This window comes from Kitasatospora sp. NBC_01539, assembly GCF_045040525.1.
GTDB lineage: Bacteria > Actinomycetota > Actinomycetes > Streptomycetales > Streptomycetaceae > Kitasatospora.
This window is the reverse complement of the sequence record NZ_CP109390.1, coordinates 7,950,951-8,412,323: the sequence shown is the minus strand read 5'-3', so window position 1 is coordinate 8,412,323 and position 461,373 is coordinate 7,950,951. Positions and strand designations below refer to the sequence as shown.

The following is a 461,373-nucleotide window of genomic DNA, read 5'->3' as shown; positions in this document are numbered from 1 at the left end:
GGTTGCCGGCCCCGGCCCGGTGGGCGCGGGAGTCGGGCCGGGTCAGCAGCACGGCGGCGGACGCGGCGACCGCCAGGCAGACCACGGCGACGGCGGCCCGCCACCACGGCCCGCGGCCACCGGGGCGGCGCGGGCCCGTGGCGGGCTGCGGCGGACGGACGGGCTGGGGCGGCCAGGTCGGCTGCGGCGGCCGGGACGGCGGGGCGGGTACGGTCATGTCCGTCGTCTGCCCCGTCTGTCTCCCGGCACACGGCCGCCACTGACGCCCGGTCAGTCCCTAGGTGTGTCGGGGGCCGGGACGACGCCGCGGGTGCCGCGCCGCAGCACCAGGCGCAGGGCGTGGACGGGCTCGGCGGCCTGCCGGTCCCACCGCACGTCGAGGACGGTGTACGCGGGGTCGTCGGCGAGCCAGTCCGAGGCCGCGCGGAAGACCGCCGCCGGGTCGTTGCCCGCGAGCACCAGCGTGCCGGGTTCCTCCACGGCCACCCAGAGGTCGATGTGGTGGTTGACGAAGGCGCTCGTGCGGGCCCGCAGGTCGTCGGCCAGCGTGGCGGATGCCTGATCGGTCGTCATCGTTCCTCCTCGTTCGTGCGTGCAGCGTTCGTGCGTGCAGCGTGATCGTCCGACACATGCCCAGCGCGGGCGCCGTCATGCGGGCCTGCGGGCGGCCTGACGCCCGGTCACGCATCCGGCCCAGCCCGGGAACCGGCCCGGGCGTCACCTGCTGGTAGAATGACGGTGTCGGCCTTCGGCGCGCCATCAGCGCCCGGAGGCTTTTTTCATGCCCTCCCAGCCCGTACACCCTCCGGTCCCGTCCGCCTCCGCGCCCGTCGCCACACCACCCCCCGCCACGCCACTTCCCGCCACGCCGTCTCCTGGCACGCCCGCATCCGCGTCGGGCCGTCCGGCGGCCCCCGGCTACCGCGCCCTGCTCCGCAACGGCGAGTTCGCCGGCCTGTACGCGGGCTTCGCCCTCACCGTCGTTGCGAGCACCCTGTCGGGCTTCGCGCTCGGCACCCTGGTCGACGACCGCACCGGCTCCGCCTTCCTGACGGCCGTCAGCATGTACGGCGGCTCGTTCGCCATGGTGCTCGGCGCGCTGACGGTGATGTCGGTGGCGGACGGACGCCGTCCGCGCCGGACCCTCGTCGCGCTCCAGTGCCTGGCGTTCGCGGGCGCCGCCGTGCAGGCGGTGCCCGGGCTGCCGTTGGCCGCCCGGTTCGCCCTGCTGCTGGTGCCGGGCTTCTTCCAGTCGCTGGCGACCGGCACGCGGATGGGGCTGCTCGCCGAGGTCGTGCCGGACGCCACCCATGCGATGGCCCGTTCCCTGATGAACATCACGGCCGGCGGCACCGCCGTCCTCGGCTACGCGGTGGGCGCGGTGCTGCTGCACCGCCTGGGCCCGCACGGGGTCTTCCTCGTCGCCGCCGCCGCGGCGGGGCTCGGCGCGTCCGTGGTGGCGGCGACCGTCCGGGAGCACTCGATCCGCCTCACCCGCCGCCCGGGCCTGCGGCGGACGTGGACGGTGAACCGTGCCCTGCTCGCCGACCCGGGCCGCCGGGTCCTGCTGCTGAACCTCTGGGTGCCCAACGGCCTGGTCGTCGGCTGCGAGGCGCTGTTCGTGCCGTACGCGCCCGACCGTGCCGGGGTCCTGCTGGCCGCGTCGGCGGCCGGCATGCTCCTCGGCGACCTGGTGGTCGGGCGGCTGCTGACCGCGGAGCGGCGGCGCCGGTCGGCGTTCGCCCTGAGGCTGCTGCTCGCCGCTCCGTTCCTGCTGTTCGTGCTCCGGCCGCCGTTGCCGGTCGCGGTGGCCGCGGTGTTCCTCGCCGGGGCCGGGTTCGCCGCCACCCTGCCGCTCCAGGAGCGGCTGCTCGCACTGACGCCCGCCCCGGTGCGTGGTCAGGTCCAGGGTGTGGAGTCGGCCGGCCGGCTGACCTGGCAGGGCGTCGGGGCGGCGGTGGCCGGCGGCCTGGCGCAGTGTCTGACGCCCGGCACCGCGATCACGCTCGCCGCGGCGGCCTCGGTGACCGTCACCGTCGCCTCCCGGCGGGCCGTGCTCCGCGCCGGCGCGCAGGCCGGTACCGATGCCGACGGCTCCGGGACGGCGGGTGCGAGCGTCACCCGTCCGTGAGGGGAGCCGGGCCGTGGGGTGCCCCCCGGCCGCCGGAGGAAGACACGACGGCCGGGCGGGACCCCTGGCAGGGACGGGCCGCACCGGCCGGTGGGGGGATACCGTCGGGGCGGCCTCGGCCCCTGCCTGACGGTCCGTCTCACCCGCCCCGGCGGCGGCAAACCCCGGCGACCGGAAAAAGTCGACGCGGGCCTACCGCAGGACCGCATGGTGCGGAACCCCGGTGATGCGGGCCCGCGGGCGGTCGACGGGAACGGGCGGTCAGCGGGAGGCGCCGTCGGGGGAGGCGCCGTCGAGGAGACCGGTCAGGTCGGCGAAGGCCGTGCGGACCGCCTCCGGATTCTCGATCCAGGGGAAGTGGCCGGCGCCGTCGATCGTGCGCCGCAGGACGTGGGGCCCGCCGAACGCGGCGTCGTCCTGCCAGAGGCCCTGGTCGACGACGTGGTCCTCGGCACCGCTCACGATCAGTGTCGGCAGCGCGCCGTCCTGCGGCGTCCACCGGGCCCGGTACGTGTCGTCGAAGTGGGCGTCCGCCCAGGCCACCGCGGCGTGGCAGTAGGCGAGGCCCTCCAGCACGGCGCGTCCCGCGGTCAGCCCCTCGGGCGTGAAGTTCCAGGCCGCGGCGGCCACGGTCAGCGCGCGCAGGGTCTCGTCGCCGGGGTGCCGGGCGTACTCCCCCGCCGCCGTGTCCAGGCCGGGGAGCGGACTGGCCTCGGCCCACCGGGCGAAGGCCGGCCGCCAGCCCGCGTGCGGGGCGCTGCCGACCAGGACCGCACCGGCGAGCCGCCCTTGCAGCTCGGGGACGGAGAGCATGAACATCCCGCCGGTGGAGTGGCCGACCATGACCACCTCGTCCAGTGCCTCGGCCGCCTCCGCGAGCACCTCCGGCCACCGCTCGTAGGGGCGGTCGGGAACCTGCGGCACGCCGCGGTTGGAACCGTCCCCCGGCAGGTCGACCAGCCACACCGTGCCCGGCACGTCAGCCGCCCGCGCCAGGCCCAGCACGGACTCGGACCCCAGTCCGGGACCACCCGGGACGAACAGCCAGTTCCATCGCCCCGCGCGCCGCGACACCGGGCGCAGCCTGACCCCTGACCGCGTCCAGCGATCCTGTTCCCGCGCTCCCACGCCGTCCGCCTCTCCTCGTCCGCCGCCGCCCCGCGGAGGGCGGCGACGGCCCCGGACCTCCCGGATGCCGGGAGTCCGGCCCGGTCCGGTCAGGCCGCGTGCCGGGAGTCCGGCCCGGTCAGGCCGCGCCGGCCGCCCCGCGCCGCTGCCGCTTGCCGAGGGGTGCCTGCGAGAGGTCCTCGGCCTGCGAGCGGAGGTTCTTGAAGCCGTACCCGCGACCGGTCAGCCACGCCTCGGCGGCGGACTCGGCCCGGGCGGCGGCCGTCAGGAGGTCCTCGTCCGTCTCCCCGGTGTCGGCGAAGCGGAAGGTGAACGCGGTGCGGGCGGCGATGTCGTAGCTGAGGTGCCCCTCGGCGGTGAACGCGGCGCGCAGCACGTCGTGCGCGTCGGCGTCGGCGAGGAGGGCGGCGCGCTGCTCCGCGGTGAGGCCGTCGAAGACGCCGCGGACGGTGATCCGGAAGGTGCGGGTGCTCATCCGCCCGACTGTAGGCGGCCGTGCCGTCCGTACGCACGGCGTTTTCTCCGCCGGACGGCGCGCCGGGAGGCATGATCGGTCACGTGTCGGCACCGGCCGGCACCCCCAGCACCCGCACGAGCGGCCGGCAGTGCCCGGCCCGCGCACGGAGAGGATCCGTCATGGAGTTCCGCCATCTCGGCCGCAGCGGCCTGATCGTCAGCGAGATCGCCTACGGCAACTGGCTGACCCACGGCTCGCAGGTGGAGGAGGACGCGGCCGCGGCCTGCATCCGCGCCGCCCTCGACGCGGGCATCACCACCTTCGACACCGCGGACGTCTACGCGGAGACCCGGGCCGAGGCCGTGCTCGGCCGGGCGCTGAAGGGCGAGCGCCGTGAGGGCCTGGAGATCCTCACCAAGGTCTACTGGCCGACCGGTCCCGGCCGCAACGACCGGGGGCTGGGCCGCAAGCACGTGATGGAGTCGATCGACGGGTCGCTGCGCCGGTTGCAGACCGACTACGTCGACGTCTACCAGGCGCACCGGTACGACACCAGCACCCCGCTGGAGGAGACGATGGTGGCGTTCGCCGACGTCGTCCGGGCCGGGAAGGCGCTGTACATCGGCGTCTCGGAGTGGACGGCGGAGCAGATCCGGGCCGGCCACGCGCTGGCCCGCGAGCTGCGGGTGCCGCTCGTCTCCAGCCAGCCGCAGTACAGCGCGCTGTGGCGGGTGATCGAGTCCGAGGTCGTGCCCGCCTGCGAGGAGCTCGGCATCGGGCAGATCGTGTGGTCGCCCATCGCGCAGGGTGTGCTGACCGGGAAGTACCTGCCGGGGGCGGAGCCGCCGGCGGGGTCGCGGGCGACCGACTCCAAGGGCGGCGCGAACTTCGTGGCGCGCTGGATGCGGCCCGAGGTGCTGGAGCGGGTGCAGCTGCTGCGCCCGCTCGCCGAGCAGGCCGGGCTGAGCCTGGCGCAGCTCGCGGTCGCGTGGGTGCTGCAGAACACCAACGTGTCCGCGGCGATCATCGGTGCGTCGCGGCCGGAGCAGGTCGCGGAGAACGTGAAGGCCGCCGGTGTGACGCTCGACTCCGGGCTGCTCAAGGCGATGGACGAGATCCTCGCCCCGGTGGCGGAGTCCGACCCGGGCCGGACGGCGGAGAACGCCCCGAAGAGCCGCCCCTGACGGCGCCGGTACGCGCCGCGGGCCCCGCGACCTCTCGGGTCGCGGGGCCCGCGGCGTGCGCCGGGTCAGTTCTCGAGGAAGCCGAGCATGTCGTCGGCGTGCTCCTCCTCGGCGGCGAGGATGGTCTCCAGGACGCGCTTGGTGGTCGGGTCGCCGTCACCGAGCCAGGTGATCATCTCGGTGTAGGTGGCGACCGCGATCCGCTCGGCGACGAGGTTCTCCTGGATCATCTGCTTCAGGTCGGCGGCGGGTACGTACTCGGCGTGCGAGCGGCCGACGACGCGCGCCGGGTCCATGTCGGGCGTGCCCCCGAGCTGCGCGATGCGTGCGGCCAGCAGGTCGGCGTGGCCCTGTTCCTCGTTCGAGTGCTCCAGGAACTCCTGCGCGACGGGCTCGGAGTTGAGGCCCTTCGCCATGTAGTGGTGCTGGCGGTAGCGCAGGGTGCAGACGATCTCGGTGGCGAGCGCGGTGTTGAGCATCTCGATCACGCGCGGGAGGTCGGCGCCGTACGCGGCGGTGACCGGACCGTCCATCATCTCCGAGCGGGCCCGGTCGCGGAGCGCGTGGACGTCCGTCAGGAATTCGGCCATGGTGTTCTCCCTGCCTGGTCGGGCGGTAGGTGACGCGGGGCGCCTGCCCGGGGCGTGCCGGGGCAAACACCCCTGCCCCGGGTCGGCCGGGGGCGGGCCCGGCACGCGCCGAGCACGCGCCGGGCACCCGCGGGGCTCACGCCGGACGCCACCCGACGGAACCCCGGCGCACCGGGGACGGATGGCACGGCCGCGGCGGGGCACACGGGGCGCATGACGACGACACGGGCGGTCACCGCCGGCAGACGGATCGCGCTGCCACTGCTGGCGCAGGCGGTCCTGGTGGTCCTGGTGGGCCTGCTGATCACCCATCCGCCGCACGGCTGGTGGGATCCTGCCGCGGACGGCCTCACCGGCCGGCTCGCGGAGCTGCGCACGCCCGCGGCGACCCGCGCGAGTGCCTGGTTCTCCCTGGCGGGCAGCACCGGGGCCGTGGTGGCGGTGACGATCCTGACCGTGGCGGTGCTGCTGCTCGGGAGCCGGCTGCGTCGGTGGCGGGAGGCCGCGTTCCTCTCCGGCGCGGTGTCCGCGCAGGCCCTGGTCTTCCTGCTGGCGACGGTGTGCGTGGAGCGCGCCAGGCCCGATGTGGTGCGGCTCGACGCCTCGCCGCCCACGTCGAGCTTCCCCTCCGGGCACACCGGCGCGGCCATGGCGCTGTACGGCGGTCTCGCGGTGCTGGCGGCCCTGCGCGTCACGGGCCGGTGGCGGGTGCCGCTGTGCGTGCTGGCCGGCCTGGTGCCGCTGCTGGTCGGGGCGAGCCGGATGTACCGGGGCATGCACCACCCGGGTGACGTGCTGACGGGCCTGCTGAACGGCGCGGGCGTCCTGTGGATCATGTGGCGGGCGTTCCTCGACGGCCGGGAGGAGCGGGCCGGCACCGCCGCGGCCCACGCCTCGACGACCTCCGGTGCGACCGGGCCCGCCGGTGACCCTGGGGTGGCACCGGACGGACGGCCCACCGCCGTCGTCGTCCACCAGCCGCAGCTCGTCGACCGCCGGACCCTCGACGAGATCTGCCGCGTCCTCGCCCGGCACGGCCACCACCGGCCCCGGATCGTCGCCACCTCCGCCGAGGACCCCGGCCGCGGGGCGGCCGCCCGGGCCGCGGCGGAGGGAGTCCCGCTGGTCGTCGCCTGCGGCGGCGACGGCACGGTGACGGCCTGCGCGGGCGCGCTCGCCGGCTCCGCGACGGCCCTCGCCGTCGTGCCCTGCGGCACCGGAAACCTCCTGGCCCGCAACCTGCGGCTGCCGTCGGACCCCGGCCGCGCCCTCGACACCGCCCTCGCCGCCGGGACCCGCCGGATCGACCTCGCGCGCGCCGAGGGCGACGGGCTCGACACCACCCACGTCAGCGCGATGGCCGGGATCGGCCTCGACGCGGCGATCATGGCGGACACCGGCCGCACCGCGAAGCGCCGGCTCGGCTGGCCCGCCTACCTGCTGCCCGTCGCCCGGCACCTCGGCGACCGGCGGATGGCGGTCACCGTCACCCTCGACGACCGCCCGCCGCTGCACCGCCACGCCGACATGGCCCTGGTCGGCAACGTGGGCGCGCTGCAGGGCGGGGTGCGGCTGCTGCCCGACGCCGAACCCGACGACGGGCTGCTCGACCTCGTGCTGCTGCACCCGCGCGGACCCGGCGGCTGGCTCGCGGCCGTCGCGCAACTGGCGACGGGCCGCCACCGGGCGCCGCACGACGGCTCCCCCCGCACCGGCGCGCCGTTCGAGCACTTCCGGGCCCGCCGCATCGCCCTGCACCTCGACGCCGACCGCCCGCGCGAACTCGACGGCGAACCGGTGACCCCCGGACACACCCTCACCCTGACCGTCGAGCCGGGCGCGCTGCTCGTGCACGCGCCGCAGCCCGCACGACGACCCACCGTCCCCGACGCTCCCACCGCGACCGCCGACGCCACAGCGACCGCCGATGCCGTGGCCCGGCCGGCCGTCGCCGTGCCCACCGAGAGGAACGGCTGATGGGTACCGCCACCCGGGTCGGCCGCCGCGGCCCGTCCGGCGAGGAGCTCTCCGCCGACGAGGCCGTCGAGACGCTGCGCGGCCACGGCCGACGGCAGCTGCTCGTGGACGCCTTCGTCCGGTTCCGCTACGCCGACGGGTTCAGCCATGCCCGGGCGCTCGCCTTCCAGACCGTGCTGGCGATCGTGCCGTTCGTGATCGCCGTGGTGGGCCTGTCGTCGTCGCTGCACACGCAGCAGATCGGCGAGGTCACCGAACTCACCCTCGGCCGGCTCGCCGCGGGCCCCAGCTCCGACCTCGTGCACGAGCTGCTGCGGCGGAGCCGTGAGCGGGCCGGTGACGGCGGCACGCTGGCGCTCTGGTTCGGCGCGGTGTTCTCGCTCGCCAACCTCGCCACCGCGATGTGCCAGATCGAGCGCGGCGCGAACCGCATCTACGGCATCGAACGCGACCGGCCGTTCCACCGCAAGTACGGCCGCGGCCTGCTGATGGCCCTGATCGCCGGGCTGCCGCTCGGCCTGGGCTTCGTCGTGCTGCTGGCCGGGCGCGAGATCGCCGCCTCGGTCACCGAGGTCTACGGCCTCGGCACGGGTGTCGCCGCCGTGTGGGCGGTGCTGCGGTGGCCCGTCGGGTTCCTGGCGGCGCTGCTGGCGTCCTGCGTGATCTTCCGGCGCGCGCCGCGCCGCAAGCAGCCCGGCTACAGCTGGCTGGCGTTCGGCGCCGCCGTGCACCTGGTGCTGTGGGTCGCGCTCACCCTGCTGCTGGGCGCGTACCTGCGGCTCAGCGGCTCCTTCGACGCGGTGTACGGGCCGCTGAGCGTCTTCTTCTCGCTCCTCGTGTGGGCGTACCTGACCGCCCTCGCGCTGCTGCTCGGAATCTCCTTCGCCGCGCAGCTGGAGGCGGACCGCACCGGACGGCAGGAACCCGTCCGGCCGGACCCGGGTGCCTGAGGAGGTCGGATCGGGGTATCCGGAATGCCGATGACTCCTCCCTCCCGAACCCCCCGTCCCGCGCCCGTCCGTCCCGCACGCAGCCGCCGCGTCGCGGCCCGCTGGCGGTCCTGGCCCGCCGACCGCAGGTTCGGCGTACGGCTGGCCGCCTCGGTCGTCGCCTTCGCCGTGACGGCCGTGCCGGCCGGCGTCCTGCTGGCCCTGGTCGAGGCGCGCTGGAAACCGCTGGGCGACCTCGACCGGCGCACCGCCCTGCAACTGCACACCGCCGTGCTCGGTCACCCCGCGCTGCTGCGGCTGCTGCGGGTCCTCAGCGACCTGGTCTGGGACCCGTGGACGATGCGCCTGCTCGTCGCGGCCGCCGTCGGCTGGCTCCTCACCCGCCGGGCGTGGCGGCTGGCCGTGTGGGCAGCCGCGACGGCGGTGGCGGCCGGGGTGGTCGGGCTGCTGGTGAAGGTGGTGGTGGCCCGGGTGCGGCCGAACCTGCCGGACCCGGTCGCGCACGCCGCCGGCTACTCCTTCCCGTCCGGCCACGCGATGACGGCGGCGAGCTCCTGCGCGATCCTGCTGCTCGTCCTCCTGCCGGTGATGCCCCGCGTGGTGAGGCCTGCGGCCTGGGCGGTGGCCGCCGTGTCGGTCGCCGGGGTGGGGTTCACCCGGGTCGCGCTGGGCGTGCACTGGGTGAGCGACGTGCTGGGCGGCTGGCTGCTGGGCCTGGCGCTGGTGGCCGCCACCGCGTGGGCCTTCGAGGCGTGGCGGCTGGACACCGGACGCCGGGTGCCGCCGGTGGCCGAGGGCCTGGAACCGGAACTGGGACGGACCGACGGCCTGCCCCCCGAGGACACCGCCCCGGGCGGCCCGCCCCCGGCCGCCTGAGGCCGCACCCCGCCGACCTGCGCCGCACCCCGCCGACCTGCCGGGATACGGGCGGGAAAACCGCCTTGACGCCGTCCCTAGGCTCGGGACGATGACCGACGACGATCTCAGAAGCCGCCTGCTCGCGGCGTACGACGACCAGATGCGGGGCTTCTCCTCGGGACCCGACACCGTGCGGGACCGCGACGGCTGCGTGGTGCGCCTGACCGGCGGCCACCGCGGGTTCGTGAGCACCCCGCGCGACGTCGGGGTGCGCGGGGCCGGCCTCGACGCCCTGATCGCCCGCCAGACGGCGCACTTCGCCGCGCACGGCCAGGCCTTCGAGTGGAAGACCCGCGGCCACGACCTGCCGGCCGACCTGCCCGACCGCCTGCTCGCCGCGGGCTTCACCGCCGAGCCGCGCGAGACGGTGCTCGTCGGCCGGGCCGCCGACCTCGCCGTCGACGCGGCGCCGCCCGCCGGGGTGACGGTCCGCCGCACCGCCGACCCGGCCGACCTGCCGCGGATCGCCGCCATGGAGACCGCCGTGTGGGGCGAGGACATGGGGTTCCTCGCCGACCACCTGCTCGGCCTGCTGACCGCCCGGCCCGACGAGGTGGCCGTGCTCGTCGCCGAGGCCGGCGGGGAGGTCGTGTCCGCCGCGTGGCTGATGCTCGACCGCGACCGGGAGTTCGCCGGGCTGCGGGGCGGTTCGACGCTCCCCGCATGGCGCGGCCGGGGCGTCTACCGCACCCTGGTGGCGCACCGCGCCCGGCTCGCCCTGGAGCACGGCCACCGCTACCTGCACGTCGACGCCTCCGACGACAGCAGCCCCATCCTGCAGCGCCTCGGCCTGACCGCGATCACCACGACCACGCCGTACGTCTGGACGCCCCCGGTCTGACCGGGCCGCGCCCGTACCCGCGCCCGCCGCCCGACCCGCCCGCGCCCCCGCCGCCCCTCCCGGCAGCGGGGGCGCAGGCCTGTCACCCGTGCGTGTGATCACGCCCGGGATCCGCCCCCGCCGCACCGGGAGCGCGCCCACAATCGGCCGGGTGGACGACGACGCCGACTGCCCGCCCCCACCGCCCTGCCCGCCCCCACCGCCTCCCCCACCACCGTCCCCGCCGTGCCCGTCGCCGACGGAGACGCCGACGGCAGCCCCGACCGCGACGCCCACGCCGAGCCCCACGCCCACCCCCACGGCGCCCCCCGGCCCGAGCGCGTCCGCGACACCGGCCGTGCACCACGCCGCGCCGGCGGCACACCCCCGGCCGCAGCAGCACCCGCGTCCGCACGCGGCCGCACCGGCCGCCGTACGCACCTCCCCGCCGCCGTCGGCGACGGCACAGGCCCCGCCGCCCGCTCCCCTGCCGGCCGCCCCGGTCACCGCGACCGCGACGGTCGGCCCGCCCGCCGCCGCCCCGCCGGCCGCCGCGCCCGCCCCGGGGATCGACCCGGTGGTGTGGTCGGTCGTGCTGCTGATCGTCGTCCTCGCCCCGGCCGCCCTGGCGGCCCTGATCCATCCCGTCCGACACCCGCGGAGCCGCACGTGAACCCGCTCGCCCTGCTCGGCGCCCTCGCCGCGCTGATCGTCGCCGTCGCCGGGCTGGCCGTCGCCCACCGGCTGCGCCCGGCCCTGCCCGAGGGCGAGCCGGCCCCGGAGCCGCACTCCGTCCTGTCGACGATCGGATCCGGCCTGCTCTCCGGCTTCGTCCTGCTCACGGGCTTCCTGGTGGCCACCGGCTGGGCGGCCCGCACCACGCACGTCCTCCCCCCGGTCGGCCTCTACGCGGCCGACGTCTGCGCCGGCGCGGCCGTCCTGCTGTACCCGGCGCTGGCCGGCCTGCCCTTCACCGCCCGGCACGTCACCGCCGTCGCCTTCTTCGGGGCGCTGGTCGGCTACACCCTCACCGCGGCCGTCCAGCTGAGGCCCTGACCTGCCGATAGCCTGGACGTGCCGGGCGGAACAGGGGCACCGGGCATCACGCAGCGAGCACCGAGCACCGAGCACCGAGCAGCAGATCGAGGACCATGGCGAGGACGACGCCGACACGCGGCCGGACCGGGCCCGGGCGGTGGCTGCGCGCCCGCGACCCGGAGCTGCGGACGACCTGGAACGCCGTCCGGGTCACCGCCGCGTCCTGCGGCGGTTTCTACCTCTGCCGGTACGGGCTGCACCAGCCGGTGGCCGCGATCTACGCGGTGTTCGGCCCGGTCTCGTTCGGCATCCTCGCCCGGCTCGGCGGCGGGGCCCGGCAGCGGGCCGGCACCCTGCTGGCCGCGCTCCCCGCCGCGTACGTGCTGGTGACGCTCGGCACCCTGCTGGCGGTCACGTCGTGGGCAGCCGCCGTCGGCATGCTGGCCGTCGGCTTCACCGTCGCGTACGCGTCCGTCGGCGGGCCGCGCCTGGTGGGACTCGCCAACGGCCTGCAACTGTTCTACATCCTGCCGTGCTTCCCGCCGTACGACCCGGGCACGCTGCCGCACCGCCTGGGCGGCCTCACCGTCGGCGTCGTCCTGCTGGCCGCCGCCGAACTGCTGCTCCGGCCCACCGGCCCGCCCGTCGACTACCGGGCCCGGCTGGCCCGGGCCGCGGAGGCGGTCGCCGGCCTCGCCGACCGCACCGCCGCCGCCTGCACGGACGGTGCTCCCCGGCCGCTCCCGGACACGCCCCCCGGCCTGCCCCCGGACCCGTGCCCCGCCCTCCTCGACGAGCTGCGGTTCTCCCGGATCCCCGTCATGGAGCGGCCCGCCTCCGCGAGCGCCGTCGACCGGGCGCTCGGCCACGGCGCGACCGCCCTGCGGTACACCCACGCCCGACTCCGGCAGCTCGGCCGGGCGGCGGCGCACGAGCCGTGCCCCGCCGCCGCGGGCCCGCTGCGGGACGCCGCCGCAGCCCTGCGGGACGCCGCAGCGGGGCTCCGGCCCGGCGGCCCCGTACCGGACACGCGGCGGATCGAGCACGGCATCACCGCCTTCGAGCAGCACCGCACCACCGCCGGAGGCAGCCCGACCGGCGCCGCCCCGGGCGCCCTCGCGCTGGACGCCGCCGAGGGCGCCCGTTTCCTCGTCCTCGCCACCCGGGTCAGCCGCAAGGTCCCGCTGCCGCCCGACGCGACGCCGCCCGCGCTGCGCCCCGGCCCGTTCTGGTACGCGTACCGGTCGGCGCCCCTGCTGTGGTGGGCGAGGCTCCGCGCCAACCTGACACCGCGGTCGGTCTTCCTGCAGAACGCGGTGCGCACCGCCCTCGCGCTCGCCGCCGCCCGGCTGGCGGCGGGCGCCCTCGACCTCACGCACGGCTTCTGGGTGATGCTGGCGACCCTCACCCTCATGCGGACGAGCGCCGCCGACACCCGGACGACGCTGCGGCCCGCCCTGACCGGGACGGCCCTCGGCGCCGCGGTCGCGGCCGTCCTGCTCGTCACGGCCGGGCAGCGTCCGGAGGTGTACGCGGCCGTGCTGCCCGCCGTGATGCTGGTCGCCTTCACGGTCGGCCCGCTGCTCGGCCCGGCCTGGGCGCAGGGCACCTTCACCGTCGTGGTGGCGACCGTCTTCGGCCAGCTCGCACCCGCGAGCTGGCAGCTCGCCGAGGCCCGGGTGCTCGACGTGGTCACCGGGGCGTGCGTGGGCGTCCTCGCCGGCGCGTGCGCCTGGCCCCGCGGAGGCGGCGGCGAGGTGCGGCGACGCACCGCCGAACTCCTCACCGACTGCGCCGACGCGCTGCGCGAGACGGCCGCCGTGCTCACCACCGGCACCCCCGCCACCGGCGCACTGCGACGCGCACGGCGCAGCGCCGTCCTCGCCGAGGCGACGTACGCGCAGTACCGGTCGGAGCGGCACGACCGGGTCGGCGAGGGGCCCGACTGGCAGGCGGTGCTGCTGGCCGGGCAGCACGCGGTGCGCGGCGCCGAGCCGCTGCTCGTGCGGCTCGGGCCGGGCTCGGTGCCGCGGTCGGTGGAGGGCCCGGCGGCCGCGGTGGCGGCGGCGTTCGAGCAGCGGGCCGCGGCGCTGCGCCACCGGGCCGGGAGCCGCGCCGCGCCGACGGCGGCCGCCCGCCCGTCCGCGCCGGAGGGGCTGCACGCGGTGGACGTCGAGGTGTGGCTGGACGGCCTGCTCGACGACCTCGCGGCGGCCGACGAGCCCGTGCGTGCGGGGCGGATCGTCGTCGGGGGCGCGAACTCCACCTGAGTGCCGGGCCCCGGTCCTGTCCAGGGGGTGCGGCCCGCGACGCCGACAGTCACACGGCGCGCTCGCCGTGCGGCGCCGGTGGGCGGGAGACGACGGAACGCGTAGTCAGGCCGGGGCGGGCGAAGGTAGCGTCAGGCCCGTCGGGTCCTGCGGACGGGCAGTGCGAGGACTTCCGTCGCCGGAGGACCCGGCCCTGCCCGGCCATCGCCGCGCACCCCGCCCCCGCCCTCACCTGCGAAGAGCCCCTTCAGGAGCCGACGATGGATGACGACCTTCAGCTGATCAGCGACGGCGACGGCCTGGCCGTCATCGGAGACCCGGCGGCCGTCGAACGCTTCCTCGTCTCCGAAAGACTGCCGTCGAGGGACCTCGGACTGTCGAGGCTCCGGTCCACCCTCGGCGCCGTGGCCGGAGCCGCACAGGCGGGTTCCGACATCGCAGCCGCCTCGGGTCGCTGGGTGAAGCTGACCGAGCAGTCCGCGCAGGCCCTCAAGAAGTACGGGCTGATGAAGGGTTCGCATGCGGGTGCCAGCCGCGCCGTGCTCACCGAGGGCGGCAGGATCAAGGGACTCCTCGAACTGGCGAAGCCCGGATCGTCCCTGTCCAACCCGGCGTTCCTGGCCGGTGCCGCGGGGCTCATGGTGCAACTCGCGATGCAGCAGACCATGGACGAGATCACCGACTACCTCGCCTCGATCGACGAGAAGGTCGACGACGTGCTCCGCGCCCAGAAGGACGCGGTGCTGGCGGACATGATCGGAGCGGGCTTCGTCATCGAGGAGGCCCTGACCGTCCGGGAGCAGGTGGGCCGGGTCTCCGAGGTCACGTGGTCGAAGGTGCAGGCCACGTCGATGACGATCGCGCGGACCCAGGCCTACGCGCTGCGTCAACTCGACGTGCTCACCGAGAAGATCGAGCAGAGGACCACGATCGGTGATCTCGCCAGGGCGTCCAGGGACGCCGAGGTCACGGTCCGGGAGTGGCTCGCCGTTCTGGCTCGTTGCTTCCAGCTGCACGACGCGGTCTCCGTGCTCGAACTCGACCGCGTGCTGGACGCGTCGCCGGACGAGCTGGACCGGCATCGCCTCGCACTCCGGACCGCCCGGCAGAACCGGATGGAGCTCATCTCACGGAGCACCGGGCGGCTGATGGCCCGCGTGGGTGCGGCTGTCGGCACGGCCAACACGAAGGTGCTGCTGCACCCGACCGCGTCCCCGGCCGTGGTGCATTCGAGCAACCATGTCGCGATCGCCGTCGTCGACTTCCACGGACGGCTGGGGATCGAGCGCGGTCAACAGTCGTTGGACGCCCGACGGTGGGCGGAGGCAGCCGCGGAGGCCAGGGACAAGGTACTCGAGACGGGAGCGGAGGGCGTCGACGCCGCCAGGCGCATCGGTATCGAGACCTTCGTCCGGGCCAGATCGGTGACGGGCAATCTGTCCAGCGGGATTGCCGGGCGAGTGCTCCGCCGGCGCGGGGGCGACGGGGAGCGCGACGGGGAAGGCTGAGACGCCGGAGGCGAACGCGCCGGCGGATTCGTCCCCCGGCACCCCGATCGCGACGGGCTCCGGTCCGCCGCCGTCCGCTGAGGGCGCCCATCACCGAGCCGGGTCCGCCGGACGGCGTCTCAGGGCCGGGGGGTGTGCCTCTCCGCCAGCAGGCGGAACAGCGCCAGGTTGGGGAACTGCGCGGCCTGCTGCCGTCGCCAGGTGCCGCCCGCACTCCGGTCGATCCGGATGACGCCGTCGGTCGGGTGGCCGGTGATCCGGACCTCGGCCCAGGGCAGCCGGTCGGCGCCGGAGGCGAGGCCGTCCGCGCCGAGGCTCAGGGCGCCGAACCGCACGGGGGTTCCCGCCTCGATCGAGGCGAGGGCGGCGGGCAGCTGTGCCCGGGCGACGCCCTCCTCGATGCGGTCGAGCACGGAGAAGAGACCCCCGATGCGCTGCGAGGAGAGGACGGTCCGCTGCCCGTTGCCCAGGGTGAGGTGGCAGGTCTGCACGAAGGAGCCGAGCCCGCCCCCGCTGAGGATCCGGATCTCGGTGACGTCGTCCCACAGCAGCGCGTCCTGGGTCCGGCCGCCGATGCTGTGGACGAGTCCGCCGGTGTGCACCACGAGGAGCTGATCGGCCAGGCCCTTGCGTCTGGCGGGGGTCCGGAGGGCGAACCCGAGCAGCACGACCAGCGCCAGGGCACCGAGGAGGGAGAGGATGATCAGCAGCGGCTGACCGCTCAGCACGCCGACCATGAAGAGGCCGTACACGAGGAACGCCGGCACCAGCAGCCGGGAGGCACGCGGTGCGCGGTCCAGTGTCGGTTCCCCGGCGGACGCGACCGGAGGGCCGAGTGCGCCCCAGCCGGCCGCACCGTCGGAGGGCGCCGGCGGGAATCCCGGTGCACGTCCCATGCGGCGGCTCCTCAGGTCGGTGACAGACCCCCTCAGTCTGTCCGATCGGCGCACGGCGGCACCAGGCCTCCCTGCAGACAACCGACTTGCGCAAGACGTCATCTGACACACCGACAGCGCAGGCCGATTCGGTACGGCAGGTCGGCGGGCGGCCCGGCGGGGAGCGGTGCAGGCCGACGAGGGCCGTGACCGCGCCCGGCGGGCAGGATCTCCCCGGCGAGGATGCGCGCGTCCTCGTCCGGGTTCAGCCCGTCCCCGAACACCCCGCCTGCGGCACCTACGGCTCCAGGCGGGGGTCGTCGATGTCGACGGTGGCGACCCCGGGCGGATACAGCTCCGCACGGGCCGTCAGGATCAGGTGCTGCAGCGGACGCACCGGGGTGGGCAGGCTCGTGGTGATGGCGTGGGCCAGATCCTGGCCGCCGTACCCGTCGCGGACCATGGTCGCCACCATCACGGCCGTGCTCGCGTCCAGGGGCTCGAACTCCAGCGCGGGCAGCGCCAGGACCGCCTGCGCGGCACCCTCGTCCTTGATCTCGGCCTCGACCAGGCACAGCACCGGGACCAGCAGATGCCGGAACGGGCTCCGCAGCGCGGAGTCCACGATCCGGTGCAGGCGCGAGTGGCCGGCGGCCAGCGCGGCCAGGGCGCTGGAATCCAGGATGATCACGCGCTGCGCCGGGGGGCGATCCTGGCGCGCGCGTCCGCCGCGGCGATGTCGTACACCCGCTGGAGCATGTCCGGGCCTTGGTCCAGCTCCGCGTCGGGGAGGGTCATCCCGAAGTGCTCCCGCAGCAGCCGGCGGCCCTCGGCGACGCGCTCGGCGATCTGCTCCGCGGTGGGTTGCTGCTCCACGAGCAGGGCCACCTGGGCGCCGATCGTGGTGCCGTGGGCTGCCGCGAGGGCGGCCAGACGGTCACGGGTATCAGGGGAGACCTTGATCGTCGCATCAGCCATACCCCGATCGTACACCGCCGGTACACTGGCGGTGTACGGGTGTCGGGGGCCGGGAAATCAGCCCTGTCCGACCCTGTCGACTCCCTCCCGGTGACGGTGTCGTCCGTTCCGTCCGACCGGGACGCCACCCGGTCGCGGACGCCGGCGGGCGCCACGTGCCGGCCCGTCAGGCCAGGTGCGGGAAGCGGTACTCGGTGCGGCTGGTGAGGGTCTCGCCGGGCCGCAGCACGGTGCTGGGGTAGTCCGGGTGGTTGGGTGCGTCGGGGTAGTGCTGGGTCTCCAGGCAGACCGCGGCGTGCCGGCCGTAGGGTCGGCCGTCGGGTCCGGTGAGGGAGCCGTCGAGCTGGTTTCCGGTGTAGACCTGGACTCCGGGTTCGGTGGTCCACACCTCCAGGGTGCGGGTGCCGTGCGGGGCGGTGAGGCGGGCGGCGCGGCGGAGCGCGGTGCTCTCGCCGGGGGTGCGCAGGACGAAGCAGTGGTCGAGGCCGCCGGCCGTCCGCAGCTGGGGTTCGGGGCGGGCGAGGACGTCGCCGATCCGCCGGGGGGCGGTGAGGTCGAGGGCGGTGCCGGCCACGGGTGCGGGCGGGCCGGTGGGGATGCCGTCGGCGTCGACGGGCAGGTAGGCGGGCGCGTCGACCTGCAGGGTGTGGCCGAGCACGTCGGGGCCGTCGGCGAGGGTGAAGTAGGCGTGGTTGGTGAGGTTGACGACGGTGGGCCGGTCGGTGGTGGCGGTCCAGTCGAGCGCGAGGGTGCCGTCGGTGGTGAGGGTGTAGGTGGCGGTGACGTCGAGGGTGCCGGGGAAACCCATGTCGCCGTGCGGGCTGCGCAGCGTGAGCCGCAGGGCGGCGGGGTCTCCGTCGCCGGCGGGTTCGGCGTGCCAGACCCGGGCGTCGAAGCCGTCCGGGCCGCCGTGCAGGGCGTGGCCGCGGTCGTTGACGGGGATGTGGTGCGCGCCGCCGTCGAGGGTGAAGCGGCCGCGGGCGATGCGGTTGGCGTAGCGGCCGACGAGGGCGCCGAAGTAGGGGCTCTTCTCGGCGTACTGCTCGACGGTGGGGAGGGACAGGACGACGGCCGCGCCGTGACCGGCGGTGTCGGGGACGACGAGCCGGTGCAGGATGCCGCCGTAGGTGAGGATCTCGGCGTGCACACCGGTGCCGGCGTCGAGCTGCCAGGCGTCGACGGCGGTGCCGCCGGGGGCGGTGCCGAACGGCCGGCGGCGGACGGTGGGTCGGGGCATGGTCGTTCCCTCGGGGGCGGGCGGGGCCCGGCGGGCGGGCCGGACGCGACAGGTGGTCGGGGGCGGGGCCGGCGGGCGGCCCGGCGGCGCATCGGGGCACGGGGGGTCAGGTCGCGGGGCCTCCGGTGGAGCCGCGGACGACGAGGCGGTAGCCGGGCCGTTCGCGCCGCGGTTCGGCGGGCGACAGGCCGGTGAGGCGGGCGACGAGCCGGTCGACGGCGAGGCGGGCGATGGCCTGCTTGTCGGGCGAGATGGTGGTGAGGGGGACGGCGGCGAACCGGCCGTCCTCGATGTCGTCGAAGCCGGCGACCGCGACGTCCTCGGGGATGCGCAGGCCGCGCTCGGTGAGGGTGCGCATCGCACCGATGGCGATGAGGTCGTTGTAGGCGAACACCGCGTCGGGGCGTTCGCCGCGGTCGAGGAGGGAGGCCATGGCGGCGGCGCCGTCAGCCCGGCCGTAGCCCTCGGTGACGACGACCAGCGACTCGTCGGGGACGATGCCGGCGGCCTGCAGTTCGTCGTGCCAGCCGCGCATCCGCATGTGGGCGGGCTGGCGTTCGTGGCCGGTGCGGGAGCCGAGGAAGGCGATCCGCCGGTGCCCGAGGGAGAGCAGGTGCCGGACGGCCTCGCGGGAGGCGGCGATGTTGTCGATGGCGATGTGGTCGTACGGCGCCTCGTACTCGCGCTCGCCGAGCAGCACGAGCGGCACGGTCTCGTCGCGGCCGGTCAGGTCCTCGGTCTCCAGGTGGATGGGGCTGAGGATGAGCCCGTCGATCACGTGGGAGCTGAAGCCGCCGCTGACGTGGATCTCGCGTTCGCGGCGGCCCGCGGTGTGGTCGACCAGCACGGTGTACTCGTGCCGGGCGGCGGCGTCGATGACCGCCCCGGCGAGTTCGGCGAAGTACGGGTTGCCGAGTTCGGGCACGGCCAGCGCGATGATGCCGGTGCGGCCCTTGCGCAGGTGGCGGGCGGTCAGGTTGGGGCGGTAGCCGAGCTCGTCGATGGCCTTCTGCACCTTGGCCCGCATCTGCGGGGTGACGTGCGGATAGTGGTTGACCACGTTGGAGACGGTCTTGACGGAGACGCCCGCCCGCTGCGCGACGTCCTTGAGGCTGACGCCCACGGCACTCCTTCGTTGACGGGGACCGGGCCCCGGTGGTGCCCGGGACGCGGCGTACGGTTCCGGGCACCACCGGCCGCCGGGGCGGCCGGGCGCCGCTCAGGTCGTTCTGCGGCCGCGGGCGAGGTAGCGCTGGGCGACCACGACCACGATGAGGAAGCCGCCGCTGACCACCGACTGGTAGGAGGAGTTCAGCGAGCCGATCTGGTTGATGAGGTTCTGGATGACGGCGAGCAGCAGGACGCCCCACAGGGTGCCGCTGACCGAGCCGGCGCCGCCGACCAGGAGCGTGCCGCCGATGACGACCGCGGAGATCGCGTCGAGCTCCATGCCGACGCCGACGATGGTGACGCCGGAGGAGAGCCGGGCCGCGCTCAGCGCACCGGCGAGACCGGCCAGCAGGCCGCTGAGCAGGTAGACCGTGACCTTCGCGCGGGCGACCGGCAGGCCCATGAGGGTGGCCGCGTCGGCGCTGCCGCCGACGGCGAACAGCGTCTGCCCGAAGGAGGTGCGCTGCAGCAGCACACCGCCGAGGCCGAACAGCGCGAGGGCGATGAGCAGCGGGTAGCCGAAGCCCCAGACGGTGCCCTGGCCGAGTTCGGCGAAGGCGGAGCCGCGCGGCACCAGGTAGGTGGTGGCACCCTCGTCGGTGAGGGCGAGCAGCAGGCCGCGGGCGGCGAGCAGCGAGGCGAGCGTGACGATGAACGGTGCCATGCCGGCGCGGGCGACGAGGAGGCCGTTGACGGCGCCGATGGCGCCGCAGACGGCGATCGGCAGCAGCAGCGCGGGCACGATGCCCCACTGCGAGGCCCAGGCGGCGAGGACGCCGCCGAGGGCGAAGACCGAACCGACGGAGAGGTCGATGCCGCCGGTGATGATCACCAGGGTCATGCCGAGGGCGACGATCGCGAGGAAGGACGCCTGGACGGTCACGCCACGGGCGTTGTCCAGGGTGCCGAACGTCGGGTAGACGACGGACGAGACGACGACGACCAGCAGCAGCACGGCCAGCACGCCCTGCCGCTGCAGGAGCGACAGGAGGCGCTCGCGTCCGGTCGTCCCGGCGGCCGCGCCGCTCGGGCGGGCGGGCGGGGCCGGGGGTGCGGAGAGGCCGGCGGCGGGCTCGGGCAGGCCGAGTGCGGGGGTGTGGTTCATCGGGATCGGCGCTCCCGTGCGACGTAGACGGCGGCGAGGATGATGGCCGCCTGGGCGATCTGGGCGGTGGAGTCGGGCAGGTCGTGCTTGACGAGGGTGGCGCGCAGCAGCTGCATGAGCAGCGCGCCGGCGACGGTGCCGAGCACGCGGACGGAGCCGCCGGTCAGCGGGGTGCCGCCGACGACGACGGCGGTGATCGCGGACAGCTCCATCAGGGTGCCGAGCGAGGACGGGTCGCTGGCGGTGAGCCGCGCGGTGGCGAGCACGCCCGCGAGCGCGGCGAACACGCCGCACAGCACGTACACGCCGATGAGGAGGCGCTTGACGGGGAGTCCGGCGAGGGCGGCCGCGGCCCGGTTGCCGCCGACGGCGACGACCTGGCGTCCGAAGGTGGTGCGCTGCACCAGGAACGCGACGGCGAGGGCGAGGACGCCCGCGACGACGACGACCAGCGGGATGCCGAGCACGCTGTTGGTGCCGAGCGCCAGCAGGTCGGGGTTGACGATCTGCTTGAGCTGCCCGTCGGCGATGACGAGGGCCAGGCCGCGGCCGCCGACGAACAGGGCGAGGGTGGCGACGATGGGCTGCAGGCCGACGACGGACACCAGGGTGCCGTTGATCGCGCCGACCACGGCCCCGGCGAGCAGGGCGATCAGCAGGGCCGGCACCAGGCCGTAGCCGAGGTAGAGCGGCAGCAGGGCGGAGGCCAGCGCCATGGTGGAGCCGACGGAGAGGTCGACGCCCTCGGTGCCGATGACCAGCGCCATGCCGAGGGCGACGATCACCACGGGGGCGACCTGCACGAGCTGGGTGCGGAGGTTGTCGGTGGTGAGGAAGCGGTCGGTGAACAGCGCGTTGAACACCACCAGGGCCGCGAGCGCCGCGTAGACGCCGTACTCCTGGAACCACGCGGAGCTGGGCAGCCGGGTCAGGCCGCGCGTGGGGGCGGCGGTCGCCTGGGTCATCGGGGGTCCTCCTTGCCGGCGCTCGCCGGGCGGGGCTGGTCGGGTGCGGCGGGGGCCGGTCCGGCGGCGGGCGCGCCGTGGTCGGCGAGGACGGCGAGGAGTTCGCTCTCCCCCACCTGGTCGCCGGTGAGTTCGCCGGCGACGGCGCCGCTGCGCAGCACGACGATGCGGTCGGCGCCTTCGACGAGTTCCTCGATGTCGGAGGAGATCAGCAGCACGGCCAGTCCCTCCTGGGCGAGTTCGTCGATGAGGGCCTGCACCTCGGCCTTGGCGCCGACGTCGATGCCACGGGTCGGCTCGTCGAGGAGCAGCACCGTGGGTTCGAGGCAGAGCCAGCGGGCGAGGAGCACCTTCTGCTGGTTGCCGCCGGAGAGTTCGGAGACCTTCTGCTCGGGGCTGGACGCCTTGATCCGCAGGCGTTCCATGAAGATCCTGACGACCTTGTCCTGCCGGGCGCGGGAGACGATCCCGGCGCGGGACAGCCGCGGCATGGCGGCCAGCACGATGTTCTCCCGTACCGACAGGCCGGGGATGATGCCCTCGGCCTTGCGGTCCTCGGGGAGCATGCTGATGCCTGCCCGGATGGCGCCCGCGGAGCTGGGGCGGCGCAGGGTGCGGCCGCCGACGGAGACGGTGCCGCCGTCGAGCGGGAGGGCCCCGGCGATGGCCTTGGCGGTCTCGCTGCGGCCGGAGCCGAGCAGGCCGCCGAGGCCGAGCACCTCGCCGGGGCGCAGCGCGAGGGAGATGTCGTCCAGCTGGTGGCGGCGGGTGAGGCCGTCGGCGGTGAGGACGGGTTCGCGGGCGACGTCGTGCCCTTCGTCGCCGAAGCCGGTGACGCCGTGGCGGCGGACCTCGGTGATGTCGCGGCCGAGCATCATGGAGACGAGTTGCATGCGGTCGAGGTCGGCGAGGTCGCCGGTGTGGATGTGCCTGCCGTCGCGGAGCACGGTGACGCGCTCGCACAGGCGGTAGAGCTCGTCCATGCGGTGGCTGACGTAGAGGATGGCGATGCCGCGGGCGCGCAGCTCGCCGACGACGCGGAAGAGCGTCTCCACCTCGCGCGGTTCCAGCGAGGAGGTCGGTTCGTCCATGACGACGACCTGCGCGTCGACGGAGACGGCGCGGGCGAGGGCCACCATCTGCTGGGTGCCGATGCCGAGGGTGTGCAGGGGGCGGCGCGGGTCGACGTCGATGCCGAACCCGGCGAGGAGTTCGGCGGCCTCGCGGTGCATCCGCGGGAAGTCGATGAGGCCGAGGCGTTTGACGGGTTCGCGGCCGAGGAAGATGTTCCGCGCCACGCTCATGAGCGGGACGAGGTTGACCTCCTGGTAGATGGTGGAGATGCCGGCCTGCTGGGCCTCGGAGGGCCGGGCGAAGCTCACCGGGCTTCCGGAGAGCAGGAGTTCGCCGTCGTCCGGGCGGTGCACGCCGGTGAGCACCTTGATCAGGGTGGACTTGCCCGCCCCGTTCTCCCCCACGAGTGCGTGGGCCTCGCCGGGTCGCAGCGAGAAGGAGACGTCGTCGAGGGCCACCACGCCGGGGAATCGCTTGCTCACGCCGCGGGCCTCCAGCACGGGCGTCGCCGTGGGGAGGGCGGTGCCGGCGGGCCTGGTGGCCGCCGCTTCGGGGGGTGCCATGGTTCTGGCCTTCCGAGGGTCGATGGAGGGTGGTCTCCGGGCCCGCCGCGCGTCGGGGAGGTCGCGGCGGGCCCGGAGGGTGGGGGCGCGGGTCAGTACGCGCCGGCGACGGAGGCGGCGGCGTTGGCGGAGTCGTAGGCGCGGTCGGTGATGATGACGCTGTCGGCGATCGACTCGCCCGCGAGGAACTTCTGCAGGGTCGCGAAGGCGAGCGGGCCGAAGCGCGGGTTGGACTCGATGACGCCGTTGTACTCGCCGGCGGCGAGCGCCTGCACGGCGTTGCGGGTGCCGTCGATGGAGATGACCTTGACGTCCTTGCCGGGCTTCTTGTTGGCGCTCTTGAGCGCGGTGACGGCGCCGAGGCCCATCTCGTCGTTCTCCGCGTAGACGGCGGTGATCTCGGGCTTGGACTGGATGAGCTGCTCCATGACCTGCTGGCCCTTGTCGCGGGCGAACTCGCCGGTCTGCTGCGCGACGATCTCCAGGCCGGGCGCCTTGGCCTTCAGCTGGTCGACGAAGCCGTTGGTGCGGTCGGTGGTGACGTTGTTGCCGGACGCGCCGAGCAGGATGGCGACCTTGCCGGTGCCGCCGGTGGCGGCGATCATCGCGTCGGCCGCGCGCTTGCCCTGCTCGACGAAGTTCGAGCCGATGAAGGTCAGGTAGTCCTTGCAGGCGGTGGCGTTGACCTTGCGGTCGACGGTGATGACCGGCACGTGCTTGGCGGCGGCCGCGTCGAGGGCGGGCTGCAGGCCGTCGGAGTTGAGCGGGGCGACGATGAGGAGCTGTGCGCCCTGGTTGAGCATGTCCTGGATGTCGCTGATCTGCTTGGAGAGCTGCGACTGCGCGTTGGTGGTGAGGAGCTTCTTCACGCCCAGCTTCGCGGCCTCGTCCTTGATGGACTGGGTCTCGGCGATACGGAAGGGGTTGGCCTCCTTCTCGGACTGCGAGAAGCCGACGATCGCGTCCTTCAGGTCGATCTTCGGGGTGCCGGTGCTCTGCAGGGTGCAGCCGGCCCCGGTGGCGGCGGTGGCCGAGCCGGCCGGGCTCTCCGCGACCTGCGCGGCCTGTCCGTCGCCCGAGCCGGCGGACGGGGTCTCGGACTTGGCGCAGCCGGACACGACGAGGGCGGCGGCGGCGAGCAGCGAGGCGGCGGCGAGCGTGCGGGATCTGCGCGTGATGGTCATGACGGGGACACTCCTTGGCGAGGGGGAGACGCACCGCGCCGGACGGGTGGGCCGACGACGCGGTGGGGCGGGGGGTGCGGGGTGGGACGGCGGCGACCGGGTCCGCCCGACGCCTGCACACGGGGCTGGGAAATCCGGTGCAGGAGAGAGCGGTAAGAGGTCCGCAGGGCCTCTCGGCGTCGCTGTTTACAACGTTATATAGGCCGCCCGATCCGTCGGGCAAGAGTGTTGCGCGCGCATTTCCGTTTCATTCCCCGACCGGCCCTCCATGACGGCTCCGCGCCAACGCGGCCGGAGGTGCCGGGGGTTGGCGGAGTGGTGCTCACCGTTCACCCTGCCGGGCGGCGGCCGCCCGCGCCCTCCCCTGCCCACGGCGCCCCGGGCCGGAGAAGCCGCAGGTCGAGGCCGCACCCGCCGGCCGGCCGGCCCGGCCGCGGCGCACCCGGAGGCGTACGGCGCCGCTGCGCACCGGCCTCGCGGAGTGGCCCGTTCCGTTCCGCCCGGGCCCGTCGGCGGAGGCTCCGTCAGCCGCCGTGCACCGCACGGCGACAGGCTCCGGACGGGCCGTCCGGCCGCCGGCGGCCGATTCCGCGGACAGAACTGCCCGTCGGGGGCTGGACACGGCCGCAGGGTCGTGCTGTCATTCTCGCTGTCCCGCTTTTCCAACGTTGTGCAACGGCCGCCACCCGGCCCGCGAACCCCGCTCGCCGCCGCACCGCCGGCCACCCACCGGCCCGCCCCGGCTCCACCGGACGGCGCCGCGCCGGGCTGCCCGCGGCACCCCGGCCACCGCTCCGACCCCCTGCCCCGACCGTTCGACCGGACGGCCCGTTCGTCAGAACGGCCAGGGCCCCGGCGCGCCGCCTCCCGGCGGCCCGGCGCCCGCACGTCCCCCTCCCCGGCACCACCGTGCCGTGACCGCCCCGGCCCCCTCCCGCCGGCGCGCCACCACCGTCGCTCTTCGCGACACCCCCACCACGTCCCCGGGCAAGCGGGTCGCCGCCCGGGGAATGCCCCACCACCCTCTACTCCCCCGTGTGAGGAGCCACCGCATGACGCGACAGCCAGCCACCCGAGACCGACGCAGGACGTGGGCGCTGCTGCTGGCAGCGACCCTCTCGCTGCCGGTGGTCGGCCTGGTCCCCGGTACCTCGTCCGCCGCCCCGGCCGACACCGCGACCACCTTCGCCGCCGCCGATCCCAGCATCCAGGCGCACGGCCTGAAGGGCGAGTACTACCGGATGTCGGCGCCCGGCGCCCGCGACTTCGCCGAGCTCGGCGGCACGGCGCTCGACCCGCAGATCAACATGGCGGGCCTGGCGTCCACCTTCGAGGCGATGACGGGCCGCCAGGAGAACACCACCGCCCGCTGGACCGGCCAGATCGAGGCCCCCGCCGACGGCGACTACACCTTCTACGCCACGGGCGACAACGGCTTCCGCCTCTTCGTCGACGGCGTCGCGGTCATCGACCACTGGGTGCCGGACTGGGACAGCGAGCAGACCAGCGCCGCCGTCCACCTCACCGCGGGCGTCAAGCACGACTTCAAGCTGGAGATGTTCCAGGACGTCGGCGGCGCCAACATGTTCCTGCGCTGGTCGAGCCCCGCGCTGCCCAAGCAGATCGTGCCGGAGGGCGCCTTCACCCCGCCCGCCGGGTTCAGCGTCTACCCCGTCGCGCTGGCCGTCGCCGAGGACGGCCTGAAGGTGCAGGCCACCTTCGAGGGCAGGGTCGGCAACGCCGCGGGCATCGCCGACCACCTGCGCATCGAGGCCGACACCACGCCCATGCCGGTCAAGTCCGTCGCGAACGCCTCGGGAGACAGGAACTCCCTGATCGTCAAGCTCTCCGAGCCCGTCCAGAAGGGCCAGCAGGTCCGGGTGTCGTACGACGGCGCCGGCGGCCTCACCTCCGGCGGCGAGACCGTGCCGCAGATCATCCGGACGGCCGCCAACGCCTCCACCCACCGCCTCACCACCCCGTGGACCGACAAGGTCGACAAGAACCACCCGCTGCCCGAGTACCCCCGGCCGCAGCAGGTCCGCGACGACTGGCTGAACCTCAACGGCCCCTGGCAGTTCGCCGGTGCGGCCGCGGGTGAGCAGCCCGTCTTCGGCAAGGACCTCGGCGAGAAGATCATCGTGCCGTACCCGGTCGAATCGATGCTCTCCGGCCTGGAGCGGCACGAGGACCACATGTTCTACCGGAAGACGGTCACCGTCCCCAAGGGCTGGAAGATCGGCTCCGGCCAGCACCTCAAGCTGAACTTCGGCGCCGTCGACAACAAGGCCACGGTCTGGGTCAACGGCACGAGGGTCGCCGAGCACACCGGCGGCTACACCGGTTTCTCCGCCGACATCACCGACGCCCTCAAGGGCACCGGCCCGCAGGAGATCGTCGTCGCGGTCACCGACACCGCCGGGCCCGACCAGCCCCTCGGCAAGCAGTCGGCCAACCCCGGCGGCATCGTCTACACCCAGTCGTCCGGCATCTGGCAGACCGTCTGGATGGAGCCCGTCGCGGCGACCTCCGTCGAGAGCGTCACCACCACCCCGGACATCGACTCCGGCACGCTCTCCGTCACCGTCAACTCCCCCGGCGCCCCCGCCGGCACGCTCGTCAAGGCCGTCGCCAAGGACACCCAGGGCAACGTGGTCGGCTCGATCAGCGGCCCCGCCAACACCCTGCTCCACCTGCCGGTGAGCAACCAGCACCTGTGGACGCCCGACGACCCGTACCTCTACGACCTCAAGGTCACGCTGACCAGCGGCAAGCAGACCGACACGGTCAAGAGCTACTTCGGCATGCGGAAGATCGCCATCCAGGACGTCGGCGGCTACCAGAAGATCGTCCTCAACGGCAAGCCGATCTTCTCGCTCGCCGAACTCGACCAGGGCTTCTGGCCGGACGGCCTCTACACCGCGCCCACCGACGCGGCCATCACCTTCGACCTCAAGGCGCAGAAGGACCTCGGCTTCAACGCCGTCCGCAAGCACATCAAGGTCGAGTCGCCGCGCTGGTACTACCAGGCCGACAAGCTGGGCCTGCTCGTCTGGCAGGACTTCGTCTCCGGCGACTTCCGCACCACCGCCGGCCAGCAGGAGTTCGTCGCCGAGGGCATGGCGGAGATGAAGCTCCTCCACAACTCCCCCTCCCTCATCGGCTGGATCGTCTTCAACGAGGGCTGGGGCGAGTGGAACCGCGAGGAGACCGGCAAGCTCACCGACGCCGTCAAGGCCGCCGACCCGTCCCGCATCGTCAACGCCCACAGCGGCGTCAACTGCTGCGCCTCCAAGGGTGACTCCGGCAAGGGCGACATCATCGACCACCACGACTACGGCAACAACGACCCGGCGTTCCCGGACAGCAAGCGCGCCGCCATGGACGGCGAGCACGGCGGCTTCACCCTCCGCGCCCCCGGCCACATGTGGCCCGGCGCCCCGACCGTCATCTACAGCGGCGTGAACGACAAGGCCGCGCTCACCAAGAAGTACGTCGACAACACCGAGACGTTCTACCTCGCCGCCGCCGGCGCCGAGCTCTCCGGCTCGGTCTACACCCAGGTCACCGACCTCGAGAACGAGCTCAACGGCCTCTGGACGTACGACCGCCGGCAGATCAAGGTCGACCCGGCCCAGGTCCGCGCCATCAACCTCAAGGTCATCGCGGCCGGCGCCGCGGCTGGCGCCCGCTCCGAGCTCAAGGGCGGCGGCTCCTGGTCCCTCGACGAGGGCACCGGCACCACCGCCGCCGACCAGGGCCCCAACAAGGCCTCGATGACCCTGACCGACGGCACCACCTGGACCCCCGGTGTCAGCGGCAGCGCCCTGAAGTTCAACGGCCAGTCGCAGTACGCCCAGACCGCCGGGCCCGTGGTCGACACCACCGCGAGCTACTCGATCTCCGCCTGGGCCACCCTGGACGCGCTGCCCGGCAACTACGCCACCGTGGTCAGCCAGGACGGCCGCCGCACCGAGAACCCGTTCTACCTGCAGTACGGCCAGGGCGCGTTCGCCTTCAGCGTCCCCGGCGGTGTCCGGGCCCGGCTGCCGATCACCCCGCAGCTCGGCCACTGGTACCACCTGGTCGGCGTGCACGACGCGGCGGCCGGCACCATCGCCCTGTACGTCGACGGCACCCTCGCGGCCACCGTGCCCGCCGGATCCGCCGACGTCTCCACCGGCCCGCTCAGCCTCGGCCGCGCCAAGTGGAACGGCGGCAACGTGGACTTCTGGAACGGCTCGATCGACCAGGTCCACGCGTACGACAAGGCGCTGACCGCGGCGGAGGTGAGCGCCCTGCACACCGCCGAGCAGCCCGCGTAGCGCCCGGCCCGCACCACCCCGCGCCGCCCCCGGCGGAGGATCCCCCGCCGGGGGCGGCGGCACACCTTCCGGACGATCCCGGGGATTGAAGCCCGCAGGGGCGGGCAGGCGCGCGGCGGCCCGGAACGTCCGGTCCCGGAACGCGAAGGAGGTCACCATGAGCATGGTGAAGGAATCCATCGACGTCGACGTGCCCCTGCACAGCGTCTACGACCAGTGGACCCAGTTCGAGGAGTTCCCGCGCTTCATGGAGGGCGTGGAGGAGGTCCGCCAGACCGACGACCGGCACTGCCACTGGCGCACCAAGGTCGCCGGCGCCCGGCGCGAGTTCGACACCGAGATCGTCGACCAGCTGCCCGACGAGCGGATCTCCTGGCGCACGATCGGCGGCGACGTCCGGCAGATGGGCGTCGTCACCTTCCAGCGGCTGGACGACGCCCACACCCGGGTCAGCCTCGCCATGGACTTCGAACCGCACGGCATGGCCGAGCGCACCGGCGACCTGCTCGGCGTGCTCGACCGGCAGGTCAAGGGCGACCTCAAGCGCTTCAAGGGCTTCATCGAGGAACGCGGCGGCGCCGAGAGCGGCGGCTGGCGCGGCCGGATCTCCCCCGGCGGCCTCGGCACGGACGGCCCCGCCACGACCGGCGCGCTCCCCGACGCGCCGCCCCGCGAGACCCCGCAGTCCCGGATGACCGGCGAGGGAGCCCCGCCGCCCAACCCGTACGGCGGCGAGACGTACGGCAGCGAACCGTACGGCGGTGAGCGGTACGGCACCGACCCGGGCAGCGGCAGGCCGTACGGCACCGGGCCGCTGGACGACCCCCGGACCGCGCCGCGCCCGGCCGACCCGGACGACATGCGGCACGGCTGAGCCGCCGCCGTCCGCGACGGCTGCACGGAGCGGAACAGAGCGGGAACAGAGCCGGAGGGGGTGCCGTGTCCGCACGGCACCCCCTCCGGCCTGCGCGCCCGTACGGGGACGCGTTCCGCCGGCCCGCCGGTCACCCGCGGAGCGGCTTCCGGGCGGCGGTGAGGTCGGAGTGCGGAGCGTCCGCGGGCAGGAGACCGGCCTCGGCCAGTTCCTCAGCGAGGACGGCGGGCTCCGCGGGCCAGAGCCGGAAGGTCTCGTGCTCCTCGCGCACCACCACACCGCCGCGCTCCACCCGGTAGTCGTACCGGACGGCGATGATCCCGCGGTCCGGGGTGCGGGTCAGCCGGGCGGCGTACACGTCGGTGCCGAGCCTGGCGGGCGGGAGTTCGCGGCTCTCCTCGCCGCCCGGCACCCCGACGGGCGGCGGGTCGAAGAGGAGCAGGCCTCCCGGTACGAGTGCGGCGGCCAGCGCCCGCCAGGTCGCCCGGCGTTCCGCGGGCGGCAGGGTGGCCACCAGGTTGGAGGCGACGGCGAGGTCGACGGCCTCCCGCAGGCCGCAGGCACCCACGGTCTCCGGGTGCAGCGTGACGCGGGCCCGCTCGTCGGCGCCGAGGCGGGCCAACCGGGCGAGCAGGGCGATCCGCATGGCGGGCGACGGCTCGACGGCGTGCACCGGAGCAGTGGCAGCCTTCACCAGCGTCTCGGTCACGATGCCCGTGCCGGCACCCGCGTCGAGCACCCCCGTCCTCGCGGCGCGGGCCGCCGCGGTGAGGCGGCGCTCGGCGGCCCGGCGGTCGTCCTCGGCCTGCAGCAGGTCGTAGAACTCCGCGGACACGCCGTACCGGATGTGCCCCGAGGGCTGCCCGGCAGTCACGGGCCGCGCCTACCCGCGGCCGGGAAGGGGGCCGGTCACGTCGGCCGGCGACGCCGGTGCCATCACCGCACCCGCCTTCCCGCGGTGGACGGTCCAGGCCCCCGACGCTACGGCTCAGCGCCGCCCGGTGCGACCGGCCGCGCCGAGGACCACACCGCAGGGGGGACGACACCGTGTCAGATGCGCCTCAGCCGGTGCCCGCGGTGCCCCTTCGGACGGCGGCGCTGCCGCACACCGTCCTCGCGCCGCCACCGCACCCACCCGAACACGGCGACCACCACCGCGCCGAGGACGGACGGCAGCAGCCGGTCCAGCGGGTTGGGCGCCCCCTCCTCCAGCACCTGGCCGCCGACGACGAACGCCCGGCCGAGGCAGTACACCGCCACCACCGTGCCCGCGAGCGCCAGCGCGAGCCAGACGCACCGCCACACCCGGGTCGCCGTCCGGCCGAGCACCCGGTACGGGATCGGCACCCCGCAGGTCTCGCAGGCCACCACCAGCCGGCTGTCGATGTGCGGGCGTGACAGGAGGACCCGGTGGTCGCCGATCTCACGGGCCGGCCCGTCCTCCGGAATGCCGGACGGCACCCGGTGGCCGGACCGCGCGCCCGGCCCACGCCTCAGCTCGCCTCTTCGCACGACGGCGTCCTCTCCCCCGACCCGGCCGCGACGGCACCTGCCGCCGCGCCCACCCTGCCACGTCCTCCCGTCGCGGTGCCCGGCTTTCGCCAGGCGCACGGGTGCGCGCCGGGTGTGCACCGGGTGCGCGCCGGGTGCGCGCCGGGTCAGGAGCCGACGTTGTCGCAGGCGTGGGCCTGGAACTCCTCCAGCGAGGTCGTCGTCCAGCCGTCGGCGTCCCCGCCGTACTCGGCGCCCACGAAGTACCGCACCCGCCCGGGGGTGAGGGCGGCCAGGTCGGCGAGGGTGAACGACACGGACCCCGCGGACCAGGAGTCGTCCTCGGTCCACCCGTAGAGCGTGTAGACGCGGCCCGCTTCCAGGGGCTGCAGCGGCTGCTCGACCGTCCAGCCGTCGCCGCCGTCGAGCGGCAGCGGGGCGTACCCGGTCAGCGGCCCGTCGTGTTTCCAACGGCCCACGCTGCGGGTGCCGTTCGTGCCCTGGTCGGTGTACAGCGTGGCCCCGTCGATGCGGTGGTGACAGACCATCACCATGCCGATCGGGCGGCCGTCCGCGGTGACCGTGACGCCGCTGACCGCCCCCACGGCGACCGTGCAGCCGGTCAGCCCGGCGAGCATCCCGCCCACGGCGGCTCCCAGGACGACACGACGGATCCGGGCCATCTCTCCCCCTCCGGCCGGACAGCCGGATCACCCTATCCTGCCGCTTCCGCCCGGCCGCCGGCCCGGGCCGCCATGTGCCCCCGGTCGCCGCAGGGTTGCCCGGCCGCGCGGCCGCGTACGGGTGCGTCGGGGTCGGCCGCACTGCCGCCCGCGGGGCCGCCCATGGGGCCGTCCGCGGGGTCGGCCGCGCCCCGGACGCCTGAGCGGGCGCGGTCCGCCACGTTTGGCGGCGGCGGATCGTGCAAGACGACTGCCATGAGAGCACTCGTTCACGTCCTGCGCATCGCCGCAGGTGTCGCCACACTGATTCTGGCCGTCTGGATCGTCCTGGACCTGTCCGGGGCGAACCCCGGCAACCCGATCGCGGACTGGTTCCACGACGCCGCCGACTGGCTGTCCGGCTGGTCCCGCGGCCTCTTCTCACCCGACAGTTCCACCGCGCGCACCCTCGCCGACTACGGCATACCCGCCGTGGTGTACGGGGCCGTGGCGTACGCCCTCGGGCGGCGCGAGTGGGCGTGACCCCGTCGGCCCCACCCGCGGCACCGCCTCCGGAACGGCGGTGCCGCGGGCCCGTGTTCAGCGGGTGACGCGCTCGAACAGCCAGTCCGTCAGCGCACGCCGGGGTGCGCTGTGCGGGGAGTTCTCGGTGTCGCAGAGGAAGTCGTCCAGGGCGACGCGGCTCGGGTCGACCGAGGTCAGATCGGTCTCCAGGTCGACCTCCCAGACGGCCGGGTCGAAGTCGAGGGCGACGGCGCTGACCGCGGGCACGAAGCAGGTGTTGGTGAAGCGCTCGTCCACCTCGATGCCGAGGGCCTTCGCCACCAGCCCGAACGAGGGCAGGGTGCCACCGGGCGCACCGTCGAGGGCGGGGACGGCCGTGGTCGAACTGCGGCGTACCGTCAGCGCGATGTGCATGCCGCCGATGGGCTGCTTCGCACCCTTGTCGGGCTGGACGCGGGCGGTGGCGCTCGCGGTGTTGTACTGGTTCTTCCAGTCGAAGGCGATCTCGCCGGGGGTCAACTTCAGCCCCACGCCCTCGCCGTGGCCGTTGGCGACGCCCAGCTTCAGCGGCCGCACCGGGAAGGACCCGTACGCGTCCAGCTCGGCCAGGAAGTCGGTGCGCAGCTGGCTGGCGGTGGCCACCGGCCCCTCGTACTTCGAGTTCTCCACCCAGGCCCACAGCAGTTGCTGGGCGGCCTCGCTGCGGATGAGCTCGGCCTGCTTGGGCCGGCCCGGCTCGGCCGGGGTGAAGTCCTCGAAGAAGTAGGCCATCTGCTGGAGGATCAGCGGGATCCAGGCGCCGTTGTGGGGGGTGTCCCACGAGAAGTAGGTGCCGGTCTGGTGGTCCACCCCCTCGGCCTCCATGCGGGCCAGCGCGTACCGGGTGATCATGCCGCCCATGCTGACCCCGCCGACGGCGAGCGGGGTGCTGCCGATCCGCTCGGCGACGGCGCGGTGGATGCAGGCCGCGGCGACACCCGCGTTGGCCTGGATGTAGGTGTGGCGCTCCTCGAACCCGAGCAGGATGACGTCGATGCCCGCCTCGCCGAGCCGGGTGAGGAAGTGCCCGCCCTCCGCGGCGTCGAAGTGCTGCCAGAGCGCGGGCAGGTCGCTCGGGCCGTACTCGAAGCCGTCGGCGAGGATGAGCGGCCGTTCGAGGTTCCGGTGACCGGGTGCGAGGTGGACGTGGGCAGTGCCCGTCGCGACCTTGCCCTGGTGGGAGTAGGCACCGTGCAGGGGCCACGTGAAGGTGGGTTCCGGGGCGTCGCCCTCCTCGGCCGGTGCGGTGGAGGAGAACCAGACGTGCTGCGGCAGGGTTGCGGCGAGTTCGGCGAGCTGGGAGGGGGACGCCTCCGCGAGTCCTTCGATCAGGCTGCGGTTGACGTGGATCTCGGCCTTCTGAGCCATGGTGAGAGCCTTCGTTCGGGCGGCGCGCAGGGCGCGCAGGGGTGGGGACAGGCAGCGCGGCGGAGTCCGTTCATATCGGTACCGTCACGGTGCGGATGCATCTTTGCACAGAGAGCGACCGAACGGCGGTAGGGCACGGCCCGCATCCGGCGCGCGCCGACGGCGCCGACTCGGCCCGCCCTCCGGCGGGTTGGTGCCCCGCCCGGGCGAGCCGCGGGCTCCCGGCACGCACGCCACCCACCCCGGCGCGGGCCCGGGAGCGACGCAGGGCATGATGTGCCCCAGCCCGTCCGCACCACGAGGAACGCCATTGCACCCCCACGACGATCTCGTCAGGCCCTACGCACCGCAGGCCCCCGCCGAGCCGTCGCCGGAGGCAGGGCCGCCGACCGGCGCCGCCGACCTCTTCGCCGACCTCCCGCCCGCGGCGGCCCCGCTCCGCGCGCAGCGCCCGAGCCGTCGGCACCTCCTACCGGTCCTGCTCGCCGTCGCGGCCGCCTGTGCCGGCCTGGCGCTGCTCCTCCTCCCCGGCGAGGACTCCCCCGGCCCGCAGGCGCAGCCCTCCGCGCCGGGCGCGACCACGGCCACCGACGGACCGCTCCCCGCGGCGGCGGGCGCCGCACCGACCACCGCGTCACGGACCTCCGCCACCACCACCGTTGCCTCCCCCGGCGCCGCGACCGCGAGCCCCGCACCGACCGGAAGCACCTCGGACGCCCCGGGCACAGCCGCGGGCACAGCCACGACCACGGTCGCGAGCACGGCACCGGCCACCAGCGCGGCGACCGCCCCGGCCGACGGCGTCCTGCGGCAGGGCGACAGCGGGCCTGCGGTGGCCCGACTCCAGCAGCTGCTCTTCGGCCAGGGCTTCACGTACGTCTCGCGCACCGCGGTCTTCGACGCGGCCACCCTCCGCGGCGTCACGCAGCTCCAGCACGACCGCGGCCTGACCGGCGACCCGGCCGGGGTCTACGGGCCCGCGACCCGTCGCTCACTGGAGGGCTGACCGCCGTCCGCCGTCCGGTCCGGGACGCCCGCCGGTCACATCTCGCGTAGCCCCCAGGGCGCGCCGTACGCGGTGAGCAGGTCGAGGAACGGCCGCGGCGGCAGGGCCTCGGGGCCCAGGACCCCGGCGCCCGTCCAGGTGCCGGCGGCGATGAGTTCGAGGGCGACGACGGGGTTGATGGCGGTCTGCCAGACGACGGCCTGGGAGCCGTACTCGGCCATCGTGACCTCGTTGTCGGCGACGTGGTAGAGGTAGACCTCGCGCGGGGCGCCGTCCTTGGTGCCCTTCACCCAGGTGCCGGCGCAGGTCCGGCCGCGCATGCGGTCGCCGAGGCCCGCCGGGTCGGGGAGGCAGGCGGCGACGACGTCGCGGGGCGCGACGAGGGCGTCGCCGACCCTGACGGGCTCGGTGCCGTCGAGGCCCAGCTTGTGCAGCGTCCGCAGGACGTCGATGAACTCCCCGCCGAGCCCGTACTTGAAGGTGACACGCCTCGCGTCGATCCAGCGCGGCACGAGGAGCACCTCCTCGTGCTCCACGTTGACGCACTCGACCGGGCCGATGCCGCCGGGGAAGTCGAAGACCTCCGGCTCGCTGAAGGGCGCGGTCGTGAACCAGCCGCGGTCCTTCTCATAGACGACGGGCGGGTTGAGGCACTCCTCGATGGTCGTCCAGATGGAGAACGAGGGCGCGAAGTCGTAGCCGTCCACGGTGAGATCGGCGCCGTCGCGGATGCCGATCTCCTCGATCTCGTCGAACAGCTCGTCGGCGGCGTAGCGGGCGAACACGTCGGAGAGCCCGGGCTCCACGCCGATGCCCACGAGGGCGAGCCTGCCGGACTCCTCCCAGGCACCGGCCAGCGCGAACTGCTCGTCGCCGAGCTTGACGCCGGTGAGCTCGTGCGGCCGCTCGGGGTGCGGGCGCGACAGCGACATCGCCATGTCGAGGTAGTGCACACCGGCCGCGAGGGCGCCGCGGAAGAGCGGCATGACGAACCGCGGGTCGGTGGCGTTGAGGAGCACGTCGCAGCGGTGCTCGGCGAGGAGCGCCTCGACGGCCCGCTGGTCGGAGGCGTCGACGCGGGCGGGGGTGAAGCGCGGGTCACGGGCGGCGGCGGCCACGGAGACCGCGCGGGCCTCGTCGTGGTCGGCGACGACCAGGTGGTCGAAGAAGTCCCGGCGGGCGGCGATCCGGGTGACCGCGCCGCCCACGCCGCCGGCTCCCACGAGCAGGATTCGCATGGTGCTTCTCTCCTCGGAACGGAACGGAACGGAGCGGACTGGGACGGGACGGGGCCGGCCGACCGGCGGGAGGACCGTCCTGCGCTGCCCGCACCGTACGCCGCCACCGCGCCGGCGCCCGTCAACCAGGCCCGCGGCGTCACCCGGGAAGCGGAGGGCGACGGGGGATCAGCTCCCTGCGTTGAACTTCGCGATGAGCTCGGGCAGCTCGGCCAGGCTGTCGATGCGGAACGTCGACCGGCCGACGGCCGGATCGTCCTGCTGGATCCAGCCCCACGGGCCGCGGCGGATCAGCGCGGTACGCATCCCCGAGGCGAGCGCGGGGAGGACGTCGTTGTCGAGGCGGTCGCCGACGTACAGGATCTCGTGCGGCTCGACCGGAGTGGCCACGACGACACGCTCGAAGAACAGCAGGTCGGGCTTCGACGCACCCCAGTCGTCCGAGGTGCCGATCAGATCGACGTCGTCCTCGAACAGCTCACGCAGGATCCGCCCGGCGCGAACGGTCTGGTTCCCGGCGATGGCCAGCCAGAGGCCGTCCGCCCTGAGTCGCAGGAGCGAGCGGCGGACGTCCGGGTAGAGGTCTTCCTCCCCGAAGGTCTCCGGCCGCCCGGCAGCCGCGCGCTTCTCTCGCTCCTCGTACAGGTCGAACCCGGGCCGGAACACGTGGAACGTCTCGCGGTAGTCCAGGCCCCGGGCGATGGTGGCGCCGAACTGCGCGACGAAGGTGTGTCTCGGCACACCGAGCCAGTCGGCCCACGTGCCGTACTCGCGGGTCTCGTCCACCAGGCATTCACCGACGTCGAACACCACAGCCTTGATCGTCATGCGGGGAGCGTAGCCACGTCGCAACCGGACCGTCAGTCCCGGCCGCGGCGGAGGTGACGGACCGACGGGCGAACGGCCGGGGGACGGGCAGACGGGCGGGGGGCAGGAAAACGGCTCGGCGGATCTGCACCACTCTGCCAGGATGGCGCCATGACGATGCTCAGAAAGGGCGATGCCGCGTAGGCCGCCCGGCGCCGTGCGCGCCGTGATGTCGAGGACGCCGGGCCCGTCGAGGCCGTTCAGCGAGGTGCGGGGCCTGCCCCGGCGGGCGCGCTCCGCGGTGCGGCGCCTGGAGGCCCGCCGTTTCGGGCCCGGGTTCCTCGCCGCGTCCCTCCGGGGGTACGAGGGCGCGCTGCGCCGGCCCGGCCGGTGGCTGTACGTCGAGTCGGCGGACTGTCCGTGCCACGACCCGATGGGCGACCGCGACGGCGTGGAGGCCTTCCTCCGATCGATGCCCCGGCTTGCCCGCCGTGATCTGCGGAGCGTGGTGGCCCGGCTCGACGAGGAGTTCGAACGCCGCACACTGCCCGATCCGTTCGCACCGCCCGGCGCCTGGTGGCAGCGCCGCCTGGGGTCCCCGTGACGGGCCGACCGCGCAGCCCGCCGCACAGACGCCAGGCGGGCAGACGGGCAACGGGCAACGGGCAACGGGCAACGGGCAACGGGCAACGGACAACGGACAGACGGCTCAGTGTTCGATGTACGACTCCAGGCCGCGCAGGAAGACCTCGACCTTGAAGCGGAAGCGGTCGTCGCCGTCGCCGGTCGTCATGGTCTCCGCCATCGCGCTGATGCGGGGGAACCTGTCCTTGGGCAGTCGGCGGAAGTACTGGCCGACCTCGTCGAAGTAGGCCTCCAGGTCGATGCCGCTGCCGGCCTTCATCCCGTAGACGAAGGCCTCGTAGGCGTCGACGTCGATCATCTGGCCGAGTCCGTCGAGCGCCCAGGCGGCGACCTGCCCGGGGATGCCGGCGCGGATCATCAGGTCGAGCATGAACTCGGCCGGGAGGAGCTTGTTGGGGCCCACGGGCATGCTGCCGAGCGAGACGACGGTGATGTCCCGGTGCCGGGTGTACACGTGCTGGGCGTCGAGGCAGAGCTGCAGGATCTGCTCCTTCCAGCGGTCCGGTTCGGGGTGGTCGGGCAGGGTGATCTCGCCGGAGATCTCCTCCAGCATGAGCTCCAGGAGCTCGTCCTTGTTGGAGACGTGGGCGTAGAGCGAGGCGGGGCCGGTGCCGAGCTCCTGGGCGACGCGCCGCATGGTGACGCCGGCCATGCCCTCGGCGTCGAGGATGCGGATGCCGACCTCGACGATGGCGTCCCGGGTGAGGGGCTGACGCGGGTCCGTGCGGCGCGGCTTGTGCCAGGGCACGGCGGGCATGTCCGCGTGGCCGTCCGAGGTCATGCGCGCCTCCTTCGTCGGGTACGGGCGGGTGCGGGCGGGCGTGGTCGCCCGGCGCGTGCCGGGTGAACCCGGGCTGTCACGGTGGGCGACGAACATCGTACCCGTGGCGAACAGTGTTCGGGGCGTCGACCTGCAGGCTTGACGGAACGAGGATCGCTCCGTAGAACAGTGTTCGTCAATCAAACACCGTTCCAGACTCGGAGCCCCTCATGACCGACCCGTCCGCGCCCTACCGATGGCGGTGGGCCGCGCTCTTCGTGATCCTCGCCGCCGAGGTCATGGACCTCCTCGACTCGCTGGTCACCAACGTCGCCGCGCCGGCCATCCGGGCCGACGTCGGCGGCGGCGAGAGCACCATCCAGTGGCTCGGCGCGGCCTACACCCTCGCCATGGCGATCGGCCTCATCACCGGCGGCCGCCTCGGTGACATCTTCGGCCGCCGCCGCATGTACCTCGTCGGCGCCGTCGGCTTCACCCTCGGCTCCATCGCCTGCGGCCTCGCCCAGGGCCCCGAGCAGCTGATCGCCGCGCGCGCCTTCCAGGGCCTGCTGGGCGCGATCATGCTGCCGCAGGGGCTCGGCATGCTGAAGGAGATCTTCTCGGAGAAGGAGCAGGGTACCGCCTTCGGCCTGTTCGGCCCGGTCATGGGGCTCTCCACGGTCGGCGGCCCGATCCTCGCCGGCTGGCTCGTCGACGCCGACCTCTGGGGCACCGGCTGGCGCATGATCTTCCTGATCAACATCCCGCTCGGCCTGTTCGCCGTCGCGGGCGGCCTGGCGTTCCTGCCCGAGTGGAAGAGCGCCCGTGCCGTCCGGCTCGACCTCGTCGGCGCCCTGCTCGCCGCCGCCGGCGCAGCGATGATCATCTTCCCGCTGGTGCAGGGCCGCGAGCACGGCTGGCCCGCCTGGGCGTTCGCCCTGATCGGCCTCGCCCTCGCCGTCTTCGCCGTCTTCGCCTGGTACGAGAAGCGCATCAGCAGCTCCGGCCGCGACCCGCTCGTCGAGCCGAGCCTGTTCCGCAAGCGCGGCTTCAGCGGCGGCATGGTGCTCGGCCTGTTCTTCTTCTCCGCGATGACCGGCTTCTGGCTGACCTTCAGCCTCTACACCCAGATCGGCCTGCACTACTCGCCGACCAAGGCGGGCCTGGCGGGCATCCCGTCCTCGATCGGCATGGTCGTCGCGTTCGTCGCCTCGCAGGGCCTGGTGAAGTTCGGCCGCAAGGTCATGCACGGCGGCCTGATCGGCATGGCCGCGGGCGTCGGCGGCCTCATCCTCACCCTCGGCCAGGCCGGGGAGAGCGTCACGCCGTGGCAGCTCGCCCCCGCCCTTGCGGTCACCGGCCTCGGCATGGGCTTCGTCATGGCGCCGTTCTTCGACACGGTGCTCGCCTCGGTCGAGCCGCACGAGACCGGCTCGGCCTCCGGCACCCTCACCTCCGTGCAGCAGCTCGGTGCCGCCCTCGGCACGGCGATCCTCGGCACGGTCTTCTTCGAGCAGGTCAAGAGCGCCAGCTTCGTCCACGCCGAGCAGTTCACGCTCGGCGTCGAGATCGCCATGCTCGCGGTGGTCTTCCTCGCCGTCTTCCTCCTGCCGAAGCACGCCCGGCCGCAGGACGACGAGGCCGCGGAGACCGGGACCGCCGCCGAGACCGGCACCGAGAAGGTCCCGGCCTGACACCGGCGCACCCCGCCGCTCCCTCCCCGCACCGCGCGGCTCCACCGCGTACCGCGGAGCACGACGGGGAGTACCGCGGGGAGCACCACCGGGCCCGGGCCCGCTGCACGGCCGCACCGGCCGCGCGGCGGGCCCGGGCCCGGTGGCGTCCCAGGGGCGGGCTGGGCCGGGCTCGGTGGCGGGCGCCGGGCAGGCGGGCGGATGCTGGAAGGAGCCTTGCCGAGCGGGAGGAGATCCTCGTGAACACCGCCACCGAGACCCGGACCGGCCGCAGCGCCGGAGGCTTACTGGACAGCCCGATCGTCGGGATGTCGCCGTGGATCCTCTTCTCGGTCGTCGTGGGTCCGGGCCGGTTCGAGATCGCCGTCGGCGCGGCCCTCGCGCTCGCGGCGGCCCTCGTCGTGATCGGCCGCATCCGCGCACCGGGCAGCTCGTGGAAGATCCTCGAAGTGTCCGACGTGGTCTTCTTCGCCGGCCTCACCGTGATCGGCGCGCTCGCCTCGGCGGGCACGCTCACCTGGCTGGAGACGTACGCCGGGGAGGTCTCCAACATCGCCCTGGTGGTGATCGCGTTCGGGTCGATGGCCGTCGGCACGCCCTTCACCCTGCAGTACGCCCGCGAGCAGACGCCCCGCAACTTCTGGCACACGCCCGAGTTCGTCCGCACCAACTACCTGCTGACCGGTGTGTGGGGCGCCGCCTTCCTCGTCGCGGCCCTCGCCGGCCTGTACGGCGACCTCGTGCTGCACAACCCGAACAACCTGTGGACCGGCTGGATCATCCAGATCGGCGCGATCATCGCCGCGGTGCGCTTCACCGGGTGGTACCCGGACGTCGTCCGCGCCAGGGCGGCCCGGGCCCGCGGCGACGACGTCCCGGTGCCGACCGTCCGCGCCTTCCTCCTGCCGCTCGCCGGCTACCTCGTGCCGGTGGGCATCGTGCTGCTCGCCGCCGACGACGGCCCGGCCTGGGTCGGCATCGCCCTCGTCGCGGGCGGTGTCGTCCTGACCCGCTCGCTGCGCCGCACCGAGCACGAGGAGGAGGCCCGGCAGCCGGGCCGCGTGTGAACGGCCCCGCGCCGGGTACACGGCCCGGGCGCCCGGAGGAGGCGCGGGCGCAGACGAGGAGGGGTCATGACGGCATTCCGCACGGCGAGACCGGTGGAGGCGGCGGTCGGCGAGGCGGGCGGCGGGGGCGGCCCGGCGCCGGAGGGAACCGCACCCGGCCGCAGGCCCGGCCGCACGTGGCGCTCCCGCCGCACCGCCACCGAGCCCGCCAAGCTCGATCCCACCGCCCCCGGGCCCGCCACGCCCGGGCCCACCGGGATGAGGCCCCCGCTGCTGCAGCGTCGCGGGCCGCTCGCCGCGGTGCTGCGCGCGGTGGTGCTCCTGGTCGCCGTCGCGCTGACCGTGCTGTTCGCGGTCGCGCTGGCCCGTGCCACGCTCTCGCCCTCCCCCGCCTCACGCGGCATCGCGCACACCAACCTTCATCCCGGCGCCTCGCTCAGGGCCTACCTCGACCGGCCGGCCGTCCGCGAGGCCGCCCGCCAGGTGGGCGGCAACATCCTGCTCGGCGCCCCCTTCGGAGTGCTGCTGCCGCTGCTCTCCCGGCGCGCCGGAGGTCTGCTGCGGGTCACCGGCCTCACCGTACTGACCATGGCCACCGTGGAGGTCGCGCAGGCCGCCCTGGTGCCAGGGCGCGCGTTCGACGTCGACGACGTCATCCTCAACACCGGCGGAGCCCTGCTCCTCTACCTCCTCGTGGGCCGCCACCTGTCGAAGGCGCTGTACCGCTCCCGCTCCCGTCCCCGCGGCCCGGCCGAGGTCTGACCGCACCACCCCGCCACGTGCCGCAGGCCGCCCGGAGGTTTCCCGGCGCCGCCTGCGGCGAGAAGGAAGACATGGGCAGCTACGTGATCACCATCCCCGGCACACTCCACCGGCCGCTCGACGACGGTGCCCGGAGAAGCCTCGTCGCCGGACTCCGCGGCGTGGACCCCGAGCAGGTCGGGGCCGAGGTGCCCGACCTCGACGTGCTGACCGTCGGCGAGCCCGAGGGCACCTTCGTCCTGCGCCTGGAGGTGGAGGCGGCGGACCGCACCGCCGCCGGCGACGAGGCCCTGCGGCTCGCCCGGGACGCGTTCGCCGCGGTCGGCTTCACCGGTGACGACGTGGCCACCGGACGGCCCGCGATCACCGGCATCGACGTCGGGTAGGCGGCGGATTCGCGGATCCGGGACCTTCGTCCCGCCGCGCCGGGCCTTCCGCCCCGGCGCGGCGGGACGGCATGTCCGGGACGATGGACCGGTGGGGTGATCCCCCGCCGACCCCACCGCACCCGGACGAAGGGCCACCTCCCGCCGTGACCGACGCGATGAACGCCCACCGCCTCGTGGACGCCTTCTTCACGCACTGCGGGAACCGCGACAGGCCGGCCGGCCCGCAGGGCCACGCCCACGCGGTCTGGCGCCTGTACTGCGACCTTGAACCCGCCACCGTCGACCGGCTGCGGGCCTGGGCGACGGGCCCCGAGTCCGGCCCGCTGGGGCCCGCCGAACGCACCGTCCTGCTGAACTGGCTGGACGCCCGGGAGGGCTGAACCGGCCCGGCACGGCAGGACGGCGCGTTCGGGCCGCCGGTCCGCCGCCCTACGATCGGGCCCATGGTCGCCTACCTGCTCGCCGCACTGATGCTCGTGCTGTTCGTCGTCGGGGTACGCCGTGACCGCCGGAGGTTCAGCAACGCCGTGCTGCTCGGCCTGGCCGCCGTCCTCGCGGCCGTGGGCCTCGCCGGCGAGCTCGACCGGCTGCCCGACCAGGTGGTCGACGCCGCCACGACCGCCCTGCCCGCCGCCGCCCTGCTCGGTGCCGTCGCCACCGGGGTGCTCCTGCTGGCCAACGGCGTGCACATGATCCGCCAGGAGGGCGGCCGACCCGCGAACCTGCTCTCCCTGCTCGCCGGGCTGGCCGTGTTCGCCCTGATCGGCGTGCTGTGGGCCGCCGTACGCGTCGACTCGCCCGTCCTGCACGCCGTCGCCGCGAGCGCCCTGCTGCTGGCCGGCTACCTGTCGTTCCTGCTGCTCTGCTTCCTCGGCTACGCCTTCCTCTACCGCCGCCTCGGCACCCGCCGCGACGTCGACTTCGTCGTCGTGCTGGGCGCGGGCCTGCTGAACGGCGACCGGGTGCCGCCGCTGCTCGCCGCCCGGCTCGACACGGCGCTCGGCGTGTACGAGGAGCAGGCCGCCCGGGGCCGGGCACCGGTGGTGGTCGTCTCCGGCGGCAAGGGCGACGACGAGCAGGTGTCGGAGGCCGAGGCGATGGCCCGCCACCTCGCGGCCCGCGGCCTGCCGCCCGGGGCCGTCCGTCTGGAGGACCGCTCGGAGAACACCGCGCAGAACATGGAGTACAGCGCCGCCCTGATGGCCGCCGAACTGCCCGACTACCGCTGCGTGGTCGTCACCAACACCTTCCACGTGCTGCGCGCCGCCCTCGCGACCCGCCGGGCGGGCGTCACCGGCCAGGTGATCGGCGCACCGACCGCGGGCTACTACTGGCCGAGCGCCGTGCTGCGGGAGTTCGCGGCGGTGCTCGTGTCGTACCCGGCGACCAACGCCACCATGGGCGTTCTGCTGGTGGCCCTGGGAGTGGAGGCCGGACGGCCGAGCTGACCCCCGGGCAGGGGCCGGCCGCTGCCGCGCAGCAGCACGGCGCGGCCGGCCGCTGACACCCGTCGGCCTCCCGCACGCCCCGGCCCCGCCCCGGGCGTACCGCCCGCGGGCCCGCCACGCCGGGACACCCCGGCAACTCCGGCCGCCCGAGGCCGCGGTGGTATGCATGGTCGGGGCGGGCGACCGCCCGCCCCGACACCAGCCAGGCACGAACGGAAGTGGGGCGACATGCCGCTCAAGGGCGAGTACGAGCCGAGCCCGACCAAGTGGGTCCGCGACCAGGTGGAGCAGTACGAGAGCTCCGGAGGCACCGAGGGCACGACCATGCGGGACATGCCCGTCATCGTCCTCACCACCCTGGGCGCCAGGAGCGGGAAGGTCCGCAAGACCCCGCTCATGCGCGTCGAGCACGACGGCGCCTACGCCGTCGTCGCCTCCCAGGGCGGCGCGCCCACCCACCCGGTCTGGTACCACAACCTGGTCGCCGACCCGCGGGTCGAGCTCCAGGACGGCCCGGTCCGGCAGGACATGACGGCCCGCGAGGTCACCGGCGAGGAGCGGGACGTGTGGTGGGAGCGCGCGGTCGCGGCGTACCCGGACTACGCCGAGTACCAGGAGAAGACCGACCGCGTCATCCCCGTCTTCGTGCTGCGGCCCGCGCCCGCACCGCACTGAGCCGCACCGCACCGCACCGGGACGCACCGGCACGCATCAGTACGCACGCCGCCGGGCGACCCGCCCCTGACCTCCCGCCTCACGTGAACCCCCGGCGACTCCGCGCGAGTTGCCGGGGGTCTTCCGTCGCCGCCGACCGCCGTCGCCCGGGCCGCACGTCGCCCGCCGCCGCCGTCCGCAGCCGTTGCGGGCCTCCGCGGCCGGCCTCCGCCGCTTGCCTCCGCCCGGGTGGTGCGGCTTGGCTGGTCGGCATGCCGAAACGTGTGCTGTACCTGCTGGGCTCCGCCGCCGCGCCCGTCCTCGACGCCGCCGGGGCCGTCCGCCTGGGGCAGGCCTCCGGATGGGACGTGGTGCTGGGCCTGACCCCGACGGCGGCGGACTGGCTCGCCGACGACCTGGCCGGCCTGGAGGAGCTGACCGGGCATCCCGTGAAGTCGAGGTACCGGCGCCCCGGGGATCCGGACGTGCTGCCGCCCGCGGACGCGGTCCTGTTCGCCCCGGCGACGCTGAACAGCGTCAACAGCCTCGCGCTCGGCATCACGACGTCCTGGGTGGTCGGGTACGCGGCCGAGGCCGTCGGCAAGGGAATCCCGGTGTCGGTCATGCCGTGCACCAACACGGCGCTCACCGCGCACCCGCAGTTCGGCCGGTCCGTCGACACCCTCCGCGGCGCCGGAGTCCGCGTGCTCCTCGGGCCCGGCCTGTACGTGCCCGCCGCCCCTGGCGAGGGCGACCCGGCGACCTACCCGTGGGCGGCGGCGCTCGGCTCGCTCGGACCGCCGCAGCGGCCTCGCGGCGAGGACTTGATCCACAAGTAATTGAACACTAAACTATATGCGCGGCCACCGGCCGCCCCGACGACGAAGAGGAGAGGCACCACGATGGGCATCCACGTGACGGACAACCAGGACGGCTCGCGTTTCGAGATCTTCGAGAACGACGACCTCGCGGGCTTCGCCGAGTACAACCGGCACGAGAACGAGATCGCCTTCATCCACACCGAGATCGACCCCCGCTTCGGCGGCCTCGGCCTCGGCGGACACCTCGCCCGCGCCGCCCTCGACACCGCCCGGGAGCAGGACCTCACCGTGCTGCCCTACTGCCCCTTCATCCGCGGCTGGATCGTCAAGCACCCCGAGTACGCCGACCTCGTCCCCGCCGACCAGCACGAGCGCTTCGGCCTCTGACCCGCCCCGGAGGCGAAACCGATGGACACCACCACCACGACCACAGAGGCGCCGCGCTTCGTCCGCTCCGCCGCGGCCGTCGCCACCAGCGCCGGCGACGACTACCACGTCGACATCCGCAGCGGCCACCACCTCCTCGCCGCCGACGAACCCGAGCAGTCCGGCGGCGGCGACACCGCCACCACCCCGGTCGGCCTGCTGCTCTCCGCCGTCGGCTCCTGCACCGCCATCACGCTGCGCATGTACGCCGGACGCAAGGGCTGGCCGCTGGAGACCGTCCGCGTCCACCTCGGCTACGAGAAGGGGCCGGACGCCACGGCCCGCATCACCCGCCGCATCGACCTCCTCGGCGACCTCGACGACACCCAGCGCGCCCGTCTCCTGGACATCGCCGACCGGACCCCCGTCACCCGCGCCGTCAGCGGCGGCACCCCGATCGTCGCGGCCGGCCCGCGGCCCGCCGCACCCGCGAACGCGAACGCGGACACGGACGCGGACGCGGACACGGACGCGGACGCGGACACGGACGCGGACGCGGACGCGAAGGAGCACGACGGCCATGAGTGACCTCGACCTGCACCCCACCGCCGCCCGCTGCGGCGGCCAGGCCACCGAAGGGCCCGTCCGCGACCTCCTGCCACCGCGCGAGACCGCCCTCGGCGGCTCGACCGTCGTCCGGCGGCTGCTGCCGTCCCTCGGCCGGCGCATGGTCGGCGCCTGGTGCTTCGTCGACCACTACGGGCCCGACGACATCGCCGACGAACCCGGCATGCAGGTGCCCCCGCACCCCCACATGGGCCTGCAGACCGTCAGCTGGCTCCACCAGGGCGAGGTCCTCCACCGCGACAGCCTCGGCAGCCTGCAGACCGTCCGGCCCTACGAACTCGGCCTCATGACCTCCGGCCGGGCCATCTCCCACTCCGAGGAGTCCCCCCGGCCGCACGCCCCGCTCCTGCACGGCGCCCAGCTCTGGGTCGCCCTGCCCGACAGCCACCGGCACGGCGCCCCCGCCTTCGAACACCACCCGGACCTGCCCCGCGTCACCGCCCCCGGCCTCGACGCCCGCGTCATCCTCGGCACCCTCGACGGCGCCACCTCCCCCGGCACCGCCCACACCCCGATCGTCGGCGCCGACCTCACCCTGCACGAGGGCAGCCGCCACCAGGTGCCCCTCGACGAGCACTTCGAGTACGCCGTGCTCACCATGAGCGGCCTCACCGAGGTCGACGGCGTCCGCCTCGAACCCGGCTCGATGCTCTACCTCGGCACCGGCCGCCGCCACCTCCCGCTCCACGCCCACTCCGACGCGTCCCTGCTGCTCCTCGGCGGCGAGCCCTTCCGCGAACAGCTCGTCATGTGGTGGAACTTCATCGGCCGCACCCACGACGAGATCGCCGAGGCCCGCCGCGACTGGATGCAGGGCGACCGCTTCGGCGACGTCCACGGCTACGACGGCCACCGCCTCGCCGCCCCCGAGCTCCCGCCGCTCCCCCTGAAACCGCGCGGACGGGTGCGCTGACCTGCAAGTACGTCCCCATCGAGATACGCGTGAAGGGTCGCAGGAACGACCGGCCAGGAAGCACCGCACAATGGCCGCGCCGACCGCCCTGCGACCCCGCGGGCCCGACTGAAACGCGTGTCCGCGAGGCGCGTCCGGTCTCATGTGTGACCCGGGTTTCACAGGGTCCGGCTGCATCAGTGCCGACCTTTTGGCGACCTTCCTGACGGCACGTCAGTCGATCGGTCTACACCTGTGCGGCGTGCACGGATGCACATCACCCCACGTTGCAGCGGTCGACCCCAGTAACAGCCAGTCACCATCGCAGCGCCGGACCTACCGCAACAGGGCCTGCTGCTACTTGTTGTGCGTGGGGTAGACCTTGACGTCGGTGTAGAAGCCCTTGATGTTGCCCGCGCCGGCGGGCCACTTCACGTTCACGTGGCTGGTCTGGTTCGGGGGCGTCACCTGGATCCCGGTCGGGCGGGTGAGGCTGTTGCCGCTGTTGTCGATCTCGTACGAGAGATTGAAGATTGCGGCTTCGCCAGGCTTCAGGTCGGTGATGCGGGGTTCGGCCTTGCCCCGCTCGATGGGGTTCGTGGTGGTGTCCTGGTCGGTGATGCCGATACCGGCGAAGCCTGTTGCCGAGCAGGTGGTGGTGCCCCGGTTGGTCATGGTGATGTCGATGGTGCCGGTGCTCGCGTCGGGCGAGGCGTTCTTGGCTTCGACGGTCAGGTTCCGGGTCTTGCAGGGCTCGACGTTCTGACCGCCCTGGGGTGCACTGTCCCCGCTGCTGCCGGACGCCGTGCTGCCGGAACTCGGCTTCGCGGTCTGAGATTTCCCCTTGTCCGCAGTGCCGCCGCTCGGGGACGGGCCGGCCTTCGCGGGGTCCGAGGGCTGGGAGGAGGCGGGCGGGACGCTTCCCTTGCCGGCGGTGTCCTTGCCCGATTCGTCACCGGCGCAGGCAGTGAGCGAGAGGGCGGCAGCGACGCCGAGGGCCGCGAACGCGCTGGTGCGGCGGGTGTGGTTCTTCATGACGCTTCCCCGTAACTGGTGTGGTGCGTATGGTGCTTGCGGTCGAAACATTCGTTCCTGTGGTCGAAACAATTTTTATCACGATGGATGTGACAACTGACTGCGGATGAGGTCCGGATCCTGTCACGAGACTGTTGTGACCCATTGCCCTGACCTTGAGATCTATCCGGTGCGGCGTGGTTTGGTGCCGACCTCGTGGTGAGCCGGTCGGCGGTAGCGCTCGCCGGTGACCAAGAGCAGGCCCACGTCATAACGGTTCACCGGACGGCGGTTCTTCGAGCCCGGTGGACGACCGAGACCGAGCCGAGAGGGTTTCGGCACTTCGGCCGGCGTTGAGGTTCGAGCGCACAGGTCAGCCCGCACCCGGCTGCGCTCCGCGGCCGGACGAGATGCGACCACCCTGCGACCACTCCCTTGAGACACGCACAAGAAGGCCGCCCCCATCTTCGGATGAGAATGGCCTCCGACCTGCGAAACCACTGGTCTGAACGACAGGATTTGAACCTGCGACCCCTTGACCCCCCAGCACCCTGCCACGGCTACTGCCTGTGATCGAGACCTGTCGGCCCTTCAGCCCCACCCGGTACCGGGCGGTGCAACAGGCCCGGAACATGGCCACCGACCTCGGCAGGCGCACGGGGTCCCTGCGCTTCCTGCTGCGTGACCGCGACGACAAGTACGGACAGACCTTCGACGCCGCCTTCGAGGCCGAGGAGATGGAGATCCTCAAGCGCGCACCGCGAGTTCCCCGGATGAACGCCCACTGCGAACGGGTGATCGGCAGCATCCGGCGCGAGGCCTTGGACCATGTCCTCATCATGAACGAGGCCCACGCCCGGCAAGTCCCGGCCGCCTACCAGCGGCACTACAACGAGCACCGTCCCCATCGCGCCCGCAACCGGCTACCACCCGACGCCCACGAGCAGACCACCGCCGTGGACGACCTCGAGGGCCGCAGACTCCGGCGCACCCGCGTTCTCGGCGGTGTCATCAACGAGTACCGGTACGCAACTTGACCAACGGCGATGACTTTCCGAGCCCCACAGGTCGGACCGCCGGGGGCCGCCGCGCCCGCTGGCGCGGCGGCCCCCGGACGGCTCAGGTGTCTCCCTCCGATGCTCCGGTGCGGTCCGCGACGAACCGGGTGAGCCCGGCGGAGCGGGCGTCGGCCCGGGCCTGGGCCTGCGGGTCGCGCTGCTGCCCCTCCTCCGGCCTGAGCTGACGGATCATCAGTTCGTGGCTGCGGTCCGACCGGGTGGTGACCCGGTAGTCCCAGTCCTGGCCCGCGCCGGGCTTGCCGGTCAGCCGGACGGTGGCCTCGCTCGGCCGGGTGCCCGGCTTGAGGTAGGTCTCCTCCTCGATCTTCCGGATCTGCTCAGCCGCCGGGCCGCCGTCCAGGTCGAACACCCGGTGCAGCGGCAGTTCGGGGCCTTCGCCGGCCACGGTGAGGTGCAGTTGCCCGGGGGTGGGCGCCCCGTTCTGGAGCAGCGGGCGGGCGGCGTCCGCGACGGTCGCCATGGCGGCTGTGACCAGTTCGCTGGCCGGGCCTGTGTCGGTCCACGTGCCGCGGTGGATCTCGTACGGCTCGTGGTCGGGCCAGCGGTCCTGCGCTCCGGCGACCAGGTCGTCCAGCGTGATCGGCCCCGCGGTGCTCTTCCGCGCGACGTAGTCGATCACCTTGCGCACCTCCTCCGCCTTCAGCGGGGCCCCCTCGGCCGGCTGGAGCAGGTCCCCGAGCAGGGCGGAGGTGCCGGCCGTGGTGCCGCCGGCCAGCTCGACCAGCCGGTGGGCCGCCCTGATGCGGGCGGCGCCGGTGTCGGTCCTGGAGGTGAACTCCTCGTTGGCGAACGCCTGCCCGAGCCGCACAGTGCCCATCAGCTGCTCGTACTGGGCGGGGGTGAGGGCCGGAGTGGGGGCGGGGGCCGGAGTGGGGGCGGGGGCCGGGGTGGGGGCGGACGAGGTGCGGCCGGTCGTCTGCTCGCCGTCGTCCGGCGTCATGGCCCGCTCGACCTCGGAGAGCCGCCACCCGCCTTCGGTGAGGCGCGACTCTCCTCCCCTCTGCTCCGGGGTGAACGCCACGTAGTGGTCCCCCGGCACGCCCTTCGCCGTGGTCTCCGCTGCGGGGATGTCGACGGTGAAAGGGACGATTCCCTTCTCCGTGACCCGTTCCTTGTTCCCGTTGAAGAACGTCACGTCGACCTCGGCGTAGCCGGTGTAACGCGCCAGGTCTTCGGGGTACTTGGCGTTGGAGATCACCTGGCCCGAGTCGCCGTGCGCGCCGCCGTCACGCCAGAACCGGGTCGCCCCGCCGATGAGCGACGGGCTGTTGGAGGTCGGGGCACCGGTGACCTTGGCTCCGACCTGGCCCTGGGCGCCCGCGTTGTTCGCCGTGAGGTCGTACCGCGTGTTGCCGGAGGAGAGCGTGTTGGCCGGGGCCACATCGGCCTTGCCGTTCGACCCGTTCTCGAGGGAGACGACCTTCACAGCGACCTCCACCCCCTTCCCGCCACTGAACGTGACCTTGTTGGACGGGACCGTCGCCGCCACCTCCGCGCCCTGACTCGCGCTGCCGAACAGCGCCGAGAGGTGGCTGTGCGAGGTGATCTTTCCGACCTGGGGCTCCATCTTCTCCCAGGTCGACGCGCCGAAGTACTGCGGTCCGCGCAGCCGCACCAGGTCCTGGACGCCGCCGACGTCGCCGAGCCAGCGCAGGATGTCGGTGTCGCGCAGGCCGGTCTCCCAGATCCGGTTCGGCGGGACCTGGACGGTCTCCGACGCGGGCGGCTGGAGCGAGACGGTCTGCGGCTGCTTGTCGCCGGCGGTCGCGTCCGTCGCAGGCCGCTGCTGCTGATCGACGGTCGGCGCGTCGGTGTCGGGCCGCCCACTGGTGGTGGCGGCGGTGGCGGCGTCGGGCTTCGGCGTGACCGGCACGGTCTCGCCGGACTCGACGATGGTCTCGAAGCCGATCGCCGCGGTGCGCCGCTGGTAGACCTGGGTGCCGCCCCACGGCTTCCGGGTGATCGTGAACTGGAGCTCGGCCTCGCCCCTGTAGGCGCTGCCGTCCGTCTTGGTCTTGGTGGCGGTACCGGCCGTGGTGCTCCGGGTCTGGATGTCCACCTGGTTGTGGCCCCGTCCTCCGGTGCCGATCACGCCGCCCGTCACCGAGACGGCGGGCGCCTGCGGAAGCGGGACGGAGGCCACCGCCCCGAACACGCCCTGGTGGGTGGTGCCGGTGCCGTCGGTGGTGGCGAAGTTCCGCTGCACGTCGGTACCGGCGTTGAACTCGGTGGTGCCCGAGTCGCCCAGGTACGTCATCTCGTTGCGGAGGACGGCGCGGACCCGGACGGTGGTCCGCCCGTGCCGCACCACGATCTCGTCGCCGGCCGTCATGCCCTTGAGCCTGGACTGGAGTTTGTCAGGGGTGAGTTCCTTGTCCAGCTCGCGGCGGATGCCCTTCCAGTCGCTGCCGAACGGGTTGCTCTCCAACCGGGGTTGCCCCTTCGGCGTCCTGCCCGGCAGGCGCAGGTCGCCGGGCTTCCAGCCGGACTCCACCTGGGACAGGATCGACTCGCCGAGGGTCCGGCGAGGGGACTTCGTCCCGGTGGAACCGTTCGCCGCGCTGTTCGCAGCGCCGTTCGCCGGTGCCGGGGTCGACGTCGGGTCGGGCAGCGCGTGGACGTCGGTGACGATCGCCGACGAGTCCAGGCGCTTGTGATCCACGAAGCTCTTCGGCTGCTTCGTCGTGGGCCGCTCGACCTGTCCGCCCACCGGCTCGGCGTCACGCTCCGGAACGGCCACCCGCGCCACCGTGTCCACCTGGCGGGTGACAGTCCCGTGGGACATGCCCAGCTGGGTGAACTTGACCTCGACGTCGTAGGCCGTGTTGACGTCGAAGAACACGGCCTTCTCGACGTGCTTGCCGCGGTTCGAGGCCGAGCCGATCGTCTCCGTCGTCTGGCCGTAGGTGCGCTCCACCCGGTACGCGTAGCCGGCCGGGATGTCGACGAACGGCGCCTTGATCTTGGCCTGAGCGCCGCCGGCCATCCGGTTGCGGCCGTCGTGCAGGTTGCCCTGGCCGCTCGACGCCCGGGTGCCGGACTCGAACTCGTACTTGTCCACGTTGGAGTGGTGGGTGGAGTCCCCCAGCCGGGCCCGGACGGTGATCTCGGCCGACCAGGTCTTGCCGGAGACCGTCTCGGTGATCTTCCCGCCGCGGGTGAGCTGGGAGAGCTTGGTCTTGAGCGCGACCCGGTCGAAGCTCGCGTTGATCCGCTGCTTCACCTCCTCCGACGGCGCGCCGTGCTTCGAGCGCACCGCGTCCTCCACCGCCGAACGCACCTTGTCGGCACCGCTCAGGCTGTGCACCACGTAGGACGCGTTCAGCTCGTGCTGCTCGCGCATCCGGGGCGGCGCATGGTGGGTCGCGTCCGGCTTCGGCGGAGTGCCGGTGGTCGCGTCCGGCTTCGGCGGAGTGCCGTTCGCCGGGTCCGCCGCGGGCCGCTTGAAGTCGATCACGCCGTCCTCGGTACGGGGCGCCTGGACCTTGACGGTCTCCCGGGCGTCCATACCCACCTCGGCGCGGACCGGCACCGACGCGTCAGGCCGACCGCTCGCCTCCCCGGGCCTGCCGACGTGGATGTCCATGACCAACTGGGTGCCGTAAATGACCTGCGGCGCACTGTACTTGCCGCTGGCGTACACCCGGTCGGCCTGCCGGCCCTGCCCACCGGCGCGCCGGCGCTGCTCGGCGGCCGCGGTGGCAATCAGGTCGAAGCCCGGCGCGCCCTTGACAGGTGTGCCGCCCGCATAGCCCTGCTCGATGGTCGTACGCGCGCCCAGCCGACGGTCCATGGTGAACGAGCTGGTCTCGTTCACCGCATTGAGTTCGGCGTTCTTGTCCTCCCGGCGGTAGGTCATCGTCTCGACCCTGGCGACGGCGGTGACGACGAGATCCTCCCGGCCGGGGATCTTGATCTCCAGCGGCTCGCCACGGGTCATGCCGGTCAGCCGGGCGGCCAGGTTCGGCTGGCTGAACCCGCGCAGGACCTGGTCGCGGACGGTGTCCCAGTCCTTGCCGAACTTCGCCCGTCCGGCGGTGTCAACCGCCTGACGCAGCGCCTTCGTGCTCTCCAGGTCGCGGACGACGACAGTCTCGCCCAGCCCGCCCGTGTCGTCGCCGCTGTGCCAGACGCTGGCAGGCGGGCTGACGACCTCGTGCAGCTGCGGCTCGGTGGACCCCTCCGCCTTCGGGGCGGGCCCCTCGAGCTCGGGTCCGGCCCCGTCCTTCGGCTCGGCCGCGACGGGCTCGGCCTTCGCCGGATCCGGTGCCGTGTCCGCGCGGTCGACCAGCAGCCGGACATCCGCCGCGCCCGCGTCGCTCGCCACGGGCTTGCCGTTGAACGACAGGTCGAAGTGGACAGTGCCGTCGTAGACGACGCCCGGCACCTTCGACTTGCTGGTCAGCTGGGAGGTGCGGGCCTCGCCGACGATCGAGATGTGGTCGCGCCCCAGCCGCCCGGCAACGCCCGGGGGCGTGATCAGACCGGCATCCGGCTTGACCACGGACGAGAACCCGAGCTGGCCCGCGTGGCCGCTGTTCGAGGACGTGCTGCGCACCTGCTGCATGCTGGTGCCGATGTTGAACTCGGACTCCTTGGTGGAACCGACCTGCTTCAACTCTCCGACCCGCGCGGTGATTTCGACCGTACCGAGCGGATTGCCACGGCGGTCGGTCAGCGTGACGGAGACCGGCTCACCCGCCGTCATGCTCTTCAGGTCGCGCTGGAGACGGGCGAAGTCGACCTCGGCGAGGACCTTGTCGCGCACAGCGGGCCACTCGTCGCCGAACTCCGCCCTGGCCGCCGCCTCCGCCTTGTCGAGCAGCGCCTTCACCGGCGGACGGTCGAGCGAAGCGCCGCGCGGCGTGAGGTCGAGCACGATCTCCTGACCGCCGACACGACCGTCCTGCAGCCGCTGCGGAGGGACCCGCTGCTCGCCGTCCGCCGTGACAGCCGGGCGCTGCGGGACCGCGACCCTCAGGCCGAGGTCCACCGTCTCGGTATGCCCGCCGGACTCGTTGCGCACCGGAGTGCCATAGTGGCTCAGGCCGTCGAAGTCGAGCTTCAGCTGCATCGTCGACTCGAACAGGTCGGCTTCCTCGTTCGTCTTCGACCGTGCCACCGTGCCGCCGAGGTCCATGCTGACCTCGGCCTGACCACGGTCGTGGTAGTAGGCGACGAGTTCCTGCGGCTCTCCGACGCCGCGCGCCTGCCTGGCCTGGGCTCCGATGGTGAACTGCCACGCCGAGTCCCGGTTGGTACCGGTCGCCACGGTCCGGTCGGCACCGTCCTCGAACTCGATCTTCCTCTGGCCCACGTGCTTCGACTCGGTGATCTCGCCGCGCAGTTTGACGCTGCCACTCCAGCCGTTGCCCTCCAACGGGGCCGTCCACACCTCGCCCCGCGAGAGCGCGCTGAGCATCGGACGCAGCGTCGCCGGACCGAAATTCGCGTCCGCGAACGCCCGGGCCGCCGCCCGGTCACCCGGCACGGCCCGCGCCAGCATGTCGATGACCTTCTCCCGTACGGCCACCTCGTTCGAGGTCAACCCGACCACCAGGTCGGTGCCCGCGATCGGCTTCGGCTCTACGACGGTCTCCTGCTTCGACGGCTTCGGCTCGTTCTTCTCGGGGGTCATGAGCGACGGCGGCTGCTCACCCTCCGGGGTCGGAGTCGGCTCGGGCTGCTGCTGCTCGAACTCGGGCGTCTCCTTCGACGGCGGCTGCTCGCCTTCCGGCTTCGGCTGCTGCCCGGTCTCCGGAGCCTTCACCTCCGGCTTGGGGGTGGGCGACGTGTGACCGGTCGCCGGGGTGACCGGCTGCGGCTCGCTGCCGTCGTAGTGGTTCCCGCGGTGGTACACCGTCACCGGCGTCCCGTCGGCAGGCCCGAAGACGGCTCGGGTGAGGCCGTCGTGGTCGACCACCCGCAGGCGCAGGTCCAGCGCGTGGGCGGCTGCCGCCGGAAGCATCTCGCCCTCGTCCGACCCCCATCGGGCGGCCCAGTCCCGGGCCGTCCCGAGCAGGGCCTGCTGCTCACGCGGCGACGGAGCCGGCGAGTTGACGGCGAGGTGATCGGAAATGATCGCCCGCAGTTGGTCGTCGGGCATCCCCGCGAACGCGGGCCGGTTCTCGGGAGGAAGGAACTCCAGCAGCTCGCTCTCGCCCAGGTTCGACCGGCTGAGCAGGTGGTTGCGGTAGTTCGACACGACCTCGGTCGGCCAGTCCTCCGGACGCAGGGTGCCGAAGTGCTCCGCGACCGCCCTCTGCAGACCCTCGGGGTGCCGAGCGGCCAGGCCGGGCGTGCTGGCTTCGAGCGAGTGGATCAGGCAGAGACCATCCCCTTCCACGGGGACCCGCCGGCCGAGCGGCGGGAACTCCGGCGTCGTGACCAGGTGCGACTCCGGCACCGTCACCGGGTGCAACTCCGGTTGGGCCGTCACCGGGTGCGACTCCGACGTCGTGGTCGGATGCGAGGCGGCGGCACCGGCGGAGTCGCTGCGCTTCAACGAGCTGGTGCCGCCGTCGGACGGGCGAGGGTCCGTGGCGCGCGTGCCGAGCCCCGACGGGTCCGAGGCGGACCGCGGGCGGGTCGATCCCCCACCGTGGGTGCCGACGGGCGGGACGACGGAGGAGCTGTCGCCCGGCCGGGGCGTCACCGGGACGGTCGCGGTGGGCTCCGGCTCGTCCGACCGGCTGTCGCGGGAGGACGTCTGATCGGTCGGCTTGGGGGTGTTCGGCAGCGACGAGTCGTCCTTCGGGTCCTTGCTCTGGTCCCCGTTCAGCGTCTCGGTCCGGCTGGAGGTGGTGGCCGTGAACTCCGGCTCGTGCCGGCCGGGAACGATGTTTCCGTGCGGATCGCTGACGGACGCCCACACCGTCCAGTCGGCGTGGAAGTTCTCCGGCATGCCGCCGGCCGCCGACGTCACCTTGCGGTCCGCCAGGTCGGCCCAGCGCAGCTGCCCGTCGCGGTCGTGGACCAGCGCGACGGCGTGGCCCTCGCCGTTCGGACCGGCGCCGAGCACAGTGGCGAAGCTGCCCTTCCCACCTGCCCGCACCTGATCCATCAACTTCCCGATCGCGTCAGGTCCTTGACCGAACCGAGCGGACCCGTCCGGACCGTTCACCGGCGGGTTGCCGAGGTTCGGTTCCGCACCGCCCTGCACCGGCTGCCCGGCCACCCGGGGTCGCCCGTAGTGGGTGTCCCGGTAGGCCGCGACGCTCTCCAGGCGGGCGTCCAGGTCCTGGCCCGGCCGGATACCGTCGCCGGACTGCGCCGACACCTCGTGTGGATTGACCTTCTGCAGAAGAGAGTTGCTCATCGGCGGGTGCAACTTTGCTTCCCCACCGAGATAGGTGACCAGCTTTTCGGTCAACTCATGCTGTGGGAAAACCTCCTGGCGGACGCCGTCGTGCGACGCCGCGGGGACGCTCTCCCGCTCGACGACAGGCACGACGGGACCGCCATCCCCTACCGACGGACTCTCCGGCCGAGAAGGCGGCAACGGAACCTGTGCCGCAGCAACCTCGCCCTCGACCATCTGCGGAACGCCACCGGAGTCGACCGGCGGCAACGACGGATCGACATGCGGCTGCGACCCCGGCGAAAACTGCTCGTGAACGGGCGTCTTGAAGTTCCCCCCTGATGCTGGACAGCGGGTTTCTACGCTGCGGGGGTGAAGTCGTGCCGCAGTCTGGCCCGGGTTTCGAGCGGGGTGAGGTATCCGAGCTCGGGGTGCCTGCGGAGCCTGGTGCGGTTGTACTCGACTTCGATGAAGCGGAAGACGTCGGCACGGGCCTCGGCCCGGGTGGCCCACACGCTGGTGCCGATCTCGGCCTTGAGCAGGGCGAACCAACTCTCCGCCGCGGCGTTATCGTAACAGGAGCCGACTCTTCCCATCGACTGTCTCATCCGCAACTCCCTTATCGCCTGCCGGAATTGACCGCTGGTGTATTCGCTGCCGCGATCGGTGTGCATGATGCAGCCGACCTCCAGCTGCCCGCGCCCGGCCGCCATCCGCAGCGCCGTCACCGGCAGCTCGGCGCGGTGGTGGTCCGCCATCGCCCAACCGATCACCTCGCGGGTCGCCAGGTCGATGCAGGTCGCCAGATACAACTTCCCTTCCAGAGTGACGAGTTCGGTCATGTCGCCGACCAGCCGCACACCCGGCCGAGGAGCGGTGAAGTCCCGGCCGATCAGGTCCGCGGCGAACACCGCCCGCTTCGCCTGCCGGGTCAGCCCCCGCCGCCTGCGACGCGTGACCCCCACGATGTCGTTCTCCCGCATCAGCCGCTCCACCCTCTTGCGGTTCACGACCCGCCCGGCCCGCACCAACGCAGCGTGGACCCGCGGTGCCCCGTAAGCGCCGCGCGAGCCGGCATGCAGCACCCGGATCTCGCTGACCAGCAGGTCCTCCGCCCGGCGGCGGACGCGCCGGACCGGTTCAGCGGCCCGGCGCGCATAGTAGGCGGAGCGGGAGATGCCCAGCGTGCGACAGAGGAAGGCCACGCTGTACCCGTCCGGATTCGTCCCGTCGGCCTTCTCCGCGTCGATGAACGCGTAGCGCGCTGCTACTTCGTCCGGCGATTCGCGAAGAAGGCGGTCGCTTTTCCCAGGACCTCCACGGTCTGCTCCAGCTCGCGGACCTGGCGGCGCAATCGCACCAGCTCATCACGCTCAGCCGTGGTCAGCGCACCGGCCGGCCCCTGGCCCCGGTCGATCCTCGCCTGCTTGACCCAGCCCCGCAGCCCCTCCGCACTGACCCCGAGATCCCGGGCGACCTCCGTGACGGTCTTCTCCGAGGACAGCGCCAGCTCCACGGCATCGCGCTTGAACTCGGACGTGTACCGCTTGCTCCTGTTGCTCTGCTTACTCACTACGCTGGACTGCTTCCTCCGGGACCATCCGTCCCAGTATCAGGCTGTCCAGGTCATCGGGGGAACCTCATCTCGTGGGCCGTCGCTGACGTTTCGCCGGCCGAAGTGATCGGGGGCGCCGGCGACGGGAGAACCCTGCCGAGACCACCGGTGCCGCTGTTGTGCGCGACGGGCGGGGGCGGCGGGGGGAGCACCCTGCCGAGACCGCGGGTGCCGCCGTTGTGGGGGGTGGACGGCGGCGGGGGCGGCGGCGGGGTCGGTCCGTTCAGATCGAGGCCGGCCAGCTGCCTGCGGATCTTGGGCACACGGGCGCCACCGTCGGAGTCGGAGTCGCTGTCCGGGTCCATCTCGTCCCGGCCGCGCTTCAGGTCGGGACGCGCCGTGGTGCCGCCCGAGGCGTCGGCCATCACCGTGTCCCCGTCCGGGGCGTGCGCGGGCTGCGAGGACGGCCGGCTGGAGTCGATCACCATCGCGTCCGGGTCCGCGGTCGCGCCGGCGGTCGGGTGGTCGCCCGGCTGCTGGACCCGGTCGAGCCTGTACAGGTCCTCGCCGCCCAGCCGGCCCAACCGATCGGCCGGCAGCTGGTTGGCGTCGGCGCGGGCCGCGAAGTCTCCGGAGGAGGACACCGGCAGCTCAGGGGCGGCATTCGACACCACCGCGAGGTCGTCGACGATGAGTCGAGAGCTGGGGCTCTGGGTCGCGTTCGGCTTCGGCTCCAGGTCGGCCTGGGTCTTGGAAGCCATCATGTCGCGCAGCTCCGGCGGCACCAGTCCGCCGGCCTCCAGCCTGCGCACCGCCTGCACCAGGTCGGCGGTGTGCGGCGCGTACAGCGCCTCGGGCGGCAGCTGACCGTGGGCGACGGCGGTCAGCAGTTCCGGGTCGCGGATGATGTGCGGGTCCAGGAAGTTCTGGATCCACTTGTTCACCGTCTCGTCGCCGAAGCGCAGGTTGGAGCCGCTGTTGGACAGCCCGGCGGTGATGTCCTCGATCAGTGCGGGTACGTCGTCGAGGTTGGCGGTCAGCGCCCGGTCGAACATCGCGGTCGGGTGGTTCCCTCCCGCGCCGGCGCGTGCGTACACGCCGCCGTACTGCCTGCCGACCAGTTCCACGTCGGCCACTGTCCAGGCCACCCGGGCCGCGGCGTGCTTCGCCTTCGCGACCGGCGGCTTGCCGCCCGGCGTGTTGGCCGGCAGCTCCTGGCCGTACACCTCCTGCACCCGCGCCTGGACCGCCTTGACGGTCTCCAGGTCCCGTCTGGCGGTGACCAGCCTGGCCTCGGCCTTCTCCGGCTCGTCCCGGGCCCTCTTCGCCGCGTCCCTGGCGGTCTTCTCCGCCTTCGCGTCGTCCTCGGCCCTCTTCTTCGCGACGGCGTCGGTCGGGTTCGCCTTGGCGATCTTCGCGGAGGTCTCGGCCTGCTGCTTGGCCTGAGCGTGCTCGGCTTCCCTTATCGGCTTCTGGAGCACGGCATCGGCCAGCTCCTTCTCGCGGTCGTCCCGCTTCTTCTCCGCGGCCGCCCGGTCGTCGTCGGCCTTGGTGTTCGGCCGCTTGGTGTCCTTGGTCGGGTCGCCCAGTTCCGCAATCCGCCGATCGATCTCGTTCGTCCGCAGCTGAGCGCGTTCACCCGGAAGTTGATCGGCGAGCCGGTTCAGATCGGCCTGGGTGGACCGGTTCTCGCGCAAGGCGTTCGCCGTGTCGGTGAGCACCTGCCTGCTGCCGCTGGGCAGCGGGCGGCCGGCGAGGTCGTCCAGCTGCCCGGCCAGGCGGTTCCGGTCGTCCTGCGTCAGCCACCCGTCCGAGCGGACGGCGGCGTCACGCAGCGCAGACACCGTGTCGTCCAGCATCCGCGGACCGATGACCCCGTTGACCAGCGCGAGGTCCTCGACCGCCTGCCCCTTGACCTTCGTCTCCAGCTGCCCCATCGCGTCGTGGACGGCCTCCACCTGCTCGCGGGTCGGGCCGGCCGGGTGCACGTTGCCCACCGCGGCGGCCAACGCGTCGAGCTGCTCACGCGCCGGGACGTCCAGGCCGTTGCGCTTGAGCTCGCGTTCCAGCTTCTCCCTGGCGTCGTCGGCGCTCCGGCGGTCGCCGACCCCGGCCGTGTCGAACGCCTTCGGCAGTTCCTCGTTGCCGTAGGTGGCCTTCAGGTCGACGTCGGCCGCCGTGGCCGTGAGGTCACGGCGCACCAGCACCGCTTCCTCCGAGCCTCCCGCCTTGAGTCGCGCCGCGGCGTTGGTTCCGTACGTGTCGAGGATCCGGTGGCGGTCCGGGGCCATCACGGTGACGAAGTCGCCGAACGCATCCGAAGCGGCCGCCCGGCTGTTCTCGTCCAGCGAGCGGGCCTTGAACACCGCTGCCGTCACATACTTGTGCACCATGTAGTCGGCGATCACATGGTTGCGGTTGACCGACGCCTCGGTCAGCCTGACGTTGCCCTTCGAGTCGAGCCGCTGCACGATCTTCTCAGCGTGCGGCTGCTGCTCCATCAGCGAGTGGCCGGAGTATCCGAACGCGTTGCGGTAGTTGTCCTCGAAGCGCTTCCACTCCTCGGCGACGTCCTGCCCGGTCTTCTTCTTCGGAGACGCGGAAGACTTCCCGGTCGAAGCGGACTTCTCGGGCGAGCCGGGCATCGGAATCGGGTCCGACGTCGACTTCCCCGCCGAGGACTGTGCGGCCGGGGCAGGCAGCGCGACCGCCGCCCCGGCGTCCGACACGGCCTTCTCACGCTGCGTCCGGTCGGCCTCCAACGCCGTCTGACGGCTCTCGAGATCCTTGACCCGGTCGGAGAACACCCTGGAGGGCGTCCTTCCCTTGGCCTTCGCCTGCTTCTGCTCCTCCGCGTCCTTCGCCTTGGCCTCATCCAGCAGGTCCTTGGTGCGGGCCTCCTCCGCTTCGATCCGCTTGATGGCGCCCGGCAGCACCCGGAGCTCCGCTTCCTGGCGCTCCCGGGTGCGTACGGCCAGTTCGTTGCCCGTCAGCCGGTCCTTCAGCCGCTCGTGCTCGAAGATCGCCATCCGGTCGCGCTGCTCCTGCAGCAGGTCCCGCGAGGCCTGCAACTTGGCGTGCCGGTCGTCGAGTTCGGCCCTCTGATCGGGGTGGGCGGTCTTCAGCTCCTGCTGCACCTCGGCCAGTTCGCCGTCGACCTTGGCGAGGGCGGGATCCACGCCTCGCGAGAGCACATCCACGTGCCGGAACTTCTCGTTGCGGTACTGGTCGAGAATCACGTCCGTGTCGGCCGGCAGCAGCGGGGGCCGGTCGTACCCCTCCAGTTCGCTGCGGACCTGCTCGAACTCGGGAGAGTTGTCCAGGAAGGTGGCGATGGTGTCGAAGGCCTTCTCGCCATCGATCTTGTGCTCGTGGTCGTCGCCGCTGACGGGCGGTGCCGTGGGCGGCAGACGCTCGCCCTGCGCGGCTCCGCGCTGTCGAGCGGACGGAGCGGGGGCCTGCGGAGCCTCGGGTGCGGGCTGCTCGCGGACGCCGGTGGTGCCCTCGACGTTCTCCGTGAACTCGCGCAGACCCTCGTACATGGCGTTGTCGGCGTCGGTGGCGTTCACCGGGTTGGCCTGGCGGTCGTGCAGCTTGGCCGGGTTCGACCCGTACAACTTCTGCAGCAGCGGCAGCAGTTCGGGCTCGTTGGCCCGCACCCAGGCCGCGCCGTTGTTGCGGGCCTCGTGGGTGAAGGGGTCGGTTCCGTGATTCGTCCCCAGGTATGCGTTGCTGACCTGGGCGAAGTACTCCATCTCGTCGCGCGCCGAGTAGTTCTTCTCGCCGTCGGCCCCGCGCAGCGGGCCGTCCGGCCACTTGGCGGCCGGGTCCGCGCTCTTCCGGTCGAAGACATCCGTGATCAGCGTCTGGTCGTGCGCGTCCAGACCGAACTGGTGCACGGTGTGGCTGAACTCGTGCGTGGTGGTGGAGTAGCCGTCCTGGTAGTGGCCGACCTGCCCGATCGGGGTCCGCTCGCCGAGCAGGTTCTCCTCGGTGACAGCCGTGTGCCGGCCGCCCGAGCCGCGCATGTCGTCGTACCCGCGGCCGCTGCCCGCCTCGCCGTCGTTGTGCACCCCGCGAAGGCTGTGCAGCTCCGGGACCTCGGGCATCCGGACGTCCTTCGGGACGATCACGACGTCCGCGCCGTTCTTCAGCAGCCGCGCCGCCGTGTCCGGGTCCTGAAGCAGCCGGGCGACCTGCTGCTGCGCCTCGTGCCGCGCGGACGCGGCCTGCTCCGCCCGCGGATCGACGTGCACGATCAGCTGGGCGGCCGTGTCGGCGAACTCGCGCGGCGGCAGCCCCGCCTTCAACGAGTCCACGGTCTGCGGGTCGCGGGCCAGCCAACGCCGGTTCTCCGGCGACAGGTTGGCCAGCTCCTGGGCCCGCTGCTCCGGCGACATCCCGGGCAGGTCCTGCCGTAGCCGGTCGGCACCGGCCGGCGGCACCGCCACCGCCGACTGCTCGTGACCCGGCTGATCCACCGCGTCGTACGCCGGAGACTCGCCGGTCACCGGCCGCAGTTCCGTGTCCCGCGCCTGTTCCTGCCGGCCGGGGATCCGGTCGTGCGCGCTGGTCGCCGGTGCGTTGGAGCCGGTGCCGGACGGCTTGTCGTGACCGGCGGTCGACGGCGTGTTGTGGTCGGTGCCCGGCGTCGTGGGGGCCGCAGGTCGGCCACCGGACTGCGGGGTCCCGGCCGGGCTGTGCCGGGTCGGCGGGACGGGCGGGGCCAACGGGTCGTCGCCCCCGAGGCTCCGGGTCGACTGCGCCGGGCTGCCCTCGCCCAGGTGCGGCACGGACGGAGTGTCGTCGCCGCGGTGCTGGGCCGCGTTCGCCGGATTGTGTCCGGTCGGCTCCGGGGGGAGATGGCCAAGGCGCAGGTTCCCGGAGTCGGTGGCGGTGGACGCGTCGTGCGGCGCACCGTTCGGGTTCGGCCGACCGGCGTCGGTCAGCCGCACGGCCGGGGCACCCAGCATCTCGGCCACACCGGGGATCCGGTGCTCGGAGCTCGTCGCATGCTCGTGGACATGCGCCTTTCCGGTGACCAGCACGTACTTGCCGGACCCGCCGCTCGAAATGGCGTGGTTCATGTAGGAGTTGAGCAGACGCGCGCGCTCCTGCAAGGCCTGCGGACCGGGCTCGTGCGGCCGCCGCGCCGGGTAGCCGTCCACCGCGTGGACCGTCACCCCCTCGGCCTTCGCCCGCACAACGGTTTCGTACAGGCCGTTGCCGGCCGGGGAGTTCAGGTTACGGTCGTACGTGCGGAGCATGGTCTCCAGGTTCGGGGACATGGTGCCGCCGGGGCGCTGGTAGGCGTCCAGGTCCCGCTGGAAGGCGTCGTCGCGGAGCGACTCGACGTAGATCCGGTCCACGCCCGCGGCCTTGAGCTCGTGCATGTTCTCGTTGAGGAAGCCCCAGCTGGGCGACTGGCTGTGCGCCTCGCCCAGCACGATCCCGTCGAAGCCGGGGCGGCCGTCATGCCCGCCCAACAGCCGGTTCACGCCGTCCATCGCGGACGTCGAGCCGTCCAGGTGGTCCGCCACCCGCTGCGCGCCGACCGGCTGCCAGGCCTGCTCCGAATCCTGGCGGGCCAGCCGCTCCAGCACGTTCCGGCGAACCTCCTGCTGCTGGAAGTGCTCCTGCGTACGGAAGTCCAGGCTGCCCGCCGCCTCCAGCACCTGGTTGCCCTGGAAGGCCATGGCCTCCGGACCGAGCTCGTTGCGCAGGGGCGGGGTGATGACGTTGGCGGCCAGCGGGTGCAAGGCCTTGAGGGTCAGCGGGTCGAGGTGCGACTTGAACGACTGGGAGTACGGGCTGACCTTGACGTCCGGCCTGCCGTCCGGCAACCGGCTGCCCGAGTCGTGCCGCCCCCACGAGCTGTGCGGAAGGGAGTTGGCCGCCGTCCCCAGCTCCCCCGTCAGCCGGAAGGTGAACTTGTTGTCGTCCTTGTACCGGCGCAGTGCCGCCGGATCCGCCGCAGGCGGGTGGATCAGTGCCGGGCCGCCCGGGTGCTGGTGCAACTGCGCCAACTCGGCGGCGGTCGGCGGCTCGTCGATCGGGCGGAGCCGCGTGTTCGCAGGCGGCGGAGGCGGCGGCAGGTGCTCGTCTCCGGTCCGGCCGGTGCGGGACGTGGAGGGTGCGGAACCGTTCGGATCGCCGAGGGTCCGCGAGGTGCCGACCGCCTGGTGCTGCGGCGGCGGGGGCGGGGACGGCACATGAGTGTCGGACGTACGGCCCGCGCCGGAGCGGATGGTGCCGCCACCGGACTCGGTGCGGACCGGACCGGCCGCCGGGGCCTCCCGGCCTCCGACCTGCTGCGGGACGGTCCCTGGCGGCGTCGTGCGGCCGGACGCTCCGGCCCCGCCGCGTCCGGCGGTGCCCGCACCACCGGTCGCCGCAGCGGGCATGTACCCGCCGCCCGTCATCGGGTTCGGCGTGGCGGTCGACGACGGCGTGGCGTCCGGGACCGCGTCCGGCAACACCTGGCCGGGCATCTGCTCAGGCCCGACCGGACGCGCCGGTGCCGGGGCGGCCGCCGCCCGGGTGCCGCCGTCCAGGTGGGTGCCGCCGGCACCGGCCAGGCTTGCGGCGTTGCCGACCACACCCGACAGGTTCGGCACCGCGGACTGCTGCGCAGCCATGGACCCGGCAGCCTGCTCCGCCGCCCTCGGAGCGACGGTCTCGCTCGTAGACGCAGGACTCTCCTGCCGCGGCACCGCCGACTCGTGCAAGGGCGCCGCCGCGGGCTCCTGACGTGGCGTCACGCTCTCGTGCACCTGCGCTGCGGGCTCCTGACGCGGCACCACATTCTCGTGCGGCTGCGCAGTGACGTGCTCCGAAACCGGGGCGGCCGACTCGCGCGGCTGCACGGTGACGGGCTCCACGCGCGGCGCGGCGGACTCGTGCACCTGCGGAGCACTGCGCTCCGGCGTCGGGCCGGTCGACACCGGCTCCTGCCGCGGCACCGCCGACTCGTGCAAGGGCGCCGCCGCGGGCTCCTGACGTGGCGTCACGCTCTCGTGCACCTGCGCTGCGGGCTCCTGACGCGGCACCACATTCTCGTGCGGCTGCGCAGTGACGTGCTCCGAAACCGGGGCGGCCGACTCGCGCGGCTGCACGGTGACGGGCTCCACGCGCGGCGCGGCGGACTCGTGCACCTGCGGAGCACTGCGCTCCGGCGTCGGGCCGGTCGACACCGGCTCCTGACGCGGCACCGCCGACTCGTGGGCCTGCACCGTCGTCTCGTTGGCCGGCGGCGTCGTCTCGTTGGCCAGCGGCGTCGCCGGGCGCTCCGAGCGCACCATCGTCGGCTCGGTCTCGGTCCTGGGTGCGGCCGTCCGCGAGTCGGCGTGGGGCGCGATGTTCTCCTGGACGTGCGTCCCCGCCTGTTCCTGGACCGGCGGAGCGGTCGTCCCGTGCGCGGTCGTCCCGTGCGCGGTGGCCCCGGCCGTGGTGTCGGCCGTGGTCTCGGTTCCGGTGCTGCGGCCGGAGCCGAACGGTGTCAGGCCGTTCACCTTCGACTCGCCCGCGCCCGTCGCGGAGGCGTGCCCGACCGACGAGCCCGCGCCGCCCGCGGAGTCCGCGCCGCTCCCGGTCCTCGTGCCGGTTCCGGCGGTCCCGGTCGCCGCGCCACCGCTGCCGCTGCCGCCGGAAGTCGTCCCGGACGGGCCGTGGTAGGCGCTGTCGCCGGAGGCGGTGTCGGACTTGGTGAACGTGGACGGGCCGTCGTGGCCGCCCGCGGTGGAGGTGGAGGGGAGGTCGAGCTTCGGGGGCTCGGCCGGCGTGGGAGCGGCCGCGTGGCCCTTCAACGCCGAGGCGCCGGCGTGCAGACCCGCGCCCGCGCCGCCGGACAGGCCGGAGCCGAGCAGGGAGTCGCCGTCGACCTTGCCGGTGGTGATCAGCTGGGTGGAGACGTCCGCGCCGACACCGACGGCCGCACCGCTGGCCATCTTGCCGGCGGTGGTGTTGAGCGCGTTCTCCGCGCCGATCTTCTTCCCGGCCGCGCCGATGCTCTTGCCGATCAGATGCGCCGACGCGCCGCCGACCGCACCGCCCAGCGCGTTCTGCCCGAGCTCCTTCATGTCGATGCTCTTGCGGTGGCCCTCGGCCAACTCGATGCCCTGGGCGAGCAGGTTGATCGCGGCCATCTGCGCGGCCTGCTTGACCGCCATCTCGACCATTTCCTTCATCAGCTGCTTCAACAGCTGCGAGACGACCAGCCTGCTCGCCCCGATCATCACGGGGACCTGCAGCAGCGAGGCGCCCGCCGTGAACGGGGCCTCGGCCTCTGCGGTCGCCAACTCAAAAGCCAGGATGCCGAGTTGCGCGATAATCTGGATCTTCGCAGTCTCCGCGGAGTTGGCGACCTGCTCCAGCATGTCGCCCATGCCGTTGAGCGAGTTGATCGCACCGGGCAGGTATCCGGGGTCCTGCTCGGTGCCCTTGCCTACCGAGTACTTCTCCCAGTACTTCCCCAACGCCTCGGCGGCGGTGCCCTTCTGACCGTCCAGCGCGCGCTTCATCGTGGCATCGGCACTCTGCGCGGCGTCCTTGAGGCCTTCGGCTGTCCTGCGGCAGCGGTCGGCCATGTCGCGCAGCTGGTCCTCGTCGGCCTCGGGCCAACGTGTTCCGGCGAGCAGGAGCAGGACCCACTGGAGCGGCTCCGGGAGTTCGACAGCCATCGGGTCAGTGCCTTCCGCTCTGGGTGATCCGCGGGGTCATCGGGACGTGCACGGGACTGGACGGCATCACCGGCGCGAGAGGCATCGGCGCCTGGCCCTCGTCGATCCCGTTCAGGTCCGCGATCACGCTCTCGTCCGCGTTCTGGTAGCTCTGCGCCATCGCCTTCAGACCGTCGGCGATTCCCTTCAACGCCTCCGGCAGGCCCTTCAGAACCTCAAGGGTGTCCTTGCTGTACTTCAGGTAGCCCTTGTCGCCCTCGGCGAACTTCTTGCCCGACTCGTCATTGCCCCACGGGTGCTGCGCCTCCAGCGACGGCAGGAAGGCACTCAACGACCGGTACAGATTGCCCACCTGCTCCGACGCGGCCAGCATCGGCGACACCGCCGCCTGGTACTGCGAAGGATTCACCTGGAAGCCCGACCCGGCGTTCCCCGAACCGCCGCCGTCCGCACTTCTCTTGTGGACCGTCGCCGCGGTCCGCTCCGACGGCGCGGCTGCCACGCCGCGCCTCATCACCGACGCCGCCTGCAACGGTTCGACAGGAATGCCCGCCGTCGGCCGCTCAAACACCTGCCCCGCCTGCAACGGTTCGACGGGGATGTCGGCCGTCGCCTGCTGCATCGGGATGCCGCGTTCCATCGGCTCCAGCGGAACGCTCTCGGTCACCAGGTGTGCGGCGTGGACGGGTTCGGTCCGCGCCTCGGTCTCGTACGAGGCCTGCTCGTCGTTGCTCATCGGGTTCCTTCGTCAGTACGGGGCGACGGCTGCGCGCGGTCAGTCCGCGGCGGGGGCGGCCAGCCGGGAGAGGGCGGCGCGCAGGAACGGGCTGGGCACCTGGAAGCCGCCCTCTTCGCGCAGCGGGGCCCGCTGCGGCGCCGCCGCCTCGCCGCCCGCGGCGGATGCCGCGGCGTCCGGTGCGGCCTCGGGGACGTCGCCGTGCCCGCGCCGGGCGGCGGCGCTGCGCGAACGCTCCAGGTAGGCGTCGTCCGTGCCGGCGGGCGTCTCCGTCGTTGCGGTGGAGGTGTCCTGACGGATCGTCGACCCGGCCGTCGTCGTGGTGTCGGCACTCGCAGTGCCGGTGCCGGTGCCGGTGTCGGCCGCCGCGCCACCGCCGAGCAGGACGCCGGCCAACTGGCTGATGACCTCGTTCTCGCTCGCGGGGCCGGCGGGGGCCGCCTGGGCGGCGACGGGCTCGGGCCCGGCGAAGGTGCCGTCGGCGTGGGCGTTGTCGAGCCAGCGGCGGCGGGCCCGGTGCCAGTGACGGTCGCGCGGGTCGACGTCGGTGGCCTGGCCGAGGATGCCCGCGTCGCCGTACAGCTCCTCTTCGTCCTCGCCCTCGCCGCCGAACCGGGTGGGGCGGACGAAGCGGTGGCCGTTCTTGCCCTCCTTGCCGCCACCGCCGCGGCCCGCGCCGCCCATACCGGGCATGTGGCCGCCGGCGCCCATGCCCGCGGTGCCGGTGGCGCCGCTGCGACCGGCCGTTCCGCCGGCGCCGCCGCCCACGCCACCTACGCCGCGTCCGCTCGCGGTGCCGAGGCCGAACGGGCTGCTGCCCGTCCCGCCGAACGGGGCGAGGCTGCCGTGGGCGGCGCTCCCCCCGGCGATGCCGAGCGAGCCCAGGGCGCTGCCCAGGCTGCCGGTCGAGCTGCCGCCGGGGCCACCGCCGCTGCCGAGGCCGACGCCGAGACCGGAACCGATGTTGGTGCTCGGGGTGTAGCCGCCGCCCGACACGCCGGTGCCGAGGTCGCCGAGGCCGGCCAGGCTGAGCGAGCTGCCGGAGCCGGTGGAGAGCGGGGTGAACACGGCGCCGCTGCCCCCACCGGAGCCCGAACCCGAACCCGAGCCGAAGTCGGGCATGCTAGGGGTGAACGGTGTGAAGGGCGCCAGGCCGGAGCCGCCGCCGCTCCCGCCCGCGCTGCCGCCGGAACCCGAGAACCCGTCGACGCCGCCGACCGGTCCGAAGCCGCCGAACGACCCGGCCCCGCCGAACGATCCGCTGCCGCCCGAGGCGCCGGGCGCACCGACCGGCCCGATCCCGCCGAAGGATCCCGTACCGCCGGCGCCGTCCGCACCGCCCGCGAGCCCGACGCCGCTGCCGTCCACGCCGGGCAGCGAGAAGGCGGACGGGTCGGCGGAGCCGCCGAGCGCACCGCCCGGAACACCGCCGAGCGCGCCGCCCGGAACACCGCCGAGCGCACCACCATTGGCGCCCACCGGGCCGAGCAGGCCGCCCGGCACCGCCCCAGCGGTCCCGGACATCGCGCCGGGAACCCCGCCCACGCCCGAACCGCCGTTCGCGGAGGTCCCGTTGAGCGCGCAGGTCTGACCCATGCCGGCCATGTCGGTGATGTTCCCGGCGCTCTTCCGGAGCATGGTGTCGATGTTGTTGCCGACCTGCCCGATGTACTGGTGGTACAGGGTGACGGCCTGCTTGACACCTTCGGACTCCGCGATGTCGTCGTGCTTGCCCGCCGGGTTCTGCTCCATGTAGTCCTTGGCGTATTGGAGTTCGCGCACCATCTCGGTCTTGGTGTTGGTCACCGAGTTGGCGGCGCCGCCCAGCGATTCGGCGACGGCACGTCCGGACAACAGCGTGGTGGTGACGTGCGAGCCGTCCCCGCCGGCGAACTTCTGCAGGTACTGCTGGAAGCTGTCGGCGGCAGGGCCTGACATGCTGGCCAGCGCCAGGTTGGCGGCCTCGACGATCGCCTTGACGTGGGTCTCGGCCACCTCGTTCCAGGCTTGCCAGGAGGCGGCGAGCTCGGCGAGCAGGTCCTCGTCGCCGTCGGGGAAGAGGATGTCCCCGCCGCTCTCGTTGCTCTGGAGGGTCTTGAGGACTTCGGCGAGGTCGGCAGGCAGCTCGATCATGACGGGAGGGTCTCCGGAGAAAGGCAGTCGGGTTCGGAGCAGATGGCCGGCGCCACCGGACAGTCGGGGTGGCGCAGCCGGTGGCCGGGCGGCCTTGGTGCGGAGCGGTGCTGACGCGCGGTGCCGGCGGGCCGGGGCCGTCAGACCATCGGCCCGATCCAGACCCCGTCCGGTCCGACGAACGGGTTCGGCGGGTTGTAGTCGAGCGTGGGCGCGTCCGGGTCGTGGTACTCGACGCCGGGGTCGGTGTTGCCGAGCGGCTCGACGGCGGGCGGCGGGGCCAGGACGGACGGGTCCTCGATGGGCCGGTGCCCGATGTGCTGCGGCGTGGCCTGCACCATCGGCTGCGGCTCGAGACGTCGCCCCTCCATCATTCGCGGCCTGAGCTCCTCCATCGGCTCCGTCCCGAGAAGTCGCCCGTGCACCGCGTACGCCGGCGTGGCCTGCGCCGTTCCGCCGGTGGTCAGGCCGGCCAGTTGGGGGCCGACAGGCATGGTGCCGGTGTCGGCGATCCGGCCGATCGAGGTGGCATGTTCGTCGTCGTTGGTGCGGTGCCGGGCGACCATGCTCTGCAGGTTCTCCCCCACCGCGGTGGCGTTCTGCAGCAGGGTCCGGATGCCTTCGAGGACCTGTTCCTGGTGTTGGGCGAGGCCGCCGACGGAGGATCCGCTGCCCTGGAGTGCCTTGCCGAGCAGGTCGGTTCCGTAGACGGATTCCTGCACCTGCTTGACCGCGGCCGACAACTTGTTGGCCGGCCCTTTCAGTTCACCCAGTAGTCCGAGGATCTTCTTGGCCGCCGCCTCGACCTCGCCGAGGTCGATCCATACCGTCTGGTCCGCCACCTGCACACCCTCCCGCACTCCACTGCCCCCGGTCGGCGCGCCCTTGCACCGGCGGCCCGCACCGGGCACGCCGAGGTCCCGGGGCCGAGGCAGCCCGGACACGCCGTGCCATGCCCGCACCGGCCCATGTCGTAGCCACCCTAACTCGCTGCTGGGAGCGCTCCCACCGGCGCGGGCGTGCCGGGGCGACGATGCGTCACCCCGGCACCATTTTCACGGAGCATCAAGTCGCGACAGGGACCGGAAAGCATGCATCAGGTAAATTCACGGCATGAACCCGTAAGGGGAGTGAAGAACGGAAGTGTCCAGTCCGGGTCGATCGTGAATGCTCTGCGGATAATCCGCGTCAGAGCGTGACCGCCCCGGTCGGAGTGACGATCCGCAGGCCCGCGTCGTCGAGCTCGATCGCCAGCGGAGTCCCGTCCAGCACTGCCTCGTTGAGCAGAGTCGCACTGGACAGGTGCCACAGCCGCAGGGTGCCGGCGGCGTCCCCGGCGGCGAGCAGCGCCTCGCCGTCGAACTCGCGGCCGACCACCGCCCGGACGGCCGCCCCGCCGCCGGTCAACTCCGCAGTGCGGCTGCCGTCCTGGACGTCCCAGAGCAGCACGGTGCCGTCGGCGGCGCCCGCGATCACCATCGGGCGGCCGCCGATCTGGGCGAAGGACAGCACCTCGGCGGGGCCCGGGAGGCCGGCGCAGACCGGGCCGGCCGCACCGCTGCCGGCGTGCCACAGACGGACCGTCAGGTCCTCGCCGGCGGTGGCCAGGATCGGCTGGCCGCTCGCCACGGTCGCGGCCAGCGCGGTGAACGGGCCCCGGCCGGTGGCGAAGCGGCGGTGGCCGGCGCCGGTGGCGGCGTCGCGCACGGCGAGCACGCCGTCCCGTCCGGCGGAGGCCAGCAGCGGCTGCTCGCCGGGGGTGAAGGCGATCCCGGCGACCGGCCCGGCGTGCGGGACGGGCAGCGGGTGGGCGGTGCCGTCGGCGAGGCGGTGACTGCGGACGGCGCCCGCGGCGGTGCCGCACACCAGCAGGTCGGCGGTGAGGTCGAGGGTGTGGACGGGGCCGCCCTCGCCGGCCAGGTCGAGGAGTTGGCCGCCCGTCGCGGCGTCCCACCCGGCGACGACGCCGTCGCCGAACCCGGCCACCAGCACCGGGCGGCCGTGCAGCGGGCCGGCGGCGAGCGCGGTGAGCGGGCTGCCGGGGCGCCCGGCCGGCACCGCCGTGGCGGCGGGCTTGCCGGTGGCGGCCTCCCAGACGGTGATCCGGCCGGTCTCGTCGCCGGTGTACAGCACGTCCTCGATGGCGGCGAGGGCGGTGAGCCACTCGCCGGCCGGCCAGCCGTGCAGCGGGCGGCCGTCGTAGACGTCCCAGGTGCGGACGGTGCCGTCGAGCGCGCAGGAGGCCAGCACGGGGCGGTCGGCGAGGGTGGTGAAGGCGAGGCCGGTCACGGTGCCGGTGTGGCCGTCGAGTTCGGCGACCGACTGGCCGGTGGCGAGGTCCCACAGGCGGATCCGGCGGTCCTGGCCGGCGGAGGCGAGGACGGCCTGGTTCTCGACGGTGAGCACGGCCAGGGCCTGCACCTCGCCGCGGTGGCCGACCAGCAGGTGCAGCTGCTCGCCGGTGCCCGCGTCCCAGACCCGGACGGTGCCGTCGGGGGACGCCGCGGCCAGCAGGTCGACGCCGGCGCAGTGCGCGGCGCGCAGCGCGGTGGCGCCGTGGCCGCCGATGGACAGGGTGCCCAGCACCCGGCCGTCGTCGGCACGGACGGCCCGCAGGTCGCCGGACTGGCCGGCCGAGAACACCACCGGGATGTCCCGGCAGACCAGCGCGGCGACGGCCTGGGTGCCCTCGCCGCCGGTGGTGCCGTGCACCACGTGGCCGGTGGCGGCGTCCCAGACCTGCACCGAGCCGTCGGTGCTGCCGACCGCGAACAGCGAGCGCCCGCCGGCCTCGCCGAGGGCGACCGCGGTGGGGGCCAGCCCGGCGTCGGCGTCCGAGCCGCCGAGCGGGGCGGCGTCGTCCAGCGCGGTGAGGCCGAACGCGCCGTCGGCCTCGACAAGCGCATACGCGGCCCGGCCGGCGACGGTGCCGACGGCGGCGGCGCTGCGGGCGGTCCCGGCCGACGGGTCGGTGCGGGCGAGCGCGGTGGCCAGCGCGGCGGGGTCGCCGGGCTCGCCGAGGACCTGGTCGAGCAGAGCGCCGAGCACGGCGGCGGAGGCCGGGACGGGCTCGGCGGTGCCGTCGGTCCACTGCCGGTCGGCCTGGCCGGGCTGGCCCTGGACGGTGAGCCGGCGCGCGCCGGCGGAGGTCTCGACGGGGGTGGCGGCCGGTCCGGTCCCGCCGAGCACCCGGCGGATCAGCGCCGGGTCGATCCGCCCGGTCCGCTCCCGGTCCTCCCGGGTGGCGCGGAACCCGCCGTCGGCGGTGATCAGCAGTTCGGCGCCGCTGCCGTCTTCCAGCCGTACGGTTCCTGACATGTCGTCACTCCTATTTCGGTGCAGGGAGATTGGGAGCCTCGTGGATCAGCAGAGGTCTTCCGGTACGAGGGTCGCGTGCACGGCGTCGTGCAGCCGGTGGGTGCGGGAGCTGCGGAACAGCGCGGGGCGGTAGCCGGCCCGGCGGAAGCCGATCGCGGCGCCTGTGAGCTGGCTGGGCATGTTGTCGGCGGCGGCGTAGGCGTCGATCCGGCGCAGGCCGATCCGTTCGAAGCCGAAGCGGCAGACCAGCCGCAGGGCCGCTTTGGCGGTGCGCAGCCTGCGGTGTTCGGGCAGCAGCCAGATGGCGACCTCGGCACGCTCCTGCTCCGGGTCGAGGTTGACCAGCTCGGCCCACCCGACGGGCTCGCCCGCGTCCGCGGCTTCGACGGTGAAGTACGCGGCGCGGCCGGTCTCCCACAGCATCGACGGGATCTCGGCCAGCCACTGTTCGGCGGCGGCGGTGTCCCGGTGCGGGACCACGGCCTGCAGGAACTCCCGTACCAGCGGGTCGTGGGTGCCACGGTGCACGAGGGCCGCGTCGGTGGGGCGCGGTCTCCGCAGCACCAGCCCGTCGGCCGCCATCGGTTCGTCCCGCACTCCGGCGAGCGCCAGCATCGCTCCCCCTGTCCGTCTGCTCGGACCGCCCTCCCCGGGCCGCCGGGCGTACCCTCCCCCGCCGCTCGACCGTCCGTCAAGTCAACCATGGGCGTCGGGCGTTCGTGCACGTCAGCGGGACGCCGGCCGACCGTGGGCGGGGCCGCGCAGACTCTGTCGCGGGGTTCGCCGCTCCACGTCCGCCGCCCACCCGGCCCGCTCGTTCGCGTACTCCTCGTGGTGCGGCCGTGCGGCGGTGCGGCGGTGCGGGGAGCAGCCCGGGCAGCGGCTTGTGACCCATGGCGAATCCGTGCGTGTCAGATCGAGGTGCCCGTGGCCGGAGACAGGGCCGCTATGGTGCGGCTCAGGTGCCGAACCAGCGTGTCGGTGGCAGCGGCGGGGTCGCGGGCGAGGGCGGCCTGCTCCAGGTCTCCGTGTTCATCAGGAGCCGAGCGGTCGGGGGTGTGGTGGCTGGCCAGACGGCGGGCCATCTCGCTCGCCGTCCACAACCGGTCGAAGGTCTCCAGCAGGATGGAGTTTCCGCAGCCTTCCAGCAGCGTGCGGTGGAAGCCACGGTGGGCCTCGGCCCAGGCGTCGCTGTAGTACTCGCCCTGTTCGGGGTCGAATTCCGCGGTTCGCGCCAGTCTGTGGTGCGCGGCGCGCACGCGAGTCTCCCATTCGAGGTCGCCGCGCTCGATCGCCATGCGCAGCATGTCCGGTTCGACGGTCAAGCGGGCCTCGGTGAGCTGCTGCCAGCGGCGGTCGGAGAGGGCCGGTGTAGCGAAGCCGCGGTTGGGCAGCCGGGTGGCGAGCCCCTCCCCGACCAGTCGAACCAGGACTTCCCGCACCACGGCCAGGCTGACACCCTGCTGCTTCGCCAACTCCTGCGGCTTGAGGGGATCCCCGGGAGCGAACACCCCGTGCAGCACGTCCTTGCGAAGCCGGTCGTAAACCCGTTCGGAAAGCATCTGCTTGCCCGCCCGGTCGGGGCCATCGGTCGTCTGCATCACGGCTACAGTCTATGAGCGACCGGCAGTGGGCGCGGGGGGCGGCCATGACGGAAAGTGGCGGCAGAACGGGCCCAGGGCCCGCGTGATCATTGAGCTCCCTACGCTCTGTGATCTCGAAGGACGACTGTGCCCGCGCTGCCTTCTTGCCTGCTCGAACCCGCCTGGGGCCGGTTCAGGGCCCTGCTGCCCGGTCGGACCGAGTTCGACCCCGGCCATCCGCTCGGCTGCCATCGGCAGCGCATCCCGGACCATGTCGTGTTCGACCGCGTCGTCCAGGCGCTGGTCCACGGCTCCGGGTACGAGCGGATCTCCTCGCCCGGATGCTCCGACCGCGCCATCAGGCACCACGTCAAACTCTGGGCTCAGATGGGAATGACGCGGAGTCTGCACCGGATCGACCTGAGGGCTTCCGACCGCGTGATCGGTCTCGACCTCGGCGACATCCCGGTCGACGGCTGCATCACCAAGGCTCCGTCCGGCGGGGAGAAGGCAGGACGCTCGCCCGTCGACCGGGCGAGCAGGGGCTGAAGCGCTCGGCCGCCTCCGACGCATGCGGGGTCCCGCTGGGGATCGTGTCCGACGGCGTGCACTGCCACGGCTCACCACTGCTCGGCTCGGCCCCACCCCGGTAGTGGCCGGGGAGCAGGCCGGCAAGCGCTGGGCGATCGAACGCACTCATGGATGAACGACTACGGCAAGCTCCGGCGCCGCATTGGGAGAAACGGCGAGGTCGTGGACTTCCACCTCCGCCTCGCCGCCACCTCGTCACGCTCCGCACGCTCATCAGGCGTTCGACGAGCCGCTACCGCCGGGACGGCCGCTCCACCACCCGACGCCTCACGTGATCCATTTGTCGGTCGGTCCACCTGAAAGCAAGATAATCGATTATCCTTGCTATGATCTAATATCTGAGGAGCCTGCCCCAGTGAAGGGGAATGATCGATGAGCGTCAACGACCCGTTCGCCCGCCGCCCCGGGGCGGCGAACTTCACCGTCACCAGCACGATCGTGCCCGAGGGTGCGGCCCTGCGCCCCGGGCAGATGTCCGCCCGTCTCCCCGGCGGCAAGGACGCATGCCCGCAGCCGTCCTGGAGCGGTGCCCCCGGGGGCACCGGAATCTTCGCCGCGACCGTCCACGCCCCGGACGCCCCGACCGGCTTCTGGCATCGGGCCGCGGCCGGCATCCCCGCCACAGTCGCCGGGCTCCCGGAAAGCGCCGGCGACGATGCCGGTTCGGGCCTTCCCGAAGGCGCCATCCGGCTGCCGGACGACGCCCGCGCGGCCCGCCTCCTCTGCACCGCAACGCCCGCCGGCCACGGCCCGCACCGCTACTTCGTCGTGGCGCACGCGCCGGACCTCGAACACATCGGCATCCCGGCCGAATCCACACCGGCCCATCCGGGCTTCACGATGTCCGGCCACGCCCTCGGCCGGACGATGCCGACCGCCACCGCCGAACCCCCGAGCCGAGAGCCGTACACATGAACATCACAGCTGTCCGCGAGATCAGCCTCGCCGTCAACGCGGCCCACCGGTTCATCTACCTCGTCCCGGAATCCGCCCAGCAGGCCGCCGATCTCGGCGTGACCGACCGCGCACCGGCCTACTTCGCGTTCCGCTCGGCACCGATGGGCGCGGTCGCGTGGCAGGTCACTCTCGCGACCTTCTACAACTTCAGCCCTCGGGCGGTGCGATCGATGACAGGCGTATGGGACGCCGCGCCGCCCGAGCGGTGGCAGGCCGCCCGCTACACGGCCGCCGAGCACGCGCTACGGCGCGCCGGAGTGGACCTGACGAGCGATCAGATAGCCGAGGCGCGATCGCTGATCGACCCCGTCGTCACCGCCGCCGACTACGCCGGCAAACCGCTGGCCGCGGCCAACGCATCCGTCCCCCTGCCATCCCACCCGCTGACCGCACTGTGGCAGCAGGTCACCGTGCTGCGCGAGTGGCGCGGAGACGCGCACCTCGTCGTCCTCGCCGGCAACCGCCTCGGACCGTGCGACTGCAACGTCATCCACACCGCCACCGGCCGGCTCCCGACGCCGATCGTGCGCGCCACCCGGCAATGGGACGACGGGGAATGGGCAGCGGCCACCGAACGCCTCGTCACCCGCGGCTGGCTGGAGACCGACGGGACCGCGACCGACGCGGGCACCGCGGCGCGCGAGCGGATCGAGGTCGAGACCGACGAACACTGCGCCGGGCTCTGGGCGCCGATCGGCGCGACCGGCGCCCGCCGCCTGGCCGAGCTCCTCAAGCCCATCGACGAGGCGTTCACTGCGGCCGGGACCTACGCGCAACTGAGCTGATCACGATCCATCCGCGAGAAGTGGGCGCCACGGCGATCGAACACCGGGAAGGTGGCGAGCTCTCGATGTGGTGGAACTTCATCGGCCGCACCCACGACGAGATCGCCGAGGCCCGCCGCGACTGGAGGCAGGGCGACCACTTCGGCGACGTCCACGGCTACGACGGCCACCGCCTCGCCGCCCCCGAGCTCCCCCCGCTCCCTGAAACCGCGCGGACGGGCGCGCTGACCTGCAAGTACTCCCCCATCGAGGTACGCGTGAAGGGTCGCAGGAACGACCGGCCAGGAAGCACCGCACGATGGCCGCGCCGACCGCCCTACGACCCCGCAGCCTGACTGAGACGCGTACCCCGCAAGGCGCGTCCGGTCTCACGTGTGACCGGGTTTCACAGGGTCCGGCTGTATCAGTGCTGACCTCCACCCCCATATGGAGGGAGCCGGCCGCTACGGCGGCCCCGCCAACCTCCCCCACGAGCGCCGAGTGGCACCGCCCGGGTCCGAAGGTCCGCGCGCGCGACGGCGGCACCGCCCGGACGGCCGACCACGCCGGCGATCTCCCCGCCGGGCACGCCGGGCACGCCGGGCAGCGTGCTCGGGAAGGCGGAACGCCTCGGCGGCTCGACGCCGAGGGACGCCCGGCCCAGGAACCAGCAGGGCGGCGCCGGTGCACCGCCTGGCGCCGTTCCGTGTCTCCCGCGCCGGTTTCTACGGCGCCCGCCCCTCCGGCCGTGAGCGCTACATCATGTCGCTCGGGGTGAGCCCGGGCAGCAGCCAGCTCTGGAACAGCGCCAGCACGGCGAGCACGAGGAACGCCACCCCGGCGACCCGGGCCAGCAGCGGCCCGCGTCGCCACAGCTTCTCCAGGAAGATCACCACCGCGATCCCCGCCATCGCCGCCACGTTCATCACGCCGAGCGGCACCAGCACCACCATCAGCGCCCAGCAGCAGCCCAGGCAGTACCCGCCGTGGTGCAGCCCGACCCGCAGGTCCCGCAGCGGCGGCCGGTAACCCGCGTAGCGCATCAGCTGCGCCATCGGGCTGCGGCAGTGCCGCAGGCACACGTACTTCAGCGGGCCCAGCTGGTACAGCCCGGCCAGGGCGAACGCCGCCGCGCCGATCCACTTCCCGGCGTCCGGATCGCGCTCGACCAGGTGGCCGGTGAGCGCGAGGCCGGCATACGCGAGCAGCCCGAACGCCGTCCACACCAGCAGATAGCCGCCGAGGAACTCCGTCGTGCGTACCACCCGCTCGGCGCCGCTCGACCGCCGGCCGATGGCGCGGGCCCAGGTCACCGCCACCGGAGCCACCGAGGGCAGCATCATCGCGGCCGTCATCGCCAGCCACAGCACCAGGAACAGCGGCAGCGCCATCCCCATCGTGCCGGGCTCGATCCCCATGCCCCGGGCCTGCCCGACCGTGAACAGCCAGGCCAGGGCCGCGATCACCACGATCAGGCCCCAGGCGAGGGCCAGATCCCTGACGGGCATCAGCACCCCGGTGCGCAGCGGCTGCTTCTCCACGGTGACGGTACGCATGCTGCTCTCCTGCCTGGTCCTTCCAGGACAGCACACGTGCGCCGACGGCAAAACCCGGTCGCGATCCCGCGCGGCGACACACGGGACAGCACCGATCACGGGCGGCGGGCCGCGCAGGGATACCGGGCGATGCCGAATTGGTGCACGCTGGAGATGAGGCCGCTCCGCCGACGTGGCCTGCGGGCTTTCGTGCGGACAGCCCCGTCACTCCTGGAACCGTGCGACAACGGGGGGTGAGGAGGTCGGAGAGATGACCGACGTGACCACCAGCCCGGCCTGGCACCTGGTCGGCGACTGGTTCGACACCTGCAAGTGCGCCATACCCTGCCCCTGCACCTTCGCCCAGCCCCCGACCGAGGGCGACTGCGAGGGCGTGCTCGTCTGGCACATCCGTGAGGGCCGGTACGGGGACGTCCCGCTCGACGGGTTGAACTTCGTGATGCTCGGGTCCTTCACCGGCAACATCTGGGCGGGTGCCGCCACGGACTCGCGTGCCGCCTTCTTCATCGACGAGCGCGCCGACGACCAACAGCGCGCCGCACTCGGCACGATCTTCAGCGGTCAGGTGGGCGGGTGGCCGAAGCGGTTCGGCGAGCTCACCACGACCGAGGTGCGCGGCATGGATGTCGCCCCCATCACCGTTGAGATCAGTGACGACCTCGGGGCGTGGAGCGTCGAGATCCCCGGCCGGGTCACCGCCCGCGCCGAAGCCCTCACCGGCCCCACCACCCCCGAGGGCGGACGCGTGCAGGTCCACAACGCCCCCGGTGCCGAGGTCGGGCCGGGCCGGATCGCCACCTGGGGTCGCGCCACCACCGACCGTGCCGACGCCTTCGGCTTCAGCTGGAACCGCAGCGGCAGATCCAGCAAGCATTTCCCGTTCGACTGGATCGGCCCTGACTGAACCGCCGACTTGTACGGCTGGATTCGCCCCGCGGACTCACCGGCGGAACCACCCCCTGACGTCGCGCACGCCAGGCCGGCGAAAGCCGCCACCGTCGGTCACCGCCGATCACGGGGTCGGTCACCACCGATCACGGGCCGGAGCCGTCGGCCGTACCCGGCACGCACCGCTCCGTGTCGATCTCGGCCAGGGTGGCCTCGTTGTAGCGCGCCCCGTGGACGGTCGCGGCGTTCAGCAGCCGGCCTGCCGCGTCGAGGACCTCGCCGGGCAGGTCGAGGTGGAGCGTGGACAGGTTCTCCCGCAGGTGCGCGACGGATCGGGTGCCGGGGATGGCGACCACGTGGGGCGCCCGGGAGACGACCCACGTCAGCGCCAGCTGCGCGAGCGTGCAGCCGGCCTCCCTGGCGATCCCGTCGAGTTCTCGCCGGATCGCCAGGTTGGCGGGGTAGTGACGGGCGTCGAAGCGGGGCATGGCCCGGCGGATGTCGTGGGCGGGCAGGCGGTCGGGGTCGGGTGGCGCCGAGGTGAGGAAGCCGCGGGCCAGCGGGCTGAAGGCCACGAGGGCGACGCCGAGTTCCCGTGCCGCGTCCAGCGTGCCCTGCTCGGGGTTGCGCGACCAGAGGCTGTACTCGTTCTGCAGCGCGGCGATCGGGTGCACCGCGTGCGCCCGGCGCAGCGTGGCGGCGGACACCTCGGAGAGTCCGAGCGCACGCACCTTGCCCGCCTCCACCAGGTCGGCCATCGCTCCGATGCTCTCCTCGACCGGGACCTGCCGGTCGACGCGGTGCAGGTGGTAGAGGTCGATGGTGTCGGTGCGGAGCCGGGCGAGTGCCTCGTCGGCGGTGCGGCGGAGGGTCTCCGGGCGGCCGTCGATGACGCGTCGGCCGTCGACGCCGGTCATCCCGCACTTGCTGGCCAGCACGATGCGGTCGCGGTGGCGGGCGAGTGCGCGGCCGAGGAGTTCCTCGTTGCTCCCGAAGCCGTAGAGGGCCGCGGTGTCGAAGAGTGTGACGCCTTCCTCCAGTGCCGTCAGGAGGAGCCGTTCGGCGGACTCGGGCGTGGGTGGGACGTCGTAGGCGTGGCTGAGGTTCATGCAGCCGAGGCCGATCGCCGGGACCTCGAAGGGCCCGATGCGGCGCGGGGTGCGGCCGGGGGCGGCCGTCGGCGCCGCGGTCACGGGTTCGTGGCAGCGGTGAGCTGCTGTTCGAGGGCGTCCAGTGTCCGGTAGCAGGGCAGTACCTGGGCGAGGGAGGCGTTCGGCTCGCGGCCTTCCCGGATGGCGGCGACGAACTCGCGGTCCTGCAGTTCGATGCCGTCGGTGGAGACGTCGACCCGGCTCACGTCGATGGGTTCGTCCTTGCCGGTGAACAGGTCGTCGTACCGTGCGAGGTAGGTGCCGGTATCGCCGATGTAGCGGAAGGAGGTGCCGAACGGCCCGTCGTTGTTGAACGACAGGGACAGCGTGCAGAGGGCGCCGCTCTCCGCACGCAGCTGGATCGACATGTCCATCGCGATGCCGAGCTCGGGGTGGACCGGGCCCTGGATCGCATGGGCCTGCACGATCGGCGAACCGGTCTGGTGGGCGAACAGGTCGACGGTGTGCGCGGCGTGGTGCCACAGCAGGTGGTCGGTCCAGGACCGGGGCTGCCCGAGCGCGTTGAGGTTGGTGCGGCGCAGGAAGTACGTCTGCACGTCCATCTGCTGGATGCGGTACTCCCCGGCGAGGACCCGCTGCCGGACCCACTGGTGGCTGGGGTTGAAGCGGCGCGTGTGCCCCGCCATGGCGACGAGGCCGGTGCGCTGCTGCGCCGCCAGGCACGCCTCGGCGTCGGCGAGGGAGTCGGCGAGCGGGATCTCGACCTGCACGTGCTTGCCGGCTTCGAGGCAGGCGATGGTCTGCCCGGCGTGCAGGGGTGTGGGCGTGGCGAGGATGACGGCGTCGACGTCGTCGGCCGCGAGTACCTCGTCCAGGGTGGCGGCGCCGCGGCCGATGCCGTGCTCGGCGGCGAACTTCCGGGCGCTGTCGGGGGTGCCGCTCACGACGGCGGTCACCTCGACGCCGTCGATCCGCCTGAGTGCGGCCGCGTGCTTGGCGCCGAAGGCGCCTCCTCCGGCCAGGGCGACCCGGACGGTCTTCTGGTGGCTCATGTCACTCCTCCTCGGCGGGCGCCTCGGCCCGCGGCTGGTTCTCCAGGATCAGGTGGCCGACGGCGGTGTTGGACGCCGGCACGTGGTAGAAGCGGTGCTTGACCTCGACCGCTCCGGTCCCGTCGACGTCGCTCATCGCGCCGCGGGCGATCAGCCACATGACGAGTTCGATGCCCTCGGATCCGGCCTGCTCGACGTAGTCCAGGTGGGGCAGCTGCGCGAGTCCGGCCGGGTCGTCGACCAGCCTGTCCAGGAAGGCGTTGTCCCACGCGCGGTTGATGAGGCCGGCGCGGGGGCCCTGCAGTTGGTGACTCATGCCGCCGGTGCCCCACACCTGGACGTTCAGCGGCCGGCCGTAGGACTCGACGGCCCGGCGCAGCGCCCGGCCGAGCCGGAAGCAGCGGTCGCCCGAGGGCACCGGGTACTGGACGACGTTGACGTGGAACGGGATCACCTTGCACGGCCACCGCTCGACGTCGCCGAACATCAGTGACAGGGGGACGGTCAGGCCGTGGTCGACGGTCATCTCGTTGGCCAGGGTGAGGTCGAAGTCGTCGCGGATGAGCGAGTGGGCGATGTGCGCGGCCAGGTCGGGGTCGCTCTCGATGCCCGGGACGGGGCGGGGGCCGTAGCCCTCGTCGGCGGTGGGGTAGGCCGCGCCGGTGCCGAGGACGAAGGTCGGGATCAGCGACAGGTCGAAGGCGCTGGCGTGGTCGTTGTAGACGAGGAGGACGACGTCGGGGAGGTTGTCCCGCACCCACTGCTTGGAGTAGGCGTAGCCGTCGAAGACGGGCTTCCAGTACGGCTCGTCGGTCTTGTGGTGGTCGATCGCCGCGCCGATCGCCGGCACGTGGGAGGTGAAGACGGCGGCGGTGATCCCGGCGTGCTCGGCCGGCGGGGTCGGGTCGGCGTGGGCCGCCTCCAGGACGGCGTGGTCGATCCGGTTGCCTTCGACGGAGCGGCCGCCGCCGGCCATCATGGCGCGGTACTCCTGCTCGGTCATGCCCGTCATCGAGCCCGCCATCTGCTGGAAGGAGAGACCGAGCGTGGCGCCCCACTTGGCGAGGAAGTAGATGTTGCCGCCCTCGCGTATGGCGGCGTTGAGGTCGCGGTCGAGCAGGGCCTGCTTCTGCTCCTCCCGCAGGGGCCACGCGTCGAGGTAGGCGCGTTCGTCGGCGAGGTAGTGTTCGCGGTTCTCCGGGGTCATCAGCGACATGCAGAACTGGTTGAGGTGGTATCCCCTGGCGGACTGCTCGGCGTCGAAGACCGTCGTCCCCGGGACCAGCTTGTAGGTCTTGTCCAGCGGCATGCTGGGGCTCCGTTCGTGCGGTGGGTCAGACGGCGTCCGGCCAGTAGAGGCGCATCGGGTTGTCGACCAGGAGCTTGTGCCGCAGCTCCGGCGTCGGCGCGATGTGCGGGACGAAGTCGACGAGCAGGCCGTCGTCGGGCATGTGGTCGGTGAGGTTGGGGTGCGGCCAGTCGGTGCCCCACAGCACCCGGTCGGGGAACTCCTCGACGACGCGCCGGGCGAACGGGACGACGTCGCGGTAGGCCGCCTGCTCGCCGTCGAGGGCCGGCGGTCCGCTCACGGACAGCCGTTCGGGGCAGGTGACCTTGCACCAGATGTCGGGCCGCGCGCGCAGGAGGTCGAGGAACGCCTCGAAGTCGGGGCCGTGCGGGTCCTTGGTGACGTCGGGGCGCCCCATGTGGTCGACGACCAGCGGCACCGGGACGGACAGGAGGACGTCGCGCAGGTCGGCGAGGTCGGCGGCCTCGAAGTAGACGACGACGTGCCAGCCGTACGGGGCGATCCGTTCGGCGACGTCCAGCAGGTCCTGCCGCGGGGCCGCGTCGGCGAGGCGTTCGACGAAGGTGAACCGCACGCCGCGGACGCCCGCCTCGTGCAGCTCGCGCAGCTCCGCGTCCGCGGTCCCGGGCCGTACGGTGGCGACGCCCCGGGCGCGGCCGCCGGAGCTCCGCAGGGCGTCGACCAGGGCGCTGTTGTCGGCACCGTGGCAGGTCGCCTGCACGACGACGTTCCAGGCGAGGCCGAGGTGGTCGCGGAGCGCGAAGAGCTGGTCCTTGGACGCGTCGCAGGGGGTGTACCTGCGCTCGGGGGCGAAGGGGAACCCGGCGGCCGGACCGAGGACGTGGCAGTGCGCGTCGACGGCGCCCTCGGGCAGCCGGTACTGCGGACGGCTCGGGCCGGCGTACCAGTCCAGCCAGCCGGGGGTCTTCTCGGAGTCCACCGTCATCCCCGGTTCTCGTAGCGCAGCCCGAGCTCGGCCAGCGGGCCGCGCATGCCGTACATGTCCAGGCCGAGCGTGCCCGCGCGGAGCTGTGCGCGCTTGCCCTCCTCGTTCGCCTCGCGCTTCGCCGAGGCCTCGGCGACCTCCGCGGCCCGCTCCCTCGGCACCACCACGACCCCGTCCGCGTCCGCCACCACCACGTCGCCGGGCCTGACCAGTGCGTTGGCGCAGACCACCGGCACGTTGACCGAGCCGAGCGTGGCCTTGACCGTGCCCCTGGCGTTGACCGCCCGGGCGAAGACGGGGAAGTCCATCTCCTCCAGGTCGGCGACGTCGCGCACGCCGCCGTCGATGACCAGGCCCCGGCAGCCCCGGGCGCGGAAGGAGGTGGCGAGCAGTTCGCCGAAGAAGCCGTCCTCGCTCTCGGTCGTGCAGGCCGCGACGACGACGTCGCCGTCGCGGATCTGCTCGGCGGCGACGTGGAGCATCCAGTTGTCGCCGGGCTGCAGCAGGACGGTCACCGCCGTCCCGCACAGGCGGGCCTTCGGGTGGGCCGGGCGCAGGTAGGGGCGCATCAGGCCCGTGCGGCCCATGGCCTCGTGGATCGTCGCCACGCCGAAGGCCGACAGTGCGGCGACGGCCCCGGGGTCGGCGCGGGTGAGCGACGTGTGTACGACGCCGATCTCGCCGTGTTCCATGCGGTGTCCTCCTGGGGTCATCGGCCGGCCGCGGCGAGGCGGGCGGCAAGTCGGGGGTGGACGCGCAGGGCGTTGCCGCCGAGGACGGCCGCCCGTTCGTCGTCGGAGAGGTGGGGGGTGGCGTCGACGTACCGCCCGGTGTCGTCGTAGGGGTGGCCGGTGCGCGGGTCGGTGCCGCGGACGGCGCCGATCATCTCGCTGGCGAAGAGGACCGCCCGGCTGGGGACGACCCGGGTGAGCAGGTCGATGCCCGGCTGGTGGTAGACGCAGGTGTCGAAGGAGACGTTGTCCAGCAGCACCTCCGGGTCGGGCCGGCCCAGTGCGTCCGCGAGGCCGCGGAACCGGCCCCAGTGGTAGGGCACCGCGCCGCCGCCGTGTGGGATCACGAACCGCAGGGTCGGGAAGTCGGCGAACAGGTCGCCCTGGAGCAGCTGCATGAACGCCGTGGTGTCGGCGTTGAGGTAGTGGGCGCCCGTGGTGTGGAAGGCCGGGTTGCACGAGGTGCTGACGTGGATCATGGCGGGGATGTCGTACGCGACCATGGCCTCGTACAGCGGGTACCAGCTGCGGTCGGTCAGCGGGGGCGCCGTCCAGCTGCCGCCCGACGGGTCGGGATTGAGGTTGACCGTCACCGCGCCGAGCTCCTCCACCGCGCGGCGCAGCTCGGGCAGGCAGGTGGCGGGGGCGGCGCCGGGCGACTGCGGAAGCATCGCGCCCATCGCGAACCGGTCGGGGTAGAGCCTGCTGACGCGGTGGACCAGGTCGTTGCAGATCCGCGCCCACACCGAGGAGACCCGGAAGTCGCCGATGTGGTGCGCCATGAAGCTGGCCCGCGGGGAGAAGACCGTCAGGTCGATGCCGCGCTCGTCCATGAGCCGCAGCTGGTTGCCCTCGATCGCCTGGCGCAGGTCGTCGTCGGTGATGACCAGGTCGTCGGGGTCGGGTGCGTCGGCGGGGGTGTCGGCCGCCGCCACCTGGCGGTCCCGCCATGCCGCCAACTGCGGTGGTGCGGTGGTGAAGTGGCCGTGGCAGTCGATGATCACGGGTGTCCTTCCGAGAGGTGTGCGGGTCAGCGCGGGCTGACGGCGGGCCAGCCGGTGTACTGCTCGGCGAGGTAGGTGCGGCCGGCGCGGGTGCCCGCCACGTTGTCGAGTTCGCCGAGCTGGCGGCGCAGGTCGAAGGGGGTGCCGCCGGGTGCGGTGTGCAGGAGCCGGGTCATCCAGGAGGAGAAGTTCTGGGCCCGCCAGATCCGTTGGAGGGCGCGTGGCTGGTAGTCGTCCAGCGCGGCCGCGCCCTCACCGCCGAGGGCCCGCAGCAGGACGTCGGCGAGCACCTTCACGTCGTGCAGCGCGAGGTTGAGCCCGCGGGCGCCGGTCGGCGGCACGGTGTGTGCGGCGTCGCCCGCGAGGGCCAGCGAGCCCCAGCGCATCGGCTCCTGCACGAACGAGCGGAACCGCAGCACCGTCTTCTCCAGGATCGGCCCCTCGTTGAGGCGGAAGCCGTCCTCGCCGGCCACCCGGGCCTGGAGCGTCTCCCAGATGCGGTCGTCGGTCCAGGCGTCGGCGGACTCGTCGGGGGCGCACTGGAAGTACATCCGCTGCACGGTGTCGGTGCGTTGGCTGATCAGTGCGAAACCGTGTTCGGAGTGGGCGTAGACCAGTTCGGGTGCGCTCGCCGGGGCTTCGGCCATGATGCCGAACCAGGCGAAGGGGTAGTCCTTGCCGTAGCGGACCCGCCGGTCCTCGGGCACCAGGTCGCGGCACGTGCTGCGCGAGCCGTCGGCGCCGATCACGTACCGTGCCCGGATCTCGTGGCGGGTGCCGTCGGGGGCGGTGCAGCGCACCCGGGGGGTGTCGGTGGTGACGTCGAGGACCTCGGTGTCCGTGACGCCGAAGAGGACCGTGCCGCCGTCGCGGTCGCGGGCGTCGGCCAGGTCGGTGAACACGTCGGTCTGCGGGTAGAGCCATGCCGACGCGCCCACCAGGTCCTTGAAGTGGATGCGGTGCGGCCGGCCGCCGAAGCGGAGTTCGATGCCTTCGTGCTCGTGGCCCTCGCGCAGGACGCGGTCGGACACGCCGGTCTCGACGAGATCCCGGGCGGCGTCCGCTTCGAGGATGCCGGCCCGGTGGGTGGTGGCGATCCCGTGCCGGGTGCGGGTGTCGATCACGACCGTGTCGACCCCTGCGCGGCCGAGCAGGTGGGCCAGCATCAGGCCGGCCGGGCCGGCGCCGACGACGGCGACCGGTACCGGGGTGACGGTGTCGATGGTGGCATCGGCCATGGCATCTCCTGAGCGACTGCGAGCGTCCGGAACACCCCGAACGCTGGCATCCGCGAGCGCCGCCGGTCAGCATCACTTCCGCCAGGCGGAAGCGCGCCCGGAGATCAGAGGGCCGCGCGGGCGCGCCGTCCCAGTTCCTCGGAGATGCCGTGCACGGCTCTCAGGAGCGGATCGCGCAGTCCACGGGCGCGGCTCGCGCTGCGCGCCGCGATGACGATCCCCAGCGCTGCGCCGACCGCGCCGGTCCGGCCGATCCGTACGGGTGCGGCCACCGCGACCGTGCTCTCCGAGAGTTGTCGGTCGCTCACGAAGACCTGCTCGCGGCGGATCCGGTCCAGCTGGGCGCGCAGGGTCTTCGGGTCGGTGACGGTGTGCGGGGTCCAGGCCCGCAGCGGCGCTTCGAGGGCCGCCTCCTGGATGTCCTGCGGTGCGTGCGCCAGCAGGACCCGGCCCATCCCGGTGGAACCGATGGGGAAGCGGGATCCGACCATGGTCACCAGCTCCACCGACCGGTGCCCGGCGATCCGTTCGACGAAGACGAGTTCGGTGCCCTCGCGCACCGCGAGCTGGATGTTCTCGTGGGTCGCCTCGTACAGGTCCTGCATGAACGGCAGCGCCACGTCGCGCAGGATCTGGCTGCGGGGGCAGCCCGAGGCGATCTCCCACAGCCGCAGGCCGACGTGCCACGAGCCGTCCTCGCCGCGCTCCAGTGCGCCCCAGGCCGCCAGCTCGGCGACGACCCGGTGCGCGGTGCTCAGGGGAAGGCCCGTACGCTGGGCGATCTCCGACAGCGTCTGCGACCGGCACTCGCGGCCGAACGTCGAGAGGACTTCGAGAACTTTTCCAGCCGCCGTGCTCCGGGTTGTGCTCACGCGGTCAGTGTCGCAGACAGGCACTGAGCCGCCCGTTCGCCCGTCGCAGCACCGGCCGCGCACAAGGAGACGACGTGGACCGAGAGATCACCGGACTGTCCTCGATGGCGACACGCGGGCTCCTGGCGGAGCTGTCCGCACACATCCGACGCGCCCACGGCGCCGCGGTGCGGTTCGAGTCGGCCGGCGGGGTCGAGGTCGCGCGCCGGGTGCGGGAGGGCGCCGAAGGGGACCTGCTGGTGCTCGCCGACGACGCACTGGCACAACTGGCCCGTGAGGGGCGTCTCCTCGGCGGCACGGTGCGGCCGCTGTGGGTCTCGCAGGTCGTCGCCGCCGTGCCCGAGGGGTCGCCGGTGCCCGCCCTCGACTCGGAGTCCGACCTCCGGGCCGCTCTGCTGGCCGCGGAGCGGATCGCGTACTCCACGGGTCCCAGCGGCACGGCCCTCGTCGACCTGACGGCGCGGCTGGGTCTCGCCGACGTGCTCGCACCGCGGCTCGTCCAGGCACCGCCGGGCGTGCCGGCCGGCAGCCTGCTCGTCCCCGGTGCGGCCGAGCTGGCCTTCCAGCAGCACAGTGAACTGATGGACCTGCCCGGTGTCGTGATCGTCGGGCCGCTGCCCGGGGGCACCGCGATCAGCACGACGTTCGGCGGCGGTGTGCTGGCCGTCTCCACCCGGCCGGCCCGCGCCGCCGCGATGCTCGACCTGCTCGGCTCCGACGAGGCGTCGACGACCGCTCTCGCCGCGGGCATGCGGGCCGCCCGGCACCTCGCCTGACGGCGCCGGCTCCTTCGCCACCGGGAGCCGTGCGCCCGCTCCGCCCCACGGCCTCATCCGTCCCTCCCGCCGCCGCCCGCCGCCGCCCGCAACGCATGCGAGCCGCGCGGCGGGTCCGTAGCGTGGGCACCGGGCGATCGCTCACGGGAGCGCCCGAGCGCGGCGGTCGACGACGGCGCGTCCTTGACAGCTCCGGCAGCGGGGACCACGATGGCTGAATCAAACGTCGTCCTATAACGACGTTGTATTTCCGGAGCGGCACCCGCGCCGCCCCTCCGCTCCCTCCGCGCGCTCCGCTGCGGGCGCGCCGTCGTAGAGGCGATCATGGAACACGACTCCCCCGCCACCGAACCGTGGCAGCTCCCGGCCGTCGAGCTCGCGGCCGCGATCCGCAACCGCACGCTGTCCTCCGTCGACATCGTGCAGTCCTGCCTGGACCGCATCGACGCCGTCAACCCCCGCATCAACGCCCTCGCCGACCTCCGCCCCGAGGAGGCGCTCGACCAGGCCCGCACCGCCGACCGGCGCACCGCCTCGGGCGCCGCGCTCGGCCCGCTGCACGGCATCCCCGTCTCCACGAAGATCAACACCGATCAGCGGGGATACGCCACCAGCCACGGGGTCGTCGCCCTCGCCGAGACCCCCGCCGCCCAGGACGCCGCGTGCGTGACCGCGCTCCGCGGCGCCGGAGCCGTGCTGGTCGGCCGCAGCAACGCCCCGGCCTTCTCCTACCGCTGGTTCAGCACCAACGACCTGCACGGTCGCACGCTCAACCCCTGGGCGGCCGACCGCACCCCCGGAGGCTCCAGCGGGGGCGCCTCCGCGAGCCTGGCCGCCGGCATGACGCCGATCGCCCAGGGCAACGACATCGGCGGGTCCATCCGGTACCCGGCCGCCTGCTGCGGAGTGGTGGGCATCCGCCCGACCGTCGGCCGGGTCTCCAACTGGACGGAGCCGGTGTTCGTCGACACCCCGGACGGCCGCCGGCAACTCGTCATGCCGCCGACCGTGCTGAACTGCGCCGTCGAGGGTCCGCTCGCCCGCACGGTGGCCGACGCCCGGCTGGCCCTGCGGGTGATGACCACCGCGGACCTGCGGGATCCGGTCGGCGTCCCCGCCGTCCCGGGCCTCCCCGCACCGGAGGCCCTGCCCCGCATCAGCGTGGTGCGCGGCATCGGCACGGTCGCGAACCACCCCGCCGTCGAGAAGGCCGTCGACGAGGCCGTCGGAAAGCTGACCGACGCCGGGTACCAGGTCGAGGAACTGGACGGCCTCCCGCTGCTCGCCGAGGCGGCGCGACTGTGGTCCCTGCTCATCTACGAGGACTTCCGCCCCACCATGCCGACCGTCGAGCAGATCGGCGACGCGGACATCCGCACCTCGCTGAGGTACTCCTTCGCCGCGGCGGCCCGGCAGTGGGGCGACTCCCCCTCGCTGGCGGAGTACATCCACGGCTGGTCCCGCCGCGGGGCCCTGGTCACCGAGCTCCAGCAGTTGCTGGGCCGGGAGCGTCTGCTGCTCACGCCCGTGTCCGCGGAGCCCCCGTTCGAGCAGGACGCCGACCTGGCCGGCCCCGAGCGGGCCGCACAGCTCGTCACCGCGATGTGGCCGATGGCAGCCGTCCCGATCCTCGGCTTCCCGGCCGCCACGGTGCCCAGTGCCCTCGTCGACGGCCTGCCGATGAGCGTGCAGCTGATCGGCGGGCGCTTCGAGGAGGAGATGGTCCTCGACGCCGCCCAGGCCATCGAGGACCGGACCCCTCGCCTGGTCCCCGCGCTCTGACCCGGGCCCACCGCAGGACGGCGGCCGCCGCACACGGGCGGCCGCCGCGGAAAGGAAAGGGCAGGCGCCCCCGCACGGGGGCGCCTGCCCTTCGCCGCGTTCCGGCGGACACGCGTGCGGGCCTTTCGGCCGGTGCGGACCGTGACGTCCGCACCGGCCGAAAGGCCCTCCTGACACAGGGGCCTCCGCCGGTCAGGCGTAGTGGCGGTAGACGGCCCGGGCCACACAGGCCGGCTTGTCGCCGCCCTCGACCTCGACGGTGAAGGTGAGAGGCATCTGCACGCCGTTGCCCCCGACCTCCTCCACGCTGCCGACGGCGCCGTGCAGCCGGATCTTCGCGCCGACCGGCACGGCGCTGGGGAAACGGACCTTCTCCAGACCGTAGTTGACGCTCATGGAGATGCCGGTGATGTCGAGCAGCTCGCCGAAGAGCGGGATGACGAGGGACAGGGTGAGGTAGCCGTGGGCGATCGGGCCGCCGAAGGGGCCGCCCTTGGCCCTCTCGGGGTCCGTGTGGATCCACTGGTGATCGTCGGTGGCGTCGGCGAAGGTGTTCACCCGGTCCTGGGTGATCTCGTGCCACTCGGTGCGGCCGAGGTCGGTGCCGCTGAGGGCCTTGAGTCCGTCGATGCCGTGGGCGGTGGTGGACATGGAGGTTCCTTTCGATGGCGCAGTGACCGCAACGCGGCCTGCGGCAGGGTGGGGCTTATCGGTGCGTGGACGGGGACGCGGCGGCCCCGCGCACGTACAGGTCGCGGACGGCGGGCTTGACGATCTTTCCGGAGGCCGTGCGGGGCAGGGCGTCCGTGACCACCACCGACTTGGGGATCTTGTACTTGGCGAGCCGGCCCTGCAGGTGGCCGAGGATGTCCTGCTCGTCGGCGCGGGTACCGGCCCGGAGGACGACGACGGCGCGGCCGACCTCGCCCCAGACCGGGTCGGGCATCCCGACGACCGCGCACTCCTCGACGGCGGGGTGGGTGAGGATCACGTCCTCGACCTCGGCCGGGTAGACGTTCTCGCCGCCCGAGACGAACATGTCCTTCACCCGGTCGACGATGTAGGCGTAGCCGTCCGCGTCGGTGCGGGCGACGTCGCCGGTGCGCAGCCACTCGCCGTCGGTGAAGGCGGCCCCGGTGTCGTCGGGCCGGCCCCAGTAGCCGGTCATGACGTTGGGGCCCTGGACGAGGACCTCGCCGCGCTCTCCGGGCCCGGCGTCGCTGCCGTCGGGCCGTACGACCCGTGTGTCGGTGAAGAAGTGCGGCACCCCGGCGGAGCCGGCCTTGGCGGAGGTCTGATCCCCGGCGAGGTAGAGGATTCCGGGGGACGCCTCGGTCATGCCGTAGCCCTGGCTGAAGGCGAGGCCGCGGGCGAGGTAGGTGGCGATGGTCCGGGCCGGTACGGGGGCTCCGCCGCAGTTGAGGGTGCGGAGGCTGGAGAGGTCCGTGGTCGTCCAGCCGGGCCGGGCTGCCATCGCGTCGTACATCGTCGGGACGCCGAACATGTAGGTGACGCGCAGGCGTTCGATGGTGCGCAGCGCCAGCCCGGCGTCGAAGGCGCCGAGGAGCACCACCCGGCCGCCCTTGAGGAGGGTGGGCAGGCAGGTCATGTTGAGGCCCGCGGTGTGGAAGAGCGGGGCCACGACCAGGGTCACCTCGTCGCCGGAGAGGTCGGTGTCGACGAGGACGTTGACGCTGTTCCAGACGATGTTCCCGTGGGAGAGCACCGCGCCCTTGGGGCGGCCGGTGGTCCCGGAGGTGTACATGATCATGCACGGGTCCTCCGGGGCGACGGCGACGTCCAGCGGTTCGGCGGCGCCGCCCTCGATCAGCTCCTCGTACCCGAGGGCGCTGTCACCGGGGCCGTCCAGGGCGATCCGGTGCCGGATCCCGGCGTCGTCGGCCGCGGACCGGGCGGCCCCGGCCTGCTCGGGTGCGTGGACGAGGACGGTGCTGCCCGAGTCCGACAGGTTGTACGCCAGTTCCGGCGCGGCGAGGCGGGTGTTGAGCGGGACGAAGACCGCCCCGAGGGTTCCGGCGGCGAACAGGGTCTCCAGGAAGGCCGGATGGTTGGGGCCGAGGTACGCGATCCGGTCGCCCGGCTCGACGCCGAGGGCGCGCAGACCGTGGGCGAGCCGCAGGACGCGCCGGTGCAGGTCGCGGTAGGTCCGGGTGCGGTCCTCGTGGACGACGGCGACCCGGTCGGGCGTCCTGCGGGCCCGGCGGGCCGGCCACGAGCCGATGCCTTGGTTCAGCACGGGGACTCCTTCAGTCCGTGAGCAGGCCGAGCAGTCGGGCGGCGTTCTCCTTGAGGATCTTCGGCCGGACCTCGGGCTTGATGTCGAGCTCCGCGAAGTCGGCCAGCCACCGGTCGGGGGTGATGACCGGGTAGTCGGAGCCGAAGAGGACCTTGTCCTTGAGGAGGGTGTTGGCGTAGCGGACGAGCTGCGGCGGGAAGTACTTCGGCGACCAGCCGGACAGGTCGATGTGGACGTGCGGCTTGTGGGTGGCCACCGCGAGGGCCTCGTCCTGCCAGGGGAAGGACGGGTGGGCCAGGATGATCCGCAGCTCCGGGAAGTCGACGGCGACGTCGTCGACGAGCATCGGGTTCGAGTACTTCAGCCGGATGCCGCCCCCGCCGGGGACGCCGGCGCCGATGCCGGTCTGGCCGGTGTGGAAGAGCGCGGGCACGCCCAGCTCCTCGATGGCCTCGTACAGCGGGTAGGCCAGCCGGTCGTTCGGGGCGAACGCCTGGATGCTCGGGTGGAACTTGAACCCGCGGACGCCGTGCTCCTCCACCAGGCGCCGGGCCTCCCGCACGCCGGCACGTCCCTTGTGCGGGTCGATGCTGGCGAACGGGATCAGCGCGTCGGCGTGGGCGGCGCAGCTCTCCGCGATCTCCTCGTTGGGGATCCGCGGGTGGCCGGTGGCGTGTTCGGCGTCGACGGTGAAGACCACGGCGGCCATGCGGCGCTCGCGGTAGTGGTCGGCCATCTCGTCGATGGTCGGCTGCCGGTGTCCGTGGGCCTTGAAGTACTTCTCGGAGGCCCCGAACAGCTCGGGGCTCAGTGCGCCGTGGCCGTCCTTGGAGATCTCGGCGTGGGTGTGCACGTCGATGGCGGTCAGCCGGTCGAGGTCGAGTGCGAGGTCGGCCATGTCAGGCCTCCGGGGCCTTGGGTGCGGGGATGCCGTAGGTCTCGGGCTCGGCGCCGACGCCGTCGCGCCACCGGGCGGCGATGGCCTCGGCGGTCCAGCCGCCGTCGGCGAGGGCGACGGCCTTCTCCCGGGGGTGGGCCCACAGGGCGAGGCGGTCGCCGCCGATGCCGATGGCCTGGCCGGTGACGTCCCCGGAGTCGTCGGAGGCGAGGAAGGTGATCAGGGCGGCGACGTCCTCGACGGTGCCGAGGCCCTCCTCCTTGCGCAGCCAGTCGGGCAGCGGGTCTCCGGTGCGCTCGGCCTCCTCGATGACCGGGGCGAAGGCCGGGATGGTCCTGGTCATCTCGGTGGCGGCGACCGGGACGACGGCGTTGACGGTGATGCCGGCCCGGGAGAGCTCCAGGGCCCAGGTGCGGGCCATGGCGACGATGCCGGCCTTGGCGGCGGCGTAGTTGGTCTGGCCGAAGTTGCCGCGCTGGCCGGCCGGCGAGGAGATGAGGACGAGCCGTCCGCCGGTGCCCTGTTCGCGCATGCGGATCGCGGCGGCGCGGGCGCAGGTGAAGGTGCCGCGCAGGTGGACGCGGACGACGGCGTCGAAGTCGTCGTCGGTCATCTTCCACAGCACGCGGTCGCGCAGGATGCCGGCGTTGGTGACGAGCACGTCCAGGCTGCCGAACTCCTGCACGGCGGTGTCGACCAGCAGCCGGGCGGCGTCGCCGTCGCCGACCGCGGCGACGGCGCCGGTGGCGCGGCCGCCGGCGGAGGTGATCGAGGCGACGGCGGCGTCGACGGCGTCCTGGTCGACGTCGTTGACGACGACGGCGGCGCCGGCGGCGGCGAGGGCTTGTGCGTACGCGAGTCCGAGACCGCGTCCGCTGCCGGTGACGACGGCGACTTTGCCCTGGAGATCCATGAGGGTGCACCTCTCGTGGGTGGGGTGGTGGGTGTGGTGGTGGCCGAGAGCACGGCACGGACCAGGATCGACAGGAATCCTGATGAATAGAGTCTCGCCAATCATCAGGATTCCTGTCAATGGCCTAGGCTTGGCCACGCCGCCGCACCGGCGGCGCCCGACGAAGGGGAACGACGTGAACCGACCCGCGCCGACCGCCACCGCAGGAGGACGGCCGTGAGCACCTCGCTGCTGTACCTGGTCAAGAGGACGGAACTGGCGGTGCGTGCACGACTCGACGAGCTGCTCAGGCCCGTCGGCATCACGGCGCTGCAGTACACCGCACTGACGGTGCTGGAACAGCACGACGGCATCTCCGCCGCCCAGCTGGCCCGCGACTCCTTCGTCACGGCCCAGTCCATGGCGGACATGATCCGCACGCTGGAGGGCCGCGGCCTGATCCGCCGCGAGCCGAACCCCGGCAACCGTCGCGAGCGCCTCGTCCTGCTCGCCGAGCCGGGCCGGCAACTGCTCGCCGCGTACGCCGGACCGGCCCGGGAGCTGGAGGAACGCATGGTCGCCGGACTCACCACCGAGGAGGTCGACCGCTTCAGGGAGGCGCTGAACGGGGCGTGGCGCTCGCTGTCCTGAGCCCGGACGCGGAGCACGCCGCCGGCGGCCCGGCCGTCGGCCACCGGCGGCGGCACGTCACGCGAGCGCGTACATCCGGATGACGACCGCGTCGTCGCCGTCCGGCCGGGCGAGGCCGACGAAGACCGTCTCCGCGAGCCAGCGGTGGGCCGGCGCGTCCGTGCGGAAGACCGGGGACGTCCGGTAGTAGTGGCCGGCCTCGGAGACCCGGAGGTCCCCGTCGAACTGGTCGGGGCTTTCGGCCCTGGGCGCGTAGTAGCCGCGGTTGACGATGTCGATCACGGCGCCGTCCTCCGCGCGGAGCAGGTAGCGCGCGTCGAGCTGGCAGACCGTCCCGCGGGTGCTGCTCCAGTCGCCCCCGCCGGGCAGCACCTCCCCGCGCAGCAGGGGTCCGTCGACGGTGCCACCGGTAATGGGGGTGAACTCGGTGACCTCGCCGTCACCGTGGCCGACGTGCAGCGTCCCGGCCACCTCGGCTCGGATCTCGAAGGCGAAGCGCAGGGCCGGAGTGAAGGACATGAGGGTTCTCCAATGCCTCGGAAGGGACCGCCGCGCGCACCGCGGGGCGGCCTGAAGGGAGCGGGGGGCCGGCGCAACCGCACCGGCGACCACCTCGCACCTCGCTCTTGACTCACCAGCTCACCAGATGCGAGCGTGACATGCAACAGCGTTATATGACGTTAGTTTACGACGTCTCGTCGTCCTGGCGCTCACCCCCATCACGAGCGCCCTCCCCCTCACTCCTCTCGACAGGAGCACAGCCATGGCTGCGAAGAAGTCGGTGCTGACGGTGCTCACGGGCATCAGCCTGCTGGCCGTCACCGCCTGCACCACCTCGTCGAACGGAGGCGACGCCGCGCCCCGGACCGAACGCCTCACCACCACGACGACCCCCGGCGACGCCGACCTCGACCGGGTGACCTGGGCACTGCCCTACGGCGAACCCACCACCCTGGACCCCGCGAAGATCGGCGACTACTCGCCCCAGACCGTCGAGGCGAACCTCTGCGACACCCTGACCCGGATGAACGCGGACTTCTCCCTGAGCCCCGGGCTGGCCCGGAAGGTCGGCTGGACCGACGACCACACCCTCGTCCTCGACCTCCGCCCCGACGTGACGTTCTGGGACGGCTCCCCCATGACCCCCCAGGACGTCGTCTACAGCCTGGAGCGCCAGCGCGACCCCAGGACGCAGGCGCTCTACGGGAACTACCTCGCCGCCGTCACGTCGATCACCGCCACCGGGCCGAACCAGGTGACGCTGACCACCAGGACGTACGACCAGACGCTCCCCAAGGCGCTCTCCACGTCGTTCGGCGCCGTGAACCAGAAGGCGTACACCGAGAAGGCGGGCGCGGCCTACGGCACGGCCAAGGGCGGCCTCATGTGCACGGGCCCGTTCACACTCGGCTCCTGGGAGTCGGGTAGCGGCATCACCCTCGAACGCAACACCTCCTACTGGGACGCCGCGCTGAAGCCCAAGGCGCACCAGGTCCAGTTCCGGTTCCTCACCAACAGCAACACGCTGACCAGCGCACTCCTCTCCGGCGAGGTGGACGGCACCTACGAGCTGCCGCCCAGCAGCGCCACCGCACTGGCCAGGGCGGGCTCCGGTGCGATCCACCTCGGCCCCTCGACGCAGAACGTGCTGCTCATCCCCACGAACGCGGCGTCCCCCGCCGCCGACCGCCGGCGCCTCGACGCCCTGTCGCAGATCATCGACCGCGACGCGCTGATCAGGAACGTCTTCGGCGGCGACGCCACCCCCCTGAAGTCGCTCGTCCCCCCGCCGGTCTGGAGCGGGGACAAGGCCGCCGACCGGTTCGACGCGGCCTACGCGGCGCTGCCCGCCGTTTCGAAGCCCGACCCCGCACGGGCGAAGGACCTCGTCCGGCAGGCCGGCCCGCTCTCCCGCCCCCTGACGGCCGCCATTCCGGCCGGCGACCAGCGGTCCCTCCAGGCCATGACCTTCATCCAGGCGGCGGCCGGGAAGATCGGCATCGACATCGAGATCAAGCAGCTCCAGCCCACCGAGATGTCGTCCCTCTTCTACGACCCCTCCGTCCGCAAGAACCTCGACCTCGTGCTGACCTTCGGCTACGTCACCATGCCGGACCCCGCCTCGTACGTCGCCGAGATGGTCACCCCCCGCGGCATCTTCAACTGGACCGGCTACGACGACGCCGAGGTGACCCGGCTCCTCGACCGGGCCCGCACCGCCTCCGACCCCTCCGCCTCCGCCACCGCGTACGCCCAGGCCCAGGCCCTCTTCACCCCCACCGCCCCCGCGGTCTACCTGGCCACCACGCACGAGCGGATGTTCATGAACAAGCGCCTCAGCGGCGCGCCGACCTCCTTCGCCTACATGGGCATGCCGTGGGCCGCCGCCCTCGGCGGCACCGGCAAGTGACCCGCCCGCCGACCGACCCCGTGTGAACGTCGCGCCCCCGGCGGTCCCGAGGACCGCCGGGGGCGCGACGCGTCGGCTTCCGCCGCAGGCGCGGACCGCACCCCCCCACGCACCGCACCCCCCACGCACCGAGACCCAGGAGTCGTCCCGATGTCCATGTTCGAACGCGTCCTGCACGAACCACCTCGATCCGGCCCCGGCGGCCATCCCGCCCGTGAGCTCCTGCGTCTCACCTCGCGCCGCCTGCGACGACGGCTGCTGGCGGTCAACGCCGCCGTCGGCCTCGCGGTGTCCCTGCTCGCCTCCACGGCGGGCAGCCGGCTCGCGACCCCGCTGCCGGGCGGGTACACCCTCGGAATGCTGCTCCTCAGCCTCCAGGCGGCCACCGTGCCGGCCTCCGCGCTCTGGTACGACCGCGCCTGCCGCACCCGCTGCGACCCGCACGCCGACGCGCTGGCGAGAGCCGCGTACGGTCACGGCACCGGCCGGGTCCGGCCGTGACCACCCCGACCCTCCTCGCCGGCGGTGACTCCGCCCTGGTCACTCCGCTGACCACCTTCCTCGTCGTCATCTGCCTCTGCTTCCTGCTCTGCCTGATCGCCGGCGTGGGCAACGACACCACCGCCGACTTCTACACCGCGGAGCGCTCCCTGCCCGCGCTGCGCAACTCCCTCGCGCTGTGCGGCGACTACATTCCCGCGACCGCCCTGCTCAGCCCGATCGGCACGGTCGCCCTCACCGGGTACGACGGCATGGCGACCGCCGCCAGCGCAAGCGCGTCCATGGTCCTCCTGCTCGTCCTGGCCGAACCGCTGCGCAACACCGGACGCTTCACCCTCGGCTCGGTCCTGGCCACCCGCACGACCGGGCGGGCGGCCCGGATCGCGGGCGCGGTGACGACGGTGGCGGTGTGCGTACCGCTGACCGTCGTCCAGCTCACGGTCGCCGGCGAGGCCATCGCGTACCTCCTCGGCACGCGGACGCCCGGGGCCGCCCTGGTCTGCACGGTGCTGAGCGGCCTGCTGGTCATCACCTTCGCGGCGTTCGGCGGCATGCGCGGCACCAGCATGATCCAGACCGGCAAGGCGCTGCTCGTCTTCGGCGTCGTCGTCGCAGCGGCCCTCGCCTCCGCCGGCACGCTGGACTGGGACCCCGGTGCGCTGATGGAACGCGCCGCGATCGGATCGGGCGGCGCCGCCGTCTTCCACGCCCCCGGCCTGCTCTTCGGCACCACCGCGACGGGCTCACTGGAACGGTTCTCGCTCTGCCTCACCGTGTCCCTCGGCTCCGCCGTGGTGCCGCCCCTCCTCATGCGCGTCGGCGCGTCCGTGGACGGCCGCGCCGCGCGCCGCGCCTCGGGCTACGCGGCCGTCATGGTCGGCCTCTTCTACAGCACGGTCGTCCTGCTCGGCCTGGCCGCCGCCGCGATCGTGGGGGTGCACGCGATCGCCACGGACGACCCGCAGGGCAATTCGGCGCTGCTCCTGCTCACCGACGCCCTCGATCAGGGGACCGGCGGCCGGATCCTGTTCACGGCCGTCGCCTGTGCCGTCTTCGTGACCGCCCTCGCCTCGGTGGCCGGGCTCGCCCTCGCCGGCGCCGCGGCCCTGTCCCACGACGTCCACGCCGGGGCCCTGCGCCGCGGGAGGGCCACCGACAAGCAGGAACTCACCGTGGCCCAGTGGGCCATCGTCGCGCTGGGGGCGGTCGCCGTGCTCCTGGCCGTCCTGCTGCGCGGATGGAGCGTCCTCTTCCTGGCGTCGTTCGCCGCCGCCGCCGCGGCGTCGGTGATCCTGCCGGCCCTGGTCTACACGCTCTTCTGGCCCGGCTTCTCCCGGCTGGGGATGCTGTGGACCCTCTACGGCTCGCTGGCCTGCTGCGTCCTGCTGCAGGTCTTCGGGCCGACCGTCTCGGGGCAGCCGTACTCGCTCCTCCCGGGCGTCGACTTCCACTGGTTCCCGCTGCAGAACATCGCCGTGGCGACCGTGCCCCTCGGCTTCCTCCTCGGCTGGGCCGGCAGCCGCCTCCGGCCGCCCACGCCGGCCGAGCGCGCCGCGGACACCGAGGCCGTGACCGTGGCGCTGATCGGCACCGCGTAGCCGGCGCGCGGCCCGAGCACCCCGCGCCGGCTCCGCCCCTCAGCGCTGCCCGCCCACCGCGGCCGGGCAGCGCTTCCGTGGCCCCCGGGGTGGCCGCCGCAGGGCCGCCTCCCGCCGGTCCGCGCCGCGGCCCGGACCCGGCGCCCGCCCGACCGCCCGACCGCACCAACGCCCGACCGCACCAACGCCGAGGACGTCCGCCCCGGAGCCGGGGCGGACGTCCTCGTGGTCCGGTCGTCGTACCGGACCTCAGGCGGCGGCCGGGCCACCCCTCCTCCGCGGCTTCCAGCCCGGCTTCGGGATGGAGGCGATGAGGCGCTGCGTGTACGGGTCCTGCGGGTCGTCGAGGACGGCGGCGACCGGACCGCGTTCGACGACCCGGCCCGCCTGCATCACCAGGACGTCGTCGCTGACGTGCCGAACGGCTCCGAGGTCGTGGGTGATGAACAGCAGCGCCGTCCCGGTCTCCGCCCGGATGCGCGCCAGCAGGCCCAGGATCTGCGCCTGGATGGACACGTCCAGGGCCGCGATCGCCTCGTCGAGGATCAGCACCTGCGGCTCGGCCGCCAGCGCCCGGGCTATCGCCGCGCGCTGGCGCTGTCCGCCCGACAGCGCCCTGGGCAGGGCGCGCGCCTGACGGTCGTCCAGGCCGACCATGTCCAGCAGCTCGGCCACCCGGGCCCGGAGGCCGTCGGCGGGGAGCCGCCGGTGCAGCCGGACGGCCTCGGCGACGGCGTCGCCGACGCGCTGCCGCCGGTCGAGGGAGGAGTACGGATCCTGGAAGACCATCTGGATCTGCCGGCCCCGGGCCCGCCGCTCCCGCGAGCCCGGCCGACCCGGCCGGCGCTCCCGGCCGGCGACGGCGACGTGTCCGCCGGTGGGGATCTCCAGCCCGGCGACCATGCGGGCGGTGGTGGTCTTGCCCGAGCCGGATTCGCCGACGATCGCCAGCGAGCCCCGCTCCGGAAGCGAGAAGGCCACGTCGTCGACGGCGACGAAGTCGCCGTACTCCTTGCGCAGGTTGCGGACGTCAAGCATGGCTGCCTGCCTCCTCGGGCGAGACCGTGTGCGGGAAGTGGCAGGACGCCGTGCCGTCGCCGGCCGGGGTCGGGCGTGGCCGGTCGCTGCGGCAGAGATCCTGGACGCGGGGACACCGGTCGCCGAACGCGCATCCGCCGGGCGCCTCGAAGCCGGAGAGCGGTCTGCCGTCGATGGCGCGCAGCACGGCGCCGGCGTCGTCGACCGAGGGGCGGGAGGCGAGCAGGGCCCGGGTGTAGGGGTGTGCGGCGCGGCCGCGCAACCGGTCGGCGGGGAGGTTCTCCACGGTGGTGCCCGCGTACATGACGGCGACCCGGTCGCACACGGCGGCCGCCAGTTCGAGGTCGTGGGTGATGAACAGCATGGCGAGTCCGTGGGCTTCGCGGGCCTCGGAGATGATGGCCATCACCTCCTCCTGGGTGGTGACGTCGAGTGCCGTGGTCGGCTCGTCGGCGAGCAGCAGACGCGGTTCGGCGGCGAGCGCGGCGGCGATCATGACGCGTTGGAGCAGGCCCCCGGAGAGTTCGTGGGGGCGTTGGCGCATGCGCCGTTCGGCGTCCGCGATGCCGACCTCCCGCAGGATCCGGGTGACCCTGGCGACCGCTTCGGCGGCCGGGACGCGGCGACCGGCGGTCAGGCCCTCGATCAGGAAGTCGCCGATGCTGCGCGCCGGGTTGACGTGCGCTCTCGGGTCCTGGAAGACCATGGCCACGTCGGACGCACGGAACTCGCGCAGGCGTTCGGGTGTCATCAAGGGGACGGACTCCCCCGCGAACAGCAGGTCGCCGTGGATCCGGGCCGCCCCGGGCAGCAGGCGCATGACGGACCGGGCGGTCAGGGACTTGCCCGATCCCGATTCGCCGACCAGCGCGAGGGCCGTTCCCTCGGGGATGCTCAGGTCGGCACGGTGGACGACGGTCCGGACGGCGCCGTCGAGCAGCAGGTCGATCCTGAGCGCTCTGATCTCGAGCAGGGGTGCGGGGCTCATGCGTTCTCTCCGAGCAGGCGGCGCGACAGTCCTGTGCCGAGCAGGTTGAACGCGACGACGACGACGAGGATGGCGAGGCCGGCGTAGAGCGACTGCTGCGGCTGGCCGGCGAGGATCGAGGGTGCCCCGTTGGACACCATCAGCCCCCATTCCGGGGCCGGGGGCTGACTGCCGAGGCCGAGGAAGGAGATCGCGGCGACGTCGAGCAGCGCGTAGCCGAAGCCGATGGTGGCCTGGACGAGGACGAGGGGCAGCAGGTTCGGCAGCAGGTGCCGCAGCCAGATGCGGGCGGTCGGGGCGCCGAGGAGCTGGAGTGCCGACACGTACGGCAGGTGGCGTTCCCTGAGGGCGGCGGACCGCACGACGCGGGTGATGAGGGGCAGGTAGGCGATCGACAGGGCGGCGATCGGCGCGGTGAGCCCGGCGCCGAAGACGGCGGCGGCGAGGACGGCCATGATCAGCCCGGGGAAGCCGAACACGATGTCCAGGGCCCCGGAGACGACCCGGTCGAGCCATCCGCCGGACCAGGCGGCGGCCAGCGCGAGGAGGGTGCCGAGCGACGTCGAGACGACGACCACCACCGTGGGGGCGGCGAGGCTGGCCCGGGTGCCGCTGATCAGGCGTGACAGGAGGTCGCGGCCGGTGTCGTCCGTCCCGAGGAGGTGGGCGGCGGACGGCCCCGCGTTGACGCCGAAGGGGTCGACGGCGTTCGGGTCGTGCGGGGCGATCAGCGGGCCGAACACGGCCAGCAGGACGAACAGGACGACCACGCAGCCGGCGCCGGTCGTCAGACGGTCGCGCGGGACGACGGCCCTCGGCTCGGCGGCGGTACGGGTGGACAGGGCGGCGGTCATCCGGACCCCTTCTGTGCGGCTCGGGGGTCGAGCGCGGCGCCGGCCAGGTCGACGGCGGTGTTGAGGACGACGAACACGACCACGAAGATCAGCGAGACGGCCTGGACCACGGCCATGTCCTGCTTCGACGCGGCCTCGATCATGAGGGCTCCCAGCCCTCCGGTCCCGAACGCCTGCTCGGCGACGGCGGCGGTGGCGATGAGACCGGCGACGGCGACCCCGGAGACGGCGAACACGGGGCCGGAGGCGTTGTGGAGGACGTGCCTCCTGATCACCGTCCACTCGGGGATCCCGCGGCTGCGCGCGGTCTCCACGTGCTCCGCGCGCATCTCCGCGCGGACGGCGGTGCGGGTCACCTGGGCCACGTAGCCGATCCAGGTCATCGCCAGCGCGACGGCCGGCAGCGTCAGGTGGGAGAGGGTGCCGGTGAAGCCGTCGCCCGAGCCGTACACGGGGAACCACGGGAGCCGGACGGCGAACAGCCAGATGAGCAGGACGGCCAGGACGAAGGTCGGCACCGCCATCGCCCCCGCCGTGACGGTGGTGGCCAGCGTCTCCGTCCGGCCGCCGCGCAGCGCGGCGACGGTGCCGATGACGATGCCCGCGGCCAGGACGAGCACGGAGGCGTAGCCGACCAGGGCGAGGGTGTCGCCGACGCGGGCGCCGACGAGGTCGGCGACGGAGTCGCGGTAGACGAGGGACGTGCCGAAGTCGCCGCGCAGGCAGCCGCTCAGCCAGTGCCAGTAGCCCTGGAGGAACGGGTCGTCGAGGTGGTACTCGCGGTGGATCTGCGCCAGCACTGCGGGGTCGGGGTTGCGGCTGCCGCCGACGAGGAGGGTGGCGGGGTCGCCGGGGGTGAGGAACATGGCGCCGTGGATGGCCAGGCTGGAGACGAGCACGGTCACGACGAGCATGCCCAGGCGGGTGGCGACGTACCGGAGCGTCATCGGGGACCGCCTCCCGGACCGCCGCGCGGTGCGCTCCGGCGGCGGGGCGCCGGCGTGTGGGGGACGACTCGCAGAGGGGGCATGGGCCCTCCAAGGGCAGGGGCTATTCGCCGCTTTCGGGCAGGACGGTCAGGCGCAGACGGGAGGGGTGGGCGGGGCCGGTGCGGAGCTTCTGCCGGCTCGCCTTGGGGGTCGTCGTGAGCCACGGGTTCTCCGGCGTACCGGAGTTGGGGAGGTGGTTCGGGAAGTCGCTGGAGGCGACCATCAGCGCGAGGCGGTGGCCGGGGCGCACCCGGTACCCGGTGTGGCCCAGGGCGATCCCGACCTCGCCGGGCCGGTCGGCCTGGGCGCAGCCGCGCACGATCAGCCGTGCCGTGCCGTCCGGTGCGAGGTCGAGGAGGCGGACGAACACGTCGAAGGTGGGGGCCGTGCTCTCCACGTGCAGCACGGCGTGGACGGGACCGGCGAGGTCGAGGGGGGTGTCCGCGGCGGCGGTGGTGAAGGCGAGGACGTCGTCCCGGTCGAGGGTGCGGCGTTCGTCGGCGTGGTCGCGCAGCTGCAGGAAGGTGTCGGCGGCGGCGGACGGTACGAGGTCGTCCGGGTCGTAGCGCCAGTCCACCGCCTCCGTCGCGCGGGGGGGACGGGCGGTGAGCGTGCCGCCGGGGGCGGGGCCGGTCGCGGCGTCCGGGTCGGCGAGGTGCAGTTCGGTCTCCACCGCCTCCGGCAGCGGCCAGGTGGCCGCGGTGCGCCAGCCGACGTGGCCGAGCTTCCACCGGACACGGGGAAGCGTTTCGGGCCGGGCGGTGCCCTTGAGGAAGACGTCGAAGAAGTCGGCGGCCGGGCCGGTGTAGGCGTCGATCATGCGGTCGAGGGCGGCGTCGTGGACCAGGTGGTCGTCCTCCGGCGGTACCGGGGCGTTCTCCAGGAAGTAGTTCTCGTGGTCGATCGTGTCGGCGACGAGGTACTGCACGGCCGACCATCCGGGGCGCCGGGCGAGTTCGGTGTAGTCGCGCATGTGGGCGATGCCGAGGTTGTCGAACCAGCCCACGCAGTGCAGCACCGGCACGGGCCGGGCGTCGTAGGGGTGCGGGCCGTTGTAGGGGGCCAGGGGGATGCCCGCGGCGATGAGGTCGAAGCCGGCCGAGCGCTTGCCGATCGCGGCGAACGCCTCCTCGTAGGCCGCGGCGATCGGGCGGGTGCCGAGGTCGACGTCGAACTCGTGGATGTCGTTGTCGATCCAGACCTGCGCCTGGTAGGTGGCGCCCTCCAGCCACAGCGGCTGCGGACCGGATCCGGTGTCGTAGCTGGCGATGCCGGGGCCGTTGCTGGTGCAGGTCACCCGGGGGACGATGGCGCGGAGGGCGGGGTGCTCGCTGGAGACGGCCGACCACTGGGTGAACCCGTAGTACGAGTCGCCGAACATGCCGACGATCCCGTTGGACCAGGGCTGGTGGGTGATCCATTCGATGGTGTCGTACCCGTCGTCCACCTCGCCGGTCCAGCCGAGGGTCCGGCCCTGGGAGCGGAACTTGCCGCGGACGTCCTGGACGACCACGGCGTAGCCGCGGGCGGTGAACCGCTCCGCGATCCGGTCGAAGAAGACGTAGCGGCTGTTCTTGTCGTAGGGCAGGCGGGCCAGGACGGTCGGCACCGGCACCGGTTCGGGCCGGCGGGCGGCGTACACGTCGGTGGCCAGCAGCACTCCGTCGCGCATGCGCACCATGTGCTGCTGGGCGTGCGGTGGGACGGGCTGCGGGGTGACGCGCTGGACGGCAAGGCTCATGCGGCCCTCCATGGGAGCGAATCGCTTGAAAAACACTGTGATACAACAGCGTTGCATTACGTACGGACCAGCGTCAACCCCCGTTCGGGCGGCGGGGTTCACGCCGGCGACGCCTGGAGCCCGCACGCCACCGCAAAGGATCCGCGGAGGTCGGGGGGACGCACGGCCGCGACCCGGCCGTCCACCCGGACGAGCGCGAGCGCACGGGTGGAGCCGTCCGCCTCCCGGCGGAGGAGGAACCGCTCGGACAGTGCGGACACCATCGGCAGACCCCTCCCCCTGAGCCCCTCCAGGTCACCCACCGCACCGGCCCCGGGAACATCGGGGAGCGACCGGGAGGCCCCGCTGTCGACGACCTCGATCTCCAGGCGGTCGCCGCAGCGATGGAGGCGCACGACCATCTCACTCCCTCCGTGCTCCGCCGCGTTGGCCACCAACTCGGCGAGGACGACGATCGCGTCGTCGGCCGGCACGCCCCACACCGCCAGCAGCCGGGTGCAGCGGGAGCGCGCGAGGCGCGCGGCCCGGGGGGTCGCGGGGAGGCGGAGGACCGCGGCCCGGCACTCTCCGGCACGGCGGTGGCAGCGGGTTCGGACAGGCGCGGCGGTGCGGGGCGGGCAGAACATCGGAATTCTCCTCCCGGGTCGTCGACCGCCGGGCCGCACGACAGGTCGCGGCGCCGACGGAGGACACGGGTCGGTGGTTCGGATGGCGCTTCACGGGCCGGCCGGCATCCGGCGCGGCGCGGCGACGTACGAGGTCACCGCGCCGGACCTCCGGTCACGGCCACGACGCGGCCGGGTCGGAGCCGGCGCGGGATCCATTCGGCAGGCACCTCGCCGGCCCGGCTGGAGGACATTGAGAAAACGTCGTGATATAACAATGTTGCATTTCGCGGTGTTCTGCGTCAACCCCCCTCTGAGCTAGGTTTCCTCCATGCCGATCGACGTCGACGAAGTCCAGCGCCGCAAGGCAATCGCCCGGGCGACCCTCACGGTCGCCGCCCGTGACGGTGCGCGCGCGATCACCATCCGCGCCGTCGCCAAGGAGCTCGGCGGTTCCACGGCCATGGTCACCAACTACGTGCCCACCCGGACGGCCCTGATCCTCAACGCCGTCCGCGCGGCGGAGTCCCAGTGGCGCGCCGACCTGGAGTCCCACGTCGGCGACCGCACCGGCGCGGACCGACTGCGCGCCACCGTGGAGTGGCACCTCAGCACCGAGCCCGACGACCTGCTCCTGCGCACGCTGTGGGTCGAGATGCTCTCCGCCGCGCACGTCGACCCGGCCGGGGTCGACCGTCAGGAACCCCGCGACTCGCGCCAGGAGTTCCTCGACGCCTCCATCGCCGCCGGGGTGCCCGACGCGGCCCTCGCCGCCGACGTGCTGTCGCTCCTGACCCGCGGCTACTACGTCTCCTCGATGGAGGAGCCCGCCTACTGGACGGCCGACCGGGTCGCCCGCGTCGGCAAGGCCGTCGTGGACGCCCTCCTCGCCGACTGAGCCCCGGAGCCTCCGGCGACACTTCCGGGGTGACACTTCCGGCGAACGGCGGCCCCGGTGGTCGCCGGGGCCGGCCACGGCCCGTCCACGCCCCCGGGCCGGCGGGTGGCCGTCCACCACCACGACAGCGCCCTCGCCCGCCGCCTGTTCCGAGCCGCTGACGCCGGGGCCTTCCGCCTCACCTGCCGATCACCTGCCGAGCCGACGGCGAGCAGCCGGGCCCCGCGGGACGGCTGGACGGCTGGACGGGGGTGTCGATGGCGGGCCCGGAGAAGGGCTGCCACAGCGGGCGCCGGTCAGGGGAACCCATGATCACCGGTCTTCCAGGTCCCTGCGGTACCGTCAGATCCACTTCCGGCAGGACTGACCGAGTGTCCTTGGGCAGGTGATCTCGACCGTTTGCCAGGTGAGTGCGACGGTTCCGGGGGCCGCAGGTTTCCGACTCCCGGGGCATGACGAAGCCCCCTGCGCTCCTCCTGCAGCAGCCGGGGGCTTCGCCGCCTCCGGGTCAGGCTTTGACCTCGCGGGTCAGCCCTGACGCCCACGGGCACCAGTGGCCGCCGGGAAGGAAAGGTCCGGCGATCTCATCGAAGTGGTCCTCGGCATACTCCGCCCTGGAGTCGCAGAACTCGCTCCCCACGTCGAAGAAGCTGATGGTGGCCGGGTCGAGGTAGAAGCTGAAGTCCGGGTTGTAGGACGCCTTCTTCTTCACAATCCTGCCCTGGACGTGGGTCTTGAGGGTCTCCTCACCGCTCAGGACCTTGCGGGCGTGGGCGATCAGGGCGTCACTGGTCAGTTCGAAGATGAACTCCTTGCCCTGGCCGGGCGGCGTCTGGAACGCGAAACGAGCGGTTGCCACGGAGGTGCCCTTCATCAAAGTCGACGGGGGTGCCGGGTTCGAGCACACCGGACCATCATGACGCCAAGCATGCAGAAGGTGACGGTAAGTGCCCGGTCGCCGGTGAGCCGGGCGGTCAAACTCACCTGGCAAACGGTCAGGATCTCGCGACAGAGGACCCTGAACTGGTCCATCGGGGTAGTCCTGGCCGTCCGGTTGCCCGGAATGCGGCGGTTCCCGCACCCTTCGGGTGTCAGCGGTCGTTGGCGCGGTGTTTGTGTCGGCCCCGAGTCCGGAGCTTCCGTGCCTGTTCCCGTTGTCCCGTCTGCGCCGGCTGAGCTGCTGGCCGCGCGGGTGCAGGATCCGTATCCCTACTTCGCGTGGCTGCGTCGGTATGCGCCCGTGCACGCGGACCGCAGGGCCGGTCGGCCCACCGTATGGCAGGTCTCCCGATACACCGACGTCCGCGCGTTGCTGACCGATCGCCGGTTGAGCAAGGACCCGGGCCGGGTCCCCGGCTACGTCCCGGGGCCGACCGGGCTGAACCGGCACCTGGTCCACGCCGACCCCCCGGACCACACCCGCCTGCGGACCCTGGTGAACACGGCGTTCGTGCCCCGCCGGATCGCGCAGCTGGAACCCCTCATCACCGATACCGCGAACCGGTTGCTGGACCGGATCGAGCACCACGTCCACGTCGACGTGATCGCGGACTTCGCCGCGCCGCTGACCTTCCGGATGATCTGCGCCATCCTGGGCGTACCCGACGGACTGGACACCCCGGCGACCCGCGCCACCCTCATGGCCACCATCGCCCCGGCAGCAGACCTCGACCCGAGCCGACAGGAACACGACCTGCACGCCCTGCTGGACACGCTCGTCGCCGACAAGCGCAGCGCGAACGAGAGCAGCACGGTGGACCTGCTGGGCGCCCTCGTACGCGCCAGCGACGAGAACGGCGCCATGAGCGAGGAGGAACTCCGCTCCACCGCCTACCTGCTGCTCCTGGTGGGACACGACACCACCATGAACCTCGTCGGCAACGGCACCCTGGCCCTGCTCCACTGTCCCGCCCAGGCCGCCCGGCTCACCGGCCCCGACACCGGTCCCGGGCTGGTCGCCTCCGCGGTCGAGGAACTGCTGCGCTACGACTCCCCGGTGCGGGACGCGACGTTCCGCTGCGCGGCGGAACCGATCGCCCTCCACGGGCAGCAGATCGAGGAAGGCGACATCGTCAGCCTCCTGATCGGCTCCGCCAACCGCGACGAGGCGCACTTCCCCGGCGCGGACCGGCTCGATCTGGGCCGAACACCCAACGACCACCTTGCCTTCGGCTACGGACCCCACTTCTGCATCGGTGCCGCTCTGGCCCGCCTCGAAGGCAGCACCGCGCTGCCCCTGCTGCTGCGACGCCTGGGTCCCGTCCAGCTGGCGAAGCCTGCCGACGAGCTGCCCTGGCGGCCGACCCGGGTGATGCGCGGGCTGGCCGCTCTGCCCGTCGTGCGCAACTGACCACCAGGAGAACCGGATGGACACCCAAGACCCCGTGATGGTGACCGAGCCCCGCCCCGGCGTCCTGCTCATCACCTTGAACCGGCCCCGGGTCCGCAACGCCGTCAACCGCGCCCTGGCCCAAGCCGTGGACACGGCGCTGACCCGTCTGGATGCCGACCCCGCCCTGGACGTCGGCATCCTGACCGGAGCAGACGGCCACTTCTGCTCCGGCATGGACCTCAAGGCGTTCCCCGCCGAAGGCGTCCCGCTCGTCGCCGACCGCGGCCTGGCCGGGCTGACCCGCGCCCGCATCCGCAAACCGCTGATCGCCGCGATCGAGGGCGCGGCGGTGGCCGGCGGCTTCGAACTCGCCCTGTCCTGCGATCTGATCACCGCCGCCGACACCGCGTTCTTCGCCCTGCCCGAGGTCGCCCGCGGGCTGATCGCCGCCGAGGGCGGCGCCATCCGCCTCCCCGGCCGCCTCCCCTACCACCTGGCCATGGAGATGCTCCTGACCGCAGCCCCGCTCCCGGCACCGGACGCAGCCCGCCACGGACTCGTCAACCGGCTCACCCCCGAAGGCGGGGCCCTCGACGCGGCCCTCACCCTGGCGGGCCGCGTCCAAGCCCACTCCCGCGACGCCGTCCACCTCACGAAGCAGATCGTCCAGAACACCCGCGGCCTCGACGACCACGCCGCCTACACCGTCCAGGACCCCTTCAGCACCCCCGTCTTCACCACCGTCGACGCCACCGAAGGCGCCCACGCGTTCACCGAGAAACGCCTACCGGCCTGGCACGGATAGGCGCGCGGAGCGGCCTGGCCGTGCGTGGCGGATCACCCGGAACCGGTGCCGCCCAGATCCGTCGCCGACGGACCGGGTCAACTGAGGCGACGCCTCGCTTCGACGCCCGCGGGACCGGTTCGGCGGGGCGGCGGGGCGGGTCAACCGCGTCAGCCCAGGTAGTAGCCCTGGACGGCAGCGACGACATCGACGCTGCCGAAGGCGTTGTAGATCTCGATGGAGCCGTCGGCCCCGACGGGCACCAGAGCCAGGACCGGGCGGACGGTGCCCTTGTCGAGGTTGAGGTTGGAGACGCCCGGACGGGCCGTACCCGCCGGGTAGGCGGCCAGCCAGGTGCCGTTGGTCGGTTCGACGCCGGTCAGGTTGACCAGCACGGACCTCGCGCCGACCGGGACGCCGTGGGTGCCCGCCACCCTGACGACGAGCTTCGAGCCGCCCACGAGTCGGGCCTTGGCGGCGCCGGTACCGTTGCGGGTGTCCAGGACCTGGGTCGGCACGGTCGGCTGGACGAAGCCCGCACCGACGGCGTTGTCGCCGGCCGTGGTGGTGTAGTAACCCTCGACGTCGGCCACCAGGTCGACGCTTCCCGCGAAGCTGCCGGCGGCGACCTGGACGACGTCCCCGGTCCGCGCCGCGTCCAGCGCCGCGACGGCCTCCGCCGAGCTCCCCCACGGGCACCGTGCGGGTCCGAAGATCCGTGCGTGACGGCGGCACCGCCCGGACGGTGCCGCCGCAAAGACCGGCCCATGCCTCAGCACTCGGCCCCTTGTCGGTTGCCGAAGTACGGCCAGCATCGAGACGGGATGACCCGGAGAGGACGGTCACCACACCGCCGGGCTCGCGCGGACCATCTTGATCCAAGCCGGTTATTGGAGCTGGCTCTACGACACCGTGCCGAGAACCGTCCGACGGCATGCCATGGCCGCGCCCGGCCCGCGAGCGGGTCCGGGACGCGCCTTCGCCCGGCTGAAGGCACGGAAGATCTTCCGCAAGGCCCGATGCTCGACCAACCACATCAGCCGCCTGATCACCGCAGTCCACACCCTCATGACCTGAGAAAACCCAGACTGAATGCGGTTCGCTGTCAGTGGTGGGCGTGGACGACGGCGTGGCCCTTTCCGCGGCCGATCATCCACTTGTTGACAGGGGTGGTGAGCAGGAAGGCGACGGCGAACCCGCCCAGCAGGCTCGACCAGAAGAGCCCGTCGGAAAGCTGGGCGTCCATCGCGCCGGGCACCAGGGCGATGATCCCGTTGTCGACGAGCTCCATGACGGCGATGGAGACGGTGTCCGCGGCCAGCGCCACCTTGATCGCACTCGCCCAGTCCAGGCCTGCCCGGCGGACGGCGTAGAGGGTGAAGGAATAGCCGAAGAGGAAGGCCAGCGCGATGGCCAGGATCATGGTCTGCACGTTGTTCCAGGTCAGCGCGGTTCCGATGATCATGCCAAGGATCTCGCCGATGGCGCATCCGGTGAGGCAGTGCAGGGCCGCCTTCGCGGCGGTTGCCCACGAGGCTCCAGCTGGAGCGGTCGCGCCGCCCTCGCGGTGCATCGAGTGGTCGTGAGTTGCCTTGGCCTGGTGAGCGGCGTGGTCCACGGTCGGTCATCCCCATTCCCGTCCAGCGTGCCCCCTCCAGGTATGGCACATCAAAATCATATACCCCTAGGGGGTATCCAGCCGGCAGTGGCGGTCAGTGGTGGTGGCCGGGACTGCCGTGCGGCGGAACGGTTGGCGTGGCGCGGGCGGTGGCCGGCGCAGCGGGGGTGCCGGGAGCGGTCGAGGGGCCGGGGGCCGGTGCCGTCTGCTGGCCGGTGGCGGGCGCGGTGGGCGTGCTGCCGGTGTCCTCGTGGTCGTGAGCCGCCCCTTCGTCCTCCTGTTCCTGGTGGCCGTCCTCGGTGGTGCCGTGGTGGTGGCCGCCGGCGGGAACGGACATGCCGGCGGCCACCTGCCGCAGGCCCACGTACCCGCCGGCGGCGATGAGGAGGATGGTCAGGCCGACCGGGCCGAGGATGCGGCGCCAGGGCTTTCGGGCCTCCTTGAGGGTGTAGGCGAGGAAGGAGAGCAGCAAGCCTGCGGGAATGAGGGCGGCGGCGCGGTCGGGGAAGTCCTCGAAGTGCTGCATTCCGCCGCTGAGCATGCCGATGCCGAAGGACAGAGCAAGGGAGGTGCCGAGCACGGTGGTCAGGCGTGCTGTGGTGGGTCGGCCTTGCTGGAGTTCGGTGGCGAGGGCGGCGGTGAGGAAGAGGGCGGCGCCGGCGGCGGCGATGAGGTTGTAGCGGGCGGGGTCGAGTGGGTGGTGGACGATCGCGCCGCTGAGCAGGCCGGCGCCGACGAAGTAGCCGACATAGCCGAGGTAGCGGCCCAGCAGCGAAGGCTCGCGCCGGGCTCGGCGCGAGTGGCGGGCCCGTGCCCGGCCGTCCGGTCGGGGCGCGGTCGGTGGGGCGTCCTGGTCGGTGACGTCGGGAGTGGCGGTGCTCATGGGCAGACCTCTGGTGTGCGCAGGTACGGGTGGGTGCCCGGCGCGCTGCGCGCGGCGGGCGGGGGCGGCTGCGCATCACGGTGCGGGTCGCAGCGTCCGGGAACGGAGGACGGCGGCAGTGTGCCTGCGGCTTGGCCGGGCAGGCGGGCCGTGGTGCGCGGGTACGCCTAGACCCGTAGGACCTGGCTTCGTGCCGGGTCGAGGATGTGGGCCGGATCTGCCTCGGCGGGCGCGGGGCGGTGGCCGCACGTGCTCGCCGTGGGCAGCACGGTGTCCGTGACCGGGGCAGGGGCGTGGAGGGACGGGGGCTGCGGGACGTGACCGGTCCGGCAGTTGTGCGTGCCGTGGTCGTGCCCGGGGCCGTCGTCGTGCCCGGGGGGCTGAGCTGTTGTCGGCGCCGGCTTCCCGGTGGCGGGGTGAGTGGTGTGGCCGTGCTCCGCGCGACCGGGGCCTTCGTGATCGGTTGGGCCGGGCTGGAGTGCGGTCGTATGGGCTGCCGTGGGGTGCGCGGCGGGGTGCTGGCTGTCCAGTGCGTGGGACAACAGGACGGCCATCGCGGCCAGGAGGACCAGCAGGAGCGGGAGCCGTTCCCGTGCGCGTGCGATGGCCGGCAAGGCGGCAACCTGTCGCAGGCGCGGGGAGGGATCTGGCACGCACGCGATCCTAGCTGAGCCGTGCGTGGCCCCTGGGCCGCCTTCGGCGGCGCTCTCCCTCCCCAGGGGGAAGCCCGGGACCGACGCCCTGGCGATTTCCCGGGTCATCGATCCGGCGGACCGAACGTGCTGAGGGTGTCCGGAAACCCAGGCCTTCCCGGTGAGAACCGGCCGGGTGCCGGTGCGGTCGTGCTACGTGCCGGGCCCCGGGGGGCGCAGCCGGTGGGCTGCGCCCCCCCCGGGTGCCGGGGTCAGGCGACCTTGAGGGTCAGGGCGGCGGTGTGGAGCTGTCCGGCGGTCTGGAACTGCAGGAACAGCCGCCAGTTGCCGGACTGGGCGAACTCGGCGTGGAAGGACAGGTCGGGTCCGCCGTGGTCGCCGTTCGCAGTGGTCTCCGGGTGGAGGTGGGCGAAGGCCATGTCGCCCTCGTGGAAGGCGGTGAGGTGGGCGTAGGTGTCGAGGTAGGGCTGGAGGTCGGTGACCGGCTTGCCGTCCTTGGCGATGCCGACGGTCATGCCGTGGGCCATGCCCGCCACGAGGTCGCCGGTGACGGTGACGGTGTAGCCGTCGGCCTGCGCGGTGGCCGAGGCCGGGGGCAGAGCGGCGCCGGTGGTGGCGCCGGCCACGGTCACGGTGCGGGAGAGGACCAGGGCGTTGCGCTTGCCGTCGCCGCCGCTGGGGGTGAAGGAGGCGTAGGTACGCCAGGTGCCGGGGGTCAGCGCGGCCAGGGGGGCGCTCCAGGTGCCGTCGGCGGCCATGGTCGGGTGCAGGTGCTGGAAGCCGGTCAGGTCGGATCGGATGGCGTAGAAGTGCATCTGCTTGGTCTGGTCGACGGCGAAGTCGGTGACCGCCCTGCCGTCGGGGCCGGTGATGGCGAACCGGTGGTCGGCCGCCGAGCCGGCGGGCACGGTGGCGTCCCGGGCGGTAAGGCGGTAGCCGGCCTGGCTGTCGGACAGGCCGTTGCCGCCTTCCGTCCCGGGCATCTCGTGGCCCATTCCCGGCATCGAGTGCGACGCCTCGGCAGACGCGGTGGCCGAAGTGGCTCCGCCATGGTTCATGCCGGCCATGTCGTGGCCCACGCCGGATGATCCGCACGCGGTCAGGGCCGCCCCGAGGGCCGCTGCGGTGGCGGCGGCGGTCAGGATACGACGCAGCGAGGTACGCGAAGAAGAAGGCATCTCAGGTCTTTCAGTGGGCGCGTAGGGCGCGCGGAGCGCTCAGGACACGGATCCCGCCCCGCAGTGGGCCGGGGGCGGGCGGGTCCTGTCACGTCCGGGAGATACACACCTGTGTGAGAACGGCGCGGCCGGCCCGCGGCGGACCGCGCCGTCGCGGGAATCCCCGGCCCGCCGGGGCCCGCAGGACGGCCCGGCCGACCAGGACATCCAGACCGAGGACGGCGAGCAGCGTAGGCGGCGTCGGGGTCGAACGGCCGTGGGCCGGGGTGGAGACGCACAGTTCGCCGCCTGCCATGCCGACGAAGCCCGGCCGGGCCGCCACGTCGTCGGCGGTGTCCGCCGCCGCTTGGGCAGCGACGCCGCCCTCCGTGTGGTCCAGGCGGCCGGCATGGGCCATCGCGGCCGGAGCCGGCTCGCCCGCCGTGCGCTCCGCTGCGGTGCCGTGGCAGCCTGCGGCGGAGGAAGGGGCTCCGTGCATGAGGAACAGGCCCAGCAGCAGCGCACACACCGACAGCAGCAGGCCCGCAGGCCGTCGCTCGCCAGTGGCCGTGTTCACCGCGGTACTCCCATTTCCCTCATTGGCCGGCGGCACCCGACCGAGACCGCCGCGGCACGACCATACCCCCACCAGGTATCAGACGCACGCAGCCGCCACCGAGAGCGTCCTCGGGGCGGATACCCGCGGCATCGGGACGCGGACGGGCCTGTGGCCAGGGCGAGGGCAGCAGGCGGCGGGCAGGCGTGAGCCGGCCGTGGCGGGGAGTGCCCTCGGGCTTGAGCACCGACAGTGCCGACGAACACCTCGCCTGCTGCGTCACCGAAGCCATCAGCCGAGGCGGCGACGACGACGCCCAGGCCAAGGTCGCCGAAGCCTCCGCCGCCATCGCCCGCCTGATGCGGTCCTGACCGCAAGGCAGCCGGCCCAGGCAGGGCGGGATGCTCCCCGCGGACGGACGCCGATGCCGCCGGGCGGCATCAGGGGCGCACGGCTCCCACATAAGGCATGTACTCGATGGGGGTGATCTCGACGTTCTTGCCGGTGCGCGGGGCGTGGATCATCTTGCCGCCACCGATGTAGATCCCGACGTGGTGCAGATCCGAGTAGAAGAACACCAGGTCGCCTGGTTGCAGGTTCGCCTTCGACACCCGCTGGCCGGCGTTCCACTGGTCCTGGGACACCCGGGGCAGGGACACCCCGCCGGCCCGCCAGGCGGCCCCCGTCAGACCTGAGCAGTCGAAGGTGCTCGGGCCGGTGGCACCCCACTCGTAGGGCTTGCCGAGCTGCGCATAGGCGAACTTCAAAGCAGCCGCAGCCGCGCCGGTCGCCGGGCCGTTGTAGGTCTCACGCGCCGAGGAGCGCGAGGATCGACCCGTGCCGTCCTGCGCATTGACCTTCGCCTGGTCGGCGGCCGACAGCTTCGCCAGCAGCGCACTCGCCTCGCCGAGCTTGGCCTGCACCTGCTTCTTCTCCGCCGCCAGCGCCTTCTCGGCCGCATCCAGGCCCGCCAGGGCCGCCGTCGCCTCACTGCGCTTCTGATCCAGGCGCCGCTGCTGAGACTGCATCAGGCGCAGCAGGTCGCTTTGGGAGCTGGCGGCGAAGTCCTGGGCGGAGGCGCGCGACAGGTAGCTGTCGGGGTCGGCGGACAGCATGAGGGCGATGGTGGGATCGACGTTCCCGGTGCGGTACTGGTCGGCGGCCACCGCCGACAGGCGCTCCTTGAGGCCGCTCATCTTCTCCTGTGCGGCTACGACCTGGTCCTGCAGCTGCGCGGCCTCCTTGCGCAGGCGCTCGCTGCTCTCCTTGAACTTGTTGTACTTCTCCGTGGAGGCCTCGGCCTCCTCGTTGAGGCCGTCGACCTGCGCCTTGACGGTGGCCAGGTCCGGCTTCGGCTCGGCGTGCGCCCCGCCTGCGGAAGCGAACAGGGCGGATCCCGCAGCGGCCGTGGTCACGATCGCTATGCGCGCGCGGCTGGGCGGGGCGGGCTTGCGTCGGTTCCCCATCGGTGCGGTCACTTCCTCGCTGTCGTGCACCCGGTCCGCGGCGCGGGCAGGTTGCTACAGTGCGGCGGCAACCGCCACCCACATGTCCGCTAAGTAACTTAGTAGACAGGGGTGGGGGTGTGGCAAGCCGCCCCCGCTCCGAGGCCCGCACCGTCAGGGCCCGCACGCCACCAGCACCGGCACCACCGGCAGCACCAGCACCACGCCCCAGCAGACGACCCGGGCAGGAACCGACAGGGCCGGCTGAACCGCCGTCAGGCGGCGCAGCCGCTCGACCACCCCGTGGGCGCCGGCTGCCAGCGCCCCCGCCGGAGCGGCGCCTCCGGCGACCCGGCACAGCGCCTGCGCCACCGCTCCGCGGCCCGCCACCCGCACCGCGGCGTCGTCGGCCGCCATCTCGCACAGCACCGGAACCCGCTGCGCCGCCAGGCGGGCCAGCGGCAGCCGGTCCAGCGCCCGGCCCAGCGCCGCGACGGACGCGAGCACCAGGTGGTGACGGCCGGCCAGGTGCGCCCGCTCATGGGCGAGGACCGCCCTGCGCTGGCCGGCGGTCAGCTGCTCGTCGGCGCCGCGGGTGAGCACGACGCGCCCGCCCCGGCCGGGCAGGCACCAGGCGGCGGCCCTCGAGTCGTCGACCACGAGGGTGCCGCCCGCGCCCGGGCGGGCGACGAGGTCGAGAAGCTCCCGGTGCCGTCTGCGGGCGCGTGCGGCCTTCACCCAGCCCGCCGCGACGACCGTCCCGGCGGCACCGAACACGGCCGCCGCCAGGACCACGGCCTCCACATGCCCGGCCAGGCCCTCGGCGACGCGCCCGTGGCGGCCGGTGATCCAGCCGAGCAGCCCCGCCGAGCGGTCGTGCCCGGCCGAGAGCCGATGCAGGCCCATCGCCACCGCCATCGCGCAGAACGCCATCAGGGCGCACCACAGGGCGATCGCCGCGCCCGGCGCGCGCACCGTCCAGGCGGCCCGCGCCAGGCGGCCGGGCACCCACCAGCCCGCGGCCGCGGTCAGTGCGGCGAGGAGAGCGAGCGCGCTCACCGGGCCCCTCCCGCGCCCGGGCCGTCCAGCACCTCACGCAGCGCGGCTGCCTGCTGCGGATCCATGCCGCCGACGAAGAGCGCCAGCGCCGCCCGTGCGTCCGGCGCCTCGCCCAGCACCTCGCGCATCACCTCGGCGGTGTAGGCCTCCCTGGAGCGCACCGGGGCATACACCCACGCCCGCCCCTCCTTCGTCCGGCACAGGAAGCCCTTGCGGAACAGGATGTCGGCCACCGTGTTGACCGTCGTGTACGCCACCGGCCGCACCAGGTTCAGATCGTCGACGATCTCACGGACCGTCGCAGGCCTGGCCCATGACCACAACCGGTCCATGATCTCAGCCTCCAGCTGACCGAACCCGCGCACCGCTCCACCCCGACCTTCACGACACCCTCACGCCATCGCAGCACAGCGTGCCAGGTGGGAGCGCCCGAGCCAACCCGCCGTCCGCGCCCCGGCCGGCGAGTAGCGGCCGGTGGCAGCCGGTGGGGCGGCCACCGGAGGCTGCCGCCCCACCCCACCAATGGATCGCACCCGATCCGATGTGGCCGGCTTCACGTCCCCTGTCCACCACCGAGGACCGCATGCCCGAAATCCGGATCGCCTCGATCCGTCGTCCGCGACCGGAAGCCCTGCGCAGGCGCCGTACTCGCCATCGCACGAGCCGCCTACGATGGGTCGAGACAACGGGTCGAGGCAACGGGTCGAGGCGGAAACGAGGCTGCAGCGTGCGGAAGCTGGGGGACCTGGAGGCCCAGATCATGGACCGGTTGTGGTCCTGGGGCCGGTCGGCGACCGTTCGCGAGATTGTGGACGACCTCAACAGGCAGCGGACTCTGGCCTACACCACGGTGATGACCGTGGCCGACATCCTCCACGGCAAGGGAATGCTGCGTCGTGAGAAGACAGGCCGGGCATGGCTCTACGAGCCGACGCGGAGCCGGGAGTCCTACACCGCGGCGCTCATGGAGGACGCCCTGGGCTCGAGTTCCGACCGCTCCAGCGCCCTTGCCCACTTCGTCGAGCGGATCAGCCCCGATGAGCAGGAGGCACTGAGGCAGGCTCTGCGATCGCTCACGGACCGAGCCGAGCCGCAGTGATCGCCTCCATCGTCCTCGTCACGTACGCAGTGCTCGTCGGGTTCGTCGTCCCCCGGTTCCTCGCCCGGGCGAAGTGGCCGTTGCGCGCACCCGGTACGGCGATCGCGCTCTGGCAGGCGCTGACGGTCTCGTTCGTCGTCTGCTTCGCGCTCGCCTGGTACCACGCGATCGCTCCGGGCCGGCACCTGCACGGACTGCTCGGCTCGGCGGAGCAGTGGATCAGCGGTGCACCGGAGAGGACCACCGCCGATGGCCTCTCCGCGGAGGGCGTCGGGCTCCTGATACCGATCGCTCTCACCGCGGTATGGCCCGCCGCCTGGTTCATCCAGGTCACCGCCTCCGCGGCCCGCCGCAGGCGCCGCCACACAGAGCTGCTGGACCTGGTCGGCCGGACGGAACCCGCCCTGGGGGCCGTCATCGTCGACCACGACACACCGGCCGCGTACTGCCTGCCGGGGCGACCGAGCAGAGTCGTCCTGACCAGTGGGGCGGTACGATGCCTGTCCCCCGCACAGGTGCAGGCGATCCTGGCCCATGAACGTGCCCACCTGACGGGCCGCCACCACCTGCTGTCGGCAGCCTCCGAAGCGTTCGCTCGGGCCTACCCCGTGGTCCCACTGGCCCGCGCCGCGCGGGAGAGCACAGCTGAGCTCCTGGAAATGGTCTGCGACGACCGCGCCCTGCGCAGCGCATGTGCACGGGCGCTGGCGGACGCGATGTGCGAGGTCGCCGCGGGCAGCACCCCGAAGGCCGCGCTCGGGGCCGGCGGTTCGGCCGTGCTGACCCGTCTGAGGCGTCTGCTGCGCCCGAGTGCGCCCCTCCGTCCGATCACGTGCTTCGCCATCCTGCTGCTCGGCGCAGTGGCGGCCGCACTCCCGTACTTCATCTCGTGCGGGCCCGTGATCGGCTGAGGGTTTCGGTCCGGTCCGGACGGAGGGCGGGCGCGCTGTCCGCTCACTCCAGCAGCACGGGGTCGCCCTTGGTGATCCGTCCGGGTACGAGCACCTCGGCGTGCACGCCTGCGCAGGGGTACAGTCCCATACCCGGAAGCGGCTCGAGCCGGTTGTGCTGCGCAGGCACCCGGAGGGCGTCAGGGTCTCGCGGCAGCCGGCCGTGGGCGAGGGTCGGGATGGCACAGCGCGGGGTGGGAACGGCCACCTTCAGACGCAGGTGCGGTCCGATCGTCAGTTCCCGGCCGATCCATGCGTTCTCGACGAATCCCTTCTCGGGGGTGCTGATGACGAGGTTGGGGCGGTAGCGCTGGACTTCGACACTGCCCCGCGGGCTGAGCTCGCCGATCCGGTCCAGGGTGGCGGTGGTGAGCAGGTGCAGCGGGGAGTAGTCGAAGAAGGTTCCGGGCGGCAGGTCGATGGCGTGGAGCCCGACCTCGGCGTCGACGCCCTCGTCCAGGACCTCGTCCGGGTTCGCGCGGTCGATGCTGGCCTTCGACGGCGGCTCGGTGGCGAGGACGACGGCGCGCCCGACGGCCCGCGACAGGTCGTCGTGGCTGAGCTCCGAACCGTCCGGGCCGGTGATACGGATACCGCCGTCGCTCGTCGCCGACGCCGAGAGCGTCAACAGGTTCCGCCACAGCCGCGGATTCTTCGCGCTGGCCACCTTGCCGGTCTCCGTGTCGAGCAGGGCGTGTGTCCGGTCGCCGGCGAGACCGCGTCCCGTGATCTCCGCGACCGGCAGTTCCTCGCCCAGCATCGACTTCACCGGGTAGCGCCACAGTGCTCCGACGGTTCCTACGCGTGTCGTCATGTCATCGTTCCTTCCGGCTGTGCCGATCGGGTGGAGGGTGTGCGTGCCTGCCGGGGATCGTTCCGTGGCACGCCGGCGGCGTTGCAGGAGCCCCGTGCAGCCGCTCACGACCGGAAGAGCATCCGGATGAGTTCGTGGGCCTGCTCGGGGTTGAGGCGAGGATCGCAGAGGGTGGTGTAGCTCCGGTCGAGGGCGTCCTCGCTGCGGATGCCCGCGCCGAGGCATTCGGTGACGTCGGTGGCTGCCGTTTCCAGGTGCAGGCCGCCGGGGTGGGCTCCCTGCCGTTCGAGTACGTGCAGGAACACGGTCGTTTCTTCGGCGATGTGCCGCAGATGCCGGGTCTTGATGCCACTTTGGGTGTGCTCGGTGTTGCCGTGCATGGGGTCGACGGCCCAGATGACCGGATGGCCGGCGTGGCGGACCGCGTCGACGATCCCTGGCAGGACGTCTGCGGCCCGAGTACGGCCCAGCCGCAGGATGAGGGTCAGCCGACCTGGGCTCCGCTCGGGGTCGAGCAGCCCGCACAGCTTCACGACCTCTGCGGGGCCGGCAGTGGGTCCGATCTTGCAGGCGACCGGGTTCTGCACGACGGACAGCATGTCGACGTGTGCGGAGTCGGGTTGGCGGGTGCGTTCCCCGATCCAGGGCAGATGGGTGGAGGCGAGGTACTCCCTGCCGTCGGGAGTGCTGCGAACGAGTGGTCCTTCGTAGTCGATGACCAGGGCCTCGTGGCTCGCCCAGGGTCCGGAGGCGATCCGGGGGCTGTCGGCGGCGGCACCCTGGTGCCGGGCTTCGCGCAGGTGCTCCGAGACGAGGGCCGCCGCCTCGTAGGCGAGAAGCATCCGTCGCGGGTCGTGCTGTCTCGCCTCGGGGGTCGGTTCCTCGGCGTTCACCATATGACCGCGGAAGGAGGGAAGTTCGGATCCCGCATGCCGCTCGGTTGCTGCAGAACGCGGTTTGGCGAACTGCCCTCCGATACGACCGATCCGGACGACGTCCTGGCCTGTCCGGGCGGCGAGGTGGTCCCCGAGGGCGTTCAGGACGGAGATCTTGCCGGCGATGTGCCGGGGTGTCTGCTCGGTGAGGTTTTCGGCGCAGTCGCCGGCCTGGAGAAGGCGGGCCCGGCCGGAGGCAACCGCTGCCAGCTGCCCGCGCAGTTCGGCGATCTCGGTGGGCAGCACGAGCGGCGCGGCCTCGAGCAGGGCACGGCGGGTGGCGGCATAGGAGCTGTGGTCGCGCCAGTGAGGCTGCTGCTCGGCGGGCAGCATGTCCCAGACGAGCGGCCGGCCGGCGGTGAGGAGGCCGGGTCGTTGTGGCGGGGCTGAAGACATGGAAGGTCGCTCTCCGAAAACTCGTGGCTGGTCGCGGACCGCGGGCGTTGCTGTTGTGCTGCCTCGCCCCGTGGTCAGTCCACGGTCCGCGCTGCGGCGACGGCGGTCGAGATCCGCTCGGCCAGCTCCCGCTTGTCGACCTTCCCCACCGTGGTGAGCGGCAAGGCGTCGACCGGTTCGACGCGATCGGGCAGCTTGTAGGTGGCGAGGCCGCGGGAGGTGAGGAAGTCGACTGCGTCGGCATGGGACAGGCCCTCTCCCGGGGCGACGACGAAAGCGCAGATCCGCTCGCCGAAGTCCGGGTCCGGCATCGGCACGACGGCGACCTCGCGAACGGCGGGGTGGGCCAGGAGTTCGTTCTCCAGTTCCTCGGCGGCGATCTTCTCCCCTCCCTTGTTGATGACCTCCTTGGTCCTGCCCAGGGCGACGAGGTTGCCGCCCGGAAGGAGACGGACGAGGTCACCGGTGCGGTAGAAGCCGTCGGCGGTGAAGGCCGTGTCGTTGTGGTCCCCGGCGAGGTAGTAGCCCCGCAAGGTGTACGGGCCTCGGGTCAGCAGCTGTCCTGCCTCCCCGACGGGAACCTCGCGGCCGTTCTCGTCGACGATCCGGATCTCGTCGGCCGGGGACAGCGGTCGGCCCTGGGTGGTGGCGACGACCTCGTCGGAGTCGTCGAGCCGCGTGTAGTTGAGCAGGCCCTCCCCCATTCCGAAGACCTGCTGCAGTCGGCAGCCGAGGGTGCCTCGCACCCGCCGGGCGGCCTCGGCCGGCAGTTTGGCACCGCCCACCTGGAGCACCTCGAGTGTGGACAGGTCGTCGTCCAGCCACTCCACGGCCTGCATCCACAGCATCGCCAGTGGGGGGACGAGGGCCGTCATGGTGACGCCCTCCTTCTCGATCAGGGAGAAGGCCTGGTCCGGGCTGCCGTCGGCGGCGAGCACCACTCGGCCGCCGGCGTGCAGGGTGCCGAGTACGCCGGGGCAGCCGAGCGCGAAGTTGTGCGCGGCAGGAAGTGCCGCCAGGTAGACGGTGTCGCGGTCCAGTCCGCAGACGTCGGCGCTGGCAGTCAGGTTGTAGGCGTAGTCGGTGTGCGTCCTGGGGATCAGCTTGGGCTGTCCGGTGGTACCGCCGGACAGCAGGAAGAACGCGACGTCCTGCGCACCGAACGTTTCGGCGCCGTGGAGCGAAGGTGCAAGGTCTGTTTCAGGCTCGCGGCCGGCCGGGGCGTCGAGTGCGCTCAGGGGAACGAACTCGGCCGGGTCGCCGGCCACGACGACGTGCTGCAGGCCGGGGGCGCGCTGTGCGATCCGGCGGGCGAGGTCACGGTAGTCGAAACCGAGGGACCGGTCGGCGATGATGTAGGCCTTCGCCCCGGTGAGGACGCTGAGGGCGCCGATCTCGTGTTCCCGGTGGGCGGGCAGAGCGAGAACGGGCAGGGCGCCGAGCCGGCAGAGGGCGAAGACCACGGGGAGGAACTCGAGCACGTTGGGAAGCTGGACGACGACCCTGTCCCCGGCAGTGATGCCCAACCGGCCGAAACCGTGGGCCAGACGATCGGCCCAGCCGTCCAGCTCCCGGTAGGTCACGCGGCGGTCGCCGTCGGTCAGCGCCACGCTGTCTCCGTAAGCCGCGGCCCAGGAGGTGAGCAGCCCGCCGAGGGTGACATCACGCCAGTAGCCCTCCGTGCGGTACTTGTTCGCCAGTTCTTCCGGCCATGGCACGAAACCGTCGAGCATCTGCGTTGACTTCCTCTTGTCGGTGGCCTGTCAGGGGATGGGGGTCGTACCTCACGGGCGCCGCATCGGGCCGATCACGTGGGGGGCCACGCTGGAGAGCTTCTCGCGGGTCTCCTCCAGCTCCCGTGCCGGGTTCGAGTCCGCGACGATGCCCGCACCGGCACGCAGCCACGCGCGGCCGTCCTGCTCGTAGAGCGCGCGGAGAACCAGTGCCGCGTCCATGGAACCGTCACTCGACGCGGTCAGGACGGCCCCGGAATAGAGCCCGCGGGCCTGGGATTCCAGGCGGACGATCCGCTCGTAGGCGGCCTCCTTGGGGACTCCGGAGGCGGTGATCGCCGGGAACAGCGCGGCCAGGGCGTCCCAGGCCGATTTTCCGGGGGCGAGTTGACCGATGACGCGCGAGCCGAGGTGCTGGACGGGACCTCGGGGCTTGACGTTCATGAATTCGCTCACGACCACGGAGTCGGGGTCGCACACCGTGAGAAGCTCCTCGTGGCCCAGCTTCACGGAGATGGCGTGCTCGTAGATCTCCTTGGCGTCCGTGAGGAGTTCCTCACGCAGTTGGGCGTCCCGTTCGTCGCCGAGCCCGTGGGCCCGAGTGCCGGCCAGGGGCTGGGTGGAGACCGCACCGTCGGCGTCGACCTCGACCACGGTCTCCGGGCTGAATCCCATCGCGCGCCAGCCTCCGAGGTCGAGCAGGAAGGAACGGGCGGGGGTGTTGCTCCGGCGACCGTTCACATACGTCGCACAGATGTCGACGGGTCCCGGGACGGGAACCGGCCGTGAAATGATCACCTTCTGCAGCTCACCCCGCCGGATGTCCTCGACGGCGACGGCGACGGACTTCTTGTACATCTCCGCGCCGTAGGCATCGATCGGGACAGGCACCGGGGTGCCGGCCGGCTCGGGCTGCGGGGTTTCCAGGAGCGTGCGGATCGCTTCGGTCACCGGCGGTTCGGTCGTGCGGATCACGGCCCGCCCGGACCGGAGCCTCACCTCGGTCCGGGGCACGATCAGGTGGAGGAGCGGGGTTCCGGCCGGTGCCTCGACCTGTCGGCGGGTCAGGTAGCTGAGCTCGAAGGCCATCCAGCCGTAGGTGGTCCAGTCGGTGATCGGCAGGCGGCCGAGAGCAGCCTGCACCTGCGTGAGTGGACGGTTCCCGACCGGCTCGACGCTCTCCTCCCCGTTCCGGCGTACGCGGAGTTCGGCGGAGTCCAGGACGATCTCGGCGAGTGCCCCGCCGGCGTAACACCACTCCCCTTCGCGTTCGTAGACGACGTGGCGGTCGTGGAGCCCTGCCCGGACGAGGATGGTGGCGGCGACGAGCGGGTCGAAGTGCCCTGTGATCGTCTCGTCCTTGTAGTGGTCCATTCCTGCCCCCGTTCCGGCGCCGGTGCGGCGCGCTTGCGGATCCACCGGTCCGTTGCCGGCGGCTCTGTCGTTCGGTCGATGTCTGCGTGCTGTGTTCGGGCGTCGGCGCTACGGTCCGGCCAGGAGCCGGGCCGTGATGAGGGCGGCAACGTCCTGGGTGTGATCGCTGAGGAAGAAGTGGCCGCCGGGAACGACGTGCAGGGTGCAGCCGCCGGTGGTGTGGTGCTTCCAGTCCCGGGCCTCGTCGAGGGTGGTCCTGGGGTCGTCGTCACCGGTCAGGACGGCGATGGGGCAGCTGGGTTCCGCTCCGGGGCGGTGGCGGTAGGTCTCGATCGCCTGGTAGTCCCGGCGGATGGCCGGCAGGAGCGCCCGCATGACTCCGGGGTCGTCGAGGAGTTCCGGGGCGGTACCGCCCAAGTGGCGGAGCTCCTCCAGCAGCGCCCGATCCCCCTTCAGGTGGACGTTCTCCTCCCGGTGGCGGCAGGGCGCCCTCCGGCCGGAGGCGAACAGCACGACAGGTGAAAGTCCGGTCTGGCGTTCGAGACGCCGAGCCGCTTCGTAGGCGAGGACAGCGCCCATGCTGTGGCCGAAGAAGGCCAGGGGGCTTCCGTCCAGGATCGGCGCCAGTGCGCCGACGATCTCGTCGGCCAGTTCGTCGATGTCCACCGCTCCGGGCTCCGACCTGCGGTCCTGGCGGCCCGGGTACTGCACGGCGTGCACCTCCACGTGCGGGGAGAGTGCCCGGGACATCGGGAAGTAGAATCCGGCCGCGCCTCCCGCGTGCGGGAAGCAGACCAGGCGGACGGTGGCGTCGTCCGCGCGGTGGAAGCGCCTGAGCCATCGGGACCGGGTGGTGACGGCTGCGTTCATCGCGCACCGCCGGCAATCGCAGGCGGGGGACACGTCCATTCGGTGTCGGGTGCGCCGAGCCAGTCGAGCATCTGCTGGTAGCTGCGCATCATGTCGTCCAGCAGTCCGGCCGGGAAGAGTTCGTCCACGGCGTCCCAGGCGAGGAGCACCGAATCGTCGGTGCGGTAGACCTGGTGATCGAGCCAGACCTGGGGCGTCTGGGAGAGCATCCAGGTCAGCTCGCCGAGCGCGGCGCGGAACTGCGGTCCGACGAAGTCGGAGCCGAGGTTGCACGCGAAGACGACGGGGGCTCCCGCCCGCTTGCCGCCGTTGGCTCGCCTGAGGTCCCGCAGGACGTTCAGCGTGGAGTACTGGGCGTGTGAGGCGCTCTGCTGGAGCTGCTGCTGCAGCTCGCCCGCCCGGTCCGCGAACGGGATCCGTCGACGGAGGTCGACGTGGAGCAGCACCAGATTGGTGAAGTCGGCGACCATGCCGGAGACCGCGGGGTGCAGTGGCTGCCGGTCGAAGAGCGGCACGTTGAGCAGGAAGTCCGGGTCATCGCTCCAGGCGCCCAGGATCTCGGCGTAGGCGGTGGCGAGGACCATCGCAGGGGTGAGGCCGTGCTCTCGGGCCCGGGCGGTGATCCGCAGCCATTGCGGTGTGCCGAGCACGAAACTGCGCCGGGAGAACCGCGGTCTGCCGATCTCCTCGGGCCGCTTGGCCAATGGCAGCCGCGGTCCTTCGAGAGGAAGAGCGGGAATCCGGCCCTTCCAGTAGTCCTTGGCCTCGGTGAGCGGACTGCCCGCCGTGTCCGGGCCCTCGCTCCAGGCCCGGTGGTCCGCCAGGTACTGCGCGAAGCCGTACCCCGGCGCCGGGGTGTGGCGCCCCGGTTCCCGGTAGGCCTCGGCGAGATCGGTCAGCAGGACCTCGATGCTCGCGACGTCCGCCACCAGAAGGTCGATGTTGACGTGGATCCGGGTCCGGCTGGCCGGGAGCAGGGACAGCTGCACATCGAGTACTTCTGCCCTGGCAACGTCCAGGCGCCGGTGCGACAGCCGGTCCCGTACGGTTTCGAGCGTCCGCTCGGCCGTGGGGGCGTCGAACGCGGTGAGGTCGTGAACGGTGAGGCCCTGCCAGGGGCTCTGCTCGGCGATCTGCTGCCGCCCGTCGTCAAGGAACCTCGCACGCAGCATCTCGTGGCGGGCGATGACCTGGCGTACGGCTTCTTCCAGGCGGTGCGGGTCGACGGTGCTGCCGTCGAATTCCATGTAGGCGTGGCATCCCACGCCGCCGAGGCTCATCTCGTCGCCGCGGCCGATCCAGTAGGCGCGCTGCACCGGGGTGAGGTCGAAGGCGGCAGCGGAGTCCACGGGGTGGAGGGCGGTACGGGCACTGGCGGTACTCGGCGCGGGGCGTGTCGTGAGCAGTTCGTGCCAGCGTTCCACGGTCGGCTGCTCGGCCAGTCTCTGGAAGGTGATGTCCGCGCCGGCGCGGCGCCAGCCGCCGGCCAGTCTCATCATTCTGATGGAGTCCATGCCGTGGCGGATCAGGTTGTCGGTGTCGGGTATCGAGTCGGCGGGGACTTCGAGCAGGCCGGCCACCGCGTTGCGGATGTCGTCCTTGGAGAGGTCCGCGGCAGGGGGTGCGGGGTGGGTGCTGGTCATGGGCGGTCCATCGTGTGGGCAGGGTCGAGGGGAAGGGACGCTTCGTGGAGGGTGGGGTGCGCGGTGCGGTGGTATCCGTATCGGCTGTGGTGCCAGACGAGGGACTGCCCGCCGGACCGGGACAGGTCGAGCACCTCTCCGAGCACGACGGTGTGATCGCCGCCGGGCACCGTCGAGTACACCCGGCAGGTGAGCCAGCCCAGTGCCTGACGGAGCACCGGGGATCCGTCGACGAGGTGGAAGCCGGCGTCGGCGAACTTCTCCCCGGCGGGCCGGTCGGTGGCGAACACGTCGGCGGTCCGTTCATGGTCTTCGTGCAGGAGGTTGACGGCGAACCGGCTGTTGCGGCGGATGGCGTGCAGCGTCCCGGACCCGTTGCCGAGGCACACCAGCAGGAGGAGGGGTTGCAGTGAAAGCGAGCAGACACTGCTCGCCGTCATGCCCGCACGGCCGGCGGGACCGTCCGTGGTGATGACACAGACGCCCGCCGGCATGCTGCCGAGGAGGTCGCGGAAGGCCCGTCGGCTGTCCACGTCGGTCACCGGTGCCTGCTCGGTCCTGTCACGGCCGCTCCCCGAAGGTCGTCGACGGGCCGTTGAGGCCGGACAGGATGCGCTGGAGGTTCTCGACCAGCGCGCGTTCGGCGATCGGGTCGAGGATGGCGGCGAGGCTGGCCATGCCGAGGTCGAATTCGGCGTCGAACCGGATGACGACGTGGTCCGGGTGCTCCTCGACCTGCCAGGTGCCGTCGAAGGACGCGAAGTCCCCCGTCGTCTGGGCGAAGGTGATGGAGCGCGCGGCCTGGTCGATGATCTCGTTCTCGGTCCAGCGGAGGATGCCGTTGCGGAAGTTGACCGCCCACTGGGAGTCGATGACGCCGTCGTCGCGGTGGGTGACCTGGACCTCTCGGACGGCGTCGGTGAACTCGGGGTAGCGCTCGAAGTCGGCCAGCCGGGTGAAGACCGTGTCGGCATCGGCGTCGTGGACGAATGCTGCGAGGGTGACCTGGCGCGTCACAGGGTTCCTTCCAAGGTGGTGGCGGCGGCGTCGAAGGCGGTGAGCAGCCAGTCGACGTCGCCCGGGGTGAGTACGGCGGGCGGGGTGAAGCGCAGGACCCTGTGGGCGTTGAGGCTGTGGTTGACGAGGACGCCGTGGTCGTGGAGCTCCATGACGAAGGCGCCGGCCGTGTGCTCGTTCTTGAATTCCATGCCGATGAGCAGGCCGGGGCCGCGGATCTCCGTGACCAGTTCCGGGCAGCGTTCGGCGACGATCCGGGCCAGTTCGCCGGACAGGGTGCGTCCCAGTGCGGCGGCGCGTTCGACCATGCCCTCGTTCCGGATGGTCTCGACGGCGGCGCGGGCGGCGGCCATGGCGATGGGTGATGCCGCGAAGGTCGAGGTGTGCAGGAACGGATCGCGGTTGAACGGCTCGTAGGCGGTGTCGGTGGCCACCATGGCGGCGACGGGCACGACCCCTCCGCTCAGGCCCTTGCCGACGAGCAGCACATCGGGGGAGATGTGCTCGCGGTCGGCGCCCCACCAGGTGCCCAGTCGGCCGAGGCCGGTCTGGATCTCGTCCAGGACCAGGAGGGCTCCGCGGTCTTGGCAGATCCGCTGGGCTTCGATGAGGTAGCCGTCCGGTGGGACGATCACGCCTCCTTCTCCCTGGACCGGTTCGAGGACCAGGCAGGTGTCGGCCGTGACGGCGGCGGAGAGCGCCTCCGCGTCGCCGTAGGGGACGTGTGCGACCTGCGGCAGCAGCGGCCGGAAGGGAGCCTGGTAGAGCTCCTTGGCGGTGAGGGAGAGTGCTCCCATCGTCTTGCCGTGGAACCCTCCGTCCGCCGAGACCAGCCGGTCCTTGCCGTGTGTGCGGGCCAGCTTGATGGCCGCCTCGACGGCCTCGGCGCCGGAGTTCACGAAGTGCACGCGATCCAGCCCGGGGGGTGTGACGGCGGCCAGTGCCTCGGCGGCACGCGCCGCCGTGGGCTCCAGCAGCAGCCGGGTCGACATCGGGTGCGTGCGGGCCTGCGCCACCACTGCGTCGACGACGGCCGGATGGGTGTGCCCCACCAGGAACACCCCGTACCCGCCGCAGTCGAGGAAGCGCCTGCCGTCGGCGCCGAACACGTGCGCGGCGTGCGACGAGACTTCCTGGTCGCCTCCGGTCAGTTCGGCGAGACTGGCCCGGCCCTTGCTGAGGTGCCGGCGGTAGAGGTCGAGGACGGCTGTCCGTGACTGCTCGGTTGCTGCGGTCATGCGGCCACCTCGCTGGGGCGGACCATGCCCTTGGCCCGGGCGTAGTGACGCATGGACGTGGTGAAGGCGTCCTCCAGGCTCCGGGCGGAGAACGAGGTGACACCGGGGACGTGCCCATAGGTGCTGGGGAACGGCTCCTGGGTGTTGAACAGGGCGGTCATGGCCAGCATGTCGTCGAAGCGGCGCCGCTGGGCCCGGGGCAGCGCGTCGATGAACACCGGGCGGATCAGCCGGTCGATCATGTCGTGGGAGACGAAGCGCGGTGCGTCCAACGACAGACCGAGGCTGCGGCCCAGCGCCAGGCCCAGTTCGATGACTCGCTCGGCGGTCGGTGCGGCCGGGCCGCCGGTCACCCAGTACTCGCCTCCCGTCGTCCCCGTGCGCACCAGCTGGGCGATGACGTCGGCGACCAGGTCCTGCGGGACGAAGTCGATCCTGGTGTCCGGCTCCAGCGGGAGCATCGGAAGTGCGTTCTTCAGCAGGGCGCCGGCGATGGCGTGCAGTCCCTGGAACTGCGAGATGCGGCCGGTGACGGAGTCACCGATCACCACGGACGGGCGGACGATGTTCGCGGGGACGTCCGACTCCACGATCGCCTGCTCGGCGATGCGCTTGCTGTCCAGGTAGATCTCCGGGCGGGCGCTGCCGTACCCGTCCAGGGCAAGGTCGCGGCGGGCCACGAAGGCGGTGCTGACATGCTGCAGTGGTGCTTGCGCCCGCCGGGCGAATGCCAGGACGCTCTCGGTTCCGCGGACGTTCAGGTCGTTGGTCTGCTCCGCGTCGACACTGAAGCCGGTGACCGCGGCACAGTGCACGACCGTGTCGATCCGGTCGGCCAGGTCCTGGTAGGCGGATCGGTCGAGGCCGAAGTACGGGAGGGTCAGGTCGCCGTGGACGCGGGCCGCCCGGTGGCCGGGGACCGGTGTGCTGTGGGTGAGGCAGACGACGGTGCAGTCGGTCAACCGGGCCAGTACAGCCTGGCCGACGACGCCGCTGGCTCCGGTGAGGAGGACGGTCGGAGCGGGGTTCGGGATCTCGGACATGTGAGTTCGTCTCAGCCGATGCGCAGCGGCCGGCCGGCGAAGTAGTCGCACAGCTGGTCGGACATGTGGGTGCGGGACGGCGGATGGAACATCAGGCCTGCGCATGCGGCGGACAGGTACGCCGCGTCACCGGACCCGATGAAGGACATACCACCGAGCAGTTCCACCGCACGGCGGTTGATGCGGCCGATGGCGTCCTGCACCGCGTAGCGGACGCACAGGACCTTGGCGAGCATCTCCTCGCCCTGTTCTCCGGCGTCCTTGGCCCGGGCCACGCCTTCGAGCATGGCCATGGCGGCCTCGGCCTCCGTGGCCAGGGCAGCGCGCTCGACCGAAGCCGCTCTGCCCGCCGACAGGACGCCCTCGACCAGAGCACTGGCGGCGCCGAGGTAGGAGGCGGCGGCCAGTAGTTCGAACCAGATGAAGCCGCTGGTCTGCAGCTTGTCGGGCCGCTGGTTCTCGGTGCTGTCTGTCATCACGACCAGGCGCCTGGGCACCTCGACGTCCTTGAGAATGACCTCGTCGCTCTCCGCGCCGGCCAGCGCGAAGCTGTTCCAGAACGGCCGGACCTCCAGGCCCGGGCTGTCGGCCGGGATGACTGCGACGGCCATCCGCTCGTGTCCGTCGTCATCGGTGACCGCGACGGAGGCGGTGAGGAGGTCCATCGAACGCGACAGCGAGCAGGGCTTCTTGGAGCCGGTGACGACCAGGTCGTCGCCGCGCCGTACGGCGCGCAGTGTCGGGGACAGGATGGCTGCGGCGCTGCGGCCTTCGGCGAAGCCGGAGGCGACGAGGAGCTGGCCGTCGGCGATGCCTTCGAGGAGCATCCACTCCCATCCGTCGCCGAGACTGGCCTCGGCGAGACTGGCGACCGAGAAGTGGTGCATCGTGGAAGCGACGCCGAGGGAGGGTGATCTGGCGCCGATCGCGCGCTGCGCCCGGGTCGCCTCCAGTGCGGTGGCGCCGTTGCCGCCCTGCGCGGTGGGGATCAGCATGCCCGGGCCGCCTGCGGCCTTGAGCATGGCCAGCCCGGGGCTGCCCGGGCTCTCCAGTTCTGCAAGGGGGATCCGGGCGAGGCCGTCGTCGAGACCGGGCATGAACTGCTGGAGTACAGCGCGTTCGGTTTCCAAAAACTGCATGCTGGTTTTCCCCGTTGGTGTGTGGATCGAAATGATCGGACCGGGCCGTGCGGAGGCGGCTACCGCTGGACGTGCCGGCGGTCCAGCCAGGCCGTGACCCGTTCGGCGAGTGCTGCGGGCCGGTCGCCGGTGACGATGGAGTAGTGGTCCTCGGGCAGGACCTCCGCGTCGAGGTCGGGGCAGAGGCCGCGCCATGCCGGGACCGGGTCCTCGCGGTCGACCGTGCCGGCCACGAAGAGGAGGGCGGGCATCTCTGCTTTGCCGGCGCGGTAGGAGCCCAGGGCTGCCAGGTTGTGCGCGTGGGTGCGCATGAGCAGGTCGTACTGCTGCACACCGGTGTCCGGCGGCAGCCATCCGTGCCTGACCGCCACGTCGGCCGCAGTGTGGGTGAGGTTGTCGCGCGGGGCGTCGAGAACGGCGGCGCGTGCCGCGTCGGGCAGGTGTCCTGCGGCGAGGTCCTGGAGGAACTCGATGTGGCGGGCGGGTTCCGTGCCGGTTTCCCGAAGCTGGTCGAGGCAGCTGTCGATCATGAAGACGTCGACGGTGTGCCCCTGCTCGGCGAGCTGGCAGCCCACCTCGTAGGCCAGGATCCCGCCCATCGACCAGCCGCCCAGGAGATAGGGGCCCTGGGCGGTGAGCTGCTGCAGTTCCTCTCGGTAGGCCGTCGCCATGGCCACGAGGTCGGGTTCGAGTGCCGCGGTGGTGCCCTGGGCGAGGGCTCGGCTCTGGAAGGCGTGGACCGGGCCGGGCCAGGAACGGGCGAGCGCGGTGTAGCTGCTGACCGAGCCGCCGACGGGGTGGAAGAGGAAGAGTTCCCTGCCCGCGCTGTGGGCGGCGTCCCCGCCTGACAGTCTGACCCGGCTGCCGGTGACCTGGCCGTGGGCGCCGATGCACCGCGCCAGTGTCTGTGCGGTGGGTGCTTCGAAGACCTGCCCGAACGGCAGCTCGATGCCCAGTCGGGTACGGATGCGGTTGATCAGCCGCAGTGCGAGCAGCGAGTTGCCGCCCAGCGCGAAGAAGTCGCCGTCCGCTTCGACGGAGGGGAGTTCGAGCAGTTCGGCCCAGATCCCGCACAGCTGCTGCACGAGTTCGTCGTCGGCTCCGGGTGCGGCGCCGGTTTCGAGGGGCGGCTGCGCGGCCAGCGAGGTCAGAGCGGACGCGAGGTCCACCTTCCCGTTGGAGGTCAGGGGGAGTCGGTCCAGCACGCGGATCTGTGCGGGTACCAGGTAGTGCGGCAGTCGCGACTGGAGGTGTGTGCGGAGGGCCGCGCTGTCGATGTCCTCGTTCTCGTCCGCGACGACGAGCGCCACCAGGCGCACGCCTCCCGGCGTCGCCGTACCGGTGACGACGCACTCCCGCACTCCCGGGTGCTCGCAGATCGCCGCTTCCACCTCGCCGGGCTCGACCCGGAATCCCTGGATCTTGAGCTGGCGGTCCTCGCGGCCCAGGAACTCGATGGTGCCGTCCGGCCGGTAGCAGCCGAGGTCGCCCGTCGTGTACAGGCGCTCGCCGGTCGCGGGATGCCGGATGAACCGCTCCGCGGTGCGGCCGGTGTCCTGCCAGTAGCCGCGGCCGAGTCCTGTGCCGCCGATGTGGATGCTGCCGACGGCCCATGGCGCTCGGAGCTCCAGCCGGTGGTCCAGGACCTTCATGGTCTGGTTGCGCAGCGGAACGCCGTAGGGGATGCTCCGCCAGGCGGGATCCATCCGGTCGATCTCGTAGATGTTCGACCAGATGGAAGCCTCGGTTGCACCGCCCATCGCGATGATCCGTGCATCGGGCCAGTGGGCTCGCAGGCGGTCCGGCAGGTGGGTCGGGATCCAGTCGCCGCTCATCAGGAAGGCCCTCACCGGCGGGAGAAGGGTGCGGGGCCGCTGTTCGAGGACCTCTGCCAGCATCTGGACCAGCGCGGGTACCGAGTTCCACACCGTTGCTCCGTGCCTGACGGCGCTGTCCGCCCACCCTGCCGGGTCGGGACGGTGTGTCGCGTCCGGCAGCACCAGTGCGGCGCCGGCGGCCAGGGTGCCGAAGACGTCCCAGACGGAGAGGTCGAAGCTGAGTGACGAGATGCCGAAGACCCGGTCCTGGCAGGTGAGGGCGAGGCGGTCGTTGATGTCCTGGACGGTGTTGACCGCGGCCTGGTGTTCGATCATCACGCCCTTGGGCCGGCCGGTCGATCCTGAGGTGTAGATGATGTAGGCGAGGTCGGCCGGGTCGCCTACTCGTGCACAGGTCTGGCCGGCGGCGGGCTCCAGCCTGTCCACGCAGATGAGCGGCCGCGGGCCGAGGACGCCGATGCGGGACTCGGCGGACGACTGGACCAGGACGACGCGTGCGGAGCACTCGTCCAGCAGGTGAGCGATGCGCTCAGAGGGAAGTTCTGCGTCGACGGGGCAGTAGGCGGCGCCGGCTCGCAGCACGCCGAGGGCTGCGACGACCTGTTCCCACCCCTTGTTCATGACCACGGGCACCACGTCGCCGCGGCCGACACCCTCGGCGCCCAGCCTGCAGGCGACCGCTCGGGAGCGGCCCTCCACCTCGCCGTAGGTGAGCGTCCGCTGTGTGGTCATCACTGCGGTGCCTTCGGGCCGCAGTGCGGCCTGGCGGAGGAAGCCGTCCTCGAGTCGTTCGGCCGGCGGCGCCTGGACGGGGCCGTTGAGGTGGGCGATCAGATGGCGGTGCGCGGCCGGGACCGGGTCCGGACGGGTCTCGGCCCCGGACGGCCCGGCCAGCAGGTCCAGCATCCGCCCGTACGCCTCGAACATCAGGTCGGGAAGGCCTGAAGGGAAGGCTTCGTCGACGACGTCCCAGATGCAGTCGACACCGCCGTCAGGACCGTCGTGGAGCTGATTGTCGATCAGCACCTGGGGTGTGCGCAGATCGCTGGCCACCTCACGGCAGGCTGTCCGCGGCCGGCTGTTTCCTGCCGGAGCGGAATCCGTTCCACCTGCCTTGAGCGTGCTGGTGAAGACGTAGGGAAGTGCGGCGCGTGAGGTCCAGCCTCGTCGCGCGGCCAGCTCCCGGGTGATCTTCACACCTGCCACGTCGGCGTTCTGCAGGTCCTTCCAGACCTGGCGCTGCAGTTGCCGGGCTCGTTCCCAGAAGTCCCCGGAGCGGCCGAGATCGACCTCGAGCGGAAGGGTCGCTCCGAACTGGCCCACCACTTCGGCCATGTGGGGGCGGGTGGAGGCCCAGTTCTGGTGCAGCAGGTTCAGGCTGAAGTGCGGGGACAGCGCCCATGCTCCGAGCGTTTCAGCGAAGACGTGGCACAGCGCGGTCGTGGGCAGGACCCGGTGGTGACGGAAAGCGGCGGACAGCCGCTGCCACTGCGAACGTGTGAGCCGGTGGGTTCTGCGGGTGAAGCGGACGGAGCCGATGGCACCCGGCTGCACGGCCAGCGGCAGCTGGGGAGCGTCCGGAAGCCGGTCGAGGCGCTCTTCCCAGTAGCTCCACTGCTCCTGGTAGTGCGGTGTGTCCTGGTGCGCGAGGAGTTCGAGCCGGCAGTCACGGTAGGTCGGTTCCTGTGACGGGAGCTGGAGGGTCGGATCGTCGTAGTACGCCCGCCACTCGTCCATGACCTGGCGGATTCCGCGTCCGTCGAGCAGCAGCAGGCTCATCGAGAGGTGGACCCTGGCCCGGCGCGGCCGCAGACGGTGCACCTCGACGTGGAACAGGGGCCAGTCGGCCGGGTCCACGCCTTCTCGGCACATGCGCTCCCTGGTGCGAAGGATCGCGGCCTGCCGGCCGTCCTCGTCGAGGCCGGCGAGATCGGTCACGGTGAACCGTGGCGACGGCGTCTGCCCGTCGGTCAGGACACGCTGGGTGCCTGCCTCGGTGTCGATCACGGTCCGCAGGTGGTCGTGCCGACGCAGTACCCGGTCGAGTGCCTGCTGCGCACGGGACAGGTCGACGTTCACCATGTCCAGTTCCACGTAGTAGCTCGGCAGGAAGCCGCCGAGTTCGACCAGGTCGGAGGCACCGACCAGATAGGCCCCCTGGAGTTCCGTCAGGGGGAACGGTTCGTGGCGGGTCACCCTCCCGTCACCGTCTGGGCGGAGAGGATCTCGGCGAGTTCGGCGATCGTCGGGGCCTGGAAGAGCATGTCGACGGCGTCGTCACCGACCTGCTGGATGCCGAGTTCGGTGCGGAGCCTGGCGATGATGCGCACCGCGTGCAGCGAGTCGCCGCCGAGGTCGAAGAAGTTGTCCTCGATGCCGAAGTCGTCGCGTCCCAGCGCCTCGGTCCAGATGTCGAAGAGCTGCTGTTCCAAAGCCGTCTGCGGGGTCGTCCGCTCCGTCGGCGCCGACTCGCGCCAGGGCATGGGCAGTGCCGAGCGGTCGACCTTGCCGTTGGCGCTGAGCGGAAGCTCGTCGAGGACCAGGTAGTGGTGGGGAACCATGTAATCGGGCAGAAGGGCTGCCAGGGCCTTGTTCAGAGCCGCGGGGTCGAGGGACTCCGCACCGGAGGGCGCTCCGGCCACCAGAACGTGTTGGACCAGGGCGTCCACTGCGGGCCGGCCGTCCGGGAGGGCGGCGAATCGGGTGAATCCTGCCTTCTCCAGCTGCGCCTGCCACTGCGGGACGGACAGCAGGGTGGCTTCGCGCTGGTCCTGGTAGTTCCCGAAGCCTTCGAGGAAGGCAAAGCTGATCATGTTGAGAGGGGAGTTGACGGTGCCTTCGATGAGAACCAGGACGCCCCCGGGGGCGAGGAGCCCTCGGACCGCCTCCAGGGTTCTGCCGAGGTCCTTGGCGTCGTGGAGGACGTTCGCCCCGATGATGACGTCGGCGGAGCCCGGTGCCATGCCCTGCCCGGCCGGCTCGCCGTCGATGTCGAAGATGCCGTAGCTGACGAAGGGATAGGCGTCCTGGTAACGCTCCTTCGCGGGGATGGTGAAGGCGGTCGAGAGGTCGGTGAAGTGATAGCGGACCCGCTCGGCCGGCAGGGCCGGCAGGATGCGGTCGCACGTGGCCCCGGTCCCGGCACCCAGTTCGAGGATTCGGACCCGTCGGTCGGCGGGGAACTGCTCCACGTACGAGCGGACCAGTGCGGCTGCGGTCCGGTTCTGCAGCTCGGCGGCCGGGTTGCTCGCATACAGGGCCCGGGTCACACGCCAGTCGCCCTCGGGCAGGAGGAGCTGGAGCGGGCGGATCTCTCCTCGGAGCAGAGCGATCTGGTGGTCGATGCATGCGGTGAAGTAGTCCAGGAGAACCCGGTCGGAGCCGGTCGCCGTGAAGGCGGACAGCACCGCCTTGATCGAGCCGTCGAGCGCGTTCGCGTCCAGATCCCGCTCGGCGCGGTACTCCCCCGGGCGTCCTGTGGCGCTCAGCAGCCCTTCCGAGGCAAGGACGGACATCCACTGGCCGACGAGCCCGCGGTACAGGGGGCGGACGCCGCACCGGTCGGTGATCTCGTCCACGGTCGTGGTGTCACCCGCGGCTGCCAGGGCTCCGAGCCGGGCGAGGTTGCGTGCCATGACGGACGGGGCGAGCATCTCCAGCCGGTGCCAGAGGTCGCGGAAGGTCGTGATGGCGGGGGCGAGGTCGCCGACGGCCTGCAGGAGTTCACGCGTTCCGGCTTCGAGGGTTTCGGCCCAGAGGGAGGCAGTGTCCGCAACCGGCGCTGCCGCCACCTGCTCGTCGGGCATGACGTGCGCGACGAGTTGTCCCCGGCCCGTCGTGGGGTTGGTGCCGATGGTGAGGATCGCTTCGCCCACGCCCGGCTGGCGGCGCAGCACGGCGGCGATCTCGTCGAGTTCGATGCGGAAGCCGTTGAGCTTGACCTGGGTGTCCTCCCGGCCGAGGAACTCGATGTCGCCGCCGGGAAGGTAGCGGCCGAGGTCACCGGTCCGGTAGAGGTATTCGCCCGAGATGGGGTGGACGATGAACCGCTCGGCCGTCCGGGTGGGGTCGGCCCAGTAGCCCTTGGCCACGCCGACGCCGCCGATGCAGATCTCCCCGGTGCTCCAGACCGGGCGCGGTTCGAGTCGGTGGTCGAGGACGTGGAGGGTCTGGTTCGCGAGCGGCTTGCCGTAGGGGATGCGGCTCCAGTGCGGCGGGACGTCGGCGATGGGGTAGGTGACCGACCAGATGGACGCTTCGGTGGCACCTCCGAGGCTGATCACCTGTGCGTGCGGGTGGGTCGAGCGGATCGCGTCCGGCAGTGTGACGGGTATCCAGTCGCCGCTGAGCATGACCACTCGCAGCGTGGGCGCGGGGGCGGTGGTGGGAGCGTCCAGCCACAGGCGCATCAGGGCGGGGACGGAGTTCCAGACGGTGACACCGTGGTCCGCGACGAGTGCGGACCAGTGTGCGGGATCGTGGGCCCGGTTGGGGGCGGGCGTGATCACGGTGGCGCCGGCGGCCAGGGTGCCGAAGACGTCGTAGACCGAGAGGTCGAAGCTCAGGGAGGAGAGGGCGAGCACCCGGTCGTCCGGGCCGATGCGGAAACGCTCGTTGATGTCCTGGACGGTGTTGGCGGCGCCGCGGTGGTCGATCATCACTCCCTTCGGCCGGCCCGTGGAGCCGGAGGTGAAGATGACGTAGGCGAGGTCTTCCGGGGAAGGGCCGGTGGGGAGCGGTTCGGCGCTCTCCCCGTGCACGTCGGCGTCGTCCGGGGTCACCAGCCGTATGCCGGCGGGCCAGGCTTCTTCGTCCCGCAGTCGGGGGGTGGTGACGACGGTGTGGACACCGCCCTGGGCCAGGATCTGTGCCCGCCGTGCGGCGGGCCATTGCGGATCGACCGGCAGGTACGCGGCGCCGGAAAGGGTCACGGCGAGCAGAGCGGGTATCTGGGCGAGGCCCCTGTCCACGACGACGCCGACGAGGCTGCCGGGGCTCGCTCCGAGCGCGATCAGCCGGCGGGCCAGACGGCGGGCCGCGGTCACGGTCTCGAGGTAGGTGAGCCGTCCGTCCTCCGCGATCACCGCGATGGCGTCCGGACGTTCGGCGGCCCGGGTCTCGACGAGTCGGCAGAGGGTGGTGACGGGCAGATCGGCGGCGGTGCTGTTGGCGCTCTCCCGTTCCTCGCGTTGCCAGAGCGGCAGGTCGGTGAGGCGTTCCTGGAGGTCCCAGGCGCCGGTGTCGTCCGCGAGGCGGTGAAGGGTTGCAAGGCAGACGGCGACCAGATCGCCGGTCAGACCGTCCGGGAACTCCGTCTCCTGGATATCCCAGGTGAGGGCAAGCCCGTCTTCTTCTTCGGCGATGCGATGGTTGAGACGACATCGGGCCGGCTGCCGTATCTCCCGTCGGCCTTCGGCGGCCCGCGCGAGCTGCCGGTGAAGCTGCTCGGCGCGGGCCGCGAACGAACGGCCGGGGAGGTTGTCGACGGCGAGGCCCAGCACCGCTTCCTGGCCCGGGGCGGCCAGGTCGAGGGTGAAGTCGGCCCGCTTGGACCACAGGCTCAGCACGTCCGCGTAGACGGTGACGAGTACGGCGACCGGGGAGATGTCCCGGCGCTGGGCTTCCTGCCGGAGGGCCGTCCAGGACTTCCGGTCGACCTGTCCTCGGCGGGTGACACGTCCGGCGTGGGACGGCTCCTGGCCCTCGTACGGAGCCAGTGGCAGTTCAGGTGCGCACTGGTCATCCGGGAGGCGCAGCTCGATCCCGTTCGCCGGGATTCTCAGCAGATCGTGCAGCATTTCGAAATCTCCCCGTTCTGACACTTTCGAAATCTCCCCGTCCAGCTCGGGGCGGACGCGCCGGCTGGAATCAGCGTCGGCCGAGACACTACAAGCCGGTCAGGTCGGCGTCAAACTAATTTTGCCGTCGGACGGCCGCGCCCTGCCTCAAAACAGTCAATTCAGTGGGTTCGCCATCTCGACGCTCCGCTCCTGCGCATCCACAGTGGCCGATGTCCCTGCCGGATTCTCCGGGTGCTCACTCAGGCCGAACCGGTCGTGCAGCCGCCTCAGCAGCGGCGGCGCCCACCAGTTCGCCCTTCCCGCGAGCCGCATGAATGCCGGTACGAGCAGGCCGCGGACCAGCGTCGCGTCGACCACGACCGCCAGGGCCAGGCCGACGCCTAGCAGCTTGAGCAGGGTGAGCCCGGATGAAGCGAATGTGACGAACACGGTTCCGATCAGCAATGCGCCCGCACTCATGACACGCCCGGTTTTCTCAAGGCCGAGCGCCACAGAATGCGCGTTGTCGTCACTCCGAACGTATTCCTCTCGGATCCTCGAAAGCAGGAAAACCTCATAGTCCATGGACAGCCCGAAGGCGATGCAGAACATCAGTACCGGCATCGTCGCATCGATCATGCCGGTGGTCACAAAGTCGCCCACAAGCCATTTGAGGTGTCCGTCCTGAAAGACGTACACCATGGATCCGAAAGTGGCGGTGAGACTGAGCAGGTTCAACACGATCGCCTTCACCGGGATGAGGACGCTGCCGGTGAAGAGGAAGAGCAGAACGGCTGTCGCCACCGCAATGATGAGCAGTGCCGCAGGCAGCTTTCCGCCGGTGGTGCGTGTGGTGTCGACCAGCTGGGCCGCCTGTCCGCCGACCTTCACCGCGGCGGGCGCCCCGTCCGCGGCGCGGACGGCCGCCACGAGCTGACGGCCTTCGGGTGAGTAGGGTTCCACCGACGGCACGAGCGACAGCCAGCTTCCCGCTGTACCGGTGAACCGGCTGGAGGCGGCTGCCGGTGGAGCGACCGGCCGGCCATCGGCGTAGGAGCCGGTAAGGGTGTCCACCCGCCGGATGCCATCGAGCGTCGAGAGCCTCGCCGCATACGGCGGCAGGGCCTGCAGGGCTCCGTCGCCGGTCACACCCGGGACGACGACGGGAATGGGGTTGGTCTCCCCCACGTCGAAGTTGTCCCTGAGGTACTGGGCGGCTTGGCGGGCCGGGGAGGAGGCGGGCAGGACCCGGTCGTCGGCGAGACTGAACGATGCCGACAGGAAGGGACTGCCCAGCAGGAGCAGGAGAGCGCTGATCGCGGTCATGACCGGGATCGGACGCCGCATGACGCCCAGCGCGAGGCGCCGCCAGAATCCACTCGGCGTCCGGCGCCGGAACCGTCCGAACACGTCGAGGCTGTTCACCCGGTGACCCAGGAGGGCCAGCAGTGCCGGCAGGACGACGACGGAGACCAGGGCGGCCACGAGCACGACCGCGATGCCCCCGTAGGCGATCGAGCGGAAGAAGTACATGGGGAAGACCAGGAGCGCCGAGAGCGAGAGGGCCACGGTGACACCCGAGAACAGGACGGTCATGCCGGCTGTTCGGATCGTCGTCCGCACCGCCGCGCCGACGTCCGGATCGGCGGCCAGCTCGTCCCGGAACCTGCTGATCACAAAGAGGCTGTAGTCGATGGCGAGGCCCAGGCCCAGGGCGGTGGTGACGTTGAGCGCGAAGACGGAGACGGAGGTGGCCTCCGTGAGCAGGCGGAGAACCGCGGTGGTGGTGACCACCGAGATCCCGCCGACCGCCAGCGGCACCAGAGCGGCAGCGAGGCTGCCGAAGACGAGCACCAGGAGGAGCAGCGTGATCGGGGCGACGATCAACTCGGCCCTCAGCAGGTCGTCCGCCGACACCCGCTCGACCTCGACATAGGTCTGCGCGATCCCGGTGAACCGCAGATCCAGCCGTTCGTCGTGGATCTGCGGGACGACCCGCTTCGCGGTGGCCTGGTAGGTGCCCTCGTTCCCGCCGAGCCGGACGAGCAGCAGGCCACCGGAACCGTCCTTGGAACGCAGCGAGGCGGGCCGGCCTCCCGTCCAGTAGGAGTCCGCCGAGACCACACCGTCGAAAGTACGGATCCGGCGGACCAGTGCGTCGGCGGCCTCGGCGACCTCGGGATCCTCCGGCGCCCGACCGCCCGTCCCGGAGGCGATCACCACCAGGTTGGGCGCTCCCGTGGCGAAGTCGGCGGCAAGCGCCTCGTCGACCTGCATCGACTCCGACGACGGGTCCTGAAAACCTCCGTTGGCCAGGTGTTCCTGCACACCTGCGCCGTAGAACGCCGCCAGCGAGGCGACGAACACGGCCAGAGCCAGGATCAGGCCCCTTCTGGCCACAGCCAGTTGAGCAATGACGTTCACGAAGCTCCTTCATGAGGGCGCGCCACCGCGGTCGCACTGACGCTCTGCTCGGGCCCGGGCCGGGAACGCACCCAGGCAACGGAGAGTCCTCAAGGGCCTTGCGATAAAAGCAGTCCGAGGTCGGCTCGAGGAGATGGACGCAACTGACTGCGCATCAAGTCGAACACACTGTCCAACTTAACTACTATGACGCTTAGGGTCAAGGCTTCACTTCGCAGCCCTGGAGACACTTCGAGCCGCCCGGACAACCCCCGGCGGACTCTCCGGAAGGAGAGTAACTCATACACGACTGTTCAACTTAGCCGTTTTGCGGTATCCATATCCCGTACACCCCTGTACGAGATAGGAGCTCCTCCCATGGCTCACGCCACGCACGCCTCCGCCGGAACCCATCCCGAGCCAACCGCCGACCCGAAGCGCTGGACGCTGCTCACACTGCTGTGCCTCTCCCAGTTCATGCTGATCGTGGACGTCACCGTGATCAACGTTGCGCTCCCCAGCATCGGAGCCGATCTCCAACTGACCCGCGCAACCCTCACCTGGGCCGTCACGGCCTACACGCTCTGCTTCGGCGGGCTGATGCTCCTCGGCGGCCGCCTAGCCGACGCGTTCGGCGCCCGGCGCCTCCTGATCACCGGCCTCGTCCTGTTCACGAGCGCCTCGCTCGTGACCGGTCTGGCCGGGAACGCCCCCGTCCTGATCGGCGGCCGTCTCGCCCAGGGCGTCGGCGCGGCACTGCTGTCACCGGCCGCCCTCGCCACCATCACCCGCACGTTCCACGGCCCGGAGCGGAACAAGGCGCTGGGCATCTGGGCCATGCTCGGCGGCATCGGATTCGCGGTCGGAGCGATGCTCGGCGGCGTCCTCACCGCGGGCCCCGGCTGGAGCTGGGTGTTCTTCATCAACGTCCCGGTGGGCCTGGGGATCCTCCTCACCCTTCCCCGGCTGCTTCCCGCCTCGAGCTCACACGGCGGCCGCCGGATCGACCTGCCCGGCGCCGTCCTGGTCACGGCCGCCACCGGCTCACTCATCTACGGCCTGATCAAGGCCGGTGACGCAGGCTGGAGTTCGACGGCCACGCTGGTGCCCCTGATCGGCTCCGCCGTCCTCTACACCGCCTTCACCGTCGTGGAGCGCAAGACCTCCGCACCGCTCATGGACCTGCGCATCCTCGCCAAGCGCCCGGTCGCCGCGGGCTCGTTCCTGATGCTGATCGCCACCGGCCTGCTGCTCGGATTCGTCTTCCTCGGTTCGCTGTACCTCCAGGGCGTGCAGGAGCTCTCCGCCCTGTCCACCGGAGCACTCCTCCTGCCCGTCGCCGTCGCCACGGCGGTCGGCGCCCACCTCGCCGGCCACCTCATCGCCCACGCCGGCACCCGGCTGGTGGCCGCCGGCGGCCTGGTCGTCTCGGGATGCGGCAGCCTCGTACTCGCCACCTCCGACAGCACCGCCGGCACCATCCTGGGCCTGGCCGTCGGAGCCGTGGGCATCATCCCGGTCTTCGTGTCCGCTACCACCACGGCGCTGGGCTTCGTCTCTCACCAGGAGGCAGGCATCGCCTCCGGCGTGGTGAACACCTTCCACGAGGTCGGCGGCGCCGTCGGCGTGGCCGTCGTCTCGACCGTCGCCGCCACCGGCATCGCCCGGCACTCGGCAGCCGGCTTCCCCGCCGCCTACACCACCCTGGCCATCGCCGCGGCAGTGGCCTCGGCCATCGCCCTGGCCGTGATCCCCCGGGGAAAGCCCGACCTCCCCGAGGGCGTGCACGTCCACTGAGACGGACCACCGACGATCCCTAGACTCCGTCCATGGACTCCGAACAGCAGAACGGCGCCGCGAAGGCCCGACGGGGCACACCCGCCCACCACCCCCGTCGGGCCGACGCCGAGCGCAACATCACCGCGATCCTCGCCGCAGCCACCACGTGCTTCGGCAGGAACCCCAACGCCAGCATGACCGAGATCGCCGCAGCAGCCGGGGTCGGCCGCGTCACCCTGTACGGCCACTTCTCCTCACGGGAGGCGCTCCTCAGCGAACTGATGGAGCGCGCCCTCGCCGAGGTGGCCACCGTTCTGGACGCCACCGACCTCGACGAAGGACCCGCCGACCACAAACTCCGGGCCTTCATCCGATCCTCCTGGCAACTGCTCGACCGCAACCTGCGCATGCTGCACGCCGCCCGCCGGGCCCTGCCGGCGGAAGCGGTCCACGACCATCACGTCGGCATCCTTTCGACGATGGAACACCTCATCACCCGGGGACGGCAGGAAGGAGCATTCCGCGACGACCTCCCCTCCCACTGGCTCGTCAGCACCGTCTACGCCCTGGTCCAGGCCGCCGGCGACCAGGTCGAAGCGGGTCAGTTCACCTCCGAAGAAGCACTCGAAGCCCTCGACGCGACCCTCCTCTCCGCCCTCCGGCCCCCGACTCCCTGACGACGGCCAGGCCGCCGCGCCCACGCGCACGAGCCCGGCAGCCGACCAGGCGGTTCCACGGCGGTCGGCGCACGACGAACGGCCACGGTGACACCCTTGTACCGGTTCCTCCTCACCCCACGCTGGCTTGCCGGCATCCTCCTCGCACTGGCGGCCGTCGCCGTCTGCCTCTGGCTCGGCTCGTGGCAGCTCGGCCGCTTCAAGGAGAAGGCCGCGGCCCAGCACGCAGTACCCCTTCCAAGCGCACCGCCGGTCCCGCTCAGCCAGATCCTGACGCCACAACAGCCACTGGTGGGCACCGACACAGCCGGACGCGCGGTTACGACCAGCGGCACATACGACACGCCGAACCAACTGCTCGTACCCAACCGCACCGTGGAAGGCGTGAAGGGCTTCTACGTCCTCACCCCCCTCCGCACCAGCGACGGGCAGGCCGTAGCCGTCGTACGAGGCTGGGCGGCCAGCTCACCGACAAACGCCCGACCGCCTTCACCGCCCAGCGGACACGTGACCGTCACCGGGCGCCTTCACCCCTCCGAGAACAGCGGCAGGAACGGCGCGGTGGCCGGCGGCCTACCACCGGGCCAACTGGGCACGCTCACCCCCGCCGCACTGGTCAACATCCTTCCGTACGCCGTGCACGACGGCTGGGTCGCAGCAGACACCGCGCCCACCGGCCTCATGTCCCTGGCATCCCTGCAGCCCCAGAGCGGCGACGGCCTGAACCTGCGGGCATTCCAAAGCCTCGGCTACACACTGGAGTGGTTCGTCTTCGCAGGCTTCGTCGCCTTCATGGGATTTCGCCTGGCCCGCCACGAGGCGGAGGCAGCCGAGGACCGTGCCCTCGGTCTCGACCTGGCCGCCAGCACTCCACACTGAAGGTCTGCACGGTCCTTAAGGAACTCACCCGACTCGCCCACCAGCTCACGGCTTGAGCAACAGCCCCGAACCGCGCAACAGAGTCGCCCACACCACCGAAGCCGACCGTGCCGGCGGCGCGGCCGACCCTCGTCCCTCGCTGTCCGGCACCGTGTCAGGGGATGTCTCAGTAGGGTGCGGTGGCTGCATTGCCCGCTTCGATGGCGTCGGTCATGGCCTGGTTCATGGTGTGCAGACCGGTGCCAGCGGGTGCGGCGACGAGGCTGCCCACGACGGTGTACCACTCCTCGGCGCCGTCGTACTACACCTCCAGCACCACCTGGCTGCCGTGCAGGATGGTGCGCAGGGTGAGGTCGCCGGTGACGACGCCGACCTCGACGGTCATGACGCCGCCGGGGCCGGCGGTGGCGTGCCGGGTGACGGGGCGGCCCCTCGGGGCCGGGTCCGGGGCCGGAGGCGGTGTTGTTGGGGCGGGGCTCATCGGGGGGCTCCGGTGGTGCAGGTGTCGAGCATCTGGTTCAGCTTGACTCTGTCGGTGATCTTGATGGCTGCGGTCAGGTGCCGAGGGTTCGCCAGGACCGTGATCGGGGGATCCTCTGCTGGTCCAGGAAGGTCTGGAAGGCGGTCGGTTGTCTCGACGGGGAGGTTTCCTCGGTTGTCGGTCTGCTGCTGAGTCGTTCGATGTTCACGGCGATGGCCGTGAGTACGTGTTGCAGGTGGGCCTTCGGCTGTCCTCGGTAGCGGCAGCGGCGCATGCCGTGTCCATGGGCGAACTCGTTGATGGTGCCCTCCACTCCGGAGCGGACCGCGTAGCGGGCCTTCCACTCTGGTGTCTGCTGCTCAGTGCGGACGTGGGCTTGCAGGTCACGGAGCTCTCGCGGGGGAAAGCCCACGTTCCGGGCGCGGGCCTTGGTGCATTGGGGGCGGTCCGGGCACGGCTGGCACTGGCTCTCGGTGAACCGCGCCACGATCAGGGGCGCCGCGGCGGGTGAGGAGGTCGGGTAGGGGCCGTGCCAGCCCGCGCTGACCTGGCCGCGCGGGCAGGTGACCTGTCGGCGGTCGAAGTCGATGTGGAAGTCGTCCCGGTCGAAGCCCTCGTTCTTGCGGTGCTGGCTGGTGGGGTTGCCTGGTAGCGGCCCGGTGACGGTGACCTGGTGTTCGCGGGCGGCTCGTTCCAGGTGGACCAGGGAGGTGTAGCCGCCGTCGACCAGGTGCTCGGCGGGCAGCAGTCCGCGACGGGCCAGGCGGGTGTGGATGCCGGGCAGGGCCTGGCCGTCGTTGGTGGCGGCCGAGGTGGTGGCCACGTCCGTGATCACATTGACGCTGTCGGCGGCGCACGTCTCGGTGAGGTGGGCGGCGAAGCCCTTCCAGCGGATGATGTGGCCGTGACGGACATAGCGCGCTGTGGTGTCGTAGGGAGAGACGATCGCGGCTGAGGAAGGCGGCAACCCGCCGTCATCAGGGGTGCGCCAGCGCAGGCGGCCTGCCGCGTCGCGGTAGTAGTTCTGCACAACGACCTGTCGCAGGGCCTCGACCTGCGGTCCGGGCCGGTAGCCGGGACCGTTCTGGTGGAGGTGTTCCAGTAGTCGGTGGGCGTCGTCGCCTGTGGTGAGGATCCTGGTCTTGGGCCGGGTGGGGTTCTTGCCCAGACGCACCGGACGGCCGTAGCGACGGCCCCAGTCCTCGTCGACCAGGTCGACCAGCAGATGTCCGGCCGTGCGGGCGACTTCCTCCAGCGCGGCACGGACCGCCTCGGTGACCAGTTCCAGGCGGGTCAGGTCGCGCACCGCGGCCAGGACGTGGGTGGAGTCGGTGCGCTGCGTGGTGCGCTCGCTTACGAGTCCGGCCTCCTTCAGGCGCGCGAGCGCCAGATCGAGGAGGCGGTCGGCACGGTCGTCATGGGTGAGGCGCTCGCGGAAGTCGGTGAGCACGCTGTGGTGGAAGCCGGGATCGTCCAGCTCCATGGCCATGGCGTACTTGAAATCGATGCGACAGCGGACCGCCTCCGCCGCCTGACGGTCCGACAGGCCGAGCAGGAACTGCAGCACGCACACGGTGGCCAACTGGGCCGGCGAGAGACCGGGACGGCCATCGCGCGGATACCAGCCGGCAAAGTCCTCGTCGCACCACAGCCCGTCCAGTCGGTCCCGCACCCACATCGCCGTTGTCCCCCTCGGGTTGCTCGCCCGTGCGATCTGGGCGGTCAAAGACGGGACCTGTTCACCCGAACGGGGACGGACGGACAACGCGCACCTCACCACTGGGTCGACCTGCATCACCAGCCGCGAGCCTGCCCACTGATCACACTGCCCAGCCACGAACCACCAAGATCACCGACAGAGTCAAGCTCAGGGCGGCCTTCTTCTCGCTGGGTAAGGGTCTGTCCGGCCGCGCGTTGCAGCGCAAGTACGAGATCGGGTTCCTGACGGTGCAGAAGGCGCTGTCGTCGGCGTGGCCGGAGCCTCGGAAGAAGGCGGCGCCCCGTCAGGCTCGTCTGGATCCGTTGATCGACCAGATGCTGCGGGCGGATCTGGACGCTCCGGCTCACCGCAGGCCGGTACCCGCGCCCCTGACACCCGGTGGAACCGGGCCGCCGGCTGTCCGAGCACACGGTAAGGGGCCGAGCTTCGCTGCGTCGGTCAACCGGCGCAGGGTTGCTGCGAAGTCATCGGCGCGGAGGCCGATGCCTGCGTCGGCCGCGGCCGACCGGGCCGCCCGTCGTGGGTGCGGGGTTGCCGCTACGGGGCGAGGGGTTCGAAGTCGCCGGGCTTCCAGGTGCCGTCGAAGGCGGCCTGCTGGGGGCCGTAGATGCGGAAGTAGCTGAACCAGCCCCGGCCCGGCACGGTCTGGATCCAGCGGCCGTCGGCGCCGTCCGGTTCGGTGGGGCCGAAGTACAGGTCGACGCTGTCGGTGCCGTCCGGTTCGAGCTTGTCGAAGAGCGAGCGGAGCGCGGGCTGGCCCTGGTCGGCGTCGACCTCGGAGCGGGTCTGCGCGTCGTAGGCGGTCAGTGACCAGAACAGGCCGGCCGGTACGGGCAGGGGCACGGTGAGCCGGTAGCTCCGGCCGCCGTCGAGGTAGGTGCCGTCGGCATCGCGCAGGCCGAGCCAGTACACCGAGCCCTGGCCGACGGCGCGGCCGAACATCGCGGGTGAGGCGATGATCGCTTGGATGAACCAGCGGTCCTTGGCCTCGACGTCGAGGGAGCCCTCGCGTTCGAAGGTGCCGTTCTCCGGGCGCAGGCTCGCCCACTCCCAGGTGCGGTCGGGCCAGGCGATGCGGTCGGGGCGGTCGGAGGCGAAGGCGGTGACCAGCATCTCGTCGCGGCCCTGGCGGGCGGCGTCGGTGAGCAGCGCGGCCGTGCGCTCGTCGGGGTCGAAGGGCTTGCCGGCCTCGATGCCGAGTTCGGCGAGCAGGCCGAGCACGGGGCGTAGTTCCTCGATGGCGGGTTCGGTGTCGATCACCTGGTGCAGGACGCGCCAGTACTCCAGGTTGTCCTCCCACTTCAGGCAGGTGCAGTCGATGCTCCGGTCGCTGAAGTCGGTGACGGCGTACGGCGGCGGGCTGCCGGCCTGGGCGAGCGGGTAGAAGCGGACCGAGGTGAGGAGCTGCTTGGCCTTGTCCACGTCGCCGCCCAGGGGCAGCGCCCGCAGTGGGGCGAAGACGGTCCAGGTGTCGCTTCGGACCACCTCGTAGCCGTCGGCCGGCACCGGGCCGTCGTAGCCGGGAGGCAGCAGGAGGTGCTTGCCGCCCTTGGGGCCGTACACGCCGGGCAGGCCGAGGTCGGTGATCCAGCGGTGGTGGTGGTCGTCCACCAGCCCGACCAGCGGACCGGGTGGCAGGTCGATCACCATCGGGCCGCTCTTGCGCAGGTCGAGGATGCCGCCCGAGTACGGGGTGTCGGAGTTCAGGGTGAAGCCGAGGTGGTGCGGGCGGGCGACGAACAGCAGGGCCGTCTCGTTGTCCACGGCCCCGGCCTGCCGGGTGCCGTGGAAGATGCCCTCCATCGACACCGTCGGGTAGAAGAACCGGTACGCCTCCACCGCCCGGCGCCGGTCCCGGCGCTCCAGCGCCGCTCGCGCGCTCGGCATCGCCGGGTACCCGCCCTCGAACTCCACCTGATCCGCCACGACGACCCCTTCCGCGTGCTCCCGGGCCGCCGCACGCGGTGCGGACGACAGCCACGCCTTGCGCGCCACCCTTCCGGCCCGGAGGACGGGCCGCCATCGCGCACGGCCGAACGGTTGATCGGCGCACTGTACGAGCACACGTTCTCGTGTACCCGGCCGAGCACGCCGATGGTGGAGCGCCCGGGCGATCGCCCCCAGCCCTCCCGGGGACCGGGACGAACGGATGGTGGTGGTGTCAGACGCGCTGGAGGCCGGGCAGGGTCCAGGTCTTCCGGGCGTAGGCGTCCTCGGGGCCGTAGAGGCGGAACACGACCTCGAATCCGGCACGCCTGCCCCCCGGCATGCGATACCAACATGCCGAACCGGCACCCCACTGCCTTCAACCGCACCGACGGGTGAGGGCGGACCTGCCGGCATGAACTCGTCGAGTCGTGTCCGGACCCGGGCGAAGGGGCTGGAGATCGCTCGGCCATCGCCGGGGCGGATCAACGGCCGACGAAGTCGACCATGGTCACACCCCGGCGCAACCGGCTTGCCTGACAAGCGAGTTGCCCGACGCCCTCTCCCGGAGGACAGGTGCTCGCGTCACGTGTCGGTGCGGGTGATGGCAGGGGGTGTGTAGCGGCCGGTGAGGATGTCGGGGTGGGGCAGGTACTGACGCAGGATGAGGCGGAACAGGGCGCCGGGTCCGGTGGTGGGCAGCCAGCTGGCCTCCTTGTCGGGGCCGGGGTTCTCGCGCTGGAGGTAGAAGGTCAGTGAGCCGTCGGTGCCGTACTGCAGGCCCTTGGTGAGGGAGCCGAGGTGGTAGCGGCCGATCGGGTTCTCGACCAGGAACCCTTCGGGGTTGAGGTACATGGTCACCGACCAGAACGCGCCCACCGGCGGGAAGTCTCCGGGGGTGAAGCGGATCTCGTAGGTGTGGTCGCCGGACATCGGCCGGCCGTCGGCGTCCAGCATGGCGCCGACGTAGTACGCCTCCTGGGCCTTGTTGGCGAGCAGGCCGAGCTGGGCGACCTCCAGGCGGGAGTAGTAGTCGGTGCCCCAGTCACCGATGGTGCCGGGGTCGACCATGACCCAGCCGTTGCGGGCCGGGCCGGCGAAGGGCATGTCCGCGTAGAGGTCGCGCAGGCTGTCGGCGACCGCGCGCCGCAGGCCGTCGAGTGCGGCCGGGTGCAGGACGTCCGGGTCGAAGGACCGGTGCGGAGCGATGCCCAGCGGTGCGAGCAGGCCCAGGACGCCGGCGTCGGTGGCGGGTGGTGGGCTGGCGGTGAGGCAGTCGGCGAGCATCCGGTAGAAGTCCAGCGGGTCGCCGGTGCGGAAGTCGCGTGCCGGCGGGTTGCCGGCCGGGTCGGGGGCGGGCGCCCGCGGGTCGGCTTGGCGCAGGGCGATCCGCCCCTGGACTGCGACGGCGGCGGGCACGTCGTCGTCCAGGATGGCGACCCGGGCCAGCAGGCAGATCAGCGCGGTGGGGGCGGAGATGACGCGGGTGATGCCGGGGGGTGCGGTGCCGCGCCAGCCGGGGCCGGTGAGCAGGTAGTCACCGCCGACGGTGTCGCCGGTGCGGGTGCCGACGTAGGCGAAGCTGTTGGTGTACATGTCCAGCAGTTGCACGGTGAAGTACCGGTCCTCGACCGGCGGCACCGACAGCACCACCGCCCCGGCACTCAGGTCCACGAACGTGCGCGAGTACGGCGCATCGACGATCGGGGTGACGAAGTAGGTGTCCTCCGGCTCCGCCCGGCGCGGGGTGTGGTGCACCTCGTTGATCGCCCCCATGTGGGTGGGCGCGCTCGTGTCGACGTGCCACTCCCACAGGCTGCGGTGCATCTCCACCAGCGGGTAGCCGTAGCGGAACGCCGCCATCCCCACCCAGTACCCCTCGTCCCCGCGGGCCTTCCCGTGCCCCTGCGCGATCTGCTCCAGCAACGACTCCACGCCCACGTCCACTCCGATCGACCCCACCGAATCAGGACAAAACCTGCCCCCACCCTCGGCGGTCACCGAACCGACGGCAACCGGGCAGTCCCCGGGCGCCCCGCCCGGGGACCGGCGCGGCGGATTCACGGAAGATCCGGACCGGGCTTGATTCGCTTTGACGGACACTCCTGATCAGGGGCTTCGGCCCCGGAAGGATGATGTCCATCATGGAGAGCACGGGGGAAGAAGGCGGATTCAACCAGTCGTGAATTCTCTTACCTTGCACGCGAGTTCGGAATCCGACTGCCAGTTGGCCGCACCGGACAGTGCTGGGACAGCGCGCTCGCCGAGTCCTTCTTCGTCACGCTGAAGCACGAGCTGCTCGGCAACCGGCCGTGGCCGAGCCGGGCAGCAGCCCGCTCCGCGATATTCGAGTGGATCGAGGCCTGGTACAACATACGAAGGCTGCACGGCAGCCTCGGCTACCGCAGTCCCGCCGAGTACGAGACCGCCCTCGCGGCCTGACCACCACACCGATGGTGCCCCCTCTCTGTCAGCCTTGGGTGAGACATCCCGCTTTGTCGGGTTAGCCTGAGAGGGCCCCGAGTAGGAGTTCCACCCCTGATGACCAGCACCAATCCGTCCGCTGCCAGCCCGGCTCCCAAGCCGAAGCGCCGCACGTTCAGCCCCGAGTACAAGCTGCGGATCGTCGCCGAGTACGACGCCGCGCCCGAGGGTGAGAAGGGTGCGGTCCTGCGCCGCGAGCGCCTGTACCACTCCCACGTCACCGAATGGCGGGCCGCGCGCGATGCCGGCGCCCTGGAAAACCTGGCCGACCGCCGCACGAGCCCGGTCCGCCCGAAGAAGTCCGCCGCCGAGGCCGAGAACGAGAAACTGCGCCGGCAGGTGGAACGGCTGGAGAAGGAACTCGCCCGGAACAAGGCCGCATTGGAGGTCCTGGGAAAAGCGTCGGCGCTCTTGGAAATGATCTCCGAGAGCGCGGACTGAGGCACGCCGCCGATCCCGTCGTGGACGAGGCCTTCACCGCCGTCGAACACGAGCTGGGCATCACGGCAGCGTGCCGGCTGACCGGCCGCTCCCGGGCCACCCACTACCGCAGGCTGAAGCCGCCGCCCGCGCGCCAGCCCAGGTCCCCGCAGGTCCAGCCGTCGGCCCTGACAGCCGAAGAGCGTGATGCGGTACTGGCGTTGATGAACAGCCCCGAGTACGCCGAGCTGCCGCCCGCGCAGATCTGGGCCCGTGAACTGGACACCGGGCGCTACCACTGCTCGGTCTCCACGATGTACCGGATCCTGCGCGAACGGGGGCAGTCCGGTGAGCGCCGCCGCCAGGCCACCCACCCGGCCAAGACAGTGCCCGAACTCGTCGCCGACGGCCCATCCCAGGTGTTCACCTGGGACATCACCAAAGCAGCCGGCCCCGGCAAGGGCATCTGGTACCACGCCTACGTCATCATCGACATCTTCAGCCGCTACATCGTCGGCCACACCGTCGAGGCGGCCGAATCAGCCGAACGGGCCGAGGAGCTGATCCGCGAGACCATCGCGCGCAACGGCATCGTCCCCGAGACCGTGCACGCCGACCGCGGCACCTCCATGACCTCCAAGAAGGTCTCCCAGCTGCTGATCGATCTCGGCGTCACCCGGAGCCACTCACGCCCCAGGGTCTCCAACGACAACCCCTACAGCGAGGCACAGTTCAAGACCACCAAGTACATGGCCGACTATCCCGAGCGGTTCGACTCCCTGGCCCACGCCCGCGAATGGTTCGACGCCTTCATCTCGTACTACAACCACGAACACCGGCACTCGGGCATCGCACTTCACACGCCCGCCAGCGTCCACTTCGGCACCGCCGAGGAGATCCGCGACCAGCGGGCCGTCACCCTCGCCCAGGCCTACGCACACCACCCCGAACGCTTCGGCCGCCGCCCCAGACCACCCGAGATCCCGCCGACGGCGTGGATCAACGACCCCGCCAAGCGCCGCGAGCCCGCACCACAAACCTCATAGCCTCACGACCGTCTCACTGGACTTGAAATCTTCCGGCCCGTCAAAGCGGAGCAAGCTCACGCCTTCATAACGGTGGACGGAGCAGCTCAAGGTCACTCGCATCCGCTTCACCCACACGCTACCGTGCCAGCCTGTCGAAAATGTCATCGTCCTTGCAGAACAGACGTGTTGAGGAATCTGGTCGTGTTACGTTCATGGGGTTGGAGATCCGCCGTCGCGCTCTGCGTCGTCCCCGTCGTGGGCCTGACGACAGTAGCGCTCGTCTCAGGGTTCGGGTCGGCAGATCCGGTGGCCAGTGTGCTCGGCGCCCTGAGTGCCCCCGCGGGTCTTCTCCTGTCCTTCTACATGCTCCGCCGTACGGAGGCCGCCGCAGACCCGGGCACCCTGGTGCAGGTTCTCGCCAGTGCCGTGCTCACCGCCGAGACCCGCCAGCGGGCGCAGCTGATCGGTCCCGGCGCGCATCGCATCGATCTGGCGTTCAGTCATCGGGTCGAGCCTGCGAACAATGCTCAAGGCGCGCAATTGGCAGGCACGCTGACTGATGTTGTCGACTACTACCAGAGGCTGCGTCCGGCTCGGCTTGTCATCACCGGCGAGCCGGGGGCCGGCAAGACGTTGCTGGGCCTTCCCCCGCGGAGGTGGACACGCGTCGGGTTGGTTATGCAGCCAGCGTGAGCCTATCGGACTCCCGCCGGTACTGGTTTTCGTAGGCTATGGGGCTGAGCTGTCCGTTGGCGGAGTGCCTGCGGCGGGTGTTGTAGCGGGTGAGCCACCGGAAGACGGTGCGTCGGCAGAGTTCCGTTCCCGGGTAGTGGTGGGCCCCGCGTAGGGTCTCGCGCTTGAGGGTGGCGTGGAAGCTCTCGCAGGCGGCATTGTCGGCGGAGGTGCCCACCGTGCCCATGGACTGGGTGACGCCCAACTCGCCGCACAAGTCGGCGAATTCACGCGATGTGTACTGGGCTCCGTGGTCTGAGTGAAAGATCGCGCCGCCCAGGCCGCCGCGGGTGGCGGCAGCCATCCGCAGGGCATCGGCAACGAGTTCGGTGCGCATGTGGGCGGCGACGGACCAGCCCACGACCCGGCGGCTGAAGCAGTCCAGGACGGTGGCCAGGTAGAGGAAGTCGCCTTCACCGGTGGGGAGATAAGTGATGTCGCCCATGTACTTCAGGCCGGGCGCGGGGGCGGTGAAGTCCCGCTGGAACAGGTCCGGCACCGGTGTCGCCGACGGCTCGGGGATCGTGGTGCGGACCCGCTTGCGCAGGCGTATGCCCTGGATGGAGAACTTGCGCATCACGCGGGCCACTCGTTTCTCGTTGATTTTCCGGCCGTCGGCGCGGAGCTCGGCGGTGACCCGCGGGGAGCCGTAGGCGCCGTCGGAGTCGGCGTGGACGGCCCGGATCTGTTCGGCCAGGGCCTGGTCGGCGGCCTCCCGCGCGGTCCGCGCGTCGGCCCCGCCCCGCCACTTGTAGTAGCTGGAGCGGTTCACGCCCAGCACCTGGCACAACCGCTTCACGCCGAAGGCGTCCCGGTGGTCGTGGACGAACTGGAAGCGGTTCACCAGTTCGTCTCGCCGGCGAAATACTTGGCCGCCTTGCGCAGGATGTCCCGCTCGGTGGCCAGCTTCCGCTCGCTCGCCTCAAGCTCGGCCACCCGGGCCTCCAGCTGCCGGATCCGCTCGTCCGAGTCGGCGGACGGTGCCGGCTGTCCCGTCCGGGCCGGCGCTGCCCCACCTGCCCGAGCGGCCGCCGGGGCCCCGACGCGACGTTCCCGGTCCCGCAGCACCCAATCGCGCAGCGTCGCCCTGTTAATGCCCAGGTCGGCGGCGATGCTCTTGTAGGTCGCCCCGGGCGTGGACTCGTACAGGGCCACGGAATCGGCCTTGAACTCGTCCGAGTAGTCCTTCATCGCCATCGGCGGTGTTCTCGCTTCCTCCGGATCAAGCAGATCCAGTATCAGCGTGTCCGCTACTCAGGGGGAGGCCCCGCTGGCGATCGAGCTCGTGCTCGGCCTGCTCATCCATCCTGATCGGATCCCGAACGAACGCGTCCCGGTGCGCTGTTCGCTCGCCGGGTGGGATCCGGCGCTGTCCCTGCAGACCTTTCTCGTCGAGCAGATCCACGAGCAGTTCCGCAGTCAGGGCATCACCCGCCGCGATGCACAGCACCTCGTCGACCGCCACCAGGTGCTGCCCGTACTGGACGGGTTGGACGAGATGGATGTCGCCACTGCCCCCGCTGCGCGGCGTCGTGCCGTTCGGGCTCTGAAGCAGCTCAACGCCTATCAGGCGCCGACAGGCAGTGCGCCAGTGATCCTCACCTTGAGCTGCTCCGGCTTTCGTGGAGTCCCTGATGTCTGGGTTTGTTACGATCCAGGCGTAAGGAGAACCACGAGCAATGCCAGCACCACGCAAGTACCCCGATGAACTCCGCGAGCGCGCCGTTCGGGAGGTCCGTTCGACCGGCCGGCCCGTCGCCCATGTGGCCCGCGACCTGGGCATCCACAAGGAGGCCCTGCGGTCCTGGGTCCGTCAGGCCGAGGCCGACGCCGGTGAGCGTGACGACCGCCTCACCACCGTCGAGCAGGACGAGCTGAAGGAACTCCGCAAAGAGAATGCCGAGTTGAGACGGGCCAACGAGATTCTCAAGGCCGCCAGCGTGTTTTTTGCCCAGGAGATCGACCGTCCCCGGACGAGGCCGAGCTGGGGGTACCCCCTCTGGGGGAGTGATAGACCACCTGCGAGAGGGCTTCGGGGTCGATCCCGTATGCCGGGTGCTGGACCTGTCTGCGTCGACGTACTTCGCGCGCAAGGTGCGGCCGAAGTCGGCCCGCCGTCTGCGCGACGAGGAGCTGATTGTGCTGGTCACAGCGGTGTGGGAGGACTCCGGTCGCACCTACGGGGCCCGCCGCATCACCCGCGCGCTGGTCCGGGCCGGGCACGAGGTGGCGCGCTGCACCGTCGAGCGGCTGATGCGCGAGCTCGGCATCGAGGGCGTGATCCGAGGCCGGCGCCGCCGCACCACGATCCCGGAGCCGGCCGCACCCCGCCCGCCGGACCTGGTCAACCGCCGCTTCGCCGCCGGGCGCCCGAACCAGCTGTGGCTGGCCGATCTGACCTACGTGCGGACCTGGTCGGGCTGGGTCTACGTCGCGTTCGTCCTGGACGCGTACTCCCGCCGGATCGTGGGCTGGCAGATCGCCGATCACATGCGAACCGACCTGCCGCTGGACGCGCTGGAGATGGCACTGTGGCGACAGAAGATCAAGAAGGACGCCGAACTCATCCACCACAGCGACCGCGGGTCGCAAGGCGGATTCAACCGGTCGTCGCAACACCTTGATCACGGAGGTTTGCGATGGGACGGGGCCAGAGGCAGAAGGTGCCGGCGGGAGCGCGACGTCAGTGGGCAGCGGATCGGGCGATGCGACCACCGATGCGTTCACCGGGGCGGCCGGAGCCGTCTCGTGCAGTGCAGCGGGACTTCTGGCAGCGGATCGCGTCGGGAGTGACGACGGCAGAGGCCGCGGCGGCTGTCGGTGTTTCATGGCCGGTCGGATCCCGGTGGTTCCGTCACGCTGGGGGGATGCCGCCGATCAGCCTGGATGAGCCCACGGGCCGCTATCTGTCGTTCGCTGAGCGTGAGGAGATCGCGCTGCTACGCGCCCAGGAGTTCGGCGTGCGCGAGATCGCCCGCAGGATCGGCCGCGACCCGGGCACGATCTCACGCGAGCTGCGCCGCAATGCGGCGACCCGGGGCGGCAAGCCGGTCTACCGGGCTTTGGTGGCGCAGTGGAAGGCCCAGCAGGCGGCGAAGCGCCCGAAGACCGCGAAGCTCGCAGGCAACGACCGGTTGCGTGAGTACGTGCAGGACCGGCTCGCCGGCAGTGTCCGTCGCCCCGACGGCACGATCGTCAGCGGGCCGGAGACGAAGACGTGGAAGGGGCTGAACAAGCCGCATCGGCAGGACCGACGATGGGCAACGGCATGGAGCCCGGAACAGATCTCGCACCGGCTCCGTGCCGACTTCCCCGATGATGAGTCCATGCGCATCAGCCATGAAGCGATCTACCAGGCCCTGTTCATTGAGGGCCGTGGCGCGCTCAAGCGGGAACTGGTCACGTGTCTGCGCACCGGCCGGGCGCTGCGGACTCCCCGCGCACGGTCGCAGAACAAACCCCAGGGGCATGGGGCCTCCCCCTGAGTAGCGGACACGCTGATACTGGATCTGCTTGATCCGGAGGAAGCGAGAACACCGCCGATGGCGATGAAGGACTACTCGGACGAGTTCAAGGCCGATTCCGTGGCCCTGTACGAGTCCACGCCCGGGGCGACCTACAAGAGCATCGCCGCCGACCTGGGCATTAACAGGGCGACGCTGCGCGATTGGGTGCTGCGGGACCGGGAACGTCGCGTCGGGGCCCCGGCGGCCGCTCGGGCAGGTGGGGCAGCGCCGGCCCGGACGGGACAGCCGGCACCGTCCGCCGACTCGGACGAGCGGATCCGGCAGCTGGAGGCCCGGGTGGCCGAGCTTGAGGCGAGCGAGCGGAAGCTGGCCACCGAGCGGGACATCCTGCGCAAGGCGGCCAAGTATTTCGCCGGCGAGACGAACTGGTGAACCGCTTCCAGTTCGTCCACGACCACCGGGACGCCTTCGGCGTGAAGCGGTTGTGCCAGGTGCTGGGCGTGAACCGCTCCAGCTACTACAAGTGGCGGGGCGGGGCCGACGCGCGGACCGCGCGGGAGGCCGCCGACCAGGCCCTGGCCGAACAGATCCGGGCCGTCCACGCCGACTCCGACGGCGCCTACGGCTCCCCGCGGGTCACCGCCGAGCTCCGCGCCGACGGCCGGAAAATCAACGAGAAACGAGTGGCCCGCGTGATGCGCAAGTTCTCCATCCAGGGCATACGCCTGCGCAAGCGGGTCCGCACCACGATCCCCGAGCCGTCGGCGACACCGGTGCCGGACCTGTTCCAGCGGGACTTCACCGCCCCCGCGCCCGGCCTGAAGTACATGGGCGACATCACTTATCTCCCCACCGGTGAAGGCGACTTCCTCTACCTGGCCACCGTCCTGGACTGCTTCAGCCGCCGGGTCGTGGGCTGGTCCGTCGCCGCCCACATGCGCACCGAACTCGTTGCCGATGCCCTGCGGATGGCTGCCGCCACCCGCGGCGGCCTGGGCGGCGCGATCTTTCACTCAGACCACGGAGCCCAGTACACATCGCGTGAATTCGCCGACTTGTGCGGCGAGTTGGGCGTCACCCAGTCCATGGGCACGGTGGGCACCTCCGCCGACAATGCCGCCTGCGAGAGCTTCCACGCCACCCTCAAGCGCGAGACCCTACGCGGGGCCCACCACTACCCGGGAACGGAACTCTGCCGACGCACCGTCTTCCGGTGGCTCACCCGCTACAACACCCGCCGCAGGCACTCCGCCAACGGACAGCTCAGCCCCATAGCCTACGAAAACCAGTACCGGCGGGAGTCCGATAGGCTCACGCTGGCTGCATAACCAACCCGACGCGTGTCCACCTCCGCGGGGGAAGGCCCCATGTCACCGCGAACGTCGTCCTCAGCGAACGCCCCGCCGAGGCCGGGGACCGGGCGGTCCCCGGACACTGGGAAGGCGATTTGATCATCGGGACGGGCCGCTCCGCGATCGGCACGCTTGTCGAGCGCTGCAGCCGCTCCACGCTCCTGGTGCACCTGCCCCGGCTCGACGGCTGGGGCGACAGCCCGCCCGCGAAGAACGGCCCCTCGCTCGGGGGCTATGGCGCGATCGCGATGAACGCGGCGCTCACCACGTCGATGACGCAGCTGCCCGAGCAGCTACGCAAGACCCTCACCTGGGACCGCGGGAAGGAACTCTCCGGTCATGCCCAGTTCGCTCTCGATACCGGGACGAAGGTGTTCTTCGCCGATCCGCACTCACCCTGGCAACGACCGACGAACGAGAACACGAACGGGCTACTGCGTCAGTACTTCCCGAAGGGCACCGATCTCTCCCGCTGGTCGTCCACGGACCTCGAAGCCGTCACCATGGCGATCAACAACCGGCCCCGCAAAGTCCTCGGCTGGCGGACACCGGCCGAGGTCTTCGAAGAGCAGCTACGCTCGTTGCAACACCCCGGTGTTGCAACGACTGGTTGAACTCACCCAATACGTGTCCATTCGCTACACGGAGCGACTGGCCGAGGTCGGCGCCTCAGCGTCGGTCGGATCCGTCGCGGACTCGTACGACAACGCGATGGCAGAGGCCCTGAACGGCACATTCAAGGCCGAACTGATCGAACATCAGGGGCCATGGCGGGACTTCGACGAGGTCGAGCGGGCCCTCTTCCAGTGGGTCGCGTGGTACAACGGTGAACGACTCCACTCCGCCCTGGGCTACGTCCCGCCCGACGAGTACGAACAGGCGTACCGGGCGAGCCTGGAGCCAGTCCCGCAGACCGCTTGATCACACGATCGCGGACTCCACGAAACTCGGGGCAGCTCACTCCACGACGGCGTGGGCGCGGGCGAGCGCGTCCAGCCACTGCGGCTGGTGCGAGCCGGCGATCCCCCACATGTGCCGGACGTTCGTGGCGATGACCGAGTACTTCCAGCCGGTCCGCTTCTCGAAGGCGGTCAGCTTCTTCTGGTGCCGCCCGGCAGGGCGGACCCGGCGCACGAGCAGCCGCATGCCGACGGGCCAGCCGGGCCGGGTGTTCAGGCCGGTCAACTCCGCGACGCTGTAGCCCTCCTGGACCTCTCCGCTCTGCCGTAGGGAGGTCTCCCACGCACTGTCCGGCAGCTTCGCGATCGCCTTCTCGTCGTCCTCGGTGATCGTCCAGCCGACCAGGTAGCGCACCGTGTGTCGGGCGGTGTTCAACGCCTCCAGGTGTTCCAGCAGGTCATGGGTGGCGCCCGCGCCGTCGATCCTCACCAGGATCTTCGCGGCGCTCGAGCCCGGGATCTGCCCGAGCGCGGCCGTGAGCACGGTGATGTGGTCGGCGACGGTGTTGGAACCGGCGTTGCCCGGCCGCAGCAGCATCGACAGCGACTCCTGCGTGTTCGCGCACCAGCACGCGAGCGGGTGGAAGCCCCACGTCTTCTTGAACGTGACCGCCGACCCGATCTTGTTCGAGGAGGACAGGATGATCGTGGCGTCGACGTCGATGACGATCCACCCGGTCAGCCGCTTGCCCGCCACGGCCAGCCAGGGGAAGCCACCGGGCCGCAGGTGCAGCAGGCCCCACACGTGCCGGCGGACCCGGGCGCGGGCCTTCGCGATCCGGTTCAACTGCGGCTCGTCCAGTACGGCCAGGGCTCGGTGCGTCGTGGTGTCCGAGGCCGCAGTGCCGAGGAGGGCGGTGTGGTGGATCTGCAACTGCTCGGCCTCGGACAGGTTTTTCGCCCCGAGCACGATCGCGCCCGCCAGCCCGAGCAGCACATGCGCGCGGTCGCGCCAAGTCGCACTACCGCCGCCCGGCCACAGGCGGCCCAGCGCGGCGGTCAGCCCGACGCGGTCCGCGACCTGGTGCAGCAGCACCACCCCGGCGTGCCCGACCAGCCCTTTCCCGTCGGCGGCCACAGACAGCCGCCGGTCCCACCCTGTACGCTCGCTCACCAGAAGGGTGCTCCTGATCCTTGCTCGGATATGACGTCGCAATCACATCCTTGCAGGTCAGCAGTACCCTTCTCTAACTTTGCGTCAGATCACCCTGCCCGGTTGAATACCCAAGGTTGAGCCTCTTTCATTTCGCCGTGGGCGTTCTCCGGGTGCGGGGCCGGCCCGAGCGCGGTGGCGCCCGGGCCGGCGGACCCGGAGCGGCTACCAGCGGCGGCGCGGCGGCGGCGGCGGCGGGTTGAGCTTGGCGGCGAGCGCGGAGAGGAAGGTGGGGAGCTTGTCGACCATGTTCTTGGGGACCGGGGTGGTCTGGACGGTGCCCCTCCTCACGTCCTCGACGACGAGGGCGTAGGTGCCGTTCTCCTCGATGAGTTCGGCGGCGAAGAGCAGCGTCTGTGTGGAGGTTCCCATCAGTGCTCCTGGTTCTGGGTGTCGTTGAGCCAGGCGGTCCACGCCTTGGTGTCCTGTTGCTCGTCGGTGTCCTCGGCGAACAGGTGGTGGCCGACCCAGATCGGCACGTTCCAGGTGCTGCCGTTGAAGAACCGGTACAGGGCGTCCGGGCCGCGCAGGCCGACGAAGTCGTCGCTGAGCCAGTCGACGACCACGTCCACGGGGTCACTGCCCGGGCCGGGGGAGAGAAGCGTGAACCGGTCGCCGACGGCCGCGTCGTCGGCGAGGCCGAGGCGTCGGCGCAGGGCGGCGAAGTCGGCCGGCTCGGCGGTGGGTTCGGGGCGCTGGGCCCTGACGTAGGCGGCGGGGCGGCCGGCGAAGTGCCGGAGGTACTCGGCGAGGCCGTGCTGGTAGAAGTCGACGTGCTTCTCGGCCGCGTCCGTCTTGGCGTCCCAGGCCCACGCCTCGTCGACGACGCCCGTGTGCACCCAGTGGATCCCCATCCGCAGGTGGCTGGATCCGCCGTCGGCCGGCTCGATGCGGTAGCTGAGCGTGTTGGAGAATCCGCCGTCCTGGGTGGCCCGGACGGCGAAGTGCCGCGGCGGTTCCCAGGCCACGACGGTGGCGTCGCCCCGGGTGGCCTTTCCGCCGACGCGCGGCTCGACCTCCATCGGGTAGAGCCAGCCCAGGTTGCCGGCGCCGGTGGCCACCGCGTCCCAGACCTGCTGGGGCGTGGCGGGCAGGTCCTGTTCCCGGCGGACCTCGAACTCTCGGGCCATGGTCGGTACTGCTCCTTCGTCGTGGTTCACGGTCGGTGGGCGAGCGGGAGGGTGCACAGCCGCCGTTGCAGCGGGTTGGGCCGCCAGTCCAGCTCCGCTCCGTCGGCCAGCCGCAGTTCGGGCAGCCGGCGTACCAGCGTGCCGACGGCGACCTCCGCCTGGAGCTTGGCCAGCGGGCCGCCGAGGCAGAAGTGCGGGCCGTGGCCGAAGCTCAGGTGGCGGTTGCCGGGCCGGGACAGGTCGAGCCGGTCGGGGTCCTCGAAGCGTTCGGGGTCGCGGTTGGTCGCACCGAGGAACAGGTACACCAGCTCGCCCTCCCGCAGTGTCCGCCCGCCGATCTCCAGGTCCTGCGCGACGACCCGGACGATCGCCTGGGTCACCGTGTCGTAGCGGGCCAGTTCCTCGACGGCGTCGCGGATCAGGTGCGGGTCCGCGCGCAGCCGGGCCAGCTGGTCCGGGTGGCGCAGCAGGGCGAGCGCGCCGTTGCCGATCAGGTGGGTGGTGGTCTCGTCTCCGGCGGTGATGAGGACGAAGCAGGTGGACAGCAGTTCGGAGTCGGTGAGCCGGTCGTCCTGCGCCTGGGTGGCGACCAGGGCGCTGATCAGATCGTCGCCCGGTTCGCGCCGGCGCTGCCGGATGAGCCCGGACAGGTACTCCTCGTACTGTTCGATCGCCGCCTCGGACTCGTCGATGTCCTCGGCCAGGCGGCCGAAGCGCTGGAACCAGCTCTTGACCTGCGGCCGGTCCTCGTCCGGGATGCCGAAGAGCTCGCAGACGACGGACATCGGCAGTGGGGAGGCGACCGCCTCGATCAGGTCCATGGTCGGCCCGGCCGCGACCGCCTCGTCGACGAGGTGGTCGACGATCCGCTGGACGCCGTCGCGCAGGGCCTCGACGCGCCGGGCGGTGAAGGCTCTGTTGGCCAGTTTGCGCAGCCTGGCGTGGTCCGGCGGGTCGGTGTTGGTCATCACCCGGCCGAGTCGGTCGGTGAGCCGGCTGAGTGCTTTGAGGTCACCGCCGAGCGCTGTGTAGGCGCGGGTCATGCGGTCCCGGTCGTTGGACAGCCGCGGGTCGCCCAGCGCCGCCTCGACGTCGGCGTACCGGGTGAGGTACCAGATGCCCTGGGTGCTGCGGTGGACCGGGTCCTCGCGCCGCATGCGGGCGTAGAACGGGTACGGGTCGCGCCGGGCCTCGGGGGTGAAGAGGGCCGCGGCAAGGTCGCCGGGCCGGGCGGGGCCCGCGGTGTCGCGGGCCCCGTCCAGGGTGTCGGTGGAGGTCATGTCGGCCGCGCTACCGCTGGGCGTCCATGGCGTCGGCGAGGCTCCTGGGCCGCATGTCGGTCCAGGCCCCCTCGACGTACTCCAGGCAGGCGGCGTGGGTGTCGGGGCCGTGGACGACGGCCCAGCCGTCCGGGACGTCCGCGAACTGCGGCCAGAGCGAGTGCTGGTTCTCGTCGTTGACGAGGACGAGGAAGGTGCCGTCCTGGTCGTCGAAGGGGTTGGTCATGGGTCAGTCCTCCTGGGGGGAAAGGGTGGTGTCACGGGCGTCGCGGGTGGCGCCGGCGATCCTGGCGGCCAGGATCGGTCCGATCTGGGCCAGCGAGCCCGCCTGGGTCATCTGGTCGTGGCGGGTGGTGATCTCGTGCGATTCGATCCGGCCCGCGATGTACGGGCGCCAGACCTCCGGACCGGCGTCGTCGTCGCCCCGGTCGATCGTGGAGTTGAACAGCAGCAGGTCCCCGTCGTACCGGCCGGGGACGAAGTCGACCGCCAGCTTCGCGTTGTTGATCATGATCTGGACGATCACCTCGATCTGCCGCTCGTTCAGGCCGGCCAGCGCGCTGCCGCGCCGGTTCAGCACCTCGGCGACCTCGGCGTAGGTGATCTCCCGGTCTCCCAGTTCGTCCGGGTCGACGTCGAGCACCCCGACGAGCACGTCCCGCACGGTGGGTACCGGCTCCTCCTCGAACCGCACGTCCTTCACCGGGTAGGCGTCGAGGATCGCCAGCAGTGCGGTCCGTTCGCCGCGCGCCTGGAGTTCGCAGGCCAGCGCGTGGGCGATCAGTCCGCCCGCGGACCAGCCGAGCAGCAGGTACGGGCCCTGCGGCTGGACCTTCTGGACGTGGTCGGCGTAGTCGGCCGCCATCCCCTCGTAGGAGGTCGGCAGCGGTTCGGGCCGGCCGAGGCCGCGCGCCTGGAGCGCGTAGACCGGGTGCTGCGGGCCGAGGTGGTTCAGCAGCCCGCTGTAGGACCAGCTGATGCCGCCGCCGGGGTGGACGCAGAACAGCGGGGTGTCCGGCCCGGTCGAGCGCAGTGGCAGCAGCACGTCCAGTGCGTCGGCCTGGTCGTCCATGGCGAGGCGTTCGGTGAGCCCGGCCACGGTCGGCGCCTCGAACAGCATCCGCAGCCCCAGTTCCAGACCGAGGGTCTCGCGGACCCGGGAGGCCAACCGGGCGGCCAGCAGCGAGTGCCCGCCCAGGTCGAAGAAGCCGTCGTCGATGCCCACCTGCTCCCGGCCGAGGACTTCGGCGAACAGGCCGCACAGCAGTTGTTCCTGCGGCGTCCGGGGGCCGCGTCCGGCGCTCGACACTCCGTAGTCGGGGGCGGGCAGGGCGGCCCGGTCGAGCTTGCCGTTGGCGGTCAGCGGCAGCGCGTCCACGACGACGAACGCCGCCGGCACCATGTAGTCGGGCAGGTCGCGGCGCAGCCGGGTGGACAGTTCGGCCGTCTCGGGCCCGCCTTCGGGGGCGGGCACCAGGTAGGCGACCAGCCGCTTGTCGCCCGGCCGGTCCTCGCGGGCGACCACCGCCGCCTGGGCGATGTCGGGGCAGGCCGCCAGGACGGCTTCGATCTCTCCGGGCTCGATTCGCAGACCGCGCAGTTTGACCTGGTGGTCGACGCGTCCGGCGAAGTCGAGCGTCCCGTCGGGAAGCCACCGGGCGAGGTCGCCGGTGCGGTACATCCGGCGTCCGGCCGGCCCGTACGGGTCGGCGGTGAAGCGCTCCGCCGTCAGGCCGGGTCGGCCGAGGTAGCCGCGGGCCACGCCCGTCCCCGCGAGGTACAGCTCGCCGACCATGCCGGTGGGCACCGGTTGCAGCCGGTCGTCGAGCACGTAGGTGCGCATGTTCGCCATCGGGCCGCCGATCGGCACGGTCGCGGCGTTCTCGGGGAGGTCGTTCACGAGGTGGCGGGTGGCCAGGGTGGTGGCCTCGGTGGGCCCGTAGCCGTTGACCACCTCGATGCCGGGGCAGGCGGCGAGCACCCGGGCGGCGGCGGCCGGGGAGACCACGTCGCCGCCGGTCCACACCTCGCGCACCCCGGCGAGCAGGGCCGGGCGTTCCTCGGCGACCAGCCGGAACAGTCCGGCGGTCAGCCACAGTCCGGTCACCCCGTGCGTGGCGATCGTGTGCTGCAGCAGGTCGAGGTCGAGCTGCTCGGGCGGGGCGACCACGACCCGGCCTCCGTTGAGCAGCGGCACCCACAGCTCGTAGGTCGAGAGGTCGAAGGCCGTCGGGGAGTGCATCAGTACCCGCTCGTGCCCGCCGCCGCGCCATTCGGAGCTCAGTGCGAGGCCCGCGACGTCGCGGTGGGTGACGGCCACGCCCTTCGGCCGCCCGGTGGAGCCGGAGGTGTACATGATGTACGCCAACTGGTCGGTTTCGCAGGGGACTTCGGCGTCGGACGGGTCGGCGGCCGCGGACTGCTCCAGTGCGGTGAGCACCTCCGGGGTGAGCACCAGGGCGGCTCCGCTCTCCCGCATGATCAGCTCGATCCGGGAGGAGGGGAAACGCGGGTCCAGCGGCACGTAGGCGCCGCCCGCCTTGACGATCGCCAGAATCGCCACGACCAGCTCCGCCGAGCGGGGCAGCATGACCGCGACCGGCGTCTCCGGCCGCACGCCGTGGCGGACCAGCGTCCCCGCCAGGCGGCCGGCCCGCCGGTCGAGCTCCGCGTAGGTCAGCCCGGTACCGCCCGCCACGACCGCGAGTGCGTCCGGGCTGGCCCGCACCTGGTGGGCGAACAGCTCCGGGAGCGGGGCCGTCGGCAGCTGTGCGGCGGTGTCGTTGAAGCCGTGCAGCAGGCGGTGGCGTTCCGCACCGGACATCAGGTCGATCCGGCTGATCGGCCGGTCCGGGTCGGCGGCGGCCGCGCGCAGCAGGCGGGCCAGGCGTTCGAACAGGAGCTCCACGGTGGGCCCGTCGAACAGGTCGGTGGCGTACTCCACCGCGCCGACCAGGCCGTCCGCGATGGGGGCACCTCCCGGGCCGCCAGGCCCGGGGGGACCGTCCGGGCGGAACTGCTCGGCCAGGCTGAACGTCAGGTCGACCCGGGAGGTCCCGGTCGGCGCCTCCAGGTGGCCGGTCTCCAGCCCCGGCAGCGCGAACTCGCCGAGCGGCGCGTTCTGCAGGGCCAGCATGACCTGGAACAGCGGGTGGTGGGCCAGCGACCGCACCGGGTTGGCCACCTCGACCAGGTACTCGAACGGCACGTCCTGGTGGTCGTACGCGGTGAGCGCCTTCTGCCGGACCCGGCCGAGCAGTTCGGCGAAGGACGGGTCGCCGCCGGTGTCGGTGCGCAGCACCAGGGTGTTGACGAAGAACCCGACGAGCTCGTCCAGCGCCTGGTCGGTACGGCCGGCGATCGGGCTGCCGATCGGGATGTCCGTGCCGGCGCCGAGCCGGGTGAGCAGCGCGGCGAGGCCGGCCTGGAGCACCATGAACATGCTGGCACCGCGCGCGGCGGCCAGATCCCGCAGGGCCTGGTGCAGTTCGGGGTCCATCCGGACCACGACCCGGTCGCCCCGCTGGGAGGCCACCGGCGGCCGGGGCCGGTCGGCGGGTAGTTGCAGCTGCTGCGGCAGGTCGGCCAGCTCGCCCTTCCAGTAGCCGAGTTGGCGGGCGAACAGGCTGTCCGGGTCGGCGGTGTCGCCGAGCAGGTCGCGCTGCCACAGCGTGTAGTCCGCGTACTGCACGGGCAGCGGGGGCCACTGCGGCTCCTCGCCCCGGCAGCGCGCCGCGTAGGCGGTCGCGAGGTCGCCGGAGAGCGGCCCCATCGACCAGCCGTCGGCGGCGATGTGGTGCACCACGACCAGCAGGACGTGCCGGTCGGGGGTGAGGGCGTACAGCTCGGCCCGCACCGGTGGTTCCGTGGCCAGGTCGAAGCCGCGCCGGGCGGCGGCCGCCAGCCGATCGGCCAGCCGGCTCTCGTCGAGCTCGACCACCGGCAGCGCCGGACGGGCCTGGGAGGCGTCCAGCACGACCTGGTACGGGACGCCGTCGGTCTCACGGAAGACCGTTCGCAGGCTCTCGTGCCGGGCGATCACGTCGGCGAGTGCGGCGTGCAGGGCCGGCCGGTCGAGGCGACCGGTCAGGCTCAGCGCGAGCGGCATGTTGTAGGTGGCGCTCGGCCCGTCCATCCGGTGCAGGAACCACAGGCGGCGCTGGGCGAAGGACAGTTCGACGCGCTCCTGGCGGGGCCGGGCGGTGAGCGTGGGCCGCGCCGTGCCGGAGCCGTCGAGGCGGGCCGCCAGGGCGGCCACGGTCGGGGTCTCGAACAGGGTGCGGACCTCCAGCTCCGCGCCGAGGGTCGCCCGGACGCGGGAGGCGAGGCGGGTCGCCAGCAGCGAGTGCCCGCCGAGGTCGAAGAAGCTGTCCTCGACGCCGACCTGGGCCAGGCCGAGCACCTCGGCGAACAGCTCGGCGAGGAGCTGTTCCTGCGGGGTGCGCGGCGCCCGCCCGGCTCCGGCCGGGCCGGGGTCGGGGGCGGGCAGGGCCCGGCGGTCGAGTTTGCCGTTGGCCGTCAGCGGCAGTGCTTCCAGCGCCACGAACGCAGCCGGGACCAGGTGGTCGGGCAGCCGCCCGCGCAGCCAGTCACGCAGTTCGCCGAGCAGGGTGCCGGTGCCGCGGCTGCCGACCGGGCGGTTGGTCAGCGCCGACAGCGCCCGGCCGGCGGTGCCGGCCGACGGGAACGGTACGGCCGGGGAGCCGTGGTGAGTCCGCGGGTCGGCGAGGACGACGTCCAGGGCGTCGGCCGCGGTGGCCGACCAGGTGACGCCCACCCGGCGGTCGAACTCCGCGCCGAGGGCGTGGAAGTCGTCCGGGTCGGGGAGGTCTCCGTCCTCCGGGGCGTGCAGCCGCTCCAGCAGCTCGGCGAGCGTCCCGTCGCCGTCCTGCACGGCCCGGGCCAGGGCGGCTTCCCGCACGACGCGGCGGTTCGGCACCCCGGTGATCCGCAGCACCTCGGCGGGCGGCTGGGCGAGGAGTTCGCGCAGCTCGTCCAGTCCGGCGACCTGCCGTCCCCATGCCAGCTCGACGGTCCGGCCCCGGGCCGCCGGGGCGACCGGCGGCTTGTGCAGCGTCACGTCGTAGCGGTAGCGGGTCAGTTCGTTGTGGTGGCGTCCTCGCTTGACCTCCACCGCCACCGCCCCGATGTCCGGGCCGTGCTCGCGCAGGGCGGTGAAGAAGTCCGGGTCGACCAGGAGTTCCTTCTCCACCCGGACGGCCTGCTCCACCGCGCGGCGCACCGCCGCGAGGTCGGCGCCGTCGCCGGTGCGGTGCAGCTGGACGGCGGTGGCCAGCGGGCGCAGCAGCCGCAGGTTGCGGACGTCTCCGACGAAGAGCGCGCCACCGGGGGCGAGCAGCCGCATCAGCTTCCCGATCACGTCCGCGAGGTAGTCGGCGGACGGGAAGTACTGAACCACCGAGTTGACCACGATGGTGTCGAACTCCCCGGCCGGCAGCCCGTCGGTGTCGTGCGCCGGCCGGGTCTGCAGCACCACGCGCCCGGCCAGCCGCTCCTCCCTAGCCACTTGGGCGCTCAGGGCGTCGATCGCGGTGGCGGAGAAGTCGGTCGCCCAGTAGGTCTCGCAGTGCGGCGCGACCTGCGAGAGCAGCAGACCGGTGCCGACGCCGACCTCCAGCACCCGGCGCGGGCGCAGGGCCAGGATGCGGGCCACGGTGGCGTCCCGCCACTCCCGCATCTGCTCGACGGGGATCGGGCTCGCGTCGTAACTGCTGTTCCAGCCGACGAAGTTCTGGCCGAAGGCGGCCTCCTCGGGGGCGATGGGCAGGGCGTCGTAGATGTCCTGCCACTCGCCCACGTGGTCCGCCTCCAGCCCGCTGTCCCGGGCCGCGTCCTGGCGCGGGACGACGTAGCCGACGAGCCGGTCGTCCCGGGCGAGGACGGCGGCCTGGGCGACGGCGGGGTGCCCGGCCAGTGCGGCCTCGACCTCGCCGAGTTCGACGCGGAAGCCGCGGACCTTGACCTGGTCGTCGGCGCGGCCGACGTACTCCAACTGCCCGTCGGCCCGGCGCCGTACCAGGTCGCCGGTGCGGTACATCCTCCCTCCTTGCCCGCCGTCGGGCAGGAGGGGCCCACCAGCTCCGAACGGGCAGGCGACGAACCGCCCGGCCGTCAGGCCCGGCCGGTCCAGGTAGCCACGCGCCAGACCCGCGCCCGCGACGTACAACTCCCCCACCACGCCCGGCGGTACCGGTTGCAGCCGGTCGTCCAGGACGTACACCCGGGCGTTGGCGATCGGTCGGCCGATCGACGGCACGCCGGAGCCCGGGGACAGCGGGTCGCTCATGGTCGCGCACACCGTGGTCTCGGTCGGACCGTACGCGTTGATCATCCGCCGGCCGGGCGCCCACCGCGCCACCAGCTCCGGCGGGCACGCCTCACCCGCCACCACCAGCGTCGACACCGTCACCGAGCCGTCCGGCACGGCGGCGAGGACGGACGGGGGCACCGTCGCGTGGGTGACGCGCAGGGCCGGGTCGGTCAGTGCGGCGAGCGGATCGGTCGCAGGGGGCAGCACCAGGGTGGCGCCGCCCAGCAGGGCGGTGCAGATCTCCGACACCGAGGCGTCGAAGCTGGGCGAGGCGAACTGGAGCACCCGGCTGTCGGGTTCGATCGCGAAGCGCTCGATCTGGGCGGCGACCAGACTCGCCACACCGCCGTGGCTCACCACGACGCCCTTGGGGCGGCCGGTCGAACCCGAGGTGTAGATCACGTACGCCGGGTGCCGGACGTCGAACACGACCTGCGGGTCGCTCTCCGGCCAGTCGCCCTCGTTCACCATCGCCGGGTCGTCGACCACCAGCGCCGGACGGGCGTCCTCCACCATGTACGCGATCCGCGCCCGCGGGTACGCCGGATCCACCGGCAGGTACGCCGCCCCGGCCTTCAGCACGCCCAGGACCGCCACCACCGACTCCACCGACCGCGGCAGCGCCACCGCCACCACCCGCTCCGGCCCCACCCCACGAGCGATCAGCGCATGCGCGAACCGGTTCGCCCGCACATCCACCTCCGCGTACGTCAACTCGACGTCACCACGGACCAGCGCCACCGCGTCCGGCGTCGCCGCCACCCGCGCCGCGAAGGCCTGTGGCACCGGGACGGCGTTCACGTTCCGGGCGGTCGCGTTGTCGCGTTCCAGCAGCCGGTTCCGCTCGTCGGCGTCCAGGAGGTCGATCCCTCCGATCGGCTGCTCCGGGTCGGCGGTGACGGCCTCCAGCAGGAGCGTCCAGCGCCGGACCAGGGCTGCGACCGTCGAGCGGTCGAACAGGTCGGTGGCGTACTCGACCGCGCCGGCGATGCCTGCCGGGCTCCCGTCCGGGCCGAACTGCTCGACCATGCTCACGCCGAGGTCGAACTTGGCGGTTCCGGTCGCGACCGCGTAGGTGGCGACGTCCAGACCGGGCAGCGAGAAGCGGCCCATCGGCGCGTTCTGCACGGCCAGGATGGTCTGGAACAGCGGGTGGTGGGAGAGCGAGCGGGACGGGTTCAGCGCCTCCACCAGGTGCTCGAACGGCACGTCCTGGTGCGCGTACGCCGACAGCGCCGTCTCCCGCACCCGGCCCAGCAGTTCGACGAAGGACGGGTCGCCACCGGTGTCCGTGCGCAGCACCAGCGTGTTGACGAAGAACCCGACCAGGTCGTCCAGCGCCTCGTCCGTGCGCCCCGCGATCGGGCTGCCGATCGGGATGTCCGTGCCCGCGCCCAACCGCGTGTACAGCGCGGCCAGCGCCGCCTGCAGCACCATGAACAGGCTCGTGCCGGTGGTGCGCGCCAACTCCACCAGTGCGGCGTGCAGTTCGGCGCCGAGCTCCAGGCCGAGGTGGTCTCCGTGCCAGCCCGCGACGGCGGGGCGCGGCCGGTCGGCGGGCAGCGGAAGCAGCTCCGGCAGGTCGGACAGCTGCCGCTTCCAGTAGTCGAGCTGCTCGGCGAACCGGCTGTGCGGGTCGGCAGCGTCGCCGAGCAGCTCGCGCTGCCACAGGGTGTAGTCGCCGTACTGCACCGGCAGGGGCGCCCGGTCCGCCGTCCGGCCCTCGCAGCGGGCCGCGTACGCCTCGGCGAGGTCGCGGGCCAGCGGCCCGGTGGACCAGCCGTCGGCGGCGATGTGGTGCATGACCAGCAGCAGCACGTGCTCGTCCGGCGCGAGGGCGAACAGCTCCGCCCGCAACGGCGGCTGCGTCGCCAGGTCGAAGGGCTGCCGGGCGGACTCGGCGAGCCGCTGCGGCAGTTCGTCCTGCGTCACCGCGGTGGGCCGGGTCCGGAGGCGGACCGCGTCCGGGTCCAGCACGCGCTGGCAGGGTACGCCGTCGACCTCGGAGAACACCGTTCGCAGGCTCTCGTGCCGGGCCACCACGTCGGCCAGCGCCTGGTCCAGCGCGGGCCGGTCGAGCGTTCCGGTCAGGTGGAGTGCCAGCGGGATGTGGTAGGTCGCGGCGGCGGCGTCCATGCGGTGCAGGAACCAGAGGCGGCGCTGGGCGAAGGACAGCGGCACCGCCTCGGGCCGTTCCTGCGCGGTCAGTGCCGGGCGGGTGCGACCGGCCCCGGCCAGTTGCCCGGCCAGGCCGGCCACGGTGGGTGCCTGGAAGAGGGTGCGCAGCCCGAGCTCCACGCCGAGCACCGAGCGCACCCTGGCGGCCAGCCGGGTGGCGAGCAGGGAGTGCCCGCCCAGGTCGAAGAAGTCGTCGTCGACCGAGACCCGTGGCACGTCGAGCACCTCGGCGAACAGCTCGGCGAGGATCTGCTCCTGCGGAGTGCGCGGCGCCCGGCCGCTGCCGGTGTGGGCGCTTTCGGGCGCGGGCAGCGCCGCCCGGTCCAGCTTCCCGTTCGGCGTCAGCGGCAGCGCGTCCAGCACCGCGAGGACGGTCGGCACCAGGTAGTCCGGCAGCCGCTCACGCAGGTGCGCCGCCAGCTCTGCGGAACGGACGGACCGGCCCGGACGGACCGTCACGTAGCCGACGAGCCGGTCGTCCCGGGCGAGGACGGCGGCCTGGGCGACGGCGGGGTGCCCGGCCAGTGCGGCCTCGACCTCGCCGAGTTCGACGCGGAAGCCGCGGACCTTGACCTGGTCGTCGGCGCGGCCGACGTACTCCAACTGCCCGTCGGCCCGGCGCCGCACCAGATCCCCAGTGCGGTACATCCGCGCGCCCTCCGTGCCGAACGGGCAGGCGACGAACCGCCCGGCCGTCAGGCCCGGCCGGTCCAGGTAGCCGCGCGCCAGACCCGCGCCCGCGACGTACAACTCCCCCACCACGCCCGGCGGTACCGGCTGCAGCCGGTCGTCCAGGACGTACACCCGGAAGCCCGCGACCGGCCGGCCGATCGACGGCACGCCGGAGCCCGGGGACAGCGGGTCGCTCATGGTCGCGCACACCGTGGTCTCGGTCGGACCGTACGCGTTGATCATCCGCCGACCGGGCGCCCACCGCGCCACCAGCTCCGGCGGGCACGCCTCACCCGCCACCACCAGGGTGGTGGCCGTGAGGTCGGTGCTCTCCAGCGCGGCCAGGGCCGAAGGCGGGAGCGTCACGTGGGTGACGTCCAGCCGGCGGTCCGTCAGGGCCTCCAGCGGGGACTCGGCGGGTGCCAGGACGAGGGCGGCACCGGTGAGCAGCGCGCTGCACAGGTCCCAGAAGGACGCGTCGAAGCTGGGCGAGGCGAACTGGAGCACCCGGCTGCCCGGCGCCACGCCGAGCCGCTCGGCCTGCGCCGCCACCAGGCCCGACACGCCGGCGTGGCTCACCACGACGCCCTTGGGGCGGCCGGTCGAACCCGAGGTGTAGATCACGTACGCCGGGTGCCGGACGTCGAACACGACCTGCGGGTCGCTCTCCGGCCAGTCGCCCTCGTTCACCATCGCCGGGTCGTCGACCACCAGCGCCGGACGGGCGTCCTCCACCATGTACGCGATCCGCGCCCGCGGGTACGCCGGATCCACCGGCAGGTACGCCGCCCCGGCCTTCAGCACGCCCAGGACCGCCAACACCGACTCCACCGACCGCGGCAGCGCCACCGCCACCACCCGCTCCGGCCCCACCCCACGGGCGATCAGCGCATGCGCGAACCGGTTCGCCCGCACATCCAACTGACGATACGTCAGTTCATCGCCGTCGCCCACCAGCGCCACCGCGTCCGGCGTCGCCGCCACCCGCGCCGCGAACAGCTCCGGCAGGCTCGCCCCGGCCGTCCCGGCCTCGGCGGCGGGCAGCAGCTCGCGGCGTTCCTCGGCGGACAGCAGGTCGATCCCGCCGATCGGCCGGTCGGGCGCGGCGGCGACCGCGGCCAGCAGCCGCAGCCACCGGGCGGCCAGGGCCTCGACCGTCGGGCGGTCGAACAGGTCGGTGCTGTACTCGACCGCGCCGCTGAGTCCGGCCGGCGTGCCGTCGGGGGCGTGCTCCTCCGCGAACCCGAAGGTCAGGTCGAGGCGGGCGGTCCCGGTGAGCACGGCCATCCCGGAGACCTTCAGGCCGGGCAGGTCGAAGTCGCCACCGGGCGCGTTCTGCACGACCAGCCCGGTCTGGTACAGCGGGTGGTGGGAGAGCGAGCGGGACGGGTTCAGTGCCTCCACCAGGTGCTCGAACGGCACGTCCTGGTGCGCGTACGCCGACAGCGCCGTCTCCCGCACCCGGCCCAGCAGTTCGGCGAAGGACGGGTCGCCACCGGTGTCCGTGCGCAGCACCAGCGTGTTGATGAAGAACCCGACCAGGTCGTCCAGCGCCTCGTCGGTGCGGCCGGCGACCGGGCTGCCGATCGGGATGTCCGTGCCCGCGCCCAACCGCGTGTACAGCGCGGCCAGCGCCGCCTGCAGCACCATGAACATGGTCGTCCCCGAGCGGCGCGCCAACTCCACCAGCGCGGTGTGCAGTTCGGCGTCGATCCGGAGCTCCAGCAGGTCGCCGCCGTACGACATGGTGGCCGGGCGCGGCCGGTCGGCGGGCAGCTGCAGCTGCTCGGGCAGTCCGGCCAGCGCCTGCCTCCAGTAGCCGACCTGGCGGGCGAACACGCTGGTGGTGTCGTGCTCGTCGCCGAGGATCTCGTGCTGCCACAGGGTGTAGTCGCCGTACTGCACCGGCAGGGGCGGCAACTCCGGTGCCCGGCCGCCCTGCCGGGCGGTGTAGGCGGCGGCCAGGTCGCGGGCCAGCGGGCCCATGGACCAGCCGTCCCCGACGATGTGGTGCATGACCAGCAGCAGCACGTGCTCGTCCGCCGAGAGCTCGAACAGCTCCGCCCGCAGCGGCACGTCCGAGGTCAGGTCGAAGCCGCGCACCGCCGCCTCGCGCAGCAGGGCGGGCACCTCCGCCTCGGCGGCCGCGCGCACGGCCAGCGGGACGGCGGCCTCGGCGGGTGCCAGCACCCGCTGGTGCGGGATTCCGGCGGTGTGCGGGAAGACCGTGCGCAGGGTCTCGTGCCGGGCCACCACGTCCGCGAGCGCGGCGTCCAGCGCGGCCCGGTCGAGGTCGCCGGACAGCCGCAGGGCCAGCGGCATGTGGTAGGTGGCGCTGGGCATGCCGAACTGCTGGAGGAACCAGAGCCGGCGCTGGGCGAACGACAGCGGCATCGGTTCGCGGCGGGGCCGGGGCACCAGGGCCTGCCGGGCGGTGCCGGCGTCGTGCAGTCCGGACGCCAGCCCGGCGGGGGTCGGGGTGCGGAACAGGGCGCGCAGCTCCAGCTCGACCCCGAGGGTCACCCGGACGCGGGAGGCCAACCGGGTGGCGAGCAGGGAGTGGCCGCCCAGCGCGAAGAAGTCCTCGTCGACGCCGACCCGGGCGAGGCCCAGCACCTCGGCGAACAACGCGCACAGGATCTGCTCCTGCGGCGTGCGCGGCGCCCGGCCGCCTGCCGCCGCACCGGGCTCCGGCGCGGGCAGCGCCGCCCGGTCCAGCTTCCCGTTCGGGGTCAGCGGCAGCGCGTCCAGCAGCACGAACGCGGACGGCACCAGGTAGTCCGGCACCCGCTCGCGCAGGTACGCGGCGAGTGCCGCCGCGGTCGTCCCGCTCCCGTCCGAGGGGACGACGTACGCGACGAGCCTGGTCTCCCCCGGCCGGTCCTCGCGGGCGAGCACCGCGACCTGGGCGACGCCCGGGTACGCGGTCAGCTCGGCCTCGATCTCGCCCGGTTCGACCCGGAACCCGCGGACCTTGACCTGGTGGTCCACCCGGCCGGCGAACTCCAGCTCGCCTCCCCCGGCCTCCGGCCGGGGGGACCCCCAGGCGCGCCAGCGCACCAGGTCGCCGGTGCGGTACATCCGCGTGCCGGGCGGACCGAACGGGTCGGCGACGAAGCGCCCGGCACTGAGCCCGGGCCGGTTCAGGTAACCGCGGGCCAGGCCCGCTCCGGCCAGGTACAGCTCGCCCAGCACGCCCGGGGCGACCGGTCGCAGGGCCTGGTCCAGCACGTACACCCGGCAGTTGGTGATCGGTCGGCCGATCGGGACCGGCAGCGGGCAGTCGGGGTCGGCCGGGAGCGCGTAGGCGGTGATGACATGGGTCTCGGCGGGCCCGTAGTGGTTGTGCAGCACCCGGCCCGGTCGGCGGGCCCGGAAGCGTCGCACGGCACCGCCCAGCCGCATCGCCTCGCCGGCCTGGGCGACCAGCCGCAGGTGCGGCAGGTCCAGCCCGGCCTCCTCGGCGGCCTCGGCCAGCGCCTCGACCACCAGGTTGGGGGCGAACAGCTCCTCGACCCGGTGCCGGTCCAGCCAGTGCGCGAACAGCTCGGCGCTGCGACGCTGCTCCTCGGTCGGCACCACGAGGGTCTTGCCGTACAGCAGCGCGGACAGCACCTCCTGTACCGAGACGTCGAAGCTGATCGCGGTGAACTGCGCGGTGCGGGTGCCCGGTTCGCCGCCGACGGTCCGGTGGTGCCAGGCCAGCAGGTTCAGCAGTCCGGCGGCGGGCATCACCACGGCCTTGGGACGGCCGGTGGAACCGGAGGTGTAGATGACGTACGCCGGGTGCCGGGCGTCCACGGGGACGGCCGGGTCGTGCTCCGGCAGGTCCCCGGCCGGGGTGGCGGCCGCGGGGTCGTCGAGCACCACGGCGGGGCGGGCGTCCTCCAGCATGTACGCGATGCGGGCGGCCGGGTAGTCCGGGTCGACCGGCAGGTACGCCGCGCCCGTCTTGAGCACCGCGAGGACGGCGACCACCAGCTCGGCCGAGCGCGGCAGCCGCAGCGCGACGACCTGCTCCGGGCCCACGCCGCGCGCGATCAGCGCGTGGGCCAGGCGGTTGGCCCGACGGTTCAGCTCGCGGTAGGTCAGGACGGTGTCCCCGAGGACGACCGCCGGGGCCTGCGGGGTCTCCCGCGCCCACGCCTCGAACAGCGCGGGCAGGGTGGTCTCGGGAGCCGGACGGCCGGTGTCGTTGCGGGCGACCAGCAGCTCGTGCCGCTCCTCGGCGGTGAGGACGTCGATCCGGCTCAGTGGACGCTGCGGTTCGGCGACGACCGCCGCCAGCAGCCGCAGCCACCGGGCGACCAGGGCCTCCACCGTGGCGGGGTCGAACAGGTCGGTGCTGTACTCGACCCGTCCGACGATGCCCTCGGCCGGGCCGCCGGTGCCGCCGCGCTCCAGCAGGTGGAAGCCGAGGTCGAACATCGTGGTCGGCGTCCGCACCAGGACGATCTCGGCGGCCAGGCCGTCCAGCGCGAACTCGGTGCCGGGCACGTTCTGCAGCGCGAGCAGCACCTGGAACAGCGGCTGGCGGGCCAGCGAGCGGGAGGGGTTGAGCGCCTCGACGACGTGCTCGAACGGCAGGTCCTGGTGCGCGTACGCGCCGAGCGCGGCCTCCCGGACCCGGACCAGCAGTTCGGCGAAGGACGGGTCGCCGCCGGTGTCCGTGCGGAGCACGAGGGTGTTGACGAAGAACCCGACGAGGTCGTCCAGCGCCTGGTCGGTCCGGCCGGCGATCAGGCTGCCGACCGGGATGTCCGTGCCCGCGCCGAGCTTGTCCAGCAGCGAGGCCAGGGCGGCCTGCATCACCATGTAGACGCTGGCGCCGTGCTCCCGGCCCAGCCTGACCAGTCCGGCGTGCAGGTCGGCGTCCAGTTCGACCGCCAGGTGGCCGCCGGCGTGGGAGGGGACCGCGGGACGGTGCCGGTCGGCGGGGAGCCGGATCTGCTCCGGCAGGTCCGCCAGCGTCCTCGTCCAGTAGGCCGTCTGACGGGCGGACAGGCTGTGCGGGTCGGCCGCGTCGCCGAGCAGCCGCTGCTGCCACAGGGTGTAGTCGGCGTACTGCACGGGCAGCGGCGCCCACCCCGGCTCCTCGCCCCGGCGGCGCGCCGCGTACGCGGTGGCCAGGTCGGCGGCCAGCGGGCCCAGCGACCAGCCGTCGCCCGCGATGTGGTGCATGACCAGCAGCAGCACGTGCTCGTCCGCCGAGAGCTCGAACACCTCGGCGCGCAGCGGCGGTTCGGCCGCGAGGTCGAATCCGCGCGCGGCGGCTCCCGCCAGCAGCTCCCGCAGGGACCGCTCGTCGGTCGGGGTGACCGCCAGTGTGGGCCGCGCCTCCCCGACGGCCAGCACCTGCTGGTGGGGCACGCCGTCCACGGCCGGGAAGACCGTGCGCAGTGTCTCGTGCCGGTCGGCGAGGTCGCCCAGCGCCGCCTCCAGGGCCGCCAGGTCCAGCGGTCCGGTGAGCCGCCACGCGAGCGGCATGTTGTAGACCGAGTCCGCGCCCTCCAGTTGGCGCAGGAACCACAGCCGCCGCTGGGCGGACGACAGCGGCACCGTCGCGGGCCGCTCCGCCCGCTCCAGGGCGAGCCGGGCCCGGTCCGCGCCGCCCAGCCCGGCGGCCAGCCCGGCCACGGTGGGGGTGCGGAACAGGGCGCGCAGCTCCAGCTCGACCCCGAGGGTCGTCCTGGCCCGGGCGACCAGGCGGGTGGCGAGCAGGGAGTGCCCGCCGAGGTCGAAGAAGTCGTCGTCGACACCGACCCGTGGCAGGCCCAGCACCTCGGCGAACAGCCCGGCGAGCACCTGCTCCTGCGGGGTGTGGGGTGCCCGGCCGGTCGGCGTCGCGGTGGACTCGGGCTCGGGCAGGGCGCGCCGGTCCAGCTTGCCGTTCGGGGTCAGCGGCAGGACGTCGAGGCAGACGAACGCGGCGGGCACCATGTAGTCCGGCAGCCGCTCGCGCAGGTGCGCCCGCAGCTCCTCGGGCCGGAGCTCCGCACCGGTGGCGGGTTGCAGGTAGGCGACCAGGCGGGGGTCCTGTGCCCGGTCCTGCCGGACGATCACGGCGGCCCGGGCGACCTGCGGGTGCTCGGCGAGGACGGCCTCGATCTCGCCGAGCTCCACCCGGAAGCCGCGGACCTTGACCTGGTCGTCGGTGCGGCCGAGGAACTCCAGGTTCCGGTCCGCGTTCCAGCGCACCAGGTCGCCGGTGCGGTACATCCTCCCTCCTCGCCCGCCATCGGGCAGGAGGGGCCCATCCCCGGCCGGACCGAACGGATCCGCCACGAACCGCCCGGCCGTCAGACCCGGCCGGTCCAGGTAGCCGCGCGCCAGGCCCGCCCCGGCGATGTACAACTCACCCGGCACACCGGCCGGCACCGGCTGCAGCGCACCGTCGAGCACGTACAGCCGGACTCCGCCGAGCGGTCGGCCGATCACCTGCCGCGGGCTCGAACCCAGCGGCGCGAAGACCGAGTCCACCGTGCACTCGGACGGCCCGTAGTAGTTCACGGAGGACACTCCCCCGGCGGCCCGCAGCCGCTCCCACAGCTGCTCGGGGACGGCCTCCCCGCCCAGCCCGATCATCGAGGGGCGCCACTGCGGGTGGTCCAGCAGGCCGTGGTCGACGAGGACCTGCAGGTAGGAGGGAGTGCCGCCGACGGTGTCCAGCCCGGTCCGCACGGCGTACGCGAGGTAGGCGTCCGGGTCGGTCCAGGTCGCCTCGTCCAGGACGTGCAGCTCGTGGCCCGCGAAGAGGGCGAACAGCTGGTCGCAGGAGGCGTCGAAGGACACGGACGTGGTCAGCCCCATCCGTACCCGCGCTCCCGTCGGGGAGACCAGCGGGCCCTGGTTGGCGAACAGGTTGAGCAGGCCGCCGTGCGTCACCACGACGCCCTTGGGCCGGCCGGTGGAGCCGGAGGTGTAGATGACGTACGCCGGGTGGCTCGGGTCGACGACCGCCATCGGGTCCGTCCCCGGGCAGGACGCCACCAGAGCGGCCGCCTCCGGGGCGTCGAGCACCAGCCGGTCGACGGAACCCACCCCCGGCAACCGCTCCACGGACGCCGTATCGGTGACCACCAGAGCCGGCCGGGCATCCTCCAACAGATACCCGACCCGGGCCGCCGGATACCCCGGATCCACCGGCACGTACGCCGCACCGCTCTTCAGCACCGCCAGAATCGCCACCACCAGCTCCACCGAACGCGGCAGCACCACCGCCACCAGCCGCTCCGGCCCCGCACCCCGCCCGATCAACGCATGCGCCAACCGGTTCGCCCGCGCATCCAACTCCGCATACGTCAACGACACCTCCGGCCCCACCACCGCCAGAGCATCCGGCACCGCCCGCACCTGCGCCCGGAACAACCCCGACAGGCTTTCGGCGACATCCTGGACCACCGGCCCGGCACCCAGCACCGCCAACTCACCACGCTCCTCCGCCGTGAGCAGGCCGAGTCGGCTGAGCCGCCGCCGAGGGTCGGCGACCGCGGCCCGCAGCAGCCGCTCCCACTGCCCGATCATCGTCTCGACGGTGTCCGGGTCGTACAGGTCGCCGGTGTACTCGACGGACCCCTCGATCCCTCCCGGGGTGGGGGCACCTCCCTGGCCGTCGGGCCCGAGGGGACCGTCCTGCGCGTGCCGCTCGGACATGGTGAAGATCAGGTCGAGCTTGGCGGTGGTCGACGCCGACGGCAGGTCCTCGACGTGCAGCCCGGGCGGCGCGAAGTCGGCCCGGGGCGCGTTCTGCAGCACCAGCATGACCTGGAACAGCGGGTGGTGCGCCAGCGACCGGGACGGGTTCAGGACCTCGACCAGGTACTCGAACGGGAGGTCCTGGTGGGCGTATCCGGCCAGCGAGGTGTCCCGGACCCGGCCCAGCAGCTCGGTGAACGTCGGGTCGCCCGAGGTGTCGGTGCGGAAGACCAGGGTGTTGACGAAGTAGCCGACCAACTCGTCCTGCGCCTGGTCGGTGCGGCCGGCGACGGGGCTGCCGACGGGGATGTCGTCGCCCGCGCCGAGCTTGCTCAACAACGTCGCCAGGCCGGCCTGGAGCACCATGAACAGACTGGTCCCGTGCGCGCGGGCGAGTTCGCGCAGGCCGCGGTGCAGTTCGGCGTCCAGCCCGACGCGCACGGAGCCGCCCCGGTGCGAGGCGACCGCCGGGCGGGGCCGGTCGGTGGGCAGCTGGATCCGCTCCGGCAGGCCGACCAGCTGCCGGGTCCAGTAGTCCGCCTGGCCCGCGAACAGGCTGCCGCGGTCGGCCGCGTCACCGAGCAGTTCGTGCTGCCACAGGGTGTAGTCGGCGTACTGCACGGGCAGCGGTGCCCACCGCGGCTCCTCGCCGCGGCGGCGCGCCGCGTAGGCGGCGGTCAGCCCCTGCACGAGCGGGCCCAGTGACCAGCCGTCGCCAGCGATGTGGTGGAGCACCAGGTGGAAGACGTGCTCGTCCGGCGCCAGTTCGAAGAGCTCGACCCGCAGCGGCACGTCGGCCGCCAGGTCGAACAGGCGGTCCTTCGTTTCCGCCATGGCGGCCGGCAGTTCGGCTTCGGTGGTCCGGTGCACGCGTAGCCGCGGTCGGGCCGCCACCGCGTCCAGCACCCGCTGGTGCGGCACACCGTCCACCGCCGGGAAGACGGTGCGCAGGCTCTCGTGCCGCTCGACCACGTCCGCCACGGCGGCCTCCAGCGCCCGCCGGTCCAGTGCGCCGGACAGCCGCCAGGCCAGTGAGATGTGGTAGTTCGCGCCGGCGCCCTCCAGCTGGTGCAGGAACCACAGCCGCCGCTGCGCGAAGGACAGCGGCACCACCGCGGGGCGCTCGCGCCGCACCAGGGCGGTCTGGGCAGGCCTGGCCGCCGCCAGGGCGGCGGCCAGGCCCTCCGGGGTCGGCGCCTCGAACAGGGCGCGCAGCGGCATCTCCACGCCGAGCGTCGCGCGGATCCGGGCGGCCAGGCGGGTGGCGAGCAGCGAGTGCCCGCCCAGGTCGAAGAACCCGTCCTCGACGCCGGCCGACGCCACGCCCAGGACCTCGGCGAACAGCTCGCAGAGGATCTGCTCCTGCGGGGTGCGCGGCGCGCGGGAGGCGGTCGCCGGGGCGAGGTCGGGGGCGGGAAGGGCCCGGTGGTCCAGCTTGCCGTTGACGGTCAGCGGCAGCGCGTCCAGCGCGACGAACGCCGACGGCAGCATGTACTCTGGCAGCCGCTCGCGCAGGTGCGCCCGCAGGTCGGCCGGGCTCGGCGCGGCGCCCGCGGCGGGCACCAGGTAGGCGGCCAGCCGGGTGTCGTCGGCCCGGTCCTGCCGGGCCAGGACGGCGACCTGGGCGACGCCGGGATGGGCGGCCAGCGCCGCCTCGATCTCGCCGAGCTCGATCCGGAAGCCGCGCACCTTCACCTGCTGGTCGGCGCGGCCGACGTAGCGCAGGCTGCCGTCCGCCCCTCGGCGCACGACGTCGCCGCTGCGGTACATCCGCGACCCCGGCGGCCCGAACGGGTCCGCCACGAACCGCCCGGCGGTCAGGCCGGGCCGGTTCAGGTAGCCGCGTGCCAGGCCCGGGCCCGCGACGTACAGCTCGCCGGGCACGCCCGGGGCCACCGGCCGCAGGCCGGCGTCGAGCACGTACGCCCGCAGGTCCGGGAGGGGTGTGCCGACCTGGCCGGCGGCGGTGCCGGAGCGGTCGAGCGCCGCGTACGTGACGTGCACGGTGGTCTCGGTGATGCCGTACATGTTGACCAGCAGCGGCGCGTCCTGCGGGTGCCGGTCGTACCAGCTCGCCAACCGGGCGTGCTCCAGCGCCTCGCCGCCGAACACCATGGTGCGCAGGGCGAGTCGGCGGCCCGTCTCAGGGGCCTCCGCGTCCGCCTGCATGAGCTGGTAGAAGGCGGACGGCGTCTGGTTGAGCACCGTCACCCGCTCGCGGGCGAGCAGTTCCAGGAACCGTCCTGGCGAGCGGCTGGTCTCGTGGTCCACGACGACCAGGCGGCCGCCGTGCAGCAGCGGGCCCCACAGCTCCCACACCGAGAAGTCGAAGGCGTAGGAGTGGAAGAACGTCCAGACGTCCTCGGCGGAGAAGCCGAACAGCTCCCGGGTGGTGTCGAACAGGCGCACCACGTTGCGGTGCGGGACGACCACGCCCTTGGGGTTGCCGGTGGAGCCGGAGGTGTGGATGACGTAGGCGGCGCTGCCCGGGTCGACGGCGACCGCCGGGTCGGTGTCCGGCAGCCCGTCCAGGTCCGCGGTGTCCAGCGGCAGCCGGTCCACGTGCTCGGCCCCCGGCAGCTCTCCGGTCCGGCTCGTCGTCACGAGCAGCGCGGGCCGGGTGTCCTGGAGCAGGTAGGCGATCCGGGCGGCCGGGTACTCCGGGTCCACCGGGACGTACGCGGCGCCGGCCTTGAGCACCGCGAGCACGGCGACGACCAGCTCCGCCGAGCGCGGCAGGGCCAGCGCCACCAGTTGCTCCGGCCCCACCCCGCGGTCGATCAGGGCGTGCGCCAGCCGGTTGGCGCGGGCGTTCAACTCGCCGTACGTCAGGTGGACTTCGCCGTCGGTGAGGGCGGTCGCGCCCGGGTTCGCCCGCACCTGCCGCTCGAACAGCGCGGGCAGGCCGTTCTCCGGGAGCTTCCCGGCCCGGTCGGCGGCGGTCGGCAGCAGGGCCCGGAGTTCGTCGGCGGACAGCACGTCCACCCGGCCGATCCGCCGGTCGGGGTCGGCGGCGACGGCGCGCAGCAGCCGCAGCCAGCGCTCGACGATCCCGCTGACGGTGGCCGCGTCGAACAGGTCGGTGCTGTACTCCACCACGCCCGACAGGCCGTCCGCGCCGGGCTGTTCGGCCAGGACGAAGGTCAGGTCGCACTTGGCCGTCCCGGTGGGGACCAGGTCGGCCGCCACCCGCAGCCGCGGCAGGTCGAAGGTGCCGGACGGCGTGTTCTGCAGGGTGAGCATGGTCTGGAACAGCGGGTGGTGCGCGAGCGTCCGGGTCGGGTTGAGGGCCTCGACGAGGTGCTCGAACGGCACGTCCTGGTGTGCGTACGCGGCCAGCGCGTCGGAGCGCACCCGGCCCAGCAGTTGGGTGAACGACGGGTCGCCGGACAGGTCGGTGCGCAGCACCAGGGTGTTGACGAAGCAGCCGACCAGGTCGTCCAGGGCCTCGTCGGTGCGTCCCGCGATCGGTGTGCCGATCGGGACGTCGGTGCCGGCGCCGAGCTTGCCCAGCAGGGCGGCCAGGCCGGCCTGGAGCACCATGAAGAGGCTGGCTCCGCCGTCGCGGGCGAGGGCGCGCAGGCCCTGGTGCAGTTCGGCGTCGATCCGCACCGGCAGCTGGGCGCCCCGATAGGACATCGCCGTCGGCCGGGGCCGGTCGAAGGGCAGCTCGACCTGCTCGGGAAGGTCGGCCAACTGCTGGCGCCAGTAGTTCAGTTGGCTGTTGATCAGGCTGTCCGGGTCGGTGGCGTCACCGAGCAGTTCCCGCTGCCAGAGGGTGTAGTCGGCGTACTGGACCGGCAGGGGTTGCCACTGCGGCTTCGACCCCTCGCTGCGGGCCGCGTAGGCGGCCGCCAGGTCCCGCGAGAGCGGACCCGTCGACCAGCCGTCACCGGCGATGTGGTGCACCACCAGCAGCAGCACGTGCTGCTCGGGGCCGAGCTCGAACAGTTCGGCGCGCAGCGGCGGCTCCTCGGCGAGCTCGAAGCCGTGCCGTGCCGCCTCCGCCAGCCGGTCCGCCAGGTCGTGTTCGCCGGTCTCGGTCACCCTCAGCCGCGGCCGGGCCGCGTCGGGGTCGAGCACGACCTGGCACGGCACGCCGTCGACCACCGGGAAGACGGTGCGCAGGCTCTCGTGCCGTTCGACCACGTCCGCCAGGGCGGCCTGCAGGGCGTGCTGGTCCAGGCTTCCGGAGAGCCGCAGCGCCAGCGGGATGTTGTAGGTGGCGCTCGGGCCCTCCATGCGGTGCAGGAACCACAGGCGGCGCTGCGCGAAGGACGGCGGGACCGCCTCGGGCCGCTCGCCCGCCGCGAGCGCGGGTCGCGCCCGGCCCGCGACGTCCACCGCCGCCGCCAGTTCCGCGACGGTCGGTGCGTCGAACAGGTCGCGCAGCCGCAACTCCACGCCCAGCACCGAGCGGGCCCGGGCGACCAGGCGGGTGGCGAGCAGGGAGTGCCCGCCGAGGTCGAAGAAGTCGTCGTCGACACCGACCCGTGGCAGGCCCAGCACCTCGGCGAACAGCCCGGCGAGCACCTGCTCCTGCGGGGTGTGGGGTGCCCGGCCGGTCGGCGTCGCGGTGGACTCGGGCTCGGGCAGGGCGCGCCGGTCCAGCTTGCCGTTCGGGGTCAGCGGCAGGACGTCGAGGCAGACGAACGCGGCGGGCACCATGTAGTCCGGCAGCCGCTCGCGCAGGTGCGCCCGCAGCTCCTCGGGCCGGAGCTCCGCACCGGTGGCGGGTTGCAGGTAGGCGACCAGGCGGGGGTCCTGTGCCCGGTCCTGCCGGACGATCACGGCGGCCCGGGCGACCTGCGGGTGCTCGGCGAGGACGGCCTCGATCTCGCCGAGCTCCACCCGGAAGCCGCGGACCTTGACCTGGTCGTCGGTGCGGCCGAGGAACTCCAGGTTCCGGTCCGCGTTCCAGCGCACCAGGTCGCCGGTGCGGTACATCCTCCCTCCTCGCCCGCCATCGGGCAGGAGGGGCCCATCCCCGGCCGGACCGAACGGATCCGCCACGAACCGCCCGGCCGTCAGACCCGGCCGGTCCAGGTAGCCGCGCGCCAGGCCCGCCCCGGCGATGTACAACTCACCCGGCACACCGGCCGGCACCGGCTGCAGCGCACCGTCGAGCACGTACAGCCGGGTGTTGGTGACGGGTCGGCCGATGACCGGGCGCGAGCTCGAACCCACGGACGCGGTCACCGGGTTGACGGTGCACTCGGACGGCCCGTAGAGGTTGAGGCAGGACACTCCCTCGGCCGCCCGCAGCCGCTCCCACAGCCCCTCAGGGACGGCCTCGCCGCCCGCGGCGACCACCGACGGCCGCCACCCCCGGCTGCCCAGCAGGCCGTGGTCGACGAGGTCGTGCAGGTAGGAGGGGGTGGCTTCGACGTAGTCCAGGCCGCAGCGCCGCGCGTAATCGACGAAGGCGTCCGGGTCGGTCCAGGTCGCCTCGTCCAGGACGTGCAGCTCGTGGCCCGCGAACAGGGCGAGCAGCTGGTTCCACGAGGCGTCGAACGACACCGACGTGGTCAGGGCCACCCGCTGCCGCCGCCGTGCGTCGACCACGGGTGGGAGGTGCACCTGCCGGAGGTCGGTGAGCAGGTTGAGCAGGCCGCCGTGCGTCACCACGACGCCCTTGGGCCGGCCGGTGGAGCCGGAGGTGTAGATGACGTACGCCGGGTGGCTCGGGTCGACGACCGCCATCGGGTCCGTCCCCGGGCAGGACGCCACCAGAGCGGCCGCCTCCGGGGCGTCGAGCACCAGCCGGTCGACGGAACCCACCCCCGGCAACCGCTCCACGGACGCCGTGTCGGTGACCACCAGAGCCGGCCGGGCATCCTCCAGCAGATACCCGACCCGGGCCGCCGGATACCCCGGATCCACCGGCACGTACGCCGCACCGCTCTTCAGCACCGCCAGAATCGCCACCACCAGCTCCACCGAACGCGGCAGCACCACCGCCACCAGCCGCTCCGGCCCCGCACCCCGCCCGATCAGCGCGTGCGCCAACCGGTTCGCCCGCGCATCCAACTCCGCATACGTCAACGACACCTCCGGCCCCACCACCGCCAGAGCATCCGGCACCGCCCGCACCTGCGCCCGGAACAACCCCGACAGGCTCGCGCCGACGTCACGGACCACCGGCCCGGTACCCAGCACCGCCAACTCACCACGCTCCTCCGCCGTGAGCAGGCCGATCCTGCCGACCGTCTCGTCCGGGTCGCAGTCCGCGACGGCGTCGAGCAGGGCGAGCAGCCGCTGCTGGTGTGCGGCGAGGTCGTCGTCGCCGTACCCCTCCGGGGCGCCGTGCAGCCTGAGCAGCGGGGGGTTGCCGTCCCGGTAGTCGAACACCCAGACGGCCAGGTCGGTGGTCGACCCCGACACGAAGTGGTGCACCGAGGCGGGGTGCCCGGCGAAGCTCGGCCTGGCGTTGAAGGCCATGATGTTGACGATCAGCGGGAACGCCGTCCCGATGCCGCCGGACGCGCCGAGGTCGCGCAGCAGGTCCTCGCTGCGGTAGCGCTCGTGCGCGACGGCCGCGTCGACCTCCCCCGCCACCTGTGCGACGAGTTCGCCCCACGGCATGTCCGGTCGCACGGTCAGCCGCAGGGGCACCACGTTGGACATCGTGCCGGGCACGGACATCAGCTGGCGGTCGGTGCCCCGGCGGGCGGTGACGGGGAGGGCGAGCACCACGTCCCGGGCGCCGCTCAGCCGGTGGGCGTAGAGCGCCGTCGCGGCGACCACCAGCCGGGACCACCGGACACCGGCCCGGCCCGCCGCCGCCCGCAGCGCCTCGGGGCTGCGCAGTTCCCGTTCCCCGGCCAGGCGCAGGGCCTGGTGCGGGTCGGTCACGGAGGTGCCGGCGAGCCGGGTCGGGGCGGGCAGGTCGGCGAAGCGCCCGGTCCAGTAGGAGCGGTCGGCGGTGAAGTCGGCCGACGAACGGTAAGCGGCGTCGCTGTCGACCAGGTCCCGCAGCGGGCCGAACGGGCAGGGCGGAACCGCGACGTCCTCGGCCAGTGCCGAGTACACCTCGCCGACCCGCTGCCGGACCATGGAACTGCTGATCGCGTCCAGCACCACGTGGTGGTAGTTGAGGTACCAGAGGAACTCGGTCGGCGACAGCCGGATCAGCGCGTGGCCGAACAGCGGGTCCCGGGTGAGGTCCAGCGGGCGGGCCAGGTCCCGTTCCATCCATGCCATGGCCGCCGCCCGGGGGTCCGGTTCCGCGCCGAGGTCGAGGTGCGCGGGTGCCCAGTCCCAGGTCTCGCGGAGGATCTGGCGCGGGCCCTCACCGCCGTCGACGAAGGTCACGTGCAGGGCGTCGACCTCGTCGACCACCCGGCGCAGCGCGGCTTCGAACAGCTCCGGATCGACCGGTCCGTGGATCTCCAGACACTCACCGACGCGGTAGCCCGGGACCGCCGTCCGGGAGCTCTGCTCGGCGAGCCAGATCTCCCGCTGGGCCGCGGTCAGGGGCAGGACGTCGCCGTCGCGGCGGGGCGGGCGGGACATGGGGTACCTCCAGAAGTGTGGGCGGGCGGGCGCGCAGGGCCGCGCCGACCGCGGTGGCGTCACGCGGTCGGCGGCCGGGGGGCGGCTCTGTACGGTCAGGCGGCGAGTTCGCCGGCCTGGAGCTGCCAGAGGGATGCGTAGAGTCCGTGCTGGGCGAGGAGTTCGTCGTGGGTGCCCTGTTCGGCGACGATGCCGCCCTTGTCCATGACGTAGATCCGGTCGACGTGGCGGACCGTGGAGAGGCGGTGGGCGATGACGACCATCGTCCGGTCGGACGCGAAGCTGCGCAGTGTGCGCTGGATGGCGGCCTCGGTCTCGTTGTCCACGGCGGAGGTGGCCTCGTCGAGGATGACGACCGGCGAGTCCTTGAGGATCGCGCGCGCCAGGGCGATCCGCTGCCGCTGGCCGCCGGAGAGCGCGGTGCCGCGTTCGCCGATCAGGGTGTCGTAGCCGTCCGGCAGCGTCGCGATGAAGGTGTGCGCCTCGGCCATGGCGGCGGCCTGGACCACGGCCTCGTCCGGGGCTCCGAAGCTGCCGTAGCGGATGTTGTCGGCGATGCTCCCGTCGAAGAGGAACGGGTCCTGGGCGACGAAGCCGATGGCGCGGCGCAGGTCGTGCCGCCGCAGGTCCCGGACGTCCTGTCCGTCGAGCAGCACCCGGCCGGACTCCGCGTCCTGGAAGCGCATCAGCAGTCTGGCGATCGTCGTCTTGCCCGATCCGGTGGCACCCACCAGGGCGGTCACCTGCCCGGCCCGGATGGTCAGCGAGAGGTTCTCCAGGGTCGCCGGTCGGCCGGGGTAGGCGAAGGTGACCCCGTCGAGGACGATCTCGCCCCGCACGTCCGCGGGGTCGAGTGTCCCGTCGCCGCCGTCCGCCTCGACGGGCAGGGCACGCAGCCGCTGGACCCGGTCGTAGGAGGCGAGGGTGCGCTGGTACTGGTCGGCGATGCCGCCGAGCCGGCTCATCCGCATCAGCAGCATCTGGGGCAGCCCGATCAGCGGGCTGAACACCTCGAAGCGCAGGGTGCCGTCGAGCACCGCACGGCCGCCGATCAGCAGGGTGCCGGCCATCGACGCGGTGGTGCAGGCCCGGACGGTCTCGGCGTGGCGGATCGTGCTCCGATCGGTCTGCCGACCGCTCTCCTGGACCTCCTCGCTCAGCCCGTCGATGCGCTCGGCCTCGTAGTCCTCGGTGCAGAAGCTCTTGACGGTCGCGCCGGCTTCGAGCGAGTTGATCACCTGGCTGCCCAGCCTGGCCCGGTGCTCGCCGGCGGCGGCGTAGTCTGCGGCGGCCTTGTCCTGGTGGTGCAGCGAGAGCCAGGCGATGACCGGGATCGGCAGGAACGCGATCCACGCGATCTGCGGTGCCAGCAGGAGGAACGCCGGTACCAGGAGGGCCAGGCTGGTGCCGAGTTGCAGCACGTCGTTGGCCGGGCCGGCGAAGAAGGCGCCCAGCTGGCCGACGTCGTTGGTGAGCGCGCCGGCCACCCGGCTGGTCCGCTCGCCCTCCAGGTGTCCCAGTTCGAGGTGCTGGACGTGTCGGTAGGTGCGTCCGCGCCAGTCGTGCTCGATGTCCTGGCCGAGTCGGCGCCACTGGAGGTTCGAGGCGTACGAGAGGCCCGCCACCGCGGCGCAGGCGGCAGCCACCAGCCCGGCCAGCCCCCAGAGCTGGGCGGAGGCCGTGGTCAGGCCGAGGCTGACCAGGGGAGCCGCCTCACCCTTGATGAGGACCAGGCCGGTCCATCCGAGGAAGGTGCCGAGTGCCACTTCCGCGGCCTGGCAGGCGACGGACAGGGCGGCGGCCCGGTGGAGGCGGCGGCGGTGCGGTCCGACGATCTCCAGCAGGGGGTGGCGTTCGGTGCCAGGCGCGGCCGCGTCCCGGGGCGCGTCGACCGTTCTGTTCCATGCCTTCCGCAGGACGACCGCGGTCGCCACGGCCACCCCTCCCACCGCCACCAGCTGCCTGCTCAAGGCCGATCCTCTGATCAGCGCGACCCCGGCCGCGACCCCGCCGCCGACGGCGAGCACGGGGCGCACGACCAGGCCGCGGCCCGTCTGCGGGGCCGACGCCGAGGCGGGCCGGGCCGGCGCCTGGCCTCGCGCCCCGGTCGGATCCTCCGCGACCCGGGCGACGACCCTGCGGACGATCCGGCCGACCTCCGCGGCGCGCAGCCGCGCGTCGTGCCGGACGAGCACCCCGCCGGTGACCGGGTTGGCCCGGGCCTCGGTGATCCCGGGAACGCGGCGCAGCGCGGCGGCGAGGGCCTCGGCCGTCCGGGGCCGTCCGAGCACCAGCCTGACGTCCCAGCGCTGGCGGCCCGGGGTGACCGAGCGGGGGCTCGCGCCCGGTTCCACGGAGCCGAATCCGGCTGCGGCACCTCGTAGCGATGGCATGTGTACGATCACCTGTTTGCGGAGGTCACGGAGAACTGTCACGGGAACGACGGATCACGGCGACGGAGCGGGAGATTCTGGAGAGCGGTTCTGTTGCGGCCGAACGGCCTGCGAACGGCCGCCGCCGGGGCGCGTTCCGCCGAACTCGATCGGCGGGCGCGCCTGGCGGCGGCCGCGGTCCTCACGGACCGTCAGTGCGACTTTCCGGCGGCGGTGCCGGCGGTCGCCCGGATCTTCGGGGTCCTCGCGTCCCCCTCGGCGTGGCCAACAGCCCCTCCCTTGGCACCGTTCCCGGCGGCGTGCCGGCCGTCACCGGAGTGGTCCTCGATTTCATCGGCGGCGATCTGGGCGGCCACCACGTCGGCGGCCACTTCCGCCGCGAGATCGTGGATGTTCTCCCCGGCCTCCTGGGCCGCCTTCTTCACCTCCATCGCGATGCCGACGGATGTCTTGACGACTCCGCGCACCAGTGGCTTGAGAAGTCGCTTGGCCAGCGGCGCGACGATGAGACCGACCAGGAATGGGGGTACCAGGGGTGGCATGATGCTCCGTCCTCTCTACGCATGTATGACAGGGAACCCGGGCACGGCGAACACCGGAGCAGCGCACAGCCGGGCGGATGGAAGCATTCCATCTCGGAATCCGGGAATCACCTAACGAATCGGCTTCCCGGACACCGGAACGCGCCGTCCGATCCCGTGGCCACCGTACTCGAACCATGCCGGCCTGAGCCAAATGGATTCGGCCGGGTTCACTCGTGCGAGTGGTCACGACTTTCCCGTGAAATTCGAATCCCCGCGCACTCGAACGCCATTTTGTACTATGACCCGGTTATCCGCTTCGAATGAGCATCACATTGCCGCGCCGCCCACCGCCGCAGCCCCCGGGAACGGCGGCTTCCCGCCCCCGTCGGACTCGCGGCAGCGAGCCCCGCCACCCCCTCGTGAGGGTGAACGAGGATCGCCCGCCCCGCCGCCCCGGACGGCTCGCGGCCCAGCCACCAGGCACCTTCGGATGCTCGAACACTTCTGCCGTGCACGTCAGTTGATTCACCACGACCAGGACCCGGTGACACCATGACGTCATGCCCCGACGTACCCCGCCGGTCGTCCTGACAGCCGCCCTCACCGCCTCGGCCCTCGCACTGGGCGGCTGCGGCGGCGCCGCCTCCTCGACGACCACCCCCCTGGCGGACCGCGTCACCGTCCGGATCGCCGAGTCCAGCGAGACGCCGAGCTTCGACCCGTACTCGGCCTTCGGCGCCTCCCACGCCCGCTACGCCTACGACTCGCTGGTCAATCTCGCCCCCGACGGCACCCTGGTCACCGGCCTGGCCTCCTCCTGGCAGGCCACGGCCACCGCGGCCGTCTTCACCCTCCGCCCGGGCATCACCTGCTCCGACGGCACCCCCCTCACCGCCTCGGCCGTGGCCGGGTCACTCACCTACGCGGGCGACCCGGCCCACCAGCTCGCCGGCGCCCGGACGGTCCTCCCGGACGTTCCGTTCACCGCGAGCGCCGACGACGGGACGGGCACGGTGTCGGTGAACGCCGCCGCCCCCTTCCCGTTCCTCACCCGCACCCTCGGCCTGCTGCCGATCGTCTGCCCCGCCGGCCTCGACCGGCCCCGTGCGCTGGACCGCGCCACCCGGGGCACCGGCCCCTACGTGCTGACCCGCTACACCCCCGGCGGGCCGTACGAGTTCACCGTCCGCGAGGGCTACGCCTGGGGGCCCGCCGGGGCGACGACCGCCGTGCCCGGGCTCCCCGCGCGGGTCGTCATCTCGGTGGTGCCCCAGGCCTCCACGGTGGCGAACCTGCTGCTCACCGGCGGCGTCGACATCGCGGGCGTGAGCGGGCCCGAGCGGGCCCGGCTCACCGGCCGCGGCCTGGCGACCACCGACGTGGCGACCGTCATCGGGCTGACCTTCTTCAACCAGCGCCCCGGCCGGGCACTCGCCGATCCGGCGCTGCGCCGCGCCCTGGTCTCCGCCCTCGACCGCCAGGGGCTCGCCAACGTCGCCGTCGGCGGCACCGGCAGCCCCGCCACCGACTTCGGCGCGGTGGGCGCCGTCTGCCACGCCGACCTCGCCGACGCCAACCTGCCCGCGCAGGACGCCACCGAGGCCCTGCGCGCCGCCGGCTGGACCCGCTCCGCCCACGGCCCGCCGACCAAGGACGGCCGACCGCTCCGGCTCCGCCTGATCACCAGTTCCGACCTCGGCCCGACCCTCGCCTCCGTCGCCGAGCTGATGGCCCGGGAGTGGACGGCGCTCGGTGCCGAGGTCGAGCTGGTCACCGAGAGCCTGCCCGCCCTCGTCAACGCCATGTACCGGAGCGCCGACTTCGACGTGGTGGTCGGCAGCACCCCGGGCTTCGCCCTGCCGGTCGGCTTCGTCCCCTTCTTCTCCGGCCCCACCCCCGCCCGGGGCCTCAACTTCGCGGCCGTGGCCAACCCCGAGTACGACGCCCTGGTCGCCCGGGCCCTCCGGGAGACCGACACGGCGGGCTGCGACACCTGGAACCGCGCCGCCGCCTCGCTCTTCCGCTCGGCCGACGCGCTGCCGATCGCCGAGGGGCGGAGCAGTGTGTACGGCTACCGCACCACCTTCACCACCACCTTCGGCGGCCAGCTCGTTCCCACCAGCATCCGCCTCCACGAGTGACCCGGGGCCACCATGTCCGTACCCCAGCTGCTGCGGCACCCCTGGACGGTGTTCCTCGGCCGCCGCAGCATCCGGCTGCTCCTCTCCCTCGCGGCCGTGCTCACCGCGTCGTTCGCGATGGTCCGCCTCATCCCCGGCGATCCGGTCCGGGCCGCGCTCGGCGTCGACGCCGCCCCCGACCTGGTGGCCGCCCGCCGGCACGCCCTCGGGCTCGACACGCCCTTCCTGTCCCAGTACCGGCACTACCTCGGCGGCCTCCTGCACGGCGACCTCGGCACCTCGCTGATCACCGGGACACCGGTCGCGGAACTGGTCCGCGGCCGGCTGCCGGCCACGCTGGAGATCGCCGGGCTCGCCTTTCTGGCCACCCTCGCCGTCGCACTGCCCGGCGGCCTGCTGGCCGCCGTCCGCACCCGCGACGGCCGCCGCCCGCGCACCGAGCTCGTGTTCACCGTGGCCACCGCCGCCGTGGCCGGAGTACCGGACTTCGTCCTGGCCACCGGACTCACCGCGTTGCTCGCCGTCGGCCTCCGACTGCTCCCGGTGGCCGGCGCGACCGGCGCCGAGTCCTTCGTGCTGCCCGTCCTCGCGCTCGCGCTCGCCCCCACCGCCGTCCTGCTGCGCATCGTGCGGGTGGAGGCACTGAAGGTGCTGGACGAGGACTACCTGCGCACCGCGCGCAGCAAACGGCTGTCCCGCGCGCGCCGCTACCTCTGCCACGCGGCACCGAACACGGCCGCTGCCGCACTCACCGTCGCCGGGAACCTGCTACCCGCCCTGATCGCCGGCACCGTGCTGGTCGAGAAGGTCTTCGCCTGGCCCGGCATCGGCTCCGCCATGGCCCAGTCCGTGGTCGCCCAGGACTACCCGGTGGTCCAGGCCGTGGTGCTGGTGCTGGGCACCGCCGTGCTGCTCGCCGGCCTCCTGGTCGACGTGCTGCTCGCCGTGCTCGACCCCCGTTCGGCGATCCGGGAGATGTGACCATGAGCCTTCCACCCGGCCTCCGGCGCTCGCCCATGGCCTGGACCACCGCCGTCATGCTGGCGTCACTCGTCGCGCTCGCGCTGATCGGCCCACTGGTCTGGGGCGCGGCAGCCGACCGCCCGAACCCCGCGGCCGTGCTCCAGGGCCCCTCCGGGCAACACCCCTTCGGCACCGACAACCTCGGCCGGGACCTGCTCGCCCGGGTCCTGACGGCCACCCGGCCCTCCCTGCTGCTCGCGCTGGCGGCGGTCCTGCTCGGCGCGGCCGCGGGGGTGCTCCTCGGGGCCTGCACCGCCGTCCTCGGCCGGCGCGCCCGCCGGCTGACCGCCGGGCTGATCAACCTCCTGCTCGCCTTCCCGGCGCTGCTCGTCGCCGTGTTCCTCGCGGTCGTGTCCGGCGCGGGCGCGGCCGGGGCGGTGCTTGCCCTTGCCGCCGCGGGCGTCGCCGGATACGCCCGGCTCGCCCAGACCCTCGCCGCCGGCGTCGCGGGCACCGACCACCTGGCCGCGGCCCGGGTCCTCGGCCTGCGCCGCCACCGGCTGCTGTGGCGGCACGTCCTGCCCAACATCGCCGAGCCGCTGCTGCTGAGCATCACCACGGCGGCGGGCAGCACCCTGGTCGCGCTCTCCGGGCTGAGCTTCCTGGGGCTGGGCGTCCAACCGCCCGGCTACGACTGGGGTCAGCTGCTCAACCAGGGGCTCGACCGGATCTATGTCGAGCCCGTGCCCGCACTCGCCCCGGGCCTGGCCGTCCTCTACGCGGCCCTGGCCTTCCAACTGCTCGGCGAGGTCCTGGCCGGGAGCGCCGCCCGGCGCGGCCCGGCGCCGCGCACGCCCGTGCCGACGCCTGCCCCGAGCGGCCCCGCCGAGGACGGGCTGGTCCTCCAGGTCGAGGGCCTCACCGTCGAACTCCCCACCCGGGACGGCCCGATCCGGCCGGTGCGCGACGTCGGCCTGTCGCTGCGGCCGGGCGAGATCGTCGGGCTCGTCGGCGAGTCGGGGTCGGGCAAGTCGCTCACCGCGCTCGCCGTCGCCGGCCTGCTCCCGCACGGCGCCTGGGTCTCCCGGCGCACCCTGCGCCTGCGCGGGGCCGACCTCGCCGTCCTGCCCCCGGGGGAACGGGACAGGCACCTCGCGACGGGCCTCGCAGTGGTCTTCCAGAATCCGGCCTCGGCGCTCAACCCGTCCCTGCGGGTCGCCACCCAGCTCACCGAGGCGGTCCGGGCCCACCGCGGCGCCAGCCGTGCACAGGCCGCCTCGCAGGCCGCCGACGCCCTGCGCCGGGTGGCCCTGCCCCCGGCGCTGCTGCGCTCGCGTCCGCACCAGCTCTCCGGCGGCCAGCGCCAGCGCGTGCTGATCGCCGCCGGGCTGATGGTGCGGCCCGGGCTGATCATCGCCGACGAACCCACCGCCGCGCTCGACGTCACCGTGCAGCGGCAGATCACCGGGCTGCTCACCGACATCCGGCGGGACACCTCCGCCGCGATCCTGTTCATCAGCCACGACATCGCGCTCGTGGGCGAGTTCTGCGAACGCGTCCTGGTGATGTACGCGGGCACCATCGTCGAGACCCTGCCCGCAGACCGCCTCGCCGACCGCGCCCGGCACCCCTACACCCGGGCCCTGGTCGCCTCGGTACCGGACCTCGCCGCCGACCGCGACCGGCCGCTGCCGACGATCGGGGGCGCACCGCCGGACCCGCTGGCACCCGCACCGGGATGCCCGTTCGAGCCCCGCTGTCCGCACCGCCGGGACCACTGCGCCGAGCAGGCCCCGCCGCTGGAGGACCTCGACGCCGGCCACCGGGTCGCCTGCTGGTACCCGGTACCGGTGGCAGCGGCCCCGGAGACGGCGGCCGCGTCATGACCGTCCTCCGGGTGACCGACCTCACTGTCCGCCACCCGGGCCCGCGCGGACCGGTCACCGCCGTCGACGGCGTCTCGCTGGAGGTCCCGTCCGGCACCACGCTCGGTCTCGTGGGCGAGTCCGGCTCCGGGAAGTCCAGCCTGGCCCGCGCGATCGTCGGCCTCCTCCCCGTGCACGGCGGACGGATCCTGATCAACGACCAGGAGGTCCGCACCCGCACCGTGCGCGACCGGCGCCGACTCGGCCGCCTCGTCCAGGTCGTCCTCCAGGACCCGGACACCGCGCTGGATCCCCGGATGACGGCCCGCCAGACGCTCGTCGAAGCCGCCACCGTCTTCCGCCGGCTCGACCGGGCCGCCCGCGCCGCGCGCGTCACCGAACTGCTCGGCCTCGTCGGCCTGGACCCCCGGCTCGTCGACCGCCTGCCGCGGCAGCTGTCCGGCGGCCAGCGTCAGCGGGTCGCCCTCGCCCGCGCCCTGGCCGTCGGACCGGGCCTGCTGATCGCGGACGAGGTCACCTCGGCCCTCGACGTCTCGGTGCAGGCCGGCGTCCTCAACACGATCCGCGAACTCCAGCGGCGGCTCGGTCTGTCGATGCTGTTCATCGGCCACAACCTGCCGGCGGTCTGCCACGTCTCCGACACGGTGGCGGTCATGCGGCACGGCAGGATCGTCGAGTCCGCCCCCACCGGGACGATCCTGCACGCACCGCGGCATCCCTACACCCGGACGCTGCTCGCCTCCGTGCCCTCCCTGCGCGCCTCCCCGCCCGAGCGGAGCACGTCATGACCGTCGGGCCCCGGACACGGCGGCCGCCGGAGCCCCCGGACGGGGATGCGGGCGCTCCTTCCCCGCCGGCTCCGCGCGGACGGTCAGGGGCCGGCCGCCCGCAGCTCCCGCAGCAGGCCCTCGACCACGCCGACCACGAACTCCGGTGCCTCGCTCGGGAAGTCGTGGCCCGTCCCCTCCGGCGTGTACACCAGCCGTGCCGCCGTCGACGCCGCCAGGTACCGGACCCTGCTCCGGAGGTAGAAGCGGCTGATCCGCTCGGCCTCGGCGGCGTCCCGGGCAGCGGCCAGCACCGCCTCACCGCCGGTGAGGTCACGGGGTACCGCCAGCACCAGCGGCAGGTCCCCGAGATCCCCGTCGTACACCACGGTCTCCCAGCCGACCCTCGCCAGCCCGGACGGCGACAGCTCGGCGAAGGCCGAGACGGCCGCGCAGCCCTGCCCGACCCGGTCCGCGGGGCCGCGGTGGGCACCGAACAACTGCCGCACCGCCGTCAGCAGGAAGCCCCGGCGCATCGCCGCGAGCTGCCCGTTGGGCGGCCCGAAGGCGATGACCTCCAGGGGCGTCGGGTCGAGCAGCACGAGCCCCGCCACCAGGTCCGCCCGCCGCCTCGCCGCGTTCGCGACCAGCAGCCCGCCGAAGGAGTGGCCGACGAACACGAAGGGGGCCCGCTCCCCCGCCGCCTCCAGCGCTGCCAGCAGTTCCTCCGCCTCGCCCGCCGTCGTCCGGGGGAAGGGCCCGACATCGCTCCAGCCCGTCCCGAGGCGGTCGACCAGCACCGACCGGCTGCTACCGGCGAGCATCGTGTGCAACTCCCGGAACTCCGCTCCGGGGGCATGCCCGCCGGGCATCCAGACCACCGTCGGCCCGCCGTCCGCCTCCCCCTCGCCCAGGACGTGCATCCGGTGGTCACCCACGTCCACCAGCCGCCCCGGCGGCGGACTCGCCCGCGCCTTCCGGGCCAACAGCACCAGGTGCCGCGCGCTGCCCGCCGCCAGCAGCGCACCGACGGCCACAGCCAGGCCGCCGAGCACCACCGCCCAGGCCGCCCGCGACCCGACCAGCCCGACGCCCACCCCCACCACCAGCACCGCGACCGGCGCCCCGAGCCAGTCCCGGCTCAGCAGCGCGAGCAAGGAGTCCGCGACCCGTCCGTCCCGGCGCATCGACCCTCCGCAAAGGCATTCGAAATCCGATCGCCACCAGTATCCGTCCTCGGCCCGTCCGCCCCCACTCGGATCGCGGTGGACGCCCGGCGGCTGCCGTTCCGCGACACGGCGAAGAATTTCCGGCACCGCGGTGTCAAGCGGTCAAATATTTCCTCACACTCACGGATTAAAGGGCGATCTACCCACCTTCTTTCCGTGAGAAGATTCGGCGTCGGAATTCAACGGACCGGGCAGCGCCAGGTCATTCACGGACGATTTCGAAAGGAACGGAATATGGGAGTTCACCGAGGTGCGCCGATCGCGCCGGGGCGGAGCGCCGCAGCGTGACCGTGGCCCTGGACCAGACCCTGTTCCATCAGACCGGCGCCGGCCTGTCCGTGCCGTTCTCCATCGCCGGGACGGGGATGCACCTGCCACCGGCGGTCGTCACCAACCAGGAACTCACCCGCACTCTGGACACCACCGACGAATGGATCACCAGTCGCACCGGTATCCGCGAACGCCGCCGCCTGGCCCCGCACCTGGCGACCTCCGACATGTGCGTCGCCGCCGCCCACCCGGCCCTGGAAGCCGCCGGCATCGAGCCCGCCCGGCTGGACGCGGTCATCGTCGCCACCTACACGGGTGACCAGCCACTCGTGTCGACCGCGCTGATCGTCAAGGACGCCCTCGGCGCCCACCGCGCGCTGTCCCTGGACGTCACCCAGGCCGCCTGCGCCTCCGGCGTCCAGGCCATGCTGATCGCCGCCCACCTCCTGCAGAACCCCTCCATCACCACCGTCCTGCTCCTCGCGGCCGACTGCGCGTCCAGGATCACCGATCCCCACGACCGCACCACCGCCGTCTTCTTCGGAGACGCCGCGGCGGCCGTCGTCCTCACCCGCACCGACGCCCCCGGAGCGGGCCTGCTCTCCTACGATCTGGGCTCCCGGCTGTCCTACGGCGTACAGATCCCCGCCGGCGGCTCCCGGCTGCCCGCCAGCGCCGCCACCGTCGCCGCCGGAGACCACTACCTGTCCATGGACGGTCGCGCCGTCTGGGACGCGGCGACCACCCGCCTGCCCGAGAGCATCACCAGTGCCACCCGGCGCGCCGGCGTGCCGATCGACGATGTCCGGCACTTCTTCCTGCACCAGGCCAACCTGAACATCCTCACCGCAGCCCTGGCAGCCCTGGGCGTTCCCCGTGAGCGCGCGCCCGTCACCGTCGACCGGCTGGGCAACACCGGTTCGGCGGGCCTGTTCACCGCGCTCCACTCCGCCGTCTCCGCAGGCGCCCTGCTCCCGGGAGACGTCTACGTGCTGTCCGGAATCGGCGCCGGCTTCCAGTGGGGAACCCTCTGCCTCCGGCACGTCTGAGGGATCCCCGGGACGGACAGCGCCCTCCCCCGGCGTCTCCCGCGCCCGCGTCCTGTGGCACGCCACCACTCCGAGCGTTCACGAACGAGTGAACCCCGGCAGTTTTCCCGGCACGCCCGCCGCCGCGGACACCAGCATGGGCGTCATGACCACCACGCACTCCCGGGCCGAACGGGCCGCCCAGGCCCGGTCGGCCGAAGCCCAGCTCGCCGCCGACGGAATCGACGGGGTGGTGTTCGGCTGGGTCGACAACGCCGGGATCACCCGGGTGAAGTCCGTCCCGCTCGACCAGCTCGAACACGCCGCCGCGTACGGTGTCGGCGCCGTACCCTGTTTCGACCTCTCCCTGGTGGACGACTCCTTCACCACCACACCTTCGAGCACCGGCCCCGTGGGCGACCTGCGGCTCGTCCCCGACCTCGACCGGCTCACCGTGCTCGCCGCCCAGCCCGGCTGGGCCTGGGCCCCGGCCGACCGCCACACCCAGGAGGGCACCCCGCACCCCGGCTGCCAGCGCGGCTTCGCCCGCCGGGCCGCCGAGGCCGTCGAGCGACGCGGGCTCTCGGTGCGGGCCGGGATCGAGATCGAGTGGGTGGTGGCCGACGCCGCCGGAAACCCCGCGACGGTCGAACCCGCGTACGGCATGGCCCGTTTCATCGAGCACTCCGACTACCTGCGGGAGGTGCTGCGCGCCCTCACCGAGCAGGGGCTGGCCGTGCTGCAGATCCACCCCGAGTACGCCGCCGGGCAGTTCGAGGTCTCGGTCGCCGCCGAGGGGCCGGTGGAGGCCGCCGACACCGCGATGCTGGTGCGCCACACCGTCCGGGCCGTCTCCGCCCGGCACGGCCTGCGGGTCTCGTACGCGCCCGTCTTCTCCGAGGGCGCGATCGGCAACGGCGGCCACCTGCACCTCAGCATCTGGCGACAGGACCGGAACCTCGGGCACGGCGGCCCCGGCCGCCACGGGCTGCACCCCGAAGCCGAGCAGTTCCTCGCGGGCGCACTGGCCGAACTGCCCGCCCTGCTCGCCCTCGGCGCGCCCGGCGTCGCCTCCTACCTGCGCCTGGTCCCCTCCCACTTCGCCGGCGCCTACCGTTGCTGGGGCCTGGAGAACCGCGAGGCGGCGCTACGCCTGATCGCCGGCTCCACCGCCGGGCAGGCCAACGCCGAGTTCAAGTGCTTCGACGCCGCCGCCAACCCGTACCTGACGATCGGCGGCGTGCTGGCCGCCGGACTCGCCGGGCTCGACGCCGGCCTGCCCCTCCCGCCCGAGACCCGGAGCGACCCCGCCGCCCTCGGCAGCGCCGAGCGCCTCCCGGCGAGCCTGTCGGAGGCGACCGACGCGTACGAGAAGTCCGCGGTGCTGCGGCAGGCACTCGGCCCCGAGCTGTACGGGAACGTGCTGGCCGTACGGCGGGCTGAGGCGGAGCTGTTCGCCGCGCACACGGACGAGGACGTCATCGAGGCCGTCCGCTGGCGGTACTGACGGAGAATCACGCATCTCCCCCGAACGGCCGGCCGGTCCGCGGCCGGCCGGCCCGCACGCTCAATCCCGCGCCGACCCGGCGGGCAGCCCGGCGCACCCGATCGCCCGCGGCGCGCCCTCCGCGTCCGCGACCTGCGCCGGACGGCCGGGAGCCGGGTCGGTGACGGCCCGCTCCACCGGCTTCGCCATGTAGACCGCCTCGGCGCCGTAGCTCGCGGGCAGCCCGATCTCCGGCCGGGTGCGGTAGCCCAGCAGCGTCCACATCCTCTGCGAGCCGTGCACGGCGACCAGGGAGAGCGTCCGGTAGCGGGCCGACCACCCGGTCTCCTCCAGGTGCCGCTGCATCCGTCGGGCCAGGCCCCGGCCACGTGCTCGCTCGGCGATCACCAGGTCGTGGAGGTGCAGGTTGCTCCCCTCGCGGTCCTCCCTCACCGTGCCCCCCTCGGCCAGGCTCAGGTCCGGGCAGCGGAAGAGCGGGTACGGCAGTGCGAGCAGGTAGCCGCCGAAGCCGCCCGCGTGCTCCAGCACGAAGCAGGTCGAGGGCGAGGCGCGGTGCCGGGAGCGCAGTGCCTCCTCCCCCTCGGACAGGCCGCTCGCCGTGTAGGCGCGCTCCTCCAGTGCGACCACCTCGTCCCAGTCCTCCTCCCGGAGCAGCCGGATCCGGGTGTCGCTCATGCGGCGGCTCCGTCCGGCGCCGAACCGCCTACGCAGGTGTACGGCAACGGGCGGAAGCCGTTGAACCCCCGGGTGGCGTAGGCGGCGGCGTACGCGCCGCAGGAGTGGACCCAGACCGGGTCGCCGGAGGCGATCGTGCGCGGGACCCGCACCAAGCCGTCCTCCTGGGCGTACGCGTCGTCGCTGTCGCAGGTCGGACCGGCCACCACGGCGTCGACCGACTGCCCGCCGGGACGGGTCGGGAACTCCAGCCGGTACTGCAACTGGTCCATTTCGTACAGGCCGTTGAACTTTCCGCAGCTGAGGTAGAGCCAGTCCTCACGGGTGCCGTCGAGCCGGTGGCGCGAGGTGAGCCGGGCGACGTGGGCACGGATCGCGCCGTGGTCGGCGACCAGGTGCCGGCCGGGCTCCAGCAGGAAGTCCAGCGGGGCGGCGTTGACGGCGCGCAGCCGTTCCACGCCTTCGCGGATCACCGCGAACATCTTGTCCAGCGGCGGTTCCAGCGGACGGCCGTGCCGGTCGAGGACGCCGAGGGCGGGCAGTCCCCCACCGAGGTTGATCCGGTCCGGAACGATGCCGTGCCGGTTGAGCGCCTCCAGCACGCCGGCCAGCGTCTCGATCGCCTCACCCCAGGCGTCGGCCGTCATCTGCTGGGAACCGACGTGCACCGACAGACCGGAGGGCACCAGTCCGGCGGCCCGGGCCGCGTCGAGCACCCGCAGGGCGTCCTCGGGCGAGCAGCCGAACTTGCGGCTCAAACCCCACAGCGCGCCGTCGCCGGTGGTTGCGACCCGGCAGAACACCCGTGAGCCGGGGGCGTGTTCGGCGATCGCGGCGACGTCCTCCGGGCTGTCGGTGGCGAAGTCGCGCACACCCAGCCGGTAGGCCTCGTCGATGTTGGCGTCGGACTTGACGGTGTTGCCGTAGTGGATCAGTTCGGGGGCCACCCCGGTGCGCAGCGCCTGGACGATCTCCTGCGGGCTGGCCGCGTCGAAGCCGGACCCGAGCCCGGCGAGGTGGCCGAGCACCTCGTCCACCGGGCAGGCCTTCATCGCGAACCGGACCGAGAAGCCGGGCAGTTCGGCGCACAGGGCGGTGTACTGGCGCCCGATGCCGTCCAGGTCGTAGACGATGACGTCCTCCGTGGCGACGGCGAGCGCGGCACGCAGGGCGGAGTGGTCGTGTCGGCCCGGGTGCCTGTGCTGACCGGCGAGGAACGCGGTGGAGGGTTGCACGGTGGCCGACGCGGTCAGGGTGCGGTGGCCGGTTCTGCCGCCATCGGCCGTCCGGCGCGGTTCGGCGATCTGACGCGTGTCGGTGGCCTGAGGCCTCACGTGTGAACTCCCAATTCCGACTGGATGATCGGCGCCAGGAGCTTGCCGGCGCCAGGAGACGAGGGGTCCGAAGGTCGACCGGAACGCCTGACCCGGGTTCCTCCCTCCGCCGCACTCTATGTACTTTCCGGGCCCTCACCTGCGCCTGCCGTGCGCCCTCTCCGGGCCTGCCGCTCGCCGAGGCAGTGCACCGCCGCGTCGCCGGTGTCGCGTTCGAACCGGGCGGTGGGGAGCCTCCGGTCAGGCCGACGTACCAAGCGCGTGGTGTACGAACGCACCCGTCGGCGCCGACGGGATGCCAGGCCCCTGGGACGTTCCCGGTCCTGTTCCCGCCAGTCCCTGTCGGCCGCTGCAACAGCGCCCGGAGTCACAGCTCGACACGCGGAACCACCCGAACGGCACCGATGCGAGCCGCTACGGCCTTGACGATCAGGTCCCACCGGACGCCGTCGCAGATCACGGTGCCCACACCGGCCGACTCCTCCACAGCGCGGCGACCACGGCGCGGTTGATCTCGGCGGGGTCGATCTCGGCGCGGCCGATCTCGGGCGGCATCGGCATCACGGGCTCCTCGCAGCGGTACACCCGTCGGGCAGGGGACCGGACCCGTGGCCTTCCGCCCGACCGGGTGGGGGGCTCCTCGACGACCTCCTCGCGGCGACGTTCGTGTCGTCCCTGCCCCCGGGCGAGCCGTTTCGAGGAGAGGCGATCTACGAGACGTGACGATGTCGGGCGCCGACACGGTCCGCTGCAGCCCTCTCAGGGGTAAGAGCAACGCGTCCTCCACGTCCCAGGGCCGCCGTCCGTGGCGTCTTGCACCGTCGGAGCCCCCCTGTGTCGCGGGAACGTCACAGCGTTCCCGCGTCGGTTCCCGGGCCGGGGCCGCCTGTCCTCAGGTCAGGCCGATCCGGTCGGCGGTCGCTTCGCTGTGCTTCATGTGCTGGTGGGCCCGCTCCCCCATCTCGGCGATCAGCCCGGCGACGACGGTCTCCACCACGGCGAGTGTCGGCACCAGGCTGTCGTACGGGGAGGGTGCGCCGACCTGGCTGGAGAGGACCACCTCGGCCTGGGTGGAGACCGGCGACAGCCAGGCGTCGGTGAACAGGACGACGCGTCCGCCCGCCTCGCGGACCAGTTCCGCGAGGGTGGTCTTGTCGGTCTCGTAGCGGCGGTAGTCGAAGACGACCAGTACGTCGCGGCGTCCGAGGGCGGCGAGCAGCGCCGTCCGCTCGACCGGACGGTCGGGGAGGAAGCGCACGTCGCCGCGGAGTTGCATCAGGTGCAGGCCGAGGTACTGGGCGAGCAGGTGGGTGAAGCGTCCGCCGACCAGGGTGATGCGGCGCTTGGGGTCGGCGAGCAGTTGCACGGCCCGCTCCAGTTCGTGCGGGCTGACCTCGGCCAGGGTGCGGTCGACGGCCGCGGTGAACACCTCGCGGCCGTGGGCGAGCAGGCCCGCCGTGCCGGACTGCGGGGGGTGCCCGCCGTCCTCGCCCTCGCCCTCCCCTTCGCCCGTCCCGCCGTAGCGACCGGTGCTGTAGAGGGTCAGCGGCGAGGCCTGGCGCTCGTCGAGTTCGGTGCGCAGCGCGGCTTGGAAGTCGGGGAAGCCGCGATAACCGAGCCGGTTGACGAACCGGATGACGGTGGGGGCGCTGACGTCAGCGCGTTCGGCGAGGGTGGCGACGGTCTCGAAGCCGGCGGCCGGCCAGCCGGCGAGCAGGACCCGACCGACCTTCCGCTCGGCGGGGCTGCAGTCGCCCAGGCGCTGGCGGATGTCCTCGGCGAGCGTGACGGGTGCCATGGCGCGGTTCCTTTCCCGGGCGTCGGCGGGGTGGACGGTCCGGAGCTGTGGTGCTCCGCAGCCTAGCGAAGGGCCCGGCTGCGGAGATCTTGTTCGGTGATGTTCCCTGCCGGGTGCTACCGGGCGCTGGGGGCGATGGCGAGGTCGAGGTCGGCGAACGAGACGGCGGTGGCGCCGTCGGACGTCCAGGCCCGGGTGCCGGGCCGCCGCTGGAGGGTGACGGTGAAGACGGGGCCGGTCTCGTAGGTGGTGGCTGTGGCGGTGTGCTGGGTGCGCTGGGCGGTGAGGGCCAGGGCGGTGCCGGAGAGGGAGTAGGGGGCGCCGTTCGGGTCGTCGACGGAGTAGAAGGCGTCGTGGTTGGCGGGGACGGGGGTGGTGCCGGTCGCCCGGAGGCGGTCCTTGGCGGGGGCGGGCCGCACCGTCCAGCTGTGGGGTCGGTAGCGGTCGCCGTCGGTGAGGTAGCTGTAGCGGACCCCGTCGACGGCCCAGCGGCCGTCGGCCGTGCGGGTGCGGGCCCGGCGCAGGTCGAGGACGGTGACGCCGTGGGTGCCGAGCACCCGCAGGGTCTCGTCGCGGGTGCCGGCGTGCTCGACCTCGATCGCGGTGTCCTCGTCGAGGGCGAACACCCGGCCGTGGCCGGTGTCGGCGGCCAGGCGGACGGCGCGGCCCTCGCGCCCGTAGGTGCCGGTGTGGGTGTCGAGCAGGCCGGCGTCGAAGAAGCCGAAGCCGCCCTGTGGGAGGTAGCCGAGCCGGGCGGGGTCGGCGAAGTAGCCGGGGGTGCTTCCGTCGCGCAGGGCCCGGTAGCTGTCGCCGCCGGTGATCATGTCCGGTCCGGAAGCGATCTGGGCGCCTGCGCTGGAGCCCGCGACGACGGCGCCGGCGGCGAGCTTGGTGCGGATCGCGGCCAGCACCTTGGAGTCGGTGTGGGCGTCGCCGTGCAGCAGGGTGGTGACGTAGCGGTACTGGTCGCCGCCGCCGAAGAAGAAGCCGGTCATCGACTCGACCCGGGCGACCACGGCGTCCGAGTCGGCGGCGTCGAGGTGGTCGAGATCGATCGGGACCCACTGGGCGTCGGCCGCGCCGTGGTGGCGGAACAGGTCGGCGTAGTAGGCGCCGTTGCAGGCCGAGTTGGAGCACTTGGCGGGGTCGGCGGCGTTGGGGTCCTGGCTCTCGGGGACGGAGGCGGCGGTGAGGACGCCGATCCGGGCCCGGCCGGGGCCGCCGGCCTTGGCGACGATCTCCCGGTAGACCTCGGCGTTGTCGTCCTTGAGCCCGCCTCCGACGAGGACGAGCGTGCCGCCGGGATGGTGTCCGGCGGCGGGGTGGGCGAGGGCGGGCGGGGCGGCCGAGGCGACGGTGGCGAGGGCGGCGGCGAGGATGAGGGCAGCGCGCCGGGGGCGGGCGGGGCGGGAGTGGTTCACGGGCGGGCTCCTTGGCGGTCGGGCCGGTGCTTGCGGGGTCGCGGCGGGCCCGCACGGCACCACGGGGGTGTCCGGTGCGGGCCCCTCCGGGAGGGTGCGGCGGGTGGTTCGACGGGGATCAGCTGCGCCTGAGCCGTTCGATCAGGGTGGCCAGGAGGGCGATCCGGGCGGGCACGCCGGCAGTGTCGAGCCACTCCTCGGGGGTGTGGTCGGCCCCGCCGACGGGGCCGAGGCCGTCGAGGGTGGGGATCCCGAGGCCGGAGGTGAAGTTGGCGTCGCCGACGCCGCCGGTGGCTGCGCCTCCCACGGTGAAGCCGAGGTCGGCGGCGGCGGTGCGGGCCAGGGCGAGCAGGTCCCGCGTCCCGGGGCCGAACTCCATCGGCGGGCAGAGGTCGAGCTGGTCGACCCGGGCGGTGGTGTCGGGGACGGCGGTGCGGCTCGCCGTCTCCCGGATCGCGTCGAGGGCCGTGTGCAGGGCGTCGCGGGTGGTGGCCCTGACCTCGACGTGGAGTTCGGCCTCGGGGCAGACGATGTTGGGCCTGGTGCCGGCCCGAACGACGCCGACGTTGAGCGTGACGCCCGGCCGGATGCCGTTGAGGGCCTGGAGGGCGACCACCAGGTGGGCAGCGGCGAGGGCGGCGTTGGCGCCTCGTTCGGGTTCGATGCCGGCGTGCGCAGCCCGTCCGGTGACGGTGACGAGCAGGTCGGCGACGCCCTTGCGCTGGACGACCAGGTCGCCGTTCTCCCGCGCGCACTCCAGGCCGAGGGCGAAGTCCGCGCCGCGGCAGAGGAGTTCGGTCACCGGGCGACTGGCCGGCGATCCCGCCTCCTCGTCGGGGGTGGCAATCAGGACGAGTTCGGCGAAGGAGGTCCGGTGCTGGCGGACCAGCAGCTCGGCGGCGGTGACGCCGGCCAGCAGGCCGCCCTTGTCGTCGCTGACGCCCGGGCCGTGGGCGCGGGAGCCGTCGGCCCGGAAGGGCCGGGCGGCGGCAGTGCCCTCCTCGAAGACGGTGTCCATGTGGCCGATCAGGACGATCCGGGCGCCGCCCTCGCCCGGCGGCAGGGTGCCGGGCAACCGGCCGACCAGCACGTCGCCCCAGGAGCGGCCGCCGACCGACTCGACGGGGATCCGCTCGGTGGCGAACCCGATGCCGTGCAGCCGGTGGGTGAGCCGGTCCGCGACGCGGTTGACCCCGTCCGGGTGGTGGCTGCCGGAGTCGACGGCGACGAGGTCGGCCAGGTCGGCGAGGTAGCGGGGCAGGGCGGCCCGGGCGGCGTCCAGGATCACCGCGGCGCGCGGGTCGAGGGCGGCACGGGCGGGGGCGGCGCTCACAGGACCTTGGACAGGAAGGCGCGGGTGCGCTCCTGCTCCGGTTCGACCAGCACGGTGCGGGGGTGGCCGGCCTCGACGACCACGCCCTCGTCCATGAAGACGGCGGTGTCGCCGACCTCGCGGGCGAAGCCGATCTCGTGGGTGACCACGACCATCGTCATGCCGTCGGCGGCCAGGTCGCGCATCACGTCCAGGACGTCGCCGACGAGTTCGGGGTCGAGGGCGGAGGTCGGCTCGTCGAAGAGCATCAGCTTGGGCTTCATCGCCAGCGCGCGGGCGATCGCCACCCGCTGCTGCTGGCCGCCGGAGAGCTGGGCGGGGTAGTGGTCGGCGCGGTCGCCGAGGCCGACGCGGTCCAGCAGGCGCAGCGCCTCCCGGCGGGCGTCGGTGCGGTTGACCCCGGCGACCCGGACCGGTGCCTCGGTGATGTTCTCCAGGGCGGTCATGTGCGGGAAGAGGTTGAAGCGCTGGAAGACCATGCCGATCTCGCGGCGGCGCTCGGCGACCTCGGCCTCGCGCAGCTCGTGCAGCCGGTTGCCGGACTGCCGGTAGCCGACCAGGTCGCCGTCGACGGTGAGGCGTCCGCCGTCGACCTTCTCCAGGTGGTTGATGCAGCGCAGGAAGGTGGACTTGCCGGAGCCGGACGGGCCGAGCAGGCAGCAGACCTGTCCGCGCTCGACGGTCAGGTCGACGCCCTTGAGGACCTCCAGCCTGCCGAAGTGCTTGCGCACGCCCTCGGCGTGCACCATGGGCCGGGCCATCGGTTCAGCCCTTCCGTTCGCGGGTGGTGGGGAGCAGGCCGGGGAGGCCGGTGAACATCCGCCGCAGCGGGGAGACGTGCCCGGCGCGGGCGGCGCCGCGGCCGTAGCGGCGCTCCAGCCAGGCCTGCGGCCCGGAGAGCGCCGTGGTCAGCGCCAGGTACCAGAGGGCGGCGACCACCAGCATCGGGATGACCTGGTAGTTCTGGGCGTAGACGTCCTGGATGTTGGACATCAGGTCGTGCGCGGCGATCACCGAGACGTACGCGGTGGTCTTGAGCATGTTGATGGTCTCGTTGCCCATCGGCGGGATGATGACCTTCATGGCCTGCGGCAGGACGATCCGGCGCATCGTCAGGGCGGGCTTCATGCCCAGGGAGTGGGCGGCCTCGGTCTGGCCCGGGTCGACGGACTGGATGCCGGCCCGGACGATCTCCGAGGCGTAGGCGGCCTCGTTCAGGCCGAGCGCGAGCAGTGCCGCGACGGACGGGGTGAGCAGGCTGTTGGTGTCGAGCTCGACGAAGGTGACCGTGGTGAACGGGATGCCGATCATCAGGTGCTTGTAGAGCGCGGCCGCGTAGGCCCAGAAGATGATCTGGACCAGCAGCGGGGTGCCTCGAAACAGCCAGACGAAGCCGGTGGAGAGCCCGTACAGGAGGGGGTTCGCGGAAAGCCGCATGACGGCGACCAGGACGCCCAGGCCGAGGCCGACGGCCATCGCGGCGACGGTGAGCCACAGGGTGGTGGCCAGGCCGTCGAAGATGAGGTCGGCGAACAGGTAGTGCCCGACCACGTCCCAGTGCAGGTTGGGGTTCTTGGCGAGCGAGCCGACCAGGCCGACGACGGCGAGCACGGCTGCGACGGCGGCGGCCCACCGACCCCAGCGCCGGACCGGGACGGCCACCAGGTCGTCCGGCCGGGCGGGGGCCGCCTCGGTGGGGGGTGCGGTGACGGGCATGTCAGTCCACCGCGCTGTTCTTGGTGGCCTGCTGCACGGCGATCGAAGCCACCCCGTACTTGTCGTAGATCCTGGCGAGCGAGCCGTCGTCGATCAGGGACTGCAGGGCCTTCTGCACCGCGTCGGTCAGCTGCGGCAGGTTCTTGGAGACGGCGATGCCGTTCGGGGAGGCGTTGTAGCCGCCGAGCGCGGCCGGGTCGTCGGCGAGTTCGAACGCGGCGCCGTTGTCGGCGGTCTTCGCGGTCCACCCGGCGGCGGGCTTGGTGAGGACGTCGGCGACCACCTTGCCGGAGCGCAGAGCGAGTTGGGCGTCGGAGTCCTTGGGGAAGGCCTGGACGTCGACGGCGCCCCTGCCGAGTTCGCGGCACTTGTCCTGGTGCTTGTCCAGGAGCTTCTGCTGGTTGGTGGCGGTCTGCACGGCGACGGCGTGCCCGCACAGGTCGTCGAGGGTGGTGATCTTCTGCGGGTTGCCCTTGGCGACCAGGATGCCGCTGCCGGAGACGGAGTAGTCGACGAAGTCGACGACCTGCTCGCGCTCCTTGTTGTCGGTGATGGCGCTGATCGCGGCGTCGTACTTGCCGGCCTGGAGGGCGGGGACGATGCCGTCGAACTTCTGTGCCTGGAACTCGAAGCGGACCCCGAGCTTGGCGCCGATGGCCTGTCCGAGGTCGTAGTCGAGGCCGGTCATCTCCTTGCTGCCCTCGGAGACGTACATCTCGAACGGGGGGTACGGGACGTCGGTGGCGACCCGGACCTTGCCGGACTTCTTGACGGCGTCGGGGAGCGCGTCGTGCAGGGCCTGGTCCGGGGTGAGGGTGACGCCCGCGACGGTCACGGGGGCCACGACGCTCGCGTCGGCGGCCGGGGTGGTGGAGCTGCCGCAGGCGGCGACTGCGAGGCCGGTGGCGAGCAGGACGACGGGCAGCGTGGTTCTGTGCAGGGCGGAGCGAGACATGGGGACCTTTCAGAGGGTACCGAAGCAGGCCCCGCAGACGTTACAGATCGGCAAGTTAAAGCGCCAGATGTAACAGCGGCTACGAATAGATAACGACAGTCGGATCCCGGCGGGCCAGACCACAACGGCACGTCCGTGTTAAACATTCGGCGAACCTCTCATTACATCTACCCACAGAAGCCGCGCTTCTGTATGTTCCGTTTCTGCCGCCGCCGGACACCCCGCACCGGACGGCCGAGCGTCTGCCTGCGCGCCGCCCCGGCGCCAGGCCCTCCCGCCCGGGCCCTCACCGCGCCCGGGCCTCTCCCCACGGAGCAGCCAGTGACCTCCACCGCTCGCCGCACCTCCGCCCTCGCCCTCACCGTCGCGCTCACCGCGGCGCTCGGGGCCCTCACGCCCGTCGGCACAGCGCACGCCGCCACCGGCCCCGGCGCCCTGATCCTGGGCGGCGGCGCCATCGCCGACACCAACAGCGCCGTCTACAGCACCTTCGTCACGAAGTCCGGCGGTTCGGCGGCCAGGATCGGCATCATCACCGCCGCCTCGGTCGTCCCGGCCGACGACCCGAACGCCGGCGACCCGGCCACCTGCAGCAACTCCGTCTGCAACGGCACCTACTACGGCAACCTGCTGAAGAACAGCTACGGCGCGGCCGACGCCCAGTGGATCCCGATCGACCTCGACCACATCGGCAACAACGCCAGCCAGAGCGTCCTCAACCAGATCAACTCGATGACCGGCTTCTTCTTCGGCGGAGGCGACCAGAGCCGCCTGGTCACCACCCTGATGAAGAGCGACAACAGCGACTCCCCCGCACTCGCCGCGATCCGCGCCAAGTTCGCCGCAGGCGCGGCCGTCATGGGCACCAGCGCCGGCACCGCCATCACCAACGGCCGCGACATGGTCACCGGCGGCGAGAGCTGGGACGCGCTGCGCTACGGCCCCCACACCACGATCAGCGACAGCTACCCCGACGACCTCAGCTACCGGCCCGAGGGCGGCTTCAACTTCTTCACCTCCGGCCTGATCGACACCCACTTCGCCGCCCGCGGCCGCGAGGGCCGCATCACCCGCCTCGCCGCCGCCACCGGCCACACCCGCGCCTTCGGCGTCGACGAGGACACCGCCCTGGTCGTCACCAACCCCGGCACCGCCAACGAGTCCGACGCCGTCGTCGGCACCAACGGCGTCTCGATCCTCGACCTGCGCAGCGACACCGTCGGCACCCACAGCGGCTACTGGTCCGTCGACGGCGTCAAGTGGACCTACCTGACCAACGGCGACACCTACAACCCGGCCACCTGGACCGCCACCTCCACGAAGCCCGCCTACGCCCCGACCAGCGGGACGGTCGGCAGCCGCTGGAGCGACGTCTTCTCCTCCCCGAACTCCCCCACCGACCACTCCTACCAGATGGTCAAGATGGCCAGGGAACTCGTCGGCGCCGGCCGCAGCACCACCCAGTACGGCATCAGCTACGAGAGCGGCCCGACCTTCGAGGCCGACCTGGCCAAGGGCACCGGCTACAAGGCGTGGAAGAGCGGCAGCACGATCTCCTTCGCCAACCTCACCACCCACCTGTACGTCTACTGACAGTGAGGACGTTCATGAGCGCCTTCCGGTGGGGGTCCGGCCCACCGACTGACTGACCCGGGGTCAGCGGGACCGACCTGCGGCGCCCGTCGATCGCCTGCCGGCCGCACCCGGGAAGGACGCGAAGAACGTGCGGGTGGACGAGGCGCTGCTGGAGGCGGCGGTCACGCTGCCCGGGCAGTTCTCGCTCCCGTTCACCGGTGAGCCGATCGGCCGGGCCGCCGGGCCACCGGGCCACCGGGCCACCGGGCCACCGGGCCACCGGGCCAACGGGCCAACGGGCCAACGGGCCACCGGGCCACCGGGCCACCGGGCCACCGGGCCACCGGGCCACCGGGCCACCGGAATCGTCGCCGACCGGCTCCAGCCGAGCGCACCGATGACGGCGATCCTGGCAATGAAGAGCAGGCCGGAGGCGGACAGCCCGGATCTTCGACAGACGACCGGCCTGCCGGCCCCGCACGATGCCGCGTCCGCCACCCTGGACAGCCTCCCGGGTGGCGGACGCTCCCGCCCGTGGCAGCCGGCCGGATGCCGGGACGGCTGCCCTTGCCCCGCGGGGACATGCCGGCAAGCACGGCGAGGCGTGCGGAGGAGCAGATGGCCGACGAGGAGCTCACCGAGCAGGAAAGCGGGTTAATCCGCCGCTACGTCGACCTCGCCGACGGCGTCGAGGCCGACCGGGGCGACCTGCGCCGTGCCCGTCCCTCCGAACTCGAAGGCGGCCGCTTTCCGCAAGACCGCCCGCGGCATGTACCACCTCATCCCCGGCCCGCCCCACCGGTAGCAGCCGGCCGCACGACGCCCCGGCGGCTCAGCCCGGCGGGCCGTGCGCCGTGCCCGGGCCGGCGTGGAGCTTCGGCCGCGGTGCCGCGTTCCTCGATGACGCCGGGCCGCTGTGAAGTTCGGGCAGGTGGAAGGATCCGTGTGCCGCGGTGCAGTGCTGCGGCTTTCCAGGGTCACCAGCGTGAGTGGGCCCGGAACCTTCGAAGAACACCATCGGCCAGCTGGACACGGGCCAGGTGCGGGGGGCGGGAGGAGTCCTGGACCGTAGCCGGGACGGCCGGTGCATACCGTCCGGCCGCCCTGGTCTGGCTGCGCTGCGGAGCCCGGCTTTGTGGGGATGTCCGGGCCGTGCGTGGAGGAGAAGCGCAGCCGACGCGTCCCGGCGGGGACGCTCGATGGTTCAACGAGCGGTGTGGGCTGCGGGCACGTGCTGGTCGACGGGAAAGATCTGCACAGAACTGCCCGCTGTCGTGGTCAACCTGCTCACTGCAGGCAGCCTCCGCCCGCGGGCCGGTAAAGCCGGTGGAGCCTCACCCGGCCCTGGCGCCCTTTCCCCGGCGGGTCAGGTGTCCGCGGTCGGCGCAGGGTCGCGGGTGGGTCGGCGCAGTTGTTCGTTGATGCGCAGGGCTTCTTCGAGCTGGTCTTCGAGGATGACGATGCGGCAGGCGGCATCGATGGCGGTGCCCCGGTCGACGAGGTCGCGGGCGCGCATCGCGATGCGCAGCTGGTAGCGGGAGTAGCGGCGGTGTCCGCCGTCGGAGCGCAGCGGGGTGATGAGGTGGTGTTCGCCGAGGGCGCGCAGGAAGCCGGGGGTGGTGCCGGTCATTTCGGCTGCGCGGCCCATGGTGTAGGCGGGGTAGTCGTCATCGTCGAGACGGTCGGGCGTCTCCGGGGTGTCGGGGGTGTGCGGTCGCAAGGCTGTCGTGGTCACTGCACCTCTTCCTGTTGTGTCCGGGGACGCGCTGAGGGGCCCCGGGTGCTTGCTGCTCCCGGGGCCCCGAAGGGTTTGACACCATCTACCGGCCCTCGGGCCGGGTTCCTCGTGTCCGCGTGGCCCCGGGGGATGGGGCGTGCGGGGATCGCGTATGCGTGACCGGAAACCACCGTCCTTGCCTTGGGGTCTTCGGATTCCGCCCGGGTGATCACCTCACGGGCCGGGCGATCCAGATGGCGCTTCGTCCCTCCGTTCATCCTCTGCGGGTACTGATCGGAACTGCTACTTCGGGTACTGCCACCTGCGGGAACTGCTTCGTACTGCTCACACGGGTACTTCTCGGTACTGCTGAACTACACCTACCCGGTACTGCTGTGGCGGTCCCGGTGGACCGTCCGGTCCGGCAGCCAGCCCCGTCGCCCGTCCTGCTCACCTGCCCGGCTTGGAACCCCACTGCCCGGACCACCCGGCACGCGCGCCGCAGTCATGGCGCCTTTACCGGGATACCCGTCCTTCGACTGCCGTACTGCCGGTACCACTCAACTCGGATTCACCTGCGGGTACTGCATGCGTGAACCGCGGTACCGCTCGCTGGCAGCCCCTTGTCACTGCGGGCCGCCCGGCCCGGCCACCGGCCCTGTCGCCTACTGCACCATCCCTGGCTTCAGGACCCTGCAACCATGCCGACCTGCGAAAACCTGTACTACTGCCCGCCAGTTCATGTCTGGCGGGTACTTCTCGACCTCGACTACGAGAGAAACACTAACCACAGCACTGAGCAATGTCTACTCCAGCCGGTATAGATTTTTCGGTGTTCGAAGGGCAGATAGCCTTCGCCCGTGGCAGGGCGGACCCCGCACCCAGCACCGAGCCGCACACGCAGGCCTCGCTGCCGGCCACCTCACCGAAGCCGTCAGCGACCGGGACGAACGGAGCCTGCGCCGACTGCCGGCCCGCCTCGCCGAACAGGCCACCCTCACGAACTGCGCGCCCTGCGAGGAGTCCCGGGTGCCGGACCGTAAGGTCAGTCCGGCCGCGGCCGGCGACGTAGGCGCCGAACAGGGCCAGGACCACGCGGGTGCCTGCTTGGCCTCGCCGACCGCGGGGTGTCCGACACTTTCCTGGATCTGCGTCAGGACGCCTCACGTCGAAGAGTCATCGCCCACTGCCTCCCGGGCGAGTGTGCGGGCGAGCGGGGGTGGCCGGCGGCGGTGTCAGGGCTCGCCGGTCGGGCGCGAGCACAGACCGGATGCCGCAGGACCTGGGTGACCGGGGTGCCGGCAGCACGCAGGACGGTCCGATGGCCGGTGGCCTCGGCGTCGAGGAGTCCGTGCCAGGAGGTGCGGCGCTCGGGGCGCCGTCGCCGCGGACCGCCACCACGAGGAGGTGACCGCGGTGCTGGTGGCGGACCCTCTGTCTCGGCGCTGGTCGAGCTTTCCCCATCTGGCACCCGAGACCGCCGGAGAGGTGCCGCCCTGCGCCGCCCTGGGGGGGTCGGCGGCGGCAGGGCGACACCTCTCCGGGGGTCAGGCGCGGATCTGCTTGCGACCCTCGCCCTGGGCGGTGACGGAGATCTTGCGGGGCTTGGCCTTCTCCGCGACCGGGATGCGCAGGGTCAGCACGCCCGCGTCGTAGTCGGCACTGATGCCCTCCGGGTCGAGGGTGTCGGAGAGCATCACCTGACGGGAGAACACGCCGAGCGGCCGCTCCGAGAGCTCCATGCGCGCGCCCTCGGCCTCCGGGCGCGGACGCCGCTCGGCCTTCACGGTCAGCATGTTCCGCTCCACGTCGATGTCGATCGCCGCCGGGTCCACCCCGGGCAGGTCGAACGCGATGACGTACTCGTCGCCGGCCCGGTAGGCGTCCAGCGGCATCGGGGCGGGCCTGCTCCAGGTCCCGCTCTGGGTGAGGAACTGCTGGGTCAGACGGTCCAGCTCGCGGAAGGGATCGGTGCGCATCAACATCGCGAAACACCTCCAGTGGTCCAGGCAACTAGTGCCAATGCGCTTCACCTGACACTGTTGTAGCATGTCATCCATCCGATGACAAACTCTGAAGTCTTCGAAAGAGTGACAACGTGAGAGAGCGCCCGGCCCCCACCGCCCCAGGCACTGCACACCCAGGCGAACCCGCCTCCTTCCTCGCCGCCACCGCCGCCCTCGCCGCCATCGACACCGCTATCCGTAACGCCCAGAACCCCGCACCACCGGAGCCCGGGCTCACGCCGCCCGCCCCCTGCGACAGCCCCGAACAGTCCCTGGCCGCGCTCCTGCTCCTACGCGAACTACGCAACCGACTCGCCACCTGGGAAAGCCCCCTCGTGGAGTGCGCCCGCGCCGCGGGCGCCACCTGGGCCGACCTCGCCCACCCCCTGGGCGTCGCCAGCCGCCAGGCCGCCGAGAACCGATACCTGCGCCTGCGCCCCACCACCGACGACGACGCCACCACCGGCGCCCAGCGCGTCAAGGACATCCGCGACCGCCGCGCCGCTGACCGCGCCATCACCGCCTGGGCCCGCGACAACGCCACCGACCTGCGCATACTCGCCGCCCGAATCACCGGCCTCACCGACCTCCCCGCCACCGCCCACCCCCACCTCGACGCCCTCCGCACCGCCCTCGGCCACAACGACACCGCCCAACTCATCAGTCCCCTCGCCGACATCCGCCCCCACCTCGACACCGGTCGGCACCCCGACATCGCCGCCCGCCTCGAAACCCTCGCCACCCACACGGACCGACTCCGCGATGACAGCAACCACCACCGCTCCTGAGAGCACGCGCCCCCGCCCGCACCAGCTCCACGCCGCACCGCGCACCCCGCCCAGCACCGACGCGAGCGGCCCACCGACTCGCCCAGCGGCCGAAACCGCCCCTCACGCCGCCGACCGGTGGCAGCAGTTGGAAGACCGGCTGGCCGCTGTCGGGGCCCACCTGCACGCCGAGATCGGCGCAGCGATTACCGGCATGGACGCATGCCTCGCCCAACTCCAGTCCATCCGGCACGATCTGGCCGACCGCCTCCACCATTGCCGCGTCCCGACGGCGGGCGCGCTTGGACTGTCGGGGCCGGCCCCGCGTCCGGACGTCTCCGGCGACGCGGCGCAACCTCGGACACGGTGAGAGGTCACCGATCCGTCGGCAGGTCTTCCCGGTTGCCGGGCGGCGAGCGCATCGAGCTGCGAAGTCGGCGCTTTCACGTAGAGGGCCGTCCGCCGCTGGGCGAGGCCAGGCAAGTGCTCACGCGGTCAGTGATCGCCGCGGCCGGGCAGCGACGGCGTCACTCTGCCCGATCCCCCACCCGAAAGCAGCCGGGAAGTCTACGGCTCCGTCATGAGTGGCACGCCGCCGATCACCGGGGCACGGGCCGAATCCGGCTCGGGGCTGGTCAGAGGTTGTGCTCATAGGCGGTGTGGACGGTGGGCGCGGCCTGCTCGGCAGTGCTCGCCCCTGGCGGGTGGGGGGCGGTGGCGGTGGCGGTGGCGGCGTCCGGGTGGAGGGTGAAGACCCGGGCCAGACCGACGATGCCGAGGATCCGGGCGGTGTTGTCGGGGACGGCCGCCAGGGCGATGCCGGCGCCGTGTGCCATGGCCAGTCTGCGGGCGGCCAGCAGGGCGGTGATGCCGCTGGAGTCACAGAGTTCCAGCCGGGCCAGGTCCAGCACCAGCAGTTGCCCTGCGGTGAGGGTGAGGGCCTCCACGGCTCTGCGCAGTTCGGGGGCGTGATGGTAGTCGAGGTCGCCGGTGATCTCCAGGACGGGCCCGGTGGCGGCGTCTCGGACGGTGATCGTCAATGGACTCATGTCGGGTCTTCACTCGTGGGGCTGGACGGGATGCCGGGGACGCCGAGGGCGAGCAGGGCGGTGTCGTCGTCGAGGCCGTCGCCGAAACCGGCGAGCAGTGCGGTCAGGGCCGTGACCAGGGCCTGCGGCCCGGCGGGAGCCCGGGCGGCGAAGATGCGCAGCGCGTCCTCGCCGTACAGGTCGCGGTCGGGGCCGATGCGGGCTTCGGTCAGGCCGTCGGTGTAGAGCAGCAGGGTGTCCCCGGGGTGGAGCACGGTGCGGGCGGGCGTGAACTGGGCTTCGGGCAGGACGCCGATGAGCATGCCGCCCGGGGTGGGGAGGAACTCGGCGGTGCGGTCGGCGCGCTGGATCAGCGCGGAGGGGTGGCCGCCGGAGGCTACTCGCACCTCGCACGCGTCGCCCTGGGGGTGCAGGACGCCGAACACGGCGGTGCAGTAGCGGGTGTCGCCGCCGCTGGTGTACCTGTCGTTCAGCACGGTGTTGAGGGTGGTGAGCACCGTGACGGGGTCCGGGTCGTGCAGGGCCGCGGCGCGCAGGGTGTGGCGGGTCAGGGAGGTCAGGGCGGCGGCTTTGGGGCCCTTGCCGCACACGTCGCCGAGGAAGAACGCCCACCGGGTGCCGTCCAGGGGGAACAGGTCGTAGAAGTCTCCGCCCAGCAGGTCCGGGGAGGCGGTGTGGTAGTGCGAGGCGGCCTCCAGTCCCGGTACTGCGGGGAGTACGGAGGGCAGCAGGCTCTGCTGCAGGACGTGGAGGGCTTCCTGCAGGCGTCGGCGGTCCGCCTCGGACTGCCTGCGCTCCGCCTCGGCCTGCCGGTGGGCCTCTTCGGCCTGTCTGCGGGCCTCGTCGGCCGTCCGGCGGGCGCGTAGCAGTTCGCTCTCGTAGGCGCGGCGTTCGCGGGCGTCGAAGACGGTGGTGCGGATCAGTACCGGCTCACCGTCCGTGCTGGTCTTCACCCTGGAGGTGACCAGGACCGGCAGCCGCCGCCCGGCCGCGGCCCTGATCTCCAGGGCGATCCCGTTGACCTCGCCCTGCATGAACAGCAGCGGCGCGAAGTGCGTCTCGTGGTAGAGCCTGCCGCCGACGGTGAGCAGGTCGGTGAACCGCGTCCGTCCCACGACCTGTTCGCGGGACAGGCCCAGCCAGTCCAGCATCGTGGCGTTGATCTTGGCGATGGTGCCGTCCATCAGGGTGGACAGGTAGCCGCACGGCGCGTGCTCGTACAGGTCCTCGGCGCTGTCCTCCAGCAGGGCGGTGAACGCCGCGTCGTCGGCGTGCACGTCCTCACCGCCGTCCGGTTCGTGGGGGTCCTGGCCGGTGCGGCATGTCACCAGGCCGCTCCGCGCCGGACGGCGCCAGGGTACGCGGTGACCGTCGCGGTGGCCCGGGATGCGTTCATCGGGCTCCTCCGAGGAAGGCGAGGATCGCCCCGGCGGTGGCCTGCGGTGCGCTCAGCTGCGGGCAGTGCCCGGTCGCGTCCAGGGTCACCAGGCGGCTTCCGGGGATCGCGGCGTGGACGTAGGCGCCCACCTCGCGCGGGGCGATGACGTCCTGCGCGCACTCCAGCACCAGCGTCGGCACCGCCACCGACTTCAAATCTGCACGGCTGTCGGACAGGAACGTGGTGCGGGCGAAGACCCTCGCCATGCCCGGGTCGGTGGCGCAGAACGAGGCGGTGAGCTCCTCGCCGAGGTCCGGCCGGTCCCCGTTACCCATGATCACCGGCGCCATCGCCGCGGACCAGCCGAGGTAGTTGGACTCCAGCGACTCCAGCAGCTCGTCGATGTCCTCGGCGCTGAACCCGCCCCGGTATCCGTCCTCGTCGATGTAGCGGGGCGAGGGGGCGACCATCACCAGCCGGGCGATCCGCTGCGGTGCGGTCTCGGCGGCGAGCACCCCCACCACGGCGCTGACCGAATGCCCCACGAAGGTCACGTCGTGCAGGTCCAGCTCCTCGCAGATCTCCACCACGTCCCGGGCGTACCCCTCCAGCGAGCCGTAGCGCTCCTCGCTCCACGCCGACGCCTCGGACCGGCCCGAGCCCACGTAGTCGAACAGCACCACCCGGTACTCCCCCGCAAGCGCCGGAACGACCAGCCGCCACATGTTCTGGTCACAGCCGAACCCGTGCGCCAGCAGCACCACAGGCCCGCCCACCCGCCCGGTCACCACGACGTTGTTCCTGCGCATGACATCCATGCCCCCATCCTCCCACCGGCCCAACTGTCCTTTGCGTACCGCCCATCCAACGGAAGGAAAGGACGACAACCCTGCCCCTCCCCGACCACGGTGACCGAACTCCCGTGGTGGCACCGGCCGGGCACGAGGAACCACCCGGCCGGTCCCTGCCGATGCCCCCGGGACGACCTGCAAACAGCGGACCCGCACCGGCCAGGCCGGCTTCGCCAACCGCGCCGACGACCTGGAACGCATCGCCCGCACCCGCCCCGTCGCCAAGATGCTGCACACCGTCCCGGCCGGCGTCGCGAAGCTGGAGGACCTGGAGGCCGACGGCCCCAGCTCCGACCTGCGGTGGTCGATCGCCGACCTCGAAGCCGAACCCGGCCCCTGCTGGGAGCTGACCGGCACCAGGCCCTGACCCGGCACCACCACCCTGCCTTTGATGCCCGTCCCGAACCGCCGGGGGGCGCATCAAGGCGTCCGGACCGGGGCGGTCGGTGGACCGTCAAGGTGCTCCGCGCTTCGGCTGCCGGCCTCGCCCGGGCCGGTCCTGGGCTCTCGCTGGGCGCCGGGCAGCCACAGGGAGAGGAGCACGGCGACGGCGGAGAAGCCCGCGGACCACCAGAACGCCACGTGGAACGCGTCCACCGGTGTGCTCGTGTGCGAGGCAAGGGCGCTGGTGAGGATCACCGCCAGGACGGCCGTACCGAAGGAGCCGCCGATCTGCTGTGCTGTCCTGGTCAGCACGCTGGAGTGCGGGATCTGGTGCTTCTCCAGGCCCATGTAGCCGGCGACCATGACCGGCATGGTGACGGCCCCGAGGCCGAACCCGCGCAGGACCAGCCACAGGGCGAGCAGCCACTCGTTGGTGTGTGGCCCGGCCAGGGCGAACGGAACGGTCGTGGCCGCGACGACGGCGAAGCCGGACAGGGCGATGACGCGCGGGCCGAAGCGGTCGATGCTGCTTCCGGCGACGATGCGGGACAGGAGGCTGCCGATGCCCTGAGGGACGAGCATGACGCCTGCGGTCAGGGCGGTGGCGCCGCGCACGTCCTGGTAGTAGAGCGGCATCAGGAGCATCGCACCGTAGAGGGAGAAGCCGGAGAAGAAGAGCACCGCGCTGGAGGCGGCGACCTGCCGCCGGGCGAGCAGTCGGACCTCGACGAGAGGGCGGCTCTTGCGTAGCGCGTAGTTGGTGAATGCTGCGAGCAGCGCGACGCCGAGGACCAGGGGGACGATGACCTCAGGGTGTGCGAACCCGGCGGCTGTGCCCGCGTTGGCAAGTCCGAGCAAAACAAGCGAGGTGCCTGGCGCGAGGAGGAGGAGCCCGGCTATGTCGAGCCTCGGCCCAGCGGCCCCGGCGGCCTTACGGTCGGGCGTGTCGATGTGCAGATGACGCCAGGCGAGGAGGATGCCGACGGCGCAGAACGGCACGTTCACCCAGAACATGAATCGCCAGCTCAGATGGGTGAGGATGACGCCGCCGATCACGGGGCCGAGGACCGGGCCGAGCAGTACCGGCAGCGCGACGTAGGTAACGAGCCGCCCAAGCCCCTTGCCGCCCGCGCTCTGGAAGATGAGCGTGGTCATCAGCGGGAGCATGAGGCCGCCACCGAGGCCCTGGACGACGCGCCAGCTGATCAGCGAGCCGACGCTCCAGGCCAGGCTGCATCCGACCGAGCCGGCGAGGAAGACGGCCAGGGAGAAGATCCACAGTCGTCTGCCGCCGAACCGCTGCAGGCCCCACGTGCTGAGGGGCACCGCGATACCGAGCGCCAGCAGGTAGCCGGTGGTCACCCACTGGATCGTGGTGACCGAGGTGTTCAGCTTCACCGAGAGTGTGTCCAGGGCGATGCTGACGATGGTGGTGTCGAAGACGACGGCCATCGCGCCGACGATGAGGATCAGGGCGGTCTTGACCACCCCGGGATCCAGCTTCTGGGCCGCGGGCCTTACCGGTATGGCCTCCATGCCACGACTCCCTCACAAGAGATGGATCCTTCTCTTATGAGCGTAGTGACGCCCGATAAGGAATGCAACCATCTCTTACTTTCGGCCGTCGTTATCCTTGATGCCATGACTGGAGCAGCACAACAGACCCGGCAACGGCGGCGCGGGAAGGAGCTGGAGACGGCGCTGCTGGAGGCCGCGTGGCAGGAGCTCTTCGAGGTCGGCTACGCCAAGCTGACGATGGAGTCCGTCGCGGCCCGCGCCAGGACCGGCGTGGCGGTGCTGTACCGGCGATGGTCCAACAAGAACGACCTCGTGATCGCCGCCATCCGCCACTACGGCGCGACGCGGCCCATCGAGGTTCCCGACACCGGGAGTCTGCGGGACGACGTGATCACGCTGCTCGACAGCGTGGCCGGCGCAAGGGCCGGCTTCCTCGCCCTCGTCGGAGCAGCGTTCGCCGGGCTGCTGGCCGACGCCGGTCTCACCCCCGCACAAGTGCGCGAGCAGCTCATGGCCGACCGCCCGCGCGTGGCGGGCCAGGTGTTCCAACGGGCCCATGAACGTGGCGAGATCGACCTCGACCGGATCCCTCCCGCCGTCCTGGCCATGCCGTTCGACCTGCTGCGTCACGACATGCTGATGACCTTTCAGCCGATTCCGCCCGAACGGCTCACCGCGATCGTGGACGACCTGTTCATGCCTCTGATCGCCCACACCCGCCTGCGGTGAGAACCCGCAACACGATCTCGCCGATCGTTGCTGGCGGGCGTTACCGATATGACGATCCGTCCGTTCGTGATGGCGGGAGAAGCGAACCGTGGATCGTGGACGACGAGCCGTGGGCCCGGATCGAACCGCTGCTGCCGGCCTGACCGGAGAGGTCGCCGGGCCCCCGCCCGGTCGACGGCCCGGCACCGCCCGCAGGGTGTCCTGTACATGCTGTACACCGGCATCACCTGGCAGCAGCTGCCATCGGAGCCGGGCTTCGGCTCGGGGCAGTGGGTGTCACCGCCACGGTCACGGATGGCCGACGCGCCGGCGCCCAGGGTGCGGGTGACGGGCCGCCAGGGCGCGGCATGGCACCCCCTCCGTCCACCGCCGGGGTCACAGCAGGGCGACGGACGAGCGTGGCAGGGGGCCGTCCGCGTTCGCGGACGGCCCCCGTGGTGTGTTGTTCGCGGGTCAGCAGCTGGTGGTGGTGTCGCCGCTGTCGGTGGTGCAGGTGTCGTTGCCCAGGCCGCCGTTGGCGCTGTCGCCGCCGGTGTTGTCCTGGACGTTGATGGTGTCGTTGCCGAGGTTGCCGCTCATGGTGTCGGTGCCGGAGGTGTCGACGAGGGTGTCGTTGCCGTTCTGGCCGTCGAGGTCGTCGTTGCCGGGTCCGCCGTAGATGTGGTCGTCACCGTTGTCGAACAGGTACAGCAGCGAGCCCAGCAGGGTTTCGCCGTAGTTGGTGTCGTTGCCGGCCTCGCCGTAGAGGTAGTCGGCGCCGTTGCCGCCGCCCATGACGTCGTCGCCGGCCCCGCCGTAGAGGGTGTCGTTGCCGTTGCCGCCGTCGACGGTGTCGTTGCCGTTCCCGGCGTAGATCAGGTCGTTGCCGTTCCCGGCGTTGATGGTGTCGTTGCCGCCCAGGCCGCAGATCACGTCAGCACCGTTCGTACCGGTCAGGGTGTCGTTGCCGGCCGTGCCGGTGATGGTGCAGCCGTGCCCGTTGCCGACCGTGGTCGACTGCGCGGCGGTGTTGTTGCCCGGCGTGGAGTCGGCCACCGCGGAGCTGGTGGTACCGGTCGCGGTGATCGTGCCGGTGGCCTGCGGTTCGACCACCACGGTGATGGTCGCCGAGGCGGCGCTCGCCAGGGTGCCGAGGGTGCAGGTCACGACCGGGGCGCTGATCGTGCACGAGCCCTGGGAGCTGCTGGCGGACACGACCGCGGCGGCGGTGCCGGACAGGGTCAGCGCGGCAGTGGTGGGCGTCGCCGCGGCCGGGCCGTTGTTGGTGACGCTCTGCGTGTAGGTGACCGTGTCGCCCAGGGCGGCCGGGTCGGCCGAGTCCGTGACCGCGGTCGCCAGGTCGGCGGCGGGGGCCAGGTAGGTGAACTGATCCGCGCTGCCGGTCGTGCTGGTCCCGGCCGGGGTGGTGACCTGGACGTCGACCGTGCCCGCGGCGTGGGCGGGGGTGGTGGCGGTGCAGGACGTCGCCGAGCAGGACACGGACGTCGCCGGGTTGCCGGGCCCGAAGGTGACGGCGGTGGCGCCGGTCAGGTTCGTGCCGGTGACGGTGACGGCGGTGCCGCCGGCGGTCGGGCCGGAGGCGGGGCTGATCGCGGTGACCGTCGGCGCCGGCGTGGCCGGCGTGAGCTGGAGGACGTCGAGGGTGGCGCTGCCGTTGTTGACGACGTAGGCCCGGGTGCCGTCCGGGCTCAGCCCGACACCGTAGGGGCCGCTGCCGGCCGGGGCGTTCTCGGTGACGGTGCCGGTCGCGGTGTCGATCACCGCGAGGGAGCTGCTGGAGTAGCTGCTCACGTAGGCGGTCGCACCGTCGGGGCTGAACGCGGAGACGATCGGGTTGCCCGCGGTGGTGATCGTCGTGGTGACAGCGAGCGTGGCCGGGTCCACCACGGACAGGAAGTTGTCGTTGGAGTGGTTGACGTACACCGCCCCGGTCACGGGGTTGACCGCGACGTCGAACGGCTGGTCGCTCAGCGCCACGCTGGCGCTCACGGTGAGGGTGGCGGTGTCGATGACGCTCAGCGTGTTGTCGCCGTGGTTCGTGGTGTAGGCGCGCGCGCCGTCGGGGCTCAGCGCCACGTCCTGCGGACGCGGACCGACGGTGACCGAGGCGGTGACCGTGTTGGTGACGGTGTCGATGACACGCACCGACCCGTTGGGGTAGGCGGAATCGGCGACGTAGACCCGGGTACCGGCAGGGTTGACCGCCACCCCTACCGGGTCGCTGAATCCGCCGATGGTGGCGACCGCGGTGTTGGTGGCGGTGTCCACGACGCTGACCGTGGCATCGCCGCGGTTGGCGACGTACAGGTGCGCACTGTCGGGGGTGACCGCGATCGCGCCCGGACCACTGCCGACGGTAATGGTGGAGCTGACGGTGTTGGTGGCCGTGTCCAGCACGGTGACCGTGTTACCGAAGGCCATGAAGTCGCCGGCGTTGGCGACGTAGACGTGGGCGCCGTCCGGGGCCACGGCCAGGTTCGTCGGACCTCCCCCGGTCGGCGCGGTGGCGATCACGACGGGTGAGGCCGCCGCCGGCGAGGCCGCCAGCGTGGCCAGACCGGTCGCGGCGAGCGCGAACGCGGCGAGCGCGGCCGTGCGTCGGCGCCACCGGGCACGGGCAGGACGGAGCAGGGTTAACGAAGTCATCAAGGTCCCCCCTTGAGAAGTTCCGCACCCGGCGGCCGGGCACGGCACCGCGCCCGCATGACAAGGGCACGCACGGCGGAGTGAAACGGCTTTGTGGCCAAGGCAGTTCAGGAATCCGGCCGCGCACAGCATCTCGGCACAAGGCAGTCCCCGCCTCACGAACCGATCAACATGGCCGGTTCACACACAGCACCCCAGCGCCCGGCCCGCCCACCGGCCGGCCCCGGCCCCGCCCCACCGCCCAGAAAACGCGACCGCTTCCAACTGACTTCCGATCATCTGTCAGCTTTTCTCGCATGATTCAGATCAAGAGATGCCAGTTTTTGACGAATGGCGCAGACTTCCGACAGGCGCCGCGTGCCCGGACACCAATGACCGCGGTACTTCGCCGAACCGGGCAGCGCAGAGCAGCGCCCCCGCCCGGCCGGAAACCACCACCAGCACTGCAGCGGCGCGGCAACGGAACACGACCAGCCCCAGCCGGACACGGCGCGGCCAGGCCGTGGACACTCGAATGGCACCACTCGCTCCCGCTGCCCCGCCCAGGCCCAGCCGACCCTGGGCCGCGCTCGGCGGCAACACCCGGTTCTCCAGTGACGCCGAACCGTAGATTCGCAGGTGAAGAGGGGCCGCTGGCGCCGGACGCGGGCCGGGGTTTCGGGGTGACCGCGCAGTTCACCTGCCCGGTCCGGCGACCGCGTAGGGGGCACTGCGGCCGCGGTCGCGCCGGAGTCGCCGGGTCCCCCCGGATCCCGGCCGGATCATCATCCATGACCCTCCATTCGAATGAACGGGCCGCACAGAACTGTTGGCCAACTAACGATCACTGCTACCACTTGCCTTGCGCTCGGTACCGAGCCGGAAGAACACCTCACGGTCGTGCGCGAACCGCACGCCCACTGCAAGATCGGATTCCGCCCCTCATGGCAATCGCACTCCGCAGGACGCTCACCGTCGCCGCGCTGGCCCTCACCGCCTCCTTCCTGCCGGCCACCGGGGCGGGAGCCGCGGACACTGCTGCCCGGTCCCTGCGCACACCCGGCCTCTACTGCCTGGCCAACACCTGGGACACCCCGAAGGACTCCGTCAAGCCGTGCGACGCCGCCGACCGCGGCCAGCACTGGACCCTCTCGGGCCAGCAGATCTCCCTCGCCAACGCGCGGGCCTACTGCCTCGCCAACACCTGGGGCGTGCCGGACGTCTCCACGAAGCCGTGCAACCCCGGGGACCAGGGCCAGTACTGGACCGTGACGGGCCAGCAGATCTCCCTCACCTTCGCTCCGGCCTACTGCCTCGCCAACACCTGGGGCAAGCAGGACGTCTCGGTCAAGCCGTGCGACCCGAAGGACCCGGGCCAGCACTGGGTGGTCTTCAACGACCAGATCAGCCTCGCCAGCGCCTGACCCCTGCCCCACCGCCACGCCTCCTGAACGGCCGGCACCACGAGGTCAGTGCCAAAGTCCCCGCCCCGCACGACGCCGGGTTCCCCCGCTCTGCGCCGGCCCGGTAACGGGCGGGCAGGAGGAAGCCCGGAACTCTCCGTCGAGACGGCGAAGGAGCACTACGCGGGGAAGCTCCCGGCGCGGCGGAACCTCCCGTCATCAGCCGTTCTGCTGCCGGATCTGCGGAATGCTGCGGCCGTCGTCCTCACCCGCTGGTGGCAGACGTTGCCGAGTACCCACGTCACCGGGAAGCCGCGCAGGTTGGCCGGGCCACCGGCGGAACCCCTACGTCCTGAAGCCCAGCCTTCGTGCGGAGCGATGCTCTGGGCACATCCCCTGGCACCAGGTCACGACGGCGGAGAGGCTGTCGCGCTTTCCCCCGGCCGGCCGGCGCCCTCGCCCAGGACGCCGGTGACGGTGACGGTGACGGTGAGTGACTCGGCGGCGTTGACGAAGCCGGTCGCGGTGAGGGCGGCGCGGACGCTTTCGCGTACCTGACGGGCGGTGTCCAGGATTCGGCGGTCGCGGTGGACGATGCAGCGCACCTCGACGTGCCAGCCCGTGCCGGTGGGCGGGCGGTGGACCCGGACCGCGGCGGGGGGACGGCTCGCCGCGTGCAGCGATGCGGCGGCGGCGGTCAGCCGGTCGGCGAGGGTGGGCTGGAGGGCTGCGACCTGGGGGTGCGCGAGGGCGGCCTGTGCGGCGGCTGCCTGGATCTCGTGTACCGCTGCCGACGTCATCGGGGCGCTCCGGGCTGGATGGGTGCCTGGGTGGATGCGGTGGCAGGGGGAGGGAGGAGGTCGGCGATGTGGATGTCGACCCGCAGCACCCGCAGGCCCAGGTGGTGTTCGGCGGCCTGCAGGACTCGTTCGCGGACCCGGGCGGCGAGGGGGTGCAGGGGCCGGTGGGGTTCCGCGGCCAGGGTCATGCTCACGTGGATCGCGGTACCGTCGCCGACCGGGGTCAGCCGGCAGCTGGCCGCCGTTGCCCCGGGCACGTGGTCTGCGGCCTGGCGCAGGAGTTTGGCCACGGTGTTCTCGGCCACCCGCAGGTCCAGGGCGGGGTCGTCCAGGGGCAGGATCCGGCCGAGGTGCATCTCGGCGCGGACGGCTCGCATGACGGTTCCTGCCAGGTGGTGGCCGCCGGCCTGCTGGGTCCGCAGGGCGGCTGTCGCCTGTTCGAGGGTGGCCAGGCTCTGCAGGGCCTGGCGGCAGTAGGGGCACCGGGCGGTGTGCGGATCGGGTGGGCCTGCGGTGTGGGCGTTCTGCCAGACCTGGGCGAGGGGGCGCCCGCAGGCGAGGTACTGCTCGCGGTCCGCATCGAGGTGCCCGGCAGTGGGCGGGCCTATCGCCATGGGGACATCTCCTGCGCGAGGGTTCGCCGGGCGCGGTAGAGCCTTCCGCGTACGGCCTGTTCGCTGATACCGGTGACCTGCGCTATCTCGTCGTAGTGCAGGCCGTGGAGTTCACGCAGCACCCAGCAGGCGCGCTGGCCAGGGTCGAGACGGGCCAGCGCGCGGGCGAGCGCATCGGTTGCCGCGTGGCTCTCGGCGGCCCGTTCGGGCTGGCCTGCGCCGCTGGTCTGGGCAGGTTCGGGGCCGACGTCGAAGGGCGTGGCGGGCAGGGGTCGGCTGCGCAGGACGCTGAGGCAGCGGTTGGTGACGATGCGGTACATCCAGGTGCGGAACGCGGCGTCGCCGCGGAACTGCGGCAGGCGGCGCCAGGCGCTGAGGAAGGCGTCCTGGACGGTGTCCTCGGCGTCGTGCCGGTTGCCCAGGAGGTGCTGGGCGAGTGCGAGGAGGCCGCTGATGTGGCGGTCGACGAGGGTGGCGAAGGCGTCGTCGTCACCTTCACCGGCACGGATCGCCAGCAGCCGGTCCTCCTGCTCGGCGGTGCTCTCCACCCGCCAGGACACGCGCGGTGCTGCCGCCGGTGGCCGTGGGGGCGGGCTGCGGGATCCGCCCCGTGCCGAACCCCCGGAGGACGGGGGCGGGGGGCGGGGGGACTCGGCTGCGGTCATGGCGGGCGCCTTGCCGCTGGCAGCGTGCGCACAGGCCCATCATCCCGCGCTGCGATCCGGCCTGCATCATGCGGGATTCGGGTGTGAGGTTTTGCCCCGGTGCCCGTCCAATCTTGTGACGGGCACCGCAACGGCGCCCGCCCGGTCCGATCGAGGAGCTCGCCATGACGGACAGCACCACCTCCGGCGACACCAGCAGCACGCGTGCCGCGCAGAGCCTCAGCCGTCCGCCGGACGACGGGTCGGACAGCGCGCCCACGGGGCGAGGCAGGACCACCATCGCCGACGGCGTGGTGGAGAAGATCGCGGGCATAGCGGCCCGGGAGGTTCCCGGCGTCCACGCCCTGGGTGCGGGGATGTCGCGGACGATCGGCGCGGTCCGCGACCGGGTACCGGGCGGGCGGCCGAGCGCCGGGCGCGGGGTCAAGGTCGAGGTCGGTGAGCGCCAGGCCGCCGTGGACCTGGACATCGTCGTCGAGTACGGCGTCCCGATCACCGAGGTCGCCGGGGACATCCGCGAGAGCGTCATCTCCGCGGTGGAACGCATGACAGGCCTGGACGTCGTCGAGGTCAACATCGCCGTCGACGACGTCCACCTGCCCGACGAGGACGAGGACGAGGACGGCGGCGGTGGGAGCCGGGTCGCCTGACCCGGCACCGCCGGGTCGCGTCACGGGAACCGAGCAAGGGACAGGTGAGTGGGATGAGCACAGCCGCAGTCGGTCTGCTGGCAGGCATGGCCCTGGGTTTCGCCGGCTACTTCGGCGGCTTCTGGGCCTTCCTGCTGGTCCTGGTCCTCGGGGTGGTCGGCCTGATCGTCGGCCGGCTCCTGGAGGGCGACCTGAGCGTGGACAGCCTGCTGCACCCCCGTAGCGGGGAGCGCCGCAGGTGAACACCTCACCCGTCGCGTCGCGGGAGCGCGGCGCGACCACCGTCCCCGAGCGCGTCGTCACCCGCATCGCCACCCGCGCCGGCCGGCAGATCCTCGTGGAGCGGACCGGAGCGAAGACCCCGCCCCGGGTCTCGGCCACCGTGCACACGGGCACGGCCCGTCTGCGGCTGACCCTCTCCCTGCCCTACCCGCTCGACCTCGCCTCCGCCTGCCGCGACATCCAGCACCAGGTCGCGGAGCGGGTCGGCGTCCTCACCGGACTGCGCGTCACGGAAGTGACCCTCGACATCCAGCACCTGGACGCCGGCGAGGACCGCGGACGCGTCCACTGAACAGCAGAGGGCCCCTCCACCCCTCGCCCGACCGCCCACCTGCGAGGTGAAGGCTCAATGACCCAGCACCACCGGCAGCAGTTGCCGGCCGCCGGAACCCTCACCGACGACGACGCCGGCAAAGCAGTCAGCGCGCGCCGGACCGTGTCACGGTGGTGGTCCCAGCGCCGGATCCCCGCCGCCCTCGTCGCCCTCGTCCTGGCGGCGGCCTGCGGCGCACTGCTCTTCGACACGGTCCGGGTGCGGACCGGACACACCGCGGCGGCCTGGCGCACATCCCTCACCCGCGAACTCGCCACCCGTCCCCTGAACGACCCGTGGGTCCTCGCCGGCGCCGCCCTCGCCGCAGTGACCGGACTGTGCCTGATCATCATCGCGCTCACCCCCGGCCGCCGGCACCTGCTGCCCCTGGCAGGGCAGGCCGCCCACCCCGACGTCGAGGCCATGCTGGAGCGCGACGGCGCAGCCGTCCTGCTGCGGGACGCCGCCCTGCAGACGCCCGGGGTCTCCGAGGCCCGGATCCGCGTACGCCGACGGCACGTCACGGCACGGGCGCAGGCCGGCTTCCGTGACCCGGCGACCGTCGAGAGCGAGCTGACGGACACCCTGAACCAGCAGATCACCGCCCTCGGCCTCGCCACCAGCCCCCGGCTCACCGTGCAGGTCCGCCCGCGAGCGGCCTGACCCGGCCCCCGCCGAACACCCTGCGCACCCCGACAGGAGGCGACGACGATGAAGACCCACTCCGCAGTCAACCGGGTCCTGCTGGCTTTGACCGGCCTGGTCCTGCTGGGCGCCGGTCTGCTGGTCCTCACCGGGGGCCTGGACCTCTACCGGCGTCTGGACCTCACGCCCCCCGACGGATGGCCCTACACCACGCCGGGCAGCGTCCTGCTCACCGACGCTCAGCGCACCCGCTGGACGGGCGAAGGCTGGTGGTGGCCCACCGTCATCGCCGCCCTGGCCGTCCTGTTCCTGCTGGCCCTGTGGTGGCTCCTCGCGCAGCTGCGTCAACGCCGTCCCGGCCGCCTGCCGGTCGGCACGCCGCCCGTGGCCGGCGTCAGGCTGCACGGCCACGCCCTGGCCCAGGCCCTGGCCGAGGACTGCGCCCGCCTGCCCGGGGTGAAGAGCGCCGGAGCCCGCCTCGCCGGGCCGGCCGGCAACCCCCGGGCACACATCACCCTCACCCTCGATCCGCACACCTCCCCGCACGCCGTGACCGCCGCCCTCGCCGACGGGCCCCTGCACCGCGCCCACCGCTCCACCGGCCGCCAGGACCTCACCACCCGGGCCGTCCTGCGTGTCGCCTCCCACCGGCCGCACCGTGCCGACTGACCCGTCATCGGACTCACCCGGCCACCCACCGGCAGACCTGACACGACACCAGGATCCGGGAGCCATCACTTCCCACCAGCAGGGACAAAACACGACTGGAGAGACCCGTGAAGAACTCGAGCAGCAAGTCCCACGCCTCGATGGAAGACGGCGAGGCCAGCAGCTTCACCGGCGAGGACCAGGAAAGCACACCCACGACACCGGACCCCAGGGCCCCTCCCAGCGGCCCAGCGGCCGCCGCGATGCGGGCGCCCACGCCGGCGTCGACCCCAAGGAGCCCTACGGCCCCACCGCGGGGCACTGAGCGCCACCACCCCGGGCGGCGGCACCACCGACAACCGGCGCTACCCATCAGCGGCCGCCCACGTGAACGACCGGGCAGACCCGCCATCCGGACAACCCAGCCACGAGAGCCGCACCGGTCCAACACCCGGCCCGCTCCCGACAGGGAGCGAGCACACCATCCGGGGGGATATCGAACGGAGGCACCAATGATCATCCTCGGAGTCATCCTCCTCGTCATCGGTTTCGTCACCAGCATCAGCATCCTGTGGACCATCGGCATCGTTCTGGTCGTCATCGGCCTGATCCTGTGGATCATGGGCGCGGTCGGACACGAGGTCGGCGGCCGTCGCCACTACTACTAAACGCTCCAGACCAGGTACACGCCCCACGCCCCGGAAACTCAACAGCCACACCGGGCGCTCGCCACCGCTGCCCTGCCCGCGACCCCTCCAACTCCTGAAGAGGACCGAGCAGGGCCACGCGCGAGCCGGGCACCCGCCCGATGCGTCCACGAGAGGACCCCGCCGTTCGGCCTGCCGATGGCCGCCCGGCCGTCCGCCGACCCACACGCCGGGGTGCTCCTCGCCCAGCGGACGGAAGGCGCGGGCTGTGGGGTCCGAGCGTGATCACCGCCCCAACGTGTCGTGAATCGGAAAGTGGCCGGGCGTGGCGGAAAGCGGTGCCGGGGCTCGGTGCCCGAGGATTCCTGCATGAGTGCAACCGAGCCTCCGACCGGCCACGACTCCCACTATCTGACTGCCACGGCCCAGGCTTACGGCTGGTCGGTGAGATGGCGTACGGACAACACCCTCGTCATGGCGCACGGCGCGAGGAATGCCGAGGCGTCGTTCACGCCAGAAGGCGGATTCCTTTCCGCCCGGATCTCGGCGCCCGGTGGCAAGGAGGCAGACCCTTCCTTCAGGGCGCTGTTGGACCATCTGGATCACCACGGCCGGGGCTTGGATGCGCCGTCGGCCGATGCCCCCGACTGACCAGCAGGCCCTCCGGCAGCGGACTACAGGGGGCGAATCCGCACATAGCGGGCCGTGCTGCGATCCCCGCCCACGCGGACGTCGACGGCGGGAAGCGGCTCCAGCAGCCAGTGGACCAGAACCAGCGGACTCGCGGTGGCCGGCCGCACGCACCCGCCGACCGCCTCGGCCACCTGCCGGGCCTCGGCGGCCGTCAGCCTCGGCGAGGTGACCGTTCGCCGTCCACCCGCCAACTCGACCAGTACCGACTCGGGCCGTCTCAGCGGCCCGACGACGGCCAGCAGTGCGGCGGTACACACCTCCCCGCAGGACGGGGTGGGGGCGTGCGCGGCCCGGATTCCGTGCGGGTCGGCGGGAACGCGGGCCCGAGTATGGCGGGCGGCACGGCCGGCGGGCGTGTCGGGTGGGATCACGGGCGCTTGACGTGGTTGCGGCGCGCGATGTCGGCGTCGAGCACGGTGGCGAACGCGCACCATGCGGCGTAGGGCAGCAGGGCGGTGGCTGCCGTGCGGTCGGCCCGCGCGGTGCGCCGGATCAGGTCGGCGTTGCTGACGTCGAGCAGTACGGTTCCTACCAGACCGACGGCGGGACTGCGGCGGCGGAAGAACAGCCAGTTCCAGGCGGTGTTCAGGGTGAGGTTGAGTCCGAGGCTGGTGGCCAGGGCGTGACGCTGCCTGCCCTGCGTCCTGAGCAGCGCGCGGCCACCCGCCCAGGCGATGGACGCGTACAGCGGGGTCCAGACCGCTCCGAACGCCCAGGAGGGCGGCTGCCACGCCGGTTTCTCCAGCGACCGGTACCAGGCGCTGTCGGCATCCACGGCTCGGCCGCCGGCGACCGCAGTGGCCAGCACCGCCGTGGTGGTCGCAGCGTAGACCTGCCACCGGCCCGGGGTTCCTTCACTGATGCTCATGTGCGTGCGTCTTCCCCCGGGCCGCTGCTTCATCGCCGCCGGCTCCCGGAAGCTCGTCAGCGACGGTGGAACAGGCGGCGGAGGGTGGCGCGGAGCTGGTGGGCGGCGGTGTACCAGGGCTGCCATCGTCCGTGGCGGGAGGCCTCGGTGCTGCGGTCGGGCGGGTGACCGGGCAGGTCGGCCGGGCCGTCGGCCCGGTGCTCGGCCACCGGTCAGAGGTTCTTCTCGTAGTTGGCGAGAGCCAGACCCAGGCCGAAGAAGGTGGGGGCCCATTCACCGACATAGATGCCCCAACGGTCGGCGCGCTCCAGTCCCTGGCCCTTCTCGGCCTTCAGCGAGGTGGCCCAGGTCAGAACCGACAGGCCGATCGAGGCGAATGCGGCGGCGTAGGCGTGCTCACTGCGGATGCCGGAGTCGTGGAGCTTCTTGACGATCATCAGGTTCTCCTTGGGAGCGGCGGGGGACGTGGCCGAGGCCGGGGCTGCCGGCAACCGGGCCCTTCGCCCTGGCCGCGGCCACGGTGTCGAGCCTGCAACACCCCGGCCCGACCTGCACTCCAGCAAGGGAACCCGGGTGATAGAGGCCCCCGGCTGCCGCTCCGGCAGGTCGAGCCTGTAACCCCCAGGGTGCCGGGACAGCCGCCGACGCACGACACCCTGCGCTGGCGGAAAACGGTCGACCAGCGGGTGCGGCCCCCGCGCTCGGGGCCGGACGTGGGGCTCGGCGCTTCGGGCAGACCGCCCCGGGTGGCGCGCTCGCGGGCGAGTTCGCCGTCGAACTCCACGCCGAGGAGGATCGCGAGGTGGGAAGCCCACAGCCACGCGAGGAAGACGATGTCGCCTGCCGGTGCCATAGGTCTCGTTGCAGGGGGCGAAGTTGGCGACGTACAGGGCGAAGCCGGCGGAGGCTGCCATCCAAAGCAGGACGGCCAGGAAACTACCCAGGGAGATCCACCGGAAGCCGCGACCGCGGACGTTGGTCGCGGCGGTCCGGCTCGTGGCGGCGCTGATGGACGTGGTCCGGGCGGCGCCGAAAGCGCAGGGCCGGTTGATCGTGCGTGTGTCCGGCGGCCAGCCTGCGAAGCCCTGCGGTTGCTTCCGTGGAGGTGGTGGAGCCGGGAGCGGGCGGTGTATCCGCTCCCGGCGCCGGTTCAGCCGATCTTGCCGGGGTCGATGGGGTCGACGCCGGTGCCTGCATAGAGCTCGCGGCGAGTGGTCAGGACGACACGGCCGACAGGGTGCTGGGCGGTTGGGCGGGAGGAGTGAACGGCGTGGGCGATGCGCCAGTCGGTCCCGGCACCGATGAGGGCGCCGACCTCGATGGCGGCGGACAGGTCGAGGGTCTCGATCTCCAGACCGGGCAGGGCTCCGACGTGTTCGGCGACGCCCTGCCGCTCGGCCTCCGCCGCGGTCAGGCACAGGGCCGGAACGTGGACGGCGGCCCGGCCTTCGGCCGCGTCCACGATGAACCCGGACAGCGCGGGATAGCCCGCCCCCAGTGCCAGCAGCGCTGTGTGGTCCAGAACCGCTGGGATCACGCCGTCGCGCTCCGCTCGCAGATCATGGCGCGCAGCCGGGCGGAGGCGGCCATGGCCTCGTCGTCGACGTCGATGCCCATCCGCTCGCGCAGGTAGCGGCGGGCCATCTCACCGCGGGCACGCAGTTCCTCTTCGGTCAGGGTCTGCGCAGCCAGCTGCTCGACCAGGTCGCGCATCGTGGTGCCGCGCTGGCCGGCCAGGAGCTGCAGTCGTTCGCGGGTCTCCTTGGAGACCTTGATGCTGGTGTCATCCGCCACACCCGCGACTCTACCGCGGGTAGAGTGCCGCCCGGCACGTACCGCCTCGACGGCTGCTGCAGCCCAAACCCAGCCAGGGCTCCGCTCAGGCCCCCCGCCTTCCACGCCGGTGTGACACCTCAGGTACGGACGGCGCTGGTCCCTATGGGGCTGTGAGAACGCGGGCCGCAGGTCCGGGCTCGGCGTCGGATGAAGGGACGGGGCTGAATGAGGGACGAGACACAGGACGGCGAGCCCGTAGAGCCGTCGTGGCCCCCGCCGGGTGGATTACCGCTCGGGCCGGGCTGGGAACCCGACGGTGGCCTGTGGGGGGAGCCCGGTCCAGGCCGCGTCGAGTTGTTCGCAGGTCCCCTGGACGGTCTCCACCTCGACGTCAGTTCCCTCAGCCCCGCAGAGACGGTGCAAGGGGTGGCACTGGACGCCGGCAGCGGCTGTACCTACCCGGGCGGGTTCTCCGTCTACCGCCGAACCTCGCCGGACTCCGACCGGATGCACTGGGAAGGCGACTTCGCCCCGTGATCCACTCAGCCGGAGCCCGTCGCTCCCCAACCCGCGCCACCTCTCCCGCTCACCCGGACCGCTCACCCGCTTCAGTGCACGCGATGTCCACCGCCTCGATCGCTCCCCCGCCCGGAGCGACGCCCCGCCTTCGAGGACCAGGCCACCCGCCCTCTGCCGCCGGATCGGACACGGGCCCGCCGTCTGCGGCCGGTGTCCTACCCCCAGCCCGCACCGTGAAGGGGCCAAGGGGACGGAGTGGATCGCGCCGACGGCGGGGGCGACACGAGCTGAGGGCACAGCGACCAGCACGGGGTAGGGCGGGGTGGCCTGCCGCCGGGAATGTGCACCCTATGCGGGGCGGCTATGGCTGTCCTGCCAGGCGACCGCCTTCAGCAGTTGTTCCTCGCTGAGGCCGGTCATCGTGACGACCCGTTCGTACATCTCCTCCTGGTCCAGCGGGCCGAGCCGGCGCACCGCGCGGGTGATCTGTGCGGACCACAGTTCCTCGGTGACGAACGGGCGGTGCTGGTAGGAGGCGGCGAGTTCGATCAGGTGCGGCTCGCCGCAGGCGCGCAGGAGGCGCTGCCCGTCGAACCGGGCGTCCCCGGTTACCGCGGAGGAGTCCGGGACGTACGACATCACCATCTGCCCGGCCGGCATCAGGGTCCCGCACCGGTCGCAGAGCTCCGGCTCGCTGCTCGGCCTGGGCCCACATGCCCCATGAGAACCGTTCATCCTTCCGGTGTACGCCTCACCTGGTGGGTTGCGCGAACCGAAACCGTCCCGGCGCCCTGGGAGAACACGCACGTCGCGGGCCACTGGCAGAAGGTCTGGCACGCCGGCTACTGGCACAACGTGTGGCACGCGGGCTGGTACGACTCCCACCACCAGTGGCACCACGGCTACCGGCACAAGATGTGGCACAAGGCCGGCTGAGAGAACAAGTGGATCCCCGCCCACTGGGAGAAGACCTGGGTCGCGGCCGGCTGGTACCACCGCTGACGGACCGGCAGTTCCGGTCCGACCGAAAGGCTCGGCGCCCTGGGGCGCCGGGCCCCCGCCGGCCGCTGTCCGGAAAGAGGTCAGGCCATGACCACCGTCGCACACCCCCGACCGGCCCGCCGGCGCCTGGAACCACCGGCGGCCCTCCCCACCGCCGCAGCGCCCGTGCTCGGTCCCGGCCGTGGCCCACGGGCTGCGCCGTTTCCCGGCGGCGCCCGGGCTGCGAGGTTGCGGGGCCCGGTAGGGGCTCCGCAACCTTCCGGGGTGGCTCTGTAGAAGGCCTGCGCCGGGGCCGGGGCACACCTGCTGGTGAGGGCCCGCTCGAGCGCGGTGGCATGTCCGGTCGGGATGCTGCCGGACGAGAGCTCCCCGGGGCGGACGGACCCCCGACGCCGGACGAGCGGAGGACGTCCGGCTGCACCGGGCCAGCCAGGACCTCCCGGGGCCCGCCGACCTGCCATCGCACCGGCATCGTCCCAGCGGAGCGGCTGCCGGCCGACTCCACCGGGATTGCGGCGTGCACCGACCGAGCAGGATTCGGCCAGGACGACCAGCGACCGCTGGCGACCGCTGACCGTACGGCGCGCCGCACCCGACCCGGAGGACCCCGATGCCGCTTCCCTCGGAACCCCTGCGCAGACTCGGTTTCCTGACCATCGGCCTGTTCGACGGGACCGACCCGGGGCGCGGCCACGAGTCCACCCTGCAGCTCGTCGAACTCGGCGAACGGCTCGGCCTCGACAGCGCCTGGCTGCGCCACCGACACCTCCAGTTCGGCATCTCCTCCCCGGTGGCGGTGCTGGCCGCGGCCAGCCAGCGGACCAGGCGCATCGAACTCGGCACCGCGGTCATCCCGCTCGGCTGGGAGAACCCGCTCCGCCTGGCCGAGGATCTCGCGACCGTCGACATCCTCTCCGGCGGCCGACTCAACCCGGGTGTCAGTGTCGGCCCGCCGATCCACTTCGAGCAGGTCCGTGACGCCCTGTACCCCGACACCGCCGAGGCCGAGGACTTCGGGTTCACCCGGGTGCGCCGCCTGCTCGACCTGGTCGGCGGCAAACCCGCCACCGACTTCCGCGGCACCGAGGGCATCGAGGCGTTCTCCGACCGGGTCCAGCCGCACGCACCCGGCCTGGCCGACCGCATGTGGTACGGCGCCGGCAGCCTGAACTCGGCCCGGCAGGCCGCCGAGAACGGCATGAACCTGCTGGTCAGCAGCGTGGTGAAGGCCGAGGAGAGCGAGGACTTCGGCACCGTCCAGCTCTCCCACGTACGGGCGTTCCGCGAGCGCCACCCCGACGGCGCCCGCGCCCGGGTCTCGCAGGGGCTGGTGGTCGTCCCCACCGACAGTGCCACCCCCGCCCAGCGGGCCAGGTACCGGGAGTACGCCCGCGCCCGGCTGCCGCGCACGACCGCCCCGCAGGGTCCGGCCCGCCTGCTGTTCGCGCCCGACCTGGTCGGCAGCTCGCAGGAGATCGCGGAACGGCTCCACGAGCACCCCGCCTTCCGCGAGATCGACGAGGTCGCCTTCGCGCTGCCCTTCACCTTCGAGCACGAGGACTACGTGCAGATCCTCACCGACATCGCCACCGCCCTCGGCCCGGCGCTCGGCTGGCACCCCGCCACCGCCTGAGCACGCGGGCGGGCAGCGGCCCGGCCGCCGACAGCCGTACGGGCGCCGACGTGGCGGCCGAAGGATGTTTCCGGCCGGGGTCGGACCGGCAACCGCCCGACCCCGGCCGCGGAGATGACGGCGGCCAGGTGAGATGCCCCTGCGGGCGGAGGGCGGTTGGTCCTGCGGGCCCGATGGCGGGCGGACAGGCGCGCCGTAGGCTCGGTGCCATGAGCCGGGACTGCATCTGGCCGCCTACCTGCTGGCCTTCGACACCCGGGCCCAGTCACTGCAGGACCGCACCGGCGCCGGATTCCTGGTGCGCGCCGCCGCCCTGGCCGAACTCGCCCACCGGGGCGCAGCGGCCGAGGACGGGGCGGCCCGGGTGCGGGTCGTCTCCGCCGTCCCCACCGGAGACCGTGTCCTGGACGCGCTGCTCGCCGAACTGGCGGAACGGCCCCGTACATGGAAGTCGTGGATCAGGCGCAGCCGTGACGACACCCTGGAAGCCGTCGAGGAGCGGCTGACGGTGCTCGGCGTCATGACGACGGCCGACCGGCTCCGCACGGTCCGGTTACGCCGTACCGCGCGGTGGCGATGGACGATCCGTGTGAAGCCCTGGACCTCCAGCTGCGGGTGGCGGAGCTCGTCCGCGGCAACGGACCCGTCGCCCGGGCGCCGTTCGCCGACGCGGTGCTGGCGGCGGCTCGCCGGCCACGGACACCTGTACCTGGTGCTCTCACGCCACGACCGCAAGGCCGCGCCGGGCGGATCACCGCGCTCACCGACCGACTCGCCGACGACGCCCCGGGCCTGGCCCGGGCGGTAAGCGGCCTGAACCTGACCATGGTCGCCGGCCAGGGCGTGATGGGCGGCAGCTGACCGGAGGGCAGCACGCGGGCTTCCGGTCGGGCCACAGGTGCCGGGCAGGGGACCTGCCGACCTGGCCACCGACAACCGGGATACCACGACGGTCACGCCCCTTCCTCGACCTCGGGCAGGGCATCCCGTTCTCCGCCGCCCCGGGGCAGTGAGCGGAAACTCGCAGGGACCTCACGTACGGTCCGATCCGACCGACCGAGCCCGTCGTTCACGGCGCCAAGGGGCACTGCCGCCAGGGCCACCCCCTGGACCGAACCGGATTCGCCACCCCGGTGCAGGGCGCAGCAGCAGGTTCGGAGTGGGTTGCGGGACTGGCGGTCACGGCCGACGACGCGGCGAAACCTCAGCAGTTCGTCGTTCCGCCGCCCGGAGGTGGTGCAGAGGCGGTCGTGCTCGCAGGCGGTGCGGAAGCGCCAGTCCTTGCCGCCGGCCTGCGGATCCTGTTGACCGTCAGTTCTCGTGCGGGGCCCAGTCGATCATGGTTGAATGCTGCGCGTCGCGGCGCCCGGGGTACTGGGGCCGAGCCCGCCCGCCCCCTCTTCAGGATGTGATGCAGGTCACATCGCCCCCATGTCACGAACGGAAGGGCAGCTTGCGTCTGGTGGTCGTCCGCACAGCGGGAACGACCGACACGAAAGAGACAGCAGAGCGATGAACGCGACAGCAGCGCAGCAGCACGAGGTCCTGGTCCTGGGCGCCGGTTACGCCGGGCTCTCCGCAGCGATCCAGCTCGCGGCCCGCACCAGGAGGCGCGGGAACCTGCACGTGACGCTGGTCAACCCGTACGACACCTTCACCGAGCGGCTCCGGCTGCACATGACCGCCACCGGCCAGGAGACGGCCGAGATGAACATCCCGGAGCTGCTGAACGGCACCGGCGCCGACTTCGTCCGCGGCTGGGTCACCGCCGTGGACGCCGAGGCGAAGACCGTCCGGATCGACGACGACCGGGTCCTGCACTACGACACCCTGGTCTACGGCCTGGGCAGCATCGCGGACACCGTCGCCGTCCCCGGCGTGGACGACCACGCCTACACCCTCAGCGGCCCGGAGGACGCCGCCCTCCTCGCCGACCGGCTGACCGGGCTCGACGGCGGGACCGTCGTGGTCGGCGGCAGCGGCCTCACCGGTGTCGAGGCCGCCGCGGAGATCGCCGAGCGGCACCCGGAACTCCGGGTGGTGCTGCTCGGCCGGCAGGAGCCGGGCGCCGGCATGCACCCGAAGGCCAAGGCCCACCTGGATGCGGCACTCGCCCGGCTCGGCGTGCGGGTGCGCAGCGGCGTCGAGGTGGCCAAGGTGCTGCCGGACGGCGTCGAGCTCGCGGACGGCTCCGGCATCCCGGCGGCGGCGGTGCTGTGGACCAGCGGCACCCGTGTCCCGCCGCTGGCCGGCGCCGCGGGCCTGACCGTCGACGAGCGCGGCCGGGTGGTCACCGACGGTGCGCTGCGCTCGGTCTCCCACCCGGACGTCTACGCCGTGGGCGACGCGGCGGCGATCCGTCAGGGTTACGGCGTGATGCACGGGACCTGCCAGGGCGGCATGCCCACCGGCGTGCACGCGGCCCTGTCGATCCTGCGGGTGCTGGCCGGCAAGGAGCCCAGGCCCTTCCGCTTCGGCTACTACCACACCCCCGTCAGCCTGGGCCGCAGCGACGCCGTCGTGCAGTTCACCCGCCCCGACGACAGCCCGCGCCGGATCGTGCTGACCGGCAGACGGGCCGCGAAGTACAAGGAGACGGTCACCGCCGCACCGTGGCCGACCTTCGCCCGCATGAAGAAGATGCCCGCCTCGGGCGCCCTCTGGCCGCACGGCGGCCGCTACACCCGCATCAGGAGCGCCAAGTGACCCACTCTCGGCAGACCAGCCCCGAGCAGCTCGCCTTCCAGGAGTACCGCACCCTGCTCTTCTCCGTCGCCTACCGCATCCTCGGCTCCGCCGCCGACGCCGAGGACGTGGTCCAGGACGCCTGGCTCAAGTGGTCGGCGGCCGACCGCTCCCAGGTCGCCGACCCCAAGGCCTACCTGACCCGGATCGTCTCCAACCTGGCGATGGAGCGGCTCCGGTCGACCCGCCACCAGCGCGAGACCTACGTCGGGCCGTGGCTGCCCGAGCCGATCCTCACCGGCCCGGACACCGCCGACGGCGTCGCCGCGGCGGACTCGGTCTCCATGGCCCTGCTCGTCGTCCTGGAGACGCTGAGCCCCCTGGAACGCGCGGTCTTCGTACTGAAGGAGGTCTTCGCCTTCAGCTACGCGGAGATCGCGGAAGCGGTGGAACGTTCGGAGCCGGCGGTCCGGCAGGCCGCGCACCGCGCCCGCGAGCACGTCCAGGCCCGCCAGCCCCGTTTCAACGCGGACCGCGCCCGCCGACGCGACGTCACCGAGCGGTTCCTCGCGGCGGCGACGGGCGGCGACATCAACACCCTGATGGAGCTGCTCTCCCCGGACGTGACGCTGTGGACCGATGGCGGCGGCAAGGTCCGCCAGGCCCTCAAGCCGGTCGTCGGTCTGGAGACCGTGGTCGGTTGGTTCGCCGCGCTCGGCACCGCGACCTACCAGGGCATCGAGCCCGGGCACATGCGGGCCGAGCTCACCTGGATCAACGGCGGCCCGGGTGTGGTGTTCCGCGGCCCGGACCGCGTGATCGCCACGATGACCTTCGACTTCGACCCGGAGGACCGCATCTCGGCCGTCCACAACGTGGCCAACCCGGACAAGCTCCACGCCGTCACCGACGGCACCCGGTACGAACTCTCCTGAGCGCCCGATCGTTGTCGACGCCCTGCGGAATCCCCGTGAGCGCTTGGGCGCGGCTGCCCCGACACGGCCCGAACGCATGGGCGCGAGGACTTCGCCGTCGGTGAGGGTGCGGCGGGGAAAAGGGGTTGAGGAACGATCACCGGGGCTGGTAGCTTCCGGTCGACCGTGACACCGTCCGAGGAGGTGAGACCCATGAACGCCGTATCCATGTGGGTGCTCCCCCTCGCCGTCACGGCCGGCGATTGACGTAGGCGTCGCCGGGAGCGCCTCGCCGACAAGGCACTCCCGAAAGGCAACACCTGTGCACTCCCTGCAGTTCACCGCCGAGTCGTCGTCGAACGGCATGCTCGAGCGCGACTTCGTCGTGGACGGCGTCCCCGGCGTTCTCTGGTCGCCGGCCTCCGACGCGGCCGATCGCGCACCCCTGGTCCTGATGGCCCACGGCGGCGGCACCCACAAGAAGCATCCGGCGATGGCGGGCCGCGCCCGTCTTCTCGTGACCGGCTGCGGCTTCCACGCCGCCGTCATCGACGCGCCCGGCCACGGCGACCGGCCGCGCACGGCGCACGACGAGGCGGAAATCGCCGAGCTGTTCCGGGCCAGGGCGGCGGGCGAGCCGGAAGGCCCGATCGTCGTGCGCTACAACGACCACCTGGCGGAACGGGCCGTGCCCGAGTACCGGGCGACCCTGGACGCCCTCCAGGAACTCCCGGAGATCGGCACCGACGGGCCGGTCGGCTTCTGGGGCATCAACATGGGCACCGCGATCGGCGTACCGTTCGTGGCGACCGAAGCCAGGATCGCCGCCGCGGTGTTCGGTCAGCACTGGCCCGATGTCCTGGCCGAAAAGGCGAAGCGGATCACCGTCCCGATCGAGTTCGACCTGCAGTGGGACGACGAGCACATCTCGCGTGAGGAGGGTCTCGCGCTGTTCGACGCCTTCGCCTCGAAGGAGAAGTCGTTGCACGTGAACTCGGGCAGGCACAAGGAACTGCCCAGGTTCGAGGCCGACAGCGCGGTCCGGTTCTTCGCCCGGCACCTCGGCCGGCCGATCACCTCGCCGGCCTGACGTGCGCAGTCGCGGCGTCCGGCGTGCAGCCGGGCGCCGCGACCGCGACCCGGGTCGAGGCCGCGTACCCGGACGGGCTGGCCGCCGCCCCCTTCACCACCGCCGTCCACGCCCACCTCATCCCCCGGCCCGACCACACCTGGTACCTCGCCTGGTCCAACGCGGGCCACCCGCCCCCGCTCCTGCTGCCCACCCGCGGACCGGCCGCCTACCTGACCGGAACCGGCAGGGATGCCCCTGTGCGTCGACACCGCCATGGCCCGCACCACCCACCACCACGAGCTCCACCCCGGCGACGCCCTGCTCCTCTACACCGACGGCCTCATCGAGACCCCCACCGCCTCCCTCACCGACGGCCAGAACCGCCTCGCCCGGGAGGCCGCCCGCCACCAGCACCTCCCGCGCCGACCCCGCCCGCGTGGTGTGAACGCATCGGTTCACCGGGTCCCCCGAGTCCGGCCGGCGGAGCGGGATCCACCACTACGGCTCGGGGTCGGGCAGCAGGGTGAGCAGGGTGGCCAGTGCGGTCGCCGGGTCGGGGTCGGCGGGGCCGGCGGGCCACCAGGTGCCGTGCTGCTTGCGGTAGGGGTACCAGCGTCCGTCGATGGCGAGCCGTAGTTGGGCGTCGCGTGCGATCACGGTGAGCCGGTTGCGGGTGGTTCGCAGTGCGGGGGGCCGTTCGCCCTCCCACGCCTGTTTGATCGTGTCGCGGGCGGCGGCGATCTGCCGGGGGTCGGGCTCCCATGTCCCGTCGAGGACGTGCAGTGCGGGTGCGCCGCCGTGGTGCCAGGCCCGTACCGCCCGCGTGAGTCCTTCGGGGGTGCGGCCGCCGCTGTCGGCCAGGCGGGCGAGGACGTGTGGCGGGGGCGCGGCTGCGGCGAGCCGGACCAGGTCCTCGTCCACGCCCGACCCGGTCCGGGTGAGGTCGGCGTCGCTCCGGCCGGCGCCCGGGAGGGGTAGTAGTGCGTGGTGGAGCAGGAGGGCTGCGCGGGCGGCGGTGTCGGTGACGAGGAACTCCAGGGCGGACGGGTCCACGCCCGGCGCGGGACCGTCCGTGTCGGCGAACCGTGCGGCTTTTCCGGGCTGCTCAACCGGGGCTGGTGGGGCGGGGACCGGGGGGATTCCGCTGCGGGCGGCGGCGAACGCTTCGCGGGCGGGCACACCGCGCGGTGCGGCGGGCGGGGTGCCCGTGGGTGTGATGTCCTCGGCCGCCGCCCGGGCGGCGTTGCGGCGCTGGAGTTCGTCCATGAGTTCGTGCTCGCCGCGTCCGCGCAGCAGGAGCAGGACGAAGGGGTCCTCGTCGAGGAGGCGGGCGACCTGGTAGTAGACGGCGGCGGCGTGCTTGCAGGGGTGGCCCCAGTCGGGGCAGGAGCAGTCGGGGGTCAGCTCGCCCTGCCTCGGGAGGAGCCGTACTCCGGCGCGGGCGGCGTCGTCGGCCAGGGCGGTGGGCATGTCGTGGTCGAGGAGGGCCGCGATGTGTCCGGCCCGGCCTGCGGCGGCATCCAGGAGGAGGTCCCAGTCGCGGTCCGTGAGCCGGGGGAGGTCCATGGATGTGCGGTAGGGGGTGCGGCAGCTGCCCCGGACACGGGCGGACACCCGGCCGGGGGTGACGGTGATCTCGCCGACGTTGCCGGCGCGCGCGTAGGTGCGTCCCCGGGCCAGGCGCCCGGTGGCCGAGCGCTGCGGGCCTTCCAGTGCCTCGACCCAGGCGTTGCCCCACCAGGATTCGGCGAACGAGCGGCGGCCCGGGGCCGGCGGCAGCGGGGGGAAGATACGGGTGCGGCCGTCGTCCGGCTTCGTCGCGCGATTCGTCGGTCGCTTCACCGGGCGGCTCACCGGGTGCTCACCCGCAGGTGGACGAGATCGGCGAGTTCCGCGTCGCTCAGTTCGGTGAACGCGGCCTCGCCTCCGCTCAGCACGGCGTCGGCGAGTGCCTTCTTGCGTTTCAGCATGTCGGCGATGCGGTCCTCCACGGTGCCTTCCGTGATCATGCGGTGCACCTGCACCGGCTGGGTCTGCCCGATCCGGTAGGCGCGGTCGGTTGCCTGGTCCTCGACCGCGGGGTTCCACCACCGGTCGAAGTGGATCACATGCCCGGCGCGGGTCAGGTTGAGGCCGGTGCCGGCCGCCTTCAGGGAGAGCAGGAAGACCGGGGCCTCGCCGTCCTGGAAGCGCTGCACCATCTCCTCCCGCCGTTTCACCGGGGTACCGCCGTGCAGGAACTGGACCGGCATCCCACGCGCCGTCAGGTGCGCCTCGATCAGGCGGGCCATCGCCACGTACTGGGTGAAGACCAGCACCGAGGCGCCCTCGGACAGGATCGTGTCCAGGAGTTCGTCGAGGAGCTCGAGTTTCCCGGACCGGCCGGCGATCCTTCCGCCGGTCTCCCTCAGGTACTGCCCCGGGTGGTTGCAGATCTGCTTCAGGGCGGTCAGCAGCTTGACGACCAGACCGCGCCGGGCGATACCGGTGTTCTGCCTGATCTCGGCCATGGTCTCGCGGACCACCGCCTCGTACAGGGCGATCTGCTCCTTCGTCAGGGCGACCGCACGGTCCGTCTCGGTCTTCGGCGGGAGCTCCGGGGCGATTCCCGGGTCGGACTTGCGGCGGCGCAGCAGGAACGGCCGAACCGTGTGGGCGAGCTGGTCGGCGGCGTGGGGGTCCTGGCCGCTCTCCGCACCGCGGGCATAGGTGCTGCGGAAGGTTTTGAGGGGGCCGAGGAGGCCGGGGGTTGTCCAGTCGAGCAGGGCCCACAGTTCGGAGAGGTTGTTCTCCACCGGGGTGCCGGTGAGGGCGACCTTGGCCCGGGTGGGGACGGTGCGCAAGGCCTTGGCGGTGGCGGAGAAGGGGTTCTTGACATGCTGGGCCTCGTCCGCGACCAGCAGCCCCCAGGCGTCGGCGCAGGTGAGGTGTTCGGTGTCCAGGCGCATCGTCGCGTAGGTGGTGAGGACGATCTCGTCCTGGGCAAGGTCGTCCAGGGTGCGGGCGGGTCCGTGGAAGCGGCGCACGGGTGTGCCGGGCGCGAAGCGCTCGATCTCGCGCTGCCAGTTACCGAGCAGCGAGGTCGGGCAGATGACCAGGGTGGGGCCGGCGGTGGCCGGAACGTTCTGGCGGTGCAGGTGCAGGGCGATCAGGGTGACGGTCTTGCCCAGGCCCATGTCGTCGGCCAGGCAGGCGCCGAGACCGAGGGAGGTCATCTGGTCCAGCCAGGTCAAGCCGCGCAGTTGGTAGTCCCGCAGCGTCGCCCGGAGCGCGGCCGGGGGCTCCAGCAGGGCGCGGCGGGCGGTGGCCTCGGGATCGGCCAGACGCTCCTTCAGCTCCGCGAGCCAGCCGCCGGGGACGACCTCGACCTGTGTCCCGTCGGCCCGTGTACTGCCGGCCAGGACCGCGGCCAGCCCTTCGACGGGAGTGAGGGTGCGGGCCTCGCGGGCCCGGGCCCGGCGGAGTGCCTCGGGATCGATCACGACCCACTGGTCGCGCAGTCGCACCAGGGGCCGCTGGGTTTCTGCGAGGTGGTCGAGTTCGGCCGGGGTGAGTTCGTGGCCGCCGATAGTGAGCTGCCAGCGGAAGGTGAGGAGGGTGTCGGCGTCGAGCAGGGAGGGGAGGTCGGAGCCGACCCGCTCGGCGGGTTCGACGACCGCGCGGGCGAGCAGGTCGCGGGCCAGTTCCTTGGGCCAGTGCACCTGGACACCGGCCGCGGCCAGGTCGGCGGCTGCCTCACCGAGGAGGTCCTGCACCTCGGTGTCGGACAGGTCCAGCCCGGTCGGGGCGGCAGCGGTGAGCAGACGGCCCAGCGGCGGCCAGGCCCGGGCGGCGCGGCGCAGGGCCAGCAGGGCGTCGATCTTCGCCCTGGGGCCGAAGACATGCCGGGCCGGGGAGCGGCCCGACCAGACGTCTGCGGCGTCGGCGACCAGCGCAGCCTCGCCCAGGCTGTGCAGCTGGACGACGGCCCGGAAGGAACTGTCCCCGGCCCCGTCGTTCCAGGGGTCATTGCCGGCGGCCGGGTCGTCGATGTCGTCCCGGTCGTCCTCGAAGGCTGTGAGGGAGGGGAATTCCAGGCGCAGGGACACGCGTACGCCGGCATCCAGCCCGGTGGCCACCTGGGCCGCCCAGACGCGCTGGTGGGGGACGTGCTGCGGCGGGCCGGCCGCCCACGCCGTACCGCCGGTGGCCAGGTGCGCGGCGGGAGTGCGGGGCAGCGCGTCGGCGACGGCGTCGAGGAAGGCCCGCAGGAGCGGTTCGGCCGCCGGCAGCTGCAGCGGTGCCGGGCCGGGCAGCGGAACCGCCCGCGCCTCGGGCGGCATCGCCGCCGCCAGCTCCCGTACCCGCCGGGCGTCGTCCGGGTCGTAAGGCCCGATACGCCAGGCGTCGAAGCCCTGCGGGCTGACCCCGGGCAGGAGCCGGCCACGGGCCAGCAGTTGCAGCGCGAGGACACTCGCCGCGCCCCAGAACGCGGCCGCCGGATCGGCACCGGGCGTGCGGCGCGCACGGCCGAGGGGTGCCAGGGCCTGGAGAAGTGGCACGACCGTGACCGGGACCTCGCGGCGGCGCACCGAACTGCCGTGCGGCCGCACCACCGTGAGCCGGTCGTTCGCTCCGGGCGGGGTGGCGGTGTCGGTACGCCAGAACGCCACCCGGCCCAGCCGGGGCGGATCCGCCGGCAGGAACACCGCGGCGCAGCCGGCCGGCTCCGCGAGCTGGTCAGGAGTCATGACCGCCAACGGCTCGCCCGGGGCCTGGTTGTCGGGGACGGCGAGGCCGGGAGCGGCCTCGCCGGGGACCTCGATGACACGGGGGACACTTGCCACGGACCGGGACTACTTTCCAGACGACTGCACGACCGGAGGTGGGCCGCGCACCGAGCGTAGCGAAAGCAGAACCTGCGGGCAGGGCGGTAGCCCCATTCCACAGGCTTGGGCCGCGACCTGCTCGATACCGGCACACCTGCCCCTCGCGCCCGATCCGCCGGCAGTCCGGCGCCGACGCTGCCGCCGTCCGCACTGCCCCGAGGTGGTGCGCCGGTGGGCGCTTCCTCGGAGCCGCAACGGCCTCCTGTCAGGGCCCGCCGGCCCACGTCCGCTCCACGCCCTGCCCGGCGCGCTGTGCCGGCTGCCCGGCGCAGCCGACATGACCGGCACGACCGGCGAGGTTCGGATTCGGGTTTCGCACTCCGCAGTGAAAGGTCTAGACGTTTGCGAGTGGTTCAGTCCATAGTGGACAGTGCACGAAGGACCGAGATATGTCGGGCCCCAAGCCCAGGAACGTACGCGTGCACGCACCCGGGCACCCCGGAGAGGCGGGCATTGCCGATCGCAGCGCTTCCGGCCTCGCCCGACCTGGCTGCCCTCGGCCCGGAAAGCGGCGCCGGATGCGAGTACCGCAGGTGCCGTCCTGCGATTCTGCTCAACGAGGAGCGACCATGATCGCTGGCCACCCCCGCAGTTGCCATGACGGGACAGCCGCGTACCTGCGCTGCTACCCCTACGACACCTGGCAGATGGCATCGCATGTGCGTGCACTGGAGAAACACGCCAACCGGATCGGCCTCTCGGCCCCGTACGTCTTCCTGGACAACGGCGTCTCCTCCAGAAGCCCGCAGCCGCAACTGCAGCGGCTCCTCGCCCGGGCCACCGAGAGCCGCATCCGCACCGTGCTGATCCCGGGGCGCTGGGTCTTCTCCCTCGACATCAGGACCGCGGACTCCGTCACGGACTTCCTCCGGGAATTCGGGACCGATGTCGTCGAACTGCCCCACAACCCGCGGAACGCTCCGCAGCGCCTGCCCGGATCACCGATTCCCGATCGGGTTTGTGGAGCGCTCGGGTGATGGCGGGCGAGCGTGTCACGCCGCTCGGCGCCTCTGTCGCGCCGGCCGATGGGTGCAGCGGGGCCGCCGGGTCCTCCCGGCGGGCGGGCCAGGTGGGACCGATCGGTCTCGGGCGGCGCAGGAGGCCGTCCGGGGCGTTGTCGGCCCCGGACGGCCGGGGGGCATTGCGGGTGGGCCAGGCGGTGAGCACGGTCGGCATGTCGTTCCTGTCGTGCCAGGTCTCCCAGGGGAGTTCGCAGGCGGGCAGCACGCGGTGGTGCGGCCCTGGCAGCCGGTGCAGGCGGCGAAGTCGCGCTGGATGTCCTCTCCGGAGCAGTGACTCCCTCCGGGGACGCCGCGCCCGTGCGGTTCGGCTTCGCTCAGGTCGGCAGCGGTCGTGCCGACAGCGATTCGCCTGGAGGCGCGTGTCGCCCCACTGCCCCGGTGGGAGCATCGCGAAGTCTCGGCCTCGCGTCGGGCCGGCCTTCCGGGCGGATCCCTGCGGAGGGTGGGAGGCGGCCTTTCGGCGTGCAGGGATGGAGTCGGCAGTGCCGCCGGGTCCGTGACCGGATCGCAGTTCCCGGCTACAGGAGGACGAGCAGCTTGGTGCCCGGCACCGGCTTCCGGTTGACGGAGGTCGACTGGACGAACACGGTGTACGAGGGGTTGTCGCCCGGCTCCACCGTGGCCTCCGACTTCGGCAGGCCGAGGAGCATGCGGGCCTCCGGGCCCGAGAACACCCTGCCGGTCGTCCGGCCGGTGGCCGGGTCCTTCTCCGCCACGGCGAGCTGCTTGCCGCCCTGGACCTTCTCGCGCTTGGACAGTTCGTAAAAGGCGCAGCCGGTCTTGTACGGGTGCCCGGCGCTGGTGACGAAGTCGCGGATCGGCGTCTGCCGGTCGACCGGGATCAGGATGTACTTGCCGCTGCCCAGGGGGTCGAGGTCGGCCTTGACCTGGGCATTGCTCAGGTCAAGGCCCATGGCGAACAGATTCTTGGTGCCCGCACGCCCTGCTCGCGGCCCCGCAGGAAGCTTGTGGCAGCCGTCTTGACGGTACCGATGGCCTCCTCGACGCGGCCGAGATCGATGAGGTAGCCGGCCAGGTCGTGGCTGCAGCTGCGGTCGTGCCGGCGGAGGACGGCGACGGCTTCCTCGGTGCGCCCGGCATCGGCGAGGAGCCGGGCGATGTGCTCCGCCGCGTACCAGGTGGCTCCTTCGGGGTGGGCTCGGGCCTGGGCGATCGCTTCGTCGACGCCGTCGCGGGCGGCGATCAGCGGCAGCCGCATCCAGAACAGTTCCCGCTCCTCCGCTCCCCCGCGCGGGCCTCCCCGGCCCCCACCACACGGTGCCCGCCCCGCGACCGGCGCAGCAGCCCGCCACCCGGAAACCGGCCGCCTCGCAGTCGGCCACCGGCCAGAGCGCGGCCACCGACGAGCCGGACCCGACGATCAGCACCCGCCCCGGCCCGGGCCCAGCAAAGGACGGCACCATCCTGGTCCAGGACGGCGACACCCTCGGCGGCATCGCCCAGGCGCAGCAGGTGGTCGGCGGTTGGCCCGCTGGCCCGCTGGCCCGCTGGCCCGCTCTCTACGAGGCGAACCACGGCGCGATCGGCGACAACCCCGACCTCATCCTCCCGGCCCAGACCCTGCGCCTGCCCTGACGCCCCAACCCGGCTCGGCCCAGGTCGCGGCCCCCGCGCATCACCGTCCTGTCTGTCACCTCATCGGCTGGGTAGCACGACGGTGGCCGGGCGACGGTGCCAGCACCGCAGAGACTGCTGCCGGGGTGCTTGACCGCGAAGATCGCGGAGTGTCTAGGGTCGCGTTCCATGACGAGGACCTCTCCGCCGCGCCCGCTTGATGTCGAGGTGCTCTTCCCGGAACTGGCTGCTTACCGAGGTACGACGACACGGCTCCACCCGCGACCGGGCAGCCCGCAGATTTCTGACAGCTCGGTGGGCGGTCCGATGCTGTGGCCGGCGAACGAGCCGTGGCCGGTGTGCGGTGAGGGCCACGGCAGGGGGCGAGGTCGGCGCCCGGCCGACATCCACCGCTACCGGCAGATCCTGGCTGCCGCGTGGGCTCGGGAACAGAGCCCGGGCCCTACCGAGGAGGAACGGGAGCTCCTGGCCGAGCTGCACCTGGAGCGCCGGCTCCCCGAGGCGTCGCAGACGGACCCGCTGCCGCTGATCGGCCTGGCACAGCTGTATCGGCGGGATGTGCCGGACCTGCCGCAGGGGCCGAAGGACTGCGACCTGCTTCAGGTGTTCTGGTGCCCCTTCGACGCGCACGGCCCGAGCCGGTACGACCTGAATCTGCATCTGCGCTGGCGGCGGTCGTGGGAAGTCGGGGACGTGTTGGCCGTTCCCCCGCAGCCGTTGGTCGTCGGGGCCACCGGGTTCGTGCCCGAGCCCTGCGTCCTGCAACCGGAGCAGGTGACCGCCTACCCGTTCGCTGGCCTCCTGCCCGAGGAGCTGTGCGCCCGGCTCGGCGCCCCGATCATCGGCGAACGCGGGTGCGGTTCAACGGCACCGCACCGTAGTTGACGGTCAGCTCGGTGGCATAATCAGCGCACCGGGTCCGCCGGAGCAGCAGCCGGCCCCGCGCCGGCTGCCGTCACCGGTCCGCGAGCACCTCGGACGACGCTTCCCACTGGTGCGGAATCGGCGGGAGGGACGACGGTGTGCCCGCCCCGTCCAGATGCAGCGAGACCGTGCGCGTGGGCGCGGGGATCGAGATGCCCTCCGTCCGGTACCGCTGGTGCAGGCGCTTGATGAACTCGTGCTTGATCCGGTACTGGTCGCTGAACTCGCCGACGCCCAGGATCACCGTGAAGTTGATCCTGGAGTCCGCGAAGGTGTGGAAGCGGACGGCGGCCTCGTGGTCGGGCACGCCACCGCTGACGTCGGCCATCACGCTGTCGACGACGTCGAGGGTGACCCTCTCCACGTGCTCCAGGTCGCTGTCGTAGCCGACCCCGGCCTGGACCAGGATCGACAGCTTCTGCTCGGGCTGGGAGTAGTTCGTCATGTTCGTCCGCGCCAGGCGGCCGTTGGGGATGATCACCAGGTTGTTCGACAGGTTGCGCACCACGCTGTTGCGCCAGTTGATGTCGACGACGTACCCCTCCTCCCCGCTGGTGAGCCGGATGTAGTCACCCGGCTGGACCGTCTTCGAGGCGAGGATGTGCACACCCGCGAAGAGGTTGGCGAGGGTGTCCTGCAGCGCCAGCGCGACAGCGAGACCGCCCACGCCGAGGGCGGTGACCAGCGGGGCGATGGACACTCCGAGGGTCTCCAGGGCCACGAGGACACCCATCGACAGCACCACGACACGGGTGATGTTGACGAAGATGGTCGCGGACGCCGCGACGCCCGTCCGGGACGCGGCCACGGACTGCACCAGCCCGGCCACCACCCGGGCCGCCCTGAGCGTCGCGACGACGATGAGCACGGCCGTCAGCGACTGGTCGACCAGCCCCCCGATCCGCGCGGTGAGCGGCAGGGCCGAAGCGGCCACCGCGGCCCCGGCGATCACGGCCGCCCAGGGGACGATGGCGCGCAGCGCGTCGACGATGATGTCGTCCCCGCTCCACTTGGTCCTGCTCGCGTGCTTGCCCAGCCACTTCATCAGAGCCCGCAGCACCAGACCGGCCACACAGCCGGAGGCCATCGCGATGCCGGCCACCACCCAGTCGTGCAGGACCAGGTCCCGGGTCACCGCCCTGCCCCCGCAGCGTGGAGGGCGAGGGAACGGGCCGCCGCCGGCCGCCGTACGTGCTGTGTCGTCACCTTGTCGCCTGTCAGGTCGTGTCGTGCGCAGCCGCGATGGAGCGGATGTACGCATTCCGAACGGACTGCCATCCTGCCCCATGGCCCGGCTGCCGCCACAGCCGGACCCCGGCCCTCCGGCCGCTCGGCCGGCCTCGACGAGGGCGCCCACGACGCGGTCGAAGCGCCGACCGGACGGCACACCGCCCGGCCCTCCACGGCATGCGCCGCGGACTCCGACGACGGGAAGCCGAACCCTGCACGCCGGACAGAACCCCCGACAGCAGACGGGCCCGACCGCGCCGGTGAGCGATCGGGCGCCGAGGCCCGGCCTCGCGCTCCCTGGAAATGGCCACCAGGGCACAGACGTACCAGCCGCCGGGAACAGGTGCAGCAGGGCGGCGTCGACGTCGGCGGGCCGGTCGGCGCAGCCGGGCCGGTGGTTGTCGAGGGTGCTGCAGGGCCCGGCCGGGGGTGCACGAAGTCACGTGCGATAGCCTCGGACCACGGTCACTTCGGCGGAGGGCGGCACACCGGATGAAGGCGTACGTGATCCACGAGAACCCGGACTGGTACCCGCCGTTCGCAGCGGCCTTCGAGGCCGAGGGCGTGGACCACGAGCCGTGGCTGCTCGGCGCCGGTGTGCTCGACCTGGACTCCGAGCCGCCGCCCGGCGTGTTCTGGTCCCGGATGAGTGCCTCCGCCCACACCCGCGGCCACGCACTGGCCAAGGACCACACCCGGTCCGTACTCAACTGGCTCGAAGCGAACGGCCGCAGGGTCGTCAACGGCCGCCGGGTGCTGGAGCTGGAGATGAGCAAGGTCGACCAGCTCACCGCGCTGCGCGCGGCCGGCATCGAGGTCCCCCGCACCCTGGCCGTCGTCGGCCGCGACGACCTGCTGGCGGCCGCCGCCACACTGCCCGCGCCCTTCATCGCCAAGCACAACCAGGGCGGCAAGGGACTCGGGGTCGCCCTCTTCGAGAGCGTCGACGCCTTCGCCGACCACCTCGACGACCCCGGCCACCAGCCACCCGTGGACGGGATCACCCTGCTCCAGGAGTACCTGAAGGCCGCCGAACCGCAGATCACCCGCGTCGAGATCGTGGACGGCGAGATCGTGTACGCGCTCACCGCCGACACCGCCCGCGGCGGCTTCGAACTCTGCCCGGCCGACGCCTGCGCCATCGACGGCGGCCCGCTCGCCTCCAGCCTATTCGCCCTGCGCAAGGACTTCGACCACCCGGTCCTCGGCCAGTACCTGGACTTCGCCCGCCGGCACCGGATCGAGGTCGCCGGCTTCGAGTTCATCGAGACCGCCGAGGGACGCCTGGTCACCTACGACGTCAACACCAACACCAACTACAACCCCGAGGTGGAGGCCACCGCGCCACGCTCCGGGCCACGGCAGATCGCCCGGCTCCTGAAGCGGCTGATCGCCGAGGAGGAAGGCACCTGATGCGCTACGGGTACTGGATGCCGATCTTCGGCGGCTGGCTGCGCAACGTTCCCGACGAGGGCATGTCCGTCGACTGGCCCTACCTGCGCGACCTCGCCGTCGCCGGCGAGCACCACGGCTTCGACCTCACCCTCATCGCCGAGCTCAACCTCAACGACATCAAGGGGCACCGCGCCCCCAGCATCGACGCGTGGACCCTCGCCCCCGCCATCGCCGCGGTCACCACGCACCTCGAACTCATGCTCGCCGTACGTCCCAACTACCACCATCCCGCACTCACCGCGAAGGCCCTCTCCACCCTCGACACGATCGCCCCCGGCCGGCTGAGCCTGAACGTCGTCTCCTCCTGGTGGAAGGACGAGGCCACCCAGTACGGCGTCCCCTTCGACGTGCACGACGCCCGCTACGCCCGCACCGCCGAGTGGCTGGAGGTGCTGCACCGGCTGCTGACCGAGGAGACGGTCACCCACCACGGCGCCCTCTACGACCTCCAGGGCGCGGTCATGGAGCCCAAGCCGACCCGCCGGCCCACCATCTACATGGGCGGCGAGTCCCCCACCGCCAAGGACCTGATCTCCTCCCGCGGCGACGCCTACGTCATGCACGGCGACCCGCCCAAGACCATCGCCGCGAAGATCTCCGACATGCGCGGGCGCCGGGCGGCCCACGGCCTCCCGCCGCTCACCTTCGGCGTCTCCGGCTACGTGATCTGCCGCGACACCGAGCAGGAGGCCCAGGACGAGCTGCGCCGCATCCTGGACGTCCGCTCCTCCCCCGAGGCGTACGCCTCCTACCGGGACTTCGTGGAGGGCTCGCACCTGGAGTCGGAGGTCTCCCTGCAGGAGTACAGCGTCTCCAACCGCGGCCTGCGCGCGAACCTGATCGGCACCCCCGAACAGATCACCGCCCGGATCGAGGCCTACGAGCAGGCGGGGGTCGACCTGATGCTGCTCCAGTTCTCGCCCCAGCACAGCGAGATGGAGCGCTTCGGCCGCGACGTCATCGCCCCGGCGAAGGCCGCGCTCCCGACGCGGTAGACCCCTGGCGGTACCGGCACCGGGCCGGGGCGCGTGGATCTGTTAGGAAGCCAGAATGTCTTCTCAGCACACCCTGCTGCCACGTTCGGCACCGGCCGCCTCGGGGATGTCGTCCCGTTCGATCACCGCACTGCTGGACCGTCTCGAAGCACGGTCCGTCGAGTGTCACTCCATCATGGTCGTGCACCGGGGTCGCGTCGTGGCCGAAGGCTGGTGGGCGCCCTACTCCGCCGACCGTCCGCACCTTCTCTACTCGTTGACCAAGTCGTTCACGTCGATCGCCGTGGGGCTGGCGATCGCCGACGGGCTGCTCTCGCTGGGCGATCGGGTGGTGGACGTACTGCCCGACCACGTCCCGGCCGACGTCTCGGAGCAGGGCTGCCGCATCACCGTTCACCACCTGCTGTCCATGACAGCAGGGCACCCCACGGACAGTCTCGCCGAGGCCTGGGAGCTAGAGCCCGACGACCTGGTGAAGGGCTTCCTTCGCCTGCCTTTCGCCGCAGCCGAGGGAACGCGGCACACCTACGACAACTCGACCACCTTCATCCTGGCTCGCATGGTGGAACGGGTCACGGGCCGGGGTCTCCCGGAGTTCCTCGACGAACGCATCTTCAAGCCGATGGGCGTCGACCACGCCGAATGGGACCGGGTGAAGAGCGGTGCCGCCTTCGGGTTCCATGGGCTGCACCTCACGACCGAGGCCGTCGCCGCCTTCGGTGAACTGCTGCTGCGTGGAGGCCGCCGGGGCGACCGACAGCTCGTCCCGCGCGAGTGGGTGGAACTCGCGACCGGACGGCACATCGGCTGCCTGCCGTTCAAGGACGACGGATCGGACGACGCCGACTTCTCCTGCGGGTACGGCTACCAGTTCTGGAGGTCGCGTCACGGATACCACGGTCACGGTTCCTTCGGACAACAGTGCGTGGTGGTCCCGTCGCATGACCTCGTGGTCGCCGTGACCGCCCAGGGGGAGGCTCAGGAGGTGCTCGACGCCATGTGGGAGTGCCTGCTGCCCGGCGTGGGCCGGGCGGGAAGCGCCCAGGACGACGAGATCCTCGCCGATCGGCTGCAGCGGCTGTCACTGCCGCCGGTGCCGGGTACGGCCGATCCGGAGCGTTCGGTCGACGCGAGGCTGGACGCCTCCGCAGAGGTTTCGGCTCTGCCCGACGGAACGAAGGTCGTCGTCGATCCCACCGACGGCGGATGGCTCGTACGGCTCGGGCCACTCCTCGACGTCGAGGTCGGCCACGGCGAATGGCGGGAAAGCTCCCCGCTCGGTCGGCCGGTCGTCTCGGCCGGAGCCTGGCAGGGCAGCGTGTTCGTCGCCGACCTTTACGTCATCACCACCCCGCACCGAGTCCGGCTGGTCGTCGACGCCGACACCAGGACCGCGACAGCGACGTGGAGCACACTGCCCCTGACCGGTCCCAGCCTGGAGTTGCACGCGCGATCGCCCCTCATGACACGACCTGACGTCGCGTAGGAGATGTCCGGGAGCAGGACCTCGCCAGGCCCCGGCGAAGAGCCGGACAAGGCAGGACACGGACTTCAGGGCAGTGGCCGGGACCGCGGGACAGGCGCAGCGCGGCCCGGCGCACCAGAGGGGTGAGCGCTCGGGCGGGCGCAGCAGGCGGCGGATGAGGGTGGGGGAGATGCCGGAGGCGTCTGCGATGTCCTGGGTGGACATGCCGCGGTGTACCAGGACGGCGGCCCGGATCGCGGCGGGAGTGGGGTCGAGGCGGGCGGCCAGGCCCTGGGCGCGGTCGTTGTCGCGGCGTCGGCGGGCGCGCAGTGCCGCCTGGCGGCAGACCGGGCGGGTGCAGCCGTAGTCCGCGCAGGAGGTCTGCCCGTGGCGGACCCGGCTGCGGGCCGGCCGACGCGATGAGGTTCCCCTGGTGTGTGGGAGGGGCTGATCAGCTTGTCAGGATGGGTTGACGGGGTTTCAGGTTCGCTTGTTCGGCCGTCGCCTGGTCGGCGTAGTGCTTCTCCTCGTACTCGATGGGGCTGAGGTAGCCGAGGCGTTTCTGGATGCGTCGACCACGCCCAGCAGCACCTCGACCGGTGCCTCGTCCTGGCGGGCCTGGCCCGCGACCCGGTCGCACAGCTGCGGGCATGGAACTCGGTGGCGATGCTCGCCCACCAGCGCCGCCGCCACGGCGAGGCCCTCGCGGCGGCCCGGGCCGGGCAGCCACCGGCGCCGGACGCCGCGACCCGCTGTTCGCCTCCCTCGCCCACGCCCGGGTGGCAGTCGCACACGCCGGGCTCGGCGACCGGCAGGCCGCCATCCGCTCGCTCGGCCACGCCGGCGAAGCCCTCACCAAAGCCCAGGACACGGCAGTCGCGCGGCCGTCCTGGACCGCGTTCTACGGAAGCGCCGAACTGTGGGCGCTCCACTCGATCGCCCACCTCCAGCTCGGCCAGGCGCAGCAGGCCGAAGCCCACTCCCACCGGGCACTCGCCCAACTCCCGGGGCAGTTCCGCCGCAACCGGGCCATGGCCACCGCCCGCCTCGCCCTCGCCCAGCTCGGCCAAGGCGACATCGAACACGCCACCATCGGCAGCACCGTCTTCGCACTGATGACCGGCGTCCCGCTCCCGGGCCGGATGCGGACCTGCTCGGCGACCTCCAGCGCGGCGCACCACTGGCCTTCCACCGCGAATGGTGGCGCGAGCACCTGGACCTCGCACCCGCCAACAGAGAGTCGGCCACCTTCGGCCTGTCCGAGCTGATGGTCCGCCCGGCCTGGCGCAAGACTGGCACCGCCGCCGCCCTCCACCGGGCCCTTCTCGCCGACCGCCCCGAACACCTCGCCGCGTTCCTCGTCGACCCCGACCATCCCAAGGTGCAGGCCCTCTACGAGTCGTGGGGCTACCGGCCCATCGGCACCCGCCAGCCCTTCCCTGACTCCCCCGCTACACCGTCATGCTCCGCCCACTGCCCCTGTGAGAAGCAGGGCTCAGCCGCTACGAATCGCGCTGGAATGTCCTCCTGAGAGGTGCGAGGTCCGCAGTGCCCGGTCGCCCGCCGGGCGCGACGGGGTGGTGGTGTCCCCGGCCGACGGGCGACCGGGCCGTAGCAGCCATCGGGGATGAGGCGGGTGTGGCAGGGGCAGGCCGTCGTGGCTAGGGCACCGGCAGCGGTTCGAGGTTGCCGTCGAGGCGGGTCTCGGTGATCAGGGGGCGCTCCCGCAGGGCGAGGATCTCGTTCGCCAGGGCCGTGACCGGGCGCGGGTGGTGGCGTACGCGCTGATGGCAGCCGCCGACAGGCTGCAGGGGACGGCACCTGCGTCGAGGAGGGCCCGCCGGTCCTGCGGGGCGAGTTCGAGGAACTCCAGTCCGGTCAGCCCAGCGATCTCCAACGGGTCGGCGAGTGTCCCGGGGTCGGCGGAGAGGGTACGCAGGTGGGGCAGCCCCAGGACGGGGGCGAGGCGAACGGTTCACCGTCTCCCATTCCGAGGCTCAGGATCTCCAGAGTGGGGTGGGCCGCGGCCTCGACGCTTGTGAGGTCCTGGTGGGAAACCCTGGCCGCGAACGGCGAGCGGTCCCGCTTCCGGCTGACGGAACAGTCCCGGTCCGGGTTCAGCACCAGGTCGGTGAGGGACTCGGCGAGCAGGTAGGCGCCGATGCTCTGCTCATGGTCGAGCACGATGATCTGCCCCAGGTGACCGCGCGGGGCCGGTGTCAGGTCGACGGCCACCTGGTCCCCGCCACCGTTGCCGCCGATGACGATCCACCCCGGCGAGCCGACCAGGTCCTGCACGGCGGCATCCGGCAAGGTGACGGCTACCCTCTTCGCGTCATGCCTCCAGAGAAAACAGCGGTCCGACGGGTCGGCGACGGCAACGTGGTCCTGCGCCGTCCTGGACGGCACCGCGGACGGCCGCCCGCCCGCGGACGACGGGGCCCGCCGGTTCGCCGGGAGCTCCGGCTGCAACTGTCCCGGGAACACCTCGACGCCGGAAACGCCCCCGCCACCACCGCGGCGCTCTGCGACCTGGAGGGCGCTTTCCGGGTGTTCGCCGCATCCGCGGCCGCCCGGGCGGCTGCGGGCCTACCGCCCGGGCGGGGCTCTCCCGCGGGGCGGCCGCGCTCGCCCGGCCGCTCAACCGGCTGCTGGTCGACCCGGACGGGCGGCCCCGGCTGCTGCGTTGGCGTCACGTGTTCTGACCGTGCGGCGGGCCGTTCGCGGACACCCCCGGAGCGGGCGCCGAAGCTGGCGGCCGCCCCCGGGCCGGCCGGTCAGCGCAGCTCCTCCAGCACGTCGTGGCGCAGCCCGGACGAGGCGCCGCCCCGGCCCGCGCCGCGGGCGCGGGCCAGCCACAGCACGGTGCGGCCGCCGGTCCATCGGGACAGCTGCCAGTGGCGTACGACGCGCGTCCCGCCGGGCGGGATCTCCTCCTCGGGCACGGTCATCGGGACGGAGCGGTCCAGGACCGCCCCGCGTGCGGTGGCGCCGAGCCGCTTCAGCAGGGTGCGTCCCGGGTGGGCCGGGTCCGGTACGGGGACGAATGGCACCCAGTTCTCCGGTCCGCCTGTGGTCAGCCGGTAGTGCAGCACCCCGCCCGGTGCGGTGGCGGCGGGCGGGGTGGCCGCCGGGCGGGGGGTCAGGGCGACGGCCCGGCCGGCCGGGCCGGTGGCGCTGTGCTCCACCGCCCAGGCGAGGTTGGCCGCCTCGTCGCGGGCGAGGAGCACCTCCTCGACGGGTTCGCCGTCCAGGGTGTCGAGCACGGTGGGCAGGGTGAGCAGCAGGTCGGCGGCTGGGCGGGGCCCGGTGGCGCCGGCGGCCGGGGTGGTGCTGGGCCGGAAGAGGGTCCAGTCCGGGCCGGCTGGCGGGATCAGGATCTGCTCGCCGAAGGTGTCGGTGACCACCACCGAGCCGACCCGGGTGACGCTGCCGACCGGGAGGTCGAGCGGCACCAGGAAGTAGTCGTTGGCGTAGCCGGTCGCGTACTCGGCGACCAGCATCCGGGCCAGGTCGGTGCCTTCGGCGGTGATGCCGCCCCAGTAGACCCGGGAGTCCTCCATCTCCCACCATCGGGTGGCGGGCATGCCCGGGTAGGCGGCGACGGCGGGCAGCACCGTCCTGACCACGTGTTCCACGGCGGCGGCCGGGACGGCGTCAAGGGGAGGCGGGGTGCCGAGCGTGGCTTCCTCGCGGACGTCGAGGTCGGACCAGTCGAGGCGGTCGCCGTGGTAGCCGCGCGCCTCCAGCACGGTCTCGCCGGTGTCGTCGCGGGCGGCGACGGCGAAGGCGTACTCCATGCGTTCCTGGTTCCAGGCCCGGCCCGTGGCGGCCGCGACGGCGGGTTCTCCCGCCGTGGCCAGCCAGTCCTGGACGGCGCGCGCGACCGGCGCGGTCTGGTCGGCCGGGATCGGGATCCGGCCGGGTCCGCGTTCGCGCAGCAGGGCCAGGCCGTCGGGGGCGCGGCCGGTCGTCACCGCGTGGTAGCCGGCGGTGTCGTCGTCGGCAGGGATGGCGGGGACGGCCGGGTCGCCGGTGTCGGGTGCCGGGGCGGGCAGCGGGTAGGCGGCGAGGACGGCCGTGACGATCGCGGGGCTCACGCCGGCCGAGCGCAGTGCCCGCAGGAGGTCCAGGCCCAGCTGGGCGGCCAGGCGCCGGTCGTGGGCGAGGGGGGCGGGTTCCCGTTCGACCACCGCCTCCAGCGGCAGCGTCGGGTCGATCGGCACCGCCGTCCCGGGCACCGGGCCGCCCTCGGGCCGGTAGCGGGCCAGCGGCGCGGCCTGGGCGCGGACTCGCACGGTGACGGGCGAGCCGGCGTCCTCGCCGCGGAACTCGCCGACCTGCCACTGCCGGGCGAGCAGCCACAGCGGGTCGGCGGTCGCCGCCGCCAGGCCGGGCGACATGTCGGCGGCGCGGGTGCGCGGCTCGATCCTGGTCCAGGAGGTGATGGACGGCTGCTGGGGCATGGGTTCTCCGGGTCGGTCAGCCGGCCGGCGGGGCGGCGTCGACGGCGAGGTCGGTGGAGACGGCCAGGCCGTCGGTGTTGAGTCCGAGGTACACGGCGGGCAGGAACTGGCCGACCGCCTCCAGCAGGTCCAGGTCCACGGCACGGATGCGGGCCAGGTCCAGGGTCTGGTGCAGCAGCCGCTCCAGTGCGGCGGGCGACCAGGCGGCCTCCCGCCGGTTCGGCGGTACGGCGAGCAGCACGGTCTGCGGCGGCGCGGCGGCCGGGGCGTCGTACTCGACGGCCAGGGCGGCGGTGTTCCGGGTGGCGGGCACGGTCTCGGTCCATTCGTCGAGCGCGAGGCCGTGGATCTGCCGGGAGAGGTCCAGCGGTCCCGGTGCGGTGATGCCGACGACGAGGGAGAGCCGTCCGGAGTCGGCCGGCCGGGTGGTGCTCTCGGCGCCCCACCACACGTCGCCGGGGCGGTGCGGGAGCTGGGCGACGCGTAGGCGCTCGCGGGGGGCGTCGGCGAGGGGTGCGCCGAGCATGTCGGCGAAGTCGACGGCGTCCTGCCAGCGCGCGGCGCCGCCGCGGACGCGCCCGTACTGGCGCAGCCAGCGGTGCGCGGTGCCCGGGCGGCCCTGGAGGGGGGCGGAGGCGAGCGAGTCGGCCAGGCCGGTGCCGACCGGGGCGAGCAGCGGTGGGAGCACCGGCAGGTCGGCGTCCAGCAGTTCGTGGAGGCGGTCGCGGTGGTGTTCGGTGCGCTCGCGGGCGGTGGCGGGTGCGCCGGCCGGGTGTTCGGCTGCGTGGGTGGAGACGAGCGCGTCGTGGGCGGCCAGGCGGCGCAGCAGTTCGGCCCGGGCGGCGGCCGTGCACTGGGTGACGGCCTCCTTCTCGCCGGGCCGGCCGGCGGGTGGCGGTACGGCTGCCGCGATGCCGGCGCCGGCGGCCCGGACGAGGGCGGTGCGCAGGGCGGGCAGTGTCGCCTCGGTGATCTCCGGGGCGGTCTCGCCGCCCAGTTGGGCGAGGGTGGAGCGCAGGTGTTCGAGGGCGAAGTCGGCGCGGTTCTGTGTGTCCTGCGCGGCGGTGGCGGCCGACTGCTCGTCGGCGGTCGGCTCGTCGCCCGGGGGCACCAGGTCCGCGGCGGTCAGCGGGCGGGCCCGCAGCAGTAGTTCGCGGACGTTGCCGACCGCGGTGAGGAACTCCGTGACGGAGACGGCCCCGGCCGGCCAGGACGGCAGGCGGCCAAAGTCCAGGCTCAGCCGGTACGGGTGGCCGGCAGCCGCGGCCGGGCGGGCGGCGGCCCACGCGGCGACGGCGATCCGGCGTTCCAGTTCGGCGGTGTCGTCCACCGCGAGGCCCTTGCGCCGGGCCATGACGTGGTCGATCGCGGAGATCTGGAGGCGGTCGAAGGTGAGGTCGCTGACGACGGCGGGCGGCAGCGGCTGCCCGCTGCCGTCGTCCTGCGGTTCCCAGTGCAGGACGCACCGCACCCGGGCCGGGGTGGGCAACAGGGAGGCGGCGACGGCGTCGGCCGCGGCGGCGGCCAGGATGCGCGGCTGGTGGCCGATGGCGGCCGGCCAGTCGGCCCGGCTGACCGGGGTCTGGTTGCCGGCCAGCAGCAGCCGGTGGGTGACGGCGTCGCCGCTGCGCGGGCTGCGAGCGAACTCCAGCTCGGCGGGCGTGGCCTCGCCGCGGGCGAGGAGGTCGACGGCGGCGGCGGCCCGTTCCGGGCGGCCCTGGACGACCTGGTGCACGCCCTCGGCCAGCAGGCTGTCGTGCACCGCGTCGACCGCGTCGGCGAGCACCGACAGCACCTGTTCGAGCGCGGCGCGGTCCTCGCCGCCGGCGGGCAGCGGCAGTGGCGCGGGGGCTCCGGGCCGGGGCGCGGGTGCAGGCCCGCCCCACGGCAGTCGGCCGTCACGGTGGGCCAGGTGCAGGGCCAGGCCGTCGGTGAGGACTCCGGCGGCGCTGCCGGAGGAGACGGTCCCGTCCGGGGCGACGACCGTGGTTTCGGCCGGGGCGAGGGCCCGCAGGGTCGGCAGGTAGCGGTCCATGGTGCCGCGCGGGTGCTCGTGCAGCGCGCGCTCGGCCAGGGCGCCGAGCAGCACGCCGATCGGCCGCCCGGCCCGTACGCCGTCGAGCAGGGTGCCGGCCAGCCGGACGCGCCGCGAGGAGAGGTCCACGGCGAACGCCTCGCCGCCGTGGGAGCGCTGGGCGCTGCGCAGCACCGCCGCCGTGGTGGCCTGGCCGACCGAGGGCGCGAGCACGTACCCGGTGGCGGGGCCGCCGTGGGTGAGCAGGCCGCTCTCCAACGGCGGGCGGGTGGTGACGGGGATGCGCCGCACGGCGGGGCGCAGGTCCAGGGCCCAGCCGTAGGCTCCGGTGTGCAGGCCGGTGGGGGTGGCTCTGCGCAGGGTCTCCAGGCGCTTGGTGGCGAAGGAGGTGATCCAGGCGTCCAGCCGGTGCGAGGCCAGTCCGAGGACACCGGCCAGGTGGCGGGAGGCCTGCTCCGGGGTGAGCACGGCGGCGGCCGCGAGGGCCGCGCGCTGCTCGGCGAGGCGTGCGCCGCCCGGGTCGGCGGGCAGGGCCAGAGCCAGGTACTCGCCGAGGGTGGCGGCCGAGGACGCCGGGGGCAGCCCGTCCTGACCGGTGGTGGACGCTCCGGCGGGTCGGGGCCCGGCCAGCCGGCGTTCCAGGGTCGGGGTGGTCTCGCCCTCGGCGATGTCGATCAGCTGGGATTCGGTCGGTTCGGCGGCGCCGAGCTGGGCCGCGGCCCGCGAGAACTCGTCGAGCAGCGCGGCCCGGGCCAGCCGGTGGAGCAGCGGGCGGGGCACGGCCCGGTCCTCGTGCAGCAGTGCGGCGGGGAGCAGCCCGCGGGCGGCGAGTGCGGTGAGGTAGCCGTCGGGGGTGCCCGGGGCGGTGCCGGGCGCGGCGAGCGGGGTGCGCAGCGGGTACGAGCCGGAGGCGAACACGGCCCTGGCCAGCGGGGGCTCGCCGGCCAGTTCGAGGGTGCGCAGCACCGCCATCGGTTCGGTGAACAGGCGGCTGCGCCAGTCCTTGCCGAGTCTCAGCCGCAGGAAGCGCCACAGCCAGATGACGTACTCCTCGCCGAGGAGGCTGCGGGCGCGCACCTCCAGCGCGCGCGGCCCCGAGCCGAGGATCCCGACCAGGTTCTCCTCCGGCTGGGCGGGCCGGCCGAGCCGGGGCACCCGGTCGACGGAGGGCTTCCAGACGGAGGAGCGCAGCCGGGCGAGGAGGGCGATCCCGGCCCGGTCGTCGCTCTCGCCGGGCAGCGGCTCCCAGGTGCCGGTCTCCATCACCGGCAGCACGCCGTAGGGCTGGTCGCCGATCCGCAGGGTCGGGAGCGGCCCTTCGGCCCTGACCCAGTCCAGGTAGTGGGCGCGCACTCGCTCCACGTCGGCGGGCGTGGCGGCCCCGGCCATCATGTGGCGCAGGAAGTACCCCCAGGTCGCGGACCAGGTGGCCGCCTGGACGGTGCGTGCCGCCTCGGTGTCGGCGGGCCCGGCGGGCAGGAGGCGGGCCGGTGCGGTGGGGGCGCCCGGGCGGGGCGGGGTGGTGCGGGCGGATGCCAGGTAGCCGCCCGGGTCGTGGCTGAGCGGCAGGCCGAGGGCGCGGGCCAGGCGGCCGGCCTCGGTCGTCCGATCGGGGGCGGTGTCGGTGTGCCACACCGGCGGGCCGGGCTCGGCCGGGTCGAGGCCGGAGCGGGCGCCATCGGTGTTGTTGGTGGGTGTGCCGGGCGGCAGGTGGGCCAGGCCGTCGGTGGCGGCGTGCGCCTCCAGCAGGTGGGCGAGGGCGTCGGAGCCGGCCGTCGGGGACGGTGGCTGGGAGACGCCGAAGACCAGGAGCCGGTCGATGCCCTCGCGCAGGGCGGGCGGCAGGTCGAGGGTCAGGGCCATGCCGGCATCGACGGCCGCCTGGTAGTCCGTCATCCAGCGGGTGGCGGCGTCCACGGGCGCCGCGTCGTCCGGTACGGCGGACAGGTCGGCGTCCGGGTCGAGGCCGACCACCAGGTCGGGGCGGACGGGGCGCTCGGACGTCGCGGCGGCCCGCTGCTCCCCGGTCACGGCGACCGCGCACCACCGTGCGGGCAGCAGCCGGGCGACCGCCGCCCTGGTCCAGGAGGCCGCGCGCAGCCGGGGGCTGGGGAAGGCGGGTGCGGTGGGCAGCGGCGCGCCGGGCGGGATCGGCGCGGCCGGCCTGCCCGCCGGGTCGGGCTCCATCACCTGGGCGATCCAGCGGGCCCGGCCGGGGCCGAACAGGGCGACCAGGCCGAGCCAGGCCTCGGTGCGGCGGGCCTGTTCGCCGGCGGCCCGCCAGGCGTCCTCCCAGTACCGGCGGGCGGCGGCGACCTCCTCCGCGGTGAGCGGCGGCTCGTGGCTGTCGACGTGCAGGGTGTCGGGGAAGATCCGGATGCGCAGCCGTTCGTTCTCCGCTCCGGTGAACCGGGTCTCCACCCGGACCGGCAGCAGGGCCAGCGGCAGGGTGGTGCCGATCGTCCACGGCGGGGCTGGGATGGGCGTGGTCATGACCGGGCGGCCTCCGGGAGGATCATGTCGCTTGCATGCACGGCGTAGCAGACCGGCAGTTGCAGGGTCGCGAGGGCGTAGTGGGCGGAGTTGGTGGGGTCGGCCGGTTCCTCGGCCCCGGTGTCCAGGCCGAACCGCAGGCTCGCGGGCGGCTCCCGGAAAGCGACGTACCAGCCGGGGTCCCCGGCGGTGCCGCGGGCCTTCTCCGGGGTGACCGGGAAGCACAGCAGCCGGGTGTCCGCGCCCAGGCGGGCGCCGAACAGCGGCAGCCGTTCCTCGCCGCCCTCGGGCATGGTGCGGGCGCCGGCCTCCCAGGCCGCGCGGCGCAGGGTGACGGCGGTGCCGGGGTAGCGGTCCAGCAGGTTTCCGCGGATGAGCAGCATGCAGACGCCCTCGTCGGGGCCGCCCGCGCCGGTGGTGTGGGTGCCGAGCTCGCCGCCCGTCCACTCGGTCAGCGGGGTGATGTCGGTGGCCTCGGCCGGGCGGGCGCCGCGGATGTCCCAGAAGGTGCGGAACCAGGTGGTGCCGCCGTCCACTGGTACCTCGCGCCACAGCAGTTCCCGGCTCAGCTCGGTGTTGAGCCCGGCCAGGAACGCCTCCAGGTAGGCGGGGTCGGCCTGAAGGATCGTCAGGGTGTCCGCGGGCAGCAGTTCGGCGCCCGCCATCAGCTGCTGCGGGTCGAAGGCCTGCAGCAGCTCGTACACGGGCTGGGCCAACTCGACGGCCGCGGCCAGCGGGCGCAGCGGGTCGCCGCCGGGGGCCGGGGCCGGCGGGGCGCCGTCCAGGGTGATCCGGGCCAGCGCGCGTTCGGTGACCTGGACGGCCGGGTCGAGGGCGGCGCGGACGGCGGCCGCGGCCTGGGACACCGGGACGGGCGCGGGCACGGTGCTGTGGGTGAGGCGCTGCGCGGCGGAGACCGCCGTCTGGTGGCGGATCGCGGCCGAGACGAAGCGTTCGGCGACGGCCTGTCTGCGGGCCACGAGCGTCGGGTCGAGGTCGGCGACGGCGATGCCCGCGCCGGCGTTCTCCCAGCCCCACCAGCCGGGGATCTGGGTCTCGGCGCCCCACCACGCGGCCCGGCCGTCGTTGCCGAGGTCGAAGCCGATCCGGAACAGGCCGCGGTTGTCGGTCGGGTGGTTCTCGATCCGGAGGACCAGCACGTCGGGGCGGCGGCTTCCGGTGAAGTCGGCGACCGTCACCGCGAGGCCCTGGTGGGGCACTGCGCCGGTCGGCTCACTGCCCAGCGGCAGTGCCTCCGTCCAGCCGCCGGTGACCCTGCCGCGCCGGTTGACGCGCCGTCCGATCCGGTGGTCGACGCGGTCGGCCGTGCCGTTGCGGGTGGCGGCGACCACGACCAGGTCGGCGCAGTCGTCGTCGTCGAGCAGGTCGGTGACGGCGATGCCGAGGCCGGTGACCTCGGCGGTGAACGGCCAGGGCACGTCGGTGCTGTGCCCCCAGCCCTCGGTGACGGTTCCGTCGGCGGCCAGCGACCAGCCGACCCGGTAGGCGATGCGGCCCTGGAAGGCGTAGGCGAGGACCAGTTCGGGGCGGCCGTTGCCGTCCAGGTCGGTCAGTGCGACGTCGCACGCCTGGACGGCGGGCAGCGGGTCGGGCCCGGTGTACGGGCCGAGCCAGCCGCCGGTCACGGAGCCGGCAGCGTCCAGGTCGCGTCCCACCCGGTACACCGCCCGGCGGGTGCCGTCGGCCTGCGGTTCGACGGTCAGCACCAGCAGGTCGGGGCGGCCGTTGCCGTTCAGGTCGGCGACGGCGATGCCCAGGCCGGTCGCCTCGCCGTGGAACGAAGGGCTGGCGTGGGGGTCGGCCGGGCCCCAGGCGCCGCGCGGCCGGCCGTCGAAGCCGAGGTCGGGGCCGACCCGGTGGCGGACGTGGTTCAGCCCGCCCGGGTTGTCCAGGTGCGCCACCACCAGCGAGCCGAACACGCCGACCGGTGGGGCGAACCGCCAGCGGTCCGCGGTCGGCCAGTCCGTGAGGTCGCCGCGGCCCGCGGTGTCGGCGGGGTAGCCCAGGCCCATGCCGAGCCGGCGTCCGGGGCCGCCGACCACGATGGCGCCGTCGGTCTGCGTCCAGAAGAGCAGCCCCTGGGCGGGGTTGGCCTCGGTCGGGGCCAGTGCGGGGTCGGGCAGGCCCATGTTGTAGGTCGTCCACTGGGGTGTGCCGGTGTCCAGGCCGGTCACCGTCGCCGCCGCGCCGTTGCGCAGCACGAGGTGGTTGGCGCCGCTGCCGCCGGAGCCGCCGAGGGCGTGGCCGAGCAGCCCGAGCGAGGCGGGCGGCGAGCCCCGGTTGATCCAGCCGCCGGACGGCCGGTACTCCCACAGGCGGGTCACAGCCTGTTCCGTCCAGGCGCGTTCGGTGAGCCGGACGGCGGTGGAGCCCACCGGCACCGGGGCGGAGCTGAAGTAGAGGTCGGGGCCGCCCGGGTTGGCGGGGTCCTTGGTGATCCGCTCGTACCACCGCCAGATGCCGTCGGCGTCGCGACGGCGCTGGTAGAGCGTGCCCCACTGGGTGGTCACGAACACCGAGGAGCCGTCGGCGAACACGCCGGGCGCGCGGTCGGGGTCCAGCCAGATCGTCCAGACGCCTCCGAGCTGCGGGGGCTTGCCATGGTACGTCCAGGCCCCGGTGGCCAGGTTCATCTGGGCCAGCTGGTCCCCGACGATCAGCCAGAGCGAACCGGCCGCGACGGTCGGGGCGCCGCAGGAGCCGCTGACCTCGGTGTGCGGCCGCCATACCCAGCGGTCCACCTCCCAGCGCCGCTCGATCAGCCGGCGCATGCCGCTCATCCCGGAGGCGAGGGTGAACACCCGGCGATCGTCGGGCACGGCGGCCAGCCCGCCGCCCAGGGCCCATACGTCGCCCCACATCTCGGCGGGGTGGCGGCGCCACTTGCCCCGGGCCAGCTCGTACAGGCTGTTGTCGTTGCCCAGGACGAACTCGGCCCCGAAGCCGACCACCACCGAGGTGGTGGCAGCCACCCTGGGGCCGTTCGCGGGCGGCAGCGGCGCGGGCGGCACCGGGGGCTTCCACCACGCGTCGGCCGTGGCCTGCAGCCCCGGGTCGAAGAGCGCGAGGTCCAGGGGGTTGCCGCGCGGGTCGCGCAGGGCAAGGTCGGCGACCGCACCGGCGGGCAGCGCGGCCGGGGGCACCGGGTCGACCAGGTGGGCGGCGAGTCCGGCGACGGCCGCGTCGGCGGTGGTGCCGAGCCGGCCGCCCAGCGACGCCGGGCCGCGGACGGCCCGGCGGAAGGCGGGCGTGACGGCGGCGGCCACCGCAGGCGACCCCTCGGCGAGGACGTCGGCGACCGCGGCGGTGCCCGCGGCGAGCGCAGCCGGGCTTCCGGGGCCCGCCGCGAGCCCGGTCGTGCCGGCGGACGGCACGGTCACCAGGTCGTGCACCGGCCTGGTGACCGCCAGCAGTGCCGCGTCCGACAGGCGCGCCGACGCCGCCGCGGCCAGGCCGGCCGCGGACCGGCCGAGCGTGCCGGTGATCCGGCGCCGGTAGAGCGCGGTGCCGGCGTCCCGGGCCAGCTGCGCCCGGCCGAGCACCTCGTTGGCGTCGCGCAGCCGGACGACCTGCTCCCAGACGGCGGCGACCAGCTCCTCTTGGTGGTCCTGGACGATCCGGGCGCCGAGGGCGGCGATGGCCCGGTAGCGGGGGTCCAGGTTGAGCGTGGCGAGCCAGGCGGGCTCGGCGCCGTCGGCGGACAGCCCGGCCGGCGCGTAGGGCCCGCCGTACAGCGGCGGGGTGAGCCGGTCGGTGGCCGACAGGACGGTCCGCATGGCGGCCCGCCAGGAGTCCCGCAGCGGCCAGTCGGGCAGTTCCCCGGGGGCGCGCAGCGCGCTGGGCAGCACGGTGCGGGCGGCCGGGTCCGCCGGGCCGACCGCGAGCGGGGCCGGCCCGCTGACGTCCAGCGGCCGGGTGCCGACGCCGGTCGCCGGGCGGGCGGTCAGCCGCTCGACCAGGGTCTGGAAGTCGCCCTCCGGCCCTGCCGTGAACCGCCAGTGGTGGTAGACGGGCAGGGTCGCGGTGGCGCCGGAGTACGGGTCCCAGGCGTCGGCCGCGGGCCCGCCGTCGTCCTCGGGGGCGAGCAGGCCGAGCCCTGCGCGGCGGCCGGCCTCGTGGGCGGGGACGACCGCGGCGAGGTAGCGCACGCCCTCCTCCAGGCGGCGCGGGCACAGCAGCCGCGCCGAGCCGCGTTCCGGGTGGTCGCGCAGCACTTGGGCCGGGTCCTGGCCGGCGCCGTCGACCAGCACCTGGGCGTGGGCCCAGGCCCAGGAGCGGGAGAGGTCGGGCAGCGAGGCGGCCGGGCAGGACAGGACCGGCGTCCGCCCCGGCGGGCTGTCCAGGACGCCCTCGTCCTCGGGCAGCACCACCAGGACCAGCCACGGGCGCAGCCGCCCCCGGGTGTCCGGTGCGCCGGGGCTGAACATCCACGGCAGGTCGGGCCGGGCGAACTCGACGGCGGCGAAGCCGGTGGTCTCGGCGTCGGCGCTGCCGGATGCGGGGAAGGCGCGCACGATCTGGGCAGGGTCGAGCCCGGTGACGTCGCCGGGTCCGAGCACGGTCACCAGGACGCGGCCGCCGTCCAGCGGCTCGCCGCCGCGGGTCAGGGTGAGCCCCACGGTCGTCGCGGCCCTGACGCCGCCGGTGCCGTCCGGCTGCCCGTCCACGCCTCCGGCGAGGCCGTCACGCACCCAGGGCAGGAACCGAAGCCCTCCGCTCAACGTGTGTCTCCTGCCTTGGTCGGTGCCGCAGCAACGGCGTCGTCGGTGGGTGGGGGCTCGGACGGGTCCGGTCACGGATGGTCCGGGTTGTGGACAGGACCTGGCGTGCCGTCAGGCGGGGGTGGCGACGGTTCCGGAGGCCGCCCGCAGCGCGCTCGCCGTCAGTGTGACGACCCGCTGCCCTCCGCCGCCGGCCTGGGCGGTCTCGGTGTAGCAGGCACCGGACGCCGGACCGCCCGGGGTGGTGTGGCGGACCGGCACGGTGGACAGGGCCGGTCCCGCCGCGGCGAACCGGGGCCGGGGCGCGGCCGGGGCGCCGGCCGCGAAGGTGAACAGGTCCGCTGCCGCGACCGGTTCGAGCCGGGCCGCGGCGGCCCCTCCCGTCCCGCCGGCCGCCGGTGAGAGCGCGGGGTCGGGCTCGTCCTTGGTGACGGTCCGGTAGCCGAGCTCGCCGAAGGTGGTCAGCGGCACTCCGTCCGGGGTCCCGCCGGACGGGCAGCGCAGGCCCGCCGCGCCGATCCGGTAGCCGGAACGCATGTTCTCGAACGAGGGCCTGCTGAGCCTGGCGGCGTCGTCGAGTTCGAGGAAGTGGCCGGGGGCGAACGCGTCCGTGACGGCGGCTCCGAGAGGGCCGGGCCGGGACTGCTGGCCGGTGCCGAAGCGCACGCCCGCGATGTCGTACGCCGTCCTGCGATCCACCCGGTCCGGGCCGACCCGCTCGATCACCACGCCCAGCGGCAGCACCCGCTGCGACACGGTGAGCTCGCCGAGCGGGTGGACCAGCACCTCTCCGGCGCGGGGCCGGACCTGGCGGACGGTGACCGGGCCCGAGCCGGGCGCGGAGGCGGACCAGGAGGTCGGGTCCGCCAGGGCCCGGCGCAGGTCGGCGAGCGGGTCGGTGGTCTTCGGCAGCGTGGTGCGGGCCCGGGTGCCGGAGGTGACGTCGAAAGAGACCGACACCGACACGAACCAGATCTTGAAGTGGGCCTTGCCCCGGGCCCGCCATGGGTTCGGCCCCGACAGGTTGAGCTCGATGCCGACCGCCAGCAGTACCTTGCTGCCGCGCTTGACGGCGGCGCGGGCGAACACGTCCACCTCGAAGGCGAACGGCGAGAGCTGGATCAGCGCGTCGTAGCCGAGCTGGCCCTCGACGGTGAACCCGGCCTTGGACGCCCTGAGTTCGACCCGCGCGCCGTGCTGCACGGTGTTGGAGGTGACGGCCAGGTACGCCTCGGCGCGGATGCGCGGGTTGTCGCCCCGGCCGAGGTCCAGGGCGACCCGGCGCAGCTGCGGGAAGCCCGCCGGCTTGTCGGTGAAGCGCGGGTGGAACCCGCCGACCGACAGCAGGAACCGCCGCCGGGCGCCCCACTGCAGGCGCATCGCCATCTCGCCGGTGAGCGGGAACCCGGCGATCGCCGAGTCGACCAGGACCGCGTCCAGGGAGGCGGTGCGGGTGCCGAGGTCGACCAGGCCGACGGCGTCCATGCGCAGCTTGACCACGGGCGCCTTCGGGTCGGGCAGGGCCGCGGTGATCCTCGCCGCGAGCCCGGCCCGCAGCGGCGCCGGGAACTCCAGGAACAGCGCGAGGTCGGCGGTGACGAGCGGCTGCGGGCCCCAGGTGATCCGGGCCATGACGCCGGCGACGTGGCGGCCGGGGGCGGCCGGGAACAGCCCGCCCAGGACTTCGGGCAGGGCCGTCGGATCGGTGCCGCCGGACGTGGTGGCGGGTGACGGGAAGAGCAGGGCGTCCAGTGCCCTGGTCTTCACGCCGGCCCGCAGTGCCTCCGGGTCGGCCGCCCGGTTGACGCCGACCAGCAGGCCGAGGCCGGAGAGCGCGAAGCCGAGGCCGAGCTGCCAGCCCGGCGCCCAGCTGCCGGAGGCGAGCAGCAGCAGCGACCAGCCGTCCGAGCCGTCGGGGCCGCGCAGCGGGGTGCCGTCCGGCAGCCGGGTGTCGATCACCGCGAGGGCGGTCAGCCGGATGTCGTAGCCGCCGAGGTCGATGCGCAGCTGGGCGGCGCCCGCGTAGCGGCCCCGGCCGGGGTCGACGATGAGTGCGCCGGATCCGGAGACCGGCCCCGAGTCGACGCTGAGCGCGATGGTGGTCGGCGGTTTGAGCGCGGCGCGCAGTGCGAGCGGACCGAGGTTCCCGGTGCCGTCCTCGGCGCCGGCCGCTTCCAGCCGCAGCCCGAGGTCGGCGGCGGAGACCAGCAGCGGGCCGAGGGCCAGGGTGAGGTCCGCGCCGACCTCCACGGCGACGCCGGTGCTGTCCACGGCGAAGCGGACCCGGACCCGGGGAATGCGGACCGGTCCGAGTTCGAGCGCCACCGGGAAGGTGCGGTCCAGGCCGGCCGAGCCGGTGAACCGCAGGCCGGTGCCGGGGCTGAACTCCGCGCCGAGGTCCAGGGCGACCACCAGCGGTTCGTCGGGCAGCACCCGGGCGAGGAAGGGGTCCTCGCCGGCGCCGAGCACCAGTCGGGCGCCGCCCGTGTGCAGGCCCACGGTGAACGAGAAGGGCTGACCCGCTGCCGCGCGGGCGTCGACCGAGGCGGTGACGCCGTCGATCTCCAGCCGGGTGCCGGTGGCCGGGCCGATCCGGAGCAGCGGGCCGTCCTGGGGGTCCGCGGTGACGGTGAGCCGGCCGCTCACCTCGCCGGTGCCGCCGTCCCCGTCAGGGGCGGCGAAGGTCACCGAGTCCCGGTCGATCAGCAGGGCCGGGGCGACGGCCTGCAGCACCGCCTCGACCGTCCAGTCGCCGAACGTCCAGCGGGCGTCCAGTGCCCCGGCCAGGACGACGGCCACGACGAGGCCGGTGGGGCCGTCGCCGAGGCCGGCCGTCAGTGCCAGGTCCGCCCGGCCCTCGGTGCCGGCCCCGCCTGCCGCGCGGGGCGGGTCGCCGAACGGTGCGCCCAGCGACACCCGCAGCAGTCGCCGGGCCGCGGCGCGGGCGTCCGGGTCGAGCGTGCCGTCCAGGGATGCGGCGGGCATACCGTACACGGCGTTCAGTCCGAGCTGCCGGACGGCCTCGGCGACCAGCGGGCCGATCCGGTCCGCGACCTGGACAGCGGCCGTCCCGTCGGCGAAGGCGTTCTCCCGTACCACCTCGGCCGGCTCGGTGAGCGCCCGGCCGAGCCGGTCCAGGTGCAGCCGCGGCCGGGGAGCGGCCCGCCGGACGGGCGGCGCCGCGCCGATCCTGATCTCGGGTTCGACGTGCAGGGTGCGGACGCCGAGCAGCAACAGGACGCCGGCCAGCCAGGGAAAGCGCAGTTCGAGCCAGCGGTCGAAGAGGGCGTTGAGCAGGTCCTCGACGAAGGTCTCCACCAGCGTGACGGCGAGCTCGGGCGACATCTCCGCCGAGGGCTTCCACGCGCGGGCGGTGTCGCGCAGGGCGACGGCGGCCCGCCCGGCCGCCGCCAGGGCGGCCTGGACGTCGGAGAAGCTGTCGGGCCCCTTCTCCACTAGGGGAACCACCTGGTCGACGGCACTCCTGCAGGCGGCGAAGGCGGCCGTCAGCGCCTCGGAGAGGCCGGTGACGGCGAGCGGGTCCCAGTCGAGGGTCTCGAAGAGCCGCTCGGCGTCGGCGGGGGTGCGCGCGGCCGCCAGGAGCGGGCGCACCAGCTCGACGGCGGCCTCGGCCAGTGCCCGATCCACCCGAACCGTCATGGGATCCCCCTCGATCGCACACCAGCCCACCCCGGCAGATTCACATCTTGCCCTACAAGTACATAGATTGCCTGTAAAATCTACAAACTGATCTCCAGTCAGCTGATGCCACGTCCGGCAACCATGGGGAGCCACCATGCAGACCACCGCCGCCGCGCCGGCCCCGCCCCCGGTCGACATCACCGCGCTGACGGCCGCCACGCTGCGGGTCGGCCGGGTCCACCCCCGGGAGCGCTGGTACGGCGGACCGGTAGCACTGCGGCGCGAGCACAAGGGGTACGTCGTCGACCTCGCCGACTACCTCACCTGGCTCGCCGAACTGGAACGGGCGACCGACTGGGACGTGGACGAGTTCGTGCAGCGGGTCCGCCTGCTCTACTACGGCAAGGCCACCGGCAACGCCCTCTTCGACACCGTCCTCGACACCACCGGCAGCGACTGGGCCGGCGCCCCCGTCACCGTCAAGGACGTCCCGCAGCAGACCCTGGACAACCTCTTCCGCACCGGCGCGATCCGGGTCCGCCGCGACCTGCCGCCCGTCGACCTCTCCCACCTGTGGGTGCTCGCCGACCGGGCGCGCAACGGCCTCTCGTACAAGGCCCACGCGGTGGACACCGGCCTCGCCGACGTGACGGGCCTGCTCAGCTGGACGGGCGACCTGGCCTCCTGGTGGTCGCAGTGGAACGACACCCGGACGACCGTCCGGAGGGACGCCGTCGCGCGGAGGGTCCCCGTGACCGAGCCGCCGTTCACCGAGTCCGCCGACCCCGCCGTCATCGCCGCGGTGCCGGCGAAGTGGCTCGACGCCGCGGTCACCGCCCGCTGCGCGGCCGACGACCTGATAGGCGACCTCGACGCGGTGGTCCTGATGCGGGAGTTCGAGGACCTCGACGACGACTCCGGGACCCCGGTCACCGACCTGCTGCGCTCCTACTACGACGTGGAGCACCCGCCCGCCGACCGCTCCGCCGTCCACGCGAACAACCGCTTCCACCTCTTCCTCGCCCGCGTCGTACCCGACATCGACCAGGAGGACGACCCGGCGGGCGGTCCCGGCGCCCGCAAGCTGGGCGCCGACGCGGCGACCGACGTCCGCGAGGCCCTCCGCGAGGCGGTCCACACCCTGCTCTACACCGCCCGCTACCGCCGGGCCTCGTTCCACACCGACGCACTCGACGCCTTCCCCGAGGGCCGACCCACCGTGGTCCGCGAACTGCCCCTCGTCGGCCGGGTCGGCTTCAACGAGATCAACCGCGAGATCGATCACGAACTGGGCAGCCCCTGGGGCGCGGCGATGCTGCAGGCGGTGACCGACCGGTTCACCGCCTGGCTCCGGGCCGGCCTGACCGGCGACGGCTGGACGCTCAACGGCTGGCCACTCGTCAACCCGCTGGAGCGCTGGGGCGGTTCGATGCTGTCCATCGGCTCCAAGGACCCGGCCTCCGCCCCCGGCCCCGACGGCACCCCTCCCCCGCTCGGCCCCGTCCGCCGGCTCCAGACGGACCTGATGGCGCTCGGCTTCACCGTGATCACCGCCGCGGACGGGGACTTCGGCGGCCGGACGGCCGTCGCGCTGCGCGAGTTCCAGATCGAGGCGCAGCAGTCGCAGTTCCACCGGGACGTCCCCGCCGGGCCGGCACCCCGTCCCGACGAGCTCGCCTGGATGCGCTACCGCGGGCCGGTCAACGGCGTGCTGGACCACGACACCGCCCAGGTCCTGGCCACCTGGGTCGAGGCGTCCGGGCTCACCGACCCCACGGCGACACCGGTGCGGCTCAACCCGCTGCGCGTGCGCTCCCACCGCTACAGCAGCGCCGGCCTGGGCGTCGTGGTCCACGACGACGTGTGGACATGGAACCAGGTCACCGACTCCTCGCTGGTGCTCTGCGCGGTCGACGGCCTGCGCCGCCAGTGGTTCGAGGCCGCCGAGAGGGGCGCGACCCCCGCACCCGAACTCGGCGCCCAGGGCAACGACCCCGTGGTGCTCGGCTCCTGGACCCCCGAGGGCACCGGCGGACCGGTCCAGATGCCGAACAAGGCGATCCGGCGCACCTGGGCGGGCGCCGAGATGACCCCGTACACCTGCGGCGACCCGGACGTCCCGCCGTCCCCCGCCCTTCCCGTCGTCGTCTCGCAGTACCGCGTCGTACGGGCCATCGCCAAGGTCGAGATGTACGGGTACTTCGACGTCCACAACTGCTGGGACATCGCCCGCCTGTCCATGGGCATGTACCACTGGACCCTCGGCCCCAACGGCCGGTGGGAGCTGCCGGCGATGCTCAGCCACTACCGCACCCACTACCCACAGGACTACGAACGGGACTTCGGCTCCTGGGGCGTCGGCATCGCCGAGGGCTGGGACGACACCCAGCCACCGGACTCGGTCAACCGCGCCAAACTCACCGGCACACTGGCCATGTACGGCCTGCACGACGAGGACGGAGTGCTCCAGCCGTACCTGGCACTGCCGTTCACCCCGGCCGACGGCGGCGGCGTCAAGGACGCCTACCTGCTGGACTGGTATCGCAGTTGGCGGGTGTTGCACCGGCTGCTCTCGGTCGCCCGCACCAGCCGGCGGTTCCAGTACGCCCAGTACCGGTTCGCCCTGATCCGGCTGCGCACCCTGCTCGGCCGCGCCTTCCAGACCGCCTCCGGCCCGGAGGACACCGGCCCCTTCCGGGCGGACGGCTCGGTGGCGACGTTCGGCGACGTGTTCACCAGCGAGCAGGCGGTGGCCGCGCTGCTGCGCTGGCACGTCAACCGCCCCAACCAGATCATCGGCGCGAACGGAGCCGTGAACGCGGCCCGCAGCGCCTACGAGGCCGTCCACGGCACGGGGCGCGTCGCGATCGACGGACTCCCGACCGCGGGTGCCGACGCCCGGCAGCAGGCCCTGGCCCGGTGGCTCATCGACAACGCCACGACCGACGGCGCCTTCCAGAACAGCGTCCGCCTCGCCGTCGAGTACAACGACGCCCACTACGGCCGCCTCTCCGACCAGGCGGGGTCCCTGGTGCAGCCCTGACGGCCACGGCTGCCGTTGACAGCCACCCACGTGGGCGCGTCGCCGCCAACGGCAAATATGACTGGCAGCAGAGCGGGCGGCCCGCCTGTGCGTCACCCCAGGAGCCCCTCGACGGTCCTCTTGAGCGAGCCCGGATGTTCGGGCCGGTGGGGTGCCATCGCGCGGACCTCCAGCATCCGGGCCCCGATCTCCTGAAGCTCCCTACGGCCCAGGGCGTCGCGCACCTTCGGGAACCAGTCGGTCTCCCTCCTCCTGGATGTGGTGCCCGACCATCTCGATGGGCACGGTGGCCTTCGCGTCGAACCGCGTAAGAACGAATGTCCGAGATCACGGGGAAACTTCAGGAGCCAGATCGGTCAGGAGTCGCACGCGCTCGTCCATGGGGATCGTCCCACTGGATCCATGCCGTGTCGGTGACGTCGAGGATGCTGCCGGCGACTTGCCGGCTGTCGACTGCGCGGTGCATCCGACAGCCGGCAGCGCCATGGCCAAGGCGTCATGCCGACCGCAGGGTCAGAAGGTGCCGGCGGAGTTGCACTTGGCCTTCTGGACGATGCAGTCCTTCACACGGTGCCCGAGGGCAGCGTTGTCCCAGGCGTTGAAGAAGTCACCGTGGATGGACGATGCCATGCCCGAGGCCAGACGAAAGCCTGCGGCACTCCCACTGGTCGGGTAGTCGATGACGAAGGAGACGTTCGGGATGGCGACGGGGTAGGCGCCGCTGCACTTGCCGTCGTAGGTCGACGCGACATGTGACTTGTGGTCGGGACTGTCCAGGTTTTTGCCGTCCCAGCAGTCGGGGAAGACGAGCTGGTAGGTGAGATGGGCCTTCGGGGCGCAGACCGGCCAGTTGCCGTCACCGCTGCGGCCGATCTCGCCGCCCTCACCGGCACACCAGAACTGTCCGGGCGATCCCGCCGGGGTGGGCGCCTGCAGTTTGGCGCTGCCCGCGATCATGCGGAAGCCCTCAGGGAAGGGCACGGTCACCGAGGGGTCGGGAAGCCGGGAACCGTAGTAGACGGTCATGCCTGCGGGTTCAACGGCACGGTCGCCCTCGTACAGCGTGGGGATCCAGTAGGCGGAGAGGTCCTTGGCCGGAGCGCAACTGGTTCCCGTATGGGCCAGCAGCGACTCGGTGGTGGAGAACGCGTCGGTGCTCTTGTTCCCGAAGAAGCTGTGCATGTGGGACGCACCGGCAAGACCCGGCAGGACGATCGGGTCGTCCGGCTTGGAGTGACTGTAGGTGCAGCCGGCGTTGAACTCCGGAACCCGGACCACGCCGGCGGGCACTGCGGCCGACGTCATCGCACGGAACTGTGCCAGCTGAGCGTCCCACTTGGCCTGGTCGACGGGGATCCAGCCGGCCGTTGGGCTGCTCCCCGCGCCGACGAAGGAGAACCAGTTGATGTTGACGAAGTCGCCCGCTGCCGCGCTGCGCAGCACGGCGAACACCGTCTGCGAACCGGTGGGGTGGGTGGTGACGTCGGTGTCCCGGGTCACCCAGTTCTGCCAGCCGCCGGTCGGGGAGGTCGGCACGGCCGCGAGCAACGGACCCGTCAGGCTTTCGGTCCGCAACTCCACCGTGCCCGAGCCGACGGCGGAAGCAATGCGGGCCGAGACCGTCAGGCGGCCGACGGCGCCGAGGTCGACGTTGTCGAAGCGCATCCAGTCGCCGTTGGCGAGGAACGCCGCGTTCTGCCCGCCTCCGGCATCTGCGGTCACCTCCAACCCGACGCCGGACTGGGCCGCGTAGGACTCGGCCTGAACGGTGACGGTGGCGGCCTGTGCCAACTGGGCCGAGGCGGTCAGGCCGCCCAGAGCAGCGGCCAGTACGAGCACGAGAGTGCCCACTAACGGCGTGTACAGGCGTACGGGGTGTCTACGCATCTCACTTCCTCACGAGCGTCGCGGCCGGGAAGTGCTGCTCCCGGCGGGCGGTTCAGGGGATGGAGCAGGAACGTCGGAGTGGAACGTGCCCGGACATGCGAAGCCCGGTACCCCAGGGGGCAGGCGGAGCGGCCCTGGGGTTCTTGCGGGTGCCCGGGGAACGACTACTCGAAGAGTCGGACAGGTGAGTCGAAGCAGCGCAACACGGCTCGCACAGGCGACTCCTCAAGTGGGGGGAAGTTGAGGGAACGCTCCCTGAAGGGAGCATGAGGGCGTGACGGAGGGCTGTCAATAGCCTTGTATGCCTTGAGGAAAGCGGAGATTTCAAGGGGACTGTGTTGATGGAGCGCTCCCTGACGACCTCCGGAATCAGAGAGAGCGGCCACCGAGGCAGGCGCAGGGAGGGAGCAGGTCCGGAACACAGCCGTGCGACCCGGCCCGCGGATACGCTGCTTGCATCGCCAACACACGAAGCCGGAGGTCGGCCCCGATGAGGGAACGCTCCCTGAGAACCGTCCCGGACAGCGGAAATGGGAAGGTAGCGGCATGAAACGACCTACTCTCCAGGTAGTCGCCGTCCGTGCGGGTGTGTCCAAATCAAGCGTGTCCCGCGTCATCAATGGCGAGACCACAGTCGCCCCGGAGATCCGGGACGTCGTCATGCGAGCCGTCCGCGAGCTGGGCTATGTGCCCAACGGCGCGGCCCGCAACCTGGTCACCCGTCGCACGGACACCCTGGCCGTGGTCGTCTCCGACCCCCCTCAGGGAGTCGTCTCGGACGACCCCCTCTTCTCCACGGTGGTCCGCACCGTCAGCAGAGAACTCGAGTCGGCAGGAAAACGGCTGTTGCTCATGCTCGCCGAATCGGACCGGAGCCGGACCGAAGTGGAACGGTACATCGCCGGGGGGCACGTGGACGGCGTGATGCTCGTAGCCCTGCACGGTGCAGATCCACTGCCGGCCGCCCTGGCCAGGCAGGGCCTGCCGGTCGTCTCCTTCAACCGCACTTCCGCACCGGACATCCCGTACGTGGCCCTGGACAACGCCGGCGGAGCGGCCCTTGCGGTGCGTCACCTTCTGCAGCGGGGCCGCCGCCGGATCGCCGCCATCACCGGACCGCTCGAACTCTACGAGGCGCGCGAGCGTCTCGAAGGCTACCGCCAGCCACTGCGCGACACCGGGCGCCGCTCCATCGTGGCGTTGGGTGACTTCACCAGAGCGTCCGGCGCCGAGGCCATGCGCCAACTCCTGGAGGACGATCCCCATCTCGATGCGGTGTTCGCATCCAACGACCTGATGGCGATCGGAGCCCTGCGCACCCTCCACCGAGCGGGACGACGCGTCCCGGAAGACGTGGCCATCGTTGGTTTCGACGACATAGAAGCCGCGTCCTACACCAGTCCTGCCCTCACCTCGGTGCGCAGCCCGATGGCCGATCAGGCAACCGCTGCGGTCCGCCTGCTCCTCAGCCTCATCGAAGGCGGTTCCACCGACCCGGTGATCATGCCGAACGAACTCGTGGTCCGTGAGTCCACTTGATCTTCCGGCTGCACGCTTGCCCGTCGCGGCGTGTGGGCCGATGCCAGTCCCCTCTCTGTCAGACTTGGGTGAGAGCGGGACCCTCTCCTGATGCGCATCAACGCCTACCTGGTGCGTTGGATCCGCAAGAAGTACAAACGGCTGAGCTCGTTGAGGAAAGCCATCCAAGCCTTGCAGGCCGGGGCGCAACGCAGCCCTCGGCTGTTCGTGCACTGGAAATGGACTACCCCCGCCTTCACGGGCTGACGATCAGGACGACAAGAGCCGTATGACGGGAGACTGTCACGTACGGATCTGTGGGAGCCGGAGGGTGAGATCCCCTCCGGCTACCCGGCCCAGGAAGGTTCACCGGGTTGGCGGATGCCGGACGACGTAGGGCAGCCGACGGCGGAGTTGGGCCGCACACGAGCGCGAGTACTGCTCGGAGATGGCCGCGCACCCAACTGCATGTGGTGCTGGCGACCAACTGGTTCGGTGGGAGTGCGCGCAGGGCGGGGCTCGTACGTGCTCGGCCTGGCGTTGTCGTACCCCCGGTGTAGCGTCCGGGCCGAAGTCAGGCTCATGCTCTGCGGTTGACGGAGGCGGCGGATGACGAGTAGGACAGGGGAGGCCGTGGTGGCGGTGTCCCGGCGCATCAAGGCCCCGGCGGAGGACATCTTCCGGATCTTGGCCGACCCCGGACGGCACCCGGACCTCGACGGCTCGGGGATGCTGCGCGGTGGCTTTTCCGACGCCCTGGTCTCGGGCGTCGGAGACGTCTTCGTGATGCGGATGCACTACGAGCGCTACGGCGACTACGAGATGAACAACCACGTCGTCGAGTACGAGCCGGACCGCCGCATCGGCTGGGAGCCGAGGCCCGGTCGCGGGCACCCGGACGCCGCCACACCAGGGGCCGCATGGGGCCACCGGTGGATCTTCGACCTGCTCCCGGACCGGGCCGGGGCGACGGTCGTGACCGAGATCTTCGACGGTTCGCGCATGCCGGAGGACAAACGCGCGGAGGTGGACAGCGGGCGCGCCTGGTGGCAGACGCAGATGGCGAGCACCCTGGAACGCCTCGGCGAACTGTGCGCCGCCCCGTGAACGCCGAACTCGGCGCCCTCAAGGGCGCCCTAGTACTGCAACGGTGCTTACCGTGACGAGGCTTCAGCTCTTGGGCTGTGGCCTCGTCGCTTGTAGTGGCTGGTGCGGGCCTGGTGCCGGCGTCGGCGGCGCCATCGGGACCAGTGCAGGACATGGTCGATGCTGCGGCGGACGGGCCGGGTGAGGTGGGTGACCAGTCGGCGGATCTCGGGGACGGTCAGGGGTATCAGGTCTGACGTTCGAGCAGGTCGTGCCCCTTTTCAAGGTGCTGGGCGTACCCTGATGCGCCGAAGTCGCTAACGCCGCCCGTCCGGTTCTGAGGGGGGTGCGGCGCAGCAATGCGCCGCACCTACCCGACAACACGAGAGCGCCTACTACGCCTTGCGTCGCACCATCCTGCACGGACGCGTCCTGCGCTCGAACGACCCGATCGGCGTCGAGCAGGAGATGTGGTCCCTGCTCACCCTCTACCAGCTCCTGCGCCGCACCATGGTCGAGGCGGCGGAGTCCCAGCCGTGCACCGATCCCGACCGATGCGGCTTCACTATCGCACTCCAAACCGCCCGTGACCTGCTGGTATGTGCTCAGGGAGTCTTCGAGCAGGACATCGGAGAGATCGGCCGCCGACTCCTGTCGACGCTCGCGCCCGCACACAGAACCCGCGTCAGCACCCGCAAGGTGAAGTCTCCCGTCCCCGCTATGCGGAACAGAAGTTGGACGGCCGCTCCGACGGCAGCCGGACCGTGACCTCGATAACGATCGCTCTCCTGCCGCCCCCAGCCCCGGAGCCCGCACCACCCGCGGCGACCGTCCCGCCATACGTCGGCCCCGGCAGGACCAGCAGCCGCATGACACGCGTCCTGACCATCCTGCAGACCGAACACGAACGACATCGGCGGGCAAGGGAGATCGCCGAGCTCCTCGGCGACGTCACCCTCGTCGCCACCTACCGACAACTCTCCCGCTGGACGAAGAAGGGAATGACCAGGAGAGTCCGCACCGGCCGTTGCACGGCAGCTCCATCCGCAGCAGCTCCCTTGCGCGACCTGCAAAAACGCCAACTACTCGGCCTTGGGGGGAACTTCACTCGCCGCCTCAACCGGTAGCCAGCTCCGCCGCCGGTTGCGTCCGGTGCGTCGCGCGCTCCGCCCACCGAGTCGCCACCGGGACCGCCAAGCCGGTCAGGGCGAAGCCGGCTCCGAGGATCCACCAGCCCGGGCGTCCCAGGTCGATGCAGAGCGCGGTCAGAACAGAGGGCCCGACCGCGGTGCCGAGGCCGAGCCCCATGCCGAAGAGGCCCTGGTACTGGCCCACCGACTCCGGGCGGGCCAGCGCGTAGGAGAGCTCGAAGCCGCCTGCGGCCTGCCAGATCTCGCCGATCGAGTGCACCGTCGCGGCCGTGAGCACAGCAGCCACGGCCGCCCAGGGTGGCATCCCGGGGAGCAGTGAGAACACCGCGCTGGCGAGGAGGAAGGCGAAGCCGGCCCGGCGGAAGGCGGCGGCGGAGGTGGCCACGGAGGTGATGCTCCGGCTCGCGCGGACCTGGAAGAAGACCACGATCACCGTGTTCGCCAGCACCACGGAGGACACCGACCAGCGCGGTGCCGAGGTGAACCCCACCAGCCACAGGGGTACCGCGAAGGTGAGGACCCGGTACTGCACCGACATGAGCCCGTCCAGGGCGGACAGCACCACATAGGGGCGGTCGCGCAGGGCGGCCCAGCGCGGGCCCTGCTGTTCCGCCCGGGGCGGCGGGACGCTCTTGATCGACCATGCCATCACCGCACCGACCAGGTGGCACACGGCGCCGAGCGCGATGATCGCGATGTAGGCGCTGCGGGTGTTCAGTTCGAGCGCCCACCCGGCGCACACGGCGCTGGCGGCGAAGGCGACGTTGGTCAGCGCCCGGATGTAGCCGCGGAACTCGGCCGGCCGGTCTCCGGCGTAGTGCTGGATCAACGGGCTGCGGGCGGCGTAGCCGGCTGTCTGGGCGAAGGAGAAGACGGTGGCGTAGAACAGGAACGGCCAGAACGTGCGGGTGAAGCAGAGCCCGGTCATGGCCAGGCCGCACAGGAGCAGCATGACGGTGTAGACGCCGCGCGCTCCGTGCCGGTCGGCCAGGTGGCCCACCGGGATGCCGGCCGCCAGGGCGACGGCCCCGGCCACTCCCATGCCGAGGCCCACCTGACCGGCCGGAAGGTGCAGGCCCTGTGTCAGGTACAGCGCCTCGCCGGTCAGGTAGATGCCGTAGCCGAACGTGACCAGGAACGCGATGCCGGCGAGCAGCCGCTGCGCGCCGTCCTGCGGCAGCAGCGCGCCCGGGCGCGGAGCGAGTCGCTTCAGGGGGTTCATCCGGTCACCGGCCGCTGTCCGATGCCGACGGGCGTGGCCGCGGGGCGCACCCAGACCGGCCTGGTCACCACCACGACCGTTCCCTCGGCGATGACGAGTCCGCGCACGTACTCCTGGTGCAGCCGCGCCTCCTGGCCCACCGCCACCTTGACGGTCAGTCGGCCCGTACCGGTCGCGTCCGGCCGGATGCGCTCGACGGCCGCCGCTCCGATGCCGATCTTCTCCGCGCCGGCCACGAACACCGCCGCCGCCACGGTGGACCCAGCCGCGTGCCCGGGGCCGAGCCGGAAGGTCAGCGTGACCTCCTGGCTGCTGTCGCGGGACCACGACTCCTCGCACGCGAGCCGCGCGGAGGCGACCGGAGAGGCGTCGTCGGAGTCGATGACGACGACGCACCTGGGGCATATGGTGGCCGTGCGCCGCAGCCGCCCGAACACCGAGTGGGTCGCGCGCTGCCAGACGAGTGCGCGCCCGCAGTACGGGCAGTCCTCACCGCTCAACTCGGGCTCGTCGTACTCGAACCGCTCGCCCCAGATGTCGTTGAAGGTCTGGATGCCGTTCACGCCCCGCTCGGCGAGCGCCTCCGCCAGGCCGAGCTCCGCCCGCTCGACCGCCTGCACGACCGTGTCCAACCTCCGTGTGAGGCGGTCGATGTCCCCGGCCAGGGCGGCCCGGGACAGGGCGGTGGCCAGGCTGGTCACCTGGGCCCGGACGTTGTTCATCACGTTGCCGTGGCGGGAGTAGCGCAGCCCCAGGAGCGGCACGTCGTCGAGGTTGGTCATCGACCGGCCCAGCGCCCGGGCCCGGGCGCTCAGGTCGGACACGTCATCGGCGTCGACCTCGGGCAGGGCGGTGGCGCCGGGCACGGCGGCCAGGGCGGCCGCCGACCTCGGCGACGTCGCCAGGACCAGGGCCCGGCCGGTCCGGGTCTCGGCGGAGAGCGAGAGCGCGGTGGCCCTCGCCGCTCCCCAGTGCGTTCCGGCCTCGGCGCGCAGCTGCGCGAACGCGTCCCAGGCGGCCGGGTCCGGGTCGGCGAGCCGGGCCCACGGCAGCCCGAGCATGGTGAAGCTGGGGAGGTCCACCCGCTCGTGGCGCAGGTGGTCGTTCATGACGGTGGCGGTCTCGCCGAGGGTGAGCCCACCGGCGCTGCACGCGTGGAAGACGTCCGCCAGCTTGGCCGAGCCGTTCACCACCATCGGCGAGCCGATGAAGCCCGCCGCGGTGCCGCGCACGAAGCCGTGGGGTAGGAGGTAGCGCGCGGGGAACAGTCCGTCGGACACCCTCAGCGACATGCAGACGTTCGCGAACACCGCGTCCGCGAGGATGAGTTCCGCCTTGACCACCTGGTCGGGTTCGACGCCGGGCCGGTAGCAGCGACCGGTGAAGGCGCATGCCGGTGCCCGCTCGCGCTCGGGGTCGTCCGGCTCCAGCCGCAGCGGGCCGGGAGCGCACACCACCATGTCGTTGAAGATGGCGGCGTCGTCGCGACCGTGCGTCATCAACGACAGGTCCCGCCAGCGCTGTTCGGTGAGCAGTGGTCGCAGGACACTCGTCCGCGAATCCTCGGCCAGCAGCACCCTGCTGCTGACCCTGCGTTCCAGCGACTCCAGCGCGGACCACACCCGCAGGGCCGGGTCCCGGGGCGCGGACCGGTGCGGCAGCCCGAGTCCCTTGGCGATCAGCCAGGCGACGTCCGCCCGGGTCACGCCGGTCAGGAGGCCCAGGTGGCCGCCGTCGCCGCCGCCGAACTCCTGCCAGAGGCTGTCCTGCGCGGCGGCGAGTTCGCGTTCGCCGATCTCTCCCGCCAGCGCGACCAGCGCCACGTGCCGCGCGCCGGCGCAGGCGCGCCCGATCCCGCCGAGGTCCGTCGGCTCGACATGGCGGCCGCCCACCGACTCGGCCAGCGCGGCCGCGATGTCGGCCACGGCGGAGCCGGGCGGGGACACCACGACGACGGTGCCCGGCTGCCCGGGCGAACGCTGCGGGGCCGGTGTGCTGACCGCCTCGACGGCGTGGTGGGCCGCGGTCGGTGGACCGAGCACGGGGATCCGGTTCTGTGCGCCGGAGTTGCGTGGAACCGCCAACGCGTGCAGGTACGCGTCATCGTCGGCGCCCTGCCCGACGTGCTCGTACACGGCGAAGGGTGCGGTGAGCCCGAGCTCCTGAAGTGTGGTCATAGCGAGAGGTACCTGTCGTCGAAGGTCCCGGTCAGCGCCCTGTGGTGTGGTGGGGCGGAAGGGGCGTGTCCCCGCTGGATGTCGGCCGGGTAGTCGTCCAGAGCCAAGCGGATCATAAAAATATCACCCCGGACGGTCTGTGGCTCGTACTCGGGGCGCCTCTCGCGCGGGTGTGTGGAAAGTTTATGGACAGTACAGGAATCAGTCGTCTGGAATACGCTCGGATGAAGACGTTGCAGCACCTTTTACGGCAGAAGGCGGGCCGCTCGGATAAGGGGCTCGGCCCGGCCTCGGCATTTACCCGCAGAAAGCCGGAAGCCCCGCTCGACTCAAGATGTGGCGTGATCATCCACGAGGACCGATCCGGCTGTCAATGGGTCCGCCACGATCTGGACTCCCCGCCTCCGCCGTGCTGCGGGCCAACCCCGCACAGGTAGCTGATGGGGCGTCCGGGATCCCGCCTGGGGGCTGCCCCCCCGTCGATCGGGCAGGGCCGCGCCCCGCCCGTGGACGCCCGCCGGTGCCGCCTCCTGCGGCAAATCGCCCAGAACCCCGTTTCCCGTCATCTTGGGCATATATGGACGCCGGGGCTTTACGATCAACGTCGCAGTCCCTAGGGTTATCGTCATCGTCTCGGGCCCTGAAAGTGGTCCTCTTTGGCGCGGCCAATTGATTGAGAAGGGCTGTTGTGGGGAGCTTCACAGGGCGGGGCATGGAATACCGCCCGCAACCATGGGCAGCGGCCACATGAATCCGTTGACCTACTCGCCGCGCCTGGTGAAGGCGCTCCCGCCGGTCGAGGCGTGCGGTCGGGTGCTGAAGGCGTACGCGATGTTCGCGCAGCCGGAGCACGGGTCCGCCCTCCCGGAGCCGGAGTGGCTGCGGCAGCACGCGGCCTCTGTGCTGGGCGAACCTCCGCAAGAGGGGGACCACCCCGTCGGCTTCCTGATCCTGCACTACGGGAAGGAAGCCGACTACCTGCTGGTGAGCCAGTGGTACGACGCCGACATGCTCAAGCACTGGGTGCGCGGATCGGTGGTCGACGCCGAGGGCGGCACGACGTTCGCCCCCCTTGCCCAGCGCGATCTGATCGCCTGTGTCTGGGAGCTGGAGGTCATCAGGTTTGAGCGCGACGCCTGGGTCAACACCGTGTTGTCGCAGGGCCGGCTCGACCAGGTGGCGCTCGACGCGTACCTGGCCACGACCTTCTCGGGGTGGGTATGAGCCGCGACGTCCAGGTGCAGCCGATCGAGCCGTCCCACCTGGACGCGCTGCTGGCCCTGTGCCGCGAGCACGCGGTGTACGAGGGGGCGGACTTCCACGAGAACGGCCAGGTCGAGCGCTGGCGTTCGGCGTTCTTCGCCGAGCGGGCGTCGCTGTACGGCTGGGTGGCGACGGACGGCGGGGTGCCCTGCGGCTTCATGACGGTCACCACCGACTTCGCCACCTGGGGCGCCGAGCGGTTCGTCTACATGGACTGCCTCTACCTCCAGGAGCCGTACCGCCGGATGGGGCTCGGCCGCGTCTTCCTGGAGCGGCTGCGGGAGTTCGCCGTCACCCAGCAGTGCGGGTGGGCCGAGTGGCAGACCCCTCCGGACAACGAGCTCGGCGTCGGCTTCTACCGGCGGATGGGTGCCAAGGACAAAGCAAAGCTCCGCTTCAGCTACAACGTTACTGCGCGGAGCTCCTCTTGACGGAGAGTTGGAATCCGATGGTGTCGCCGATACCGATGCCCCCCTGGTCCCTCGACCCCGCCGACCAGGCCTTCCCGCCGCCGGAGCTCGGTGACATCGTCCGGGCCGCGGCGACGAACCGGCCGGACCGCCCGGCGCTGCACGACGGACGGGTCGGACTGACCTTCGCCGAACTGGAGCAGCAGGCCAGGGCGCTCGCCGCCTGGCTGGGCGAGCAGGGCGTCGGCAGTGGCGACCGGGTCGTGGTCCTCGCCGAGAAGTGCGCGGTCATGCCGGTCCTGGCGATCGGGATCTGGAAGTGCGGGGCCGTCTACGTCCCGCTCGACGCCACGCAGCCGGTGCTGCGGCTGCGCGGCCTGCTCGACCGGCTGGAGCCGAGTGCCGTGATCGCGCTCGACGACCGGGAGCCGACGGTGCCCGGCGTCCGCTGGGTCGGCCGGACGCAGCTCGACGCGGTCCTCTCGGGACCGGCCCCGGACCGGCCGGCCGTGGCCAGGCGGCCCGAGGACACGGCGTACATCATCTTCACCTCGGGCTCGACGGGCGAGCCCAAGGGCGTCGAGATCAGCACCGGCAGCCTGCTCGCGTACTTCGGGAACCACAACGAGGTACTGCGGTTCACGCCGGAGTCACGGGTCTTCAGCCTCTCCCCGTTCCACTTCGACGTGTCGATCGAGGACACGCTGCTGCCCCTGTCGCTGGGCGCGTTCGTCTACCAGTTCCGCGGCGTCCACGCAGGTGCCATCATGCGCGCCGTCATCGCGCGCGAACGGATCACGCACCTGATCGCGGTGTCCACGCTGCTGACCATGATCACGGACGGCGGACGGCACGTCAGCCGGGAGAAGTTCCCCGCCCTGGAGCTGGTGATGACGGGCGCCGAGGTGTGCGACCCCGGTGTCATCAACGCCTGGAAGAGCGGCCTCCCCGAGGTGCGCGTCTTCAACGTGTACGGGCCGACCGAGGCGACGATCGTCTGCACCGCCCACGAGATCGAACGGGCCGACCCGGAGCGGACGAACACGTACCCCATCGGACGGCCGCTTCGCGGAGTCGCGGTGCGGCTGGTGCACGACGGCGTCGAGGTCCACGAGCCGCACCAGGCAGGCGAGTTGTGGATCGGCGGCGAGCAGGTGATGCGCGGCTACTTCAACCAGCCGGAGGAGACCGCGCGCCGCGTGGTCGAGGTGGACGGCGTCCGGTACTACCGCACGGGCGACATGTGCAGCTACGACGAGGACGGCGACCTCGTGTTCCGCGGCCGGAACGACGACGAAGTGAAGCTGGCCGGCCGCCGGATCCACCTGGGTGAGATCCGGCAGGTCGTACTGGGCTGCCCGGGCGTCGAGCGGGCGGCCGTCGGGCTCGTCCCGCGCCACGGCCACGACGTGATCGCCCTGGTGGTGGTCGCTTCCGATCGCACGGTGCTGACCCACGTCGAGAAGCTGCTGGCGGACCTGCTGCCCGAGTACATGCGCCCGGCGCTGCTCGCCTGGTCGCCGGAGTTCGCCGTGTCCTCGACCGGCAAGACGGACGAGATCCGGCTGATGCGGCTGCTCGCCGGGGCAGTCGACGGGTCGAGTGCGACGCGCTTCGCGTTCGCGCCGGACGGCGGCGTCGGGCCCCTCGACGGGGACGGCGATGTCTGACCGGGAGGAGCGGGCGCTGGACGTCGAGTTCCGCCGCCTGGCCGCCGCCAGGAAGATCATGGGGACCGCCGCCTCCACCGGCTCGCTCGCGCAGGACCGGCTCAACGCCGAGCGGTGGATCGCCCGCTTCGGGAGCCCGGCCGAGCCGGAGGACGTCGCGCCGACGGGTTCGGATGAGCACTCGGTGGTCATCCGGCCGGAGCAGGAGGACCAGGACGCCCCCTGGGTCCTCTACATCCACGGCGGCGGGATGGTCTACTACTCGACGGCCGTCTTCCGGCCCTTCCTGCGCGTGCTGGCGGACACCCTGCACGCGCCCGTGGAGGCGTTCGACTACCTGAAGGCACCGGAGTCCACCGCCGAGCAGTCGGTGGACCTGCTGGCGGAGCAGATCGCGGCACGCTGCGCGGCCCTGGCCGGCCGGCCTCTGGTGATCGCCGGTGACAGCGTCGGCGGGCTGCTCGCGCTCTACCTGAGCCTGCGCGTCCTACCCGGAGTCCTCTCACGCGTCGTGCTGATCTATCCGGTGCTCGACCTGGAGACGGAGCGCGAGTCCTACCGGACCTACGGTGAGGGCTACTTCCTGGACAGCAGCGCCATGCGCACGTTCAGGTCGATACTGCGCCCCTTCTTTGCGGAGCGTTCCTTCGACCCGTTCGCCCTGACGCCGGGCGATCTGGCCCTGCTGCCCGAGTGCTCGGTCGTGACGGCAGGCTGCGACGTGCTCCGCGACGAAGGACTCGACTGGGTGGGGCACCTGGGCGAACGGTCGGTCGTGGTACGACACCGCCACTTCCCGGACCTGCCGCACGACTTCTGCCTGTACGCGGGAAGGCTGGACTCGGCCGGGCGCGCCGTGACCGAGATCGCCAGGACCGCGTTCCCGCTCCCGTCGAGCACCGGAGTCCGTGAAGGGAACGCAGACGGAAGGGAACGGGCTCGAAAATGGTAGCCACAGCCGAAGCGGGTGCTCTGCCGCCCTGGTCGGTCGACCCCGCAGACCGGTCCACGCCGCTGCCCGCCCTCGGCGACCTGCTGGTGGCGCCGGCCCTGGCGTACCCGGACCGCACCGCCATCAGCGACGGAGACACCAGCTACACCTTCGCCCAGCTCGAACAGGGTGCCCTGGCGGTCGCGGCCTGGCTGACCGGGCAGGGGGTCGGCGAGGGGGACCGCGTGGCGGTCCTGGCCGAGAAGCGCTCGATCATGCCGGCGCTCGCCGTCGCCGTCTGGAAGTGCGGAGCCGTCTACGCCCCGCTCGACGGCTCCGAGCCGGCGGGCCGGCTGGAGGCGCTGCTCGCGCGCCTGGAACCGGCGGTCGTGATCGCACTGGACGACCGGGAGCCGACCGCCTCGGCGAGCCGCTTCCTGGGCGGGACGCAACTGGCCGCGATCCTGTCCGGACCGGCGGCGGTGCACACCACCGCGGCCCGCGGGCCGGAGGAGGCCGCGTACATCGTCTGGGCCTCCGGTTCGGCCGGTGAGCCCCAGGGGGTGGAGACCAGCGCGGCAGCGCTGACCTCCTACTTCGGCAACCACAACCAGGTCCTCCGGATCACCCCGGACTCCCGCGTGCTGAGTCTGGCGCCGTTCCACGCCGATGTGTCGCTGGAGGACACGCTGCTCCCCCTGTCGCTGGGAGCCTTCGTCTACCAGTTCCGCAGCCTCCCCGCCGGGGCCGTCATGCGCTCCGTCATCGGGCGCGAGCGGATCACCCACCTGATCGCGGTCTCGATGCTGCTGGCCATGATCACCGGGGACGGACGCCAGATCACCCGGGCCAAACTGCCCGGCCTGGAGGTGGTGATGACCGGTGCCCAGGTGTGCGATCCCGCCGTGGTCCGCATCTGGCGGCAGCAGCTGCCGGAGACCCGCTTCCTGCACGCCTTCGGGCCGCCCGAGGCCACGGTCTTCAGCGTGGGCAACGAGATCGGGCACGCGGACCCGGAGCAGGGGCCCGCGCATCCGATCGGCAGGCCGCTGCGGGGGATGGCGGCGAAGCTGGTGAAGGACGGGGTCGAGGTCCAGCAGCCTGACACCGAAGGGGAGTTGTGGATCGGCGGCGCGCAGGTGATGCGCGGCTACTTCGACCGGCCGGAGGAGACCGCCCGCCACGTCGTGGAGTCCGACGGGATCCGCTACTTCCGGACCGGGGACGTCTGCGCCTACGACAACGCCGGCGACATCGTGTTCCGCCGCCACGGCGACGAGGAGGTCGTGTGGCTGGCCGGGCGCCGTACCCATCTGGGCGAGATCCGGCGCAGCGCCCTGAGCCGGCCCGGTGTCGACCGGGCGGTCCCGGCCGTCGTCCGGCGGAACGGCCGCGACGTGGTCGCCCTCGTCGTCGGGTCGTCGGCCCGACAGACGGTGGCCGACACGCAGGAGCACCTGCGCGCCGTACTGCCCGGCTACATGCGTCCGACCCTGATGGCCTGGGTGCGCACCGGACCGGCCGCAACGACCGTGCAGACCGTGCAGACCGATGAACGCGAGCTGGTCCGGCGGCTCGACGCGGCGGCTCAGCAGTCGAACTCCAACTACTTCGCGGTGTCGGCCGACGGCGCCGTCGAACCCATGGACGAGGTGTAGCTATGTCAGCAGCTGTGAAGGACAAGGTTTCCGAGTACCTGGAGGAGGCGCTGGGCGAGCCGGTCGACGTCGTCGGACTGCCGGAGGACACGACGCTCAACGCCCTCGGCCTCGACTCCCTCACGACCATCAGCGTCCTGGTCTCACTCCTCGAGGACTGCGGCGTCGACCTGGGAGAGCACGCGGACTCACTGGTCACCCCGAGCACCCTCGGAGACCTGTACGGCATCGCCGGCCGGTTCATGGAGGCCGACGGGGAGTCCGGCCCGGACGGGGAGGAGCCGGCCCGGGGGCAGCGCAGTCAACTGGACTACTACCAGGAGAAACTGGCCTACGAGATCGACTCGGCGGACCTGAGGACCGCCCTGGACGAGGGCCAGGACATCGTGGTCGTCGACGGCCGCAGCAGCGAGTCCTACGAGCGGGAGCACATAGCCGGAGCGATCAGCGTTCCGCACCGTTCCATCTCGCAGGAACTGCTCTCCGGATACCCCAGGACACCGCTGTACGTCGCCTACTGCGACGGCATCGGGTGCAACGCCTCCACCAAGACAGCGATCAAGCTGGCGACCGCGGGCTTCCGGGTCAAGGAGCTGATCGGCGGTCTGGACTGGTGGAAGCGGGACGGCCACGCCACCGAGGGACTCGAGGCCGGGCGCCTCGTCCACCACGCCGACTGCGGATGCGCCGGCTAGCGCCGAGGCCGACCGGAGCCGACCAGAGAGTCCGATCGAACCGAAAGATGGAAGTCCCCCTGTGAGTACTCCGAGTTCCGACCGCACGCAGCTGGACGTCGCGGTGGTCGGTGGGAGCATCGCCGGCTGCGCCACCGCGATCCGCTTCAGCCAGATGGGCCACCGGGTCGCGGTCTTCGAGAAGAAGGCGACCGACGAGCAGTCCCACAAGCGACTCTGCACGCATTTCATGCAGCCGAACGGGGTGCCGCTGCTGGACCGGCTGGGGCTGGCCCACCTGCGCGAGCCTGCCTGGTCCACGACCACCAAGGCCGTGTTCGTCACGCCCGGGGGCCTGATCGAAGGGCCCGGGGGATACCTCCCCGAGCAACCGGACTCGTACGCCCTCAACCTCGAACGGCGGGTGCTCGACCCCGCGTTGCGCGCGGCCGCACGGGAGCAGGGCGTGCAGTTCATCGACGGCACCGGCGTGGAGACGGTCACGGAGGACGAGTCCGGCTGGACGCTGGACACACTCGGCGATGCCGGACCCCGCCGCTTCCGTGCCGGGCTGGTGGTGGCCGCGGACGGGCGCCGTTCGCGCATGGCCAGGGAGCTCGACAACCCGGCCGAGACCCATCCCAACGAGCGTGCCTGCCTCTTCGGCTACTTCTCCGGGATCGAGGCCCCGGAGGGGAACCGCTCGGTCTTCGTCATGAACGAGCACGACCTGGCCTGCACCTATCCGCTCCCCGGCGGCAGGACCCTGCTCGTGCTGTTCGCGGAGAAGTCGCGGGTCGAGGGCTGGCGCGGTCCGGAGGAGCGGATGCGGCAGTTCCTGGCCTACTTCGACGCGCTCCCGGAGGCACCGTCGATGGCCGGCGCGGTCCCGCAGTCGGAACTGCTGGGCTACACCGACTATCCGAGCCAGGTCCGGCAACCGGTGCTGGGCCTGGTCCCGTTCGTCGGCGACGCGGCCCTGTCGCTCGACCCTATGAGCGGGGTCGGCTGCGGCTTCGCGTTGTCGTCGGCCGACCTGCTGGCCGCCTCGTTCGCCGACCGGTCCCTGGCCAAGGCCGATCTCAAGGCCGGGCTGGACGAGTACCGGCAGCGGTTCGCGGACACCATCGCCCCGCACGTCGAAGGCATCTGCGCGGACTCCCTCATCAGCAAGAAGGCGGCGTTCCGGCGAAAGATGTTCCAGACCATCAGCGGTAGCCCGGAGCTGAGCCGGAAGTACCTGGCCATCACCGGCCGGCTGGCTTCGCCGGCCGGCTTCAACCAGGACCTCCTGCGCGCGATGCTCAGCCGAAGCACCCGCTGAGCGAAGGAAGTTGACCGGTCGACCACCGGAAACTCCACGACGATGAACACACAGATGGGGAAGAGAGACTGATGTCGCGCGTCGCGTTCACGACCTTCGCGATCCTGAAGAAGCCCTACGGGGACCCCGAGGTGCAGGCGTTCGACGACCTCACGCCGCCCACCTTCGAGGAGGCGGAGGGCAGCCCCGGATTCATCGCCCGGGCGAAGGAGGACCCCGGGCAGAGCCATCTGACCAACTTCGAGCGCCACTGGGGAGCCTGGGGCACGTTCGACGTCCCGCGCTTCTACACCGGCGGCCGGAGCAACGAGACCGACAGCCGTGCCTCCACCCTGTCCCTGTGGACCGATCTGGAGTCCGTCTTCTCCTTCGTCTACACAGGTCTGCACCGCAAGGCCCTGAGTAGTCGCCACGAGTGGTTCCTCAAGCCGGAGTGGCCCAGCTACGCGGTGTGGTGGGTCTCCGACACCACCGTCCCCACCTGGGCCGACGCCTGCCGCCGCCTTGAGCACCTGCACGACAACGGCGCCTCTCCGGTCGCGTTCACGCTCCGCCAGCCGTTCACCCCCGACGGCGCACCCACCCGGCTCAGCGGGTCGGCCGAAAGGCAGCGGGACCCCCGATGAGCCGCTCCGGCCCGCCCCGCGCCGGTGCGCCGGGCCCCTCCTCTTCCGCTCTCCGCTCCAAGCCAGTGAGGGACTCTCTGTGATCACGCGCAAGTTCGACAGATCGGCGATGAGCTGGTCCTACGAGATGGATCTCCAGGACATGCTGGACGCCACCGACATCAAGGGCCTGCCCTTCGGGTCGGTCTTCGGCAGCGTCGCCGCGCACAGCGTCTCGAAGCGGCACGCCCACCAGGACGGCGAGATGTTCATCGTCCTGGCCGGGCAGGCCACCGTCGTGCTCGGGGACGAGGAGTGCCTGCTCGGACCCGGCGGAGTCGTCCACCTGTCGCCCTTCGGCTTCCACGAGATCCGCAACACCTTCGACGAGCCGTTCGACATCGTCTCGATCTACTGGGAGGACATCCCGGCCGCGGTCGAGGTCCTCGACCAGACCTCGCCGCGGGCCCGGTTCGCCGAGCGGACGCTGGTCTTCTGCCCCCCGCCCACGCCCAACGGCGGCCTGCACCTCGGCCACCTCGCGGGCCCCTACGTCCGGGCCGACATGCTCGCTCGCGCGCTGCGCAGCGCGGGCCGCGGCGCCCGGTACGTCACGGGTACCGACGACCACCAGTCGTTCGTCGTCACCGCCGCCCGGCTGCGCGGCACGGAGCCGGCCGACGTGGCCACCACCACGGGCGACGCCATCATCGCGACCCTGCGCGCGGCCGGCGTCAGCCCCGACCGGCTGACCCGCCCCCTCGGGGACCCGGAGCACGCCGACCGGATCCGGGAGCTGTTCGCCCGGGTGGCCGCCTCGCCCGCCGTCACGGAGGAGGAGCGGGAGACGGCCTACTGCCCGCAGTGCGAGCTGTCGCTGCACCAGGCCTTCGCCCTCGGGCTGTGCACGCACTGCGGCGCATCCAGCAACGGGGAGATCTGCGAGGCCTGCGGTCGGCCCAACGAGGCCCGGGAGCTGGCCGGTCTCAAATGCCTGATCTGCGGCACCCCGGCCGTCACCCGCCCGGAGCGGGCACTGTGGCTGGACCTCAACACCTACGCCGAGCGGCTGCGGGACTACCTGCGGCTCACGTACACCTCGCCCGACCTCCAGGCCCTGGTGGAGCGGCTGCTGGCCGAGGGGCTGCCCGCGTACCGGCTCGACCGGTCCACCGAGTGGGGCGTTCCCCTCGGCGACGGCCGGGCCGTCGACGCCTGGGTGGACCTTGCACTGACCTTCCTGGACGCCGCCCGAGCCGAGACCGAGCAGGGCGGACCGGCGAAGATCTCGCTCTTCCTCGGCTACGACAACAGCTTCTTCTACGCGGTCCTGCTCCCGGCCGTGGCCTTCGCGGCCGAGCTCACCGAGTACCTGCCGACCTCGTTCGTCACCAACCAGTTCCTTCACCTGGACGGCGAGAAGTTCTCCACCAGCCGCGGCCACGCGGTCTGGGCCGACGACGCCCTCGCGGCGGCGGGACCGGACGTCGTACGCCTCGCCCTGCTGCGGGACGCCCCCGAGGGACGCGTCACCCGGATCGCCCGGACGACAGCGGACCGGCTCGACCAGGACCCGCTGCACCTCGGCGCCCAGGCGTGGCTGGCCGGCTTCGCGGCTCCGACCGAGGAGCTCGACGGAAGGGTCCCGGGCACCGGCGCCTGGACCGACGCGCACCGCGAGTTCTACCGGTACCTCAACCTGGCCACGCAGCAGCTCGACGCCCTGCTGCTCCCGGAGTCGTTCAGCGCGCGCGGGTACATCCGGCTGCTGGAGTCCTTCGTGGAACGCTGCGACGAGTTCCGGGCGACGGAGCAGGCGGTCCGCCTCGTCCCGTCGCTGCCGGAGGAGGCACGCACGAGCCTGGCTCTGGAGTACCTGGCGGCCAAGGCGTTCGCCGCGCTGGCCTGGCCGGTCACGCCCGGGCTGGCCCAACAGGTCTGGGACTGGCTGGGCCTGCCCGGGGAGCCGGTCCGCGAGGCCGAGTGGACCTTCCTCCCTTCCGGCACCCGGTGCGCGACCCCCGCTCCCGGCCCCGCCACGGCGGCCCTCGCCGGGAGCGGGTCCTAGTGGACGGCCCCGGTGCGGCGACGCCCCTGCACGGTGGGGAACTGCCCGCCGTCGCCGATGTCGTGGTGGTGGGCGCCGGGATCACCGGTGCCTCCGTCGCGCACTGGTTGGCGCGCCGGGGTGTGTCCGTCGTCCTGGTCGAGCAGTCGCCGCACCATGCCGCCGGAGCCACCGGCCACTCCGGCGGCATGGTGCGCGGGTACGACTCCGACCCGCTGGTCGGGGAACTGGCGCTGCTGAGCCTGGCCGCGTACCGGGATCCCGGACGCTGGGCGTCGGGGCGGGCCCCGCTGCACGCGGTCGGCGCGGTCACCGTGGCCGACCCGGCCCTGGAGCCCGCTCTCCAGGCGGCCGCCGGGCGGATCAACGACGCACTCGCCGCCTCGGCGCACGTGGTGGCCGACCGGGACGAGGCGGCCGGGATCCGCCTGGCCGGCGGTGTCGCCCTCGTCGAGCCCGAGGCCGGCTGGGTGGCGCCCGCGGAAGTCGCCGCGGACTGGTTGGCGCAGGCGGCCGCCGACGGCGCACTCGTCCGCCACGGGGTCCGCGTACTCGAGGTCGGGGAGCGCGGCGGACGCCCGACGGTGCTCACGGACGCGGGCGTGATCAGCGCGGGGGCCGTGATCGGGGCGGTCGGGCCCTGGGCAGCCGACCCGGTGCCCGGCCTGCGGCCGGCCTCACCGGTCCGGTCGCGGTCGATCCAGGTGAGCATCGTCGAGCGCCGCCCTCCCGCACCGGACCACGCGACCTTCATCGACCTGCGGACCGGGCTGTACGCCAAGCCGGTCGGCTCCGACCGGACGCTGATCGGCATGCCGCACCTCGTGTGGGACTCCCCGACCGAAGCACGGCCGGACCCGGCCCACGAGCGGGCCACCCTGGCCGCGCTCACCGCCCACTTCCCGTGGCTCGCCACCGCGGCGCACCTGGCCACGGTCCGCGCCGCCGACGCCTACGGCCCGCCGGACGGCGGCCGGGCGTCCGGGCTGCTGGAGGCCACGGGCGTGCCGCACGTGTGGTCGGTACGGGCCTGGAACGGCGGCGGCGTCAAGACGGCGCCGGAGGCCGGCCGCCGCATCGCGCAGGCGTGCCTGGCCGACGCCTTCGCCGACTCCGCCTGACGGCCGTCCGCCCCACGGCACCGGCCCCCGGACCCTTCCCCACCACTGCACCGAGGTGTCTCATGCCGGATGCGTCCGGTCCCGTGACGTTCCCACCACTGACCGCCGTCCATCCACACCTGCCTTCCATCAAGGGGGAACAGTGACCCACTGCCACGATGTCCTGGGCATAGGCTTCGGTCCGGCCAACCTGGCTCTCGCCATCGCCCTGGAGGAGGAGGGCCACGACCTCGACGTGCGCTTCCTGGAGGCCCGTCCGGGGCCGTCCTGGCAGAGCGCGATGATGCTTCCGGGGTCCGACATCCAGAACCACCCGGTGCGCGACCTCGTGTCGCTGCGCAATCCGCGCAGCCGCTACACCTTCATCAACTACCTGTTCGAGAACGGGTTGCTGCTCGACCACCTCAACGTCCCGATGGAGTTCCCGCTGCGCAAGGAGTACGCGCAGTACGTCGCCTGGGTCGCCGGCCACTTCAGCCGGCTGGTCGACTACGGCGTGCACGTCACCGGCGTCACCGTCGACCGCGACACCGACGGCCGCGCGCTCTACACCGTCACCACCTCCGCCGGGGAGACCGTCCGGGCCCGCGCGCTGGTGATCGGCACCGGCCGCACCCCCTTCGTCCCGGAACCCTTCGACGCGGTGGACTCCCCGCGCGTGTTCCACCTGACGCGCTACCTGCCGGCGCTGCGGGAGTTGGAGGAGCAGGGCGGGACCGGTGCGGGTGACTGGTCCCCGCGCTCCGTCACGGTCGTCGGCGGCAGCCAGAGCGCGGTGGAGCTCACCCTCGACCTCGCGCGCCGCTACCCCCGCGCCCGGGTGAACCTGCTCGTGCGCTCGCTGTCGCTGCGTCAGAAGGACACCAGCCCGTTCAGCGAGGAGGGGTACTTCCCCGACTTCACCGAGTACTACTACCGCGCCTCCCGCGAGCGCAAGAACGCCATGGACTCCTACATGCGCCTCACCAACTACTCGTCGGCCGACGGGGACGTGCTGCGCGAGCTGTACCGGCTCGTCTACGAGCAGCGCCTGGACGGGGACCCGAAGGTGTCCGTCAGCACCAGCCGGCAGGTGCGCGGGATCGAGGTCCGCGAGGACGGCGTCCACCTCGGCGTCGAGGAGCTGAACACCGGGGAGCGCGAGGAGCACCATGCCGACTTCGTCGTCCTGGCCACCGGGTTCCGCGACCTCGGTCCGGCCGCCCACCAGGAGCGCGTCCCCGCCATGATGCGCGGCATCGCCGCCGACTTCCGCTTCGACAGCCACGGCTACCTCTCCGTCGATCCGGACTACGAAGTGCAGCCGGTGAGCGCCGACACGCCCGCGCTCTTCCTCAACGGCCTGTGCGAATCCAGCCACGGCATCGGTGACGCCGGTTCGTTCAGCCTGCTGTCGCTCAGGGCGAAGACCATATCCGAGGCCCTGAGGAAGCGTCTCCCGTAATGGAACCAGCAGACACCCGTGCTCCCGGCACGGCGGTCGGGCCGCGCGGGCCGGGAGCGGACGCCGCGGCCCGACCGGCGCGGGGGGCCGAACGGGAGATCGCCGGCCGCCTGTCCGGCCAGGTCCTGGGAGCCGGGATGCTGGTCATGCCTCCTGTTGTCGCGGTCCTGGCCGGCGGGGACGGCCTCCTGGTCTGGTCGGCCCACCTCCTGCTCGGCGGTTCGGTCAGCCTCCTGCTCGCGCTGCTGGTCCGTACGGGGATGCGGTCGGCCTCGCTGGCGGACACCGTCGGCGTCCTGCTGGGGCCGTGGGCGCGACGGACGGTGGACGGCGCCTTCGCTGTCGCCTTCACCCTCGGGCAGGCGGCGATCGCCTGGTTCGCCGCGACCTGCCTGGAGACGGCTGCCGACGGCGGGGTGCCGCGTCCGGGGGCGGGCGGCCTGCTGCTCGCCCTCGGCATCCTCGCGGTGGCCGTGCTCGCGGCGCTCAGCCCGCTGACCCTTCCGGCCGCCGTGCTGCGACTCCGCCCCTGGGCCGCCGGAGCCGTGGCACTGGCTTGCACCGCGTGCGGCTGGCCCGCCGTCGCGGCGGGCTCGCACACGCCCCTCGCCCCGTCGGGGCTCTCCCCCGACGGCGCCCGGTGGCTGGCCCTGATGGCGCTGTTCTTCGCCGGTGTCGGATGGGAGGCGGTCACCGGCATCGTCCCCGCCACGACCGCCGGGCCCAGGCGCACCGCGGTGGGTGTGGCCCTGGGGACCGCATCGGTGGCTGTCGTCTACCTGGGGCTGGCCCTCGTCGAACACCTGGGCGTCGAGGGGTCGGCTGTCGGCCGGGACGCCGTTCCCGCACCCGTGCGCTGGGTCCTCGCCATCGCGACGGCAGCCGTGCTGACCTGCTACTGCTTCACCAATGTGCGTACCGCCGCCCGGATCGCCTCGCGGCTGCGCCGCGGCGGTCCGGACTCCCCCGACCGGGGCCCCGCCAAGGCCGTCGTCGCGGCCGTCGGCGTCGCCTGCTGCGTCTTCGCCACTGCGGGGGCCACCGGGGACGGCGCCGTCCCGCTGCTGCTGCTGGGTCCGGCCGCGGCCGCGCTCATCGGCTACGCCCTGGCAGCAGCCGCCGCCGTACGTCGGGGCGGGGCGCTGATGCGGTGTGCCGGAGCCGCACTCCTGGTCGTGCTCGTGCTCGTGAGCACGGTGGTCCCCATCGCTGCCGGCCTGCTCGGGGGATGAGCGATGGCCGAACCCCTGCGCAGCCGTCCGGCAGGTCCCCTCTTCCCGACCGCCTCCCGTCCCGGCTCCCTTTTCGAGGAGACATCATGACCGCACCCACCATCGAGTCCGAGGTCCGCAGCTACTCCCGGAACTGGCCCGTGATGTTCGAGCAGGCGCGCGGCAGCCGCATGTTCGACCGTGACGGCCGCTCCTACCTGGACTTCTTCGCCGGCGCCAGCGCCCTGAACTACGGCCACAACCACCCCGTGCTCAAGCGGGCCCTGCTCTCCTACCTCGAACAGGACGGTGTGACCCACGGCCTGGACATGCTGACCACCGCCAAGGAGGAGTTCCTCTCCGGGTTCGCGACGCGGGTGCTCGCCCCCCGCGGGCTCGACTACCGGGTGCAGTTCCCCGGCCCCACCGGGACCAACAGCGTGGAGGCCGCGCTCAAACTGGCACGCAAGGTGACCGGGCGACAGACGGTCGTCGCCTTCACGGGCGGCTTCCACGGCATGTCGCTCGGGGCCCTGGCAGTCACCGGCAACGCCTCCAAGCGCGCGGGCGCCGGGGTCGCGCTCGGCAACACCTGGCGCCTCCCCTATGACGGATTCGCCGGGGACCAGGTCTCCGGACTGAAGCTGCTGGAGACCATGCTCGCCGACAGCAGCAGCGGCATGGACCTGCCCGCGGCCGTCATCGTGGAGACCGTGCAGGGCGAGGGCGGCGTCAACCCGGCCCGCCCGAAGTGGCTCGCCGACCTCGCGGAGCTGTGCGACCGCCGGGGCATCCTCCTGATCATCGACGACATCCAGATGGGCTGCGGCCGCACCGGTCCCTTCTTCAGCTTCGAGGCCGCCGGGATCACCCCGGACATCGTCTGCCTGTCGAAGTCCATCAGCGGATACGGCCTGCCGATGTCCCTCACGCTCTTCCGCAGCGAGCTGGACGTCTGGGAGCCGGGCGAGCACAACGGCACGTTCCGCGGCAACAACCCGGCCTTCGTGACGGCTGCCGCCGCCCTGCGGGAGTTCTGGGCGGACAGCACCCTGGAGAAGCAGACCGGAGAGAGGGCCCTGCTGTTCGAGGAGGAGCTGGGCGGCCTCGCGGACCTGCACGCCGAGCGGGTGGCGGCAGTGCGCGGCCGCGGCCTGGTGTGGGGTCTCGCCTTCCGCGAGCCGCTCCTGGCCAGACGGGCCGCGGACGCGGCGTTCACCCGCGGGCTCCTGGTGGAGACGTCCGGCTCCTACGACGAGGTGGTGAAGCTCATGCCGCCGCTGACCTCCACGGACGAGGAACTGGCCGAGGGGCTCGGCATCCTGCGGGACGCGGTGGCATCAGCCGTGGCCGCCGGGTGAGGGGTGCGGCCGGAGGCCGAGCCGGCCACCGCACGAGGTCCGGGCCATGTCCCGGCGACCAGGCGAATCATTGATCTACGGTGACGCCGCCTCGTACTATGGCGCACGCGCTGCTCCTGAGAGGATCTCCGTGAGGCAAGCGCGTCGACCTGCCGAGGCAGCGAGACCAGCAGCGCGGTCGGCAACGCGATCGGCGCCCTTTTCCCAGTCTGCGCCACGGACGGCTTCCACGCCGTCGGACGCATTGGACGACATCCCACTCGAGGAGTCCTGTTGAACCGTCAAAACGAGCGCCCGTCCGCCGTGATCGTCATGAGCGACCTGGCGGCCCTGGCCCGCCAACACCGCCTCATAACCGACATCGCGGAGCGTGGGCTGGCGCCACTGGTCATCGTCGGGCCTTCGACCGACCTGGCGAAGCTGAACGGCTTCATCGAGGACGGGACGCACCCGCTGTCCCGGATCCCGGTCGTCCGCCAGCTCCCTGACGCCGCGATCGACGGAGTCCTCTCCTGCGTGCAGGACTGGATCACGGACTACGACGTGCGCGGGGTCATCTGCAGCGGCGAGATCTTCGTCGACGCGGCGGGATTCCTGTGCGACGCGCTCGGCCTGCCCGGCGCCGGCACCTGGGCGGGCCGGGTGTGCCGGGACAAGGTCATGCAGCGCGTCGTCCTGCGCGAGTACGGACCGTCGTGGCGCACCTTCGCCGCCCACGAGCGGGACGCCGTGACCTCCGACGTGTACCCGTGCGTCATCAAGCCGGCGGGGCGGATGTTCAGTTCGGGCGTCTTCCGGGTCTCGGACGAGGCGGAGTTGCAGGCCGCACTGCCCTCCTACGGCCCGGACGAGGCGCTGCTGGTGGAGGAGCTCGTCACCGGCCCGGAGTTCTCGGTCGAGGCCCTGGTCCACCACGGCGACGTGGTGTGGAGCGGCGTCACCGCCAAGATCACCAACGAGGACAGCAGCCCGTACTTCACGGAGATCGGCCACACCAGCCCCGCCAAGCTGCCGGTGGCCGAGTCGGAGGCGCTCATCGCGGCCAACACCGCGATCCTCAAGGCCCTGCGCTTCGGCAGCGGAATCACCCATGCGGAGTTCCGGCTGCGCGACGGACAGCCGGTGCTGATGGAGGTGGCCGCCCGTCTCCCCGGCGACGCCATCACCATGCTCTGGTACCTGGCCACCGGCGGCCTCGTCGAATCGGCCATGGTGGACCTCGCCCTCGGCGTGAGGCCGGACTACCCGGCACCGACGCGCCGGGCCGTGCAGCGCTTCGTCGAACACCGCCCGGGCCGCCTGGCGGACGTCACCTACGCGGGCGAGCCCGTGTCGTGGACCGCGGACGACGGCTACTGGCCGACCGTCGCGCCAGCCGGGGCCGACGCCCCGGCGCGCTGCGTGTCGGTCATGGTCGGACTGCCGCGCGGTGCCGAACTCGGCCCCCTGAACGAATCGAACGGACGATCGGCGTCCGCGGTCGTCGACCTCCCCTGGGAGGCGGACCCCGACACCGAGGTCTCCGCCTTCCTGGACCGGGTCGAGCTGACGATCGAGGCGGAGACCGCCGACTAGGAGGTCGCGCAGATAGGCGAACGGTCAGGGACGGCGTCGGGGGCGGGCTGCCCGGCGACGGGTGGTCCAGGCTTGGCGGATCAGGCTACGGACGGTGATGATCGTGTCGGCGAGATCGAAGAACGCCTCGATGACGCTGGTCCGGCGTTCGTAGCAGCGCGCAAACCGGTGGAAGGCGTTCTGCCAGGCGTGCGTGCGCTCGATGTGCCACCGGTGGGTGGCCTGGACCGGCGCTTTGATTCCCTTGCGGGCGATCCGGCCGTGCAGACCGCGTTCGGCGAGCACAGCGCGGGAGCTGGCCGAGTCGTAGCCGGCGTCGAGATGAACGGCGATCCTGTCGGGCAGAGGCCCGAGTTCGTGCAGAAGATCGAGAGCCGGAGCCAGCAGCGGGGAGTCGTGGCGGTTGGCGCCGGCCAGGACGCGACCGAGTGGGATGCCGTAGCCGTCGGTCGTGCTGGAGCGCTTCATGCCCTGCTTGCCCCGGTCGACTGGTGAGCGTCCTGCCGCATCGCCGCCGCCGGGGGCCCTGGTGATGGCACGTCCACGGTGATCCGGTCGAGGGCGAGACCGACGACACGGTCACAAGTGCGGCAACAGGCCGGCAAATTGGCCCCAGAGCGGTTCAGTCGGCCATGATGGCAGTACAGGCACAGGTCTCCTCAGTGATCACAGAGCGTCGCAACTCCATGATCACGGATCTGTGCCTGTGCCGTCTGCCAACTGGCCCCGCCTGCTGACGATCTGCCCGGCCTCCAGAGTCGCGATGCCATAACAAGCGGCTCATTGCTCGTCGTCCAGGCCCTGGACGTCGACAGGCTGCGTGCCGTTGAAGGTCACCAGGATTCCGTAGGGGTCCGCCAGCCGGAACCTGCTCTCTGTGAACCGGATTGCCCAGGTCTGGTCGGCCCCCACCACTGCTTCGGGAACTGCCAACGGCAACTCTGGAAGATCCAGCCAGCTCAGTTCCTCGGACGTGAGTTCAAAGTGCCGTTCCCGGAGCCGGGTCCGGCAGTACCGCACGGCTCGGTCGACGAAGACGTCGAAACGGCTCACAACGTCGCGAGCGAGTTGGAGGGTGGCCTCTTCAGGCGGCGCGGCCGGCTCGATCACCAGACTGACAACCGCCGCGTTGCCGCCTGCCGGCTCCGGGAAGCAGCCGGTCCAGCAGGCCAAAGACGGAGGGCTCTCCGTCCGTTTCAATGCAAGCCCGGCGATACGCAGCGTTGCAGGCAGGTCCACACCGATGCCCGAGATACTTGGCAGTTCGCCGCCGTCCGACATCGGCTCAGCATATGCCAAGCCCGTCGAGCGCACCTTCGGCCGGCTCATGCAACAGCGCCGCCTCGCCCGCGACTACGAAGCCCTCCCCGCCCGATCCGGAGCCATGGTCCACGTCGCGATGATCAGCCTCATGACCCACCGACTCACCGGCGAAACCACCCCGACCTGGCGCGGAACCTGACCCCCGAAATCAAGGACGAAACGCCCAGTCAGGATGTCGCCGTACGCAGTACGCCGGACCTCGTCCCGCCAGCGTGCCCGTTCCCTGTGGTGTTGCCGCCGCTGCTGCCGCGCCTGGCCCACCGTTGCGATAACACCCCCGCCCGGCCCGCCCATCGCTCCGACCGCCGCCCCGAGGACCGCCGCAACGGGCCTGGCACCCGGGGCCGACGGGCCGGGACAGGGGCGCCGGGTCGGGACGGTGGCCGGTGCCCGGTGACGCGGATCGCGCAGCGGCCCGGCCCCGGACCCGGACCCGGCGAGGACTCGATACCGGGACGCTGCGACACCGCGCCGCCCCCCGCGTCCTGAACGGCTTCCGCCGCGGCCCGGGCGGACGGTGGAACGTGGCCCCACCCCTCGAACGGCCGGTCGACGGCTCGGCTCGCCGTCACCGGACTCGCCGTCACCGGACTCGCCGCTGCGGGGGTGCCGCGGCCGACCGTCCGGACCGGTCGGCCGCGTCGGCAGCGTCAGCCACGTCGGGCGCGTCGGGCGCGGTGGTCTCGTGCCGCTGCTGGTGACGGAGCCTGGACCCGGGGAGGGCGCAGCGTTCCAGCAGGTTCCGCAGGGGTGTGATGCGCAGTGAGAGGTGTAGTGCGGTGTGGCCGAGGAGGCCGCCGAGGGTGTTGGCGATGAGGTCGTTGACGTCGACTGCGCGGCCGGAGCCGAAGGCCAGGTACTGGGCGAATTGGGTGCCTTCGACGAGCAGGCTGGCCAGGGCGGCCAGGGTGGCGGCCTGGCGGGGGCCGGTGCAGCGGGTGAGCAGGGGGAGCAGGAATCCCAGGGGGATGAACATGATCACGTTGGGGAGCATGGTGGCGTCGGCGGTGAGGAGGGGGATCGGGTTGAGCTGGTTCGTCCACGGCATCTGGTTGCGGTAGGCGCCGGTGTACACCCACAGGGGGAAGAACGTGAGCCAGGCGACCGCGGCGCAGTAGAGCGCGGTGAGGGCGCGGACGGCCAGGGGGCCGCCCTGCCAGCCCGGTGCACGGCGTCGTCGGCGGACGGTGGTGTGGAGGGCGAAGAGGACGAGGGCCGGTCCGAGGACGTAGGGGGCGGGGATGTCGAACTGCGTGTTCACGGAATTGCTCCATGCCTGGCTGGGTCGGCGTCCGCTCGTCGAGGAGCAGGCGGTGCCCACTCTCGCCGTCACGGCTGTGCCGGTGGATCGACCGAACGGCGGATTCCGGGGGCTGTGTCTGCAACTTCTGGCAGAGGGCCCTGGTGGGGCCGATGCGTAGGCTGGCGCTCATGTGTTCTGCCCCGTCCTCCCGGCCGCGTCCCCCGGTGCGATCCGCTCTGTCCGTACTGGTGGCGGTCGTCGGGTGCCTGTGGCTCGGTGTCGCCCTGTATGCGGATTTTCGTGGTGACGTCTATCGGCTGGCCCTGGCGCCGTATGTCACCGTCTCCGCCGCCGTGTCGGCGGTGCTGCTTGCGGTGCTCGCCCTGCCGCTCCTGGTGCCGGCCCTGCGCGGGTGCCGGCTGTCGCCGCGGGCGGTGGCCGCCATCGGTGGTGTGGCCGGAGCGCTTTCGCTGGGCGTCACCGTGGTGATCCGCGATACCGCGTCACGGCCCGGTTCTCCCGTGGACAGGGCGGACGCGTACACGTTGTTCGAGATCGCCGTACTCGTCCTGGCCCTGGCTGTCACGGTACGGCGCGGAGCCCCCCGGCCCGCCGCCGTGGCGGCTCTGCTTCTGCTGGCCGCCGTGATCGCGAGGCCGGTGGCCGTCGACGTGGACGAGGGCAGCCTGATCGTCACCTTCTTCTGCACGCTGATCGCCTGCGGTGCGGGGGCGTGGGCCCTGACCGCCCGTCTGGTGGTGGCCGACCGACGGCGCCGCGAGGAGCGTCTGCGGCTGGAGCAGCGTCTGGCGTTCGCCCGCGACCTGCACGACTACGTCGCGCACCACGTCATGGGCATCGTCGTGCAGGCCCAGGGGGCCCAGGTCGTCGCCGCCGCGAGGCCTGAGGTGGTCGCGCCCGCCCTGGCACAGATCGAGCAGGCCGGGGCGGACGCTCTCGGGGCCCTGCGCCGCATGGTCAGCGGCCTTCGCGCCGACGACGAAGCCCCGGTGCAGGCCCCGCCCGCCGACCTCGACCGGATCAGGAAACTGGTGACGGACTTCGCCCTGCCCGGGACCACGGCCTGCCTGGTCGAGGACGGGCCCGTGGCCCACCTGCCCCCCGAGACCCTGACCGTGCTCCACCACGTCGTCATGGAGTCCCTGACGAACGTCCGCAAACACGCAGCCGGCGCCCGCAACGTGACGGTCCGCCTCGGCGCGTTCCCCGGCCACGCCACGGCAGACGTCACCGACGACGGCACCCCCGACCCCGGTAGCAGCGGCAGCACAGATGCGATCACGCCTGCCGGCGGCTGGGGCCTGACCGGCCTGAAGGAACGCCTCGCCTCCGCGGGCGGCACCTTCCGTGCCGGCCCCGACCGGCGGGGAGAATGGCGCGTCAGCGCCCAACTCCCCGCCCCGACCCCCAGCCCCCGAACGGCCCGCCCGTGATCCGCGTCCTCCTCGCCGACGACCAGGCCATCGTCCGCACCGGCATGGCCATGATCCTCTCGGCCGAGAACGACATCGAGGTCGTCGCACAGGCCCAGGACGGCCTGGACGCCGTCGAACAGGCCGCCCGGCACCACCCCGACGTCATCCTGATGGACATCCGCATGCCCCGCCTGGACGGCCTCGACGCCCTGCGCCTCCTCAACCGGCCAGGCACCACGCACACCCCCAAGACCGTCATGGTCACCACCTTCGACGACGACGAATACCTCACCCGCGCCATCGAAGCCGGCGCCCACGGCTTCATCCTCAAAGACTCCGGCCCCCGCCTCCTGGCGGAAGCCGTACGCGCCGCAGCCGCAGGCGACGCCCTCGTCAGCCCCTCCATCACGCTGCGCCTCCTGCGCCGACAGCACCACGGCCGGGCGGCGCCTCCGACGCCGGGTGTGCGGCTCACCCCCCGGGAGAGGGACGTGGTGGTCCTCCTCGCGGACGGCCTGACCAACGCGGAGATCGCCGGCGCGCTGACGATCACGGTCGGCACGGTCAAAACACACCTGGGCAACGTCCAGTCGAAGATCGCGGGCAGGAACCGCGTGGAGATCGCCGCCTGGGCCTGGCGACACGGAATAACCCGGAAGGACTGCTGACGGGCCGGCCGAAAGCCGCCCGGAGGTTCCCGCCGCAAAAGGCGAAGCCGGGCCCGGGGCGCTGCGCATCGCGCTGCCGGAGGAGGAGATCAAAGGACCGGACGCCGGAGTGTCGCGCTGACCTCAGCGGTCGGCAGGGGTTCGGTCGCTGGCCGTCTCCGGGGCGGGCCGGGGCCAGGTGTGGTGGTGCCGGTCGATGACGTAGTGGTGGCCGTGCTGCCAGCCACCGTCGGCGGGGTGGGCGCCTTCGAGGTGGGGGTGGCCGACGGGCAGGTTGGCGTGGCAGTGCTCCAGGCGGTCCAGGTCGCGGGCCGGCCACAGCACGGCGGCCGCCGTGGCGGCACCGGCCGCGGTGACGCCGAGGACGACCGCGGTGAGCGGCAGGCCGGCCCCGGCGGCGAGCCATCCGGCGAGTGGGTAGGTGAGCAGCCAGCAGGAGTGGGAGAGGGAGAACTGGGCGGCGAACGCGGCGGGCAGATCCGCCTCCGAGGCCGAGCGGCGGATCACCCGCCCGCCCGGAGTGAGGACGGCGGAACTGGCGGCCCCGATCAGCGTCCATGCCCCCAGCAGCGCGGCCCACGACCAGGTGACGGGGTCGGCGGCGGTGATCGCGGCGACGGCCGCCAGCACGGCGGGGAGGGCGAACGCGGCGGGCAGCATCACCTGCCGGTCGCTGAACCGGCGCAGCAGCCGCGGCAGCGCCAGCGCGGCGAGCATCGATCCGGCGCCGTAGGCGCCGAGCGCGAGCGAGACCGCGCCGGCCGGGCGGTGGAAGTGCTCGCGGATCACGACCACGGTGTTCACGAAGACGATCGCCCCGGCGGCGGCGACCGCCAGGTCGAGGGCGAGCAGGGCCCGCAGGCGCGGGGTGGCACGGAACAGCCGGGTGCCGAACGCCGCCTTCGCATACACCCCGCCCGCGCGTTCCACCGGTGCGGGCTTGGGCAGGACGGCCGAGGCGACCAGGGCGGCCGAGGCGAGGAAGCCGGCCGTGGTGCCGGCGAACAGCCAGTTGTACGACACCGCCGTGAGCAGGAGGGCGGCCAGTGCGGGGCTGAACAGGGATTCCAGGTCGTAGGCCAGGCGCGCCATCGACAGGGCCTGCGTGTAGTCGCGCTCGCGGGGCAGTACTTCGGGGATGGTGGCCTGGAATGTCGGGGTGAACGCGGCGGAGGCGGCCTGCAGCAGGAAGACCGTCAGGTAGATCTGCCAGATCTGGGCGACGAACGGCAGGGCGAGGGCGACGCCGGCCCGGGTGAGGTCCATCGCCACCATCAGCGCCCGGCGCGGTATCCGGTCCGCCAGCGCGCCGGTGAGCGGCGCGACGGTCACGTAGGCGACCATCTTGATCGCCAGTGCCGTGCCGAGCACCGCGCCCGCCCGGGGCCCGGCGATGTCGTACGCCAGCAGGGCGAGCGCCACTGTCGCCAGGCCGGTGCCGACCAGGGCGACGGCCTGCGCGGTGAACAGGTGGCGGTAGGCGCGGTTGCGCAGCACGGCAAGCATGGGCCCGTCCCCGGCTCGGCGGTGGTGTGACCCTCCCATCGTAGGCAACAAGTGCGCACTCACGCACTTGTTGATGGAAGGGCGGGCGGTGGTGGTGCAGCGCGGGGCCGACTGCGGGCGCGTCAGTCGTGGGGCGGCAGGGAGCCGATCTGGTGGTCGGCGACGTTCAGGGCCTCGTCGACCAGACGGCGCAGGTGGCCGTGGCGCAGGGAGTAGACGACGTGGCGGCCGTCCTTGCGGGAGGCGACCAGCCCGGCGAGGCGAAGCTTGGCCAGGTGCTGGCTGACCGAGGGGCGGGCGGCACCGGTGGCCTCGACCAGGGTGGTGACGTCCGCCTCGCCGCGGCCGAGCCGCTCCAGCAGGGCCAGGCGGGTGCGGTCGGCGAGCAGGGCGAGGACAGAGGCGGCGACCTCCAGGCGCTCGCCGCCGGCACGGTGCTGCGAGTGGTGTGCATCTGCGAGCGGCGCGCGGGTGTCCATCCCGACATCGTAGATGCGGCTCGGGGTTTCTCGTGTGCGCACGTATCGGGGTGGGGATGACGGGCGGGCCGTACGCCCCGAGGAGCTGCCTGCCGCCGACGTGCCGGCACGCCCGGCCCCTGTGGTGCCGGCGAGGCCGGGGCGGCAGGGCCGCTGGCTCACGGCGGAGGCCCCTCCGGGGAAGCGGTACCGGACCGGCACACCCGCCAGGCGCGGCATCCCGGGCCGCGTCAGGCCCTGGGCGCGAGCAGCGAGATGGCCATGGCCGCGACGGTGTACTCCAGCCGTTCCCGGTCATCGCCCCCCATGGCGGCCAGCCGCAGCGGGCGCGCCGAGATCAGCGAGACCAGGAGCCAGGCCGCCGCGGCAGGATCGGCCTCCGGGGCGATGTCACCGGCCGCCTGGCCGTGGCGCAGCATGTCGGCGACGGCGTCGGCGATGCGGCGGACGGCGGAGCGTCCGGCTTCGGCGACGGCGGGCTCGGCGGCGGGGGCGACGGAATCGGCGAAGAGGACTCCGAGAGAGCCGCGGGCGTGCAGCTGGTCGAGGTGTGCGGGTGAGATGACGTCGGCGAGGAGCGCCGAAACAGGGGTTCCCGCGGTCACCTGGTCGGAGAGTTCCGTACAGATGCGGACGCTGGCCGCGTCGACCACGGCCGCGAACAGGGCCGCCTTGGAGCCGAAGTTCTGGAAGACGACCGGCTCGGTGACGCCCACCCTCGCAGCGATCTCGGAGACCTTGCCGCGCTGGTAGCCGTGTTCGGCGAAGACGTCCATGGCCGCGACCAGGATCGAGGCGCGGCGCTCCTCGGCGCTGAGACGGGTGCGGCGGGAGGCGGAAGGCGGGGTCACGGGGCCATCGTAGTCGGCCCTTGTCAACAGAACTTAGTTGTGACTAAGTTATTCTTATTAGTCGCGACTAAGTTAAGGGAGCACACCATGGCGATCGGTCGCCTGCTGCACGGGGATCCCCAGCACGACACCGGCGGATCCACCATCTCCAACGGACGGGCGTACGACCTGTTCGGCACCATCGTCTTCGCCGGACGCCGCGACCTGGTCTTCACCCGCCTCGCCGCACTGAGCGGGGCCCACCCGGGCGACGACGCACTCGACATCGGCTGCGGCACCGGCTACCTCACCCGGCGCATGGCGCAGGCCGTGTCCGCGTCCGGCACCGTCCTGGGGATCGACCCCTCCCCCGCGATCATCGACCACGCCCGCTCCCGGGCACGCACCCTGCCGAACTGCCGCTTCGAACGCGGCATCGCCGAGGAACTCCACTCCCCCGACGCCTCGTTCGACTCCGTGGTCAGCAGCCTGATGATCCACCACCTGCCCGAGCAGGTGAGGCAGAAGGCCGTCTGCGAGATGTACCGCGTACTGCGGCCCGGCGGTCGGCTGCTGGTCGCCGACTTCCGCCCGCCCGGCAATCCCCTCGCCCGCCACCTGGTCGGCGCCGTCACCGGACCGGACATGGAGCACAACCCGATCGACCACCTGGAGGACATGGTCCGCACCGCCCGGTTCGAGAGCATCCGGACCGGCGACCTGCACCCCTGGATCCGGTACGTGACCGCCCGCCGGCCCGGCACCGACGGGCCGGCCGCGTGAGCCGCACCCCGGCGGCGCTGCGAGCACTACGGATCACAGCGCTCCCCCTGCTCGTGACCGGCCTCGGCGCCCACCTGCGGTTCGGCACGAAGCTCGGCCTCGCGGGCGCCGCTCTCGGCCTGGCCGCGCACCTGGGGGCCACCGCCATCGGAGCCCACCGAATGCGCCGACACCGCCCGGCACCACCGGAGCCCCGCGTCTGACCCCACGGGTGGTCGGCGACCGGGTGCGGGGGTGCCGGTGAGGACCATCAGCCAGTCCAGCCTCGCGGAGGACGCCGCCGGCCCGACCGGACGGGCCGGGACGGGGCGGGACGGCCCGGCGGGCGGTGGAACGCCGCCAGGGGCACGGGGGCCGCGTTCGTGCCGTCCCTGCCGTCGATGCCGATCACGGGCGGTTCCACGGGCTCCGCACGAGCAGGTGAGTGCGAGCCGGAGGCGACCGGGATCGGTGATCCCGAATCACCGGGACGGCCTGCCGGGGGCGACCCGCGCACCGGTCTCGTCAGGGGACGACCGGATGGCCCCGAGCTCTTCCGAGCCGGGCTCGGGGCCGCTGTCGGAACGGGTCGAGCGTGGCGCGTACGAGGTCGGCGGCGCCCCAGTCGGGGTCGAACTGGGCGATCACGGCGAGGTGCTGGCGCAGCTGGAGGATCGGCATCCGTTTGCGCCAGTCGTGGTCGAGCCCGGTCAGCTCGGCGTACAGCTCGAAGAACCCCTGCGCCTCGGGCGGCGGCGCGGTCGTCCACAGGTGGGCCAGGTCGACCTCGGCCCACGTGTACGAGACGGCCGGGTCGATGAGTGCGGGCCGCCCGTCGGGGGTGGCCATGACGTTCAGCGCCCACAGGTCGCCGTGGGTCAGGCACGCGGGCCTGACCGGCAGCAGCTCGGGCAGCCTGTCGCACAGCCGCTCCAGTGCCGCCCGGTCCGCGGCGTCGAGCGCCTCCCGGACGCGGCGCTCGCCGAGCCAGCGCAGCAGACGGTGCTGGGCGAAGAACGCGAACCCGTCGTCCTCCCAGGTGTTGACCTGGCGGCGACGGCCCAGCCAGTTGTCGCGGTGCCACCCGAACCGGGGGTACCGCGTGGTGGTGTGCAGGTGGGCGAGTGCGTGCGCGAACTGCTCCCAGAAGGCCTCGGTGCCCGGCCGGGGCTGCAGCACGGACAGCACGAGCAGGTCGCGGTCCGCGAGGACGGTCTCGGGCGTGGCGATGCCGCCCGCCTCGCGCAGCGCGGTGAGCCCTTCGGCCTCCGCGGTGAAGACGTCGTCCGACGGCGGTTCGCCGAACGCCTTGACGAACACCGACGTGCCGTCACCACGGCGCGCGAGCCCTGCGGTCGCGGCGAGGCCTCCGGTGGCCGGCTCGACCGCGACGATGTCGGTCAGGCCTGCCGCACGCAGGCGTTCGAGCAGGAAAGACCCCGCGTCCGTCATGGGTGTGCTCCTCTCCGCCGGTCACGCGTCATTCGGAGGGGGCGTCGCACTGCGGGCCGATGCCGGCCCGGGCGTCAGGCGGAGGGTGCCGGGACATAGTGGAACCAGTCGAATGCGACGGCACCTTCGGTTGCGTACATGCCGATGACGCGTCCGGTGAAGCCGGTGGCGACCTCGGTGGACAGGTAACGCCCCTCCAGTTCGGCGAGCGGCTGCGCGCCCGGCGCGTCGGGGTCGCCGAGCCAGAAGGCGACGGTGTCGGGGCCGAGGGGCTCGATGCCGGCGAACTCGGGGAACGGGGGCACGATGTCGGCGGTGCGGACCGTCACGGTGAGGGTGAGCGGGCCCGACGGCACCGGGCGGCGGGCAACGGCCTGGCGCAGCGGGCCGATGCGCGCGACGACGCGGACCTCTCCCCCACCGGCCTCCAGGTCGTAGTGGTGCGCCTCGTCCATGCGCACGCTCAGGCCGCCCCGTCCCGTGCCCGGGTCGAGCAGGGCGGCGGCACGGCAGTCGTGGTGCTGCTGGCGGCGCCCGACGAAGGTGTGGCCGGGGCGGTCGAGGGTGGGGCCGGTGGCGGTGAGGGTGAGCCAGCCGGTGCGCTCGGTCAGCGACCACGAGCCGTCGGGACGGGCGTAGGGCGAGATCCAGTGCGGCGCGAGCGCGGGCGCGTCGAAGTCGTCGCGGGCGGGCAGGGCCGGGAAGGGGTGCCAGGCACCGGCGGGCGCGGGGTGGCGCTCGTGCACGGGTGCCACGACGGGCCAGCCGTTCCCGTCCCATTCCACGGGGGTGAGGAAGGTTTCGCGGCCGAGCACCTGGAAGCCGGGCGTGTAGCCGCGGGGTCGGGTGCCGAGCAGCACCATCCACCAGGTGCCGTCGGGCGCCGTGACGAGGTCGGCGTGGCCGGTGCTCTGGACGGGCCGGTCGGTGCCGCTGTGGGACAGCACGGGGTTGGCGGGTGCGCCTTCCCAGGGGCCGCGCGGCGAGCGGGCGCGGGCGATGGACACGGCATGGCCGCGTTCGGTGCCGCCCTCGGCGATCAACAGGTACCACCGGTCGCCGATGCGGTACAGGTGCGGGGCCTCGGGCCACGTGAGGCCGGTGCCCGACCAGACGGGGAAGGGCCCCTCCAGTACCTCGCCCTTGACCGGGTCGATCCGGGCGATGTGGATGCCGGGGACGGTGAAGGCGCACCAGCAGGTGCCGTCCTCCTCCCAGGCCAGGTCCGGGTCGATCCCGGGGAGGTCGATCCACACCGGGTCCGACCAGGGGCCCTCGGGCCGTTCGGCGGTCACGATGTAGTTGCCGCCGCCGCTGACATTGGTGTCGATCACCCAGAAGAGGCCGCCGTGGTGACGGATCGTGGGGGCGTAGAGGCCGCGGGAGGCCATGCTGCCCGGCAGCGGCAGCGGCAGTTGCCCGGGGCGGTCGAGCACGTTGCCGATCTGCCGCCAGTGCACGAGATCCTTGCTGTGGAAGATCGGCAGTCCGGGGAAGTACTCGAAGCTGGAGCACACCAGGTAGTAGTCGTCGCCGACCCGGCACACGCTGGGGTCCGGGTGGAACCCGCTGATCACGGGGTTGTCGTACGTCCGCACAGGGCGTGGTCCCTTCGGAGTGGCGGGGCTTGCCGACGTCGACGGTGCCGGGATTCGGCAGGTCGCACGAGTGACGCGCGGTCAGGGCTGCCGGCCGGCTCGGGTGGGACGGGGAGCGCCCGACTGCATCGGCGCGTACCTGGCACGGGCCCGATGACCACGTCCTGGGGGACTCCTCGTCCGTGGCCCGGAACCCCGTGCCGGCGCCGGGCCTGTCGCGTGTCGTCGCTCAGCGGAGGGAGATCGCCGTCCACGACACCGGCGGCAGCTCGATGGTGAGCACGCCGTCGTCGAGTGTCGCGCCCGTGTTCGCGGACGGGGTCACCCGGTACTGATCGGCGAGCGTGTTCTTCGCGTGGACGTCGGAGTCGGCGAGCGTGACCGCCTCGACGATGTGCGAGGAGGCGAGGCTGCGCACGTCGATCGTGACCTGCGCGGCCTCCTCCAGGTCGCGGTTGACGAGGAAGACCGCGGCCCGGTCCTCGTCGACGGTCGCGACGGCGTCGATGACGGACGCCTCGCCGTGGCGCGCCGTTCCGTACGTCGGCGCGTCGATCACGGGCCGGATCACCTCGCCGGAGGCGAGCCGGCTCGTGATCGAGAACGGGTGGAAGGTCGTCTGCCGCCAGGCCGGGCCGCCGGGCTCTGTCCTGATCGGCGCGATCACGTTGACGAGCTGCGCGAGGGATGCCGAGGTGACGCGGTCGCTGCGCTTGAGGAGCGTCATCAGCAGGTTGCCGACGACGACGGCATCCGCCACCGTGTACGTGTCCTCGAGTTGCCGAGGGGCGTGGCGCCACTCGGCGTTGACCTCCTCGGACTCCTGGTGCTCCTTGAGGTACCAGACGTTCCACTCGTCGAAGGAGACGTTGATCCTCTTGTTCGAACGCCTCTTGTATCCCACGTGGTCGGCGGTCGCGACGACGGTGTCGATGAAGTAGTCCATGTCGATCGCCGAGGCGAGGAAGGAGCCGAGGTCGCCGTCGTGCTCCTGGTAGTACGCGTGGCACGAGACGTAGTCGACATGGTCGTAGGTGTGTTCGAGCACCGTGCGCTCCCAGTCGCCGAACGTCGGCATGCCGGACCCGGAGGAGCCGCAGACGACGAGTTCGAGGTCCTTGTCGGCCGTCTTCATCGCGGCGGCCGTGCGGGCGGCGATTTTGCCGTAGTCGTCAGCCGTCATGAAGCCGGTCTGCCACGGCCCGTCCATCTCGTTGCCGAGGCACCACATGCGTACGTTGTGCGGGTCCGGCGTGCCGTTGGCGATGCGCAGGTCGGACAGCGCCGTGCCGGACGGGTGGTTGGCGTACTCGAGCAGGTCCAGGGCGGGCAGGATGCCTCGCGTGGCGACGTTGACCGCCAGCATCAGCTCGGAGTCGGTGAGCGCGAGCCACCTGGCGAACTCGTCGAGGCCGACCTGGTTCGATTCGAGCGAGTGCCAGGCGAGGTCGCGGCGTACCGGGCGCTTCTCGCGCGGGCCGACCGAGTCCTCCCAGCGGAAGCCGGAGACGAAGTTGCCGCCCGGGTAGCGGATGGTCGTGCTGCCGAGCTCCCTGACGAGTTCGACGACGTCCATGCGGAACCCTTCGTCGTTCGCGCTCGGGTGTCCCGGCTCGTAGAGCCCGGTGTACACGCAGCGGCCGAGGTGTTCGACGAACGAGCCGAAGGTGCGGCGTCGGACAGGGGCGATGACGGCCCGCTTGTCGAGCTCGATGTGGGCGCGGGGCAACTCGGTGGTCCTTACGTTGTAGGCGCCGCAGGGGGCGGAGGCGTCGCAGGGGCAGAGGCAGGGGCAGGCGTGGGACGGTCCGGTGCGGATCCCGGTGCCGGCTTCAGCCCTTCACGGCGCCGGTGAGACCGCCGACGATCTTCTTCTCGAAGATCGCGAAGAAGACCAGGGCCGGCAGCATGGCGAGCGAGGTGAACGCGAGAACCTTCGCCGTGTCCACGGAGTACTGCGAGGAGAAGGCCTGGACGCCGAGCGGCAGGGTGAAGTTCGCCTGCGAGTTCAGGACGTACAGGGGCAGGACGTAGTTGTTCCAGCTACCGATGAACCCGAGGACGCCGACCGTCACCACACCGGGGCGTGACAGCGGGATCACCATGCGGAAGAAGAATCCGAGTCGGCTCGCACCGTCGATCGCGGCGGCCTCCTCGATCTCGTTCGGAATGGCCCTGAGGAACGGCACCAGGATGATGACGGTCGTCGGCAGGCCGAAGGCGATCTGCGGGACGATCACGCCGAGCAGGTTGTCGACGAGGCCGAGGTCCTTGACGACGATGTAGAGCGGGGTGATCGCGATGACCATCGGGAACATCAGGCCGGCGGCGAACAGGGAGTACATCGCGCCCTTGAGCCTGAAGTCGTACCGTGCGAGCACGAAGCTCACCATCAGGCCGAGGACGACGGTGCCGACGGTGCTCGCGAGCGCGACGATGACGGAGTTGGCGAATTCGCCCCAGAACGTCACCGACTTCAGGACGCTGACGTAGTTGCCGACGACCCAGGGGTGAGGCAGGGCGGCCGGGCCCGTGCTGATCTGTGAGTTGGTGCGGAATCCGCCGAGCACGATGTAGAGCACCGGTGCGATGCAGACCCCGATGAAGAGCAGGGCGATGAAGTAGGTGAAGGGATTCCCCCACTTCTGCGGCACGGCGCGGTCGCCGCGACGGCCGACGGGCGCATTCGGCTCCCCGGTGGAGGACCGGGAGTTGGCGGTCGTCGCGCTCATCGGGCGGCTCCTTCGGTGACGGCACCCCGGAGGTCGCGGCGCAGGACGAAGCGCTGGTAGATCAGCGCGACGATGAGCGAGATCAGGAACATCACGACCGCGATCGCGCTGCCGTAGCCGTAGTTGCCCGCGTTGCGGCCCTGGGCGACCATGTAGATCGCCATGGTCGAGGTGCCCGCGGTGCCCGCGACGTACGGACCCCAGATGATGTAGACGAGATCGAACAACTGCAGCGAGCCGATGATCGACAGGAACACCCAGATGCGGATCGTCGGCCCCAGCAGCGGCAGCGTGATGCGGCGCTGGATCTGCCAGTAGGAGGCGCCGTCGATCTGAGCGGCCTCGAAGAGCTCCTCGGGGATCGACTGCAGGCCGGCGAGCATCAGGATCACCGCGAAGCCGATGTACTTCCACGAGATGATGCCCATCAGCGTCCAGATGGCCAGCTTCGGGTCGGAGAGCCATTCGGCCTGCAGGGAGCCCAGGCCGATGTGCTGCAGCAGGTCGTTGACGGCGCCGGTGCTCTGGAGCATCAGGCTCCAACCGGTGCCGACGATGACCTCGGAGATGACGTAGGGCACGAAGATCAGGACACGGATGACCGAGCGGCCGCGGATCCTCTGGTTCAGCAGGAGCGCGAGGGTGATCGCGAGCGGGCCCTGGATGACCAGGGAGAGCACCAGGACCAGGCCGGTGTGCCACAGGACCTGCTGGAACGCGGGGTCGGTGAGGATCAGCCTGTAGTTGTTCAGACCGACCCAGTCGGTGGGCGCCCCGTAGCCGCGCCACCGGTAGAAGCCGTAGAACGCGGCGAGCGCCACCGGAAGGATCACGAACGCCAGGAACATGATGATCGCCGGTCCGGACAGGAGCGCGATCTCGAGCCGCGTCCTGGCACGGCCGCGGCGGCGCGCGGCCGCTCGCGGCGGAACCGGGGGCGCGGACCGGGCCGCACCCCCGACTCCGGACGTGCCCTGCGACCGGCGGCCGGTGGCCGTGTCAGTACCCAGGGGGTTGCTCATCGTCTGCTTACTCAGCCCTTCGCGGCCGCGGCGTTGGTGTCCCTGGCGATGTCGGCGGCGCTGCCCTTGCCGGCCAGCAGGTTCACGACGGCGGTGTTCATGGCGTTGCCGACGTTCTGGCCGTACTCGGTGTCGAGGAACATCACGGAGTAGGCGGCCTTGTTGAAGGCCTGCAGTGCCGAGACGTTGTAGGAGTCGGTGACGACCTCCTGGGCGCTCTTGTTCACCGGGATCGTGAAGAAGGCCTTGGAGTAGGCCTCCTGCTGCTCCTTGGTCACGAGCCACTGGAGGAAGGCAAGGGCCTCCTTCGGTGCCTTCTTGGACAGCGAGTATCCGTCGAGGCCGCCCATGATGGCGGTCGGGTCACCCTGGCCACCGTCCACGGCGGGGAAGGGGAACCAGCCCAGGTCGGGGAGCGGCTTCTGGTCCTTGGTCAGGCTGCCGATCACACCGGGGTCCCAGTTGCCCATGAGCTCCATGCCCGCCTTGTGGTTCGCGAGCATGCCCGCGGACGACCCGGCGCCCTGCTGCGCCGAGGTCGTCAGGAAGCCCTTCTGGAAGGGCTCGACCTTCAGGAACGACGCCAGGTCGTCGCCGGCCTTGGTCCAGCAGGCGTCGTCGAACTTCAGCGACTTGGCGGCGCTCTTCATGGTGTCCTGGCTGCACTCGCGCACGGCGAAGTTGTAGTACCAGTGCGCAGCCGGCCAGGCGTCCTTGGCGCCGACCGCGATCGGCGCGACGTTGATCGCCTTCAGCTTCGCGACGTCGGCCTCGAGCTCGGCCATCGTCGTCGGCGTGGAGTCGATACCGGCCTGCTGGAACAGGTCCTTGCTGTAGTAGATGCCCTCGGGCTGCGTGTCGAGCGGCATCGCGTAGGCCTTGCCGTCGATCGAATAGCCGGCGACGGCTGCCGCGCCCGCGTTCGCCTTGTCGGTGTCGGTGAGGTCCAGCGCCTGGAGCTGACCGGCCTGGACCATGGCCTGCATCTTGCCGCCACCGCGCTGCAGGAAGATGTCCGGGGCGGAGTTCGAGTTGAGCGCGGTCTGCAACTTGCCGTCGAGGTCCTCGTTCTGGATCGCCTGGATCTTGATCGTGACGTTCGGGTGCAGCGACTGGTACGCCGCCACGGCGGTCTTCCAGTACTCGGCGCCGGGCCCGGGCTGCGCGTTCTCCCAGAGGGTCAGGGTGACCTTGCCGTCGGACGAACCGCCGCTGTCGGCGTCGCCGCCGCCGGCGCAGCCGGTGACGGCGAGCGCGATGGCCAAGCCGAGTGCGGCAGCCGTCGCGCTGCGTGTCTTCCTCGTCATCGGGGGACTTCCTGTTCTGTCGTCATGGCCGGAATGATGCGGATGGTGTGCGCGAAGTCATGGCGCCGGGGTGGCGGAGGTCTGGTGCAGGCGCCGACCCGGGTGTTCGGGCGGCAGGCCGGTCGGGGTGGCGGGTGAGGGTTCGGCACGTGCGCGAAGCCGTGGCGATCACTGCAGCCGCTGTTCTCCGGCTCCGGGCATGCGCGTGTGGGCGTGCCGGGTGGACGGATGTGACCGTGCACGGAGGCGTCTTCGTCACGGGGGTTCGACCGGTGGAGAGTATGTGCTCGGTCCGGAGCGGCAGTCAATGACTTGTTTCCGAAATTCCCCCGAAACTTGCCGCCCATCCTCCGAGGTGCCTACCGAAACATTTCGCCACCCTCCGCCGGACGCGCCGTCCGGCCAGGGCCCTCGCCGCCCTTGAGTGCCTGCAGTACCGTGCCGCCGCCCCCTCGCTGCGACAGCGGCGTGAACGCGCAGAACGGCGCGAGCGCCGAAGTGTCCGGTCCGGCGGGCCGACAGCCGCCGGCCCACTGCCGACGCAGAGGAAGTCCCCTGCGGGCGAAGGGTGGGGACGCGGCGTCATGCGGCGCCCCGACCGTCCCGCCCGGCCGCGATGCCGCGCCGCGTTCCATGGGCCGACCCGTGCCGCAGTGGCCCGCAGCCTCCCCCGGGGCATGGACCGACGCGCGAATCGGTCGGGGTGCGACCGCATGCAGTGACCCGATCGTTACGACGCGATGTCTGTCGCGGGGCTGGCGGGGCTGTTCCCCACCACGTATGTTGCCGCTCACAACATTCAGCGCCTACGGCTCTGCTTCCCGCACGGTGCCAACCCCATCGGCGCCCCACCCCTCGGCACCCTCCCCACCCCTCGGCACCCGCCCCGCCCGGCACCGGACCGGGGCACATCCGAAAGGACCCAGTCCCCCATGCGCAAGAGAATCCTCGTCGCCGCCTCCGTATCAGCGGCGCTCCTGACCGCGGTGACCGCCTGCGGAAGCTCCTCCTCGACCACCACTACCGATGCGGCCGGCGCCAAGAAGCCGAAGGTCGGCGTGATCCTCCCGGACAGCAAGTCCTCCGTCCGCTGGGAGACCGCGGACCGGCCCTACCTCGCCGCGGCCTTCAAGGCGGCCGGCGTGGACTACGACATCCAGAACGCCGAGGGCGACAAGCAGGCGTTCCAGACGATCGCCGACCAGATGATCACCAGCGGTGTGAACGTGCTGATCACCGTGAACCTCGACAGCGGCACGGGCAAGGCCGTACTCGACAAGGCCAAGGCGCAGGGCGTGGCCACCATCGACTACGACCGGCTCACCCTGGGCGGCTCCGCCCAGCACTACGTCAGCTTCGACAACACCGAGGTCGGCAAGCTGCAGGGGCAGGGCCTGGCGAAGTGCCTGAGCGACACCGGGGCCAGGACGCCCGTCGTCGCCGAACTCAACGGGTCGCCGACGGACAACAACGCCACGCTCTTCGCCAACGGCTACAACAGCGTCCTCGACCCCAAGTACGCCTCGGGCGAGTACGCCAAGGGCCCCAACCAGCCGGTGCCCGACTGGGACAACGCCCAGGCCGGGACCATCTTCGAGCAGATGTTCACCAGCCGGCCGGACATCGCCGGGGTGCTCGCGGCCAACGACGGCCTCGCCAACGCCGCCATCGCCGTCCTGCGCAAGAACCACCGCAACGGACAGGTCCCCATCACCGGTCAGGACGCCACCGTGCAGGGCCTGCAGAACATCCTCGCCGGCGACCAGTGCATGACCGTCTACAAGGCCGTGAAGAAGGAGGCCGACGCGGCGGCTGCACTCGCGATCGACCTCGCCCACGGCAAGAAGGCCCAGACCACCACCACCGTCCACGACCCGGTCGGCAACCGCGATGTCCCGGCGACGCTCCTGACACCGGTGGCCATCTTCAAGAACAACGTCCCGGACGTCGTCAACGACGGCTTCGTCACCAAGACCGATCTGTGCACCGGCAGTTACGCCGCCCTGTGCACGGCCGCCGGCATCAAGTAAGCGGCATCCGGCCGCACACCGCGGGCCCCGACCCCGAAGCGAACGGGGCCCGTACGACCGATCCCCAGGAGTCCTCCCCATGACACAGCCACCGATTCTGGAACTGCGCGGGATCGACAAGAGCTTCGGCCCTGTCCAGGTCCTGCACGACGTCGCCCTGAGCGCATACGCGGGCGAGGTCACCGCCCTCGTCGGTGACAACGGCGCCGGCAAGTCGACCCTCGTCAAGTGCATCGGCGGGATCCACGCCATCGACGGCGGGGACTACCTGTTCGAAGACAGCCCGGTCCAGGTGCACAGCCCGCGCGACGCCGCCGCCCTCGGTGTGGAGATCGTCTACCAGGACCTCGCGCTGTGCGACAACCTCGACATCGTCCAGAACATGTTCCTCGGACGCGAGATACGCCGCGGCATGGTTCTGGACGACTCGACCATGGAGGAAATGGCGGCTGCGACGCTCGATGGACTGTCCGTGCGCACGGTCAAATCCCTGCGCCAGAAGGTCTCCAACCTCTCCGGCGGCCAGCGCCAGACCGTCGCCATCGCCAAAGCCGTGCTGTGGAACAGCAAGCTCGTCATCCTCGACGAGCCCACCGCCGCCCTCGGCGTCGCCCAGACCGCACAGGTCCTCGAACTGGTGCGACGGCTCGCCGACAACGGCCTGGCCGTCGTCCTCATCTCGCACAACATGAACGACGTCTTCGCGGTCTCCGACCGAGTAGCCGCCCTCTATCTGGGGCGCATGGCAGCCCAGGTCAGGACCTCGGACGTGACACACGCCCAAGTCGTCGAACTGATCACCTCCGGCCGCAGCGGCGACCTCGGCCTCACCACCACCTCCAAGGGAGCCGCCGCATGAGCGCCGCCATCGCGCCCCGGAAGCCCGACAGGCCCAGCCGGCCCAACCGGCCCGACCGCACCGCGGACGCCCGTCCACCCGCCCCCACGCTGAGCGGCATCACCCGCACCTACCTGGAGCGACTGCGCGGAGGCGAACTCGGCGCCCTGCCTGCCGTCGGCGGCCTGGTCGTCCTGTGCGTGTTCTTCGCCGTCCTCCGCCCCGTCTTCCTGTCCAACCTGAACTTCGCCAACCTCCTCACCCAGAGCGCCGGCAGCATCGCCATCGCCATGGGCCTGGTCTTCGTCCTGCTCCTCGGCGAAATCGACCTGTCGGCCGGCTACGCCAGCGGCGTCTGCGCCGCCGTGCTCGCCATCCTGCTGACCGACCACGGATGGCCCTGGTACGCCGCGGTGCCCGCCGCCATGCTCACCGGCGCAGCCATCGGCCTGCTCATCGGCACCCTCGTCGCCAAAGTCGGCATCCCCTCCTTCGTCGTGACCCTGGCCGCCTTCCTCGGGTTCCAGGGCATCGTGCTCATCCTGCTCAAGGAAGGCACCAACGTCTCCATCCAGGACCCGACCGTCCTGGCCATCGCCAACGACAACCTGAGCCCCGCACTCGGCTGGGCTCTGCTGGCCGGCTGCGTCCTCGTGTCCGCAGTCCTGCAGCTGCGCCGCAGCCGCGACCGACGCAACCGGGGCCTGCCCGGCGTCCCGGCCGCCCTCCTGGCCGCGCGAATCGGCACGATCGCCGTCCTCGGCGGTACAGCCGTGCACTTCCTCAACGAGGAACGCAGCCGCAACGTCGTCGTCGCCTCCCTCAGGGGCGTCCCGATCGTCGTGCCCGTCATCGGAGTCCTCGTCCTGCTGGGAACGTTCGCCCTGCAGCGGACCGGCTTCGGTCTGCACATCTACGCCGTGGGCGGCAGCGCGGAAGCCGCCCGCCGCGCCGGGATCAACGTCTCCTTCATCCGCATCACCTCCTTCGTGATCTGCTCCTGCCTGGCGTCCATCGGCGGCATCATCGCCGCCTCCCGCGGGAACTCCGTGGACCCCAACACCGGAGGCAGCAACGTCCTGCTCCTCGCCGTCGGCAGCGCCGTCATCGGCGGCACCAGCCTCTTCGGCGGCCGCGGCCGCGTCGTGGACGCCGTACTGGGCGGCCTGGTCGTCGCCGTCATCCAGAACGGCATGGGCCTCATGGGCTACACCTCCGGCGTCAAGTACGCTGTCACGGGCTCGGTTCTGCTGGTGGCCGCCGGCGTGGACGCGCTGTCCCGCCGCCGCTCCGTCCAACGATGAGGTTCGCGCCACGATGAAGGCTGGCCCCTCCCAGGAAGAGATCCGCCAGCACAACCTCGGTGCCCTGCTACGCCACGTCCATCTCGGCGGACCCACGTCACGGACCGACCTCGCAACCCGGATGGGTCTCAACCGCAGCACCATCCTGGCCCTGGTCAACGACCTGAACACCGTCGGCCTGGTCCACGAGGAACTGCCCAGGGTGACCGGCCGCGCCGGTCGCCCGTCCCTCGTGGTCCGGCCCGAGCCCACCCGCGCGCACGTGCTGGCCCTGGACATCGGCGTGGAGCGCTTGACAGCCGCCCTCATCGGCCTCGGCGGCGTGTTCCTCGACCGGCGCGAGTGCGCCTGGCCTCCGGACCATCCGCAGGACCCCGCAGAGGTGGCCGACATCCTGGCCGGCTACGCCCGGCAGATGCTGACCGCCGCTCCTGCCGGCAGTTCCTGCGTCGGGGCCGCCGTGGCCGTGCGCGGCATCATCCGCCACCCCGATGGCCTGGTCAGCCTCACCCCCAACATGGGCTGGAAAGACGTCGATTTCGCAACCGCGCTCGCCGAAAGGCTCCACCCGGAAACCCCCGTCCTCGTCGCCAACGAGGCCAACCTGGGAGCCCTCGCCGAACACCGCCGCGGTGCCGGCCGCGGCAGCCGGAACCTCGTCTACCTGCACGGAGAGATCGGCATCGGCGCCGGCATCGTCATCGACGGCGAACTCCTGCGCGGCCAGCGCGGATACGCCGGCGAGATCGGCCACACCACGGTCAACCCCCATCAGGGCCGGCAGTGCGGCTGCGGGGCCTACGGGTGCCTGGAAGCCGAGGCGGGCGAGCGCGCCCTGCTGGAAGCCGCAGGTCGCGACAGTCGCATCACCGGAATCGACGCGGTGCGGGCGGTGGTCACCGCCGCCGACCGAGGCGACGTCAGCGCTCGTGCGGCACTGCACCGGGTCGGAGACTGGCTCGGCATCGGCGTCGCCAACCTCGTCAACCTCTTCAACCCGGACCTGATCGTGTTCGGCGGAACCCTCCGCGACGTCTTCCTCGGCTCCGCCGCGCAGGTCCGCAGCCGGGTGAACACCAGCGCCCTCGCCGCATCCCGGGCGGACCTGCGCCTGCGCGTCAGCGAACTCGGCAACGACACCGTCCTGATCGGCGCCGCCGAACTCGCCTTCTCCGAGTTGCTGTCGCGACCGCTGGAGACACTGGGCCGCGTGTCGGGTCCGCCGCCCGCCTGACCCCGCCCAGATGATCACCGCCCGCACCGCCCGCACTGCCCGCACTGCCCGCACCGAGGACATCGTCCGGCGCGGACGCCGAACACAGCGGAGCCGTGGGACCCGACGCCCACCCCGTGCGACAGCCGGGCAGAACCGCATGCCCACGATCAGCCTCACCAGCCCGAACGGCCCGCTGGCGAACCGACGAACCGTCACGAAAGAGATCGAGGCTGGACAACGTCGCCCTGGGCAACGACCTGCCGGCAGCGCTCATTCATTCAGCCAGAAGGCTTCCATAGGAAGGCCGCGACCCGTGGTGCCGATCTGCATGGTTCCGTCAGGCAGGTAGGTGGGGCCATTCAGCCAGCGCTCGTTCCTGATGTAGGCGTCACCGGCCATGTCCTGAGTACCGATCATGATCGCTTCCATCGGGGAGTTCATGCCCGTGGTGCCGATCTGAGCCTGGGCGCCTCCCCACGCGCAAGTCCAATTGGAATCCCAACCGAAGTTGCTCCGGTGCGCCTTCATGCAGTACGAAACACTCGCAGGCGACTGGAATCGCACTGCTTCGATATTCCGGGCCTCACCGATCGTGCCGGCCCACTGTCCGCCGCACATCCACTCCTGCCAACCCTTGTTCTGCAGGTGTGCCTGGTAGGCGAAGGCCCCGCCACACGGAGCACTGGAAGCGCCGGCCGGTCCCGCGCCACCGATGAGGCCTGTCGCTGCTATCGACACAGCAGCAAGAGCGTGAACGGTCCTTTTGAGCATCTACTGTCCCCTATTCGCGCGGGGCCTCCGTGCTTGACGCCCCGTCATGGCTTCCCATGAAGGATTTCAGGGCGCTACCCCGGCCGTGTTGGCGCTGCGTCGACAGTTCCTTGGCTTTCCATCTACCGGCCTGCTGGACCGGACAGTGCCTTGCTGCTCTCCACCGGTCCGGGTGCACCTCTCGGCGTGGATCGAGCGGATCCCCCAGTGCGGGTCGGCCGGCTTCTCCTTCCGAGCACGGCGTAGCCCCCGCGGGATGGGGTCCGGTGAGGATGATCGGGGGCGGCCCGAAGCAGCCGGGCGAAAGGCCGTCCCGGGCGTGTCGCGGTCCGGGGTGGGCCGTTCCCCGGGTCTATTGGGAGAACGCGTAGGTTCGGACGGGGTCCAGGTGCAGTTCGTAGGGCCCGAAGCAGTCCGCCGCGAGTGTCGCGACCGCGGCGCCGCAGGGACAGGCCCGGTTGAGTCCTTCGTTACCCATCGGCCCGCAGCAGCCGGTGCTGTTCTCCCCGTTGGGCAGCGGTCGAAGGCCGGGAGCGTCCTCCGGGTGCATCAACACCGTGCCCGGGACGCCCGCCGAGATGACGAAGCCCTCCTCACCGCAGTGCAGCGGCGATCGGGACTGCGCCGGCTTCGGTTCCTCCTGATCGTCCTGCACGACGTAGGGAGGTCCCCAGGGCCCGGGATCGATCGCGTAGCGGCCCCGCGGAACGGTGGAAGGTGCCCGGCGGGTCCCCTTGTCCCGGTCGTGTTCGTCATCGGGAACGTTGGGGACGGCGGCCAGCTCGGCCAGCTCCGGCGTGATCGCGGTGCCGCACTTGGAACAGAGGAAGACGGTCATCCCCTCGTTGTAGCCCTCAGGACTGCTGCTTCGCACCTTCGTTCTGGCTGCTCGACGTCGACGCGCGTGACAACGCTGCGGAAATCGGCGACCGACAGGGCGTGGGTGAGCCGGCCCGGAGAAGCACTGCACAAAGGGTGCGGCGCGCAGCGAAGGTGTCTCCGCCGGCCTGGATCGTGGGGCTCGTCGTCACGGCTGCCGTGCTCGGCCCGTCCGACACTGCACTGCAGTCGGCGCTCTACTACTCGCTGGCCATGCCCGTGCTCTGGTTCCTCGGCAGCCGTGCCGTCGGCCTGCTGCTGTGGCGGCGCGAGAACCTCTGACCCTCCCACAGCAGGAGTACGACGACCCGAAGGCAGCCGAGGCCGCCCGCCGAGCCCATGCCGAGCAACACGACGAACGGCCACCGCGCCGATGGTGGCGCCGACCCTAGTGATACGTCGGTACGACCGGACAGCCCCAGGCTATCGGCCACATGGACGAGGACCATCTCGCCGCCGACCGGAGCGGTCCGGCCGATAACGCCGACCGGGAGCAGCCGACCACGCCTCCTCAGGTCGGACGACGCGCCGCCGGTGCCCGGCCCCGGCCCCGGGGGGTGTCCGGGCATGGTCGGGTCGCTGGAGGGATCGGCGGGGCCGCCCGGGCCCACTACGGCACAGCGGGCCCGGCGGTCCGCCCGGCCCGGGTCGTGGTGTGCCGGGTGGTCGTCTTGCCCGGCCGTGGGTGGGGGTGTCCTAGGTCCGCGTCGGTGTCCCCGGCTCGACGCATGACCCAGTCCCCCAGCACACAGGCTGGAACGCCGTACGCCCTGTTACCGGATCCGCTCTCCTGGGGCGTGACGCCGATCAGTGCGGTGTTCACCGTCATCGGGCTGACGGCCATGGGCGGGGCGCCCGGGTACGCAGCCTGGCGCTGCGGAAAACCGGTGCAGGAGGACCGTACGGCGGCTCTAGGCTCTGCGGGCCAAGAGGGCGGAACAGGGGTACGGATGAGCAGCAGGGCAGTGGTGGGGGCCGTGAACGCGTTGGCCGGGCGGTGGGCCCGGGTGGCTGCGGTGGCGGGGCAGAGCACGGTGTTCTCCCCGGTGGGGGTGTGGCCGTTGCTGGGGGTGCTGGCGGGCGGGGCGGGCGGGGCCGCGCGGGCGGAGCTGGCGGCGGCGGTCGGGCTGCCGGCCGAAATTGCTGCGGAAGGTGCCCGTCGGCTGCTGGCGGATGTCGGCGGGATCCCTGGAGTGTCCACGGCGGTGGGCCTCTGGGCGGACCGTCGGATCGTGCTGGAACCCGACTGGGTGGCCGCTCTGCCGGAGCACGGACTCGGTGAGCTGACCGGGGTCGAGACCGTCGACCGCGCCCGCCTCGACGCCTGGGCCGCGAAGGTGACGGGCGGACTGATCCCGGCCATGCCGGTGGAGCTGGACGAGGACACCCGCCTGGTGCTGGCCGGCGGGCTGACCGTTCGGACGCGCTGGATCCGCCCGTTCACCGACGGCGTCTTCGTGCCGGAGCAGGGTCCGTGGGCCGGGCGGGTGCTGGCCGCACTGTTCCGCCGCACCGCCTTGCTGGACCGCGCGGCCGTCCTGCGCGGCGAGGTGGGGGCCGTCACCGAGTTGTCCGTGCTCGGGTACGGCGGGATCGAGGTCCGGCTGCTGCTCGGCGAGGAGGCGCGGACGCCGGGTGAGGTGCTCCGGACGGGGATCCGGGCGGTCTTCGGGGAGGAGGTGGAGCGGGTCACGGCCGACGTGCTGCCTGCCGCCGAGGCCGGCCCGGGGATGACCGTGAGCTGGGAGCGGAGCTGGCGGCCCGAGCCGGGTCTGGGGGTCATGACGGTGCCCTTCACCGTCGACACCGAACACGACCTGCTCCGGCCGGCCGCTCCCTTCGGCCTCACCACCGCAGCCGACCGCAGCCGGGGCCACTTCCCGGGTGTCAGCCGCAGCACTCCCCTGGCGGTCGGCTCCGCCAGACAACGCGCCGTGGCAGCCTTCAGCGCGGAGGGCTTCGAGGCGGCAGCCGTGACGGCGATCGCGCTCGACGTCGGCAGCGCGGCCTGGCGCCAACCGCCTTACCGTGTCCGCAGCGTCGCCGTCTCCTTCGACCGCCCCTTCGGCTTCCTGGCGGTCCACCGCGCCTCCCGCCTGGTCCTGGCCGCGGGCTGGGTGAACGAAACCCCCGCCCACCAGCCCGACTGCGACGAAGGCTTCGACGACGATCTCCGACTCCGTGGCTGAACAGTTCCCGGCGGCAGCGGGCCAAAGCGGCGGACCGGGACGCACAACCAGGCAGCGGCACCCGGCAGGACAGGTCCGGACCACCGTTGTCGCACCGTCCTCTCTCCTTCGGGCGGGTGGCTGCGCAGGTCACGGCCGGCGACGCCTGCCGCCGGCCACCGGCAGCACGTGCTGATCTCGCGCACCGGGATGCCACGGCGGGAGGGCAGCGGTTCGGCAGGCGCTGGCGTCGGTGTCGGCGTCCGGCGGTGCGTCGGGGATGCCCGGCTTTCAGACGTGGGAAGTGAGGCCGGTGACGGGGTCGTGGGAGATCAGCGTCGGCAGATGCGGGTCGTACCGGACGGCCTCGGCGGTCAGCAGGGCCGGTCGCCGGCCAGCCGTCGCGATCTCGGCCAGGAACCGCAGCACGGCGGCCCCTCCCGCCCCGTCGAGGACGTCCTCGGGCCGGAACGGAGAACTCGATCTCCTCCTCGTCGTAGGGCACGGCGAAGAACCAGACGGCGCCGAAACGGGCCCGGACGGAGAAACTCCTCCCCCGGCCCTCCGGCTCGTCCGCCCAGACGCGGAAGAGGTCGGCAATGGCGGGACGCACGGGATCGAGCCGGGGGCACGGGTGCTCCACCTCCGTCTCGTCGGCCACAGCGCGCAGGCGTTCCAGGACGGCGATCCACTCGCCGCGGGTCGTGGCGAGGACCCGGATGTCTCTCAGACTGCCGTCGAGATGGAAGACATCACACATCCACGGCTCAGGCAGGCACCGCGCGCGAGTACCGCGCTCACCGACGTGGACGTCCTCGTGCGTCAACTCGCCCAGCCCTCTCGCGTTCGTCTCTCCCGTAGCAACGATTCGCTGTCAGCGCTTCTGTTCAGGAGAGGGAGCTGGGAATCACCGGTTCTTGAACTCCTCGATGGCCGCCCAGATCGTTTCCTGCATCGTGTGGCTTCCGCCGTGCCCGGAGTCCTCGATGATGCGGAGCCGCGCGTCGGGCCACACCTTGGCCAGCTCCCACGCTGTCTGCACCGGGCTGCCCATGTCGTGTCGGCCGTGGATCAATACCGCCGGGATCCCTGCCAGCTTGTGGGCGTTCCTCAGTAGTTGGTCTTCCTCCAGCCATGCTCCGTTGCTGAAGAAGTGGGCGCAGATCCGCACGAACGCGATCTGCGCGTCGATCTCGCGGTCGCTGTACATGCCGGGTCGGCCGTTGGGCTCGTTGGAGATGACCGCGTCCTCCCACGTGAGCCAGTCGATGGCGGCCTTCTCCCGGATCGCCCGGTCGGGGTTCTCCATCAGCCGTGCGTAGGCGGCCAGGAGGTCGCCGTCCCGCTCGTCCTCGGGAACGCCGTCGCGGAACCGGTCCCACGCTTCGGGGTGGAAGCGCCCGGCGCCCCGGTAGAGCCAGTCGATCTCATCGCGGCGGGTCGTCGTCACCAAAGGGATGATCATCTCGCTGACCCGTTCGGGGTGCTGCTGCGCGTAGGCCAGGGCAAGGGTCGCGCCCCAGGAGGCGCCGCTCAGCAGCCACCGCTCGATACCGAGGTGTTCGCGCAGCCGCTCCATGTCGTCGATGAGGTGCTGCGTGGTGTTCAGGGTCATGTCCGCGGCCGGGTCGCCGGCGTGCGGGGTGCTGCGGCCGCAGTTGCGCTGGTCGAAGCGGATGACGCGGTAGCGGTCGGGGTCCCAGGCTTTCGGCGGGCGTTGTGGAGCGCCCGCACCCGGGCCGCCGTGGACGCTCAGGGCGGCCTTGCCCTCGGGGCTGCCGAACTGCTCGTAGTAGATGCGGTTACCGTCTCCGGTGTCGAGGAATCCGTGATCGTAGGGATGGGTCGGAGCGTTGAGGTCCACCATGATTGCCGATCCTACGAGGGCCATCGCCGCCGAACTCCGGGAACGGGCAGGCACGGGGCAACTCACTGGCGGAGGAGTGGATGGCCGCTCGCGGCGGAAACGCTCGCACGGCAGTCGTCATGCAGGTGCCGGCCCGGGGTGGGGCCCGGGAACGCCACCGACACGGGCTGAGAGCCTGGAAAGCTGCCGGTCAGGGATGCGCTGCGTGGCACGGGCCAGTGAGAACCGACAGGTGGGCGGCGCGCGGCTCACACCAGGGTGACGTGCATGCCGCCCTTCTGGTCCTCACGGGCGGTGTCCGGCGGACTCGTGAAGGCGGTACCGCGGGATCGCAGGCGCGACGGCCGGGGTCGGAGGAGCGATGAGTGACGAGCCGTGGACCGTCGAGCGGATCAGCCGGGCTCCGGGCACGCCGGTTCTCACGGCCCGGTTCCTCGGCGAGATCAACGGGCGCCGGCCGGTGGCCTCCTCGCGGTCTTCACCCGCCGGCAGACCGCGGCCGAGAGCCTTGAGACCCCGTCGGGGCGTCGGACCCCGTCCTGGACCCCGCCCGGCGGCGATCCGGCTTCGCGGTCCGACGCGGACGAAGGGTGGCCGTACCGGTGACAGGACTCCGGCGCGGTGGCGGCGGAGGCTGCCGGACGTCCTCGATCCGCCGGTTCCTGCGGGGTCCGGGGCCGCCCGCACCCACGCGGCGGAGCCGCCGGCCGACGGAGTCCCCGGTCTCTGGCGTATCGCCCCGGCGCCCACAGTGCGTCCCGCGCTACGACGGCGCTACCGGGACGATACGGGCCGTCCCAATGATGGGACCGCAGCCGTCCGGGGACCACCGACGGGACCGCTCGGACCGAACGCCGGAGGTGCCGGCGTCGTAAGGAGGAACGAGATGCGCATCAGGAAACTCCTCGCCGCGGCCGGTGTGGCCGCCGCCGTCGCCACAACCGGCCTGGCCACGGCGGACACCGCCTCGGCGATCAACTACGACTGCAGTGGCGAGAGCCACGCCGTCTGCCTCTACTACAACTCCGGTGCCTACGGCTACGGCGCCTACTTCCAGCAGGGCGGTGACATCCACGACTACGGGGCCTACTGGTTCCAGCCCGGCCTCAACGGCAACAGCGGTGTGGGCAACACGGTGAAGAACAACGCCGCGGCCGTGGACAGCTGGTACGGCGGAAACTTCGTCGTCTACTACAACAGCTGGTACGACTGCAGGTACGCCTGCCAGACCATCCCCGCGTGGAAGACCGTGGACCTCAACAGCACGCTGAAGAACAACAACGCCTCGGGCGCCTTCCACTGAGCCAACCCGGGTCCGTGTCCGGCCCCGTCCGTTCCCGGGTGGCTCCCGCGGTGGTCCACGGCCGTCCCCACCGGCCGAGGACCACCGCGGGAGCCGATCCACCGAGTCCTCCTCGCGAGAGAGATCCCACTCGTGTCACGACGCCCGCGCCGTACCGCCCTGCTGATCGCCCTGCCGCTCCTGCTGGCCGGTTGCGCGAGCGCAGTTGCGGAGCCGAAGCCCGGCACCGCCTCCCCGTCGCGCACGGACCCCGTTCCCCCGGTCTCCGCCGTGCCGGCGCTCGACTCGGCCAACGACAAGCCGCTGCCCCTCGACGGCTACCTGCTCAATTACGAGCAGCAGACCCAGGTCGAACAGGCGCAGGCCAAACTGGTCACCGCCTGCATGACCCGGCTCGGGTTCGCCTTCACCTTCCCCCCTTCGCCCAGGGAACTGCGTGGCAGTGACGCTCCCACCACGCGGATCGACGGCCGCTACGGGCCGCAGAACGCCGCGACGATGGCGGCCTGGGGCTACCACCCGGAGGGCGGCGTCCCCGCGGAGAAGATGCAGCCCAAGTCGGCCCCGGCGCCGAAGTCACGGGAGGAGACGATCGCGGCGACCGGCTCCTCGGACCCGAAGCAGCGGTTCGGCCCGGGAGGCCAGCTCGTCAACGGCCGGAAGGTGCCCGACCACGGCTGCTTCGGCGAGGCCAACCAGCGGCTCACCGGCACCGTGGACGGGCAGATCGGCGACCCGCAGACGGCCGTCACCCTCAAGTTCCGCACACTGAGCGAGTCCCAGCAGGACACGCGCACCCAGGCCGCGTTCGACCGATGGTCTCAGTGCATGAAGGGGAGCGGCTTCGACTACCGGGACCCGGTGACGGCGATGGGCGACCCGGAGTGGAACAGAACGCCCATGCCCACCCCGCACGAGATCCGGGTGGCCAAGGCGGACGCGGCCTGCCGGCACGAGCACAACGTGGTGGGCATCTGGTACGCAGTGGACTACGCCTACCAGCAGGAGGTGATCGCCGCCGAGGGGAAGGCGATGGCCGAGGCCAAGGCTGGCCTGGAGACCCAGGTCCGGGCCGCCCGCCAGGTCCTGGCTTCCTGATGCTGCTGTCAAGCGGACTCGGTGACCGGCGGTGTGACCTGGTAGCGCCGTTGGTCACGGATCAGGGCCCGAAGGACGTTGACGCGTCGCCGGGCCAGAGCCATCACGGTCACGGCCTGGACGTGCCGCTTGCCCTCCGCTCGTTTGCGGCCATAGAACGCCATGGAGTTGGGGTCACATCGGATGCTGACCGGCGCGGAGGTGCAGAAGACCCGCTGGAGCCCGCGATGGTAGAAGGTCGGCCGGTTCAGCGTCCTCGGCCGTAGATCGCCCGCAGCCGCCACGGCGGCCCGTACGGTGCGGGGTCGACGGCATAGGTCCCCGCCTCCAGCAGCGGGGGATGCAGTTTCTCCCAGTGGGTGCCGGCCAGGTGGATCGGCAGCGCCACCTCCGACACCGCCGCCGTCAGGACCGCACCGCAGTACTCCGAGTTGATCAGGGGCACGATCTTGTCGAGGTCGGCGATGCACGCCCAGAGAATGGCGATGCCGTGGTCATCGAGCCCGCCGTTCAGCTCCCTCTGGACGAGTCCGGCGACATCGGCGTCCAGGAGGATCAGTTCCACGCCCTCGATGTCGACGCCGCGGAAGCTGTCGGGGTAGAGGGCGCGCCGGTGTTCCTCCCACAGACGGGCGAGTCGTTCTTCAGGCTGTGCTCCGCTCACGTCGACAACTGCCGGTTCTGCCTCGGATGTCGGGCGGAGGAGCAGGGAAACGGCATCGAAGACGACACGCACCATGTCGATGGCCGTGACCGGATCGAGGGCGGCACTTGTCGCGGTGCCCTGCGTGAGTTTGTCCCGCAGCCGGCGGCTGCGGTCGAGTTCCGCCGCGAGGTCTGCTGTGGACGGCGAGCTGTGGTGGGATACCGGGGAGAACTGCCGCTCCCTGAACGGTGATCCGCTCACCCCGGCGCCGGTGGGCCCGGGATGAGGGCCTTGCTGTGCCGGCCGTTGGACAGGCCTTGCAGCCCATTCGGCTACAGCTCCACGCGCCGCTCGACGGCCGACGGATCGGACGCGGATCCATGGCGCAGCACGACGTGCGCGGGGCGGAACGGCAGGTTGCGCAAGGTGGGTGCCATGACGGCGAACAGCGCATCGGCGTCGGGTCCGTAGGCGTAGAGCACGGCCTCGCCACCCCCGAACTCGTTCCCGTCGAACTCGCCGACCCCGGCTCGTTCGATCACCTCGCTCAAGAGTCTCTGGGCCTCGCGGACCACCGCCCGTTCGCCCTGCCCGCCGAACCCGTCACCCGCCAGTCGGTACCGGCCGATGACAGCGTGCTCGGCGTCGTCCTCCGCAATTGCAACACCCAGGTCAGCCATGCGGAAACGATCTCACCCCGGACCTACAGCATCAGCGGGCATGCCGACCGACGATCCGAGCCGAGTCATCGCCCGCCTTGAGGCGACGTCAAGACGTCGGGCTGGCCTTCCGTCAGGAGTTCCCGGAGTGCGGCCTGTCCGCCTTCGCCCGGGGCCCGGACGGCATGCCCCCGTCCCGGGGCACCCTTCGAGCGGCGGGGCGCCCCGCGGCGGTCAGAGCGGTGTCGACGGTGTCCAGGTAGGTGCCCGTTGTCCGGCGGGGACGCCGGTGGTGCTGTGGCGGTGGGAACCTAGCGGGTCCGTGCGGCGGGTCAAGAGGGAGCCGCCGGGCACGGTGGAGCGCGGTATGCCTGCTGGGTGTCGGTGGGAACGGGCGATGGGGTCGGCGCCCCGGGCCATCCATTTGCCTGCTCGGGGCGCCACCGTCCCGGGCACGCCGGGGCCGGACGGGCACCCGCTTCGGGCTGATGCTCTTGGACTGCGCACCGGGGACCACCGCAACGGGTTGCGTCCTGCGGGCGGGGACCTCAGACTTCCGCTGCCCGGGGCCGTACGTGACCCGATCATCGTTTGAACGGCCGCTCCCCGGCAGAATGGGGCTCATGGCCTCCTCCCCTTCGGACACCGCCCCGGACTCCTCCGCGATGCCGCGGAGCGGCGACGGGGATTTCCCGGCCGACCTGCTCCGCGCGGCCGCAGAGCTCGGCCTCGGCCTGCCGGTGCCGGAGGAGCGATGGGAGCGCAAGGCCGAGTTCAGTGGTGGCGACGGCCGTCGGGCGGTCGTGCTCGCTCTTCGTGAGGAGCCCGGCTACTGGGTGCGCTGCTACGAGCAGAGGGCCTGTCTCGCCACCGGGACGACATCGGACCCGGCCGCCGTGGTGGCGGCCGTCGCGGCGTGGACGGGCGGCGCGGGCCTCGAACGGGCCCGGGAATCGGCGCCGTTCATCGGGTTCGGAGACTGGGCCCTGGAGCACGAGCGCGAGCCGTTCGGTGCCGTCGAGCTGGCCTGGTGGCACAGGCTGGACCGCGGCCGCGCGGCCCCGTGGGTCCACAACCCCCGGGCCCAGGCGCTCCTGGAAGCGGCCCACGCACAGCCGGAACTCCGCCGCTTGATGCCCGTCACCAGCCACTTCATGCTCTGGTTCTCCACCCGCATCAACTACCCGTACATACGGGTCGGGTACTCGGTCGACCCGCTCCACGACGGGCAGTACCTGGTACGGGACCGGGGAGAGATCATCGCGCACACCGCCACCCCCGAGGAGGCCGTCGCCCTCGTCGTCGCCGCCCTGCCCAAGGACACCGGCCCCGCCAGCTGACCCCGCCCCGCCGACCCACTCCCCCGCCCCGCCGGTCCGCTACCCCGGCTCCCGGCCCGGCGTGCCACGACCGGTCGGCATCCGGGTATCCACCGGACACGCTCAGGACCACCGGGTCGGCATCACCCCGAGGCCTGCCTGGTCCGCCTGCCCGACGGCCACCAGGAGATCACCAGCCCACGTCTGACCTCGACCCAGGCGCGCCAGGTCGCCGACGCCGTCATCGGTCGCCTGGAGTCGGCCACTGCCGGACCGCTGCCCGGGTTCACCGGATCGCGGAGCCCCAGCCGGTCGTCGAGATCCTGGCCGGCACCGGCCGCCACGGCCAGGTCCGCTACGTCCGCCTCGTAACCGGTGGTGACGCCCTCGCCGCGGATGCGCATGTGGACGGCCTCTGGGTATCTCGTGGACGGTCTGCCCGGTCGGGGTGGATGATCCGGCCATGCCGACTGAAGAAGAGCTCGAATCCATGGAGGCACGCATCGCGGCCGCATCCGTGGGTCCGTGGGTTCCCGTGCTGGAGACTCGTGGTGCGACCGGCGGGGCGAGCTGCATCCAGATCGCCCCAGCCACTGCCGTGGAGGACGATGAGATCCATCTCAGTCGGTTCACCAACGGAGAACAGGTCCAGGTCAGTCCGGACCTGCAACTGGATGCCGATCTCGATTTCATCGCCTCCGCACGACAGGACGTGCCCCGCCTGATCGCTGAGGTGAGGCGACTTCGAGGCCTGCTGGAGGGGGACAGTGACCGGCGGCACGTCGCTTTCGTGGCACTCCGTGAGCTCGGCCGAAGCCAGGACTACCGTGACCGGGCGGATGCCGGTCGCGGCCTGGCTGCTTTCGCCGACATGGAGGAGGCCCTCGGGCCGCTGCTGGAACTCGTGCTCGACCCGGGTGACACCTTCGTCACGCGGGTGACCGCAGAAGCCGTGCTTCGGCGAATGGACAGGATCGGGCTGACGATCGTCGCCTCCGCGATGGCAGTCGCCGACCCGAATCACAGCGATTGGATCCACACCGCGATCGTCGGTGTGTTCAGCATCTTCTCCGAGGACAGGGACAAAGCGCTGCAGCTGTGCGCGGAGATGCTGCGGGACGCCGATGACCGCGTTGCCCTGGGGGCCCGTCAGCTGCACGACATCCTGGCCGAGATCGACCCCGTGCTTCGCCCCGCGTAGCGCGGATCATCCCGGCGAGTGGCGATCCGAGCTTCGAGGCCGGCGATGCGGCGGTCCTGGAACCGCAGCTTCGAGCGGGCGGCCCTGAGGCGTTCGTCGAAGGACCGGTCGTCGGCGATGAGCTGCCGGTGTGCAGGCGACACTCCTGCCGACCACGGTCTCATCGGCCCAGGCGGACACGTCACCGGGTGAACGGTAGAACACCGCAGACCAGGGCCTGGCCTACAAAGGGTGGAACGCCCGGTCAGACCGCACCCGGGGCGGCCTGGGTCTCCTGGTCGGCCGTCAGGAAGTCGGTGATCCGGCGGTTGGTCTCTGCGGGCGCGGCGGTGGGCAGCGCGAAGTGGGTGAGATCGGCGAGGGTCTCGATCCGGGCGTGCGGTACGGCCTTGCGGGCGCGGGCCGCGACCTTCGCCGCGTCGTGGGTGCCGCTGCGGCCGGCGAGAAGGACGAGGAGCGGGACGCTCAGCGTCGTGGGGTCCGGGCGGCGGCCGACGACCAGCTTCCGGTCCGCGAAGCCCGAGGCTGCCAGAGCGTAGAGCCGCTTCCAGTCCGGGTCGGTGTCCGTGCCCGCCGTCTCGCGGTCCAGGTAGGCGAGAGCGCGGGTCACCGTCGGGCGGACCAGGACCGGCAGCGACCGCAGGAGGAAGGCGGGGCGGTAGCCGGCGAAGCACTGGGTCGGGTCGAGCAGTACCAGCCGGTCGACCCGCTGCGCGGCGTGCAGGGCGTACGTCAGGGCGATCCAGGCGCCGTAGGAATGGCCCAGCAGGTGCACGCGGGATGCACCGAGGCCGTTGAGCAGCGCGTCCAGCCAGTCCATCAGGTCGGCGGTGGTGCGCAGCGGGCGCCCCTCACGGGTGCTGCGGCCGGCGTCGCCGAGGATGTCGACGGCGAGCACCCGGTGACGGGTGCCGAGCGCCCGGGCGTTGGCGAACCAGACTGCCCCGGTGGAGCCGCCACCGTGCAGGAGGAGCAGCGGGGTGGCGTCGGCGGGCCCGTAGGCATGGATGCGGGTGGTGCCGTACGGGGTGGGAACGTCGATCTCGGTGGTGCCGGCGGGCCAGCGGGCGAGCAGTGCGTCGTAGGCGGCGAAGAACTCCTGGGATTCGGACACGGTGAACTCCTCGGACATCGTCTCGTTGACCAATTCTCTCGCTTGGCGAGATACTAGCTGAGTGAGCGATGACATCTCCCCAGCGATGCGGCTGGTTCACCTCCTGCGCGCGGTATCCGTGGAATTCGATCTGCGCGGAGCCGAGTTCGCCGGACAGAACGGCCTGCACCCGACCGACCTGCGGGCCCTCATCTGCCTGCTCGACGCCGAGCGGGCGGGGGCCACCGTCACCCCGGGACGGCTCGGCGAGGCGCTGCGGCTCAACTCGGCGGGCACCACCGCCCTGCTCGACCGGCTGGAGCGCCTGGGGCTGGTCCGTCGCAGGCGCGACGAACACGACCGGCGACGGGTCCTGCTGACGGTGGACCAGAAGGCCGTCGAGCTGGGCTGGGCCTTCTTCGGTCCGCTCATCGCCAACCTGGTCGAGGCGGCCGAGGACTTCACCCCTGGCGAACTGGACACCGTTCACCGCTACCTGACCGCCGCCCTCCACGTCGCCGCTCCCGCCAGTACCCCCAAAGGCCCCCGGTCGCAGACCCACCCGTAGCAAAGGCGCCATCTCGGGGACTTCACCAGCCGCACCGCAGCGCCCGCCGCCTTGGCTGCTCGGACGGGGAGCATGTCGCGCCTTCGCGGTCTCAGCCGGTGAGTGTCCGGTTCCCCGGGACGGAGAGCAGGGCGAGGCGTTCGGCGTCCTCGGTGGCGGGTCTGGCGGTGCAGGCCATGATGCGAAGGTGGTCGCCGGCGACCTGGAGGACGTCGCAGTCCAGGGTGAGAGCGCCGACGGCGGGATGGTCGATGGTCTTGCGGCTCGACTGGTGCTAGGCGGTGGTGCGGTGTGGAGGGGGTTGGCGATGCGCTGGGTCCAGGTCGCGTCGTAGACGGCGACGGGGATGTTGCCGAGGCGGTCGAGGATGCGGTGGACGCCGGGGTGATGTGGCGGGGGACCGCGCCGGGGCCGGGTACGGCGAGTCCGGCGAGGCGGAAGAGGTGTTCGCGTTCGCCGCTCTCCAGGCGCAGGGCACGGGCGAGGACTTCGACGATCTGGGGTGAGGGGTTGCGGGCGCGCCCCCGTTCGAGGCGGATGATGTAGTCCGCGGAAATCCCGGAGAGGTGGGCGAGTTCTTCGCGTCGGAGTCCTGGGGCGCGTCTGCGGCCGCCGGCGGGAAGGCCTGCCCGGGCGGGGGTGGTGCGGTCGCGCCAGGTGTGCAGGGCTTCGCCGAGTTCGGTTGGGGACATGCCGTCATTGCGGCAAAAAGCCTCTTTGTCTTTCCTGGTACTGACAGTGCCAGGAAGTCGGGTCTACTACCTGATGGGGTGAATGGTGCCCATGCTGAATGCATGAGCGGAACACCAGACCCCAGGACACCCCGGTGGCCGGGTTCGTCGGGCCGGGCGATCAGGGTCTGCCGATGGCCCGGGCGATCGCCGAGGCCGGGTTCCCTCTGCGTGTGCGGGCCTGTCGTCCCGCCTCTCCGGCGCCGCTCGCCGGTGTGCCGCACGGGGCGGCGGACTCGTCCGGTGCGCAGCGCACCCCCGCCAAGCCGACCGGCTGAGCCGGATCGCCTTCGAAGGGAAACACCTCCGTGAGCAAGCTCGCTCTTGTCACCGGCGCGACCTCCGGCATCGGCAAGGCCTTCGCCGAGCGCTTCGCCGCCGACGGTTACGACCTGATCATCGTCGGCCGCCGCCAGGACCGCCTCACGCGCTGACTGCCTGCGCGAACAGATCGACCAACCCGCCAGCGTCCTGGCCGAGGCCGAGGCCCGCCTCGCCGAGATCGTCACCACCGGCAAGGTCATCGACGGCCTCACCCCAGCCGACCACGAACCGGCCTCCGCGGAGACCGCCACCACCCACCAGCGCATCGTGACCGCCTTCAACGAGCATCCCGGGCGGGTCTTCCGGGTTCGAGACCTCCACGAACTCCTCGGGCTGCCCACCGGCGAGCCCTCGATCAACGTCACCCGCTCCCGCCTGGGACGACTCGTTCGTCAGGGACTCCTCGACCAACCCGACGCGGCCGCTACCAGAGACGGACTTAACGCCCTCTCAGCACCGGGGGCGCATCCGTTCTGACTCTCTTGAGGCCGCCGGCAGCCGAGCATGACCGGCGCTCCCCCGGCTCACGCCAGACGGTGAGCGACGTCCTCGGCCGGCATCAACAACGATCGGGCCAGGCGTCGAAACTTTCGAAGTAGGTGATCTTCCAGGGTCGCCATTCTTGGCTTTCAACACCCCCAGAGCTCTTGAAAGTTGCATAATTACGCAGACAGTCCTCCTCAAGTTGGCCTGTGATCAGGGGATATTTTCAACCAGGGGAGCCTCCACCTCTCGGAATGTTTCCGCATTCTTGTCGAAAGTGTTGACAGCCCCGACAGGTGCGGGCCAGCATCATCGCGATCGGCAGGCTCCACGACGGCCGATCCGAGTCGATCCTCGCGACTTGGTCCCCAGGTGTTCTCCGGTCGCCAACCCTGCGGCACCCAGCCACCCGGCCGCACTGCACCACACCCGCACGCGCCGGCCGCCACCTCGGCCGCGGCGCTGCGCCGGGCACGCCACGCCGCACCCCTTCCGTCCGCCCCCACTGAAGAGGAAGCACGCTCGTGAAACCCATCCGTCCCACCCGGGGCAGCCGCCTCTCACGGCTCGTCAGCAAGGCGCGCATCCTTGTCGTGGCCTTCGCAGCGGTGCTCATCATCCCCACCGTCGCGAACGCCGACACGACCATCTCGTCGAACGGCACCGGTACCAACAACGGGTACTTCTACTCGTTCTGGAGCCAGAACAGTGGCCAGGCCTCCATGACCCTGGGTGCCGGCGGCCAGTACAGCACCACGTGGACCAACGTCAACAACTTCGTCGCCGGCAAGGGCTGGAACCCGGGCACGACCGACGCCGTGACCTACTCGGGCTCGTGGAACTGCAACGGCAACTGCTACCTGTCGCTGTACGGCTGGACCACCAATCCGCTCATCGAGTACTACATCGTCGACAACTACGGCAACTACAACCCGAGTTCGGGCGCCACCAAGCTGGGCACGGTCACCAGCGACGGCAGCACGTACGACCTGTACTCGACGCAGCGCACCAACGCCCCGTCCATCGAGGGCAACAGCTCGAACTTCACGCAGTTCTGGGCGATCCGCCAGTCGAAGCGCACCGGTGGCACCATCACCGTGTCCAACTTCTTCAACGCGTGGGCGAAGGCGGGGCTGAACCTCGGCACCCCTAACTACGAGATCCTGGCCACCGAGGGCTACGGCAGCAGCGGTAGCTCCAACATCACGGTCAGCCACGGGACCAGCGGCGGCACCACCAGTCCGTCGCCCACCCCGACCAGCACCGGCACCAGTCCGTCGCCCACCCCGACCAGCACCGGCACCAGCACCGGCACCGGCTGCACCGCAACCTTCACCAACTCGTCCGACTGGGGCTCCGGCTTCACCGGCGCGGTGACCGTCAAGAACAACGGGTCCGCCGCCACCAACAGCTGGAAGGTCACCCTGACCTACACCGGCAACCAGACGGTCACCAACCTCTGGAACGGCACCTACGCCCAGTCCGCCAAGGTCATCACGGTGAACAACACCGCCTACAACGGCGCCGTCGCGGCGGGTGGCACCACCAGCTTCGGCTTCAACGCCAACTACAGCGGAACCAACACCGCTCCGACCCTCGCCTGCACCGCGAGCTGATCGGACGCCATCAGGCGCCGGGCTGCCTGCCGCCCCTCCGGGGGCGGCAGGCAGCCCGGCGGGGGTTGCGGGCTTCAGGGAGCTGCTCGACCCGCACCTCGATCACGGTGCCCCCGATCACCGGCAGGCCGATGTCGAGCTTCGAGCACTGGCCCGCGAAGTAGCCGCTGCCCAGGACCTTTTGGGACATGTGATGCCAGGCGCGGACCTCCACGCGGCCGTAGCGCCAGTTTCGGGGACAGCGAGGGCCTGGTCAGGGCGGCACGGGTTGACAGCTGCAGACGGTTCGAAGCGGTGGCCGCGCACGCCGTTGCGGCCAGGCGCGGGTCAGGCCCAGGGCGTTGCAGCCTCGACGCCCGTACCCACCAGATGGTGGTCAAGGAGGACGGCAAGCCCGACCGGACCACCCGATCGCCGCAGGCACCGGGGCTTCTGTGCGGTAACAGCCGCGCGCACCGACGGGATTGGGCAACATGCCACGGGGGAAGTCTCCGTTCCGTGGCCGTCGACTGAAGTGGAGCCCCTGCGAGGTGAGCAACCGCTGTCCGAGAGCAGGGGAAACTTCAGGGACGGAGTCGGCGCATGGTGGAACGACGCATGTCGGTGGCGACCCACTGGGGCAGTTTTGTCGCGGTGGTCGATTCCGGTCGGTTGGTGCGAATCGAGCCGAGGGGCGATGACCCCGCACCGTCGCCCATCGGCCCCGGAATGGTGACGGCCGCCGACGACGGTGCCCGCGTGTTGCGCCCCGCGGTGCGCAAGGGCTGGCTGAACGGCCTGCCGCGCGCCCACACCACTGCTCGTGTGGGCGGGCGGCGGGGCGACCTCAGGCCAGGCAGTCCTCGATGGCCCGTGGGTGGGCAGTCCCTCCGCGCCGCGGACCTCGATGCGTAGGTCGAACTCGTCGCGCAGCGCCGCCGCCTGCCCGGAGGTTGCCAGCAGGCAGTAGTCGTCGGCGCAGGCGCCGTCGCCGGGGATCCAGTGGAAGACCCGCGGGTCCTCGCCGCCCGGGACGAGGTCGGAGATGCCCTCCGCTTTCGGAGGAAGCCCTGCGGACTTCGCGTACCGGCATGATCTGCCGCTGGCACCGAACCCGACGTCCCGCCACCGGCCCGTGGCGCAGCGGCGGCGAGTGATCACGTGCGCGTGCGGACGCGCCGCGCCGCAGGGCGGGACATCGGTACGGCACGCCGTCCGGTGTGCCGCTCACGTGGTCCGCTGCGGGGGGACCTGGAGGGTGCCGTAGCGCTGCATCCGCTGCCAGCGCAGGCGGGAGCCCGCGAGCGCGGTGCACACGGACTGGATGACGACCAGGTACATGAGCTGCCGGTAGACGAACTGCTGCAGCGGCAGTGTCCACAGCGGCCCGAGGCGTTCGCCGTCCAGCCGGAAGGCGTAGACACCCATGCCGGCCTGGAGGACGAGGAAGGCGCCCCACAGTCCGATGATCCGCACCGGGTCGAGGAAGACCAGGCCGTAGACCGCGAACACGTCGACGACGGGTGCGAGCAGCGGCAGCAGCACCTGGAACACGAGGAGGTAGAGCAGCCCGCGGCGGCCGAGCTTCCCGGCCTGGCCTCGCTGGGCGAGTGCCGCGCGGTGCTTCCACATCGCCTGGAGGGTGCCGTAGCACCAGCGGTAGCGCTGGCGCCACAGGGCACCGAGCGAGGCAGGGGCCTCGGTCCAGGCCTTGGCGCGCTCCTCGTAGACGACCCGCCAGCCCTCGCGGCACAGGGCCATGGTGAGGTCGGTGTCCTCCGCGAGGGTCTCCTCGGCAACACCACCGATCCGCAGGAGCGCGGAGCGGCGGAACGCGCCGACGGCCCCCGGGACGGTGGGCATGCACTCGGCGAGGTCGAACAGGCGCCGGTCGAGGTTGAAGCCGACGACGTACTCGATGTGCTGCCAGCGGCCGAGCAGACCGCCGCGGTTGACGACCTTCGCGTTGCCCGAAACCGCACCGACTCGGCGGTCAGCGAAGGGCTGGACGAGCATGCGGACGGCATCCGGTTCGAAGACCGTGTCGCCGTCGACCATGACGACGAGCTCGCCACGGGCGTGCCGCAGGCCGTTGTTGAGCGCCGCCGGTTTGCCGGCGTTGGCCTGCCGGATCACCCGCACCCAGGGCAGCGCGAGGGATTCGACGAGGTCGGCGGTGCCGTCGGTGGAACCGTCGTCGACGACGATCACCTCGAGCGGATGGTCGGAGGCCACCAGCGAACGGACGGCCGCTTCGATGCCGGCGCTCTCGTTGTAGGCGGGCACGATGACGGACACCGGCGCGGTGACGGGCGGACCCCAGCCGCGGGCCCGGATCCTCTTGTGGCGCCGGGCGGCCGCCACCAGGGCCACGGCACGCAGGACGCCGATGGCACCGGCTGCCCACAGCAGCCATCCGAGGACCTCGAGGATCCAGGAACTCGCGCCGAGGGCTCCGACGAGGGCCAGTCCCTGCCAGTGCTCGGCGGTGGTGGCCGGGTGGACGGGATCGGTCATCCCGACGGCGTCGGAGACCGTGGCGAACCGCAGGCCGTCGGCCTGCAGGCGCGGCAGGAGGACGTCGAGCGCGGCGAGGGTCTGACTGCGGTCACCGCCGGCGTCGTGCATCAGCACGACCTGGCCGTCCCGGCCCTTCGGGGTGGCGCCGGCCACGATCCGGTCGGTGCCGGGCCGGCGCCAGTCCTCGCTGTCGAGCGTGGTGAGCACGGTGAGGTAACCCTCGCGGCCGGCTTGCCGGACGGCCTCCCAGCCGGCGTCGGTGAGTGCGTCGTTCTCCGAGGAGTACGGGGGGCGCAGCAGCGGGGTGGTAACGCCGGTGGCTCCGGCGACGACCGCCTGGGCTTCGCGCAGTTCGAGGGATCGCCGCCAGGCGGGGGCGGCGGCGAGGTCGGCGTGGGTGAAGGTGTGGATGCCGATCTGGTGGCCCTCGGCGACGATGCGCCGGGCGAGTTCCGGGTGGGCGGCGACCTGGGTGCCGACGACGAAGAAGGTCGCGCGCACGTGGTGGCGGCGCAGGACGTCGAGGATCTTCGGCGTCCACTCGGGGTCGGGCCCGTCGTCGAAGGTCAGCGCGAGGGTGCCGGCGGCGGGGCCGGCTGTCCGCGGCTGGGCGCCCGATGCGTCGATCACGGGCCCGCCGGTGCGGACCTGCTCGGGTACGGACGCCGCGCCGCCCCGCGCGGGGGCCGCGCCGTCCGCCTCGTGGCCGTACATGTGCTGGGTGTAGCCCTGGAGCAGGAGGGCCGCGGCCAGGGTCAGCACGAGGGCGGTGAGGAGCAGCCAGTGGGTGCGCAGCGGGACCTGGCGGACCATGCGGCGGCGGCCCCGGCGGGTACGGCGGGCGCGGCGGGCCGCTGGGGGTCGGATGGTGCTGGTCACGGGTGGTTCGCTCTCCGGGAGGTCTGCCGGCCGGTGGCCGCCGGGTGGCGGTGCACGGTCGTCAGGGGGTCTTGGTGGGGCGGCGGCTGGGCTGAGCGGTGGACTTGCCGTGGGTGGCTGCCGAGGTGGGAGCGGCCGTGGCTGCGGGGGGTGGGGTGCTCGCCTGCGCGGGCGTCCGTACCGCGGTGGTGCGGGTGGTCGGCGTGACGCCGCGGGTCGGGGAGGCCGGGGCTGCCGGTGCGGTGGGTCGGGCCGTGGTCGTCGCAGCTGCGGTGGGGGTTTCGGGGGGCGCGGCCGGGGCGGGGGCGGTGCGGGCCGGGTTTCCGGGCAGGAAGGGGGCGTCGAGGGTGGGTCCCCCGAGCGCGCTGCTGGCGAGCAGGGCCAGGTAGCCCGCGGCGGGGACCGCGAGGATCCGTCCGGCCCGGCGCACCCGGCGCTGTCGGCGGCCGGAGGCATCGACGAACACGGGGGCGGGTGTCGGGGGCGCGGGCGGATGGTCCGTAGACAGCGTGTGGTCGATCACCGTGGTTGCTCCACATCGGGGCCGGGCGGCGTCAGGTCGCGGCGAGGGGGTGTCGGGCAGGGGCCCGGAGGAGGCGTGGCCGGGGTGGTCGAGCTCTTCGATCCGTCCTGCCCGCGCCCGGAAGCGGTGCTCGCCCCTGCGGCTGCGGGCAGGGCCTTGCCGTACCCGGCGACCCGGTCCCTGCCGCCTGCAACGGCGGGCAGCGCGGCCGGCGGGACAGCGCGGCGCCGGTCGGCGGCGTGCTTCCCGGCTGCCGGCCTGGCGTGTCGCCGTTCGTGGCACCGTTCGTGGCGGCGGCTCGGGTACGGGCGGCACCGGGGTGCGCCACCGGGGGCGCGGGGCAGGCCGCCGGTGCTCGCGGCGAGCGCGGCAACGCCGAGGGCCGTGACGGGGAGCGCGGCAACGCCGAGGGCCGTGACGGGGAGCGCGGCAACGTCGAGGGCCGTGACGGCGAACGCGGCGGGGAGGGCCTTCACCGTGAAGGCCCTCCTACGCGCGACTCCTGTCACGACTGCTCTCCCACTCTCCGGTACCGGGTTGCGACGAGCCTCCCGGAAGGCGGCCGGTGCCGTCCGCTCTCCGGCCGGTCCGTCGTTGGCAGCGGGTGCTGCCGACGGCGGCGAACAGCCAGGTGAGGCTGCGCGGCGGTGAGGGGGGGCGGGCCGGCCTCCGAGCCGGCCGGGTCGCCGCGAAGCAGCTGCTCGGCGGTGACGCGGTCGATCCGGAGGGATCGGTCGGTGCTCAACTCATGTCCTTCAGCGTCGCGGCCCGCGCGGGCGTCACACCCTGCGGCGGACTTTCTTCGGCGGCCTGCTGCCGGGGCACTCCGGCGGTCGCTCGGCCGGTCGCTCGGCCGGTCGGTTCCAGCAGCCTCGCGAGCCGCTTCGGTCCGCGGTGGGCGGCCGTCCCGACCGTGCGCCGGCCCGCTTGCCCAGCACCCGCGCGGCGCTCTGCGCGTCCAGGCCCGGCCGGACACCGTCGTGCCCGGAGCACAGCCGAGCCGTCCACTCCGGGTTCGCATCCGGCCGACAGGGTCTCGCCGCCGGGCAGCGACGGTGGGAGAAGGCCAGGTGGAAGGCGAGCGGGAATCCGCGGTGCAGCGGGTCCGGCTGGGGACGGTCGTCCGGGAGTGGGGCCTGATCGGTCGCACTGGTTTCGGCGGGCCGCCGACCCGCATCGCCCTGCCGCGCAGGCTCTGCGTGCCGGTCCTCGCCCTGGCCGCCCTCTTCCTGGCCGGAAGCCCGCCGCTACGGGCGAGGGGCGCCGCCGGTGCCGGGGCGGCGGTCGCCGCGGACGCTTCTCCGGCCGGCCGAAATCCTGGGCCCCGATCCGCACTCCGTGCGGGTCACCGGGCAGCGCCCGCCTCGGCGCCACGAGCGGAACGGCGACCGGCAGCCGGCCCCCGAACAGCAGGCCCGCAGCCTGCCCGGAGCCGCGCGTTGTCCGCAACCCCGGGCCCGGTGGCGCCCGCAGGAGCGCGCGCACCACCGGCCGATGCGTCACACGTGCGCGTTCTACGCGTTCGGGTCCCAGTCTGCGAGCTGCTCCATCGGCTCGGTGTCGCCGGTGGTCTCCAGGCCGTCGAGCGGGACGCGCTCGTAGAAGTAGAGGACCAGTTCGCTCGCCGCGCCCCGCATCGCCATGTCGCCCGGCTCGGCGTCGGCGGCGAGGTCGTCGCAGCGGACGCCGTCGGCGTTGAGGGTCAGACGCCAGGAGCGGCCCTCGGTGGTGTGCAGGTCGATGGTCGCCGGCTTGAACGGCCAGGGGACGGTCGTCGCCGAGACGGTCGTCAGGAACTCGTCGACGCCCTCGACCGCGACGTCCGCCGGCAGCGGCTGTGCGGCGCCCTGGATGAGCTGGACGTCGTAGGTGTGGACGGCGATCTCCTGGATCTGGTGCCGGGCCACGGCTCCGCTGGTCTCCGGGGCCTGCGAGCGGCCCCACCAGGTCCAGCAGCCGCGGTCCGGGCCGGCCTCGCGCATCGCGTCGAGCATGAGCCCGGTCGACTCGGCGAGCCAGGCGTCCAGCGCTTCGCGATCGCGGGGCGCGGTCGGGGCGCCCTTCGGGTCCGTCCTCGCCGGGGGCTCGGCGCCCGGGCCCGCCGCGACGATGGCGGCCTGGCGGCGGCGGCCGTCGCCGAGGTGCTGCGCCAGGTCGCGCAGCGTCCAGTCCGGGCAGGTCGGGACCTGCACGTCGAGGTCGGGGGCGGACGCGATCGCGGCACGGAACGCGGCCGAGCGGTCTTCGATCAGCCGCAGGACCTCGGGGAACTCCAAGATTTTTTGCACGTCGGTTGTGTATCACGGCGTTCCGGCCGCCGGGTAGCGAATTTGTCGGTCGAACGAGTCGTCAGTCGACGGCCTGGTAGAGCGTCGTCCAGAAGTCGTTCATGGCACGCGGCGAATCCGGGGTGGACAGTCCGACCTGGGTGAGCAGGACTCCGGTGAGCCGGTTGGTCCTGTCCGCGTAGGCGGTGGTGCCGGTACCGCCGAACCAGCCGAACTGGCCGGTGGGCGCGTAGTCGCCGCGGTGGGTGCGGACCGCCATCCCGAAGCCCCAGCCGCCGCTCGACCCCTGGCCGGACGACAGGTGGGCGATGTTACTGAACATGGCCTCCCGGCCGGCGAGTTGCTCGGGTGAGAGCCGGTTGGTGGTCATCAGCTCGACGGCGGCCCGGGACAGGATCCGTTCGCTCCCGTGCATCCCGTGGTTGAGCAGCATCTGGAAGTAGGCGTGGTAGTCGTCGGCAGTGGAGACCAGCCCGCCGCCGGCGCCCTGGAACACGGGAGGTGCGCTGGACCTTCCCCCTGCCGCCTCGTCCCACACGACGAACTCGCCGGTCTGCGGGTCGGGCCCGTACAGGGGCGGCAGCCGGTCGATCTTGTCGGCGGGCACGTGGAAGGCGGTGTCCTTCATCCCCAGCGGATCGAGGATGCGCTCGCGCAGGAACGTCTCCAACGACTGTCCCACGACCCTGGAGACGAGCACACCGACCACCTCGTTGCTGAGGTCGTACTGCCACCGCACTCCGGGCTGGTACTGCAGCGGCAGTTCGCCGAGGCGGCGCATCCACTCGTCCGGCCCGGGCGCCGGCCCGGACGCCACGCTGTAGTCGAGACGCTCGAAGGTCGCGGCCCTGATCGGGGAAGCCATCGACTCGAAGTCCACTCCGAGCCCGAACGTGGAGGTCAGCAGGTCCCGTACGGTGATCGGCCGCTGCGCCGGCACGGTGTCGTCCAGCGGTCCGTCGGGCCGCCTCAGCACCTGCCGGTCGGCAAGTTCGGGCAGCCACGGATCGACCGGCTCGTCCAACCGCAGCCGGCACTCGTCGAGCAGGATCATCGCCGCAGCCATCGTGACCGGTTTGGACGTGGACGCCATCCGGAAGATCGTGTCCCGGCGCATCGGCACGCCCCCGTCATGACGCATCGTCCCGATCGCTTCAACGTGCGTCCGGCCACCGCGGCTGACCAGGGCGACAAGGCCGGGGATCCTCCTGGACTCGACATGCCGTGCCAGCACCTCGCGCAGCCGGCGCAGCCCCACGTCGGAGAAGCCGCTGCTGGTTGTTCCCATGATGAATCTCCTGTTCACAGGGTCGGTTCGCACGGCGGCCCCGGTGGCTGCCCGGCCCTTCGAGCGGCCGTGTGAAGAGCCTGCGACCTTGACCCAGGGTCAAGGTCAACCCCTTGTCGTGATCAAGGGATGATCCGCACCGATCGTCGGCGTCCCGGTCCTTTCGGCGGCAGGGGGACGGGCTGGAACCGGTGCGCGCTATCCTCGCCCCGGTGATCGTCCGGACGTCCCGGGCCGTCGCCGGCGCGGTTCGCGAGACCGCGACCGCGACCGCAGCCGCAGCCGCCCACGATCCGGAGGTGCGCCGACCCGATGGCAGACGGACTCACGATCGGTCAGGCGGCGGCGTTCGTCGGTGTCACGATCAAGACCGTGCGGCACTACCACCGGCTCGGCCTGGTCGCCGAGCCCGAACGCGACGGTTCCGGCTACCGCCGTTACCGATCGGGCGAGCTGTTCCGGCTGGTCCAGGTCCGGACCCTGGCGGCGGCCGGCGTGCCGCTGGCCGGGATCGGTGACCTGCTCGACGCCGATCCCCACGCCTTCGCCGCCACCCTGGACGACGTCCATCACCAGCTCACCGAACGGATCGAAGAGCTGATCGCGCGCCGCGACAGGCTGCACCGTCTCGACCACGGCGACCGGGCTCTGCTGCCCGACCGGGCCTGCGCAGTCCTGGACCGCCTCACCGAAGTCGGTTTCGGTCCCGACTACGTCACCGGTCAACGGGAGGCTCTGGTGCTGGCCCGGGCACTCGTCCCGGAGATCTTCGACAGCTTCCTGACCCGGCTTGAACACGTGCTCGACGATCCCGAGTCCGTCGAGCTGACCAAGCGCGGCTGGGAGGCGAGGGCCTGGGCCCCGGACGACCCGCGGATCGAGGAGCTGGCGTCCACCCTGGCCGACAAACTGCTGACCGACCGCGCGCTGCTGGCGACGCCGACCGGGTTTCAGAACCGGTCCGACGCCGCCTCCCGGTACGGAATGGTCAATCAGCACCGGGAGGATCAGTCACCGTCCATCACCCGGTTGAACACGCTGATCGAGGAGAAACTGCGCGCAACCGGCATCGCCGTTCCGAGTCGGTGACGGCCGCCCGGCAGACCCGGCACTGCGGTGCGACACCCGCCTCGTCCCGCCGCGGCCGCGCCGTCCTCGGTGCGACCCCGCCCCAGCTGCGCAGCGCGGACACCGGGACGACGATCAGCGGACCGCCCGTGGGGCCGACCCGGGCCGGAGCGAGGGCCTGCCGGACGGCGTCCGGGGTGTCGCTCATGCCCGCAGTGTGCCGCCGACCGGTGACGAGCGGGGCAGCCGGGGCTGTTCGCGCCTCCGAAGGTGATGGGGTGCCACCTGGATCCGGCGTCTCCGGGCTCGTGCTTCAGTTCCGTCCGGCCGGTCGCAGGTGGCTCTCGGCGAAGCTGAGCACTTCGGTGCGGGCCCTGCCCGGGTCGGCGGTGGTCTCGGTGGCCCGGGCCGAGGGGAGGTAGCGGATTCCGTCGATCTCGCAGACCAGCGCCCCCGCGCCACTGTCGCGGATCAGGGCCTCGCCCACCGGTCCGGGGCCGCCGAAGGTGCCGCGTTCGCTGCCGCGGCTGCGGGATATCGGCTGGAGGCAGCGCGGCGCCGTCACCTCCCCGCCCTCGGGGCGGAACAGCACAAGCGCCATCTCGCCGTGGCCCCGGCGCAGCCGGACGTAGCGCATGGGCTGCCATCCGTCCTCTGTGGAGTGGGAGCGGGCGGCGCGCAGGACCGGGCGCCAGAGGGCGGAGCGGTCGGCGGTGACCCATCCGATGCGGGCGAGGGCCGTGACGGCCACCGTGCCGAGGACGAGGAAACGCCAGCGTCCCAGGTGGAGGTCGTCGAGGTCGTCGCCGAACATGGTGGCGATGGAGACCACCAGGAACCACCAGGCGCCGGTGGAGCCGATCATGCCTGCGGTCCATCGGCGCGGTGACACGGACAACCGGTCGGGGCGGCGGCGCGGCGGGCTCACCCGGGGGCCGGGGCGGTGGCGGTCACTGTGACGGGCGGCGGCGGCCAGGCTCGCGTAGGTGAGGTCGCCCTTGGGGGACGGCCACGTGTCCTCGCCCTCATCGGTATCGGTGCCGTCGACGGCGGCCGGCTGCGGGGACGTCGGCGCGGCCCGGCGTGCCAGCCGGACGCGTCGGGCGCAGGCCAGCGGGGTGGCGAGCAGCGCGCCGGCGAGGCCGAGCAGGCCGAGGCCGCCTCCGGTCACGGCGGCCACGGTCGGGGTGATCCGCGTGTCCACGGCATCCCCCAGGAAGGGCCAGGGCAGGGCGATGACCGGTGTCCGGTCGCCGGGGCGCAGATTCGCCGCGTCGCAGTCCACGTAGGCCTGTTGGGCGCCGCCGTTCCAGCGGACGGTGCAGCCGTCCTCGTGGCGGTGCACCCGGACGACCTCGGCGGCGGTGTGCTCCCCGAGCAGGACGACGTCCGCGGCGGCCAGGCCCACGAGGAGGGCCGCCGTGAGGGCCAGTGCCGCCCACAGCGGGGCGACCGGCAGCCACCGGGCGGGAGCGGGGGCCGGGCCGGGCTGTTCGCCGAGCCAGGAGCCGAGGGTCCGCGCGTCGTGGGTGGCCAGGTGCAGGTGCAGCACCGTGCCGTCGGGTGTCCGGTAGCGCAGGCCGACCTTCTCCAGGGCGGGCTGGTTGGCGCTGGATATCGTCGCGTCGAGGGCCCTGCCGCCGCGCGGTACGGCGGTGGCGTTCCCGGCCCGGTCGAGGAAGACCGGCCCCTCCAGGCGCGGATCGGCCAGCAGCCGGCCCCTGCGGCCGTCCAGCCGGCCGCGGAAGTGCACCGCCCGGCCCGCCGCCAGGCCCCGCCGCCTGCGGGCCGCGGCCCACCGGGCCATCCCGGCCATGACCAGGGGAATCACCACGAACGCCACAATCGTGCCGACCATCAGTTCTGCTGTCTCCTCCGCCGTCTCCTCGGCTGTCGTCACAGAAGCGTAGGGGCCCGTCCGCGGCCCCCGGAACGGAACCCCGGACATGCCGACGGCTTGCCCGGCGGGCGTCCCACCCCTCACACACCTCGTGCTCGGAGCAGAGGGCCGTACCGGTGACAGCGTGTGGTCGGCATCGGTCGCACGATGGGGCGTTGGGCCGGGGAACGTCCGAGCTTCGTCCTCGGCCTCCGGTGAGTCGGACCTCCGTCGTCGGGCCGGTGGATCCGGGCCGGGTCAGGACCGTTACCGACGCAGGCGGCAGTCGTTCTGGATCATGGCCGTTCGGCCGACTTCCCGAGCGAAAGCGCGACCGTCCGATGCCGACCCCGCCGAAGACCAGCCGCCCGCCCCGCCTGCCCTCGGCCCAGCCGGAGCCCGGTGGCGGCACCGGGCCACTGGCCGTGCACCCGAAGGTGTTCCGCGACGAACTGGCAGCCGCCGCGGGCTGGGTCGCCGACTACCTCGGGCAGATCGCACAGCGTCCGGTGGCCCGCCCCATCCCGCCGGCGCACCGGCAGGCCCTGGCAGCCGGTGCGCTGCCGTAGGAGGGTCAGGACCTCGGCGCCCTGCTGGACTTCGTCGACCGGGCGATCGCCCCGTACCCGACCGGAAACGGTCATCCCGCCTTCTTCGCCTGGATCAACTCGCCGCCGTCCCCGGCCGGGGTGATCGCCGAACTGCTGGCCGCCGCGGTCAACGCGACCTGCGGCATGGGCGAGCACGCCCTGATGGACCTCGAACGCGGAGTGGTGCGCGACCTGGCCGCACTGGCCGGCATGGCGCCGACCACCGGCGGAGTCCTCACCAGCGGCGGCTCGATGGCCAACCTGCTCTGCCTGGGCGCCGCCCGCACCTGGTTCCTCCGGCAGCGCGGCGCCACCGACGGCCCCGCCTACGACCAGGCCCACGCGCGCCTGACCGCCTACCACAGCGACCAGGCCCACATGTCGGTCGCGAAGGCCGCCGCCGTGATCGGCCTGCCGCCGTGGCGGCTGCGCGCGGTGCCCACCACGGCGGATCGGCGCATGGACGTCGACGCCCTGCGCGCGATGGTCGACGCCGACCACGCGGCCGGCCTCCTGCCGTTCTGCGTCGTGTCCAACCTCGGCAGCACCGCTACCGGCGCCGTCGACCCGATCGAGGCGATCACCGGGGTGTGCCGCCGCGCGGGCTTGTGGCACCACGCCGACGGCGCCTGGGGCGGACTCGGCGCCCTCGTCCCCGAACTGGCCCCCCTCTACCGGGGCGTCGACGGCCTCGACTCCCTCACCGTCGACCCGCACAAGACCCTGTCCGTGCCCGTCGGCTGCGGCGCCGCCCTGGTCACCGACCCCTCCCGGCTGCGCGACGCGTTCACCTTCCGCGCCTCCTACCTCGACGGCGACCAGGACTGGCCCTGGATGTCCGACTACACCGTCGAACTCACCCGGCCCGGCACCCGCGCCCTCACCCTCTGGGCCACCCTGCGCCACCTCGGCCGCTCCGGCGTGGCCGACCTGCTCCAGCACTACCAGGACCTCGCCCGGTACCTGCGCCGACGCGTCCGGGAACACCCCGCACTGGAACTGTGCACCGACGGCCCGCTGCCGGTGGTCTGCTTCCGCCTGGCCGCCGGCTACGACACGGGCCGTCCGGACTCACAGGCGGACCTCCACACGGCGCTGGCCTCACACGTCCAGGCCCGCGGCCGCGCCTACCTCGCCACCGTCCGCCACGACGGCGAAACGGTCCTCCGCGCCTGCGTCTGCAACTACCTCACCACCACCGACGACGTGGACACCCTCCTCCAGGAGGTCCAGACCGCCGCCGACCACCTCTGGTGAGGCTCTCCGAAAACGGCCCCCTGCTTCGGACGACCTGAGAGTTACCCGCCCTGATTCCCACCCCGACATGGCGGCCTGAGGAACTGCTGCCGTCCCCCGAGGCCTCCTGGCCGGTACGGACCGAGCGCGGGGTCCCCGGCGGCGGCCAGCATGTTCTCGACGAGGTCGGCAGCACGCGGGGGGTCGCCTTCGGCCCGGGCGGCGGCCTGCAACCGCTTGGACCGGTCGGCGCGTTCCGGATCCGCGACCAGGTCGCTCAGCGCCGCGCGAAGGGTCTCGGCATTGGCGTCGGCGGTGTCCACACGGCGGGCGACGCCGAGTTCCACGAGCCGGTCGGCGTTCATGAACTGCTCGGCTCCCTGCGGCACGGCGATCATGGGCACGCCCGCGAGGAGCCCTTCGCCGCAGCCGCCCATGCCGGCGTGGGTGACGAAGGCGTCGGCCTGTTCGCAGCAGGTGAAGTCGCCGACCTCGATCAGCGGCGACGTCACCAGCGGCTTGAGCAGAACCACGCGCGGGTGCTCGGGCATCGGGTGGAGCACGGTGGGGTCGACGGGAACGGGCTGCATCGCGGAGGCGGTTCCTCTCCGGTGGGGGTGCGGCCCGGGTACGGCAGGAACGGGCCACGGGATGATCGTGGTCTAGTGCGCGCTGTTCGCGGATGCCTCGCCCACGGCGGTGACCGCATCCGGGCCGGTGGAGGGCTGCGGCGTCGCGGAGCCTTCCGGGGGCTCGGACCTCGCCAGCCACAGGCCGGTGAACACGGCGGCGGCCAGGGTTACGGTGCCGGCTGCGAGGAAGGCGCTGTCGAGGCCGGTCTCGAAGGAGGCGCCGCCGGACTGCCGGGTGCGGACGACGGCTCCGAGTACCGCCACGCCGAGCACCGCCCCGATCTGCCGGGTGGTGCTGCTGATGCCTGACGCGAGGCCGCCTTCCTGTGAGCTGACCGCCTGGATGGCGGCTCCCGTCAGTGGGGACATCGTCAGGGCGAAGCCGATGCCGACGACTGCCAGCCGCCACCACACGTTCCCGTAGCCGGTGTCGGCGTGCACCAGGCCGAGCGCCTGCAGTCCCAGGCCGGCCAGGGCCAGGCCGGTGGTCACCACGACTCGGAAGCCGTACCGGGCGGCGAGTCGGCCCGCGTACGGGCTGACGACCACCATGGCGAGGGATACCGGCAGGGTCTGCAGGCCGGCGCGCAGCACCGAGCTTCCCTGGACGTATACGAAGAACTGGGAGAAGAAGAACGACGAACCCATGAGCGCGAACCCCACCACGACCATGGCGGTGTTGGACACGGTGAACAGGCGCTGCCGGAACAGCCTCAGCGGCAGCATCGGCGCGGAGCGACGCGCTTCGACGGCGACGAAGGCTGCGAGGAGGATCACCGCGGCGGTGAAGCTGCCCAGGATCACGGGCGACGTCCAGCCGCGGGCGCCGCCCTCGATCAGTCCGCAGGTCAGTGCCCCCACTCCCAGAACGGACAGCACCGTCCCCGGGACGTCGATCGCGGGGGCACTCGGATTGCGGGTCTCCTCAAGGCTGCGCAGACCGACCAGCAGCAGGACCACGCCGATGGGCAGATTGACCAGGAAGATGGCGGGCCAGCCGAAGGCGTCCGTCAGCACGCCACCGGCCACGGGGCCCGCGGCCAGGCCGATTCCGCTGAATCCGGCCCACAGTCCGATCGCCCTGATGCGTTCCTGCGGCGCGGGATGGGCGGCGGCGAGCAGGGCGAGCGAGGCGGGGCTCAGTGCCGCGGCCCCGACGCCCTGCAGCACCCGGCCGGCGACCAGCCAGCCGAGCGAGGGCGCGAGGCTGCACAGCACCGACGCGGCGGTGAACACCGCCACGCCGGTCAGGTACACCCGCTTGCGGCCGAACCGGTCGGCGAACACGCCGCCGGACAGCAGGAGCATGGCGACCAGCAAGACGTACGCGTCGACGATCCACTGCAGACCGGTCAGCCGGGTGTGCAGCCGGTGCTGCATGTCAGGCAGCGCCGCTCCGACGATCGTGTTGTCGAGCAGGACCATGAACTGCCCCAGGCAGGTCACCGTGAGCAGCACGGCCCGGCCTGGTCGACTGCCTACGGCCGCAGGCGATGCCGCCATGGGGATTCCTCTCGGTCGCCGGTTGCGCCCGGCCGCGGTCGACGCGGGTGGCGATACGCCCGGGCGCTCTAAAGCAGTCAGTGACTGCGTTAGGAGACTGTAGGAGAGGGTGGCCCGCAAACGCAAGTCATGACTGCGTTAAGGTGGGGGCATGAACGAGCGACAGCGAGCCCGACGGCCCGGCGGGCGCAGCGCGCGCATCGGCGCGGAGGTGCACCAGGCCGTCACCGACCTGATCAGTGAGCGCGGCTACGGCAACTTCACCGTCGGCGAGGTCGCAGCCCGCGCGGGCGTGGCCGACAGCAGCATCTACCGCCGGTGGGGCAGCCTGGAATCCCTGCTCACCGACGTGGCGCTCACCCGCCTCAATGCGCAGTCGCCGATGCCCGACACCGGCAGCCTGACCGGCGACCTGCGCACCTACGCGGCCAACGTGGCCCGCGAGATCACCGGACCGGACGGTCTGGCGGTGATACGCCTGGCCGTCGCCCTGTCGAACAACGGTCCGCAGGGCCTGCAGGCCGGTAACGACCTCCGCGTCGAACGCATGCGGCAACTGCAGTCCATGCTCGATCGCGCCGGCGAACGTGGCGAGCACGCACCCGACGCGTTGGGCGTGCTGGACCACGTGCTGGCCCCGATGTACATCCGCGTCCTGTTCGGCATGGAGCTCACGCCGGATTACGTCGACGGGCTGGTCGACCGGATTCTGTGACCTCGCACCGGTCCCCTTCCTCGGACCCCGGGCCCGGGTCAGGGCGCCAGCACAACTCTGCCGAACACCTCCCCCGCGTCCATCCGTCGGTGGGCCAGCGCCGCCTGGTCCAGGGGCAACACCTCGTGCACGACCGTGCGCAGGTCCCCGCGCGCAGCATCGGCGAACTGCGACGACCGCACGCTCTGCCGGTCGGGACGGGGCACGGTGTCAGAGCTGAAAGTGGCGAACGACAGCGACTTGCGGAAGGCGTCCATGAGCCGCGTGCCGAAGTCCGCCGGGGGCTGCCCGCCCACCACGCCGACGGCCACGAACCGCCCGTTGGGGTTCAGCCTGTCCAGGAAGAGGGGAAGCTGCGGGCCTCCCACGACGTCGATCACCACGTCGAAGCCCGCCGGCGCGTCCGGGCCGCCCTCGCCGGTGCGGTCGAGGACATGGGTGGCGCCCAGGTCCCGCAGGCGGGCGCCACGGTCGACCGACGAGGTGGTGACCGCCACCGCGCTCGCGCCACGCCCGGCTGCGAGCTGGACCGCCGTGATCCCGATGCTGCCCGCCGCACCGCGGACGAGCACCGTCTCCCCGGGCGTGAAACGGGCCCGTTCCAGGGCGAAGTGGGCGACCACGCCGGAGCCGCCGAGGGTCACCGCGTCGGCGCCGGTCAGATCGTCGGGCAGCGCAAGGACGTCCTCGACCGCGGCGACGGCCTGCTCGGCATACCCGCCGGACAGGCCGGTGAACGCCCACACCCGCCGCCCGATCCACGCGGGGTCCACGCCCTCTCCCACCGCGGCAATCCTTCCCGCGACCTCGCTGCCCAGGAGGTGGCCCTCCCGGAAGCCGTACGCGGCAAGCGTTCCCCGGCGGATCACGGCGTCCACGCCGCCCACCCCGATCGCCTCCGTGGCGATCCTCACCTGCCCCGGGGCGGGAACGGGCACGGGCACCTCGACGACCTCCATCCCGTCGGGGTCGCCGAACGTCCTGATCACGACGGCTTTCATCTCTGCTCCTCGGGTCGGTTGAGGGACGGTTCGCGGTTGCTGCGGACGTGGCTCTCGAACCGGCCCCCGAAGCGGGCCGTCACCGGTGAAGTGTCGAACCGGGGCCGCAGCACCGCCATCGGACCGTAACGGACGCCCCCGTCCGTCTGGCTAAAGTGAGAACCGATGACCAGCCGATTGCCTCAGACCATGCGCACCGACGCCCGCGACAACCGGGCCCGCATCCTGGACGCCGCCCGCACGGTGTTCGGCGAGCAGGGCCTGAGCGCACCCATGCGCGAAGTCGCCCGGCACGGGAGCGTCGGCCCCGCCACGCTGTACCGGCACTTCCCGACCAAGCAGGCACTGGTCGTGGAGACCTTCGCCGAGCAGCGGCGAGCCTGCCGGGCCGCCGTCCGCGACGCTCTTGCGGATCCGGACCCGTGGCACGGATTCCGGAACCTGGTCGAGCGGATCTGCGAACTCCACGCGCACAGCCGGGGATTCGCCGACGCCTTCATGACGGCCTTCCCCGAGGCCATGGACTTCGCCGCCGACCGGGAGCAGACACTGCGCGCGGTCGGCGAACTCGCCCGACGCGCGCAGAAGACCGGCCGGCTGCGCCCCGACTTCGTCATCGACGACCTGGTCCTCATGCTCATGGCCCACCGGGGCCTCCAGGACGCGCCGCGTGCGGCCCGGGTCACGACTTCCCGCCGCTTCGCCGCCTACGTGATCGAGGCGTTCCGCGCCGCACCGGGGACGGCAGCGCCCGCGCCACTGCCGCCGGCACCGCGCCTGCGGCCCGGCACGCCCGGCACGCCCGACTCGCCCGGCACGCCGTAGAAGCCGGTACCCGGAGGTCCGTTGGCGCCGCTTTGTCGGCCTCACTCGCCGTCCTCGCGCGCCGCCCCTGGTCCGTCACCCCCGGGTGCGGGGGCCGTCAGCAGCCCCCGCACCCGGCGGACGGGCGGGGGGTCACCCCTGGGCGGCCTTGGCCAGGCCGTCGCGGACGTCGTCGAGGTTCATGACCGGGATGAAACTCACCTTGGCGCCCAGTTCCGTGAAGAAGGGTTCGGCGATCGAGGGAATGTCCGACGCCTCGTCCAGGTCGAAGACGATGAATCCGGTCCTCCGGCCCTCCTGGGCGCCGAAGTACGCCGCCTCCGGCCGCAGCCGCCCCACGGCCGTCTGCATGAACTCGGTCAGCCTGTCGTCCTCGATGAGCTTGTTCGCCTTCTCCGTATCCATCTGGACGGTCAGCAACATCCTCATGGCTTCTCCACTCCCACTGGCGTCTACGGCGTCCTGCCTGACCATGCTGTGCGGGGCTGGGCGCCGCTGCCTTCGGAGTGGGCCATCGGTGCACGACCGGCGCTCGCGGGCGTGCCCGGGGGCCGCCACCCTGCCGGGTGACGGCCCCTGGTGTCGTCCGTCTCCGAGCGAGGTCCGGGCTCAGGCGGCCACAGGGACAGGGAAGTCAGCCGACCTCGGTGGCGGCCTGCCGGACGGCCCGGTCGATGTCGTCCGGGCTCACGTCGAGTTCCTTGGCGATCTGCTTCTCGGCCTTCAGCGCGGCCTTGTCGATGGCCTGCGCGAGGGTGCTCGCGCCGACGACGACGAGGGCGGCCTGCCCCTGGTCGATGATCTCGCCGAACTCCTTGACGTCGGCGCGGGACATCCCGCGCCACAGGTGGCCGCCCACGCCGCCGACGGCGGCGCCCACGGCGGCGGTGCCGATGACCGCCGGGGGGAACAGCAGGCCGACGACGGCACCGGCCGCGGCGCCGCCCCACGCACCGTGGCGGGTGGCCGTCTCGTCCTTGTTGACGTGGACCTTGCCGTTCTCGTCCTTGGTGACCACGGAGGCGTCGTAGGTGCCGACGGCACCGGCCTCGTGCAGTTCCTTGACGATGTCGTAGTCGGCGCGCGCCGCGGCCTCGCTCGGGTAGGTGCCGATGAAGATGAACACGGAGTCGGTCTTGCTCATGGTGCCTTCCTGGGTCGTGTACGCCTCGCCGTGGGGGACACGACAGAGAGGTCGGGAGTCGCCTTCCGGGCGACCTCGGATCGGCTACGGGTGATCAGGTGAGGATCCTGGACTTGGCCTTGGCGAACTCCTCGTCCGTGATCTGGCCGGCAGCGCGCAACTCCGCGAGTTTGGCCAGTTGCTCCGCCGTGGAGGTCTGACCGGTGGTGGCCGCCGTCTGCTGCACGTAGGAGCGGAACTGCTCCTCGCTCTGCCGGGCCTTGCGCATCTCGCGTTCACCCATGCCGCGGCCGCGGGCGATGAGGTAGACGAAGATGCCGAGGAAGGGCAGCAGGACGACGAACACGGCCCAGCCGGCCTTGCCCCAGCCGCTCAGCGAGTCGTCGCGGAAGATGTCGGCGATGACCCGGAAGAGCAGCATGAACCAGAGGATCCACAGGAAGATCCAGAAGATGCTCCAGAAGACGTTCAGCAGCGGGTAGTCCGCCGCGAGGTTGACCGAGGTCGTCATCGGTGGGGTTCCTTCCTGGTCTGACGGGCCGGAGCAGCACCACCCGGTAGTCCGCGACCCCGGCCTGCCGGAATCCCGCCCGGACTGCCCGGACTGCCCGGACCGCCCGGACCGACACGCCCGGCAGCCCAGCCAGGTCGGCGTTCACCCGGTGCACCAGGTCCAGGTGGTCGTTCACCCTTCCCGGCGGAGTCGGCGTTCGGGATCCCGTCGGCGAACCTCAGCGCACCGATCCGTGTCCGCACCACATCGGGCGTCGTCACCGACGGCGGGGACTGGGCGAAATCAGTCATGCCCACATGCTGTGCGCGGCCCGCGGCTCGCGCATCCGGCCCGAACCCGATGGCCTCGCCGGGTCCGGAGCGGGGTGGAACCGGCCCGGCACGGCGGGGTGAAGGCCGGCAGGCCCGCCCGGCTTCCATACGCCCAGGTGATGGCGCCCCCGCCGGGTCGGCTCCGGACGGGCCTGGCCGACAGCGAGCCGCCTGACGGCCGGGCCGGGCCCGGCCCGGCGGGCACGGCCGCCCGGGTGACGCCCGGCACCCGCAGGCACGCGCCGGCGCCGCCGCCGGGGTCACGGTCGTCGACGTGGACCGTCCCGACCGGCCCAGGAGTGGGCCACGAGGACGGAGCGAAACAGGCAGAGGCGGTCCGCCGACCGGGTCGGCGGACCGCCTTGCCCTACAGGATCAGTAGGACAGATCGCCCTGCCCCTCGATCACACGGCCCGCGATGTACAGGTCGCCGGCGGAGTCGAGGATGGCGATCACCTTCTTCTCGGTTCCGTGGAAGGTGCTGAACACGATCCTGTCCCCTTCCTGACTGGTGGAATGGTTCGTGTTCACCGAGAGCTCGATTCCGAGCGGCGAGCTGATGACCACGTCCTGCTTTCCGGCATCCGAGAACTTCGGGCTGGGCCGCAGGCTGATCCGCCCGTGCGTGTCGCCCTCTTCCCAGTCCGTTGCCACGCCGAGATCCACGTCAGGCATAATTGGTCCCCCCTCGATATTCGGCGGTACCGCGCTTCCCGCCCCGCGACCGCACGACCAGCGCAGGCGCAGGCGAAATGCACACCCCGCACCTCATTTGGCGTTCCCGGCCCCGCGCCGTACACCGGCCACGACGGGGGTCGAGCACGAGGCTCAACTTATGCCCGCCGGGCCGGCGATGTCACTAGTAAGAATTAGCACCACCCGCCCTTCGGCTTGATCTTGCTTTACCGCAAAGGCCCCCTCTGGAACCCACCCGTCCCACACACACCAATATGCCGGTGGGAGGACGCACCCGATCGGTTGCACGCCTTCGATAAAAGAGCCGGCATGACTGCAGCTGACCGAAAACAGCACCACCCGTCGCAGTTCCGACGCAACTCCCGTGACAGCGGCCCCTTTCCCGTCCCGGGCCGAGGTGCCCGCCGGATGAAGAGCACCAGGACGCAGCCTCCGCACCAGGACCCGGGCCGGGGGCGGGGCGGCCCGGCGGACGTCCACGGATCGGAAGGACGTCACCAGTCCGAGTTGGTCGCGCCCAGACTCAGCAGGACCTGGTCGAAGGTGTTGCCGTCGTTGTCATCGGTGTACGACATCGCGAGTGTGCCGAACGGGGAGGACGCCACCGCGACCTGCTCCTGTCGACCGGTCGTGACCTGGCTGACGGACTGGGCCGGCAGCCGGCCGGCGAAGGTGCCGTCGGGGTTGAGGCCCCTGGCCCAGACCGCGGGATCGGTGCCGGCGACGCTCCAGCCGACCACGGCGTCGCGCTGGTCGTCGATGCCGACCGTGGGGTTGCCTGCTCCGGCTGCGCCGGAGATCTCGACCTCGGCCGAGCCCGGGGTGCCGGTCGCGGTGAACGACCGGGCCCAGACGCCACGGGTGCCGGTGTGATCGGACTCCCATGCCACGGCGAAGTCGCCGTTGAAGGCGGCGGCCACGGACGGGCGTTGCTGCTGCCCGCCGCCGAGGCTGTTGGCGCTGCGGCGGGTGAGTGCGACGGCCCCGTTCGCCTTGGCCAGCTTCACCAGGCCGATCTGGTAGAGGCCGTTGCCGTCGGTGTCCTCGTCCCAGACGACGACGGCGTCGCCCGAGGCGGAGGTCGCGACGTCGGGGTTGTGGTGCGCGCCGCCGGCCGCGTTGACCGTCACCTCGTAGGCCTTCGTCGTGGTCCCGGTGAACCCGGCGGCCTTCACCGTCGCCGCCGCGGTGCCCTGGGTGTCCTCCCACACCACGGAGAACGCGACCGCGCCGGTGCTGTTGGGCGCGCCGTCCGGATCGACCGCGACGCGCGGACGGGTCTGCTGGCCGTCGGCGCTCGCGTTGGCCCGACCGGAGCCGAGGACCGCACCTGCCGGGGAGAGCACACGGTAGGTGATGTTGTAGAGCCCGTTGCCGTCCGGGTCCTCCGCCCACACGACGACGGCGTTGCCCCGGTCGTCGAGTCCCACGTCGGGCTGGAGATGCCGCCAGGCCGTGCCCGCGGTCCCGCCCGCCGAGAGCTTCGCCTCGTAGGCCGAGACGCCGTTGCGGTACATCCGCACCCACACGTCGCTGTGCGCGTCGTCGCCGGCGCCGGTCGAGTCGCGGTCGTCCTCCCAGACCACCGCGACGTCGCCGGGGCGGTCGGCCGCGATCGAGGCGGAGTCCTGGTCACCGGTGGAGTCGCTGTTCGCGGTCACCCAGGACGAGGGCCCCACCGCCGAGGCCGGGACGGCCATGGCGAGGACAGCGGCGAGGCCGGCGATGGCCGCGCCGAGTATCGAGAGCTTACGCATCGGCCAACCCCGGCTTTCCGTCGTGGATGACAAAGGTCCGGGCGGTGGTCGCCGCCGCGCCGTGCTCGGTCACCGTCGCCACCGACCGGAAGTCGGCTGTGAGCTGCGACGGCGTGATGCGCGTGCGGACGTAGCCGCGCCGCTCGGAGTAGAAGCGCTGATGCGGGTTGAGCGATCCGTTGGGGATCGTCGTGGTGGCGGTTCCGTTGCCGCCGCTGGTGACGGAGGTGCAGACGAGCTCGGAGCCGATCGTCGCCGACGACGGATCGGCGTAGTCGGCCTTGAGGTCGTTGGCCCACGAGGTGTGCACGTCACCGGTGAGGACGACCGGGTTGCGTACGGCCCGGTCGATGATGCCCTGCTGGATCCGCGCCCGGCCGGCCCGGTACCCGTCCCAGGCATCCATGTTCATCGCGCCGGACGCGTTCACGTCGCGGGCGAAGAAGATCTGCTGGCCGATGAGGTCCCAGGTGCTCAGGTGCCGGCCGAGTCCGTCGAGCAGCCAGGCCTCCTGGGCCGCACCGGTGACCGAACGGTTGGGTAGATCGGCGTCGGCGCAGACCTTCATCCCGTCGCCGCAGGCCTGGTCGTCGCGGAACTGACGGGTGTCGAGCATGTGGAACGTGGCGAGGGTGCCCCAGCGGACCCGGCGGTAGAGCTGGATGCTGTTGCCGGAGGGCATCGCGGCGGCCCGCAGCGGCATGTTCTCGAAGTAGGCCTGGTACGCGGCCGTGCGTCGCGCGGTCCACTGGGCCGCCGTCAGCGAGGGGCTGCTGTCGGCGCGGACCATGTCGGCGTAGTTGTTCTCCACCTCGTGGTCGTCCGGCACCACCAGCCAGGGCGCGATCGCGTGTGCGGCCTGGAGGTCCGGGTCGCTGCGGTAGAGCGCGTAGCGGCGGCGGTAGTCGGCCAGCGACACGATCTCGCTGCCGAGGTGCTGGCGCACGCCCCCGGAGGTGGCGCCGCCCTCGTAGATGTAGTCGCCCAGGTGCAGGATCAGGTCGGGGCGGTCGTCGGCCATGCGGCGGTAGGCGGTGTAGTAGCCCTGCTCGTAGTGGGCGCACGAGGCGAAGGCCATCGTGAAGTCACGCCCGACCGTGGTCGGCGCCGGCGCGGTGCGGGTCCGGCCCACCGGGGAGATGAATCCCTGGGCCCGGAACCGGTAGTAGTACTCCGAGTCCGGGGCGAGTCCACCGGCCAGCACGTGCACCGCGTGGGCCTGGGCGTAGCGGGCGGTGACCGTACCGGAGCTGACGAGGGTGGTGAAGTTCTGGTTGGTCGACACCTGCCAGTCGACGGCGACGTCGGCGTTGGGCATGCCGCCCTGACCGTCCGCGTTGGTCGGCGTGGGAGCCAGGCGCGTCCAGAGCACCACACTGCTGTCGTCCGGTTCCCCGGAGGCGACGCCGAGCGTGAAGGGGAAGGGCGTGGAGGCGGCGGCCGACGGCTGGGCCATCGCCCCGAGTTGGAGCGCAACGGTGCTCGCGGTGGTGAGTCCGCCCAGGATGAGGGTGCGGCGACGTAAGTTGCTCATGGCCGCCCATGCTCACGGACGCGGGTGAACTCCCGCCCCCGCGATGGGGACGGTCAAGTGACTTGGCGACGTAGAGAGTTGGTCAGACAGCCTGGGCCGGGCCGGGACCTGCGGTGTGCCGCCCGGTCCGGACCGTCACGGGAGGACGGTCCGGACCGGGTCCGTACGGCCTGTGGAGAACTCAGCCGAGGGTGGTGGGGACGCCCGGGGTGAGCCAGTGCAGGTGGTCGGCGAGGTCGGCCTGTTCGAAGGCGGTGACGACGTCCTCACGGCCCCGGGAGAAGTGTGCCCAGGACGCGTAGTGGACGGGGATGACGCTCTTCGCGCCGAGCGATCGGACGAGTGCCACGCCCTGGGCGCCGTCGAGGGTGATCGGCAGTTCGCCGATCTCGTCCACCTGGGCGGCGCCGAAGTGGAGGACGGCGGTGCCGATCGCGAAGCGCCTTCCGATCTCGTCGAGTTCGTCGAAGTAGACGGTGTCGCCGGAGACGTAGAGCGCTTCGTCCTCGCCGGGCTGCTCCACGACGAAGCCGATCACGTCTCCGGCGTGCAGGCCCGGGGTGGCCGTGATGCGCAGGCTCTCCGTACCGCGGGTTATCTCGTGGCTCGCCCACGGATCGAGTCCTACGGCTCCCTCGCCGATCCGGCCGGCGCCGCTGCCGGTGGTGAGAACGGTCCGTCCGGCGAGCAGCGCTCGGCCCGCGTCGTCCAGGTTGTCGGGGTGCTCGTCGTGGCTCAGCAGGACGGCGTCGATGGCGGGCAGTTCGTCAACCGTCAGGGCGGGGCCGACGGTGCTGTTCAGGGTGACCGTGCCGAACCGGTACTGCGCCGGGGCCGGATCGAAGACCGGGTCGGTCAGCAGCCGGAATCCGCCGATCTCCAGCAGGACGGTGGCGGTGCCGATGTGGGTGACGGTGATCTTCACGGTGTTCTCCTGAGGTGGGGTACGGGCTGCGGCGCGGTGCCGTGGCGGTGGGTCAGTGCGCGTGCTCGGCCTGCAGCATCCAGTGCTGCTTCTCCAGTTCACCGGTGACCACGATGAGCAGGTCCTGGGTGACCGGGTCCGCCGTCGTGGTGTCCTCGATGCGCCGGCGCATCCGGTCGACGAGGGTGCTCATCGAGGCGGTCACCAGGTCGAGGGCCGCGGAGTCCTTGATCCAGCCGGCCGGGAAGGCGGGGAGCCCGCTGGTGGCGGTGACGGTGGCCGGGCGGCCGTCCGGCGGGCTGCCGATGGTGGCGGCCCGTTCGGCCAGCACGTCCGAGAAGTCGCGTGCTGTGACGACCAGTTCGTCCAGCTGCTCGTGCAGGGAGCGGAAGCGCGGGCCGAAGAGCGCCCAGTGGGCCTGTTTGGCGTTGAGCGAGAGGTCGAGCAGGTCGACCAGGGCGCCCTGCAGCGCCTGTGCGGTGACTGCCCGGTCGGACTCGGCGAGGGGGCCGGTGACGATCGTCATGGGAGTGCTCCGGTCGTGTCGGGTGGCTGCCCGCCGGGGACCGGCCGTGGTGGGCCTGTCCCCCGGCGGGCGAGGCGGCTGTCAGCCGTCGGCGGCGTCGAGGACGAGGTCGGTGACGGCGCGGGGGTGGCTGATCATCGCGGCGTGGGAACTGTCGATCTCCACGGTGCGGGCGTGCGCGCGGGCGGCCATCGCCCGCTCGGCCTGCGGGGGGATCGTCCGGTCGTTGCGGGCCACCAGGTACCAGGACGGGATCGTCCGCCAGGCGGGGACGGCTGCCGGCTCCAGAAGGGTGGCGAACGCGGCCGGGCGCTGCGCCGCGGCGAGCTGGGCGGCCTGCGCGGCGGGCAGGTCCTGGGCGAAGAGCTGACGGAAGTACGCGGGGTCGAGGTAGGCGTCGGCGTCGCCCGGCGCCGCGCCGGGGAAGGGCCGGGCGATCACGTGCTGGAGGAGTTCGGAGGTGCCGCCGCCGAGCTCGGTGGCCTGGGCGACGCTCTCGCCCTCGGCGGGGGCGTAGGCCGCGATGTAGACGAGGGCCTTGACGGCGGGGTTGCCGGTGGCGGCACCGGTGATGACCGCCCCGCCGTAGGAGTGGCCGACGAGCACCACCGGTCCGCTGACGGTGGCGAGGAACGACGTGAGGTACGCGGTGTCCCCGGTCAGGCCGCGCAGCGGGTTGGCGGGGGCGAGGACGGTGTAGCCGCGCTTCTGCAGGGACTGGATGACGGTGTTCCAGCCGGAGGCGTCGGCGAAGGCGCCGTGCTCCAGCACGATGGTGGGCCTGACCCGGGCAGGGTCGTGGGCCGGGGTGCCCGATGCCGCGGCGGGGACCGCGGTCAGGCCGAGGAGGAGCAGGGCGCCGAGTACGGCGGCACGGCCGGATCGGGGTGCCGTGCGCCTGGTGCGGGGGTTCATGGGTCTTCCTCGGAATCGCGGGGAGGGATCGGGATGCAGCTGGTGACGGATCACTTGACGAAGCGTTCGACGAAGGCGAGGGCGGTGGCGGCGACTTCGCGCCAGCCGGAGTCGATGGTCAGCGAGTGGCCGCGCCCCGGGATCTCGGTGAACTCGGTGAGTCCGGGGTTGCGCTGCTGCCGCTTGTAGGCCGCGGCCGAGATCGCGTGCGGGACGGTGTGGTCCTTCTCGCCGGAGACGATCAGCAGCGGTCCGCGGTCCGGGTTGTCGGTGTCGGCCTTCGCCTCCGTCCAGGGGTTGAAGTTCGCCGTCGCGGCCTGGAACAGCGGAGCCCCGGGCGCGGGCACGGCGTAGGCCTCGTGGAGGTGTCGGGCCTCCTGCTCGCCGACCGCGTTGGCGAAGGCGTAGCGGAACTGCTCGTAGGTGAGCGGGACGGCACGGTGGCGGTTGGCCGGGTTGCCGAGCACGGGGAGGGAGGAGCGCAGGGCCGAGATCGGGAGCGGCAGGACGCCGCGGAAGGGGGCGGCGTCAATGGCGACGGTGGCTGCCGACAGGCCGCGTCCGGCGATGATCTGGGCGAGGAGTCCGCCGAAGGAGTGGCCGATGACGGCGGGCTTGCGGTCGAGGCGGGCGATGACGGCGCCGTAGTGGTCGGCGACCTGCCCGACGGTCTTGTTCGCGAACACCTCGGGGTGGGCGGCGGCCTCCTCCACGGTGTCGGGGTCGTCGGGCCATCCCGGGGAGAGCGGTGTGTAGCCGGCGGCCTCGAAGAGTGCGGCCCAGCGGTCCCAGCTGGCGGGCAGCAGCCACAGGCCGTGGATGAAGACCACGGGGGTGCGCCCGGAGGCGTTGGCCCGCTCGATGTCGGCCAGGGTCGGGGCGGGAATCAGGGGTGCGGGATCGGACATGGCTGCTCCGTGAGGTGTGGATCCGTGAGGTGGGAAAGAGCCCGGGAGGGGCGGATGTGTGCGGCGAAGGCTGCCGGCAACGGGTCGCCGTGGGCCGGTGCGCGGGGAAGGCGGCCGGCAACGGGTCGGCCGTGGGCCGGCGGCGCGGGCCGGGTGTGGGCCGGGTGTGGGCCCGGGCGGCTGTTCTCGGCCCGCGCCGCCGGATCTGCTGCGGTCGTGCTCAGGAAGCGATGAAGGCGAGCAGGTCGGCGTTGAACGCCTTCTCGAAGTCGCCGACCAGGCCGTGCGGCGCGCCCGGGTAGGTCCTCAGGACTGCGTTCTTGAGGAGCTCGACGCTCTGCAGGGCGGCGGCCTGGATGGGGACGATCTGGTCGTCGTCGCCGTGGGCGACCAGGACGGGGACGTCGATGCTCTTGAGGTCCTCGGTGAAGTCGGTCTCGGAGAAGGCCTTGATGCAGTCGAGCGCTCCCTTGATGCCGACCTGCATGCCCATCAGCCAGAACGCGTCGCGCAGGCCCTGGGAGACGGCGGAGTCTTCGCGGTTCGCGCCGTAGAAGGGGGTGCTGAGGTCCTGGTAGAACTGCGAGCGGTCGGCGGTGACCCCGGCGCGGATGCCGTCGAAGACCTCGATCGGGGAGCCCTGCGGGTTGGCTGCGGTCCTGAGCATCAGCGGCGGGACCGCGCCGAGCAGGACGGCCTTGGAGACGCGGGCGCTGCCGTGCCGGCCGAGGTAGCGGGTGACCTCGCCGCCGCCGGTGGAGTGGCCGACCAGGACGGCGTCGGTCAGGTCGAGCTGTTCGATGAGCTCGGCGAGGTCGTCGGCGTACTGGTCCATGTGGTTGCCGTCCCAGGTCTGGGCGGAGCGGCCGTGGCCGCGCCGGTCGTGGGCGACGGCGCGGAACCCGTGGGAGGCGACGAGGTTGGCCTGGCTGTCCCAGGCGTCGGCGTTCAGCGGCCAGCCGTGGCTGAAGACGACCGGACGGCCGTTGCCCCAGTCCTTGTAGAAGATCTCGGCGCCGTCGCGGGTGGTGATGGTGGGCATGGTGTACCTCCGTTGGGTGCGGGTGGTGGTTCCGGCCGGTCGGCCCGGGTGCTGCCACCCGGGCCGGCCCGCCGTGTTCCGGTGGTCCGAGTCTGTTGTACGGCGGGTGTTCTGAGCTTGGGTCAACCGACTCACCTGCGGCGGGTTGAGTCGTCGTCGGCGCGCTCAGTCGTCCGCCCGCGGGGTGGCCGCCGGCCCGGCAGGACGGGCCCGATATCCTCGGCGGCGCTGGTCATCAGGGGTGGTGCGCAGTCCCGGGCAGGCGTGACAGGGGCGGAAGGGCTGGTGTGCGGTGCTCGTACTCGACACGGCGGAGCTGCCGAGCCGGGATCGTGCGGAGGCCGTGTTCGCCGCGATGCTGACCGCCACGCCGGCCTGTCGGCTCGTTCACTGGGATCCGGATGCCGTCCTGCGGGCGCGGATCGACCTGTGGGACTTCGGCGGGGTGTTCCTGTGGCGCCACGAGGGGTCGGGCGTGCGGATGACGCGTACCGCGGCGCACATCCGCCGCGACGCCCCCGAGACGGTGGCGATCGCCCTGCAGGAATTCGGCCGTGCCCGGCGGATCCAGGCCGCGCACACGGCGGACCTGCGCCGCGGCGACCTCCTGCTGTCCGACCTGACCGCGCCCTACGACTACGCGTGGAGCGGGGTCGGCGCCGCCAGCGCGCTGTCGATCCCCTACGAGCGGCTGGGGCTGCCGGTGGACCTGGTGCGCCGGGCCGTGCCGCTGCTGTGCACGAGCAGCCTGTACGGCTTCGTCCGCGACCACCTGGCCCGGTTGGCCGCCGACGCGGACGTGCTCGGTGCCGATGCCGGGGCGTCCGGTCTGGGGGAGGCGAGTGTCTCGCTGGTGCGCGCGCTGCTCGTGTCCGCCGCCCGCCACGACCCGCAGGCCCGCCCGGCGCTCGCGGAGACCCTTCCGGTGCGGATCCACGCCTACATCGACCTGCACCTGCGCGACCCGCTCCTGCGGCCCGCCGTGATCGCCGCCGCACACGGCATCTCGCTGCGGCAGCTCTACCGTCTGGTGCAGCCCCCGCACTCGTCCCTGGAGCAGTGGATCATCAACCGGCGGCTGGAGGGCGTGCGCGCCGACCTGGGCCGGCCCGAGAACGGCAGGCGCCCGATCGCGGAGGTGGCGCGTTCCTGGGGCTTCGCCGATCCCTCTCACTTCGGCCGCCGCTTCCGCGCGGCGTACGGCCTCACCCCGCGGGAGTGGCGCCGCCTCCTCACCGAGAACGGGTAGCCGACCCGACGGCGTCGGCTGGCCCGAGCGTGCCGCCCGGGTGCCGTTCTGGCCCCGGCGTGTCGGCGTTCACGGCAAAACGGGCACCGCCGGTCGGAGTGCACCGCTCGTTCCTAGGCTCACCGTGCCAGGTCTCCCGCCCGAGCACCCTTCAGCCGCGGCGGGCCCCGGCCGTGCAGCACCACGCACCACGTCGGAGAGCGCCCATGACCCGTCCACTCCCCTCAGCCCGGCCACTCCCCTCAGCCCGGCCCCGTCCCGCCCCTGTTCCTGTTCCTGTTCCTGCCCCTGTTCCTGCCTCTGCCTCTACCCGGACCGAGCCGTCGGGAGGACCGGCCGCACTCCACGGACGCGACACCGAGATCGCGTTCCTGGAACGCCTGCTGGACCTCCTGCAGCAGGGCGAGGGCGCCGCTGTCGCCATCGGCGGGACCGCCGGCACCGGCAAGTCCGCCCTGCTGGCCGCGGTCCGCGACAGTGCGGCGCAACGGTCCATGACCGTGCTCTGCGCCGCGGGCGCCGCATCGGAGAGCAAGCTGCCCTTCGCGGCTCTCCACCGGCTCCTCCTCCCCCTGTGGTCCGATCCCTGCCGGGCCGCCCCGGACACGGTGCGCACCCTGCGCGCCGCCGTCACGGTCGGCGCCCGGCCGGACGACCGGCTCAAGGTGGCGCACGCGGTCCTGAAACTGCTGACCGGCTGCGCCGCCCGCACACCCGTGGTCGCGATCCTCGACGACGCCCAGTGGATCGACGGCCCGACGGCCGAGGTGTTGGCCTTCGTCGCCCGGCGGATCGGCCGGGCGTCCCTCCTGCTGCTGACCGCGGCCCGACCCGGCAACAACGGCAACGCCGGCGTACCGGACGACGACATGCCCTTCCTGGACCTTCGGGACCTCGACGACACCGCGGCCGCCTCGCTGCTGGACTCACTCCCGCAGCGGCCGCCGCCGACGCAGCGCGCCCTCATCCTCCAGCAGGCCGCGGGCAATCCGCTGGCGCTGCTCGAACTGGCCCGGGCGGTCGCCGACGGCGCTGCGACGGCCCGGCTCGAACCGACCGGTCTACTGCCCCTGACGCCCGCACTGGAGCGGATCCACGGCGCACGGCTGCCCGCCCTGGGCGCCACCACCCGGCAGGCGCTCCTGGTCGCCGCTGCCGCCGGCGAGCCGGACCGGGAAGCAGTGCTGGCCGCGGTGCACCTGTGCACCGCGGCCACCGGTGATCTGCCGGGGCCCGAGGCCTGGCAGCCCGCGGAGGAGGCCGGCCTGGTGGTCGTCGAGGACGGCCGGGTGCGGTTCCGGCACCCGCTGGTGCGCTCGGCCGTCTACCAGGGGGCGTCGTTCGCGGCCCGCCGGCACGCCCACCTCGCGCTGGTGGCGGCCCTTGCGGGCAGCCCCGACCGGCAGGCATGGCACCGCTCGGCGGCGGCACTGGGACCGGACGAGGAGATCGCGCAGGACCTGGTCGCCACGGCCGACAGGGCCCGCCGGCGAGGGGGCTACCAAGGGGCCGCGGCCGCGATGAGGCGCGCGGCGGAACTGACCCCGCACGCACCGCTGCGTACCCACCGGCTGCTGGAGGCCGCCGAACTCGCGATGTTCGCCGGCCTTCCGGACGAGGTCGCCGCCATCACCACGCAGGCGGTCGCGAGCGCCGACGACCCGCGGTCACTGAGCGCGGCCTCCATCCGGGCCGGATGGGCGCTGGCCGTCACCACCCGCCACAGCGCCTCGCTCGGCTTCCTGCTGCCGGCGGCCTCCGCAGCGCTCACCGGCGACCCGCAGGACGCGCTCGCCGCGCTGAGCACGGCCGCCACCGTGGTCTACAACAGCGGCGCCCCGCGCCCACGCCGTGAGAGCCTGCGGCTGACCGCCCTGCTCGCTGCGGACACCGGGCACGTGGCGGACCGTCTGTGGGCCCGGGCCGGCTGCGACCCCTTCGGCGACCGCCGGCACCACCTGCAGCTGCTGGCCGAGGGCGCCGCCGAACGGGAGCCCGCGCTGCTGCACCTGATCCTGCTGGGCGCCGGCGCGTGGATCCTCGACGAGACGGACACCTCCCTGCACCTGCTCGGCCAGGCGCAGGACCACCTCCGGCGCATCACCACGGCGGGCACCAACGCGACCCTGTCCGCCGCCCTGGGGCTGGCGCAGTACGAGAGCGGAGCATGGCAGGCCGCCCGGTCGACCTCCGTCGAGGCGTACACGGTGGCACGCGAGGGCGGCCTGGAGATGGCGGCGGCCAGCTCCTGCTCACTGGTCGCGGCCCTGGACGCGGTCCAGGGCGACACCGCACGGGCACGGGCCCGGCTCGCACGGGCCATGATCGGGGTCGAACCCGCCGAGACCCTGGCCATGGCGGTGCGCGCCCGCGTCGTCCTGGCAACGGCGGCGACAGCGGACGGCGACCACTCCGGCGCCTGGGAACAGCTGCGCGGGCTGTTCGCGGGCGACGCCGGTGCGGCCCCGCTGCACTACCACGCCTCCTTCTACGCCGTCGCCGACCTCGCGGCCTGCGCCGCCCGGGTGGACCGCCGGCACGAGGCCCTACGGCTGCTGGAGACGGTCGAGGACCGCCTCCGGGGACGGACGAGCATCCGCCTGGATCTGCTGCTGCACCGGGCGCGCGCGCTGCTGTCCGGCCCGCAGAACGCCGAGGAGCACTTCCTGGCCGCCCTCGACCCGGCCGGCGATCCATGGCCCTTCGAGCAGGCCAAGGCGCGACTGGAGTACGGGGAATGGCTGCGCCGGCGCCGCCGCGTCAACGACGCCCGCCCCGTCCTGGCCGGCGCCCTGGCCGTGTTCGAACGGATCGGGGCCCGGCCCTGGACGGCCCGGTGCACCGCGGAACTGCGGGCCTGCGGCGTGACCCCGCACCGCACCCGCGACCCGCACGAGCGGGCGGAGACCGGCCTCACCGCGCAGCAGCTCCAGATCGCCCGGCTCGCGGCCGAGGGCCTGAGCAACCGGGAGATCGGCGAACGGCTGCTGCTCTCCCCGCGCACCATCGGATTCCACCTGTACCAGGTCTTCCCGAAACTGGGCGTCGCCGCCCGCTCCCAGCTTCAGAAGGCCCTCGCGGAGCACATGCCGCGATGACCGGTCAGATGACCTAAGCACCCCGCCGACCTGAGTCCCAGGATGGACGAGAGGGCTTCGCCCGCCTGCCCGCGCCCCTGCTCCCGGTGGTGAACCCTTGCCCGAGCCCGAACCGACCGCCCGACCGACCCCGCCGATCGCCCGACCGGCCCCGCCTCCGGCAACGGCCACCACCGCCGCCGCCGCCGCCGAGACCCTGTACGGCCGGGAGAACGACCTCGCCCTCCTGGAACACCTCCTGGACCAGGCCCGGCACGGCCGGGGAGGTGCCCTGTCCGTCACGGGAGGAGCCGGACTGGGGAAGTCGACCCTGCTCGCAGCCGCCGCCCGCAGCGCCCGCCGACGCTCGATGACCGTCCTGAGCGCGGCCGGCGTCGAGTCCGAGAGCCACCTGCCGTTCGCCGGCCTGCACCAGCTGCTGCTTCCGCTGCGGGCCGAGGCCGTCCGGCTGGAGCCCCGGCAGCGCCGCGCACTTCGCGCCGCGTTCGCTCTGGAAGACACCGCCCCCGAGCTGTTCGGAATCGCGCTCGCGACCCTCGAACTCCTCTCGGAGGCGGCCGGACACACGCCGGTGCTCCTCATCGCCGACGACACGCACTGGCTGGACCGGCCCACCCAGGACGTCCTGTCGTTCGTCGCCCGCCGACTGGGCGTCGACCCCGTCGTCGTCCTGACCGCCTCCCGCACCAGGGCACCCGCCGCGCACGGCGGCCCCGGGTTCGCCGAACTGCGGCTGCGGTCCCTCGACGACCGCACCGCCCGCGCACTACTCGACACCCACGCACCCCATCTGGCGCCCACCGACAGGGCACTCGTCCTCGACCGCGCGGCGGGCAACCCGCTCGCACTCGTGGAACTGCCCAGGGCCCTGGCCGACGCGGGCCCGGCAGGCCGGCTCCCCGACCTCGTTCCCCTCAACGAGCGGCTGGAGCAGGCGTTCACCGCACGCACCACCACCCTGCCCCGGGCCACCAGGACCCTGCTCCTGGCCGCGGCAGCCGAGGGCGGCTGCGAGCTGGGGCAGCTCCTACGGGCCGCGAGCATCGTCGAGGGCGTACCGGTGGACACCCACGTCCTCCAACCCGCCGTCGACGAGGGCCTCGTGCACCCCGACACCCTCCGGGTGCGGTTCCGCCATCCCTTGATCCGATCCGCCGTCTACGCCCGTGCCGGCGTCGCCGAACGGCTCGCCGTCCACGCCGCCCTGTCCACCGTGCTGGCCCACGACCCGGACCGGCACGTCTGGCAGCGGGCCGCCGCCACCCTCGGCACCGACGAAGGCGTGGTCACCCTCCTGGAGGAGTTCGCCGCCCGCGCCCGGGCCCGCGGTGGCAACACCGCCGCCGTCGGCGCACTCGAGCAGGCCTCCGCACTCACCGCCCTCCCCCCGCGCCGGACCTCACTCCTGCTGGGCGCCGCGGAACTCGCCGCCGAACTCGGCCGCCGCCAAACCGCCGCCGACCTCGCCTCCCGGGCCGACCCCGCCCAGATGGGCCCCGTGGAACGCGCCCGGCTCACCGCCGTCCGCGAGGTCGTCGCACCCGGGCCCATGCGCGACGAGGCGCAGGTCCACACCCTGCTGGAGGAATCCGCACAGGCCCGTGAGGCCGGCCACACCGACCTGGCCGTCCACCTGCTCTGGCGGGCCGCCTCCCGCTGCTGGTGGGGCAACCTGCCGCACCACCTGCGCGAGAGCGTGGCCACCGCCACCGACCCGTTCGATCTGCGGCCCGACGACCCGCGCCTGCTGGCCGTACGCGCCTACGCCCTCCCCGAAACACACGGCACCGCGGCCATGGCCCGCACGGCACAGCTGACACCGGACCGCTCCGACCCCGACGCCGTGCGGTTCCTCGGCAGCACGGCCCTGATCCTCGGGGACTTCCACACCTCCTCCGCCTACATGGCCACCGCCGCCGACAGTTGCCGCTCCCAGGGCCGTCTCGCCCTCCTCGCCCGCACCCTGGGCGCCGGCAACTGGGGCCGCCTGTGGACCGGCGAATGGGACCGCGTCCGCACCGAGAGCGAAGAAGCCGCCGCCCTCGCCGAGGAAACCGGCGAACGGTTCTGGGCCGTGTCCGCCACCACCAACCTGGCGATGCTCGCCGCACTGCGCGGCGAGCACGATCTCGCGGAGACCCTCGCCGCGCAGGCCCGCAGCAGCCCCCAGGTGACCGGCATGCGCTTCCTGCTCGTCGGCATCCAGCAGGTGCGCGGCATCGCGGCGAGCACGGCCGGCCGCCACGACGAGGCGTTCGACCTCCTGCGAAACGCCTTCGACGCCACCCACGACACCCACCACGACATGCGCTGGTGGACAGCCCCCGACCTCGCGGACGCCGCCGTCCACACCGGCCGCCAGGACGAGGCACGCCGCATCCTCGCCGGACTCGGCACCCACGCAGACCGCCTCCCCTCCCCCATGACCCTGATGTGCCTGCACTACACCCGGGCCGTCCTGGCCGACGACGACGCCGCCGAACTCCACCTCAAGGAAGCCCTCGAAGAGGCGGACCGCTGGCCGATCCACCGCGCCCGCCTCCTGCTCGCCCAAGGACGCCTGCTGCGCCGCCTGCGCCGCACCGCCGACTCCCGCGCGCCCCTGCGCCGGGCCCGCGACATCTTCGACGCCCTCGGATCACCCCACTGGAGCAACGTCACCCGCCAACTCCTACGGGCAGCAGGGGAGGACAGCCAACGACGCACCCCGGCGGCCCGGGAGCAGCTCAGCCCCCAGGAGCTCCAGATCGCCACCATGGCCGCCGCAGGCCTCACCAACCGCCAGATCGGCCAGCAGCTCTTCCTCTCCCACCGCACCGTCGGATCCCACCTCTACCGGATCTTCCCCAAGCTCGGAATCACCACCCGCACCCAGCTCGGCGAAGCCCTGCGCACCGCTCCCCCGCCCGCAACCCCTGGATGACCCGGGCTCTCCCCCGACCTATCGCCACCGTCATCGTCACCGTCAGGTTGAAGCACCGGAGCCGAAATCGGTTTGCCGCCGGTCGGCCCGGTCGGATAGGAAGCTCGCATGCTACGAGGCGACACGATCGGGCTGCGGGCCCGGCACGAGGAGGACATCCCGATCCTGCGGGCCGAGCTCTACGACGACGTGGTCAACTCCTCCCGGTCCGAAAGCCGGCCGTGGCGGCCGATCACGCCCGGCTCGAAGGACCCGCGGCTCGTGGTGGACGACGACGAGCCGAGGCACGTCCCGTTCTCCGTGGTGGAGTTGGACGGCGGCGCCCTGGTCGGCACGGCGGCGCTGTGGGGCATCGACACCCACCACCGGTCCGCACACATCGGCCTGGGACTGCTGCCGTCCTCCCGCGGCAGGGGCTACGGCACCGATGCGGTCGCGGTGCTGTGCCACTACGGTTTCGTCGTCCGCGGCCTGCAGCGGCTGCAGATCGAGACGCTGTCGGACAACGCCGCGATGCTGCGCGCCGCCGAGCGCAACGGATTCGCCCGCGAGGGCGTGCTGCGCTCCTCGGCCTGGGTGATGGGAGAGTTCATGGACGAGGTGCTGCTCGGGCTTCTCGCCCAGGACTGGAAGGCGGACCCGAAGGCCCGCGCGGTTTCTTGATGATGCGTCCGGCCGGTCGACCGCCGGCCCCGGGGGAACGTCCACGGACGCCCGCGCCGGCGCGACGGCCCCGCCCCGCCGGTGCGGGCGCGAGTGCCGAAGCGGCGGCCGGTCCGTCGGACGCGTCGCAGCCGGGACCCGGGGAGCCCGCGGCCCCCGGCCGGTCCCCCGCTACCTGCCCTCCAGTGCTGCCACCAGTTGCGGCAGCGCGCCACCGGCCGCAATGAGGGCCAGGTGGTCGTGAAAGTCCCGGGTGTGGACGATCAGGCCGTCGCGGACCCTCAACACCTGGATGTTGGCGGCCTCGAAGGTCCGCCCGGTCGGCCGGTGGTGCACCTGGTAGTCCCATTCGGCGACGATCAGCTCCGGGTCGTCGGTCTCCCGGACCACCACGTTCGCCGGGGTCAGGTCCACCGGACTGTGCGCGGCGACCTGCGCGAAACGCTCCGCAAGCGCGGCCCGCCCCTCGATGCGGCGCGGCCCGATCGGCTCGAAGACGATCTCCGCCACGGCGTCCTCGGCGTAGAGCCCGGCCAGCTCGGTGTAGCGGCCCGCGGCGATGCCTTCGAGCAGCTTCGTGAAGACCTCGCGCGGTGTCGGCGTCCCGGGCATGATCAACCTCCGGTGAAATCCGTTGCTAGAATCGGACTGGTGAGTCCGCTTTCAACGATACGGACTGAACACTCCGGTTGTCCAGGGCGACGGCGCCGTCGACGAGGAAGGGCGAAAAGGATGAGCGATGCCAAGGAGCGCCCGCTGCGGGCGGACGCGGCCCGTAACCGGGCCAGGCTGCTGGACGTCGCCACGGAGGTGTTCACCACCCGCGGCGTCGGCGTACCGACCGAGGAGATCGCCCGGGCCGCCGGGGTCGGAGTCGGCACGCTCTTCCGCCACTTCCCGACCAAGGAAGCGCTGCTGGAGGCTGTGATGGTGCGCAGACTGGAGGCGATCGCCACCCGGACGGCACAGCTGGCCGCCGAACTGGAGCCCGCGGACGCCTTCTTCGCCTGCTTCCGCCTGATCGTCGAACAGTCTGCGGGCAAGAACGAGTTCGCCCGGGCACTCGCCGCAGCCGGCGTGGACGCGCACGTGGCCCTGCAGGCGTCCAGCGAGGTGATCCAGGCACAGCTCGCCCGGCTGCTGGACGGGGCGCAGCGGGCCGGAGCCGTCCGCCCGGAACTCGGCCTGCCGGAACTGATCGCCCTGCTGGTCGGCACCGGTGTGACGATGGAGCACCTCGGAACGGACCCGGCGGCCCGGCAGCGGATCTTCGACGTGGTCTTCGACGGGTTGCGGCCGCGCTGACCGACGGCGTGCCGCAGTGCCCTTGCGGACGCCCGCCGTTGTCCCACCGACGAGCCGTCGGCAGCGGCAGCGACGCGATGACCTGCCACTCCGCGTCGCTCATGCCGGAGGGACACCGGCGGGAGCGAGTCGGCCGGTCCGGTGGCGTCCAGCAGCTCGATGCCGGGGAAGGCGACGATCACGACGCGGTGCGGTGGGGACATGCCCTGATCCTTCCGCCCGGTCCGACATGGCCGCAATGACCGGGATCTGTCACATCGGGCCATCGACGAGGGCGTGGCCGAGCCCGCACGCCGATCAGTGCCCTGGCCGGTGCCGCTGACAACCCGGACCTGGACATCGCACGCGGGCGCTCAGTGCCAGACGGTGTTCCAGTCCTCGTACGTCGGACCACCGGTGTCCATGTCCACCTGGGACAGGAGGGCGACCAGGACGAGGACCGCCACGATCAGCACGAGCACCCCCACCCAGAAAGCGTCCTGGGGTCCGGGACGATGCGGGCCCGGTGGGCGATCCGGCCGATCGCCGGGGCCCTCGCCGTTCCGGCCCTCGGCACCGTTGTTCTCGTCGGGCACCACGCTCCCCCTCCCGCCGGGTCCATGGCACCGCGCCGCACGGCAGGCGTCAAGCCCCCGCAGCGGCCCGCTCCTGCCCGCCGTGACCCGGGTGCAGGGCAGTGAGCGCGGCACGCGATGCGGGCCGGCCGGGCACGGTACGGCCGGAGTGGCGGTCGCGACGGCGGTGACGGTGACGGTCGTCGGCGGCGGTCTCGGCTGCGGACAGGAGCTTCCTCGTCGGCTTCACGGAAAGTCGTGTGCCGCTCAATGAGACCACGCCGAACGGGGGGCCGATCGCCTTTTAGGGTCTCAACTCCTGGTCACCGGTGGTTCGTTCTGCCGGTGATCCCACACCCTAGGAGTCGTACATGCAACAACGAGCACGATGGGGACACGTCCCGGCCGCGGGCGTGGCGCTGTCGCTGATGACGGCGATGGTGACCCTGAGCCCCGCCCCCGCCCTGGCGCTGACACCGGGCGTGGTCGCGACCGACACGGGCCTCGTCCAGGGAGCGGCGCCGGATGCGAACGGTGTGACCGCGTTCAAGGGCATTCCCTACGCCGCAGCGCCCGTGGGTCCGCTCCGCTGGCGATCCCCCCGGTCCGCAGCGGCCTGGAGCGGTGTGCGCACGGCGGATGCCTTCGGGCCGGCCTGCTGGGGCACGCAGCCCGCCGGGGCGCCGGCGGCGGTGATGAGCGAGGACTGTCTGACGGTCAACGTCTGGCAGCCTCCGCGGCGGTCGGGACCGCCGAAGGCCGTCATGGTGTGGCTGCACGGAGGAGGGTTCCAGTTCGGTTCCTCGGCCGATCCCAAGTATGACGGGGCCAGGCTGGCCGCCCAGGGTGTGGAGGTGGTCAGCCTGAACTACAGGCTGGGCGCCTTCGGGTTCCTGGCGCGTCCCGACCTCGACCGGGAGGCGGGGAGCTCCGGCGACTTCGGCCTGCAGGACCAGATCGCCGCTCTGCGCTGGGTCCAGCGCAACATCGCCGCTTTCGGCGGCGATCCGGGGAACGTCACGCTGTTCGGCCAGTCCGCCGGTGCCCACGCGGTGGGGATGCTGATGGCGTCCCCGCAGACGCGCGGCCTGTTCGCGAAGGCCGTCGCCCAGAGCGGGGCCTTCTGGGACAGCGAGTACGGGTCCATCCCGCCCCACGGCGCCGCGCTGGCCCAGGGTACGGCGCTCTCGACGACCCTGGCCGCCCCCACTCTTGCCGACCTGCGGGCCGTTCCCGCGGACAGGCTCGCCGCTGCCACCGGGAGCGCGTTCTTCGCGCCCAGCATCGACGGTGAGGTCCTGACCGATTCCCCGGCCGCCGTGTTCGCCCGCGGTGAGCAGCGGCACGTTCCGTTGCTCGCCGGCTACACGGGTGCCGAGGACTTTCCGCTCTTCGACGCCCGGGCGCTGCCCCATGCCTCGTCGCAGGAGTTCTACACCGCGGCGGATAGGCTGTACGGTGCGGACCGCATGGCGGAGTTCGCGAGGCTCTATCCGGCGGCCACACCGGCGGAGGCGGCGGCTCAGGCCCGTCGGCTCGTCGGTGACATGGTGATCTCGGAGCAGGCCTGGGAGCTGCTCGGCCTGCAGCAGCGGACGGGCGGCTCGAACGTGTACGGGTACACGTTCACCTACACGTCCGCGTACTCGCCCGTGCCGGCGCACGTCGCCGACGTGCCGTTCGTCTTCGGCAATCTCCTGCCGCAGTACTTCGCACCGCAGGCGCCCCCGGCCGGCACCGCGGATCGGGCGTTCTCGGACACGCTCGCGAAGTACTGGACGAACTTCGCCGTGCATGGTGACCCCAACGGCCCGGGCCTGCCGTACTGGCCTCGGTACGCGGGGACCGGCTCGAAGCTGATGGAGCTGAACGCCGCGCCGGCGGCGGTCACGGAGCCCGACGGGGCGCGGCTGGGCTTCCTTGCGTCCTTCCGGACCAACGGCAGGTTCCCCGGTTCCTGGCAGACGGCCGGAAGCTGATTCCGGGTCGGGAAGCCGGAGCACCCGGAGATCCCCGGCGCGGGCTGCCGGGGAGCTCCGGCACTGGCACTGGTACCAGCGCCGGTACCGGTGTCGGTACCGGTGCCGGTGCGTGAGGTCGGACGGCCGGTCAGGCGCCGTGCAGGCAGGTGAAGGCAGCCGCAGTCGTAGTCGTAGTCGCTGCTCATGGTGACCGTCCCGGAGGCGACCCGGCTCACGGATTCCATTGAGCGGAACGCTCACGGTCTGCGGTGGTCTGCCGCCGCACCCGCACGCCGGGCGATCACCGGAGCGACGGGGAAAGCGTGCCGCTGAGCGGCAACGGCGTCGCGCGTCCTCGCTGCCGCCACCACGATGTGGGGCCCGCGGCCCTTCACCGGCCGCGCGGGTATCGAAGGAGATTCCCATGGCCCCCACCCGCCGACAACTGCTTTCCGCCACAGGGCTCGTCACCGCAGCCGTCTGCCTCGCCGCTTGCGGCGCCACGCCGGTGACCGCCCCCGCGAGCACCGTCACCGTGGCCTCGCTGAGCGCCCCCGCCGACCTCGACCCGTACTCCTGTGCCGGCGCCCCGGACCTGAACGTCCTGCTTGCCGCCTACGACACGCTGCTGCGGATCGCCCCCGACGGCACCGTCCAGGCCGGACTCGCCACGTCCTGGCAGTACCGGAGTGCGACCAGGTTCGAGTTGCGCCTGCGCACGGGCGTCACCTTCACCGACGGCACGGTGCTGGACGCCGAAGCGGTCAAGCACAACCTGGACCGTGCGGCCACGAGCGTGCGCACGGCTACCTCGAACTTCGCCGGCGCGGTCCGGTCCGTCGAGGCGCAGGGGCCGCAGGGGGTGGTGATCAACCTGTCGCGGCCCTACCCCGACCTGCCGGCCACCCTCGCGGGCTGCACCGGCATGATCGTCAACCCGCAGCGGCTGATCACCCCCGAGCAGCTCGCCACCGCGATGGACGGCTCCGGGCCCTACGACTACGACGCGGCCCGGAGCACCCCGGGCTCCCGCTACGTCTTCCACCGGCGCAGGGATTACTGGAACACGGCCGCCTACCCGTTCGACAACGCCGTCTTCACGATCATCACCGACTTCGGTGCGGCGTACGACGCGCTCGTCGCAGGCCGCGTGGACGTCGCCCCCGGCGTTCCGGCGGCTCTCGCGCAGGCCGACGGAGCGGGTCTGGCCCATGTGCAGGGAGCGGCCGACTACTACCTGGTCAACCTGCTGGACCGCACCGGCACCCGGGCCCCGGCGCTGAAGGACGTCCGGGTCCGGCAGGCCCTGAACATGGCGATCGACCGGGCTGCGATCAGCACGCGGTTCTTCGCCGGTGCCGGCCGGCCCACCGCCCAGATCATCGCGCCGGAGACGCCCGGCTACGACGCCGGGCTCGACGACGCCTACCCCTACGACCCCGGCCGGGCCCGTCAGCTGCTGGCCCGGGCCGGCTACCCGAACGGCTTCACCCTGCCGGTGCTGTCCACCGACCGTTTCCAGTGCGACGCCCTCCTGCAGGCGGTGGCCGACGACTGGGCGGCCATCGGGGTCACCGTACAGCGGGAGGTCGAGGACTACGCCAGTTACCTGCGTGTCCTGACCTCCCGTGAACTGTCTGCCGCCATCCTCCCGGTCCAGGGGTCGGCGCCGTACACCACGCTGGCGGTCCTCTTCGAGGAGCGCAGCCGGCGCAACCCCTTCCGCAGCACCGATCCTGAGCTCGGCTCGGCGTTCGCGCAGGCCCGCGACGCCACCGATGCCGAGGCCTCGGACGGCTTGCGCCGTGCGTCGGCGCTGCTGGTGGAGCAGGCCTGGTACGCGGGTATCGGTCATGACACCGTGGTCTGGCTCTTCGATCCGCGCAAGGTCACCGGTCTGCAGATGAGCAAGGGCGATCCGGTGCCCCGCTTCTACGACTGGCGGCCGGCCTCCTGACCCGTGCACGGGGCGGGGCCGCCCGCGCCGAACCTGGCGCGGGCGGCCCCGCCCTACCGGGACCGCTACGTGACGGGCGGCTACGCGACGGGGCGGGCGGCGTCGACGCCGCTGGAGCCGAGTCCGCGTGAGACGGCCCTGGCGGCGGCCCGGACGGCGGGCACGATGGCGCGCACGTCGTCGCCGGCGGGCACCACCACCGACAGCGCCGCGACCACGGCCTCGTCGGCGCCGGTGATCGGGGCGGCCACCGAGACGAGCGGCCCGGGCCGGGGCCTGACGACCGTCGCGTAGCCGTCGCGGCGCACGGCCGTCAGGGTCCGGCGCAGGTCACGGGCGTCGATGGGTACGCCTTCGGGCTCGGTCCGCCAGGAGCGGGCCAGGTAGGCGTTGCGTTCCTCGAAGCCGGCGAAGGCGAGCAGCACCTGGCCCACCCCGGTGGAGTGCAGCGGCAGTCGGCCGCCCACCCGGTACAGGATCGGGTTCGCGGCGTGTGCGGACAGCCGTTCCACCAGCAGGGCGTCGTCGCCGTCGCGGACGGCGAGCAGGACGTGCTGGCGGGTGACCAGGCCGAGGTCCTCCATGTACGGCATCGCCACCGCGCGCAGTCCCTGCATCTGCGGCGCGAGCGAGGCGATCTCCCACAGGCGCAGGCCGATCACGAAGTCGCCGTCCCCGGTGCGCTCCAGGACTCCGAGCCCGACCAGGGTGCGGGCCAGGCGCAGCACGCTGCTCTTGGGGATGCCGGTGAGACGGCTCAGTTCGCCGAGTCCCAGGGATCGGCGGTGTGTGGTGAAGACTCCGAGCAGGGCGAAGGACCGCTCCACGACGGAATCCCCCTGTGGCGGGCGCTTGCCGCGCGGGATGCCGGTCCTCGGCGGGTCGTGTGGGGGCAAGGCCGCGTTCCCTCTCGTCGTCGGGGCGGCGAACGAGTCGTCCGCCGGGGAGGCCGGGGGCTTTCGGACACTGTCCTGCGCCGCGGGCCGGCCGCGGGGGGGCGCACGGCGGGCGTGGGGCGGGCGTGGGCGTGGCCCGGAGCCGCGGTTGCCCGCGGCCCCGGGCCACGCCGAGTGGCTATGCCTCGGCGCTCACGGGCCGGGCGGATGCCCGGTCTTCCCGGGCTGCGTCGCCGCGGCGGGTGGGGATGAAGGCGACGGCGAGGGCGCCGAGCAGGGCGGGGGCGACGAAGGCGTAGAAGCCGGCGCTGGGGGCGACGGACACGGTGGTCACGTAGGTGAGGTAGCTGGGGCCGAGGATCGAGCCCAGCCGGCCGAGGCCGATGACGAAGCCGAGGGCGGTGCCGCGCAGTTCCGGGCCGAAGTAGCGGCCGACCCAGGCGTTGACCAGGTTCTGGGTGCCGAGGGTGCCCATGCCGGCCAGGGCGGACATCGCCAGGATGAGGTTGTGGTCGTGGTGCCGGGTGAGGACGAGCATCGCGACGGCCGCCGCGGTGAACAGGCCGAGGGTGGCGGTCTTCAGGTGGCCGCGGTCGGCGAGCAGGGCGACGGCGAGGGTGCCGACGATCGCGCCGCCGTTGAAGGCGATGGTGAACTCCAGTGCGGAGCTGAGGTCGTAGCCGGCCTTGATCATGAGAGTGGGCAGCCAGGTGCTGGCGCCGTAGACGAGCACCAGGCCGAGGAAGGCGACGAGGCAGAAGAGGACGACGGCGAGCCGGCGGCCGGGGGCGAACAGCGCGGCCCAGCCGCTCTCGGCCTCGCCGGCAGTGGCAGTGGCGGCGGAGGCGGGGGTGGCGGTGTCCGGCGCTGCGGCGTACGCCGGCCGGTGGGAGGGGATGGCCTTCCAGCAGACGGGGACGAGCAGCAGCGGCAAGAGTCCGACGAGGAAGAGCGTCTGGAAGTGGACGCCCGGCAGGACGGCGCGCCCGATGCAGGCGACGACGACACCGCCCAGCGCGATGCCGGAGAGCGCGACGCCGACGAACAGGGTGCGGCGGCGGGGCGGCGCCCAGTCCACGATCAGGGCGGTGACCAGCGGGGACAGTGCGCCGATACCGATGCCGGTGAGGAAGCGGCTGAGGCCGAAGACACCGATGCCGGGGGCGAGGCCGCTCAGCAGCATGCAGAGCGAGATCCAGGCGAGGCAGAGCGTGATGGGCAGGCGGCGTCCGCGGGCGTCGCCCATGCGGGCGGTGGCGATGGCGCCGATCGGCATGCCGAGGGCGGTGAGGCTGCCGAGGGTGCCGATGGTGGTGGGGGCGATGTGCCACTCGGGGTCGGTGATCAGCGAGGGGCCGACCGTGCCGAGGACGAACAGGTCGTACCCGTCGATGAAGAGGACGAGCACGCCGATCAGCAGGACGAGCAGGGACGTCCGGCGGTTCGGAGCGCCTGCGGCGGCTGCCGCCGACGTCTCCGGGGAGGGGGAGGTCATGAGTGTGGGGCCCTTTTTCTTCCGGCCACGACTGTGTGGCGGGTGGGCCGAGGGCATCCGCGGCTGAAGGCCAGGGCCGTACGGGCGGTTGGACGCGCTCCGTTCAGGGCTCCCTGGCAGCGGCGGGCTCGGCAGGTGCCCCATGTGTACGGCACCGACTTTCACCGGGTCAATGGATGTTTCGAAAGTAGTGCCGAAATTCGATCCTTGCCCGCCCGGCGTGCCGACCGGCAGGCGGCGGGGCCGCGCCGGGCCCGTCACCGTGGCCGCACCCGGCGGGTGCGCGCGGTGGCGGGCCCGGTGACCTGCGGGAACGTCAGAGAAGAGCGCCCCGGTCGGTGTCGTCGGCGGCGGCGCAGGTGCCGTGTTCGGCGATCAGCCGCAGCGCGGCGTCGCGGTCACGCCGGTCGAGGGCCTCGACCAAGTCGCTGTGGAGGCGGTGGCGTTCGGCGATGTACTCGGCGAGGGGCTGGTCGCCGTGGGGCAGCACGGAGAGCGTGTGCGACTCGATGAGGTCGAGCAGGTTGCCGCAGAGGGAGCGCAGCAGCGCGTTCGGGCTGATGGCGGCGATCCGGCCGTGCAGGCGCCAGTTGGCGTCACGAAGGCGACCGGGTCCTCGGCCGCGGACACCCGGCCCATGGCGGTGATGTGCTCGCGCAGGCCGGCGAGGTCGGCCGGCCGCGCCCTCGGAGCGGCTGGGGCTGCTGGTGCGGGTCGCGTCGAAGGGGCGCGCGGGCTGTGTCCCGGAGCCGGGGGTCCGTCGGCCCTCGCGGTGCCGTCCCGCTGGTGCCGGGCTGGCGGATGCACTCGGTGGCGTGCTCGACGCACGGTCGGATGCGGTGCTCAACGCGCTTCTCCTCAGCTCCGTGATGAATTCATTATGAAGGTTACTGACCACCTCCTCTTGACGTCATGGACCCGCGGGCGCAATATCAATGTAATCATCATGGCCAATAGCTCGGAGCGGGCCGCTCGCGCTCGACGCCCTCCCCCGCGTATCCGAGTGACCGCCCGTGCACCTCGGGAGCCCCCTTGCGTATCGCCAACCTCAGCGGCCGTCTCGCCCTCGTCGTCGACGGCCTCGCCGTCGACGTCGAGCGCGCCAGCACCGGCCGCTTCCCCGCCGACCCCCAGGCCGTCTACGAGCGCTGGGAGGAGTTCCGCACCTGGGCCGCCGCAGCCGACCTGCCGACCGGCACCGCCTTCGACCCCGCCGACCTCGGCTCCCCCGCCCCCGCCCCCCGCCAACTGCTCGCCATCGGCCTCAACTACCGCGACCACGCCTCCGAATCCGGCTTCACCGCCCCCGAGGGCCTGCCCCCGGTCTTCACCAAGTTCGCCACCAGCATCACCGGCCCGGTCACCGACGTCACCCTCCCCCCGGGCGGCCACACCGACTGGGAGGTCGAACTCGTCGCCGTCATCGGCACCCGCGCCGAACACGTCTCCGAAGCCGCCGCCTGGGGCCACGTCGCCGGACTCGCCGCCGGCCAGGACCTCTCCGAACGCATCACCCAGCTCGCCGGACCCATCCCCCAGTTCAGCCTCGGCAAGTCCTACCCCGGCTTCACCCCCATCGGCCCCTGGCTCGTCACCCCCGACGAGTTCGACAACCCGGACGACCTCGAACTCCGCTGCACCATCGACGGCGAAGAAGTCCAGAAGGGCCGCACCCGCGACCTGATCTTCTCCCTGCCCGCCCTGATCGCCGGCCTCTCCGCCGTCACCCCCCTCCTCCCCGGCGACGTGATCTTCACCGGCACCCCGGCCGGCGTCGGCCTCGGCCGCGACCCCCAGCGCTGGCTCCAGCCCGGCGAAGAACTGGTCAGCACCATCGAGGGCATCGGCGAACTGCGCCAGCGCTTCACCGCCTGACACCGCCGGACCGCCCGGCGGGCAACGCCGCCGCCCGCCGGGCCCCGCCGATCCTCCTGCCATCCGGTACCGCCCGAGGAGCACCCCCATGGCACTGCACCGCCTGACCTCCATCACGATAGGGGTTCCCCATGTCGCCGAAACCGCCGCCTACTACACCGACTTCGGACTCACCCCCGAGGAGGACGGCTGGTTCGCCAGCCGCGACGGCGGCCGCCAGCTCCGCATCGTCCACGCCCCCACCCGCCGCCTCGTCGAGATCCGCATCGGGGTCGACCACCCGGACGACCTCGCCGCCGCCGCGGCACGCCTGCACCGCCTGGACGTCCCCACCGAGCGCACTCCCGGCACCCTGACCGCGTACGACCGGCCCACCGGAACGCGCGCCGTCCTGGAGACCGTCCCCCGCCTCGTCCAGGATCCGGCTGCCGCCACCGCCTACAACGGCCCCGGCCGCGCCGAACGCACCGGCGCCCGCGCCCCCGGCATCCTGCGCACCGGACCGGTGCGGCCCCGCAAGCTCGGCCACGCCGTCCTCGGCACCACCGACCTCGACACCACCGCCGCCTTCTTCCACGACGGCCTCGGATTCAAGGTCTCCGACCGCATCAAGGACCACGGGGCGTTCCTGCGCTGCTCCACCGACCACCACAACCTCCTGGTCCTGGCCTCGCCCGTCACCTACCTGCACCACACCTCGTGGCAGGTCGACGACATCGACGAGGTCGGCCGCGGCGCCCACGCCATGCTGGAGGACCACCCCGAGCGGCACGTCTGGGGCCTGGGCCGCCACCACGCCGGCTCCAACTTCTTCTGGTACCTCAAGGACCCGGCCGGCAACTTCTCCGAGTACTACTCCGACATGGACTGCATCGTCGACGACCAGCTGTGGACACCCGAGACCCTCGAAGGCGCCAAGAGCCTCTTCACCTGGGGCCCCCCGCCACCGCCGTCCTTCCTCGCCCCCGAGGACCTCGCGGCCCTGATGACCGGCACCCACAGCAAGGACGGCAGGGCATGACCGAGACCCCCCGCACGCACGACGTGGCCGTCGTCGGCTTCGGACCCGTCGGCCAGCTGCTGTCCCTGCTCCTCGCCCGCGCCGGCCACGACGTCGTCGTCGTGGAGCGCTGGCCCGCCCCGTACGACCTGCCGCGCGCCGTCCACTTCGACCACGAGATCGGCCGGATCTTCCAGGCGGCCGGCATCGACGAGAGCATCCGGGCCGTCACCGACCCCGTCCCGGACCACTACGAATGGCGCAACGCCGACGGCGAGGCCCTGGTACGCATCGACTGGTCCGGCACCGGCCCGTGCGGCTGGCCCACCGCCAGCTTCTTCTCCCAGCCCGACCTGGAGGCCGTCCTCTCCGCCGCCGCCCTGCTGGAGCCCGGCGTCACCCTCCACCGCGGCCGTACGGCCGTCGACCTCTCCGAGGGCGACGACCACGTCCGCCTCACCACCCGCACCGAGGACGGCGCCGAACACACCGTCCGGGCCCGGTACGTCGTCGGCGCCGACGGTGCCAACAGCTTCGTCCGCTCCCGGATGCGCAGCACCGTCACCGACCTCGGCTTCTTCTACGACTGGCTGATCGTCGACACCCTCCCGCACGAGCAGGAGACCTGGTCGCCGATGAACTGGCAGCTGTGCGACCCCGCACGGCCCACCACCATCGTCTCCGGCGGACCGGGCCGGCGCCGCTGGGAGTTCATGCGGCTGCCCGGCGAGAGCGCCGAGGAGCTGAACACGCCCGAGAAGGTCTGGGAGTTGCTCGCTCCCTGGGGCCGCACCCCCGACAACACCCGGATCGAACGCCACACCGTCTACACCTTCCAGGCCCGCTGGGCGGACCGCTGGCGCGAGGGCCGCCTGCTGCTCGCCGGCGACGCCGCCCACCAGATGCCCCCGTTCGCCGGACAGGGCATGTGCTCCGGCCTGCGCGACGCCATGAACCTCACCTGGAAACTCGACCACGTCCTGCGCGGCATCTCGCACCCGGACCTGCTCGACACCTACACCACCGAGCGCAGCGAGCACGTCCAGCACGCCATCAGCATGTCGATGGCCCTCGGCCGGGTCATCTGCGTCCTCGACCCGGCCGAGGCCGCCGCCCGCGACGCCCGCATGATCGCCACCGGCGCCGACCCCGCCCTCGCCCTGCCCCCCATGCCGCCGCCCGTCCTCGGCGACGGCGTCCTCCAGCACGGCCCCGACGGCACCCGCAGCCCCGCCGTCGGCCACCTCACCCCGCAGTACAGGCTCACCCACCAGGGCCGCACCGCCCTGCTCGACGAACTCACCGGCGGCGGCTTCACCGTCCTCACCGACGGCCCGGGCCCCCTCGACGCCCTCGACGACGCCGACCGCGACCTCCTGCACCGCATCGGCGCGACCCTGGTGCCGCTGTACGACGCGCACACGCCCGACGCCCCGGCCGACGGCTACCTGGACGTCGACGGCGCCTACCTGCCCCACCTGCGCGAACACCACCACGTCGCGGCCGTCGTCCGACCCGACTTCTACCTGTACGGCGCCGCCGCGGACCCGGCCGGGCTGCACCACCTGCTCGGCCAACTCCGCGACGGGCTGCACCACCGCTCACCGCTCACCACCGCAGCCGCGAGCCGGTAGCAACCGATCCGGTCGCGCCGAGCCGTCCCCCGGGGCGACCATCCGGCGGGCCGTGCCGCCGCTGCGTTCCCGGACAGCACGCACCGGCGGCACGGCCTACCCACACACCCACACACCCACGCACCCACGCACCCACGCACCCCGAGGATCAGCCATGCGGACCACCGCAGACTCCGACGCGCACCCCGCCGCCCCCGCCCCGGCGCGCGTCGAGCGGGACGTCTTGCGCGCCCGGCACGACGGCACCCTCCCCGTCGTCGACCTCCACCTGCCCACCGGCGGCGCCATGCGCTGCCCGCTGGTCATCGACGTCTCCGGCTACGCCCGGCCCGACGATCACCACGCCGCCCGATGGACGTCCGCCCTGGCCGCACACGGCCTCGCCGTGGCCGCCGTCCGCGCCCCGGGCCCCGCGCGCCGCGACGTCGCTCTGCACACCATCCGCGCCCTCGTGCGTCTGCTGCGCAGCAACGGCACCCCGCACGGCCCGGCCACCGACCGGATCGCCCTCTTCGGCTGCGAAGACGGCGCGCACCTCGCGGCCCTGACCGCCTACGGCACCGTCGACACCCGCTCCCGCGTCCAGGCCCTGGCCGGCGTGGCCGGCAGCTGGGGCGCCGGCCCCGCCCCGGATCCCGACACACACCGGCGCACCGCCGTCCGCCGCCATCCCGATGCCGAAGTCCTGCACCAGGTCAGCGAGATCGCGCTGGCCACCGGCAACGACGTCCCCTGCTCGTCGTCCACCGGCCCGACGATCCGCACGTCCCGGCCGAACACGGTGTCCGCTTCGCACAGGTGGTGACCGCCGCCGGCGGCCGGGCCTCCGTCCTGCTCGGCGACACCGACCGCGAACCCGCCGCCGTCCCCGAGACCGTCGCCGCCGTGGCCGCGTTCTTCCACCGCGTCCTGGGCGGCGTCCCCGCCACCGCCCACCACCTCCCCCGATGACCGAGAGGTCCCCGATGGACAAAACAGCTTCCTCCGCCGCCGAGGCCACGGCCGACATCGGTGACGGCGCCTCGATAGCCGTCGGCGGCTTCGGCCTGTGCGGCATCCCCGGCACGCTCATCCAGGCACTCCACACCCGAGGCGCCGGCGGCCTGCACGTCGTCTCCAACAACTGCGGCGTCGACGACGCGGGCCTCGGCATCCTGCTCGCCGACGACCGGATCACCCGGATCACCGCGTCCTACGTCGGCGAGAACAAGGAGTTCGCCCGCCGCTACCTCGCCGGAGAGCTGGAGGTCGAACTCACCCCCCAGGGCACCCTCGCGGAGCGCCTGCGCGCCGGCGGCTGCGGCATCCCCGCCTTCTACACCCCCGCCGGCGTCGGCACCCAGGTCGCCGACGGCGGCATCCCGTGGCGCTACGCCCCCGACGGCGGTGTGGCCGTGGCCTCGCCGCCGAAGGAGGTGCGGACCTTCGACGGCCGCGCCTACCTGCTGGAGCAGGGCATCACCTGCGACTTCGCCCTGGTGCGCGCCGCCCGCGGCGACCGGCACGGCAACCTCGTCTTCACCAAGGCCGCCCGCAACTTCAACACGCTCGCCGCGATGGCCGGACGCATCACGATCGCCGAGGTCGAGCACCTCGTCGAACCCGGCGAACTCGACCCCGACGAGATCCACCTGCCCGGCATCTTCGTGCAGCGCGTCGTCGCCCTCACCCCCGCCCAGGCCGTGAACAAGCAGATCGAGAAGAGGACGGTGCGCGCCTGATGGCCTGGACCCGCGACCGGATGGCCGCCCGTGCCGCCGCCGAACTCACCGACGGCTCCTACGTCAACCTCGGCATCGGCCTGCCCACCCTGGTGCCCAACCACCTGCCGCCCGGCGTGCACGTCGTCCTGCACTCCGAGAACGGCATCCTCGGCACCGGCCCCTATCCCACCGAGCACGAGGTCGACCCCGACCTCGTCAACGCCGGCAAGGAGACCGTCACCACCCTGCCCGGCGCGGCCTTCTTCGACTCCGCGCTCTCCTTCGGCATGATCCGCGGCGGCCACATCGACACCGCGATCCTCGGCGCCATGCAGGTCTCCGCCACCGGCGACCTCGCCAACTGGATGATCCCCGGAAAGATGGTCAAGGGCATGGGCGGCGCCATGGACCTCGTCCACGGCGCCCGCCGCGTCATCGTGCTGACGGAGCACACCGCCAAGGACGGCACCCCCAAGATCCTCCGGGAGTGCGCCCTCCCCCTCACCGGCCGGGCCTGCGTCCACCGCATCATCACCGACCTCGCCGTCCTCGACGTCGGGACCGACGGACTCACCCTGGTGGAGACCGCCCCCGGCGTCACCCCCGAGGACGTCATCACCCGCACCGGCGCCCCGGTGACCGTCCGGATCGCCGAACCGGCGCCCGCCCCCTCCTGAACCACACTCCCCACCCTCAGCCGGCCGAGCCGGTGGCCCGCGGTCCCGCCCGGCCGCCGGCCCGGCAGGCACTCCCCGTACCCCCGGGGCCAGGGACGGGAACTCCGCCCCGGCCGCACTTCCCATTCCGAGGTTGCCCTGCCTCGCGGCCGGGGCGGACCCCCACCACCGGCGGACCCGCCCCTAGCGTCGGCGGTCCCCGAGGACGCCCGGGGGGCACGGTGCCACCGGGCTCCGCTCGGCGAGGTGGGCGTCCATGGTGGCGTTCAGATCGGCCATGAACTGCTCGAACTGCTCCAGGAGCTGTGGCGGGTAGGGGGACATCGCGGCATCGAGGCGGCCGGCGAGCGGGCCGAAGAACTCGTCCGCCCGCTCCTGGATGTGCGGGCCGCCGCGTAGGGTGACGACGCGCCGGTCGGAGTGCTCGCGGGTGCGGGTGATGTGCCCGGCCGCTTCGAGGCGGTTCAGGAGCGCGGTGGTGGCGCCCGTGGACAGGGAGATGCGCTCGCTCAGCCGGGCCGGTGACAACGGGGTCCCGCGTTCTTCGGCGGCGGCGATCTCCAGCACCGCGGTCGCGTCGGTGGAGTGCAGGCCCAGCCATGCCGCGAAGCGCCGGCTCAGCTCGGCGTAGTGGCCGCCGTAGATCCGCAGCCCTTCCATCAGCCGCTCGCGCCGTGCCGCGACACCGTCACCCATCGCTTCCTCCACCGGGCCCGCCACCTCTGCTCTCCTGCCGGGCGTCCAGGTGGGCGGCCCGCTTTGACAACCTACCTTCACCACTTTACCTTCATGGTGGAATTACTTCACCATGGAGGTATCTGACGTGCGTGACCCGTCTCCCACCCCTGACGAGACGACCGAGCCCTACCGGTGGCGGTGGCTGATCCTGGCGGTGATGATCATCGCGGAGATCATGGACCTCCTGGACGCCTCGATCGTCAACGTCGCCGGGCCGGACCTGGAGAAGTCCCTCGGCGCCGGTTCCGTCGGACTGCAATGGGTGATCGGCGGCTACGCCCTCACCCTGGGCGCCGGGCTCGTGCTCGGCGGCCGGCTCGGCGACCGCTACGGCCGCCGCCGGATGTTCCTGGTGGGACTCGCGGCCTTCACCGCGTGTTCGCTGCTGTGCGCGGTCGCGCCGAACATCGGGTCGCTGATCACCTTCCGCCTGCTGCAGGGCACCGCCGGAGCGGTGCTGCTGCCCCAGGGCCTGGGCCTGCTGCGGGAGAACTTCTCCGGCCCCGAGCTCACCAAGGTCTTCGCGATCTTCGGACCCGTCCTCGGCCTGGGCGGCATCGTCGGCCCGGTCCTGGGCGGCTTCCTCATCGAGGGCGACTTCTTCGGCCTGGGCTGGCGGTCGGTGTTCCTGATCAACGTGCCCATCGGAATCACGGCACTGATCGTCGCCGCGAGGTTCGTGCCCAGGAAGGCGGGCGATCGCACGGTACGGGTCGACACGACCGGCGCCGCCCTGGTCGCGATCTCCTGCGCCCTGCTGGTGCTGCCGCTCAACCAGGGGCAGGAGAACGGCTGGCCGCTGTGGACCTGGCTGTCCATGGCCGCCTCGGCGATCGGCTTCGCCCTCTTCGCCCTCCAGCAGCGCCGCACGGCCGCCACGGGCCGCGAGCCGCTGGTGACCCCGGGCCTGCTGCGCAAGCCCGCCTTCACCGTCGGACTCGGCGGCATCGCCCTGTTCTTCGGCGGGCTCGTCGGCACCCAGCTCGTGCTGACCCTGTTCCTGCAGATCGGCCGGCACCTCACCGCCGGTAACGCGGGGCTGGGCAACCTGCCCCTCGCGGTGGGAACCGCGATCGGCGGCGCGGTCAGCGGCGCGTTCCTCGCGGACAGGATCGGCCGCAAGGTGCTGCAGATCGGACCGCTCGTCCAGCTGGCCGGCGCGGCCGTGCTGTGGTTCGAGCTCGACGGCCTCGACGCCGCCACCTTCTCGATCCGGGACATCGTTCCCGGCGTGGCGGTGGCGGGCGTCGGCGCCGGCATGGTGATCGCCGCCCTGTTCAGCTTCATCCTGGCCGCGGTCGACGACGACGAGATCGGATCCGCCTCCGGCGTCCTGTCGGCCGTGCAGGCCATCGGCGGCTCCATCGGCGTCGCGGTCTTCGGCTCGGTGTTCTTCGCCCGGGCCGAGACCGGTGACTTCACCGGCGGATTCCACCGCGCGCTGATCGTCCAGGCATGCCTGCTGGTGGTCTTCCTCGCGATCACCTTCCTGCTGCCCAGGAAGGGCCGCCCCGACGAGCAGCACGGCATCGCCACCGGGCCCGCCACCGGCTCCGACGCGGAGCGGCACCTCACCGTGTGAAGCACAGCTGGGGAGAGCGCCCGCGGAAGCGGTCTCCCCGGCACCGGCGTGGGCCGGCCGCGCAACCCGACCCGCCGTCGACCCGCCCCGGAGGTCAGGGCAGGTCGACGGCGGGGCCTGCGGCGTCCCGGTCCGGCACGGCGACACCGACGGCCGCGAACGGGTCGAGAAGCACGCGGTACTGCTCCTCGGTCAGTTTCGCGCGTTTGCACACGGCTCTCGCCGCGATGGCGCAGAGCGGCTTGACGTCGGAGGGGAACATCGCCCCGTCGGGCCCGGGTTCGCTGCCACGCCGTAGCAGCGCGGACCTGACCGCGTGTTCGATCGCGGAGTTCTCCGACGCGGAGACCCTGGTGGCACGGCTGGCCTCGCGTCCGCCCCGGCGCCAGCGGGCGAGCGACTCCTCGCGCACCGCCGCGAGCACACCGGCCGGCAGCGCCGTGGCGGCCTCGATGAACCGGGCAGTCGCGAGTTCCATGGCCGCCGCTCCTCTTTCCACGGGGTCCGCGAGTCGGCGGGCCCGCCCCATCGCCCCGCCTCGGCGACGGGGCGTCCCGCTCCGCGGGCGGGGGTTGTTCAGGGCCGTCGATCGCCGACCGTCATGATATCGGCGATCCGCGTCGCGGCTCACGCCCCCTGGTGGCGCAGTTCGGTGGGGGTCATCTGGTAGGCCTGGCGGAACACCCGGTTGAAGGCGGAGGCACTGGGGAAGCCCCAGCGGGCAGCGATGGCATGGACGGGGTGGTGGAGCAGCTCCGCCCTGGTGAGGTCGGTGCGGCAGCGTTCGAGCCGGCGGCGGCGGATGGAGGCCGCGACGCTGTCCTCCTCCCCCTGGAACAACAGGTGCAGGCGGCGCAGCGAGATGTTGTGGTGGTCCGCGACGGCTTTCGGCGTCAGCTCCATGTCGCCGAGATGGGCGTCGATGAAATCGTTGATCTCCGCTACCAGGGCTGCGGACCGCGATTCGACGGGGAGGTCGTCGTAGGAGTCCAGGTTCCGGGCCAGGCACGTGGAGGTGAGGTCGACCGCTATTCGTCCCAGGCGGGTGCGCTCGTGTTCGGAGCAGTCGGCCAGGTTGGTTCTCAGGGTGGAGATGAGCTGGGCCAGTACCGCTCCGGTGCCGGTGTCGCAGGGGAGCCGGCGGGCGAGCACCCGGTCGATCTTGTCGGCCCGGATCGGCATGACGCTCTTGGGGATCTGGAGGATGACGGCCCGGACCAGATCGCCGCCGTTGGGAGCGCCGGCCTCGTAGGGATGGGAGGTGTCCCAGAGGACCATGTCGCCGGAGATCAGCCCGGATTCGTTACGGCGCTGCGATATCCACATGGGGCTTCCCGTCACGAGCGCCACCTGGTACTGCTCCGGGTCGGACTTCCTGATGAGTGCAGGCGTGCGTCGTGACCGCAGCGGACCGTACGCGAATTCCGAGAGCTGCACGGGGCCGAGGTCCACCGCCGAGGCCTCCGCACTGAACTCTCCGGGCGCCTCACAGCTGATCTGTGTGGGCGCCAGCGCGCTGGCGACGACATCCGTGAACCACTCGAATCTGTCTTTCACCGGTACATCGGCCGAGGACATCATCGGCACCATCTCGCACGACCCCCTGAACGAAGAAACCCCGCAGTCGGAACACCGGCCTCGGCCCCGTTCTTCCGTGACCGACTGTCAGCACCCGTCCGCTGTCCGGACAGGGGCCGACGCCCGGCCGGGCCCGGATCGGCGGAAGCCCGGAGCTCCGGGTGGGGCAGTGCGCCCCTTCAGAGGATGTCAGGCGGCGGCGCCCGGTGGCCTGCCGGTCCGCGGACCGGTCTCCCGGCGCGGGCCGTTCGTGACGGACAACCACCGCGGCCACCTCGGCCGGGCGGCCCGCACCCGCACCGCTCACACCACCCACACCACCCACACCACCCGCACCCGCACCCGCACCCGCACCCGCACCGGCACCGGCACCGGCGGGGAGGTGAGGAGATCCTGCGGGCGGGCGGGTGCACCGCCGGCCGTACGGGCGCTCTACCGGCGGCGGGGGAAGAGGGCCACGGCGGTGGAGGCGGGGTGGCGGGGGTGTTCGGCCTCGTCGAGCATCAGGGCGGCGATCCCGGCGCGGGGCGCGGTGGGCGGGACCAGGCGGGGCTTGAGGCCCTGGGCGGGGACGAGCGTGCCGCGACCCCGGTAGGGGCGGTCGGTCAGCGGCCCGGCGTGGACGAGGGTGCCGCCGGCGTCGAGGACAGCGCGGTCGGCGACGGCCTTGGCGTCCCACTCGTGCCGCAGCAGGCGCTTGAGCAGCAGGCCGTTGAGGCTGCCGAGGGCTCCCGTGGTGGCACCGAGGCCGAGCGAGCCGAGCCAGACCACCCGGGGCGCGGCCCCGGCCACCAGTGCGGCGCCGTCGCCGAGGACACGGGGGTCCTGGCTCCTGGTGATGCCGAGGGCGCTGATCACGACGTCCGCGCCGTCGACGGCGGCCAGGACGGTCGCCGGGTCGCCGACGTCCGCGCGCACGGTGCGCAGGTTGTCGGCGGCGAGGTCGGCGAGGCGGTCCGGGGTGCGGGCCACGGCGGTGACCTGATGGCCCCGGCCGAGGGCCTGGGTGACGAGCAGGCGGCCGGTGCGGCCGGTGGAACCGAGCACGGCGATCTTCATGCTGTTCTCCTCAGGGGCTGTCGGGTCGGGACCGGGACGTCAGTGCAGGGCGGACAGCACCGCGACGCTCGCGGCGTGCAGGGCGGGGGCGGCGGCCAGGAAGTCCTCGCTGGCGAGGCTCCACGGCCGGCCGTGGGTGTCGGTGACGGTGCCGCCGGCCTCGCTGACGAGCAGCGCGCCGGACAGCAGGCCGGAGCGCACGTCGGAGTACTGCCAGAAGGCGTCCGTGCGGCCCGCGGCGACGTGGATCAGCTGCAGGGTGGCCGGAACCGAGACCCGGACGACCAGGGCGCCGAGCAGCATCGCGGTGACGGACGCGCCGATCCGCCGGAGGGTCTCCTCGTCCTCACCGGGCCGGGCCTGGCCGGTGCCGACCAGGGCGGCCCCCAGCTCCGTCTTCGCCGAGGGACGCAGCGGCGTCCCGTTCAGGTGGGCGCCGTGCCCGGCCAGCGCGGTGTAGGTGTCCTGGGTCAGCGGGAGGTGGACGACGGTCAGGACGGGCGCGTTGTCGCGGACGAGGGTGGCGGTGACGGCCCACTCCCCGATGCCGTGGACGTGGTTGATGTTGCCCTCGGCGGGGTCGACGACCCACCACTCGCCGGGCGGCAGCGCGCCGCCGTCGAGCTCGTCCTCCACCCAGCCGGAGCCGGGGCGGGCCGCGAGCAGGGGTGCCTTGAGGATGTCGAGCACGGTGCCGTCGTTGGCGGCGAGGTCGGCGAGGATCGCGTCGAGGTCGCCGGGCCGGGTGTCGGTGGAGAAGCGCTCGCGCAGGCTCCGGGCGGCCAGGCGTACGGCGTCGGTGACCTGGCCGAGGAGGGCCGCGTCGGCGGCGGTCGCGGTGGGCAGGTCGGCGAGGGTGCCGAGCGGGTCGGGCGCGGGGGCGGAGGGGCGGGTGGGCGCGGGGGCGGAGGGGCGGGTGGGCGCGGGGGCTGACGTCTGGTCGGACACGGGGGTTTCCCTTCGTCGCATGCGGGATCCGCTGCGGGATTCCGGCGGTTTCTCCCGCCTGCCTCGACGGTAGAAAACTTGACAGTTAACAGCAAGTGCATGCTTGTTACCCCTAGGATTACTTCCATGCAACTGGATCTGAATCTGCTGACAGCCCTGGACGCTCTGCTGGAGGAGGGCAGTGTGGCCGGCGCCGCCGCCCGCATGCGGGTGACCTCCCCCGCCATGAGCCGGACCCTGGGACGGATCCGGCGGGCGACCGGCGACGAGATCCTGGTGCGCACCGGCCGGGAGATGACACCCACCCCGCGCGCCGTCGCCCTGCACGCGCAGGTCCACGCCCTGGTCGAGCAGGCCCGGGCGCTGCTGGCCCCGGAGCAGGACGTCGACCTGGGAACTCTGGAGCGCACCTTCACCCTGCGCTGGCACGACGCGCTCACCACGGCGTGCGCACCCGCGCTGCACGCTGCCGTACGGTCCCGGGCGCCGGGCGTACGACTGCGGTTCCTCGCCGAGACCAGCACCGACACCCAGGAGTTGAGGCGCGGCGAGGTCGACCTGGAGACCGCGTCCGGCGAGCCCGGCGCACCCGAGATCCGACACGAACGGGTCGGCCTCGACACGCTCGTCGTCGCCCTCCGCCGGGAACACCCCCTGGGCGAGGGCCCGTTGACGCTGGACCGGTACGCGGCGGCCGAGCACGTCACCGTGTCACGCCGGGGGCGGCTGAACGACCCGGTGGACGACGCCCTCGCGGCCGGCGGACGCGGGCGGCGCGTCGTGGCCGCCGTCCCCACCGCCGCTGCCGCCCTGCACCTCGTCCGCGACGGCGACCTGCTGGTGACCGTCCCCGCACTGGTCAGCCGCACGATGCTCGCCGACCTGGGCCTGCGTACGCTGCCGCTGCCCCTCGCGATGCCGCCGGTCCCGATCCACCTGGCCTGGCACCAGCGCTACGACGGCGACCGCGCCCACACCTGGCTCCGCGACCGCGCCCGAGAGGTCCTCCTCGCGGCCTGCACCCCTTCGGCGCCCGGGGTGCCGGACCGCCCGCGGTGAGCACGGGAACGAGCGCGACGGGACGGACGGTGCGGCGGCTCCCGGCCTCCGCACCGGTGGGACCACTCTGCCGTCGAGGGTCGCCTTGAGGCCGTTTTGCTGACACGCTGCCCTCAGGGGATCACATTACGCCGGATCAGATCCGGCTCGTGCACATGGGGGGGCTCATGAAGCGCAAGGCCGATGACCGGGGAACGAAGCCCGCGAAGCGTCAGAAGACCGACGCGGAGTCCTCGGGGGAGGACGCGTCGTCGAGCGGGACGTCCGAGGCGCCGACGCTGGTGGACGTCCTTCCCGCCGGTCTCGGCAAGCCGGTGAGGGACTACGTCCAGGGCAGGGCGCTGCGCCTGGTCGAACGGCTCGGGTCCAGGGACGAGGACGAGGACAACCGGATCGTGCGGCGACTGGCGGCGTACGCGCTGCACGGCCGGGAGGAGTACCCCCTCGGTACGGTGCGCTCGCCCGACGCGCGCCCACAGCTGACGGCCGCCGCGGTGAAGGACGCCGTCAAGCGGATCTCGGCCTCGGCCGAGTTCAGGGCTCCCGCCCCGCGGGCCGGACTCTGGAAGGAGACCGGCCAGCTCCTCGGCCCGGTGTCCAAGGCCACGGTTCGGGACCTGCAGTTGCTCAACCACCTCTCGCAGGCACTGATCAACCACGTCGGCCGCCCCGTCAAGGACGTCCCGGGCAGCGGTACCGCGGAGATCGAGGCCATGGCCGTCAACGGCCGGATCCTCGTCAGCGCCAACGAACGGACAACCGTCACGACGCTCCTGGGCTACAACCTCGTCGACGTGCTGACCTGGAGCGGCAAGGGTGTTTACGACGACTGGACGGCCCGCAAGGCCGACAAACTCGACGACCTCATGACCGCACTGGCCCTGAAGGCCCTGCCTGCTCCCTTCGACGCCGAATCGGAGGAGGCCGCAGGCATCGGGCGTCTGGTCCAGCTCCAGGTCGACTGCACGATGGAGCCCGCACAGGCCGAGTCCGTCAAGGCGGTCCTGGCGGTACTGCACCGGGTGATGACCGTGGAGGACGCCGCCAGGATCGTCGACGGCGGAACCCCCGGCCAGGATCCCGATCTGATCAGGAGACTGATCACCGACGAAGAGCACGCGGGTCGGATCATCGTGGTCAACGGGCAGCCCGGCACGCAGTTGAACGCCCACGCCGAACAGAACCTGCTCCACGCCGTGGTCCTGGCGGGCCACAAGGGGAGGTCGTCCGTGGCAGGCGGCAAACGACCGTGCACGGTGTGCTGGGCGACGCTGCGCCTGGCGCGTGAATACGGCTACGACGTCTCCTTCAACCCCCGTCCGGGCGGGCTGTGGAGCACCACGACATACGAGGGCCTGCACAGGGTCGCCCGGGAACTGGGGCTCGTGAACGTGTTCGAGTTCGTTCAGGACCTGATCACGGGGAACGGGCTGGAGCCGGGCCTGGTCCAGCACGCCACAGCCGCATCCATGGCCGCCGAACCCGTCACCACCGTCATGCTGCGCGAGACCGTCACCAAGCCGACCCTGGCCAACCGGGACACGCTCACGCACTCCGAGAGCGAATCGCTGGGCTCCCAGAGCACGAGTGACAGCCAGTCCGCCGTCGAGAGGGACGTCCCCGTCGAACTCGTGGAGGACCTGCCGGAGGTGTTTTTCGATGTCCTGGTCGCCGAGCCCGAGGAGAGGGAAATCACGATCGACCCACAGTGACGGCACGCGACCAGGACCCGCGACCAGGACCCGCGAGGAGGCCGCGGGTCGTGCCGTCAGTGCCGGTCGGGGCCGGCGGTCTCGCGGACGGCTGCGGAAACGGCCGGGAAGTCCTTCTTGAGGATCGCGCCGTGGTTGCTGGCGACCTTCGCGCCGACCCGGATGTGCGGGTTGCGGGCGGTCACCCCGTCGAGGCTGGCGCGGATCCGTTCCTGCTCGCCGTCACGGCTTCCCAGGGACGTACCCGAGGCGACGACGTACCGGACGGGGACGGTGATGCCGTCCAGCACGGGACCCAGCTCGCGCTCGCGGGAGAGCCTGCCGAGCTCGATGTTGCTCTCCGCCATCTGCTCGGCGTTCATCCGCGGCACCAGGCCCGTCGGGCGCAGCAGCGGCATGAAGCGGCCCCACTGGCGGAACTGCTTGCGGATGCGCTGCTCCATCGCGTCGTCCAGCCAGTCGTGGGGGAACGCGCCGTCGACCAGGACCGCGCCCAGGGTGCGGTCGGGGTTGTGGTGGGCCCAGTGGGCGGCGACGACCGCACCGTAGGACCAGCCGACCACCAGGGCCCGGTCGACGCCGCGGGCGGCGAGGACGGCGTCGACGTCGCGGAGGGCGGCGGCGAAGGAGTAGTCCGCGGAGCGCTTCGACTTCCTGCCGCGGGCCCGCTCGTCGAAGGTGATGTGCCGCCAGTCGGTGCCGAGTTCGGGGATGACGTGCCGCCAGTAGCCCTGGGTGGCGAACTGGCCGTTGAGGTAGATCACGGGGATGCCGGGGCCGCCGGTGTCGGTGACGGCGAGGGCCGTGTCGTCGACCGGCACCATCCCGGTCCACGTCGAACCGGTCGAGGAGGTGCTGTTGTTCGTCATGAGGTGGTTCCCCCTGGGCGTGTCGGGTGTACCGGGCGTGTCGGGTGCCGGGCGTGTCAGGTGTGCCAGGTGCGTCGGGTGTGTCGGGCGGCTTGTGCGGGTTCCCGGGCCCTGCGTGTGGATGTCGGGGCTGCGTCCGGGTGGTGTCCGCTTGTTCAGAGGCTGCGGGCGGTGATGTCGCCGTGGGCGGTGGTGGCGCGGATGTCGAGGGCTGTGGTGCCGTCGTTCTTCAGGGCGTTGCCGACGCGTCCGTGGCCGGTGCCGGCGTCCAGGGAGGCCGGGACCCCGGCGGCGGCGCCGACGGTGATGTCGCCGGACTGGGTGCGGAGCACGAGCATGCCGCGGTGGGCCTCGGTGATGCGGATGTCGCCCCGGGCCGTGCTGATCTGCGCGGGGCCGGTGAGGCGGCCGACCTCGACGTCGCCGTCGATCGCGGTGAGGCGCATGCCCGCGGCCTCGTCGATCTTGATGCGGTGGTACGCGCCGTCGAAGGCGACCTCGCCCAGGCGTCCGACTCCGCGCAGCTCCGCGCCCGCGGCCCTGCCCTCGACGCTCGATCCGGCGGGCAGCCGGACGGTCACCTCGACGGCTCCCGAGGGACCCAGGAGCCGGCTGTCGGGGGCCGGGGCGGCGATCCGCAGGACGCCGTCGGCGTAGGCGACGGTGATCCGCCCGGCCGCCTTCACGTCGCGGCCCTTGGAGGGGTCGGCCGGCAGGACCTCGACCGTGGCGTCCGCCCGGTCGGCGGCGATGACCTGGACGCGGCCGGCGGGGATGTCCAGGACGGCGGTGACCGGGACGGGGGTGTCGAACGTCTGCATCGTGCTCTCCTGTGCTCGCTCACTGTTTCTGACAACAGAAACGCTACGTTGCTTTCCATGATTGGGCAACACATTCGTTGCGTAGCAACAACATCTATGCAGGTGAAGACTGGAAAACTGTTGCAATGGCCGTGAAATCAATGCAACGGGAGCCACTCCAGCCGTTGCAATAGGCCGAGAGTGAACGCTATGGAGGAGGCAGCGGGGCAGCGTGATCGGTGGGCGGGGCAGGCAGCGCCGGAGGCGCCGGGGGACGGCCACGGCGAGGCCCCCGGCGCCTCCGGGAGCAGGTCCCCGCCGGGTACCGGGGAGCGCCGGGTCATCACGCTCGCTCTTCCCGGCTGCCCCGTACCGCCCGCCCGGCAGCGGAAGCGGCGGCAGCAGCGGCAGCGGCGTGTTCAGGCCGGTGGGGTGCCGGCACGGAAGGCGACGAGGGCGGTGTCGTCGCGGTGGTCGGACAGCTCCTGGAGGCGGCCGAGCAGGTCGGCCAGCGGAAGGTGCCGGTGGCCGGCGGCCGACCGGGCGAGGCGGTCCTGGCCGTCGGTGAGGGACGTGGTGGGGGTCTCGATGAGGCCGTCGGTGTACAGGAGCAGGGTGTCGCCGGGGTGGAGTTCGTGGTGGTGGGTGGTGCGGGGCGCGCCGGTGTCGACGCACAGCGGCAGGTCCCCGCCCGCGCCCGTCAGGTAGCGGGTCGGGCCGTGAGCGGGCACGAGGAGGGGCGGCGGGTGGCCGGCGTTGGACCAGGCGAGGTGCCAGGTGCGGTCGGGCCGGGGTGTGAGGTGGGCGTGGACGGCGGTGGTGAAGGGGGCGCGGGCCAGCCCGTCGGCGACGGTGTCGAGCTGTACGAGCACTTCGCCGGGCTGCGAGGTGGGGCCGCAGGTGTAGGCGAGGGCGCGGAGCATGCTGCGCAGCTGGCCCATGGCGGTGGCGGCGGTGATGTCGTGCCCGGCGACGTCGCCGATGTCGAGGACGAGGGTGCGGTCGGGGAGGGTGAAGGCGTCGTACCAGTCGCCGCCGATCTCGGTGGTGGTGGACGAGGGCTGGTAGCGCGCGGCCAGCTCGGCGCCGGGGATGTCGGGCAGGGCGGTGAGGTGGGCGCGTTGCAGGTCGAGGGCGGTGCGGCGGGCCTGCTGGTGGTCCAGGAGGATGCGGATGGGCTGTTGCGCGTGGTGGAGGACCTCGTGGAGCAGGTCGGTGTCGTCCTTGCCGGGCGGTGGGCTGTCACCGCAGGTGACGGTGACGGCGTAGCCGTAGACGGCGTCGGCGACGATCAGCGGGAGGAGGGTCAGGCTGGTGGCGCCGACGGCGGCGAGCCAGTGCGCGGTGGCGGCCGGTACCAGGTGCGGGGGGACGGCACCGGCGGGAAAGGTGACGGTCTGCGGTGCGCGCCGGTCCAGCGCCTCGCGCAGGGCCGGGGAGAGCGGGAGATTACGTCCGCGCAGGGGTGGGGGCTGCGGCAGGCCGGTCCGGACGGCGGTGGCGAGACGGGTTGCGGTCCGGGCCTCGGTAGGTGCCTCGGGTTCGGGCAGTGGCCATTCGGGCTGGGTGAGGGTCAGGATCAGGCAGGCGTCGGCGAGTTCGGGGACGATCGCGTTCGCGACGGCCTGGAAGGCCCGGCTCAGGGCCGTACCGCTACCGGGGCCGCTACCGGTACCCGTATCGGCAGTGCCGTGGGCGGTGTCGGTGCCGCCGGCGATGGCCGTGAGGAGGCTCTCGCGCAGCCGGGCCCGCCAGGTGTCCTCGACGTCGCTGGTGGCGGAGATCCACTCCACGATGCGGCCCTCGTGCAGGACGGGCACGGCGCGGGAGAACATGTGCCGGTACCCGCTGGTGGTACGGGTCCGGAAGGTGCACTCGAAGACCTCGGGCGGATCGGCCTCGGCGGCCGCCCGCCAGGCCTCCCCCACGTTGGCGAGGTCGCGGGGGTGGATCACCTCGGACCAGCCGGAGTCCGCGCGCGAGCGCCAGGGCGTGCCGGTCAGCCGCTCCCAGCCGGGCAGGATCTCGCGCATGGTGCCGTCGGGGCGCATGAGCCACAGCGTCTGCGACACCGCCGACGCCAGGGCCTCGTACCGTTGCAGCGCGTCGGTGGCCTGCGTGGTGTCCATCGCCACCACGAGGATCCCCGTCCCCTCCCGCCCGACGGCGACGGGACTGCACGAGTAGACGAAGTGCCTGGCCCGCTCCCCCCCGCGCGGCTGCGTGTCGTACGTGCCCTCCGACAGCCGCTCGCAGCCGCTCACGCGGACGGCGTCCAGGAAGTCGGGGAACCGTCGGCCGTCCGGGTCGGGGAACGCCTCGGCGGCCGGCCACCCGATCCGGTGGTCGCCGAACAGCCGGGCGAACGCCGCGTTGGTGTAGATCAGGCGGCGCTCGGGCCCGGCCAGCAGTGCGACGGCGGCCGTCGCACCGTCGAACACCCGCAGGTCCGGGACCGCCTCCCCCCTCACCACGGCGGCACCCCACCAGGGCCGAGCACCCCGGCAGACACGGCGTGGTCCGCGGGCATCGCGCCGGTCGGCGATCCGGACATCGGCTCCTCCCCGGACGTGCCCCCGCCTGCCGGGGGTCTCGTGTCACGAGTCTGGTGTCTGGGGCGCGCTTCGGCACGCAGGCCGCACCACCGCGCCGGCCCCGGGCGGTGGGTGGATCATCCGGAGGAGCGGCTTCGGCGAGCGGCCCGGCCCCCGCGGTCCGACGGTCCGACGGTCGGCGTGCGGTGGCACCGGCCGGTCCGTCAGGTTCACCCAGTCCGTCCAGGGCGTCAGGTTCACCCAGTTCACTCAAGGCGGCAGGACGGTAGGGCGGCAGGGCGGCAGGGCGACGGGGCCGCGAGGAGATCACGAGCCCGGCCCCTTCAGCCCGCGAGACGCCGACGGCGGGCCCGTTGCCGGCAGGTCGCACCGCAGTAACGTACCGGGCGGCCGGTGGGCCGGGCGGTGAGCGCCGCCCCGCACTCCTCACAGCCCGCGGGGGTCCGCCCGCGGACCCCGGAGCCGTCACGAAAGTCGTGCCGTTCCGTGACATCGGCGGACGGCCGCAGACCGTCCAGGGTCAGTCGCACGAGTCCGAGGCCTGCCGATCGGTCGCGGCGGGCGGCGAGCATCGAGGCGCACCCGACGGTGAGTGCGACGACGTCGTCGGGGCCGATGTCGGCACGGACACCACCGGCCCGCTGTGCGGCGTGGAGCAACGCGGTCAGGACCTGACGGAACCGCAGCACGGCCGCGGTGAGCACGGGGCGCGGCCAGCTCGCGTCGGCGGCGGCGACATCGCACAGGTGCCCACGCCGGTGGGACTTCTCCACGGCGTCCAGCAGGAATCCGAAGAACGCCTCGGTGGGCTCGGACCGGGCCGTCCGCCGCTCGCCGGAGGCGGCCATGTCGTTCAGGTGCTGGGCGAACACCGCCTCGAGGAGGGCCTGTTTGCTCGAGAAGTGCCGGTACACGGTGCCGGCTCCGACACCCGCCCGGCGTGCGATCTCGCCGAGCGGGACGCCGAGTCCCTGCTCGGCGAACGCCTCGCCGGCGGCGGACAGCACCCTGGCCCGGTTACGGCGGGCGTCGGCCCGGTCGCCGTCACCGATCGCTGCGGTCATGTCACGAAACCCCTTGTACGCCCGGCTCAACCGGGTTGAGTATTCCAGATACCCCCGGGTTCACCACCCTGTCCGTGGCAACCGCCCCGGGGAAATGGGAGGACGACATGACCACCGGACCCACCCGTTCCGTCACCGGCCCTGCCCAGGGCCCCGTCGCCGTGACCGGCGCCACCGGCAAGCAGGGCGGCGCGACCGCACGCCGGCTACTGGCCGGCGGCCGGCCGGTGCGCGCACTGGTACGGGACACGTCCGCACCCGCCGCTGTGGCACTCGCGGACGCAGGAGCCGAACTGGCCCTCGCGGACCTCGACGAGCCGTCGAGCCTGGCGGCGGCACTGGACGGCACCACCGCTCTGTTCGCCGTGCCGCCGGTGGCCTACGGGCCGGCCGGCAGCAACCCGGAACTCGAGTTCACCCGCGGCCGGGACCTCGCCGACGCGGCGGCAGCCGCAGGAGTCCGCCACGTGGTGTTCACCGGCGTCGCCTCGGCCTCGGGCGACGGACCCGCCGCCCCGGGAAAGCGACGCATCGAGCAGTACCTGCGCGAGCAGATCCCACTCGTGACCGTGCTGCGCCCGGTGCGGTTCATGACGAACTACCTCGGGGTGTCCGGCATCGGCCTCGACGGGTTCGCCGACGGCGTCCACCGGCACCTCTTCCCGCCGAACGAGCCTGCCCAGATCATCGCCCTTGAGGACATCGCCGAGTTCGCCGCCCTGGCCTTCGAACAACCGGACCGGTTCGCCGGACGGACCCTGGAACTGGCCGGTGACGACCCGACCCCGGCCGAGGCCGTCGCCGCGATCGGCGCAGCGACCGGAATCCCGGTGCGCTACGAGCAGCTCACCCACGAAGAGGCCGCCGCGCTGAACCCGGAGATTGCGGAGACCCGGCAGCAGTGGATCTCCGGCCGGCGCTGGCACGCCGACATCGAGGCACTGCGGGTCATCCACCCCGGACTGCGGACCCTGGCGGACTGGCTCTCCGAATCGGGCGCCGCCGCGCTGCGCACCCGTCTGCTCGGTACCCCGTAGCAGGTTGGTCCAGAGGGACACCGGACGGGACGTCCGCCGACGTACTCGGACGAGGTCCGCCGGGACGCCTCCGCGTCGGGCCGCCGCCCTCCCGGTCGGGGCCACGGGCGCGCAGCACCGTACGTGTCCGGGTGACCCCGGGGGTGGGCCGGGCCGACCTCGAATCCGGCCAGGTCGCACCTCCGACGGTCACGTCCTCGCCCAGGCGGCCGCCAGGACGCCGTACTCCATCGCCACGGCCCACAGCTCCCCCGCCGTCGGACGGACGCCCGGCACGGCGTTCATCGCGGCTTCGGCGTTCATCGCGGCGAAGCCCCACAGCTCCCGGCGCTCCCCGAAGCTCTCCGCCTCCGCCGCACGCAACGCGGCGAGGACGCCCCGGGCCGTCACGGGTGCGGCAGGCGGGTGCGGGAGAAAGGCCCACGGCTCGGTGGGGCTGTCGCCGAGGGGGTGGGCGGGGCGGGTGACCTGACCGGTGGAGTCGCGCATGCCCTCCACGGTGCCACCCGGATCTGACAGGCCGTCGACGGCGCACCCGCCGCCCGGGCCGGACACCCCGGTGCCGGAGGGGAATCGCCGCCGAGGTCGGCGCCGCCCGGATCGGCGCCGAGCCGTCCACGCCGGAGCCCTGGAGGAGGGGCGGGACCTGCTGACCGCTCGCCGCACAGCTCGGCCCTCCACCGCGTATGACGTACGGTCGGGAAAGCCGGGGACGGCCGTGCCGAGGCCCTATGGCCCTACGGCCCCACGGGCCGAGGCAGGGCGGGCGCGGCGGTCATGTCGAGCAGGAGCAGGGCGTCGTGGTCGGGCGTGCCGGGTTCGGCGGTGTAGACGCCGAAGCGCTGGCCGGGGGTGCCTTCGAGGGCCATTCCCTGGAAGGAGAGGGTGATCCTTCCGATGTCGGGATGGTGGAAGGTCTTGGTGCTGATCTTGCGGCCGGTGACGTCGTAGCGGTCCCACAACCTGGCGAAGTCGGGGCTCTTGAGAAGGAGTTCTCCGACGAGCCGAGTGAGGTCGGGGGCGTCGGGGTCGGTCCCCGCCAGGGCGCGCAGGCGCGAGACGCAGTGGCGGATCTGGTTGTCCCAGTCAGGGAAGACCTCGCGGGCGGCCGGGTGGAGGAAGAGGTAGCGGCCCAGGTTGCGCTGGGTGGCGGGCCAGCCCTCGATGCCCGCGTACAGGGCGAGGCCGCCGGGGTTGTGGGCCAGGACGTCCATGCTGCGGCTGACGACGTAGGCAGGGTTCGGCCGCACCGTCTCCAGCAGCAGCTTCAGGTGAGGGCGAACGGTGCGGCTGGGCTCGGCTGCGGTCCGGGGCAGGTAGCGGGCGGCTCGGACGGCGAGGTCGCGCAGGTGCTGGTGTTCGGCGTCGTCGAGCTGCAGCACGCGGGCGAGGGCGTCGACGACCGCGGGTCCGGGCCGGGTCTCCTTGCCGCGTTCCAGACGGGTGTAGTAGTCGATGCTGACACCGGAGAGGGTGGCGAGCTCCTCGCGGCGCAGACCGGGGGTGCGGCGCACACCGGGGCCGGGGGTGAGGCCGGCGGACTGCGGGCTGGTCTGGGTGCGGCGGGCACGCAGGAAGCGTGCCAGTTCGTCGCCGCCGTGCTGCTCGGATGCCATGGGGCCAGTGTCCCTCCGCCACCGGCGTGGTGCGCCCGCCCAGGGGGGCCCTGTCACACCCTGGCAGATCTCGGCCTGCCTGGAGCCGGCGCGACGGGGCAGAGTGGATCGTGTCGCCCGGCGAACGGCCTCGCTCCCGGCGACCCGCAGCGCATGGCGGCGCGCATCATCGAATCCGTCGACACCGAACCGGCCCCGCTGCGGATGGTCCTCGGCTCCCAGGCCCTGGACTCCACCCTCGGCGTGCTGCGCCAGCGGATCGACGCCTTCGAGGCCCAGCGCGACCTGGCCGCCTCCACGGACTTCCCCGCCGGCCAGTGACACTCCCCCGAGCCGCACGCGGAAACGGGCCGGAACGTCCGGCCGCCCCCACGCACCCGAACCACAAGGAGACCCCCGTGCAGACCGTCACCCTGAACAACGGCGTCACGATGCCGATCCTCGGCTTCGGCGTCTACCAGATCCCCGCCGAGCGGACCGAGCAAGCCGTCTCCGAGGCCCTCGCCACCGGCTACCGGCTCCTGGACACCGCCGCGGCCTACGGCAACGAGAAGGCCGTCGGCCACGCGATCAAGAACAGCGGCATCCCCCGCGAGGAGCTGTTCGTCACCACCAAGCTGTGGGTCCAGGACGCCCCCGCCCAGGACAACACCCGCCGCGCCCTGGAGGCATCCCTGGCCAAGCTCGGCCTGGACCACGTCGACCTGTACCTGATGCACCAGCCCTACGGCGACGTCTACGGCCAGTGGCGCGCGATGGAGACCGCCAACCGCGAGGGCCTGGCCCGGGCGATCGGCGTCGCCAACTTCCACCCCGACCGGCTCCTGGACCTCGTCCTCAACAACGAGATCGCCCCGGCGGTCGACCAGATCGAGACCCACCCCTTCTTCCAGCGCGGCCCCGACCACGACCTCATGCGCGAGCAGGGGGTGCAGCACCAGTCCTGGGGCGGCTTCGCCGAGGGCAAGAACGACCTGTTCACCCACCCCGTCCTGAGCGGGATCGGCACGGCACACGGCAAGTCCGTGGCGCAGGTCGTGCTCCGCTGGCTGATCCAGCGGAGCATCGTCACCATCCCCAAGTCGGTCGACCCCGGCCGGATGGCGCAGAACTTCGACGTCTTCGACTTCGCCCTCACCGACGACCAGATGACGCGGATCGCCGCCCTCGACACCGGCAAGACCCTGTTCTTCGACCACCACGACCCCGAGATGGTCGCCTGGCTCAGCAAGCGCCGCCTGGACGGCTGACCGCCGGGCCACGCGGGCAGCCGGCCCGCTGCCCGCAGGAGTCGGCCACCGCGCGGCACCGGGAGCAGGGTGCTGCCCGTGCTACGGGAACCGGGCATCGCCCGGCTCCTCGCCCGGGGCGACGGCATCGCCCCGATCCCTCACGGGCCGGTCAGGGCGTGGTGCGGCCGTCGGACTCGGCACGGAGCTCGGCACGGAGCTCGGCGAGGATCTCCCGGGTGCGCACGGTGTAGGGATGGTCCGGTCCCAGTGTCTCCTCGCGTCCGGTGACCACCTCGGCCATCAGGTCGACGGCCTCCGGGAGGTGGCCGGTGGCCGCCCGCGTCCGGGCGTGGAGCAGCTGGGCGGAGACGGTGACGGGGAAGCGTGGGCCGTACAGCCGCAGGTAGTCGGCGAGGACGGCGGCCGCGAGCCGGTCGGCTTCCTCGGCGCGGTCGCCGAGTTGCCAGAGGGCGTAGGCGTGGTTGTGCCGGCCGACCACGGTGACCGGGTGGTCGGCGCCCAGGTGGTGCAGGCAGTCGGCGGGGAGGTCGCGGTCGACCTCGCGGCGCAGTTCGTCTCCTTCGAGGTATTCGAGTTGGTTGGCCCGGGTGTACAGGGTGAGTGGGTGGGCCGGGCCGAGGATGCGTTCGCGGCCTTCGGCGACGCGGGCGAGGAGGGCGTGGGCCTCCGCGTGGTGCCCTTCGAGCTGCAGGAGGGGGAACTGCAGGGCGAAGGCGCTCTCCAGGGTGTCCGGGTGGTCGGGGCCGAGGAGTCGTTCGCGGACGCCGAGCACGCGCCGGTGCAGGGCTGCGGCGTCGGTGAAGCGGCCGAGCCGGAACAGCGAGCGGCCCTCGCGGGTGCGGGCGGTCAGGGCGGCGTCGTGTTCGGCGCCGAGGCGGGATTCGGCGAGGTCTGCGCAGGTGCGGGCGAGTTCGTGGGCGGTGAGGTACTCGCCGGTGCGGTGCAGTGCGGTGGCGAGCCGCACCGTGACGGCGAGCGCGTGGACGGTCACGGCAGGGTCGGTGGTGTGCCGCAGGAGGGCGGTGCAGTGCGGGGCGAGCAGTCCGAGGTACGGATCGCGCGGGCCGCGGGTCGGCTGCGGCGGGACCGCCCCGTCGAGCCGGGCGACCGCGGCGGCGAGCAGTTCCCCGTGCCGGTCGGACGGGGTGCGGCGGGCGACGCTGTCGAGCACGATCCCGTGGGTGCGCAGGCAGCGGATGCCGTCTCGGCCGAGGTGGGTGAGGGAGTGGTCCAGCAGGCCGCGCAGGGCGGGTTCGACGCGGGTGCGAGGGAGTCCGGGAATGGGCGCCGGGCCGGCCAGCAGCTGGACCGGCAGAGGGTCGGACCCCCAGCAGGCGAGCAGTTGCAGCAGGGTGGTGGCCTCCGGGAGCCCTCGTGCGGTGAGTGCGTCGAGGGAGAGCTGCCAGGTGGTACCGAGCAGCAGGCGGTCGTCGCCGGTGTCCGGGTCGGTGCCCTCGTAGAGGGCGGCGAGTCCCTGGCCGTCGTCGAGGCTGCGCTCGTAGTCGGCCATGGTCCAGGGGTCGAGCACCTGGTTGGCGAGGAAACCGCCGGCGAGGGTGAGAGCGAGCGGCAGCCGTCCGAGCCGGTCGGCTATCCGTTCGGCCTCCTCCACGGAGCCGGCTTCCGGGGCGAGGTCGTGCAGCACCCGGGCGGCGTCCGCCCGGGGCAGCACGCCGACGTGCAGCAGCTCGGCCTCCGGCCACCATCGTCCGGCCGCCTGGCGGGTGGTGACGAGCACCACGCCGGACGGGCTGCTGCGGAGCCAGCCGCCTTCCTGCAGCACCGCGGGGTCGTCCGCGTTGTCGAGGACCAGCAGCCAGGGCCGGTCGGAGCGGTCGAGGAGGTCCCAGGCGAGGTCGGCGCCGGCCCGCAGGCCGCTGCGGGCGGCGATGAGCTCGCCTTCCCGGGCGCCCCGGTCGGCGGCGACGGCGAGCATGCCGGAGCGCAGGCCCGCGGCACCGGAGGCGTTCACCCAGAGGCACAGGCGGCCGGCGTTCTCGGCGGCGCGCCGGAAGAGGGTGTGGGCGACGGCGGTCTTGCCGGCGCCGCCGAGCCCGTGCAGGACGTGGACGGTGTCGGCCTGTCCGGGGCCGACGGCGGCTTCCAGCCGGTTCATCAGTTCGGTGCGGTCGCGCAGGACGAGCGGGGTTCGGCCGACGGCGGGCCGCCGTACGGAGTCCGGTCCGGACCAGTCGGGCGCGGCGTGGTGGTGCTCGGTGACGTGGAGGTCGCCGGCCGCCTGGTAGACCCGGCCGTGGCCGTCGGCCCGTCCGGACATCCGGTCGTCCGGCCTCACGGCAGGGGCCGCTCGGTGACGTGGATCGACTGCCCGGCCTGGTAGACGCGGGCGTTGCCGGAAGCCTGCGCGTTCTGCGTGAACGTGCCGGGTACGGCCTGCGGCAGGTGCGGGGTGAGCTCGTCGACCAGGGCGCGGAGCCCGGCGGCGGCGGCCGGGTCCGCGGCGAGCAGTCGACGGATCCGGCCCTGCCATTCGGCGCGCAGCTCGTCCTGAGCGGCGGTGTCGCCGGAGGCCCGGGCGTCGGCGAGGTCGTTCCGGGTCGCGTCCGCCTCGGCCGCCACCGCCTCGGCCCGCTCGGGGTGGGAGCGCCGCCACAGTCCGGCGAGGCCGTCGCGGGCCTGCTGCCAGACCTCGGTGGACAGCGCGGTGACGACGGCGCTCGCGGCGCTGCCGGCGAGCACAAGGAGTTCGGGATCCATATTTCCCCCGGATCTGGACCGTGACCTGACGGACTGTCGGGGGGATTGTAGTGCAGCCCTTGGCCAGGTCAGCAGGGCGAGGAGGACGTCGAGCCCGCGGTCGCCGGGCTGCCGCGGAGGTGGAGTCGAAGGTTCCACCTGGCCGAGCTCGTCGAGCGGGAGGGCCTCCCCTGGTAGCGCGCACCCGCAGGACCGTCGACCAGGACCGTCGACGGGCTGTCGCCGAGCTGTCGCCGGGGGCCGGCTGAACGACACCGGGGCCCGCCGGGGCGAGCTCACCGCCGAGCAGCTCGCCGGCTACGGGTGGAGTGGGCGTAGCGGGGCCGCAGCGGGTGCGGCGGTGCGCTGCCGGGCCGCAGCCCGAGCCCCGGCACCGGGGTGCGGCCGTGCCGGTGACCCACAGGCGCGCCTTCCGTGCACGACACCGACGGCGCGGAAGGGTGGAGGCTTCCACCCGGTACGCCGCACCGCGGACGGACCGGTCCCTGCCGCCGGGAAGGGGAGCCCGTGACCGGGACACCACGGGGTGACCGCCGAGGAGCCGTGCGCGCGACCATGCGCGCCCTGCTGACCACCGGCCTGCTCCTCGCCGCCTACTACCTGCTCCCCCTCGACTCCGCCTTCACCGCCGGCACCGTCGCCGTCCTCGCCGCAGGCATCGCCGCGGTCGCTCTGCTCCTGGCCCGGCAGGCCCGCGTCATCGCACGTTCCGCCCGGCCCCGACTCCGGGCCCTCGAAGGCCTCGCCACCGCGCTGCCGCTGTTCATCCTCCTGTTCTCCGCGACCTACTACCTGCTGGAGCGCAGCACGCCGGAGAGCTTCAGCGAGGTGCTGTCGCGCAGCGACGCCCTGTACTTCACGATGACGGTGTTCGCCACGGTCGGCTTCGGCGACATCACCCCGCGCAGCACCCCGGCACGGCTCCTGGCCACCGGACAGATGACGATCGACCTCATCCTGATCGGCGTCGCCGCGCGCATGCTGGTCGACGCCGTCCAGGAGGGCGTGCGGCAGCAGGGCCGCACGGCGGCCGCCGACGGCGGCAACGACGGCACAGCGGCCTGACCTCGGCCGGGCGGGCCCGTCACGGGGATGGCGGGGATGGCGCCGTGGGCGGTGTGGGCGGCGTGGGCGGGGACTGCGGCGTGGGCGGCGTGGGCGGGGACTGCGGCGTGGGCGGCGTGGGCGGGGATCAGGGCGCCGGGGGCCAGGACCCACAGCAGGGCGCGGCCGGTGAGCGGGGTGGTGGCGATCAGGGTCAGGTAGACCTCGGCGATCGAGCCCTTGGCGGTCAGCACGTCGGCACCGCCGAACAGCTCCGCCAGCAGGTACACGGACGCGTCGACGATCAGCCACGAGGCGAGGTTCGCCCCGATCCACCACGCCCAGCGTCGGGTGACCGCACGCAGCACCATCGACTGCGACAGGCCCAGCAGGGGCCCCAGCGCAAGGGACTGGCTGGCGGCCAGCAGGTAGGCCGTCGACGCGTCCTTGCCGGTGTCCTGCGCGTCGATCACGGCGGGCATGATCACCAGCAGCCAGGCCAGCAGGGCCGGACCGACGTTCGCGGTGACCCAGGCCTTGCGGGGCACCGGCACCCGCTCCCCGACCACCCGCCACTGCAGCGACCCCAGCACCCCGCCGAACAGCACCGCACCCCCGGTGGCGATCAGCAGCCCCACCACCGTCCCGCCGCTGGCCAGGGACAGGTGCAAAACGTTGCTCCCCACGGCGGCCAGCAGGAAACCCACCGTCAGCACCGTGACGAACGCGACCGTGTTCCAGAGGATCCACAGCCAGTACAGCCGGGCGTCCCACCCGGAGCCCGGGACCACCCGCCGGCCGGCACCGGAAGCAGTCATCATCCACTCCTCGGGACACCCCCGGTTCGGACGCCCTCAGTGTCGTCCGGGCCCGATCCCGTGTCCACACGGCCGCGGCCGTCCGCCGGGCTCCCGGCGTGGACCGGGCGGGGCGGGGGCTTCGGCCGCGAGGTTGACGCCGATGGCGAGCAGGCCGACGGCCAGCCGGGGGCGTCGACGGCTCATGCGGCCAGCCACCAGCGCATGCCTCCTGATCGGGCACGGTCCACCAGGCCCCGGCCGCGGCCGGCGAGGAGACCGAGCGCGTAGCCCGCGGCGGCCCCGATCAACGCGCCCAGCACCACGTCGTGGGGGTAGTGCACGCCGACCAGCACCCGCGAGACGCCCATGGCCACGGCCAGGACCAGGGCGAGGGCACCGAGGCGGCGGTCCACCAGCCACAGCACGGCCGCGCCGGCGAACACGATGACGGTGTGGTTGCTCGGCAGTGCCCAGTCCCCCGCGGCCGGGCAGGCCTCCAGGGTGGGTCCGGCCGGCAGGACCCGGCACGGGCGGGGCTCGCGCAGCACGCCCTTGAGCGCGGTGTCGGCCGCGAAGGCCGCGACCACGCACAGCGGTGCGGCCAGCGCCCGGGCCATCACCGCGCCGTCGGTGCGGCGGGCACGCCACCACGCCACGAGCATCAGCACGGCCAGGAGGCCCAGACCGTAGGCGGAGAACGCCGCGATCGCGTCCCGCACGGCGGACGGCAGGTGCTGGGCGAAGTGGTCCGCGCGCAGGTACAGGCCTCCGTCCACGGCGCGGCCGTCGAACGCCGCCAGGGCGTGTCCGGCAGCCATCAGGCCCTCGCCCGGCGGCGGGAGCGCAGCAGTTCCAGTACCAGTGGCAGCAGGGACACCGCGACGACCACGGCGACGATCGGCAGGAGGTACCGGTCGACGTTCGGCACGGAGGAGCCGAGGGCGTAGCCGGCGAGAACCAGGCCGAAGGTCCACACCAGGCCGCCGACGACCTGCCAGAGGGTGAAGGGGCGGGCCTTGACGCCGAGTGCGCCGGCGAGCGGGTTGAGGACGGTGCGCACGACGGGCACGAAGCGGGCGAGGACGACGGCCTTGCCGTGGCCGTAGCGGTTCAGGAGCTCCTCGGCGCGGGCGGCGCCTTCGTGGAGGTGCTTGTTGCGGGAGCGGGCGAGCAGCGCCGGCCCGCCACGGCGGCCGATGACATAGCCGGCCTGTGCGCCGGCGAGGGCGCCGACCGCGGCCGCGGCGAGGACCTGGGCGAGGTCGAGGTGGGGGCCGCTGTGGGCGCCGGTGGTGCAGAGCAGTCCGGCGGTGAACAGCAGGGAGTCGCCGGGCAGGAAGAAGCCGACGAGCAGGCCGGTCTCGGCGAACAGGACGACGGCGATGCCGAGCGCACCGAACGCGCCGAGCAGTGATCCCGCGTCGAGCGGGTTGACGGCCGGCAGGCCGGACGAGAGGTGCATCGGTCTGCGCCTTTCCGTGAGGAGAGTGGGATGCGGAGTGTCGGTCGCACCCCCGGTCGCCCCCGCCCCTCCCCGGGGAGTGGGGCGGGCCGCAGGGCGGGTGCGGGGGTGCGGCGAGTCAGCCGCCCAGGACCGTGTTGCCGGTCAGGGCGCCGCCGGTGCCGTCGACGGTCACCACGTGCCGGACCCCGTCCGTGCCGACGACCACGGCCTGCCACGCCCGGCCACCGCCCTGCTGCGCGACCGCGGTGAGCGACTCGACCCTGCCTCCGGGGACGGCGGCGGCGGCCTTGACCACCGCGTCCGCGCCGCCGCCTATCACCACCACGGCCGCGCCGGGCCGGCGAAGCCGTCTCCAAGCGGGAGATCCTCGACGAGGTGTGGGACAGCGGCCCCGACAGCGACCCCAACACCGTGGAAGTCCACATCAGCGCCCTGCGACGAAAGATCGACACCCCGTTCGGGCGCTCCGCCGTGCAGACCGTCCGCGGCGCCGGCTACCGGCTGGCGGTCGACGGTGGCTGACCCGACCCCAGGCCCAGGCACCGGCACCGGCACCGGCACCGGCACCGGCCCAGGCCCAGGCACCGCGCGCGGCCGCCCTGATCGCACGCACCGCGCCGCGCTCGGTCCGCACCCGCACGACACTGGCGGCCTGCGCCAGCGTGGCCGTCGTCCTGCTCGCCGCCTCGGCCGCCGTCCTCGTGCTGCTGCGGGTCAACCTGGAGCACACCGTGGAGACCGGCGCCCGCGAGCAGGCCCTGGTCGTCGCCCGCCTCGCCGCCGAGGGACACCTCCCCGGACAGCTCCCGCTCGACCACGGCACCGACTTCGTCCAGGTCGTCGACGCCGACGGCAGGGTGGTCGCCGCCAGCCAGAACCTCTCCGGCCGCCCCGCCCTCGCCCCCACCGGCACCGCCGACGGCCACGACACCTACAACCTCGGCGACCTCGGCGAAGAGCACCACCAGCGCGTCACCACCGTCACCACGACCACCCCCGCCGGCCCCCTCACCATCCGCGTCGGCGCCTCCCTGCGCACCGCCGACACCGCCGAGGACCTCACCACCGTCGCCCTCGCCGCCCTCAGCGGCCTCCTGCTGCTCACCGTCGGCGCCCTCACCTGGCGCGCCGCCGGCCACGCCCTGCGGCCGGTCGAGGCCATCCGCGCCGAGGTCGCCGCCATCGGCGACCGCGACCTCGACCGCCGTGTCCCCGACCCCCGCAGCGACGACGAGATCGCCCGCCTCGCCGACACCATGAACGCCATGCTGGAGCGCCTCGAAGCCGCCGGCGCACGACAGCGCCGGTTCATCGCCGACGCCTCCCACGAACTGCGCAGCCCTCTCGCGGTGCTGCGCACCCAGCTCGAAGTCGCGATCAAGCACCCGGACCCCGGTGTCCGGGCCGACCTGGTGGAGGGTGCCCTGCAGGACACCGAACGCCTCCAGTCGCTCGCCACCGACCTCCTGCTGCTCGCCCGCCTCGACGCGGCCGGCAACGAGCGGTCCGCCGAAGCCGTCGACCTCACCGAGCTCGTGCACACCACCGTCCGGACCCGCGGCGCCGAGCGCCACCCGGTCACCGTCCGCACGCCCGCCGAGGTCACCGTCCCCGGGAACCCTCTGTGGCTGGGCAGGCTGCTGACCAATCTCCTCGACAACGCCCAGCGCCACGCCCGTCACGGCGTCACCGTCCACCTCGACACGGACGGGACGTCGGGCCGGGCCGTCCTCGACGTCACCAACGACGGCCCCCCGATCGCCCCGGACGACCGGGAGAAGATCTTCGAACGGTTCGCCCGCCTCGACGACGCCCGCAGCCGCGACGACGGCGGCACCGGCCTCGGCCTGCCCATCGCCCGCGACATCGCCGCCGTCCACGGAGGCAGCCTCACCGTCCTGGACGCACCCGGCGCCACCACCTTCCGCACCACCCTCCCCACCGCCCTCCCCACCGCCCTCCCCACGGGGCAGGCACCGCCGGACCGCAGGTGAACCCCGCCGCCGCGGGGCGGGTTCCGGGCACCCGGTCCCGCTGCGACGGACCGGGCCCGGCGCGTCGGCGGGGTCGCGGAAGGTCAGCGGGCCGCGAGCAGGTAGCGGTGCTCGGGGCGGCCGGTGTCGCCGTAGCGCAGTGACAGCCGGAGCCGGCTGTCACGGGCGAGCTGTTTGAGGTAGCGCTGCGCGGTGGAACGCGACAGCCCGGTCTCGTCGGCGACCTCCTGGGCGGAGAGCGGCCGGCCCGCCCGCCTCAGCGCGCCGATCACGAGATCGGTGGTGGGCGCGCTGTGGCCCTTGGGCAGCGAGGCCACGGGCGAGGCCGCGGTGCGCAGCGCGGCGAACATCCGGTCCACCTCGTCCTGACAGGCCTCCCGGGCCGCCGGCCCGGCGAGGGCGTGGCGCAGCTCGGCGTAGCCGGTGAGCTTGTCCCTCAGCCCGGCGAAGCTGAACGGCTTCACCAGGTACTGCAGGGCGCCGTGCTGCATCGCCGCGTGCACGGTGGAGACGTCCCGGGCGGCGCTGACCATCATGACGTCGCACCCGATGCCGGCCTCCCGGAGCCGCCGCACCAGGGCGAGCCCGTTCTCGTCCGGCAGGTGGTGGTCGAGGAGCACCAGGTCGGCCGGGTGGCGTTCCAGCGCCGCAAGGGCCTGGGCCGCGGTGTGCACCGTGCCGGTGACCCGGAAGCCGGGGATCTTCGCCACGTACGCGGCGTGCACGTCGGCGACCCGGAAGTCGTCGTCCACCACGAGTACGTCGATCATGCGGTCTCCACGGTGAGCAGGGCCCCGGGCAGTTCCACGGTGAAGCCGGCGCCGCCGAGCGGGCCGTCGGAGACGGCGACCCGGCCTCCGGAGTGCTCGACCACCCGGCGGACCATCGCCAGGCCGAGGCCGCGCGGACGGTGGGGCGGGGCGTCCTTGCTGGTCCAGCCCTCCTCGAAGATCAGTTCGCGGAGTTCGGGCGGCACTCCCGGGCCGCTGTCCGCCACCTCCACCAGCAGGGTCGGTCCGACCGGGCGGAGCCTGACCTCGACGGTGCCGCCGGTCATGGCGTCGAGGGCGTTGTCGACCAGGTTGCCGATCACGGTGACCAGGGCGCGGGCGTCCACCGCGGCGTCCGGCAGGTGGCTGTCGGGGGTGACGGTCAGCCGGACGCCGCGTTCGGCGGCGACCGCGGCCTTGCCGGCGAGCAGCGCGGCCACGTGCGGGTCCTGGACCTGTTCGCCGATCCGGGCGGCGAGGGCGGCGTGCGAGCCGGACTGCTCGGAGATGAACGCGGCGGCCTGGTCGTGCCGGCCGAGTTCGAGCAGGCCGAGCAGGGTGTGCATGCGGTTGGCGTGCTCGTGGTCCTGGGCGCGGAGCGCCTCGGTGAGGCTGCGGGTGTTGTCGAGTTCGCGTACCAGCGACTCCAGTTCGGTGCGGTCGCGGAGGGTGGTGACGGCGCCGCCGTCGGCGGTGGCCATCCGGTTGACCACCAGGACCCGGTCGTCGCGGACGGCGGGCAGGTCGGTGCCCTCGATCCGGCCGGTCAGCACGTCGGCCAGGCGGCCGGGGGGCAGGGCCTCGTCGACCGTCAGTCCGCCGCAGCCGTCCGGGAGGGCCAGCAGGCGCAGCGCCTCGTCGTTGGCGAGCCGGATGCGCCCTGCGGCGTCCAGCGCGACCATGCCCTCGCGGATGCCGTGCAGCATCGCCTCCCGCTCGACCAGCAGGGCGGCGATGTCGGCGACGGCGATGTTGTGGGTGCGGCGTTTGAGTCGCCGGGCGAGCAGCAGGGTGGCGGCGGTCCCGGCGGCCAGGCCCGCGCCGGCGCAGAGCAGGATGCCGCCCGTCATCGAGAGCAGCCGTCGGCGGATCGAGTCGTCGCTGATGCCGACGGACACCTCGCCGACGATCCGGCCGTCCGCGAGCCGCAGGGGCACCTTTCCGCGCGCGGTGCGGCCGAGGGTGCCGTCCTGGATCGCGGTGACGGTCTCGCCGCGCAGGGCGGGTTCCGGGTCGGTGGAGACCCGCTGGCCGATCCGGGCCGGGTCGGTGTGGGAGAGGCGGATACCGGCGACGTCGGTGACCACCACGAAGCTGGCGTGGGTGGCGAGGCGGATCTGTTCGGCGTTGCGCTGCACGGTGTCCGAGTCCCGGGCGGCGGCGGCCCGGGCGACGGTCTCGTCCGTGGCGGTCGCCTGGGCGATGGACAGGGCGCGCTGCATGGCGTCGCGGTCGAGTTCCCGGCTGACCGGTGCGAGGAACAGCCCCGCGGTCACCGCGGTGACGCCGACGGTCACCACGGTCTGGCTGAGCAGGAGCTGGGCGAAGACCCGGCGGGGCCAGTGCGGTCGTCTCATCGCGGCTCTCCTTCCAGCTCAGCGGGGTGGGGTGGGGAGTCACCCTATGTTTCCCGCGTGTTTCTGTCAGCCCCGCCCCCGCTGTTGTAGCGGAAGCAAAAAGAGCAGAACACCCCTCAACGCGGCAAAGCCGCGATACGCCCGCAAGGCTCCCGCCGTGCCCGCCCCGGCTCGTAGCGTCACGGCCCACAGCACCGAGCCGGCGACGACGCCGGCCGAGGAAGTAGGTGGTTCCCGTGAGCCCGGAGAAGGCCCGCACCGCCCCGGCGATCGAGTTGACCGGCGCGACCAAACGATTCCGGACGCCGTCCGGCGCCCTGCACACCGCCGTCCGGGATCTCGACCTCACCGTCGCGCCCGGCGAGTTCGTGGCCGTGGTCGGCCCGACCGGCTGTGGGAAGTCCACCACGCTGACCCTGGTCAGCGGTCTGGAGGAGCCCACCGAGGGCATCGTGCGGGTGCACGGCGAGTCCGTCGACGGCATCGACCCGCACGTCGGCTTCGTCTTCCAGCAGGACGCCGTCTTCCCCTGGCGCACCGTGCTCTCGAACGTCATGGCGGGCCCGCGGTTCCGCGGCGTCCCCGCCGGCGAGGCCCGTGCGAGGGCCCGCGACTGGCTGGGCCGCGTCGGCCTCGCCGCCTTCGAGGACCGCTACCCGCACCAGCTCTCCGGCGGCATGCGCAAGCGCGTCGCGCTCGCCCAGACCTTCGTCAACGACCCGAAGATCCTGCTCATGGACGAGCCGTTCTCCGCGCTCGACGTGCAGACCCGCGCCCTCATGTCCGATCAGCTCCTGGAGCTGTGGGCGGGCACCGGCTCGTCCGTCGTCTTCGTCACCCACGACCTCGACGAAGCCATCGCCCTCGCCGACCGCGTCGTCGTGATGACCGCAGGCCCGGCCACCGTCAAGGAGGTCTTCACCGTCGACCTGCCCCGCCCGCGCACCGTCGAGGCCGTCCGTCTGGAGCCGCGCTTCGTCGAGCTGTACCGCGAGATCTGGGCGTCGCTCGGCGAAGAGGTCCGCATCACCCGTGAGAGAGGAGCGGGTCGTGCCGCTTGAGACCGTCGTCACCGCGCCCGCCGCACCCGCCGCCACCCGCACCGAGGTCCGCGAACGCGCCGCCCGCCGGCGGAGGCTGACCGTGTACGCGGCCCGGGCCGGCGTCCTCGTCGCCTTCCTCGGCCTCTGGGAGGTCTGTGCCCGCACCGGCGTCGTCGACCCCTTCAACTTCTCGCAGCCGTCGAGGATCTGGGCACAGATCTGGCAGTGGATCGCCCACGGCACCGCCCAGGGCTCGCTCGGCGAACAGATCGGCTACACCCTCTACGAGGCGCTGACCGGCTGGGTGCTCGGCGTCGTCGGCGGTGTCCTGCTGGGCATCGCGCTCGGCCGGATCCGTTTCCTCGCCGACGTGTTCGGCCCGTACGTCAAGGTGCTCAACGCGATCCCCCGGATCGTCCTCGCGCCGATCTTCCTGATCTGGTTCGGCCTCGGCCCCGCCTCCAAGGTCGCCTCCGCCGTCGTCCTCGTCTTCTTCCCGGTCTTCTTCAACGCCTTCCAGGGCGCCCGCGAGGTCGACCGCAACCTCGTCGCCAACGCCCGCATCCTCGGCGCCGACAACCGCAGGGTGACCCTCCAGGTCGTCATCCCCGCCGCCACCACCTGGATCTTCACCAGCCTGCACGTCAGCTTCGGCTTCGCACTGATCGGCGCCATCGTCGGCGAGTACATCGGCGCCACCAAGGGCCTCGGCCTCCTGGTCGCCGCGGCCCAGGGCACCTTCAACGCCGCCGGCGTGTACGCCGCCATGACCATCCTCGCCGTCGTCGCCCTCCTCACCGAGGGCCTGCTCACCTTCGCCGAGAAGCGGCTCTTCCGGTGGAAGCCCGCCGACGCCGGCGACGGCCGCTGACCCCCGCCGCCCCCGGCCCCCTCACCTCCCGCTGTTCGAAAGAGGATCCCCCATGCGCAGAACCGCCGCCGCAGCCGCCGTCGCCGCGCTGCTCCTGTCCGCCACCGCCTGTGCCGACGACGCCGCGTCCTCCTCCCGTACCGGTGCCGCCCCGGCCGGACCCGCGGTCGACGGACCCAAGGTCAAGATCATGGTCGGCGGCCTCGACAAGGTCATCTACATGCCGGCCATGCTGACCCAGCGTCTCGGCTTCTTCGCCGAGGCCGGCGTCAACGTCGAGCTGATGAGCGAACCGGCCGGCGTCAACGCCACCACCGCCCTGCTCGCCGGCGACGTCCAGGGCGCGGTCGGCTTCTACGACCACACCATCGACCTCCAGGCCAAGGGCAAGAGCGTCGAGTCGGTCGTGCAGTTCTCGCAGGCGCCGGGCGAGGTCGAGGTGGTGTCGGCCAAGCAGGCCGGGGCGATCAGGACCGGGGCGGACTTCAAGGGCAAGAAGCTCGGAGTGACGAGCATCGGCTCCTCCACCGACTTCCTGACGAAGTACCTGGCCGTCAAGAACGGCGTCGACGTCAGCGAGTTCAGCCCGATCGCGGTCGGTGCGGGCCAGACCTTCATCGCCGCGATGCAGCAGGGCTCCATCGACGCCGGCATGACCACCGACCCGACCGTCGCCAACATCCTCGCCAAGAACCTCGGCACCGTCCTCTACGACATGCGCACCCCCGAGGGCTCCCGGGCGGCGCTCGGCGGCCTCTACCCGTCGTCGTCCCTGTACATGAACACCGCCTGGGTGAACGGGCACAAGGAGACCGTCCAGAAGCTCGCCGACGCCTTCGTCAGGACCCTCCGGTGGATGAACACCCACACCCCCGAGGAGATCGCGGCGAAGATGCCCGCCGACTACGCCCAGGGCGGCGCCGAGCTCTACGCGGCGTCCGTCAAGGCCACCCTGCCGATGTTCACGACCGACGGCGTCATGCCCCCGGACGGCCCGAAGACCGTGCTCGCCGTGCTCGGCGCCTTCCACCCGGACGTGAAGGGCAAGGAGTCGACCATCGACCTGACGAAGACCTACACCACCGAGTTCGTCTCCCGGGCCACCGGCTGACGGCCCCTCTCCTGACGGCCCCCGCCCGCTGGACAGCAGGCGGGGGCCGTCCGCCGGCACCTGCCGTCACCGGCTCTCGGCCGGCCATGGCGGAGACCTTCGCGGGCCGTGCCGGTGCCGGCGGGCGGATCACCGCGTACGGGTGTGCGGAGCCGCGCGGGACCTTCTAACGCCCATCCGTGTTGTTCCTAGAATGGCCGGGTGAAGGACATCGATGCGATCGCGGCGCTGCAGGATCCGGTGCGGCGACGGCTGTACGAGTACGTGGTGGCGCAGGGCCGCGAGGTCGGCCGCAACGAGGCCGCCGAGGCGGCCGGGGTGGCGCGCACGCTTGCCGCGCACCATCTGGACAGGCTGACCGAGGCCGGACTGCTGGAGAGTGGCAGCCGCCGGCTGTCGGGCCGGACGGGGCCGGGGGCGGGCCGTCCGGCCAAGGTGTACACGCGGGCCCCTGCCGAACACTCGGTGTCACTGCCCGCCCGGGACTACCGCACCGTCGCCGAGCTGCTCGCCGAGGCCGCCGAGCAGGCCGGGCTGGATGCCGGGCTGTGCGCGGCCGCGCGCCGCCGGGGGGAGGCGCTGCGCGGCTCGGCGGAACCCTGCGGCGGTCTCGAGGAGGCCATGAGGATGCTGTCCGCGCGCGGCTACGAACCGCACCTGGAGAGCGCCGGGGATGTCCGGGGCACCGAGGATGCCGCGGGTGTCGAGGCGGCGGCCGGGTCGGCCGAAGGTGTGGTCCGCATGCGCAACTGCCCCTTCCACGCGGTCTCCGAACGCTTTCCACCCCTCGTCTGCGGCATGAACCTCGCGCTGCTGGAGGGGCTGCTCGGGGTGGACGGTCCCGTCCGCGCCCGCATGGACGCCCGGCCGGGAGAGTGCTGCGTGGTGGTCGAACCCTCTAAAACACATACTGATTGACATAGAAAAGCCGACCGTGCTGGGATGAGCCCATGACCGCATCCGCGCACGGCGCCCACCTCGCCCAGCTCAACGTCGCCACCCTCCGGCACCCCCTCGACGACCCCCGCATCGCGCCGTTCGTCGAGATGCTCGATGCGGTCAACACCGCCGCCGACGGTGCGCCCGGCTTCGTGTGGCGACTCACGGAGGAGGGCGAGGCCGACGCCACCGGCCTGCGCCCCGCGGGCGAGGACGTCATCGTCAACCTGTCGGTGTGGGACACCCAGGAAGCCCTGTGGGACTTCGCCTACCGCAGCGAACACCTGGACGTGATGCGGCGGCGGCGTGAGTGGTTCCACCGGCACGTCGAGGCGCACCTGGTGCTCTGGTGGATCCCCGCCGGGCACCTTCCCACCGTCGGCGAGGCCCTGGAGCGACTGACCGACCTGCGGGAGCACGGTCCGTCCCCGCGCGCCTTCACCTTCGCCTCCTCCTACATTGCCGCCGAGGCCGCCCCGCAGCTCCAGGCCGTGCCACCGGCCCAGCCAGGACGTGTCTGACCATTCCCGACGGGCGCACGACGCCGGGCATCCCGGCCGGACGCACCGGCGAATCGCCCGAGTACGACCCGGTACGAGGACGATCCGCCGACACGCCCGGCCGGGCGCCCGACGCCGCGCGCCGATCCGCCGATCCGCCGATCCGCCGATCCGCCGATCCGCCGCGAATGGTCAGACACGCCTAGTGGCGCTCCAGCCATTCCAGGATCGCCCGGTTCGTTTCTTCCGGCTTCTCCTGCTGGATCCAGTGGCCGCAGTCCAGACTGACCACGTCCACACCGGGCACGAACTCCGCCAGATTCTCGGACCTGCGGACCGCGTCCCGGTCGCCGTAGACCATGAGCGCGGGCTGCCGGACGATCGGGTCCACGTCCGCCAGCAAGCGCCAGTTGCGGTCGAGGTTCCGGTACCAGTTCACACTGCCCGTGAACCCTGTCGACTCGAAGGCGGAGACGAAGACGGCCAGTTCGCTGTCGCTCATCACCGGCTCGCCGAGCGGCTTCTCCGCCCTGGCGAGATCGATCAGCGCCATACCCGGCCGAGGCTCCGCGGGGGGCTCGTTCTTCCGGTAGATGTTGCGAAGGAACCGGAAGGTGTTCTCGTCGAACACGGCGTCCGCGACGCCCGGCTGCCGATTGAAGTGGACGAAGTAGAAGTCGCCGCCGAGCACCTCGTCCATGGCCTCGATCCAGGGCTTCTCTCCGCGTTCCTGGTAGGGCAGGCTCAGGTTGACCACCGCGTTCACCCGCTTCGGATGCAGCAGGGCCAGCCCCCAGACGACCATGGCACCCCAGTCGTGACCGACGAAGGTGGCGTCCTCGTACCCGTAGTGATCGAGAAGTGCGACGAGATCGCCCGTGAGGTGGGCGAGGTCGTAGTCCGTCACTTCGGCCGGACGGGAAGAATTTCCGTACCCCCGCTGGTTCGGGACGATGACGTGGTAGCCCGCCGCGACGAGGGCGGGCACCTGGTGGCGCCAGGAGAAGGCGTGCTCCGGCCAGCCGTGGCAGAGCACGACGGGCCTTCCGGCATTCTGTCGGCCGGCTTCGAAGACTTCGAGTTCCACGCCGTTGACCGGGACAAGGGTGGGCTCGGGGAAATCAGCTGGATCGAACACGGGATTTCTTCCTCATCTATTCGGGCTTCAGGCATCGGGCAGGTCGGGCGGCGAAGTTCCCGGCGACGGCGACGGTGCAGCCCCGACAGGCCGGGGGCCGACACGGTCGCGGGTGGTGCGACTCGCCGGTGCGGCCATGTCGCCATCCTGCCCACCGAACCCGGTCACCCCATGACCGGTTTTGTGTGGAAGTGTTGCCGGCGTGCGAACCGACCGGCTGGTGGCCGTCCTCCTCCTGCTGCAACGGCGCGAGCGCGTGACGGCGGCGGAGGTCGCCCGCGAGCTGGAGGTCTCCGAGCGCACCGCCCGCCGCGACCTCGACGCCCTGGCCATGGCCGGGGTGCCCGTGTACTCCGTGCAGGGCCGGGGCGGCGGCTGGCGCCTCGTGGGCGGCGCCCGCACCGACCTGTCCGGGTTGACCGCGGGTGAGGCCCGCGCGCTGTTCCTGGTCGCCGGCCCGGCCTCGGCTGCGACGCCGACCGTGAAAGCGGCGCTGCGCAAGCTCGTCCACGCCCTGCCGGAGCCCTTCCGGGTCCAGGCCGAGGCGGCGGCGGCGTCGCTGGTCACGGACCCGCAGCGCTGGGGGACGAGCCGGATCGAGCACCGTCCGCCGCGTTTCCTCGACGAACTCCAGGACGCGGTGATCCGCGGCGTCCAGGTGCGGCTCGGCTACGTCGACGGCAAGGGCGCCGGAACCGAGAGAACCGTCCACCCGCTGGGCATCGTCGCCAAAGGTCCGTCGTGGTACCTCGTCGCCGGCACCGAGGCCGGCCGGCGGACCTTCCGGATCGACCGCGTGTCCTCCGCCGAACCGACCGGCGATCCTGTGGACCGGCCCGAGGACTTCGACCTCGCCGAGAGCTGGCGTGAGATCGCCGACCAGGTCGACCGCAGGCGCACGCCCCTGGAGATCCAGGCGGTGTGCACGCCCCACGGGATCGGCCTGCTCCGGATGGCCTTGGGTACTCGGCTGGAGGTGGGGGGTCCCACCGCCGACGGCCGCATCGAGATCGCGGTCCGCGGTTACGACGAGTACACGCTGGCCGGTGAACTCTCCGGGCTGGTCGAATGGTTGGAGGTGACCGGCCCTCCGGGTGTACGGGACCACCTGGCCTCGATCGGCAACGCGCTCGTCGAACGGTACGGCTGAGCGGTACGGCTGAGCGGTACGGCTGAGCGGTACGGCCGGGCCCCGACCGGAAGCGTCCGCACCTCCGGGCGGGGCGCCCGCTCCGCGGTGACCGGCTCTGCTTCAGGTGCCTGCGCGGCGCGTTGCGCTCACGCGCCGGCCTCCCGGTCGTGGCCGACACGGCGGAGCCGGTCCATCCGGGCGGCCGCGCCGGGGTAGCGGGTACCGGCGAGGTGGCGGTGGGCGTCCACGCTGCCTTCGACCATGTCGCGCAGGAGGTGGCCGAGTTCGCCCTCGGCCCGTCCGACGCGGGCGACGAGGAGCGCGTACCGGGTGAGAGCCGCTTCGACGGCGGTGCGGAGCCCGTCGTGTCCGGCACGGTGGGCGTGGAAGAGCACGTGGTTGGACGTCACCGGGGCATCGTCCGGGTGGGCGGTGCGGTCCCGGTCGAGGGAGGCGAGGTCGTTGGCGAGGTAGCTGGCCTCCACGGCGTCGGCCACCGCCGGCTCGGGCCCGGCGGACGGATCGGGCACGGGCAGGCCCCGAAGGAGCCGCCAGAGCGTCACGAAGGGTCCGGTGCCGATGGTGGCGCGGCGCAGCGCGTGGAACTCGTCCCAGGTCATGGCGGCGGGGTCGGCCTCGCCTTCGCGGGCCATGGCGGCGGCGAGGTCGGAGATCTCCGCGCAGAGCCGTGCGGTCGGCAGGCAGCGGGCGTCCAGGTCGTCCATGAGGGCTCGGTGGGCGGCAGCGGGAGCGCTGCCGGGAGGCATCGACCCGCCGCGCAGCGCGGTTGCGAACGCCGCCTTCTCCGGGGCCGGGGCGTCGTCGAGGGCGAGGAAGAACACCAGGTAGACGTCCGCGGTGAAGCTCTGCCCGGGGGTGGCCCCGGCGGGTCCGCAGTGGACGCCGAAGGCTGCGGCGACGCGGGCGGTCGAGGTGTGCCACTCGCGGTCGCGGTGGCAGGGGCACACCTCCAGGAACCAGGCCAGCAGGCGCTCGGCACGGTCGGCAGGGTCTGCGGGGCCGGGGTACGGCATGGGGATCACCTCGGGTCCGGTGGGTGCAGGGCGGTCAGGGCGAGGAGCGTGGTCAGGCGGCGGGAGCCGAAGTGGACGGGGAGGCGGCCCATCCGGAAGTAGGCGTGCGCGGGCCAGGAGCCGTCCGGCTCCTGGAGCCGGGCCAGTGCGGCGCGGCGCCGGGTCTGCCCTTCGGTGAGGCCCAGGTTGTCGGCCGCGGCGGTCAGCAGGGCGAGGTCGAGGGCGCCGAGCACGGCCGGCTGCGCCGCGTACGCCCGGAAGGCCGCGCGCAGCGGCTCGCCCAGCGCTGTCGCGTAGCTGTCGAATCGTGCGCAGCCGCGGGAGGCGGCGTGCAGGAAGGCGGCCGGTGCGGGGTAGTAGCGCGTGCCCCGGAGGAAGCGGCCCGACTCCGTGTGCTCGCGCAGGTACGCGATGCCGGCGTCGCCCTGGCCGGTCCCGGCCAGGTGCCGGGTGTAGGCGCTGTTGGCGCACGCCACCGCGTCGTGCTTGCGGCCGCGCGGTTCGGCGTCCGGTTCGGTGCCGTCCTCCCAGTACACCAGGACGACTCCGTCCCGCAGGCCCGACCCGGCCGGTGGCGTACGGGCGACGGCGCCGCGCAGCTCCGCGGCGACGGCGCTCAACTCCCCCGCGCCGAGCAGCCCGTGCCGGTGCAGGGCGGCGGCTGCCACGGCGGTGGAGTCGGTGTCGGCGGCGAACCGCGGGACGTCCGGGAAGAACCGGAAGCGACTCCCGACCTGGCAGGAGCGGACGCGTCGGCCGAGGGCGCACACGAGTGCCCGCTCCGCCGCGGGCATGAACAGCAGGGCCAGCATCGCGCCGAACCCGTCCCGGGAGAGGTCCAACCCGATGTCGGTGCCCAGCAGTCGGCGGATCCGGCTGCGGGCCTGGGCCGCGGTGAACACGTCGGCGGCCGGCATCGACGGTTCCAGGGACATCGTCAGCGACCAGTCGGCATGCGACGGTGTGCGGAGGTACGCCCATCCATGGGCGAGGGCCGTTTCGATCGCGGGTTCGGTCATTCCCGCCGCCCCTTTCCCGGTCCGTGGCCGCCGCCCGCCTGTCCGTGGGAGAGAGCACCGTCCGGACGGAGGTCCCGGAGACGGGGGTCGTCACGGTCTGTCAGGGGCTCTGCTCCGGACCGGGCCGGCCGCAGGGCGCGGCGCGCCCGCGCCGCGGGTGGGCGGCACCGGAGAGGAGAGGGGTTCGGGTTCGTGGCCTGCGCCAGGTCGGCGCGCGTGCGGCACCCGTTGTCAGGATCGCCTCGGCCGACCGGCGTGCCAAGAGCCGCCGCGGGCGGTCCGGGAGCGCGGGAGGGACTCGGCCCACGACCACGCGCCCCCGTCGGCAGCCTGCGGCGCACACCGCACCCGGGCACGCCGCCCGCACGACCCCGGGCTCGGGCGTGGGCGTGCGCGTGGGGCCGCCGTCAGCGACCGGTCCGCCGGCGGCAGCGCCCGCGGCGTGGTACCTCCCCGCCGCGGGCGCCGCGCGTCCTCGCCGTCAGCCGATCTTCACCAGCTGCCACTGCTGGTTGGTGCCGCCCGTGCGGTACCACTGGATGACCTTGGCGCCGTCGGTGCGGGCGGCGTTGCTGACGTCCAGGACGTCGCCTGTCGCGCGGGACTCGATGACGTACCTGCCGCCGTCGGAGGGGGCGAGCAGCCAGTGCTGGTTGGTGCCTCCGTTGGCGCCCCACAGGTTGAGCTGGGTGCCGGGCAGGGTGCTGACGTCGGGCAGGTCGAGTGCCTTGCCGCCGGCGACCCCGGTGATGGTGTAGTAGCCGTCGCCGGTGGCGGTGAGTTTCCACTGCTGGTTGGTGCCGCCGTTGGCGCCCCACTGGATGACCGGGGTGCCGTCCGCGGTGCCGGCTCCGGAGGCGTCGAGCAGTTTGCCGCTGTTGGCGTTGACCAGCTGGTAGGTGCCGGCGAGCGACGGGGTGCTGCCCGGGGTGACGGACAGGTTGGCGTACTGGACGGGGTAGTAGCCGGCGGTGCCCAGGCCCGCCATGCCGCCGCCGTAGGAGGCGTCGGTGACCGTGCCGACCGTGGTGCCGTCGATCCGGGCGGTGATGGTGGTGCCCTGGAATCCGAGGCGGAGGGTGTGCCAGGTGCCGGTGCCCGGGGCGGCGACGGTGCCACCGGCCAGGGTGGTGAACGTCCAGGCGCCGTCGCTCTTCAGCAGTGACCAGGCGCCGGTGTTGCTCAGCCTCAGGTGGTAGGCGTTCAGGCCGCCGTTGTTGCGGCCCTGGCTGCCGACCCGGCCCAGGATCTCGGCGGCGCCGGCCTGTTCCAGCAGCACGTCCGCGGAGACGGTGTAGTTCGACCAGCCGAGGTCGCCCAGCATCGCGTACGGTTGGTCGGCGCTCTCGCCGGTCCACTTGATCGGCCTGACGGGGGCCATCTGACGCAGGCAGGTGCCGGTGCGGCCGCCCGCGCAGCGCGCGGTCTCGAAGGCGCCGTTCATGGTGGCCAGGTACGCGGCCTCGCGGCCGGTGGCGTAGCCGGCGAAGCTGTCGCCGTAGGGCAGGTTCAGGACCTGGCGCTTCGGGGCGGTGGCGGTGCCCGCGCCCTGGCCGGTGGTGGTCGTCACGGTGTAGACCCGGCCGGGCTGCAGGGTGAGCGTGTAGCTGCCGCCGGTCGCGGTCAGGTCGGCGCCGGCGGTCATCCGCGGGTTGACGGCGGGGTTCGACAGGTCGGTCGACCACACGTGCGGAGTGCCGCCGGGCAGGCCGCCTGTGGTGCGGAGCGTCACGGTCTGGGCGGTGGTGGCGTCCATCGTCTCGAAGACGGTGGACCAGGCGGTCCTGGTGGGGTCGGCCAGCGACACGTAGCTGCCGTTGGCACGGTTGCCGCCGAGGTAGCCGGAGGCGGTGTCGAGGTAGGTCCATCCGGGTGCGGTGAACTGCGTGGTCTGCGCGGTCACCCAGGCGCTGCGGCTCACGCTGTAGGCGCCCGACCAGGGCTGGTCGGCGGTGACCAGGCCGTCCGTGTGGAAGTACTGGTTACGGTAGAGCGAGGCCACCAGGGGCCAGTTGACGAACGCGGTCATCCGGCCGTCCAGGTAGCCGCGGTTGATGGCCCGGGCCATCGGGCCGGCGCCCGTCTCGGCGTCCTGCGAGCCGTTCTCGCTCGCCCACAGCTGCTTGCCGGAGGCCACCGCGTCCGCGCTGCTCGGGCAGTCGGTCATGGCGGTCAGGTAGCCGCAGACGTAGTGCACGCCGATGACGTCGATGGCGGAGTTCAGTGCCGGGTCGTCGCGCATGGCGGTGGCCACGCCCCAGCCGAACGAGTCGGCGCCGACCACCTTGACGGCGGCGTAGCCCCTGGCGTTCAGTGCGGCGCGCAGGTTCGCGTACCAGGCGGCGTCGTAGTCGCGCTCGTTCCAGCCGCCGAGGTAGTCGATGGTCAGGTTGTGCTGCCCGGCACAGCCCAGCCAGGACATCAGGTAGTCGATCATGTCCTGGGACCAGAAGCTGCCGTTGCCGATCCAGCCGGGCGCGCCCCACGACAGTGCCGCCAGCCTGATCTTCGGGTTGCGGGCCCTGGCCTGCTCCATCAGCCACCACTCGTAGCCGTTGTCGCAGTTCACCACCCCCCGGGTGTGCTCGATCGAGGACTCGGCGCCGTCGGTGGAGTTGGTGTCGCCGCCGATCTCCACCTTGAGGATCTGAAGCGCCGCGCCGTGGCCGGGCTTGAAGAGGTGGTCCAGCACCTGGGTGCGCTGGGGTTCCGGGTAGTCGGCGAGGAGGCGGGAGTTGCCGCCGCCACCGCTGATCGCGCCGACACCGTCGAAGGTCCGTCCGGGGCTGGTGCCGTCGACCGTGATCGCCGTGTTCACCGCGGCCGCGTCGACCGCGGCCGACGCGGGGGCGGGGGCGACACCGGTGACGAGGGGGGCGCAGAGCAGCAGACCGGTGAGCAGCGCGGCCGTCCGGCCGCGGGGCCGGCGCGGGGCGCGGGCGGTGAAGGCGTTTCGCGTACGGATGGTGCCCTCCATGGTGGTGTCGGGCTCGGCGGACCGCACACCGCCGGTCGACGATCCGGGTCGACGACGCAGGGCATGCGATCCATCATCAAGGCGTAACCTGTACGACCAAAATCGCACACTAGAGCACATGATGACGCACGGTCAACGGATGCGCACCAACCGTTCGCACCTCCGGCGGGGCGCGGCGCGGGTACGGGCGCGGGGGCGGATACGGGGGCGGGTACGGGGGTCGCGGGCGGGTTCGAGGCGGTGCAGCGCCGGGCGGAGCTACCCGCGGGGCGGTGGAGCAGCCCCGTCGCCGTCCGGAGCCGACGGCGTGTCGGGGTGGTCGGCGATCCAGGCGCCGGCGTCGGCGAGCGCGGCGTCGAGCGGGTCGAAGAAGGCCCCCTTCGCCGGGACGATCCCGCCGGGCCCGAGGTGGTCGGCGAGGCCGGTGTCGGTGGCGATCCGGACGAGGGGTGGCTGGACGCCGGCGAGGATCAGGCGGCCGCCGCTCCGGTGCAGCTCGTCGGCCTTGCGGCGCAGGAGCTTCACCATGGCCGACGACGGCACGTCGGGAAGGTTGCGGACGACCAGGACGAGGACGGCGCCCCGGGCCGGGACGGGCCACTTCTGGTCGATGCGAGGAAGTTCGGCGAACAGCCCGACACCGTTGTAGTCGAGGACGGTGACCTGGCCGGGGGGCAGTTCGGCCGGCGCTTCCGCGGTTTCCCAGCGTCCTCGGCCCAGCGGCCGCAGGGCGCGGAGCCGGCTCTGGCGAGCGGCCTGCGCGCAGTACAGCAGCAGGGACAGGACGGCACCGAGGACAACCGCCTGCTGCAGGGGCAGCTGGGTGGTGGCGAGGAAGGTCAGTGCCATCGCCGCCGCCGACAGGGGTGCGGTCTTCAGCACGAGGAGGATGTCGGGGATCTTTCCGGTGATCAGTTCGGCACCGACGACGATGATCAGGCCGCCGATGACCGGCATCGGGATGCGCTCCGCCAGTGGCGCGAGGGTCAGCACGACCGCGGCGAGCCACAGGCCGGAGAAGACCCCGGCCCACCGGGTGCGGGCTCCGGCGGAGACGGCCACCCCGGTGCGCGACAGGGAGCCGCCGACGGGCAGCGACTGGAACAGGCCGCCCGCGACGTTGGCCAGGCCCTGGGCGGTGAAGTCCCGGTTGGTGTCGGACTTGGAACCGTCGGGGTTGGGGACGGTGGGGGCGATGCCGGCGGCCTGGGCGAGGGCGACCAGGGCGATGGACAGGGCGCCGCCGAGCAGGTGCGGGAAGGCGGACCAGTCGGGGGTGGTGAAGTGCGGCAGCGCGGAGGGGATGTCGGCGATGCCCCCGACCAGTTCCACGTCCGTGCCGAGCGCCGCCACCACCCCGCTGACGGCCACCATGGCGATCAGCAGCGCGACCGTCCGCAACCGCTGCACGGCGTGGGCGAGCGCCCAGACGCCGATGGTGGCGACGGCGGTCAGGGTGGCGGCCGGCTGCCACGAGCCGAGGTGGACCAGCCAGTCGCCCAGCTGCACCAGTTTGTTGTGTCCGTGCGGCTCGTAGCCGGTGGCGTCCTCCAGGACACCGGTGATGATCTGCACCGCGATGCCGACGGAGAACCCGGTCATCACCGCGTTGGAGACGAAGGAGAGCACCACTCCGAGCCGCAGGACGCCCATGAGGAGCATGACGAGGCCGGTCATCAGGGCGATCGCCGCGATGTTGCCGCTGTCGGCGGGGTCGAGTCCGGCGTCGGCCAGGACACTCTGCGCGGTGAGGGAGATGGCGCTGGTGAGGGTGGTGACCATCAGCACGGTGCGGGCGGCGAAGGAGCCGACGACGGCGGGGACGACGCCGGAGAACAGGCCGGCGACGGGGTCGAACCCGGCGATCGCCGCGTACGCCATGCCTTCGGGGATGCTGAACAGCCCGGTCACCAGCCCGGCTGACACGTCGGCGGGCTTCGGCGCGGTCAGCCGCCCGGGCCGCGGGGTGGGGTTCATCCGGCGAGCCCGGAGACCGCGTCCCCGACGTACCCGGCACCGATCACCGCCGGGACCACGGTCGTGATCGCGGTGCTGTGGACCGGCGTCCACGCCTTCCCTCGCCCGGCACCGTTCTGCCGCCCGCCGAGGCGGTGCCGGTGGAGATGCCGACCGCGGAAGCCGGCATCGATCCGATCGCCTCACCCATCGGTGGGCCTCCTCCTCGTGCGTTGGCGAAGCCCGGCACCGGCCGCGCACCCGGCGGACCGGGTGCGCGGCCGAGCCGACGGACGAGGCCGGATGTCAGGGAGTGACGATCGGGAAGGACTTGTCGGGCGGGGTGACCAGGGAGAGAAGCCGCTTGAGGATGGTGGGGTCGCCGTCGTGCTCGACGTTCTCCGGATCGGAGCCGGCCAGCAGGGCAAGCAGTTGCGGCTTGGTCAGGGTCAGGGTCAGGTCGGCGGACCGCCGGGGTGAGCCGGCCAGGGGGACGACGCGGTGGGTGAGGGCACCGTTCTGCAGGGTCAGGCGCCGGCGGTGCCGCTCGTCGGTGAGGACCAGGTCGATGGTCATGTCCTCCTTCCAGGCGCGGGGGCCGTCGATACGCACCGCGATCGAGTCCAGGAGCATCTCGACGGTCAGGGCCATCGCCATCTCGGGGTTGGCCGCGTCCAGCAGGGTGGTGCCCGGGCCCTCGCGCAGTTCGAGGGCGGCGGTGAGGAAGAAGTTGCGCCAGGGGCCGTTCTCCGCGCCCTGACCGATCCGGTCGTAGACGCCGGCGAGCGCATCCCTGGCCGCGGCGTCGGAGTCGTCGGCGAAGACCAGGTGGTTGAGCAGGGTGGCGGCGAAGCGCAGGTCACCGTCCTCGACGCAGGCCAGCGCCTTGACCAGCGCCGCCTGCGGCCCGCCGAGCGCGTCCACGTACCGGCGGGCCTGCTCCACCGGCGGGTGCTCCCACAGGTGCGCCGGGTTGCCGTCGAACCAGCCCAGGTACCGCTGGTAGACCGCCTTGACGTTGTGGGACAGCGAACCGTAGTAGCCGCGCGCGTGCCAGGAGTTCTCCAGCGCCGGCGGAAGCTGCAGCTGCTCGGCGATCTCCGGGCCGGTCAGCCCGTCGTTCAGCAGGCGCAGGGTCTGGTCGTGCAGGTAGGCGTACAGGTCGCGCTGGGCGGCGAGGAACGCCACCACGTTGTCGTGGCCCCAGGTCGGCCAGTGGTGCGAGGCGAACGCCACGTCGTACCGGCCGTAGAAGTACTCGATCGCCTCGTCCAGGTAGCGGGACCAGATCCGCGCGTCGCGCACCACCGCGCCGCGCAGGGTCAGGATGTTGTGCATGTTGTGCGTGGCGTTCTCCGCCAGGCACAGCGCCCGCCTGTCGGGGAAGAGGAAGTTCATCTCGGCGGGGGCCTCGGTGCCGGGGGTGAGCTGGAAGACGATCCGCACCCCGTCGACGGTCTCCTCCTGACCGGTGCGGGTGATGTCGAGGGTCGGCGGGATCAGGGTGATCGTGCCGGTCGAGGTGGTCATCCCCAGCCCGGCGCTGATCTGCCCCTCCGGGTTCTTGGGCAGCCGGTCGCCGTACATGAACATCGCCCGGCGCGTCATCGCGTTGCCCGCGTACACGTTCTCGCTCACCGCGTGCTCCAGGAAGCCCGCGGGTGCGATCACCGGCAGCCCCTCCTCGGTGCCGGCCGGCAGCACGCCGCGCGCCCCGCCGAAGTGGTCGCCGTGCGAGTGGGTGTAGACCAGGCCCGTCACCGGCCGATCCCCGCGGTGCGCCCGGTACAGCGCGAGTGCGGCTGCGGCGGTCTCGGCGGAGATCAGCGGGTCGATGACGATCACGCCGCGCTCGCCCTCCACCAGCGTCATGTTGGACAGGTCCAGGCCCCGCACCTGGTAGATGCCCTCGGTGACCTCGAACAGGCCCTGCTTCGCACAGAGCTGGGCCTGGCGCCACAGGCTCGGGTTCGCGGTGGGCGGGCACTCCCCCTGCAGGAAGTCGTAGGCGTCGTTGTCCCAGACCACTCGCCCGTCCGCGGCCTTCACCACCGCCGGGACAAGAGAGGCGATCAGCCCGCGGTCCGCGTTCTCGAAGTCCGTCCTGTCGCCGAAGGGCAGCGAGGTGCTCATGTGTCGCTCCGATCCAGAGCCGAGCCGGGCACAGGCCGACCCCCCGGCCGGTACCGGCACGGGGCGGGCCGGGTAGCGGCACGGCAGGTCGACGGTGTTCCCGGCCCACCCTAGAACGATCATGGACATTCAGCGCATTGTCGGACCATCCGGGTGACACCGGGGAGCGCTGCGCGGGCCGTGCCGCACCGCCACCGCCGCCCCCACGGACGGCCGGCTGCGCGCCACCGGGCCCAGGCCCGCCCGACCACCGGGCCCTCCGCGTGGAGGACGTCACGGCACGGCATGGCTGGGCACGGCGCGGCACGGTTCACGGCGTACGGCATGCGTTCGGGGTCCTGTCGGCGGACGTCGCGAGAACGACCTTCCCGGGGCAAGGTGGTGATGGGCCACCGGGCAGAACGATCTGCCGCGCGGGGGCAGGTTCTGCCGGTTCCCGCAGGCCCGACCATCCGACCCATCGGGAGTAAGGCATGGGCCTCATCCACATCGAGCTGTTCGCGACCCTCGATCTCGTCGGGCAGGCGCCCGGCGGCCCCGACGAGGACCCGGCGGGGTTCCCGTTCGGCGGCTGGCAGGCACCCCTGCTGGACGAGACCGCCGGGGCGCAGATCCTTGCCGCGTACGAGGGCACGGACGCCCTCCTGCTCGGCCGGCGGACGTACGACCTCTTCGCCGCCTACTGGCCGCAGCAGGAGGGCGGCGCGGACAACGAGATCGCCACGCTCTTCAACGGCGTCCCGAAGTACGTGGCCTCCCGCGGCAGGCCCGACCTCTCGTGGGCCGGATCCACGCAACTCGGCCCCGACCTGGCCGGCGCGGTGCGCGAGCTGCGCGGGCGGCACGAACACGTGAAGGTCGTCGGGAGCCTGAACCTGGTGCAGACCCTCCTGCGGGAGAAGCTCTTCGACCGCCTCGACCTCTGGGTACACCCGATCGTGCTCGGCGTCGGCAAGAAGGTGTTCGACGACGGCGCCGTGCCCACGAACGTCACGCTCCTGGAGCCTCCGGCAGCCAGCCCGAAGGGAACCGTGTACCTGCGGTACGGGCGCGCGGACGGCACCCCCCGGACAGGGGACATGAGCGCACCCGATCGCGGCACCGGCCGCGGGGAGTCGACGTGACCTGGGTGACGGGACGTCATCGCCGGCCACGACAACGGAGTACCGGGAACTTCGCAAGCCCCGGGTGAACGTCATCGCGTCGCGATCTGCGGACGGAACACGAACGCCCCGCCGACCGGAGCCGGTCTTCGCCAGGGCAGCGAACCACGTCGACGGCCCCCGCTAGAATCGGCCCGGTGAGTACGAGCGAGGCGCTGGCGACGTGGCTGGCCGATTTCTCCCGTGAGCAGTTGACCGAACTACTGGAGCAGCGGGCGTTGCCGTATGCCGCCCGGCTCGCCGGTGGCCCGGGTGTGCGGACGCTGTCGCAGTTGGCGGAGCACCTGCTGACCGATGCCTCCGTGAGCGGGGCGCTGGCCGCGTTGAACGTGGCCGACATGCAACTGATGGCCGGAGTTGCCGTCCTGGCCGCGCTGCGCCACGGCCCGCCCACGGAGCCTGCCGGGGTGGGGTTGATGCCGGTGGACGCATACGGGCGGGATCACCGCCGGCCGCAGGATCCACGGCCCGACCCTGCCCGGCGGGCGGTGCCTCGCGCCGACCTGCTGGACTTCCTGCGGATGGAGGGCGAGGCGCGCCGGGAGGCGGAGGCCGCGTTGGACCGGCTCGCGCTGCGGGCGCTGGTCCTGCCGCCGCACGGAGCCAAGATCGTCGTACCAGGTCTGCTGCACCGCCAGGCCGCTTATCTCAGCGGTCTGGGGCGCCCCCTGAACGGGCTGCTCTCCCGTGCCTACCAGTCGGCGGAGGTCCAGCGAATCCACCGCGCGCTGGCTCTGCCGACCGCCAGGACCCGGGACGAGCGCCAGCGGGCGGTCGTGGCACTGCTGTCGGACCCGGCCCAGGTCCGTGACCTTGCGGAACAGGCTCCGCCGGAGGCTGTGGAGCTGCTGGACAAGCTGGTCGCGGGGCCGGCGCTGCTGCGTACGCGTTGCTTCCAGGACCGGTACGGCGGCTACTACACCTCCCAGGACAGCACCTTCGCCTTCCGACCCGGCGGATCGGGCGACGCGGGCACCGACTGGCTGGCCGAGCACGGCATGGTCGTCCCGGTCGGCCACGACCTGGCCGAACTGCCCTACGAGATCGGCCACGCACTGCGCGGTCCCGACGCCCGGCCGCCCTACGATCCCTTCCCGCCCCAACCGGCGAGCACAGCGGTGTCGCCGCAGGCAGCGGCGCGGGAGGCACAGGCCGCCGCCCTGGCAGCGGCCTCCCGCGTCGAGCTGCTGCTGCGCCAGGTCGACGTCCAGCCGCTGACGGTGCGCAAGGCGGGCGGGATCGCGGTGCGCGACACCCGCAGGGTGGCCAAACAGGCAGGCATGGGCGAGGAGCAGGCCCGCCTGTGGCTGGACCTGGCATTCAACGCTGGCCTGCTCCTCACCCATGCACCCGAACCCGAACCCGCCCCGCGCGGCCGCCGCCGGCCCGCGCCGCCGCAGGTCGCCGCGCGCGTGCTGCCGACCGAACGCTACGACCGCTGGCTCACCGCGCCACCGGCCCAACGGCTCCTGCCGCTCATCGCCACCTGGGCCGTGACCCCCGAGGTGTTCAGTCACTGGCCCGATGAAGGCGACACCCCCGTCGCCCTGGTCAGCCCCCAGGACCCGACGGCGGTCCCGCTCCGCCACGCCCTCCTGGAGACGCTGGCGGCGCTCCCCGAAGGACACGGCGTGAAGACCGGGAACGTCGAGGAGCTGCGGCAGCTGGAACAGGCCCTGCTGTGGCACCAGCCGGCCGCCCCGGCCCAGAGCGCCGAGAGCGGCGGCCCACTCACCGCGACCCTGGCCGAGGCGGAACTGCTGGGCCTGGTCGCCCACGGGACGCTGACGCCGGTCGGACACGCGGTCCTCGCACTGCTCCGGGCGGGCGCGGCCCGCTACTTCCCCGCGGTCCCCGGCGCCGGCCCTTCGCTGAAGGACCGGCCGGCCCTGGCACAGGCCGTCCTGCAGGTGGCGCGGGAGCTGGAGAACCTCCTGCCCGCCCCGCAGAACGGTGCCCGTTTCCAGGCCGACCTCACCGCGGTCGTCACCGGAGCACCGTCAGCCGACCTGACCGCCCTGCTGTCCTCCTGCGCGGACCGTGAATCCGAAGGACACGCCGTGGTCTGGCGCATCACCGCGGCCTCGGTACGCCGCGCGCTGGACACCGGCACGGACCCGGAAGAACTGCTCAAGCACCTCACCGACGTGTCCGAGGGCGCACGCCGGCTGCCCCAGCCCCTGGAATACCTGGTGAGGGACACCGCCCGGACCCACGGCCGCATGCGCGTGGTCCGCTCCGCCTGCTGCATCCGCTCCGACGACGAAACGCTCATCACGGAACTGTCCCGGACCAGGACACTCACCAAGATCGGCCTGCGCCGGATCGCCCCCACCGTCCTGATCAGCACCGCCGACCCGGACACCACTCTGGCCGCACTCCGCAAAGCCGGCTACGCACCTGTCCTGGAAGCCGAGACGGGCACGACCGTCATCCAACGCGCCCCGCAGGAGCGCGCGGAGTCGAAGACCACATCCCTCTCGGACGCCTTCCGCGACCACGGCCGCGGTTCCACCACGGCCCCGACCCTCGCCGCGGCCCTTCTCGCCTCCACCGGGCCCGGCGCCCTCAGCAAGAACGACTGACAGTGACGGCTGGGCGCCGCAATGGGTGGAGCGCTGTGCTCGGCCTGCTGACCTGACGCCGCCAGGCCGTGGCCGGGGCCGGACAGGCGCCGGCAACGACGGCGGAGTCGGCCGCCGGTGACCGGTCCCGCACCTGTCGGCCGCGCAACGAGGGCATGTCACACAGGTGATCAAATGTCCGTTATGGGAAACTTCGGTCCCGGCGGTACCGCCGATGGACAAGAGGTGATCCGATGGAGACGGTCGCGGCACAGGAGCAGGCGGGACGGCAGCTGACCTGGCCGTGGTTCCTGGTGGTGGTCGTCGTCTACACGGCCATCCTCCAGGGCGTGGGCAAGCTGATCGAGGTGGACACCTCCGGCACGGACGGCGAGTTCCCGAACGTCGACGCGATGGTGCACAACGTCCTCATCCCCATCGGCCTGTCGATCCTGTTCGGCGCCGCGGTGGTGACCTGGCTCGGCTGGTGGGGCGAGGTGCTGACCTACCGGGTGCCGGTACGGCGATGGGTGCGCTGGGTGCCGATCTCCATGCTGGCCGCGGCGGTCGTCGGCCTCAACTACGGCCACCTCGCCGACCAGAGCGCCGGCCTGGTCGCATGCCTGCTGGTACTCGGCGTGTTCGTCGGTCTCGGCGAGGAGCTGATGTTCCGCGGCATCGGCGTCCACGTCTTCAAACGCGCCGGTTTCAGCGAAGGCAAGGTCGCCCTGTGGTCCTCCGTGGTCTTCGGCCTGGCCCACCTCAGCAACGCCTTCGGCCACGGCGCGCAGGCCGTCGTGCAGGCCGCCGTCGTCTCCACCTCCGGCTACTTCTTCTACCTGTGCCTGCGGGTGGGCGGCATCATCCTCCTGCCGATGCTCGTCCACGGCCTCTGGGACACCAGCCTATTCTCCAGCCTGATCGGCACCGACCCCAGCCCCTACGCCGGATCCTTCCTGCTCATCGGGCTCCAGGTCGCCCTGATCATCGTGCTCCTCGTCCGCCGCCACAGCATCGAACCCGCCCCCGACACCGACCCCGACTCGCGCAGGCCGCTCGACCCCGCCCCACAGACCTGAACCGGTCCCGTCGGTCCAAGCCCTCGCGGAACGTGGACTGTCGGGCCGCGGGCTGTCGGACCGTGAGCTGCCGGACCGCGGGAGTGAGAACGCGGCCGGCGAACCGGCAACGTACCGGGCGGAGATGCCGGACGCGCTCGGGATGGTCCGGTCCGTCGGCGATACCCAGGAGGGGAACCGCGAGCCCGCGGGAGGCGACCTCCTGGATGTCGTCATGGTGGTGGCGTGCTCGGCTTTGGGCCGTTCACCGCGCTCCCCGAGGGAGGCTGTCCGTGTTTTCGGCGCTGCTGAGTGTCCTGGCAGGTCTGCTCCTGCCCGTTGCCGTCCTCCTGCTGATCATCGGCAGAGGGTGGCTCTGGGGTCCCGACGCGCTGGAACTGCACTGGCGTCTCCTCTTCGTGGCGGTCCTCGCCGTGCTCCTCCTGGCGATCGGCGCGGGGCTGTGGAGCGATGCCAGCTGCGGCACCGACTGCGAGCCGGTGCTGACACCCGTCTACCCCTGACCGGGACCGCACACGGGGCGGCCGTGGTTTTCCGCACGGGTTCGGGACCCTCCACCGAGCGGGCGTGCCTGCGGCGTGTCGCAGGCACGGCTGCTGCGGTGAACGGCCCGGGAGCGGGCAGGCTGTCCGGCATGTCGGAACGCCGCTCCCGCCGCCGCAACCGGGCCCGCACCCCGGGCCTGCCCATCCACGCCGCCGGCCGCCGCACCCGGGCCCCGCAGTCCGAGGGGCCGCAGCCGGTCCCGCACCTGACGCCGGGTCCGGTCCCCGCACCGCCTCGCCCCGGTGCCACGACCGTCACCGCCCCTGCCCCTGTCCCGGTGTCTGTACCTGCTCCTGCGCCTTCGTCCGTGCCTGCGCTCACGCCTACGCGGCAACGGTCCGTCCGGCGGCACAAGCCGGCCCCCGCGCCACCTGACTGCTGCGCGGCCACCCGCAGCCGCCAGGTCATGGAGGGCGGAGCCGTCGTCGTCCTGACCGTCCATACCGAGAACTGCCCGCTCTGGAGCACCCGCTGACCGGCCACGACACGGGCGAGGCGTTCTTCCACGCCGGTGGCGTCTACTGCCGACACGAGGCGGAACACTTCCCGCTCGACATGTTCGTCGTCGTCCACACCGGCCACCCACCCGCCGGCTTCACCACCCCCGATGCCGACCCCGGCGCCGATGCCGATGCCGCTGCCGATGCTGGTGGTGCTGCCGGTGCCGGTGGTGCTGCCGGTGCCGCCGGTCCGGTCGCGTTCGGCTGGCTGCGGACCACCGCTCCCGACGGCACCCTGCAGACCGCCGGCCCCTTCACCACCACCGACCGCACCGGCTGGCACGAGATCGACGACAGCGACCTGCCCACCCTGCTCGGCCCCACGCCCATCCCCGACGACCCCTGGCCCCGCACCCCACCCCGCACCCAGCGGTGGCGACAGTCGTAGGCCCTGCCGCACGGAGCGACCCCCGCGTGTCTCAGACCCTGCCCGTCCACGGTGGCGGCCACGGCGCTCGTCAGGTGTCCTTCCCCGGTCGGGGAACCCACCGGCGGCGGGTACGGATGCGGAAGGCGACGACCGGGGTGCCGTCCGTCCCCGCGGCTCGTTGTACCAGGGGACGGCCCAGGCTGTGGGCTGCGGCTGACCATGAGGGGAACCCATGTCCAACGATCTGCTGCTCGCCAGGATCGGCTACGGCTTCGACCACCTCGACGCCGACGGGGACGGCCGCCTCACCGAGGACGACCACGTCCTGATGGGGCGTTCGTCGGCGCGTTCGCTCGGGCTTGCGGAGGGTTCGGCGGAGGAAGCCAGGATCGTCGCGGCGTACGTCGCCATCTGGCGGGACCTGCACCTGCCCACACTCCCGCCGGGAACCGAGGCGATCAGCCGGGCGGAGTTCATCGCCAGTACGGCGACGCTGGCCGACGATCCGGCCACCGCGCAGGCCACGGTCGGAGCCGTCGCGAGGGCGTTCCTGTCGATCGCGGACGCAGACGGCGACGGGCGGGTCACTCCCGACGAGTTCTTCACCTTCCAGCGCGGACACTTCCCCGGCCTCGACCGCGAGACTGCGGACATTGCCTTCGGGCATCTCGACCGGGACGGCGACGGCACGCTCTCCCTCGAGGAGTTCACCACCGCGGCGATCGAGTTCTGGAGCAGCCGTGATCCACAGGCCCCGGGGAACTGGTGGGCCGGCAACCCCGGTCCGGGCGGAACCGCCTGACACACCGGCCCTGCACGCAGTCGTCCACGGACGGGGCGGCCGCTCAGCGAGCGGCGGGGATGAACGGGTGCGCGGTACGCCCGACGGGGCCTATGTGCCCCGCTCCGCGGTGAGGCGTCGAAGCAGGTCGAGCAGGGTCGCGCGATCCGCGTCGGGCAAGGCCGAGAAGCAGTCGGCGAGCACCTCGTCAGCAACTCCGTGACCCGCCGTCAGAACCTTCTCGCCGGCGGAGGTGAGGTGGTGCTCGATGCGCCGGCCGTGACCCGGCCTGCGCTCCACGAGACCCTGGGCCGCAAGGCGGCCGGCCAGCGCCCCGAAAGCCTGCTCGGTCTGGAACGTCGCCACGGCCAGCTCGCGGGCCGAGGCACCCGGTGAACGGCTGACGGCGCGCAGGGCATCCCACTGGGCCAGCGTCGTGCCGACGGCCGCGAGCGCACCGTCGAGTGCCCGGTGCTGCCGGTACTGGGCCTGCTTGACCGCTCTGCCGAGTTCTTGCAGCTCACCATGCATGGAGGAAGTCTACGCCATGACCAAGCTAGCTTATATAAAGATATTTAGTTACAGTGGGGGCATGACCACGACCGCATCGGACGCCCACGCGAACCCGCCCCTCACCCTGTCCGAAGCCGGCACCGGCAGGCCGGTTCTCGTCCTGCACGGCGGCGGAGGCCCCGCCACGGTCGCCGGCCTCGCCCAGCACCTCTCCCGCACCGCCCACACCCTCACCCCCGTGCACCCCGGCTGGGACGGCACTCACCGCCCCGCACGGCTCACCGGCATCGACGACCTCGCCCTCACCTACCTGCACCACCTGCACGAGCACCGACTGCACGACGTACTCGTCGTCGGCTCCTCACTCGGCGGCTGGATCGCCGCCGAGATGGCGGTGCGCGACACCGCGGGAGTCATCACCGGCCTCGTCCTGATCGATGCCGTGGGCGTGCAGGTCGAGACGGAACCGATCACCGACGTCTTCGCCCTCGACGCCCGCGGCATCGCGGAGCACTCCTGGCACGACCCCGACCGCCACCACCTCGACCCCGCCGCCATCCCGACCGAAGAACTCGCCCGCAGGCAAGCCAACATGGCCACCATGCGCACCCTCGCCGGCGACCCCTACATGCACGACCCCGAGCTGCTGCACCGACTCGGGCACGTCCAGGTGCCCACCCTCCTCCTCTGGGGCGAAAGCGACCGTGTCGTCACCCCCGCCTACGGCGCGGCGTACGCCGAGGCCTTCGGCAACGGTCGAATCGAGATCATCCCCGAGGCAGGCCACCTTCCGCAGATCGAGCAGCCGGAGGCCACCTTCGCCCTGGTCGACGCCCACCTGCGCCGGACGGGCAACCAGCCCCGTCCCCAGTGAGTGGGGGTGACCACCGCGCGGGCCCGACAGGGCCGACCCGCACGGCAGCAGACACATCGGGCGGCCGGTGGCGGCCGCACGCGCATCAGTCCTGCTCGGCCTGCCGGTGGCCGGCGAGCCTCTTCCTCCAGCCCTTGGTCGGCGGCCACGGCACGCCCCACGCCGCAAGCCGTGCCCCGGGCCGACCGCGGACGGGCACACGGACGGCTCCGCTCCCCTCAGCGAAGGCGTCGCGCCCCTGGGGAGCCCCATGCCCGGGAGATCCGGCCACACGGTCGGCCGGGCCGGTCGGGGCCGGATGTGCCGCAAGTCCGATCGCATGGCGGGCCTGGGCGAGAGTGGTGGTCCAGTCGCCGCCGAAGCGCAGACCACGGTCGTCGATGTACAACGCCGCACCGAGCTTCTTGTTGGTGACGAGCAGAGCCTCGCCCTGCCAGTAGGCCCGTTCGGGATCGTCGTCCACGACCGCGTCCAGTCCGGAGTGCCGGGTCAGCCAGGTGGCGACAGCCGGGTGGAAGCGCGGGTGGCGGGCAGTCACGATGAACACCGAGCGGACGCCCGCGAGCGCGTGCAGGGAATCGATCGCACCGGGAATCGGGGCGCCGTAGATCCGGCCGTCCTGCCAGCCGTCGTCGTGGGCGACCAGCGTCTGGTCGAAGTCGATACCGACGGCGTACGAGGCGGGGGAAGCGGGGTCCAACGGGATGACGCTCACGCGCACCTGTCTCCTTCTTCTGACGCACCGGGGAGGCGCGATGGCTTCAGGACCACGGGCCGGTGCACACCGACCCGCTGACAGATGAGCAGGAGACGGCCGAGCGCTTACATCACTTTCGCCGACTTTCCGTACGCGCCTTCTCACTTTTCGTGACGACCGGCTCTCCGTGACCGGGACTGGTCCGGCGCGGCGTACAGCGCGGCATACAGCGGCGGCGTACAGGGCGCCGCGCCGGTGCTCGGCTGCGAGCGGCGGCCGGCCGTTCTCCCGCGCTTCGTGACCCGACATCTCGAAGCGCGGGGAACGGCCGTCTCCGCTGTCCCGGGAAGAACCGGAGATCAGCTGGTCGAGTGACCGCAGGGGTCAAACGCCGAGCCCGGTGAGCGGCGTGCCGACTGGCATCCGCCACCGCCTGCCGCCGGGTTGACGGCCCGGCCTCACGTCAGCTGCCGGGTGAAGAACCGGGCCGCCGCGTCCCCCGCGAACTGCGGGACACCCGTGTGCCCGCCGAGATGGGCGTGCAGGGACTTCTCCTCGGAGCCGAAGGCGTCGAACAGGTCCAGGGACGCCTGCCGGTCGTTCCCCTCGTCGTCCCACTGCAGCAGGACGTGCAGTGGAACGGTGACCTGCCGGGCCTCCTCGAACATGGCGCGAGGCACGAAACTCCCGGCGAAGAGCACGGCGGCCGAGATGCGCGGTTCGACCACCGCCAGCCGGACGCCGATGGAGATCACTCCTCCGGAGTACCCGACCGGGCCGCCGATCTCGGGCAGCGCGAGGAGGGCGTCCAGGGCGGCCTGCCACTCCGGGACGGCCTTTTCGACCAGCGGGAGGACGAGGGCGTCGACGATCTCGTCGGTGACCGGCTCGCCGGCCTGCATCGCCCGGCGCAGGTCGGCGCGGGCCTGCTCGACGGCGGGCCAACGGGGCCGGTCGCCGCTTCCGGGGAGCTCGATGGTGGCCGTGGCGAAGCCGTCCGCTGCGGAGTGCAGAGCCCGGGCCACCAGTCGGGGGTACATCCTGCCCAGGCCGAGGGGAGGGTGGCCGAGCAGGATCAGCGGCGCCGGTTCGGATGCCGATGCAGACGCGGGTGTCCACACGATGCCGGGGATCTCACCGAGGGTGAATTCGCGTTCGAGGACGCCGTCGTCGAGGCGCTGCTCGGAGGTGAAACGCATGGTCGTGCCTTTCGGAGTGCACTGGAACGGCGCTCCCGGACGACCTGTCTATCGCCCGACCATGACCCCGGAAGGGAGCGCCCATGTCGATACTGCGTTCACGGGTACCACCTCCTCGATCTCTCGCACGGCCACCGGGAATGTAGCAGCTACCCGGGGCGCATCGCGACTTCCCGCGTGCCGGCTCCGCGACGGCGGGCCGCGCCGACGCCGCCGTCCCTCATGGATCCCGGACCACGACGCACCGTCGACGTCTCCCGAACTCGCGTACAGGTGGCGTCTGTTCTCGCGTGAACAGAGCCACCGTACGCGTCGGCCGTGGAGTGGGTGCGAGGGTCGCGGCGGTGTGCACGGCCCCCGCATCGGGCGTGGGGCGCCCCGTTCCCGCCCTCGGCGTACGGATCTGCCCATGGACCGGCGTGGGCACGCGACCGCCGAGGAGCGGAGGGGAGAGGAGAGGACCGGGGGACGGCGGCACCGGTCGGCCGGGTGGGCGGCGGTGGGAGTCCACGCCGGTCGGCTCCCGCAGGTGCGGGAGCGGCCCGTCGTGCCCCGGCCGGCCGCGTGGAGCGCGCACGCGGCCGGCCGGGACAGCCCTTCAGCCGGTCAGCCCCTCGGCCGGTCGGCCGGTCGGCGCAGGTCGAACCGGTCGAGGTTCATCACCTTGTCCCACGCTGCCACGAAGTCGCGCACGTACTTCGCGTCCGCGTCCCCGGAGGCGTAGACCTCGGCGAGGGCGCGCAGCTGGGAGTGCGACCCGAAGACGAGGTCGACGGCGGTGGCCGTCCACCTCGCCTCGCCCGTCGCACGGTCGCGTCCCTCGAAGACGTCCGCGTCCGACTCCGACACCCTCCACTCCGTGCCCATGTCGAGCACGTTGACGAAGAAGTCCGTGGTCAGCGCACCCGGACGATGCGTGAGGACGCCGTGCGGGGATCCCCGGAATCCGGTGTCGAGCACCCGCATGCCGCCCACCAGGACCGTCATCTCGGGCGCGGTCAGCGTCAGCAGGTTCGCCCGGTCGAGCAGCAGGGTCTCCGGCGACAGCTTCTCGCCGTCGCGCAGGTAGTTGCGGAACCCGTCCGCCCGCGGTTCGAGCACGGCGAACGACTCCACGTCGGTCTGCTCCTGCGAGGCGTCCGTGCGCCCCGGCGCGAACGGGACGGTGACGGGGTGCCCGGCGTTCCGTGCGGCCTGCTCGACCGCCGCGCAGCCTCCCAGGACGATCAGGTCGGCGAGGGAGATCCTCCTGCCGCCGGTCTGCGCGCCGTTGAAGTCCCGCTGGATCTCCTCCAGCCGCCGCACCGTCCCGGCCACCTCGGGCAGGTCGTTGATCTCCCAGTCCTTCTGCGGCGCCAGCCGGATCCGCGCCCCGTTGGCCCCGCCGCGCTTGTCGGTGCCGCGGAAGCTCGCCGCCGCCGCCCACGCCGTGGTGACCAGCTGCGAAATGCTCAGGCCGGAGTCGATGACGCGGTCCTTGAGGGCGGCGACGTCCTCGTCCTGGACCGGTTCGTGATCGGCTTCGGGGACCGGGTCCTGCCAGAGCTGCGGTCGGGGGACCCACGGTCCGAGGTAACGGGACACCGGGCCCATGTCGCGGTGCAGCAGCTTGTACCAGGCCTTGGCGAACGCCTCGGCGAGCTGGTCCGGGTGCTCGTGGAAACGCCGGCAGATCGGCTCGTAAGCCGGGTCCTCGCGCAGCGCGAGGTCCGTCGTCAGCATCATCGGGGCGTGTCGCCTCGACGGGTCGTGCGCGTCCGGCACGGTGCCCTGCGCCGCGGGGTCGGTGGGCTTCCACTGGCGGGCCCCGGCGGGGCTGGTGGTCTGCTCCCAGTCGTACCGGAACAGGTTGTCCAGGTAACCGTTGTCCCACGTCGTCGGCTCGTTGGTCCACGCGCCCTCCAGCCCGCTGGTGAGCGTGTGGGGGCCCTTGCCGCTGCCGTACGTGTTGTGCCAGCCAAGGCCCTGCTGTTCGAGGGGGGCGGCCTCGGGCTCGGGGCCGAGGTACGACGGGTCGACGGCGCCGTGGCACTTGCCGAAGGTGTGTCCGCCGACGATGAGCGCGACGGTCTCCTCGTCGTTCATGGCCATGCGCCCGAAGGTCTCCCGGATGTCGCGGGCGGCGGCGAGCGGGTCCGGACTGCCGTTGGGGCCTTCCGGATTCACGTAGATCAGCCCCATCTGCACGGCGCCGAACGGACCGGAGAGTTCGCGGTCGCCGCTGTAGCGCTCGTCGCCGAGCCAGGTGTCCTCGGGACCCCAGAAGATCTCCTCGGGCTCCCAGATGTCCTCGCGCCCGAAGGCGAAGCCGAACGTCCTGAACCCCATGGATTCCATGGCGCAGTTGCCCGCGAACACGAGGAGGTCGGCCCAGGAGATCTTCCGGCCGTACTTCTGCTTGACCGGCCACAGCAGTCGCCGCGCCTTGTCCAGGCTGGCGTTGTCCGGCCAGCTGTTGAGCGGCGCGAACCGCTGGGCGCCGCTGCCGCCCCCGCCCCGGCCGTCCGCGATGCGGTACGTGCCGGCGGCGTGCCAGCTCATCCGGATGAACAGCGGTCCGTAGTGGCCGTAGTCGGCGGGCCACCAGTCCTGCGACGTCGTCATCAGCTCGATGACGTCCCGCTTCAGCGCGTCGACGTCGAGGGCGGCGAACTCCGTCGCGTAGTCGAAGTCCTCGTCCACCGGGTTGGGACGGGGCTCGTGCTGGCGCAGCACCTGGAGGTCCAGCTGGGTGGGCCACCAGTCCCGGTTCGTCCTGGGGCGGGTCGACGGGGGGGTGGGTGAGGGAACTGCTGGGTTTTCGCTCTCGCTGCCGGACACGTCCGCCCCTTCTTCCTTGCTCGGTTTTCATATCCTTTGTCCGTATCGTCCCGCACCGTGGGCCGTACGCCGAGGACGTGCGGCTCACCCGTGTCGGCGCCGCCGGGCGGAGCGGCGCCCCGTGGTGGACGGCCCGCGCGTTCCGGCGATCGGCTGACCGCCCGGCCCCGTCGGCCTGTCGTACCCGGTGCCCGGGCGGTCCGCGGCCAGGATGCGGCCATGATCCGTACAAGCCGAGCCACCGCCGCCGCCGTCGCGGCGGGCGCCGCCCTGCTCCTGTCCCTGGTCCCCGCCTCCGCGAACGCCCGGTCGGGCACCGGGGCGCCGGAGGACCGCGTCACCCGTTACCTGCACGGCATCCGGGACCGTCCCGCCGAGCTCCGCGCCTTCTTCGAGGCCCTGCCCAAGGGCGGGGACCTGCACAACCACCTGGCCGGCGCCGCCTCCACCGAACTGCTGCTGCAGATCGCCGTGGACGAGGGCCTGTGCATCGACCGGGCGACCTCGACGGCCACCTTCGCCCCGTGCGCGGCCGGCAGCCGGCCGGCCGCCGACACCCGGACGGACGAGGACTTCCGGCTGCAGGTGATCCGGGCCTGGTCGATGCAGGACTTCGTCCCCGGGGCCGAGTCCGGCCACGACCACTTCTTCGCCACCTTCGGCAAGTTCGGCCCGGCATCCTGGACCCGCCCGGGCCGGCTGCTGGCCGAGGTCGCCGACTCGGCCGCGACCCAGCACCAGTCCTACCTGGAGACCATGCTGACCCCGGCCTCGGACGCGGCCGCCGCACTCGCCGCCAGGGTGGGCTTCGACAGCGACCTGGAGCAGCTGCGGCAGAAGCTGCTGGCCGACGACGGGCTCGGCCGGGTGGTCAGGGCCGCCGTCGCCGAGGCGGACGCCACCGAGGCGGAGTACCGGACGACCTCGCACTGCGACGGCCCGGACCCCGCACCGGGCTGCGCGGTGGCCGTCCGGTTCATCTCCCAGGCCTCCCGGGCCTCCACCCCCGAACGGGTGTTCACCCAGCTGCTGCTCGGCATGGAACTGGCCCGGCAGGACTCGCGGTTCGTGGCGGTCAACCTGGTCCAGCCGGAGGACGCGCCCGCCGCGCTGGAGAACTACCGGCTCCAGATGCAGATGCTGGACTACCTGCACGGCGTCTACCCCGAGGCGCACATCACCCTGCACGCCGGGGAGTTGGTGCCGGGCCTGGCGAAGCCCGAGGACCTGCGCTTCCACATCCGGGAGGCCGTCGTCACCGGCCACGCCGAGCGGATCGGCCACGGCGTCGACCTGGCGTACGAGGACGACCCGCAGGGGCTGCTGCGGCTGCTGGCCGACCGGCACGTGGCCGTCGAGGTGCCGCTCACCAGCAACGCGCAGATCCTCGGCGTCAGCGGGCCGGACCACCCCTTCCCCCGCTACCGGGCGGCGGGTGTCCCGGTGGCACTGGCCACCGACGATCCCGGGGTCTCCCGAACCGACATCACCACGGAGTACCAGCGGGCCGCGCTGACGTACGACCTCGACTACCCGGCGCTGCGCGACCTGGCCCGGGCGTCCCTGGAGTACGCCTTCCTACCCGGGCGCAGCCTGTGGGCCGACCGGGACGGCTATCGCCCGGCCGCCGAGTGCGCGGGGGACGAACCGGGGAGCGACCACCCGAGCGCGGCCTGCGCGGCGCTGCTGGCCGGCAGTCCGAAGGCCGAGCTGGAGTGGCGTCAGGAGTGCGAGTTCCAGGGCTTCGAGGCCGGGATCCCGGCCCGGCGGCCGTGACCGGACGCCGCCCCGCCGTGGCCCGCTCACCGGGCACGGCGGGGCGGCGGGGCCGGGTCAGCCGCTCGTCTCCTGCTGGAGGATCGACGCGGCCAGCGACACGTCGTTGATGATCTCGTAGAAGGCGGTGATGTCCGGCACGGCGGTGTTGTTCACCCCGGCGAAGAACGTCCGCAGGGTGCCGTCATCGGCCTCCAGGTAGCCCGCGAGCACCTCGGAACCGACTTCGAGCTGCTGGTTGAGGTCGTCGCCGCCGATGGCGGTGCCGGTCTTCGCGAACACCTTGCCGACGCCCGCGCAGCCGGAGCAGAAGCCGGCCAGCGTACCGTCCAGCCCGAGGACCGGCAGGCTGTCGCGGAACTGCCGGGCCTCCGGCGTGCGGAGCCAGTACCGCAGGATCTGGCTGAGCGCCTCCGGCGTCGCCCGGTCGGCGGGGTCACCACCGCGACCGTCCGCCAACTGCACCTGTGTCGTGTCGACCCCCGCCTTCTGCAGGAAGGCCTTGAGGACGGGGAAGCCGTCCGCGCAGTCGGTGCTCTTCGCCGCGACAGCCATCAGACAGACGTCGAGGTTGGCACCCAGGTTGTGGCTCACCTTCAGGACGAGCTTCGCGTACTCGGTGAAGGGCGGCGAGACGAAGGCCGCGACCCGCGACCCGGACGGGTAGGAGGCCGGCAGGCCGTCCTCGTCGTTCGGTCCGACGGGCGGGGCGGTGACGGTCACCCCGGCCCGGCCCAGCGCCTCGATCAGCGCGGTCCGCCCGAACGCGGCCGGGTCGGTGATCGGGGAGACCCGCAGCGCGGGAGCGGCGTCGGCCGCGATCGTGCCCGACAGCGTGATCCTGGTGCCGTCGTCGGACGTGTCCACGGTGATGGCGGTCGTACCGCCGGCCGCCACGGTGGTGACCATCGAGGTGACCTCGTACGGCGCCACCTGCGGCCGCCAGGACAGCTTCGCCGGGCGGCCGGGCGTCGTCGCCGTGGTCAGCAGGTCGATCAGGTTGTCGTTGACGATCAGCGGTGTCGGAGTCGGCGAGAAGGCGGCCGGCTCGAACAACCGGTCGTCGACCACCACGTCGCCGTCCACCCGGGTGATACCGGACTGCCGGACCTGGCGGGCCATCTCGTCGATCCCGGCCAGCGGGTTCTCGGAGGTGAGCGTCGCGCCGGGGATGTCGTTGGCGTAGGTGTGGTCGACGTCGGTGAAACTCAGCGTCCCCTGCGGGGTCGTCCGCCCGCCGAGCGCCAGGTCGCCCTGCGCCACGAGGACGAGACTGCCCTTCAGCGAAGACCCCGACCGGGTGCCGAGTGCCTGCACGGGGGTGGTGAACGGGTGGTCTCCGCCCAGGGTGTTCCAGGCGCCGGAGACACTGAACAGCTTGGCGGTGGAGCCGGGGACGAAGAGCTTGTCCCCCTGGACGGATTTGATCACCCGCCCGGTCGCCCCGTCCTCCGCCAGGATCCCCCACTGTGCGTGGGCGTACAGCGGCTTGGCGACGATCTGCCCCAGCGACGGCCCGATCGGAGCCTCCGGGCCGCCGGGCGGCCCTCCGCCGGCCACGGTCGCCGCGGTCAGGGCCAACATGCCACCGGCCAGGCCTATTCGTCGTACGAGGCAAACGGACACCATGCAGCAGCCCACCTTGTGAGGTCGTCCGGCGCCGCGCGGCACGGCTGCTCGTCGCCGAGCCGCACCCGGGCGGCATCGACGACCGGTCCGTGCCCGCGCCGGAGTGCGGGACGCCTCCCGGGGCGCGGTCGCCGTCCGGGCGGTCGTCATCGAGACCGACCCTCGCACGGGACGACCTGGTCGGCGCGGCCGTGCGCGCCATCCGGGTGCGCCGCGATGACGCCGTCGAGCCGTGCGGCAGGTGGCAGACGGCGAAACGGCTCCGCCCTCACAGGGTGAGGGCGGAGCCGTTTCCGTCGGCCGGGGCCGGAGGCCGGGGGCCGGGGGCCGGAACGATCAGGCGTGGCGGTGGTGGTGCTTGTTGCCCGTGACCAGTCGGTAGAGGGCGAGGAGGATGACCGAGCCGATGATGGCCGCGATCCAGGTGGAGAGGTCGAAGAAGCCGTCGATGGAATCGACGCCGAAGACGACCTTGCCGAGCCAGCCGCCCAGCAGGCCGCCCCCGATACCGATGAGGATCGTCACGATGACGCCCCCCGGGTCCTTGCCCGGCATCAGCATCTTCGCGATGACGCCCGCGAACAGTCCGATCAGGATCCATGCAATGACGCCCATGCGTTCCTCCTACCTCGACGGGTGAATCCGGTGTCAACACCCGTCTTCACCGCGCCGGGATTTCCAAACGCCCGGATCTTCGCCCACGTGGCCCCGGAGACCGCCGGGTGGCACCCGGACTCCGCCGAACCGTCGACGGCTTCACCCTCGGCAGTGGGCCGCTCCTTGGCCGGGTCTTCACCATCCACCCCGACGCCGCCACCGCGACGCTGCAGTCACCGCCCGGACTCCTCACCGGGAACACCCCGCACGACATCGGCCCGCAGACGGACCGCTGACCACGAGCCGGCCGGCAGCACCCGGGCGAGGAGACCCAGATCCGACACTCCCGAAGACCACCGATCAGTGTCCGGGAAGTGATCCAGGACCACGGTCCGACCGGCGCCGACAGCCGCGGACATCCGGCCGCACCGGCCTACGGGTACTTCGGGTGGGACGCGGTGCGACCCCGGCCCTCCTCACGGTTGTCAACAGCGGTGCGCGGCGGCCAGGAGGCGGCGCACGAGGGTCGAGGTGAGCCGCACCCCGCAGGGTCCACACGGCTGACCGTGCCGGGAGGCCCCGGCGCCGTGGCAGGTTGCGCAGTCCGAGTCGGCGAGGCGTACCGTCCCCGGGCCCGAACCGTCCGTCATTCTCCGCATGTGCACCACCGTCCTGTCCCACGAATGCATCATCGCCCGCTGCCACCGGCAGCACGGCGTGTCGAAGACAGAACGTAGCCCGCTCCCCCGCCCTCCCCCTGTCGCAGCACTTGTGCATCGCTCGGACCTACAGTCGGCGCAGTACCTGGACCACCATCGGCCCCCGGACGTTCAGGACGTCGTCGACACCCTGAGCGCCACCTCACTCACCACCACTCCCCCGCCCGAACCCGCGGGCCGGCCACCGCGCACGGACCCGAGCAGGTACTGCACGGCGGTGCCGGGCGAGGCGGCGGCCGCCTCCGTCGCCGCGTGCTCCCGACGGAACGGACGGACGGCGGACCTGTCGCGGCGCACCCGGCGGGCCCGGCGAACGACGGGCGCCGCGGGCAGGACGGCCGTGCCGGCAGGGCCGCGGCGTCCGGCCGGTACCGGAGGCCGTTATTCTTCGGTCCATGTCGAACCCTGACGGGCTGCTCGTCGACATCGCCGCGATGGTGGAGTCCGAGCACAGCAACCAGATGCCCCTGACCGTTGTCGTCCCCGGGGCGGTCATCACCGGCCGACTGGCGCCGGAGAGCCTGTGGCACGAGCGGGTGGCCGAAGTCCTCACGGCTTCGGAGCACCTGAAGCCGTTCGCCGCAATGTTCACGTCGCCCGGCACCGGCGACGGTGGCACGGGCGTGGCACCACCCGCCGTGCGGCCGACCCACCTGCACCTGCACGTGGCCCGCATCCTGCAGGGCAGCCACGGCCTGCCGCACACCGGCGGCATGTACCGCATCGCCATCGCCGACGTCAGCAGCTGGACGGTGGGAGACCTCAGCTACTCCGACCGGTGACACCCGCCCGGAACGGCCGCGCGCGGGCCCCACACCGCGACAGCGGCAGCGGGGCCCGGGCGCCCGCACATGTCTGAGGTGGAGATCCGGGGGTAGAAGGGGGCGCAGGACACTCGGGCACGTGGTGAGGCGGAACGGCATGGAGCAGACGGCGGACGTTCTGGAGAGACGGTCACTGCCGAAGGGCGCCGTCTCGGCGTCCAGGGTGTTCGGGGACGGCGAGGACATCGCCACCGCCCGCGACCTCGCCCGTGGCTTCCTCACCGATGTGCAGGCCGTTCACGGCCTGCCGGTGTCCGGGCGGGTGATGGGCACGGTGCAGCTCGTGGTCAGCGAGCTGGTGACCAACGCCCGCAAGTACGCACCCGGCCCGTGCCTGCTGACCCTGGAGATCGACGACGGCGCGGTCGAGGTGACCGTGTGGGACAGCAACCCGACGCCGCCGGCGATCCTCGCCCCCGACCCGACCCGGATCGGCCAGCACGGCCTGGAGATCGTCGTGGCCGTCGGCCGGAGCTTCGCGATCCACCGCGAACCCGTGGGCAAACGCATCACCACGACCATCGTGCTGGCCGACGACCCGGACGGGAACGCCACCGGCCGCTGGCTGTGACGACCCACGCCCTCGCCCGTGCCTTACCGACCGCGGTGACGAGCGACCCGGCCGCCGACCCGCCGGAACCGGGTCGGATGATGAACTCCGCCGTCGGTTTTGTTCACGAGTTTCCACCAGCAGCTGTTCACCATTCCGGGAAGCCCCCTGCGGCCCGCCTGTCCGACGTTCACGAGAAGCGGCAGCGCACGGGAACCAGGCATCCGCACCGAGGGTGCTGGAGCAGATCCGACGCCTCGGCCGAACACCGGCCTCCGGATCGTGACTCCTCCCCCGCGTGAACGCCGGGGATGAGTCACGACATCGCGCCACTGCCCGATGCGGCACAAGGGCACCGTGCTCACCGGGCCGGCTCACTGTCGGGTGGAGCCGCCGGGGCCGGGGATCCAGGTGTACTCCATCTGGCGGGCGGTGCGGTGGGCGAGTTCGTCGCCGAGGAGGCGGCCGACGAGGTGGAGGCTGGCGTCGATGCCCGCGCTGATACCCGCGGAGGTGACGAGGTCGCCGTCGTCGACCCAGCGGACGTCGGTGCGCAGGCGGATGTCGGGCCAGCGTTCGGCCAGTTCGTCCTGGTCCTCCCAGTGGGTGGTGGCCGGACGGCCGGCCAGGGCTCCGGTGGCGGCGAGGAGGAAGGCGCCAGTGCAGATGCTGAAGGTCAGTGCGGAGGTCTGCCGGCGGCGGGTCAGCCAGGCGATGACGCGCGGATCCTTCTCGACGGCCGTGGTGACGCCGCCAGGGATCACCAGGACGTCGAAGGGCGGGTCCTCGTCGAGGGTGTGGTCGGCCAGGACGTGCAGGCCGCCGCGGGCGCGGACCAGGCGACCGGCCGGTGCGACCGTCAGGACGCGCAGCAGCGGCCGGCTGTCGGGGGTGCGGGCCAGGCGACCGGCGGTGCTGAAGACCTCGAAGGGGCCTCCCAGGTCGAGGACCTCGACCTCGTCGAAGACGAGCATGCCGAAGGTCAGCGGCGCGGTGGTGTCAGGGTGCATGCCACCAGACTCGGGCCCGACGCCGGCGGCCGACAGTGTCGGAAACGGCGCGCACCGCTAGGATTCCGTCATGCGCCCCCATCGTGTCGCCTGCCTCGCCTTCGACGGGATCGCGCCCTTCGAACTCGCCACCGTCGCCGAGGTGTTCGCCGTCCCCCGGCCCGAACTGGAGGTGGAGTGGTGGTACCGGTTCGAGCTGTGCGCCGAGACGCCCGGGCCGCACCGGGTCGTCGGCGGCTTCGACATCGTGGTGCACCACGGCCTGGAGCGGCTCCGGCACGCCGACACCGTCGTCGTCCCCGGGGTCGCGGACGTGCGCCGCGAGGTCGCCCCGGCGGTGCTGGAGGCGCTGCGGGCCGCACACGCCCGGGGAGCGCGGGTGGTGTCCGTCTGCAGCGGCGCGTTCGCCCTGGCCGCCGCGGGCCTGCTGGACGGCCTGGAGGCGACCACGCACTGGCGGCACGCCCGGTTGCTCCAGGAACGCCACCCCGAGGTGAGGGTCGACGCGTCGGTGCTGTACGTCGACACCGGGTCGGTGGTCACCGCCGCGGGCACGGCCGCCGGCATCGACGTCTGCCTGCACCTGGTCCGCAGGGACCACGGCGCCGAGGTCGCCGCCCGAGTGGCCCGCCGCATGGTGGTGGCTTCGCACCGCGAGGGCGGCCAGGCGCAGTTCGCCGAGCACCCGGTCGGCAGGGCGCCCTCCGGCGATCCGATCGGCGCTGCCGTGCGGTACGCGCTGGAGGGCCTGCCGCGGCGTCTGACCGTCGACGAGCTGGCCGGGGTCGCGCACCTGTCGGTGCGCCAGTTCGAACGCCGCTTCATCGAGGCGACCGGCCTGCCGCCGGGGCGCTGGATCACCCGGGAGCGGATCCGGGCCGGGGCCGCCCTGCTGGAGTCCGCGGCCCACCCGATCGACGCGGTGGCCGGCCGGGTGGGCCTGTCGGCCGCGGGGTTCCGCCGCCACTTCCGGCAGACAATGGGTGTCAGCCCTTCGGCCTACCGGCGCCAGTACCAGCCCTGACCACCACCGACACCCGCAGCCCCCCGGACGGTGCCCCCTTGCGGCGCGGGGTGAAGCCGGAGACCTCCACCGCAGGCACAGGATCCCTCCCGTCATCCCGCACCGCGGCCCGCCTCGTGCCGGCGGTGCCCTCCGGGTCAGGGTGGCGCGGTCTGGTCGGGGTCGCGTTGCCATTCGGTGCGGGCGGTGTCGGAGCCTGCGTCGACGTCGACGTTTCGGTCGGCGGACCGCTCGTCGTCACGGGCAGCCCGGAACCGGTGCGGGTCCGCGGCGAGGCCTCTCCCGGGGCCAGGTCATGGTCGGGGAGGGGCCCCCATCGGGTGCGGGTGGTCAGGCCCCGTGGAGCACGGACTCACGCCTCGGGCGGTGTCTCACTCTCCTGGCGCTGCCGTTGGCGGTAGTTACGCATGGACACCTGGGAGCCGCAGCCGGTACTGCAGTAAAGCCCCGCCCCGTTGCGGGTGCGGTCGAAGAAACCGAAATGGCACGGGGGGTTGCGGCACGCCTTGATACGCCCCCAGTCGCCGGTCTGGGCGAAGGTCGCCACCGCGGCCAGTACGGTCCCGAACACCCGCGGCACCCCTGCCTGCGGCGACGCCAGCTCGACACCACCGGCCGTGACCACCGGAGCCAGCGGGTAGAGCGAACCCGCGCGCCGCAGGTGCCGCTCGGCGTGCTGCAGCGGCTCGCCCAGGCTCTCCTCATCGCCCGAGTGCGCGAGAAGCAGGGTCACTAGGGCGTCACGCAGCTCGCGCGCGGCTGCGGCATCGGCGTCGGTCGCCACGGTTTCGCCGCCGAACCCGTCGTGCTCCGCGAGCCAGGCCGCGAACGCGTGCCCGTCTCCGAACAACTCCCGCCGGCCTGCCCCGTCCGCGCGCGTGTTCACGAACGCGAGCACGGTCTCCGCCGCCGGCGTGACCGTGCGCGGGCTGGGTTTCGCAGATCCGGCTGCCGCACTGCTCATCGCTCCATCCTACATCAGCAGGAAGAGGCACTAATCCGTCTAACGAGCAACGCGCAACATCATTCGCCTTGACTTGTTATGAGCTATCGACTTACGGTCGCAACATGAACGGAACCTCAAATCAGCAGACCGACCCCCGTGCATGGCTCATCACCGGCGCGACGTCCGGCATCGGCCGCGAACTGACGCTCCAGGCACTGGCGAGCGGCGACGTCGTCGCCGCACTCGCCCGCGACACCGCCCCCTTGGGCGAACTGACCGAACTGCACGGCAACCGCCTCCTCCTCGTGCAGGCGGACGTACGTGACGAACAGGCCGTCCGGGAAGCGGTGGAACGCACGCTCGCCCGGTTCGGTCGCATCGACGTGGTGGCCAACAACGCCGGCTACGGACTCTTCGGAGCCGTCGAGGAAGCCTCCGATACGCAGGCCCGCGCCGTGTTCGACACCAACGTCTTCGGAGTGCTCAACGTGCTCCGCGCGACGCTGCCAACACTCCGCGCCCAGCGATCCGGACACATCCTCCAGGGCTCGTCGGTCTACGGACAGTCCGCCCACCCCGGCGTGGGACTGCTGGCCGCAACCAAATACGCGGTCGAGGGACTGTCGGACGCACTGGCGGCCGAGGTCGCACCGCTCGGCATCAAGGTCACGATCATCCAGCCCGGACTGACCGCGACCCCCTTCCTGTCCAACCTCGACGTCGCGGCCGGCCTCGACGACTACGACCGGACCGTCCGCGAGGTCCAGAAGGGCATCGGAGAACTGCCCTCATCCGCGTTCTCCCCCACGGCGCGGATCGCCGCAGGCATCCGGACCGCGGTCGACAGCCCCAACCCTCCGCTGCGCCTGGCCCTCGGCACCTCCGGCGCCACCGGCATGCGCACCGCCCTGGATGCCCGCATCGCAGACCTGGACAACTGGAATCGCGTGACCGACGCCGTCGACAGGTAATCGCGAGTCCCGCAGGAGACCTCGGCGCCGACAGCCGAGGTCCCTCGGCGACGCGATTCGACACCCGGGTGGAACGGCACCGAGCGACGGGAGACAGGCCCTGCCCCCTCAGGACGGGCGGAACCCGTGCAACGCGAGGGCCGTGGCGCGGGAGGCAGGGCGCTGGGGAATGACGCTGCGGTGGCGGCGGAAAAGAGGGGGACCGCATCCCTGACGGGCACTTCGTCGTCGTCGACGGCAGGCGCTGGAAGGCGACCGACCCCGAGATCCCCGCCGAGATCGAGACGCGATTGACCCGCCATCCGACGGCGGCACGCCCGGCCGTGGCCACGGCAGGCGACGACCGGGTCCCGTCCGAGCCCGCGACCCGCACCGGCCCCGGCAACCGACCGCACACCGGGAACGGTCCTGGCGCCGCCCCGCAGGGCCGGGACGACGACCGGCGGACGCTGCGCCCCGGCGGCGGCAGGGGCGAAGCCGGGCCGCTGCCGCACGAGGGACGCCACTGGTGGGCCGCGGCGGGATCCGCCAGGTGCGGTTCGCCGTACGGCCCGGGAAGCCGCCTGCCGTTGAAGCGGGTCAGCCAGGAGCGGGAGTTTTCGTAACTTTCGGGGATCCTGCCGTGCGCCGCGGCCCACGACGGTGGTCGATCGGCGGGGGAAATCGGCGAGGCAGCAGTCAAGTTCTCGGGCTTCGCCGGTCACCGAGCGCCTGGCCAGCGACTTTCCGGGCAGGGGCACATTCGGCGGCAACCGATACTTTCACCGTTTCAGTCGAAAGCGTTGACAGCCCGTCAAGCGCAGGCCAACACTGTCGCCGTCGACAAGTCCGAACGGCGGACCCGATGCCGGCTCACAGGCAGGGCACGTGTCCGTCGTGAATTGTTAGCGCTAACGGACGGTGCCGACAGCAGGCCGATCCCTCCCGTCGGCCGGACCCCACAAGGGTGTGAGCGGCAAGGGTGTGAGCGGCGCGCCGACCGGAAGCACAGCTACTGGGCGGATCAGGCACCACGCCCGGACGCGCACCGCCGCCCTGCCCGGCAGGAACCGCCCGGCCGGGTGCGCGCCCGCACAACCGCCAGGACGAGGCGCCGGCTCCCGACCGGTGCGCAGGTATCCCCACAACAAGGAGAACGATTCGTCATGCCACGGTTCGACAGGAAGCCCGGCCTCCGCAAGATTCTGACGGCGGCCGCATGCGTGGTCGTCAGCTCGGTCCCGGCCGTCACCGCGAGCCCCGCGGCCCACGCCGCAGGGGCGACCACGCTGGGTGCGGCAGCGGCCGACAGCGGCCGCTACTTCGGCACGGCAGTGCCCGCCGGCAAGCTCGGCGACTCGACGTACTCCACCGTTCTCGACCGGGAATTCAACATGATCACCCCGGAGAACGAGATGAAGTGGGACACCGTCGAACCCTCCCGCGGGTCGTTCAACTTCGCCCCCGCCGACTCGATCGTCAGCCACGCGACCGCGCACGGCCAGCGCATGCGCGGCCACACCCTGGTCTGGCACTCCCAACTGCCCGGCTGGGCCGGCTCCATCACCGACGCCAACACCCTGCGCAGCGTGATGAACAACCACATCACCCAGGAGATGGCGCACTACAAGGGCAAGATCTACGCCTGGGACGTGGTCAACGAGGCGTTCGCCGACGGCGGCAGCGGCCAGCACCGCAGCTCGGTGTTCCAGAACCTGCTGGGCAACGGCTTCATCGAGGAGGCGTTCCGCACCGCCCGCTCGGTCGACCCCGCGGCCAAGCTCTGCTACAACGACTACAACATCGAAAACTGGTCCGACGCCAAGACCCAGGGCGTCTACACCATGGTCAAGGACTTCAAGGCCCGTGGCGTGCCCATCGACTGCGTCGGCTTCCAGAGCCACTTCGGCACCGGTGGGCAGCCGGCCAGCTTCCCGACCACCCTGTCGAGCTTCGCCGCCCTCGGCGTCGACGTGCAGATCACCGAACTCGACATCGCCCAGGCCTCCTCGACCGCCTACGCCAACACCGTCAAAAGCTGCATGAACGTCGCCCGCTGCACGGGCATCACGGTGTGGGGCATCCGCGACGGCGATTCCTGGCGCACCGGTGAGAACCCACTGCTGTTCGACAACAGCGGCAACAAGAAGCCCGCCTACGGTTCGGTACTCGCCGCCCTGGGCGGCGGCAGCGACACGCCGGGCGGGGGCATCGTCTCCGGCACCGTCTACACGCTCTCCGACGTGGCCGCCGGACGCGTCCTCGACGAGCCCGCGGGGCAGAACGGCAACGGCACTCCGCTCCAGGTGTGGGACGCCAGCGGCGCCTCCAACCAGCAGTGGCGGGCCGCCCAGAACGGCGACGGCTCCTACACCCTGATCAACATCGCCAGCGGCCGGGCACTGGACGAGCCGGGCAACCAGACCGGCAACGGGACGCGGATGCAGGTCTGGGACTCCAACGGCGGCGCCAACCAGCACTGGCGGGCCGCCCGGAACGGCGACGGCTCCTACACGCTGACCAACGTCGCCAGCGGCCGGGCGTTGGAGATCCCCGGCGGCCAGACCGCCAACGGCAGTCCCGTCCAGATCTGGGACTCCAACGGCGGCGCCAACCAGCACTGGAACTTCAGGTGAGCCGAGCCGCGGCCGGTGTCGCGACGTGATTCCCCCGGGCGACCCGCGCCAGCAATTGTTAGCGCTCACAGTATCGGGTGACAGTTCCATCCCTTCGCCAAGAGGAGGCCTTGTGCACAGGCAACGTTCCCCCCGCAGGCAGTTGTCGGTGGTGCTCACCGCCGCGGTTGCGGCCGTGGTGGCGCTGGCGGCGATGCTCGTCGCCGGCCCGGCCCAGGCGGCCACCAGCGGCGCCCTGCGCGGTGTCGCTTCCGGCCGGTGTCTCGACGTGTCGAACGCCGGCCAGGCCGACGGCGCGCTGCTGCAGATCTACGACTGCTCGGGCGGCGCCAACCAGCTGTGGACGTCGACGTCCGGCAACCAGCTGACCGTGTACGGCAACAAGTGCCTGGATGTTCCGGGCCACGCCACCACGGCCGGCACCCGGGTGCAGATCTGGGCCTGCAGCGGCGCCGCGAACCAGCAGTGGCGGGTGAACTCCGACGGCACGATCGTCGGCGTGGAGTCCGGACTGTGCCTGGACGTCACGGGCGGTGCCACGGCCAACGGCACGGCCGTGGAGATCTGGACGTGCAACGGCCGCAGCAACCAGCAGTGGACCGGCCTGTCCGGGACCCCGACCACGCCCCCGCCGACGGGCGGCACCTGTGCCCTTCCGTCGGCCTACCGCTGGGCGTCGACGGGCGCGTTGGCGCAGCCGGCGAACGGGTGGGCCGCGGTGAAGGACTTCACCGACGTGGTCTACAACGGCAAGCACCTGGTCTACGCGTCGAACGTGTCGGGATCCTCGTACGGCTCCATGGCGTTCAGCCCCTTCACGAACTGGTCGGACATGGCCTCGGCCGGCCAGAGCGGGATGAGCCAGGCCGCGGTGGCGCCCACGCTGTTCTACTTCGCGCCCAGGAACATCTGGGTGCTGGCCTACCAGTGGGGCGCGTGGCCCTTCATCTACCGCACGTCGAGCGACCCCACCAACCCCAACGGCTGGTCCTCGCCGCAGCCGTTGTTCACCGGCAGCATCCAGGGCTCCGGTACCGGCCCGATCGACCAGACCCTGATCGCCGACGGCCAGAACATGTACCTGTTCTTCGCCGGTGACAACGGCAAGATCTACCGGGCGAGCATGCCGATCGGGAACTTCCCCGGCAGCTTCGGCTCGTCGTACACGACGGTCATGAGCGACACCACGGCCAACCTGTTCGAGGCGCCGCAGGTCTACAAGGTCCAGGGCCAGAACCAGTACCTCATGATCGTCGAGGCCCAGGGCGCGAACGGACGCTACTTCCGGTCCTTCACGGCCACCAGCCTGAGCGGCTCGTGGACCCCGCAGGCGGCCACCGAGAGCAACCCGTTCGCGGGCAGGGCCAACAGCGGTGCCACCTGGACCAACGACATCAGCCACGGCGACCTGGTCCGCAACAACCCCGACCAGACCATGACCATCGACCCCTGCAACCTGCAGTTCCTCTATCAGGGCAAGTCCCCCACCGCGAGCGGCCCCTACGACCAGCTGCCGTGGCGCCCGGGCGTCCTCACCCTGCAGCACTGACCCACCCGACCCACCGTGACCGCCATCGGGTGCGGCCCGCCTGCGCGTCGACGGACGGTCCGCGGCACGGGTAGCTCCACCTGCTGACCGTGCTCACCCTTCGAGGAGCCCCG

General features: G+C 72.6%; 366 protein-coding genes and 18 pseudogenes (1 of these 384 cut by a window edge). 177 read left to right on the top strand and 207 right to left on the bottom strand.

Features of this window, described 5'->3' with window-relative positions:
- Together OG335_RS36415 and OG335_RS36410 are read right to left on the bottom strand one after the other, a co-directional pair.
- Positions 1–217, bottom strand: partial view of a hypothetical protein gene (locus OG335_RS36415; RefSeq protein WP_405009604.1) — the 5' end (the start) only. 638 nt of this gene lie to the left of the window's left edge; the window shows 217 of its 855 coding nt (coding positions 1–217); it begins with the start codon at positions 215–217; its stop codon lies off the left edge, out of view.
- Positions 218–270: 53 nt separating this feature from the next.
- Positions 271–573 carry a hypothetical protein gene (locus OG335_RS36410; RefSeq protein WP_405009605.1) on the bottom strand — a complete coding sequence of 101 codons (303 nt, stop codon included), beginning with the start codon at positions 571–573 and terminating at the stop codon, positions 271–273.
- 208 nt (positions 574–781) lie between these two features.
- On the opposite strand from OG335_RS36410, the gene OG335_RS36405 reads away from it, so the two are divergent.
- Positions 782–2,131 carry an MFS transporter gene (locus OG335_RS36405; RefSeq protein WP_405009606.1) on the top strand — a complete coding sequence of 450 codons (1,350 nt, stop codon included), beginning with the start codon at positions 782–784 and terminating at the stop codon, positions 2,129–2,131.
- Between the two features lie 261 nt (positions 2,132–2,392).
- Here OG335_RS36405 and OG335_RS36400 read toward each other — a convergent pair whose 3' ends face one another.
- Positions 2,393–3,205 (bottom strand): alpha/beta fold hydrolase, encoded by an 813-nt coding sequence (locus OG335_RS36400; RefSeq protein WP_405009607.1) that lies wholly within the window; start codon positions 3,203–3,205, stop codon positions 2,393–2,395.
- A 172-nt stretch (positions 3,206–3,377) separates the two neighbouring features.
- A complete protein-coding gene (locus tag OG335_RS36395; protein WP_405009608.1) occupies positions 3,378–3,734 on the bottom strand; it encodes a DUF6204 family protein in 357 nt (118 codons plus the stop codon).
- Positions 3,735–3,895: 161 nt separating this feature from the next.
- Between OG335_RS36395 and OG335_RS36390 the strand changes: the two genes are divergently transcribed.
- On the top strand, positions 3,896–4,900 hold the full coding sequence (locus OG335_RS36390) for an aldo/keto reductase family protein (RefSeq protein ID WP_405009609.1): 1,005 nt from the start codon (positions 3,896–3,898) through the stop codon (positions 4,898–4,900).
- Between the two features lie 65 nt (positions 4,901–4,965).
- Here OG335_RS36390 and OG335_RS36385 read toward each other — a convergent pair whose 3' ends face one another.
- Complete coding sequence (locus OG335_RS36385) at positions 4,966–5,490, bottom strand: bacterioferritin (protein ID WP_405009610.1); 525 nt, start codon at positions 5,488–5,490, stop codon at positions 4,966–4,968.
- Positions 5,491–5,703: 213 nt separating this feature from the next.
- Here OG335_RS36385 and OG335_RS36380 point away from each other — a divergent pair, with 213 nt between their 5' ends.
- From OG335_RS36380 to OG335_RS36345, 8 genes are all read left to right on the top strand, one after another.
- The gene (locus OG335_RS36380; RefSeq protein ID WP_405009611.1) at positions 5,704–7,467 is read left to right on the top strand and encodes a diacylglycerol kinase family protein; all 1,764 of its coding nucleotides are present in this window, start codon (positions 5,704–5,706) and stop codon (positions 7,465–7,467) included.
- Entirely contained in the window at positions 7,467–8,417 is a 951-nt protein-coding gene (locus tag OG335_RS36375) for a YihY/virulence factor BrkB family protein (RefSeq protein WP_405009612.1), read from the top strand. Before OG335_RS36380 ends, OG335_RS36375 begins: the two co-directional genes overlap by 1 nt.
- 30 nt (positions 8,418–8,447) lie before the next feature.
- Positions 8,448–9,293: a phosphatase PAP2 family protein gene (locus OG335_RS36370; RefSeq protein WP_405009613.1), complete on the top strand. Its 846-nt coding sequence runs from the start codon at positions 8,448–8,450 to the stop codon at positions 9,291–9,293.
- Positions 9,294–9,384: 91 nt separating this feature from the next.
- On the top strand, positions 9,385–10,176 hold the full coding sequence (locus OG335_RS36365) for a GNAT family N-acetyltransferase (protein ID WP_405009614.1): 792 nt from the start codon (positions 9,385–9,387) through the stop codon (positions 10,174–10,176).
- A gap of 337 nt (positions 10,177–10,513) precedes the next feature.
- Entirely contained in the window at positions 10,514–10,828 is a 315-nt protein-coding gene (locus OG335_RS36360; protein ID WP_405009615.1) for a hypothetical protein, read from the top strand.
- Positions 10,825–11,211, top strand: coding sequence for a hypothetical protein (locus OG335_RS36355; protein WP_405009616.1), 387 nt, complete (start codon positions 10,825–10,827; stop codon positions 11,209–11,211). The genes OG335_RS36360 and OG335_RS36355 overlap by 4 nt, the downstream gene beginning before the upstream one ends.
- Before the next feature lie 95 nt (positions 11,212–11,306).
- Positions 11,307–13,463: an FUSC family protein gene (locus OG335_RS36350; protein WP_405009617.1), complete on the top strand. Its 2,157-nt coding sequence runs from the start codon at positions 11,307–11,309 to the stop codon at positions 13,461–13,463.
- Between the two features lie 260 nt (positions 13,464–13,723).
- The gene (locus OG335_RS36345; protein WP_405009618.1) at positions 13,724–14,971 is read left to right on the top strand and encodes a hypothetical protein; all 1,248 of its coding nucleotides are present in this window, start codon (positions 13,724–13,726) and stop codon (positions 14,969–14,971) included.
- Positions 14,972–15,090: 119 nt separating this feature from the next.
- On the opposite strand, the gene OG335_RS36340 is transcribed toward OG335_RS36345, so the two are convergent.
- From OG335_RS36340 to OG335_RS36300, 9 genes are all read right to left on the bottom strand, one after another.
- Positions 15,091–15,867 (bottom strand): DUF6585 family protein, encoded by a 777-nt coding sequence (locus tag OG335_RS36340; protein WP_405009619.1) that lies wholly within the window; start codon positions 15,865–15,867, stop codon positions 15,091–15,093.
- Positions 15,868–16,144: 277 nt separating this feature from the next.
- Positions 16,145–16,537 carry a hypothetical protein gene (locus tag OG335_RS36335; RefSeq protein ID WP_405009620.1) on the bottom strand — a complete coding sequence of 131 codons (393 nt, stop codon included), beginning with the start codon at positions 16,535–16,537 and terminating at the stop codon, positions 16,145–16,147.
- A complete protein-coding gene (locus tag OG335_RS36330) occupies positions 16,534–16,824 on the bottom strand; it encodes a hypothetical protein (protein WP_405009621.1) in 291 nt (96 codons plus the stop codon). The genes OG335_RS36335 and OG335_RS36330 overlap by 4 nt, the downstream gene beginning before the upstream one ends.
- Positions 16,825–16,990: 166 nt before the next feature.
- On the bottom strand, positions 16,991–18,061 hold the full coding sequence (locus OG335_RS36325; protein ID WP_405009622.1) for an aldose epimerase family protein: 1,071 nt from the start codon (positions 18,059–18,061) through the stop codon (positions 16,991–16,993).
- Between the two features lie 106 nt (positions 18,062–18,167).
- On the bottom strand, positions 18,168–19,184 hold the full coding sequence (locus OG335_RS36320; RefSeq protein ID WP_405009623.1) for a LacI family DNA-binding transcriptional regulator: 1,017 nt from the start codon (positions 19,182–19,184) through the stop codon (positions 18,168–18,170).
- Between the two features lie 96 nt (positions 19,185–19,280).
- A complete protein-coding gene (locus OG335_RS36315) occupies positions 19,281–20,336 on the bottom strand; it encodes an ABC transporter permease (protein ID WP_405009624.1) in 1,056 nt (351 codons plus the stop codon).
- Complete coding sequence (locus OG335_RS36310) at positions 20,333–21,301, bottom strand: ABC transporter permease (RefSeq protein WP_405009625.1); 969 nt, start codon at positions 21,299–21,301, stop codon at positions 20,333–20,335. Before OG335_RS36310 ends, OG335_RS36315 begins: the two co-directional genes overlap by 4 nt.
- The gene (locus tag OG335_RS36305) at positions 21,298–22,938 is read right to left on the bottom strand and encodes a sugar ABC transporter ATP-binding protein (protein ID WP_405009626.1); all 1,641 of its coding nucleotides are present in this window, start codon (positions 22,936–22,938) and stop codon (positions 21,298–21,300) included. The genes OG335_RS36310 and OG335_RS36305 overlap by 4 nt, the downstream gene beginning before the upstream one ends.
- A 92-nt stretch (positions 22,939–23,030) precedes the next feature.
- Positions 23,031–24,122 (bottom strand): ABC transporter substrate-binding protein, encoded by a 1,092-nt coding sequence (locus OG335_RS36300; RefSeq protein WP_405009627.1) that lies wholly within the window; start codon positions 24,120–24,122, stop codon positions 23,031–23,033.
- Positions 24,123–25,174: 1,052 nt separating this feature from the next.
- Between OG335_RS36300 and OG335_RS36295 the strand changes: the two genes are divergently transcribed.
- Together OG335_RS36295 and OG335_RS36290 are read left to right on the top strand one after the other, a co-directional pair.
- Complete coding sequence (locus OG335_RS36295; RefSeq protein WP_405009628.1) at positions 25,175–28,447, top strand: LamG-like jellyroll fold domain-containing protein; 3,273 nt, start codon at positions 25,175–25,177, stop codon at positions 28,445–28,447.
- A gap of 157 nt (positions 28,448–28,604) precedes the next feature.
- A pseudogene (locus OG335_RS36290) lies at positions 28,605–29,066 on the top strand (SRPBCC family protein); the annotation flags it as partial.
- 385 nt (positions 29,067–29,451) lie between these two features.
- Here the strand turns inward: OG335_RS36290 and OG335_RS36285 are convergent.
- The 3 genes from OG335_RS36285 to OG335_RS36275 all read right to left on the bottom strand — a co-directional run bounded on the left by OG335_RS36285 (position 29,452) and on the right by OG335_RS36275 (position 31,495).
- Positions 29,452–30,195 (bottom strand): class I SAM-dependent methyltransferase, encoded by a 744-nt coding sequence (locus OG335_RS36285; RefSeq protein WP_405009629.1) that lies wholly within the window; start codon positions 30,193–30,195, stop codon positions 29,452–29,454.
- 176 nt (positions 30,196–30,371) lie between these two features.
- The gene (locus tag OG335_RS36280) at positions 30,372–30,833 is read right to left on the bottom strand and encodes a hypothetical protein (protein WP_405009630.1); all 462 of its coding nucleotides are present in this window, start codon (positions 30,831–30,833) and stop codon (positions 30,372–30,374) included.
- 146 nt (positions 30,834–30,979) lie between these two features.
- On the bottom strand, positions 30,980–31,495 hold the full coding sequence (locus OG335_RS36275; protein WP_405009631.1) for a hypothetical protein: 516 nt from the start codon (positions 31,493–31,495) through the stop codon (positions 30,980–30,982).
- A 255-nt stretch (positions 31,496–31,750) separates the two neighbouring features.
- Between OG335_RS36275 and OG335_RS36270 the strand changes: the two genes are divergently transcribed.
- Positions 31,751–32,017, top strand: coding sequence for a hypothetical protein (locus OG335_RS36270; protein WP_405009632.1), 267 nt, complete (start codon positions 31,751–31,753; stop codon positions 32,015–32,017).
- 57 nt (positions 32,018–32,074) lie between these two features.
- On the opposite strand, the gene OG335_RS36265 is transcribed toward OG335_RS36270, so the two are convergent.
- Positions 32,075–33,406 (bottom strand): hypothetical protein, encoded by a 1,332-nt coding sequence (locus OG335_RS36265; RefSeq protein ID WP_405009633.1) that lies wholly within the window; start codon positions 33,404–33,406, stop codon positions 32,075–32,077.
- A gap of 310 nt (positions 33,407–33,716) precedes the next feature.
- Between OG335_RS36265 and OG335_RS36260 the strand changes: the two genes are divergently transcribed.
- Positions 33,717–34,412, top strand: a complete 696-nt coding sequence (locus OG335_RS36260; RefSeq protein WP_405009634.1) for a peptidoglycan-binding protein — start codon at positions 33,717–33,719, stop codon at positions 34,410–34,412.
- A 35-nt stretch (positions 34,413–34,447) separates the two neighbouring features.
- Here OG335_RS36260 and OG335_RS36255 read toward each other — a convergent pair whose 3' ends face one another.
- Positions 34,448–35,650 carry a saccharopine dehydrogenase family protein gene (locus OG335_RS36255; protein ID WP_405009635.1) on the bottom strand — a complete coding sequence of 401 codons (1,203 nt, stop codon included), beginning with the start codon at positions 35,648–35,650 and terminating at the stop codon, positions 34,448–34,450.
- A gap of 168 nt (positions 35,651–35,818) precedes the next feature.
- Positions 35,819–36,478, bottom strand: a complete 660-nt coding sequence (locus OG335_RS36250; protein ID WP_405009636.1) for an HAD family hydrolase — start codon at positions 36,476–36,478, stop codon at positions 35,819–35,821.
- A 172-nt stretch (positions 36,479–36,650) separates the two neighbouring features.
- Between OG335_RS36250 and OG335_RS36245 the strand changes: the two genes are divergently transcribed.
- Positions 36,651–37,061, top strand: a complete 411-nt coding sequence (locus tag OG335_RS36245; protein ID WP_405009637.1) for a hypothetical protein — start codon at positions 36,651–36,653, stop codon at positions 37,059–37,061.
- Between the two features lie 105 nt (positions 37,062–37,166).
- Here the strand turns inward: OG335_RS36245 and OG335_RS36240 are convergent, their stop codons facing one another.
- The gene (locus OG335_RS36240) at positions 37,167–37,883 is read right to left on the bottom strand and encodes a TetR/AcrR family transcriptional regulator (protein WP_405009638.1); all 717 of its coding nucleotides are present in this window, start codon (positions 37,881–37,883) and stop codon (positions 37,167–37,169) included.
- Positions 37,884–38,092: 209 nt separating this feature from the next.
- Here OG335_RS36240 and OG335_RS36235 point away from each other — a divergent pair, with 209 nt between their 5' ends.
- The 11 genes from OG335_RS36235 to OG335_RS36185 all read left to right on the top strand — a co-directional run bounded on the left by OG335_RS36235 (position 38,093) and on the right by OG335_RS36185 (position 46,603).
- Positions 38,093–39,556 carry an MFS transporter gene (locus tag OG335_RS36235; RefSeq protein ID WP_405009639.1) on the top strand — a complete coding sequence of 488 codons (1,464 nt, stop codon included), beginning with the start codon at positions 38,093–38,095 and terminating at the stop codon, positions 39,554–39,556.
- Positions 39,557–39,795: 239 nt separating this feature from the next.
- Positions 39,796–40,623 (top strand): hypothetical protein, encoded by an 828-nt coding sequence (locus OG335_RS36230; RefSeq protein ID WP_405009640.1) that lies wholly within the window; start codon positions 39,796–39,798, stop codon positions 40,621–40,623.
- A 66-nt stretch (positions 40,624–40,689) separates the two neighbouring features.
- Positions 40,690–41,385: a VanZ family protein gene (locus OG335_RS36225; RefSeq protein ID WP_405009641.1), complete on the top strand. Its 696-nt coding sequence runs from the start codon at positions 40,690–40,692 to the stop codon at positions 41,383–41,385.
- 71 nt (positions 41,386–41,456) lie between these two features.
- The gene (locus OG335_RS36220; protein ID WP_405009642.1) at positions 41,457–41,771 is read left to right on the top strand and encodes a hypothetical protein; all 315 of its coding nucleotides are present in this window, start codon (positions 41,457–41,459) and stop codon (positions 41,769–41,771) included.
- A gap of 146 nt (positions 41,772–41,917) precedes the next feature.
- A complete protein-coding gene (locus OG335_RS36215) occupies positions 41,918–42,154 on the top strand; it encodes a hypothetical protein (RefSeq protein ID WP_405009643.1) in 237 nt (78 codons plus the stop codon).
- A 63-nt stretch (positions 42,155–42,217) separates the two neighbouring features.
- Positions 42,218–43,222: a YdcF family protein gene (locus OG335_RS36210; RefSeq protein ID WP_405009644.1), complete on the top strand. Its 1,005-nt coding sequence runs from the start codon at positions 42,218–42,220 to the stop codon at positions 43,220–43,222.
- A gap of 228 nt (positions 43,223–43,450) precedes the next feature.
- Positions 43,451–43,897 (top strand): nitroreductase family deazaflavin-dependent oxidoreductase, encoded by a 447-nt coding sequence (locus OG335_RS36205; protein WP_405009645.1) that lies wholly within the window; start codon positions 43,451–43,453, stop codon positions 43,895–43,897.
- A gap of 251 nt (positions 43,898–44,148) precedes the next feature.
- Positions 44,149–44,715: a flavoprotein gene (locus OG335_RS36200; RefSeq protein WP_405009646.1), complete on the top strand. Its 567-nt coding sequence runs from the start codon at positions 44,149–44,151 to the stop codon at positions 44,713–44,715.
- A 63-nt stretch (positions 44,716–44,778) separates the two neighbouring features.
- Positions 44,779–45,084: a GNAT family N-acetyltransferase gene (locus OG335_RS36195; protein WP_405009647.1), complete on the top strand. Its 306-nt coding sequence runs from the start codon at positions 44,779–44,781 to the stop codon at positions 45,082–45,084.
- A gap of 21 nt (positions 45,085–45,105) precedes the next feature.
- On the top strand, positions 45,106–45,651 hold the full coding sequence (locus OG335_RS36190) for an OsmC family protein (protein WP_405009648.1): 546 nt from the start codon (positions 45,106–45,108) through the stop codon (positions 45,649–45,651).
- A complete protein-coding gene (locus OG335_RS36185; protein ID WP_405009649.1) occupies positions 45,644–46,603 on the top strand; it encodes a pirin family protein in 960 nt (319 codons plus the stop codon). The genes OG335_RS36190 and OG335_RS36185 overlap by 8 nt, the downstream gene beginning before the upstream one ends.
- Before the next feature lie 336 nt (positions 46,604–46,939).
- On the opposite strand, the gene OG335_RS36180 is transcribed toward OG335_RS36185, so the two are convergent.
- Entirely contained in the window at positions 46,940–47,617 is a 678-nt protein-coding gene (locus OG335_RS36180; RefSeq protein ID WP_405009650.1) for a DUF4232 domain-containing protein, read from the bottom strand.
- A gap of 611 nt (positions 47,618–48,228) precedes the next feature.
- On the opposite strand from OG335_RS36180, the gene OG335_RS36175 reads away from it, so the two are divergent.
- Complete coding sequence (locus OG335_RS36175; protein WP_405009651.1) at positions 48,229–48,633, top strand: integrase core domain-containing protein; 405 nt, start codon at positions 48,229–48,231, stop codon at positions 48,631–48,633.
- Between the two features lie 82 nt (positions 48,634–48,715).
- Here the strand turns inward: OG335_RS36175 and OG335_RS36170 are convergent, their stop codons facing one another.
- From OG335_RS36170 to OG335_RS36125, 10 genes are all read right to left on the bottom strand, one after another.
- Positions 48,716–55,993: a toxin glutamine deamidase domain-containing protein gene (locus OG335_RS36170; RefSeq protein WP_405009652.1), complete on the bottom strand. Its 7,278-nt coding sequence runs from the start codon at positions 55,991–55,993 to the stop codon at positions 48,716–48,718.
- Between the two features lie 341 nt (positions 55,994–56,334).
- On the bottom strand, positions 56,335–57,225 hold the full coding sequence (locus OG335_RS36165) for an IS3 family transposase (RefSeq protein ID WP_405015632.1): 891 nt from the start codon (positions 57,223–57,225) through the stop codon (positions 56,335–56,337).
- A 17-nt stretch (positions 57,226–57,242) separates the two neighbouring features.
- Positions 57,243–57,548: a transposase gene (locus OG335_RS36160; protein ID WP_405009653.1), complete on the bottom strand. Its 306-nt coding sequence runs from the start codon at positions 57,546–57,548 to the stop codon at positions 57,243–57,245.
- 53 nt (positions 57,549–57,601) lie between these two features.
- Complete coding sequence (locus tag OG335_RS36155) at positions 57,602–66,208, bottom strand: hypothetical protein (protein ID WP_405009654.1); 8,607 nt, start codon at positions 66,206–66,208, stop codon at positions 57,602–57,604.
- A gap of 4 nt (positions 66,209–66,212) precedes the next feature.
- Positions 66,213–66,944, bottom strand: a complete 732-nt coding sequence (locus OG335_RS36150) for a hypothetical protein (protein ID WP_405009655.1) — start codon at positions 66,942–66,944, stop codon at positions 66,213–66,215.
- Positions 66,945–66,983: 39 nt separating this feature from the next.
- Entirely contained in the window at positions 66,984–69,077 is a 2,094-nt protein-coding gene (locus OG335_RS36145) for a hypothetical protein (protein ID WP_405009656.1), read from the bottom strand.
- 140 nt (positions 69,078–69,217) lie between these two features.
- Complete coding sequence (locus tag OG335_RS36140) at positions 69,218–69,919, bottom strand: WXG100 family type VII secretion target (RefSeq protein WP_405009657.1); 702 nt, start codon at positions 69,917–69,919, stop codon at positions 69,218–69,220.
- A 346-nt stretch (positions 69,920–70,265) separates the two neighbouring features.
- On the bottom strand, positions 70,266–72,395 hold the full coding sequence (locus OG335_RS36135) for a WD40 repeat domain-containing protein (RefSeq protein ID WP_405009658.1): 2,130 nt from the start codon (positions 72,393–72,395) through the stop codon (positions 70,266–70,268).
- A gap of 45 nt (positions 72,396–72,440) precedes the next feature.
- Complete coding sequence (locus tag OG335_RS36130; protein ID WP_405009659.1) at positions 72,441–73,010, bottom strand: GNAT family N-acetyltransferase; 570 nt, start codon at positions 73,008–73,010, stop codon at positions 72,441–72,443.
- 296 nt (positions 73,011–73,306) lie between these two features.
- Positions 73,307–73,996, bottom strand: coding sequence for a GntR family transcriptional regulator (locus OG335_RS36125; RefSeq protein WP_405015305.1), 690 nt, complete (start codon positions 73,994–73,996; stop codon positions 73,307–73,309).
- A 129-nt stretch (positions 73,997–74,125) separates the two neighbouring features.
- Between OG335_RS36125 and OG335_RS36120 the strand changes: the two are divergent.
- From OG335_RS36120 to OG335_RS36105, 4 genes and pseudogenes are all read left to right on the top strand, one after another.
- A pseudogene (locus OG335_RS36120) lies at positions 74,126–74,844 on the top strand (IS5/IS1182 family transposase).
- Positions 74,845–74,941: 97 nt separating this feature from the next.
- Complete coding sequence (locus tag OG335_RS36115) at positions 74,942–75,484, top strand: YbhB/YbcL family Raf kinase inhibitor-like protein (RefSeq protein WP_405009660.1); 543 nt, start codon at positions 74,942–74,944, stop codon at positions 75,482–75,484.
- Positions 75,481–76,311, top strand: a complete 831-nt coding sequence (locus tag OG335_RS36110) for an SCO6745 family protein (RefSeq protein WP_405009661.1) — start codon at positions 75,481–75,483, stop codon at positions 76,309–76,311. The genes OG335_RS36115 and OG335_RS36110 overlap by 4 nt, the downstream gene beginning before the upstream one ends.
- Before the next feature lie 56 nt (positions 76,312–76,367).
- Positions 76,368–76,539: pseudogene (locus OG335_RS36105) on the top strand (pirin family protein); the annotation flags it as partial.
- Positions 76,540–77,045: 506 nt separating this feature from the next.
- Here OG335_RS36105 and OG335_RS36100 read toward each other — a convergent pair.
- Positions 77,046–77,846 (bottom strand): DUF2182 domain-containing protein, encoded by an 801-nt coding sequence (locus OG335_RS36100; RefSeq protein WP_405009662.1) that lies wholly within the window; start codon positions 77,844–77,846, stop codon positions 77,046–77,048.
- Positions 77,847–78,096: 250 nt separating this feature from the next.
- Between OG335_RS36100 and OG335_RS36095 the strand changes: the two genes are divergently transcribed.
- Positions 78,097–78,750: a DUF1326 domain-containing protein gene (locus OG335_RS36095; RefSeq protein WP_405009663.1), complete on the top strand. Its 654-nt coding sequence runs from the start codon at positions 78,097–78,099 to the stop codon at positions 78,748–78,750.
- Between the two features lie 130 nt (positions 78,751–78,880).
- Here OG335_RS36095 and OG335_RS36090 read toward each other — a convergent pair whose 3' ends face one another.
- From OG335_RS36090 to OG335_RS36055, 8 genes are all read right to left on the bottom strand, one after another.
- A complete protein-coding gene (locus OG335_RS36090; protein WP_405009664.1) occupies positions 78,881–79,927 on the bottom strand; it encodes an aldo/keto reductase in 1,047 nt (348 codons plus the stop codon).
- Positions 79,924–80,898, bottom strand: coding sequence for a Gfo/Idh/MocA family oxidoreductase (locus tag OG335_RS36085; protein ID WP_405009665.1), 975 nt, complete (start codon positions 80,896–80,898; stop codon positions 79,924–79,926). The genes OG335_RS36090 and OG335_RS36085 overlap by 4 nt, the downstream gene beginning before the upstream one ends.
- 1 nt (position 80,899) lies before the next feature.
- Positions 80,900–82,207: a protocatechuate 4,5-dioxygenase subunit alpha gene (gene ligA, locus OG335_RS36080; RefSeq protein ID WP_405009666.1), complete on the bottom strand. Its 1,308-nt coding sequence runs from the start codon at positions 82,205–82,207 to the stop codon at positions 80,900–80,902.
- Positions 82,208–82,232: 25 nt separating this feature from the next.
- Positions 82,233–83,153, bottom strand: coding sequence for an amidohydrolase family protein (locus OG335_RS36075; RefSeq protein ID WP_405009667.1), 921 nt, complete (start codon positions 83,151–83,153; stop codon positions 82,233–82,235).
- Positions 83,150–83,845, bottom strand: coding sequence for a 4-carboxy-4-hydroxy-2-oxoadipate aldolase/oxaloacetate decarboxylase (gene ligK / locus OG335_RS36070; RefSeq protein ID WP_405009668.1), 696 nt, complete (start codon positions 83,843–83,845; stop codon positions 83,150–83,152). The genes OG335_RS36075 and ligK overlap by 4 nt, the downstream gene beginning before the upstream one ends.
- 17 nt (positions 83,846–83,862) lie before the next feature.
- A complete protein-coding gene (locus OG335_RS36065) occupies positions 83,863–84,888 on the bottom strand; it encodes an amidohydrolase family protein (protein WP_405009669.1) in 1,026 nt (341 codons plus the stop codon).
- A gap of 26 nt (positions 84,889–84,914) precedes the next feature.
- Complete coding sequence (locus tag OG335_RS36060) at positions 84,915–86,126, bottom strand: 4-hydroxybenzoate 3-monooxygenase (protein ID WP_405009670.1); 1,212 nt, start codon at positions 86,124–86,126, stop codon at positions 84,915–84,917.
- A 104-nt stretch (positions 86,127–86,230) separates the two neighbouring features.
- Positions 86,231–86,998, bottom strand: coding sequence for an IclR family transcriptional regulator (locus OG335_RS36055; protein ID WP_405009671.1), 768 nt, complete (start codon positions 86,996–86,998; stop codon positions 86,231–86,233).
- Between the two features lie 74 nt (positions 86,999–87,072).
- Between OG335_RS36055 and OG335_RS36050 the strand changes: the two genes are divergently transcribed.
- Positions 87,073–87,774 (top strand): substrate-binding domain-containing protein, encoded by a 702-nt coding sequence (locus OG335_RS36050; RefSeq protein WP_405009672.1) that lies wholly within the window; start codon positions 87,073–87,075, stop codon positions 87,772–87,774.
- A 324-nt stretch (positions 87,775–88,098) separates the two neighbouring features.
- The gene (locus tag OG335_RS36045; protein WP_405009673.1) at positions 88,099–89,556 is read left to right on the top strand and encodes an amidase; all 1,458 of its coding nucleotides are present in this window, start codon (positions 88,099–88,101) and stop codon (positions 89,554–89,556) included.
- A gap of 192 nt (positions 89,557–89,748) precedes the next feature.
- On the opposite strand, the gene OG335_RS36040 is transcribed toward OG335_RS36045, so the two are convergent.
- Genes OG335_RS36040 through OG335_RS36025 form a run of 4 tightly spaced genes read right to left on the bottom strand, consistent with a single transcriptional unit; the run spans position 89,749 to position 93,624 of the window.
- Complete coding sequence (locus OG335_RS36040; RefSeq protein WP_405009674.1) at positions 89,749–90,207, bottom strand: MaoC family dehydratase; 459 nt, start codon at positions 90,205–90,207, stop codon at positions 89,749–89,751.
- Between the two features lie 55 nt (positions 90,208–90,262).
- On the bottom strand, positions 90,263–91,813 hold the full coding sequence (locus OG335_RS36035; RefSeq protein ID WP_405009675.1) for an acyl-CoA synthetase: 1,551 nt from the start codon (positions 91,811–91,813) through the stop codon (positions 90,263–90,265).
- Positions 91,814–91,823: 10 nt separating this feature from the next.
- On the bottom strand, positions 91,824–92,711 hold the full coding sequence (locus OG335_RS36030; RefSeq protein WP_405009676.1) for an amidohydrolase family protein: 888 nt from the start codon (positions 92,709–92,711) through the stop codon (positions 91,824–91,826).
- A gap of 1 nt (position 92,712) precedes the next feature.
- Entirely contained in the window at positions 92,713–93,624 is a 912-nt protein-coding gene (locus tag OG335_RS36025; protein ID WP_405009677.1) for an SDR family oxidoreductase, read from the bottom strand.
- Positions 93,625–93,840: 216 nt separating this feature from the next.
- Between OG335_RS36025 and OG335_RS36020 the strand changes: the two genes are divergently transcribed.
- Entirely contained in the window at positions 93,841–94,254 is a 414-nt protein-coding gene (locus OG335_RS36020) for a MarR family winged helix-turn-helix transcriptional regulator (RefSeq protein ID WP_405009678.1), read from the top strand.
- A gap of 57 nt (positions 94,255–94,311) precedes the next feature.
- Here OG335_RS36020 and OG335_RS36015 read toward each other — a convergent pair whose 3' ends face one another.
- The gene (locus OG335_RS36015; protein WP_405009679.1) at positions 94,312–94,773 is read right to left on the bottom strand and encodes a DUF3237 domain-containing protein; all 462 of its coding nucleotides are present in this window, start codon (positions 94,771–94,773) and stop codon (positions 94,312–94,314) included.
- 244 nt (positions 94,774–95,017) lie between these two features.
- Between OG335_RS36015 and OG335_RS36010 the strand changes: the two genes are divergently transcribed.
- The 3 genes from OG335_RS36010 to OG335_RS36000 all read left to right on the top strand — a co-directional run bounded on the left by OG335_RS36010 (position 95,018) and on the right by OG335_RS36000 (position 98,763).
- The gene (locus OG335_RS36010) at positions 95,018–96,664 is read left to right on the top strand and encodes an ABC transporter substrate-binding protein (protein WP_405009680.1); all 1,647 of its coding nucleotides are present in this window, start codon (positions 95,018–95,020) and stop codon (positions 96,662–96,664) included.
- A gap of 150 nt (positions 96,665–96,814) precedes the next feature.
- Entirely contained in the window at positions 96,815–97,165 is a 351-nt protein-coding gene (locus OG335_RS36005; protein WP_405009681.1) for a hypothetical protein, read from the top strand.
- Positions 97,162–98,763, top strand: a complete 1,602-nt coding sequence (locus tag OG335_RS36000; RefSeq protein WP_405009682.1) for a sodium:solute symporter family transporter — start codon at positions 97,162–97,164, stop codon at positions 98,761–98,763. The genes OG335_RS36005 and OG335_RS36000 overlap by 4 nt, the downstream gene beginning before the upstream one ends.
- 249 nt (positions 98,764–99,012) lie before the next feature.
- Here the strand turns inward: OG335_RS36000 and OG335_RS35995 are convergent, their stop codons facing one another.
- The 6 genes from OG335_RS35995 to OG335_RS35970 all read right to left on the bottom strand — a co-directional run bounded on the left by OG335_RS35995 (position 99,013) and on the right by OG335_RS35970 (position 104,999).
- Positions 99,013–99,801, bottom strand: coding sequence for an ABC transporter ATP-binding protein (locus OG335_RS35995; protein ID WP_405009683.1), 789 nt, complete (start codon positions 99,799–99,801; stop codon positions 99,013–99,015).
- Positions 99,794–100,789 (bottom strand): ABC transporter ATP-binding protein, encoded by a 996-nt coding sequence (locus tag OG335_RS35990; protein ID WP_405009684.1) that lies wholly within the window; start codon positions 100,787–100,789, stop codon positions 99,794–99,796. Before OG335_RS35990 ends, OG335_RS35995 begins: the two co-directional genes overlap by 8 nt.
- Positions 100,786–101,643, bottom strand: coding sequence for an ABC transporter permease (locus OG335_RS35985; RefSeq protein WP_405009685.1), 858 nt, complete (start codon positions 101,641–101,643; stop codon positions 100,786–100,788). Before OG335_RS35985 ends, OG335_RS35990 begins: the two co-directional genes overlap by 4 nt.
- Positions 101,640–102,590 carry an ABC transporter permease gene (locus OG335_RS35980; protein WP_405009686.1) on the bottom strand — a complete coding sequence of 317 codons (951 nt, stop codon included), beginning with the start codon at positions 102,588–102,590 and terminating at the stop codon, positions 101,640–101,642. Before OG335_RS35980 ends, OG335_RS35985 begins: the two co-directional genes overlap by 4 nt.
- Before the next feature lie 103 nt (positions 102,591–102,693).
- Positions 102,694–104,373, bottom strand: a complete 1,680-nt coding sequence (locus tag OG335_RS35975; RefSeq protein WP_405009687.1) for a CocE/NonD family hydrolase — start codon at positions 104,371–104,373, stop codon at positions 102,694–102,696.
- 98 nt (positions 104,374–104,471) lie between these two features.
- Complete coding sequence (locus tag OG335_RS35970) at positions 104,472–104,999, bottom strand: ATP-binding protein (RefSeq protein ID WP_405009688.1); 528 nt, start codon at positions 104,997–104,999, stop codon at positions 104,472–104,474.
- Between the two features lie 310 nt (positions 105,000–105,309).
- Between OG335_RS35970 and OG335_RS35965 the strand changes: the two genes are divergently transcribed.
- Positions 105,310–105,876 (top strand): TetR/AcrR family transcriptional regulator, encoded by a 567-nt coding sequence (locus OG335_RS35965; protein ID WP_405009689.1) that lies wholly within the window; start codon positions 105,310–105,312, stop codon positions 105,874–105,876.
- A gap of 508 nt (positions 105,877–106,384) precedes the next feature.
- Here the strand turns inward: OG335_RS35965 and OG335_RS35960 are convergent.
- Positions 106,385–106,735: a calmodulin gene (locus OG335_RS35960; protein ID WP_405009690.1), complete on the bottom strand. Its 351-nt coding sequence runs from the start codon at positions 106,733–106,735 to the stop codon at positions 106,385–106,387.
- Positions 106,736–107,203: 468 nt separating this feature from the next.
- Here OG335_RS35960 and OG335_RS35955 point away from each other — a divergent pair, with 468 nt between their 5' ends.
- Complete coding sequence (locus tag OG335_RS35955; RefSeq protein ID WP_405009691.1) at positions 107,204–108,226, top strand: cytochrome P450; 1,023 nt, start codon at positions 107,204–107,206, stop codon at positions 108,224–108,226.
- 16 nt (positions 108,227–108,242) lie between these two features.
- Positions 108,243–109,013, top strand: coding sequence for a crotonase/enoyl-CoA hydratase family protein (locus OG335_RS35950; protein ID WP_405009692.1), 771 nt, complete (start codon positions 108,243–108,245; stop codon positions 109,011–109,013).
- 149 nt (positions 109,014–109,162) lie between these two features.
- On the opposite strand, the gene OG335_RS35945 is transcribed toward OG335_RS35950, so the two are convergent.
- From OG335_RS35945 to OG335_RS35925, 5 genes are all read right to left on the bottom strand, one after another.
- Complete coding sequence (locus tag OG335_RS35945; RefSeq protein ID WP_405009693.1) at positions 109,163–109,585, bottom strand: hypothetical protein; 423 nt, start codon at positions 109,583–109,585, stop codon at positions 109,163–109,165.
- A gap of 512 nt (positions 109,586–110,097) precedes the next feature.
- Positions 110,098–110,565, bottom strand: a complete 468-nt coding sequence (locus OG335_RS35940) for a DUF4396 domain-containing protein (protein WP_405015306.1) — start codon at positions 110,563–110,565, stop codon at positions 110,098–110,100.
- A gap of 139 nt (positions 110,566–110,704) precedes the next feature.
- A complete protein-coding gene (locus tag OG335_RS35935) occupies positions 110,705–111,493 on the bottom strand; it encodes a hypothetical protein (protein ID WP_405009694.1) in 789 nt (262 codons plus the stop codon).
- A 904-nt stretch (positions 111,494–112,397) separates the two neighbouring features.
- Positions 112,398–113,324: a hypothetical protein gene (locus tag OG335_RS35930; protein WP_405009695.1), complete on the bottom strand. Its 927-nt coding sequence runs from the start codon at positions 113,322–113,324 to the stop codon at positions 112,398–112,400.
- An 88-nt stretch (positions 113,325–113,412) separates the two neighbouring features.
- The gene (locus OG335_RS35925) at positions 113,413–113,880 is read right to left on the bottom strand and encodes a hypothetical protein (RefSeq protein WP_405009696.1); all 468 of its coding nucleotides are present in this window, start codon (positions 113,878–113,880) and stop codon (positions 113,413–113,415) included.
- A 218-nt stretch (positions 113,881–114,098) separates the two neighbouring features.
- Between OG335_RS35925 and OG335_RS35920 the strand changes: the two genes are divergently transcribed.
- The gene (locus OG335_RS35920) at positions 114,099–114,230 is read left to right on the top strand and encodes a hypothetical protein (RefSeq protein ID WP_405009697.1); all 132 of its coding nucleotides are present in this window, start codon (positions 114,099–114,101) and stop codon (positions 114,228–114,230) included.
- Between the two features lie 69 nt (positions 114,231–114,299).
- Here OG335_RS35920 and OG335_RS35915 read toward each other — a convergent pair whose 3' ends face one another.
- The 3 genes from OG335_RS35915 to OG335_RS35905 form a co-directional block, all read right to left on the bottom strand.
- Positions 114,300–115,355, bottom strand: a complete 1,056-nt coding sequence (locus OG335_RS35915) for an NlpC/P60 family protein (RefSeq protein WP_405009698.1) — start codon at positions 115,353–115,355, stop codon at positions 114,300–114,302.
- 123 nt (positions 115,356–115,478) lie between these two features.
- On the bottom strand, positions 115,479–116,363 hold the full coding sequence (locus OG335_RS35910; RefSeq protein ID WP_405009699.1) for a M56 family metallopeptidase: 885 nt from the start codon (positions 116,361–116,363) through the stop codon (positions 115,479–115,481).
- Positions 116,360–116,728 carry a BlaI/MecI/CopY family transcriptional regulator gene (locus OG335_RS35905; RefSeq protein ID WP_405009700.1) on the bottom strand — a complete coding sequence of 123 codons (369 nt, stop codon included), beginning with the start codon at positions 116,726–116,728 and terminating at the stop codon, positions 116,360–116,362. Before OG335_RS35905 ends, OG335_RS35910 begins: the two co-directional genes overlap by 4 nt.
- Positions 116,729–117,090: 362 nt before the next feature.
- Here OG335_RS35905 and OG335_RS35900 point away from each other — a divergent pair, with 362 nt between their 5' ends.
- A complete protein-coding gene (locus OG335_RS35900) occupies positions 117,091–117,462 on the top strand; it encodes a BlaI/MecI/CopY family transcriptional regulator (protein WP_405009701.1) in 372 nt (123 codons plus the stop codon).
- Positions 117,459–118,373, top strand: coding sequence for a M56 family metallopeptidase (locus OG335_RS35895; protein ID WP_405009702.1), 915 nt, complete (start codon positions 117,459–117,461; stop codon positions 118,371–118,373). The genes OG335_RS35900 and OG335_RS35895 overlap by 4 nt, the downstream gene beginning before the upstream one ends.
- A 43-nt stretch (positions 118,374–118,416) precedes the next feature.
- Here the strand turns inward: OG335_RS35895 and OG335_RS35890 are convergent, their stop codons facing one another.
- From OG335_RS35890 to OG335_RS35825, 14 genes are all read right to left on the bottom strand, one after another.
- Complete coding sequence (locus OG335_RS35890; RefSeq protein WP_405009703.1) at positions 118,417–119,226, bottom strand: MOSC domain-containing protein; 810 nt, start codon at positions 119,224–119,226, stop codon at positions 118,417–118,419.
- A gap of 104 nt (positions 119,227–119,330) precedes the next feature.
- The gene (locus OG335_RS35885; protein ID WP_405009704.1) at positions 119,331–120,557 is read right to left on the bottom strand and encodes a 3-deoxy-7-phosphoheptulonate synthase; all 1,227 of its coding nucleotides are present in this window, start codon (positions 120,555–120,557) and stop codon (positions 119,331–119,333) included.
- A 74-nt stretch (positions 120,558–120,631) separates the two neighbouring features.
- Positions 120,632–122,290: a (2,3-dihydroxybenzoyl)adenylate synthase gene (locus tag OG335_RS35880; RefSeq protein ID WP_405009705.1), complete on the bottom strand. Its 1,659-nt coding sequence runs from the start codon at positions 122,288–122,290 to the stop codon at positions 120,632–120,634.
- Positions 122,291–122,341: 51 nt separating this feature from the next.
- Positions 122,342–123,664, bottom strand: coding sequence for a salicylate synthase (locus tag OG335_RS35875; RefSeq protein WP_405009706.1), 1,323 nt, complete (start codon positions 123,662–123,664; stop codon positions 122,342–122,344).
- 108 nt (positions 123,665–123,772) lie between these two features.
- Positions 123,773–124,534 carry a thioesterase II family protein gene (locus OG335_RS35870; RefSeq protein WP_405009707.1) on the bottom strand — a complete coding sequence of 254 codons (762 nt, stop codon included), beginning with the start codon at positions 124,532–124,534 and terminating at the stop codon, positions 123,773–123,775.
- Positions 124,531–126,177, bottom strand: coding sequence for a condensation domain-containing protein (locus OG335_RS35865; RefSeq protein WP_405009708.1), 1,647 nt, complete (start codon positions 126,175–126,177; stop codon positions 124,531–124,533). The genes OG335_RS35870 and OG335_RS35865 overlap by 4 nt, the downstream gene beginning before the upstream one ends.
- Positions 126,174–126,719: a flavin reductase family protein gene (locus tag OG335_RS35860; RefSeq protein ID WP_405009709.1), complete on the bottom strand. Its 546-nt coding sequence runs from the start codon at positions 126,717–126,719 to the stop codon at positions 126,174–126,176. The genes OG335_RS35865 and OG335_RS35860 overlap by 4 nt, the downstream gene beginning before the upstream one ends.
- A 19-nt stretch (positions 126,720–126,738) precedes the next feature.
- The gene (locus tag OG335_RS35855) at positions 126,739–127,194 is read right to left on the bottom strand and encodes a type II toxin-antitoxin system RatA family toxin (RefSeq protein ID WP_405009710.1); all 456 of its coding nucleotides are present in this window, start codon (positions 127,192–127,194) and stop codon (positions 126,739–126,741) included.
- Entirely contained in the window at positions 127,191–128,432 is a 1,242-nt protein-coding gene (locus OG335_RS35850; protein ID WP_405009711.1) for an aspartate aminotransferase family protein, read from the bottom strand. Before OG335_RS35850 ends, OG335_RS35855 begins: the two co-directional genes overlap by 4 nt.
- A complete protein-coding gene (locus OG335_RS35845) occupies positions 128,429–129,475 on the bottom strand; it encodes an SDR family oxidoreductase (RefSeq protein ID WP_405009712.1) in 1,047 nt (348 codons plus the stop codon). Before OG335_RS35845 ends, OG335_RS35850 begins: the two co-directional genes overlap by 4 nt.
- 11 nt (positions 129,476–129,486) lie before the next feature.
- Positions 129,487–130,614, bottom strand: a complete 1,128-nt coding sequence (locus OG335_RS35840) for an acyl-CoA dehydrogenase family protein (RefSeq protein ID WP_405009713.1) — start codon at positions 130,612–130,614, stop codon at positions 129,487–129,489.
- 59 nt (positions 130,615–130,673) lie between these two features.
- Complete coding sequence (locus OG335_RS35835) at positions 130,674–134,648, bottom strand: non-ribosomal peptide synthetase (protein ID WP_405009714.1); 3,975 nt, start codon at positions 134,646–134,648, stop codon at positions 130,674–130,676.
- A complete protein-coding gene (locus tag OG335_RS35830) occupies positions 134,645–138,250 on the bottom strand; it encodes an amino acid adenylation domain-containing protein (RefSeq protein ID WP_405009715.1) in 3,606 nt (1,201 codons plus the stop codon). The genes OG335_RS35835 and OG335_RS35830 overlap by 4 nt, the downstream gene beginning before the upstream one ends.
- A gap of 156 nt (positions 138,251–138,406) precedes the next feature.
- On the bottom strand, positions 138,407–140,656 hold the full coding sequence (locus OG335_RS35825; RefSeq protein WP_405009716.1) for an MMPL family transporter: 2,250 nt from the start codon (positions 140,654–140,656) through the stop codon (positions 138,407–138,409).
- Between the two features lie 357 nt (positions 140,657–141,013).
- Between OG335_RS35825 and OG335_RS35820 the strand changes: the two genes are divergently transcribed.
- From OG335_RS35820 to OG335_RS35810, 3 genes are all read left to right on the top strand, one after another.
- Positions 141,014–142,432 (top strand): MFS transporter, encoded by a 1,419-nt coding sequence (locus tag OG335_RS35820; protein ID WP_405009717.1) that lies wholly within the window; start codon positions 141,014–141,016, stop codon positions 142,430–142,432.
- Positions 142,433–142,464: 32 nt separating this feature from the next.
- Positions 142,465–143,091 carry a TetR/AcrR family transcriptional regulator gene (locus OG335_RS35815; protein WP_405009718.1) on the top strand — a complete coding sequence of 209 codons (627 nt, stop codon included), beginning with the start codon at positions 142,465–142,467 and terminating at the stop codon, positions 143,089–143,091.
- A 96-nt stretch (positions 143,092–143,187) separates the two neighbouring features.
- The gene (locus OG335_RS35810; protein ID WP_405009719.1) at positions 143,188–143,970 is read left to right on the top strand and encodes an SURF1 family protein; all 783 of its coding nucleotides are present in this window, start codon (positions 143,188–143,190) and stop codon (positions 143,968–143,970) included.
- Between the two features lie 301 nt (positions 143,971–144,271).
- Here OG335_RS35810 and OG335_RS35805 read toward each other — a convergent pair whose 3' ends face one another.
- The 4 genes from OG335_RS35805 to OG335_RS35790 form a co-directional block, all read right to left on the bottom strand.
- The gene (locus tag OG335_RS35805) at positions 144,272–144,451 is read right to left on the bottom strand and encodes a hypothetical protein (RefSeq protein ID WP_405009720.1); all 180 of its coding nucleotides are present in this window, start codon (positions 144,449–144,451) and stop codon (positions 144,272–144,274) included.
- Positions 144,452–144,524: 73 nt separating this feature from the next.
- Positions 144,525–146,129: an IS1182 family transposase gene (locus OG335_RS35800; protein WP_405015307.1), complete on the bottom strand. Its 1,605-nt coding sequence runs from the start codon at positions 146,127–146,129 to the stop codon at positions 144,525–144,527.
- 579 nt (positions 146,130–146,708) lie between these two features.
- A complete protein-coding gene (locus OG335_RS35795) occupies positions 146,709–148,097 on the bottom strand; it encodes a DUF1254 domain-containing protein (RefSeq protein WP_405009721.1) in 1,389 nt (462 codons plus the stop codon).
- 585 nt (positions 148,098–148,682) lie between these two features.
- Positions 148,683–150,059 carry a DUF1254 domain-containing protein gene (locus OG335_RS35790; RefSeq protein ID WP_405009722.1) on the bottom strand — a complete coding sequence of 459 codons (1,377 nt, stop codon included), beginning with the start codon at positions 150,057–150,059 and terminating at the stop codon, positions 148,683–148,685.
- A gap of 252 nt (positions 150,060–150,311) precedes the next feature.
- Here OG335_RS35790 and OG335_RS35785 point away from each other — a divergent pair, with 252 nt between their 5' ends.
- The 4 genes from OG335_RS35785 (at position 150,312) to OG335_RS35770 (ending at position 152,722) form a co-directional block, all read left to right on the top strand.
- Positions 150,312–150,539 carry an integrase core domain-containing protein gene (locus OG335_RS35785; RefSeq protein WP_405015631.1) on the top strand — a complete coding sequence of 76 codons (228 nt, stop codon included), beginning with the start codon at positions 150,312–150,314 and terminating at the stop codon, positions 150,537–150,539.
- A gap of 99 nt (positions 150,540–150,638) precedes the next feature.
- Positions 150,639–151,022: a transposase gene (locus OG335_RS35780; protein ID WP_405009723.1), complete on the top strand. Its 384-nt coding sequence runs from the start codon at positions 150,639–150,641 to the stop codon at positions 151,020–151,022.
- Between the two features lie 20 nt (positions 151,023–151,042).
- A complete protein-coding gene (locus OG335_RS35775; protein WP_405009724.1) occupies positions 151,043–152,047 on the top strand; it encodes an IS3 family transposase in 1,005 nt (334 codons plus the stop codon).
- A 288-nt stretch (positions 152,048–152,335) separates the two neighbouring features.
- The gene (locus OG335_RS35770; RefSeq protein ID WP_405009725.1) at positions 152,336–152,722 is read left to right on the top strand and encodes a hypothetical protein; all 387 of its coding nucleotides are present in this window, start codon (positions 152,336–152,338) and stop codon (positions 152,720–152,722) included.
- Here OG335_RS35770 and OG335_RS35765 read toward each other — a convergent pair.
- Positions 152,706–153,958, bottom strand: a protein-coding gene (locus OG335_RS35765; RefSeq protein WP_405009726.1) for an IS3 family transposase whose coding sequence is annotated in 2 segments (ribosomal slippage) — positions 152,706–153,616 and positions 153,616–153,958 — 1,254 coding nt in all. Because the reading frame shifts where the segments join, the coding sequence is not laid out codon by codon here. The genes OG335_RS35770 and OG335_RS35765 overlap by 17 nt on opposite strands.
- Before the next feature lie 46 nt (positions 153,959–154,004).
- On the opposite strand from OG335_RS35765, the gene OG335_RS35760 reads away from it, so the two are divergent.
- The 7 genes and pseudogenes from OG335_RS35760 (at position 154,005) to OG335_RS35730 (ending at position 158,501) form a co-directional block, all read left to right on the top strand.
- Positions 154,005–154,469, top strand: coding sequence for a hypothetical protein (locus OG335_RS35760; RefSeq protein WP_405009727.1), 465 nt, complete (start codon positions 154,005–154,007; stop codon positions 154,467–154,469).
- Positions 154,441–154,614 (top strand): annotated as a pseudogene (locus OG335_RS35755) (transposase); the annotation flags it as partial. The gene OG335_RS35760 and the pseudogene OG335_RS35755, both read left to right, overlap by 29 nt.
- A 154-nt stretch (positions 154,615–154,768) precedes the next feature.
- Positions 154,769–155,554, top strand: coding sequence for an IS3 family transposase (locus OG335_RS35750; RefSeq protein WP_405009728.1), 786 nt, complete (start codon positions 154,769–154,771; stop codon positions 155,552–155,554).
- A 74-nt stretch (positions 155,555–155,628) separates the two neighbouring features.
- A pseudogene (locus tag OG335_RS35745) lies at positions 155,629–156,231 on the top strand (transposase); the annotation flags it as partial.
- Between the two features lie 72 nt (positions 156,232–156,303).
- Positions 156,304–157,556, top strand: a protein-coding gene (locus OG335_RS35740) for an IS3 family transposase (RefSeq protein ID WP_405009726.1) whose coding sequence is annotated in 2 segments (ribosomal slippage) — positions 156,304–156,646 and positions 156,646–157,556 — 1,254 coding nt in all. Because the reading frame shifts where the segments join, the coding sequence is not laid out codon by codon here.
- Positions 157,557–157,594: 38 nt separating this feature from the next.
- Positions 157,595–158,194 (top strand): annotated as a pseudogene (locus OG335_RS35735) (IS30 family transposase); the annotation flags it as partial.
- Positions 158,175–158,501: an integrase core domain-containing protein gene (locus OG335_RS35730; protein ID WP_405009729.1), complete on the top strand. Its 327-nt coding sequence runs from the start codon at positions 158,175–158,177 to the stop codon at positions 158,499–158,501. The pseudogene OG335_RS35735 and the gene OG335_RS35730, both read left to right, overlap by 20 nt.
- Positions 158,502–158,537: 36 nt before the next feature.
- On the opposite strand, the gene OG335_RS35725 is transcribed toward OG335_RS35730, so the two are convergent.
- The 8 genes from OG335_RS35725 to OG335_RS35690 all read right to left on the bottom strand — a co-directional run bounded on the left by OG335_RS35725 (position 158,538) and on the right by OG335_RS35690 (position 189,428).
- Entirely contained in the window at positions 158,538–159,653 is a 1,116-nt protein-coding gene (locus OG335_RS35725; RefSeq protein WP_405009730.1) for a transposase, read from the bottom strand.
- 204 nt (positions 159,654–159,857) lie between these two features.
- Complete coding sequence (locus OG335_RS35720) at positions 159,858–160,064, bottom strand: hypothetical protein (protein ID WP_405009731.1); 207 nt, start codon at positions 160,062–160,064, stop codon at positions 159,858–159,860.
- Complete coding sequence (locus tag OG335_RS35715; RefSeq protein WP_405009732.1) at positions 160,064–160,822, bottom strand: SRPBCC domain-containing protein; 759 nt, start codon at positions 160,820–160,822, stop codon at positions 160,064–160,066. Before OG335_RS35715 ends, OG335_RS35720 begins: the two co-directional genes overlap by 1 nt.
- Positions 160,823–160,848: 26 nt before the next feature.
- The gene (locus tag OG335_RS35710) at positions 160,849–162,102 is read right to left on the bottom strand and encodes a cytochrome P450 (protein ID WP_405009733.1); all 1,254 of its coding nucleotides are present in this window, start codon (positions 162,100–162,102) and stop codon (positions 160,849–160,851) included.
- A gap of 10 nt (positions 162,103–162,112) precedes the next feature.
- Entirely contained in the window at positions 162,113–162,328 is a 216-nt protein-coding gene (locus OG335_RS35705) for an MbtH family protein (RefSeq protein ID WP_405009734.1), read from the bottom strand.
- Positions 162,329–162,331: 3 nt separating this feature from the next.
- Positions 162,332–186,493 carry a non-ribosomal peptide synthase/polyketide synthase gene (locus OG335_RS35700; protein WP_405009735.1) on the bottom strand — a complete coding sequence of 8,054 codons (24,162 nt, stop codon included), beginning with the start codon at positions 186,491–186,493 and terminating at the stop codon, positions 162,332–162,334.
- Between the two features lie 95 nt (positions 186,494–186,588).
- On the bottom strand, positions 186,589–188,886 hold the full coding sequence (locus OG335_RS35695; protein WP_405009736.1) for an ABC transporter ATP-binding protein: 2,298 nt from the start codon (positions 188,884–188,886) through the stop codon (positions 186,589–186,591).
- Between the two features lie 191 nt (positions 188,887–189,077).
- Positions 189,078–189,428: a DUF5132 domain-containing protein gene (locus OG335_RS35690; protein WP_405009737.1), complete on the bottom strand. Its 351-nt coding sequence runs from the start codon at positions 189,426–189,428 to the stop codon at positions 189,078–189,080.
- A gap of 542 nt (positions 189,429–189,970) precedes the next feature.
- Between OG335_RS35690 and OG335_RS35685 the strand changes: the two genes are divergently transcribed.
- Genes OG335_RS35685 through OG335_RS35670 form a run of 4 tightly spaced genes read left to right on the top strand, consistent with a single transcriptional unit; the run spans position 189,971 to position 195,188 of the window.
- A complete protein-coding gene (locus tag OG335_RS35685; protein ID WP_405009738.1) occupies positions 189,971–191,551 on the top strand; it encodes an ABC transporter substrate-binding protein in 1,581 nt (526 codons plus the stop codon).
- 12 nt (positions 191,552–191,563) lie between these two features.
- Positions 191,564–192,532, top strand: coding sequence for an ABC transporter permease (locus tag OG335_RS35680; protein ID WP_405009739.1), 969 nt, complete (start codon positions 191,564–191,566; stop codon positions 192,530–192,532).
- A 35-nt stretch (positions 192,533–192,567) separates the two neighbouring features.
- Entirely contained in the window at positions 192,568–194,400 is a 1,833-nt protein-coding gene (locus tag OG335_RS35675; RefSeq protein WP_405015309.1) for a dipeptide/oligopeptide/nickel ABC transporter permease/ATP-binding protein, read from the top strand.
- 11 nt (positions 194,401–194,411) lie between these two features.
- Positions 194,412–195,188, top strand: coding sequence for an ABC transporter ATP-binding protein (locus tag OG335_RS35670; protein ID WP_405009740.1), 777 nt, complete (start codon positions 194,412–194,414; stop codon positions 195,186–195,188).
- An 83-nt stretch (positions 195,189–195,271) separates the two neighbouring features.
- Here OG335_RS35670 and OG335_RS35665 read toward each other — a convergent pair whose 3' ends face one another.
- On the bottom strand, positions 195,272–196,354 hold the full coding sequence (locus tag OG335_RS35665; protein ID WP_405009741.1) for an alpha/beta fold hydrolase: 1,083 nt from the start codon (positions 196,352–196,354) through the stop codon (positions 195,272–195,274).
- A gap of 326 nt (positions 196,355–196,680) precedes the next feature.
- On the opposite strand from OG335_RS35665, the gene OG335_RS35660 reads away from it, so the two are divergent.
- Both OG335_RS35660 and OG335_RS35655 read left to right on the top strand, forming a co-directional pair.
- A complete protein-coding gene (locus OG335_RS35660; RefSeq protein ID WP_405009742.1) occupies positions 196,681–197,715 on the top strand; it encodes a 3-oxoacyl-ACP synthase III family protein in 1,035 nt (344 codons plus the stop codon).
- Between the two features lie 145 nt (positions 197,716–197,860).
- The gene (locus OG335_RS35655; protein ID WP_405009743.1) at positions 197,861–199,201 is read left to right on the top strand and encodes a glutamine synthetase; all 1,341 of its coding nucleotides are present in this window, start codon (positions 197,861–197,863) and stop codon (positions 199,199–199,201) included.
- A 60-nt stretch (positions 199,202–199,261) separates the two neighbouring features.
- Here the strand turns inward: OG335_RS35655 and OG335_RS35650 are convergent, their stop codons facing one another.
- The 8 genes from OG335_RS35650 to OG335_RS35615 form a co-directional block, all read right to left on the bottom strand.
- Positions 199,262–199,876 (bottom strand): GNAT family N-acetyltransferase, encoded by a 615-nt coding sequence (locus tag OG335_RS35650; RefSeq protein WP_405009744.1) that lies wholly within the window; start codon positions 199,874–199,876, stop codon positions 199,262–199,264.
- Positions 199,873–201,045 carry a type III PLP-dependent enzyme gene (locus OG335_RS35645; RefSeq protein WP_405015310.1) on the bottom strand — a complete coding sequence of 391 codons (1,173 nt, stop codon included), beginning with the start codon at positions 201,043–201,045 and terminating at the stop codon, positions 199,873–199,875. The genes OG335_RS35650 and OG335_RS35645 overlap by 4 nt, the downstream gene beginning before the upstream one ends.
- A gap of 1,057 nt (positions 201,046–202,102) precedes the next feature.
- The gene (locus OG335_RS35640; RefSeq protein WP_405009745.1) at positions 202,103–203,008 is read right to left on the bottom strand and encodes a MurR/RpiR family transcriptional regulator; all 906 of its coding nucleotides are present in this window, start codon (positions 203,006–203,008) and stop codon (positions 202,103–202,105) included.
- Between the two features lie 116 nt (positions 203,009–203,124).
- Positions 203,125–204,429, bottom strand: a complete 1,305-nt coding sequence (locus OG335_RS35635) for a cyanophycinase (protein ID WP_405009746.1) — start codon at positions 204,427–204,429, stop codon at positions 203,125–203,127.
- A gap of 118 nt (positions 204,430–204,547) precedes the next feature.
- Entirely contained in the window at positions 204,548–205,762 is a 1,215-nt protein-coding gene (locus OG335_RS35630; protein ID WP_405009747.1) for a M20/M25/M40 family metallo-hydrolase, read from the bottom strand.
- Positions 205,759–206,511 carry an amino acid ABC transporter ATP-binding protein gene (locus OG335_RS35625; RefSeq protein WP_405015311.1) on the bottom strand — a complete coding sequence of 251 codons (753 nt, stop codon included), beginning with the start codon at positions 206,509–206,511 and terminating at the stop codon, positions 205,759–205,761. Before OG335_RS35625 ends, OG335_RS35630 begins: the two co-directional genes overlap by 4 nt.
- Before the next feature lie 16 nt (positions 206,512–206,527).
- Complete coding sequence (locus OG335_RS35620) at positions 206,528–207,478, bottom strand: amino acid ABC transporter permease (RefSeq protein WP_405009748.1); 951 nt, start codon at positions 207,476–207,478, stop codon at positions 206,528–206,530.
- Position 207,479: 1 nt separating this feature from the next.
- Positions 207,480–208,433, bottom strand: coding sequence for an ABC transporter substrate-binding protein (locus OG335_RS35615; RefSeq protein WP_405009749.1), 954 nt, complete (start codon positions 208,431–208,433; stop codon positions 207,480–207,482).
- Between the two features lie 321 nt (positions 208,434–208,754).
- Here OG335_RS35615 and OG335_RS35610 point away from each other — a divergent pair, with 321 nt between their 5' ends.
- Complete coding sequence (locus OG335_RS35610) at positions 208,755–210,026, top strand: cyanophycinase (RefSeq protein ID WP_405009750.1); 1,272 nt, start codon at positions 208,755–208,757, stop codon at positions 210,024–210,026.
- A 1,348-nt stretch (positions 210,027–211,374) separates the two neighbouring features.
- On the opposite strand, the gene OG335_RS35605 is transcribed toward OG335_RS35610, so the two are convergent.
- Positions 211,375–211,656, bottom strand: coding sequence for a MerR family transcriptional regulator (locus OG335_RS35605; protein ID WP_405015312.1), 282 nt, complete (start codon positions 211,654–211,656; stop codon positions 211,375–211,377).
- Between the two features lie 1,616 nt (positions 211,657–213,272).
- Positions 213,273–213,710 (bottom strand): Hsp20/alpha crystallin family protein, encoded by a 438-nt coding sequence (locus tag OG335_RS35600; protein ID WP_405009751.1) that lies wholly within the window; start codon positions 213,708–213,710, stop codon positions 213,273–213,275.
- Between the two features lie 113 nt (positions 213,711–213,823).
- Between OG335_RS35600 and OG335_RS35595 the strand changes: the two genes are divergently transcribed.
- Positions 213,824–214,519: a type III effector protein gene (locus OG335_RS35595; protein WP_405009752.1), complete on the top strand. Its 696-nt coding sequence runs from the start codon at positions 213,824–213,826 to the stop codon at positions 214,517–214,519.
- A gap of 614 nt (positions 214,520–215,133) precedes the next feature.
- Here OG335_RS35595 and OG335_RS35590 read toward each other — a convergent pair.
- The 3 genes from OG335_RS35590 to OG335_RS35580 form a co-directional block, all read right to left on the bottom strand.
- Entirely contained in the window at positions 215,134–215,547 is a 414-nt protein-coding gene (locus OG335_RS35590; protein ID WP_405009753.1) for an STAS domain-containing protein, read from the bottom strand.
- A complete protein-coding gene (locus tag OG335_RS35585) occupies positions 215,544–216,875 on the bottom strand; it encodes a PP2C family protein-serine/threonine phosphatase (RefSeq protein WP_405009754.1) in 1,332 nt (443 codons plus the stop codon). Before OG335_RS35585 ends, OG335_RS35590 begins: the two co-directional genes overlap by 4 nt.
- A gap of 64 nt (positions 216,876–216,939) precedes the next feature.
- Positions 216,940–217,743, bottom strand: coding sequence for an alpha/beta fold hydrolase (locus OG335_RS35580; RefSeq protein ID WP_405009755.1), 804 nt, complete (start codon positions 217,741–217,743; stop codon positions 216,940–216,942).
- Positions 217,744–218,002: 259 nt separating this feature from the next.
- Between OG335_RS35580 and OG335_RS35575 the strand changes: the two genes are divergently transcribed.
- Entirely contained in the window at positions 218,003–218,143 is a 141-nt protein-coding gene (locus tag OG335_RS35575) for a hypothetical protein (RefSeq protein WP_405009756.1), read from the top strand.
- A gap of 53 nt (positions 218,144–218,196) precedes the next feature.
- On the opposite strand, the gene OG335_RS35570 is transcribed toward OG335_RS35575, so the two are convergent.
- Positions 218,197–219,696: an MDR family MFS transporter gene (locus tag OG335_RS35570; protein WP_405009757.1), complete on the bottom strand. Its 1,500-nt coding sequence runs from the start codon at positions 219,694–219,696 to the stop codon at positions 218,197–218,199.
- A gap of 105 nt (positions 219,697–219,801) precedes the next feature.
- Here OG335_RS35570 and OG335_RS35565 point away from each other — a divergent pair, with 105 nt between their 5' ends.
- Positions 219,802–220,407, top strand: coding sequence for a TetR/AcrR family transcriptional regulator (locus OG335_RS35565; RefSeq protein ID WP_405009758.1), 606 nt, complete (start codon positions 219,802–219,804; stop codon positions 220,405–220,407).
- A gap of 453 nt (positions 220,408–220,860) precedes the next feature.
- Here the strand turns inward: OG335_RS35565 and OG335_RS35560 are convergent, their stop codons facing one another.
- Positions 220,861–223,053: an IPT/TIG domain-containing protein gene (locus OG335_RS35560; RefSeq protein WP_405009759.1), complete on the bottom strand. Its 2,193-nt coding sequence runs from the start codon at positions 223,051–223,053 to the stop codon at positions 220,861–220,863.
- 923 nt (positions 223,054–223,976) lie between these two features.
- Between OG335_RS35560 and OG335_RS35555 the strand changes: the two genes are divergently transcribed.
- Positions 223,977–224,456, top strand: coding sequence for a ricin-type beta-trefoil lectin domain protein (locus OG335_RS35555; RefSeq protein WP_405009760.1), 480 nt, complete (start codon positions 223,977–223,979; stop codon positions 224,454–224,456).
- A gap of 386 nt (positions 224,457–224,842) precedes the next feature.
- Here OG335_RS35555 and OG335_RS35550 read toward each other — a convergent pair whose 3' ends face one another.
- Genes OG335_RS35550 through OG335_RS35540 form a run of 3 tightly spaced genes read right to left on the bottom strand, consistent with a single transcriptional unit; the run spans position 224,843 to position 226,397 of the window.
- Positions 224,843–225,235, bottom strand: coding sequence for a hypothetical protein (locus tag OG335_RS35550; RefSeq protein ID WP_405015264.1), 393 nt, complete (start codon positions 225,233–225,235; stop codon positions 224,843–224,845).
- The gene (locus OG335_RS35545; protein ID WP_405009762.1) at positions 225,232–225,849 is read right to left on the bottom strand and encodes a hypothetical protein; all 618 of its coding nucleotides are present in this window, start codon (positions 225,847–225,849) and stop codon (positions 225,232–225,234) included. The genes OG335_RS35550 and OG335_RS35545 overlap by 4 nt, the downstream gene beginning before the upstream one ends.
- Complete coding sequence (locus OG335_RS35540) at positions 225,840–226,397, bottom strand: RNA polymerase sigma factor (protein WP_405009763.1); 558 nt, start codon at positions 226,395–226,397, stop codon at positions 225,840–225,842. Before OG335_RS35540 ends, OG335_RS35545 begins: the two co-directional genes overlap by 10 nt.
- A 281-nt stretch (positions 226,398–226,678) precedes the next feature.
- On the opposite strand from OG335_RS35540, the gene OG335_RS35535 reads away from it, so the two are divergent.
- From OG335_RS35535 to OG335_RS35505, 7 genes are all read left to right on the top strand, one after another.
- A complete protein-coding gene (locus OG335_RS35535) occupies positions 226,679–227,164 on the top strand; it encodes an Asp23/Gls24 family envelope stress response protein (RefSeq protein WP_405009764.1) in 486 nt (161 codons plus the stop codon).
- A gap of 53 nt (positions 227,165–227,217) precedes the next feature.
- Entirely contained in the window at positions 227,218–227,406 is a 189-nt protein-coding gene (locus tag OG335_RS35530) for a hypothetical protein (protein ID WP_405009765.1), read from the top strand.
- Positions 227,403–227,738, top strand: coding sequence for a hypothetical protein (locus tag OG335_RS35525; RefSeq protein WP_405009766.1), 336 nt, complete (start codon positions 227,403–227,405; stop codon positions 227,736–227,738). Before OG335_RS35530 ends, OG335_RS35525 begins: the two co-directional genes overlap by 4 nt.
- Positions 227,739–227,795: 57 nt before the next feature.
- Positions 227,796–228,422 (top strand): DUF6286 domain-containing protein, encoded by a 627-nt coding sequence (locus tag OG335_RS35520; protein WP_405009767.1) that lies wholly within the window; start codon positions 227,796–227,798, stop codon positions 228,420–228,422.
- A 48-nt stretch (positions 228,423–228,470) separates the two neighbouring features.
- Positions 228,471–229,073 (top strand): alkaline shock response membrane anchor protein AmaP, encoded by a 603-nt coding sequence (gene amaP / locus OG335_RS35515; protein WP_405015263.1) that lies wholly within the window; start codon positions 228,471–228,473, stop codon positions 229,071–229,073.
- A 491-nt stretch (positions 229,074–229,564) separates the two neighbouring features.
- Positions 229,565–229,720, top strand: coding sequence for a DUF6131 family protein (locus OG335_RS35510; protein ID WP_405009769.1), 156 nt, complete (start codon positions 229,565–229,567; stop codon positions 229,718–229,720).
- A 348-nt stretch (positions 229,721–230,068) separates the two neighbouring features.
- Positions 230,069–230,350: a hypothetical protein gene (locus OG335_RS35505; RefSeq protein ID WP_405015262.1), complete on the top strand. Its 282-nt coding sequence runs from the start codon at positions 230,069–230,071 to the stop codon at positions 230,348–230,350.
- Positions 230,351–230,759: 409 nt separating this feature from the next.
- Here the strand turns inward: OG335_RS35505 and OG335_RS35500 are convergent, their stop codons facing one another.
- From OG335_RS35500 to OG335_RS35470, 7 genes and pseudogenes are all read right to left on the bottom strand, one after another.
- Complete coding sequence (locus tag OG335_RS35500) at positions 230,760–231,260, bottom strand: TspO/MBR family protein (protein WP_405015261.1); 501 nt, start codon at positions 231,258–231,260, stop codon at positions 230,760–230,762.
- 56 nt (positions 231,261–231,316) lie between these two features.
- Complete coding sequence (locus OG335_RS35495; protein ID WP_405015260.1) at positions 231,317–231,469, bottom strand: hypothetical protein; 153 nt, start codon at positions 231,467–231,469, stop codon at positions 231,317–231,319.
- A gap of 3 nt (positions 231,470–231,472) precedes the next feature.
- On the bottom strand, positions 231,473–231,751 hold the full coding sequence (locus OG335_RS35490; protein WP_405015630.1) for a hypothetical protein: 279 nt from the start codon (positions 231,749–231,751) through the stop codon (positions 231,473–231,475).
- A gap of 210 nt (positions 231,752–231,961) precedes the next feature.
- A pseudogene (locus OG335_RS35485) lies at positions 231,962–232,246 on the bottom strand (YhjD/YihY/BrkB family envelope integrity protein); the annotation flags it as partial.
- A 164-nt stretch (positions 232,247–232,410) separates the two neighbouring features.
- Positions 232,411–232,797: a hypothetical protein gene (locus OG335_RS35480; RefSeq protein ID WP_405015643.1), complete on the bottom strand. Its 387-nt coding sequence runs from the start codon at positions 232,795–232,797 to the stop codon at positions 232,411–232,413.
- A complete protein-coding gene (locus OG335_RS35475) occupies positions 232,794–233,054 on the bottom strand; it encodes a hypothetical protein (protein WP_405015259.1) in 261 nt (86 codons plus the stop codon). The genes OG335_RS35480 and OG335_RS35475 overlap by 4 nt, the downstream gene beginning before the upstream one ends.
- An 849-nt stretch (positions 233,055–233,903) precedes the next feature.
- Positions 233,904–234,215, bottom strand: coding sequence for a hypothetical protein (locus tag OG335_RS35470; RefSeq protein WP_405015258.1), 312 nt, complete (start codon positions 234,213–234,215; stop codon positions 233,904–233,906).
- Positions 234,216–234,275: 60 nt separating this feature from the next.
- Here OG335_RS35470 and OG335_RS35465 point away from each other — a divergent pair, with 60 nt between their 5' ends.
- From OG335_RS35465 to OG335_RS35435, 7 genes and pseudogenes are all read left to right on the top strand, one after another.
- Complete coding sequence (locus OG335_RS35465) at positions 234,276–234,491, top strand: hypothetical protein (protein ID WP_405015257.1); 216 nt, start codon at positions 234,276–234,278, stop codon at positions 234,489–234,491.
- Between the two features lie 676 nt (positions 234,492–235,167).
- Complete coding sequence (locus tag OG335_RS35460) at positions 235,168–236,190, top strand: LLM class flavin-dependent oxidoreductase (RefSeq protein ID WP_405015256.1); 1,023 nt, start codon at positions 235,168–235,170, stop codon at positions 236,188–236,190.
- Positions 236,191–236,410: 220 nt separating this feature from the next.
- Positions 236,411–236,998, top strand: a complete 588-nt coding sequence (locus OG335_RS35455; RefSeq protein ID WP_405015629.1) for a GPP34 family phosphoprotein — start codon at positions 236,411–236,413, stop codon at positions 236,996–236,998.
- A 704-nt stretch (positions 236,999–237,702) separates the two neighbouring features.
- Complete coding sequence (locus OG335_RS35450) at positions 237,703–238,896, top strand: NAD(P)/FAD-dependent oxidoreductase (RefSeq protein ID WP_405015255.1); 1,194 nt, start codon at positions 237,703–237,705, stop codon at positions 238,894–238,896.
- Positions 238,893–239,810: an RNA polymerase sigma-70 factor gene (locus OG335_RS35445; protein WP_405015254.1), complete on the top strand. Its 918-nt coding sequence runs from the start codon at positions 238,893–238,895 to the stop codon at positions 239,808–239,810. The genes OG335_RS35450 and OG335_RS35445 overlap by 4 nt, the downstream gene beginning before the upstream one ends.
- 301 nt (positions 239,811–240,111) lie before the next feature.
- The gene (locus OG335_RS35440) at positions 240,112–240,879 is read left to right on the top strand and encodes an alpha/beta hydrolase (protein WP_405015253.1); all 768 of its coding nucleotides are present in this window, start codon (positions 240,112–240,114) and stop codon (positions 240,877–240,879) included.
- A 231-nt stretch (positions 240,880–241,110) separates the two neighbouring features.
- A pseudogene (locus tag OG335_RS35435) lies at positions 241,111–241,266 on the top strand (SpoIIE family protein phosphatase); the annotation flags it as partial.
- Positions 241,267–241,359: 93 nt separating this feature from the next.
- Here OG335_RS35435 and OG335_RS35430 read toward each other — a convergent pair.
- Together OG335_RS35430 and OG335_RS35425 are read right to left on the bottom strand one after the other, a co-directional pair.
- Positions 241,360–242,703, bottom strand: a complete 1,344-nt coding sequence (locus OG335_RS35430) for an SWIM zinc finger family protein (protein WP_405015252.1) — start codon at positions 242,701–242,703, stop codon at positions 241,360–241,362.
- Positions 242,704–242,711: 8 nt separating this feature from the next.
- Positions 242,712–245,591, bottom strand: a complete 2,880-nt coding sequence (locus OG335_RS35425) for an SNF2-related protein (protein ID WP_405015628.1) — start codon at positions 245,589–245,591, stop codon at positions 242,712–242,714.
- A 707-nt stretch (positions 245,592–246,298) separates the two neighbouring features.
- Between OG335_RS35425 and OG335_RS35420 the strand changes: the two genes are divergently transcribed.
- The gene (locus OG335_RS35420; RefSeq protein WP_405015251.1) at positions 246,299–246,706 is read left to right on the top strand and encodes a recombinase family protein; all 408 of its coding nucleotides are present in this window, start codon (positions 246,299–246,301) and stop codon (positions 246,704–246,706) included.
- A 563-nt stretch (positions 246,707–247,269) separates the two neighbouring features.
- On the opposite strand, the gene OG335_RS35415 is transcribed toward OG335_RS35420, so the two are convergent.
- A complete protein-coding gene (locus tag OG335_RS35415) occupies positions 247,270–247,665 on the bottom strand; it encodes a hypothetical protein (protein WP_405015250.1) in 396 nt (131 codons plus the stop codon).
- Entirely contained in the window at positions 247,650–247,970 is a 321-nt protein-coding gene (locus tag OG335_RS35410) for a hypothetical protein (protein WP_405015249.1), read from the bottom strand. Before OG335_RS35410 ends, OG335_RS35415 begins: the two co-directional genes overlap by 16 nt.
- Positions 247,971–248,029: 59 nt before the next feature.
- Between OG335_RS35410 and OG335_RS35405 the strand changes: the two genes are divergently transcribed.
- The gene (locus tag OG335_RS35405; RefSeq protein ID WP_405015248.1) at positions 248,030–248,347 is read left to right on the top strand and encodes a LysM peptidoglycan-binding domain-containing protein; all 318 of its coding nucleotides are present in this window, start codon (positions 248,030–248,032) and stop codon (positions 248,345–248,347) included.
- 168 nt (positions 248,348–248,515) lie between these two features.
- Positions 248,516–249,181: pseudogene (locus OG335_RS35400) on the top strand (hypothetical protein); the annotation flags it as partial.
- Positions 249,182–249,302: 121 nt separating this feature from the next.
- On the opposite strand, the gene OG335_RS35395 reads toward OG335_RS35400, so the two are convergent.
- Complete coding sequence (locus OG335_RS35395; protein WP_405015247.1) at positions 249,303–250,406, bottom strand: mechanosensitive ion channel family protein; 1,104 nt, start codon at positions 250,404–250,406, stop codon at positions 249,303–249,305.
- A gap of 587 nt (positions 250,407–250,993) precedes the next feature.
- Between OG335_RS35395 and OG335_RS35390 the strand changes: the two genes are divergently transcribed.
- The 4 genes from OG335_RS35390 to OG335_RS35375 all read left to right on the top strand — a co-directional run bounded on the left by OG335_RS35390 (position 250,994) and on the right by OG335_RS35375 (position 255,684).
- The gene (locus OG335_RS35390; protein WP_405015246.1) at positions 250,994–251,914 is read left to right on the top strand and encodes a RimK family alpha-L-glutamate ligase; all 921 of its coding nucleotides are present in this window, start codon (positions 250,994–250,996) and stop codon (positions 251,912–251,914) included.
- Positions 251,914–252,951: an LLM class flavin-dependent oxidoreductase gene (locus OG335_RS35385; RefSeq protein WP_405015245.1), complete on the top strand. Its 1,038-nt coding sequence runs from the start codon at positions 251,914–251,916 to the stop codon at positions 252,949–252,951. Before OG335_RS35390 ends, OG335_RS35385 begins: the two co-directional genes overlap by 1 nt.
- A gap of 55 nt (positions 252,952–253,006) precedes the next feature.
- On the top strand, positions 253,007–254,437 hold the full coding sequence (locus OG335_RS35380) for a serine hydrolase domain-containing protein (RefSeq protein WP_405015244.1): 1,431 nt from the start codon (positions 253,007–253,009) through the stop codon (positions 254,435–254,437).
- 758 nt (positions 254,438–255,195) lie between these two features.
- Positions 255,196–255,684 carry a hypothetical protein gene (locus tag OG335_RS35375; protein WP_405015243.1) on the top strand — a complete coding sequence of 163 codons (489 nt, stop codon included), beginning with the start codon at positions 255,196–255,198 and terminating at the stop codon, positions 255,682–255,684.
- A 393-nt stretch (positions 255,685–256,077) separates the two neighbouring features.
- Here OG335_RS35375 and OG335_RS35370 read toward each other — a convergent pair.
- The 5 genes and pseudogenes from OG335_RS35370 to OG335_RS35350 all read right to left on the bottom strand — a co-directional run.
- A pseudogene (locus OG335_RS35370) lies at positions 256,078–256,732 on the bottom strand (SMI1/KNR4 family protein); the annotation flags it as partial.
- A 461-nt stretch (positions 256,733–257,193) separates the two neighbouring features.
- Positions 257,194–258,882 carry a hypothetical protein gene (locus OG335_RS35365; protein ID WP_405015242.1) on the bottom strand — a complete coding sequence of 563 codons (1,689 nt, stop codon included), beginning with the start codon at positions 258,880–258,882 and terminating at the stop codon, positions 257,194–257,196.
- 16 nt (positions 258,883–258,898) lie between these two features.
- Entirely contained in the window at positions 258,899–263,410 is a 4,512-nt protein-coding gene (locus OG335_RS35360) for a hypothetical protein (RefSeq protein ID WP_405015241.1), read from the bottom strand.
- The gene (locus tag OG335_RS35355) at positions 263,407–268,152 is read right to left on the bottom strand and encodes a hypothetical protein (RefSeq protein ID WP_405015240.1); all 4,746 of its coding nucleotides are present in this window, start codon (positions 268,150–268,152) and stop codon (positions 263,407–263,409) included. The genes OG335_RS35360 and OG335_RS35355 overlap by 4 nt, the downstream gene beginning before the upstream one ends.
- A gap of 111 nt (positions 268,153–268,263) precedes the next feature.
- Positions 268,264–271,812, bottom strand: a complete 3,549-nt coding sequence (locus OG335_RS35350) for a DUF6603 domain-containing protein (RefSeq protein WP_405015239.1) — start codon at positions 271,810–271,812, stop codon at positions 268,264–268,266.
- A gap of 136 nt (positions 271,813–271,948) precedes the next feature.
- On the opposite strand from OG335_RS35350, the gene OG335_RS35345 reads away from it, so the two are divergent.
- The gene (locus tag OG335_RS35345) at positions 271,949–274,837 is read left to right on the top strand and encodes a peptidoglycan-binding protein (protein ID WP_405015238.1); all 2,889 of its coding nucleotides are present in this window, start codon (positions 271,949–271,951) and stop codon (positions 274,835–274,837) included.
- A gap of 513 nt (positions 274,838–275,350) precedes the next feature.
- Here the strand turns inward: OG335_RS35345 and OG335_RS35340 are convergent.
- Positions 275,351–276,688, bottom strand: a complete 1,338-nt coding sequence (locus OG335_RS35340; RefSeq protein WP_405015237.1) for a DUF1996 domain-containing protein — start codon at positions 276,686–276,688, stop codon at positions 275,351–275,353.
- Between the two features lie 582 nt (positions 276,689–277,270).
- Between OG335_RS35340 and OG335_RS35335 the strand changes: the two genes are divergently transcribed.
- The 4 genes from OG335_RS35335 (at position 277,271) to OG335_RS35320 (ending at position 280,096) form a co-directional block, all read left to right on the top strand.
- Complete coding sequence (locus OG335_RS35335; protein WP_405015236.1) at positions 277,271–278,263, top strand: LacI family DNA-binding transcriptional regulator; 993 nt, start codon at positions 277,271–277,273, stop codon at positions 278,261–278,263.
- Between the two features lie 90 nt (positions 278,264–278,353).
- Positions 278,354–278,509: a hypothetical protein gene (locus tag OG335_RS35330; protein WP_405015235.1), complete on the top strand. Its 156-nt coding sequence runs from the start codon at positions 278,354–278,356 to the stop codon at positions 278,507–278,509.
- 342 nt (positions 278,510–278,851) lie between these two features.
- Positions 278,852–279,349: a hypothetical protein gene (locus tag OG335_RS35325; RefSeq protein WP_405015234.1), complete on the top strand. Its 498-nt coding sequence runs from the start codon at positions 278,852–278,854 to the stop codon at positions 279,347–279,349.
- A gap of 381 nt (positions 279,350–279,730) precedes the next feature.
- Positions 279,731–280,096, top strand: a complete 366-nt coding sequence (locus OG335_RS35320) for a hypothetical protein (RefSeq protein ID WP_405015233.1) — start codon at positions 279,731–279,733, stop codon at positions 280,094–280,096.
- A 348-nt stretch (positions 280,097–280,444) separates the two neighbouring features.
- Here the strand turns inward: OG335_RS35320 and OG335_RS35315 are convergent, their stop codons facing one another.
- Both OG335_RS35315 and OG335_RS35310 read right to left on the bottom strand, forming a co-directional pair.
- Complete coding sequence (locus tag OG335_RS35315; RefSeq protein ID WP_405015232.1) at positions 280,445–281,701, bottom strand: MFS transporter; 1,257 nt, start codon at positions 281,699–281,701, stop codon at positions 280,445–280,447.
- On the bottom strand, positions 281,698–283,878 hold the full coding sequence (locus OG335_RS35310) for a hypothetical protein (protein ID WP_405015231.1): 2,181 nt from the start codon (positions 283,876–283,878) through the stop codon (positions 281,698–281,700). The genes OG335_RS35315 and OG335_RS35310 overlap by 4 nt, the downstream gene beginning before the upstream one ends.
- A 747-nt stretch (positions 283,879–284,625) precedes the next feature.
- On the opposite strand from OG335_RS35310, the gene OG335_RS35305 reads away from it, so the two are divergent.
- The 14 genes from OG335_RS35305 (at position 284,626) to OG335_RS35240 (ending at position 301,193) form a co-directional block, all read left to right on the top strand.
- On the top strand, positions 284,626–285,102 hold the full coding sequence (locus tag OG335_RS35305) for a hypothetical protein (protein WP_405015230.1): 477 nt from the start codon (positions 284,626–284,628) through the stop codon (positions 285,100–285,102).
- On the top strand, positions 285,099–285,572 hold the full coding sequence (locus tag OG335_RS35300) for a GNAT family N-acetyltransferase (RefSeq protein ID WP_405015229.1): 474 nt from the start codon (positions 285,099–285,101) through the stop codon (positions 285,570–285,572). Before OG335_RS35305 ends, OG335_RS35300 begins: the two co-directional genes overlap by 4 nt.
- A gap of 35 nt (positions 285,573–285,607) precedes the next feature.
- Positions 285,608–287,221 carry an amino acid adenylation domain-containing protein gene (locus tag OG335_RS35295; protein WP_405015228.1) on the top strand — a complete coding sequence of 538 codons (1,614 nt, stop codon included), beginning with the start codon at positions 285,608–285,610 and terminating at the stop codon, positions 287,219–287,221.
- Entirely contained in the window at positions 287,214–288,173 is a 960-nt protein-coding gene (locus OG335_RS35290) for an alpha/beta fold hydrolase (RefSeq protein ID WP_405015227.1), read from the top strand. Before OG335_RS35295 ends, OG335_RS35290 begins: the two co-directional genes overlap by 8 nt.
- Entirely contained in the window at positions 288,167–289,810 is a 1,644-nt protein-coding gene (locus OG335_RS35285) for an AMP-binding protein (RefSeq protein WP_405015226.1), read from the top strand. Before OG335_RS35290 ends, OG335_RS35285 begins: the two co-directional genes overlap by 7 nt.
- 2 nt (positions 289,811–289,812) lie before the next feature.
- Positions 289,813–290,505 carry a rhodanese-like domain-containing protein gene (locus OG335_RS35280; protein WP_405015225.1) on the top strand — a complete coding sequence of 231 codons (693 nt, stop codon included), beginning with the start codon at positions 289,813–289,815 and terminating at the stop codon, positions 290,503–290,505.
- 61 nt (positions 290,506–290,566) lie between these two features.
- Complete coding sequence (locus OG335_RS35275; protein WP_405015224.1) at positions 290,567–291,808, top strand: NAD(P)/FAD-dependent oxidoreductase; 1,242 nt, start codon at positions 290,567–290,569, stop codon at positions 291,806–291,808.
- A gap of 71 nt (positions 291,809–291,879) precedes the next feature.
- A complete protein-coding gene (locus tag OG335_RS35270; RefSeq protein WP_405015223.1) occupies positions 291,880–292,434 on the top strand; it encodes a DUF3291 domain-containing protein in 555 nt (184 codons plus the stop codon).
- Between the two features lie 79 nt (positions 292,435–292,513).
- Positions 292,514–294,481 (top strand): class I tRNA ligase family protein, encoded by a 1,968-nt coding sequence (locus OG335_RS35265; RefSeq protein WP_405015222.1) that lies wholly within the window; start codon positions 292,514–292,516, stop codon positions 294,479–294,481.
- Positions 294,481–295,602, top strand: coding sequence for an NAD(P)/FAD-dependent oxidoreductase (locus OG335_RS35260; RefSeq protein ID WP_405015221.1), 1,122 nt, complete (start codon positions 294,481–294,483; stop codon positions 295,600–295,602). Before OG335_RS35265 ends, OG335_RS35260 begins: the two co-directional genes overlap by 1 nt.
- A 142-nt stretch (positions 295,603–295,744) precedes the next feature.
- Entirely contained in the window at positions 295,745–297,046 is a 1,302-nt protein-coding gene (locus OG335_RS35255; protein ID WP_405015220.1) for a lysine N(6)-hydroxylase/L-ornithine N(5)-oxygenase family protein, read from the top strand.
- Between the two features lie 146 nt (positions 297,047–297,192).
- Positions 297,193–298,278 carry an amino acid:polyamine antiporter gene (locus OG335_RS35250; protein ID WP_405015219.1) on the top strand — a complete coding sequence of 362 codons (1,086 nt, stop codon included), beginning with the start codon at positions 297,193–297,195 and terminating at the stop codon, positions 298,276–298,278.
- A gap of 86 nt (positions 298,279–298,364) precedes the next feature.
- Entirely contained in the window at positions 298,365–299,618 is a 1,254-nt protein-coding gene (gene ectB, locus OG335_RS35245) for a diaminobutyrate--2-oxoglutarate transaminase (RefSeq protein ID WP_405015218.1), read from the top strand.
- A gap of 273 nt (positions 299,619–299,891) precedes the next feature.
- Positions 299,892–301,193, top strand: coding sequence for an acetyl-CoA carboxylase biotin carboxylase subunit family protein (locus OG335_RS35240; protein ID WP_405015217.1), 1,302 nt, complete (start codon positions 299,892–299,894; stop codon positions 301,191–301,193).
- Between the two features lie 24 nt (positions 301,194–301,217).
- Here OG335_RS35240 and OG335_RS35235 read toward each other — a convergent pair.
- Positions 301,218–301,774 (bottom strand): annotated as a pseudogene (locus tag OG335_RS35235) (transposase); the annotation flags it as partial.
- 199 nt (positions 301,775–301,973) lie between these two features.
- Positions 301,974–302,474: a hypothetical protein gene (locus tag OG335_RS35230; RefSeq protein WP_405015216.1), complete on the bottom strand. Its 501-nt coding sequence runs from the start codon at positions 302,472–302,474 to the stop codon at positions 301,974–301,976.
- A 22-nt stretch (positions 302,475–302,496) separates the two neighbouring features.
- On the opposite strand from OG335_RS35230, the pseudogene OG335_RS35225 reads away from it, so the two are divergent.
- A pseudogene (locus OG335_RS35225) lies at positions 302,497–302,655 on the top strand (IS5/IS1182 family transposase); the annotation flags it as partial.
- Positions 302,656–303,099: 444 nt separating this feature from the next.
- Here the strand turns inward: OG335_RS35225 and OG335_RS35220 are convergent.
- Complete coding sequence (locus tag OG335_RS35220) at positions 303,100–303,777, bottom strand: VanZ family protein (protein WP_405015215.1); 678 nt, start codon at positions 303,775–303,777, stop codon at positions 303,100–303,102.
- Between the two features lie 206 nt (positions 303,778–303,983).
- On the opposite strand from OG335_RS35220, the gene OG335_RS35215 reads away from it, so the two are divergent.
- Both OG335_RS35215 and OG335_RS35210 read left to right on the top strand, forming a co-directional pair.
- On the top strand, positions 303,984–305,213 hold the full coding sequence (locus OG335_RS35215; protein ID WP_405015214.1) for a sensor histidine kinase: 1,230 nt from the start codon (positions 303,984–303,986) through the stop codon (positions 305,211–305,213).
- Positions 305,153–305,863 carry a response regulator gene (locus OG335_RS35210; protein WP_405015213.1) on the top strand — a complete coding sequence of 237 codons (711 nt, stop codon included), beginning with the start codon at positions 305,153–305,155 and terminating at the stop codon, positions 305,861–305,863. The genes OG335_RS35215 and OG335_RS35210 overlap by 61 nt, the downstream gene beginning before the upstream one ends.
- Before the next feature lie 123 nt (positions 305,864–305,986).
- Here OG335_RS35210 and OG335_RS35205 read toward each other — a convergent pair whose 3' ends face one another.
- The 3 genes from OG335_RS35205 to OG335_RS35195 all read right to left on the bottom strand — a co-directional run bounded on the left by OG335_RS35205 (position 305,987) and on the right by OG335_RS35195 (position 308,699).
- Positions 305,987–307,369 carry an MFS transporter gene (locus tag OG335_RS35205; protein WP_405015212.1) on the bottom strand — a complete coding sequence of 461 codons (1,383 nt, stop codon included), beginning with the start codon at positions 307,367–307,369 and terminating at the stop codon, positions 305,987–305,989.
- Between the two features lie 122 nt (positions 307,370–307,491).
- Positions 307,492–307,848: an ArsR/SmtB family transcription factor gene (locus OG335_RS35200; protein ID WP_405015211.1), complete on the bottom strand. Its 357-nt coding sequence runs from the start codon at positions 307,846–307,848 to the stop codon at positions 307,492–307,494.
- A gap of 230 nt (positions 307,849–308,078) precedes the next feature.
- On the bottom strand, positions 308,079–308,699 hold the full coding sequence (locus tag OG335_RS35195) for a TetR/AcrR family transcriptional regulator (RefSeq protein WP_405015210.1): 621 nt from the start codon (positions 308,697–308,699) through the stop codon (positions 308,079–308,081).
- An 87-nt stretch (positions 308,700–308,786) separates the two neighbouring features.
- Between OG335_RS35195 and OG335_RS35190 the strand changes: the two genes are divergently transcribed.
- Positions 308,787–309,461: a class I SAM-dependent methyltransferase gene (locus tag OG335_RS35190; protein ID WP_405015209.1), complete on the top strand. Its 675-nt coding sequence runs from the start codon at positions 308,787–308,789 to the stop codon at positions 309,459–309,461.
- Positions 309,458–309,664 carry a hypothetical protein gene (locus tag OG335_RS35185; protein ID WP_405015208.1) on the top strand — a complete coding sequence of 69 codons (207 nt, stop codon included), beginning with the start codon at positions 309,458–309,460 and terminating at the stop codon, positions 309,662–309,664. Before OG335_RS35190 ends, OG335_RS35185 begins: the two co-directional genes overlap by 4 nt.
- A 301-nt stretch (positions 309,665–309,965) precedes the next feature.
- Here the strand turns inward: OG335_RS35185 and OG335_RS35180 are convergent, their stop codons facing one another.
- From OG335_RS35180 to OG335_RS35155, 6 genes are all read right to left on the bottom strand, one after another.
- A complete protein-coding gene (locus OG335_RS35180; RefSeq protein WP_405015207.1) occupies positions 309,966–310,892 on the bottom strand; it encodes a fructosamine kinase family protein in 927 nt (308 codons plus the stop codon).
- A gap of 74 nt (positions 310,893–310,966) precedes the next feature.
- The gene (locus OG335_RS35175) at positions 310,967–312,490 is read right to left on the bottom strand and encodes a glycoside hydrolase family 43 protein (RefSeq protein WP_405015206.1); all 1,524 of its coding nucleotides are present in this window, start codon (positions 312,488–312,490) and stop codon (positions 310,967–310,969) included.
- A 229-nt stretch (positions 312,491–312,719) separates the two neighbouring features.
- A complete protein-coding gene (locus OG335_RS35170) occupies positions 312,720–314,219 on the bottom strand; it encodes an alpha-N-arabinofuranosidase (protein ID WP_405015205.1) in 1,500 nt (499 codons plus the stop codon).
- 103 nt (positions 314,220–314,322) lie between these two features.
- Positions 314,323–315,222: a carbohydrate ABC transporter permease gene (locus tag OG335_RS35165; RefSeq protein WP_405015204.1), complete on the bottom strand. Its 900-nt coding sequence runs from the start codon at positions 315,220–315,222 to the stop codon at positions 314,323–314,325.
- Complete coding sequence (locus OG335_RS35160; protein WP_405015203.1) at positions 315,219–316,070, bottom strand: carbohydrate ABC transporter permease; 852 nt, start codon at positions 316,068–316,070, stop codon at positions 315,219–315,221. Before OG335_RS35160 ends, OG335_RS35165 begins: the two co-directional genes overlap by 4 nt.
- A 185-nt stretch (positions 316,071–316,255) precedes the next feature.
- Positions 316,256–317,551, bottom strand: coding sequence for an extracellular solute-binding protein (locus tag OG335_RS35155; protein ID WP_405015202.1), 1,296 nt, complete (start codon positions 317,549–317,551; stop codon positions 316,256–316,258).
- A gap of 932 nt (positions 317,552–318,483) precedes the next feature.
- Between OG335_RS35155 and OG335_RS35150 the strand changes: the two genes are divergently transcribed.
- The 4 genes from OG335_RS35150 (at position 318,484) to OG335_RS35135 (ending at position 322,957) form a co-directional block, all read left to right on the top strand.
- Positions 318,484–319,581 carry a sugar ABC transporter substrate-binding protein gene (locus OG335_RS35150; protein WP_405015201.1) on the top strand — a complete coding sequence of 366 codons (1,098 nt, stop codon included), beginning with the start codon at positions 318,484–318,486 and terminating at the stop codon, positions 319,579–319,581.
- A gap of 79 nt (positions 319,582–319,660) precedes the next feature.
- Complete coding sequence (locus OG335_RS35145) at positions 319,661–320,440, top strand: ATP-binding cassette domain-containing protein (RefSeq protein WP_405015200.1); 780 nt, start codon at positions 319,661–319,663, stop codon at positions 320,438–320,440.
- Positions 320,437–321,723, top strand: a complete 1,287-nt coding sequence (locus OG335_RS35140) for a sugar ABC transporter permease (RefSeq protein WP_405015199.1) — start codon at positions 320,437–320,439, stop codon at positions 321,721–321,723. Before OG335_RS35145 ends, OG335_RS35140 begins: the two co-directional genes overlap by 4 nt.
- Before the next feature lie 13 nt (positions 321,724–321,736).
- Entirely contained in the window at positions 321,737–322,957 is a 1,221-nt protein-coding gene (locus OG335_RS35135; RefSeq protein ID WP_405015198.1) for an ROK family protein, read from the top strand.
- 252 nt (positions 322,958–323,209) lie between these two features.
- On the opposite strand, the gene OG335_RS35130 is transcribed toward OG335_RS35135, so the two are convergent.
- The 3 genes and pseudogenes from OG335_RS35130 to OG335_RS35120 form a co-directional block, all read right to left on the bottom strand.
- The gene (locus OG335_RS35130; RefSeq protein ID WP_405015642.1) at positions 323,210–323,368 is read right to left on the bottom strand and encodes a hypothetical protein; all 159 of its coding nucleotides are present in this window, start codon (positions 323,366–323,368) and stop codon (positions 323,210–323,212) included.
- A 141-nt stretch (positions 323,369–323,509) separates the two neighbouring features.
- Positions 323,510–323,710, bottom strand: a pseudogene (locus tag OG335_RS35125) (hypothetical protein); the annotation flags it as partial.
- 352 nt (positions 323,711–324,062) lie between these two features.
- The gene (locus OG335_RS35120; RefSeq protein WP_405015197.1) at positions 324,063–324,548 is read right to left on the bottom strand and encodes a hypothetical protein; all 486 of its coding nucleotides are present in this window, start codon (positions 324,546–324,548) and stop codon (positions 324,063–324,065) included.
- Between the two features lie 155 nt (positions 324,549–324,703).
- Here OG335_RS35120 and OG335_RS35115 point away from each other — a divergent pair, with 155 nt between their 5' ends.
- Complete coding sequence (locus OG335_RS35115; RefSeq protein WP_405015196.1) at positions 324,704–324,871, top strand: hypothetical protein; 168 nt, start codon at positions 324,704–324,706, stop codon at positions 324,869–324,871.
- Between the two features lie 668 nt (positions 324,872–325,539).
- Positions 325,540–326,778 (top strand): serpin family protein, encoded by a 1,239-nt coding sequence (locus tag OG335_RS35110; protein ID WP_405015195.1) that lies wholly within the window; start codon positions 325,540–325,542, stop codon positions 326,776–326,778.
- Positions 326,779–327,048: 270 nt separating this feature from the next.
- On the opposite strand, the gene OG335_RS35105 is transcribed toward OG335_RS35110, so the two are convergent.
- Positions 327,049–327,186 (bottom strand): hypothetical protein, encoded by a 138-nt coding sequence (locus tag OG335_RS35105; protein ID WP_405015194.1) that lies wholly within the window; start codon positions 327,184–327,186, stop codon positions 327,049–327,051.
- A gap of 478 nt (positions 327,187–327,664) precedes the next feature.
- Positions 327,665–328,624, bottom strand: a complete 960-nt coding sequence (pip, locus tag OG335_RS35100; RefSeq protein WP_405015193.1) for a prolyl aminopeptidase — start codon at positions 328,622–328,624, stop codon at positions 327,665–327,667.
- Between the two features lie 886 nt (positions 328,625–329,510).
- On the opposite strand from pip, the gene OG335_RS35095 reads away from it, so the two are divergent.
- Positions 329,511–329,927, top strand: coding sequence for a hypothetical protein (locus OG335_RS35095; protein WP_405015192.1), 417 nt, complete (start codon positions 329,511–329,513; stop codon positions 329,925–329,927).
- Positions 329,928–330,059: 132 nt separating this feature from the next.
- The gene (locus tag OG335_RS35090) at positions 330,060–331,025 is read left to right on the top strand and encodes a hypothetical protein (RefSeq protein ID WP_405015191.1); all 966 of its coding nucleotides are present in this window, start codon (positions 330,060–330,062) and stop codon (positions 331,023–331,025) included.
- An 8-nt stretch (positions 331,026–331,033) separates the two neighbouring features.
- On the opposite strand, the pseudogene OG335_RS35085 reads toward OG335_RS35090, so the two are convergent.
- The 3 genes and pseudogenes from OG335_RS35085 to OG335_RS35075 form a co-directional block, all read right to left on the bottom strand.
- Positions 331,034–331,276: pseudogene (locus OG335_RS35085) on the bottom strand (IS110 family transposase); the annotation flags it as partial.
- Positions 331,273–331,932, bottom strand: coding sequence for a hypothetical protein (locus OG335_RS35080; RefSeq protein WP_405015190.1), 660 nt, complete (start codon positions 331,930–331,932; stop codon positions 331,273–331,275). The pseudogene OG335_RS35085 and the gene OG335_RS35080, both read right to left, overlap by 4 nt.
- Before the next feature lie 71 nt (positions 331,933–332,003).
- Positions 332,004–332,351 carry a hypothetical protein gene (locus OG335_RS35075; protein WP_405015189.1) on the bottom strand — a complete coding sequence of 116 codons (348 nt, stop codon included), beginning with the start codon at positions 332,349–332,351 and terminating at the stop codon, positions 332,004–332,006.
- Between the two features lie 602 nt (positions 332,352–332,953).
- Here OG335_RS35075 and OG335_RS35070 point away from each other — a divergent pair.
- Positions 332,954–333,670 (top strand): DUF6193 family natural product biosynthesis protein, encoded by a 717-nt coding sequence (locus tag OG335_RS35070; protein ID WP_405015188.1) that lies wholly within the window; start codon positions 332,954–332,956, stop codon positions 333,668–333,670.
- A gap of 122 nt (positions 333,671–333,792) precedes the next feature.
- On the opposite strand, the gene OG335_RS35065 is transcribed toward OG335_RS35070, so the two are convergent.
- Entirely contained in the window at positions 333,793–334,053 is a 261-nt protein-coding gene (locus tag OG335_RS35065; protein ID WP_405015187.1) for a hypothetical protein, read from the bottom strand.
- A 59-nt stretch (positions 334,054–334,112) separates the two neighbouring features.
- Between OG335_RS35065 and OG335_RS35060 the strand changes: the two genes are divergently transcribed.
- On the top strand, positions 334,113–334,850 hold the full coding sequence (locus OG335_RS35060) for a hypothetical protein (protein WP_405015186.1): 738 nt from the start codon (positions 334,113–334,115) through the stop codon (positions 334,848–334,850).
- 244 nt (positions 334,851–335,094) lie between these two features.
- Here OG335_RS35060 and OG335_RS35055 read toward each other — a convergent pair whose 3' ends face one another.
- On the bottom strand, positions 335,095–335,982 hold the full coding sequence (locus OG335_RS35055; RefSeq protein WP_405015185.1) for an alpha/beta fold hydrolase: 888 nt from the start codon (positions 335,980–335,982) through the stop codon (positions 335,095–335,097).
- A 67-nt stretch (positions 335,983–336,049) separates the two neighbouring features.
- Between OG335_RS35055 and OG335_RS35050 the strand changes: the two genes are divergently transcribed.
- Positions 336,050–336,511, top strand: coding sequence for a MarR family winged helix-turn-helix transcriptional regulator (locus OG335_RS35050; protein WP_405015627.1), 462 nt, complete (start codon positions 336,050–336,052; stop codon positions 336,509–336,511).
- A gap of 91 nt (positions 336,512–336,602) precedes the next feature.
- Here OG335_RS35050 and OG335_RS35045 read toward each other — a convergent pair.
- Positions 336,603–337,203, bottom strand: a pseudogene (locus OG335_RS35045) (helix-turn-helix domain-containing protein).
- 347 nt (positions 337,204–337,550) lie between these two features.
- Here OG335_RS35045 and OG335_RS35040 point away from each other — a divergent pair.
- Positions 337,551–337,676 carry an SDR family NAD(P)-dependent oxidoreductase gene (locus OG335_RS35040; protein WP_405015184.1) on the top strand — a complete coding sequence of 42 codons (126 nt, stop codon included), beginning with the start codon at positions 337,551–337,553 and terminating at the stop codon, positions 337,674–337,676.
- On the opposite strand, the gene OG335_RS35035 is transcribed toward OG335_RS35040, so the two are convergent.
- Positions 337,666–337,887 carry a hypothetical protein gene (locus OG335_RS35035; protein ID WP_405015183.1) on the bottom strand — a complete coding sequence of 74 codons (222 nt, stop codon included), beginning with the start codon at positions 337,885–337,887 and terminating at the stop codon, positions 337,666–337,668. The genes OG335_RS35040 and OG335_RS35035 overlap by 11 nt on opposite strands.
- 686 nt (positions 337,888–338,573) lie before the next feature.
- Between OG335_RS35035 and OG335_RS35030 the strand changes: the two genes are divergently transcribed.
- Positions 338,574–339,665: a glycoside hydrolase family 11 protein gene (locus tag OG335_RS35030; RefSeq protein WP_405015182.1), complete on the top strand. Its 1,092-nt coding sequence runs from the start codon at positions 338,574–338,576 to the stop codon at positions 339,663–339,665.
- Between the two features lie 10 nt (positions 339,666–339,675).
- Here the strand turns inward: OG335_RS35030 and OG335_RS35025 are convergent, their stop codons facing one another.
- Positions 339,676–339,855: a hypothetical protein gene (locus OG335_RS35025; RefSeq protein WP_405015181.1), complete on the bottom strand. Its 180-nt coding sequence runs from the start codon at positions 339,853–339,855 to the stop codon at positions 339,676–339,678.
- Between the two features lie 392 nt (positions 339,856–340,247).
- Between OG335_RS35025 and OG335_RS35020 the strand changes: the two genes are divergently transcribed.
- Complete coding sequence (locus OG335_RS35020) at positions 340,248–340,559, top strand: hypothetical protein (RefSeq protein WP_405015180.1); 312 nt, start codon at positions 340,248–340,250, stop codon at positions 340,557–340,559.
- A gap of 312 nt (positions 340,560–340,871) precedes the next feature.
- On the opposite strand, the gene OG335_RS35015 is transcribed toward OG335_RS35020, so the two are convergent.
- The 4 genes from OG335_RS35015 to OG335_RS35000 all read right to left on the bottom strand — a co-directional run bounded on the left by OG335_RS35015 (position 340,872) and on the right by OG335_RS35000 (position 347,142).
- On the bottom strand, positions 340,872–342,977 hold the full coding sequence (locus tag OG335_RS35015; RefSeq protein ID WP_405015626.1) for a bifunctional polysaccharide deacetylase/glycosyltransferase family 2 protein: 2,106 nt from the start codon (positions 342,975–342,977) through the stop codon (positions 340,872–340,874).
- Between the two features lie 127 nt (positions 342,978–343,104).
- The gene (locus tag OG335_RS35010) at positions 343,105–343,509 is read right to left on the bottom strand and encodes a hypothetical protein (protein WP_405015179.1); all 405 of its coding nucleotides are present in this window, start codon (positions 343,507–343,509) and stop codon (positions 343,105–343,107) included.
- Positions 343,510–345,080: 1,571 nt separating this feature from the next.
- Complete coding sequence (locus OG335_RS35005; RefSeq protein ID WP_405015178.1) at positions 345,081–345,854, bottom strand: maleylpyruvate isomerase N-terminal domain-containing protein; 774 nt, start codon at positions 345,852–345,854, stop codon at positions 345,081–345,083.
- Between the two features lie 61 nt (positions 345,855–345,915).
- Positions 345,916–347,142, bottom strand: coding sequence for a serine hydrolase domain-containing protein (locus tag OG335_RS35000; RefSeq protein ID WP_405015177.1), 1,227 nt, complete (start codon positions 347,140–347,142; stop codon positions 345,916–345,918).
- Between the two features lie 312 nt (positions 347,143–347,454).
- Here OG335_RS35000 and OG335_RS34995 point away from each other — a divergent pair, with 312 nt between their 5' ends.
- Positions 347,455–348,231 carry a MerR family transcriptional regulator gene (locus OG335_RS34995; protein ID WP_405015176.1) on the top strand — a complete coding sequence of 259 codons (777 nt, stop codon included), beginning with the start codon at positions 347,455–347,457 and terminating at the stop codon, positions 348,229–348,231.
- Between the two features lie 292 nt (positions 348,232–348,523).
- On the opposite strand, the gene OG335_RS34990 is transcribed toward OG335_RS34995, so the two are convergent.
- Positions 348,524–350,110: a hypothetical protein gene (locus OG335_RS34990; protein ID WP_405015175.1), complete on the bottom strand. Its 1,587-nt coding sequence runs from the start codon at positions 350,108–350,110 to the stop codon at positions 348,524–348,526.
- Positions 350,111–350,430: 320 nt separating this feature from the next.
- Between OG335_RS34990 and OG335_RS34985 the strand changes: the two genes are divergently transcribed.
- Entirely contained in the window at positions 350,431–350,658 is a 228-nt protein-coding gene (locus tag OG335_RS34985; protein ID WP_405015174.1) for a hypothetical protein, read from the top strand.
- Between the two features lie 21 nt (positions 350,659–350,679).
- The gene (locus OG335_RS34980; RefSeq protein ID WP_405015625.1) at positions 350,680–351,936 is read left to right on the top strand and encodes a pyridoxal phosphate-dependent decarboxylase family protein; all 1,257 of its coding nucleotides are present in this window, start codon (positions 350,680–350,682) and stop codon (positions 351,934–351,936) included.
- A gap of 41 nt (positions 351,937–351,977) precedes the next feature.
- Here OG335_RS34980 and OG335_RS34975 read toward each other — a convergent pair.
- Positions 351,978–352,385: pseudogene (locus tag OG335_RS34975) on the bottom strand (nucleotide disphospho-sugar-binding domain-containing protein); the annotation flags it as partial.
- 192 nt (positions 352,386–352,577) lie between these two features.
- On the bottom strand, positions 352,578–354,050 hold the full coding sequence (locus tag OG335_RS34970) for an MFS transporter (RefSeq protein ID WP_405015173.1): 1,473 nt from the start codon (positions 354,048–354,050) through the stop codon (positions 352,578–352,580).
- A 151-nt stretch (positions 354,051–354,201) separates the two neighbouring features.
- On the opposite strand from OG335_RS34970, the gene OG335_RS34965 reads away from it, so the two are divergent.
- Positions 354,202–354,765: a TetR/AcrR family transcriptional regulator gene (locus tag OG335_RS34965; protein ID WP_405015172.1), complete on the top strand. Its 564-nt coding sequence runs from the start codon at positions 354,202–354,204 to the stop codon at positions 354,763–354,765.
- Positions 354,766–354,803: 38 nt separating this feature from the next.
- Here OG335_RS34965 and OG335_RS34960 read toward each other — a convergent pair whose 3' ends face one another.
- Entirely contained in the window at positions 354,804–355,766 is a 963-nt protein-coding gene (locus OG335_RS34960; protein WP_405015171.1) for a zinc-binding dehydrogenase, read from the bottom strand.
- Between the two features lie 165 nt (positions 355,767–355,931).
- Here OG335_RS34960 and OG335_RS34955 point away from each other — a divergent pair, with 165 nt between their 5' ends.
- Positions 355,932–356,591, top strand: a complete 660-nt coding sequence (locus OG335_RS34955) for a TetR/AcrR family transcriptional regulator (RefSeq protein ID WP_405015170.1) — start codon at positions 355,932–355,934, stop codon at positions 356,589–356,591.
- A gap of 132 nt (positions 356,592–356,723) precedes the next feature.
- Here the strand turns inward: OG335_RS34955 and OG335_RS34950 are convergent, their stop codons facing one another.
- The 11 genes from OG335_RS34950 to OG335_RS34900 all read right to left on the bottom strand — a co-directional run bounded on the left by OG335_RS34950 (position 356,724) and on the right by OG335_RS34900 (position 366,863).
- Positions 356,724–357,020 carry a DUF3303 family protein gene (locus OG335_RS34950; RefSeq protein ID WP_405015169.1) on the bottom strand — a complete coding sequence of 99 codons (297 nt, stop codon included), beginning with the start codon at positions 357,018–357,020 and terminating at the stop codon, positions 356,724–356,726.
- Between the two features lie 205 nt (positions 357,021–357,225).
- Complete coding sequence (locus OG335_RS34945; protein WP_405015168.1) at positions 357,226–357,735, bottom strand: DUF1269 domain-containing protein; 510 nt, start codon at positions 357,733–357,735, stop codon at positions 357,226–357,228.
- A 94-nt stretch (positions 357,736–357,829) separates the two neighbouring features.
- A complete protein-coding gene (locus tag OG335_RS34940) occupies positions 357,830–358,246 on the bottom strand; it encodes an SHOCT domain-containing protein (protein WP_405015167.1) in 417 nt (138 codons plus the stop codon).
- Between the two features lie 689 nt (positions 358,247–358,935).
- Positions 358,936–359,235, bottom strand: a complete 300-nt coding sequence (locus tag OG335_RS34935; protein ID WP_405015166.1) for a DUF6342 family protein — start codon at positions 359,233–359,235, stop codon at positions 358,936–358,938.
- Between the two features lie 515 nt (positions 359,236–359,750).
- Positions 359,751–361,013 (bottom strand): hypothetical protein, encoded by a 1,263-nt coding sequence (locus OG335_RS34930; protein ID WP_405015165.1) that lies wholly within the window; start codon positions 361,011–361,013, stop codon positions 359,751–359,753.
- The gene (locus OG335_RS34925; protein ID WP_405015164.1) at positions 361,006–362,547 is read right to left on the bottom strand and encodes an alkaline phosphatase D family protein; all 1,542 of its coding nucleotides are present in this window, start codon (positions 362,545–362,547) and stop codon (positions 361,006–361,008) included. The genes OG335_RS34930 and OG335_RS34925 overlap by 8 nt, the downstream gene beginning before the upstream one ends.
- Positions 362,548–362,728: 181 nt before the next feature.
- A complete protein-coding gene (locus OG335_RS34920) occupies positions 362,729–363,472 on the bottom strand; it encodes an MBL fold metallo-hydrolase (protein WP_405015163.1) in 744 nt (247 codons plus the stop codon).
- A 52-nt stretch (positions 363,473–363,524) separates the two neighbouring features.
- Positions 363,525–363,998 (bottom strand): Dps family protein, encoded by a 474-nt coding sequence (locus OG335_RS34915; protein ID WP_405015162.1) that lies wholly within the window; start codon positions 363,996–363,998, stop codon positions 363,525–363,527.
- A gap of 81 nt (positions 363,999–364,079) precedes the next feature.
- A complete protein-coding gene (locus OG335_RS34910) occupies positions 364,080–364,913 on the bottom strand; it encodes an alpha/beta fold hydrolase (protein ID WP_405015161.1) in 834 nt (277 codons plus the stop codon).
- Between the two features lie 50 nt (positions 364,914–364,963).
- Positions 364,964–365,821 carry an alpha/beta hydrolase gene (locus tag OG335_RS34905; protein ID WP_405015160.1) on the bottom strand — a complete coding sequence of 286 codons (858 nt, stop codon included), beginning with the start codon at positions 365,819–365,821 and terminating at the stop codon, positions 364,964–364,966.
- A 220-nt stretch (positions 365,822–366,041) separates the two neighbouring features.
- Positions 366,042–366,863 (bottom strand): alpha/beta fold hydrolase, encoded by an 822-nt coding sequence (locus tag OG335_RS34900; RefSeq protein ID WP_405015159.1) that lies wholly within the window; start codon positions 366,861–366,863, stop codon positions 366,042–366,044.
- 292 nt (positions 366,864–367,155) lie between these two features.
- On the opposite strand from OG335_RS34900, the gene OG335_RS34895 reads away from it, so the two are divergent.
- The 4 genes from OG335_RS34895 to OG335_RS34880 all read left to right on the top strand — a co-directional run bounded on the left by OG335_RS34895 (position 367,156) and on the right by OG335_RS34880 (position 374,796).
- Positions 367,156–368,112, top strand: coding sequence for a helix-turn-helix domain-containing protein (locus OG335_RS34895; protein ID WP_405015158.1), 957 nt, complete (start codon positions 367,156–367,158; stop codon positions 368,110–368,112).
- Between the two features lie 206 nt (positions 368,113–368,318).
- A complete protein-coding gene (locus OG335_RS34890; protein WP_405015157.1) occupies positions 368,319–371,210 on the top strand; it encodes an AAA family ATPase in 2,892 nt (963 codons plus the stop codon).
- Between the two features lie 97 nt (positions 371,211–371,307).
- Positions 371,308–374,133, top strand: coding sequence for an ATP-binding protein (locus OG335_RS34885; RefSeq protein WP_405015156.1), 2,826 nt, complete (start codon positions 371,308–371,310; stop codon positions 374,131–374,133).
- Between the two features lie 108 nt (positions 374,134–374,241).
- Entirely contained in the window at positions 374,242–374,796 is a 555-nt protein-coding gene (locus tag OG335_RS34880) for a GNAT family N-acetyltransferase (RefSeq protein ID WP_405015155.1), read from the top strand.
- A 171-nt stretch (positions 374,797–374,967) separates the two neighbouring features.
- On the opposite strand, the gene OG335_RS34875 is transcribed toward OG335_RS34880, so the two are convergent.
- Positions 374,968–375,408 carry a nuclear transport factor 2 family protein gene (locus OG335_RS34875; protein WP_405015154.1) on the bottom strand — a complete coding sequence of 147 codons (441 nt, stop codon included), beginning with the start codon at positions 375,406–375,408 and terminating at the stop codon, positions 374,968–374,970.
- 120 nt (positions 375,409–375,528) lie between these two features.
- On the opposite strand from OG335_RS34875, the gene OG335_RS34870 reads away from it, so the two are divergent.
- From OG335_RS34870 to OG335_RS34860, 3 genes are all read left to right on the top strand, one after another.
- On the top strand, positions 375,529–376,101 hold the full coding sequence (locus OG335_RS34870) for a TetR/AcrR family transcriptional regulator (protein WP_405015153.1): 573 nt from the start codon (positions 375,529–375,531) through the stop codon (positions 376,099–376,101).
- A gap of 925 nt (positions 376,102–377,026) precedes the next feature.
- Entirely contained in the window at positions 377,027–378,634 is a 1,608-nt protein-coding gene (locus OG335_RS34865; protein ID WP_405015152.1) for a carboxylesterase/lipase family protein, read from the top strand.
- Between the two features lie 406 nt (positions 378,635–379,040).
- The gene (locus tag OG335_RS34860; protein ID WP_405015151.1) at positions 379,041–380,573 is read left to right on the top strand and encodes an ABC transporter substrate-binding protein; all 1,533 of its coding nucleotides are present in this window, start codon (positions 379,041–379,043) and stop codon (positions 380,571–380,573) included.
- Positions 380,574–380,653: 80 nt separating this feature from the next.
- Here the strand turns inward: OG335_RS34860 and OG335_RS34855 are convergent, their stop codons facing one another.
- The 3 genes from OG335_RS34855 to OG335_RS34845 form a co-directional block, all read right to left on the bottom strand.
- A complete protein-coding gene (locus OG335_RS34855) occupies positions 380,654–381,469 on the bottom strand; it encodes an IclR family transcriptional regulator (protein WP_405015150.1) in 816 nt (271 codons plus the stop codon).
- A gap of 178 nt (positions 381,470–381,647) precedes the next feature.
- On the bottom strand, positions 381,648–382,964 hold the full coding sequence (locus tag OG335_RS34850) for an MFS transporter (RefSeq protein ID WP_405015149.1): 1,317 nt from the start codon (positions 382,962–382,964) through the stop codon (positions 381,648–381,650).
- Positions 382,965–383,280: 316 nt separating this feature from the next.
- Positions 383,281–383,811: an FCD domain-containing protein gene (locus OG335_RS34845; protein ID WP_405015148.1), complete on the bottom strand. Its 531-nt coding sequence runs from the start codon at positions 383,809–383,811 to the stop codon at positions 383,281–383,283.
- 185 nt (positions 383,812–383,996) lie between these two features.
- On the opposite strand from OG335_RS34845, the gene OG335_RS34840 reads away from it, so the two are divergent.
- From OG335_RS34840 to OG335_RS34810, 7 genes are all read left to right on the top strand, one after another.
- Positions 383,997–384,839 (top strand): fumarylacetoacetate hydrolase family protein, encoded by an 843-nt coding sequence (locus OG335_RS34840; protein WP_405015147.1) that lies wholly within the window; start codon positions 383,997–383,999, stop codon positions 384,837–384,839.
- A gap of 88 nt (positions 384,840–384,927) precedes the next feature.
- The gene (locus tag OG335_RS34835; RefSeq protein WP_405015146.1) at positions 384,928–385,860 is read left to right on the top strand and encodes a VOC family protein; all 933 of its coding nucleotides are present in this window, start codon (positions 384,928–384,930) and stop codon (positions 385,858–385,860) included.
- Positions 385,857–387,473, top strand: a complete 1,617-nt coding sequence (locus OG335_RS34830; protein WP_405015145.1) for a bifunctional 3-(3-hydroxy-phenyl)propionate/3-hydroxycinnamic acid hydroxylase — start codon at positions 385,857–385,859, stop codon at positions 387,471–387,473. Before OG335_RS34835 ends, OG335_RS34830 begins: the two co-directional genes overlap by 4 nt.
- Positions 387,474–387,627: 154 nt before the next feature.
- On the top strand, positions 387,628–388,278 hold the full coding sequence (locus OG335_RS34825) for a hypothetical protein (protein ID WP_405015144.1): 651 nt from the start codon (positions 387,628–387,630) through the stop codon (positions 388,276–388,278).
- The gene (locus tag OG335_RS34820; RefSeq protein ID WP_405015143.1) at positions 388,272–388,424 is read left to right on the top strand and encodes a hypothetical protein; all 153 of its coding nucleotides are present in this window, start codon (positions 388,272–388,274) and stop codon (positions 388,422–388,424) included. The genes OG335_RS34825 and OG335_RS34820 overlap by 7 nt, the downstream gene beginning before the upstream one ends.
- A gap of 14 nt (positions 388,425–388,438) precedes the next feature.
- The gene (locus tag OG335_RS34815) at positions 388,439–389,194 is read left to right on the top strand and encodes a CoA transferase subunit A (protein ID WP_405015142.1); all 756 of its coding nucleotides are present in this window, start codon (positions 388,439–388,441) and stop codon (positions 389,192–389,194) included.
- Positions 389,194–389,853, top strand: coding sequence for a 3-oxoacid CoA-transferase subunit B (locus OG335_RS34810; RefSeq protein WP_405015141.1), 660 nt, complete (start codon positions 389,194–389,196; stop codon positions 389,851–389,853). The genes OG335_RS34815 and OG335_RS34810 overlap by 1 nt, the downstream gene beginning before the upstream one ends.
- A gap of 183 nt (positions 389,854–390,036) precedes the next feature.
- Here OG335_RS34810 and OG335_RS34805 read toward each other — a convergent pair whose 3' ends face one another.
- On the bottom strand, positions 390,037–390,549 hold the full coding sequence (locus OG335_RS34805) for a MarR family winged helix-turn-helix transcriptional regulator (protein WP_405015140.1): 513 nt from the start codon (positions 390,547–390,549) through the stop codon (positions 390,037–390,039).
- A gap of 127 nt (positions 390,550–390,676) precedes the next feature.
- Here OG335_RS34805 and OG335_RS34800 point away from each other — a divergent pair, with 127 nt between their 5' ends.
- Complete coding sequence (locus OG335_RS34800; RefSeq protein WP_405015139.1) at positions 390,677–392,173, top strand: MFS transporter; 1,497 nt, start codon at positions 390,677–390,679, stop codon at positions 392,171–392,173.
- 94 nt (positions 392,174–392,267) lie between these two features.
- On the opposite strand, the gene OG335_RS34795 is transcribed toward OG335_RS34800, so the two are convergent.
- From OG335_RS34795 to OG335_RS34780, 4 genes are all read right to left on the bottom strand, one after another.
- On the bottom strand, positions 392,268–392,651 hold the full coding sequence (locus OG335_RS34795; protein WP_405015138.1) for a hypothetical protein: 384 nt from the start codon (positions 392,649–392,651) through the stop codon (positions 392,268–392,270).
- Between the two features lie 149 nt (positions 392,652–392,800).
- Positions 392,801–393,730, bottom strand: coding sequence for a helix-turn-helix domain-containing protein (locus OG335_RS34790; protein ID WP_405015137.1), 930 nt, complete (start codon positions 393,728–393,730; stop codon positions 392,801–392,803).
- 453 nt (positions 393,731–394,183) lie between these two features.
- Entirely contained in the window at positions 394,184–394,810 is a 627-nt protein-coding gene (locus OG335_RS34785; protein WP_405015136.1) for an NAD(P)-dependent oxidoreductase, read from the bottom strand.
- 39 nt (positions 394,811–394,849) lie between these two features.
- Complete coding sequence (locus OG335_RS34780; RefSeq protein ID WP_405015624.1) at positions 394,850–395,656, bottom strand: inositol monophosphatase family protein; 807 nt, start codon at positions 395,654–395,656, stop codon at positions 394,850–394,852.
- A 228-nt stretch (positions 395,657–395,884) separates the two neighbouring features.
- Here OG335_RS34780 and OG335_RS34775 point away from each other — a divergent pair, with 228 nt between their 5' ends.
- On the top strand, positions 395,885–396,817 hold the full coding sequence (locus OG335_RS34775) for a LysR family transcriptional regulator (RefSeq protein WP_405015135.1): 933 nt from the start codon (positions 395,885–395,887) through the stop codon (positions 396,815–396,817).
- A gap of 167 nt (positions 396,818–396,984) precedes the next feature.
- Positions 396,985–398,529: a hypothetical protein gene (locus OG335_RS34770; RefSeq protein ID WP_405015134.1), complete on the top strand. Its 1,545-nt coding sequence runs from the start codon at positions 396,985–396,987 to the stop codon at positions 398,527–398,529.
- A 56-nt stretch (positions 398,530–398,585) separates the two neighbouring features.
- On the opposite strand, the gene OG335_RS34765 is transcribed toward OG335_RS34770, so the two are convergent.
- From OG335_RS34765 to OG335_RS34750, 4 genes are all read right to left on the bottom strand, one after another.
- The gene (locus OG335_RS34765; RefSeq protein WP_405015133.1) at positions 398,586–399,398 is read right to left on the bottom strand and encodes an alpha/beta fold hydrolase; all 813 of its coding nucleotides are present in this window, start codon (positions 399,396–399,398) and stop codon (positions 398,586–398,588) included.
- A 155-nt stretch (positions 399,399–399,553) separates the two neighbouring features.
- Positions 399,554–400,219 (bottom strand): DUF4097 family beta strand repeat-containing protein, encoded by a 666-nt coding sequence (locus OG335_RS34760; RefSeq protein WP_405015132.1) that lies wholly within the window; start codon positions 400,217–400,219, stop codon positions 399,554–399,556.
- A 398-nt stretch (positions 400,220–400,617) separates the two neighbouring features.
- The gene (locus OG335_RS34755) at positions 400,618–402,672 is read right to left on the bottom strand and encodes a SpoIIE family protein phosphatase (RefSeq protein ID WP_405015131.1); all 2,055 of its coding nucleotides are present in this window, start codon (positions 402,670–402,672) and stop codon (positions 400,618–400,620) included.
- Between the two features lie 404 nt (positions 402,673–403,076).
- On the bottom strand, positions 403,077–403,817 hold the full coding sequence (locus OG335_RS34750) for a TetR/AcrR family transcriptional regulator (RefSeq protein ID WP_405015130.1): 741 nt from the start codon (positions 403,815–403,817) through the stop codon (positions 403,077–403,079).
- A 107-nt stretch (positions 403,818–403,924) separates the two neighbouring features.
- Here OG335_RS34750 and OG335_RS34745 point away from each other — a divergent pair, with 107 nt between their 5' ends.
- Entirely contained in the window at positions 403,925–404,854 is a 930-nt protein-coding gene (locus OG335_RS34745; RefSeq protein WP_405015129.1) for an NmrA family NAD(P)-binding protein, read from the top strand.
- Positions 404,855–405,043: 189 nt separating this feature from the next.
- Here OG335_RS34745 and OG335_RS34740 read toward each other — a convergent pair whose 3' ends face one another.
- Both OG335_RS34740 and OG335_RS34735 read right to left on the bottom strand, forming a co-directional pair.
- On the bottom strand, positions 405,044–405,343 hold the full coding sequence (locus OG335_RS34740; protein WP_405015128.1) for a hypothetical protein: 300 nt from the start codon (positions 405,341–405,343) through the stop codon (positions 405,044–405,046).
- A 248-nt stretch (positions 405,344–405,591) separates the two neighbouring features.
- Positions 405,592–406,470: a helix-turn-helix transcriptional regulator gene (locus OG335_RS34735; protein ID WP_405015127.1), complete on the bottom strand. Its 879-nt coding sequence runs from the start codon at positions 406,468–406,470 to the stop codon at positions 405,592–405,594.
- Positions 406,471–406,623: 153 nt separating this feature from the next.
- Between OG335_RS34735 and OG335_RS34730 the strand changes: the two genes are divergently transcribed.
- Positions 406,624–406,791, top strand: coding sequence for a hypothetical protein (locus OG335_RS34730; protein ID WP_405015126.1), 168 nt, complete (start codon positions 406,624–406,626; stop codon positions 406,789–406,791).
- A 77-nt stretch (positions 406,792–406,868) separates the two neighbouring features.
- On the top strand, positions 406,869–407,720 hold the full coding sequence (locus OG335_RS34725; RefSeq protein WP_405015125.1) for an aldo/keto reductase: 852 nt from the start codon (positions 406,869–406,871) through the stop codon (positions 407,718–407,720).
- Positions 407,721–407,871: 151 nt separating this feature from the next.
- Here the strand turns inward: OG335_RS34725 and OG335_RS34720 are convergent, their stop codons facing one another.
- Both OG335_RS34720 and OG335_RS34715 read right to left on the bottom strand, forming a co-directional pair.
- The gene (locus tag OG335_RS34720; protein ID WP_405015124.1) at positions 407,872–410,001 is read right to left on the bottom strand and encodes a tetratricopeptide repeat protein; all 2,130 of its coding nucleotides are present in this window, start codon (positions 409,999–410,001) and stop codon (positions 407,872–407,874) included.
- A gap of 14 nt (positions 410,002–410,015) precedes the next feature.
- A complete protein-coding gene (locus tag OG335_RS34715; protein ID WP_405015123.1) occupies positions 410,016–410,441 on the bottom strand; it encodes a hypothetical protein in 426 nt (141 codons plus the stop codon).
- Between the two features lie 507 nt (positions 410,442–410,948).
- Here OG335_RS34715 and OG335_RS34710 point away from each other — a divergent pair.
- On the top strand, positions 410,949–411,506 hold the full coding sequence (locus OG335_RS34710) for a potassium channel family protein (RefSeq protein ID WP_405015122.1): 558 nt from the start codon (positions 410,949–410,951) through the stop codon (positions 411,504–411,506).
- 979 nt (positions 411,507–412,485) lie between these two features.
- Here OG335_RS34710 and OG335_RS34705 read toward each other — a convergent pair.
- The 3 genes from OG335_RS34705 to OG335_RS34695 all read right to left on the bottom strand — a co-directional run bounded on the left by OG335_RS34705 (position 412,486) and on the right by OG335_RS34695 (position 414,075).
- Positions 412,486–413,103, bottom strand: coding sequence for a phosphatase PAP2 family protein (locus OG335_RS34705; protein WP_405015121.1), 618 nt, complete (start codon positions 413,101–413,103; stop codon positions 412,486–412,488).
- The gene (locus OG335_RS34700; protein WP_405015120.1) at positions 413,103–413,747 is read right to left on the bottom strand and encodes a DedA family protein; all 645 of its coding nucleotides are present in this window, start codon (positions 413,745–413,747) and stop codon (positions 413,103–413,105) included. Before OG335_RS34700 ends, OG335_RS34705 begins: the two co-directional genes overlap by 1 nt.
- A 118-nt stretch (positions 413,748–413,865) precedes the next feature.
- The gene (locus tag OG335_RS34695; RefSeq protein WP_405015119.1) at positions 413,866–414,075 is read right to left on the bottom strand and encodes a hypothetical protein; all 210 of its coding nucleotides are present in this window, start codon (positions 414,073–414,075) and stop codon (positions 413,866–413,868) included.
- A gap of 8 nt (positions 414,076–414,083) precedes the next feature.
- Here OG335_RS34695 and OG335_RS34690 point away from each other — a divergent pair.
- Positions 414,084–414,272: pseudogene (locus OG335_RS34690) on the top strand (winged helix-turn-helix domain-containing protein); the annotation flags it as partial.
- Positions 414,273–414,412: 140 nt separating this feature from the next.
- A complete protein-coding gene (locus OG335_RS34685) occupies positions 414,413–415,744 on the top strand; it encodes a sensor histidine kinase (protein WP_405015118.1) in 1,332 nt (443 codons plus the stop codon).
- Positions 415,745–415,827: 83 nt separating this feature from the next.
- Here the strand turns inward: OG335_RS34685 and OG335_RS34680 are convergent, their stop codons facing one another.
- Positions 415,828–416,514 carry a response regulator gene (locus tag OG335_RS34680; protein ID WP_405015117.1) on the bottom strand — a complete coding sequence of 229 codons (687 nt, stop codon included), beginning with the start codon at positions 416,512–416,514 and terminating at the stop codon, positions 415,828–415,830.
- Positions 416,511–418,091, bottom strand: a complete 1,581-nt coding sequence (locus tag OG335_RS34675; RefSeq protein ID WP_405015116.1) for an ATP-binding protein — start codon at positions 418,089–418,091, stop codon at positions 416,511–416,513. Before OG335_RS34675 ends, OG335_RS34680 begins: the two co-directional genes overlap by 4 nt.
- Positions 418,092–418,327: 236 nt before the next feature.
- On the opposite strand from OG335_RS34675, the gene OG335_RS34670 reads away from it, so the two are divergent.
- The 5 genes from OG335_RS34670 (at position 418,328) to OG335_RS34650 (ending at position 422,576) form a co-directional block, all read left to right on the top strand.
- Positions 418,328–419,152 (top strand): ABC transporter ATP-binding protein, encoded by an 825-nt coding sequence (locus tag OG335_RS34670; RefSeq protein ID WP_405015115.1) that lies wholly within the window; start codon positions 418,328–418,330, stop codon positions 419,150–419,152.
- Positions 419,142–420,005 (top strand): ABC transporter permease, encoded by an 864-nt coding sequence (locus tag OG335_RS34665; protein WP_405015114.1) that lies wholly within the window; start codon positions 419,142–419,144, stop codon positions 420,003–420,005. The genes OG335_RS34670 and OG335_RS34665 overlap by 11 nt, the downstream gene beginning before the upstream one ends.
- Positions 420,006–420,057: 52 nt before the next feature.
- The gene (locus OG335_RS34660) at positions 420,058–421,116 is read left to right on the top strand and encodes an ABC transporter substrate-binding protein (RefSeq protein ID WP_405015113.1); all 1,059 of its coding nucleotides are present in this window, start codon (positions 420,058–420,060) and stop codon (positions 421,114–421,116) included.
- 201 nt (positions 421,117–421,317) lie between these two features.
- Entirely contained in the window at positions 421,318–422,034 is a 717-nt protein-coding gene (locus OG335_RS34655) for a helix-turn-helix transcriptional regulator (RefSeq protein WP_405015112.1), read from the top strand.
- A gap of 32 nt (positions 422,035–422,066) precedes the next feature.
- Positions 422,067–422,576: a DUF3291 domain-containing protein gene (locus OG335_RS34650; RefSeq protein ID WP_405015111.1), complete on the top strand. Its 510-nt coding sequence runs from the start codon at positions 422,067–422,069 to the stop codon at positions 422,574–422,576.
- 181 nt (positions 422,577–422,757) lie between these two features.
- Here OG335_RS34650 and OG335_RS34645 read toward each other — a convergent pair whose 3' ends face one another.
- On the bottom strand, positions 422,758–423,693 hold the full coding sequence (locus OG335_RS34645; protein WP_405015110.1) for an alpha/beta fold hydrolase: 936 nt from the start codon (positions 423,691–423,693) through the stop codon (positions 422,758–422,760).
- Positions 423,694–423,895: 202 nt separating this feature from the next.
- On the opposite strand from OG335_RS34645, the gene OG335_RS34640 reads away from it, so the two are divergent.
- A complete protein-coding gene (locus tag OG335_RS34640) occupies positions 423,896–424,843 on the top strand; it encodes a helix-turn-helix transcriptional regulator (RefSeq protein ID WP_405015109.1) in 948 nt (315 codons plus the stop codon).
- A 128-nt stretch (positions 424,844–424,971) separates the two neighbouring features.
- On the opposite strand, the gene OG335_RS34635 is transcribed toward OG335_RS34640, so the two are convergent.
- The 5 genes from OG335_RS34635 to OG335_RS34615 all read right to left on the bottom strand — a co-directional run bounded on the left by OG335_RS34635 (position 424,972) and on the right by OG335_RS34615 (position 433,944).
- Entirely contained in the window at positions 424,972–425,859 is an 888-nt protein-coding gene (locus OG335_RS34635) for a terpene synthase family protein (RefSeq protein WP_405015108.1), read from the bottom strand.
- Between the two features lie 5 nt (positions 425,860–425,864).
- Complete coding sequence (locus tag OG335_RS34630) at positions 425,865–426,878, bottom strand: hypothetical protein (RefSeq protein ID WP_405015107.1); 1,014 nt, start codon at positions 426,876–426,878, stop codon at positions 425,865–425,867.
- 481 nt (positions 426,879–427,359) lie between these two features.
- Complete coding sequence (locus OG335_RS34625; RefSeq protein WP_405015106.1) at positions 427,360–429,882, bottom strand: RICIN domain-containing protein; 2,523 nt, start codon at positions 429,880–429,882, stop codon at positions 427,360–427,362.
- A gap of 231 nt (positions 429,883–430,113) precedes the next feature.
- Entirely contained in the window at positions 430,114–431,832 is a 1,719-nt protein-coding gene (locus OG335_RS34620) for a SulP family inorganic anion transporter (RefSeq protein WP_405015105.1), read from the bottom strand.
- A 285-nt stretch (positions 431,833–432,117) separates the two neighbouring features.
- The gene (locus OG335_RS34615; protein ID WP_405015104.1) at positions 432,118–433,944 is read right to left on the bottom strand and encodes an alkyl/aryl-sulfatase; all 1,827 of its coding nucleotides are present in this window, start codon (positions 433,942–433,944) and stop codon (positions 432,118–432,120) included.
- 473 nt (positions 433,945–434,417) lie between these two features.
- Here OG335_RS34615 and OG335_RS34610 point away from each other — a divergent pair, with 473 nt between their 5' ends.
- The 6 genes from OG335_RS34610 to OG335_RS34585 all read left to right on the top strand — a co-directional run bounded on the left by OG335_RS34610 (position 434,418) and on the right by OG335_RS34585 (position 440,968).
- Complete coding sequence (locus OG335_RS34610) at positions 434,418–435,068, top strand: dihydrofolate reductase family protein (protein WP_405015103.1); 651 nt, start codon at positions 434,418–434,420, stop codon at positions 435,066–435,068.
- Between the two features lie 176 nt (positions 435,069–435,244).
- The gene (locus tag OG335_RS34605; protein ID WP_405015102.1) at positions 435,245–437,692 is read left to right on the top strand and encodes a helicase-associated domain-containing protein; all 2,448 of its coding nucleotides are present in this window, start codon (positions 435,245–435,247) and stop codon (positions 437,690–437,692) included.
- Between the two features lie 233 nt (positions 437,693–437,925).
- Positions 437,926–438,750 carry a CPBP family intramembrane glutamic endopeptidase gene (locus OG335_RS34600; protein WP_405015101.1) on the top strand — a complete coding sequence of 275 codons (825 nt, stop codon included), beginning with the start codon at positions 437,926–437,928 and terminating at the stop codon, positions 438,748–438,750.
- 272 nt (positions 438,751–439,022) lie between these two features.
- Entirely contained in the window at positions 439,023–439,253 is a 231-nt protein-coding gene (locus OG335_RS34595) for a hypothetical protein (RefSeq protein WP_405015100.1), read from the top strand.
- Positions 439,254–439,851: 598 nt separating this feature from the next.
- A complete protein-coding gene (locus OG335_RS34590; protein WP_405015099.1) occupies positions 439,852–440,184 on the top strand; it encodes a hypothetical protein in 333 nt (110 codons plus the stop codon).
- A 214-nt stretch (positions 440,185–440,398) separates the two neighbouring features.
- Positions 440,399–440,968, top strand: a complete 570-nt coding sequence (locus tag OG335_RS34585; protein ID WP_405015098.1) for an EF-hand domain-containing protein — start codon at positions 440,399–440,401, stop codon at positions 440,966–440,968.
- 90 nt (positions 440,969–441,058) lie between these two features.
- Here the strand turns inward: OG335_RS34585 and OG335_RS34580 are convergent, their stop codons facing one another.
- A complete protein-coding gene (locus OG335_RS34580; RefSeq protein ID WP_405015097.1) occupies positions 441,059–441,478 on the bottom strand; it encodes a MarR family winged helix-turn-helix transcriptional regulator in 420 nt (139 codons plus the stop codon).
- A 61-nt stretch (positions 441,479–441,539) separates the two neighbouring features.
- Here OG335_RS34580 and OG335_RS34575 point away from each other — a divergent pair, with 61 nt between their 5' ends.
- On the top strand, positions 441,540–442,334 hold the full coding sequence (locus OG335_RS34575; protein ID WP_405015623.1) for an alpha/beta fold hydrolase: 795 nt from the start codon (positions 441,540–441,542) through the stop codon (positions 442,332–442,334).
- An 85-nt stretch (positions 442,335–442,419) separates the two neighbouring features.
- Here OG335_RS34575 and OG335_RS34570 read toward each other — a convergent pair whose 3' ends face one another.
- The 3 genes from OG335_RS34570 to katG all read right to left on the bottom strand — a co-directional run bounded on the left by OG335_RS34570 (position 442,420) and on the right by katG (position 447,050).
- Positions 442,420–443,049: a hypothetical protein gene (locus tag OG335_RS34570; protein ID WP_405015096.1), complete on the bottom strand. Its 630-nt coding sequence runs from the start codon at positions 443,047–443,049 to the stop codon at positions 442,420–442,422.
- Positions 443,050–443,489: 440 nt separating this feature from the next.
- Positions 443,490–444,230: an alpha/beta hydrolase gene (locus OG335_RS34565; protein ID WP_405015095.1), complete on the bottom strand. Its 741-nt coding sequence runs from the start codon at positions 444,228–444,230 to the stop codon at positions 443,490–443,492.
- A 606-nt stretch (positions 444,231–444,836) separates the two neighbouring features.
- Positions 444,837–447,050 carry a catalase/peroxidase HPI gene (gene katG / locus OG335_RS34560; protein ID WP_405015094.1) on the bottom strand — a complete coding sequence of 738 codons (2,214 nt, stop codon included), beginning with the start codon at positions 447,048–447,050 and terminating at the stop codon, positions 444,837–444,839.
- A 219-nt stretch (positions 447,051–447,269) separates the two neighbouring features.
- Here katG and OG335_RS34555 point away from each other — a divergent pair, with 219 nt between their 5' ends.
- Positions 447,270–448,826 (top strand): adenosine deaminase, encoded by a 1,557-nt coding sequence (locus tag OG335_RS34555; protein WP_405015093.1) that lies wholly within the window; start codon positions 447,270–447,272, stop codon positions 448,824–448,826.
- Between the two features lie 57 nt (positions 448,827–448,883).
- Here OG335_RS34555 and dacB read toward each other — a convergent pair whose 3' ends face one another.
- Positions 448,884–450,410, bottom strand: a complete 1,527-nt coding sequence (gene dacB, locus OG335_RS34550; RefSeq protein WP_405015092.1) for a D-alanyl-D-alanine carboxypeptidase/D-alanyl-D-alanine-endopeptidase — start codon at positions 450,408–450,410, stop codon at positions 448,884–448,886.
- A gap of 381 nt (positions 450,411–450,791) precedes the next feature.
- Positions 450,792–451,070, bottom strand: coding sequence for a GlsB/YeaQ/YmgE family stress response membrane protein (locus tag OG335_RS34545; protein WP_405015091.1), 279 nt, complete (start codon positions 451,068–451,070; stop codon positions 450,792–450,794).
- A 107-nt stretch (positions 451,071–451,177) separates the two neighbouring features.
- On the opposite strand from OG335_RS34545, the gene OG335_RS34540 reads away from it, so the two are divergent.
- From OG335_RS34540 to OG335_RS34530, 3 genes are all read left to right on the top strand, one after another.
- The gene (locus OG335_RS34540; protein ID WP_405015090.1) at positions 451,178–451,348 is read left to right on the top strand and encodes a hypothetical protein; all 171 of its coding nucleotides are present in this window, start codon (positions 451,178–451,180) and stop codon (positions 451,346–451,348) included.
- Positions 451,349–452,166: 818 nt separating this feature from the next.
- Entirely contained in the window at positions 452,167–452,553 is a 387-nt protein-coding gene (locus OG335_RS34535; protein ID WP_405015089.1) for a hypothetical protein, read from the top strand.
- Positions 452,554–452,692: 139 nt separating this feature from the next.
- The gene (locus OG335_RS34530) at positions 452,693–453,166 is read left to right on the top strand and encodes an ATP-binding protein (RefSeq protein ID WP_405015088.1); all 474 of its coding nucleotides are present in this window, start codon (positions 452,693–452,695) and stop codon (positions 453,164–453,166) included.
- Between the two features lie 353 nt (positions 453,167–453,519).
- Here the strand turns inward: OG335_RS34530 and OG335_RS34525 are convergent, their stop codons facing one another.
- Positions 453,520–454,155: a DJ-1/PfpI family protein gene (locus OG335_RS34525; protein ID WP_405015087.1), complete on the bottom strand. Its 636-nt coding sequence runs from the start codon at positions 454,153–454,155 to the stop codon at positions 453,520–453,522.
- Positions 454,156–454,225: 70 nt separating this feature from the next.
- Between OG335_RS34525 and OG335_RS34520 the strand changes: the two genes are divergently transcribed.
- On the top strand, positions 454,226–455,179 hold the full coding sequence (locus OG335_RS34520) for a helix-turn-helix domain-containing protein (RefSeq protein WP_405015086.1): 954 nt from the start codon (positions 454,226–454,228) through the stop codon (positions 455,177–455,179).
- 352 nt (positions 455,180–455,531) lie between these two features.
- On the opposite strand, the gene OG335_RS34515 is transcribed toward OG335_RS34520, so the two are convergent.
- Positions 455,532–456,143 carry a CGNR zinc finger domain-containing protein gene (locus OG335_RS34515; protein WP_405015085.1) on the bottom strand — a complete coding sequence of 204 codons (612 nt, stop codon included), beginning with the start codon at positions 456,141–456,143 and terminating at the stop codon, positions 455,532–455,534.
- A 104-nt stretch (positions 456,144–456,247) separates the two neighbouring features.
- Between OG335_RS34515 and OG335_RS34510 the strand changes: the two genes are divergently transcribed.
- The 3 genes and pseudogenes from OG335_RS34510 to OG335_RS34500 all read left to right on the top strand — a co-directional run bounded on the left by OG335_RS34510 (position 456,248) and on the right by OG335_RS34500 (position 461,260).
- Positions 456,248–457,096 (top strand): SDR family NAD(P)-dependent oxidoreductase, encoded by an 849-nt coding sequence (locus tag OG335_RS34510; RefSeq protein ID WP_405015084.1) that lies wholly within the window; start codon positions 456,248–456,250, stop codon positions 457,094–457,096.
- A gap of 1,145 nt (positions 457,097–458,241) precedes the next feature.
- Positions 458,242–459,708 (top strand): annotated as a pseudogene (locus OG335_RS34505) (endo-1,4-beta-xylanase); the annotation flags it as partial.
- A gap of 196 nt (positions 459,709–459,904) precedes the next feature.
- Complete coding sequence (locus tag OG335_RS34500) at positions 459,905–461,260, top strand: non-reducing end alpha-L-arabinofuranosidase family hydrolase (protein WP_405015622.1); 1,356 nt, start codon at positions 459,905–459,907, stop codon at positions 461,258–461,260.
- The last annotated feature ends 113 nt before the right edge of the window (positions 461,261–461,373 follow it).

Bases quoted from the DNA above. Each gene is read 5' to 3' on its own strand.
- OG335_RS35655 (WP_405009743.1), top strand. From the start codon at position 197,861: ATGACCACCACGCACTCCCGGGCCGAACGGGCCGCCCAGGCCCGGTCG.
- OG335_RS34935 (WP_405015166.1), bottom strand. From the start codon at position 359,235: ATGCCTGACGTGGATCTCGGCGTGGCAACGGACTGGGAAGAGGGCGAC.
- OG335_RS36220 (WP_405009642.1), top strand. From the start codon at position 41,457: ATGGGCAGCTACGTGATCACCATCCCCGGCACACTCCACCGGCCGCTC.
- OG335_RS35700 (WP_405009735.1), bottom strand. From the start codon at position 186,493: ATGTCCCGCCCGCCCCGCCGCGACGGCGACGTCCTGCCCCTGACCGCG.
- OG335_RS34590 (WP_405015099.1), top strand. From the start codon at position 439,852: ATGTTCGTCGTCGTCCACACCGGCCACCCACCCGCCGGCTTCACCACC.
- OG335_RS36395 (WP_405009608.1), bottom strand. From the start codon at position 3,734: ATGAGCACCCGCACCTTCCGGATCACCGTCCGCGGCGTCTTCGACGGC.
- OG335_RS35095 (WP_405015192.1), top strand. From the start codon at position 329,511: ATGCGCATCAGGAAACTCCTCGCCGCGGCCGGTGTGGCCGCCGCCGTC.
- OG335_RS36265 (WP_405009633.1), bottom strand. From the start codon at position 33,406: ATGGCTCAGAAGGCCGAGATCCACGTCAACCGCAGCCTGATCGAAGGA.
- OG335_RS36340 (WP_405009619.1), bottom strand. From the start codon at position 15,867: ATGGGACGTGCACCGGGATTCCCGCCGGCGCCCTCCGACGGTGCGGCC.
- OG335_RS35690 (WP_405009737.1), bottom strand. From the start codon at position 189,428: ATGCCACCCCTGGTACCCCCATTCCTGGTCGGTCTCATCGTCGCGCCG.
- OG335_RS35680 (WP_405009739.1), top strand. From the start codon at position 191,564: ATGTCCGTACCCCAGCTGCTGCGGCACCCCTGGACGGTGTTCCTCGGC.
- OG335_RS34620 (WP_405015105.1), bottom strand. From the start codon at position 431,832: ATGAACCCCACCCCGCGGCCCGGGCGGCTGACCGCGCCGAAGCCCGCC.
- OG335_RS34675 (WP_405015116.1), bottom strand. From the start codon at position 418,091: ATGAGACGACCGCACTGGCCCCGCCGGGTCTTCGCCCAGCTCCTGCTC.
- OG335_RS35150 (WP_405015201.1), top strand. From the start codon at position 318,484: ATGCGCAAGAGAATCCTCGTCGCCGCCTCCGTATCAGCGGCGCTCCTG.
- OG335_RS36255 (WP_405009635.1), bottom strand. From the start codon at position 35,650: ATGCGAATCCTGCTCGTGGGAGCCGGCGGCGTGGGCGGCGCGGTCACC.
- OG335_RS35465 (WP_405015257.1), top strand. From the start codon at position 234,276: ATGAGAACCGTTCATCCTTCCGGTGTACGCCTCACCTGGTGGGTTGCG.
- OG335_RS34795 (WP_405015138.1), bottom strand. From the start codon at position 392,651: ATGGAACTCGCGACTGCCCGGTTCATCGAGGCCGCCACGGCGCTGCCG.
- OG335_RS35470 (WP_405015258.1), bottom strand. From the start codon at position 234,215: ATGCCGGCCGGGCAGATGGTGATGTCGTACGTCCCGGACTCCTCCGCG.
- OG335_RS35200 (WP_405015211.1), bottom strand. From the start codon at position 307,848: ATGGACACCCGCGCGCCGCTCGCAGATGCACACCACTCGCAGCACCGT.
- OG335_RS34805 (WP_405015140.1), bottom strand. From the start codon at position 390,549: ATGGGTGACGGTGTCGCGGCACGGCGCGAGCGGCTGATGGAAGGGCTG.
- OG335_RS34860 (WP_405015151.1), top strand. From the start codon at position 379,041: ATGGCCCCCACCCGCCGACAACTGCTTTCCGCCACAGGGCTCGTCACC.
- OG335_RS35290 (WP_405015227.1), top strand. From the start codon at position 287,214: ATGTCTGACCGGGAGGAGCGGGCGCTGGACGTCGAGTTCCGCCGCCTG.
- dacB (WP_405015092.1), bottom strand. From the start codon at position 450,410: ATGTTGGCCCTGACCGCGGCGACCGTGGCCGGCGGAGGGCCGCCCGGC.
- OG335_RS34600 (WP_405015101.1), top strand. From the start codon at position 437,926: ATGGAGACGGTCGCGGCACAGGAGCAGGCGGGACGGCAGCTGACCTGG.
- OG335_RS35350 (WP_405015239.1), bottom strand. From the start codon at position 271,812: ATGACGGTTCGGGTGGATCGGGCACTGGCCGAGGCCGCCGTCGAGCTG.
- OG335_RS36095 (WP_405009663.1), top strand. From the start codon at position 78,097: ATGACCGACGTGACCACCAGCCCGGCCTGGCACCTGGTCGGCGACTGG.
- OG335_RS35800 (WP_405015307.1), bottom strand. From the start codon at position 146,129: ATGTGGGTGCGGGACCGACTGGACGGGCTGTGGTGCGACGAGGACTTT.
- OG335_RS34705 (WP_405015121.1), bottom strand. From the start codon at position 413,103: ATGGCTGCCGGACACGCCCTGGCGGCGTTCGACGGCCGCGCCGTGGAC.
- OG335_RS35685 (WP_405009738.1), top strand. From the start codon at position 189,971: ATGCCCCGACGTACCCCGCCGGTCGTCCTGACAGCCGCCCTCACCGCC.
- OG335_RS35385 (WP_405015245.1), top strand. From the start codon at position 251,914: ATGCGCTACGGGTACTGGATGCCGATCTTCGGCGGCTGGCTGCGCAAC.
- OG335_RS34865 (WP_405015152.1), top strand. From the start codon at position 377,027: ATGCAACAACGAGCACGATGGGGACACGTCCCGGCCGCGGGCGTGGCG.
- OG335_RS34850 (WP_405015149.1), bottom strand. From the start codon at position 382,964: ATGACCTCCCCCTCCCCGGAGACGTCGGCGGCAGCCGCCGCAGGCGCT.
- OG335_RS34960 (WP_405015171.1), bottom strand. From the start codon at position 355,766: ATGAAAGCCGTCGTGATCAGGACGTTCGGCGACCCCGACGGGATGGAG.
- OG335_RS35135 (WP_405015198.1), top strand. From the start codon at position 321,737: ATGAAGGCTGGCCCCTCCCAGGAAGAGATCCGCCAGCACAACCTCGGT.
- OG335_RS35580 (WP_405009755.1), bottom strand. From the start codon at position 217,743: ATGGATGTCATGCGCAGGAACAACGTCGTGGTGACCGGGCGGGTGGGC.
- OG335_RS36295 (WP_405009628.1), top strand. From the start codon at position 25,175: ATGACGCGACAGCCAGCCACCCGAGACCGACGCAGGACGTGGGCGCTG.
- OG335_RS34905 (WP_405015160.1), bottom strand. From the start codon at position 365,821: ATGTCCGATCCCGCACCCCTGATTCCCGCCCCGACCCTGGCCGACATC.
- OG335_RS34630 (WP_405015107.1), bottom strand. From the start codon at position 426,878: ATGACCGAACCCGCGATCGAAACGGCCCTCGCCCATGGATGGGCGTAC.
- OG335_RS34835 (WP_405015146.1), top strand. From the start codon at position 384,928: ATGGCACTGCACCGCCTGACCTCCATCACGATAGGGGTTCCCCATGTC.
- OG335_RS35390 (WP_405015246.1), top strand. From the start codon at position 250,994: ATGAAGGCGTACGTGATCCACGAGAACCCGGACTGGTACCCGCCGTTC.
- OG335_RS35335 (WP_405015236.1), top strand. From the start codon at position 277,271: ATGAAACGACCTACTCTCCAGGTAGTCGCCGTCCGTGCGGGTGTGTCC.
- OG335_RS35460 (WP_405015256.1), top strand. From the start codon at position 235,168: ATGCCGCTTCCCTCGGAACCCCTGCGCAGACTCGGTTTCCTGACCATC.
- OG335_RS36045 (WP_405009673.1), top strand. From the start codon at position 88,099: ATGGAACACGACTCCCCCGCCACCGAACCGTGGCAGCTCCCGGCCGTC.
- OG335_RS36030 (WP_405009676.1), bottom strand. From the start codon at position 92,711: ATGGCCGACCTCGCACTCGACCTCGACCGGCTGACCGCCATCGACGTG.
- OG335_RS34970 (WP_405015173.1), bottom strand. From the start codon at position 354,050: ATGGCGGCATCGCCTGCGGCCGTAGGCAGTCGACCAGGCCGGGCCGTG.
- OG335_RS36175 (WP_405009651.1), top strand. From the start codon at position 48,229: ATGGCCACCGACCTCGGCAGGCGCACGGGGTCCCTGCGCTTCCTGCTG.
- OG335_RS34610 (WP_405015103.1), top strand. From the start codon at position 434,418: ATGGGCCTCATCCACATCGAGCTGTTCGCGACCCTCGATCTCGTCGGG.
- OG335_RS35055 (WP_405015185.1), bottom strand. From the start codon at position 335,982: ATGTCCGAGGAGTTCACCGTGTCCGAATCCCAGGAGTTCTTCGCCGCC.
- OG335_RS35870 (WP_405009707.1), bottom strand. From the start codon at position 124,534: ATGAACGCAGCCGTCACCACCCGGTCCCGATGGCTCAGGCGCTTCCAC.
- OG335_RS34995 (WP_405015176.1), top strand. From the start codon at position 347,455: ATGGCAGACGGACTCACGATCGGTCAGGCGGCGGCGTTCGTCGGTGTC.
- OG335_RS36350 (WP_405009617.1), top strand. From the start codon at position 11,307: ATGGCGAGGACGACGCCGACACGCGGCCGGACCGGGCCCGGGCGGTGG.
- OG335_RS34985 (WP_405015174.1), top strand. From the start codon at position 350,431: ATGCCGACCCCGCCGAAGACCAGCCGCCCGCCCCGCCTGCCCTCGGCC.
- OG335_RS35650 (WP_405009744.1), bottom strand. From the start codon at position 199,876: ATGAGCGACACCCGGATCCGGCTGCTCCGGGAGGAGGACTGGGACGAG.
- OG335_RS34660 (WP_405015113.1), top strand. From the start codon at position 420,058: ATGCGCAGAACCGCCGCCGCAGCCGCCGTCGCCGCGCTGCTCCTGTCC.
- OG335_RS36155 (WP_405009654.1), bottom strand. From the start codon at position 66,208: ATGGCTGTCGAACTCCCGGAGCCGCTCCAGTGGGTCCTGCTCCTGCTC.
- OG335_RS34745 (WP_405015129.1), top strand. From the start codon at position 403,925: ATGACCACCGGACCCACCCGTTCCGTCACCGGCCCTGCCCAGGGCCCC.
- OG335_RS36370 (WP_405009613.1), top strand. From the start codon at position 8,448: ATGACTCCTCCCTCCCGAACCCCCCGTCCCGCGCCCGTCCGTCCCGCA.
- OG335_RS35310 (WP_405015231.1), bottom strand. From the start codon at position 283,878: ATGACCACACTTCAGGAGCTCGGGCTCACCGCACCCTTCGCCGTGTAC.
- OG335_RS36325 (WP_405009622.1), bottom strand. From the start codon at position 18,061: ATGCCCCGACCCACCGTCCGCCGCCGGCCGTTCGGCACCGCCCCCGGC.
- OG335_RS35190 (WP_405015209.1), top strand. From the start codon at position 308,787: ATGGCGATCGGTCGCCTGCTGCACGGGGATCCCCAGCACGACACCGGC.
- OG335_RS35270 (WP_405015223.1), top strand. From the start codon at position 291,880: ATGTCGCGCGTCGCGTTCACGACCTTCGCGATCCTGAAGAAGCCCTAC.
- OG335_RS35050 (WP_405015627.1), top strand. From the start codon at position 336,050: ATGCGGCTGGTTCACCTCCTGCGCGCGGTATCCGTGGAATTCGATCTG.
- OG335_RS35180 (WP_405015207.1), bottom strand. From the start codon at position 310,892: ATGACGGACGCGGGGTCTTTCCTGCTCGAACGCCTGCGTGCGGCAGGC.
- OG335_RS36115 (WP_405009660.1), top strand. From the start codon at position 74,942: ATGAGCGTCAACGACCCGTTCGCCCGCCGCCCCGGGGCGGCGAACTTC.
- OG335_RS36110 (WP_405009661.1), top strand. From the start codon at position 75,481: ATGAACATCACAGCTGTCCGCGAGATCAGCCTCGCCGTCAACGCGGCC.
- OG335_RS35165 (WP_405015204.1), bottom strand. From the start codon at position 315,222: ATGAGCGCGACGACCGCCAACTCCCGGTCCTCCACCGGGGAGCCGAAT.
- OG335_RS36305 (WP_405009626.1), bottom strand. From the start codon at position 22,938: ATGGCACCCCCCGAAGCGGCGGCCACCAGGCCCGCCGGCACCGCCCTC.
- OG335_RS34765 (WP_405015133.1), bottom strand. From the start codon at position 399,398: ATGACGAACAACAGCACCTCCTCGACCGGTTCGACGTGGACCGGGATG.
- OG335_RS35605 (WP_405015312.1), bottom strand. From the start codon at position 211,656: ATGGGCCGCGCAGCCGAAATGACCGGCACCACCCCCGGCTTCCTGCGC.
- OG335_RS35950 (WP_405009692.1), top strand. From the start codon at position 108,243: ATGGACACCCAAGACCCCGTGATGGTGACCGAGCCCCGCCCCGGCGTC.
- OG335_RS35075 (WP_405015189.1), bottom strand. From the start codon at position 332,351: ATGGCTGACCTGGGTGTTGCAATTGCGGAGGACGACGCCGAGCACGCT.
- OG335_RS36005 (WP_405009681.1), top strand. From the start codon at position 96,815: ATGTCCATGTTCGAACGCGTCCTGCACGAACCACCTCGATCCGGCCCC.
- OG335_RS34715 (WP_405015123.1), bottom strand. From the start codon at position 410,441: ATGGATCCCGAACTCCTTGTGCTCGCCGGCAGCGCCGCGAGCGCCGTC.
- OG335_RS34775 (WP_405015135.1), top strand. From the start codon at position 395,885: ATGCAACTGGATCTGAATCTGCTGACAGCCCTGGACGCTCTGCTGGAG.
- OG335_RS34750 (WP_405015130.1), bottom strand. From the start codon at position 403,817: ATGACCGCAGCGATCGGTGACGGCGACCGGGCCGACGCCCGCCGTAAC.
- OG335_RS36225 (WP_405009641.1), top strand. From the start codon at position 40,690: ATGACGGCATTCCGCACGGCGAGACCGGTGGAGGCGGCGGTCGGCGAG.
- OG335_RS35935 (WP_405009694.1), bottom strand. From the start codon at position 111,493: ATGAGCACCGCCACTCCCGACGTCACCGACCAGGACGCCCCACCGACC.
- OG335_RS35410 (WP_405015249.1), bottom strand. From the start codon at position 247,970: ATGCGGCTGCCGCTGATCGCCGCCCGCGACGGCGTCGACGAAGCGATC.
- ligA (WP_405009666.1), bottom strand. From the start codon at position 82,207: ATGCCGCTGGACAAGACCTACAAGCTGGTCCCGGGGACGACGGTCTTC.
- OG335_RS34815 (WP_405015142.1), top strand. From the start codon at position 388,439: ATGGACAAAACAGCTTCCTCCGCCGCCGAGGCCACGGCCGACATCGGT.
- OG335_RS35850 (WP_405009711.1), bottom strand. From the start codon at position 128,432: ATGACCGCAGCAACCGAGCAGTCACGGACAGCCGTCCTCGACCTCTAC.
- OG335_RS35815 (WP_405009718.1), top strand. From the start codon at position 142,465: ATGGACTCCGAACAGCAGAACGGCGCCGCGAAGGCCCGACGGGGCACA.
- OG335_RS34900 (WP_405015159.1), bottom strand. From the start codon at position 366,863: ATGCCCACCATCACCACCCGCGACGGCGCCGAGATCTTCTACAAGGAC.
- OG335_RS35545 (WP_405009762.1), bottom strand. From the start codon at position 225,849: ATGGCGATAGGCCCGCCCACTGCCGGGCACCTCGATGCGGACCGCGAG.
- OG335_RS35360 (WP_405015241.1), bottom strand. From the start codon at position 263,410: ATGACCACGCCCATCCCAGCCCCGCCGTGGACGATCGGCACCACCCTG.
- OG335_RS35565 (WP_405009758.1), top strand. From the start codon at position 219,802: ATGACTGGAGCAGCACAACAGACCCGGCAACGGCGGCGCGGGAAGGAG.
- OG335_RS34520 (WP_405015086.1), top strand. From the start codon at position 454,226: ATGCGCCCCCATCGTGTCGCCTGCCTCGCCTTCGACGGGATCGCGCCC.
- OG335_RS35345 (WP_405015238.1), top strand. From the start codon at position 271,949: ATGCAGACCACCGCCGCCGCGCCGGCCCCGCCCCCGGTCGACATCACC.
- OG335_RS34915 (WP_405015162.1), bottom strand. From the start codon at position 363,998: ATGACGATCGTCACCGGCCCCCTCGCCGAGTCCGACCGGGCAGTCACC.
- OG335_RS36330 (WP_405009621.1), bottom strand. From the start codon at position 16,824: ATGGCTGATGCGACGATCAAGGTCTCCCCTGATACCCGTGACCGTCTG.
- amaP (WP_405015263.1), top strand. From the start codon at position 228,471: ATGAAGACCCACTCCGCAGTCAACCGGGTCCTGCTGGCTTTGACCGGC.
- OG335_RS34535 (WP_405015089.1), top strand. From the start codon at position 452,167: ATGTCGAACCCTGACGGGCTGCTCGTCGACATCGCCGCGATGGTGGAG.
- OG335_RS35975 (WP_405009687.1), bottom strand. From the start codon at position 104,373: ATGAGCCTTGCCGTCCAGCGCGTCACCCCGCAGCCCGTCCCACCGCAC.
- OG335_RS35575 (WP_405009756.1), top strand. From the start codon at position 218,003: ATGCTGCACACCGTCCCGGCCGGCGTCGCGAAGCTGGAGGACCTGGAG.
- OG335_RS35675 (WP_405015309.1), top strand. From the start codon at position 192,568: ATGGCCTGGACCACCGCCGTCATGCTGGCGTCACTCGTCGCGCTCGCG.
- OG335_RS35380 (WP_405015244.1), top strand. From the start codon at position 253,007: ATGTCTTCTCAGCACACCCTGCTGCCACGTTCGGCACCGGCCGCCTCG.
- OG335_RS34500 (WP_405015622.1), top strand. From the start codon at position 459,905: ATGCTCGTCGCCGGCCCGGCCCAGGCGGCCACCAGCGGCGCCCTGCGC.
- OG335_RS36125 (WP_405015305.1), bottom strand. From the start codon at position 73,996: ATGCAGACGACCGATGGCCCCGACCGGGCGGGCAAGCAGATGCTTTCC.
- OG335_RS35840 (WP_405009713.1), bottom strand. From the start codon at position 130,614: ATGCAGTTTTTGGAAACCGAACGCGCTGTACTCCAGCAGTTCATGCCC.
- OG335_RS35015 (WP_405015626.1), bottom strand. From the start codon at position 342,977: ATGGTCCGCCAGGTCCCGCTGCGCACCCACTGGCTGCTCCTCACCGCC.
- OG335_RS35875 (WP_405009706.1), bottom strand. From the start codon at position 123,664: ATGGACCACTACAAGGACGAGACGATCACAGGGCACTTCGACCCGCTC.
- OG335_RS35505 (WP_405015262.1), top strand. From the start codon at position 230,069: ATGAGTGCAACCGAGCCTCCGACCGGCCACGACTCCCACTATCTGACT.
- OG335_RS35995 (WP_405009683.1), bottom strand. From the start codon at position 99,801: ATGCTTGACGTCCGCAACCTGCGCAAGGAGTACGGCGACTTCGTCGCC.
- OG335_RS35025 (WP_405015181.1), bottom strand. From the start codon at position 339,855: ATGTCCCAAAAGGTCCTGGGCAGCGGCTACTTCGCGGGCCAGTGCTCG.
- OG335_RS34880 (WP_405015155.1), top strand. From the start codon at position 374,242: ATGCTACGAGGCGACACGATCGGGCTGCGGGCCCGGCACGAGGAGGAC.
- OG335_RS34785 (WP_405015136.1), bottom strand. From the start codon at position 394,810: ATGAAGATCGCCGTGCTCGGTTCCACCGGCCGCACCGGCCGCCTGCTC.
- OG335_RS35880 (WP_405009705.1), bottom strand. From the start codon at position 122,290: ATGCTCGACGGTTTCGTGCCATGGCCGGAAGAACTGGCGAACAAGTAC.
- OG335_RS35000 (WP_405015177.1), bottom strand. From the start codon at position 347,142: ATGGGAACAACCAGCAGCGGCTTCTCCGACGTGGGGCTGCGCCGGCTG.
- OG335_RS36075 (WP_405009667.1), bottom strand. From the start codon at position 83,153: ATGACGGTGGACTCCGAGAAGACCCCCGGCTGGCTGGACTGGTACGCC.
- OG335_RS34930 (WP_405015165.1), bottom strand. From the start codon at position 361,013: ATGCGTAAGCTCTCGATACTCGGCGCGGCCATCGCCGGCCTCGCCGCT.
- OG335_RS34810 (WP_405015141.1), top strand. From the start codon at position 389,194: ATGGCCTGGACCCGCGACCGGATGGCCGCCCGTGCCGCCGCCGAACTC.
- OG335_RS34575 (WP_405015623.1), top strand. From the start codon at position 441,540: ATGACCACGACCGCATCGGACGCCCACGCGAACCCGCCCCTCACCCTG.
- OG335_RS34530 (WP_405015088.1), top strand. From the start codon at position 452,693: ATGGAGCAGACGGCGGACGTTCTGGAGAGACGGTCACTGCCGAAGGGC.
- OG335_RS35145 (WP_405015200.1), top strand. From the start codon at position 319,661: ATGACACAGCCACCGATTCTGGAACTGCGCGGGATCGACAAGAGCTTC.
- OG335_RS36040 (WP_405009674.1), bottom strand. From the start codon at position 90,207: ATGTCCACCACCGCCCACGGCATCGACGGACTCAAGGCCCTCAGCGGC.
- OG335_RS36245 (WP_405009637.1), top strand. From the start codon at position 36,651: ATGCCGCGTAGGCCGCCCGGCGCCGTGCGCGCCGTGATGTCGAGGACG.
- OG335_RS36200 (WP_405009646.1), top strand. From the start codon at position 44,149: ATGCCGAAACGTGTGCTGTACCTGCTGGGCTCCGCCGCCGCGCCCGTC.
- OG335_RS36015 (WP_405009679.1), bottom strand. From the start codon at position 94,773: ATGTCCTTCACTCCGGCCCTGCGCTTCGCCTTCGAGATCCGAGCCGAG.
- OG335_RS36025 (WP_405009677.1), bottom strand. From the start codon at position 93,624: ATGGATCTCCAGGGCAAAGTCGCCGTCGTCACCGGCAGCGGACGCGGT.
- OG335_RS34910 (WP_405015161.1), bottom strand. From the start codon at position 364,913: ATGAACCCCCGCACCAGGCGCACGGCACCCCGATCCGGCCGTGCCGCC.
- OG335_RS36060 (WP_405009670.1), bottom strand. From the start codon at position 86,126: ATGGCCGATGCCACCATCGACACCGTCACCCCGGTACCGGTCGCCGTC.
- OG335_RS35705 (WP_405009734.1), bottom strand. From the start codon at position 162,328: ATGACCAACCCCTTCGACGACCAGGACGGCACCTTCCTCGTCCTCGTC.
- ligK (WP_405009668.1), bottom strand. From the start codon at position 83,845: ATGGAACACGGCGAGATCGGCGTCGTACACACGTCGCTCACCCGCGCC.
- OG335_RS35415 (WP_405015250.1), bottom strand. From the start codon at position 247,665: ATGGGCCTTGACCTGAGCAATGCCCAGGTCAAGGCCGACCTCGACCCC.
- OG335_RS35020 (WP_405015180.1), top strand. From the start codon at position 340,248: ATGGTGGAACGACGCATGTCGGTGGCGACCCACTGGGGCAGTTTTGTC.
- OG335_RS35070 (WP_405015188.1), top strand. From the start codon at position 332,954: ATGGCCTCCTCCCCTTCGGACACCGCCCCGGACTCCTCCGCGATGCCG.
- OG335_RS35130 (WP_405015642.1), bottom strand. From the start codon at position 323,368: ATGGAAGCGATCATGATCGGTACTCAGGACATGGCCGGTGACGCCTAC.
- OG335_RS35625 (WP_405015311.1), bottom strand. From the start codon at position 206,511: ATGGTGCACGCCGAGGGCGTGCGCAAGCACTTCGGCAGGCTGGAGGTC.
- OG335_RS35715 (WP_405009732.1), bottom strand. From the start codon at position 160,822: ATGGCCCGAGAGTTCGAGGTCCGCCGGGAACAGGACCTGCCCGCCACG.
- OG335_RS34950 (WP_405015169.1), bottom strand. From the start codon at position 357,020: ATGAGGATGTTGCTGACCGTCCAGATGGATACGGAGAAGGCGAACAAG.
- OG335_RS36130 (WP_405009659.1), bottom strand. From the start codon at position 73,010: ATGCTGGCGCTCGCCGGAGTGCGGGACGAACCGATGGCGGCCGACGGG.
- OG335_RS36310 (WP_405009625.1), bottom strand. From the start codon at position 21,301: ATGACCCAGGCGACCGCCGCCCCCACGCGCGGCCTGACCCGGCTGCCC.
- OG335_RS35500 (WP_405015261.1), bottom strand. From the start codon at position 231,260: ATGAGCATCAGTGAAGGAACCCCGGGCCGGTGGCAGGTCTACGCTGCG.
- OG335_RS34545 (WP_405015091.1), bottom strand. From the start codon at position 451,070: ATGGGCGTCATTGCATGGATCCTGATCGGACTGTTCGCGGGCGTCATC.
- OG335_RS35590 (WP_405009753.1), bottom strand. From the start codon at position 215,547: ATGAGTCCATTGACGATCACCGTCCGAGACGCCGCCACCGGGCCCGTC.
- OG335_RS36300 (WP_405009627.1), bottom strand. From the start codon at position 24,122: ATGACCATCACGCGCAGATCCCGCACGCTCGCCGCCGCCTCGCTGCTC.
- OG335_RS35780 (WP_405009723.1), top strand. From the start codon at position 150,639: ATGACCAGCACCAATCCGTCCGCTGCCAGCCCGGCTCCCAAGCCGAAG.
- OG335_RS35295 (WP_405015228.1), top strand. From the start codon at position 285,608: ATGCCCCCCTGGTCCCTCGACCCCGCCGACCAGGCCTTCCCGCCGCCG.
- OG335_RS35280 (WP_405015225.1), top strand. From the start codon at position 289,813: ATGTCAGCAGCTGTGAAGGACAAGGTTTCCGAGTACCTGGAGGAGGCG.
- OG335_RS36390 (WP_405009609.1), top strand. From the start codon at position 3,896: ATGGAGTTCCGCCATCTCGGCCGCAGCGGCCTGATCGTCAGCGAGATC.
- OG335_RS36180 (WP_405009650.1), bottom strand. From the start codon at position 47,617: ATGAAGAACCACACCCGCCGCACCAGCGCGTTCGCGGCCCTCGGCGTC.
- OG335_RS35885 (WP_405009704.1), bottom strand. From the start codon at position 120,557: ATGTCTTCAGCCCCGCCACAACGACCCGGCCTCCTCACCGCCGGCCGG.
- OG335_RS34940 (WP_405015167.1), bottom strand. From the start codon at position 358,246: ATGACGACCTCGGTCAACCTCGCGGCGGACTACCCGCTGCTGAACGTC.
- OG335_RS36365 (WP_405009614.1), top strand. From the start codon at position 9,385: ATGACCGACGACGATCTCAGAAGCCGCCTGCTCGCGGCGTACGACGAC.
- OG335_RS35620 (WP_405009748.1), bottom strand. From the start codon at position 207,478: ATGCCCGTCACCGCACCCCCCACCGAGGCGGCCCCCGCCCGGCCGGAC.
- OG335_RS35300 (WP_405015229.1), top strand. From the start codon at position 285,099: ATGAGCCGCGACGTCCAGGTGCAGCCGATCGAGCCGTCCCACCTGGAC.
- OG335_RS35665 (WP_405009741.1), bottom strand. From the start codon at position 196,354: ATGCGCCGGGACGGACGGGTCGCGGACTCCTTGCTCGCGCTGCTGAGC.
- OG335_RS35615 (WP_405009749.1), bottom strand. From the start codon at position 208,433: ATGTCTCGCTCCGCCCTGCACAGAACCACGCTGCCCGTCGTCCTGCTC.
- OG335_RS35990 (WP_405009684.1), bottom strand. From the start codon at position 100,789: ATGAGCCCCGCACCCCTGCTCGAGATCAGAGCGCTCAGGATCGACCTG.
- OG335_RS35250 (WP_405015219.1), top strand. From the start codon at position 297,193: ATGCCTCCTGTTGTCGCGGTCCTGGCCGGCGGGGACGGCCTCCTGGTC.
- OG335_RS34565 (WP_405015095.1), bottom strand. From the start codon at position 444,230: ATGCGTTTCACCTCCGAGCAGCGCCTCGACGACGGCGTCCTCGAACGC.
- OG335_RS36380 (WP_405009611.1), top strand. From the start codon at position 5,704: ATGACGACGACACGGGCGGTCACCGCCGGCAGACGGATCGCGCTGCCA.
- OG335_RS36210 (WP_405009644.1), top strand. From the start codon at position 42,218: ATGGTCGCCTACCTGCTCGCCGCACTGATGCTCGTGCTGTTCGTCGTC.
- OG335_RS35205 (WP_405015212.1), bottom strand. From the start codon at position 307,369: ATGCTTGCCGTGCTGCGCAACCGCGCCTACCGCCACCTGTTCACCGCG.
- OG335_RS35830 (WP_405009715.1), bottom strand. From the start codon at position 138,250: ATGCTGCACGATCTGCTGAGAATCCCGGCGAACGGGATCGAGCTGCGC.
- OG335_RS35160 (WP_405015203.1), bottom strand. From the start codon at position 316,070: ATGTTCCTGGCGTTCGTGATCCTTCCGGTGGCGCTCGCCGCGTTCTAC.
- OG335_RS34700 (WP_405015120.1), bottom strand. From the start codon at position 413,747: ATGCACCTCTCGTCCGGCCTGCCGGCCGTCAACCCGCTCGACGCGGGA.
- OG335_RS35510 (WP_405009769.1), top strand. From the start codon at position 229,565: ATGATCATCCTCGGAGTCATCCTCCTCGTCATCGGTTTCGTCACCAGC.
- OG335_RS35980 (WP_405009686.1), bottom strand. From the start codon at position 102,590: ATGACGCTCCGGTACGTCGCCACCCGCCTGGGCATGCTCGTCGTGACC.
- OG335_RS35365 (WP_405015242.1), bottom strand. From the start codon at position 258,882: ATGCCCCAGCAGCCGTCCATCACCTCCTGGACCAGGATCGAGCCGCGC.
- OG335_RS35535 (WP_405009764.1), top strand. From the start codon at position 226,679: ATGACGGACAGCACCACCTCCGGCGACACCAGCAGCACGCGTGCCGCG.
- OG335_RS35425 (WP_405015628.1), bottom strand. From the start codon at position 245,591: ATGACTCCTGACCAGCTCGCGGAGCCGGCCGGCTGCGCCGCGGTGTTC.
- OG335_RS34830 (WP_405015145.1), top strand. From the start codon at position 385,857: ATGACCGAGACCCCCCGCACGCACGACGTGGCCGTCGTCGGCTTCGGA.
- OG335_RS35230 (WP_405015216.1), bottom strand. From the start codon at position 302,474: ATGTCGGACGGCGGCGAACTGCCAAGTATCTCGGGCATCGGTGTGGAC.
- OG335_RS35805 (WP_405009720.1), bottom strand. From the start codon at position 144,451: ATGAGCCCCGCCCCAACAACACCGCCTCCGGCCCCGGACCCGGCCCCG.
- OG335_RS36345 (WP_405009618.1), top strand. From the start codon at position 13,724: ATGGATGACGACCTTCAGCTGATCAGCGACGGCGACGGCCTGGCCGTC.
- OG335_RS35065 (WP_405015187.1), bottom strand. From the start codon at position 334,053: ATGCGCATCCGCGGCGAGGGCGTCACCACCGGTTACGAGGCGGACGTA.
- OG335_RS36150 (WP_405009655.1), bottom strand. From the start codon at position 66,944: ATGAGCAACGACGAGCAGGCCTCGTACGAGACCGAGGCGCGGACCGAA.
- OG335_RS35315 (WP_405015232.1), bottom strand. From the start codon at position 281,701: ATGAACCCCCTGAAGCGACTCGCTCCGCGCCCGGGCGCGCTGCTGCCG.
- OG335_RS34870 (WP_405015153.1), top strand. From the start codon at position 375,529: ATGAGCGATGCCAAGGAGCGCCCGCTGCGGGCGGACGCGGCCCGTAAC.
- OG335_RS36135 (WP_405009658.1), bottom strand. From the start codon at position 72,395: ATGTCAGGAACCGTACGGCTGGAAGACGGCAGCGGCGCCGAACTGCTG.
- OG335_RS36235 (WP_405009639.1), top strand. From the start codon at position 38,093: ATGACCGACCCGTCCGCGCCCTACCGATGGCGGTGGGCCGCGCTCTTC.
- OG335_RS35600 (WP_405009751.1), bottom strand. From the start codon at position 213,710: ATGTTGATGCGCACCGATCCCTTCCGCGAGCTGGACCGTCTGACCCAG.
- OG335_RS34515 (WP_405015085.1), bottom strand. From the start codon at position 456,143: ATGAGCAGTGCGGCAGCCGGATCTGCGAAACCCAGCCCGCGCACGGTC.
- OG335_RS35710 (WP_405009733.1), bottom strand. From the start codon at position 162,102: ATGACCTCCACCGACACCCTGGACGGGGCCCGCGACACCGCGGGCCCC.
- OG335_RS35970 (WP_405009688.1), bottom strand. From the start codon at position 104,999: ATGTTCTGCCCGCCCCGCACCGCCGCGCCTGTCCGAACCCGCTGCCAC.
- OG335_RS34825 (WP_405015144.1), top strand. From the start codon at position 387,628: ATGCGGACCACCGCAGACTCCGACGCGCACCCCGCCGCCCCCGCCCCG.
- OG335_RS35555 (WP_405009760.1), top strand. From the start codon at position 223,977: ATGGCAATCGCACTCCGCAGGACGCTCACCGTCGCCGCGCTGGCCCTC.
- OG335_RS35930 (WP_405009695.1), bottom strand. From the start codon at position 113,324: ATGCCTTCTTCTTCGCGTACCTCGCTGCGTCGTATCCTGACCGCCGCC.
- OG335_RS35560 (WP_405009759.1), bottom strand. From the start codon at position 223,053: ATGACTTCGTTAACCCTGCTCCGTCCTGCCCGTGCCCGGTGGCGCCGA.
- OG335_RS34890 (WP_405015157.1), top strand. From the start codon at position 368,319: ATGACCCGTCCACTCCCCTCAGCCCGGCCACTCCCCTCAGCCCGGCCC.
- OG335_RS35325 (WP_405015234.1), top strand. From the start codon at position 278,852: ATGACGAGTAGGACAGGGGAGGCCGTGGTGGCGGTGTCCCGGCGCATC.
- OG335_RS34760 (WP_405015132.1), bottom strand. From the start codon at position 400,219: ATGCAGACGTTCGACACCCCCGTCCCGGTCACCGCCGTCCTGGACATC.
- OG335_RS34680 (WP_405015117.1), bottom strand. From the start codon at position 416,514: ATGATCGACGTACTCGTGGTGGACGACGACTTCCGGGTCGCCGACGTG.
- OG335_RS35450 (WP_405015255.1), top strand. From the start codon at position 237,703: ATGAACGCGACAGCAGCGCAGCAGCACGAGGTCCTGGTCCTGGGCGCC.
- OG335_RS34955 (WP_405015170.1), top strand. From the start codon at position 355,932: ATGACCAGCCGATTGCCTCAGACCATGCGCACCGACGCCCGCGACAAC.
- OG335_RS36375 (WP_405009612.1), top strand. From the start codon at position 7,467: ATGGGTACCGCCACCCGGGTCGGCCGCCGCGGCCCGTCCGGCGAGGAG.
- OG335_RS34965 (WP_405015172.1), top strand. From the start codon at position 354,202: ATGAACGAGCGACAGCGAGCCCGACGGCCCGGCGGGCGCAGCGCGCGC.
- OG335_RS36250 (WP_405009636.1), bottom strand. From the start codon at position 36,478: ATGACGATCAAGGCTGTGGTGTTCGACGTCGGTGAATGCCTGGTGGAC.
- OG335_RS36085 (WP_405009665.1), bottom strand. From the start codon at position 80,898: ATGAGCCACCAGAAGACCGTCCGGGTCGCCCTGGCCGGAGGAGGCGCC.
- OG335_RS36240 (WP_405009638.1), bottom strand. From the start codon at position 37,883: ATGACCTCGGACGGCCACGCGGACATGCCCGCCGTGCCCTGGCACAAG.
- OG335_RS36190 (WP_405009648.1), top strand. From the start codon at position 45,106: ATGGACACCACCACCACGACCACAGAGGCGCCGCGCTTCGTCCGCTCC.
- OG335_RS34875 (WP_405015154.1), bottom strand. From the start codon at position 375,408: ATGCCCGGGACGCCGACACCGCGCGAGGTCTTCACGAAGCTGCTCGAA.
- OG335_RS36145 (WP_405009656.1), bottom strand. From the start codon at position 69,077: ATGATCGAGCTGCCTGCCGACCTCGCCGAAGTCCTCAAGACCCTCCAG.
- OG335_RS34650 (WP_405015111.1), top strand. From the start codon at position 422,067: ATGACCGCATCCGCGCACGGCGCCCACCTCGCCCAGCTCAACGTCGCC.
- pip (WP_405015193.1), bottom strand. From the start codon at position 328,624: ATGGTGGACCTCAACGCTCCGACCCATCCCTACGATCACGGATTCCTC.
- OG335_RS35155 (WP_405015202.1), bottom strand. From the start codon at position 317,551: ATGACGAGGAAGACACGCAGCGCGACGGCTGCCGCACTCGGCTTGGCC.
- OG335_RS34510 (WP_405015084.1), top strand. From the start codon at position 456,248: ATGAACGGAACCTCAAATCAGCAGACCGACCCCCGTGCATGGCTCATC.
- OG335_RS36315 (WP_405009624.1), bottom strand. From the start codon at position 20,336: ATGAACCACACCCCCGCACTCGGCCTGCCCGAGCCCGCCGCCGGCCTC.
- OG335_RS34735 (WP_405015127.1), bottom strand. From the start codon at position 406,470: ATGGCATCCGAGCAGCACGGCGGCGACGAACTGGCACGCTTCCTGCGT.
- OG335_RS34525 (WP_405015087.1), bottom strand. From the start codon at position 454,155: ATGCACCCTGACACCACCGCGCCGCTGACCTTCGGCATGCTCGTCTTC.
- OG335_RS34730 (WP_405015126.1), top strand. From the start codon at position 406,624: ATGGCGGCGCGCATCATCGAATCCGTCGACACCGAACCGGCCCCGCTG.
- OG335_RS35285 (WP_405015226.1), top strand. From the start codon at position 288,167: ATGGTAGCCACAGCCGAAGCGGGTGCTCTGCCGCCCTGGTCGGTCGAC.
- OG335_RS35550 (WP_405015264.1), bottom strand. From the start codon at position 225,235: ATGACGTCGGCAGCGGTACACGAGATCCAGGCAGCCGCCGCACAGGCC.
- OG335_RS36275 (WP_405009631.1), bottom strand. From the start codon at position 31,495: ATGGCCCGGATCCGTCGTGTCGTCCTGGGAGCCGCCGTGGGCGGGATG.
- OG335_RS35965 (WP_405009689.1), top strand. From the start codon at position 105,310: ATGCCGATCGACGTCGACGAAGTCCAGCGCCGCAAGGCAATCGCCCGG.
- OG335_RS35890 (WP_405009703.1), bottom strand. From the start codon at position 119,226: ATGACGACACGCGTAGGAACCGTCGGAGCACTGTGGCGCTACCCGGTG.
- OG335_RS35570 (WP_405009757.1), bottom strand. From the start codon at position 219,696: ATGGAGGCCATACCGGTAAGGCCCGCGGCCCAGAAGCTGGATCCCGGG.
- OG335_RS35330 (WP_405015235.1), top strand. From the start codon at position 278,354: ATGCGCATCAACGCCTACCTGGTGCGTTGGATCCGCAAGAAGTACAAA.
- OG335_RS35865 (WP_405009708.1), bottom strand. From the start codon at position 126,177: ATGACCAGCACCCACCCCGCACCCCCTGCCGCGGACCTCTCCAAGGAC.
- OG335_RS36195 (WP_405009647.1), top strand. From the start codon at position 44,779: ATGGGCATCCACGTGACGGACAACCAGGACGGCTCGCGTTTCGAGATC.
- OG335_RS35305 (WP_405015230.1), top strand. From the start codon at position 284,626: ATGAATCCGTTGACCTACTCGCCGCGCCTGGTGAAGGCGCTCCCGCCG.
- OG335_RS34580 (WP_405015097.1), bottom strand. From the start codon at position 441,478: ATGCATGGTGAGCTGCAAGAACTCGGCAGAGCGGTCAAGCAGGCCCAG.
- OG335_RS35210 (WP_405015213.1), top strand. From the start codon at position 305,153: ATGGCGCGTCAGCGCCCAACTCCCCGCCCCGACCCCCAGCCCCCGAAC.
- OG335_RS35420 (WP_405015251.1), top strand. From the start codon at position 246,299: ATGATCGCTGGCCACCCCCGCAGTTGCCATGACGGGACAGCCGCGTAC.
- OG335_RS34720 (WP_405015124.1), bottom strand. From the start codon at position 410,001: ATGTCCGGACGGGCCGACGGCCACGGCCGGGTCTACCAGGCGGCCGGC.
- OG335_RS36405 (WP_405009606.1), top strand. From the start codon at position 782: ATGCCCTCCCAGCCCGTACACCCTCCGGTCCCGTCCGCCTCCGCGCCC.
- OG335_RS35720 (WP_405009731.1), bottom strand. From the start codon at position 160,064: ATGGGAACCTCCACACAGACGCTGCTCTTCGCCGCCGAACTCATCGAG.
- OG335_RS36410 (WP_405009605.1), bottom strand. From the start codon at position 573: ATGACGACCGATCAGGCATCCGCCACGCTGGCCGACGACCTGCGGGCC.
- OG335_RS36100 (WP_405009662.1), bottom strand. From the start codon at position 77,846: ATGCGTACCGTCACCGTGGAGAAGCAGCCGCTGCGCACCGGGGTGCTG.
- OG335_RS36385 (WP_405009610.1), bottom strand. From the start codon at position 5,490: ATGGCCGAATTCCTGACGGACGTCCACGCGCTCCGCGACCGGGCCCGC.
- OG335_RS35120 (WP_405015197.1), bottom strand. From the start codon at position 324,548: ATGACCGTCTTCCTCTGTTCCAAGTGCGGCACCGCGATCACGCCGGAG.
- OG335_RS35820 (WP_405009717.1), top strand. From the start codon at position 141,014: ATGGCTCACGCCACGCACGCCTCCGCCGGAACCCATCCCGAGCCAACC.
- OG335_RS35940 (WP_405015306.1), bottom strand. From the start codon at position 110,565: ATGCACCGCGAGGGCGGCGCGACCGCTCCAGCTGGAGCCTCGTGGGCA.
- OG335_RS36170 (WP_405009652.1), bottom strand. From the start codon at position 55,993: ATGAGCAACTCTCTTCTGCAGAAGGTCAATCCACACGAGGTGTCGGCG.
- OG335_RS36205 (WP_405009645.1), top strand. From the start codon at position 43,451: ATGCCGCTCAAGGGCGAGTACGAGCCGAGCCCGACCAAGTGGGTCCGC.
- OG335_RS35530 (WP_405009765.1), top strand. From the start codon at position 227,218: ATGAGCACAGCCGCAGTCGGTCTGCTGGCAGGCATGGCCCTGGGTTTC.
- OG335_RS35695 (WP_405009736.1), bottom strand. From the start codon at position 188,886: ATGCCATCGCTACGAGGTGCCGCAGCCGGATTCGGCTCCGTGGAACCG.
- OG335_RS35110 (WP_405015195.1), top strand. From the start codon at position 325,540: ATGAGCAGCAGGGCAGTGGTGGGGGCCGTGAACGCGTTGGCCGGGCGG.
- OG335_RS35060 (WP_405015186.1), top strand. From the start codon at position 334,113: ATGCCGACTGAAGAAGAGCTCGAATCCATGGAGGCACGCATCGCGGCC.
- OG335_RS34635 (WP_405015108.1), bottom strand. From the start codon at position 425,859: ATGCCGTACCCCGGCCCCGCAGACCCTGCCGACCGTGCCGAGCGCCTG.
- OG335_RS36185 (WP_405009649.1), top strand. From the start codon at position 45,644: ATGAGTGACCTCGACCTGCACCCCACCGCCGCCCGCTGCGGCGGCCAG.
- OG335_RS35845 (WP_405009712.1), bottom strand. From the start codon at position 129,475: ATGTCCGAGATCCCGAACCCCGCTCCGACCGTCCTCCTCACCGGAGCC.
- OG335_RS34585 (WP_405015098.1), top strand. From the start codon at position 440,399: ATGTCCAACGATCTGCTGCTCGCCAGGATCGGCTACGGCTTCGACCAC.
- ectB (WP_405015218.1), top strand. From the start codon at position 298,365: ATGACCGCACCCACCATCGAGTCCGAGGTCCGCAGCTACTCCCGGAAC.
- OG335_RS34945 (WP_405015168.1), bottom strand. From the start codon at position 357,735: ATGAGCAAGACCGACTCCGTGTTCATCTTCATCGGCACCTACCCGAGC.
- OG335_RS35640 (WP_405009745.1), bottom strand. From the start codon at position 203,008: ATGGCACCCGTCACGCTCGCCGAGGACATCCGCCAGCGCCTGGGCGAC.
- OG335_RS34615 (WP_405015104.1), bottom strand. From the start codon at position 433,944: ATGAGCACCTCGCTGCCCTTCGGCGACAGGACGGACTTCGAGAACGCG.
- OG335_RS36010 (WP_405009680.1), top strand. From the start codon at position 95,018: ATGGCTGCGAAGAAGTCGGTGCTGACGGTGCTCACGGGCATCAGCCTG.
- OG335_RS35140 (WP_405015199.1), top strand. From the start codon at position 320,437: ATGAGCGCCGCCATCGCGCCCCGGAAGCCCGACAGGCCCAGCCGGCCC.
- OG335_RS35520 (WP_405009767.1), top strand. From the start codon at position 227,796: ATGACCCAGCACCACCGGCAGCAGTTGCCGGCCGCCGGAACCCTCACC.
- OG335_RS34925 (WP_405015164.1), bottom strand. From the start codon at position 362,547: ATGAGCAACTTACGTCGCCGCACCCTCATCCTGGGCGGACTCACCACC.
- OG335_RS35985 (WP_405009685.1), bottom strand. From the start codon at position 101,643: ATGACCGCCGCCCTGTCCACCCGTACCGCCGCCGAGCCGAGGGCCGTC.
- OG335_RS34740 (WP_405015128.1), bottom strand. From the start codon at position 405,343: ATGCGCGACTCCACCGGTCAGGTCACCCGCCCCGCCCACCCCCTCGGC.
- OG335_RS34770 (WP_405015134.1), top strand. From the start codon at position 396,985: ATGAAGCGCAAGGCCGATGACCGGGGAACGAAGCCCGCGAAGCGTCAG.
- OG335_RS34555 (WP_405015093.1), top strand. From the start codon at position 447,270: ATGATCCGTACAAGCCGAGCCACCGCCGCCGCCGTCGCGGCGGGCGCC.
- OG335_RS36270 (WP_405009632.1), top strand. From the start codon at position 31,751: ATGAGAGCACTCGTTCACGTCCTGCGCATCGCCGCAGGTGTCGCCACA.